Genomic DNA, 456,770 nt, shown 5'->3' on the forward strand with positions numbered 1-456,770 from the left:
CCTCGTCCCGACCGAACGGCCGGAGACGGGGTATCAACAAACTTGGCGTTGATTTTTGGCACGCTGTTGAGTTCTCAAGGAACGGACGCTTCCTTTGTACTCGCCCGAGAGACTCTCGGGCTTTCCTCCGGGCTTTTCCCTTCGGTCTTGCGTTTCCGACTCTATCAGACCGTTTCCGGTTCCGATTTCCTCGGTGCCTTTCAGGTTTCCGCTTTCGCGTTTCCCTTTCCGGCGGTTCCGACTCTATCAGATCCTTTCGGGCCTGATTCCCAGTCAGCGGGGCTTGTCCTCCCGGCCCTTCGGCCGTTCCGACGAGTGAGACATTAGCGGAATCCGGGCTCCCGAGCTAATCGGGGTGGCGCTCTTTCGAACGCGGATTCCTCATTTCGCAAACACACAGGAAAACGAGCCGACGACGGTTCGTCGTTCGTTGAGTGCTTGTTGCGGAATGGCCGTCCGGGGACCGACCGGAGTCGGCGCTCACGTCGGACAGCCCGGAGAACATTACGTAGGACGCGGAGGTGTGTCAACTCCGCTCCAGGAGGGGTCTGGCGGGCGTACCTTGGAGCCGTGACTACACATACGTGCACCCAGCAGTGGTGGGCCGCCTGACGGCGGCCGTACACACGTATGTACTCAACGGCCGCCGCCTCGGCGGCCGTTTTTGTGTCTCCCTCCTGGAGAGCCGGCCGGCGGGTGCGGCGGCCTCGACCAGGAGGTGGAGAGATGACGCGCATCTTCAGTGGGGTCAAGCCGACCGGGCATCTGACCCTGGGGAACTACCTGGGCGCCGTACGCCGGTGGTCTGACGTCGATCAGCACCGGGCCGATGCCCTGTTCTGCGTCGTAGACCTGCACGCGTTGACCGTGGACCACGATCCGGGGCGCGTACGCAGACTCAGTCGGCAGGCGGCGACGTTGTTGCTGGCGGCGGGTCTCGATCCGGAGCTGTGCACGGTGTTCGTACAGAGTCATGTGGACGAGCACGCTCGGCTGTCCTATGTGCTGGAGTGCGTCGCGACCGACGGGGAGATGCGGCGGATGATCCAGTACCGGGAGAAGGCCGCGCGGGAACGGGAGCGCGGTGGGAGTGTGCGGCTGTCGCTGTTGACGTATCCCGTGCTGATGGCGGCGGACATCCTGGCCTACGGGACCGATGAGGTGCCTGTCGGTGATGACCAGACGCAGCATGTGGAGTTGACCCGGGATCTGGCCACGCGGTTCAACCAGCGGTACGGGCACACGTTCGCGGTGCCTCGGGCCACGCGTCCGGTGGTCGCCGCGCGGGTCATGAACCTCCAGGAGCCGACGTCGAAGATGGGGAAGAGCGATGACGTCGGGCCCGGGGTCGTCTATCTGCTCGACGAGCCCGAGGTCGTGCGGAAGAAGATCATGCGGGCCGTGACCGACAGCGGACAGGACCTCGTGTACGACCGGGAGGCCCGGCCGGGGATCTCGAATCTGCTGGAGATTCTCGCGGCCTGTGCGGGTGGGAACCCCGAGGCCTTGAGCGGTGTATATGAATCGTACGGAGCTTTGAAGAAGGACACCGCCGAGGCCGTGGTCGAGCTCCTCAGGCCCGTACAGGAAAGGCACAAGGAGTTGTGCGCGGATCCTGCGTATGTGGAGGGGGTGTTGCGGATCGGGGCGGAGAAGGCCAGGGCGATGGCACGGCCGAGAGTGGACGCGGCGTATCAGGCGATCGGGCTGCTGGCGGCGGGCTGAAGGTCTGCGGGCGTTGGCGTGACGGAAGGTGGGGCCGGGGGCGGGCCCGGCCCCGGTTCCGTCAGCTGTTGCCGGAGGCCAGTTCGCGGCTGCGGTCGCGGGCAGCCTCCAGCGCGGCGATCAGCGCGGCGCGCACTCCGTGGTTCTCCAGTTCACGGATGGCGTTGATCGTGGTGCCCGCCGGGGACGTGACGTTCTCGCGGAGTTTCACGGGGTGTTCGCCGCTGTCGCGGAGCATCACGGCGGCGCCGATCGCGGACTGGACGATGAGCTCGTGTGCTTTGTCGCGGGGCAGGCCGAGCAGGATGCCCGCGTCCGTCATGGCCTCGACGAGATAGAAGAAGTACGCCGGTCCCGAGCCGGAGAGGGCGGTGCAGGCGTCCTGCTGGGACTCGGGGACGCGGAGCGTCTTGCCGACGGCGCCGAAGATCTCCTCGGCGTGGGCGAGGTGCTCGGCGGTGGCGTGGCTGCCGGCGGAGATGACGGACATGGCCTCGTCGACGAGGGCGGGGGTGTTCGTCATGACACGGACGACCGGAGTGCCGGTGGCCAGGCGCTCCTCGATGAAGGAGGTGGGGATGCCTGCCGCGCCGCTGATGACCAGGCGGTCGGCGGGGATGTGCGGGGCGAGTTCGTCCAGGAGGGTGCCCATGTCCTGCGGCTTGACCGTGAGGATCAGGGTGTCGGCTGCCTTGGCCGCCTCGGCGTTGGTGACCGGCGTGACTCCGTGGCGCTCCTGGAGTTCCTTGGCGCGCTCGGGGCGGCGGGCGGTGACCAGCAGGTCCGGGAGGGGCCAGCCGGCGCGGATCACTCCGCTGAGCAGGGCTTCGCCGATCTTGCCGGTGCCGAGGACTGCGACTTTCTGGGTCATGGTGCGGGTGCCCTCCGGGGGTGCGTCGTCCGGGGGCCATCCTCGCACCGGGGATGCGGGACGGGGTGAGCTGTCCGTTGGGCGGACCGCCCGAGGGTCACGGCGTGCCGGTCACACGGTCCCGCCGGTCATACGGTCCGGCCGGTCATACGGTCCGGCGTCGCAGGGTTGCCGCCCCCAAGGCCAGGACCAGGAGGGCGCAGCCCGCGACGATCAGGATGTCGTGGACGAAGGTGGTTGTCATGTCGATGTGTTTGAGGACTTCGTTCATGCCGTCCACGGCATAGGACATGGGGAGGACGTCGGAGATGGCTTCGAGGACGGGGTGCATGTCGGAGCGGGGAGTGAAGAGGCCGCAGAGGAGGAGCTGAGGGAAGATCACGGCCGGCATGAACTGGACGGCCTGGAACTCCGAGGAGGCGAAGGCCGAGACGAAGAGGCCGAGGGCCGTGCCGAGCAGGGCGTCCAGGAGGGCGACCAGGAGGAGGAGCCAGGGTGAGCCGGTGACGTCGAGGCCCAGGAACCAGACGGCGAGGCCGGTGGCCAGGGCCGACTGGACGATGGCGAGGACTCCGAAGGCGAGGGCGTAGCCGGCGATGAGGTCGCCCTTGCCGAGGGGCATGGCGAGGAGGCGTTCCAGGGTGCCGGACGTGCGTTCGCGCAGGGTGGCGATGGAGGTGACCAGGAACATCGTGATCAGCGGGAAGATCCCGAGGAGGGAGGCGCCGATGGAGTCGAAGGTGCGCGGGCTGCCGTCGAAGACGTAGCGGAGCAGGAGCAGCATCACGCAGGGGATGAGGACCATCAGCGCGATGGTGCGCGGGTCGTGGCGGAGCTGGCGCAGTACGCGGGCCGCGGTGGCGGTGGTGCGGGCGAGGTTGATCGCGCTCGCGTGGGCGCTCTCCTTGCCGCCGGTGCGCCGGGGTGCGCTGGTGGGTGTGGTCGTCGTGCTCATCGGACGGTCTCCTTGCGGGGGTGGTCGCCGGAGGGGGACTCGTTGCCGGGCGTCTCTTGCGTGGGGGGCCGACTGCCGGCCGCGTTCGCCTCGTCGACCAGGTGGAGGAAGGCGGCCTCGACGGTGTCGGAGCCGGTGCGGTCGCGCAGGGCGTCCGGGGTGTCATCGGCGAGGATCTCGCCCTCGCGCATCAGGAGGAGGCGGTGGCAGCGCTCGGCCTCGTCCATGACGTGGGAGGAGACCAGCAGGGTGGCCTCGCGTTCGGCGGCGATGGCGTGGAAGAGGTTCCAGAGGTCTCGGCGCAGGACGGGGTCGAGGCCGACGGTCGGTTCGTCGAGGACCAGGAGTTCGGGGGTGCCGAGGAGGGCGACCGCGAGGGAGACGCGGTTGCGCTGGCCGCCGGAGAGGTTGCCGGCGAGGGAGTCCGCGTGGGAGGTGAGGTCGACGTCGGAGATGGCCTGGGTGACGTCGGCGCTGCGGCGTTCGGCGGCGGCGTGGCCGGGGTCGAGGATCGCGGCGAAGTAGTCGAGGTTCTGACGGACGGTCAGGTCGTCGTAGACGGAGGGTGCTTGGGTGACGTAGCCGACGCGGGAGCGGAGCGCGGGGTCGCCTGCGGGGCGGCCGAGAACTTCGAGTGTGCCGGTGACCTTGGCCTGGGTGCCCACGGTCGCGCGCATCAGGGTCGACTTGCCGCAGCCGGAGGGTCCGAGCAGCCCGGTGATCTGGCCGCGGGGTACGGCGAAGTCGAGTCCGCGCAGGACGGTTCGGGTGCCTCGTCGGACGGTCAGGGCTTCGGCGCGGATGGCGGGCGGGCCCGGGGAGTTGGGTGGTTCCGCGGTGGGGTCGGGTGAGCCCGACGCAATATTCATCATGTGATGAATATTGCTCCCGCCCGGTGGGCTCGTCAAGCCCGACCGCGAACCTGTCCTGCCCTCAAAGTCCGACCGCCACCCGAGCGCCCGAGCGCCCGAGCGCGGACCCTGCCTTGCCCGGTCCGTAGTCGGTTCACCGCGGCCCACCGCGGCCCACCGCCGGACGTACGGCTGGAACCCGGCGGGCTGCGGCATCTGGATCACGCATCTGCGGCGGCCCTTTAGGGATGGGTCGCCGGGCGCGGTCGACGCGGTCACGGGCGGGTGGCGACGATCAGTTCGACGTCGTAGACCTCTTCGACCATGCCGTCGGGGAAGGCGGCGAGCAGGTGGGCGCGCTCCTCGGTGAGGAAGGCGTTCGCACCCGCCTCACCGAGGACCAGGAAGGCCGAGTGGCTGCCGAGGTTCGCGAGGTGGGTGTCGACGGCGACCCGGCGGCTCCAGCGGACCTGGTGGCGGTCGACGTGGAGGGAGACGTCCGGGGTGGTGGACAGGGCGGCCGCGGCCTGGGCACCGCTGCCGTTCTTCGTCACGACCGCGTCGATGCCGAGGTAGCGCTCGACGCGGTCGGCTGCCGCCGCGATCCAGGGGATGTCCAGGGCCTCGGTGTTCCACCAGAGGGCGAGCGCGCCGGCCGCCGGGCGCAGTACGCGGAAGGCCTCCGGGACGGCGAGGGCCGGGTCGGTCCAGTGCCAGGACTGCGCGTAGGTGAGGAGGTCGGCGGAGCCGGTGGCCAGCGGGAGGGCGTTGCCGTTGCCCAGCACGACGGGGGTGTCGGGCAGCGTGCGGCGGAACTCGGCCGCCATCCCCTGGCCGGGCTCGACCGCCAGCACGTTCGCGCCCCGCGCCACGAGGAGGGCGGTCGCGATGCCCGTGCCGGCGCCTACGTCCACGACCCTCGCCCCGGTGAGCGGGCGCCGCGCGAGGTCCTCAATCGCGTCGAAGAGGGCGGAGGGGTAGGAGGGGCGGTTGGCGGCGTACTGGGCCGCGGCCGCGTTGAAGGAATGGGCTCGGGTGGTGTGGCTGTGGGAATCGGGGCGTGCGTGGGAGGTCATGGGGCCATGGTGACGGGGGTGGATGGGGGAGAGCGGGGGGTTGGGGAGAGTTTGGGGTGGCGGGGTGCGGTGGGGTGAGGGGTGCTGCGCCGTTGGGCGGTTGGCTTTGGACGTTCGGCGTTCGGCGATCGCCGGGTTTCTGGTGCCTTTTGGCGGGGGTCGGGGGTGGTGTGCCTGTCGCCGGTCCGGTGGGCCGTGGGCGTCGTGCGTCCGCTGCTCTGCCGGCGGGTGCTGGACTTCGTACGTCCGCTGCCCTGCCGGCGGGCGACTGGCCGTACGTTCACCGCCCTGCCGGGGGCCCGGGCGTGGTGCGTCCGCCCCCGGTCCGGTGGGCCGTGGGGCGGCGGGCGTCCGCTGGCTTGCTGCCAGGCGCTATCCGTCGTACGTCCGCCACGCATCCGTCGTACGTCCGCCGGGCGTTCGTCGTCGCTCTCCCGTGGCTACGACGTGCGTCGCTTCTTCGAGGGGTTGCCCGTGCGGCGCTTGCTGCGGCGTTCGTACTGTTCGCGGGCCGTCTCGTACTCCTCGCGGTGGAGCTTCTCTCCCGGGGCCTCGGTGAGGGAGCGGAAGAAGTAGGCGAGGAGGGAGCCGATGAAGCCGATGGTGAGGAGGCCTCGGAGGGATGCCTGACGGTCGGGGTCGGGGCGCTTGGTGAACGCCGCCGAGGTCTGACGGAACGCGAGGGCGCTGCACACCGCGAACATCACGACGACCAGGAGGTTCACCGGCGTACCCACGTTCGCGATCTCCAGGCCCTGGTAGGCGAAGCGGAGGACGAAGCAGGCGGCCACGGCGGCCGCCAGTGAGCCGACGGCCACGGCTGCTCGGCGTGCCGTGTAGCCGTCCGTGTGGTCCACCCACCTCGTGCCGAAGAAGCGGATGGGTTCGGGCTGGGGCCCCGCGGGGGTGCCGGTGCTGTCGTCGCTCACGCGTCGATTATCGCTCCGGGGTTCCGCGGGGCCCTGCCGGGCGGGTCTCAGGCGCAGAAGGGCGCTATGTAGCCGTCGCTGCCCGTCTGGATGTAGGTGTCGGAGACGTATTCACTGACTCCGATGCCGTCCCAGATGTTCGATGTGCCGTACGGGCCGGTGACCGTCTGCCCCGCCTTCTGGCAGAAGATCGGCACGTGGGAGCCCTCGGACAGGACTCGGACGATGCGGTAGGTGGTGCCCGGGCCACTGCGGACATTGAGCCGGACGTCCGGCGCGATCGGGTAGTAGCGAAGAGCCGCCTCCGCCGCAGGCGAGCTCACCACCATGAGAAGAGCCCCCATAGCCCCTGTCAGCAGGATGGATCTGCGTTTCCGGAGTGTCATTGCCGGCCTCTCGTTGACGACGGTGGTGAGTCAGGCACAGCGCGGCGCTACATACCCGTCGCTGCCGGTCTTCACGTAGGCGTCCGAGACGTACTCGCCACTGGCGATGTTGTCCCAGATGTTCGAGGTGCCGTACGGGCCGGTCACCGTCCCGCCCGGACGCTGGCAGCGGATCGGGACCTGAGCGCCTTCCGCGAGGACCCGGACGACGCCGTAACTGGTGCCCGGACCACTGCGGACATTGAGCCGGACACCCGGCGCGACCGGGTAGTAGCGCAGGACCGCCTCGGCGGTCACAGCGGTCACGGCCAGATCCTGGTCGCGGCCCTCGATCTCCTCGATACCGTCAACAGACATGAAAAGCCTCCCCCGTTGAACCCCATGACTGCCATGGGGTCCCGTTGATTCCCCTGAATCAGGCCATGCACACACGTGCATTTCCCGCACGCGGAGGCTAGCAAGCCGCCTCCGTCCCGTACGAGTCATCGACTAGGCTCCGTGCGTCGCGCGCGCGGACGAACACAGCACGGGGGTTCCCATGGCGCCACAGCGGAACGACGAAGCGGCCCTGGAAGCGGAACTTCCCGAGTACGCCGGTCACTACCGCCTGGAGTCGTGCCTCGGCTCGGGCGGTATGGGCGTCGTGCACCTTGCCCGCGGTACGTCCGGGATGCGGGTGGCCGTGAAGGTCGTGCACGCCCGGTATGCCAAGGACCCCGAGTTCAGGGGGCGTTTCCGGCAGGAGGTCGCGGCGGCCCGGCGGGTGAGCGGTGCCTTCACGGCGTCCGTCGTCGACGCCGACCCCGAGGCCGAACGTCCCTGGATGGCCACGCTGTTCATCCCCGGACCCACTCTCGACGACGAGGTGAAGCGGAACGGGGCCATGCCGGTCGGCCAGTTGCGCCGCCTGATGGCCGGACTCGCCGAGGCGCTGCGCGACATACATCGCGTGGGTGTCGTGCACCGGGATCTGAAGCCGAGCAACGTCCTGCTCGCCGAGGACGGCCCCAAGGTCATCGACTTCGGCATTTCCCGGCCAAAGGACAGCGAACTGCGCACCGAGACGGGCAAATTGATCGGCACGCCGCCGTTCATGGCGCCCGAGCAGTTCCGTCGGCCTCGGGAGGTCGGGCCTGCCGCGGACATCTTCGCGCTCGGCTCGGTGATGGTGCATGCCGCGACCGGGCGCGGGCCCTTCGATTCCGACAGTCCGTACGTCGTCGCCTACCAGGTCGTGCACGACGAGCCCGACCTGACCGGCGTACCGGAGAACCTCGCGCCGCTGGTGTTGCGCTGCCTGGCCAAGCAGCCCGAGGACCGGCCGACTCCGGACGAGTTGATGCGGGAACTCCGGTCGGTGGCGGCCTCGTACGACACCCAGGCGTTCATTCCGGCCCAGCGACTGGGTGGTTCACCGAAGCCGGAGCCGGGTGCCGACGCGTCCGAGGCGCGCCTACGGGGGTATCTCCGTAAGCGGGTCGTCCTCGGGACCCTTGTGGCCGCCCTCGTCGCGGGCGGCGTGTTCGCCTCGGTCCAGTTGTTCGGCGGGGGAAGCGGCGCGGCGCTGAAGGACGCCTCGCACTCCGCGCCCGCGCCGTTCGGCGCCTGGGCCACCAAGCCGGCACCCGGCGCCAAGGGCATGCCTCAATGCTCGTACGGCGCGCAGCAGTTGATCTGCGCGCAGTCGGGGATGGTCGTCGCACTCGACCCGGCGGACGGTGCCGTGCAGTGGCGGCGCCCCCTCGCCGAGCTGGGTGTGTCGGACAACCCGCCTGTCCTGTCGGGTGGGTTGGTCCACATCCTGACCGACGGCGACAGACGACTGGAAGCGCTCGATCCCGACTCGGGCAGGACACATTGGGGTCTGGACGTCTCGTCGTACAACGACAGGCAGTACGCGGGAGGGATGCTCCTGCTGACCAGCCCCACCGGAAAGGTCACCGGCGTGGACAGCGCCACGGGCGAGACGAAGTGGAGCAGCCGGATACCGAACCAGGGCGTGCCGTACTTCGCCTCGTTCACCGGAGATCCGCTGGCCTACGCGATGAGTTCGGCGGACGACGGGTCGAGTACGCGCGTCACCGCGGTGGACCCGGACTCGGGCGACGTCCGGTGGGACGCGGAGCTCGACGGCTCGCTGAAGCCGGTCGGGAGCAGGAACGGCGCCGTCGTCTTCGTCTCCGTCGACAGCGTCTACGGCGACGTGGATGCCGTGGTGCGCTACACCCCGGAGACCCGCGCGTCCCGCCGGGTGTCTCTGCCCGTTCCCCTCGAACAGGCTGTCGCCACCGTGCGGGGGAACCTCGTCCACCTGCTGACCGTCGGCGGCTCCCTTGTCGCCGTCGACCTGGACGCCCAGAAGCAGAAGTGGCGCTCGGAGACGTCAGTCACCTGGGGCTCCGCGCCTGTCTCCGACGCACGGCACGTCTACTTCACCGCCGCCGACGGTCGTCTGCTCGCGATCGACGCCCGGAACGGGAAGCTCCTCGGACAGACAGAACCACGGCTCGGCGGCGGCCCGGCAGAGGTCCAGGGCGCGCTGCCCAAGCCCGTGATCGTCGACGGCCACGTCTACGCCACCGCCCCCGACGGAACCGTCTTCGCCGTGGACGGGCGCGACCCCTCCCGCTGGTGACAACCGAAGGGGCCGCCCCCGTAGGAGCGGCCCCGCGTGCGGATGCTCAGCCCAGCAGGGAGACGTCCCGGACCGCGCCCTTGTCCGCGCTGGTGGCCATCGCCGCGTAGGCGCGCAGGGCGGCGGAGACCTTGCGGTCGCGGTTGGCGGGAGCGTAGACGCCGTTCAGGGCGGAGCGGCGGGTGTCGAGTTCCTCGTCGGGGACGAGGAGTTCGATCGTACGGTTCGGGATGTCGATGCGGATGCGGTCGCCGTCCTTGACGAGGGCGATCGTGCCGCCCGAGGCCGCCTCCGGGGAGGCGTGGCCGATGGACAGGCCCGAAGTGCCGCCGGAGAAGCGGCCGTCGGTGACGAGGGCGCAGGTCTTGCCGAGGCCCCGGCCCTTGAGGAAGGACGTCGGGTAGAGCATCTCCTGCATACCGGGGCCGCCCTTGGGGCCCTCGTAGCGGATGACGACGACGTCGCCGTGGGTGATCTCCTTGCGGAGGATCTTGTCGACGGCCTCGTCCTGGGACTCGCAGACGACCGCGGGGCCCTCGAACGTCCAGATGGACTCGTCGACACCCGCCGTCTTCACGACGCAGCCGTCGACGGCCAGGTTGCCCTTGAGGACGGCCAGGCCGCCGTCCTTGGAGTACGCGTGCTCGGCGGAGCGGATGCAGCCGCCCTCCGCGTCCTCGTCGAGGGCCTCCCAGCGCTCGGACTGGGAGAAGGCCTCTGAGGAGCGGACGCCTCCGGGGGCCGCGTACCACAGTTCGAGGGCCTCGGGGGATGGGGAACCGGCCCGCACGTCCCAGGTCTTCAGCCAGTCGGCGAGGGACGGGCTGTGCACCGCGTGCACGTCCTCGTTCAGGTGGCCGCCGCGGTGCAGCTCGCCGAGGAGGGCCGGGATGCCGCCCGCGCGGTGCACGTCCTCCATGTAGTACGTACGGTCCTTGGCGACGTTCGGCGCGACCTTGGCGAGGCAGGGCACGCGCCGCGAGACCTCGTTGATCTCGTCCAGGCCGAACGGGACGCCCGCCTCCTGGGCGGCGGCCAGCAGGTGCAGGATCGTGTTGGTGGAGCCGCCCATCGCGATGTCGAGCGCCATGGCGTTCTCGAAGGCCGCGCTGGTGGCGATGTTGCGGGGCAGGACCGACTCGTCGTCCTGGTCGTAGTACCGGCGTGTGATGTCCACCACCGTGCGGGCCGCGTCCTGGTACAGGCCCTTGCGGGCCGTGTGGGTGGCGAGGACCGAGCCGTTGCCGGGGAGGGAGAGGCCGATGGCCTCCGTCAGGCAGTTCATGGAGTTGGCCGTGAACATGCCGGAGCAGGAGCCGCAGGTCGGACAGGCGTTCTCCTCGATACGGAGGATGTCCTCGTCCGAGATCTTGTCGTTCACGGCGTCGGAGATCGCGTCGACCAGGTCCAGCGTGCGGACCGTGCCGTCGACCAGCGTGGCCCGGCCGGACTCCATGGGGCCGCCGGAGACGAAGACCGTCGGGATGTTCAGGCGCAGGGCGGCCATCAGCATGCCGGGGGTGATCTTGTCGCAGTTCGAGATGCAGATCAGGGCGTCGGCGCAGTGGGCCTCCACCATGTACTCCACCGAGTCCGCGATCAGGTCGCGGGAGGGCAGGGAGTACAGCATGCCGCCGTGGCCCATCGCGATTCCGTCGTCGACGGCGATCGTGTTGAACTCGCGCGCGATGCCTCCGGCGGCGGTGATGGCCTCGCTCACGATCCGGCCGACCGGCTGGAGGTGGGTGTGGCCCGGCACGAACTCCGTGAAGGAGTTGGCCACCGCGATGATCGGCTTCCGTCCGATGTCCGCGCCCGGTACACCGGAGGCGCGCATAAGGGCGCGTGCGCCCGCCATGTTGCGGCCGTGGGTGACTGTGCGGGACCTCAGCTCGGGCATCGTCGCTCGCTCCTTCGCAGGGATACCGGCTCGTGCGGGCCGGCGGTCGTGACTGCTGGTCGTGACGTCTGGTCGTGACTGCTCGTCGTGGCTGCTTGCCTTCACGGCTGGTCGTCAGTGATTCGAGCGTACGCCGGTGCTCCAAGGGCTGGACAGGGTGTCCGGTATGCGGGACGGGTGTCTCGCCGGGCGGTCACCTCTGAAGGGGCCGCCCGGCGAGACCCGGGGCCGCCGCAAGAACCGCTCAGGAACCCGTCAGATGTCCCTGCACCACCGGCGCCACCCGCTCGATGATCCGCTCCACGTCCGTGGAGGCCAGCGGCTCCAGCTTGATGACGTAGCGCAGCATCGCGATGCCCACCAGCTGGGCCGCCGCGAGTTCGGCGCGCAGCTCGGCGTCCGGGAGGTCGAACTGCAGCGCGATGCGGCGCATCAACTGGGCGACGAGGAGACGGCGGAAGACGGCGGCGGCGGCCTCGTTGTTGAAGGCCGAGCGGACGATCGCGAGCAGCGGGGCGCGGGTCGTCGGGTTCTCCCAGACCCCGAACATGAAGCGGGTCAGGCGCTCGCCCACGCCGTCGAGCGGTCCGTCCGCCACCGCGGTCGACGCGGCCAGGGCGGGCGCGACGGCGACCTCGATGGCCGCTTCGAAGACCTGTTCCTTGGTGCCGAAGTAGTGGTGCACGAGCGCGGAGTCCACGCCCGCGGCCTTGGCGATCCCGCGCACCGACGTCTTCTCGTAGCCCCGTTCGGAGAACTCCTCGCGGGCCGCGGCCAGGATGCGGTCGCGGGTGGCGGGGCCCGCCTCCGTCTGCGTACGGGAGGGGCGGCCCCGGCGGCGCGGGGCGGCCGCGTCCCGCGATGCGGCGTTCGTCACCGGCGGGGCACCTTCACCGCGGAGGCGAGGTGCAGCCTCGTGAAGGCCAGCGCCTCCGTCAGGTCGGCCTCGCGCTCGGCGCTGGACATGGCGCGGCGGGTGTTGACCTCGATGACGACGTGGCCGTCGTAGCCGGTCAGTGCGAGGCGTTCCAGCAGTTCGGCGCAGGGCTGGGTGCCGCGGCCGGGCACAAGGTGCTCGTCCTTGTTGGAGCCGTTGCCGTCGGCGAGGTGGACGTGGCCCAGGCGGTCGCCCATGCGGTCGATCATGTGCAGGGCGTCGGTACGGGCCGTCGCCGTGTGACTGAGGTCGATCGTGAAGTGACGGTAGTCCTCCTTCGTCACGTCCCACTCGGGTGCGTACGCGAGCATCTCGCGGTCGCGGTAGCGCCAGGGGTACATGTTCTCGACGGCGAACCGTACGTCCGTCTCGTCCGCCATCCGCCAGATCCCGGTGACGAAGTCACGGGCGTACTGGCGCTGCCAGCGGAAGGGCGGATGGACGACGACCGCGGCGGCGCCGAGCTTCTCCGCCGCCGCCTGCGCGCGCTGGAGTTTGATCCACGGGTCGGTGGACCACACGCGCTGCGTGATCAGCAGGCAGGGGGCGTGCACGGCGAGGACCGGGACCTGGTGGTAGTCGCTGAGTCTGCGCAGCGCGTCGATGTCCTGGCTGACCGGGTCGGTCCACACCATGACCTCGACGCCGTCGTACCCGAGGCGCGCGGCGATCTCGAAGGCCGTCGCCGTCGACTCCGGATACACGGACGCCGTGGACAGCGCGACCTTCGCATCCGGGATGCGCACAACTGGTTCTGCCACGAGGGACAGGGTACGGGTTGCCTCCGGCGGTTGGTTTGGAGCGCCTTCGGCCAGCGACTTTCGGAGCCGTGGGGATCCAGAGCACCTCTGAGGGCGCCGTGCGGGTGCCGTTCACGCGCCCGTCCCGCGCCCCGTGGACGCCGTGCGAGCGCCGTGCGAGCGCTGTACGGCGCACCGCGAGCGCCGGGCGGGTGTCGTGTCCTGCACGCGCCGCGCGAACGCGGTACGGGTGCACCGCGAACGCCACGCGGGTGTCCTACCTGCGCCGCGCGAACGTCGTACGAGTCCACCGCGAACCCCGTACGGCTGCACCGCGAGCGCCGCGCGAGCCAGCTGTTCCGACAACTCCGGCTACTCCGGCTACTCCGACACCATCTGATCCAGCCGCCGCAGGATCACGCCCTCCCGCAGTGCCCACGGGCAGATCTCCAGCGTCTCCACCTCGAACAGGTCCATCGCGCCCTCGGCGACCAGCGCCCCCGCGAGGAGCTGGTTCGCGCGGCCCTCGGAGACTCCGGGGAGTTCGGCGCGCTCGTCGGCGGTCATCGCGGCGAGCCGGGGGACCCAGTCCTGGAGGGAGCGGCGTTTGAGTTCGCGCTGGACGTACAGGCCGTCGGCGGAGCGGGCGGCGCCGGCGATACGGGCGAGCTGCCGGAAGGTCTTGGACGTGGCGACCACGTGGTCCGGCGCCCCGAAACGGCTGAACTCCCCGACCGTACGGGCGATCTGGGCCCGCACATGGCGTCGCAGCGCCCGGACGGCGGCGGGGTCGGGGGGATCCTCGGGGAGCCAGCCCGCGGTCAGTCGGCCCGCGCCGAGCGGCAGTGAGGAGACCGCGTCCGGCTCCTCGTCTATCCCGTAGGCGATCTCCAGGGAGCCGCCGCCGATGTCGAGGACGAGGAGCTTGCCCGCCGACCAGCCGAACCAGCGGCGGACGGCGAGGAAGGTGAGCCGGGCTTCTTCCGCACCGGTCAGCACCTGGAGCTCGACGCCGGTCTCGGCCTTGACCCGGGCGAGTACGTCGTCCACGTTGCTGGCCTCGCGCACGGCGGAGGTGGCGAACGGCAGCAGAGCCTCGACACCCTTGTCCTCGGCGGCCTCCATCGCGTCCTTGACCGTCTCGATCAGTTTGTCGACGCCCTCGCGGTCTATCGCCCCGCTCGCGTCGAGCAGTTGGGCGAGCCGCAAATCGGCCTTGTGCGAATGCGCGGGCAACGGCCGGGCGCCGGGGTGCGCGTCCACCACCAGCAGGTGCACCGTGTTCGATCCCACGTCGAGGACACCGAGTCTCATGTACGGAACGCTACTGCGAGTCCGGCCATTCGAGTGGCCCGGGGCGGAGTCGCTCGACGAGGAGCGCTGGTCGGGCGGGAGATGGGACGTCCCCGGCGCGCGCTGAGGCGTCTCCGGAGCGGGCTCGGGCGACTTACCCTGGACAGGTGCCAAAGACGAAAAAGGCGAAACCCGACAAACCGGCCAAGGGTTCCTTGCAGGCGAAGGCCACGAAGTCCAAGAAGTCTCCGGACCTGAGCCCGGACCGGAGCGACGAGAAGGGGCTCGACTTCGCTCGTGCGTGGGTGGAGTTCCCGGATCCCGCCGACGCCGAGCAGGTGTTCCGCTGCGATCTGACATGGCTGACCTCTCGCTGGAACTGCGTCTTCGGAAGCGGCTGCCAGGGCATCCAGGCGGGCCGCGCCGACGACGGCTGCTGCACGCTGGGCGCCCACTTCTCCGATGAGGACGACGAGAAGCGGGTGGCCGGATTCGTGGCGAGGCTCACGCCGGAGCTCTGGCAGCACCACGACGTGGGGACGAAGACCGGCTGGGTCTCGGAGGACGAGGACGGCGACCGCCAGACCCGCCCGTACAAGGGGTCGTGCATCTTCCAGAACCGTCCGGGCTTCGCGGGCGGCATGGGCTGCTCGCTGCACATCCTGGCCGTCAAGGAGGGCCTCGAGCCGCTGGAGACCAAGCCGGACGTCTGCTGGCAGCTTCCCGTGCGGCGGACGTACGAGTGGATCGACCGGCCCGACGACACCCGGGTGCTCCAGGTGTCCATCGGTGAGTATGACCGCCGCGGCTGGGGTCCTGGCGGCCACGACCTGCACTGGTGGTGCACGTCGGCGACCTCGGCGCACGGCGCGGGTGACCCGGTGTACGTCTCCTACCGTCCCGAGCTCGTCGAGCTGATGGGCAAGGAGGGCTACGGCCGGCTCGTCGAGCTCTGCGAGGAGCGACTGGCCTCCCAGCTGCCCCTGCTGGCTCCGCATCCGGCCGACCCGGTCCTCTGAGGGCCCCGAGGTTCTGACACCCGGCGCGCCGCGGGCTGTCACTACGAGGACGGGCTCGGGCTGCCGCTCCCGCCGGGCGGCGGGGTCGAGCCGCCCGGGTCGGACGGCTCCGGGTCGGAGGGCGTCGGCTGGGGGTCGGACGGGCTCGGGCCGCTGGGCGTGGGCTCCGGGTCGGACGGGCCAGGACCGCTCGGTGTGGGGCCGGGGTCGGACGGCGTCGGATCGCTGGGGCGCGGGCCGGGTCCACCGGGCTCGGTCGGGCGCGCGGTGCCGTATCCGCCGATCGTGACCAGGGCGCCCACCGGTGCGATCGACACCCGCGCGCTCCAGGGGCCCACCGGCTCGCGCAGATGATCGACGTACACCTTGATCGTCGTCGATTCGCCGGGTTCGAGCGTTCCCGAGGACCGGCTCAAGTAGAGCCAGTGGGCGCCGGTGCGGGCGGACCAGTGGACCGGTGAACTCCCGGACGCGGTCAGGGTGATGAGGGTCGTGTCGCCGCTGTTGCCGGCTGACACGGAGAGGTGTCCGGCGCCCGGTGCCTGGCTGCTCCCGGGGGCGCTGATGACCTCCACGGAGACGTCGGGCGAACCGCCGCCCTGGGTGAAACGGCTGTCGGGGCGGGTGCTGGCGTTACCGGCGTTCTCGTAGCCGCCCGGCTGGTCGCCGTCGCTGCCGTGGTCGTCCCGCCCCTCGCTCGCGGTGACCGGGCGGCCGTCCGTGCCCTCGCCGGTGAGGGGCGCGCCCCGGTAGGCCGCCCAGAGGGCGAGCACGGGGGCCGCGACGACGGTGGCCACGACGGTGGTGGTGACGGCACGCGCGCGGAGCCGGTCCCGGCGCGCGGCATGGTCCTTGGGGTCCATCGGGAAACCGCGCCGGTCGAAGCGCGGAGCACTGCCCCGCGCGCGCGGGGCGTGCGCCATCGCGACGTGCAGGGCCGCACGCGGGGCCTCCAGGACGGGAAGCGCGGCGGGCGTGACGGTGGTGCCGGGCCAGGACCCGGCGACCGCGCGCTCGGCCGTACGACGACAGCGCGGGCAGTCGTCGACATGCCGGACCAGCTCCCGGCGCAGGGCGGTGCCGAGCACGAGCTGGTTGTCGCCGGTGAGACGGGCGACGCTCGGGCAGGTGCCGGTCTCCACGACGGCGAGCGCGGCGCGGGTGCGTTCGACCTCGCAGGCGGCGGAGCCGAGCAGTTCGCGCGCGGAGGCGAGGTCCATACCCAGGACGGCGGCGACCTCGTGGGCGGCGAGCTGGTGACGTACCGCGAGTTCGAGCGCCTCGCGCTGCTCGGGGGTGGTGCCGGCGGCCTCCGGCCAGGCCAGCAGGGCGAGTTCCCGCCGATGCCGGGCCCGGGTCTCCTCGGAAGCGGGGGCGGAGGCGGGGGGCGTTTGCGCGGAAGCGGGTGCGGGTGCGAAGGCGGAGCCGGAAGCGGGCGCGTAGCCGACCGAGCCGACCGAGCCGGAGGAACCGGAGGAGCCGGAGGAACCGGAGGAGCCGGAGGAGCCGGAGGAACCGGAGGAACCGGAGGAACCGGAGGAACCGGAGGAACCGGAGGAACCGGAGGAACCGGAGGAACCGGAGGAGCCGGAGGAGCCGGAGGAGCCGGAGGAGCCGGAGGGGGCTGCCGCGGCGGAGGCTGCCGCGGCGGCGCTCACGGCCTCCGCCGCGCGCCGGTCCGCGGCGTCCTTGTCCACCGGCGCGTGCGCCCCCGCGCCCGCCGTCCCGCGCGCGGGCTTGAGGGCGCCCTTGGAGGCGCTCCTGTGGCTTCCGCGCCCTCGGACGGCGGCGTGCGCCGCCTGTCGCCCGCGCCTGGTCTCGGCGAGTGTGCGCAGGCAGGCCCAGCGCGCCAGCGCGTACAGCCACGCCCTGCGGTCGCCCACGGCCTCCGGGGCACGAGTGCCCCGGCGTTCGGCCACTGCGAGGACGTCCCCCAGGGCGGCGGTCGCCGCGTCGTAGTCGCACAGGACGGACAGACAGTAGGTGAACAGGCCGTCCAGATAGGGCTCGTAGCGCGCGGGTGGGCGCTGGGCCATGGTGGTGCGGTTCGACGCGCCACGGGGCGCGGCCGCCCGCTCACGCGCGTCTTCGTGCGCCCGGTGTGCGCCGGTGGTGTGTGTGGAGGTCTCCGGACTGCTGCTCTTCACCCGTGCGACCGTAGGGGCCTTTCGGTGGCCCCTTCCTCCCCCTTGAGCACATTTAATCCGTACGGGTGAAACGATCCCTCATTAGGGGACATGAACCTCCGTTTCCGTGGCCCACACCGTAACCACGGGCGATGGCAATGCCATACGGAGGGGCGCGTGCCGAGCACGATTCGGGCACGCCGGCACGGACTAGTCCGCGGCTCGGAGGGACTTGTCCAAGGCTCGGGAGGTCCCGCTTCGGGATGGCCCCGCGCACAGCGGCGTCCGCGCTGTCAGTGGGCTCGGTTACGGTTCGGTTCATGGCTGCCCGTACGAAATCCGCGAAGGACCGGCCGTCCTACCGCTGCACCGAGTGCGGCTGGCAGACGGCCAAGTGGCTCGGCCGCTGCTCCGAATGCCAGGCGTGGGGGACGGTCGAGGAGTACGGCGCCCCCGCCGTCCGTACGACGGCCCCCGGCCGCGTCACGACCTCCGCGGTGCCCATCGGGGAGGTCGATGCCCGCCAGGCGACCGCGCGCTCCACCGGTGTGCCCGAGCTGGACCGGGTGCTGGGCGGCGGCCTCGTCCCCGGCGCGGTCGTCCTCGTCGCGGGCGAACCGGGCGTCGGCAAGTCCACGCTGCTCCTGGACGTGGCGGCGAAGTCGGCGAGCGACGAGCACCGCACGCTGTACGTCACGGGTGAGGAGTCGGCCAGCCAGGTGCGGATGCGCGCCGACCGCATCAAGGCGATCGACGACCACCTGTATCTCGCCGCCGAAACCGATCTGGCCGCCGTTCTGGGCCACTTGGACGCGGTGAAGCCCTCCCTGCTCATCCTGGACTCCGTGCAGACCGTCGCCTCCCCGGAGATCGACGGAGCGCCGGGCGGCATGGCCCAGGTCAGAGAGGTCGCCGGAGCGCTCATCCGGGCCTCCAAGGAGCGCGGCATGTCCACGCTCCTCGTGGGCCATGTCACCAAGGACGGCGCGATCGCGGGCCCCCGTCTCCTCGAACACCTCGTGGACGTCGTCCTGAGCTTCGAGGGCGACCGGCACGCGCGCCTCAGGCTCGTGCGAGGGGTCAAGAACCGCTACGGGACGACGGACGAGGTCGGCTGCTTCGAGCTGCACGACGAGGGCATCACGGGACTGGCCGACCCCAGCGGCCTCTTCCTGACCCGTCGCGCCGAGCCGGTCCCCGGCACCTGCCTGACGGTCACTCTGGAGGGCCGCCGCCCCCTGGTCGCCGAGGTGCAGGCGCTCACGGTCGACTCCCAGATCCCCTCCCCGCGGCGCACGACCTCCGGTCTGGAGACCTCCCGCGTCTCGATGATGCTCGCCGTCCTGGAGCAGCGCGGCCGGATCACCGCCCTGGGGAAGCGGGACATCTACTCCGCGACGGTCGGCGGTGTGAAGCTCTCCGAGCCCGCCGCGGACCTCGCGATCGCGCTCGCACTCGCCTCCGCCGCGAGCGACACCCCGCTCCCGAAGAACCTCGTGGCGATCGGCGAAGTGGGGCTCGCGGGCGAGGTCAGACGGGTCACGGGCGTTCAGCGCCGGCTCGCCGAAGCCCACCGTCTCGGCTTCACGCACGCCCTCGTCCCGACCGACCCGGGCAAGATCCCTCCCGGCATGAAGGTCCTGGAAGTCGCCGACATGGGGGCCGCGCTGAGCGTCCTCCCGCGCTCCCGTCGTCGAGAGGCCCCACGGGAGGAGGAAGCGCGCCGGTAGACTTTGCCCTGGTCTTGCCCGTCGTGACGAACTGAGGGCGGCCGGAAACCCGCGACCCGAGGAGTGCAGTGGCAGCCAACGACCGGGCAGCAGCTCCCGGAAAGTCCGGTGGGAGCTCCGGTGCCGATGGCCTGATGCGCGCCGCCCTGAGCGCCGTGGCACCCGGCACGGCGCTGCGTGACGGGCTGGAGCGGATCCTCCGCGGCAACACGGGCGGGCTCATCGTGCTCGGCTGGGACAAAACCGTCGAATCGATGTGTACCGGCGGATTCGTCCTGGACGTCGAGTTCACCTCCACGCGGCTGCGCGAGCTGTGCAAGCTCGACGGCGGCATCGTGATCGACAAGGATCTCACCAAGATCCTGCGGGCCGGTGTCCAGCTGGTGCCCGACCCGACCATCCACACCGAGGAGACCGGCACCCGGCACCGCACCGCGGACCGGGTGAGCAAGCAGGTCGACTACCCGGTCGTCTCCGTCTCCCAGTCGATGCGCCTGATCGCGCTCTATGTGGACGGCCAGCGCCGCGTGCTGGAGGACTCCGCGGCGATCCTCTCCCGTGCCAACCAGGCCCTGGCGACCCTGGAGCGCTACAAGCTCCGGCTCGACGAGGTCGCCGGCACCCTGTCCGCCCTGGAGATCGAGGACCTGGTCACGGTCCGCGATGTCTCCGCGGTGGCCCAGCGGCTGGAGATGGTGCGCCGGATCGCCACCGAGATCGCCGAGTACGTGGTGGAGCTGGGCACGGACGGACGCCTTCTCTCCCTCCAGCTCGACGAGTTGATCGCGGGTGTCGAGCCCGAGCGTGAACTCGTCGTACGGGACTACGTGCCCGAGCCGACCGCCAAGCGTTCCCGCACGGTCGACGAGGCTCTCTTCGAGCTGAACGCGCTCAGCCATGCCGAGCTCCTCGAACTGTCCACGGTGGCACGGGCGTTGGGTTACACCGGCTCCCCCGAGTCGCTGGACTCCGCGGTCTCCCCGCGCGGTTACCGCCTGCTCGCCAAGGTGCCCCGCCTGCCCGGCGCGATCATCGACCGCCTGGTGGAGCACTTCGGGGGCCTTCAGAAGCTCCTCGCGGCCAGCGTCGACGACCTCCAGACGGTCGACGGCGTCGGCGAGGCGCGGGCCCGCAGCGTCCGGGAAGGCCTCTCACGGCTGGCGGAGTCGTCGATCCTGGAGCGCTACGTCTAGCAGCGCGTCCGGCGCCGCGTCCGAGGCGCGTCCGTTCGCCGCGTTCCTGCTCCACACCCGCACCCGACGCCGAGTCCCGCCCCCAAGCCCTGCGCCCCGTAACGCCGTTCAGTCCTTGGTTAGGACGAATCAGTCCTTGGACAGGACGAACGACGTCTGGGCCTTCGTCAGCCCCGGTGCCTTCGCCTCCACCAGGTAGGTGCCCGCGGTCGCCGAGATCGCGGGCGGTGTGCCGCACTCGGGGGCGCTCGCCCTGCGGTCCCACTCCACGGTGTGCGTCACCTGCGAGTTGGCCCCGACACGGAGGAGCAGACTGCCGGAGCCCTTCGGGCAGTCGCCCGAGTCCCAGATGTCCTCGTCGCTCCCGGCCTGAACGATCGTCACCAGGGTGTTCTTCGGGCCGAGGTCGACCTTGCAGTCGCTGCCGGAGGTGTTCTTGGCGATGAGCTCGAACTTGGGTTTCTCACCGGGCGCGTACGTGTTGCGCACGCTGCGCAGCGTCAACCGGACGGCGCCCGCGGTGCAGTTGGGGACGTCGGAACCGGCCGGAAGCTGACCGGCCGCCCCTCCGGTGCCGTTGGACCCCGCGGCGGACCCGGTGTCGCCGCTCCCGGCGGAGCCTCCCGACCCGGCGGTGGACCCCGCACTGGAGCCGGACCCCGACCCGTCGCCGGACCCGTCACCGGTCCCGCCGTCCGAGCCGCTTCCGCCCGAGCCTCCTCCGCCCGTGCCGGCGGTCGACTCGTCGCGCCCGCCCGGGTTTTCACTGATCGCGGGTCCGGAGCCGGAGGGCCCGGGAGTGATCGAGGGCGCGGGATTCTTTCCGTTGGACCCGTCGCCGTTGTTCGACCCGCCTCCGCCGCCCGAGCCGACCACCCACACGATCAGCAGCGCCAACAGGGCGAGCATGGACAGCAGAACGGCCCTCCGACGCCAGTAGATGGTGGAGGGAAGCGGCCCGACCGGATTGCGCAGTGATCCCACGGCGCAAACTGTACGAGAGATCCGCCCCGGCACTTGCCCCACCCGCCGCCCCGGAGCAACTTTTCCGGATCATCATCCCGGCCGACGCGCCTACGCGGCACCGGGGTTGGGGGATTCGCCCCCTCCGTCCGGTACTTGTCCGGTACTTGACCCCCGTCCCGTACTTGACCCCCTCCGCCCGGTACAGCGGTTCGCCCACCCCGCTCCCGGATCGCACCCACGCTCTCGTCGCACGAAGGACGAACCCTGCCGCCGCGCGAGGACCACGGCTGTCACGGCCGGACGACTGTCACCGCGGGACGACTGACAAGACCGGCACGACTGAACCGGCACGACGGAAGGGCCGGCACTACGAGCACGACCGCGACCACGACCACGACCACGACCACGACCACGACCACCAGCCTCGTCCTCAACCGCGCGGCGGGCCGCACATGGCAGGATCGACACCGTCATGACTGCACCCACCACACCCACACCCACGCCCCGGCCCGCCGCCCCCGGCGCGGGCGAGACCCTGCACACCCCCGTCATCGCCTGGTTCGACGCGCACGCCCGTGACCTCCCCTGGCGCCGCCCGGACGCCGGCCCCTGGGGAGTGATGGTCAGCGAGTTCATGCTCCAGCAGACGCCGGTGAACCGCGTGCTGCCCGTGTACGAGCAGTGGCTGTCCCGCTGGCCCCGCCCCGCGGACCTGGCCAAGGAGCCCCCGGGAGAAGCGGTCCGCGCCTGGGGACGCCTCGGCTACCCGCGCCGCGCGCTGCGCCTGCACGGAGCCGCGGTGGCCATAACGGAACGGCACGGCGGCGACGTACCCGCGGAGCACGCGCAGTTGCTCGCGCTGCCCGGGATCGGCGAGTACACGGCGGCGGCCGTGGCGTCGTTCGCGTACGGCCGGCGGCATGCCGTGCTGGACACGAACGTGCGGCGGGTCTTCGCGCGCGCGGTCACCGGCGTGCGCTACCCCCCGAACGCGACGACGGCGGCGGAGCGCAGGCTCGCCCGCGCGCTGCTGCCCGACAGCGAGCGCACCGCCTCCCGCTGGGCGGCGGCCTCCATGGAGCTGGGCGCGCTCGTCTGCACGGCGAGGAACGAGGACTGTGACCGCTGCCCCATCGCGGCGCAGTGCGCGTGGCGTCTGGCGGGCAAACCCGAGCACGAGGGGCCGGCGCGGCGCGGTCAGACGTACGCCGGTACCGACCGCCAGGTCCGCGGCAGGCTTCTCGCCGTGCTCAGGGAGGCGGTCGCGCCGGTGCCGCAGTCCGTGCTCGACCGGGTGTGGGACGAGCCGGTCCAGCGGGCCCGCGCCCTCGACGGTCTCGTCGCCGACGGGCTCGCGGAACCTCTCCCGGGCGGTCTGTATCGGCTTCCGCTGACGTAACCGACGTCACCGGCGCGGCAAAACGCCCGCAACCGGGATGTACAGAGGTCTCGTCTTACCCATGGCCTACATCCGTTACACAACCGACGGACAGCCGAGCGTTCCCCGCGTGCTGGCTCGGACAACCCCGTGACAACCCCTCCGTAGCTTCTTCTCAGGCAACGGACAACCGGTCGCCGGCGACAGCCGGCGGGCCGGAAACGGGGATGGAGGCGGTTGATCATGGCGCACGGCGAGGTACTCGAGTTCGAGGAATACGTCCGCACCCGGCAGGACGCGCTGCTGCGCAGTGCCCGCCGTCTGGTCCCCGACCCGGTCGACGCCCAGGACCTTCTCCAGACCGCGCTCGTACGGACGTACGGCCGCTGGGACGGGATCGCGGACAAGCGGCTCGCCGACGCCTACCTGCGGCGCGTGATGATCAACACGCGGACCGAGTGGTGGCGGGCCCGCAAGCTCGAAGAGGTTCCGACCGAGCAGCTTCCCGACGCCTCCGTCGACGACTCCACCGAACAGCACGCGGACCGCGCCCTCCTCATGGACATCATGAAGGTGCTGGCTCCCAAGCAGCGCAGTGTCGTGGTGCTGCGACACTGGGAGCAGATGTCCACGGAGGAGACGGCCGCCGCGCTCGGCATGTCGGCCGGTACCGTCAAGAGCACACTGCACCGGGCGCTGGCCCGGCTCCGTGAGGAGCTGGAGAACAGGGACTACGAGGAGCGCGGATCGCGTGCGCTCGAACCGAGTGAGGGGCGGGAGCGTTGCGCGGCCTAGAAAACCGGGCCAGTAGAGCCGGGGCGGCCCGGCAGACCCTCAAGGCGGGGAGTGCGGCGGTCGCGCTCGCCGCCCTCGGTCTTTCCCTGACGGCCTGTGCGACGGGCGGCACGGGTGCCCGTGACGAGGGCCCGGCGGGCAGCGACGCGGTGACCGGTACCGCCCAGACGCCCATGGCCTCCGCCACGAGCGCCCCGCGGCGCGTCGACGCCGTCAAGATCCTCCAGGACGACCCGTCGGTCAGCCCGGCGGTCAAGAGCGCCCTGAAGCCGTGCGTCGCCGACGAGTACCCGGTCGACGTGTCCTACGGGAAGCTCACCGGCGGAAGTACGAACGACGTGGTGGTCAACGTGATGACCTGCGCGGACGCCGTCGGCGTCGGTTCGTACGTGTACCGCGAGAAGAACGGCCGGTACGAGAACGTCTTCAAGGCCGAGGAGCCGCCGGTCTACGCCGAGATCGACCGCGGCGACCTGGTGGTCACCCAGCAGCTCTACGCGAAGGGCGACCCGGTGTCGTACCCCTCCAGCGAAGAAGTGATCACCTACGGCTGGTCGCTGGCCCACTTCGCCGAGGAGTCCCGGATCCACAACGACTACAGCAAGGCGGTGGGCGGCTCGGCCGAGCCCACCCTCCCCCCACCCGGGAACTGAGAGCAGGGGATGACGGACCCTCGGATGGCAGACCAGCGGATGTCGGAGAACCGGATGTCGGAGAACCGGACGGTGGAGCACCGGATGTCGGAGTACCGCATGTCAGAGCAGACCCACGTTCTCTTCGTCGAGGACGACGACGTCATCCGCGAGGCCACTCAACTCGCCCTGGAGCGCGACGGCTTCGCGGTCACCGCGATGCCCGACGGCCTCTCGGGACTTGAGGCCTTCCGCGCGAACCGCCCCGACATCGCGCTCCTGGACGTCATGGTGCCCGGCCTCGACGGCGTCAGCCTGTGCCGCCGTATCCGCGACGAGTCGACCGTCCCGGTGATCATGCTGTCGGCGCGCGCCGACTCCATCGACGTCGTCCTGGGGCTGGAGGCGGGCGCCGACGACTACGTGACCAAGCCCTTCGACGGCGCCGTCCTGGTCGCCCGCATCCGGGCCGTGCTGCGCCGCTTCGGGCACGCGAGCGGCCCGGCGAACGGCCCTTCCGCGGAGGGGCACTCCTCGGTCGACGGCAGCGTGCTCTCCTTCGGCGACGGCAGCCTGGAGATCGACACCGAGGGCATGGAGGTCCGCAGGGGCGGTACGCCGGTGGCGCTGACCCCCACCGAGATGCGGCTCCTCCTGGAGTTCTCCTCGGCGCCCGGCACGGTACTGAGCCGCGACAAGCTGCTGGAGCGCGTGTGGGACTACGGCTGGGGCGGTGACACCCGCGTCGTCGACGTCCATGTGCAGCGGCTGCGTACGAAGATCGGCCAGGACCGGATCGAGACGGTCCGCGGCTTCGGCTACAAGTTGAAGGCCTGAGCAGGGGTATGCGGGGGATATTCCACCGCCTGGTTCCGGGGAGAGCGAACCGGGCGACGAGCCGCGGCGCGGGTATCAGGACCGGGGTACGGACCGGCGTCCGCTGGAAGCTCAGCGCCGCGATCGCGTTCGTCGGCGCGCTCGTGGCGATCGCGCTGAGCCTGGTCGTGCACAACGCGGCGCAGGTGTCGATGCTCGACAACTCGCGCGATCTGGCGGACGAGCGGCTCCTCGTCGCGCAGCGCATGTACGAGTCGGGGCGGACGCAGGCCTTCGGGGTGGAGGTCGACGACCCGGCGATCCCCAAGGACCTGCTGACGAAGGTCGCCGAGGGGCGGCGCGCCACCTACGTCGCCGACGGCCCCAGCGGAGTGCCGGACATCTGGGCCGCCGTACCGCTAAAGGACGGCCGCGTCCTCTCCCTCCACACCGGTTTCACGGACCGCAACACCGACGTCATGACCGACCTCGACCAGGCGCTGATCATCGGCTCGATCGCGGTCGTCTTCGGCGGCAGCGCGCTCGGCGTGCTGATCGGCGGCCAGTTGTCGCGCCGGCTGCGCAAGGCCGCCGCCGCGGCGAACCAGGTCGCGAGCGGTGACACCGACGCGCGGGTGGGTGACTCCATCGGCGGCGTCCTGCGTGACGAGACGGACGACCTGGCCCGCGCGGTCGACGCGATGGCGGACGCGCTCCAGCAGCGCATCGAGGCCGAGCGCCGGGTGACCGCGGACATCGCGCACGAACTGCGTACGCCGGTGACCGGGCTGCTGACCGCGGCGGAACTGCTGCCCCCGGGGCGGCCGACCGAGCTCGTCCGCGACCGGGCCCAGGCCATGCGCACGCTGGTCGAGGACGTCCTGGAGGTCGCGCGGCTCGACGGCGCCTCCGAGCGGGCCGAGCTCCAGGACATCCTGCTGGGCGAGTTCGTGTCCCGGCGGGTGGCGGCCAAGGACGCCGACATCGAGATCAGCGTCGTGCACGAGTCGGAGGTCACGACCGACCCGCGCCGCCTGGAGCGCGTGCTGTTCAACCTGCTCGCCAACGCTGCCCGGCACGGCAAACCGCCGGTCCAGGTCACGGTCGAGGGCCGCGTCATCCGCGTACGCGATCACGGGCCCGGCTTCCCCGCCGAACTCGTCGCCGACGGCCCCAGGCGTTTCCGTACCGGCAGCACGGACCGCTCCGGCCACGGCCACGGCCTCGGCCTCACCATCGCGGCCGGCCAGGCCCGCGTCCTCGGCGCCCGCCTCACCTTCCGCAACGTCCGTCCCCCCGGCGCCCCCGAGGACGTCCCCTCCGAGGGCGCGGTAGCCGTCCTGTGGCTCCCGGAACACGCCCCGACGAACACGGGAAGCTACCCGATGCTGCCGGACTAGTGCATTCCAGCCCGTCCGGCGTTTGAGGACGAGCGCGAAGCGCGAAAGGGGGGTCTGGGGGCGCAGCCCCCAGGAACGGGACGGGAAGGGGCGGAGGGGGCGAAAAAAACCACCCCGCCCCCGTACGCGTACGGCAACAGACGAAGACCCCCGGGGCGGACAACGCCGGGGGTCTTCGGACCGAGCAGGACTGGACGCGCCTCAGACGGCCTCTGCAACCGCCCGCGGCGCCCCCGCGGCGTCCCCAGCCACATCCCCCTCGGCCGCCTTCGGCCCCCCGGCCCCCTTGAGCGGAACCTCCTTGACGAACACCGCGGCCACCAGCGAGACCACGGCCACGATCGCGCCCAGCAGGAACGCGGAGTGCGTACCGGAGGACACCGCGAACTGGTAGGCCTCCCGCGCCGCGGCCGGCAGCTTCGCCAGGCTCGCCGCGTCGAGCTGCGCGGACTGCTCGGTCACCTTGGACCCGATGGCCCCGGCCCGCTCGGACATCACGTCCTGCACGCGCTGGTTGAACAGCGCGCCCATGATCGCGACACCGAAGGAGGAGCCGAGCGTACGGGCGAGGGTGGTCGTGGAGGACGCGACGCCCATGTCCTTCATCTCGACGCTGTTCTGCGCGACCAGCATGGTGATCTGCATCAGGCAGCCCATGCCCGCGCCGAGCACCGCCATGTACAGCCCGGAGGTGAACCGGGTCGTGTCGGTGTCCATCTGCGAGAGCAGGAACAGACCCGCCGCCATCAGCACACTGCCGGCGACCGGAAAGACCTTGTAGCGCCCGGTGTTGGTGGTGACCCGCCCGGCCACCATCGACGTGACCAGCATCGCGGCGAGCATCGGGAGCAGCAGCAGACCGGAGTTGGTCGCGGACGCGCCCTGCACCGACTGCTGGTACAGCGGCAGGAAGAGCGTCGCACCGAACATCACGAAGCCGGTGATGAAGCCGATGATCGACATCAGCGTGAAGTTGCGGCTGCGGAAGATGTGCAGCGGCACGACCGGCGCGGCGGCCTTGGTCTGCACGAAGACGAACCCGACGAGCGCGACGACACCGATCGCGATGAGCTCCATGATCCGGGCCGAGCCCCAGGCGTACTCACTGCCGCCCCAGGTGGTGACGAGGACGATGGCCGTGATGCCGATGGTCAGCAGCCCGGCGCCCAGATAGTCGATCCGCCCCTCGACCCGCTTCTTCGGCAGGTGCAGGACGACGCTGATCGCGATGAGCGCGACGACACCGAGCGGCAGGTTGATGTAGAAGGACCAGCGCCAGCCCCAGTGGTCGGTGATGGTGCCGCCGACGAGCGGTCCGGCGATCATGGCGAGCGCCATCACGCCGGCCATCATGCCCTGGTACTTACCGCGCTCGCGCGGCGGAATCAGGTCGCCGATGATCGCCATGACGCCGACCATCAGACCGCCGGCACCGAGCCCCTGGATGGCGCGGAACCCGATCAGCTGCCCCATGTCCTGGGCCATACCGCTCAGCGCGGAGCCGATCAGGAAGATCACGATCGAGGTCATGAAGGCGCCCTTGCGCCCGTACATGTCGCCGAGCTTGCCCCAGATGGGGGTGGAGGCCGCGGTCGCGAGGGTGTACGCCGTCACCACCCACGAGAGGTGTTCGAGGCCGCCCAGTTCGCCGACGATCGTGGGCATCGCCGTGCCGACGATCATGTTGTCGAGCATCGCCAGCATCATCGCGACCATCAGCGCGAACAGGACCACGCGCACGCTGCGTGGCTGTTTCTCGGGCTCTGCCGCCACTCCGGTGTCGTCCGCCATCGTTCCACTCCCCTGGGTACAGTTGCCGCCGCGAGCTACTTACTTGCCGCCCGGCTAGTTGACTACACTGGGAAAGTAGCCCCGTAACTAGCCGGGCGTCAAGTAAGTTTTGCTGGGCTTTACCAGCCGGGCGACAGGTAAGTTTCCTGGGAGCGCGAGGAGCACGAGAATGGGCGGCACCATGGACGGCACCAAGCGACAGCGCCGCGGCGACACCCGCCAGCGCATCCAGGACGTGGCCCTCGAACTCTTCTCCGAGCAGGGCTACGAGAAGACCTCACTGCGCGAGATCGCCGAGCACCTCGACGTCACGAAGGCCGCGCTCTACTACCACTTCAAGACCAAGGAAGAGATCCTCATCAGCCTCTTCCAGGACCTGACGCGGCCACTGGACGAGCTGATCGAGTGGGGCGGACACCAGCCGCACTCCCTGGAGACCAAGAAAGAGGTCCTGCGCCGGTACAGCGAGGCCCTCTCCGGCGCCGCCCCGCTCTTCCGCTTCATGCAGGAGAACCAGGCGACCGTACGGGAGCTGAGCATCGGCGAGACGTTCAAGGACCGGATGCACAGCATGCTCGACATCATCAAGGAGCCGGAGTCGCCGCTGACCGACCAGGTCCGCTGCGTCAGCGCGCTCTTCACGATGCACGCCGGGATGTTCGTCCTCCGAGACGTCGAAGGCGACCCCGAGGACAAGCGCAAGGCCGTCCTGGAGGTCGCGATCGATCTGGTGACGCAGGCACACGGAGACGCCGCCGCTTCCTAGACGGTGCTTCCCAGGCGGTGCTCCGCCCGTGTGCGGCTCTCCGCGTGCGTCCGGTCCGCCCCTACGGTCAGACCGTGACGCCCTTGCCGCGCAGGAACGCGACCGGGTCGATGGCGGAGCCGTAGTTGGCGGTCTTACGGATCTCGAAGTGCAGGTGGGGACCGCTGGAGTTTCCGGTGCTGCCGGACAGCGCGATGTTCTGACCGGTGGCGACGACCTGGCCGATCTTCACCTTGATCTTTGACAGGTGGGCGTACTGCGAGTACGTGCCGTTGCCGTGCTTGATGACTATCGCGTTGCCGTACGCCGGGCCGTCACCGGCGCCGTTGCCGCCCGCCTTGACGACGGTGCCGCCGTGCGCGGCGAAGACCTTGGTACCGGTGGCGACGGCGAAGTCCTGCCCGGAGTGGGTCGAGGACCACATGTTGCCGGCCTGGTTGAAGCTGGCGGACAGGGTGTACTTCTTCACCGGGTCGACCCAGCCGGCCTTCTTGGCGGCCTTCACCTGCGTGACGGTGGCCGCGGTGACGGCTCCGCTGTCGCCGGCGGCGGCCGCGACCCCTGCGCCCAGCACGACCGAGGCGCCGAGACCGACGGTCAGGACGGCCGCCCGGGTGCGGAGCAGGGACGTACGGGACTTGAGGGACGTGGTGCGCTTCGACATGGAGACCTCACGTAGACGGGGACGGAAAACCCACCCGGCGTGAACACTCCCGCCGGATGGACAACCCATTGGTAACCCGGCGACCCACCGACCCTCAAACACGCCATCTACGATGGAAGATCGTACTTGACACCGAAACTTCCTCGTCCTTGACAGACCTCCCGACCCGTCTCGAATCTTCCCCATTTTTCCCTGGAAGACGGGTTTAACCCCACTTCGAGCGGTCCAGCCCCACGGAAACCCCACCCCTCTCCACCCCTCACCCCGGACTCCGGAACCCCGGGGAACCCCCTAACCCAAAGGTCCGATTTGTCCGCCAGAACGTTCCAACTATTCCCGCTAGTAACGGACAAATCGCCTGTGCGTCATGTCACCGACCGCCGGTATCCGCGGCCTCTGGGATGTGACGGGGCCTACTCCCGGAGGGGCGGCTTCGCGGGACTCGGGAGAGCCGTGACGGGCTCCCTCGCCCTCCTTCGGAGGCGAGGCGCAGACGTGCCCCGTGGGCAGTGGGCAGTGGGCGCGGGCACAGCGAAAGGGGCCGCCCCGGAACCGAAGTCCCGGGGTGGCCCCTTTCAGGCGGGCGCCGAAGCGGCTACGCCTCCTTGCTCAGGTTGGGTCCTGCCCCACCCGCGGCCTGCTCGATCGGCGGAACGTCGGGGAGAGCGGACTTCTCCTCGCCGCGGAAGGTGAACTTCTTCGCGTCACCCTCGCCCTCCGTGTCGACGACCACGATCTGGCCGGGGCGCAGCTCGCCGAAGAGGATCTTCTCGGAGAGCAGGTCCTCGATCTCGCGCTGGATCGTCCGGCGCAGCGGCCGGGCGCCCATCACGGGGTCGTAGCCCTTCTTCGCGAGGAGCGACTTGGCGGTCGGGCTGAGCTCGAGGCCCATGTCCCGGTCCTTCAGCCGCTCGTCCACCTTGGCGATCATGAGGTCGACGATCTGGATGATGTCTTCCTCGGTGAGCTGGTGGAAGACCACCGTGTCGTCGACACGGTTCAGGAACTCGGGGCGGAAGTGCTGCTTCAGCTCCTCGTTGACCTTGACCTTCATGCGCTCGTAGTTGCTCTTGACGTCACCCGTGGCGGCGAAGCCGAGGTTGAAGCCCTTGGAGATGTCCCGGGTGCCGAGGTTGGTCGTCATGATGATGACCGTGTTCTTGAAGTCCACGACCCGGCCCTGGGAGTCGGTCAGGCGACCGTCCTCCAGGATCTGGAGAAGCGAGTTGAAGATGTCCGGGTGGGCCTTTTCGACCTCGTCGAAGAGAACCACCGAGAACGGCTTCCGACGCACCTTCTCCGTCAGCTGGCCACCCTCTTCGTAGCCCACGTAACCGGGGGGCGAACCGAAGAGACGCGAGACCGTGTGCTTCTCGCTGAACTCCGACATGTCGAGGGAGATCAGCGCGTCCTCGTCACCGAAGAGGAACTCCGCGAGGGTCTTCGACAGCTCGGTCTTACCGACACCCGAGGGGCCGGCGAAGATGAACGAACCACCGGGACGCTTCGGGTCCTTCAGACCCGCTCGCGTACGACGGATCGCCTGCGAGAGCGCCTTGATGGCGTCCTTCTGGCCGATGACCCGCTTGTGGAGCTCGTCCTCCATGCGCAGCAGACGCGAGGACTCCTCCTCGGTCAGCTTGAAGACCGGGATGCCGGTGGCCGTGGCGAGGACCTCGGCGATGAGCTCGCCGTCGACCTCGGCGACGACGTCCATGTCGCCGGCCTTCCACTCCTTCTCCCGCTTGGCCTTGGCGGCCAGGAGCTGCTTCTCCTTGTCGCGGAGGGAGGCGGCCTTCTCGAAGTCCTGCGAGTCGATCGCGGACTCCTTGTCGCGGCGCACGCCCGCGATCTTCTCGTCGAACTCCCGGAGGTCCGGCGGAGCGGTCATCCGGCGGATGCGCATCCGTGAGCCCGCCTCGTCGATCAGGTCGATCGCCTTGTCGGGGAGGAACCGGTCCGAGATGTAGCGGTCCGCGAGCGTCGCGGCCTGCACCAGGGCCTCGTCCGTGATGGAGACGCGGTGGTGGGCCTCGTAACGGTCCCGCAGGCCCTTGAGGATCTCGATCGTGTGGGGAAGGGAAGGCTCCGCCACCTGGATCGGCTGGAAGCGGCGCTCGAGGGCCGCGTCCTTCTCGAGGTGCTTGCGGTACTCGTCCAGAGTCGTCGCACCGATGGTCTGGAGCTCGCCGCGGGCCAGCATCGGCTTCAGGATCGAAGCCGCGTCGATGGCGCCCTCGGCGGCACCCGCCCCGACGAGCGTGTGCAGCTCGTCGATGAACAGGATGATGTCGCCGCGGGTGCGGATCTCCTTGAGCACCTTCTTGAGGCGCTCCTCGAAGTCACCGCGGTAGCGGGAGCCGGCGACCAGTGCGCCGAGGTCCAGGGTGTAGAGGTGCTTGTCCTTGAGGGTCTCGGGCACCTCGCCCTTGACGATGGCCTGGGCGAGGCCCTCGACGACGGCGGTCTTGCCGACGCCGGGCTCACCGATCAGGACCGGGTTGTTCTTCGTACGACGGGACAGCACCTGCATGACCCGCTCGATCTCCTTCTCGCGCCCGATGACCGGGTCGAGCTTGGACTCACGAGCGGCCTGGGTGAGGTTCCGGCCGAACTGGTCGAGGACCAGGGACGTCGAGGGGGTGCCCTCGGCAGGACCGCCACTGGCGCCGGCGGTCTCCTTGCCCTGGTATCCGGAGAGCAGCTGGATGACCTGCTGCCGCACCCGGTTGAGATCTGCGCCCAGCTTGACCAGGACCTGGGCGGCGACGCCCTCGCCCTCACGGATCAGGCCGAGCAGGATGTGCTCCGTGCCGATGTAGTTGTGGCCCAGCTGAAGGGCCTCGCGGAGCGAGAGCTCCAGGACCTTCTTGGCACGGGGGGTGAAGGGGATGTGCCCGGACGGGGCCTGCTGCCCCTGCCCGATGATCTCCTCCACCTGCTGGCGGACCGCCTCGAGCGAAATCCCGAGGCTCTCCAGGGCCTTAGCGGCGACACCCTCACCCTCGTGGATCAGGCCCAGGAGGATGTGCTCGGTGCCGATGTAGTTGTGGTTGAGCATCCGGGCTTCTTCCTGAGCCAGGACGACAACCCGCCGCGCGCGGTCGGTGAACCTCTCGAACATCGTTAATCGCTCCTCAGAGCGGTCAGGCAGTAAGGGGACGCTCCCCTCCCTGTCCTTCCGCAGCTTAGTCCCGCAAGCAGGGACCGCTCATTCCAACTGCCGACACCGTCCTTGGCCTCCTGACCCCGAACGCCGACATCTGCTCCAACCTGATGGTGCGAGACGATGTTCCCGCAGGCCAGGCAGATACCCTCACCGGCTGTACGCCGATGGCGAACGTGAGATGCCCGAGCCATGCGTGTCGCCCCTCCCACTAGGGATGTCTTACCCGCACGCACTGACACTCCATGCCGCGCGCGCCGGTTCCCTCCGCTACGGGCGAACATCCTTGCGCCGCCCACAGCCCCCGCACGCCCCCATTTCCCGCACTCCTTGAGTCCACCGGAATACCCAGCGTAACTCCGGAGCCTTTCCGGCTGTTGCTCTTGGCATGGTTCCCACCGTTCCCCACCCCCGTCGGCCGCTCGACCCGAGCGATCCGGTGCGGTGGTGGTACGAGAACGAACTCGGCTGGCCGACAGTGCCCGGCGCTCCGCCGCGGCTGGTCACCGGCGTGCGTTTCGACGTCCTGGACGTGCCGGCGGAGGCGGGGCACGCGGCGCTGCGGCACCTGGGGCCGGGCTCTCCGGTGGCGCTGCACGGAGGCCACGCGGCGGGCGGCGGCGGGCGGATGCGGTTCCTGGTCGCCGCGGGGAGCGCGGACGAACTGCCGGGGCTGCTCGACTGGCTGGAGTGGGGCACTCTCACCCTGGACATCGCGGCGATCGGCGCGGGCGGCAGCATCGAGGCGCCGGAGCCGCCGGGGAGGGCGGGGAAGGCGGGGCGGCCGGGAATCACACCGCTCGCGAGCCTGGTGAATTCACAGGGGTGCGGTCAGGGCGACGCGGATTCCCGGGGGAACGCTCGGGAGACCGGTCCACAGGGGGCCGCCGTATGGCTGCGGCCCCCCGAGCCTGGGTGCGAGGTCGAACCCTCGCTGCCGACCATGTCGGCGCTGCCGGAACTGCCGGCCGTGGGGGGCGTTGGGGGCGCCCCCGATCTCGTACGACTCGTCGACACGATGGCGACACAGTGCCACCGGGTCCGGCTGCGGCGCGTGAGCGCTCAGCCGTTGGCCTTCTCGTAAGCCTCACGAATGGTCGCGGGAACTCGGCCGCGGTCATTGACCTCGAAGCCGTTCTCCTTGGCCCACGCGCGGATCTGCGCGGTGTCCTGGCTGCCACCGGAAGCGACGCGGGCCTTTCCACGGGCGCCCGAAGCACGGCCCCCGGTACGGCGACCGCCCTTCACGTACGCGTCGAGAAGGCCCCGGAGCTTGTCCGCATTGGCGGTCGTGAGATCGATTTCGTACGTCTTGCCGTCCAACGCGAACGTCACGGTCTCGTCCGCCTCGCCACCGTCGAGGTCGTCGACAAGAAGGACCTGAACCTTCTGTGCCACGGGATTTCCTTTCATCGATAACTTCAGAGCCGGGGGCTACGGCGGGCTGCCGCTGTTTCACGGCCCCTGTTATATGCAGTACTGCAGTACGTCGGAAAGCAAACCGCTTTTGCTGGAAAAACACAAACCCCTGGAGGAGACTCACAGGGCACTGGCAGACCGGAAACGTGCGCGTTTCGGACATAGGGAACCCGCGCGGGGCGTTCAACCGGAATAGTTGTCGGGCGATCACAGATGCAGAAGCATCCGGCTGTTGCCCAAGGTGTTCGGTTTCACTCGTTCGAGACCGAGGAACTCCGCGACGCCCTCGTCATAGGAACGCAGTAGCTCGGCGTAGACATCGGTGTCAACGGGTGTCTCACCGATCTCCACGAAGCCGTGCTTCGCGAAGAAGTCCACTTCGAAGGTCAGACAGAAAACTCGGCGAACCCCGAGCCAGCGGGCGGTCTGGAGCAACTTCTCCAGCAACTGATGACCGACGCCGACGCCCTTGAGCGAGGGGTTCACGGCGAGAGTGCGGACTTCCGCGAGGTCTTCCCACATCACGTGGAGCGCGCCGCAGCCGACGACCTCGGCGTTGTCGTCCCGTTCCGCGACCCAGAACTCCTGGATGTCCTCGTAAAGGGTCACCGTCGCTTTGTCGAGCAGGATGCGCTGTCGGACGTTCGCGTCAAGGAGTCGGCGCACGGCCGTGACATCGCCGGTCCTGGCACGCCGGACGGTGATGGCTTTTGCGCTGGCTTCGGGACGCTCTGACGGAAGCTTCGCAGGAAGCTCCGCGGGATGCTCTGCTGGCATGTGCGGACGCTATCGCCCGCTGTCGCCTGGGCCGGAGCCGGGGTTCTCACCGACCGGCTTCTCCGCCTCGGGCGTTTCCGGCCCTTGGACCATACGTACGGCGTCGCGCAGCTGATGTCGCTGTTCCTCGCTCATCATGCCGAAGAAGGCGACGAGAGCGGCGGCCGGGTTGTCACTCTGTGACCAGGCGTCGTTCATCAGTGCCGCCGCGTAGGCGGCACGCGTGGAGACCGCCTCATATCGATAGGCCCTGCCTTCGGCTTCCCGTCGCACCCAGCCCTTCTGATGGAGATTGTCCAAAACGGTCATCACCGTGGTGTAGGCGATGGACCGTTCCTGCTGAAGGTCTTCCAGGACTTCTCGAACGGTCACCGGGCGGTTCCACTTCCACACCCGCGTCATGACCGAGTCTTCGAGTTCTCCCAATGGGCGAGGCACAGCTCAGAACAATAGTGGGAGATCAGCAACAAAAAGGGCGTACGACTCGAAAAACGTATGAGTCGTACGCCGATGAGTGTTCCGGCAGGGGCCGGGCGCTCAGTTCTCGGTGCTCCGTGCGGCCTGTCGGGCGCTGTCCGCGCGCGCGAGGGCGGCGTCCACGACCGCGTCCTCCTTGGCCTTGTTGGCCCCGCCCTGGCTCTTCACGATCGTCACGATCAGTCCGACGAAGAACACGGCCATCACTACGGGGGGCACGAGCGCGGAGACATAGTCCATGCCTCCAGACTAACTACCCCGCCGCGAGCTGTTGCGGGGGGTTCGCCGGTGGGGGTGCGGGCTTGCGCTTCGGGGGGAAGACCTCGCCCGGGGTGGGGATGGGGCGTTCCGGGCGCGGGGTCCCGGCCGGGGGGCGCGACCGCGGCTGGGCGGCCGGCTTGTCCCCCGGCCTCGCGGCGCCCCCGTCGGAGGACAGGCCGCCGGGGAGGGCGAGGAGGCGGGTGCGGGATGGGGGGACGGTCCGGCCTGCCGGTCGGGCGCGTAGGCCGCGTTCACCGAGCGTGCGGCAGCGGTCCAGGAGGCGGGCCGCTGTGGGGTTGCCGCGCAGCGCGCGGAGGGCGGCGAGGTCGTCGGGGTTCGGGAGGTAGCCGTTGCCGAGCGTCTCCTCCAGGAGCAGGAGGTAGCCGGCCGCCGTGCCAGGCAGGGCCGCCCGGTAGCGGGCGAGGTCGGCCACCAGGAAGGCCCGGAGTCTTGCTCCCTCACGGGCCGCCTCGTCGACGGACTCGGCGAGACGTAGGCAGTCCTGGAGGTCCTCGGCCGAGACGGGGCTGGGGTTGACGGCGAGGTCGAGGGCGCGACGGAGCACACGCAGCTCCTCCGCACCGAACGCCAGGCCGCCGCGGGATCCGTATGGCGTGGGCATGCGGCGACGATACGCGCTAATCAGACAAAAGGCGCATACAAGGTGATCGTGGCGCGTCTTCACCGGGACCGGGGCCGTACGCGGGGCCCTGTCCCGGTGAAGACGCGCCGGGGCCTACGTACGTGACACGTTCCGCTCGTACACCAGCCGCAGCCCTATCAGCGTCAGCCACGGCTCGTGCTCGTCGATGACCGAGGCCTCGCCGAGGACCATCGGGGCCAGGCCGCCGGTGGCGATGACGGTGACGTCGTCGGGATCGTCGGCGAGCTCGCGGGCCATGCGGTTGACCACGCCGTCGACCTGGCCGGCGAAACCGTAGATGATGCCCGACTGCATGGCCTCGACGGTGTTCTTGCCGATGACGGTCCGCGGGCGGGCGATCTCGATCTTGCGGAGCTGGGCGCCCTTGACGCCGAGGGCCTCGACGGAGATCTCGATGCCCGGGGCGATCACGCCGCCCGTGTACTCACCGCGCGCGGACACCGCGTCGAACGTCGTCGCCGTACCGAAGTCCACGACGATCGCCGGCCCCCCGTAGAGCTCGACCGCCGCGACCGCGTTGATGATGCGGTCGGCGCCGACCTCCTTGGGGTTGTCCATCAGGATCGGGACGCCGGTCTTGATGCCGGGCTCGACCAGTACGGCGGGCACGTCGCCGTAGTAGCGGCGGGTCACCTCTCGCAGCTCGTGCAGGACGGACGGGACGGTGGAGCAGATGGCGATGCCGTCGATGCCGTCGCCGAGCTCCTCGCCGAGCAACGGATGCATGCCCATCAGGCCCTGGAGGAGGACGGCCAGCTCGTCGGCGGTGCGGCGGGCGTCCGTGGAGATGCGCCAGTGCTCGACGATCTCCTCGCCGTCGAAGAGGCCGAGGACGGTGTGCGTGTTGCCGACGTCGATCGTGAGCAGCATTTTTCCTATGCCGCCTCGTCCGTCGACGCCTCGCGCAGGTCGAGGCCGATGTCCAGGATGGGCGAGGAGTGCGTGAGGGCGCCCACCGCCAGGAAGTCGACGCCGGTCTGGGCGTACGCCTCGGCGTTGCCGAGGGTGAGGCGGCCGGATGCCTCCAGGAGCGCGCGGCCCTCGACGAGGGCGACGGCCTCCTCACACTCGGCGGGCGTGAAGTTGTCCAGCAGGATCAGGTCGGCGCCCGCGTCCAAGACCTCGCCGAGCTGGTCCAGGGTGTCGACCTCGACCTCGATCGGCACGTCGGGGAATGCCTCGCGCACGGCCTTGAAGGCCTGGGAGACGCCGCCCGCGGCGACCACGTGGTTGTCCTTGACCAGCGCCGCGTCCGAGAGGGACATGCGGTGGTTGACGCCGCCGCCGCAGCGCACCGCGAACTTCTCCAGGGAGCGCAGGCCCGGCGTCGTCTTGCGGGTGTCGCGGACCCGGGTCCCGGTGCCCTCCAGGGCGTCCGCCCACGCGCGCGTGGCGGTTGCGATGCCGGAGAGGCGGCACAGCAGGTTCAGCGCGCTGCGCTCGGCCGTGAGCAGGTCGCGGGTGAGCGTGGTGACGGTCAGGAGCTTCTGGCCCGCCTCCACCCGGTCGCCGTCCTCGACGTGCCGCTCGACCTCGAACTCGTCCGTGCAGACCACGGAGATGACGGCCTCGGCCACCCGCAGGCCCGCCACGACACCGGCGTCGCGGGCGGTGAAGTCACCGGTGGAGACGGCGTCCGCGGGAATGGTCGCGACGGTCGTCACGTCCACGCCGTGCGCGAGGTCCTCCTGGATCGCCACGTTCGCGATGTCCTCGACCTCCAGGGGGTCGAGTCCCGCCTCGGTGAGGAGCTGGACGAGCGCGGGGTCGAGGCCGCAGTCGAGGTACGTCTCGTCCGCCTCGGCGCCGCAGCCGCAGCCGTCGCCGCAGCCGCCGCTCTGGACGAGGGGAAGGTCGGGGGTGCTCACTGCTGTCACTGCTCCTGGGGACGGGTGGCCGACCGGGGCTGCCGGGTCGGGGGGAAGTCTGCTGTGTCGGTGGTGTGCACGGCGAGGGTCCTGTCGGGATTCAGCCGTACGACGATGTGGCGGCGCCAGTCCGTGTCGTCCCGGTCCGCGTGGTCCTCGCGCCAGTGGCAGCCGCGGGTCTCCTCGCGGAGGCGGGCGGCGGTGACCAGGGCCCTGGCCACGCACAGGAGGTTGGTGGCCTCCCAGGTGTCGACGCCGGGCTCGGCGGTCTTGCCGTTCTCGTCGAGGGCGTCACGGGCGTCGGAGTGCAGCCGGTGCAGCCGGTCGGCCGCCTGGGCGAGGGAGTCGGCGGAGCGCAGGACGCCGGCGCCGTCCGTCATGATCCGCTGGATCGCGAACCGGGCCGTCGGGTCGAGCAGCGGGTGAGCGGGCTTCTCCGGGTGCGGGACCGGCTCGGGCACGCGCGTGTGGAGGCGGTTCTCCTCGTGGCGGGCCGCGATGTCCGCCGCGATGCGCTCGGCGTAGACCAGGCCCTCCAGGAGGGAGTTGGAGGCGAGCCGGTTCGCGCCGTGCACGCCGGTGCAGGCGACCTCGCCGCACGCGTACAGGCCCGGCACCGTGGTGCGGCCCCGCGCGTCGGTGCGGACGCCTCCGGAGGCGTAGTGGGCGGCCGGGGCGACCGGGACGGGCTCGGTCACCGGGTCGATGCCGTGGGCGCGGCAGGCGGCCAGGATGGTCGGGAAGCGGTGCTCCCACATGTCGGCGCCGAAGTGCCGGGCGTCGAGGAACATGTGCTCGGCGTCCTGCTCCTGCATGCGGCGCATGATGCCCTTGGCGACGATGTCCCGGGGCGCCAGCTCCGCCAGCTCGTGCTGACCCACCATGAAGCGCACGCCGTCCGCGTCGACCAGGTGGGCGCCCTCGCCGCGTACCGCCTCGGAGACGAGCGGCTGCTGTCCCTCCGCGTCCGCGCCCAGGAAGAGCACCGTCGGGTGGAACTGGACGAATTCGAGGTCGGAGATCTCCGCGCCCGCGCGCAGGGCCAGGGCCACGCCGTCGCCGGTCGACACCGACGGGTTGGTGGTGGCGGAGAAGACCTGGCCCATGCCGCCGGTCGCGAGGACCACGGTGGGGGCGTGCACGGCTCCCACGCCGTCGTGCTGGCCCTCCCCCATGACGTGCAGGGTCACGCCCGCGGTGCGGCCGTCGGCGTCCGTGAGGAGGTCCAGGACGAGCGCGTTCTCGACCGTGCGCAAGCCACGCGCGCGAACCGCCTCGACGAGCGCTCGGGAGATCTCGGCGCCGGTCGCGTCGCCGCCCGCGTGCGCGATGCGCCGGCGGTGGTGGCCGCCCTCCCGGGTCAGCTCGAGGGCACCCTCGGCGGACTCGTCGAAGTGGGCGCCGGTCTCGATGAGGCGGCGTACGGCGTCGGGGCCCTCGGTGACGAGGATGCGTACGGCGCCCTCGTCGCACAGGCCCGCACCGGCCACCAGGGTGTCGTCCAGGTGCTGTTCGGGGGTGTCGCCCTCGCCGAGGGCCGCGGCGATGCCGCCCTGCGCCCAGCGCGTGGAGCCGTCGTCCAGGCGGGCCTTGGTGACGACGACGGTCCGCAGTCCCGCGGCCTCGCAGCGGAGGGCGGCGGTGAGGCCCGCGACCCCGGAGCCGACGACCACGACGTCGGCGGTGAGGGCCCAGCCGGGGGCGGGCGCGTGCAGTCGTATGCCGGTACCGGTGCTCGTTCCGGTACCCGTACCTGTGCCTTTGCCGGTCACGGGGCGGCTCCGAAGGTGAGAGGGAGGTTGTCGATCAGACGGGTGGTCCCGACCCGGGCGGCGACCGCGAGGACCGCCTCGCCGGTGAAGTCCTCGCCGATCTCGGTGAAGTCGGAGGGGTCGACCAGGGCCAGGTAGTCCAGGACGAGCGGCGGCCGCATCCGGGCCGCCTCGTCCAGGGCGAGGCGGGCCGCCGCGCGGACTCCGACGGGGCCGCCGGGGACGGCCTTCGCCATGGCGTGCGCGTCGGCCGCCGCGCGGGACTCGCCGATCGCGCTGAGGGCCTCGGCACGCGCGCGCGTGGCGGGCACTTCACGGGCACGCGCGCGCAGAGCCTCCTGGGCGGCGTGCCGGTCGCGGCCCGCGAACAGGGCCCGCGAGAGGGCGAGCGCGGTGCGCCGCTCCTGGGCGGAGAGGTAGCGGTTGCGGCTGGAGAGGGCGAGCCCGTCCTCCTCGCGGACGGTGGGCACGCCGACGATCTCCACGCCGAAGTTCAGGTCGCGCGCCATGCGCCGGATCAGGGCCAGCTGCTGGGCGTCCTTCTGCCCGTACAGCGCCACGTCGGGCCGGGTGAGGTGCAGCAGTTTGGCGACGACGGTGAGCATGCCGTCGAAGTGGCCGGGGCGGGTGGCTCCTTCGAGGCGTTCGCCCATGGGGCCCGCGCTGACGCGGACCTGGGGTTCGCCGCCGGGGTAGACCTCGTCCACGGAGGGGGCGAACACCACGTCCGCACCCGCCTCTTCGGCGATCTTGATGTCGGCTTCCAGGGTGCGCGGGTAGCGGTCGAGGTCCTCGCCTGCGCCGAACTGGAGGGGGTTCACAAAGACGGTGACGACCACCTCGCCCGCGTCGCCGGCGATCTCCCGGGCGGTGCGGATCAGCGTGGCGTGGCCCTCGTGCAGTGCGCCCATGGTCATGACGACCGCTCGGCGGCCGTCCCCCACGCGCGCGTGCAGCTCGTCGGCGGTGCGCAGGAGGACGGCGGTCATCGGTCGCTCCCGTCCTCGGGCAGCGGCGCCCCGTCGGCGAGCACCCCGAGCAGGTCCTCGGCGAGTTCCGGCTTGAGCAGCCCGTGGGCGAGCGCGCGGTCGGCGGTCGCTCTGGCCATCGCGAGATACCCGGGGACGGTCTGCGGGGCGTGCTTGCGCAGCTCCGCGACGTGCGCGGCGACCGTGCCCGCGTCCCCGCGCGCCACGGGCCCCGTGAGGGCCGCGTCGCCCGACCTGAGGGCGTTGTCCAGGGCGGCGCCGAGCAGCGGGCCCAGCATGCGGTCGGGGGCCTCCACGCCCGCGGCGCGCAGCAGCTCCATGGACTCGGCGACCAGGGTCACCAGATGGTTGGCGCCGAGAGCGAGGGCGGCATGGTAGAGCGGACGGTTCTCCTCGGCGATCCACTCGGGCTCGCCGCCCATCTCGATGACCAGGGCCTCGGCGGCCAGCCGCAGCTCCTGGGGCGCGGTGACCCCGAAGGAGCATCCGACGAGCCGCTGTACGTCGACGGCGGTGCCGGTGAAGGTCATCGCGGGGTGCAGCGCCAGCGGCAGCGCGCCTGCCCTGAGCGCCGGGTCGAGCACATGTGTGCCGTACCGCCCGGAGGTGTGCACGAGCAGTTGGCCGGGCCGCACCGCACCGGTCTCGGCGAGCCCCTCCACGAGCCCCGGCAGGGCGTCGTCGGGGACGGTCAGCAGCACCAGATCGGCCCGCTCCATGACCTGGGCCGGGGTCACCACCGGCACGTCGGGCAGCAGCTGCGCGGCCCGCCGTACGGAGGCGTCGGAGACACCCGAGACGGCCACCGGGCGGTGCCCGGCGAGCTGGAGGGCCGCGGCCAGGGTGGGGCCCACCCGGCCGGCGCCGACGACACCGACGGTCAGCCGCGCGGGGCGGTCCCTGGGGTCTGGCTGTTGGAATGTACTCACTCGACGGCGGCCTTCCCGTTCCAGTCCGCTCGGGGTACCGGACGATTTCTCGTCATGTTAACGCGATTGGTCCCTGGGCCGTTTTCGTTGTCCACAGGCTGTGGGTTTCCGCAGGTCGCGGGGGTGCGGAAATCCAGGTGTGCCGCGGCCGGACGCGCGGCATCATCCGGGAATGAGCGATACGGCGGACAAGGCGACGGACGAGTCGGTGGACGAGTCGATGGGACGGACCGGGGACGGGACGGTGGAGAGCGCGGCCGGACGGACCGCGGACGTGACGGCCGACCGGATGCGGGAGCGGCGGGTCGCCGCCTGGCGGGCCGCGCGGCGAGTGCTGTGGCGCCCCAGCCACCAAGCCACTGTCCGCGACCGGCTGACGTGGCTGAACGACGGGGCCGAGGGCGTGTACGACCTCGACCAGCCGGTCGACATGTACGGGGACCGGCTCGTCGAGACCCTGGAGGAACGGGTCGCCGGCCTGCTCGGCATGGAGGCCGCCGCCTTCTTCCCCACCGGCACCATGGCTCAGCAGGTCGCCCTGCGCTGCTGGGCGGGCCGGACCGGGAACGCGACCGTCGCGCTGCATCCGCTGAGTCATCCGGAGGTCCACGAGCGGCACGCGTTCAGCCGGGTCAGCGGTCTGCGTCCGGTCCACGTGACGGACGAGCCGCGGCTGCCGACCGCCGAGGAGGTGCGCGACCTCCCCGAGCCCTTCGGCACGCTGATGCTCGAACTGCCGCTCAGGGACGCCGGTTTCGTGCTGCCCTCCTGGGAGGAGCTCACCGAGGTCGTCGACGCCGCGCGGGAGCGGGACGCGGTGGTGCACTTCGACGGGGCCCGGCTGTGGGAGTGCACCGCGAGCCTGGGCCGCCCGCTGGAGGAGATCGCGGGCCTCGCGGACAGCGTCTACGTGTCGTTCTACAAGTCGCTCGGCGGATTCGGCGGAGCGGCCGTCGCGGGCCCGCGGACGCTCATCGACGAGGCGAAGACCTGGCGGCACCGGTACGGCGGCATGATCATCCAGCAGTTCCCCACCGCCCTCGCGGCCCTGATCGGCCTGGAGCGCGAGCTGCCCCGGCTGCCGGAGTACGTGGCCCACGCGCGCGTGGTCGCCGCCGCTCTGCGCGAGGGGTTCACCGAGGCCGGTGTCCCCTGGGTGCGCGTCCACCCCGAGGAACCGCACACCCACCAGTTCCAGGTCTGGCTCCCGTACGACCACGACGCGCTCGGCGAGGCGGGGCTGCGGCAGCTGGAGGAGACGAGGACCGGCGTCTTCGCGCAGGGCTGGACGCGGGGCGGGCCAGGGCTGGCGTACACCGAGGTCACGGTCGCGGCGCCCGGCCTGGAGTGGACGGCCCAGGACGTCAGGACGGCGGTCCGGGACTTCGCCGAACGGCTGCCCGGCTGAGGGCGCGCGCCCTTGGTGGGCTCCAGCCTGTGGTGGGCTTCACCGACCGGGGTGGGCTCCAGCCCTCAGGGGGCCTGACAGGCCGAGGTCAGCTTCAACCCCCGGTGGGCCTCACCGGCCGAGGTGAGCTTCAACCTCCGGTGGGCTTCAGTCCCCAGTGGGCCTGACAGGCCGAGGTCAGCTTCAACCCCCGGTGGGCCTCACCGGCCGAGGTGAGCTTCAACCCCCGGTAGGCCTCACCGACCAGGGTGCGGCCCCCACCCACGCAGCCGGCGGCCCAGGGCCTCCCGTGTCCCCCCGTGCGCGGGACGCTCCGCGACGACGGCCCGGAATCGCCGGCGGTCCCGCAGCTCGCGCGCGACCTGCCAGTCGAACGTGCCGGGGGCCGGCGGGGCGGGCTCGCCGTGCGAGCGCGCCCGGTAGGTGTCCAGAAGGTACTGCTGGGTGATGCTCATGACCCACCGCCTCTCGGGACGGATCGCCTCTCGGGACGAGGAGGGGGACGGGATCCGACGGCCCGCGAGGCCCGCTGGATCCAGCGTGCGCCTCCGCGCGGACGGTGTCGCCTCGATCGACAGGTCGGCCCGGTCGACCGGCGGAGGCGTTGTCAGTGGCGGGGTGCACCATGGGTTCATGAGCGTGCGCATCGACGTCACCGGGCTTCGGCAGGAGGGCATCGCCTTCGTGCCCTCACCGCTGGCCGAGCTCGGGATGGCGCTGCACGTCCTGTCCGAGCCGGGCCACCACCCGGCGCTCCAGGGCTGGACGACCGGGGTGACCGCACGGCTCGACCCGCATCTCGCGGACCGGATGTGCGAGGCGGACTTCCTGTGGCGGTCGACGTTCTCGGACCTGTTCCTGCCCGCCGCCGGGATCCCGGGCGGAGCCACGCCGGGCGCGACCCTCGCCGAGGACCTGGATCTGCTGGACAAGCTGACGGACGAGCAGTTCGTGGACGCGGCGCTGGAGTTCACGTGCATGCTCACCTACGACTCCCGGGTGCCGCACATCCTCTCCGACCCCGTCGTCCGCGGGCGGGCCCTCGACGTGGCGGCCTCGCGCGGGCCGCGGCAGGTGCGGTTCACCGAGCGGCTGCTCCAGGACCCGCCGAGCGTCCGGGCCTGGCTGAGGGGCTTCCTGCGGGACTGCGACGAGGCATTCTTCGCCGACACCTGGTCCCGCTTGCGCCACCAGCTCGCGGCGGACGCCCGGCGCAAGACGGAGCTGCTCCGGCACAAGGGCCTCGGCGAGGCACTGGCCTCGGTGTCCCCCGTCGTGACGCTGGACGAGGCCGCGGGACGGATCACCGTCGACAAGCTGATCCAGGGCCGCACCGTCACCACGGACGGCGGCCTCCTCCTCGTACCGACCAGCCTGGGCCGCCCGCATCTGAACGTGCTGCACCGGTACGGCTGGCAGCCGCTCCTGCACTACCCGGTCAGCGCTCCCGAGCCGGCCGCCCCGCCCACGGTCGATCAGCTCTCCCTGCGGATGACCGCGCTGTCCCACCCGGTGCGGATGCGGCTCTGCCGTCATCTGGCCCGCAGCGCGTACACCACCGGCGAGCTGGCGCAGGTGCACGGCATGACCGCCCCCGAGATATCCCGCCACCTGGGCGTGCTCAAGAAGGCGGGCCTGCTCACCACACAGCGCCGCGGGCGTTACGTGCTGCACCAGTTGGACGTCACCGTCGTGGCCCGGCTGGGCAGCGACTTCCTGGAGGGGATCCTGCGCTGAGGGCCCCGCCGACCGGTCTCAGTCGAGGCGGATGTGCCGCGCGCTCGTCCACGCCCGCCGCAGGCGGCCCCGGACCAGCCCGTCCCGGTTCGGGGCGAGGGTGAGGCCCGCGAGTACCGCGATGCGGTCGGCCGTCCTGGTGACCGTCGTGCCGTCGGTCCACAGGTGCTCGGCGAACTCCGGCTCGCGCAGCCGCTCCAGACACTCGTCCAGCCGCTCCAGGGCCCAACTCTCGCGCCGCAGTGGGGCGTCCTTGCCGGCGACGTACTGGAGGAAGCGCCCGAAGCCGCGCTCGCGGAGCCGTTTCCGTACGGTCTCGCGGTCGGCGAGGAGCGCGAAGTGGCGTACGTCGTGGCCCAGTTCGCGCAGCCGCCCGACGGTCTCCTCGAAGCAGCGGGGGTCCGTGACCGTCATCGGGGCTATCACGACGCCGTCCTGCTTGGTGAGGGCGAGGTCGAGCACCTCGACCACGCCCTGCCGCCAGGACCTCAAGTCCTGGAAGTCGCCGCGCAGTTCCGGCGGCAGCATGCGGCGCAGTCCGAATCCGACGAGTTCCGGATCGCAGACGACGCTGCCGGCCAGCCGTCGCTGGATCTCGTGTGCGGTCTGTGTCTTGCCGCCCCCGAAGGGGCCGTTGATCCACAGGAGCATGCGCAGACCCTAGTGGGCGCCGGTCACGCCCCGGTCACGCCCCCGGGCGATCAGCCCTGGCCGCCCGCCCGCACCAGCCCCGTCTCGTACGCGAGGACGACGACCTGCACCCGGTCGCGCAGCCCCAGCTTCGTCAGGATGCGGCCCACGTGCGTCTTGACGGTCGCCTCGGACAGCACCAGGTGGGCCGCGATCTCCTTGTTGGAGAGGCCCTGCGCGACGAGGATCATGACCTCGCGCTCGCGCTCGGTGAGCCGCTCAAGCTCCTTGTGCTGGGGCTGCTGCCCGGCCTGCGGCAGCAGCGGCGCGAACCGGTCGAGCAGCCGCCGGGTGGTGGAGGGCGCGACCACGGCGTCGCCGCTGTGCACCGAGCGGATCGCGGCGAGGAGTTCGGCGGGCGGCACGTCCTTGAGCATGAAGCCGGAGGCACCGGCCTTGAGCCCGGAGAAGGCGTACTCGTCGAGGTCGAAGGTGGTGAGGATCAGCACCTTCGGCGGGTTGGGGTCGGAGCAGATGCGCCGGGTCGTCTCGACGCCGTCCAGCTTCGGCATGCGGACGTCCATCAGCACCACGTCGACCTCGGTCGCCCGCAGCACCTGGAGGGCCTCGACACCGTCGCCCGCCTCGGCCACGACCTCCATGTCCGGCTGGGCGGCGAGCACCATCCGGAAACCGGTGCGCAGCAGCACCTGGTCGTCGACGAGCATCACGCGGATCGCCATCGGGGGCCTCTTCCGTTCCGTCAGAGTCAGAGAGTGAGGGGGCTGTTACAGGTGTCAGTGGGCCGGCTTGAGCGGAAGCAGGGCGCTGATGCGGAATCCGCCGCCCGGCCGCGGCCCCGCGTCCAGGGTGCCGCCGACCATACCGACGCGCTCCCGCATGCCGATCAGCCCGTGCCCCTGGCCGTCGGCGCCGCCCTCCTCGTACAGCTCGTGGGGCGCGCCCTTGCCGTCGTCCTCGACGAGCAGCCCGAGGCCGTCGTCGAAGTAGACCAGGCGCACGCTGGCGCCGGTGTTCGGCCCCCCGTGCTTGCGCGTGTTGGTGAGCGCCTCCTGGACGATGCGGTACGCCGTGAGCTCCACGCCGCTGGGGAGGGGGCGCGGGGTGCCCTCCACCTTGAAGTCGACGGGGAGGCCGGAGGTGCGGCACTGCGCGATGAGATCGTCGAGCTGCTCGACGTCGGGCTGCGGCACGTACTCGCCGCTCTCCTGGTGCTCTCCGGTGCGCAGTACGCCGAGCAGGCGGCGCATCTCGGCGAGGGCCTGCCTGCCGGTCCCCGAGATGGTCTCCAGGGCCTTCCTCGCCTGGTCCGGGGCAGCGTCCATGACGTACGCGGCGCCGTCGGCCTGGACGACCATCACCGAGACGTTGTGCGCGACGACGTCGTGCAGTTCGCGGGCGATCCGGGCGCGCTCGGCGGCGACGGCGACCTTGGACTGTGCCTCGCGCTCCTTCTCCAGCCGGGCGGCGCGCTCCTCCAGCTGGGCGAGGTAGGCGCGGCGGGTGCGGATGGAGTCGCCGAGCACCCAGGCGAGCGCGAAGGGCACCGTCTGGAAGACGGCTATCAGGACGACGCCCAGGGCGCTCGTCTCCGCCTCGGGCCAGCGGATCTGCGCGAGGGTCCCCGCGGCCAGACCGCCGGTCAGCGAGAAACGGGAGGCCCAGCGGGCGCCGTCCGCGGCGACGGTGTAGATGATCACCAGCATCGCGAAGTCCGCGGGCATCACCTCGACGTCCGTGATCAGCTGGACGCCGCCCATCGCGGCGACGAGGAGCAGCATCTTCTCGGGCATGCGGCGGCGCAGCGCGACCGCCAGGCACAGGAGGACGGCGATCGGGAGGGCCACGGCGGGCGACCCGTGGGTGCTCTCCCGGCTCCCGCCGACACTGGTGAGACTCGCACCGGTGATCCCGAGCAGGACGACGGCCCAGAAGCTGTCGACCCACGTCGGGTGCCTGCGGAGAAAGTCATAGAGGCGCTGCACGTAACCCAGAGTAGGGAAGCGTGCAGTGTGCAGGGGTCAACCCGAGGATCGATCCGCGAGGGCCCCGCGTACTCCCCAAGGTGGAGGCCCGCCGGCTCCGGCCGCTTAGCCTGGCCCCGTGAGACGTGAGGAAACGGACGTGTTCCGGGGCTGGCGCGAGGCGACGGAGGAGGCCTTGTACGGCCCTCAGGGCTTCTACCGCAGGCCCGAGGGGCCCGCGGGCCACTTCCGCACCTCGGTGCACGCCTCCCCGCTCTTCGCGGGCGCCGTGGCCCGCCTGCTGTGCCGGGTCGACGAGGCGCTCGGCCGTCCCGCCGCGCTCGCCTTCGTCGACATGGGGGCGGGCCGCGGCGAACTCGTGACCGCCGTGCTGGCCGCCCTCCCCGCCGAAGTGGGCTCCCGCGCGCGCGGGTACGCCGTCGAACGCGCCGCCCGCCCCGCCGGTCTCGATCACCGGATCGAGTGGCTGGCGGAGCCGCCGCGGGGTGTCACCGGGCTGCTGTTCGCCAACGAGTGGCTGGACAACGTGCCCCTGGAGGTCGCCGAGGTGGACGCCGAGGGCGTGGCCCGCGTGGTGCTCGTACGCCGGGACGGCACCGAACGGCTCGGGGAGCCGGTGCGGGGCGCGGAGGCGGAGTGGCTGCGGAAGTGGTGGCCGCTGTCCCCCGAAGGGGGCCGGGCCGAGATCGGGCTCCCCAGGGACAGGGCCTGGGCCGGCGCGGTCGCCTCGCTCGGGAGCGGTCTGGCCGTGGCCGCCGACTACGCGCACACCGCCGGCGCGCGACCGCCGTTCGGCACCCTCACCGGCTTCCGGGACGGGCGCGGGACGGTGCCCGTCCCCGACGGCTCCCGCGACATCACCGCACATGTGGCGCTGGACGCGTGCGCGCTGCCGGGAGGGCGCGTGACGACCCAGCGGGACGCCCTGCGCGCGCTGGGCGTGAACGGCGCTCGCCCAGCGCTCGCCCTCGCGTCCACGGACCCCGCCGGGTACGTACGCGCCCTCGCGAACGCCGGCGCGGCGGCCGAGCTGACCGCGCCCGGCGGCCTGGGCGACTTCGGCTGGCTGCTCCAGCCGGTCGCCATGCCGGGCGGGCCTGCCGACGCCGACGCTCCGCTGGGCGACCCGCTCGGCGACCTGCTGAACGATCTGCTCGCCGGCGCCCGGCGAGCGGGCGGCCCTCCGCCTGCCCGCGGCCTACTTGTCGATGTCCCCGACCACGAAGAACAGTGACCCCAGGATCGCCACCATGTCCGCGACCAGCGTGCCCGGCAGCAGTTCGGTGAGCGCCTGGATGTTGTTGAACGAGGCCGAGCGCAGCTTCAGCCGGTACGGCGTCTTCTCGCCCTTGCTGACCAGGTAGTAGCCGTTGATGCCGAGGGGGTTCTCGGTCCAGGCGTAGGTGTGCCCCTCGGGCGCCTTGAGGACCTTGGGCAGCCGCTGGTTGATCGGGCCCGGTCGCAGTTCCGCGAGCCGGTCGAGGCAGGCGTCCGCGAGGTCGAGGGCGTTGTGGGTCTGCTCCAGGAGGACCTCGAACCGGGCCAGGCAGTCGCCCTCCTGGCGCGTGACGACCTTCAGGGTGTCCTGGAGTTCGCCGTACGCGAGGTACGGCTCGTCCCGGCGCAGGTCGAAGTCGACCCCGGAGGCGCGCGCGATCGGCCCGCTCACGCCGTACGCGTGCACGGCCTCCGGCGTGAGCGCCCCCACGCCCCGCGTACGCCCCCTGAAGATCTCGTTGCCGAGCACCAGGTCGTCGTACACGCCCATCCGCGAGCGCAGACCGCTGACGGCGTCCCGCGCGCGCCCGGTCCACCCGGCCGGGAGATCCTCCTTCAGGCCGCCGACCCGGTTGAACATGTAGTGCATCCGGCCGCCGGAGACCTCCTCCATGACGTGCTGGAGCTCCTCGCGCTCGGTGAAGGCGTAGAAGATCGGGGTGATCCCGCCCAGCTCCAGGGGGTACGAGCCGAGGAACATCAGGTGGTTCAGGACCCGGTTGAGCTCGGCGAGCAGCGTGCGCGTCCACACCGCGCGCTCGGGGACCTCCATGCCGAGCATCCGCTCCACGGCCAGGACGACACCCAGCTCGTTGGCGAAGGCGGACAGCCAGTCGTGGCGGTTGGCGAGCATGATGATCTGGCGGTAGTCACGCGCCTCGAAGAGTTTCTCCGCGCCGCGGTGCATATAGCCGATGACCGGCTCCGCGTGCTGGATCCGCTCGCCGTCCAGCACGAGCCGCAACCGCAGCACACCGTGCGTGGACGGGTGCTGGGGCCCGATGTTGAGCACCATGTCGGTGCTCTCCGCGGCGCCGCCGATACCGACCATGGTCTCCGTGGTGGGAGTCATGGGCACAGTGTCTCGTACGTACGCTTGCCACATGGAGACGGGGAGCATGGAGACCACCGGAAATTCGGCCACCGAGCCGGTCTGGACCGGGCTGCCCCGCGGGCTGCTGCGGATGCGACGCATGCTGCTGGTGGTGTGGCTGGGGCTGCTGGCCATCGCGGTGGGGGTGCTGCTCGGGCTGTTCGCCGGGCCCGCCTGGGCCGTCTTCGCCCTGCTGCCGCTCGCCCTGCTGGCCTGGGGCTGGCGGATGCTGGGGCGCAACTGGCACTCCTGGCGGTACGCCGAGCGGGCGGACGACCTGCTGATCAGCAAGGGTGTGCTGTGGCGCGAGGAGACCGTGGTGCCGTACGGGCGGATGCAGTTGGTCGAGGTGACCTCCGGGCCCGTCGAGCGCCACTTCGGGCTCGCGAGTGTGCAGCTGCACACCGCCGCGGCGGCGACCGACGCGCGCATCCCCGGCCTTGATCCGGACGAGGCCGAGCGGCTGCGCGACCGGCTCACCGAGCTGGGCGAAGCCCGATCGGCAGGACTGTGACGACGCCGCCCACGGCGCCCACGGGCGCCGACAAGGGCATACGGGAGGGGAAACCGCTCCTCGAACGGCGCCTGCACCCCGTGACTCCGCTGCGCCGCGCCTGGGCGCCCGTCGCGGTCGTCGCCGGCTGGGCCGTGCACGACCCCAACCAGGCGCAGGAGCAGCTGACCAAGCTCACCACGACCACGCTGCTCCTCGGGTTCGCGGCGGCCGTCCTGGGCGGCGCCCTCTACGGCTTTCTGACCTGGTGGTTCACCCACTTCGCGGTGACCGACACCGAACTGCGCATCCGTACCGGCCTGTTGTTCCGGCGCACCGCGCACATCCGGCTCGACCGGCTCCAGGCCGTCGACATCACCCAGCCGCTGCTGGCGCGCGTCGCGGGCGTCGCCAAGCTCAAACTCGACGTCATCGGGACCGACAAGAAGGACGAACTCGCCTACCTGGGCGAGGGCGAGTCCCGCGCCCTGCGCGCCGAACTCCTCGCCCGCGCCGCCGGTTTCGCCCCCGAGACGGCGCACGAGGTCGGCGAGGCACCCGTACGGCAACTGCTGCACGTGCCGGCCGGCAAGCTCGCCGTCTCCCTGGTGCTCACCGGCGCCACCTGGGCGACGCTGACCGCCGCCCTCGTCGTACCGACGCTGCTGTGGCTGGCGACCCACAGCGTGTGGACGGTCCTCGCGACCGCGCTGCCCCTGCTCGGAGCGGCGGGTGCCAGCACGCTGGGCCGGTTCGTCACCGAGTACGACTGGACGGTGGGCGAGTCGCCTGACGGCCTCCGGATCGACCACGGGCTCCTTGACCGTACGCACGAGACGGTGCCGCCCGGACGCGTGCAGACCGTACGGATCGTGGAACCGCTGCTGTGGCGCCGCCGGGGCTGGGTACGGGTGGAGCTGGACGTGGCCGGGTCCTCCAACTCCGTACTCGTGCCGGTCGCTCCGCGCGAGGTCGCCGAGTCGATGATCGCGCGGGTGCTGCCCGGCGTGACGGTGCCGTCGCCCCTGTCACGGCCGCCGCGCCGGGCCGGCTGGTGCGTGCCGTTCTGGTGGCGGGGTTACGGACTCGCGGTCACCGACACGGTCTTCGTGGCCCGCCATGGGCTGCTGCGCCGCAACGTCGCGCTGGTGCCGCACGCGAAGGTCCAGAGCGTACGGCTCAAGCAGGGGCCCTGGGCCCGCTTCAAGGGGCTCGCCGACGTCCATGTGGACACGGGCGCCAACAAGAAGGTGACGGCGCGGCTGCGGGACGCCTCCGAGGCGGCGGAGCTGCTGGAGTCCCAGGCCGACCGGTCACGGACGGGACGGCGGGAGGCGCGGCCGGACCGGTGGATGGCGTGAGGAAGGGTTCGGCCGTGACGTGAGAGTGGGCGGTGGCTGGTGCCACCGCCCACTCTCACGTCGTCAGGACCGTCGGGTCAGGAGACCGCGCTCCGCAGTTCCGCCACGTCGATGCGCTCCGTCTCGTCGTGGACGGTCAGGTCGATGACCTGGCCGACGCCGCGGGACTCCTCGTCCGCCGGCTTGAAGCCGGACTCCGCCTCGGCCTTGTGAAGGGCGAGCGCCTCCTGGCCGACGACATCCGCGAGGTCCTCGTTCTGTACGGCGTCCAGCGCGTTCGGCGACTCCGGCTGCCGCGTCCGTTCCGCCTGCTCGGCCCGTTCTGCCTGCTCCGCCTGTGTGCCGAAGAAGTCGAAGCCACCCTCGACGGAGGGACGCCGGACGGGCGCGGCCGGTACGACGGCCACCGCGGTCGGCACGGTGAAGTGCCCGGCGGACGGGGCGGGCTTGACCGGCTTGACGGGCTTCGCCGACTTGGCGGAAGCCGGGCGGTCCGGGGGCGTCGGCGGCTCAGGGTGGTCCGTGGGCTCGACGTTCTCAGCCGACGGGGCCGGTGCCGGGGACGGGGACGGGACTGATGCCGGGGACGGGCTCTGCGTGGGCTCCGCCGGGGAGGGCTTCGCCGGAGAGCGCCTCGACGACGCGGACTTCGCGGCGGAGCGTCTCGACGGCGAGGGCTTCTTCGGCGCGGGCTCGGGCGGGAAGGGCTTCGCCTCGGCGGCCGCGCGCTCATGACCGCCGACCGCCCCGGGCTTCCCCGCTGCCTCGCCCTCCTCGGGGGCGGCGCTCTCGGACGCGCTCGCCTTGGCCGCCGTCTCCGTCCCGGTCTCCTGCGAGCCGCCGTGTTCCGGCTCGCCCGGCAGGGCCGCGTCCGGCTCCGGGTCGTCGTCCGTGCCCGGGGCGCCGTTCGCGATCCGGTTCAGCGCGGCGTTGGCGCGCAGGAAGAGCGACGAGCCGGTCGGGGAGAAGACCTCGGGGGCATCCGGCGCGTCGGGGCCGTCCTCGCCGTCGGCTGCTTCGGCCGCTTCGGCGGTCTTGGCATCCTCGGCCTTACCGTCGGAGTCGGAGTCGGAGTCGGCGTCGGTGTCGGCGTCGGCGGAGTCGTCCGGTCCGGCGGCGGAACCCGTCTCAGCCGCCTCGGTCGCCGCAGAAGTGTCAAGCGATTCGGGCGACTCAGATGCCTCGGCATCAGCAGTAGCCGCCTTCGAAGCCGAATCCGAATCCGCAGCCGTATCTGTGGGCGTATCTGTGGGCGTATCGGTGGTCGCAGTCGAAGCCGTCAGCGCGGCGGGCAGCGCGCGGGCCGGCTCCGTCGTTTCTATCTCCAGCAGCCGGCGCCCCTCCAGGGCGGTCGCGCGCTCGGTCTCCGCCGTGGCGTACCGCCTGAGCAGTGCCGCGTGTTCGTTGCGCAGGCCGGCCAACTCGGACCGCTTCGCGCGCAGCTTGTGCTCCAGCTTGACCCGGAGTTCGCGCGACTCGTCGAGGTCGGTCTCCAGTTCGGCCACGCGCTCCTCGTGACGCCACTCGTCGCTCGCCCGCGCGCGCGTGAGGTCGGCGACCTGTTTGCCCGCGGACGAGTCCCAGCGGCGCAGCACGACCGCGCCGAGCACCGCCGTCAACGCGGCACCCGCGGCCAGCCCACGGAGCACCATCGGCTCGGTGAACAGCCAGGGGCCCACGGCGCAGACGAGCGAGACGCCCGCGATCGCCGACGGAGGCAGCAGCCTGTGCAGAGGCGGGGAATGGCGATGACGTCCACGTGGCATGGCCAGAAACTTACCGCGCGTAGGCGAATCTTGGTGCCCCGCCCGGTAAAAACACAGCCGTCTCGCAGCCTTCACACGACTCGGCGCTCTCTGCGGGCACTCACGCCCCTATTCGATCAAGCCTTTCGGGTGGGCAGCTGGTTTCAGGGCGCATTGATCTCCCGAGGAGTCACCGACGCACCCGGTATCGCGCGGTGCCCGGCCAACTCATATGCCGTACGCGGGTAATGCGGGCCTTTGACGAGGGCTTCAGCGACGCCGGGTATCCGGTGCGGCCCATGAACCGCTCCGCCCGCTCTTTCCCTGATCTTTGAACCGGCTTTCCCGTGCGGAGTGAACCCGCGTCCCCAAGAGACCGTCCTAGAGGGCGCAATGTCGCCGGATGCCGGATTGGCACCGGAACCAAGGTCTTTCGCAGAACCTCAGGATGCGATGTCTGTCAGGGTAGAGGGTGAAATGTCGGACGAGGTTCCGGACCGAACAAGCCGCGTACGGCGCACAGTCCGGGGCCGACAGGTCCGCGACCCCCTGGCCCGTAGCCCGCTGGTGCGGGGTCCGCTGGTCCGGGGTCCGCTGGTCCGGGGTCCGCGGCCCGACGCCGTTCCCGCCCTGATCGCCACCGCCTGCACGCTCGTGGGGTTCCTGGATGTCGCCGCGGGCGTCTTCCCGCGGTTCCGGCACAGCCGTATGCACACCGTGGCCGAGGTACTTCCGGGCGCGCTGGGCCCGTTCGCCGCCGCGCTGTCGCTGAGCAGCGGCGTACTGCTGTTGCTGCTCGCCCACGGGCTGCGCCGCCACAAACGCCGGGCGTGGCGGGCCGCCGTCGCGCTGCTGCCGGCGGGCGCGGTCGCGCAGTTCGCGTACCGGCACTCGCTCATCGGTGTCGTCATCTCGCTGGCGCTGCTCGCGCCGCTGCTGCGTCACCGGGCCGAGTTCGCCGCGCTGCCGGACCCGCGCAGCCGCTGGCGGGCGCTCGCCAACTTCGTTCTGATGGGCGCCGGTTCACTGGTCCTCGGACTGGTCATCGTCAGCGCCCACGCGAAGCGGATGGTCGGCGACCCGAGTCTGGCCGACCGCATCACCCATGTCCTGTACGGCCTGTTCGGCTTCGAAGGGCCCCTGGACTACACAGGACCGACCTCGTCGACGGTCGCCTTCTCGCTGGGCGCGCTGGGCCTGCTGACCGCGATCACCACGATCTACCTCGCCTTCCGCCCCGAACACCCCGCCGCGCGGCTGACCGAGGAGGACGAGAGCCGGCTGCGCGCCCTCCTGGCCAAGCACGGCGGCCGTGACTCCCTCGGCCACTTCGCGCTCCGCCGCGACAAGGCGGTCGTCTTCTCACCGAGCGGCAAGGCGGCGGTGACCTACCGCGTCGTGTCGGGAGTGATGCTGGCGAGCGGCGACCCCGTGGGCGACGTGGAGGCCTGGCCCGGCGCCATCGAACGCTTCATGGACGAGGCCAAGGCGCACTCCTGGACGCCCGCCGTGATGGGCTGCTCCGAGACCGGCGGCGAGGTGTGGACCCGCGAGACCGGTCTCGACGCCCTCGAACTCGGTGACGAGGCGGTGGTGGACACCGTGGATTTCTCCCTGTCCGGGCGCCCGATGCGGAATGTGCGCCAGACGGTGAAACGTATCGAGAGGGCGGGTTACGAGACCCGGGTACGGCGGGTACGCGACCTGAGCGAGGGTGAGCTGGAGCGGATCCGGCGCGCCACGGAGGACTGGCGTGGTACGGACACCGAACGCGGCTTCTCCATGGCACTCGGCCGTATCGGCGACGAGGCCGACGGCGACTGCCTGATCGCCACCGCCCACAAGCCCGACGAGCCCGCCATCCGGGCGGAGCCACGCACCGATGCCCTTTCCGGCACACGCGCCTACGCCCCTTCCGGCACACGCGCCAACACCCCCTCCGGCACACACATCCACGCCCCTTCCGGCCCGTACGGCGGACCAGGCCCGTATGCCGCCCCCGCCCCGTACGGCGACCTGAAGGCCGTACTCCACTTCGTCCCCTGGGGCGGGGACGGCGTGTCCCTCGACCTCATGCGCCGTGACCGCGCCGCGGACCCCGGAATGAACGAGCTCCTCATCGTGGCCGCTCTCCAGGCGGCCCCCCGCCTCGGAATCGAGCGGGTCTCGCTGAACTTCGCGATGTTCCGCTCGGCGCTCGCGCGCGGCGAGAAGATCGGCGCGGGCCCGGTGCTGCGCGTCTGGCGGAGCCTGCTGGTCTTCCTCTCGCGCTGGTTCCAGATCGAGTCCCTGTACAGGTTCAACGCCAAGTTCCGCCCCCGCTGGGAGCCCCGTTTCGTCGTCTACCGCACCTCCCGCGATCTCCCCCGCATCGGCCTCGCCGCCATGCGGGCCGAGGGTTTCGTCAGCCTCGCCCTGCCACGCCTGCCGCGGCGCCGCCGGGCGGCTCCGCGCCCCTGCGCGCACGCGGTGGCGGAGCGGGAGGTCCGGACGGCGTAGTCCGGCGCCATGCCCCGGCGGGTCGGTGGGCAGGCGTGACACGGGCCGCGAGGCGGTCGGAAGACACCGGAGGCGGCCGGAAGGCACCGCCGGGGGGCCGCCCGGGAGGGCCGCCGGTCCACGGGGTCGGAGACGTCACCTGCCAGAGGCCTAGGCTGGACGTATGAGCATCGAGCGCGGGCGCGTGCGCGGCCAGGTCGCGGGACTGCCGACGTGGGACCGCTGCGCGGTCATGGGAGTCGTCAACGTGACCCCTGATTCCTTCTCCGACGGAGGCCGCTGGTTCGACACGACGGCCGCCGTGAAACACGGCCTCGACCTGGTCTCCGAGGGCGCCGACCTGGTGGACGTCGGCGGCGAGTCCACCCGCCCCGGCGCCGCCCGCGTCGATGAGGCGGAGGAGCTCAAGCGGGTCATCCCCGTCGTCAGGGGCCTCGCGTCCGAGGGCGTCACCGTGTCCGTGGACACCATGCGGGCGGGCGTCGCCGAGCAGGCGCTCGCCGCGGGAGCCGTCCTGGTCAACGACGTCAGCGGCGGCCTCGCCGATCCCGCCATGATCCCGGTCGTCGCGGCGACGGGCGCGCCCTTCGTCGTCATGCACTGGCGCGGCTTCCTGGAGGGCGGCAACGTGCGGGGGACGTACGAGGACGTCGTCTCCGAGGTCGTCGACGAGCTGCACGCACGCGTGGAGGCCGTTCTGGCCGGCGGCGTCGCCCCCGACAGGATCGTCATAGACCCGGGCCTCGGCTTCTCCAAGGACTCCGAGCACGACCTCGTGCTCCTGGCCCACCTCGACCGGCTGCGCGAACTCGGCCGCCCCCTGCTGGTCGCCGCGTCCCGCAAGCGGTTCCTGGGCCGCGTCCTCGCGGGCCCCGAAGGCGCTCCGCCGCCCGCGCGGGAGCGCGACGCCGCCACCGCCGCCGTCTCCGCCCTCGCCGCCCACCAGGGCGCCTGGGCGGTCCGCGTCCACGAGGTCAGGGCCACCGCCGACGCCGTGCGCGTCGCCAGGGCCGTAGAGGGAGCCCGGTGAGCACCCCCCGTACGGACATCGAACAGGTCGAACTCGCCAACACGGCGTTCTACGAGGCGTTGGAGCAGGGCGACTTCGACACCCTGTCGTCCCTCTGGCTGGCCCCCTCGGACGTGGCCGACGACACCGTCGGGAGCGGGGGCGAGGAGGAGCGCGAAGGGCCGGGCGTCTCCTGCGTCCACCCCGGCTGGCCCGTCCTCAACGGCCGCGGCGAGGTGCTGCGCTCCTATGCGCTGGTGATGGCCAACACCGAGTACATCCAGTTCTTCCTCACCGACGTACACGTCTCCGTCGTCGGCGACACGGCACTGGTCACCTGCACCGAGAACATCCTCAGCGGCGGACCCGCCCCCGACGACAGCGACGAGCTGGGCCCGCTCCTCGGCCAGCTGGTCGTCGCCACGAACGTGTTCCGCCGCACGGCCTACGGCTGGAAACTCTGGTCGCACCACGCCTCACCCGTCCTCGCCGAAACGGGCGAGGCGGAGGACCAGGAGTCCCCCGGCTGACTGGAGTAGCGGTCCAGGGGTGTGAGGCCGTGGTTGGAATCACGTACCCCTGGGTAGGGGCGGCTACCAACCCGTGAGCCGCCGTGTTCCCCAGGGGAAACGCCCGATGAAGCCTCGTGACCATCCACAGGGCACTCGCCCCCGCGGACCAGGACTGTCAGTGCCCGCAGGTAGATTCGTTCGAGGCCGGTGTTCCGACCGCACCAGGTACGTACCTGCCTCTACCGACAATTGCAGGAGTGATTCGCGTGGATCGTGTCGCGCTGCGCGGCCTCAAGGCCCGCGGGCACCATGGCGTCTTCGCCAGGGAGCGCGAGGAGGGCCAGACCTTCATCGTGGACCTGACGCTGGGCCTGGACACCCGAGCGGCCGCGGCCGACGACGACCTGGCGAAGACCGTGCACTACGGCGTGGTGGCGGAGGAGGTCGTGGCGGTCGTCGAGGGCGAGCCCGTCGATCTCATCGAGACGCTGGCCGAGCGGATCGCCCGGACGTGTCTGAAGCACGACGGCGTGCAGGAGGTCGAGGTCTGCGTCCACAAACCGGACGCGCCGATCACGGTGCCCTTCGACGACGTGACCGTCACCATCACCCGGAGCCGAGCATGACCGCCTTCTTCACCGAGGGTCAGAGCGACCCGACCGTCCAGCCGGTGCCCGCCTCCGTGACGGAACAGGTGGACGCCGCGGACACGACCCTCCAGAACCCGAAGCGAGCGGTCATCTCCCTCGGTTCGAACCTGGGCAACCGCCTGGAGACCCTCCAGGGCGCCATCGACGCCCTGGAGGACACCCCCGGCGTCCGTGTCAAAGCGGTCTCCCCCGTCTACGAGACAGAGCCCTGGGGCGTCGCCCCGGACAGCCAGCCGACGTACTTCAACGCGGTGGTGGTCCTGCGGACGACCCTGCCCCCCTCCTCCCTCCTGGAGCGCGCCCACGCGGTCGAGGAGGCCTTCCACCGGGTGCGCGAGGAGAACTGGGGCCCGCGCACGATCGACGTCGACATCGTGGCGTACGCGGACGTGGTCTCCGACGACCCGGTCCTGACCCTCCCTCACCCGTACGCCCACGAGCGGGCCTTCGTCCTCGCCCCCTGGCACGACGTGGAACCCGAGGCGCAGCTCCCCGGCCGCGGCCCCGTGGCCCAGCTCCTGGCGGACGTCGCGCGCGACGGGGTGGCGCCCCGCGTCGACCTGGAACTCCGGCTGCCCGAGTAGTCGTTAAGGTCAGGACGACCAGAGGCGGCCTACCGAAGGGGCAATGTGAAAGAGCTGCGTATCAGGACGCTGGCCGCGGTGTTCGTCATCGCGGGGGTGCTGTCCTGGGCAGGTGCCCGTCTGTGGAACTCGGTGGGCACGCTGCCCCGGGTCCCGCTGGCCGCCCCCATCGTCCTGGCCCTGATCGCGGTCGTCCTGCTGGCCACCGCGCTCTCGTTGCGCGCCCGCCTCAGGGCCCAGCGGGAGCGCCGCCCGGGTGCCAAGGGAGTCGACCCCCTGATGGCGGCCCGCGCCGTCGTCTTCGGGCAGGCAAGCGCCCTGGTCGCCGCCCTGGTGGCCGGGATGTACGGCGGCACGGGCGTGTTCCTGCTGGAGTCCCTGGACATCCCCGCCCGCCGCGACCAGGCCATCTACGCCGGCTTCTCGGTCCTCGCCGGCCTCGGCGTCATAGCGGCCGCCTTCTTCCTGGAGCGCGTCTGCAAGCTCCCGGAGGACGACGACGAGAACGGCGGCACCGCCCCGGTCGTGTAGGGACGCCCTCGGGACGGGGCACGCTGTCCACCGGACCCGAGCGGCCGCCCGTACGCGGACCGCTACCGCGCCATGATCAGGCTCATCGCCTCGTTGCGGGTGGCGGGGTCACGCAACTGCCCGCGCACCGCCGAGGTGATGGTCTTGGCCCCGGGCTTGCGCACGCCCCGCATCGACATGCACATGTGCTCGCACTCGACGACCACGATCACCCCGCGCGGTTCGAGGATCTTCATCAGCGAGTCGGCGACCTGGGTCGTCAGCCGCTCCTGCACCTGCGGACGGCGGGCGTACACGTCCACGAGGCGCGCCAGCTTCGAGAGGCCCGTGATCTTGCCGTCGGACGACGGGATGTAGCCGACGTGCGCGACCCCGACGAACGGCACGAGGTGGTGTTCGCAGGAGCTCAGCACCTCGATGTCCTTCACCAGGACCATCTCGTCGTGCCCGAGGTCGAACGTCGTCGTGAGCACGTCCTCGGGCCGCTGCCACAGACCGGCGAATATCTCCCGGTAGGCCCGCGCCACCCGCCCCGGAGTCTCCCGGAGCCCCTCACGGTCCGGATCCTCGCCGACCGCGATGAGGAGCTCTCGTACGGCGTTCTCGGCTCGTTTCTCGTCGAACTCGCCGATCTCACCATCGCCGTCCAGCGTCACGGGGTCGGTCATGTGGTCCTCGTTCCTGGTGCCTCTCACGCGTGCGGGTCGACGCGCCAGACGTACGGGCATACGAAAATGCCGCGCCCCTCAGGTTAAAACCTGAGGGGCGCGGCATCCATTCCGGGCCTGGTCAGGACGCCGGGAGCCGGTGTCAGCTCTCGGGACGCTCCTCCGGAACCGCTTCCTTCGCCGGGACGGACTCCGTCACACCGGCGATGGCCGGCGTGGCGCCGTTCGCCCCGTTCGTCAGTGACAGCTCCTTGGGGGAGAGCACCGGCGGGCGGGTGGACGGGGTACGCCGGGAGGAGCCGGTCCACGCGGGACGGGCCGGACGCTTCACGATGGGAGCGAAGATCTCGGCGATCTGCTCCTTGCTCAGCGTCTCCTTCTCCAGCAGCTGGAGCACCAGGTTGTCGAGGACGTCGCGGTTCTCGACCAGGATCTCCCAGGCCTCGTTGTGCGCGTTCTCGATGAGCTTCTTGACCTCTTCGTCGACGAGCGCGGCCACTTCTTCCGAGTAGTCACGCGGGTGCGACATCTCCCGGCCCAGGAAGGGCTCGGTGTTGTCGCCGCCGAACTTGATCGCGCCGAGACGCTCGGTCATGCCGTACTGCGTGACCATCGCGCGGGCCGTGGCTGTGGCCTTCTCGATGTCGTTCGCGGCACCCGTGGTCGGGTCGTGGAAGACGAGCTCCTCGGCCGCGCGCCCGCCCAGCATGTACGCCAGCTGGTCGAGCATCTCGTTGCGGGTCGTGGAGTACCTGTCCTCGTCCGGCAGGACCATCGTGTAGCCGAGGGCACGGCCACGCGACAGGATGGTGATCTTGTGGACCGGGTCGGAGTTCGGAGACGCCGCCGCGACCAGGGCGTGGCCGCCCTCGTGGTACGCGGTGATCTTCTTCTCCTTGTCCGACATGATCCGGGTCCGCTTCTGCGGGCCCGCGACCACACGGTCGATCGCCTCGTCCAGCATGTCGTTGTCGATCAGCTTCCCGTTGTTACGCGCGGTGAGCAGCGCAGCTTCGTTCAGCACGTTCGACAGGTCCGCGCCGGTGAAGCCCGGCGTGCGCCGGGCGACCGCGCCGAGGTCGACGCCCGGGGCGACCGGCTTGCCCTTCTGGTGGACCTTGAGGATCTCCAGACGGCCCTGCATGTCCGGACGGTCGACCGCGATCTGGCGGTCGAAACGGCCGGGGCGCAGGAGGGCCGGGTCGAGGATGTCGGGCCGGTTCGTGGCGGCGATCAGGATGACGCCGCCCTTCACGTCGAAGCCGTCCATCTCGACGAGCAGCTGGTTCAGCGTCTGCTCGCGCTCGTCGTGACCGCCGCCGAGGCCCGCGCCGCGGTGCCGGCCGACCGCGTCGATCTCGTCGACGAAGACGATCGCCGGAGCGTTCGCCTTGGCCTGCTCGAACAGGTCACGGACTCGGGAGGCACCGACACCGACGAACATCTCGACGAAGTCGGAACCCGAGATCGAGTAGAAGGGAACGCCCGCCTCGCCCGCGACAGCACGCGCGAGCAGCGTCTTACCGGTTCCAGGAGGCCCGTACAGGAGCACGCCCTTGGGGATCTTCGCCCCGACGGCCTGGAACTTGGCCGGTTCCTGGAGGAACTCCTTGATCTCGTGGAGCTCCTCGACCGCCTCGTCCGAGCCCGCGACGTCGGCGAACGTCGTCTTCGGGGTGTCCTTGGTGATGAGCTTCGCCTTGGACTTCCCGAAGTTCATGACCCGGGAGCCGCCGCCCTGCATCTGGTTCATCAGGAACAGGAAGACGACGACGATGAGGACGAACGGAAGCAGCGACAGCAGGATGCCCAGGAACGGGTTCTGCTTGGACGGCGCGACGGTGTAGCCGTCCGGGATCTGCTTGTTCTGGAACTTGTTCTGAAGGGTGTCTGCCAGGGTCACGCCCTGGTTGCCGATGTAGCTCGCCTGGATCTTGGAGCTGCCGTCGACCTTCTCGCCATCCTTGAGAGAGACCTTGATGATCTGCTCGTCGCCGGTGGTGATCTTGGCCGACTCGACCTTGTTGTCATTGATCGCTTGGACGACCTGGCCGGTGTCCACTGTCTTGTAGCCGCCGGACGAGCCGACGACCTGCATCAACACGACCACGGCAAGGACGGCCAGCACGATCCACATGACCGGCCCACGGAAGTATCGCTTCACGTCCATCCATACGGAGCGGTGACGCCCCGTCCCTCCTGCCATAGTGAGTTTGATAAAGACTTTTAAAGACTGTTCTTCGGACGGTACCCCAGCATTGTCACCCGAAGCCGCAGGGGACGGCTGGCAATCCCGCCTACGCATGCTCCAACGGCGGGAACCCCGCTGGGGTTCCCGGCGCCCCGGACGGCTGTGCTAGCCGCCGTAGACGTGCGGCGCGAGCGTACCGACGAACGGGAGGTTGCGGTACTTCTCGGCGTAGTCCAGGCCGTAGCCGATGACGAACTCGTTCGGGATGTCGAAGCCGACCCACTCCACGTCGATCGCGACCTTGGCCGCGTCCGGCTTGCGCAGCAGGGTGCACACCTTGAGCGAGGCGGGCTCGCGGGAGCCGAGGTTGGAGATCAGCCAGGAGAGCGTCAGCCCCGAGTCGATGATGTCCTCGACGATCAGGACGTGCTTGCCCTTGATGTCGGTGTCGAGGTCCTTGAGGATCCGGACCACGCCCGAGGACTGGGTGCCCGCGCCGTACGACGACACCGCCATCCAGTCCATGGTGACGGGGGTGGACACCGCACGCGCCAGGTCCGCCATGACCATCACCGCGCCCTTGAGGACACCGACGATCAGCAGGTCCTTGCCCGCGTACTCCGCGTCGATCTTCGCGGCCAGCTCAACCAGCTTGGCGTCGATCTCTTCCTTGGTGATGAGCACCGACTTGAGGTCGGTGCCCATGTCTTTCGCGTCCACCCGCATCACTTTCGGTCGTCCGTCCGAACCTTTTCGGCGGGCCCACGAACCGCCCGCGACCCGCTTGTGCGGGCCCCCGGAGCCGCGTGAGCGGTCCCGGTGGAGGGTCCGGTTTCAGCCTTGCCGGATCACCAGTCTGCCACCCTGCCGCTGGGCGACGACCTTGCCCGGGAGATTGATGGCCCCCTGGCCTCGCCAGCCGGTGATCAGCCGGTCGACTTCCTCGATGTGACGGGCGAACAGCGAACCGGCCGGGGCGCCCGCCTCGATGGCGGCGCGGCGCAGGATGCGGCGGCGTACGGCGGGCGGCAGGGCGTACAGCTTGGCGCACTCCAGGAGGCCCGCCGCGTCCCGTACGGAGGCCTCGGCCTGGCTGGCCCAGGCGTCCAGGGCGTCGGCGTCGTCGCGGGAGAGCTGGGCCGTCCGCGCGAGCGCCTCGACGACTCCTTTGCCGAGCGCCTTCTCCAGGGCGGGCAGGCCCTCGTGGCGCAGCCGGGAGCGGGTGTAGGCCGGGTCGGCGTTGTGCGGGTCGTCCCAGACGGGCAGCGACTGGACCATGCAGGCCTTGCGGGCGGTCTGCCGGTCCAGGTACAGGAACGGGCGGCGGTAGCGGCGGGCGGCCCCCGGGCTCCCGGAGACGGCCGCCATGCCGGACAGGGAGCGGATGCCGGAGCCGCGGGCGAGCCCGAGCAGGACGGTTTCGGCCTGGTCGTCGCGGGTGTGGCCGAGCAGGATCGCGGTGGCGCCGTGGCGTTCGGCGGCGGCGTCCAGGGCGGAGTACCGGGCGTCGCGGGCGGCGGCCTCGGGCCCGCCCTCGCGGCCCACGGTGACGGCGACGGACTCGGCGGGGTCCAGCCCCAGTTCGGTGAGGCGCAGCACGACCTCGTCGGCGCGCAGGCCTGAGCCGGGCTGGAGACCGTGGTCGACGGTGATGCCGCCGGCGCGGACGCCGAGTTTGGGGGCTTCGAAGGCGAGGGCGGAGGCGAGGGCCATGGAGTCGGCGCCGCCGGAGCACGCGACGAGCACGAGCGGCGGCGGGGCCGCTTCGCCGGCCGGGCGTGGCCGGGAGCCCGCGGAGGGCTGCTCGTGGAGGGCGGGCACGGTGACTTCGGGGGCGGGCGAGCGCCTGGTTCCCGGAGCGGGTACGCGCTCGGCGGCGGACGGGCGCGCGGCGTCGGCGGACGCGCGCCGAGTGTCGGGGGCGGGCGGATGCTCGGTGAGGATGTCGTGGAGTACGCGGCGAACCGCCAGGCGTATCGCCGCGACCGCAGGATGGGGACCCATGTCCGGTTCCCTTCATGAAGTTTTCGGGGGGTTAACCCGGTTCCGGTCACTCAGAGTGTGTAGATGGTGACAGAACCGGGCCGTTCCCCGAGCATTGCACGCCTACCCATGCCTCACGGTCCCTCGGACGGGTGATTGGAGGGGCGTTTGCCTGCCGTCGGCCGGATTCGCTTCACGACCCTCCCGTAAGGTTCCCGATTCCGCCTAGCGGTGCACCCGCGCGACCCAGTCCGCCGGTTTGGCGATCTCCGTCTTGGTCGGGAGAGTGTTCGGAGAGGTCCACACCCGGTTGAACCCGTCCATGCCGACCTCCTCGACGACCGCCCGCACGAACCGCTCACCGTCCTTGTACTGCCGCAGTTTGGCGTCCAGACCGAGCAGCTTGCGCAGGGCCAGGTCCAGGCGGGAGGCCCCCTTGGCGCGGCGCTGCTGGAACTTCTCGCGGATCTCGGCGACGGACGCCACGACCTCCGGCCCCACGCCGTCCATCACGAAGTCCGCGTGGCCCTCCAGGAGCGACATGACCGCGGTCAGCCGGCCGAGGATCTCCCGCTGTGCGGGCGTCTGCACGATCTCGACGAGCGACCGGCCGCCGTCGTCCTCCTCGCCCTCGGGCCGTCCACCGGCCAACGACTGGGCTGCCTCGCGAATACGTTCGAGGACGGTCATGGGGTCGACCTCGGTCTCCCCCAGGAACGACTGGATTTCACCCTCCAGGTGGGCCCGCAGCCAGGGCACGGCCGTGAACTGGGTGCGGTGCGTCTCCTCGTGCAGGCACACCCAGAGGCGGAAGTCATGGGGCTGTACGTCGAGTTCGCGCTCCACGTGGACGATGTTCGGCGCGACCAGCAGGAGCCTGCCGCCGCCGTTCGCCCCCGCGGGCAGTTCTCGTGTGGCCGGGGCGAACGTCTCGTACTGGCCGAGAACCCTCGACGACATGAACGACAGCAGCATGCCCAGCTCCACGCCGGTGACCTTGCCGCCGACGGCGCCGAGGACGGCTCCGCCCGGCGTGCTGCCGCGCCGTTCCTGCATCTTGTCCAGCAGAGGCTTGAGAACCTCCCGGAACCCGGCGACGTTCGCCCGCACCCAGCCCGGGCGGTCCACCACCAGTACGGGGGTGTCGTGAGTGTCCTCCGTGCCCATCCGGGTGAATCCCCTGACGTGCGCCTCCGAGGCCTTCGCGTGCCTGCGCAGCTCCGCGACGACCTCTCTGGCCTCGTCACGGCTCACCTCGGGGCCCGGGCGTACGAGTCGTGTCGCGGTTGCCACCGCGAGATTCCAGTCGACCATCTCGGCACCACCGATGCTCGTCATGCGTCAACCGTACGTGAGCGGGTCCGACTGCGGTTAGGGGTACGGGCGGCCGGGCGCCGCCCGCGGGGAACTCACGGTGCCGTCGGTGCCCCTGGGTCCGCGGGGGCCGCGCCGTGTTCTCCCGTCGCGGTGGCCCGCCGGCCGGCTACCGGCATCCGCACGCGGCCAGTGCCGTCGCCGTGCGGTCCAGGGCCGCCTGGGCCGCCTCCGGCTCCGGCGGACTGGCCTCGTCGGAGGTCAGGAACGCGAAGGCCAGCAGGCGCCCGTCGGCGTCCACCACCGTGCCCGCCAGGGTGTTGACGCCGGTCAGGGTGCCGGTCTTGGCGCGTACGACACCGGTGGCGGAGGCGTCGGCGGTGTAGCGGTCGCTGAGGGTGCCGGTGAAGCCGGCGATGGGCAGACCGGTCAGGACGGTGCGGAGTTCGGGGCGGGAGGGGTCGCCCGCCATCGCCAGCAGCCCGGTGAGCAGGCCGGCCGTCAGCTTGTCGGCCCGGTCCAGCCCGCTTCCGTCGGCGAACTTCACGCCGGTCAGGGGAAGTCCGAGCTTCCTCAGCTGCGTGCCGATCGCCTTGGCGCCGCCCTGGAAGCTCGCCTGCTCGCCCGTGGCGAGGGCAACCTGCCGGGCCAGGGCCTCCGCGATGTCGTTGTCGCTGTTCGTCAGCATCCGCTCCACGAGGGCCGACACGGGCGGCGAGGAGACGGAGGCGAGGGGCTGCGAGCGGCCCGTCGCCTTGGAGGGACCGGGCGATGTCGTCGTGATGCCCTTGTCCTTGAGCAGCTCCGCGAACTTCCTGGCCGCGTCCGCCGCCGGGTGCTCGCTGCGCGCGGCCGGACCGCTGTCCGAGTCGTTCGTGCGGGCCTCGTCGACCATCAGGGCGCTGACCGGTGCGAGGTTGGGGTTGGCGCCGATGGGGTGCACGGCGGCGCCCGCGTACAGCGAGGTGTCGTACGAGAGCGTCACCCGTGACATCCCGCGTGCCTTCAGGGCGCTCGCCGTCCCGTCGGCGAGGGTGCGCAGGCTCGCCGAGCCCTTGGCGTCCTCGCGGGCGGTCAGGGTCGGGTCGCCGGCGCCGACGAGGACGACCTCCCGGGTGTCGGGTTCCAGGACGGCGCGGGTGGTGATGCGCCGGTCGCCGCCCGGGGCGGAGAGCGCGGCGACGGCGGTGGCGATCTTCGTGGTGGAGGCCGGGGTCTGGGCCGCGCCCGCGTCCATGCCGTACAGCACCTTGCCGGTCGCCAAGTCGACGACCGCCGCCGTCCGCTTCGCGCCCAGGGCCGGGTCCTTCAGGAGCGGCCCCAGCACACTCGCGAGGGCTTTCGGCGCCGGGACGAGGCCCGAGGAGGCGGTGGTGACGGTCGGGCCGCCGAGGCCGGTCAGCACGCCGGCGGCGCTGGGGGCGGGGAGCGGCGCCTTCCCGGACGTACCGGACGCGAGGCCGTGATCTGTGCCACCCTCACCGGTGCGCGACGCGGCCCTGTCGCGCTCGGCCGTACGCTGACCGGAGGAGTCCCAGGGACCGGCCGCGGCCACTGACCCGGCCGCGAGGGCCAGGCCCACGGTGGCGGCGACGGCTGTGAGCAGCGGAGTCGTCAACTTGACGGGACGCGATCGCACGGCTTGGGTGATCCGCGCCACGTGCGGTTTCACCGAACCCGCGACCCGCACCACATGCGGTCTCGCGGCCCGCCAAACCCTCACCTCTGGCACGATCACCAGCCCCTTTCGCGATCACCCACCTGCGTGAGGGACACTTAACCACCAGAACTATGTGCTGATCATGGAGGAGCCACCGGTGGAGTTCGACGTCACGATCGAGATTCCGAAGGGTTCGCGGAACAAGTACGAGGTGGACCACGAGACCGGTCGGATCCGTCTGGACCGTCGACTCTTCACCTCGACCAGTTACCCGGCCGACTACGGCTTCGTCGAGAACACCCTCGGCGAGGACGGCGACCCGCTGGACGCGCTGGTCATCCTGGACGAGCCGACCTTCCCCGGCTGCCTCATCCAGTGCCGCGCGATCGGCATGTTCCGTATGACGGACGAGGCCGGCGGCGACGACAAGCTGCTCTGCGTCCCGGCGCACGACCCGCGTGTCGAGCACCTGCGCGACATCCACCACGTGTCGGAGTTCGACCGCCTGGAGATCCAGCACTTCTTCGAGGTCTACAAGGACCTGGAGCCCGGCAAGTCCGTCGAGGGCGCCAACTGGGTGGGCCGCACGGAGGCCGAGGCCGAGATCGAGCGTTCCTACAAGCGTCTCAAGGAGCAGGGCGGTCACTGACCACCTCCGCTTCCGTCCGGGCCGTGCGATCCAGAAGGGGTCGCGCGGCCCGTTCGTGTATCCGTACGCATACTGAGGGCAGACAGAAGTACGCAAGAGACGCAAGAGACGCATGTGCACGAAAGGCAAGGCAGGAGCAGGTGGCGGACCCGGAGGCGGAAGACCGTAAACCGCAGTCGGACGAGGCTAGGAGTGCTTTCTCCCAGCCCGCCGGTGTGGCGCCGCCGCAGATCTCGACGATCGACGACGAGTCGTCGACGACCTCCGAGTTCGCGCTCCCGAAGGGGCTGGGCGTGGCCCAGCCGTCCCCGGCCGACTCCGAGGGTTCGGCGTTCAGCACCCCGGCCGGGTACAGCGCGCAGCAGGCCTGGCCCGCGTTCACTCCGCCTGGCGGCGTCCCGAGGGTCAAGCTGACCAAGGACGTGCCCTGGCAGGACCGGATGCGCGAGATGCTGCGGATGCCGGTCACCGAACGGCCCGCGCCCGAACCCGTCCACAAGGAGGACGAGTCGGGTCCCGCGGTTCCGCGCGTGCTCGACCTGACCCTTCGTATCGGCGAGTTGCTGCTCGCGGGCGGTGAGGGCGCCGAGGACGTGGAGGCGGCGATGTTCGCCGTGTGCCGCAGCTACGGCCTGGACCGCTGCGAGCCGAACGTCACCTTCACCCTGCTGTCCATCTCGCACCAGCCGTCGCTGGTGCAGGACCCGGTGACGGCGTCCAGGACCGTACGCCGCCGGGGCACCGACTACACGCGGCTGGCGGCCGTCTTCCGGCTCGTGGACGACCTGAGCGACCCGGACGTCGGGGTCTCCCTGGAGGAGGCGTACGGACGGCTCGCCGAGATCCGGCGCAACCGGCACCCCTATCCCGGCTGGGTGCTGACCTCGGCGACCGGGCTGCTCGCGGGCGCGGCCTCGGTGCTCGTCGGCGGTGACGCCCTGGTGTTCGTCGCCGCGGCGATCGGCGCGATGCTGGGCGACCGGCTGGCGTGGCTGTGCGCGGGGCGCGGGCTGCCGGAGTTCTACCAGTTCACGGTGGCCGCGACGCCGCCCGCCGCGATCGGCGTCGCGCTCCAGCTCGCGCACCTGGACGTGAAGGCGTCCGCGGTGATCACCGGTGGGCTGTTCGCGCTGCTGCCGGGGCGAGCGCTCGTGGCGGGCGTGCAGGACGGTCTGACCGGCTTCTACATCACCGCCTCGGCCCGCCTGCTGGAAGTCATGTACTTCTTCGTCGGCATCGTCGTCGGCGTGCTTCTGGTGCTCTACTTCGGCGTGAAACTGGGCGCGGAACTCAACCCCGACCAGGCCCTGAGCATCTCCGAACGGCCACTGCTCCAGATCGCCGCCTCGATGCTGCTGTCGCTCACCTTCGCGATCCTGCTCCAGCAGGAACGTTCCACCGTGCTCGCGGTGACCCTCAACGGGGGCGTGGCCTGGTCGGTGTACGGGGCGATGCACTACGCGGGCGGCATCTCACCGGTCGCCTCCACGGCCGCGGCGGCGGGTCTGGTCGGGCTGTTCGGGCAGTTGCTGTCCCGCTACCGGTTCGCGTCCGCCCTCCCGTACACGACGGCCGCGATCGGGCCCCTGCTGCCGGGTTCGGCCACCTACTTCGGCCTGCTGTCCATCGCCCAGAACGAGGTCGACGAGGGTCTCGTCTCCCTCACCAAGGCCGCCGCCCTCGCCATGGCCATCGCCATCGGCGTGAACCTGGGGTCCGAGATCTCCCGGCTGTTCCTGCGGGTGCCGGGCGCGGTCGCCGCGGGCCGCCGCGCGGCCAAGCGGACGCGCGGCTTCTAGCCCGGTCCCACGGGCCCGGGGGCCGTACGAGCGCTACCGCTTGGCGTGGCGTCCGCCGCGCGGGGGATTCTGCGGGTCCTGGTTCTGCTGGTACGGGTCCTGGTGCTGCTGCGGATACGGGTCTTGGTGCTGCTGGTGGTGAGGGTCCTGCTGCTGGTACGGACCCTGGTGCTGCTGCGGCTGGTGCGGGCTCTGGTGCTGCTGCTGGTGGAGCGGGGGCACCCGGAGCTGGGTCGTCTGGTCGACGGCGGACTCCGCGGGGGCCTCCTCGGCCGCTCGGGCGGCTTCCTTCTTGGACTTGCCGCGCGCGCGGAGGTACTCGATGACGATCGGGACCACCGAGACAAGGACGATCAGGATCAGGATCGCCTCGATGTTCTTGTGCACGAAGTCGATGTTGCCGAGCCACGCGCCGAGCATCGTGACGCCGGCGCCCCAGAGGATGCCACCGATGATGTTGTACGTGATGAAGGAGCGGTACTTCATGCCGCTGACGCCCGCGATGATCGGCGTGAACGTGCGCACGATGGGCACGAAGCGGGCCAGGACGAGGGACTTGGGCCCGTACTTCTCGAAGAACTCGTGGGCCTTGACCACGTTCTCCTGCTTGAACAGGCGGGAGTTCGGGCGGGTGAAGAGCGCGGGTCCGACCTTCTTGCCGAACAGATAGCCCGCCTGGTCGCCGAGGATCGCGGCCACGCAGATCAGTGCGATCGCGGCCCACAGCGGGAAGTCCAGCGTGCCCGCGGTGATCAGCAGACCCGCGGTGAACAGCAGTGAGTCGCCCGGCAGGAAGAAGCCGATGAGCAGGCCGGACTCGGCGAAGACGATGAGGAGCAGGCCCCAGATACCGAAGTTGTCCAGGAGCGTGTTCGGATCCAGCCAGCTTGGTCCGAGGGCAAGCGTCGTCACGGTTCCGGGCTCCTGAGGGGTGAGGAAGGGACGGCGGTCCAGATGGGGCCTGATGCGGCCGGTCAAAAGTATCAACGCTGGGTGTCCCCGCCAGGTTCCACCGAGGCCTACAGCATGGACTGTGCGTCAACTGGTACAAAGCTGTGAGCCGTACGAAGCTGTCGTCATGGGCATCGAAGAGTACGGCGGAGGACAGGGACCGCGGCCGGACGTGCTGGTCGTGACGACGAACGACGCACCCGGATACCGCGTCCAGGAGGTCATCGGCGAGGTCTTCGGACTCACCGTGCGCTCCCGGCATCTGGGCAGCCAGATCGGCGCGGGGCTGAAGTCGATGATCGGCGGGGAGCTCAAGGGGCTCACCAAGACGCTGGTGGAGACCCGCGACCAGGCCATGGACCGGCTCGTCGAGCAGGCACGCGCGCGTGGCGCCAACGGCGTGCTGGCGTTCCGCTTCGACGTGGCGGAGGTGGCGGACGTGGGCACGGAGGTGTGCGCGTACGGGACCGCTGTCGTGCTGGTCGAGGAGTAGAGCGGCCGGTAAGGGGCGCCCCGCACGGTGGGGCGCCCCTTACCGTCAGTCCTCCTGGGCGTGCCGGGCCGCGTTCGCCCCGATCGCGTCCCTGAGGTGTTCGGCGAGCCCCGGCCGCATGGCGTCGTAGAACTCCTTGAAGCGCTCGTCGGAGACGTACATGGCGCCGAGCCCCTGGTGGATCTCGTACGAGCACGCGTAGAACCACTTGGTGACGTGCTGCCGGTGTTCCTCGGCCAGGTCCATGGCGGGCTCACCGGCCGGCTGCTCACCGGCCTCCATCAGGGCGGTGTACCGCTCGCTCCAGGAGGTCACTTCGGCCTGCATGCGCCGCCAGTCCTCCTTGGTGTATCCGGCGGCGCGGCGCTGCGACTCGGCGTACGTCTCCGTGCCGCCCCAGCGGCGCTCGGCCCCCTCGGCGTGCGCTTCGGGATCCTTGTCCCCGAAGACCTCGAACTTCTCCTCGGGTGTGAGGTTGATGCCCATCTTCCGTGCCTCCATGGCGTGTTCCACGGCCGCGGCCATCTTCTGGAGCTTCTCGATCCGGGCGGTCAGCAGCTCGTGCTGACGGCGCAGGTGCGCGCGCGGGTCCGCAGCCGGGTCGTCGAGCAGGGCGGCGACCTCTTCGAGGGGGAAGCCCAGTTCCCGGTAGAACAGGATCTGCTGGAGCCGGTCGAGGTCGGCGTCGCTGTAACGCCGGTGGCCGGCGTGGCTGCGCCCGCTCGGCACGAGCAGGCCGATCTCGTCGTAGTGGTGCAGCGTGCGCACCGTGACCCCGGCGAAACCGGCGACCCGGCCCACTGGATGACTCACCTTCCGCTCCCTTCTCCGTACGCCTCCCAGGCTGGGGCCTCACGTGACGTGAGGTGCAAGTCCGGAATCCGGGAGCCCGAGATCCGGGAGTCAACCCTTCAGGGTGTTATGTCGGTTTCATCCACTTAGGGTGTGCGCGTGACCACAGAAGCACCGGCGGCACCCGGCCCGGAACAGACACCCGCGCGGCGTCTGCTGCCCCTGGTCGTGCCCGCCGCGGTGGTCGGGGTGGCCGCGGCGCTCGTGCTGCTCGGAGTCAGTCTGGTGGCCGAGCGGCTCCAGGACGTTCTGTGGGAGACCCTGCCCGACGCGCTGGACGTGGGCCGCTACTCGGTTCTCTGGATGATCGTGATGCTCACCGCCACCGGTGTCGCGGTGGGCCTGGTGGTGTGGAAGGCGCCGGGGCACGCGGGCCCGGACCCGGCGACCATGGGCCTGGTCAACGCGCCCCTGCCGCCGCGTGTCCTGCCCGGACTGCTCCTCGCCACCGTCCTGGCGCTGGCGGGCGGGGTGAGCCTGGGCCCGGAGAACCCGATCACGGCCGCCAACATCGCACTCGCGTACTGGCTCGGCCGGAAGGCGGCCCCGAACTCCCCGGCCGCACTGTGGATGATGCTGGCCGCCGCGGGGACGATCGGCGCGCTGTTCGGAACACCGGTGGCGGCCGCGCTGATCTTCTCCGAGGTGCTCGCCGGGCGGCCGGGACCCGGCGCCCTGTGGGACCGGCTGCTGCCGCCGCTGCTTGCGGGCGGCATGGGCGCGCTGACCATGACCCTGCTGGCCCACCCGAGCTTCGACCTGTCGCTGCCCGACTACACCGGCCCGCGTTGGGGCGACCTCCTGTCCGCCCTGGTGGTCGCCTCGGTCGGAGCGGTGGCCGGGATGGCCGCCGTGTACGCCCTCCCCTACGCCCACGGAGCCTTCTCACGGCTCGGCCACCCGATGCCCGCGATCCCGGTGGGCGGGCTCCTCCTCGGCCTGCTGGGCGCCCTCGGCGGGCACCTGACCCTCTTCAAGGGACTGGACGAGGTGAAGGTGCTGGCCGCGGATCCGGACGGCTGGTCGGCCGGACGGTTCGCGCTGATGGCCGTGGTGAAACTGGCCGCGCTCGTGCTCGCCGCGTCCTGCGGCTTCCGGGGCGGCCGGATCTTTCCGGCCGTCTTCGCCGGGGTGGCCCTGGGCCTGTGCGCGCACGCGCTGGTGCCCCAGGTGCATCCCACGGTCGGTGTGGTGTGCGGGGTCCTGGGTGTCCTGCTCGCCGTCACCCGGCAGGGCTGGATCAGCCTGTTCACCGCGGCGGTCCTGGTGTCCGACCCCGCTGTGCTGCCCCTGCTGGTACTGGCGTCGGTGCCGGCCTGGCTGCTGGTCACCGGGCGCCCCCAGATGCAGCTTCACGACGACGGAACCCCGATCCGCTAGGAGATGTCATGCCGCTCCACAAAGGCCCCACCGAACGCGACGAACGCCCGATCTCCGTGAACCCCTTCTTCGGGGAGACCAATCCGGTCGGCGGCATGACCGAGGCTCCGCCCATGCACCGGCTCCCGGACGGGCCGCTGCCGCCCACGACGGCCTATCAGCTCGTCCACGACGAACTGATGCTGGACGGCAACTCGCGGCTGAACCTCGCCACCTTCGTCACCACCTGGATGGAGCCGCAGGCCGGGGTGCTGATGGCCGAGTGCCGGGACAAGAACATGATCGACAAGGACGAGTACCCGCGCACGGCCGAGCTGGAGCGGCGCTGTGTGGCCATGCTCGCCGACCTGTGGAACGCGCCCGACCCGGCGGCCGCCGTGGGCTGTTCGACGACCGGTTCGAGCGAGGCGTGCATGCTCGCCGGGATGGCCCTCAAGCGCCGCTGGTCCCAGCGCAACGCCGACCGCTACCCCGGGGCGCGCCCGAACCTCGTCATGGGCGTCAACGTCCAGGTCTGCTGGGAGAAGTTCTGCAACTTCTGGGAGGTGGAGGCCCGCCAGGTCCCCATGGAGGGCGACCGCTTCCACCTCGACCCCCAGGCCGCCGCGGAACTGTGCGACGAGAACACCATCGGCGTCATCGGCATCCTCGGCTCCACCTTCGACGGCTCCTACGAACCGATCGCCGACCTGTGCGCGGCCCTCGACGCCCTTCAGGAGCGCACGGGCCTCGACATCCCGGTGCATGTCGACGGCGCCTCCGGCGCGATGGTCGCCCCCTTCCTCGACGAGGACCTGGTCTGGGACTTCCGGCTGCCGAGGGTGTCGTCCATCAACACCTCCGGGCACAAGTACGGCCTCGTCTATCCGGGCGTCGGCTGGGCGTTGTGGCGGTCGGCGGCCGAGCTGCCGGAGGAACTCGTCTTCCGCGTCAACTACCTGGGCGGCGACATGCCGACCTTCGCGCTCAACTTCTCCCGGCCCGGGGCCCAGGTCGTGGCGCAGTACTACACGTTCCTGCGGCTGGGCCGCGAGGGCTACCAGGCCGTGCAGAGGACCACCCGGGAGGTGGCGCTCAGGCTCTCCGAACGGGTCGAGGCGCTGGGCGACTTCCGGCTCCTCACCCGGGGCGACGAGCTGCCCGTCTTCGCCTTCACGACCGGGCCGGACGTGAAGGCGTACGACGTCTTCGACGTGTCCCGGCGGATGCGCGAGCGGGGCTGGCTGGTGCCCGCGTACACCTTCCCGGCCAACCGCGAGGACCTGTCCGTGCTCCGCGTGGTGTGCCGCAACGGCTTCTCCATGGACCTCGCCGACCTCTTCGTGGAGGACCTGGGACGGCTGCTGCCGGAACTGCGCTGCCAGCCGCATCCGTTGACCGACAAGGACGCGGCGACCGGCTTCCATCACTGAGCCGCCGCCCCGGCGCGCCCTCGCGTCCGCCCCCGTCAGGTGCCGTCGCCCAGCTCGAAACCGTGCCAGTGGACGCCGTCGGTGGATATGCGGTAGCTCCCGGCGCCGAAGCTGCCGCCCGACAGGTAGCCGAGCGGTGTCACGGTGGCCGAACCGCCCAGGCCCCGGGTGCCGTCGGCCGGCTCGAAGGTGCACCCGCCGTCGGTGCTGTGCCAGACGCCGTCCTCGCCGTGGACGGTGAGGCCGCCGTCCGCGTCGGCGACCGGATCACCGAGCGCGGAGCGCGGGTCCACACCCTTGCGGTACTTCCACACCCGCTCCCAGGTGTGGCCTCCGTCGGTGCTGCGGTGGAGGGCGAGCAGGCCGTTCTTCACGCCCTCCCCGGCGGGCAACTGGCCCGGCTGGAGCGCGTACAGCACATCACCGGAGGCGACCACGCGGATTCCCCAGCCGGGCTTCTCGGAGCCGGTGAGCGCCGTCGCATGCCAGGTGCGCCCGCGGTCCTCGCTGCGGGCGAGGGCCGGGAGGCCGGTGCCGGGGTCGGTGCCGGAGGCGAAGAGCAGCCCGCCCGCGGTCTCCCCCGCCGGGGTCAGCACACCGGCCAGCGGGGGCTGCCCTGCCAGGACCGCGAACCGGCCCGTGGCGGGGAGGACCACCAGCAGCCGGGACGCCTCGCAGCCGTTCCCCTCCTTGTCCGGCCGTGAGCAGTCGTGGACGAGGGCGGCCCCTTCGGGCACCTCGGGAGTCGTGCCGGACGCGTCGGCCGAGCCGCGCCGCCACTCGCGTCCGCCGTCGTCCGTGAACCAGGTCCGCTCGGGCGGCGGCCACCGTCCCTCGGTGAGCAGCGCGCGGCCCGATCCCAGCACCGTGAGCCCCGCCGTGATGCCGAGGTCGCCGGTCACGTCCGGCAGCGGGGAGCGGGCGAGGCGCCAGGAGCCGGCGCCCCTGTCGAGCACGGCGACGTGCTGCCGGCAGCGCTTCTTCCCGCACCGCGCGAGCAGCGCGAAGCCGCCGGCGTCCGCCGCGAACCCGACCGCGTACGGACTGCCGGGAAGGTCCGGCGCCGAGGGGATGCGGGGTGGCGCCGCCACTGTCCGGGCGGGAACGCTTCTCCCCGCACCCACGTCGGCACCGGCATCGACGCCCGCCTCGGCACGGCCGCCGCCGGGGCCGCCGCTCGCACCCGCGTCGACGCACCCGACCAACAGCGCCAGCACCCCCAGCACGACGCCCGCAACCGCCTGCTGCCGGCCCTTTCTCCTGCCCCACCTCATGAGAACCCCCGATCCCGCGATGCCCCGTCACTTCTGGTACACCGCTCGACGCGATCGGGTTCCCACTCCAGCGCGACGACTTTCCGCGCCGCTGCCGTCAGTGCCTGTCGTCGCCTCCCCCCGCCTTCCTACTTGCTCAAGGCCCCGAACTTCCGTACAGCCAGCGGGAGGAACACCGCCAGCAGGGCCAGTGGCCAGGCGACGGCCGCCCAGACGTGTCCCGGTTCGCCGCCGGGGCCGCCGAACAGGTCCCGTACCGCCGTCGCCGTCTGGGACATCGGGTTCCACTCGACCGCCGTGCCCAGCCAGCCCGGCATGGAGTCCGGGGTCGCGAAGGCGTTGGAGAGGAAGCCGACGGGCCAGATGAGGATCTGCACGGCCTGGACCATCTCGGGCTTGCCGGCGACCATCGCGAGGTGGATGCCGATCCACAGCATGGCGAACCGGAAGAGCAGGAGCAGTCCGACCGCTCCGAGGAACGCCGCGGCCGTGCCGTGCGCGCGCCAGCCGATGGCGTACCCGACACCGATCATCACGACCAGGGACACCGCCGACTGGAGCATGTCGGCGGCGGAACGGCCCACCAGTACGGCCCCGTTGGTCATCGGCATCGAACGGAAGCGGTCGATGACCCCCTTGTTGAGGTCCTGGGTGACCGCCAGCATCGTGCCCTCCAGGCCGAAGGCCATGGTCAGCGCGAGCATTCCGGGCACCAGGAAGTCGACGTAGTCGCCCTGGACACCCCGGCCGCCGCCGATCAGATAGCCGAACATCAGCAGCAGCATCACGGGGAAGACCAGGCCGACGAGCACCTGGACGGGCTGCCGTGCCCAGTGGGCGAGTTCACGGCGGGTCATGGTCCAGCAGTCGGTGAGGACGTACGTCCCCGGCGGGCTCGTGTCGTAGGTCTCGGCGCGGTTCGCCTCGTACGTGCTCGTGCTCATACGGTCTCCTCCATGCGGTGTCCGGCTCCCGTCAGGTCCAGGAACACCTCGTCCAGGGTCGGCCGTCGCAGTGCGATGTCCTCGGCCTCTATGCCGGCCTCCTCCAGGGCGCGTACGGCCCCGGCGAGCGCCGCCATGCGGTCGGTGACCGGGGCGCTGAGGAGGCGGCGGTCGGTGTCCACCGACACGCCGTCCGCGGGGAAGGGCAACAGGGCGACGGCGGCGCCCAGTTGACCGGCGTCCCGGAGCACCACGTCGATCCGGTCGCCGCCGGTGCGGGCCTTCAGTTCGTCCGCCGTGCCGTCCGCGATGACGCGGCCCTGGTCGACGACGGAGATGCGGTGGGCGAGCTGGTCGGCCTCCTCCAGGTACTGCGTGGTGAGCAGGACGGTGGTGCCGCCGCCGACCAGGGAGCGGACGGCGGCCCACACCTCCGCCCGGCCGCGCGGGTCGAGCCCGGTCGTCGGTTCGTCGAGGAAGAGCACCTCCGGCTCGGTGATCAGCGACGCGGCGAGGTCCAGGCGGCGCCGCATGCCACCGCTGTACTGCTTGACCGCCTTGCGGCCGGTGTCCGCGAGGCCGAAGCGCTCCAGGAGCTCGTCGGCCCGCACGCGCGCGTGGCGGGCGCCCAGGTGGTGCAGCCGCCCGAACATCTCCAGGTTCTGGTGTCCGCCGAGTTCCTCGTCGAGCGCGGCGTGCTGGCCGAGCAGGCCGATGCTCCGCCGGACCCGGCCGGCGTCGCGCACCACGTCGTACCCGGCGACCTCCGCCCGGCCCTCGTCAGGCCGCAGCAGGGTCGTCAGGACGCGCACGATGGTGGTCTTGCCCGCTCCGTTCGGGCCGAGCAGTCCGTGCACGGTGCCGCGGCGCACCGTCAGGTCCAGGCCGTCCAGGGCCGCCTTGTCGCCGTACCGCTTCCGTACGCCCTCGGCGACGATCGCGTCGGTCATCCGATCCCCCTTGTTCAGTAGTCAAACTTGACTACCCTACGAAAGTAACCCCGCCCGAGTCATTAGTCAAACTTGATTAGCCGCGGCCCCGCCGTAGGTCAGCCGCGGTCGCCGGGGTGCGGCGTACCGGTCGCGTACGGGTTCTCCTCGCCCTCGGACAGGACGCCGACGAACGGCTCGCCCTCTCCCGCGAAGGTGTACGCCCCGCGCTCGATCCGCGCGATCAGGCCCCGCGTCCACTCGGCGTCGAAGTCGGCGGTGTGCACCCAGAGGTTCATGATCTCGCCGATGTGGCCGAGCTGTTCGGGGCCGTCCTCGGGGACGTAGTGCTCGGTGACGGCGGAGCGCCAGTCCTCGATGCGGCTGATCCGCTCCTTCAGGAGGGACACCGCCTCCGACCTCGACAGTTCGACGATGAAGCCGATGCCCGCCGACTTGACGTCCATCTTCTGGTCGTACGAGGTCAGGGACTCGCGCAGCAGCGTGCGGAACTCCTCGGTGCCCTGGTCCGTGATCTCGTACTCGGTGCGCGGCGGGCCGCCCGCCGTGGACGGCGCGATCTCGTGCGCGCGCAGCAGTCCCTGTTTCGCCATCTGCTTGAGCGCGTGGTAGATCGAGCCGGGCTTGGCGTTGGACCACTCGTGCGCGCCCCAGTACTCCAGGTCGTTGCGCACCTGGTAGCCGTGGGCCCGCCCGTGCTGGCGGACGGCGCCGAGCACCAGGAGACGGATCGCTGACATGCGGTCCACATTAGGACCCGCCGCGCTACGCCCAGGAGGTGCCCTGCTCCTGGGCGACCAGTTCGAAGGCCGTCCTGCCGTCCAGGGACTCGCGGATGATGTCGGCGTGGCCGGCGTGCCGGGCGATCTCCTCGACGAGGTGGAGCATCAGCCAGCGCATCGAGACCTCACCCTTGGGAAACCAGGGCGCCTCGGGGAGCGGGAAGGTGTCGTCCAGCGACCCGACGGACCGGATGAACTCCTCGGTCTCGTGCGCCACCCCGTCCCAGAAGGCGAGGGTCTCGGCCACCGTCTCGCCCTCGACGAGGCGGAAGCTGTCCCCCCAGGTCTCCTGGGTACGGGCTCGCTCGTTCGGCTTCCGCTGGGCCAGCCGCAGCCAGTTCAGCTCGCACTCGGCGACGTGCTTGACGAGCCCGGACAAGGACAGCTCGCTGGCGCTGGGCCTGCCCGCCGCCTGCTCGTCGCTCAGTCCGAGTACCGCGCGCCTGATGCCGCCGCGCTGGGCCTCCACGAAGGCCAGAAGAGCGCCGCGCTCGTCGCCGTACGCCTCTGCGGGAACGTGAGTGACCATGTCTGGCCGCCTTTCATCGGGGTCTCGTCGTCGGGCATTTCCTGCCTGACACCGATGAAGTTACGGGCCCTTGCGGTCAGGTTCTGTCCGCAAGGGCCCGTCGAAAGCAGGGAAAGAAAACCGAGGGCCTCAGAAGGGGAAACGGCTCCGGCCGTGCTGGACCGAGATCCACTTCTGGGTGGTGAACGCCTCGACCGTCGCCTCGCCGTTCAGGCGGCCGATGCCCGAGTGCTTCTCGCCGCCGAAGGCGACCAGCGGCTCGTCGTGCACGGTGCCGTCGTTGACGTGGAACATGCCGGTGTCGATCTGCTTGGCGAAGGACACGCCGCGCTCGACGTCGGCGGTGTGGACGGCGCCGCTGAGCCCGTACGGGGTGTTGTTGACCAGGCGTACGGCCTCCTCCTCACCCGCGAAGGGGATGAGGAGCGCGACCGGGCCGAAGATCTCCTGCTGGAGGATGGCGGAGTCGGCGGGCAGGCCGGTGAGGACGCTCGGCGAGACGAGGTTGTCGTTGGCGGTGCCGTGCACGAGGGCGGTGGCGCCCTCGGCGATCGCCTGGTCGACCACGCCGGTGAGCGAGTCCGCCTGCGAGGAGTTGATGACCGGGCCGATGACCGTCGAGGGGTCGGACGGGTCGCCGACCTTCAGCGTCTTCACCTTCGCCACGAACTTCTCGGTGAACTCGGCCTCGATCGACCGGTCCACCAGCACGCGGTTGGCGGCCATGCAGACCTGGCCCTGGTGGACGTAACGGCTGAAGACCGCCGCGTCGACCGCGTAGTCGATGTCCGCGTCGTCCAGGACCACCAGGGCGCTGTTGCCGCCCAGTTCGAGGACCGCACTCTTGAAGTGCGAGGCGCAGACGGTGGCCACGTGCCGGCCGACCTTGTCCGAACCGGTGAAGGAGATGACCTTGGGGATCGGGTGCTCGATGAACGCGTCGCCGATCTCGGCGATGTCGGTGATGACGACGTTCAGCAGGCCGCCGGGCAGGCCCGCGTCCTCGAAGATCTTGGCGACCAGCGCACCGCCGACGATCGGGGTGTTCTGGTGCGGCTTGAGGACCACCGCGTTGCCGAGCGCGAGGGCGGGCGCGACGGACTTCAGCGAGAGGAGGAAGGGGAAGTTGAAGGGGCTGATCACGCCGACGACACCGACGGGGACGCGGTAGACGCGGTTCTCCTTGCCGTCGACCGGCGAGGGGAGGATCTTGCCCTCGGGGCGCAGCGCCAGGTTGACCGACTCGCGCAGGAACTCCCTGACGAGGTGCAGTTCGAAGGCCGCCTTGAGGTGCGTGCCGCCGAGCTCCGCGATGATCACCTCGGTGATCTCCGCCTCGCGCTCGTCGATGATCCGCAGGGCGCGCTCGAAGACGGCACGGCGGGCGTACGGGTTGGTGGCGGCCCATTCCTTCTGGGCGCGCTCGGCCGCGCGGTAGGCCTCGTCGACCTCGTCGACGGTGGCTATCGTGATCGACGCCAGCTTCTCGCCGTCGTACGGGTTGAAGTCGATGATGTCCCAGGATCCGGTCCCCGGGCGCCACTCACCGTCGATGTACTGCTGGGCCAGGTCCGTGAAGTAGGACGACATTTACTCCCTCAATCCCTCAATCCCCGCGCTGCCGTGGCAGCCATCCGATCAACGACTGATCGGACGTCATCGTACTTGTGTTTCAAGGGAGTTGGAGAACACCTCGGGAGATCCCGTGAAGGGGTCCGGGAGACCGCGGAAGACCCCGCGGATCCCGGGGATCCTCAGGAGAGCTGGAGCAGACCCCTGAGCAGGTCACGGCTCTCGGAGGGGCCGGGACTGTCCTGCTGCAACTGCTTCAGCGCGCTCTCGTACTGGGTGACGTCCTCGCGCTTGTCCAAGTACAGCGCGCTGGTGAGCTGTTCGAGATAGACGACGTCCGAAAGGTCGGACTCGGGGAAGCTGAGGATGGTGAAGGAGCCGCTCTCTCCCGAGTGCCCGCCGAAGCTGAACGGCATGACCTGAAGCCGTACGTTGGAACGCTCCGACACCTCGATCAGATGCTGGAGTTGTCCGCGCATCACCTCGCGGTCGCCGTACGGCCGGCGCAGCGCGGCCTCGTCGAGGATGATGTGGAACTCGGGGGAGCTCTCGGCGACGAGGTACTTCTGACGCTCCAGGCGCAGGGCCACCCGCCGGTCGATGTCGGCGGCGCTCGCACCCTTCATACCGCGCGAGACGACCGCGTGCGCGTACGCCTCGGTCTGGAACAGGCCGTGCACGAACTGCACTTCGTACGCCCGGATCAGATGGGCGGCGCCTTCGAGACCGACGTAGGTCGGGAACCAGCTGGGCAGCACGTCGGAGTAACTGTGCCACCAGCCCGCGACGTTGGCTTCCTTCGCGAGGGACACCAGGGACGTGCGCTCGACCTCGTCCATGATGCCGTAGAGCGTCAGCAGGTCCTCGACGTCGCGCGTCTTGAAGCTCACCCGTCCCAACTCCATGCGGCTGATCTTCGATTCGGAGGCGCGGATCGAGTAGCCGGCCGCTTCGCGGGTGATGCCGCGCGCCTCTCGCAGGCGCCTGAGATGCGATCCCAACAGCATGCGCCGCACCACCGAGCCGCTCGACTCACCAGCGCTCACGTTCGTCCGCCTCCCCAACCGTCTTCAGGGCCCGAAGTCTGCCACTAAAACACTTCGAGCTGTACTCATTCGGTTACAGAAACGGAAAGCTTCCGGAGAAGCGCCACAGGAAAAGACCACTGGAGAGCGACAAGAGTGAAGAAGGTGGCAGAAGAAAAGAGCAAGAAACGGTAGAGAAAGGGACAGTCCCGTCACGTGCACGTGCATCTGCCCTTGCATCTGCCCTGCGCATTCGGAAGCATGGTCCTCGCGCCACCGCTGCATCGCAACGACCGCGAACACCCGGGAGTGCCTCGCATGGGGACGAATGGATCGACCATGCTCGAGCCCTTACGGCAGGGACTTCCGCCGCTCGATCCCGCGGCCGTGTCCAACGCCGCTTCCTGCGCCCTGCCCGCCCGCTTCGAAGCGGTGCGCGAGGCGCGGCAGTTCACCCGCAGAACGCTCGACCAGTGGGAGGTCGGGGAACGCTTCGACGATGCCTGTCTGGTGGTCTCCGAGCTCGTCACCAACGCGCTGCGGCACGCGCTGCCATCGGACACGCCCCGCCCGGATGACCAAGGGCCGCCCGTGCGGCTGCACTTGATGCGGTGGACCGAGCGACTGGTGTGCGCGGTACGCGACCCGAGCCACGACAGCCCGGTCGCGGGCGACTCGGACGACTTCTCGGCGGAATCGGGCCGGGGCCTCTTCCTGGTCGACTCGTTCGCCGACAGCTGGGGCTGGCACCCGCTCGCGGGAACCCTCAGCGGCAAGGTCGTGTGGGCGCTCTTCCGGCTGCCGCCCACTCCCCTGGCACCTCCGCGCGACTGAAGAACCGCGGCGCCTCATGGCGCCGCGGTTCTACGCGCGTTACTCAACGCAGTACGGTGATCGCGCAGCGTCGCGCGGTCAGGCACCCGCGACCAGGTGGTCGAACTCGCCGTCCTTGATGCCCAGGAGCATGGCCTCGATCTCGGCGCGCGTGTAGACGAGCGCGGGCCCGGTGGGGAACCGCGAATTCCGCACGGCCACGTCGCCGCCCGGCAGCCTCGCGAACTCCACGCAGGAACCCTGCGAGTTGCTGTGCCGGCTCTTCTGCCAGGCCACTCCGCTCAGCGCGGTGGCGGCCATGCCGTTGTACACGTCATCCACGAAATCCACGTCGTACACGTCGTGGTCCACAGGTCGCTCCCCGGTCGTGCAGTGGCTGATGTGGCCATTGATGCAGTGGTCAACTGACCCGGATCATAGCTCTGTTCATGTGCAGATGCATGGGCAGATGCACGTGCACGCGGGGTGGTCCCGTGGTTACAGCTTTTGCCGCCCCTTCGACTACAGGCGGTCGTCCAGCCGACTACAGCTGGTCTCTGGCGCATTCCCAGAAGATCGCGGCGCTCACGATCTCCAGCCCCCGTGCCTCTAAGAGGAGACGCCTGCGGGGGCCTCGGTGTTCCAACCTCCTTGAAACCTCGACAAATTGGCGCCGGAAATGGCTGGGGATTCCCTACGCGTGACGCATAGGGAACCCCCAGTCACCCCAGTCCCACCCAAGCGGTGCTCGGCCCCGCTCAGGCGTGCTCGGCTCCGCTCAGCCGACGGAGTACGGCAGCAGCGCCATCTCCCGGGCGTTCTTGATCGCACGGGCCAGCGACCTCTGCTGCCGCGCCGTCACCCGGGTGACGCGGCGGCTGCGGATCTTGCCGCGGTCCGAGATGAACCGGCGCAGCAGATCGGTGTCCTTGTAGTCGATGTACGTGACCTTGTCGCGGGCCAGCGGATTGGGGCGGGACTTCGCCGGCTTGCGCTCGGGCTTGCGGGCCATGGGGTCAGACCTCCAGAAGGGTGTCGAAGGCGGGCGTCAGCCGCTTCCAGCCGGTGCGCCCGGCGGCGTACTCGGCGTCTGTCAACAGGCAGGACTCCAGCAGCAGTTCGAGACCGTCCCGGTCCAGGCCGGGAGACGTGAAGACCAGGTGCTGGCAGCAGTCGCCGTGCTCGGGGTGCCAGTCCAGGGCGGCGGCGACCCGGCGCACCGGCGGGACCAGCTCCCACGCCGCGTCCGGCAGCGAGGCGAGCCATGGCCCGGCGTTCTCCACGCAGAGCGCGCCCCCCGCCGCGTCCCAGTGCAGCAGCGTGTCCGGCCGGTCGGCCAGCCAGAACCGGCCCCGGCTGCGCGCGGCCGCGCAGCTCAGGTCCTCCAGTGCCGCGTACAGCCGCTCCGGGTGGAACGGACGCCGACGGCGCCATACGAAGGTGGCGACCCCGCACTCGTCGGCCTCGGCCGGGAGCAGCGCACAGGCCGGATGCTGGGCGGCGGCTGCGGCGTCCACGTCGAACCCGGCGAGAGCGGCCTCGGCGAGGAGGGAGCGGCGGTTCGGGTCGGACGCACCCAAGCCCTCTTCCCCTAGCGGTACCTGACGTGCCGTCGGGTGCAGCTGGGCCAGCAGCGCGCGGTCCTCGTCGTCGGCCTCTTCGGAGGGGACGACGGCGAGCACCGGTGCGTACTCCAGCTGACGGGCGAAGGTGTCGGCGACGGTGCGCTGGTCGGCGGCGGCCGCGGCGAGGCCGCCCTCGGCGAGGTCGTCGCCGTTGCCGAGGTAGGGCAGCAGCAGGGCCGGGTCGACGGCGGTGATCACGGCGGTCAGGACCAGTCCACTGGAAGCGACCACCTCGGCCATCGCCCTCGGCTCGACCGAGTCCCACAGCTCCACGACCGCGAGCGTCGTGAGACCGGCGTCCGCGAGCCGCTCCAGTTCGGGCACGAGGTCCTCGCGCAGGGCGCAGCACGCGCAGTCGTCGACCAGGGGCGTCTCACCGGCGGACAGCACGCCGGTGGCGTCCCGGATCGTCCGTACGACCGTGCCCGCGGCGGCCGTGGCGAGGTCGTGGTGGAGCGCCACACTCCCCGGCACGTCCGTCAGCAGCCGCTCGACGGCCGCCCTGCGGGCATCGGCGTGCAGTCCGCCGACGATCGCGACGGACAGCCCCCCGGCCGCCATCAGCTCGCCCCGCGCTTGCCGAACCGCCGCTCGAAGCGCTCCACCCGGCCCGCGGTGTCGAGCACCCGCGCGTTGCCCGTGTAGAAGGGGTGGCTCACGTTCGAGATCTCGACGTCGAACACCGGGTAGGTGTTGCCGTCCTCCCATTCGACGGTTCTGCCGCCCGCCGTCGCGGCGAGTGTGGAGCGGGTGAGGAAGGCGTGGCCGGCGGCGCGGTCGCGGAAGACGACGGGGCCGTAGGACGGATGGATTCCCTCGCGCATGACGGTCAGCGCTCCTCTCGGAAGTCGACGTGCCGGCGGACGACCGGGTCGAACTTGCGCAGGACCATGCGGTCCGGGTCGCTCCGGCGGTTCTTGCGGGTGACGTACGTGTAGCCGGTCCCGGCCGTGGACCGGAGCCTGACGACCGGACGGAGTTCGTTGCGTGCCATGCTGCTATCTTACTGAAAATGAATCCCATTACCAATCAATGGTCTGGAGAGGTGCGTCACCCGTGTCCGCCCACTGCATGCTGACCGGAGCCCGGCCGGGCTTCGGCAACCGGATCTCCCACTCCCACCGGCGCACCGCGCGCCGCTTCGACCCCAACGTCCAGCGCAAGCGCTACTGGCTGCCGAGCGAGGGCCGTCACGTACGGCTGCGGCTGAGCGCACGCGGGATCAGGACGGTCGACACGATCGGCGTCGAGGCGGCCGTGGCGCGGATCCGCGCCCGGGGGGAGAAGGTCTGATGGCGAAGAAGAGCAAGATCGCGAAGAACGACAGGCGCCGGGAGATCGTCGCGCGGTACGCCGCACGGCGTGCCGAGCTGAAGGAGGTCATCCGCCGGCCGTCGTCGAGCGAGGCCGAACGGATCGCCGCCCGGGAGGAGTTGGGCAGGCAGCCGCGGGACGCCGGCGCCACCCGCGTACGCAACCGGGACAGTGTGGACGGCCGACCGCGCGGCTATCTCCGCGCCTTCGGGCTCTCCCGGCTGAACCTGCGTGAGCAAGCGCACGCCGGATTCCTTCCCGGGGTCCGCAAGTCCTCCTGGTAACTTGCTGCGGTCGTTCCGGCGACCCCGGCATCTTCTTCACTCTTGGGGGCTTCAGTGACTTCGGCTACCTTCCCGCGGCGTCGTGCGCGTATCGCGGCAGCGGCCACGGTCGCGGGCCTCGCGGCCGCGCTCGTGCTGACCGGTTGCAGCGACAGCGGCGACGACTCCGCGGACGAGTCCGCGAGCCCCACCGCCTCCGCGAGCGCGTCCGCCGACACCGGGGGCGGCTCCGGATCCACCTCCCCCTCCGGCGGCGGTGACCTGGAGGGCAGCTGGCTCGCCACGACGGACGGCAAGGCCGTGGCGCTGGTCATCACCGGCACCCAGGCGGGGCTCTTCGAGACCGGCGGCACGGTGTGCAGCGGTACGGCGGGCGAGGAGTCGGGGATGCGGATGATCCGGCTCAAGTGCACGGACGGCAGCGAGGCCCGCGCGGTCGGGATGGTCGACTCCGTGAGCGGCGCAGCGATGAAGGTCACTTGGGAAGGTGACCTCGGTCCCGAGTCGTACACGAAGTCCGAAGGCGGGCAGTTGCCTACGGGGTTGCCTACGGGGAGTTTGGGCTGACGGGGGCTGGGGGCCTGCGGAGGCCTTGGGGCACGTTTTTGGGCGTGCGGGCTCCTTTGGGCGTCTTCGGGTTCCTTAGGGCTCCTTAGCGATCTCCCTCGGAGGGCCGTTGCTGGTGGCGCCGGGCCGTGGAGTCCCTTGGGTTCCGCGGCTCGTTCGTGTTTGGGGGGCGGTTCGTGTTTGGGGGGCGGTTCGTTTTCGGGGGGCCGTCGGTCTTCGGCGATCCGTCGGTTGGGGGCGGTGCGTCGGTTAGGGGCGATCCGACGGTCTGGGGTGGCCCGGCAGTTGGTGGCGGCCGGTCGGCCGTGGGAGGTTCGTGGGCCGGGGGCGGTTCGTCGGCCGGGGGCGGCCCGGCAGTTGGTGGCGGCCCGTCGGCCGGGGGAGGTTCGCCGGCCGGGGGAGGTTCGCCGGCCGAAGGCGGTTCGCCGGCCGGAGGCGGTCCGTCAGCCGGAGGCGGTTCGTCAGCCGGAAGCAGCCCGTCGGCCCGTGGCGGCCCGGCAGCCGGAAGCGACCCGTCAGCCGGAGGCGGCCCGTCGGTCGAGGGCGGTTCGGTGGTCTTCGATGGTGGGACGTCTGTCGTCTGCGGGCCGTCCGTCTTGCCTGCCCGGTCCGCCGTCGCGTCCGGCCCGTCGCCCGTCCTGCCCGACCCGTCCGCCGTCTTGCCTGACCGGTCGCCCGTCTTGCCTGATCCGTCGCCCGTCCTGCCCGGCGCGTCTGACCCGCCTGACGTCATTGGGGGTACGGCGGTGTCGAGGGACTCGGAGAGTTCGGTGAGGGAGTTGAGGAGGAGGCCGGCGCCCTGGCGGGCCATCGCTTCGGGGCCGTCGTCGGGGTCGCCCTCGGCGTCCCAGGTCTCCAGGGCCTCGCGCACGGCGTCCCATCGCGGGACACGGCGCTCGCGTACGGCCTTGGCGCCCCTGTCGGTGGCGGCGCGCAGGGCGTCGGCGAAGCGGGCCGCGGCCGGGACGGCGGGCGCGGCCCGGTCCGGGAGGTGGGCCTCCATGAGCATGGCGACGCGGCCCAGCTGGGCGAGCGCGTCATCGGCGTCGTCGGCGGCGGTGCGGGACAGGCCCCGGTGGCGTACCGGCTCACCCTGGGCGCGGGCCACGGCCGCGTGCCAGGCGGCGCGGGCGGCCCGGGAGCCGAGGAGGGCCTCGCGGACGTCGGGACCCCCGGCGGGATCGGCGTACCTGCTGAGCACCGCGGCGGCGTAACGGCCCTGCGCGGCCAGCCAGTCGGCGAGGCGGGTGCGCAGCCGCGGGGTCTCCCAGGCCGGGTAGACCGCGTACGCGATCATCGCGAGGAGCCCGCCGAGCAGCGTGAGCAGCACCCGTTCCGGAACCGTCTGCGTCCACGCCTCGCCGCCCAGGCCGAGCAGGAAGACGACATACGCGGCGACGCAGGCCTGGGCGGCGAACTGGCCGGTGCGCATCACCAGGTACATGCAGGCCGCGCTGGCGACGGCGAGGGCCGCGGAGAGGTACTCCCCCGGATGCGCCGCCTGGACCACGCCCGTGGCCAGGGCCACGCCCACCAGGGTGCCGCCGAAACGGGCGACCGCGCGGCTGTACGTCAGGGAGAAGTCGGGGCGCATGACCATGACCGAGGTCAGCGGGGCCCAGTAGCCGTGGCCGAGCGGGAGCCAGGTGCCCAGGAGGTAGCCGGTGGCGGCGACCGCGGTCACCCGGGTCGCGTGGCGGGCGATCGGGGAATCCCGGTGGAGTTCTCGTCGCATGGCGGCGAGGGCCACCGGAACGAGGTGCGGGAGGGTGGGGCGCGGGCGGTGTTCGGGTGCGGTCGGGGCGGATCTGCCGGTGCTCTCCGCCGTCTCCACCACGTCTTCCAGGAGGGTTCTCAGGCGTCCGGCCGCGCGGTAAGGCGGGCCCGTCAGGATGGAGCCGGTGTCGGGGGTCCGGAAGGTGGCGACCGCGTTCGGCGCGACGGACACGGGGTCGCCGCGCCGGACGGCTCGCGCGGTGGCGTCCAGGACGGTGGCCGCGGCGGCGAGGAGTTCGCGGACCCGGTCGCGCTCGCGGCCCTCGGCCGGTACGCCCATGGCCGGGTCGGCGAGGGAGGCGAGGACCGGGCGGATGCGTTCGGCGATGCCGCGGGTGCCGTGGAGGGCGGCGGGGCGGCTGCGGGCCTGGCGCGGGGTGACGGCAGCCGCGTTGCGGGCCTCCATCAGCGGGAGCGGGTCGAAGGGCGCGGCCGGGTCGTGGCGCAGCCGGCGCGCGTAGTCCGCCTCGGCCGCCAGGGCGTCGGCCAGCGCGTCACGGTGGGCACCCCAGCGGCGTACCGGAAAGAGCACCACGAGCAGCGCCTGCACCAGGCCGCCCACGACCATCATCGCCGCGTGGCCCGCCGCCTGGGCGACCGAGGTCGGCAGGGTGACCGTGATCAGCATGATCGCCACGTTCGAGGAGGCCATCAGGCCGATGGTCGGGCCCGCCGCCCAGCTCATCCCGGCCAGGAAGGTCCACACCACCAGCAGCGGCAGGAAGAGTGCCAGGTGGGAGACGGTGAGGTAGCCGAGGAAGGTGGAGACCGCGAGGCTCGCGCCGGAGGCCAGGGCGAGTTCCGGGCGGGGGCGCCAGCTGCGCTGGAACGTCGCGATCGCCGCCTGGAAGGCCCCGAACGCCGAGCTCGCCGCCGCTTCGGGCCCGAACGCCCACAGGCTCACCGCGATCACCAGCGCGAGGCCGGCCGCGCCGCGCAGCGCGATCAGCGGTTCGAGACGCTTCCGCTCGACCACGAAGCCCGAGCGCGTGGTCTCCCTCAGCGCCCGGAGCCAGCTCATTCGGCCAGCGTACGGAGGTTTCGGCGGGTTCGCGGTACGGGAGGGGAGCCCCGGCGGGGGCGGGCGGCTACGGAAGGAGGGGGCCGGTAGGCGGGGCCAGGAGGCAGGGGCCAGGGCCCGGGAGCCGGGAGCCGACACAGCCGAAGGCCGCGGGACAGGAAGAGGTCGCTGCCTGTCCGGGGTGGGGGCTCGCCGGGGGCGGAGGCGGGCGAGGCCCGGGGCAGGCGGGGCCGGAGGCGGGCTAGGCCCGAGGCAGCCGGGGCCGGAGGCAGCCGGGGCCAAGACTGCCGAGGCCGAAGCAGCCGGGGCCGGGACTGCCGGACCCGTGACAGCCAGGGCCAAGACTGCCGAGGCCGAGGCAGCCGGGGCAGGGACGGCGGGGCCCGTGACAGCCAGGGCCGTGGCGGGTGAGGACCGGGACAGCCGGGCCCGTGGCGCGGGGGCACAGTGATATGCGTGATGATCCTGGGAGCACCGTCACGATTCAGGGGAACGAAAACATGCGCGCCATACCGATCGCCGTCACCGCCCTCGTGGCGGCCCTCACTCTGACCGCCTGCGGCGACAGCGGCGACGACGGCGGTGACAACGACACCAAGGCCACGGCCTCCGCCGCCGCCACGGCCGCCTGCGCGATCGGCCAGGTCGCGCTGGAAGCCGGTCCCGCCAGCGAGGCCCCGGCCGCGGGCGACACCGGCATCGTGCCCTTCACCATCACCAACAGCGGCGACCAGTGCACGCTCGAGGGCTTTCCCGGCGTCGGTCTGACCGCCGGCGACACGTCCGCGACCGTCGCCGGCGACGAGGCCGCGCAGCCGGAGAAGCTGACCCTGGCGAAGGACGACACCGCGACCTTCACCATCACCTACGTACGGGGCGAGGCCGCCGGGGCCGAGAGCCTCGACGCCACGACGGTGCAGATCAGCCTGCCCGGCGCCGACACCACCAAGGACTTCCCGTGGTCGTACGGCCCCGTCGCGGGGAAGACCGGGGCGGGCGAACCCGACGCCACGGTGAGCCCCTTCCAGCGCGCGGGCGACTGAGCCGCCGGATCACGGGATCGGGCGCCGCCCCCTGACCTGCGCCCGGTCCGCCGCCGCGGCGCCCTCCTGCCAGCCGGCCGCGTCGGTCACCCCGCGCAGCCGGGTGGTCACCGTCTCGGGGAACATCCGCTCCAGCTGGTCCGCGACCGCCACGTCGCGGGCCACCAGCACCGGCAGCAACCCGCCCTCGGTGGACGCCACTTGGCCCTCCGCGACGGACGCGAGCCGGTCGCCGATCCGGTGCGCGTACGCGGCCAGGAACGACTGCCGGAAGGTCTTCGTACGCTTGCGTCCGCCCGCCCGCTGCGCCGCCTCCGCCTTCGTCATCGCGGCGGTGGCCTGCACAAGGAGCGAGGTGTAGAGGAGTTCGACGGCCTCCAGGTCGGGCTCGAAGCCGACGACGGTGGAGAAGCCGAGGGAGTCGTTCCACACGGCTCGGCAGCGGTTCGCCCCGGCCACCGCGTCCAGGAGCACCGCCTTGGCCGTCTCGTACGGCGGCTCGACCCCGATCCGGCAGGCTCCGGGCGCGTCCTTGGCGTGCGTACGGGCCGCCAGCAGCGCCTCGTCGATACTGTGCCGCGCCATCAGCTCCTGCGCCTTGGCGCTCAACGCCTCGGCCTCCTCGGGGAATCCGGTCGCCTCGGCCTTCGCGAGCAGGGCGCGGATACGGGTGAGCATGCGGGAGTCCTTGTGGGCGGCGGGCACCGGCCCCTCGGGGACGTCCAGCGGCTCGATGGAAGGGAGACGGAGGAGGAGCCGGTACAACTCCAGGGCGGCCGTGGCGTAGGAGAAACGGTCGGTGCGCGCCGGTCCGGTGGCGTCCAGGTCTTCGAGCTGGGCCGCCCAGCGTGGGCCACGGGGCTTGTCCCGGCGGCTCTCGCCACGGATCAGCTCCGCCGCCAGACGTACGTGCACGTCCTCAAGCTCGCGCCGCACGAACCGCACGACGTCGGCCGGCTCCCAGCCGCGCCGCCAGGCCGCGGCGACGAACTCCTCGCCGCGCCGGGTGAGTTCGACGTCCGAGGCGGGGTCGGCGGCCAGCATCGAGGCGCCCGCGTCGAGGGCGGAGTCGGAGTCGGCGTAGAGGGCGGCCTCGAAGGCGCGCTCCACGGTGCCGGGCGTGCTGCTCATCCCTCGATCGTGCCACGGGCCCGGCGGAGGCTACGGCCTGCCCTACCCCCGGAAGACCCGCTGGTGGTCGCGTACGCGGGCGTACGCGGGGTCGCCGGACGGTTCACTGGGGGAGGCATGGTCCGGACACCGCGCTCGCGTCGAAGAGACTGGCTCATCCACACCCTGTGGACAACGAACTGATGGCCAGGCTTGGGGAGTTGGGCCCCGCGGGCTCGGGCGCGGGGCCCCGAGACGCCCCACCCTGAACTGTCAACCTTGGGTTGACAGTGATGGACTGCCAACCTACGGTTGACACATGACGACGAACCCACCCGGCACGGCATCCGTACGTCTCGACGACCTCATCGACGCGATCAAGAAGGCCCACCCCGACGCACTCGACCAGCTCCAGGACGCGGTGATCGCCGCGGACCACCTCGGCGACGTCGCCGACCATCTGATCGGCCACTTCGTGGACCAGGCCCGGCGCTCGGGTGCCTCCTGGACGGATATCGGGAAGAGCATGGGAGTCACCCGGCAGGCCGCGCAGAAGCGCTTCGTACCGAAGGCCGAGGCGGACCTCGACCCCAGCCAGGGCTTCGGCCGCTACACCCCCCGCGCCCGGAACGTGGTCATGGCCGCGCACAGCGCGGCGAAGTCCGCGGGCAACGCCGAAGGGCTCCCCGCGCACCTCGTACTCGGCCTTCTCGCCGAACCCGAGGCCGTCGCCGCGCGGGCGATCACCGCGCAGGGCGTGACCCTGGACGCCGTACGCGAGGCGGCGACGGCGGCGCTCCCGCCCGCGGCCGACACCGTGCCGGAACTCGTCCCGTACGGCCCCGCCGCCAAGAAGGTCCTGGAGCTCACCTTCCGCGAGGCTCTGCGCCTCGGCCACAACTACATCGGCACCGAGCACATCCTGCTGGCCCTCCTGGAGTTCGAGAACGGCGACGGAGTCCTCAGCGCGGCCGGCATCGACAAGGCGGCGACGGAGGCCCGGATCACGCTGGCGCTGGAGGAGTTCCAGCGGACGCGGGAGCAGCCGGCCGGCTGAGGCACGGCGGTGCGCGGCCGGCGCCCGTTGTCAGACCCTCCTGCGAGACTCGGAAGCATGACCGACCGGTGGGCTCTCGTACCGGCCGAGGACGGTGGCGCGGAGATCGCCCCCCTCGGCCCGGACGGGCTGCCCGCGGGGCCGGTGCGCCGGGAGCCGGATCTCGTCGACGCCGTGCGCGCGCGGCCGGACGTGACCCGGTGGGTCTGGCGGTCGACGGCCGAGGTGTATCCGCGTCTGCTCGCCACGGGGGTGCGAGTCGAGCGGTGCTACGACATCGAGGCCGCCGAGACGCTGCTCCTCGGTCACGAGGGGCGGCTGGGGGAACCCCGGTCGGCCGCCGCCGCGCTCGCGAGACTGCGCGGCGGCCCCGTACCGCCGGACCCGCCCCAGCGCTCCGCCGAACCCGGCTCGCAGTCCTCCCTCTTCGAACCGCGCCCGGTTCACGTACCCCTGGCGGATCTCCTGGAGGTGTACGCGGACCAGCACCGCCGCATCGAGGCGACCGCTCTCCCCGAGCGCATGCACCTGCTGACGACGGCGGAGTCGGCGGGGATGCTGGTGGCCGCCGAGATGAACGGATCGGGGCTGCCGTGGAGCGCCGACGTCCACCGAGCGGTACTGCACGAACTGCTCGGCGAGCGGTACGCGGGCGGTGGCGAGCCGCGACGCCTGGCCGAGCTCGCCGAAGAGGTCTCGGCGGCCTTCGGGAGACGGGTCAGACCCGACCTGCCCGCCGATGTCATAAAGGCCTTCGCGCAGGCCGGGATCAAGGTCAGGTCCACCCGCCGCTGGGAGATCGAGTCCATCGACCACCCGGCCGTGAAACCCCTGATCGAGTACAAGAAGCTGTACCGGATCTGGGTGGCGCACGGCTGGTCCTGGCTCCAGGACTGGGTGCGGGACGGACGCTTCAGGCCGGAGTACCTGCCCGGCGGGACGGTCACCGGGCGGTGGGTGACCAACGGCGGCGGGGCGCTCCAGATCCCCAAGGTGATCCGCCGTGCCGTGGTCGCCGACCCCGGCTGGCGGCTCGTCGTGGCCGACGCCGACCAGATGGAGCCCCGGGTGCTCGCGGCGATCTCGCGCGACCCGGGTCTGATGGAGGTCGCGGGCCGCGAGAGCGACCTGTACCAGTCGGTGTCGGACCGGGCGTTCTCCGGTGACCGGGCGCAGGCCAAGCTCGCCGTGCTCGGGGCCGTGTACGGACAGACGTCGGGTGACGGACTGAAGAACCTCGCCCTGCTGCGCCGCCGCTTCCCCAGGGCCGTCGCCTACGTGGACGACGCGGCCCGCGCGGGCGAGGAGGGGCGGCTCGTCCGGACCTGGCTCGGGCGTACCTGCCCTCCCGCCGTCGGTGCCTCCGACGCCGCGGACGCCGCGTCGGAGGAGGCCGGTATCCCGCAGGACGACCCCGCCGAGACCGTCGCCGACCAGACCGCCTGGGTGCCTGGCTACGCGTCCTCCAACTCCCGCGCCCGCGGACGCTTCGCCCGCAACTTCGTCGTCCAGGGCAGCGCCGCCGAGTGGACCCTGCTGGTGCTCGCCGCCCTCCGTCGCACCTGCGCCGGCCTCGCCGCCGAGCTGGTCTTCTTCCAGCACGACGAGGTCATCGTGCACTGCCCGGCCGAGGAGGCGGACACGGTGGTGACCGCGATCCGCGACGCGGCCGACCTCGCGGGCCGCCTCACCTTCGGCGAGACACCGGTCCGCTTCCCGTTCACGACAGCGGTCGTGGAGTGCTACGCGGACGCGAAGTGAGCTGACGTACGGAGGAGCGTTGGGACGGGGTGACGTACGGCGCCGGGCCGGGGTGACGTACAGCGCCGGGACGCGGTGACGTGAGATCACCGGGCCGTGTGCGACGGGGCAGCACCTGACGGGGCGGGCCGGGCGAGAGCGACCGGCCGGCCCACGACAGGCGGCGGAGTCACGACAGTGGGCGGCGGCACGAGAGCCGACAGGAGCCGGTAAGTGGATGGCGGCCCGACAACCAACGCGGACAGGTCAGACGGCGGCGGCACGGTAGCCGACGCGGACAAGTCAGCCGACCGGCGACACCAGGGCCGACGCGGACAAGTCAGGGGGCTGCGGGAGGTCGGCGGGACGGGCGAGGAGTTCTCTCAGTCGGGCCACCACCGAACTGTCCGTCCCGTCCAGCGCTTCGAGGGCCGACCGCCACTGCCCGTACGCCCCTTCGGTATCTCCCGCCGAGCTCAGCAACAGCCCGCGCTGGTGACGGGCGAGCCCTCCGGTGTACGCGTCGGCGCGGCTGTCGGCGCGGCACACCAGCAGGTCGCACTCGTCGGCGGCCCGCGCCCGGAACCCCGCTTCCCGCAGGGCGCGCACCAGCCCGAGCCGGGTCTGCGCCTCGCCGTGCCAGTCGCCGTGGCCGCCGAGAACGCGCAGGCTCTCCTCGAAGTGCGGTACTGCGGCGGCCGGTTCGCCGAGGGTGAGATGGGCGTAGCCGATGTTGCAGTGCGCGGAGTGCCGGATGATCACGTCGCCCAGCGCGTCGCCGATCGCGAGGCTCCGCTTGTGGTGGTCGATGGCGGCCCGCGGGTCCGTGTGCTCGTACAGGTTGCCGAGGTTGCTGTAGGTGATGGCCTCGGTGTGCCGGTCTCCCAGACTCCGGGAGAGTTCCAGGCTCCGCAGCAGCGCCTCGCTGGACTCGTCGTGCCGGCCGAGCCCCTGGAGGAGCATGCCGCGGTTGTTCAGCCCTCGCCGCACCCATGACAGGACTCCGAGCCGCCGCCAGATCGCCAACGCCTCGTCGTTCAGGGCGAGTGCGTCGCCCGCGCGCCCCGTCATGAAGTGCAGCCCGGCCAGGTCCCCGAGGGCGTACGCCTCGGCCGCCTCGTCGCCGAGCCGCCGCGCGGCGCGCAGCGCGGCCCGCTGGAGGACCTCCGCCTCGGCGACCCGGCCGCCGCGTTGGGCGTACGGGTGGAGCAGTCGCACCAGGACGGGGACGTACGGGCAGACCGGTGCGTAGCGCTCCACCAGCGCCACCACGTTCTCCAGCTCCAGATCGCCCCAGGCGAAGGCCTCCTTGGCGGAGCCGAACGGCGGTGTGGCCTCGACCTCCGTCGCGTGCGAGGCCGGTTGGGAGGCGGTCGGCCTGCTGCGGTCCTCGCGGTCGAGGCCCGGTTCGACGATCACCGCGAGGGTGCGCGCGGCGACGGCGGCGTACCAACGCAGGGCTTGTTCCGCCGCGTTGGGGACACCGTCCTCACCATTGGCGGCCCCGGTTGCTGCCCCGAGGGCCGGCTCGGTGACCAGCCCGTCGTCCGGGGCCCCCGCGATCTCGCGGGCGAAGTCGCGGACGAGGTCGTGGGGTGCGTAGCGGCCGTACGCCGTCTCCTCCAGGAGGGCGACGTCGACGAGGCGGTCGAGGGCGGCCTCGGCACGGCGTTCGTCGGTGCCGGTGAGCCGGGCGAGGAGGGGCGCGCCGTACGCGGGGAGGTCGAGCGCGCCGATCCGGCACAGGGCGAGCGCCGCGTCCCGGTCGGTCTGCCGCTCCGAGGCGCGCAGCGCGTCATGGGCGACGCCCAGCGACCTGCGTACGCTCAGGTCGTCGTACTCAAGGTGGTGCAACCGCCCCTCGGTGGCGGCCAGTTGACCGGCCAGCACGTCCGGAGTGAGTGCGCGGCGCGCGGCGAGGCGGGCCGCGACGATACGGAGGGCGAGCGGCAGTCGGCCGGTGAGCTCGACGAGGCGGTGGCCGCCGTCGAGCCCCTCCTCCCGTCCGGAGATCGCGCGGAGCAGCGCCGCGCTGTCCTCGTCGGACAGTGGCGCCAGCGGGAAACGGTGCGCGCCGTCCAGTGCCGTGAGCGGCGAACGGCTCGTCACGATCACCGCGCACCCCGATCCGGCGGGCAGCAGCGGCCGTACCTGCGCGGCGTGCGCCGCGTCGTCGAGCACCATCAGCGTGCGGGTCGGCGCGAGCATCGAGCGGAGCAACGCGGCTGCCGCGTCCGGGTGTTCGGGGATGCGCCGCGGTTCGGTACCGAGGTCGCGCAGCAGCGCGGCGAGCGCCTGAGCGGAGGTGAGCGGGGTCATTCCGGGCGTGGCGCCGTGCAGGTTCACGTACAGCTGCCCGTCGGGAAAGCACTCCCTCGACCTGTGCGCCACGTGCAGTGCCAGCGCGCTCTTGCCGACGCCGGCCATACCGCTGATGACGGCGACGCCGGGTCCGGAGGCGGCCGCCCGGTGATCGGCGTCCAGGACCGGGCGCAGCGCCTTGCGTACGTCGTCCCTGCCGGTGAAGTACGCGGGAGGGGGCGGGAGTTGGGCCGGCCGGGGCGGGCGTGTGGGGGCGGGGGCCGGAACCGTGGCTGGGACCGTGGCTGGGACCGTGGCCGGGAGGCCCGGCTCCGGGTCCGGCTGCGGCCCCGAGTCCGACCCCGACTGCGGGTGTGACCCCGACTCCGGGTGTGACCCCGGTGATGCCTCAGGCGCCCCGGTACGAGGGCTCGGGGCGCCGGTCCCGCGGCCGTCCGCCCCCGCCGGTGGTGTCCCCTGTGCCTGCCGCTCCCGTTCCCGCAGGATCTCCAGGTGCGCCTCCCGCACCGCGGCGCCCGGCTCGACACCGAGTTCCTCGACCAGGCGGGCCCGCAGGTCACGGTGGACGGCCAGGGCCTCGGCGCGACGGCCGGTGCGGTGCAGGACGAGCATCAGCTGCCGGTGGAAGGCCTCACGGAGGGGATGCTCGGCGACGAGGGCGGCCAACTCCGGTACGAGCCGGTCCAGTCGGCCGCCACCGGTGACACCGTGCGCCCCGGCACCCCCGGCACCCCCGGCACTCACACCGTCGAAGTCCGCCGCACTCCGCTCCCCCGCACCCGCGCCCTCGCGGCCCACCGCATCCCGCGCCCCGGCCTTCGCGAGGCCCAACTCGGCCTCGTACCGCCACTCCAGGACGAGCAGTCGTGCCTCCGTGAGCCGCTGGACGAGCGCGTACCCGCGGCCCTCGGGCGGGAGCCCGCTCAGGGGGGTGCCGCGCCAGAGCGCGAGGGCGTTCTCGGACTCGCGCAACGCGCGTTCCCAGTCGCGTCCGGCGTGCGCGACGCGTGCCGCCGCGACGTGGTCGTCGAAGACACGGACGTCCAACTCGCCCTCGCCGACCCGCAACAGGTACCCCGGCGGAACGGCGCGCAGCCGCTCCGGATCGTCGAGGAGGCGTCGCAAGCGGGTGACGTGGTTGTGGAGCGAGGCCTGCGCGGACGCCGGCGGCGACCCGTCCCACAGGGCGTCCTTGAGCGCGTCGACGGAGACGACCCGGCCCGGCTCGAACAGCAACGCGACCAGCAGGGCACGCGTCTTTCCGCCGCCGACCGAGCGGACCTCGCCCTCGGCGTCGTACAGGACAGGTGGCCCCAGCAGCCCGAACCGCAGTGTCCGCCGCAGCCCGTCCCGCATGACGCCGTCCACTGCCCTTCCGCGCGAGCACCTCGTACGCGCTCCAACCCGACCGCACCCGCGCGGACTTGCACCGGCCGGCACGCGGTTCCCGGTGGAACCGTTGGCGGTCATGTTAGCGATCCGTTGGCGCGACCTGATGTGATCACAACATCGGATCTGGCCCGACGGTGCGCGCGTAGGACGCGTAACTCGGGGGAGTGTCGCCGCCGCGGCCGGATCCGGGGACGCGAGAGGCCCCGGTCGCCCGAGGTGAGCGACCGGGGCCTCCGTCCGTCGTGACGGTCGGATCACTCCGTGGGCGGGTCCGCTCCAGGACCGATCCGGGCGCACCCGGAGCCGGCCGGCCACTCCTTCAGCCCGGCCTGGAACTCCCTGAACTCCTCGATCCCGGGGAGCGGATTCTCCACCCCGTCCGCGATCTCCAGCTCCACGTGCGCTACACGCCCGCCGACACCCGCTCGGCCGGTGCCTCGGCGGCCTCGCTCAGGCCCACCTTGGCGTGCAGCCGGCGCAGACCGGACGGCGCGTACCAGGCGGTGCGGCCCAGCAGCCGCATCGCCGCGGGGACCAGCACACCGCGTACGGCGACCGCGTCGATCAGGATGGCCAGTCCGCTGCCCAGTCCGAACATCTGGATGAAGCTGACCTTGCTGGTGGCGAAGGCGAAGAAGCTCACGGCGAGCAGTCCCGCCGCCATGGTGACGATCCGTCCGGTGCCCGCGAGACCCCGGGTCACGGCCTCCTCGGGACCGGCGCCCGCGTCGTGCAGCTCCTTGATCCGGCTGGTCACGAACACCTCGTAGTCCATGGAAAGACCGAAGGCGATGCAGAACATCAGGACCGTCGTGCCGGCCTCCATGGGCTGCGGCGTGAAGTTGAGCAGCCCGCTGAGGTTGCCGTCCTGGAAGATCCACACCATGGCGCCCATGGCCGCCATCAGGCTCACCCCGTTGAGCACGAGGGCGCGCAGCGGCTGGACCACACTGCCGGTGAACAGGAACAGCAGGACGAAGGTGCTGACCACGATCCAGCCGATGGCCAGCGGCAGCCGGTCGCCGATCGACTGCTTGGAGTCCACCAGCCGCGCGTCGGTTCCGCCGACCAGGGCCTCGGTTCCGGACGGCGCGTCGACGGCCCGGATCCCGGTGACCAGGTCCTGCGCCGCGTCCGAGGCCGGAGTGAACTCGTGGAGCACGGTCAGCCGTTGCGCGTCCGAGGTACCGAGCGCCGCGGCGCCGGGTCCGGGCTCCGCGGACATCCGGCCACCGGTGTAGCTGCCGGAGCCGGCGTCGACCCGCACCACGCCGTCGAGCCGGGACAGTTCGGCGGCGTACCCGCCGAGCGTGTCCGGGGTCACCGAGCTGGTGGTGATGATCTGCACGGCCGCCGCGTCGTTGGCCGCGAAGTCGGTCCGCAGCGCGGTCGAGACCTGCCGGCTCTGGGCGTCCTCCGGGAGCACCCGCTCGTCCGGGATGCCGAAGCTGACGCCGAGCAGCGGGCTCGCGGCCAGCAGCAGTACGGCGAGCACGGGCAGGGCGGTCAGTCCGGGCCTGCGCATCACGGTGCCGGCGATCCGCCCCCACAGCGGGGAGTCCGTCCGGCCGGCCGACCTGGTGCCGGGCACCCGGCCCGCGTTGACGCGGTGACCGAGTACGGCGAGCAGTGCGGGGATCACCAGCAGCGAGCTGATGGACGCGATCGCCACCACGCCGATCCCGGCGTACGCGAAGGAGCGCAGCGCGAACAGCGGGAAGACGAGGAGCGCGCCCAGGGCGGCGATGACCGTCGCGGAGGAGAAGGCGATGGTGCGTCCGGCGGTGGTGACCGTGTGCCGGATGGCGTCGGGCACGTCGTCGCCGCGGACCAGCTGCTCACGGAAACGGGAGACGAGCAGTAGGCCGTAGTCGATGCCGAGGCCGAGGCCGAGGGCGGTGGTGAGGTTGACCGCGAGGACGGAGACGTCGGTGACGCTGCCCAGCAGGTAGAGCTCGGCGAGCGTGCCGAGGATCGCGATGACACCGATGACCAGTGGCAGCAGCGCGGCCACCAGGCTGCCGAAGGCGATCACCAGCAGGACGAGGGTGACGGGTATCGCGATGGCCTCGGCGAGCGCGAGGTCTTCGGCGACCTGTGCGGAGAGGCCGCTGTTCACCGCGGCGCCGCCGCCGGCGCGCACCGAGACGCCGTCCTTGTCACCGGTGTACTCGTCGAGCAGCGCCTCGGTGTTCGCGCCCTCGTCCCGGTCGCCGCCCTTGACGTGGGCCAGCACCAGGGCCTTCTCGCCGTCCTTGGACTTCAGGCCCTCGCCGCCGCGGTCCCAGTACGACAGCACGCCCGAGACGGTCTTCTCGCTCCGCAGGCTCTCGGTCAGCTCCCGGCCGCGCTGCGCCGCCGCGGTGGTGTCGGGGCCGCCCTGCTCGGCGTCGACCAGCAGGACCAGGTTCGAATCACCGCCGAACTTCTCCTCGATCAGTTTCTCGGCCCGGCTGGACGGCGCGCCCGGATCGTCGAACCCGCCTCCGCTGAGCTTGCCGAAGGCACCGATGCCCAGGGCGGCCATGGCGATGAGCAGGAGTGTGGAGACCACGAGGATCAGCCGGGCGCGACGCACGGTGAGCTCGGCGATTCGCAACAGCATGGATGGGTTCATCTTTCGGAGAGGTCGGAGCCGCCACTTTTCGGCCGCGCCACCGGTGAGCCCTCACGCTCGCACCGACGCGCGGGCGCTCGCGTCGGTGAAATTCGCCTAGGCGGTGGTGGGCGGTTCCGGCCGGGGTGGTGGGCGGTTCCGGCCTGGGGGGAGGAGGACGGTTCCGGACCCGGGGGGAGAGGAGGACGGTTCCGGTCGGGGACGGAGGGCGGTTCCGACCGCTGGGGAGGGCGGTTCCGGCTGGGGAGGGCGGTTCCGGCTGGGGAGGGCGGTTCCGGCTGGGGAGCGAGGGTAGTTCCGACCCGGGGGTGACGAGGGTTCCGGCTGCGGGGGAGGGCGGTTCCGTGCCGGGGACGGAGGCGGCTCCGACCCGGGGACGGAGGCGCTACGACCCGGGGACGGACGGCGGCACCGTGCCGGGGACGGACGGCGGCACCGACCCGGGGAGGGACAGCGGCACCGACCCGGGGAGGGACAGCGGCCCCGGCCCGCGGAAACGGCGGCCCCGGCCGGGTGATTTCCGTGGACACGACGCCATACGGCCCGATGTCACCCTGGACACGGCGCGCCGCCTGCCGTATGAGCTCAGCGGTTCGCCCGCATCGACGGCGGGGGCTCGCCTAACGTACGAGGTATGCGGACGTCTGTTCCCCCCACCGGTCAACTCGTCGGCAGACAGGCCGAATTCCGGCGTATCGACGAGCTGACCGGCGCCGCGCGCGAGGGCCGGGGCGGGGCGCTGGTCCTGCGGGGCGAGGCCGGTATCGGCAAGAGCGCGCTGCTCGACCGCGCCCGGGAGGCCGCGTCCGGGTTCCGGGTCGTCGAGGTGTGCGGGTCGCAGTACGAGACGGAGTTGCCGTTCGCCGCCCTGCACCAGCTGTGTGTGCCGGTGCTCGGACAGCTCGGTGAACTGCCCGCCCCGCACCGCGAGTCGCTGCGGATCGCGTTCGGGCTGGCCACCGGGACGCCGGACGCGTTCCGCATCGGTCTCGCGACGCTGGAACTGCTGGCGTCCGCCGCCCGTGAGCGTCCGCTGCTGTGCGTGGTCGACGACGCCCAGTGGCTCGACGCCGCTTCGGCCAGGGCCCTCGCCTTCCTCGCCCGGCGCGTCGGATCCGAGCCCGTCGCCATGATCCTCGGGCTCCGGCTGCCCAGTGCGCCGGGCGAACTGGACGATCTGCCGGGCCTGTTCGTCGACGGCCTGAGCGACACCGACGCGCGGGCGCTGCTGGCGGCCCGCAGCCACGTGACGCTCGACGAGCAGGTGTGGGACCGGATCATGGCCGAGGCGCGCGGAAACCCGTTGGCGCTGCTCGAACTGCCCAGAGCCGGTGGCTACGCCCCGCCGGACACGTCCTCGGTGCCGACCAGGATCGAACGCAGCTACCAGGCCCGGCTGGCCGAAGCACCCCCCGGGGCACGCCTGTTGCTCACCGTCGCGAGCGCCGACCCGACCGGCGACCCCGGTCTGCTGTGGCCGGCCGCACGGCGACTCGGCCTCGACGTGGCGACGGCCGGCGCCGCCGCGACCGCCACCGGTCTCGTCGAGTTCTCCACCCGCGTCCGCTTCTGCCACCCGCTGGCCCGCTCGGCGGTCTACCGGGCGGCGGACGCGGCTCAACGGCGTACGGCGCACGGGGTGTTGGCCGACGTCACCGACCCGGTCGTCGATCCGGACCGGCGGGCCTGGCACCGCGCCCAGGCCGGTACGGGCCCCGACGACGACGTCGCCGCCGAACTGGAGCGCTCGGCGTCCCGCGCCCGGTCGCGCGGAGGTGTGGAGGCCGCGGCGGCCTTCATCGAACGCGCGGCGGCGTTGTCCCTGGACACCGGCCGCCGGATCGAGCGGACGCTCGCGGCGGTACGCGCCAACCTCGACGCGGGCGCCACCGACACCGCGGCGGAACTGCTCAGCACCGTCGAGAACGCCGCCCTCGACGAGCTCCAGCACGCCCGGGTCGACCTGCTGCGGGGCCAGATCGCCTTCGTACGGCACAACGACGGCAACGGCCCGATGTTCATGCTCCGTGCCGCACAGCGCCTGTCGACGCCGGACCCGGACTGGTCACGCGAGTGCTTCCTGGACGCACTGGAGATGAGCCTGGTCGTCGGCCGGGCCGAGGGCGTGATGGACCTGGTGCTGGCCGCCGCCGGCACCGGCACGCCCACGCCGAGCCCCGCCGGAACCGGCACGCCCACACCGAGCCCCGCCGGAACCGGCACGCCCACGCCACGCCCCGCCGGAACCGGCGCGCCCGCGCCGCGCCCGCCGGACATCCTGGACGCGCTCGCCCTGCTGGCCTCCGACGGACACCGGGCGGCGGTTCCCGCCATACGGGCCGCGCTCGACGGCGGCGAGACCCCGATGTGGACCCGGCGGCCGGCGCTCGCCTCGATCCTCGCGTGCGAACTGTGGGACCCGCACACCCACTCGGCGGTCGCCGACTGGCTGATGAAGACCGGCCGCGAGTCCGGTTCGCCGCTCATGCTGCGCCTCGGCCTCGCCCAGGTGGCGTCCAGCGCCGCGTTCAGGGGCGACTTCGGGCAGGCGACGGCGGCGATCGCCGAGGAGGAGGCGGTCGCCGACGCGGTGGGCGGGCCGGCGGTCTGGTACCACCGGCTCCATCTGGCGGCGATGCGCGGCCGACGCCAGGAGGCGTCCGAGCTGTTCGAGACGGCTGCGGAGGCGGCGACGGCACGGGGCGCGGGGCAACTGGTCTCCAACGTCCACTGGGCGACGGCCGTGCTCAACAACGGCCTGGCCGACTACCCGGCGGCGCTGGCCGCGGCCCACCGGGCCACCGCCCCCGGTGATCTCTTCCTCGCCGGGATCTCCCTGCCCGAACTGGTGGAGGCGGCCGTCCGCTGCGGCGAGCACGACACCGCCGTCACGGCCCTGGAATCGCTCACGGAACGCACCGAGGCCGCCGGCACCGCCTCGGGCCTGGGCGTCGCCGCGTACGCCCGAGGCCTGGTGACCGGCGACGAGGACCACTACCGGGAGGCCGTCGAGCACCTCGACAAGAGCCCGCTGCTCCCCTACCGGGCCAGAGCGCATCTCCTCTACGGCGAATGGCTGCGCCGCGAGGGCCGCAGGCGGGACTGCCGGCTGCACCTGCGTACCGCCCACGAACTGCTCTCCGACGCCGGCCTCGAGGCGTTCGCCCAGCGGGCCGCCGACGAACTGCGCGCCACCGGCGAGAAGGCCCGCAGCCGCACCGGCCACACCTACGACCAACTCACCCCGCAGGAGCTCTACATAGCCCGCCTGGTCGCCACCGGCGCGACGTCCAACGAGGTCGCCGCCCGGCTGTTCCTCAGCCCGCGCACCATCGACGCCCACCTGCGCAACATCTTCCGCAAGCTGGGCATCACCTCCCGCCGACAGCTCAGGGACCGGCCGGACTTGGGCGGCGTCTGAGCGGTGCCGCCGTACGGGCGCCACGCGGGCTGTACGCCCGTCTGAGCGGTACCGCCGAACGGGCGCCCAGCGGACTGCAGGCGGCCGGCCCGCCGCGTACAACTCAGGCCTCGGCCAGGTACAGTTCGGCCCCGCCCGCGCGTACGCCCTCCGCGGCGGCGTCGGCCAGCACGCTGTCGGTGATCACCGCGTCGAACGCCGTCAGCGGCGCGACCCGGTACTTGCCGAACGTCCCGAACTTGGACGAGCCCGCCACCAGGACCGAACTCCCCACCGACTCCATCGCCGCCTGCTTGACCTCGCCCTTCGGCTCCGACGGTGTGGTCACCCCGCGCGGCAGGTCCCAGGAACTGGTGCTGATGAACGCGATGCCGAGGGCGAGTCGGCGCAGGGTCGCCGCGGCGAGACGGCCCACGCTGGAGCGGTTGGCCAGAACACCAGTCCCTGGCGCTCCAGTTCGGCGATGTCTCGGCGGACCGTCATGTGGGAGACACCGCAGAGCTGGGTGATCTGCTGGACGCTGAGCAGACGCTGAGCACCCCTTCCTTGCGCAGATGACTTCGGCGCCACGGACATCTTCACCTCGGCCTGGGAGGTACTCGCGTGAGCGCGGCCCGCCACGACCTCGCCGCCGCCGGCGCACACCTCGCGGCCCTCGGCCTCAGCCCCGGTTCTCCGGAAACCTAAGCATCCGGGAGGGCTCTCGGGTTCTCATCACCCCGACCGGCACGGACCTGGCCGCGATTGACCCCGACGGCCTCGCCGTCCTCGACCTGGACGGCACCCACCGTGACGGCCCCCGCCCGTCCAGGGAATTCCCCCTGCACACCGCGTTCTACCGGCGCGACCCCGCCGCCCGCGCCGTGATCCACCTCCACTCCCGCCACGCGACAGCCGCCGCCTGCCGCCCCGCCTGGTCGGAACACAGCGCGCTCCCCCGCAGACCCCGTACTGCGTCATTCGCGTCGGCCAGACCCCACTACTCCCCTACGAACCCCCGGGCGACCCCCGCCAAGCCGCGGAACTCGAACAACTACCGTTCCCCTTCCGCGCCGCCCTCCTCCAGAACCACGGCCCAGTGGGCTCCGGCCCCTCCGTCACCGCAGCCATGGACGCGGCGATAGAACTCGAAGAAACAGCGGCCCTGATCCTCGCCCTGGGCTCCCTACCGGCCCGCCTACTCACGAACACCGAGGCAGGCGCCTTGGCGGAGAAGTACGGGACGTCCTGGAGCGGTGACCCGCCGGTTGGGGATCCCTTCGCACAACCGTGATGACGGCGTGGCACCCATGAACGTTTCTCCTGGTCAGCGCACTGATTCGCTGATCACACATGACAGTGAATCGGCTGACGCTCCTGTAACCAGTCACTACGGAGCGCGGTTCTCCCCGTACCCATCAGGAGATCATCAGCAAGGAGAGCGTCTTGTTACTGCAGTTCGCCTCACGCCTCACCACGCCTCTGATCGTCGCAGGTGCACTCGTCCTCACCACGTCGACCGGCGCGCACGCCGGCGCGATCGGTTCAACTCCCGTGCGCACCTTCGACTACAGCGTCGGGGGTGTGACCATGAAGGTTCCGACAGGCTGCATGTTCACCCACATCATCCGCGGGAGCGGCAAGAAGATCACATATCAGAACGCCGGGGTCGACTGCGGTTTCGTCGCAGCGGTGAGTAGCGGTTTCTGTAACTGGCGCATCGACTTCATCTATGCCGACACCAACAACCGGACGTACCGCACTTCGCGTGGCAGGACACACAGCGAATGCAAGATCGACCCGATGCGGAACAACTCTCCCCAGAGGCTGCCTCGTTATGGCAAGGCGTGTGCCCATCTCTTCGTCAACGGAGTGCGGCGCGTGAGCCAGTGTCACCACATCACGAAGTGAGTTGTCCATGATCGAGCAGCCAAAGGCACAGGGTCCTGACGAGCCGTGGCATACACGGCGACGCCGGACCGGGATCGCCGCGTTCACCATCGGCCTCGCGGCCACCCTCGCCTTCTTCGCCTTCTTTCCCGGACTACCGCATGTCATTGACTGGGGAGCAATTCTCGTCTCCCTCGCCGTGGGCGGACTCGCTCAATGGATCTGCCGCTCCTGGGTCACAAGGACGGCGAAGGAGGAGGCCGAACGCCGGTGACCGCCTCAGTGAAGCCACTCACGAGGCTCCACCGAGCCCTCACCTGCTCGACACACGCCGACAACGCACTCGCACCGCGAGCGACCGAAACGGACATAACCGCCAGACGCGCCGATAGGTGCAGCGCCGCTCCCACATTTCGAAGGCTGCCATGGCTGCCGTGCGTCGCCCAGGCGAGTTCTTCACGCCGGGACTCGAGGCCCGACCCGTGCCACACGAAGACCGGACCTGGCCCCACCGACACCCACGCACAACCTGCCGACCGTAGCAAAAAGCAAAAGCCCCAGGTCACGGCGAGTGAGTCCTGAGGCTTCCACAGAGCCGCCTTCGGGATTCGAACCCGAGACCTACGCATTACGAGTGCGTTGCTCTGGCCATCTGAGCTAAGGCGGCGCGCCGTCCACACCATGGTGCGATCAGCAACGCGGGTAAGTCTACACAGTTTCCGAGGGTGCTCCGAACAGGCCTCGGAGGGCCGATCCCGAGGCCGGTGGCAGGGCTATGAGCAGCGCTTTTCCTTGGGTGGAGGGGTGCCGCGGAGCAGGTAGCGGTTGATCGTGGAGTCGATGCATCCGCTACCGCGGCCGTAGGCGGTGTGGCCGTCGCCGACGTACGTGAGGAGGGTGGCGGAGGAGAGCTGGGAGGCGAGGGCCTGGGCCCAGGGATACGGGGTCGCGGGGTCGCGGGTGGTGCCGACGACGAGGATCGGCGCGGCGCCCCTCGCCTCGACGCGGCGGGGCTCGCCGGTCGGCTTCACCGGCCAGTAGGCGCAGTTCAGGGAGGCCCAGGCCAGGCCCTCGCCGAAGACGGGCGACGCCTTCTCGAAGGAGGGAAGCGCCTTCTCCACCTCGTCGGGACGCGAGAAGGCGGCCGGGAGGTCGAGGCAGTTCACGGCCGCGTTGGCGAACATCAGGTTCGTGTACTCGCCGTCGGCGTCCCGCTCGTAGTAACTGTCGGAGAGGGAGAGCAGGCCCGCGCCGTCCTTCTCCTTCATCGCCGACGTGAGCGCCTCACGCAGTTGCGGCCAGGCCGCCTCGTCGTACATCGCCGCGATCACACCCGTCGTCGCGAGCGCCTCGCCGAGCTCGCGGCCGTCCGCGTCGCCCGCCGGAATCGGAGCCGCGTCGAGCCGTTGGAAGAAGGCCTTGAGGTTCTTGCCGACCTGGGCGGCACTGGTGCCCGCGCCGCCCAACGGGCAGTCGCTCTGGCGTACGCAGTCCTTCGCGAACGACTGGAAGGCCGTCTCGAAGCCCGCCGTCTGTCCCTCACTCAGCTTGCGCGCGCCGAGCGACGGGTCCATCGCACCGTCCAGGACCAGACGGCCCACGCGGTCGGGAAAGAGGCCGGCGTACGTCGCCCCGAGGAACGTTCCGTACGACGCCCCCACGTACGTCAGCTTCTTGTCACCGAGCACGGCCCGCAGCATGTCCATGTCGCGGGCCGTCTCCACCGTGGAGACGTGCCGCAGCAGGTTGGGTGCGTCCTCCCCACACCCCTCCGCGAACTGCTTGAAGGCGTCGACGAGCTGGTCCGTCTCCATCTCGTCGTCGGGAGTGCTGTCCGTCTGCGTGTACGTGTCCATCTCGCTGCCGGTGAGGCACTCGACCGGCTCGCTGCGGGCCACGCCGCGCGGGTCGACGGCGACCATGTCGTACCGGGCGCGGACCGCCGCCGGGTAGCCGATACCGGCGTACGACTGGAGGTAGCCGATCGCCGAGCCGCCCGGCCCGCCGGGGTTGACCAGCAGCGAACCGAGACGTTTCCCAGGACCCGTGGCCTTCTTGCGGGAGACCGCCAGCCGGATGTCGCCCGCCGTCGGCTTCGCGTAGTCGAGCGGCGCCTTCATCGTGGCGCACTCGAAGCCCGGCACACCGCAGCTGCGCCAGGTCAGCTTCTGCCCGTAGTACGGCGACAGTGCCGAAGGTGTGGAACTGGGCAGCGGGGTCAGCACCGCGTCCGCCGTCGACGCCGTGGTCGAACTCCCCGAGGAGCACGCCGAGACGAGCAGCGCCGTGGCGGCCAGCAGCACGCTGCTCACGCGGAGGGACCGGGACGGCCCAGGAGAACCGATCGACCGGCCGGACCGCGCCGGCCGAGGAGCGCACCTGATGTACATCTGGCGAGCGTAACCCTGCGCCATGATTTGATCACCATCAGTCGCCGAACCGCCTCGTACGAGTGACGCGGTCAACCAGTCCCGCAGGTCACACCCGGCATCCCCGACCCCCGCGAGCCGCCCGGACCGCTCGGGTCGCGCTCACGAAGCCCGACATTCCCGAACCCGGAAACCCCGGAACCCGGAAACCCCCGGCTTCGTAGGCCGCGGCTCGCCCGGTCACCCCGCCCGCAGCGCCATGGTCATCGCCTCCACCGCGAGCAGCGGGGCGACATTGCGGTCGAGTGCCACGCGGCAGCCGGCGATCGCGTCTATGCGGCGCAGGGTCGCTTCCGGCGAACTGCCGCGGGCCAGCCGCTCCAGGGTGTCCTCGGACTCCGTGTTGGCGAGGGCCACCCGGGAGCCGAGCTGGAGGGCGAGGACGTCGCGGTAGAAGCCGGTGAGGTCGATCAGGGCCAGGTCCAGGGCGTCGCGCTGCGTCCGCGTTCTTCGGCGCTTCTGGTTGTCCTCCAGCTCTTTCATGACGCCGGCGGTACCCCGGGGCATGCGACCGCCCTGAGCCGCGCCGAGGGCCGCCTTCATCTCCTCGGTCTCCTTGACGTCGACCTCCTCGGCGAGCTGCTTGGCATCCTCGGACGCCGTGTCGATCAGCTCCTGGGCCGCCTTGAGGCAGCCGCCGATGTCGTCGATCCGGAGCGGGAGCCTGAGAACGGCGGCGCGCCGCTCGCGAGCGCGGGGGTCCGTGGCGAGGCGGCGGGCCCGCCCGATGTGACCCTGCGTCGCGCGCGCGGCCACGGCCGCCACGTCGGGCTCGATGCCGTCACGGCGTACGAGGATGTCGGCGACGGCGTCCACCGGCGGGGTGCGCAGGGTGAGAAGACGGCAGCGGGAGCGGATGGTGGGGAGGACGTCCTCGATGGACGGGGCGCACAGGAGCCAGACCGTACGAGGCGCGGGTTCCTCCACGGCCTTCAGCAGGACGTTGCCCGCACCCTCCGTGAGACGGTCGGCGTCCTCCAGGACGATGACCTGCCAGCGGCCGGTCGCCGGGGACATCTGGGCACCGCGGACCAGGTCGCGGGTCTCCTTCACGCCGATGGAGAGCATGTCGGTGCGGACGATCCGGACGTCGGCGTGGGTGCCGACCAGGCTGGTGTGACAGCCCTCGCAGAAACCGCAGCCGGGGATGCCGCCCAGCGCGCGGTCGGGGCTCACGCACTGGAGAGCCGCCGCGAACGCCCGTGCCGCCGTGGAGCGGCCCGAGCCGGGCGGGCCCGTGAACAGCCAGGCGTGCGTCATCTTGGACGCCTCGGGCGGCGGGGTTCCCGAGGCGATCGCCGTGACGAGGGTGTCGGCGTCGCGGGCAGCGGCGGCGAGCTGCTCGCGTACCTTGTCCTGGCCCACCAGGTCGTCCCACACGGGCATGGCGCACCGCCCTTCCGTCGCACTTCGCCTTGCCGAGTCCATTGTGCGGGTCACCACTGACAACGGGTCACCAGGACGACGGACCGCCCATCGAGGCGGGGCCCCACCGACCACGGAGCGGCCAACCCAGCCCAAGCCAGCCGAGGCGATCGGCGGCAACGGCAACGGCAGCCAACTGCTGTCCGGCAGCCACTGGACCGACCGGCTTCCGACCGGACGCGGTCCCAGCCGCCCCCGCCGCGCCTCACCACACGTCAGCGCAGGTCGACCTGCACTGAATCCGTCCAGACCCGTCCGCCCAGAGCCACCAGCGTCACCGACACCGATCAAACCCCGATCTCAGCGGCGCCGCCCGCCCTTCCCCCGCTCCTCGTCCCATTCGTCCTCGTCGCGCGGGCCAAGCAGTTCGTCCGCCAGTGTCGGGAGATCGTCGAGCGGGGTCTCCTCCGCCCAGTCGGAGCGGGGCCGTCGACGCGGAGTGCCCTCGGCATCGACCTGGGGCAGTTCGCGCGTACGGTCGCTGGACCGGTCGGATCCCTCTGCCGGGCGCTCGTCACGGAAGAACCCCGGCGGCACCCGGTCCGAAGAACCGCCCTCGGCACCGGCACCCGCCTTGGCACCCGCACCCGCACCGCCGCCCGAGTCGGCATCCCGGACCTGGGGCAGTACGGCCGTCTCGTCAGCCGCACCCGAAGTGACCGGCGGCAGCACAGCGGTGTCATCCGCCGCGTCCGCGGGCACCGGCCGCAGCACAGCCGTGTCGTCCGCGCCCCTTTCGGGCACCGGCGGCTTCGGCAACTTGGCCGTCTCCTCGGCGTCGGACCGGCCAACCGACCGGCCGGCCGAACGACCACCCGACCCGGAGTCGGACCGCGCACCGCCCGGCCCGTCATCGGCTCGCACCGGCCGCAGCACGGCCGTGTCGTCCAGCCCGCGAGCCGACCCGTCGGACGGCGCCACCACTGGCGTAGGAACGGTCGTCTCATGGTCGGAAGAACGCGACGAAGAAGCAGAAGCAGAAGCAGCAGCCGACCCGGAAGCCTCACCGGACCCACCACCGTCACCGGCCCCGGATCCAGACCCCGTCCCCGCCCCCGTCCCAGACCCCGATCCGCCAGAGGTCCCAGACCCCTCAGCCAGCCGAGAAGCCTCCGCTTCAGCCTCAGCCTCAGCCGCCGCCTCGGCCGCCGAAGCCGCAGCCGCCTCCGCGGCCCCTCGTCGAGCCTCCTCCGCCCGCAGCAGCGCCTCCTCGGCCTTGCGCTGCTTCTCGAGGCGGCGCTCCTCCGCCTCGGCGCGCAGTCGCGCCTCCTCGGCGGCAAGCCTGCGCAACCGCTCCTGCTCGGCGGCGCGTGCCTGCTCCTCGGCGAGCTGGCGGGCCCGCTCCTCCTCGGCGCGGCGGCGGGCGTCCTCGGCACGCTGCCGGGCCTCCTCCGCCTGGCGCTCGGCCTCGCGCCGCTGGGCTTCCTCCAGCTCGCGCTGCTTGCGCTCCTCTTCCTCCGCGCGCAACCGGGCGAGCTGCTCCTGGCGCTCGCGCTCCAGCCGCTCCTCCTCGGCCTTGCGCGCGGCCTCCTCCTCGGCCTTCCGGCGGGCTTCCTCCTCCGCCGCCTTGCGTGCCTCCTCCTGAGCCCGCACCTCGGCCTCCGAGAGGGGCAGCAGCATGTCGAGGCGGTGCCGGACGACGGTGGTGACGGCTTCGGGCTCCTGCGCGCCGTCGACGACGAGGTACCGCCCGGGGTCGGCGGCGGCGAGGGTCAGGAAACCGGACCGCACGCGCGCGTGGAACTCGGCCGGCTCCGACTCCAGCCGGTCCGGCGCCTCCGTGAACCGCTCACGGGCGGCTTCCGGCGAGACGTCCAGCAGCACCGTCAGATGCGGAACGAGGCCGTCGGTCGCCCACCGCGAGATCCGCGCGACCTCGGTCGGCGACAGGTCGCGCCCGGCCCCCTGGTAGGCGACCGAGGAGTCGATGTACCGGTCCGAGATGACGACGGCGCCCCGCTCCAGCGCGGGCCGTACGACCGTGTCGACGTGCTCCGCGCGGTCGGCGGCGTACAGCAGCGCCTCAGCCCGGTGCGAGAGACCGGCCGACGACACGTCCAGCAGGATCGACCGCAGCCGCTTGCCCACCGGCGTGGCGCCCGGTTCGCGGGTCACCACGACCTCGTGGCCCTTGGCGCGGATCCACTCCGCGAGCGCCTCGGCCTGGGTCGACTTCCCGGCGCCGTCACCGCCCTCCAGGGCGATGAAGAACCCGGAGGCGGCCGGTAGCTGCACCGGATCGTCGCCGCCGCGCAGCGCGTCCCGCAGGTCGTGCCGCAGCGGCACCCCGGAGCGGTCGTCGGCCTTGGCGAGCACCAGCGCGGCGACCGGCAGCAGCAGCGCGCCGACCAGCATGAGGGTGAAGGCGGCGCCGCCGTGCGCGAACACGAACTTGCCGTTCTCCAGGCGATGCGGGCCGATCGCCGCGGCCACCAGGGGCGCGGCCAGGGCGCCGAGCGCCACGAACAGCCGTACGACCGCGTGCAGATGCTCGGTAGTCCGTGCTCGGCGGTAGTCCTCGGCCTCCTGGTCGAGCAGCGCGTGCCCGGTGTTCGCGGCGATGCCCGCGCCGACACCCGCGAAGCCGTCGATCAGCAGCACGGTGGTGACGTCCGGGATCAGCCCGGCGGCCAGCAGCGCGACTCCGGTGAAGGCGATCGCCAGCGCGAGCAGCCTGCGCCGCGACAGCGAGGGCAGCAGGGAGGGCGCCGTACGGATGCCGACGACGACACCACCGGTCAGCGCGAGCACCAGCAGCCCGTACGTCACCGGCCCGCCACCCAGGTCCTTGGCGTGCAGGACGGAGACGGCGACGGCGGCCGAGATCGCCGCGGCGACCGCGGCGCAGGCCAGGACCAGCAGCGGGATGGCGCCCGTACGGCCCGTGTCGATGCCCGTGCCCGTCTTGGGGCGGCGCAGTCCCTCGAGCGGCGACCGCGCGCGCGGGGTGCGGGCGTCGGGCAGTTCGAGGAAGGTGAGCACCGACAGCGAGGCGGCGAACAGGCCGGCGGCGACGTACGAGGCCAGCGCCGCCTGGTGCTGGCCGAACCAGTCGATCCCGGTGCCCAGCAGGTTGTTGACGAGGGACACGGCCACGAGCGCGGCGGCCGCGATCGGCACCGTCAGGAAGCCCGTACGCAGAAACAAGCGCCGCAGCGCGTCCATGTGGTCCGGCAGCGGGCGCACCGTGGCGCCCTCCGGCGGCGGCGCGGGCAGCAGCGCGGGTGCCGCGCCCTCCCGGCAGACCGTCCAGAACCGCTCGGCGACGCCGGTCACGAAGGCGACGACGAGGATGGCGGCGAGCGCGTCGTCCGGCGTCCAGTCGATCCACAGCGGGGCGACGATCAGGAGCGCGGCCCGCAGGCCGTCGGCGCCGACCATGGTCCAGCGCCGGTCGAGCAGTCCCTCCTGGGACGTCAGCGTGGAGAGCGGGCCGAGCAGTACGGCTCCGAAGAGGAGCGTGGCGAGAACGCGCGCCCCGAAGACGGCCGCCACCGCGAGGGCGACACCGCGGTACCCACCGCCGAAGGAGCCCTCGGAGATCGCCGCCTGCAGCGCCAGGACGACCAGGACCAGGAGGGCGAGGGCGTCACCGACCCCTCCGACGAGCTGTGCGCTCCACAGCCGTTTCAGCTGCGGCTGGCGCAGCAGGGCGCGCACGGCGCGCTCCCGGGAATCCGCGACCAGGGCGTCGTCGGGGGCCGGGTCGTGGCCCGTTGGCTGCTCGGATCGCGTCATCCTGACAGCCTATCCGGACCCACTGACTCCCCGAAGGGGTGCCCGAACATACGGACGCCCCCACACCAAAAGGTGTAGGGGCGCACACGCGTCGGTCACAGGGTCGGTCACAGGAGGGACGCTCCCGGGCCGCCGGAAATGCGGTCCCGGGAAGGCGGTTTCAGGAAGGCCCTTCCGGGAGCGCGGTACCGGACGGCGAAAGCCGCCAGCCCTGCGGCAGCAGCAGAGCTGCTAACCCTCCGAAGCCGCCGTCTTCTTGGCGACGGCCTTCTTGGCGGGTGCCTTCTTGGCAGCCGTCTTCGAAGTCGTCGTCTTCTTGGCGGCGGTTTTCTTGGCCGGGGCCTTCTTGGTGGCCGTTTTCTTGGCGGGAGCCTTCTTCGCGGTCTTCTTGGCCGGCGCCTTGGCACGCTTCTCGGCGAGCAGCTCGAAGCCGCGCTCCGGGGTGATCTCCTCGACGCTGTCGCCGGACCGCAGGGTCGCGTTGGTCTCGCCGTCCGTCACGTACGGCCCGAAACGGCCGTCCTTGACCACGACCGGCTTCGCGCTGACCGGGTCGTCGCCCAGCTCCTTGAGCGGCGGCTTGGCGGCCGCGCGCCCGCGCTGCTTGGGCTGGGAGTAGATCTCCAGCGCCTCTTCGAGGGTGATGTCGAAGAGCTGGTCCTCGGCGGTGAGGGACCGCGAGTCCGTGCCCTTCTTCAGGTACGGCCCGTAGCGCCCGTTCTGCGCGGTGATCTCCACGCCCTCGGCGTCCTTGCCCACCACACGCGGCAGGGACATCAGCTTCAGGGCGTCGTCCAGCGTCACCGTGTCCAGGGACATCGACTTGAACAGCGAGGCCGTACGCGGCTTGACGGCGTTCTTGCCGGTCTTCGGAGTGCCTTCGGGGAGCAGCTCGGTGACGTACGGGCCGTAGCGGCCGTCGCGAGCGATGATCTGGTGACCCGTCTCCGGGTCGGCGCCGAGCTCGAAGTCGCCGCTCGGCTTGGCGAGCAGTTCCTCGGCGAGCTCGACGGTCAGCTCGTCGGGCGCCAGGTCCTCGGGAACGTCCGCGCGCTGGTGGTTCTCGGAGTCCTTCTCGCCGCGCTCGGCGTACGGGCCGTACCGCCCGACGCGCAGCACGATGTCGTTGCCGACGGGGAAGGACGACACCTCGCGGGCGTCGATGGCGCCCAGGTCGGTGACGAGTTCCTTGAGGCCGCCGAGGTGGTCGCCGTCGCCGTTGCCGGCCTCGGCGGCACCGGTCGCGTCACCCTCACCGAAGTAGAAGCGCCGCAGCCACGGGATGGACTGCGCCTCGCCCCGCGCGATGCGGTCGAGGTCGTCCTCCATCTTGGCGGTGAAGTCGTAGTCCACGAGCCGGCCGAAGTGCTTCTCCAGCAGGTTGACCACGGCGAAGCTCAGGAAGGACGGCACGAGCGCCGTGCCCTTCTTGAAGACGTACCCGCGGTCGAGGATGGTCCCGATGATCGACGCGTACGTCGACGGGCGGCCGATCTCGCGCTCTTCGAGCTCCTTGACCAGGCTCGCCTCGGTGTAGCGGGCCGGGGGCTTGGTGGCGTGCCCGTCGACCGTGAGCTCCTCGGCGGACAGCGGGTCGCCCTCGGTGACCTGCGGCAGCCGCCGCTCGCGGTCGTCCAGCTCGGCGTTCGGGTCGTCCGCGCCCTCGACGTACGCCTTCAGAAAGCCGTGGAAGGTGATCGTCTTGCCGGACGCGCTGAACTCGGCGTCGCGGCCGTCGGCGGACCTGCCCGCGATCTTGACGGTGACGGAGTTGCCGACCGCGTCCTTCATCTGGGAGGCGACGGTCCGCTTCCAGATCAACTCGTACAGCCTGAACTGGTCGCCGGTCAGGCCGGTTTCGGCGGGAGTGCGGAAACGATCACCCGACGGGCGGATCGCCTCGTGCGCCTCCTGCGCGTTCTTGACCTTTCCGGCGTACGTGCGCGGCTTGTCCGGCAGGTAGTCGGCGCCGTACAGCTGCGTGACCTGGGCGCGGGCGGCGGAGATCGCCGTCTCCGACAGGGTGGTGGAGTCGGTACGCATGTAGGTGATGAAGCCGTTCTCGTACAGCTTCTGCGCCACCTGCATGGTCGCCTTCGCCCCGAAGCCGAGCTTGCGCGAGGCCTCCTGCTGGAGCGTCGTCGTACGGAACGGGGCGTACGGCGAGCGGCGGTACGGCTTGGACTCGACCGAGCGGACCGCGAAGTCCGTGTTCTCCAGGGCGGCGGCGAGCGCGCGGGCGTTCGCCTCGTCCAGGTGGAGCGTGTTGGCGCCCTTGATCTGGCCGAGTGAGTCGAAGTCACGGCCCTGGGCGACCCGCTTGCCGTCGACGGCCGTGAGGCGCGCGACCAGCTGTGAGGGGTCCGAGGCGTCCCCGGCACGGCCGGTGCCGAAGGTGCCCGTCAGGTCCCAGTACTCGGCGGAGCGGAAGGCGATGCGCTCGCGCTCCCGCTCGACGACGAGGCGGGTCGCGACGGACTGCACGCGGCCGGCGGACAGCCGCGGCATGACCTTCTTCCACAGGACCGGCGAGACCTCGTAGCCGTAGAGGCGGTCGAGGATGCGGCGGGTCTCCTGGGCGTCGACCATGCGCTGGTTGAGCTCACGCGGGTTGGCGACGGCGCTGCGGATCGCGTCCTTGGTGATCTCGTGGAAGACCATCCGGTGGACGGGGACCTTGGGCTTCAGGACCTCCAGGAGGTGCCACGCGATGGCCTCGCCCTCGCGGTCCTCATCGGTGGCGAGGAAGAGTTCGTCGGAGTCCTTCAGCAGGTCCTTGAGCTTCTTGACCTGCGCTTTCTTGTCAGCGTTGACCACGTAGATCGGCTGGAAGTCGTTGTCGACGTCCACGCCGAGGCGGCGCACCTCGCCGGTGTACTCCTCGGGCACCTCCGCGGCACCGTTGGGAAGGTCACGGATGTGCCCGACGCTCGCTTCGACGACATAGCCGGGGCCGAGATAGCCCTTGATCGTCTTCGCCTTGGCAGGCGACTCGACGATGACGAGTCGGCGGCCGCCGTGTGCGGTGTCGCTGGTCGGGGACAACTTCGCTCTTCTCTCCGGTCGACGCGGGGGATCGCCCCAGGCCTTGCTCCCGGGGGTCGTGTGGTGCTGACGCTGCGGAGTGTGACGGTACATCCCGCCCCCGTGTCAAACGGGAAAAGCCCGCAACGGCCACTCGAACGGTAACCCGGCTACCGCCATTCCTGCCGCCCGGAGTGCGGACCAGCCGTTTCGGCTCTGTCCGGAGTGTGACCTCCCAGTTACCGAAGTCGCCGTCGTCACACGCGCGTGAGCACCCAGATCGCGAGGGCCAGCGTGCCCGCTCCGGCGACGCTCGCGACCGTCGCCGATGCGACGCGGTTCACACCGGCGGCGACGGGCTCGCCGCGGCGCACCCTGGTCGCGGTCCAGGCGAGCAGTCCGCCTCCGAACAGCGCGAACACCGTCCCCACGAAGATCGCCGGTCCGCTTTCCACGGTTCTGTCCTTCCGTCCCGAGCCTTCAGGCTCGGGACGCTGACAGGCCCCGGCAGCGGACAGACGAACCCACGGTGAACACCGGGCGACCGACACCCCATGAGCTCCGCCTTCCGCGCCATACGCGGGGTGCGGGCCGCCACCCCGACTCGTCTCGAACCTGCCGCGTCCGGGCTCACGAACCGTCACGCCCTCACGTCCGGATTCGCGAACTCCCGCGTCCGGACTCTCGAACCCGCCGCGTCCGGGTTTCCGGACGCGCCCGGCGGCCCAGCGGCGCTCCGAATCCGCCACCTTCGGGCTTGCGAACCCGCACGTCCGGGCTCTCGTGACCCGCCACCTTCGGGCGAACCCGCACGTCCGGGCTCTCACAACCCGCCACCTCCGAGCTCACGAACCCGCCGCGTCCAGGCCTGCGAACCCGCGCGCCCGCGCTCTCGCCACACCCCCGCCTCCGAGCTCTCGAACCCGCCGCCTCCGGACTCTCGAACCGCCCCGCGCGGGCTCGCGAACCCACCGCGTCCGGGCGCTCAAGCCCGCCGCGTCCAGGCCTTCGTGACGCACCCGGCGGCCCAGCGGCGCGCCCTCGCTCCCCGCCCCGCTCGCCCACCCCCGCTACGCCGGTTCGAGGAACCCCTGCTCCACCAGAAGCCTGATCTGCGCGGGTGTCCGGTCCCGGAGCAACACCGGATCCTCGCCGACCAGTTGGGCGATGGCGTCCAGGATCCGGCCGGCGCTCAGCGTGCCGTCGCAGACTCCCGCGAACCCCGCGCCGACCGTGTCGACCTTCGTGGCCCGGCGCATCCCGCGGTTCTGGCGCAGCACCACGTGCTCGGGGTCCTCGGCGCCGGGCAGCCCGACCTGCTCCTGGACGACCTCGGCCGCGAGCCTGAAGTGCGCGCCGAGCAGCGCGGCGTCATCGTGCGCCCGCAGATAGTCCACGCGGTCGAAATGCGCGCGCACGGCCTCGCCGAGGGGCTGTTCGACCGAGTGCGGCCACTCCTCGACCGTGATCGACGGCTCCGCGGCCGCCGTTCTGCGCAACGTGATCCACCCGAAGCCGACGGCCCTCACCTTGCGCGTCTCGAACTCCTCGAGCCAGGCGTCGTACCGCGCCTGGTACTCGGCGGGGTCCACCCGGTGGTCACCGGCGTCGCGCAGCCACAACTCGGCGTACTGCGTGACGTCCTGGGCCTCGCGCTGCACGATCCACGCGTCGCAGCCGCGCGGCACCCAGGACCGGAGCCGGTCCTGCCACTCCTCCCCCTCCACGTGCTGCCAGTTGGCCAGAAACTGCGCGTATCCCCCGTCCCTGAGACGCTCCCCCGCCTCCTGAACGAGCGTCCGGCACAGATCGTCCCCGCCCATCCCGCCGTCGCGGTAGGTGAGCCGGGCGCCGGGCGAGATCACGAAGGGCGGGTTCGAGACGATCAGGTCGTACGTCTCGTCGGCGACCGGTTCGAAGAGGGAGCCCTCGCGCAGGTCGGCGGCGGGGGCGCCGGAGAGGGCCAGGGTGAGCGCGGTGATGTGCAGCGCGCGCGGGTTGAGGTCGGTCGCGGTCACCCGGGTGGCGTGCTGGGCGGCGTGCAGGGCCTGGATCCCGGAGCCGGTGCCAAGGTCGAGGGCCGACTCCACCGGCGTACGGACGGTGATGCCCGCGAGGGTCGTGGAGGCACCTCCCACGCCGAGCACGACGCCTTCGTCCCGGCTGCCGATGCCACCCGCGCCGCCGACGGCACAGCCGAGGTCGGACACGATGAACCAGTCCTGCCCGTCGGAGCCGCCGTAGGGCCGGATGTCCACGGTCGCGGCGACCTCGTCCCCGCCCACCCGGGTCAGCCAGCCGGCGTCGACGCAGTCCCCGACCGGCAGGACGTCCGCCACGCGCGCGTGCGGCACCGGCTGCTGCAACAGGAACAGCCGGACGAGCGTCTCCAGCGGTGTGTCCCCCCGGGTGGCCCGGAGCGCGGGCACGGTCTCGCTGCGTGCCAGGGCGGCGTAGGCGGGGGCGCCGAGCAGGTCGAGGAGTCCGTCGGCGGTGAAGGCGGACCCGAGCAGGGCGTCACGCAACCGGGCGGCGACATCGACACGATCGGACGAGGGCAGGGGCGACAGGCTGGATTTGCTCACGTCCCCCATTGTGTCCGCTCCCTGCCATGGGGGCTCGAACCTGTGGACAACTCCGGCGGCCGCCACCCACACCTGTGGACAAGTCACGCCGACGGCCCGGTACGCGCGCGTACCGGGCCGTCTTTCGGTTGACGAACGATCGCCCTCCCGGGGCGGCCCCCAGGAGAGTCGGCGCGTCCGGATCAGCCCTGGGCCGCCGAGGGCGAGGCGGCCGAGGAGGCGGACTTGCAGCTTTCCTGCGTCGCCATCGCCTTGCCGACGTCTCCCTCTTCGAGCTTCTTGAGGGCGTCGTTCCCGCTCTTGCCCAGCTTCCCCAACTGCTCGGCCACCCCGCTGAGTCCGTCCGCGAACTTCGCCTGGTCCTTGGTGTCGAGCGCGTCGGACTGCTTCACCAGATCGGCGTAGGACGTGGAGAGGCCGTTGAGCTCCTTGACCGCGTCCTGCTGCTTCTTCTCGCCGTTCTCGACGTCCGGGGCCCCGACGTTCTGGATGGCGGTCGCCATCACCTTGTAGGCGTCGGAGATGTCCTGGAAGCCGGTGGAGTCGGCCTTCTGCACCTCTTCCGGCGTGCTGTCGTCCGAGGTCTCCTTCTGGATCTTGGCGTTGGCCGCCGCGATCTTCTGGATCTGCGGCTGCACCGCGTCACAGACCTGCTTGGCCCAGGAGTTCAGCTTGTCGTTGCCGTCGTCGCTGCTGCATCCCGACAGCGCCAGTACCAGTACCGCACCGCCGGACAGTGCGGCCGCGAGCTTCTTGTTCACCGGATTGGTCCCTTCCATGGCTCTCGGCCCCGGAACATACACGGCGCGCGCGCGACATTCGCACGTCGGATGTCCGCTTGAGCGCCTTCTGTAGCCATTTGCACCAAGCGAGAGAAGGCTCACGGAGAACCGGGTGAACACACACCAAGGCGGGCGGACCGCCCGTCTGCACGCGCGTTCCGCCCGCCCACCGGGTGGAGCTCACCGGCGTCCTGACCAGCTACGAGGCCAGGCGCCGAGGGCTCCCTAGGACACCACCGCGGGATCGGCGGGCTTGACCGTCCGCTCCCCGTCGTCGTCGCCCTCGTCCCCCATGGCGATCCCGCGCCGCTTGGAGATGTACACCGCGCCGATGATGACAAGGAACGAGAGCGCCGCGATCAGCACGCGCACGGCCACGCTCTTGTCCTCGCCGTAGGAGAACTTGACGACCGCCGGCGCGATGAGCAGCGCCACCAGGTTCATCACCTTCAGCAGCGGGTTGATCGCGGGTCCCGCGGTGTCCTTGAACGGGTCGCCCACGGTGTCGCCGATCACCGTGGCGGCATGGGCCTCGCTGCCCTTGCCGCCGTGGTGGCCGTCCTCGACGAGCTTCTTCGCGTTGTCCCAGGCACCGCCGGAGTTCGCCAGGAAGACCGCCATCAGCGTGCCGGTGCCGATCGCCCCCGCCAGGAACGAGCCGAGCGCGCCGACACCGAGCGTGAACCCGATCGCGATCGGCGTGAGTACGGCGAGCAGACCTGGCGTGGTCAGTTCGCGCAGCGCGTCCTTCGTGCAGATGTCGACGACGCGCCCGTACTCGGGTTTCTCGGTGTAGTCCATGATCCCGGGGCGCTCGCGGAACTGCCGCCGCACCTCGTAGACCACGGCCCCGGCGGACCGCGAGACCGCGTTGATCGCCAGCCCCGAGAAGAGGAAGACGACCGCGGCACCCGCGATGAGCCCCACCAGGTTGTTGGGCTGGGAGATATCCATCATCAGGTTCATCGGTGCGCCGGGCCCCGAGACCTTCTCGCCCACTTCGTTCGCGGCCGTGAGGATCGCGTCGCGATACGAGCCGAAAAGGGCCGAGGCCGCGAGAACGGCGGTGGCGATGGCGATGCCCTTGGTGATGGCCTTGGTGGTGTTGCCCACGGCGTCCAGGTCGGTGAGCACCTGCGCGCCCGCGCCCTCGACGTCACCGGACATCTCGGCGATGCCCTGCGCGTTGTCGGAGACGGGCCCGAAGGTGTCCATCGCCACGATCACGCCGACCGTGGTGAGCAGACCGGTGCCGGCCAGCGCCACGGCGAAGAGCGCCAGCATGATCGACGTACCGCCGAGCAGGAAGGCCCCGTACACGCCGAGGCCGATCAGCAGGGCGGTGTAGACGGCCGATTCGAGACCGATGGAGATACCGGCGAGCACGACGGTGGCCGCGCCGGTGAGCGAGCTCTTGCCGATGTCCCGAACCGGGCGCCGGGTGGTCTCGGTGAAGTAGCCGGTCAGCTGCTGGATCAGCGCGGCCATGACGATGCCGATCGCGACGGCGACGACCGCGAGGATCCGCGGGTCGCCGTTCTTGGCCGCGATGGCCGCGTCCGTGACGCCGTCGAGGTCGGCGTACTTCGCCGGCAGGTAGGTGTAGACGGCCACGGCCACCAGCACCAGCGAGATCACCGCGGAGATGAAGAACCCGCGGTTGATCGCCGACATCCCGCTGCGGTCCGAGCGCCGGGGCGCCACCGCGAAGATGCCGATCATCGCGGTGAGTACGCCGATCGCGGGCACGATCAGCGGGAACGCGAGTCCGGCGTCACCGAACGCCGCCTTGCCGAGGATCAGCGCGGCGACCAGCGTCACGGCGTACGACTCGAAGAGGTCCGCGGCCATACCGGCACAGTCGCCGACGTTGTCGCCCACGTTGTCGGCGATGGTCGCGGCATTGCGCGGATCGTCCTCCGGAATGCCCTTCTCGACCTTGCCGACCAGGTCGGCGCCGACGTCGGCGGCCTTGGTGAAGATCCCGCCGCCGACACGCATGAACATCGCGATCAGCGCGGCACCGAGCCCGAAGCCCTCCAGGACCTTCGGCGCGTCGGCGGCGTACACCAGCACCACGCAGGAGGCGCCCAGCAGACCGAGCCCCACCGTGAACATGCCGACGACGCCGCCCGTACGGAAAGCGATCTTCATGGCTTTGTGCGAGACGGCGGTGAGATCCTTTTCGGGCTCACCCTCCGCCGGAGTCGCTTCCCTTGCCGCGGCGGCCACGCGGACATTGCTCCGTACGGCGAGCCACATACCGATATAACCGGTGGTCGCCGAGAACGCCGCGCCGATCAAGAAGAAGATCGACCGTCCGGCACGCTGATTCCAGTCGTCTGCCGGAAGCAGCATGAGCAGGAAGAACACCACGCCGGCGAATACCGCGAGCGTGCGCATCTGCCGCCCCAGGTAGGCATTCGCGCCTTCCTGGATGGCCCTTGCGATCTCCTTCATGCTGTCGGTGCCCTCGCCCGCCGCGAGCACCTGGCGTACCAGGACCCCGGCGACCACGAGCGCCGCGAGCGCGACGACCCCGATGACCATCACGATCAGACGATTGTCGTCGGTCAGTACTGCGGCTGCGAAGGTTGTGGACCGGTCAAACTGATGAGGGGTAGAAAGCCCCGCCATTCGTCCTCCTTGACGCTTGGACCGAGCTCAAGATGTGGACGGATTGTAGGTACCGGAACCTGATCAAAACAGTGCGCGGTAAGCGGAATTAGCCTTCACATGCTCTTGAGCAAATGATCGTCGGGCGTCCAGCGACCCCGAAAGAGGTAATGCCCCAAAACCGTTGACGCTTGATCAAACAATTGCGTCACCGGTCGTGAATTGGTTCACGAAATGCTGCCAATGAGACAGCAGTGGCTCCAGGGCATGCGAAAGGGCCCTGCTGAGCAGGGCCCTTTCGGTTTCTTACGCGCTTACGAGGGGTTACGGGGACGTGCTCAGAGGGCAAGCGGGGCCGGCGGCGTGGTCGGCCAGCTCATCCTGATCAGTCCGCCGTTCTCCCCCGCGGTGACCTCGACGTCGTCGACGAGACCGCTGATGACCGCGAGCCCCATCTCGTCCTCCTCGGTCTCCGCGTCGGAGTCGCCGGAGGAGACACCGGGCACCGACTCACCGGGAGCCGTGCGCGGAGCCTCGTCGCCGACCTCGATGGAGAAGGACTTCTCCTCCTCGATCAGCAGCACCCGCACCGGCGCCGAGATGCCGCTGCTCTGGTGCAGTCCCACGGCACGGGTGCAGGCCTCGCCGACAGCGAGTCTCACCTCGTCCAGTACGGCCTCGTCCACTCCGGCCCTGCGCGCCACCGCTGCCGCCACCAGTCGGGCGGTCCTGACGTGCTCGGGCAGCGCGCTGAAGCGGAGCTCAACGGTGGCCATGCATCCCCCTCAGCTACGGGCGTGCTTTCGGAGGGCCGGGCCGCCGAGACCCGGTCCCCCTCCTTGCTTCTGCCGTCGTGGGCGCGCGACTTGTGCCGTCCTTCGGCTCGCGCCCCCGGACGGGTCAGTCGGTGGCGTTCACCGCTTCCTCGACCGAGGTGTGGATCGGGAACACCTTGGTGAGGCCGGTGATACGGAAGATCTTCAGAATGCGCTCCTGGTTGCAGACCAGACGCAGCGAGCCCTCGTGGGCACGCACACGCTTCAGGCCACCCACGAGAACGCCGAGCCCGGTGGAGTCGAGGAAGTCCACGCCCTCCATGTCGACGACGAGGTGGAAACTGCCGTCGTTCACCAGCTCGACCAGCTGCTCGCGCAGCTTGGGCGCGGTATATACATCGATTTCGCCACCGACCTCGACGACCGTACGGTCGCCGTTAGGGCCGGACACACTGCGAGTCGACAGAGACAGGTCCACGAATCCTCCAGCACCTTGCTATCGAGCGGTCGCCCCACGGGACACCTCGGCAGAGCCCCCGGGACGGTTCGCCAGCCGCGATGGCATTCAATCACTTACCGGCAGGCGTGCACGACGCCTTGGCCCCATTGTCCGTCATGCCAGTGACACACTCGATGCCGATGGCCAAGAATCACCGATCCGATCGAACCCCGACGGACACCGCTTCCCGCCCCTCGCCGAGCACGGTCCTGGACCGGCTCGCCTCGGGGCCGAGCCGGGCTTCGCGCATCACTCATACGGAGCACTTGCCCCCGCGCGAGGGCCGTCATGCCGTCTGGCCGGACCGGATCCGCTCGGAGGTGATCGCCGCCGTGCAGGCCGCAGGCATCGAACATCCCTGGGCCCACCAGGCACTGGCCGCCGAACACGCCCTGGACGGCGAGTCCGTGATCGTCGCCACAGGCACGGCGTCGGGCAAGTCCCTGGCGTACCTCGTCCCGGTCCTGTCCGCCCTCCTGGACGGCTCGGAGGCCCCGAACGGCCGCGGCGCCACCACCCTGTACCTCGCCCCGACCAAGGCTCTCGCCGCTGACCAGCGCCGATCTGTGAAGGAACTTTCACAACCTCTGGGCAAAGCCGTACGCCCGGCCGTGTACGACGGGGACACCCCCTTCGAAGAACGCGAGTGGGTACGTCAGTACGCCAACTACGTCCTGACCAACCCCGACATGCTGCACCGCGGCATATTGCCCTCCCACCCCCGCTGGGCCTCCTTCCTCCGCGCCCTGCGCTATGTCGTCATCGACGAGTGCCACACCTACCGCGGTGTGTTCGGCTCCCATGTCGCCCAGGTCCTGCGCCGCCTGCGCCGCCTGTGCGCCCACTACGGCGCCTCTCCCGTCTTCCTGCTGGCCTCCGCGACCGCCGCCGAGCCCTCGGTCGCCGCACGGCGCCTGACCGGCCTCCCGGTCGTCGAGGTCGCCGACGACGCCTCCCCGCGCGGCGAGCTGGTCTTCGCCCTCTGGGAACCCCCTCTCACCGAGCTGCACGGCGAGAAGGGCGCCCCCGTCCGCCGTACCGCCACCGCCGAGACCGCCGACCTCCTCACCGACCTCGCCGTCCAGGGCATGCGGTCGATCGCCTTCGTACGATCCCGCCGCGGCGCCGAACTGGTCGCGGTGATCGCCCAGGAACGCCTCGCCGAGATCGACCGCTCACTGGCCCGGCGCGTGGCCGCCTACCGCGGCGGTTACCTCCCGGAGGAACGCCGCGCCCTCGAACGCGCCCTCCACTCCGGCGAGCTGCTCGGCCTCGCCGCCACCACCGCCCTCGAACTGGGCATCGACATCTCCGGCCTCGACGCCGTCGTCATCGCGGGCTACCCGGGCACCCGGGCCTCCCTCTGGCAGCAGGCGGGCCGCGCCGGACGCTCCGGACAGGGCGCCCTCGCGATCCTCGTCGCCCGCGACGACCCGCTGGACACCTTCCTCGTCCACCATCCCGAGGCGCTCTTCGACCAGCCCGTGGAGTCCACGGTGCTCGACCCGGACAACCCCTACGTCCTCGCCCCGCACCTGTGCGCCGCCGCCTCCGAGATCCCGCTCACCGACGACGACCTGAAGCTCTTCGGCCCCACGGCACCCGGCCTGCTGCCCCAGTTGGAGGCCGCTAAGCTGCTGCGCCGCCGGACGAGGGCCTGGCACTGGACACGCCGGGAGCGGGCCGCGGACCTCGCCGACATCCGCGGCGAGGGCGGCAACCCCATACAGATCGTCGAGGCCGGCACCGGCCGACTCCTCGGCACGGTCGACGCCGGCTCCTCGCACACGACGGTCCACGAGGGCGCGGTCCATCTGCACCAGGGCCGCACCTACCTGGTACGCAAGCTGGACCTGGAGGACTCCGTCGCCCTGGTCGATGAGGCCAACCCGCCGTATTCGACGGTCGCCCGCGACACCACCGCCATCTCCGTCCTGGAGACGGACGTCGAAGTCCCCTGGGGCCAGGGCAGGTTGTGCTACGGCTCCGTCGAAGTCACCAACCAGGTCGTCTCCTTCCTGCGCCGACGTGTCATCACCGGTGAGGTCCTGGGCGAGACGAAACTCGACCTCCCTCCTCGTACGCTCCGCACGCGTGCCGTGTGGTGGACGGTCACCGAGGACCAGTTGGACGCGGCCCGGATCAACCCGGAGATCCTCGGCGGCGCCCTGCACGCCGCCGAGCACGCGTCCATCGGCATGCTGCCGCTCTTCGCCACCTGCGACCGCTGGGACATCGGCGGCGTCTCCGTCCCGCTGCACCCGGACACCCTCCTTCCCACGGTCTTCGTCTACGACGGCCACCCCGGCGGCGCGGGCTTCGCGGAGCGGGCCTTCCACACCGCCCGCGCCTGGCTCACCGCCACCCGCCAGGCCATCGCCTCCTGCGAGTGCGAGGCCGGCTGCCCGTCCTGCATCCAGTCCCCCAAGTGCGGCAACGGCAACGAGCCCTTGCACAAGCGCGGCGCCGTGCGCTTGCTCACGGAGCTGCTGCGTGGGGCGCCGGAGGAGCAGCCGCCGGGGGACTAGCCGCCGGGGGCGCCTATACCGCGGGGTCCGCCCTGCGGTGGGGAGCGGTCAGTCGGTGACGTGGGGTCCATCGGCTGAGCGGGTGGTGGCGGATCGGCAGGTCCTTTCGGTCCTCCGTGCCATGCTGCCTCCACAAGCTCCGCCGACCGCCGAGGTGCCGCCACCTCCGCCGACCGGTGAGGCGTCGCAACCCCCGCCGACCGGCGAAGTCCCGCAACTCCCGGAGCCTGAACAGGCCTCGCAGCCACTGCCGTCCGACCAGCCCCCGCAGGCCCCGCTCTCGACCTGACCTCCGCTGCGAACAGCCCCCGACCCGACGCCGCTGTGACGTCCGAGATCTCGCCGCCGACAGCGCACCGGACGAGTCGCGCATGCTGGGCGCGTGCCACTCGGTCGGCCTCCCCGCAGGCGGCTGTCGGGCCGTCCATCCAGTGGTCCGCCGCCGCGAGGGCCGCCAAGTCCGCCGCTCCCGCCGCCCGGTGGCGGACCAGGACGACCTGCCCCATGGCCAGCACCACCCCGAAGACCACGCAGAGCACAGCGATCACCCCGACCGACCAGACGGTCGCCGACCCCCTGTCCGACTCAGCCGGCGTGCGCGTTGCGGATCTAAGGGCTGTGGCGGATCTAAGGGCTGTGGCGGACCTAAGGGCTGAGGTCGATCCGCCCGGGTCGTCCGTCGCGCGGCCCCATATGGCGAGTCCGCTCCACCGACCGGACCTGGGGCCGGCGCCCCGCTGCCCCAAGACCACGGGGACTTCCGATACTTCCGCCACCACCGATACTTCCGCCACCACCGAGACTTCCCAGCCGACCGAGTCCGGTGAGGACGCAGTCCGACTCCCAGCTACTGTCATCCGCCGCTCACCCCCACCGTCTCCTCCGCCAGAGCCACAGCCTCATCGGTCAGCTCCAGACTCAGTGCGTCGGGACCAGGTGCGGTCGCCGTGACCGTCACCCGGACCATGTCGCCCTCCCGGCTCACCTGGATCCGCGCACCCCGGGGTGCCGCGCTCCGCGTCGTCGTCAGGACCGCGTCGGGCGGGTCCTGGCGGGCCGCCGCGCGTGCACCCGCCCTCGCCGCGTCCTGGCACTGGATCTGCGCGGAGGCGGCGAGCAGCGCCCAGACCAGAGCCATCGCGACGAGCACCAGCGCGGGCAGCACCACGGCCGCCTCGGCCGTCACGAACCCCCGGTCCCGGCAGCGGAGTTCCCGCCCGTCGGCAAGTCCGTCGTCCCGGACCCAGCCACTCGCCGTCGGGACAACCCGACCCTCCGCGCGCCGTTCACATCTGGACATCGAGCGCTCGCTGCACGATCCCCTGAAGCTGCGCGCTGACCTGCCCGCTCGTCAGCACCTTGTAGAGCGCGGCCGCGAAAGCGACCGCAGCGATAATCCCGACCGCGTACTCGGAGGTGACCATTCCGCCGTCCCTCCGCATCAGCCCGAGAAGCCATGCCCGGATCCGCACCCGCACTCGTACTGTCCTGCTCATCTCAACCCCCGTGAGGTCCAAGTCGATTGATTCCTGGTCGTTCACCGCACTCCTTCGCCACGCACCCTCACCGCACCCCGTCACCCCCTCCCAGCAGGCCGCCGGCCAGTCCGATCACCACTGGCAGTACGCCGATCGCAAGGAACGCGGGCAGAAAGCACAGCCCCACCGGCGCGGTGACCATCACGGCCGCCCGGCGCGCTCGTGCCGTCGCGGTGCGCCCCCACCCGGCGCGGGCCTCGGCGGCGAGGCGACCGACGGGTACGGCCGCAGGTACGCCTGACTCCCCCGCGCGCTCCAGGAGCCGTGCCAGCGGGCCGCCACCCGGTATCGACGCCAACTTCCGCCACGCCGCGGCCGGTTCACCTCCGAGCCGCACTTCGGCCGCTCCTCTCGCGAGCCGCTCCCCTACAGGTCCGCCCAGCGCCTCACCCACGGCCTGAGCGGCCGCCACCGGGCCCGCACCCGCCGCGATACACGCCGCAAGCAGGTCAGCGGCCAGCGGAAGCTGCCGCGCCGCCCGCGCCCGGTCGTACTCCTCCACGGGGCCGGACCCTCGCCGCTGCCGCCATCGCCGGACCCCGAACCCGGCCGCCAGTCCCACCAGCACCCCGGCAGGGCCCCCGACCAGCACCCAGCCGGCACACACGGCGCCCGCCACCGGCAGCCACTGCCTTCCGGCACCGTCCCACTCGAAGCGCCGTACGCTCGCCGCGGCCTCCAGCGCCAGCAACTCGGCCAGCCTCCTACGCACCCTCCGCTCGCGCCGCGCCACCCAGATCGACCGTGCCAGCCATGCGATCGCCAGCGTTCCGCACACGACCACCCCCAGCCTGTGGACAACTTCCGCGCTCATGCCGCCTCCGCCCCTCGGACGATGCGCTGGGCCCACCACAGGCCCACGCCCTCCAGCACCCCGCCGATCAGCAGACAGGCCAGGCCGGGGCCGGTGTGCAGCAGTACATGCAGGGGATCGGCGCCCAAGGCGGTCCCGAGCAGGAGCCCGAGCACGGGCAGCCCCGCGAGCATCACCGCCGTAGACCTCGATCCGGCCAGCTGAGCTCGCAGATCGGCTCTTTGGTCGCGCTCGGCACGCAGCGCCCCTTCCAGCCGGTCCAGTCCGGCGGCAAGCCCGGCTCCGCGGTCCACAGCCACGCGCCAGCACGCGGCGAGCCCCACCAACCCGTCGGCCCCCGGCTGCCGTGCGGCCTCGGTGAGCGCGGCCGGCACATCCCCGCCGAACCGTGCCGCCGCCAGCACCACCGCCTGCGCCTCACCGAGGCCCGGCGATTCGCGCGCCGCCCGGCGCAAAGCCTCGCCCGGCTGCCTCCCCGCCCGCACCTCCCCGGCAAGCGCTCCGCACAGGCCGATGACGGCGTCCCCCCGCCGCTCCACCGCCCGCCGAGCCTCAGAGGCGCGCCGCACCCTCGCGAGCACCGGCACGCCCGCCACTCCCAGCACCAGCGGCACCACGGACGCACCGATCAACGCGATCACCAGACCGACGGCCACCGACCACGCCTCGATTCGCAACCGTCCACGCAGCCGCCGCCATCCGACAAACGCCTTCTCCCAGGACGGCGGCCCTGCCCCCACCACTCCGCCACCCGCCGACAGCAACCGTGCCCTGCGCACCCCCGAGTCCCACCCGCCCATCAGCCAGGCCGCCGTCCCGGCGCAGGCCATGGCCGCCCCGACCGACGTCCCCGACATCTCACCGATCGCCATGTCGCTCCCCGTTTCCACGCCACTCCTCGTTTTCGTCCCGCCCGCGCACCCTCATCGCCGCCCCTCGCTCCCGTCCCGAAGCAGCCGCTCCAGCCGCTCCCACCCCCGCTCGTACGCGAAGGACTCCGCGCCCCACCGCAGCGCGGGCACCGTCACCACCAGCCCCGACGGATCACGCTCCAGCACATGCACCTCGGCGATCCGGCGCCGGCCCGCGCGGTCGCGTACGAGATGCAGGACCACGGACAGCGCGGCCGCCAACTGGCTGTGCAGCGCGGCCCGGTCGAGCCCGGCAGCCGTGCCGAGCGCCTCCAGGCGGGCGGGCACCTGGGCCGCCGCGTTCGCGTGAACCGTGCCGCAGCCGCCTTCGTGGCCGGTGTTCAGGGCCGCCAGCAGGCTCACCACCTCCGGCCCGCGCACCTCACCGACGACGAGCCGGTCCGGTCTCATCCGCAGGGCCTGCCGGACCAGGTCCTGGAGCGCGACGAGCCCGACGCCCTCCTGGTTGGCGGGCCGCCCCTCCAGGCGCACCACGTGCGGATGGTCGGGTCGCAGCTCCGCCGAGTCCTCGGCGAGGACGATCCGCTCCCCCGGACCGACCAGCCCCAGCAGCGCGCTCAGCAGTGAGGTCTTGCCACTCCCGGTCCCTCCGCTGACCAGGAACGACAACCGGGCGTCGAGCAGCGCTCTCAGCACCCTGTCTCCGCCGGGCGGTACGGTCCCGGCCGCCACCAGTTCGTCGAGCGTGAACGCCCGTGGCCGTACGACCCGCAGGGACAGACACGTCGAGCCGACGGCGACCGGCGGCAGCACCGCGTGCAGGCGGGTGCCGTCCGGGAGGCGGGCGTCGACCCACGGCCGGGCGTCGTCCAGCCTGCGCCCGGCCACCGCGGCGAGGCGCTGAGCGAGGCGCCGCACCGCCGCCGCGTCCGCGAACGAGACTGCCGTCAGCTCCAGGCCACCGCCCCGGTCCACCCACACCCGGTCGGGCGCCGAAACCAGCACGTCCGTAACCGACGGATCCGCGAGCAGCGGTTCGAGCGGGCCGCTGCCGACCAGTTCGGAACGCAACCGCTCCGCCGCACCGAGGACTTCGGCGTCCCCGAGCACCCGCCCCTGTTCCCGCAGCGCCTGGGCCACGCGCGCGGGGGTGGGTTCGGAGCCGCTCTCCGCCAGCCACTGCCGTACGCCGTCCAGCAGGCCCGCGCTCTGGCCCAGACCCGCGTCGCAGTCCATCCCCGTGGCCGCGTCCCAGCTCATACGCCCCCGCCTTCGACCGGTACCCGCTGCCAGAAGGCCGAGCAGAACCGGGCGAGTGGCCCTCGCGCGGATCCTCCAGGGGGCATGCCGCCGTCCGACGTCGGGGGTTCGGCGGGCACCTCACCCGCCAGGGGCAGCCCGAGCAGCCGGGCCACCTCGCGGTCGTCGAGACCGGGTGCGTACGGTCCGCGCACCGCGACCCGGAGATCGCGCAGGACCATGCCGACCGAGGACGCGACGCGCCCGGCCGCCGCGATGGCACGAAGCTCGGCGGGGACCACCAGTACCCCGAGGTCGAGCTGGGCCAGGGCCTCCGCGACGCCCTCGTCGATGCGCCGTGGCAGGTCGACGACCACCACGCCGCCCCGCCGTCTGGCGGCGGCCAGGACCGCCCGTACGGCCTGGGGCGGAATGGCGACGGAGTCGCCGCGATCCCAGCTCAGGACACGCAGCGCGTGCAGTTCGGGCAAGGACTCCTCCAGGGCGCCGCCGCCGACCCGGCCGCGCGAGGCCGCGAACGCGGGCCAGCGCAGGCCTTCGGTCGCCTCCCCGCCCAGCAGTACGTCGAGTCCGCCGCCAAGGGGATCCGCGTCCACGAGCAGGGTGCGGCGCCCCTCACGCGCCGAGGTGACGGCGAGCGCGCAGGCCAGCGTGGACGCTCCGGCCCCGCCACGTCCGCCGAGGACTCCGACGGTGAGCGCGGGCCGGCCGACTCCCTCGGCCACGTCGGCGATGCGGTCGACCAGCCATTGCTCGCCATCGGGCAGCATCAGGACGTGGTCCGCGCCGATCTCGACAGCGCGCCGCCAGACTCCGGAATCGTCCTGATCCCGGCCTACCAACACGACTCCGCGTCTGCGCACGGCCCCACGCACCCGCCGCGCGGCATCGTCGCCCACCAGCACGAGAGGCGCGGACTCCCAACTGCCCCTGCGCTCCGGCAGCCCGTGGTGGACCTCCGGCCTGGCGCCCGCCGCCGCGCACAGACGCAGCAGGTCGTCCAGTAGTACGGCGTCCTCCGTGACGATCAACGGTCCGCCCTGCCGCCCCTCGGCGGCGGGCGGCCGGTTGTCTGTGATGGCTCCCGCCACGATCTCCAGCCCCCTTCGCTGCTTCCTTCGCGGGGCTCTCTGCGGCCCCGCTGATTCCCACTCGTGTGGAGAACCGGCAAGCGGTCTCCATATGAACGGCCGATACGAACCGGCCAAACGCACTGACAAACCGAACCGGCCATGAACTCGCCGCGAGCGGAGCGCGTTGGAATCACGGTGCAGTGATGCGGGAAATCGTGTGGATCTTGGTCGATTTCTGTGGACAACTGAGGGCCTGTGGATATCGCCTTCACTCATACCGGTGCGACCTCAGGGACTTCCACAGAGCAGCCCGAGCGTTACACACAGTGACGGATCAAGCGCATCAAAAAAGCGCGGCCAGAGCCGCGCCAGAGGGGTTGAGGGCCGTACCAAGAGGCGGAGGAAACGCATCCGGACATGCGACGACCCCCGCCGGGGGGGAGAGCGGGGGTCGTCCCCACGGTCCGACTCGGGGGGGGGAGGAGCCAGACCGGGTTAGCACGGTCGCGAACGATCCGTGACTTCCATGGTGTACCCGAGAGCCCTCTCAGGCAAACCCACGCGCCTCACCTTACGCCGAATGGTGGGCGCCTATGCTCAGCTCGTGGAAAACCACTACTTGCCTCGCACAGCAGCCTTCTTTGATCTGGACAAGACGGTCATTGCGAAGTCGAGCACGCTCACGTTCAGCAAGTCGTTCTACCAAGGCGGTCTGATCAACCGCAGGGCCGCCTTGCGAACCGCCTATGCCCAGTTCGTGTTCCTGGCCGGCGGCGCCGACCACGACCAGATGGAGAGGATGCGCAAGTACCTCTCCGCGATGTGCCGCGGCTGGAACGTCCAACAGGTCAAAGAGATCGTCGCCGAGACGCTGCACGACCTGATCGACCCGATCATCTACGACGAGGCCGCGTCCCTCATCGAGGAGCACCACACGGCCGGACGCGACGTCGTGATCGTGTCCACGTCCGGCGCGGAGGTGGTCGAGCCGATCGGCGAACTGCTCGGCGCCGACCGCGTGGTGGCGACCCGCATGGTGGTGGGCGAGGACGGCTGCTTCACCGGAGAGGTCGAGTACTACGCCTACGGACCCACCAAGGCCGAGGCGGTCAGGGAGCTGGCGGAGTCCGAGGGTTACGACCTCTCGCGGTGCTACGCCTACAGCGACTCGGCAACCGACATTCCGATGCTGGAATCCGTGGGCCACCCCTTCGCGGTGAATCCGGACCGCACCCTGCGCCGCGAGGCCCTCGCCCGCTCCTGGCCGATCCTGGACTTCCACCGCCCGGTCCGGCTGAAGCAGCGCCTGTCGGGACCGCCACGTCCGGCACTGGTCGCGGCGGCCGCGATAGGAGCGGCGGCGGCCACGGCGGGACTCGTCTGGTACGCGAGCCGACGGCGCGCGACAGCGGTCTGACCGCGGCCATGGAGGACGGATGACCGGCCGCCGATCACGTCCTGGCGCCGCGTTTCCCGTCACGCGTGTTCAAGCAGCGGACTCCCGCCCGATTTAGGCCGTTTAACCCAAAAGTAAAGAAGTGTGCCCGGGGGTTCCGCTTCCTCAGGACCTGGAGTACAAAGGGTTTAACGGCCCGCGAGACCAAGGACATCCGAGAGGATCACCTTCAAACGCAATCAAGGCCCCACGGACCGCGCATGAACACCAGGCACCCACGCGACGTCGACCCGTCGATTACGGGCCAGCCGCACCAGGAAACGGGCCACAGTTCCCGGCCTGATGGGCAATATTCGAGGACGCTTGGTAACCAGGTGAACATGCCAGCGGCGGTACGAGACCTCGTACCGCCGCAACCCTGTTCAGGGAGTTTTCCACCCTCTTCGTAGAGGGCGTTTTCCAGGACCGCCGACTCGGCCCGAGATACCTACGCCGCCCCGCGCTGAAGCGCCTCGCATACGGCTGTCGACTCCCTGGCGCCGAGTTCGACCGCCTTGCCGCAGTGGGCGATCCAGGCCGCCATTCCCGTGGGCGTACCGGAGACATAGCCTTCCAGGGCAGCCACATACGCCGCACGGCCCAGTTCGCCGTGACCGACCTCGGCGGGGCAGACGGACTTCGGGTCGAGGCCGCTGCCGATCAGGACGATGCGCTCGGCCGCACGCGCGACCAGGCCGTTGTGGGAGCCGAAGGGGCGCAGGGCAAGGAGTTCGCCGTGGACCACCGACGCCGTGACCAGGGCCGGGGCCGAACCACCCGCGATGATCAACTGGGAGAGGCCTTCAAGGCGGCCGGCGACCTCGTCGGCGCCCGGCAGCGGGAGTTCGACCAGCGGCTCGTCCACCGGTTCGCCGTCCCGCCGTGGACGGCCGACCTTGTCGCCCTTGTCCGCGGCAGCCACCAGATGCAGCCGGGCCAGCACCCGAAGAGGCGACTGGCGCCAGATGGACAGCAGTTGGCCCGCCTCGGCGGTCAGCCGTAGGGCGGCGCCGACCGTACGCCCTTCCTGGTCCGCGCTGAAGTCGGTGCGGCGGCGCACCTCTTCGAGAGCCCAGTCGGCACCGGACAGCGAGGCGGATCCGCGCGCGCCTCGCAGCGCGGCCTCGGACGTGATCTCGTTGCTGCGGCGCCGCATGATCCGGTGGCCGTAGACCCGGTCCACGAACTTGCGTACGGACTCCACGGAGTCGGCCACCCCGGGCAGGGAGCCCAGGGCCGCGAGCGGATCGGCGGTCGCGCCTGTCGTACTCATGAGTACGACATTACGCACTCCCGTGCCCCACCCCACGATGGAGTGGTCTTCTTCACGCGAGCGGTGCACCCAGGGCGATCGCACCACTACCCTTTGTGAACATGAAAATTGCTTTCGTCGGGAAGGGTGGCAGCGGCAAGACCACCCTGTCCTCCCTCTTCATCCGCCACCTCGCCGCTTCCGGCGCGCCGGTGGTCGCGGTGGACGCCGACATCAACCAGCACCTGGGAGCCGCGCTGGGTCTCGACGAGACGGTGGCCGCCGCCCTGCCCGCCATGGGCGAACGGCTGCCGCTGATCAAGGACTACCTGCGCGGCACCAACGCCCGTATCACGTCCGCCGAGACGATGATCAAGACAACCCCGCCCGGCGAGGGGTCGCGGCTGCTGCGGGTCCGCGAGGAGAACCCGGTGTACGACGCCTGCGCTCGGCCGGTGGAACTCGACGGCGGTGTCATCCGTTTGATGGTCACCGGCCCGTTCACCGAGGCCGATTTGGGAGTGGCCTGCTATCACTCCAAGACCGGTGCAGTGGAGCTCTGCCTGAACCATTTCGTCGACGGCCGTGGCGAGTACGTCGTCGTCGACATGACGGCGGGTTCGGACTCCTTCGCGTCCGGCTTGTTCACCCGGTTCGACCTCACGTTCCTCGTCGCCGAGCCGACCCGCAAGGGCATCTCCGTCTACCGCCAGTACAAGGAGTACGCCCGTGACTTCGGCGTCGCCCTGAAGGTGGTCGGCAACAAGGTGCAGGGCCAGGACGACATCGACTTCCTCCGCGCCGAAGTCGGCGACGACCTCCTGGTCACGGTCGGGCACTCGGACTGGGTGCGCTCCATGGAGAAGGGCCGCTCGCCCCGGTTCGGGCTCCTGGAGGAAGACAACCGCCGTTCGCTGCGCACCCTGCACGACGCGGCCGACGCGCGCTACGAACTGCGCGACTGGGAGCGCTACACGAGCCAGATGGTCCACTTCCACCTGAAGAACGCCGGCAGTTGGGGCAACGAGAGGACCGGGGCGGACCTGGCGGCGCAGGTCGACCCCGGCTTCGTTCTCGGCGAGGGACTCGGCGAGGGACTGGTCGCTACGGCTTGACGGCCGGCGCCCCCGGGACGCCCTTCGGGGCCGGGGCGGGGCGGCCCGAGAGAAGGGACGCCCAGCCCTGCTTCGGGGTCTCGCCGACCTTGAGGCCGCGGAGCTTGTCCAGGGTGGCCGGGTCCTGGACGTCGAGCCAGTCGGCGAGTTGCCTGAAGGAGACACAGCGCACGTCGGACTTGGTGCAGACGCGCTCGATGACCTCTTCGACGGCGCGCATGTAGGTGCCGCCGTTCCAGGACTCGAAGTGGTTGCCGATGATCAGCGGTGCTCGGTTGCCGTCGTAGGCGCGGTCGAAGCCCTTGAGGAGGCCGTCACGCATCTGGTCGCCCCAGAACTCGTGCTTGCCGGGGTCGCCCTGGGTGGTGGTGCCCGACTGGTTGACCATGAAGTTGTAGTCCATGGTGAGCTGCTCGTAGGAGTGGCCGGGGAAGGGCACGAGCTGCATCGACAGGTCCCACAGGCCCTCCTTCTTCTTGGGCCAGACCTGGTCGTTGACACCGCTGGTGTCGTAGCGGAAGCCCAGTTGACGGGCGGCCCGCATGAAGTTCTTCTGCCCCTCCAAGCACGGCGTGCGGGCGCCGATCAGTTCCTTGTCGTAGTCGAAGGGCAGCGGAGACGCCTTCTTCATACCGGTGTTGGTCTTCCAGGACTTCACGAACGACTTCGCCTGGGCGATCTCGTCCTTCCAGTCCGCGACCGACCAGTCGCCGACCCCGCCCTGGGCGCCGCAGAAGTGGCCGTTGAAGTGCGTGCCGATCTCGTTGCCCTCCAGCCACGCGCCACGCAGCTGCTTCACGGTCTCCTCGATGCCCGCCGCGTCGTTGAAGCCGATCTCGGAGCTGCCCGGTGAGTGCTGCGGCGGGTTGTAGAGGTCACGCCTGTCCTCCGGCAGCATGTACACGCCGCTCAGGAAATACGTCATCGTGGCCTTGTTGGCCTTGGAGACCTTCCGGAAGTGGGAGAAGAGCTTCTGGCTGTCCTCACCGGCGCCGTCCCAGGAGAAGACCACGAACTGCGGAGGCTTCTGGCCGGGCTTCAACCGCTCCTGGCGTGGCAGATGGGGCTGCGCGCCGGTGAAAGCGGTGGAGCCGTCGCCGATCATCCGAATCGGGCTCTTGGGCGCCGGTGCTCCCGCGGCCTTCTTCGTGTCGTGCGCGCCTTCCTTCGGGCCGGTGGAGTCGAGCGCGCAACCGGCGAGCGCCGTGGCGCAGGCCGCGGCGAGTGCTACGCCCGCGGCGATCCTCTGGGTGACGGCCATCATCCGCCCGCCTTCTTCCTTCAGTCTGGGCAACGCTGGGTGCGCGTCCTGGGGTGAAATGCGGCTAAATGCCGACAGTCACGCCAAGGTCGCACGGGGCCCAGACCAAATAAGTACGACAAGCCGATCAAATACTTGCTTCACTCCAGAGAGTGATCCAATGCCCCATTTGCCACTATTTTCCGCACGAAGCCTTTACTCTGCATTACGATCTGTTTACCGAGCGTTGTAAATCCCGCCGCTGCACGCCGTGACCCACGGCCGCGACCCGCCCTCCGCCTACCTGGCGGGGGATCACCTGTTCCGCGACCGCGCTGCCCCGGAGGAGACGGGAACCATGTCTGCCTGCGTCCCTACCCGCGCCGCCGACTCGACTCGGCCCGAGCGCATCCGTCAGCCCCACAGCCCCCCGCCGACACCGCCCCGCCGATTCCGTATCGCGGGCGCCGATCTGTCGGCCTCGATCGCGGTCTTCCTGATCGCCCTGCCGTTGTCCCTGGGCATCGCCCTCGCCACCGGCGCGCCGCTCCAGTCGGGCCTCGTGGCCGCCGCCGTCGGCGGACTCGTCGCCGGAAGGCTCGGCGGCTCGTCCCTTCAGGTGAGCGGGCCCGCCGCCGGGCTCACGGTCGTCACCGCCGAGCTCATCCATCTCTACGGATGGCGTACGACCTGCGCCATCACCGTTCTCGCCGGCATCGCCCAGCTGGGTCTGGGGTATCTGCGCGTGGCGCGTTCGGCGCTCGCCGTCAGCCCCGCCATCGTGCACGGCATGCTCGCCGGCATCGGTGTGACCATCGCCGTTGCCCAACTGCACATCGTGCTGGGCGGCACTCCGCAGAGCTCCGTCCTCGACAACATCCGAGGACTGCCGCAGCAGTTGGCGAACGTCCACCCCGCGGCGGTGTCGATGAGCGCGCTGACCCTGGTCCTTCTCCTCGCGTGGCCGAGGATTCCCGGGCGAGCGGGTCGGCTGCTGCGCAAGGTCCCTGCCGCGCTCGTCGCCGTCGCCGGGGCCACCGCGACCGCCTCACTCGCGGGACTCACCCTGCCCAAGGTCGAACTGCCGTCCTGGAGCAGCCACGCGCTGGCCGGGCTGCCCGAGGGGCCGGTGCTCGGGCTCGTGGCCGCCGTTCTCACGGTCACGCTGGTGTGCAGCGTGCAGTCGCTGCTCGGCGCCGTGGCCGTGGACAAGATGGTGACGGGGCGGCCCGGCTTGCGGACCCGGGTGGGCCGCGCCGACCTCGACCGGGAGCTGCTCGGTCAGGGCGCCGCCAACATCGCCTCCGGCGCGCTCGGCGGGCTGCCCGTCGCCGGGGTAGCCGTACGGAGTTCCGCGAATGTGCAAGCCGGTGCCGTGAGCCGGAACTCCACGATGCTGCACGGCGTTTTCGTAGTAGTTGCCGCATTGCTGATGGTCCCGATTCTGGAGCTGATCCCGCTCGCGTCACTCGCCGCCCTGGTGATGGCCGTCGGCATCCAGATGGTGTCCCTGCACCACATCCGCACGGTCACCCGCCACCGTGAGGTGCTGGTGTACGCCGTCACCACCCTCGGCGTCGTGTTCGTCGGAGTACTCGAGGGCGTGGCCCTGGGAGTCTCCGTGGCCGTCGGCGTCGCCCTGCACCGCCTCACCCGCACCCGCATCACCCACGACGAAAAGGAAGGAGTCCATTACGTACACGTACGAGGACAGTTGACGTTCCTCGCGGTGCCGCGGCTCAGCCGCATCCTGCACCAGTTGCCCCAAGACGCCGCCACCGTCGTGGAGTTGGACGGGTCGTTCATGGACCACGCGGCGTACGAGGCACTTCAGGACTGGCAGAGCTCGCACTGCGCGCAGGGCGGCACGGTCGAACTCACCGGACGGACCGGTACGCGGATCGCCGAGCCCGCGGGCTCCGCCCACTGCCGCTGCCGGCCCTGGACACCGTGGCGCAACCACAACTGCGAGCCCACCACGAGCTCCCACCCGGCGCCGGCAGGAAGCCGTCCTGGCGGATCGGCCCGATCGGCCCGATCGGGCGAAGCAGGTGGACCGGACAGCCCTGACGCATCCGGTGCACCGGCGGGACCGCACGGACCAGGCGCACCGGCTGACGCGACCGGGTCGTCCGGGTCGTCCTGGGTGAGCGGCGGAAGCAGCGGAAGCACTGGGAGCGGGCACCAACTGGCGCGTGGCATCAGCGCGTTCCAGCGCAACACCGCGCCGTTGGTGCGGGGTGAGCTGGCGCGGCTGGCCAGGGAGGGGCAGCGGCCGTCACAGCTCTTCCTGACGTGTGCCGACTCGCGGCTCGTCACGTCGATGATCACCTCCAGCGGTCCGGGCGACCTCTTCGTCGTACGGAACGTGGGCAACCTCGTCCCGCTGCCCGGCGAGGAGGGCGGCGACGACTCGGTGGCCGCGGCGATCGAGTACGCGGTGGACGTGCTGAAGGTGCGGTCCATCACGGTGTGCGGGCACTCCGGGTGCGGGGCGATGCAGGCCCTGCTGAGCGCGGAGCCGGGAGGGGCGATGACGCCGCTCAAGCGGTGGTTGCGGCACGGGCTGCCGAGCCTGGAGCGGATGGCCGCCAAGGAGCGGCCGTGGGCACGGCTGGCCGGGCGGGCACCCGCCGACGCGGTGGAGCAGCTCTGTCTGACCAACGTGGTGCAGCAGTTGGAGCACCTGCGGGCGCACGAGTCCGTGTCGCGGGCCCTGCGGGAGGGCGCGCTCGAACTGCAAGGGATGTACTTCCACGTCGGCGAGGCGCAGGCGTATCTGCTGGCCGACAGTGAAGGGTCCGAGCTGTTCGAGCATGTGAGTGCGGCGGAGGACCTGCGGCATCCCGCGTGACGAAGTCCGGCCATCCCGCGTGACGGGTCCGGCCACCCCGGGTGGCCTGTCCGTCATCCGGTGCGTGAACTGTCCGGCTGGTGCGCGTGAACTGTCCGGCTGGCGCGCGTGATTTGCCAGGTTGTCGCGCGTGACCTGTCCGGCTGTGACACGTGACTTGCCTCCCTGTCGCGCGTGGCCTCCTCAGGCGTCACGCGCGACAGTTCGTCGGGCTCGCCCCGCTGTGGCTCGCCCCGCTGCGGCTCGGCGTGCCTCAGCTCGGGCCACGCAGGTGAGCGGCCGTAGAGCGATGGCCTACCGGGCAGCTCCACCCCGGGGGCTGTGCGGCGGGCCTCGTGCGTGGCAGCTCGCTGCCCTCGAAGCGGCGTCGGCTGTGGCTGGGTCGAGGGCGTGTTGCCGGGTGAACCCGGGAGTCGGGCCGTACGTGCCCCAGAGTGGGTCCCTTGAAGGGCTCGCCACCTTCAATAGGTCTAAACCAATTTGGGATCGGCCCTTGTCACCGGGCCTCCGGGTCTGATGAGCTGTGGTCTGGGACACAACGGACACCCTGGGAAAGGGAGATGTCGTGAGTAACGAAAGCCTGGCCAACCTGCTGAAGGAAGAGCGCAGGTTCGCGCCGCCCGCCGACCTGGCCGCGAACGCCAACGTCACCGCGGAGGCGTATGAGCAGGCCAAGGCTGACAGGCTCGCCTTCTGGGCCGAGCAGGCCCGTCGGCTGACCTGGGCCACCGAGCCGACCGAGACGCTGGACTGGACGAATCCGCCGTTCGCCAAGTGGTTCAAGGACGGCGAGCTGAACGTCGCGTACAACTGCGTGGACCGCCATGTCGAGGCGGGGAACGGCGACCGGGTCGCCATCCACTTCGAGGGTGAGCCCGGGGACAGCCGGGCCATCACCTACGCCGAGCTGAAGGACGAGGTCAGCAGGGCCGCGAACGCGCTGACCGAACTGGGTGTGGAGAAGGGCGACCGGGTCGCCGTATACCTGCCGATGATTCCCGAGGCCGTCGTCGCGATGCTGGCGTGCGCCCGGATCGGCGCCGCGCACTCGGTGGTCTTCGGCGGGTTCTCCGCCGACGCGATCGCCACCCGCATCCAGGACGCGGACGCCAAGCTGGTCATCACGTCCGACGGTGGTTACCGGCGCGGGAAGCCGTCCGCGCTGAAGCCGGCCGTCGACGACGCGGTCAGCCGGGTCGACGGGGTCGGCAAGGTGCTGGTGGTGCGCCGTACGGGCCAGGAGGTGGCCTGGACCGAGGGCCGCGACGTGTGGTGGCACGAGATCGTGGACCGGCAGTCCGCGGAGCACACCCCGGAGGCGTTCGGGGCCGAGCAGCCGCTGTTCATCCTCTACACGTCCGGGACGACCGGGAAGCCCAAGGGCATCCTGCACACCTCCGGCGGCTACCTCACGCAGGCCAGCTACACCCATCACGCCGTCTTCGACCTCAAGCCGGAGAGCGACGTGTACTGGTGCACGGCTGACATCGGCTGGGTCACCGGGCACTCGTACATCACGTACGGGCCGCTCTCGAACGGCGCGACGCAGGTGATCTACGAGGGGACGCCGGACACCCCGCACCAGGGGCGGTTCTGGGAGATCGTGCAGAAGTACGGGGTGACGATCCTCTACACCGCCCCCACGGCGATCCGGACGTTCATGAAGTGGGGCGACGACATCCCGGCGAAGTTCGATCTGTCGTCGCTGCGGATCCTCGGGTCGGTCGGTGAGCCGATCAACCCCGAGGCGTGGATGTGGTACCGCAAGCACATCGGGGCCGACCGGACGCCGATCGTGGACACCTGGTGGCAGACCGAGACCGGCGCGATGATGATCTCGCCGCTGCCCGGGGTGACCGAGACCAAGCCGGGTTCCGCCCAGCGGGCGCTGCCGGGCATCTCGGCGACCGTCGTCGACGACGAGGCGCGGGAAGTGCCCGACGGTGGCGGCGGCTATCTCGTGCTGACCGAGCCGTGGCCTTCCATGCTGCGCACCATCTGGGGCGACGACCAGCGGTTCCTCGACACCTACTGGTCGCGGTTCGAGGGGAAGTACTTCGCCGGTGACGGGGCCAAGAAGGACGACGACGGCGACATCTGGCTCCTCGGGCGCGTCGACGACGTGATGCTCGTGTCCGGGCACAACATCTCGACGACCGAGGTCGAGTCGGCGCTCGTCTCGCACCCGGCCGTCGCCGAGGCGGCGGTCGTGGGCGCGGCCGACGAGACGACCGGACAGGCGATCGTCGCGTTCGTCATCCTGCGCGGCACGGCGTCCGCCGAGGACGAGGGGCTGGTGGCCGGTCTGCGCAACCACGTGGGCACGGTGCTCGGGCCGATCGCCAAGCCCAAGCGGGTGCTGCCGGTGGCCGAGCTGCCCAAGACCCGCTCCGGCAAGATCATGCGGCGCCTGCTGCGTGACGTCGCGGAGAACCGGGAGCTCGGTGACGTCACCACGCTCACCGACTCCACGGTGATGGACCTGATCCAGGCGAAGCTGCCGGCAGCGCCCACCGAGGACTAGAGCGGCGCCCTCCGGGTGTGGGAGCGGCGGACGCCCCCACACCCGGACCGCCCCGGCGGCAAACGCGCCGAACCCCCCGTTTCCCCCTACGGTGAAGATCACCGGACAGGTTCCGCCGCACGTTGGGTAGGCTCGGTACCGCGTCAACAACACGACAAGGTCCGATAGGTGCGCCGGGAAGTCTGGTCGGCAGGTGTTTCGTGCTGCCCATCCGACCGGAGGTCTCCCGTGCCCGCCCCCGCGCCCCCCGCCAGCAACCGCAGGTTCCTCGGCCGGATGTCCCTGCCCGAGCGGAACTTCGTGGCGGAAGCGCTGCGCACCGAGACCGTGGGCGGCGTGCTGCTCCTGGTGGCCGCGATCGCGGCACTCATCTGGGCGAACACCCCGGTCAGAGAGAGCTACCAGTCCGTCCTCGACCTCCATATCGGTCCCGGCGCGCTCGGACTGAACCTCTCGCTCCAGCACTGGGCCGCCGACGGGCTGCTCGCGGTGTTCTTCTTCGTCGCCGGTATCGAACTCAAGCGCGAGCTGGTGGCCGGAGATCTGCGGGATCCCAAGGCGGCGCTGCTGCCGGTGGTCGCCGCGTTGTGCGGAATGGCGGTTCCCGCACTCGTCTACACGCTCACCAACGTCCTCGGCGGCGGCTCCCTCGACGGCTGGGCGGTGCCCACCGCCACCGACATCGCCTTCGCGCTCGCGGTCCTGGCGGTCATCGGCACGTCCCTGCCGTCGGCCCTGCGCGCTTTCCTGCTCACCCTCGCCGTCGTCGACGACCTGTTCGCGATCCTGATCATCGCCGTCTTCTTCACCGACGGCCTGAACTTCGCCGCCCTGGCCGGCGCGGTCGTCGGCCTCGGCGTCTTCTGGGTCCTGCTGCGGAAGGGCGTACGAGGCTGGTACGTGTACGTGCCGCTCGCCCTCGTCATCTGGGGGCTGATGTACAACAGCGGCATCCACGCCACCATCGCCGGTGTCGCGATGGGCCTGATGCTCCGCTGCACCCGGCGCGAGGGCGAGCCGCACTCCCCCGGCGAGCACGTCGAACACCTCGTACGCCCCCTGTCGGCCGGACTCGCCGTGCCGCTGTTCGCGCTGTTCAGCGCGGGGGTGTCGGTCTCGGGAGGCGTGCTGGGGGATGTCTTCCGGCGGCCCGAGACGCTCGGGGTCGTGCTCGGCCTCGTCGTCGGCAAGGCCGTCGGCATCTTCGGGGGCACCTGGCTGACGGCCCGCTTCACCAGGGCCTCGCTCAGCGACGACCTGTCCTGGCCCGACGTCTTCGCCGTCGCCTCCCTCGCGGGCATCGGCTTCACCGTGTCCCTGCTGATCGGCGAACTCGCCTTCGACGGCGACGACCTGCTCACCGACGAGGTCAAGGCCGCCGTCCTCGTCGGCTCGCTCATCGCGGCCCTGCTCGCCGGAACTCTGCTGAAGATACGCAACGTCAAGTACCGCAGACTGGTGGAGGCCGAGGAGCGGGACGACGACCTCGACGGCGTCCCCGACATCTACGAACAGGACGAACCGGCGTACCACTTGCGGATGGCCGAGATCTACGAGCGGAAGGCCGCCGAGCACCGACGGCTTGCCGAAGTGACGGGCGGGGCGAGCGACGAGGACGACGGTCCGGCATGATCTGACACGACCGTACAAAAACATGCAGGAGAGGGAGATCACGATGAGTGCACCCGACGGCGGTCCGGTCGGCGCCGAACGCAGCATCGGCCAGCTGTTCGCCTCGGCGACGACCGAGATGTCCTCGCTGGTGCACGACGAGATCGCACTGGCGAAGGCGCAGCTCAAGCAGGACGTCAAGCGCGGGGTGGTCAGCGGCGGCGCGTTCGCGGTGGCCGCCACGGTGCTGATCTTCTCGCTCCCGATGCTGAGCTTCGCCCTGGCGTACGGCATCCGGACGTGGAGCCACTGGAACATGGCGATCTGCTTCCTGCTCTCCTTCGCGGCGAACGTGCTGGTCGCCGCCGTACTCGCGGTGATCGGCGTGGTCTTCGCGAAGAAGGCCAAGAAGAGCAAGGGCCCGCAGAAGGTGGCCGCCTCGGTGAAGGAGACCGCGGGCGTCCTCCAGAACGCCAAGCCGCACCCCCGAGAGCTGCCCGTGCGGGATCGCGTGCCCACGGCCATCGAGGCTGTGGGACGCTCGTCCTCATGACGGACCCCGCCACACCTTCGGCGCCCACTTCGGTCGTACGCCTCGACATCCCCGGCGGCCAGGAACTGACCCACCGGGACGTCGCCGCCAACGGCGCCCGCTTCCACATCGCGGAGATGGGCGACGGGCCACTCGTCCTGCTGCTGCACGGCTTTCCGCAGTTCTGGTGGACCTGGCGTCATCAGCTGGTGGCCCTCGCCGACGCCGGTTTCCGCGCCGTGGCCATGGACCTGCGGGGCGTCGGCGGCAGCGACCGCACCCCGCGCGGCTACGACCCCGCCAACCTCGCGCTGGACATCACGGGGGTCGTACGGTCCCTGGGCGAGCCCGACGCCGCGCTCGTCGGGCACGACCTGGGCGGATATCTGGCGTGGACGGCCGCCGTGATGCGCCCCAAGCTCGTACGCCGGCTCGCGGTCTCCTCGATGCCGCATCCCCGGCGCTGGCGCAACGCCATGCTCTCCGACGTCAAGCAGACGGCCGCGAGTTCATACATCTGGGGGTTCCAGCGGCCGTGGGTTCCCGAACGGCAGCTCGTCGCCGACGGCGGCGCCCTGGTCGGCCGGCTGGTACGGGACTGGTCGGGGCCCAGCCTGCCGGACGACGAGGCGGTGGAGACGTACCGCCGTGCCATGTGCATCCCCTCCACGGCGCACTGCGCGGTCGAGCCGTACCGGTGGATGGTGCGGTCCATGGCGCGCCCGGACGGGATCCAGTTCAACCGGCGGATGAAGCGGCCGGTCCGGGTGCCGACGCTGCATCTGCACGGATCGCTCGACCCGGTGATGCGCACGCGGAGCGCCGCGGGCTCCGGCGAGTACGTCGAAGCGCCTTACCGCTGGCGGCTGTTCGACGGTCTCGGGCACTTCCCGCACGAAGAGGATCCGGTGGCGTTCTCGACCGAATTGGTCAACTGGCTGAAGGATCCCGAGCCCGACCGGTAAGGCCGTTCGGGCAGGGTTCCGGAGTGTCCGCTATCCGGAAGCGAACGCCTGTCCTACGAACAGCCAATGCCTCGCGCATAGGCCAATTGGGGGGCCAGGGGGCGGTTATCGACCTTGGGGCAGGGGCACACGTCGGGGTATGGGCTGGACGCACGACTACAGTGACGCAGCACGCACCCGCCGCTCGACCGGGGGCCTGAGCTCCCATCAGAGGGGCACCCCGCCGCTGCCGGGCACGGACCTCCGAGTGGGGATTCCCCGTATTCTGCGCCGTCGGGCCCGCTGGGTCTCGGTGCGGCTGCGCCATCCTCGCGGCTGAAGCACGACTGAGCCGCTAGTGAGCCGCGGCTGGATCACGACCGAACACCGTCGGCGGTCCGACCGGCGTCAGACTGTGCGTCAGAGTGCGCAACTGTCGCTGTCCACCTGCTGGTTGGCGGTAAGGCCCTTGGCGATGTCCTCCTGGACCTCGTCGGCGGTGAGGGCGTACCCGGTGTTGGCGTCGTCGAGCGACTTCGCGAACACCACGCCGTACACCTTGCCTTCGGGTGTCAGCAGCGGGCCGCCGGAGTTGCCCTGGCGGACGGTCGCGAAGAGCGAGTAGACGTCGCGGCGCACCGTGCCCCGGTGGTAGATGTCCGGGCCGTTGGCGGTGATGCGGCCACGCACGCGCGCGGGCTGGACGTTGTACGCGCCGTTCTGCGGGAAGCCGGCGACGATCGCGTTGTTGCCGCTGACCGCGTCGCCGCTCGTGAACTGGAGGGCGGGCGCGTCCAGACCCGGTACGTCGAGTACGGCGATGTCGCGCTCCCAGTCGTAGAGGACGACCGTGGCGTCGTACTTCCTGCCCTCGCCGCCTATCTGGACAGTGGGTTCGTCGACCCCGCCGACCACGTGGGCGTTGGTCATCACCCGGCGCTCGCCGAAGACGAAGCCGGTGCCTTCGAGGACCTTGCCGCAACTCTGCGCGGTGCCCATGACCTTGACGATGGACTTCTGGGCCCGGATGGCGACGGCGCTCCTGGCGAGGGCCGGGTCGGGGGGCTGTACGTCGGTGATGGGCTCGTTGGCGAACGGGCTGAAGACCTGCGGGAAGCCGTTCTGCGCGAGGACGGATGAGAAGTCGGCGAACCAGGTGTCGGCCTGGTTCGGCAGGGCGCGGGACACGCCGAGCAGCACCTTGGAGCTGCGGACCTCCTTGCCGAGCGTCGGCAGCGTGGTGCCGGCCAGGGCCGAGCCGATCAGCCAGGCGACCAGGAGCATCGCCACGACGTTGACGAGGGCGCCGCCCGTCGCGTCCAGGGCGCGGGCCGGGGACCAGGTGATGAACCGGCGCAGCTTGTTGCCGAGGTGGGTGGTCAGTGCCTGGCCCACCGACGCGCAGACGATGACGACGACGACCGCGACGACCGCCGCCGTGGTGTTCACCTCGGCGTCGTCGGTGAACGCGCCCCAGATGACCGGCAGCAGATAGACGGCGACCAGACCGCCGCCCAGGAAGCCGATGACGGACAGGATGCCGACGACGAAGCCCTGGCGATAGCCCACGATCGCGAACCACACGGCGGCGACCAGCAACAGGATGTCCAGCACGTTCACTGCTTCTAGCCTCGCCTCGTCACTCTGCGGTCACTCCGTCTCGGCTGGGGGCGGGACCCGCGGCGCAGCCGAGGACAGGTGCGGCGTCCCCCAGGAAAGACACAGCACGGGGCCACCCTGTCATGCGCGCCAGTCGAGCGGGACCTGCTTCTCCCGGTCCCAGGGCCGCTCCCAGCCCGCGTAGTGCAGGATCCGGTCGATGATGCCCGCCGTGAAGCCCCAGACGAGGGCGGATTCGACCAGGAATGCCGGACCTCGGTGGCCACTGGGGTGCGCGGTGGTCGCGCGGTTGGCGGGGTCCGTGAGATCCGCCACGGGGACGGTGAAGACCCGCGCCGTCTCGTTCGGATCGACCACGCCCACCGGGGTCGGGCGGCGCCACCAGCCGAGGACAGGGGTGACGACGAAGCTGCTCACCGGGATGTAGAGCTTGGGCAACACGCCGAAGATCTGGACGCCACCGGGGTCGAGCCCGGTCTCCTCCTCGGCCTCGCGCAGCGCGGCCCGCAACGGCCCGTCGGTCGTCGGGTCGCCGTCCTCGGGGTCGAGGGAGCCGCCGGGGAAGGCAGGCTGCCCGGGGTGCGATCGCAGCGAGGTGGCGCGCTCCATGAGCAGCAACTCCGGGCCGCGCGCGCCCTCGCCGAACAGGATGAGCACGGCGGACTGGCGCCCCGCGCCGTCGCTCGGCGGCAGGAAACTGCTCAACTGGAGCGGCTCCACCGTCTCGGCGGCGCGCACCACCGGGTCGAGCCAGTCCGGCAGGCCGTCCTTGCTCACCGTCACCGGCCCGCCCTGCCCGTCGCTCACCAGCCGGCCGCCGTGCGTGTCACTGCCGTGCGTCATCGCCACCCCCGTCCTGTTCTTCCCAACGCCTGCCGGTGCCGTGTTCGTTCCGTCCGGCACCCCGGGGTGTTCCCGACGGAGGACGTCGTCCGACGGCCCGGGGTTCCCTGGCGGGAGCCGTCATCCGGTGCCCTGCGGTGTCCCCAGCGCGGGCGCCGGGATGCCGCCCGCGTCCAGATAGGACTGCGGGGGGTTGAGGCGCTGTCCGGGGAAGCCGCCCTTCTCGTACTTCAGGAGCTTCTTGGCTTTCTCCGGGTCCGTCTCGCCCTCTCCGTACGCCGGGCAGAGCGGGGCGATGGGGCAGGCACCGCAGGCGGGCTTGCGGGCGTGGCAGATCCGGCGGCCGTGGAAGATCACATGGTGGGAGAGCATCGTCCAGTCGCTCTTCGGGAAGAGCGCGCCGACGGCGGCCTCGATCTTGTCGGGCTCCTTCTCGTCGGTCCACTGCCAGCGGCGGACCAGCCGCTGGAAATGGGTGTCCACGGTGATTCCGGGCCGCCCGAAGGCGTTTCCGAGCACCACGAAGGCGGTCTTGCGGCCCACACCGGGGAGCTTGACGAGGTCTTCGAGACGGCCGGGGACCTCGCCCCCGAACTCGTCCCGCAGGGCCTTGGAGAGCCCTATCACCGACTTGGTCTTGGCCCGGAAGAACCCCGTCGGGCGCAGGATCTCCTCGACCTCCTCGGGGTCGGCCGCGGCCAGGTCCTCCGGGGTCGGGTACTTGGCGAAGAGCGCCGGGGTCGTCTGATTGACCCTCAGGTCGGTCGTCTGCGCCGAGAGGACGGTGGCGACGACCAGTTGGAAGGGGTTCTCGAAGTCCAGCTCCGGGTGCGCGTACGGGTACACGTCGGCGAGTTCGCGGTTGATACGGCGGGCTCGGCGGACGAGGGCGGTGTCTGGCACGGGGGCGGTGTCTGGCACGGGGGCCTTCTGCGGGGGCTTGGGGGAGGGGGATTTTCGGGCGGGGGCGGCTTTGCCCGTGGGGGCTGCTTTTCCGGCAGGGGCGGGGCGCTTGGCGGGCGTCGCCTTCTTGGCGGCCGGCGCCTTCTTCGCCACCGGTGTCGCCTTCTTGGCGGTCGCGGTCGCGGTCGCGGTCGCCGTCGCCTTCTTCGCGGCGGCCTTCTTGGTGACCGTCTTCTTGGCGGTCACCTTCTTGGCCGCCGTGGGCTGCGCCGCGGCCTGCTCGGCAGACGTCGTCGGCTTCTTCACCGTTGTCTTCGCAGCCACCTTCACCGGAGCCCGCTTTGCTCCCTTTGTCGCTTTCTTGGCACCGTCCGTGGGCTGTTCGCCCACAGCGGAATCCCGACGTACAACCACCCGCGCAGCCCCCTTGGCCTGTGCTCTCACCGGCGTTTTGGACACCCGGCCAGCCTAGAGCCCGGCACCGACATCCGCCCCGGACCCTGGAGATCAGCCCCCAATTGGCCCCCTGCCACACTGCCCGGGACGCCAGTGCGGCAGACTTGTGACTGATCACACTGTTTGGACCGTCCGGCAAGCTGGGGAACACGGTCCCCTGGTAACAAGGGGAGCCAGATCCCCTGAGCAGGTCGACAAGGAGAGAACTCGTGGACGACGTTCTGCGGCGCGCCCCGCTCTTCGCGGCGCTCGATGACGAGCAGGCCGCGGAGCTCCGCGCCTCCATGAGTGAGGTGACCCTCGCGCGCGGTGACGCCCTTTTTCATGAGGGTGACCCCGGGGACCGCCTTTACGTGGTCACCGAGGGCAAGGTGAAGCTCCACCGCACCTCCCCCGACGGCCGCGAGAACATGCTGGCCGTCCTGGGCCCCGGTGAGCTGATCGGCGAGCTGTCACTGTTCGACCCGGGCCCGCGCACGGCCACGGCCAGCGCGCTGACCGAGGTCAAGCTACTCGGGCTCGGTCACGGCGACCTCCAGCCCTGGCTGAACGCGCGACCCGAGGTGGCCGCCGCCCTGCTGCGCGCCGTCGCCCGGCGCCTGCGCAAGACCAACGACCAGATGTCCGACCTGGTCTTCTCCGACGTGCCCGGCCGCGTGGCCCGCGCCCTCCTGGACCTCTCCCGCCGTTTCGGCGTGCAGTCCGAAGAGGGCATCCACGTCGTGCACGACCTCACGCAGGAGGAGCTGGCCCAGCTGGTCGGCGCGTCCCGCGAGACGGTCAACAAGGCCCTCGCCGACTTCGCGGGCCGCGGCTGGCTCCGCCTGGAGGCGCGTGCCGTGATCCTGCTGGACGTGGAGCGGCTCGCCAAGCGGTCGCGCTAGCCGCCCGCCTGCTGAACGACGCCTTCTTACTGAAGGGCCCTGCCAATCGGTGGGGCCTTTCAGCTGTCCGCTCGCCTTTCACCACGAACGGCTACGGCTACGGCTATGGCTGCGGCTACGGCTACGGCTACGGCGGAATTGACGCGGCTGACGGAGATGGCCGAGGCCTTCGCCGCGTACTACCCGGAGCGGGCCGAGGAGATGCGGCGGGCGGCCGTCCTCGGCCACGAAGCCGGCGGCGACCTCGTCGTCCTGCGGTCCTACGTCGACGACCTGGGCCCGTGGCCGGCCGAGGAGTACGCGCGCGTGCACGGCGTCAAGGCCCCGAGGCCGTCGGCCAGGGGGCGGGGGTCTAGATGAGCCCGTGCTCCCGCAGATAGTCCAGCTGGGCGCGGACCGACAGTTCGGCGGCGGGCCACAGGGAGCGGTCCACGTCGGCGTACACGTGCGCGACGACCTCGGACGACGACCGGTAGCCGTTCTCGACCGCCGTCTCGATCTGGGCAAGTCGGTTGGCACGGTGGGCGAGGTAGAACTCGACGGCGCCCTGGGCGTCTTCGAGGACGGGCCCGTGACCCGGCAGCACGGTGTGGACACCGTCGTCCACCGTGAGGGACCTCAGCCGCCTCAGAGAGTCCAGATAGTCACCCAGCCGGCCGTCGGGGTGGGCCACCAGCGTCGTACCCCGGCCGAGGACGGTGTCCCCGGTCAGAACGGCCTGATCGGCCGGGAGATGGAAGCACAGCGAGTCGGACGTGTGTCCCGGCGTGGGCACGACCCGCAGTTCGAGGCCGCCGGTGGTGATCACGTCCCCGGCGCCGAGGCCCTCGTCCCCGAGCCGCAGCGCCGGATCCAGCGCCCGCACCTTCGACCCCGTCAGCCCCGCGAACAGCACGGCGCCCTCGGCGTGGTCCGGATGCCCGTGCGTGAGCAGGGTCAGCGCGATCCGCTTGCCCGCCTTCTCCGCCGTGTCCACGACATTGCGCAGATGTACGTCGTCCAGGGGGCCCGGATCGATCACCACCGCCAGCTCGGAGTCCGGCTCGGCCAGGATCCAGGTGTTGGTGCCGTCCAGGGTCATCGCGGACGCGTTGGGCGCCAGGACGTTGACGGCTCGCGCGGTGGCGGGGCCGGAGAGCACCCCGCCCCGCGGCTGGCCGGGGAGGGCGGCTGCGTCGGTCATGCGGGGGCTCCACCCGTCGGGATGTGCTTGGTGAACTCGTCGTGACCGGGCCAGGAGAGGACCACTTCGTCCTTCTCCAGCCGCGCCCTGGCCAGGACGGGGGTCAGGTCACGGGCGGGCGCGGCGGCGAGGGCCTCGGCCGCCGTGCCGTACGGGACGAGCTGGCGCAGGGTCGCGATGGTGGGCGGCATCATGAGCAGCTCGCCCCTGTCGTACGAGGCCGCCGCGTCCGCCGGGCGGATCCACACCGTGCGGTCGGCCTCGGTGGAGGCATTGCGGGTGCGCTGTCCCTCCGGGAGGGCGGCCACGAAGAACCAGGTGTCGTAGCGGCGGGTCTCGAACTCCGGGGTGATCCAGCGGGCCCAGGCGCCCAGCAGGTCCGACCTCAGGACGAGTCCCCTGCGGTCGAGGAACTCGGCGAAGGACAGGTCGCGGGCGACCAGGGCGGCGCGGTCCGCCTCCCAGTCGTCGCCCGTGGTGTCGCCGACGACCGTCTCCGGGGTGCGGCCGGCGAGGAGGACGCCCGCCTCCTCGTACGTCTCGCGGACCGCCGCGCAGACGACGGCCTGGGCGGAGGTCTCGTCGCCGCCGAGCCTCTCCGCCCACCACGCGCGCGTGGGGCCCGCCCAGCGGATGTGGTGCTCGTCGTCGCGCGGGTCCACGCCGCCGCCCGGATACGCGTACGCGCCTCCGGCGAAGGCCATGGAGGCGCTTCTGCGCAGCATGTGGACGCTCGGGGAGACGGGCCCGTCCTTGAGGAGCATCACCGTGGCCGCCCGCTTGGGGACGACCGGTGTCAGCGTTCCGTCCGCGAGCGCCCGGATCCGGTCGGGCCACTCCGGTGGGAACCACTGCCCGTTCGACTGCCCATTCGCCATGGCCGGAGGCTATCCCGTGCCGGGCGGATGTTCGAGAGGCGCTTGGGGATCACCCCAGCTGACGGCGTGGGCCGGGGCACGGAGTACGGGGGGCAGCCAAAACCCGGGGCCGGGGGTTCCTCCAGGCGGGGGCTACGCGCCGGGCCGGGGTTCAGGCCCAAACCCCGGCCCCCGCTTCGGGCCGGGCTTCGGGCCGGGGCGCCCGCGGGTTCTTCGTACCCTGCGCCCCTGCCCGCCCCGTACCCGAGGGCCCCGAAGGCTCCGTTCCCGGACCCCCGTACGCCCGTACGCCCGTACGCCCGTACGCCACCGAACGTACGCCGCCGAAAGGCTCTTCGTCAGGCGCCGGCCGGGGTGGAGAGCTCCACCTGGATCTCGATCTCGACCGGTGCGTCGAGCGGGAGGACCGCCACGCCGACCGCGCTGCGGGCGTGGACGCCCTTGTCGCCGAGAACCGCGCCGAGGAGCTCACTGGCGCCGTTGAGCACGGCCGGCTGGCCGGTGAAGTCGGAGGCGGAGGCGACGAAGCCGGTGACCTTCACGACCCGCGCGACGCGGTCCAGGTCGCCGGCGACGGACTTGACCGCGGCGAGCGCGTTCAGCGCGCAGACGCGAGCCAGGTCCTTGGCCTCCTCGGGCGTGACCTCGGCGCCCACCTTGCCGGTGAGCGGAAGCTTGCCCTCCACCATGGGGAGCTGCCCAGCGGTGTAGACGTACACACCGGACTGCACGGCGGGCTGGTACGCGGCCAGCGGCGGGACGACCGCGGGCAGCGTCAGCCCGAGCTCCGCCAGCTTGGACTCGACGGCGCCGCTCATGCCTTCTCCCGCTTCAGGTAGGCCACCAGCTGCTCGGGGTTGTTCGGCCCGGGCACCACCTGGACGAGCTCCCAGCCGTCCTCGCCCCAGGTGTCCAGAATCTGCTTCGTGGCGTGGACGAGCAGAGGCACGGTTGCGTATTCCCACTTGGTCATACGGGCGACTGTAGCGGCTGCCGCGGACACCCTCCCGCGGGCCTCGTACGCCGCTTCCCGCACACGTTGTCCACAGCCTCCTGCTTAGTACGGCGGCCGACTGGTTAGGCTCGAATACGTGAGCAGGCTCCAGGTCGTCAGCGGCAAGGGCGGTACCGGCAAGACCACGGTAGCCGCCGCCCTCGCGCTCGCCCTCGCCACGGAGGGCAAGCGCGCTCTCCTCGTCGAGGTCGAGGGCAGGCAGGGCATCGCGCAGCTCTTCGAAACAGAAGCGCTGCCCTATGGGGAGCGGAAGATCGCCGTCGCTCCCGGGGGCGGGGAGGTGTTCGCCCTCGCCATCGACCCCGAACTGGCCCTTCTGGACTACCTCCAGATGTTCTACAAACTGGGCAGTGCCGGCCGGGCCCTGAAGAAACTCGGCGCCATCGACTTCGCGACCACCATTGCGCCCGGTCTCCGGGACGTGCTGCTGACCGGCAAGGCCTGTGAGGCCGTCCGCCGCAAGGACAAGAGCGGGCGGTTCGCGTACGACTACGTGGTCATGGACGCGCCGCCCACGGGCCGCATCACCCGCTTCCTGAACGTCAACGACGAGGTCGCGGGCCTGGCGAAGATCGGCCCGATACACAATCAGGCACAGGCCGTCATGCGCGTCCTCAAGTCCAAGGAGACGGCCGTCCACCTGGTGACGCTCTTGGAGGAGATGCCCGTACAGGAGACGGCCGACGGCATCGCCGAGCTGCGGGCCGCGAAGCTCCCGGTGGGGCGGATCATCGTGAACATGGTCCGGCCCGCGCTGCTCGACGACGCCGACCTCGAACTCACGGCGGCGGCCCCCCGTACCGCCATCGCCAAGTCCCTCTCCGCGGCCGGACTCGGCGGCGCCCGTCGCGGCGGGCTCGCCGAGCGGCTGGTGGACCCGCTGCTCGAACAGGCCGCGGAGTACGCCGAGCGCCACACCCTGGAGCGCGAGCAGCGGGCGGTGCTCCTGGAACAGGGCCTTTCGCTGCACGAACTCCCGCTGCTCGCCGAGGGAATGTCCCTCGCGGGCCTGTACCACCTGGCCAAGGACCTGCGTCAGCAAGGGATCTCATGAGCTCGGACTCGGACCGCACACGCGAATCCTCGGACCGCACAAGCGAGTCCACCCGCACAAGCGAGTCCGCCCGTACGCGCGATTCCGTTCGCGCGGCGGAAGGCGGCGGCGTGTCGGATTCGGGGCGCGCGCTGGACGCGGCCCGCCTCCTGGTCGTCGATCCGCTGCTCGACGACCCGGAGACCCGCATCGTGGTGTGCTGCGGTTCGGGCGGCGTCGGGAAGACGACCACGGCGGCGGCCCTCGGGCTGCGTGCCGCCGAGCGCGGTCGCAAGGTCGTCGTGCTCACCATCGACCCCGCTCGGCGCCTCGCCCAGTCCATGGGCATCGACTCCCTGGACAACACCCCGCGCCGGGTGAAGGGCGTCGACGGGGACGGCGAACTGCACGCCATGATGCTCGACATGAAACGCACCTTCGACGAGATCGTCGAGGCGCACGCGGACCGTGAGCGGGCGGCCGTGATCCTGAACAACCCCTTCTACCAGTCGCTTTCGGCGGGCTTCGCGGGCACGCAGGAGTACATGGCGATGGAGAAGCTGGGCCAGCTGCGGGCGAGGGAGGAATGGGACCTCATCGTCGTCGACACCCCGCCGTCCCGCTCGGCCCTGGACTTCCTCGACGCGCCCAAGCGTCTCGGTTCCTTCCTGGACGGGCGGCTGATCCGGCTGCTGACGGCGCCGGCGAAGCTGGGCGGGCGCGCGGGGATGAAGTTCCTGAACGTCGGGATGTCGATGATGACCGGCACCCTGGGGAAGCTGCTGGGCGGCCAACTCCTCAAGGACGTACAGACCTTCGTGTCCGCGATGGACACCACGTTCGGCGGGTTCCGCACGCGCGCGGACGCCACGTACAAGCTGCTCCAGGCACCCGGCACGGCCTTCCTGGTGGTGGCCGCCCCGGAGCGGGACGCGCTGCGCGAGGCCGCGTACTTCGTGGAGCGGCTGGCGGCCGAGGACATGCCCTTCGCCGGTCTGGTCCTCAACCGGGTGCACGGCAGCGGCGCCGCCCAACTGTCCGCCGAGCGGGCTCTCGCCGCCGCGGAGAACCTCGGACTCGACACCGCGGAGAACGCCGACGTCGATGCCGTGGAGAACGCTGATGCCGATGCCGTGGCGAAGGCTGATGCCGATGCCGCGGAAAATCTTGACGACGCTCGCATTGTCGATCAGGGGGGCGGGAAGGCTGGTCTTCGTAACTCTCCCGACACGTACGACAGTTCAGAATCTCCCGCTTCCGAAGCACCAGCCACCGACGATCCCGACGAAGGCTCCCCCGCCGCCACGGACAGGACTGTCGCCACCAACGGAAACGGGACCGCCGAGGACACCGGCCGGACCGTCGAACAACTCACCGCAGGTCTGCTGAGGCTGCACGCCGAGCGCATGCAGTTGCTCTCCCGCGAGCAGCGCACGCGTGACCGTTTCGCCGCCCTCCACCCCGAGGTGGCGGTGGCCGAAGTGGCGGCGCTGCCCGGCGACGTACACGATCTGGCAGGGCTGCGGGACATCGGAAACCGGCTCGCGGCCGGTCGGCCGGAGCTGCCCGAATCCGGCGCGTGACGGTGCCTGCCGGCGCCTACCGTGCCCCTGAAGGGCCCATGGCCCGGGGCCCGGGGCCCGAGCATGCCTTGAAGACCGAGGGCCCAAGGAAGCCGGTGAAGACCGGGGCCCTAGGCACCCGGTGAAGGCCCGGGAAGGCGTGAGTGAGTCCGTGAGTCCCTGGTGGACCTCAGAGGTAGACCTCAGAAGTTCCGAGGAGGCCCGCAGAGCTCACACCGGGGCCCGTCAGGGCCGCGTCGGACATCCCGAACCGTCGGGCATCCCGAACCGGGCTGCCGCAGGGCCGCATGGGCCCGCGGTGGCCCGGAGTGACCTCGCAGGCCTGGAAGGCCTGACAGGGTTCACAGACCTCTGGTGAACAGACCTGCGGTGGTCCGAGTGGCACGCCCCCGAGGGGGACGCCCTCAGCCCACCGCCAAATAGCGCTCGTACACCTCTTCCTCATCAAGGGGCAGCAGGCCCGCACCGCGCTCGTACTCCGTACGCGCGGTTTCGAGCAGGCGTCGCCATGAGGTGACGGTCGGTCGCCGGCGCAACAACGCACGCCGTTCCCGCTCTGTCATGCCACCCCACACGCCGAATTCGACGCGGTTGTCGAGCGCGTCGGCGAGGCACTCCGTGCGCACCGGACATCCGGTGCACACTGCCTTCGCCCTGTTCTGCGCTGCTCCTTGAACGAACAGTTCATCTGGATCGGTAGTGCGGCAGGCCGCCTGCGCACTCCAGTCGGTTACCCAGCCCATACCGGCGCCGTCCTCTCCCGAATCGAGGCTCCCCCACGGCGGCAGCGGCATATTCACCGCCGCCAGTTGAGGACGTTACGGAAGGTGGGCACAGCGCAACACCCCCTTCGGGCCCAATCTTGGATGGCCCGAACGGACTATGCGTAAGCGGCAGATCACCCGGGGGAGTGACCTGAGGACATACGTGAGTTTCCCGGCAAACCGGGATAGTTCAGTTGAGTCACAACGGACGCCTGATGACACACAAGGCGGATTCGGACACGCCCCCAACAAAAAGTTGGAGAACTTCCGGAACGATTCGGGGTCGCCGGACGTATTGATACATGGCCGTACTGCTGTGACAGTTGAGAGCAGCTTAGGCCAAGGCCTATACGCGTGTCCGGCGATTGAGAACGTAGGCTGCCCTCATGCCAAAGAAGCGCTCGGGCGGTGGTCTGTCGCCATTCCAGCAGGCCGCCAAGTTCCTCGGTGTCAGCGTGCTCGCAGGTGCCGTCATGGCCGGAATCGCGCTGCCCGCGGCGGGCGCGCTCGGCCTCGCCGCCAAGGGTTCCGTCCAGAGTTTCGACGAGATTCCGGACAACCTGAAGAGTCCGAAGCTGAGTCAGCGGACCACGATCCTGGACAGCGACGGCGGTCAGATCGCGACGGTCTACTCGCGCGACCGGACCGTGGTCGCCCTCAAGAACATCTCGCCGTACATGCAGAAGGCGATCGTCGCCATCGAGGACTCGCGCTTCTACGAGCACGGCGCGGTGGACCTCAAGGGCGTCCTGCGCGCCCTGAACCAGAACGCGCAGAGCGGCGGGGTGTCCCAGGGCGCCTCCACGCTCACGCAGCAGCTCGTGAAGAACTACTTCGTCGAAGAGGCCGGCGACGACCCGACGAAGGTCGCCCAGGCCACCCAGCAGACCATCGGCCGCAAGATCCGCGAGCTCAAGTACGCGATCCAGCTGGAAGAGAAGCTGGGCAAGAAGAAGATCCTCGAGAACTACCTGAACATCACGTTCTTCGGCGAGCAGGCCTACGGCGTCGAGGCCGCCGCCCGGCGGTACTTCTCCAAGTCCGCCAAGGACCTGAACGTCCAGGAGTCCGCGCTGCTCGCGGGCATCGTCCAGTCGCCCAGCCGGTACGACCCGGTCAACGACGAGGCGGAGGCCACCAAGCGCCGCAACACCGTGCTCCAGCGCATGGCCGAGACGCACGACATCTCGCAGGCGGAGGCCGACAAGGCCATGAAGGCCCCGCTCGGCCTGAAGGTCAGCAAGCCGAACAACGGCTGCATCACGGCGGTCGAGGGCGCGAGCTTCTTCTGCAAGTACGTGGAGAAGGTCTTCCTCAGCGACCCGGTCTTCGGCAAGACCAAGGAGCAGCGGGCGAAGGTCTGGAACCAGGGCGGCCTGACGATCCGTACGACGCTCGACCCGCAGGCCCAGGAGTCGGTGCAGGCCTCGCTCAAGGACCACGTCAACCAGTCGGACACGGTCACCGCGGCGGCCACCCTGGTCGAACCGGGCACGGGCAAGATCGTCGGCATGGGCCAGGCGACGCCGTACGGCTACGGCAAGAACGAGACCGAGTACAACTACTCGGTCAACAACTCCATGGGCGGCTCGAACTACGGCTTCCCGACCGGTTCGACGTTCAAGCCGTTCGTGGCCGCGGCGGCACTGGAGGAGGGCCGGCCGGCGACCCAGGAGTACTCGTCGCCGTACGACATGGAGTACCCGAGCCCCGTTCAGACCTGCAAGAACCCCTACGTCAACACCACGGGCGAGACGGTCGAGAACGAGGACGAGTCCGAGGTCGGTCCCTACCGGCTGAAGGACGCGATGGCCAAGTCGGTCAACACGTACTTCGTGCAGATGATCTCCGACATCGGCCTGTGCCCCGTGGTCGACATGACCAACAAGCTGCACGTCACCCAGGGCAACGGCACCAAGCTCCCGGAGAGCCCGTCCATCGCCCTCGGCGCGGTGGGTCTCTCGCCCCTGACGATGGCCAGCGCGTACGCCTCCTTCGCCGCCCGGGGCATGTACTGCAGCCCGGTCGCCATCGAGTCGATCACCCAGAAGGTCGGCGAGAAGCGGAAGTCGCTCGCCGTGCCGAAGTCCACCTGCTCGCGGGCGATGTCCGAGAAGACCGCGGACACCGTCAACACCCTGCTGAGCGGAGTGATCGACTCCGGTACGGGTCAGGCGGCCGGTCTCACCGACCGCGCCAACGCCGGTAAGACGGGTACGACGGACTCCCGTAAGAACGCCTGGTTCGTCGGTTACACGCCGAACCTCGCCGGCGCGGTCTGGGTCGGCAGCGCCACCCAGAAGGTCGAGATGGAGAACATCACGATCGGCGGCGTCTGGCACGAGAAGGTCTACGGCGGCCAGGTGCCGGGTCCGATCTGGAAGGACGCGATGACCGGCGCCCTCGTGGGCAAGGAGTCCCCGTCCTTCAACCTCGTCAACATCCCCGACGCCGAAAAGCCCAAGGACAAGGACAAGGGCGACGACGGGGACAACGGTGACGACGGGAACGGAAACAACAACGGGGGCGGGGGCGGCGACGACGGCGGCCTCACCACGACCGGGGCCAACACCGGCGCCAGCACCGGCGGCAACACCTTCCCGACGCCTTCCTTCTCCATCCCGGAGGGGTTCCTCCAGGGGCAGAGTGACGGGGGTAATGGGAACGGCGGGCGGGACGGGTAATTCCGGGCCGGGCCGGGGTCTGTATCGGGTCCGGGTGTGCGGGTCGGGTAGTTCGGGTTCGGGTCCGGCTGTGCGGGTCGGGTAGTTCGGGTCCGGCTGTGCGGGTCGGGCCGGGTCCTGTGCCGGGACTTCGCTTGAGTGATTCGTGCAGGTGATCTGGTGTAGGTGATACGGCGGTGGGGGCGTCCCTTTTTACGAGGGGCGCCCCCACTGTCGTAGGCGTGGGTGGGTTGGATTTTGCGAGGCTCTGCGATCGGGGTCGCCGTGGCACGGGGGCCGGGGTGGGGCGGCGCGGGGGCGGTCAGGGGCCTGCGTCTCGGCGGCGGGCCGGTCTGGGGCCTGCGTGTCCGCGCGGGGCCCGGTCAGGCGTCCGGTGCCAGGTGTCCGGTCTGGCGCTCGGTCGAGGGGCCGGTCCGGAGCCCGGTGAGGGCCCGATCCGGAGCCTGGTGAGGGCCCAGTCCGGCGCCCGGTGAGGGCCCGGTCGGCGCCCCGCCGAACGTCCGGTCAGGCGCCCGCGAGGAGCTGCTTGACCACGGCGGCGACGCGGCCGCCCTCCGCGAGGCCCGCCACCTTCGGGTTCACGATCTTCATGACCTGACCCATGGCACGCGGTCCCTCGGCGCCCGCCGCCTTGGCCTCCTCGACGGCCTGGGCGACGATCTGCCGGAGCTCGTCCTCGGAGAGCTGCTTCGGCAGGTACGTGGCGAGGACCTCGCCCTCCGCCTTCTCCCGCTCCGCCGACTCGGCACGCCCGCCCTGCGCGAAGGCGTCCGCGGCCTCACGGCGCTTCTTCGCCTCGCGGGTGATCACCTTCTGCACTTCCTCGTCGGAGAGTTCGCGCTTGGTCTTGCCCGCGACCTCCTCCTTGGTGATCGCGGCGAGGGTCAGCCGGAGCGTCGAGGAGCGGAGCTCGTCGCGCCCCTTGATGGCAGTGTTGAGGTCTTCCTTGAGCTTCGCCTTGAGCGTGGTCATGTCGTCGATTGTCGCAGGTGTGGAGTGGCGGCTGCCTGCTGATTTTCGAGGCGCGGTCCGTCGCGACGGCGCGAGTACGCGGCAGGGTTGTCCACAGGGGGCACGCCGGGTGGCCGCGGTCTGACACGATGGACGTATGCGCGCGCTATACGGAGTACCCCTGGGAATCACGGCGGTGGGCGCCGCCGGTCTGTTGTACTCGGCAGGGTTCGAGGCCCGTTCCTTCCGCCTGCGACGGGTGACGGTGCCGGTGCTGCCGCCCGGCATGCGGCCGTTGCGCGTTCTCCAGGTCTCCGACATCCACATGGTGAGCGGTCAGCGCAAGAAACAGCGCTGGCTGCGCTCCCTGGCCGGCTTGCGCCCCGACTTCGTCATCAACACCGGGGACAACCTCTCCGACCCCGAGGGCGTCCCCGAGGTGCTGGACGCGCTGGCTCCACTGATGGACATTCCGGGGGCGTACGTCTTCGGTTCGAACGACTACTACGGACCCAAACTCCGCAACCCCGCCCGGTACTTGTTCGAGAAGGCACAGGGCCGCCACGGCCTGAACGGCAACAAGCCCGTTGTGGACGCCGTCCACAACCCATGGGAGGACCTGCGCGACGCCTTCGACACGGCGGGGTGGCTGAACCTGACGAACTCCCGCGGGGAGCTGAAGATCGAGGGCGCGTCCGTGGAGCTGACCGGCCTCGACGACCCGCACATCAAGCGGGACCGGTACGCGCGCGTGGCCGGCGGCCCGTCGGAGTCGGCCGACTTCTCGATGGGGGTGGTCCACGCCCCGTACCTGCGCACGCTCGACGCGTTCACGGCCGACGGCTACCCCCTGATACTGGCCGGCCACACCCACGGCGGCCAGCTCTGCCTCCCCTTCTACGGCGCCTTCGTCACCAACTGCGACCTGGACACGGACCGCGTCAAGGGCCTCTCCACGCACACGGCCGAGGGCCGCACGTCGTACATGCACGTCTCAGCGGGCTGCGGAGCGAACCGCTACACGCCGGTACGGTTCGCCTGCCCGCCGGAGGCTTCGTTGCTTACGTTGGTGGAGCGGAAGTAGGCGGGTGCTGGGTGGCAGGGTGCTGGGCGATGGGGACTGCTGCGCGACGGGGGCGGAGTCCGCTGATCGGGCTCGGGGCACGGGCCCTCGGTCAGCTGCGGGGAGAAGCCCTCGATCGGGCGCGGAGTCGTTGAGCGGGCGGCCGAGCGAGCCGGCCGCCAACAGGAACATGACGTAACCCACCTAGATGACCCGCATCGCCCGATTCGTGAATCCGCCCTAGCGTGGGGCCATGACCGCCCCGATCCCCAAGGACATACCCGAGCTCCCCGCGATACCGGGTATCCCCGCGCCGGCTCCCTTCCTCGTCCCCGCGACGGCGGTGGTGGCCCCCGTGCGCCGCCCACTGGCGGCGACTTTCCGCATCCTCGTGGCCCTGACGGCGGCGACGGGCGTGGCCATCGACCTGATCCTGGGCGATCCTCTCCGCGTGCTCAGTTACTTCACGATCCAGAGCAGCCTGCTCGTGGCGGTGGTGTTCATCGCGTCGGCCGGCCGCGCCTGGACGGCCCGGCGGCCCTTGCCCGGCGTGGTGACCGGCGGCACCCTGCTCTACATCTCGATCACGGGCCTGGTCTACCACCTGATCCTGGCGAACGAGTCCAGCGTCTTCTCGATGACGGGAGACGCCGCTCCGCCCACCGGCTGGCAGGCGGTCGCCAACCACCTCCTGCACACGGTGACGCCGATCGCGGCCGCGGTCGACTGGCTCCTGCTGACCCGCCCCGCTCCCCTGGCCCTCCGCCACGCGGCGACCTGGCTCCTCTATCCCCTCGCCTACCTGGTGTTCTCGCTGGCCCGCGGGGCGATGATGTCGCCGGGGTCCCCGGCGCGCTATCTCTACCCCTTCCTGGACGTCGACCGGCACGGCTACCCCGGCGTCCTCGCCAACGCCCTGCTCCTCGGCCTCGCCTTCTACGCCCTCGCCCTCCTCCTCGTCACCCTCGACCACCTCCGCCCCGACCCGGTCCGCCGCCGGTCCAGACACCCCGAAACCGGATTTCGTCTCCAGCCACCAGTGGGCTAAAGTAAACGACGTCGCCGCCACACCAGCGACAATCGGGGTGTAGCGCAGCTTGGCAGCGCGCTTCGTTCGGGACGAAGAGGTCGTGGGTTCAAATCCCGCCACCCCGACAGCTAAAACACCAGGTCAGGGCTGGTGCTGAGAGATCAGCACCAGCCCTGATTTGCGTTGCGGGCCCATTTTGGGAGCTGACTGGGTGTGATCTTCGGGATCCGCTCCCAGCGAGTGACTCTCCGCCTTTGAGCAAGCCGCGCGCCACGTGCACCCCGGGAGAGTCATCCCCACGGCTTGTGCCAAGGGGCCCGCAGACGGTACGACGAGCGCCATGCACCCATGGTCTCCGTTAAATGACCGGCAGCTCGCGCTCCTCACCCGCATCGGGGATGGAACCGACCCCGTCACGTCGGCCAACCCCGAGCTCGCTCTTACTGCCCACGCGCTCAAGGAGCGGCGCCTGATCACCATGCCCAAGCAGGGTGGGAAGTGGCAGGCGGAGATCACTGACGCGGGACACTTCTACCTGGAGCACGGCCATCACCCGGACCGGCCGGAACCGGCTCAGCGCAAGCAGCGGTCGGCGGGTTCTGAGCAACAGACACGAACAACCCCTCCAGCGCAGAGGCAAGCCGCAGCCTCACCCACGACGACGCCAGCGCCGCAGCGCCTCGCGAAGCCCTCACGGCCGTCGCCGGCGGAAGTCGGCGCCGCTTTGATCGCGGAGGTGCAGCAGGCTGGGCGGTTCCTCCGGATCCCGAACCCCAGCAACGAGGAACGGGCCCGCTACCGCAGGGCATTCGACGCAGCCCGGCAGTGCGCTCCCGAGGGATACAGCCTGAAGTACAGCGGGCGGGCGAAGGGCGACTTCTTCCTCGGCCTGCTCAGGGTGACCGGCGAGGACGAGACCGAGTGGAACCGGATCCGGCTGGCGCGCAGTCGTGTGATCACCGATGTTGAGGACGTGATCGCCGCGGTCACTGCGGACCACAGTGCCTTCGAGATCTCGGAGGAAGTCCTCCCCCGGGTGCTCTCGCTGCTCCGTCTCCTCGCCGAGCAAGCCCTCGCACGCCACGGCGAGATCGCGGTGTCGAAGAAGCGCAGGCAGCCGAGGCCGCTGCTCACCGTCCGCGGCAGAACGTACGAGGTCAGCTTCCGCGAACGGCAGAAGCCGGTCCGGTACGTCCCCAAGCAGCCGGGCCGCCGTACGTACGACTGGCAACGTGTCGCCCCGGCCCAGAAGTCCGAGCCGTCCGGTGAACTGGAACTGCTGGTCAGCCAGCACTCGGATTCCAGCTACAGCTACGGCTGGAAGAAGGAGTGGGCCGACACGACCAAGAAACCGTTGCAGGAGCAGATCGGTTCAGTCCTCCGGGCGTTGAAGGCTCGCGCAGAGGAAGAGGAGCGGGCTCAACTGGAACGTGAATCGGAGCAGCAGCGCCTGCGAGAGGAGCGGGAGCGGCAGGAGGCTGAGCGCCGGCGCCTGGAAGCGGAGCGGGAGGAGCGTGAGCGGCGGGAGTGGGAGGCCGCCGTCAGCGGGGCTTCGATCAAGGCGGCTCACGCGGTACGGGCCGAGCATTTCGGCACGGCCCTTGAGAGGTGGCAGGCTGCAGGGGAGATCCGGACGTTCTGCGCCGCTCTGGATGAAGCCGCCGCCGCGTCGGAAGACGCCCTCGAAGTCGAGAGACTGGGAGAGTGGTCGGCTTGGGGCAAGGCGGAGGCCGACCGGCTCGACCCCACCCTTGGCGGCAAGGGCCTGGCTTCCCTCAACTTCCACGCGGAGCCGACGGGAGATCAACTGCGGCCGTTCCTCGACAGCTGGCACCCAGACCGGCCGGAGAAGGAAAAGAAGCCCGCTGCACAGCCGGCGCCGCCCAAGGCGGAGCCAGATCCGTGGCGCGGTCTCATCGACGCACGTCAGGATCAAGGCTGGCGACATGGACCCCAAGGTCGCGCTCAATGGTGGAGGCGATGACGCCGTGGCCGCGGTCGCGTAGTGCCTTGACCGCCTTCTCGACCAGCTCCCCGATCCGGATGACCTCGGCACGTAGGGCAACCAACTCGTCGTAGCGCTCCGTCTTGTCCTCACCGCACCACTCCCGCACCGTGCGCAGGACGGCTGCTTCCGCTTCCAGCTTGCGGTCGTCCCGACGCTGGTACGAGTAGTAGGCGGGGCGAGCCCGCTCCTCGTCCACTGCCTGCTGCTTGCGGTCTACCTCGGGCAGGATCTCCTCGGCCAGGCGCCGGGCGACTTGCCGTGCGATCCGCTCGGTAACCGGCCAGCCCGCCGTGCAAAAGCCGTTGCGGTCCTCGTGGACCATGGGATCGCCCCGTAGTCCGGTGGGATCCGTGCCGACAAGCGGTGCCGTCTCGTCGAGGTGACCCAACTCCAGGACCCCCGCGTCAGCCACCGCTCTACGCAGACGCAAGCGGCCCTTGGGCCGGACGAAGCCGAGGATCATCCGGGCCGCCTCGAACTCCGCGCTGCCCCGGACCTCCCTTGACGCCTCGGCCAGAGCCAGCTCCGCCGTGTCATCCGCCCTGAAGGACTCGACGTCATTCCACGAGGCCACCAGGCAGGCGGGGCTCACCCACTCCTGCAGGCCAGCCTCATCACCGTCCAGGAACCGCACGTGTACGCGTCCTGATCTTCCAGAGCCGCGCACTCGGACGATCTCCACTTGGCGCACCGCGCCACCCAGCTCCTTCGGTGTGGCCCGATACGCCCAGCATTCCCCGGTCTCCATACGTCCATTGAGCCAGGTCGACGACACCGCCACGCACCAATCAACAAATCCGAGGTATGTCTGATTTCCGCCGTCCCCCCGGCAGAAACCTGCGAGAAGATCACGGTCAGCTGCTTCCAGGGGGATCTCACATGACCAACCACCACAACCGCACCTGCGGGCGCCCGACCCGCTCCGGCAACCCGTGCAAGGTCCGGATATCGGGCTCGGACGTGGCGTGCGGCACGCATGCCACGGAGCAGGACAAAGCCGTGGCCGAGGCCCACCAACGCGGATGGAGTGACGGCTACAAATCCGGCAGCGAGAGCAGTGCGAGCTTTTCCAAATCTCGGATCGAACGACTGGAACACCGCGTCAAAGAGCTTGAGGAACAACTGGACGACTCGAAGCGCGTGTACGAGATCGACGGCCATCAGGTTGTGGATGTCGGCGGATACGCCTACCGCTGGCGCGGGAGCACACCACTTGAGATCGGCGACCGGGTACTGCTGCCCGAAAACTATGTGAGTCGCATGAAGAACGGGCCCGGCCCCACCCTGGGCGTGGTGAGCAAGCTCGGCACCACCTACCGCGGACCGCTGTCCGACATCGTCAGGCGGGCACCCGCAACGGACGGGTAAGAGTTGACCCGGTTACCGCGGCCGACGACTCCTTCGTCTCCGGACTCGATCGAGCTGCCGGTGTACGTGAGGTACAGCTCGTCCTTCTCCGGTACGTCGCGCGCGTTGAGCCGGAACCGCGCCTCCGCGCCAGGGAGTTGGAGGGCTGCGAGCCTGTGGCACTCGGCGAGCACGCTCTCCGCGTTCCGCACGTACTCGGCCCGGCTCGCGACGAACCGCGACTTCTGCGGAACGCAGAGCACGACGTCGGCCTGCTCCCCGTCCCAGAACCCCATGAGTTTGACGTCCGATCCGCACCAGGCGTGGGTGCGGGTGAACTCGCTCTCCCCGGAGAAGTGGTTCACCAGCTCGCGGACGAACGACTCGAAGACGTTCTCGGGAGCCCAGCCGGTTCCCAGCGAGGTGTCGTTGGACAGTCGCACCCGCCGCTCCCGCAGGTCCTCGATCGACCTCGGGCTGAACCAGCGCGTCCGGTCGGGCACCTCGTCGCCGGTGAGGACGGCGCCCGGGCTCGAATTGCTGGTGATGTTGAAGACGATGTCGAGGTGGTCCGAGACCTCGGGAAGCCTCTCGGCGAAGAAGGCCCGCACCTCGGCCTCCACGATCTCCTCGACGGGAATCCGTTCCCCTCCGCACATGGGCGCGGCACGGCCGTTGACGAGCACCCTGACCGGGGCGGTCATCCGGCCGGCGCCGTACCGGACCTCGCTCGCGCCCCCGAGGAGGGCGAGCTTGTCGAAGTTGTGGTGCAGCACAGCGCCGAAGCGCGCGACGGTGTGATGGCTGTAGGCGCGGGACAGCCGCTCGGCGAGATGGTCGGCCAGAGTGTCCGGGTGACCGAGGCCCTTCCGTTCGACGATGGCCGTCACGTCCGGACTGGCCATGGCGGTGTCGATGACAAGGTGGCTGTTGCCGATGATCGTGCTCGTACGGGGCATCGCGAACTCCCGTTCCAAGGGTGGGCAGAAGGTGGATGAGCGCAGGCGTGAACACGCCTGGGTGAGCAGCGAGCGAGGATTCAGCGAGGGACATCGGCAGCGCGCAGGTCCGAGACCGCCCGAGCCAACACCGAGTAGCCGGTTGCGGCGTGCTCCTCGGTGGCAAGTCGGTGGATGTCGCGGGCCGCGACGAGGTCGATGTCCTGGGGGCGACGGCGATCGAGCCAGAGCAGTAGGCGCCAGGCCAGAACAGGCCCGCTGAACGGCAGTTGGGTGATGAGATCGATCGCGACACTGCCGGGCTTCACGCCCGTGTACAGCAGGTCACGTATGAGGTGAAACACCACTTCGGTGTAGTCGGCGACAGCGGGCCCGCAGACGCTCGCCTCCAGTCGACGACGCTCAGTTGGTGATCGTCGACCAAGAGGTGCTCGGGCTTGAGATCACCATGGAGGTGGACAACGGGATGCGATTCAAGCGGTTGGAGGGCCTCTGTCAGCGCTGCCCACCACGGCCGTAGCCGACAGCGCGGGGAGAGCTGGCTGAGCAGGAATTGACGCTGCGGCGTAGGGCGCCCTCGTTCACCGCTCCAGCCGGGACCCGGTGTGACGCTGGGCGAGGACCGGTGAATGCTGTGCGTCAGGTGAAGGACGTGGCCGACGTACTCCTCGATCGCCCGGCTTGTACGCACGCCACATGGCACGCCCGGCAGCATGCGGAAAACCGACCAGGATCCAGCCTCGCACCTCCCTGTGGCCAGGACTTCCGGAACCGAGAGACCCCAGTGAGCCGCACGCCAGACCGTCTCGGCCTCACGCTGACGTCGGCCCTCAGGGTCAACCCCCATGTAGAACTTCAGCAGTGAGCCGCCGTCGACCGCCCGCTGCGTGCTGGAGTACGGCTTGACGGTCGCAGGGCCGAACGGACCGTACCGGCGCTCGGCCTCTCGTACCGCCATCCCGCCATCGAGGACAGGTCGCCTCCCTTCGTCGGAGTCATTCGGATGGCTGGACGAGTGCCGAGCCGGCGGCGGCGCGCTCACAGCCTCAGCCCCGACAGCAGGCCCGCGACCGACGTCGTGACGTCCTTCGCGAACGGGCCGACGTTGTGGGTCCCGGCGAGATAGAGGCCGAACACCGCACACACCACGGCGTGACCCGCCTTGAGCCCACCGCCGCGGCACATGAAGACGATCACGATGCCGAGGATCAGCAGGACAGCAACATCGACAGCCACCGCGGAGCCCCCTCCGATTGCGTACGGATACTGGAGACTGAGGCGGGTAAACGACGACCGCGTCGGTGTGACCATGACAGCGGTTCGGGGGTGTGCGGAGTATCACAAGCTGTTGCCGAAGCTGCTCATCAGCAGCTCATGGCCGGTGGGTCTGACTTTTCAACATCCGCTTACACACGGGTTCATGACAGGCAGACTTAGGCTCCGGATCATGACCAGGGACGGGCAGGCGATAAGCGCGGTGAGTAAGAGTCGCCCAGGGTGACGCCCGGACAAGCTGAGACGGCAACGCGAAGCTCACGGCCTGACGCTCGAAGGTGCGGGCGAGCAACTGCGCGAGGTGGCCCGGAGGGGCTCACGGTGCCGGCCGCCAACTTCCAGACGCTGTGGCAGCACGAGCAGGGTGAGGGTCTACCCCGGACCGCACTACCGTCGCGCGTACTGCCTGCTGTACCGCGCCACGGAGCCCGAACTCGGCTTCCGCAACGCGCTTCCCGACGAGGCCACGAAGCTCAAGTTCACCGCGTCTAGCGAACCGCAGAACGGCGCCCATGTCCTGGCCGTGGAACGGGCGTTGCACCAGCTGGCACCCAGCGCGGAGGACGCCGACGGCCTGGGCGTCCAGCAGCGGATCATCAACGCCTGGAAGCGGCGTCACACCGGCGGTGATCCGAACCGGCCGACGCTGATGATGGTCGGCGGCTACGCGGGCAGCGGGAAGTCGGAGTTCGCGCGCTTCCTGTCGCAGCTCACCGGATGGCCCGTCCTCGACAAGGACCCGATCACGCGCCCGCTCGTCGAGCGCCTCCTTGTTGAAATGGGCAGCGAGCCCAACGACCGGCACACCGATCTCTACCGGGAGAAGGTCCGCCCGCTGGAGTACCAGTGCCTGCTGGAGACCGCGTACGCGAACATTGACTGCGCGATCAGCACCGTACTCTCCGCGCCCTTCATCTCCGAGACCACCGACCCTCGGTGGATGCGGCGCCTGATCAATCGCTGCGAAGCGCGTGGCGTCACCCTCGCTGTCGTCTGGATTCAGTGCGACCTCGACACGATGCACGAGTACATCAGCTTCCGGTCCGCTGGCCGGGACAGCTGGAAACTCCAGAACTGGGACACGTACGCCACCGGGATCGACCTCGAACTCCGCCCCGTCGTCCCGCACTTGGTCGTCGACAACCGGCTCGGCGCCGCGATATCGCTCACGGACCAGGTGCGCCAGGTCTTCGGGACGATGTTCCCGTGAGACAGGGCATCCTGCTGTACGGGCCGCCAGCGGCGGGCAAGGACACGATCACGGCCGCACTCACCGAACTCGACGCGCGATACGTGCCGTTCGCCCGCATGAAGATCGGGACCGGGAAAACCGATGGCTACCGGATGGGCACATCGGAGCAGCTGGCCGAACTGGAGGCACGCGGCGATGTCATCTACTGCAACGAGCGGTACGGCAATGTCTACGTCGTCGACCGGCCCGGGCTCGAACAGGCCATGGAGGTCGGCCGGACCCCAGTCGTCCACCTCGGCCAGATGGCGGGAATCGAGCAGGTGACCGCCCTCTTCCCGGCGCACTGGGTGCGCGTTCTGCTGTGGTGTTCCAAGGAGACCACCGCCCAACGCTCACCCCTGCGGGGTGACAACGACACGGCGGCCCGGCTGACTACGTGGGACGCCACTCGGGCCGATCTTGCGGCTCATCCTTGGGCTCAGTGGGAGCTGCGTTTGGACACGGATGCGACGGCACCCCGTCAAGCCGCACAGAGGATCGACGACATCGTCCGCACCACTTCACCTCGCGCCTGACGAACGCGGCGCAATACACCCTGCTCAGCTCAGGTTGTCCAGGCCCCCCTCGACGCGCAGGACTTCCAGTGCCTCGGCGATATTTAGGTGCTCGTCTTTGTTGCCGTCCCACCGGGCGAGCGTCGCCGCAGCAGCGCGCATGAGGGAGTCCGGCAGCCCTGCGTCGGCGAGCAGAGCCGCCGCGTCCTCAAGTTCTGGGCCCCAACGCCAGGCGCGGGCAGCCGTCTTGGGGATGTAGTCGGTCTCCACCAGGTAGCTGCGGTTGCGCTTGGCGGCAATCACCAGCAGCTCATCCGCGACACCGTACGTGTCCGCCGCCCCGTACGCCACGGCGGCCAGCACACGGGAGACCTTCTGATAGCTGGAGTACGCGAGCTTGAGAGCGGAGGCTTGGCCGATGCTGTCGCCCAGAACATGCGTCTGCACGTCGGTGCCGGCGAAGAGTTCGGCAATCCGGTCGGCTTTCTCGCCGGGGCCAGACATATAGAGCGTCGGGGACTTGCCGCCCACCGGAGGCGATCCGACCACGGCGGCATCGATGACCGGCATCGGGGCCAGGCGGTCGGCGATGCGCTGCACGCGCGATGGCGAGACGGCGTTAGCTTCAACATAGATCGTGCTCGCGTTGGCCATGCCGAGCTCGGCTACCTGGGCGGCGGTCTCCTCCGCTGCGGCGGGAGGGCACAGGGAGAGCAGCATGTCAGAGCGGGAGATGAGCTCCGGCAGTGCCGCGGCTTCCAGGCCCGCGTGCTCGGCCCGGCGGCGGGTTGCGTCGCTGCGTCCGTCGGGGCACCACAGCACGAGGTGGCCGCCGGCGCGCAGTTGAGCGCCAAAGGCGGATCCCATGCTGCCGGGGTGCAGCAGCCCGACGGTGTACGTCATGTCGTGGTCCTCGCGTGGTCGGCTGAGTGCAGGAGCAGCAGGTCGATGGCGGCGCGTGCGTGCGGCACCGTGTGGTCCGGCCCGGGATCGTCCGGTGGCCAGGAGCTATCGTTGCCGTGCAGCCCCGCGGAGCGTCCGCCGCCGATGTCGTTGACCGGGTTGTCGCCGACCATCCAGCCGCCGTCGCTCAGCACAGTGCCGCAGCGGACCGCCGCCAGGGCGAAGTGCCGGGTCTGCGGTTTGCGAGCGTCGGCCTCCTCGGAGACGAAGACGCCGTCCACGCGCTCGGCGATACCGGTGGCCCGCAGCTTGGCGCGCTGGATGTCCACCGCACCGTTGGTCGCAACCCCCACCCGCCAGCCGGCCGCACGCAGCTCGTCCAAGCCGTCGAGAACCTCGGCCGAGCACCTGACCAAGGCCGCGATGTCGGTGCGGTACGCGCGCCATATCTCGGCGGTCGACACGGGCAGCCTCTATCGGGTGCGGATCGCGTCGAAGGTGCACGGATAGGCCCGCTCGGCCACCATGTCCAAAATGTGCGCCTGCTCCTCGTCCTCCAGGCCGTGCTGAGTGGCGAACTCGGTGGCCCAGTCGGCGAGCGTTCCCCATCGGTCCACGAGGGTGTTGTCGAGGTCGAAGAAAACCAGAGGGCGCTGCACATCCCGCACCTTAATCCGCGAGGGTCAGCACTGACATCCAGCCCAGCCTTCAGGCAGTCCCCTGCCTGCCCGTGTGAGCTGCGGTGATCGGTCCGATGGCGCTGCCCCCGGAGGGCCCGGAGCCAGGTCTGCGTGATCGCAAAGCCGGTACTGACCGACAGCGCCATCGAGGCGATCAAGCGGAGGCTCCCTGGCCGTCCATGAGCTGCTGGATCGTGGCCAGGACGCCCTCCACCGCACCGGGTTGGGCGGCAAGAGCGGCCAGCGAGACCGACGGCCAGCCCTTGTAGCCCTTCTCCCGTTGTACCTCCAGCTTCTTCTCCAACTCGGGAATGGCTGGCAGCGAATCCGAGAAGACGGTCGCACCGTCGAGGCCGAGGTGATGAGTGATCGATCCGAAGCTGAAGGCGAGTTCTTCCTTCGCTGGGTTGTCGTACAGGGAAAGCGTCCAGATCGGCACCCGCAGGCCGGCTACGGGATAGTAGACGGACATACTCGGGTAGTTGGCCGTACCGCCCTCCAACCGTCCCCTGGTCGCGGCGTGATCGAGCAGTGCGGTCGCGATCCGCCTGGGTTCTGACGCGAGGCGATGACGAATCGCCGCGTCCATCTCGTCACGCGTGGTCCGCTGCATGGAACGCCGGCCGGATGGGGACTTCGCCGCCGTGGCAACCTCCCCGTGGACCCGCGGGACGAGAACGCGGAGGTCTCCGTCGCCTCGGTACTGGGTCAGCTCGACCGCGTACACGTCGGTCTGCCGCATCTGCCGGTTCAGGAACTCGACAATCGCCCTCAGCTCCAGCGGGATCCGGTCTGCGACGAACAGCAACCGCATCTGCCCGGCGGCCAGCCGTTCCTCGACCGCCGTCCAGAACTCCTCCGGGGAGCGGTCGCCGAGCAGTTCCCCGTACGCCTCTTCCAGCGATCGACCGTCCGCGACGCAGGTCTCCTCGAAGGAACGCTGGAGCAGCGCCCCAGGCCAGTAACGCGCCCCGTTCGCCGCGTAGTCCAGCATCTGACCCACCACCTCGCGGCGGATCCTGGTGTCGGTGGCCCGCTTGACCTCGACCAGCGTGGGTACCCCGTCGGCGTCGACGAAGAGGTGGTCCAGCCAGTACGCCGGACCGCCCTCCGCGCTCGTCGGGACACCCATCTCCCGCGCCACCAACACCAGCCGCAACGGCTGGCCATCGGCCAGAGAGCCGAAGTCCAGCACCCGAGGATGGCGTGCGAGAAGCTCTTGGAACTCCGCCTCGGTCTCGAACGCGGCTGGCTCCAGGGCCTGCAGATCGCTACCCAGGACGAATACCGGCTGATCAGTCATTAGCTACCCCGTCCCTGCGGTCACGCGACCGTGATCCACGATCGCTTCCACACCGATTGATACCGGAAGCCACCGACAATGGGGGCCTGGTGCCCTCGCCACGTCCGGCCGCCTACCCCCGACCCACCGCCTCCAGCGAAGGCCGGTGAGCGCGCTGGACGTGGCTCATCCCGTTGACGGTGCGTCACCTTCAGCGCCATTAGTCACACAGTCGGATGGGGTTCCGCCTACTCTCGCACCCCTCCAGCCAAGGCGGAGTTACTTCGCCTGAGACAGTCCCTGATCGAAAAGGAAGAGGTACGTCGTGACGTTTAAGTCCACGTTGTCACCGGAGAAGCGCGCTGAACTGGCGGATCTCGTGATCGCCCAGAGCAAGACCGTAGCGGAGCTGTGCGACGAGTACGAGATCTCACGCAAGACCGTAGGCAGCTGGGTACAGAGGCGTAGGCGAGAGCTCGGTATTCCCGGCTCTCCCAACGGGGGAGACCGCGGCCTCCCCCCGGCAGCCGTTCGTCGCTTCGCCAAGGAGAAAGAGGGGCGGGTCGCGGCCGAACAGCTCGCGGCGTCCTACCGAAGCGAGCTGCAGGACACCAAGACACAGCTTGAGCGGCTGGTGGAAACACTCCACGGGATGCAGGTCACCTTGGAGTACTACATGGGACAGAGGCCACTCGGCGGAGCCGCCGGTCAGTAATTCCTGACAAGCGCTCCTCGCATGGGCAACCACCGTCACGACGGCAACCAAATCGCGACCGAACTGGAGATCCTTTGCAAAGGCATGGGACTCCCCGTCGCGGACACGGACGACCGCACACGGGCCGTCGGCGTACTGATCACATCAGCCGAACGAGGGCCGCGTCACTGGAGTGGTTCGTCTCCACCACCGCGCGCTCAGCCGCAGCACGTGAACAGACCGAAGGACTGGCCGACGGACGCGCCGGTCTCCTGCACCGCAGTACGCGTGCCTACGTGCATCACGCACTCACCGGCGTCCTCCAGGAGCTGGGTTACTCGGTAGCCCACACCACCTCTGGCCTGCGAATCGAGGGCCTGCCCGGCGCCTCGGCCGGAGCGGAGACCGCCAGCACCCTCGCGGACTTCCTCCGCGTTGACTTGGACAGTCTCGACGGGGCCCGCGACCGCAAGAAACACGGCGAAGACGACGAGGATGGCGACGACGGCCTAGCCGGCGTACCCGCCCGCGTGTAACCGCGCGCCCCTGGACGAAACAACGCCAGCCTCAGCCTCGCTGCGAACCTCCTGCCGCTCTAGAGAGCCCGAGGGACGTCTTCCAACGCGGCTGATGCTGCATCGCGGGGCTTCTGGACGACGGCAGAGCACGGCGGCGGTGGAGCCGCGCTCTGCCTACGCGCGGTGTAGAGGCGGTACAACGTCAAGGCGGCCGAGAAGCGTGACCGGCCTCGTCCTCTCACGGGGCCGGTCACTTTCCGTACACCTGATTCCAGCGCGCTCGGTGACGGGAGTCGCCCTGCCCTTGGCCGTTCACCTCACCCAGGGACAGCAACGAGGCCCCGTTGTTCCACAGCCCGAGGTGATCCCGGTGCACGGCGAGAATTCCGTGGTGCAGCGCGAACTTCTCGGAGGGGCGACTGAACCGCGTGGTCGTGACGAACACGGCCAGGTCGGCCCCGAAGTGCACCTTGGCGCCCAGCAGATCGCGCAATTCACGGCTCGCAATCGTGCTGGTCGGCGCGTAGCGCTTGCACTGGATCACCACACTCCGGCCGTCCGGGAGGCGGCCGACAACGTCAGCGCCGTTGTCGTTCGCACCACCTACCCGCCGGACGTCAATGCACCCGTCTCGCCGGCAGAGACTCGCGACCAGTTCCTCGAACTCTGTGCCGGTCATCGCGTCCACCTCGGCGAGTGTCCGGTGACCGGCCTTCACCGCCTCTTCCTGCCGCCAGCGACGGTCCCGCCCGCGGACGAGCCGGTCCCTACGCCATAGCCACCACCCCGCCGACACGACGCCACCGATGAGCAAGGCCCCCTGTGATGTACGGCCACACCCGCGACCAGAACACCACCATGAGGACCAGCATCAAGCCACCGCCCACTACCACCGACTTCAGCCGCGCCGCCCGCCAGCGGCGCGCAGCCGCGCCCCGTTTACGCCCAGCCACGATCCAAGTCCCTCCCCCAGAGGTCCGTGTACGGCAGTCTGAGCATCCTGAGCCAGCGCGAGAAGGGCGCGAGTCGGCCATGTCCGGATCGGACTCCAAGCGGGGCGGCATGGGCCCGGTGACGGCGAACGACGCGACCGCCCTGGACGTCAACAGCGGCGGTCTCCGCAGCTCCTTCCGGTGGTCACCGGGCTGTTCGACTCCGTAGAGGTCGGCCACGCCGCGACACTCGCGGCGTGGCCGACACAACATCGCACGCACCGGACGGCGCCGACCCGTCGCAGGAGAATGAACCCAGGTCAGCGGGGAAGGCGGCTGGCACCGGCCGCGTGCGGTTCTCGCTCGTGCGCTGGGTGCTCGCGCCTCGGACGACGTGGCAGGCCCGCTGCCTGGCGGCCGAGTTCGAGCCGGGGATGGACGCCCGCACTGCCTGGATGATGGCACGACTTGCGCGGCACCCAGACGAGCGCCCATACGCGATGCGGCACCTGAACGGTGAGGAAGACGCCGGCTGAACCCCGAGCGACAGCTCGTTGCCAGTGCGGCTTGGACGCGGCCCCAGTCCGCCGCTTAGCAGGGACAACGTGGCTCTCCGGTTGCATTCACTCCTGTCAGCACCGGCCGCCGCCTACCCCCGGCCACCCTCCGCCGCAGGTCGGAACGTTCCTGATCGTTCCCCAGCCCCCAGACGAACATTTGGAAAGCGTCTTTGGGCAACCCTCTGTCGGCGTCGGCTGAATTAAGGCGCCGCTGAGGCAGGATCGTTTCAGTTCGAGCCTGCCGTGGACGCGAGCCACGCTTCCATCTCGGCTCGCTCGCGCTGCGCGAGGCGTTCCGACCGTACAGTTGCGTCTGGCCTCAGCAGAGTCGGTTCATACACACCGTAGTCGGCGAGCAAATCGGATGAAATGGCGTGAGCCATCGTGCGCACTTGCGTGCTTCCATTGCACAGGGCTTCCAGATATCCGATGCGATGGCAGGGGCTTCCCGTATCACTCGACACTGGCACCCCCGGCACGAAGCGGGCGGTTCCGTTGAGCGGCGTGCGGTCCAAGAACACCTGGTCAGGAGATGAAGTGCTGGCGAGTACATCGGCATCTCCGTAGGCTCCAGCCCACTCTGCATAGGCGCACGCGAGATGAAGCCCGTAGAGCACGCTAGATTCCAAAAGGGTGAGGTTCAGCACGGGGCCAGCATCCTCTGCTGCGGGGTCCGAAGTCAGAGCGACCTGAAGGTGAGCGCTGCCGTCGGAGTGCCAGACGGCTTGGACGCCAGGTCCGGAGATCCGCATGCGGCCTCGGCGGATCACCGGGGCGTGGCCCAGTAGATCGCGGGGCAGAGCAGCCGACGGGGCGCCCCCGGAGCGTGTCAATGCGCCGAGGAATCCCCGCACATCCTGGAGGAAAGTGCGGTCTATGCGACGCTCGGCTCGTCCCGTGGGGACCAGAGAAATGTCCAGCCTGATGCTGCCGTCAGCCGGAACTGTCAACCATGCACAGTCGTCTTCAAACTGTGCCGTTACCCGATGGGAGTGATCTTCTGCCAGCTTGAAGCGGTCGCGATAGAGGGCCGCGATCTCTGATTCGTCCAACCAGGCAGTGGTCCGTCCCAGGCGACGCGCATACCCGTACCGTTGCTGCCCTTTGCCTCCGGTGGGGCGGACGGCGTGCGGGGCGACCGGACTACGCGGAACCCCGATCAGGATGTAGCCACGGTCCGGAGTGGTGGGGCTGTCAGCGATCATGCGTATGCGGAAGTCCGGGGGCAGGAAGGGGAACACGCGACTGCGTAGGGCTTGGACGAGCTGGTTGTGCAGTTTGTCGCTGACCGCGATGGGGTTCAGACACTCCGCGTTGCCCTGGTCATTCTCGGTGATGCCGACAACGATCAGGCCACCTCGCGCGTTGGCCATGGCCGTCACGTCCTTGGCGAACTCGTCCAGTCCATCGGCGTCTTTGGTGTACGCGTTGTCTTGCTTGAAGTCCAGGTCCACGTCTTCGGCCGCACGCTGGTCGCAAAGCTCGACCAGATGGCTTCGATCCAGGCCGTCGAAATCCGCGTCGAGCAGCTGAGCCAATCTGGGAATCCTCACCGTCACCTGCGCAGGTTACGCCGGAAAGGCGCAACCGAACCCTCAACCCTCCTGTACATACCGGCCGTTGAGGCAGACCCTGAAGGGTGACTCTCTGTCGAAGGTGTGTACGCTCTCCGGATCTACGAGTCGTCGAGGCGCACCAGAGGCGCAGCGGCCTGTCGGGGGAGGGGCGTAGATGTCAATTTTCGATCCGCAGAAGCTGATCGCGGGCGCACGATTACGGCTGCCGGGACACACCGAGCCTGTCACCGTGGTCCAGGTTCAACCAGGCACTTACTGGGAGTTCCTCGTCAAAGGCGACGCCGGGGACTTCCGGAGCGTCAGTCTGCCTGAGGATGAGCTCCCGGGCATCGAAGTGGTCGACGCAGGCGGAGAGCGCCCGTACGACTCGGACGCGCGGGTCTTCCGGCTTGGCGTGGAAGCCCGCAGGATCCGTACGCGCTTCCAGAACGATATGGGAGCTCTTTCCGTCTCGAGCATCGAGCCGCTGCCGCACCAACTCGAGGCGGTATACGGCAGGTTCCTGGAGGAGCCTCGGCTACGCTTCCTGCTCGCTGATGATCCTGGGGCTGGCAAAACGATCATGACCGGGCTCTACATCAAGGAGCTTCAACTCCGCGGTGCGGCCGACCGGGTGCTGATCGTGGCACCCGCCAATCTCGGCTTCCAGTGGCAGCGCGAACTCGACGAGCGTTTCCGGATCGCGTCCCGCCGATTAACCAGGGACACCTTGGACGCCGACCCCATGGCCAACCCTTGGGAGTCGGACGGCGTCTTCATCGTCTCCCGCGATCTGCTGAAGACTGAGGCAGTCCTCGGATCCTTCGCCGCCGCACAGCGCCCTTGGGACCTGGCGGTTCTCGACGAGGCCCACGGCTACACCTTGAAGATCAACAAGCGTGGGGCGATCGACAACCGCACCGGCCGGTACAAGGCCGCTGAACGCGTTGCGCGTCACGCCGAACGACTGCTGCTCCTGACGGCCACTCCCCACTCGGGCCGCGAAGAATCCCTGTGGGGGTTGATGCGGCTTCTGGATCGCGACGCATATGGCGACCGATGCCCCGACCGCGTAGAGATCATGCCGCACCACTACTCCAGGACCACCAAGGAGCAGATGGTGGACCTGCGGGGCCACCCCCTCTTCCGGCCACGCTTCGCGCACACGGTTGCCTATGACCTCGCCGGTGCCGAGCTCGACCTGTACATCCGGGTGTCACAGTTCATCACCCAGGGTCTCGCTGAGATCCGTCGTGAGCGCACCGACGGCGGCCGTGCGTCCGTGTCCGGCTTCGCCCTCACGACCATGCAACGGCGGCTGGCGTCCTCTGTACGGGCCATCTGCCGAACCCTGCAACGCAGGGTGGAGCGCCTGGAGCGGGAACTGGAACAGCCGACGGCGACAACTACGGACGTCACCTGGCCCGTGCCGGACAAGAACACCAACGGTGACCGCCCCGAGGACGAGCGCTGGGCACTCGAGGAGCAGGCTCTCGATCAGCTCTCTCTCTTCAGGGCCCCTGAGGAGATCGAGGCTGAACTCGGCCTTCTTCGCCCGCTGCTTGCACAAGCCGAGGAGACAGCTCTTCTGGGCGGGGAGATCAAGCTCCAGGAGTTATGGAAGATCCTGGATCAGTACGGGGTCGGCGACGACGCTTCGAAGAAGATCTTGGTCTTCACCGAGCACAAGGACACCCTGGACTTTCTGGTCCACGAGCTGTCCCCGCACTTCGACGTGGCTGTCATCCACGGTGGCCTGCGTCCGGCAGAGCGGGTTCAGGCTGAGCGTGACTTCCGGGAACATGCACAAATCATGGTTGCCACTGAGGCGGCTGGCGAAGGTATAAACCTCCAATTTTGCCACCTCATGGTCAACTACGACATCCCGTGGAACCCCAACCGTCTTGAACAACGCATGGGACGAGTGCACCGCATCGGCCAGACCGAGGACGTTCACATCTTCAATCTCGTCGCGGCCAATACCAAAGAGGGGCACGTACTGGCCACGGTGCTCGGAAAGATCGAGACGATGCGACAGAACGAAGCCCTGGGAGACCAGGTCTTCGACGTTATAGGCGAGATTCTTTCCGGGTACCGGCTCCCCGAGTTGCTCGAGGCCGTCGTATCAGGCGAGAGGACATCCGAGGATGCGGCAGCCCAATTCGGGGCCGACGACGGCGAGTTCGACGAGCAGCTCATCGCGCGCATGCGCGCGCTCTCGGAGAAAGCCCTAGTGACAGGGCATATCGACTGGCGGATACAGCGCCAGGAGACGGCCCGGGCGGAGGAACGGCGACTGCCTCCCGAACATCTCAAACGCTTCTTCCTTGACGCCGTCGACCATCTGAACGGCCAGGCGCGCGAACGGCTGGACCATGCCAGTGTCAGGGTTTCCCGCACCCCCGACATCCTGATCGCTCGCGACCGTGATCTCGGCACGTTACGCCAATTACAGCCCAGCTACGAGCGAGTCACCTTCGATAAAAGTGTCGCCGTCCAGCGGCTGGCTCAGGACGCGGAGTCCGGGGCGCCCCGAGCGGAACTCTGCGGTCCCGGGCACCCCTTGTTCGAGGCGATCTTGGACCTGGTCATCGAGCAGACTGCGAGCGCTCTGCAGCGCGGCGCCGTCTTCCATGATCCCGGACTCAGTACTCCCGCGCTGCTGCACATCCTGGAAGGCGAAGTCGCCGACGGTCATCGCTCGACGGTCCACCGCAGCATGGCTTCTGTCATCGAGGCCGCCAGCGAGTTCCTCCCCACGAGCGGCGCACTGTACGACCTACTGCCTGGGAAACCCGCGCAGCCGGCTGGAGAAGGATTGGCGCCTGCCCGTCCTGAGTCCCAGCTCATCGCGTGGGCGCGAGGCAACGTCTACGAGGCGCGACTGCGCGAAGTGCGAGAGCGCCGTGCACGCACCGCCGACATTCAAGAGGAGTTCCTCACCGCTTCGTTCCGTACATTGCTGGCTCGCTACGACGCTGAACTGCTGGATCTAGATGAGGAGTTGGAGGCGGGGAGAGCCGGCGCCGAGGGCCGTCATCGCAGGACGGAGCTCATTCGGCGGACAGTACTCGAACGCCGTGACAGGCGGATCGCAGACACGGCTCGCACGCGGCAAGTTGACCGCGGGCCTGTCACCGTCCTCGCCCAGGCACTGCTCTTACCTACGCCCTCATCATCCAATCCCGTCGATGCCTGGGCTGAGCGCACGGGGAATGGGCGCGGACTCAGCGATCCAGAGATCGAACGGATAGCCGTGCAAGTCAGCATGGATCACGAATATGCACGTGGCTCCGAAGACCTCAGGTCTGTCGAAGCCGACAACCTAGGCTTCGACCTTGTCTCCCAGCGAGCCGAAACCACCCGATATATCGAGGTGAAGGGGCGCGCCGGGGTGGGGTCCGTCGAACTCACCTGGTCCGAGTACATCGCTGCTGGCAAATTCGGGCCCGCCTACTGGCTTTACGTGGTGCTCGACTGCGCAACCGATCATCCCCGGCTCTACCGCATCCAGGATCCGGCCGTCGCCCTTGCCGGGAACTTCCGGCCCACGCATGAGGTGCGCTACAGCGTCGCCCCAGGATCCGTCATCGACGCAGCACAAACCGCGGGAGGAGACACACAGTGAAACGTGCGCTCATCGAAGAGAAGCTCCCGCTAGCCCCCGTCAATGCGGCTTCTGGTCGGGAAAAGCACCTGCGACACGGCCACATCTCCACCATGCACCTGTGGTGGGCTCGTAGACCCCTCGCCATGGCCCGGAGCGTGGTGCTCGCCAGTCTGGTCCCCGACCCTGGGCCCGACAGCACGCCCGCCCGCGAGAGGCTGCTCACCGACCTCGGCCAGGCCGCTCCATTCGAAGCTTCTTCCCGACCTGCCTATATGGCCCCGCTGCGCACTGCCCTCGCCACCGCTTGGCCCGCGCGTCCCCCCAAGGTCCTCGACTGCTTCGCCGGAGGAGGCGCGATCCCGCTGGAAGCCGCGCGCCTCGGGTGCGACACCACCGCTGTCGACATCAACCCCGTAGCCCATCTCATCCAGCGCTGCGTCCTGGAGTACCCCGCTCTCTTTGGCGGTGTGGGCGAGGACGGCGGGCGACCGTTCATAGACGAATTGGCCCTATGGGGCCAGTGGGTAAGCGAGACGGCGGACGCTCGGCTTACCGAGGCCCTTCCGCGCGGTGAGGACGGTACAAGGCCCGCCGTGTACTTCTGGGCCCGCACCGTGCCGTGCGCAGACCCGCACTGTGGCCGGACGGTTCCGCTGATCTCCTCGCGCAAGCTCGCCGACTCTAACCGGCACCGGATTCGTCTCGACTACGACATACGACGGGACCGGATCGAACTGCGCCTCGCAGAAGGCCCGCCTGCCGACGGCAGCGACTGGAAACTCGGCACCAAGACGAGTCGCGGCTCCCAGGTGACTGTCACTTGCCCGGTCTGCGGGACCACCCGTCCAGACCGGGAACTGCGCGGCTATGCACGTGAACACGGCTTCGGTCACTACCTCTATGCAGTCCTCGACATCGATCCCGACGGGATACGCATTTACCGAGAGCCCATAGCTGCCGACCATGCCGCGGTCGAGCAGGCCGAAGCCATGGTGCAGAGCTTGGAAGACCATCCGGATGGAACCAGCGCCATCCCAGACGAACTGGTGACGCGTTCCCAGTATCGGCGCTACCCGAATCTCACGTACGGCATCGACACCTGGGCGGGCATGTTCACCCCCCGCCAGCGGTTGGTCCTCGCCATACTGGCCCAGGCCGTTCGGTCCGCCCACGCGGCGATACTCGAGAGCGGCACAGAGCCGGAACGGGCCCTGGCTCTGGCAACCTATCTGGGACTGGCGGTCGACCGGGTGGTCGACTACAACTCATCTTTCGTCACCTGGCGGCCCACCGTGGAAGCGCCACGCAGTACCTTCCCCCAGCAAGCCATCCGTATGGCCTGGGATTTCACCGAGATCGACCCGTTCAGTGGTGGGCCGAGCGGTTGGTCAAGCGCCCTCAATTGGATCACCCAGTCCCTGCGCCACTGTGCTGCTGCCACCGAAGGCAATCCCTCTCGAGTCCAGCGCGCCAATGCTCAGCATCTCCCCTTTGCCGACGGCGAGTTCGATGCAGTCATCATCGACCCGCCCTACTACGACGCCTTTCAGTACGGCGACCTCTCCGACTTCTTCTACGTCTGGCTCAAGAGGTCCATCGGACATCTCTACCCCGAACTCTTCGCCACCGCACTGACCCCCAAGCGTGCTGAGGTAATCCAGAATCGGGCCCAGCGCGACTCCGCCGAGTACATATCCCGCGACGAGTTCGAGGGCCGCCTTCAGCGCGCTCTGGACGAGGTCGCCCGGGTCGTCGCGGACGACGGCATCGTTTCATTGGTCTTCGCCCACACCGACAACGCCGCCTGGGAACACCTGCTGCGCGCCCTGCGCCGGGCCGGCCTGAAGGTCACGACGTCATGGCCGATGCAGTCCGAAAGGGCAGGACGCACCACCGACAACGTCGGCTCGGTGCTGGCTTCCTCAGTGGTGCTGGTCTGCCGCAAGGTGGGTGATGCCACCGACGGCTTCTACGACGATGTGGTGCGCGACCTGGATGCCCGGATCGCCGAACGCCTCGCTGTCTTCGATGACATGAAACTGTCCGGCGCCGATTACTTCGTCTCGGCCATCGGCCCCGCCTTCGAAGTCTTCGCCCGCTATTCCCGTGTTCTGCGCCTGTCGGGAGACGAAGTAGGGGTCGACGAGCTGATGGTGCTGGCTCGTCAAGCTGTGGCCCGGCACGCCACCAGGTCGCTCACCGGAGGCGAGTCTTTGGAGCGCCTGGACAGTCGTGCGCTCTTCTATCTCACGTGGCGTTGGGCGTACGACGGTCTGGCAATTCCCGCGGACGAGGCATACATGCTTTGCCGCGCCTTCGACCTTCACCTGGACGCCCTCACCGTACGGGGAGGTCTGATAGGCAAGTCCGGCTCCGACTACAAGCTGCTTGGACCTCACGAGCGCCGTGGCATCACACTCGGCCAGCGTCCCTCCTGGGTAGATGTGATGCACTCCGCCTGCCTGCTCTATGACGAAGGTCGCCGCCAAGAACTCGACGCACTACTCGGCGCCAGTGGTGCGGGCACCGAGCCTGCCTTCTGGGCACTAGTCACCGCCGTCACTCAGCTCCTGCCAGAAGGTTCTCGGGAGCGCACGCTCTTGCTCGGTCTCGGCGGCAACCGCGAGGACCTGGCAGAACGGGCTGCCAAGTATTCCCCGGACTTCGAGGAGCTCACTCTGTTTGGCACCCAACCCTGATGCCGCCCCAGACCTCACGCAACGAAAGGAAAGTCCACCCCGTGGCTGGCCTCAAGAGTTGGAACGAGATAGCCCCTCCGCACCAGGACATCGCCAACGGCTCCTTCGACGAGGGGCTGTTCGCCGCGGACCTGGGCCTGGTCAGCAAGGGAGAGGGACCTCAGGATTACCGCGATGCCCAACTCTTCGTACAGAAGACGTATTTGACGGACAATCTGCGCACTGCTCTTGTCGAGATTGGAAATCGACTGGCCGGCGACCCCGCTGCCAAGGCAGTACATAGGATGCAGACGGAGTTCGGTGGTGGAAAGACCCACACCCTGCTTTCCGCCTACCACCTCTTTGGCAGCGCCCGGGCTCTGTCGCGTACCCGGCTCGCCCGCCAGCTCGCCCCCTCGCTCACGGAGGGCCGCCTTCCACAGGCAACTGTCGTAGTCCTCGACGGCTCCGCTCTGAGCCCGGATCGTGCCGAGGCAAACCGTTCCCCAGGCCGTACCCTGCTTGGCCATCTCGCCTTTCAACTTGGCGGGCAAGAGGCATACGAAGACGTCCGGGCCGAGGACGAGGCCCGCCAAGCAACCTCCACCGCTCATCTGGTGGCCCTACTCAAGCGCTACACGCCTTGCCTCATTCTCATGGACGAGACTCTCGAATACCTGGCGAAGACCATCACCGCAGATGGCGATCAAGGTGCCCTGACCACCAACACGCTGGTTTTCATAAAGGAGTTGACCACCGCGGTTGCCAATACCCCTGGCGCCTGCCTTGTCGCAACCCTCACCGCTTCCCACCTCGAAGACTTCACAGGTATCAATCACGAGGATCTGCTGGAGCGATTGGCAAAGATATTCGGCCGGACGGAGAACGTCATCACTCCGGTCGAGGGCGATGACATCTTCCCTGTCCTGCACACCCGGCTGTTCCAGAGCACTGGGACTCCTGCCCAACGCCGTACGGTCGCGGATGCTTACGGCGACTACTACGCCGAGCAGTTCGGTGACGCTCTCCCCGCTGTCTACCGCGATCCGGTCTACCGCGACCGCATCGAGGCCGCTTACCCCTTCCACCCCGAGCTGATCGACCTGCTCACCCATCGTTGGGGCTCGCTGTCCGGCTTCCAGCGCACGCGCGGAGCACTGCGCACCCTCGCACATACCATCAAGGCTCTCCATGCGGAGGGGCGCGTCTCCCCACTTATCCACTCGGGAGACATCCCTCTTCATGATCCTGGGGTGCGGGCCGAGATTTTGAAGATCACCGGTGGTTCCTACCTGTCGGCTCTGAACGCCGACATCATTCGCGAGGATTCGCGAGCCCGCATTGAGGACCAGCGCCGCGGCGGCGAGATCGAGAAGCTGCGACTCGCGACCAAGCTCGCCACGACAGCCTTCGTCAACTCCTTCGGCTCCGACAGGGTCCTGGGGGCGTCCGACGCCCAGATGACCGTCGGCGTGGGCCGTCCGGGGCTGTCTCGCGGCGCCCTTGAGGATGTCCGGGACACCGTCAAGAATGTCGCCTGGTACATGCGCTACGAGGGCGGCCGCTACCGTTTCACCACCGAGCCCAACCTGAACAAGGTCATCGTGGAGCGCGAGAGCGCTGTCCCCGAGGACACTATCGCCGAGCTATTGGAAGAGGCCACCAAGAGTGTGGCTCCGGCCAAGTCCCCTTGGCGCACCCAGACCGGCGTCCTGAGTTCTGCGGACGTCCGTGACGAACCTCGTCTGACACTCGCTCTGCTCGATCCCGAGCACCGGGTCGAGCCTTCCGAACCAGGCATCGTTGGGGACGCGGCCCACCGGATCCTGAGCGAGTACGACCAGTCCGGCCGCATCAACAAGAACGCACTGGTCGTAGTCGCTCCCGACACCGGTGCCCTCGGCCGTGCCCGTGCACTAGCACGGACTCTGGCGGCGATGCGCGAACTGCGCGATGACGTACACCGGCTGAAGCGGTTCAATCAGGAACAGCAGGCCGACCTGCGAGAGAGGGTTGCACGCGCTGAGGATCGACTTCCTGCGCTGCTCACCATGGCTTACCGCCATGCGTTCTTGCTTGCCAATGGCACTGGCGGTTCTCCGCCCACCACACAGCACCTCGACCTGGGGGCCGCCCGCGCCAGCGAGACCGTCACCTCCAGAGTTACGGAACGGCTGCGCTCGGGTGACGGTCTACTGGACAGGCTTGCTCCGGCTGCGTTGTTATCAGACCGCTTCAACCTGCTTCCGGCAGACGTGGAGGCCGTCGAGACGGAGAACCTACTCAAAGCGTTCCGCCGCTTCCCAAGGCTTCCGAAACTCGCGTCTACCGAAGTGCTGCGTGACTGTCTGGCGGAGGGGGTAAAGCGTGGAGTCTTCGGCCTGATTTCGGGCTCCACCTGGCAAGCGGCCGATGCAGTGGTCCGCATCGGGGAGCAGATCTCACCGGATGAAATCGACTTCCAGCCGGGCACCTGGCTGGTACGGGCCGCCCGCGCCCAGGCTTTGCGGGGCCTGGAGGCACCTCCCGCGCATCCCTCTGTCGCCAGTAGCACGGGGACGGGAACGACTGTTGCCCCCGAAACCAGAGAGCCGACAGTCTCGGAGGAGCCAGCACCAAGGACGCCCCCAGCAGGGCCCACCAGTCTGCGACTGCGTATTACAGATGTCCCGGCCGACAAAGTTCGCGATGTCGTAAAAGTGGCAGTGCTGCCTTTCGCCGCGCAGGGCGCCGACGTACGAGTGGAGCTGAACGTTTCCGTTCGATCCTCGAAGCCGATACCCCCGCATGTCATTGACTTGGTCGTCGAGGAGGGCCTCGGCCAACTTGGCCTCCGAGCTGAGGCGCACGAACAATAGTGGCGACGCCTTCGATGCCGTAGCAAAGGGCACGGTGTGACAGAGCGCGGTCGGTGTCATCGGGATTCCGAGGTCCTCGCCGTACAACTCCGGGAGCCATCTGGGAGCCGATCTGCTCCCCGAGCCCTCCCGACCCCCTGCGAGCCCTCTCGACACCAGGGCCCTGACCAGTCAAAATGCCAGACCCACATGTGTCGGCCTCGCCCGACCCTCATTCGGGACGAAGAGGTCGTGGGTTCAAATGCCGCCACCCCGACAGAGAAACACCAGGTCTGGGGCCTGATCCTCACTGGGGATCTGAAGCCGTATCCCAACCGAACGTGATCTCTGGATTTCCGCTGTTCAGGCATGGTTTCGCGCGGGGTGAGGGAGGCATGCCGACGTCTTGTGTCCGCTTCATGGTCGAGGTGTATGCGGTGGCGTCGGTGCTGGGAATGCTGGAGGAGCGGGAGTCGGCTGCCCGCGTGCGAGTGGAGGGTTTGCGGGAGGAAGTCGCACGGTTGGCTGAGGGGTTGGAGGCCGCGGAGATCGAGCTGGACCGGCAGTTGATCGTGCGGGAGGAACTGGTCGAGGCCCTGGCAGCTTCTGTGGCGGAGTCCACTGTCGTGACCTCGGCCGAGGCGGAGGAGGAAGCGGCGCCGTTGCTCGCGCCGGTGCCGGGCTCGACGGCGCCGCCCTGGCGGGAAGGGCTGCTGGCGACGGTTCTGGCGCCGGACTATCAGCGGATTCTGGGCGTGCTGGAACAGCAGAGATATCCGGGTCACGGGCCGCTTCGGGCCAAGGAGATCGCGGTGGAGCTGGGCCTTGGGTCGGCGTCGGCGTCGGCGTCGGCGGCATTCAGTGCCGGCCGGCGGCCCGTGGCCGTGCCAGACGCCGGCTCATCCGCGTGACCATCGACCACCGGATCATTGCCACACTGGTGGCGGGCAGGGTCTCGCAGTCCCGGGCCAGGCGGCGGGAGTTCATCAGCCACGCGAACGTGCGCTCTGCCACCCACCCTCGGCAGCATCACGAACCCGGTCATGTCGTCGGTGCGCTTGACGATCTCCAACGTCAGGGCGAGTTTGTCCCGGCACCAGCCGACGAGGGAGCCGGTGTAGCCGCCGTCGGCCCAGACGAGGGTGATGTCGCGGGGCAGGCGGCGCAGCCGAGTCAGTAGGCCCGCCGCGGGGTCCCGGTCGCCGATCTTCCCGGCGGTGACCGCGACCACCAGGAGCAGACCGAGGCAGTCGGTCACGATGTGCCGCTTGCGGCCCGGCACCTTCTTCCCGCCGTCGTAGCCGCGTGAGGCGGCCGGCACCGTCGCGGCGCCCGCACCGACTGCGCGTCGATGATCCCCGCCATGGGCTCGGCCTCACGGCCCTCGCGCTCACGGACCTTCCCGCGAAGCCGGTCGTGGAACTCGGCGATCAACCCGTGCTCGCGCCACCGGCGGAAAATGCGTAAACCCGGCCCGAGCCAGGGTAGTCCGCGGGCATCGCCCGCCACGAGATTGCCGCCCGCGATCAGGTAACGGACCGCGTCAGCAGCTGCCGGTGACAGTAGCCCTCGGGCCGTCCGCCCCGCCCCTGAAGCCGGGCCGGCACCGGCAACAACGGCCGGATGGCCGCCCACTCCGCGTCCGTCATGTCCGACGGATACCGGCGCACCCGATCCGGATGATCGGCCGCGTTGCCGTACACGTGCGCGGCGCAATCGCACGACACGGCAAGCGAGTTGAAATCAACGGGCTCGGGCGCGTACAACAACGACAACAGGGCCTCCGGGAACCGCTCGGAAGGGGATCGCGCCCCCGAGCTACCAGGAGTCCCTGCCCTCATAGGCGTACCGCCGGAAGACCACCCGGCCAGGAACTCCGTTCGATCCACACGCTCCAAGGTCAGTTGAGATGCGGCTCCTCAGTCAGCACTAGGCCAAATCTGAACGACCCACACCTCAAGGGGATCCTCGTGGGGCCTTTCAGGAGGGAAGGGATCTAGAGTCAGCAAAGCATCCACATGATCTCGCCCTCGGCAGAGCAAACGCAGGTGATAGCGCCCAGGCCGCAGCGGGATCTCGCCGTAGCAGACGCCACCCAAGTCGACCACCGCGAGACGATCTGCCATCGGAGATTGGAAAGCCCGTTCATACTCCCAAGAGCCTGATGGCTGAGGAGCGGGCCCGTCCCACACTTCCAAACGCACTAAAGGGTAAAAATCGTTGTCGCTGGAGGTAAGACTCCAGCCTTCCCCGGGGATCTGAACAATGTCGTCCTCCGCCGGCGCTTGTTCGAAGAGGATGGGGCCGATCTGGATGGTCCTGTAGTACACGCGCGGGCGGACATCAACAGCGTTGATCAGAGTGGGCACTTACTCTCCTCACCATCGAGCGAGCAGGGCCCGTCAGGCTAGCCCGACTTGAACTCACCGCCCCTCACCTCGCAACGGCCACCAACGGGCACTCGCCCCTGGCTTCATGCGCATACCGCCCGAAAATCACCGTTCAGGAACTCCGTTCGATCCACACGTTCCAAGATCGGTTGAGATACGACTTCTCAGGCCCATCCCGTGTCTCCGGTGACTGGTGAAGAGATCGGGGAGAAGATCTTGGTCGACTTCTCCCAGCGGCATCTGCGCGGCCTGGCTGGCGCAATCGGGGCAGGGATCGCGATCACCTCCCTGTCGGACAGGTTGTACGGAGTCCCAGTTCGTGGCTCGAGGTTCGGGGTTCGGGGTTTCGGCGAGGAGCGGGGCGAACGCTAGGTGGCCGCGACTACGACGGCTCGTTCGGGGAGGTGCCCTCCTTCGGGTTGATATCCCAGACCGCCACGCTCACCTTGTGCGCCAGTTCTTCGATGTCCTGGGCGGCCCGGATGACTCGTGCGGTGTCTTCGGCCGCGGTCCACAGCGCTACGTCGGCGCCGGTCTCCTCGTCGCGCCAGGCGTAGCGGAGTGCGGCGATCACGTCGGGGGTGTCGTCCTGCCGGAGGTAGCGGAATGTCCGCAGCCCCCTCCCGAGGCGTTCCGTGTGGAAGGACTCGACCACCGGGGGCTCGACAGCGTCCGGGTCCTCCGCTCCGACGAGGAAGCGCAGCGTCTCCTCGCGGTCACCTTGCGCGGGCTTGACCATGCTGAAGACCTGGAGAGGCATGCTGGTCGGTTCCCACATACGCAGGAGCACCCTCGTGTCGAAGGGCTCCGGCGCGAATGCTTCCGCGAAGCGCCGCAGCACACCCGCGAGGAAGGGGATACCCGACTCGCCCGGATCCTGTCCGTACGACCGCCAGAACAGCCCCGCGCACGAACGCGTCCAAGCGTCGATGTCCTGCCACTCCTCGGTGTCCCAGCGCGGAGGAAGCTCCAGCCATCGGCTCGGGTCGTACTCAATGTCGAGGCTGAACTCGTGCTCCAGCTCGACCAGCGGCTCAGTCATGACCAGCTCCACCGGAAGGTCGTCATCAGGGCGTCGAACCACTCGACCATCGCATCGGCCAGGTCGTCTCGGGGGTTCCCGGCGCCGATCGTGGAGAAAGCGGCCACGAGCCACTGGCTGGGGTCACCGGGTACCGCCACGAGGTACTCCACCCTGCGGCTGCCGAGCTCCGCGGCACGCTCTGGGGCCGCCGGCACGACGCGCTCTCGGCGAACCGCGAGGGATCCGTCGACCTCGCCGCTGCTCACGTCCATCTCCGAATCACTCGCCATACCGTCAGCGGAGAGCAGTTGCACGGCGATCTCCGCAGGGTCGGACACCCCGCTTGAGACACCGTCAGGCCCGGAGCGCGCCGGGAGACGCGCGTTGGAGACTGTGAACGATGCACCGAGGTTCACCTCCCCCGCCAGCTTCACCGGCAGATACATCTCCAACGCCTTGGCCCCGCGAGCCTCGGCAACGGCTCCCCGCAGTCTGCGTTCCAGCTCCAGCCGGAGAGGCGTCAGCTTTTCGCGCGGCACCTCTGCCGGCACGCGGGCAAAGGCGGACGTGACGAGGGAACGTACGGCGTCCTCCGCGTCTCCTTGCCGCAGTGGGATCTGCACCCAGTCCTCGGGCAGGAGGAACCCGTAGCCGGTAGGCGGCGAGACGGGTTCGGTCACTGGATCAGCCATGACCGGGGGCCCGTCTGTTCGTGTACCAGATGCCCGCTTGCACCGCGGCACTGATCGCGACCCCGAGCCACAGCTGCGCGTATCCGCCCAGCACGGCTCCCAGGAGGGCCATGAGGAAGTAGAGACCGCTGATGACCCGTAGGTCGAATTCCAGTGTGTCGCTCTTCCTCCTGGTCTCCGGGCTCCAGAACCGGATCAGCACCAACAGCGGGCTAAGTGCGGCGAGGTCCAACGCCCAGGTGGGCACTGGTAGTTCCAGTCCCCATGTCTTGTCGTCCCGCATCGCGACGATGAACCACAGCAGCATGACGAGGGCGATGGCGAGCAGCACGGAGCGCACTTGGGCTGCCCGCCTGAGGAACCTCTCGTCTCCTGGGCCGGACGCATCTGTTCCGGAGCCAGCGGCATCGGCCCGGTGATCGGTATCGGCATCAGCTCCGGGATCGGCTTCCGCTTCATCGCCAGGCCGCGCAGACCCGCGAAGGTCTTGCTGCGCTTCGGCACGCACGCGCGCCTGAGCCTGACGCGCCTGCCGGGTGCGAGCGCTCTCCATGAGGCCGCTTCTCCGCTTCGCCGGGTTCGACCTCACCATTGCGACCCGATCCCCGCTCCTGGCGCCGTCATGTTTCCCTTGGCATTCACATACGCAGGAGACCACGCGTCTCCGGCCCTTCCGCCGAGGTCGAGGACCGTACTCGTCCCCCAGTAGGCCTGGGAGACACCCTTTTGGCGGGCTGCTTCCGCGGCGACTTCGCTCAGTCGCTGACTGTCCGGATACCTGCCGCTCATGCGCTCGACGTCCTTCACCTGCTCCGCCATGCGCTTGTCGCCGAGGGCCTTGTACGTCTCCCTCCGCGTCGCCTCCGGCACGGCCTCGTCCCTGGCGTTCACGCCCGCCGCCCGCCCCCGCTGGTTGTCCGCGGTTCTGCGGAGTCGGCCCAGGCGCCCACTGCCACCCCGACCACCGGCGGCCCGGTTCATTCTGGCCACTCGCTTAGCCTGCTGCTCCGCGAGGTCCTTCGAGATGCCTCGCCCTTCCTTCTGCAGCGCCTTTACCGCCTTGGCCGCTTTGACGCCGTTCTTGGCCATCCTGAACGCCGCGATGTCGGTGATCACATCGAACCAGGAGCCCTTGCCGGTCAGGGCCATGAGGAGGTGGATTCCGAAGACGATTCCAGTGAGGATTCCGGCCAGCACACCGAGGGCGGGGAAGAAGATCGCGGCGAAGGTGAGCAGGGTGGTGATGTCGCTCAGCACCTCGGCCAGTGTCCCCAGCCAGTCGGCGTCGCCCGCCCACGCCTTGAGGTCGTTCCACCAGCTGTCCTCCATGTCGTCGTCGATCGACGACCGGATCCTGCCGGCGTAGTGGTCCGCTCGCTCGTCGTAGAGAGAGACCGCGGAGTTCAGCTTCCCGCGGGCGGTATCCAGGTCCTCCTCGGCCCGCTTGACGGCCGGGTCGTCCGCCGGATCCGAACCGTCTTTCTCGGAATTCTTCTTCCCCCGGTTCTCCGGCTTGTGGCTGTCCAGGATCCGCTGGGCGTCCTTCGCGTCCTCCAGCGCACGGTCGGCCTTCTTCTGGGCGGTCTCCATGTCCTCCGCCCAACCCTCGAGGTGCCCCTTCACCTCCCGATAGCGGTCCTCGGCCAGCTCCAGCCTCCTGGACAGTCCGCGCGCCTTCTCTCCCAGCGTGTCGGCGTACTTGCCCTTCAGGCCGTCGCTGTTTCCGATCGCCTTCATCGCCGCGGCCTGCGTGCGAAGCCTCCCGGCCATCTTCTTCATGTGCTCGACCTCGTCGCGGATCCCCTCCGGGTCGCCCGGAACGGGATCCGTCTCGGCGAGCGGTGCCCAGTCAGCGGGCCGGGTCATGGATGTTCTCCCTGCGAAGAGTGATGTCCCCTGCGAAGAGTCATTGCTCCGTCCACACCGATGCGCACCGAGGCGCTACTTCTTCCCCTCGCTGACATTGGCCAGGTCATCGTCGAGGCTCTTGAAAGCGTCGCTGGTCGTCTTGACCATTGCCCCGACCTCTTCGATCTCCTTGATCAACCGCTTGCGGTTCTTGTCCCAGTTGTCCACGAAGTCGCCCATCGCCTTCTGGATACGGGAGTCACCGACGTGCGCCCTGACCTCCCTCTTCCACTCCTCCAGACCGTTGAACTCGTCGCGGATACGCCGGAGTTGCCTGGCACTCGCCGCCAGCAGGTCGTAGTCGACCTGGAGATCGGACCCCTTCGCCATGCTCACTCCTCGCGAGGTGGGAGTTACTCGTGCAAACCAACGCTATCCGGGACACACGTGAGGACACCAATGGGGACAACGCTCGTTGGTGGCAGGCCTCTTGGTCGAAGGCGGAGCGGACGGCCAGTAGCGGCCCCTCGGCACGCGTTTCCGGACCACCGCACGCTGATACGCTCCGCTGCGCACAAGACATGCACAGGTCATTAAGGGCTGTTGGGGTCGCAGCCATCAGGGTCGAGGGACCCGGGGGGCCGTGCAGGGCTACAAGACCGTACGCCGTCGTCTGTTCGGCCGAGGGGGCACGGCCATGGCCGCGGCCGTTGCCCTGGCCGCGGGCGGCCTGGCCACCGTACCTGCGGGGGCCGCCGTACCTGCGAGAGCGGCCGGGTCTACGGGGGCCGCGGGGTCTGCGGGGGCCGCGCCGGCCGTCGGCGAGGACGGGATCGTCCTGCCCGCCGCGGACCGGACCGCCACGCGCAACCCGGTGTTCGGAGGCTTCGGTGAAACCGGTGTGCTGTCGAGCCCGGAAGGCACTGTCGGCTTGCGCTGGACCGACTACGCGACGGGCCTGACCAGGGACGTGACCGAGTTCGACGGCACACAGCGGCCCAACGGGCTCGCCCAGTCGGACACCACGTACACCCTGTCGACCGACGCCGAGGGGCGACGCGTCGTTCAGTTCCGTGCGATCGGCTCCGGCGCGGACAGAGGCACGGTGACTGTCCCGACCGGCCTGACATACGCCGGTACCGCGGGCGAGGGCGTAGTCGTCGCCTACCTGGGCAGCTCCGTCAACTTGCGCGAAGTACACCTGCTCAGGGCGGCGGCCGAGGGCGGCACCAGCGACACGATGCTGACCGGCTGGCCCGCCGACGCGAAGCTCATCGCGGTGAGCGAGCGAGACGACCGCTCGCTGCTCATGCGCTACCGCGTGCCCACGGAGGACCCCTCGGTCTTCCTCGACCAGCTGGTCCTCGTCGACGTCCGCGACGGATCGTGGGCCAAGGTGTTCAGCCCGTACAAGACGGGCGCGGGCTGGTCTCTCGTCCTGAGCGAGGACTACGTCGGCCTGTGGTACCCGGGGGCCGGCGCGCGGCTGCTGCGGCGCGACGCGCTCGACGGACCGGTGACCATGGTTCCGCGCCAAGGCACCGAAGGGAAGACCGATTTCACGGTCATCGGTGACAACGTCGTGGTGGCCACGTACGGCGACGAGACTCGTGCCGTACTCACCAGACCCCTGACCGACGCCGGCGAGTGGCGCACGCTGCTCCCGCGGATGGACGGCTGGATCTGGCCTTCGGCGGACGGGTCGGCCGTCGTGGCGGGCGGTCCTGACAAGGCGGACTGGAGCGTGCACCGGCTCTCCGAGGCGCCGGACGGACAGGTCGCCGCCCAGCAGCTGACAGACCTGCCGCCGGTGCCCGCGCCCGTCGACGGGCTGTCGCTGGCAGGCGGCACCCTGACCTGGACCGACCAGACCTCGTCCCCGGCCCACGACGTCATGTTCAACACGCGCACGGTGTCCGCCGACGCGGTCCCCCAGGTGGGACCGGTCCGGCAGGCGGGCGGATGGGTAAAGCCGTGTCAGGTTCACTACGGCTGCGTCCGGCCGGTCGGGGCCGGTGACGGGTCCGTCGTCTACAACGACCTGGACTCCACCCAGTGGATCCACCGCCGTACGCCCACGGGTGAGGTCCAGACGCTGACGGTGCCCGGTTTCTACGGCGAGGTGGAGGCAGCGGAGGGGCGGTACGCGCTTCTGTCCGGCGGCGCGAACAGGAAGCAGTTCGTCGTCGACTGGACGCAGTCCAAGGTCGTGTCGACGCGCACGGCGAACGCCGCCGCCCTGTGGGACGGGCAGTTGTGGACCACGACTTCCACCGCCGGGCACCTGTCGATGAGCCGCCTCGGATCGACCGTTCCGGCGGTTGATGTCAACGTCGGCTCGGCGTGCGTACCCAGCGAGTTGCAGGTCAACGGCCGCTTTGTGTACTGGGCTTGTGCCGCGCAGAGGAAGGCCGGAGTGTACGACCGCTCCCGCGGGCGATCGATGGCCGTGCCGACGGGTGACGCTCTGCTGGCCAACGGGTTCCTGGTCCGCCACGACAACACCCGCGGCAAGCTGGTGCGCACCGACGTCCGCTCCGGGCAGGCGGTCACCGGCGACGTGGCCGATCTGCCTGCCCCGTCCAGTCTCTGGCCCGAGGGCACGACCTCGGACCGCCGGATCCGCTGGACCCTCGACCCGTACGGGAACCAGGTGGCGTTCGTGGACGCCGACGAGCGGATCCATATCCTCACCGCCGGTTCCCTCGCGGCGCCGGTCACCCGGGACCACGCGGGACGGGACGGCATCGGCGACCTGCTCACTCTCAACTCCTCCGGCACGCTGACGTTCCAGCAGGGCACGGGCAAGGGCACCTTCTCCGGGTCGGTCAGCGGCAGTGGCTGGGCGACCGGCATCCGTCCGGTGCCTGTCGGGGACCTGAGCGGGGACCGCTGCAACGACGTCCTGGTCCGGCTGAGCAGCGGCACCCTGCGGCTGTACAAGCCGGCCTGCGGGGCGGCGCTGAAGCCGACGACGCCGTACACGACGCTGGGCACCGGCTGGAACCAGTACGACGTCCTCACCTCCCCCGGTGACATCACCACGGACGGCCGCCCCGACGTGATCGCCCGCAACGCTTCCACCGGCGCGGTGTACCTGTACAAGGGTGCGAGCGGCGGCAAGCTCGCCGCTCACGTGAAGTTGTACGACAGCTGGAAGACGTACAAGAAGGTCGTCGGGGCCGGGGATCTGAACGGTGACGGGATCGGCGATCTGGTCGCGCAGGACAAGTCGAACAACCTGTACCGGTACTTCGGGAAGGGCAACGGCACCTTCGCCTCACACGTGAAGATCGCCTCCGGCTGGGGCTCCTCGTACAACGCGGTCGTCGGGGCCGGGGACATCACCGGCGACGGTAAAGCCGACCTGCTCGCGCGGGACACCGCCGGGAACCTCTTCCGGCAGACCGGTCACGGCAACGGGTCCTTCGCCGCGCGCGTGAAGATCGCCACCGGCTGGCAGGGCTACCGGGGCATTTTCTGACCGAGTCGTGACGCGTGCCCTGCCCGGATCCTGCCCGAACGCGCGAGCTTCTTCGGTTCGGCACGGGCCGCCGGACACCGGGAGAGGGCCGACGGGTGAAGGGCTCTTCGAAGGCTGGCCGCACCGTTCGGTACTGGTCCCTCCCCACGTGGGGACCGGTACCGAACGGTGCGGGCTGTGCCGGTCCGGGCCGTGGTGTCGTACCGGCGCGGATCGAGGAGAGGGGCCTGGACTGTTCAGCGGCGGCGGCGGCGCCGACGGTGGTGGTCTCGTGGTGCCGTGCGGTGCCGACAGGGCGGCTCCGCGGGGCTCTTGGCCCTTGCTATTCGCCTGTGCTGTTCGCCCGGGCGATTCGCCTGGGCGGTGTGGCTTTCGCCACGGTCCCTCGGTTCGGCGGAAGTTGAAGTTGACCGAAAACATGCAGGTTCGTGAGTCGCTCTGCGGGCACTGGGCTGGTGGCCTGTCCGGGCGGTGCGCGGTTCATTCGTTTCTGCGTCACGATCCTGCCAGTTGTGGCCTTCGTGGAGGAGGTTCCGGAGGCCGATCGATGCCTTAACCGCAGGTCAGCCGTATAAGGTGGGTTATCCGGTCCGGATGATCAGATGCGCGGGAAGTTAAGGGGTGGAGACCTTGAGTTCCGACTCAGGGGCACGCACAGCCTTCGCGGAGCGTCTCGCCCTGCTCTACCGGGAGGCCGGCAATCCGCCCCTCAGCCGGGTGTCCCAGGCGGTCGTACGACTTCAGCGCGTCGACGAACGCGGGCGCCCCGTACGGGTGTCCGCGCAGCGCATCAGTGACTGGCGACGGGCCAAGAACGTACCCGCTCAGTTCACGGCCCTCGCGGCGGTCCTCCAGATCCTGATCCCCGAGGCACGGCGTTCGCGGCCCACGCCGGTGTCCCCCGGTCTGTACGACCCGGTCCACTGGCAGCGGTTGTGGGAACGAGCGGTGGCCGACCCCGTCGGTGAGCGCGCCGGGACGTCCGCGGCATCGACGCAGGAGGACGAGCAGTCGGGCGTCGAGGACCCGGCGGTCGGCAGTGTGTGCCCGTACCGGGGGCTGGCCTCCTACCGTCAGCAGGACGCCCGGTGGTTCTTCGGGCGCGAGCGCAGCACCGACGCGCTCATCACGCAGCTCCGCGCCGCGGAGCTGACCGGTGGCCTGGTGATGCTCGTGGGCGCCTCGGGAGCGGGAAAGTCCTCCCTGCTGAACGCCGGTCTGGTGCCCGCCCTGCGCGACGGCGTACGAGGGGACGGCGTACGGGGAGAGGGCGTTCAAGGGGGCGGCGTACGAGGGGACGGTGGCGGCGGCGCGAGGACCGTGCTGCAACTCGTGCCCGGGGCCGATCCGTTCGCCGAACTGACCCTGCGGATACCCGGCCTGGCGGAGATAGTCCCCGCCGCCGGGGAGCCGGCGGCCAAGGGGCCCTGCACCCCGCGGTTCGCGCAGCGGGTGAAGGAGGCGGTGACGGCGTGGGCCGTGGGCGAGACGTCCGCCGCCGGGCGTCCGGTGCTCATCGTGGACCAGTTCGAGGAGGCGTTCACCCTCTGCACGGACGAGGCGCAGCGGCGGGCCTTCATCCAACTGCTGCACGCCGCCTGCTCGCCCTCCGACGCCGGTGACCCGGCGCCCGTGCTGGTGGTACTCGGCATCCGCGCCGACTTCTACGACCAGTGCCTCAGGTATCCCGAACTGGCCGACGCCCTGCAACACCGGCACATGGTGCTCGGGCCGCTGGCCACCGCGGAACTGCGCGAGGCGGTGACCGGCCCGGCCAAGGCGGTCGGCCTCGAACTGGAGCCGGGCCTCGCGGAGTTGATCGTCCGTGAACTGAGCGCCGACGGTCCCCGCGGGACGCACGACGCGGGCGTGCTGCCGCTCCTCTCGCACGCCCTGCTCGCCACCTGGCAGCGGCGCAAGGCGGGCAGGCTCACGCTGGCCGGCTACCGCGCGGCGGGCGGCATCCAGGGAGCGGTGGCGGCGACCGCCGAGCGGGCCTGGTCCGGTCTCGACCCGGCGGCTCGCACCGCCGCGCGGCTGCTCCTGCTGCGGCTGGTCCGACTCGGTGAGGACACGCAGGCGACCCGTCGGCGGGGAACGCGGCGGCAGTTGGCCGAGGAATCGACCGACCCCGGCAAGACCGAGGAGTCCCTGGAGGCCCTGGTCCGGGCCCGGTTGGTGACGCTCGACGCGGAGACCGTGGAGATCACCCACGAAGCGCTGCTGCACGCCTGGCCGCGGCTGCGCGAGTGGATCGACGAGGACAAGAACGGCAACCTGCTGCGCCAGCGGCTGGAGGAGGACGGCAGGGCCTGGGAGGGTTCGAACCGCGACTCCTCCCTCCTCTACCGGGGTTCGCGGCTCGAACAGGCCCGTGACTGGGCGAAGTCCGCCGGGGACACCTTCCTGACCCGCGGCGCGGTGGAGTTCCTGGCCGCCTCGGTCAGGCTGCGCAGGCGCACGGTCTGGATCGGCCGCGGCGCGGTGGCCGCGCTGGTCGTCCTGGCGATGCTGGCCGTCGGCTCGGCGGTGATCGCGTGGCAGCAGCGCAACGACGCGGTGTTCGAGCAGGTGGTCGCGGAGGCCGACCGCGTCCAGTACACGGACCCGTCGCTGTCCGCCCAACTCGACCTGGTCGCCCACCGTCTGCGGCCGCACGACGAGGGTGCGAACAACCGGCTGATCTCGATCGTCAACGCGCCGCTGGCCACACCGCTGCTCGGCCACACCGGCGCCGTCTACCTGACCTCGTTCAGCCCGGACGGCCGGGTGCTGGCCACCGCCAGCTACGACAGGACCGTACGGCTGTGGGACGTGTCCGACCCGACGCGGCCCATGCCGCTGGGCGCGCCCCTCACCGGCCACACGAGCTGGGTGAGCAGCGCGGTCTTCAGCCCCGACGGGCGCACTCTCGCCAGCGCCGCCGACGACGGCACGGTCCGGCTGTGGAACGTCGCCGACCCCCTCCGTCCCGCTCAGCTCAGCGCGCCCCTGACCCCGCACGGCGGCACGATCTACCTGCTCGCGTTCAGCCCGGACGGGCGGACACTGGCCTCCGCCAACGAGGATCACACCGTACGGCTCTGGGACACGAGCAATCCGCGGCACCCGCGGTCGCTCGGCAAGCTGACCGGTTCCGCGGCGGCGGTGCGTTCCGTGGCGTTCAGTCCCGACGGGCGGACGCTGGCGGCGGGCGGCGACGACGACATGATCCGGCTGTGGGACCTTTCCGGGCCGGGGCGGCCGGAGCGGATCGGCAGGTCGCTGACCGGGCACACGGACCTGGTGCACTCCGTGGCGTTCAGCCCCGACGGCCGTACGCTCGCCAGTGGCAGCGCGGACGACACCGTACGGCTCTGGGACGTGGCCGACCGCCGGCGGCCGGCGCAGCTCGGGCCGCCGCTCACCGGTCACACCGGGCCCATCTGGTCGGTGGTGTTCAGCCCCGACGGGAGCATGCTCGCCGCCGCGAGCGCGGACAGCACGGCGAGCCTGTGGAACGTCAGCGACCCCGCCTACCCCTCGCAGGTCGGGGAGCCGCTCGCGGGGAGCAGCGGCGAGATGTACGCCCTGGGTTTCAGCCCCGACGGCCGGACGCTCGCCACCGGGAGCGGTGACAGCAAGGTCCGTCTGTGGTCGATCCCGACGTCGGACATGATCGGCCGGATAGGGGCGTTCCGCCCGGACGGGCAGGTGCTGGCCACCGCGGCGCGGGACGGGCGGGTCCGGCTGTGGGACGTGGCGCGGCCCGACCGGCCCAGGCCGCTGGGCGGGGCGATCACGCCCGCGAGGGGGGATGTGCGTTCGCTGACGTTCTCCCCCGACGGCCGCACTCTCGCGGTGCTGACGGCGGGCGCCGTACAGCTGTGGAACGTCACCCGCCCGGTCCGGCCCGTCACGCACGGGCCCGTCGGTCTGCGGACCCGGTTCGCGGGCCCCGACACACTGGCCTTCAGCCCGGACGGTCGCATCCTGGCGACCGCGTACGAGGACCGCACCATCCAGCTGTGGGACGCCGCCGACCCTCACCGGCTCCTGCCCCTCGGCGCGCCGCTCACCGGCCACAAGGGCTACGTCAACTCGCTGGTCTTCAGCCCGGACAGCCGTACGCTCGCCAGTGGCAGCGCCGACGACACCATCCGGCTGTGGAACGTGACCGACCCCCGCCGCGCCGCCCCGCTCGGCGCCCCGCTCACCGGGCATCTGGGCCCCATCAACGCGCTCGTCCACAGCCCGGACGGCAAGACGCTGGCCAGCGGCAGCGACGACGACACGGTCCGGCTCTGGGACATCTCCGACCCGCGCGAGGCGACGCGGCTGGACGAGCCGCTCACCGGCCACACCGAGGCCGTCGTGTCGCTGACGTTCAGCCCTGACGGCCGCACCCTGGCGAGCGGCGGCAACGACAACACCGTCCGGCTCTGGAACATCGGCGACCCGTCCGACGCCTCGCCCATCGGGCAGTCGATGAGTCCCAACGCCAAGACGGGCAATTTCCTGTCGTTCAGTCCCAAGAGCCACATGCTCGGGGTGTCGAGCGGCGTGGACACCGTCCGGCTGTGGAACCTCGACGTCGACGAGGCGATCCGTCGCATCTGTTCGACCACCAGGGGTGTGCTCACCTCGGAGAAGTGGCACGAATACCTGCCGCGGCTGTCGTACGAGCCTCCGTGCGAGCAGTAGCGGGCTCGCGCCGGTCATCCCACGGGTCGAACGGCGCCACGTGATCCCGATCACAACTCCCGGTAACAGCTGGGCAGTCGACTCCCGCCGCTCAATCAGCCTTGTTACTCTAGGGTTCGACCCGATCGCTGGTGCATCCCCCGTCTCCAGCGGTCGGGTTCTTCCATGCCCGCCCGCGGGCGGCGGGCAACTGTTCACCACTCCCCCTGAAAGCTGGTGAGTGCCGCCGTGAGCAGGCGTGTCGTGGTGGTCACCGCCGTGCACGGGCCCTCGGCCCGCTTTCTGCCGGAGGCCCACCGGTCGCTGTGCGAGCAGGAACTCCCGCGCGGCTGGGAGTGGCACTGGGTCATACAGGAGGACGGCAGGACCGACGCCGTCGCTCCGCACGTGCCCGCCGACGAGCGGGTGACCTTCCGCCAGGGCCGTTCCGGCGGTCCCGGTGTCGCCCGGACCATCGCCCTCGCCCATGCGGAGGGCGAGTACGTCAAGGTGCTGGACGCCGACGACCGGCTCACCCCGGGTGCGCTCGCCCGCGACCTGGCCGTCCTGGAGGGCGACCGCACCATCGGGTGGGCGACCTCGCGGGTCCTGGACCTGCTTCCCGACGGGTCCACCGCCGGATTCCCCGGCGACCCCGACCACGGGCCGATCGAGCCCGGTGCCGTGCTCGACTTCTGGAAGGCGAACGGTTTCCTCGCGCAGGTGCACCCGGCCACGCTCTTCGTACGGCGTGATCTGCTGCTCGCGCTCGGCGGGTGGATGGCGCTGCCGGCCTCCGAGGACACCGGGCTCCTCCTCGCACTGAACGCCGTCAGCCGTGGCTGGTTCTCCTCGGAGGTCGGCCTGCTCTACCGCAAGTGGCCAGGTCAGGCGACGGGCCAGGCCTCGCACGTCGACCCCGCCGAGCGGGAGGCCCGTATGGCGGTGGTGGAGAGCAGGGCCAGGGCGTTGGGGCGGTTCGGGTGGGGGCGGGCGGTTCGTGCGGTGTACCCGGAACACGATGGACCGGCGTAGAGCCCACCGCCCACCGCCCACAGCCCGGAGCCCACGGTCCGGAGCCCACAGCCCGGAGCCCACAGCCCGGGGCGCTCTAGACCAACGCCTCCGCGTCCAGTCTGGAGAACACCAGGTCGCTCTCGGCGGGCAGGGGGCCACGCCACCGTGTCGGGGGGCGGGGCGGGCGGCTCAGCGCTGGTGGGTAGCTGCGGGGGGCGTAGTCGTTGTCCACGCGGTAGACGTGGAAGCCGGCGGCGGTCATGGTCTTCAGCAACTCGTCGGCGGAGTCGCCCAGTTGGGCCATACGGGCGGGTGTGACCTCGATCGAGATCTCGGCGTCCGGGCGGAGTTCGTCCAGCAGGGGCGCGAGGCCTCGGACGACCTTCCCCTCCGCGCCCTCCACGTCGATCTTGATCACCCGGGCCCTCGCGACCTCAGCGGGGTCGAGCAGTTCGGGCAGCGGAAGGGCCTCGATGGCGAACGTGGACTCCGCGGGGCCGTCGTAGGGGACGATGCTGTTCGCCCCCATGTTGCGCGAGCTGGCCAGGACGAACGTGAGCGTCTGGCGGCTGTCCGACACCGCGGCGTTGACCGCGCGGAGGTTGCGGCAGTCGTTGAGCCGGGCCTCGTCCAACAGCCTCCGGTGGAAAACCGGTGACGCCTCGATCGCGACCACCCGGCCCCGCTCGCCGACGAGTTGTGAGGCCAGCACGCTGAACACGCCGATGTTGGCGCCGATATCGACGAAGGTGTCGCCCGGTCGCAGCCGGGTCCGGAGCCAGCTCGTCATGTGCGGCTCCCACACCCCGAACAGGTACAGATACCGCTGGATCAGATCCTGGGTGTCGACGGCGAACCGCGCACCGGACCGCGTCTCGACCACCCGCCGCCGCGGATGTTCCCGCAGGTGGGGGTTGAGCAGGCGCTCGGCCAGCAGCGCCTTGCCGAACGAGCCCGGCGCGCCCCGCACGTACCGGCGGCCGACGGTGACCAGCGCCTCCGTGATGGAGTGCCCCGTCGACCCCGTCGACCCCGTCCGCCCCCTCGACCCCGTCGACCCCGTCGACCCCCTCGACCCCGTCACTGGTCGGCGATGACGATCGCCTGCGACGGGCACCAGTCGGCCGCCTCCTGGACCTCCGGATCGCCGCCGCTGTCCTCGCCGCCCGGCAGGACCGTGCCGTATCCGGTGTCCGCCAGGACGAACACGGCGGGGACCCGGTGGGCGCAGTCGCCGGAGCCGTAACACCGGTCGCGGTCGACGGAGACCTTCATTGGTCACTCCCGTTGCAAGAGGGTGCCGCCCCTCGGAGCGGTGCGGCACGCGGGTCGGAAGCCAGGAGACTTCCCCTCTTGACTGCCCGCCGGGCCCTCGGCCGAACCGATGGAGACCCCGGCGGCGCGGTCGGCCGGGCGATCACCGGCCACCCCCGCCGCCCGCCCGAGGTCTAGACGCCCTCGGCACCCCGGACGCCCTGGAGCCCCTGGAGCCCCTGGTCGAAGGGGAGTTGCAGCATGCGGATGGCGTTCCCCCGCAGCAGCTTGTACGTCACCTCCGCGGAGAGGCCGGCCACGTGGTCCGCGGCCACCTCCTTGGTGTGCGGCCAGGTCGAGTCGACGTGCGGGTAGTCCGTCTCGAAGGTCGCGTTGTCCACGCCCACCGTGTCGATCGAGGCGATGCCGTGCTTGTCCCGGAAGAAGCAGCAGAAGATCTGCCGGTAGTAGTACGTCGAGGGCGGCTCCGGGATCAGGTCCTTCACCCCGCCCCACGCGCGGTGCTCCTCCCAGACGTCGTCGGCGCGTTCGAGGGCGTACGGGATCCAGCCCATCTGCCCCTCGCTGTACGCCAGTTTGAGGCGGGGGAACTTCACCAGGACGCCGGAGAAGAGGAAGTCCATCATCGACGCCATCGCGTTGTTGAAGCTGAGCGAGGCCTGGACGGCCGGGGGCGCGTCGGGCGACGCGGCCGGCATCTGGGACGAGGAACCGATGTGCATGTTGACCACGGTCCCGGTCTCCTCGCACACCGCGAAGAACGGGTCCCAGTAGCCCGAGTGGATCGACGGCAGCCCCAGGTACGTCGGGATCTCGCTGAAGGTCACCGCCCGTACGCCGCGGGCCGCGTTGCGCCTGATCTCGGCGACGGCGAGGTCGATGTCCCACAGCGGGATCAGGCACAGCGGGATCAGCCGCCCTCCGCTGTCGCCGCACCACTCCTCGACCATCCAGTCGTTGTAGGCGCGGACGCAGGCGAGCGCGACCTCCTTGTCCTTGGCCTCCGCGAAGGTCTGACCGCAGAACCGCGGGAAGGTCGGGAAGCAGAGCGAGGCCTCCACGTGGTTGAGGTCCATGTCGGCGAGGCGGGCCTTCGGGTCCCAGCAGCCGCGCCGCATCTGCTCGCGTGTGATGCCGTCGAGCGTCATCTCGTCCCGCGAGAATCCGACGGCGGCGATGATGCGCTTGTACGGGAAGACCTCGTCCTCGTACCTCCACCAGTCGGTGATCTGCCCGGCCGGATCCGTGGTGAAGCGGTACTTGCCGCCGATGTACTGGAGGTCGCCGATACCGGCGGTGAAGGGCTTCGGCCCCAGGTCCCGGTACTTGGCCGGGAGCCAGGTCTCGAAGAGGTGCGCGGGCTCGATCACGTGGTCGTCCACGCTGATGACCCGGGGAAGATCCCCGGTGCCGGTGCCGGTGCCGCTCTCGGTACTGACCACGTCCCACTCCCTGCTGCCTGTCGAATCCCCGACGCTGCCGCCCGTCGAATCCCCGCCTCTTGTCCGACGGCTGTCCGACGGCTGCCCGACAGCTATCTGACGGTCCATCAGATTCACGGATTCAGGCTAGGCGACCGCTCTCCCGACAGCAAGAGCAAGCACGTACGCCGCCGCACGGCTCTGGCCTCTTCACGCCGCAGCTGCCATCCTTCCGGGCACTGTCGTCCCGGCAGACGAGGAGACGGAGATGAGCGATCCCGCGCGGACGCTGCGCGCGAGTCACGCCGCCCGTACCCGGAGCGCCGCGTTCCGGGCCGCGGCGATCTGCCACCACGTCCAGCGGCCGGACTCCGGTGCGGACTCCGACGCGAACCCCGACGCCGGCTCCGACGCGGACCCCGCCGAGAAGCCGGACGCGAAGCCCGGGAAGGAGGCCGGGGACAGGCCCGGCGGGAAGGCCGCCGAGGCAGGCGAAGCAACGGGAGAAGGCCGGGTTCCAGGACCCGGGGCGGCGGACCAGGAGATCGTCTGGAAGTCCGCGCACGCCGCCCGCGTCGCCGCCCAGGCCCTCGCCGTCCTCACCGAGAGCGCCCCCGCACCCGCGGCCGACTCACGCTGCGCCAGGAACGCCGCCGCCTCCGCCGCCCAGGCCGCCCGGATGGCCGCCCTCCACGACGGCGCCGGCGAACCGGCCGCCGCCGCGTGCGACGCCGCGCTGCTCGCCTCCCGGGCCGCGGCCGACGCCGCGGGCGCGGAGGCTCGGGGTGCGGACGAGACGTTGAACGCAACGGCGGACGCGGCCGAGGCGGACGCCGTCGCCGCCGCGGTGCGGGCGGGCTGGATACGCCCGGGTGAGGACCTTCCGCAGGTGTCGACGGGTGTACGGAGCCCCGAGGTCATGTCGATGCTGCACCTCTGACGAGGCCGGACACGGTCTCCGGGAGCGCCCCGCGCCGCCGCGCCTGCCGGAGGGCTTCCGCCGGAGTCCCCCCACCGGCACCCCGCCTTGCCGGAGGGCTTCCGTCGGAGTCCCCCACCGGCACCCCGTCGGGTTCCCCAACGGCTCCCGTCACGTTCCCCACCGGCAACCGTCACGCTTCCCACCGCCACCCCATCGGGTTCCCCAACGGCTCCCGTCACGCTCCCCACCGCCACCCCGTCACGTTCCTCACCGGCTCCCGTCACGTTCCGCACCGGCTCCCGTCGCGCCACGGCGTTTCTTTCCGATCATCCGAATCGTTGGTCTTGTCGTGTCCGCCCCTCCACTGCCCTGACCGCGTCCCGGGGGCATGCGAACGGAGAGCTCTGTGCGAATGTCCGACATCCAGCGTTGCGAGATCCGGCCCGGACGTCTCGTGGAGTGGACGCTGCATCCGAGCTCCGTCGAGGCCGCGGCCGCGCTGCCGGACGACGGCAGGCCACCGGCGTACGTGCAGGAGTCGCACGTACGGACCGCGCGAAAGGTGCGCCAGGACGGGCTGTTCGTGCCGACCTGGCTGGGCACCGCGTTCGACATCCCGGGGGAGGTCGACCTCGACGTCCTCCAACAGGCCCTTCGCGACTGGACACTTCGGCACGAGACGCTCCGCAGCGGCTTCCGCTGGGTCGGCGACGACATGCGCCGCTTCACCCTGGACGCCGAGTCGGTCGCACTGCACCGCGAGGACGTCGGCGAGTTCGCCGAGGCGACCACGCTGACCCGCTACCTCCAGGACCGTTTCGACGTCGTGGCGGACGCGCTGACCTGGCCGAACTTCATCTACACCGCGGTCGTACGGCCGGACGGCGCGAGCGTCTACATGGCGTTCGACCACAGCAACGTCGACGCGTACTCGCTGCACCGCATGGCCACCGAGATCCACGAACTCTACGAAGCGGGCCTCGAAGGGCGCACCGTGACGGCCCAACCGGTCGCCAGTTACGTCGACTTCTGCGCGATCGAACGTGCGCAGGCCGACGAGATCGACGAGACGCACGCGATCGTCTCCCGCTGGCGGGAGTTCATCGCCCACTGCGACGGCAGACTGCCGGGCTTCCCCGTCGACCTGGGCCTCGACCCCGAAGGCCCGCTGCCCGAGCAGCGGTTCATGTGCGAGATGCTCGTGGACGACGCGGACGCGGCGGCCTTCGAGGCGTACTGCCGGCCCTACGGCGGCAGCCTGGTCGGCATCCTCGCGGCCACCGCGCTCATCGTCCGCGAGATCGGCGGGCAGGAGGTGTACCGGACCGTCGTGCCGTTCCACACCCGGGCGAAGTCCAAGTGGTCGGACTCCATGGGCTGGTACGTCGGCGGGGCGCCGATCGAGATTCCGGTGGCCCGCGCGACGGACTTCGACAGCGCGCTGGAGATGGTCCGCGCCGCGCTGCGGGAGGGCCGGCCGCTGTCGCGGATGCCCATCGCCCGCGTCCTGCGGCTGCTGGGCTCCGACTTCCGGCCCACCTCACCCGACCTGTACTCGATCGTCTCGCTCGTCGACTCGCGCGGCGTCCCGGGCTCCGAGCGGTGGCAGGAACTGAAGGCGTACGGGCTGATCCGGATCTCCTACGGCGACCAGGTGTGCGCCTGGCTCACCCGGGTCCACGAGGGACTCCAGTTCGCCAGCCGCTACCCGGCCACCGACATCGCGTACAAGAACATGCGGCTGTACGCCGAGGGGCTGCGCGAGCACATCGTGACGGCGACACGCAGCAGGGACGGGCAGCTCGCCGCCCGCGCGCGGGCCTGAGCCACGGGGCGCCGGCCGCGAGCGCGACCCCGGGACGAGATCCCGGACCCCGGCCGCGCCCGCCCCACCTCTCAACGCCCTTGCCGGACACCCTCGTTCGTCACAGCCCGGCCGCGTCCACCACGGCCCCCAGGTCGACGAACTTGAAGCCCGTCGCCGTACGCGTCCCGCCCTCCCCGTCCGGCACGCCCGGGGTCTCGTCGCCGTCCTGCACGACGAGCAGGCCGCGCGGGTAGCGCTTGCCCAGCGGGGCGTTCAGGACGGCCGCGCCGTCGCACTCCTCGACGCTGTCGAGCGTCGCCGAGGCGGCACCGACACGGAAGCCGCCCTCGTAGGCGTTGCCCTCGCGGTCGTACACCGCGAAGGTGTTGTCGCCCTGGCTGGAGGCGAGGAGGTAGCCCTCGCCGCCGCGCTCCTGGAGCAGGGTCAGACCCTCGACGTCGGCCGACAGTCGCTCGCCGCCGTAGCCGGGGTCGGCGCCCGCCACGCACTCCTCGGTCGCTTCGTCGTAGACGCCGGGAACGCCGAACTCCCGTGTCCTGTCGACCAGTACGGGCCTGCCGGTGAGATCGGCGCGCAGCCGCCAGATGCCGATGTCCTCCTGGCCCGCGTAGAGCGTGCCGGTCGCCGGGTCGACGACCATGCCCTCGACCTGCGGGAGTTCGCCCGGTTCGGCGCAGGGGCTCCACGAGGTGCCGTCGGGCAGCTGGAAGGAGGAGGGCAGGTCGAGGGTGCGCACCTTGCGGTAGCCGACCTTGCCGCCCGCGGCCGGGACCAGTTCGAGCAGCGCGAGCCGGGTCCGCTCCCGCTGGCTGACCAGCGCGTACGTCCGTCCGGTGGCCTTGTTCGTCCAGGTGGCGAGGCCGTACGCGGTCCGCTGGTCGTTGATCTCGCTCTGGCCGGACGAGAACACGGGCGCGGCGGCCGGGTCGGTGATGTCGGTCAGCGGGCCGCCGCGGCGGGAGGGGTCGATGCGGTAGACGCGCAGCCGGTCGTTGCCGCGGTCGCTCACCACCGCCACGTCGGCCCGGCCGGCGGAGGTGCGCAGGCCGGAGACGAGGTCGACGTTGTTGAAGCGGCCCGGGGCGTCGTCCTCGGCGGGCGGCTCGGGGGCGGCCAGTTCCTGCACCAGGCGGGCGTTCAGGTCGTAGACCTTGAGGCCGCCCTCCTTGGCGGTGGCCACGACGAGGCTGCGGCCCGGGTCGGCGGCGTTGCGCCAGATCGCCGGGTCGTCGGCGTCGGAGTTGCCGCCCGCCTCGTCGTCGTAGAGCGCGGCGGTCTCGCTGGTGGCCTTCACCACCGGCAGTCCGGCGGTGCCCGCACCGGCGGGGGAGGTCGCGAGGAGGGAGACCAGCGCGGTGCCCAGGGCGAGGACGGCGGCTCGCCGCGGGGCGCGGTGCGTTCTCACAGGTCTCACGGGCGCTTCCTTACTGTCGGTGAGGTGCCACGACGAGTGTCGAGGACATGCCGATAGTGCGTGGGCAATCTTGCGCCCAGAGGGCCGCCAACTGTCCATACCGTCACCAGGAGTTCAGCGGGAGGACAGAGTAGGCACGGCCCCCGTGGTGCCTCCGGGCTCCCGCCGCGCGGGGTGGAACCACTCGGACGACTGAGGCAGTCTTCTCTCCCGTGGGCACCCTTCCGTCACAGAGCGCAGCGAGCACATCCGGCGCGTCGGCCGACGCCTCCGCGCACATGATCGTGTCCGGGGACGACGCCCTGGCGCACCGGCTGGCCGCCGAACTACGCGGGGTCTACGGCGAGCAGGTCACCCTGGTCGTGCCGCCCGCCCATCGCAGTGTGCGTCCGCCCGTGGTGGGTCGGACGCGGGCCACCGCGCTGTTCGACCGGGTGTCCGCCGCGGTGAACCGGGCCGCCGGGAACGGCGACGCGACGACCGCCCGGGCAGGTGAACCACCGGGCGCCGAGCGGGTGTTGGAGGCCGCCGAACTCACCGAGGCGGTGCTCTCGGAAGCGGGCCTCGAACGGGCCGCCGCACTGGCCCTGGTGTACGACGACGACGAGACGAACATCCGAGCCGCGCTCACCGCCCGGCGGCTCAACCCGCGGATCCGGCTGGTCCTGCGCCTCTACAACCGGCGCCTCGGCCAGCACATCGAGGCCCTCCTCGACCAGGCCTCGGCACTGGCCGCCGCCTCGGACGACTACGACAGCGGCGGGTTCGACGCGTCCACCACCGTCCTGTCCGACGCCGACACCGCCGCGCCCGCACTGGCCGCGACCGCCGTGGCCGGCACCAGCAAGGTCGTCCAGACCGACGGGCTGATGCTGCGCGCGGTGGAACGGCCGCCACCCGCTCCCGGCGAGGTCGCCGATCCCGGCCTGTGCACGCTGGCCCTGCTGTCCACCACCGCCAGCGACCCCGCGGGCGCCGACGGGTCGGAGAGCAGCGGCGACCAGGGGCCCCGGCTGCTGCCCGACGAAGGGGCGGTGGCCGCCGCCACCGGACGCGGAACCGTCGTACTGGAGACGGTCTCCTATTCCGGGCCCTCCTCGCCGCCGGGGCGCAGCGTCGTGCCGTTCGGCTCGCTGATGTCGCGGCGGCTGCGGTGGTCGTTCGCCGGGCTCGTGGCGTGTGTCGTCGCGCTGGCGATCGCCTCGATGGTCGTCACCGGGGACCATCCGCTGCGGGCGACCTACCTGACGCTGCTCGATCTCTTCGGCATCAACGACCCCGCGATCGGACGGCCGATGGGGGAACAGGTGCTCCAACTCTGCTCCGGGCTCATCGGGTTGCTCCTGCTGCCGGTGCTCCTCGCCGCCGTCCTGGAGGCGCTCGGCACCTTCCGCAGCGGCTCGGCGCTGCGGCGTCCGCCGCGCGGTCTCTCCGGGCACGTGGTGCTGCTCGGCGTCGGCAAGATCGGCACGCGCGTGCTGGCGCGCCTGCGCGAGCTGCACATTCCCGTCGTCTGCGTCGAGGCCGATCCGGAGGCGCGCGGGCTGGCTCTGGCCCGGCGGCTGCGGGTGCCCGTGGTGCTCGGGGACGTGACGCAGGAAGGCGTACTGGAGGCCGCGAAGATCCATCGGGCGCACGCGCTGCTGGCGTTGACCAGCGCGGACACCACGAACCTGGAGGCCGCGCTGTACGCGCGGACCGTGCGGCCCGATCTACGGGTGGTCCTCCGGCTGTACGACGACGACTTCGCGACCGCCGTGTACCGCACCCTGCGGGCCGCTCATCCGGGTGCTCTCACCCGGAGCCGGAGTGTGTCCCATCTGGCGGCGCCCGCGTTCGCCGGGGCGATGATGGGGCGGCAGATCCTCGGGGCGATTCCCGTGGAGCGGCGGGTGCTGCTGTTCGCGGCGGTGACGGTGGGTGGGCACGCGCAGTTGGAGGGGCGGACCGTGGGGGAGGCGTTTCGGGCGGGGGCCTGGCGGGTGCTGGCGCTCGACACCGGCCCGGGGTCCTCGTCCGCCTCGTCGTCCGCGTCCGGCCCGAGGTCCGTGTCCGCCCAGAGGTCCGCTGCCGCCCCGAGGTCCGCGGCCGACCGGGCCTCGGGGCTGGTGTGGGACCTTCCCTCCACGTATGTGCTGCGGGCCGAGGACCGGGTGGTGCTGGCGGCGACCCGGCGGGGGCTGGCGGAGCTGTTGGGGCGGCGGGCTCGGGAGCGGGCGGGGGCGTAAGGGGGGCCGGGGGTGTGCTGCCCGTGCCTGGGGTGGCCGCGTGCTGCCGTGCCGGGGGCGAGGGTGTACCGCCCGTACCCGGGGCGAGGGTGTACCGCCCGTACCCGGGGCGAAGGTGGTTTTTTCGCCCCCTCCGCCCCTTCCCGTCCCGTCCCCTGGGGGCTGCGCCCCCAGACCCCCCCTTCGCGCTTCGCGCTCGTCCTCAAGCGCCGGACGGGCTGAGACCGCCTACGTGCCTTTCCGCGAAGTCCAGCTCCAGTTTCACCTGCTTGATGCGTTCGTCGACCACCAGCGAACCGTGGCCGGCGTCGTAGCGGTAGACCTCGTGGACGGCGTCGCGGGCCTTGAGGCGGTCCACGTAGTTCTCCACCTGGCGGATGGGGCAGCGGGGGTCGTTGACGCCGGCCGAGATGTAGACGGGGGCCTTCACGGCGTCGACGTAGGTCAGGGGGGACGAGGCCTCGAAGCGCTCCGGAACCTCCTCCGGGGTGCCGCCGAGGAGGGTGCGGTCCATGGCCTTCAGGGCTTCCATCTCGTCGTGGTACGCCGTCACGTAGTCGGCGACCGGAACGGCGGCGATGCCGAGGGCCCAGGCGTCCGGCTGGGTGCCCAGGCCGAGAAGGGTGAGGTAGCCGCCCCAGGAGCCGCCGGTGAGGATCAGCCGGGCGGGGTCGGCGAGTCCGGAGGTCACCGCCCATTCGCGGACGGCCGCGATGTCCTCCAGCTCGATGAGACCGACGCGGTGCTTGAGCGCGTCCGTCCACTCGCGCCCGTACCCGGTGGAACCGCGGTAGTTGACCCGCACCACCGCGTATCCATGGTCCACCCAGGCCGCCGGGCCCGCCGCGAACGAGTCGCTGTCGTGCCAGGTCGGGCCGCCGTGGATGTCGAAGACCGTCGGGAGCGGGCCGCTCGTGCCCGCCGGCTTCTGGACGAGGGCATGGATACGGCCGCCGGGGCCCTCCACCCAGACGTCCTCCACCGGAACCGACCCCGGGGACTTCAGGCCCGGCGGGTCCAGGACCACGGCGCCCGACGTCGAGCGGACCACCGACGGCTCGGCGGACGACGACCACAGGTACTCCACGGTGCCGTCGGGCCGGGCCGTCGCACCGGAGACCGAGCCGGGCGGCGTCGGCACGGGGCTCAGCTCGTGTGACGCCAGGTCGTACCTCCACAGGTCGCTGCGGGCCTCGAAGCTGTGCGCGATCAGCAGTCCGGAGCCGTCCGGATACCACTCGGCCCCCACGTCACCGGGCAGGTCGAGGGCGAGGTCGGTCTCCTCGCCGGTCGCCACGTCCCACACCATCGGCTCCCAACGGCCGCGCCGCTGATGCCCGACGAGCAGCCGGGTGTCCCCGTCGACCGGCGCGAAGCCCAGCACCTCGAGCCCCAGCTCGACCGTGCCGCCCTTGGTGTCGTCGAGCTCCGCGACCGTCGAACCGTCCGGGCGCAGCACCCGCAGCGCCGAGTGCATCGCGTCGCCGTGCTCGGTGTGCTCGACGGCGATCAGCGAGCCGTCGTGCGCGAGGTCGCCGACGCCCGCGGACTCGCGGTGCCGGTAGATCTCCACGGGGGCCTCGCCCGACCTGGCGACATGGATCGTCGAGCCGTCCTCGTCCGTGGAGCGCCCCACGACAGCCGTGCGCCCGTCCCGGCCGATCGCGAGGCCGCCGGGGTAGGAGGGTTCGAGTCCCGGGGCCGCGGGCTCGTCGGGACCCTCGGAGGTCCCGGAGCCGTCGAAGCGCTGGCGGCGCCAGATGCCGAACTCGTCGCCGTCCTTGTCGTCGAACCACCAGATCCACTCGCCGTCGGGCGTGAGCACTCCGTCCGTCGTGCCGTTCGCCCGGTCCGTGGCCTGGCGCTGCTCGCCGGTGGTCCGGTCCCACGCGTACAACTCGTACGTCCCCGTCGCGTTCGAGACGAACAGCGAGCGGTGCGGTGCGTCCTCCGCCCAGTCGGGCAGCGACACCCGCGGCGCCCTGAAGCGCTTCTCCCACTCCGGCATGGATCCGTCCTGCGCTGCGGCCGCTTTCCCCGGGATGGACCCGTTGCTCTCAGTCATGGCCCCATAGTGCCTGGCCCGCCCGGCAATCCGCTGCCGAGGTCCCCAGCCTGTGGATAACTGTCGTACCCCGGCGCCCTCGTTCGCCCGGCGGCCCCGTACCGTGGAAGCCGTGTACCGGTTCCTGCTGACGCCCCGCTGGTGGGGGATCAACGTCTTCATGCTGTTGGCCATCCCCTTCTGCGTCTTCATGGGGTCGTGGCAGTTGGGGCGTTTCGAGGACCGGGTGCAGACCAGCCGTGACGCCGACAAGCAGGTCGAGGCGGCCAGGACGGAAGCGGCGCGACCGCTCACCGAACTGCTGCCCGTGGACAAGAGCACGTCGGGCAACCAGGCCATCGCGACCGGCCGGTACGCCGACCAGCTGCTCGTCCCCGACCGCGACCTGGACGACCGGCAGGGCTTCTACGTCCTGACGATGCTGAAGACCGCCGACGGCCGCGCGCTGCCCGTCGTCCGGGGCTGGCTGCCCGGCGAGGCGGACCCCGCGAAGGCCCCGGCCCCGCCCACCGGCGAGGTCACGGTGACGGGCGCGCTCCAGGCCTCCGAGAGCCCGGGGTCGAACGGCGTGAGTGCCGTCGGCGGGCTCCCCCGGGGCCAGACCGGCGCGATCAGCGCGGCTTCACTGGTGAACCTGGTCCCGTACAAGCTGTACGACGCGTGGATCACCCTCGCCAGGGCCGACAGCGGGATGACGGCGGTTCCCGCGACCGCGCCGTCGGACACCGGCCTCGACCTGAAGGCGTTCCAGAACCTCGGCTACACCGGTGAGTGGTTCGTCTTCGCGGGCTTCGTGCTCTTCATGTGGTTCCGGCTGCTGCGCCGCGAGGTGGAGTTCGCCAGGGACACGGAACTGGGCCTGGTCCCGGACGCGGAACCGAACGCGGAGCCGAACGCGGAGCCGGGCGAGGAACCGAGCGCGCGACCGGACGCGGAACCGGCACAGGTGCCGGACCCCGCCGATGGCCGTACCCCGGTCTCCTAGGCCGGACGGCCGGACGGGCCCCGCCCGCCCGCTACGCGACCTCCGCCGCCAGCATCCCCGTGCGGTACACCGTCCCCGCGCAGGCGTTGGCGACCGTCGTGGACGCCATGGCCGTACCCGACTGGTCCGTGTGCGAGATGGTGACGCTGCCCTCGGCGACGCCGTCCTCCGTGACCAACTGCGTCGAGGTGCCGCCGCTGTCCGTCGAGGTGCCGCCGACGGTCGTGTCGTCCGAGGTGGTCGGATCCGGTGTGGGCTCGCTCGTGGTCGGACAGGTCTCCGAGGGCACCCAGGCGAACTTCACGACGTACGAGGCACCCGGCTCCAGGGCCAGCGAGGTGACCTCCGTGGCCGGGTCGGGCAGCCCGGTGGCCGCGTCGCCCACCACGTGGTTCACCACGCTGACCTTGGCGGCGTCCGCCGCGCCCGTCGTGGCCGTACCGACCGTGCCCGGACCGCTGACGGCGCACAGGGCGGTGGAGACGTTCGAAACGGCGAAGGAGCCGTAGATCGTGCCGGTGGAGTCCGGGTCGCCGAGGACGCTGGTCGCTCCGCCGAGCTGCTCGGGAGTGCACGCGGGCGCGCTCACCGATGAGACCGCCGTCGGATCGGCGCCCCCGGTGGCCGCTCCGCTGGCCGCGCCCTTGCTCGGCTCGGGCGTGGTCGGGCTGTCCGTCCTGTCCGATTCCTTGGTGGTGCCGGAGGAACCGCCCGAGACACGCTCCCCACCGTCCGTGGACTTGCCCTGGCCCGAACCGCCCTGGGTCTGCGAGGTGTTGCCCGCGATGGACGGATCGGCGTTCGGACCCGAGGCGTTCGAGACGTGCAGCAGGGCCGGTACCGCGGTGCCGACGAAGAGCGCGGCGGCGGCCATGCCGACCACGGCCTGCCGCTTTCGGGCCCGCCGCGCCGGTACCGCTCGGCGCAGGTGCTCCAGGGTGCCGTCGCTGGGCTCGATCTCCTCGACGGCCTGACGCAGCAGCAACCGCAACGCCCGCTCATCCGAACCGAAACCTTCGGAGCCGGATCCGCCGGAACCGGAACCCCCGGCGCCGGAACCGCCGGAACCGGAACCGCCGACACCAGAACCCCCGACGCCGGAACCCCCGGAGCCAGAACCGCCGACGCCAGAACCCCCGAAACCGGAACCGCCAGCACCGGAACCCCCGACGCCAGAACCCCCAAAACCGCGGGCTCCTGAGCCAGGTCCCGCGGAGTCGCCTCCGCCGGGGCCGGGCTCGACCGGGGCCGGCGTCTCAGGACCCCGTCCCACAGAACCCGACTCCACAGAACCCGACTCCACAGAACCCGGCTCGGCAGAACCCGGTTCGACAGAACCCTCATCCGCGGAAACCCGTCCCACAGAACCCGGCCTCTCAGATGCCGGGCTGTCCGTACCCGGCCCCTCAGAGCCCTTTCCCTGCGGGCCAAGTCCCTCGCGGCCGTGTCCTTCGGGGCCGTGATTCACAATTCCGTTCCCAGCGTGCGATTGCTTGTGGTCGTGCTCGGGACGCCCGGGTTCCCCGGGGCGCCGCCGTTCGTCGTGCCCACTCATGCCGGCGCCTCCATGGCGACGCGGAGCGCCGCTATGCCGCGCGAGCCGTACGCCTTGACCGATCCCAGCGACACCCCGAGCGTCTCGGCGACCTGGGCCTCGGTCATGTCCGCGAAGTAGCGCAGCACCAGGACCTCGCGCTGGCGGCGCTGGAGTCCCTTCATCGCCTTGATCAGCGCGTCCCGCTCCAACTGGTCGTAGGCGCCTTCTTCGGCGCTCGCCATGTCGGGCATCGGCTTGGACAGCAGTTTGAGGCCGAGGATGCGCCGGCGCAGGGCCGAGCGCGAGAGGTTCACGACGGTCTGGCGGAGGTAGGCGAGCGTCTTCTCGGGATCGCGGACGCGTTTGCGCGCCGAGTGCACCCGGATGAAGGCCTCCTGGACGACGTCCTCGCAGGACGCGGTGTCGTCGAGCAGGAGCGCCGCGAGACCGAGCAGCGAGCGGTAGTGCGCGCGGTAGGTCTCGGTGAGGTGGTCGACGGTCGTACCGGCGGCGGCGGTGTCCTCAGCGCCGTCGCGCTGGCCGGGTATGCGGGAGGACCGCGCTGTGGGCATCGGCGCGATCACCGGCATGCCGCCGGGCGCACCGGGGCCGCGGAGTCGGCGGGGCGGACGCAGGGCGCTGCCCCTTGTCTGTACCGCTGTGAATTCGAGTACCTCTGCCACGCCTGTTGGACACGCGTCCCCCCGCCAGGGTTGTACGCATCAGGCATCGCGTTTGCGTCAGGCACCCCTCCCGAAAATGCGCCAAATGCCATCATGCGTACCAGCTCATCCCCTATGTCCCGTTTTACCGCGACGCCCCGCCACCCCTGAATGGCGACCGCAAAGACGCTCCCCGCCGTCCGCACGGTTGCGGAGGGCGGGGAGCAAAATCTTCGAACGACTGGTGACTCGTTTCAAGTGGTGTGGACCATTAACCCCACCACACATCCGGCAGAGCCCCCCGGCCAGGCGTGACCGGAGCGCGCATCGGGACACACCGGTCACCTGAAGACCGGGACGGCCACGCGGACGCGCCGGTCACCTGAAGACCGGAGCGCCCATCCGGATGCTCGCACCACACATCCGACACAGATCCTACAAATGAATCCTGCTGTCGCCACCAGGATTCCGGTTGCCGGACACCTGGAACGCGGAACTCACGCCCGGCCGATCTCCGCCGCCACGAGCTCCGCGATCTGCGCCGTGTTCAATGCAGCACCTTTGCGCAGGTTGTCCCCGCAGACAAACAGTTCGAGTGCCGTCGAATCGTCCAGCGACCGGCGTACCCGCCCGACCCAGGTCGGGTCGGTGCCCACCACGTCGGCCGGAGTGGGGAACTCACCGGCGGCCGGGTCGTCGAACAGCACGACGCCGGGGGCGGTGGCGAGGATCTCCCGCGCCTTCGCGACCGTGACCTCGCCCTGGAAACGGGCGTGGACGGTGAGGGAGTGCGTGGTGACGACGGGAACGCGTACGCACGTCACGGCCACCGGAAGCGCGGGGAGCCCGAGGATCTTGCGGGACTCGTTGCGTACCTTCATCTCCTCCGAGGAGAATCCGTCGTCGGCCAGCGATCCGGCCCACGGCACCACGTTGAGCGCCACCGGCTCGGGGAACGGCCCCGTGTTGTCGCCGACCGCACGCCGTACGTCACCGGGCTTGGTCCCCAGGTCCGTACCGGCGACCAGGGACAGCTGCTGGCGCAGGGTGTCGATGCCCGCGCGGCCCGCCCCGCTCACCGCCTGGTAGCTGGACACCACCAGCTCGCGGAGCCCGAACTCGGCGTGCAGCGCGCCCAGGGCGACGATCATGGAGAGGGTCGTGCAGTTCGGGTTGGAGATGATCCCGCGCGGGCGCACCCGGGCCGCGTGGGGATTCACCTCGGGCACGACGAGGGGGACGTCCGGGTCCATCCGGAAGGCGCCCGAGTTGTCGATGACCACCACGCCCCGGGAGGCGGCGATCGGCGCCCACTGGGCGGAGACCTCGTCGGGTACGTCGAACATGGCGACGTCGACCCCGTCGAAGGCCTCCTCCGTGAGGGCCACGACCTCGACCTCCTCGCCGCGCAGGGCCAGCTTGCGGCCGGCCGAGCGCGGGGAGGCGATCAGGCGGATCTCGCCCCAGATGTCGGCGTGCTGGGACAGGATCTGGAGCATGACCGTGCCGACGGAGCCGGTCGCGCCGACGACCGCGAGCGTCGGGCGTTCCATCCGCGTCGGTCGTTCGGTGCGCGAGCCGGTAGGGGCCATCAGCGGCCGGTGCCTCCGTAGACGACGGCCTCGTCGCTGTCGGAGTCGAGACCGAAGGCGGTGTGCACGGCGCGCACGGCCTCGTTCACGTCGTCGGCACGGGTGACGACCGAGATACGGATCTCGGAGGTCGAGATCAGCTCGATGTTCACGCTCGCCTCGGTCAGGGCCTCGAAGAAGGCGGCCGTGACGCCCGGGTTCGTCTTCATACCGGCGCCGACGAGCGAGATCTTGCCGATCTGGTCGTCGTAGCGCAGCGAGTCGAAGCCGATGACGTTCTTCGCCTTCTCCAGGGCGTCGATGGCCTTGCGGCCGTCGGTCTTGGGGAGGGTGAAGGAGATGTCGGTGAGACCGGTGGAGGCCGCGGACACGTTCTGCACGATCATGTCCAGGTTGATCTGCGCGTCGGCGATGGCGCGGAAGATCGAGGCGGCCTCGCCGGGCTTGTCCGGGACGCCGACGACCGTGATCTTGGCCTCGGAGGTGTCGTGAGCGACACCCGAGATGATGGCCTGCTCCACCTTCTGGTCCCCTTGCTGCTTCGTCTTCAGAACGGGCGGTTCGCTGCTGACCCAGGTGCCCTGCAGTCCGCTGAAGGACGAGCGCACGTGGATCGGGATGTTGTAGCGGCGCGCGTACTCCACACAGCGGTGGAGCAGCACCTTGGAGCCGGAGGCCGCGAGTTCCAGCATGTCCTCGAAGGCGATCCAGTCGATCTTCCTGGCCTTCTTGACCACCCGCGGGTCGGCGGTGAACACACCGTCCACGTCGGTGTAGATCTCGCACACCTCGGCGTCGAGGGCCGCCGCCAGCGCGACGGCGGTCGTGTCCGACCCGCCGCGGCCGAGTGTGGTGATGTCCTTCTTGTCCTGCGAGACGCCCTGGAACCCGGCGACGATGGCGATGTTGCCCTCGTCGAGCGCCGTACGGATACGGCCCGGGGTGACGTCGATGATCCGCGCTTTGCCGTGGACGGAGTCGGTGATGACACCGGCCTGGCTGCCGGTGAACGACTGGGCGCTGTGGCCCAGGTTCTTGATCGCCATGGCCAGCAGCGCCATGGAGATCCGCTCTCCGGCGGTCAGCAGCATGTCGAACTCTCGCCCGGTGGGCATCGGAGATACCTGCTCGGCGAGATCGATCAGCTCGTCCGTCGTGTCGCCCATCGCGGAAACGACCACGACCACCTGGTGGCCGTTCTTCTTCGCTTCCACGACCCGCTTGGCGACACGCTTGATGCCCTCGGCATCGGCTACGGAGGAACCTCCGTACTTCTGCACGACAAGGCCCACGTGCGCTCCTCGATCATTCAGTCTCTGCACCGCACAACTGCGGTCGGCTCAGTCTAACGAGCGGCCGGATTTCCCCTCCGGGGTATCGCATCGTGAGATGTCCCGCCCACGAAGTGATCACCCGGTCCGTCAGGTCAGCGGGGCCCTCCGGCCGCTCCGGAACGGCACCTGCCCGTCCCGGGCACCCGCCACGCGAGAAGTGCGCCGTGTCACACCGAAGAGACGTGATCCAGTTTTTCGTACAGCCTTTTGCGGAGTCCTTTGCAGAGCCTTTTACAGCGCCTTGTGAAGCGCTGTGTGCAGCGCCTTGTGAAGCGCTGTGTGCAGCGCCTTTTGTACGAGGGGTCGCTCGGCCGGGGTGTCGTCGGCTCGGCGGGCGGGTGCGGCGGTCAGCTCTCGGTCGGCAGCAGCGAGGAGTGGTGGTTGACGATCAACCACTTGCCACCGCGCTTCTCGTACTCGTAGGTGTAGCGCGCCTCGGCGGTGCTCTTGGCGCCGGTCACCGGGTCGGTGAGGTGGAACTCGTAGAGGCCTGTGTCGATCGCGGAATTCTCGTCCAGGACGTTGATGACGGTTCTGACCTTCACGCCCACCGGCTTCTTCGCCAGGAAGCCCACGAAGTAGTCGACGATCGCCGCGCGGTCGGTGCGGATCTCGGCGGAGAGGGTGGGGAGCAGCACCGCGTCCTTGGCGTACCGGTCGGCGACCTTGTCCGGGTCGCCGGTCTGGAGCGCGGCGTTCCAGCCGTCGAAGAGGGCGGCGATCTGCGCCTTGGTGGGCTTGGCCGACCTGGTCGCCGTCGTCTTCGTGTGCTCCGGCTCGGCCGTGCTGACGCCGGCGGTGATGGTGCCCGCGGCGACCAGTACCGCGGCGGTGGCTGTGACCAAGCGGGTCCGTATGTGGCGCTGCATGTCAACTCCTGTGCGTGGAGGGCTGGTTGCACTCTCGTGAGGCGTGTTGAGAGCGCTTCCAGCCTCCCTCCGCGCGGGTAAAGGCCCGCCCACGGAACGACCAGCGCATGGCCAAGGATCGCCTTGGCAGGGGAGGTTGGGACGGATCGGGCCCGCCCTGCTCACTCGGAGTCCGTGAGCGCCTCCGGAGAGAGTGCGTAGCGGAGTTTGGCGGCGAACGGGGCGTCGCCGAGGGCGCGATCGATGTCCGCCATGGTGTCGGCCGCCAACTCGTCGGCGCGCACGTCGTTCCCGGCCCGCCGGAGCAGCACGACGTGCAGGACGCGGGCGTTCAGGGCGAGCAGCGAGGTGTCGCCGTAGTACTCCCGGCACACCGTCTCGGCCTCCGCGATCTGGCGGACGGCCCTGTCGAGTTCACCGGCCTTCCGGTACGCCACGGCGAGTTCCATCATGAGGGTCGCCGCCATCGGATGGCTCTGCCCCAACTCCTCGACGGCGTCGGCGAGTCGGCGCTCGACGACCTCGACGGGGCCCGCCACGAACTCCTCCGCCTCCGACAGACGCCGGATGGTGCTCAGCGTCGTACGGGCCTCGACGGTGTCGGGGTGGTCGCTGCCCAGCACCCGTGCCGCGGCCTCGGCGTTCTCCCGTGCGAGCGCCTCCCCACGCTCCCGTTCGCCGTTCTTCGCCAGCAGGTCGGCCAACGTGCTCCGCAGCGGGAAGGTCTCCGCGTGCTCCGGTCCCAGTGCGCGCTCGGCGTCCTCCAGGACCCGCGAGCTCAGGGCCACTGCCCGGTCCGACTCCCCCGCGAGCTCGTAGGCGTCGGCCAGCGAGTCCTGGAGTCCGCGTGTCACCTCGTGGTCCCGGCCGCAGACCCGCAGGGCGATGTGCGCCGCACGCTCGCACAGCGACACCGCGCGGGCGTTGTGGCCGTCGACGGCGTACTGCGCGCCGGCCGAGCCGTAGAGCTCCGCGGCCTCCACCGTGTCCGTGTCCGGCTCGGACCGGGCGGCCAGCGCCTCGACGTGGGCCCCCCAGACGCGGTGCGAGGCCTGCGGGTCGTCGTCCACCAGGCTCAGCGTCTCCGCGTCCGCGAGCAGCAGGACGGCGAGGCCGCGCCCGATCTCCACGAGCCTGCGGCTCATCGCGGACGAACCGCCCAGGTCGGGTGTGCGGGCCACCGCCTGCACCAGCCGGTGCACCGAGATCGTGTCGCCGTGCAGCGTGATCATGCTGTGCGCCGCGAGGCGGCGGAGGGCGTCGGTGATCTCCGGCGGGCTCCCGAGGGACTCCAGGTACGCACGCGGGATGCCGTCCGGCGCCCACCAGGCGATGACCTCCAGGATCGTCTGGCACGCGGGAGTGCCGGTGAGCCGGTTCAGCGTCACGCGCCAGACCCTGGCCACCGCTCGCTGCGCGTCGCCGCCCTCCGCCGTGGCGGCGTACATGTCCGCCGGATATCCGGCGAGCAGCGTCAGGTACTCGCGCGCGCCGATCCCCGCCTCCCGGCAGTACGCGGCTGCCTGGTCGACGGCCAGCGGCAGCCACCCCAGTTCGCGGCACAACTCCTCGACCCCGTCGCCGCTTTCCGGGTGAATCGCGGTGAACAGCTCGACGGCCTCGGCCGGTTCGAGCACGTCGAGGTCGAGGGGTTCGGCGATCCCCCGCCAACTCGTGGCGCCCCGGCGGGTGGTGATCAGGAAGCGGCCGCCCGGTGCCCGCGCGAGCAGGGCTTCGATGTCGGCGGGGTCGGTGACGTTGTCCAGGACGAGCAGCCAGCCGTCGTTGGCGGACAGCCACTGGAGCGTACGTTCGCGGAAGGCGTCCTCGGACAGGGAGTCGACCAGGGCGGGTTGCAGCGCACGGCCGAGGGCGGCGAGGCCCGCGTCCAGGTCGGTCCGGGACTCGGCGGTGATCCACCAGACCGGGTTGAAGTCCGTTGTCCCCGCCCAGTGCGCGGCCAGCGCGGACTTCCCGATGCCGCCGAGCCCGTGCACGGCGTGCACGACCACGCCGCCGGGTTCGCCGAACGCCGCGTCCAGCAACGCGAGTTCACGCGCCCGGCCGACGAACCGGGCGCCCCGTGGCGGCACGTTCCGCACCGGGGAGGTGACGGGGCCCGTCGTGAACGCCTCCGGTGGCAGCACCGTCGCGTGCTCGGCCAGCGTGGCGAAGTCCCCCGTCGCCACCTGCCGGATGTCCCCGCCCGCGGCGACCGACCGCTCCCCGGACGCCTCCACCGAACCGTCGCTCACGAGTCCCCCGTCGTCGCGTCGCCGATGTCGCCGCCGGCGGCGACGGAACGCTCACCGGAGGCGGTGACGGTCCTGCCGGGGGGCGGGCCAGGCATCGCCGGTGGTGCGGGCGCGGGTGGCGGTACGGGGGCCGGCGCGGGTGCGGTGCCGTCGCCGGTCGCCGCCGACCCGATGCTCCCGCCCGCAGCAACCGATCGCTCACCACTCGCGGTCACCGAGGACGCGGATGCCGGCGGTGTGGGCGCCGACGACTGCGTGACCAGCACGTACAACGTCAGCGCGAGCCCGACCAGTCCGACGACACCCCCGGCCACACTCGCCCACGGATCAGCCGCCTCGACATCCAGCACCCCACCCACACCAAGCCCGACGGCCCCCGCCGCACAAAGCCCGACTCCGGTCCACAGAACCGCCTTTGAGTTCATGAACCCATCATGACGTGCCCGCCTCACAGATCGTCAGGGGCTCGCGAACAGCTCCTCAGTCCACGAACTCCTTGAGGGGCTCGGTGTCCAGCGTGATGTGCACGGGGCCCGGGATCTCGACGGTGGCGCCGAACGGCACCTTCTCGGCGTGTCGATAGCGGCCGTCCTCGGGCTGGTTGAAGACGACGACCGAACAGTCGTCACGGTCGATGAGGAGGTGGACGGGGATGCCCGCCGCCGCGTATCCGTCGGGCTTCTCGATCCGGTCACGCTGGTGGGTGTCGACGTCGTACGACGTGACCTCTACCGCCATCAGGGCAGCATCGGCTTCGGACCACTCGCCCTGCCCCTTGAGGCCGCCCACCGGGACGAGCACTCCGTCAGCACGGGCGCGCCCTTTGCGGTACCGCTCCGTCTTCAGGCCGCTCTTCGCATGCAGCCACAAGTCAGGGCGATGCCGCACGCACACTCGTTGCAGCCAGGCGATGATCTCGCGATGGTCGCCGTCCGCCATCGGCTTGACCGTGACCTTCCCGTTGATGAACTCCAACCGCACGGTCTCCGGTGCACGGCGTTCCAGCTCTTCGAACTCCTCGACGGACATCTGGGGCTGGTCTGCCGTCGTGGGGGTCACGGCTTCCAGCGCCTCGGTGGGAGGCCGTTCGCGATGCGGTCTCGGTTGTCGCGGTAGTGGTAGTGGACGCGGTCCTCGATGGGTACGGGGCGGAACGTGTCCGGCACGGGGCCGCCGGTGCGGCGCTCCAGTTTCTGCTTGAGGAAACGGGCCGTCGTGGTCCCCAGGTAGGCGATCTCCTCGAACCCCTTCTTGATCTCCTCCTCGGTCATGTCCGGCTCCGCCCTGCACTCCTCGCACACCCCCTTGATGATCTTCGAGGTCCGTTCGTCGGCGTCGCAGGTGGCGCACGCCATGAGCACGCGGGTGACGCGGGCGCGCAGTGGACCGTTCTCGGCCGTGCCGGTCTTCTTCGGGGGCATCTTGTTCTCCAGTCGGGTGCGGGCGAGTCCGCCCGGGTTGGTGACGGCGGGCGGCAGCCCTGCCGTCAGCGCGCGGACCATGTCCGCCGGGGTGGCACCGCGCGTCAGCCACTCGGCGGCGAGGGGTTCGAGGGCCCGGCACTCGCCTTCCGACAGGCTCATACGCGGGTCCGCGGAACGGATTCCGGCGAGGGCGCGGTACGCGGCGGTGGGCGCCGGGGTCGCGTCGTCCTCCGGAGCCGGTTCCTGGGCCGCGGTCTGAGTCGGGGCCGGGCCCGGCTCAGGGTTCCCGGCCGACCGTGGGGCCTCCGCGCGGGCCAGGCCCGGCTGGTGGTCGTGCGTCACGTCCCTGCCGTGGCGCTCGCGCGCGAACTCCGCCCACCACTGCTCCGACCTGGGCGTACGTGACCAGTACGTCCGCGTCACCCACCGCATCGAGTTGTCCTCGACGGTGATGTGCTCCTTGATCCAGCGGAGGTGACCGGCCCCGGTGAGGCTCTTGAGAGACGTACGGCACGCCTGCTGGCCGTAGTGGGGGTGCTCGGCCGCGATGACCTTGTGGCCCATGGCGTGGCCGTCGTCGAGATGGTCGATGAAGACGGCGATCTCGCCGTCCCGGGGGCACAGATGCGCGAAGTCCGCGTCCGTGTGCGGGGTTTCGTCACCCACAGCGCGCTTTCCGTACCCCGTATTGGCCATGGGGTGGGTCGGACGCGGCAGGGCGGGGCTAGGCTGGGCGTAAGCCACGATCGAGTCTCTTTCGATCCGTAGGTCAGGCCCCGGAGCCGGTGTTGGTAGCACCGACCGGGGCCGAACTATTTGCAGGTTTGCCGCGAACCTAGAGCGCTTTTACTTTCCGGCGCAAGCCGATCACGGAACGTCACCCTTACGAGTTACGCGCGCTCAACTCACGTACAGACTTGGTTGGTTGGATGAATTCCCGCCAGCAAAACCAGACCCAGAACCCATGGGAAGAGCTCGGGTCCCGAGGCTCAAGCTCCGGGCTGAACTGTGGCGATGAAGGCGGTCCAGGCGGGGGAAGCGATGTGCAGTTCGGGGCTCGTGGGGAGTTTGGTGTCGCGTATGTAGGTGGTGAGAGGGGTGAGGGCGACCTCCACACAGTTGCCGCCTTCGTCATCGCTACGGCTGGACTTGAACCACTTCAACCGGTCGCTCATGACTGCTCCACTATCCGCTCGATGAATCGGGCTGACTCAGCCGGACTGAGGGCCTGCGCGCGGATCATGCTAAGCCGTTCGCTCACACGGCTGACAACCTCTGGTTCGGCCGAAAGTTCACTGGCGAACGGGCCTTCCGTGAAGGCGAAGCGCTCGTGGTCGCCTGTCTCCAACAGCACCATGGGCCCCATAAGCGCGGCCGGGACTGCCTGCTCGAAGGGAAGAACCTGCAACGCGACGTTCCGCAACAGTGACGCCTCCAGCAGGCGGCGCAGTTGCTCGACGTCCGTCTGCGGACCGCGCAGCACCGCCTCGTAGAGGACGAAGCTGAGAGACACCGGCGGTTTGCGCTCGGTGAGGATGGCCTGTCGCTCCACCCTGGCCACAATCCGTTCCTCCACCGTCTCGTCGTCCAGGGCGGGGATTCGGTTCTCGATCAGCGTGCGGGCATACCCCTTTGTCTGCAACAACCCCGGGATCAGCGTGACTTCGTACGACCAGAAACTGATCGCCTCCCTCTCCCGCTCCATGAAGTCCTGGGCCCGCGCGGGGAACTTCTCCCGCTGGAGGTACTCCTTGGCCGCGCTGAGGAGCCCCTCCGCATGGCACAGCTCGTCGGCCACGTCCAGGACGCGCGGCGTCGGCATGCGTACGCCCTGTTCCATGGACTTGATGGTGTCCGGAGAGTAGTTGGACGCGGCGCCCAGCTCCTCGCGGCTGACGTTCGCCTTCGTGCGCCAGCGTTTCATCTGGTTGCCGCTGTAACGCCAGGCCACGGGGACCTGGGAGTTGGAGTTGTACTGGACTGACACGGCGGCCACCTCCGACTGCTACACCCCGGCGGGTATCACCCAAGTCACTACCGAGCGTAGCCCTCCCTCCACCACGGTGTGACCATGACCAACGCAATTCACCGCCCCGACTGGATCCCCGCGTCAGGGCACCAACTCCGCGTGACGGGCATCCACTTCGACGCCGTACGGATCGAGGGCGCCCGGGGCGAACGCGTCGCGGGGCGGCTCATCGAGGCGGCGGACGGCGGGGACGCCGGCCCGATCGTCTGCGAGGCGACCGGCTACCGGTGGATGTACTTCCTGCTCGCCCCCGGCGAGGTACGCCGGCACGACTGGCCCCTCGGCGTACAGCAGTTCGGCGGCCGCAGCACCCTCAGTCTCACCTACATCGGCATCCCGGCCCTGGACGGAAACACCTGGCCACTGCGCTGGTACAGCGAGCCGACGGCCGACGCTCCCTATGTCGACGCGGGGTCACTGTTGGCGGCGGTGGACACCGGGTGACGTCGAACTCCTCACCCGGTGCCTCCTCCGCACTCGGAAAGAGTGCGTTCGAACTACCTGCGCCCCTTCTTGACAGGAGCCGCCTGGTTCTGGGGCTGGGACTGGGGGAGATTGGCATTGACCCGGGTCAGCGTCTCGCCGAACCCGTCACTCGACGAGGTGCTGCCATCGGAGCGGGGCGCGGACGGGTTCTCCCGAAGGAACGCGCCCGTCGAACTGCTGGGGACGTTCGCGGCGGTGCTGGACGAGGGAGCCTGCGGGTCGAAGTAGGAGGGCGTGGATCGCATGTCTCCCGGCGACTCCAGGTTCAGACCGGACGTGATGCGCGTGAGTGGTTCCGCGTCGTACTGCGGACGGTTGAACTGAGGAACGGCGGGCTGGTTGTGCGGCTCGCTCGGAAGGTACTGGGATTCGGAACGCTCCACGAGCGGCCCGCCGCTGGCGACGGTGTTCACCGGAGCGAGGTTCCTCTCGGAGTCGGCACCCGTGGACCGCACCGTCGCGAGGGTATCCATCCTTGAGAGATCCGGTCGCTCCTGCTGACCCGTCACCGAGGACGCGGGCGACTGCGTTCCCGACCTCGACTCGACGAAGTTGAGCTTCCGGATCAGCGCTTCCTCGGCCGTTTCCTTGGCGGGCCAGTTCGCTCCCGCGTCCGAGCTCTGCGAGGAACGGCGTTCCCAGCCCTGCATCTGCTCGGGGCTCACCTGCATCCCGTCAGGGAACCGCGTGTCCGCGCTGGTCATGATGACGGCCGAGTGCGGGTCCGCATGCGCGGCATCAAGGATTGCCTTGAAGTTGTCGAGCGAATGCTGCATCCCGTCGCGGTTCCGGTAGATCGCGCGCCCGATCTGCTGGGTCTGGTATTCCCGACCCTGCTCCTGGGCGTAGGAATCAGTCCGCTGGAGCATCTGAACCCGGGCCCAGGACGCCCTGGAGGCGACGGTGAATGTGTCGGTCTCATCCAACACGCCTGTCTGCTGATTCCTCCGGCGCACGTGGAACGTGACGCCGTCGACCTCGTGGGCCTCCATCTTCTTCAGCAGCTCGGGCATCTCGATCTTGTTCAGCACGCTGCTTTCGTCGATGCCCCGCAGCACTTGCGCGTGGACCATTCCACGGCTTTCGCCCATGAAGGTCTTCGACTGCCCGCCCCAAGCGTAGTTCAGGGTGGGGAAGGGGGTGCTTCGGTCGTTGCCGTAGTGAATGCCGTCGAAGGCCGAACCGGGTGTCGTGATCTCCAGGGTCCTGCCGTCGTTCGCCTCCGCCCACACCTCGGCCGGCATTCCGGTCGTCTTCGACCACGCTCCGGTGTGCTCGACATGCGTTGCGGCCGCTTCCCCGAGAGCTTTCTGCCACGCGTCCTCACTGGCGTACTCGGGCTTGTTCTGATTGTCTATGCGCCACTTGCCGCGTACCTCGAAGGCCCGCTGCTCATTGAACCGTTCCATCATGCGGTCGACGACCGCTTGGTCCTCTGCAGGCGTTACGCCGGCGTTTATCTCCCGGCCTTCCACCCGCATTCTTTCGAAGACGGCGTCCACGGAATCACGGAGACCGGGGTTGTCCTCTCGCCGGAATCCCCTGTAACCGTCCAGGCGTTCATTCGTCTTCGCGATACCACGCTCGAGCGCTTCCAGGTCAACAGCCATCGCGGACCCTCCCCCTCATGTGCCGACTGTCCGCCCGAGGCACGAGCGGACTACGGTGCACCACAACGGGAAGCGCGGCGGGGCGGTTCAACCGCCGCCGCCTACTTGACCGTCCGCAGCCCCAACGGCCCCGCGATCTCCTCCGCCATGACCTTGCCGGCCTCCTCCGCGAGGGCGTCCTCGCCGAGGTCCTGGTCGGTGTCGAGGCCGTCCAGCTCTTCGAGGGGCTGGTTGAGGCGGACGTGGGCGACCACGGACTGGAGGGCGCGCAGGGTCGCGGAGGCGGTGGAGCCCCAGTTGGAGAAGTAGGAGAACTGCCACCACCAGAGGGCTTCGGTGGTGCGGCCCGCGCGGTAGTGGGCCATGCCGTGGCGCAGGTCGGCGATGACGTCGGCGAGGTCGTCGGAGATCCGCGCGGGGACCGGGGCCTTGCGCGGCTCGTAGGGGTCGAAGACCTCCGAGTACACGTCGATCGGCTCCAGCATCACGGCGAGGCGCTCGCGCAGGTCGTCCACGTCGGGCTCCGGGCCCAGGTCGGGCTCGTAGCGCTCGTCGGGAAGGATGTCCTCGTGCGCGCCGAGGCGGCCGCCCGCCAGCAGGAGCTGGGAGACCTCCAGGAGGAGGAAGGGGACGGCCGAGTCCGGCTCGTCGCCCTTCGCCACCTCCGCGACGGCGACCAGGAAGCTCTCCACCTGGTCCGCGATCTGGACCACGAAGTCGTCCGGGTCCTGGGTGGTGTCGTGCAGCGTGGCGTCAGACATCTAGGAGTCGTCTCCCCTCGAAGGCGCGGCCGAGCGTGACCTCGTCCGCGTATTCCAGGTCGCCGCCCACAGGGAGGCCGCTGGCCAGGCGGGTGACCTTGAGGCCCATGGGCTTGATCATGCGGGCGAGGTACGTGGCCGTCGCCTCGCCCTCCAGGTTCGGGTCCGTGGCGAGGATCAGCTCGGTGACCACTCCGTCGGCCAGCCTGGCCAGGAGTTCCCTTATCCGCAGGTCGTCGGGGCCCACGCCCTCGATCGGGCTGATCGCTCCGCCCAGCACGTGGTACTTGCCCCGGAACTCACGCGTCCGCTCGACCGCGACGACGTCCTTGGGCTCCTCGACCACGCAGATGACCGACAGGTCGCGGCGCGGATCGCGGCAGATGTTGCACAGCTCCTCCTGCGCGACGTTCCCGCAGGTGGCGCAGAAGCGGACCTTCGCCTTGACCTCCATAAGGCACTGCGCGAGCCGGCGGACGTCCGTCGGCTCGGCCTGGAGGATGTGGAAGGCGATCCGCTGCGCGCTCTTGGGACCGACGCCGGGGAGTCGCCCCAACTCGTCGATGAGGTCCTGGACCACGCCTTCGTACAAAGGACTGCCTTTCCTGGGTCCTCATGTCTCACGTGCTTCGACGGTACGTACGTACCGTAGTTGGCCCTCGCCCCTCTTAGATAGGCGGGCCCCGGCCTCAGAACGGCAGGCCGGGAATACCGCTGCCGCCGCCGAGGCCCTCGGTCAGCGGGCCGAGCTTGTGCTGCTGGAGGGCCTGTGCGTTCTCGTTGGCCGCCTGGACCGCCGCGACCACCAGATCCGCGAGGGTCTCGGTGTCCTCCGGGTCGACGGCCTTCGGGTCGATGACCAGGGCCCGCAGCTCGCCGGAACCGGTCACCGTCGCCTTGACCAGGCCGCCGCCCGCCTGGCCTTCGACCTCGGTGCGCGCGAGTTCCTCCTGCGCGTTCGCGAGGTCCTGCTGCATCTTCTGGGCCTGCTGGAGCAGCTGCTGCATGTTGGGCTGGCCACCACCGGGAATCACGATCAGCTCCTGGTTTCGTACGGCTGTCAGGACCGCCTCGGAAACGGTTGTGAGGACCGCTGCGAGTACGGCTTCGAGAGCGGGTTTTCCCGCTCGGCACGAGCCTACGTGGTCCGCGCGCCCGTCGCCCAAGCACTCTTTCGAGTGAGCCGGTCCGGAATCCTATACCTGATCAAGCCCCACTTCCGGGCGGAAAAGCGGTGAAACCCGGGCCATCGCCACCCATTGGGCGGTAAGAAGAGATCGACGCTCCTGCATCATGCGTCACGTGACGTCACGCAACGTCATCACCGTCGTCAGTAGGGAGTGCCGGGTGAGCCAGCCGGAGATGCAGCCCGAGGGGCCGCCCCAGGACGGGCGGGGCGGGCCGGGCGGGCGCGACGACGGCTCCGCGCGGCCCCGGGCGGGCGACCTGACCGGGCGGCCCTTCCCGCTCGGCGACTGGGGCGAGCCCGCGGAGCGGCTCGACGAGCTGTACCGCTGGGTGGAGCGCGGGGCGCTCGACACGGCTTCCTGGTATCTCGCGGACCGGGTACGCAAGCGGCGGGGCGCCCGGGTGCTGCGGGGCGGGGCCGCGCTCGGGGCCGTCGCCGGGGGCGCGCTGCCACTGCTCGACCTGACGGGCGTGGTCGGCGGAGTGGCCCCCTGGGGCTATCTGGCGCTGCTGCTCGGGGGCGCGTGCGTCGCCGGGGACCGGTTCTTCGGGGTGACGTCCGGCTGGATAAGGGACGTGGCCACGGCTCAGGCGGTGCAGCGGCGGCTCCAGGTCCTCCAGTTCGACTGGGCCTCCGAGAGCGTGCGGGAGGTCCTGGGGCCCGCGGAGGGGACGGCGAGCGAGGCCGCCGACCGGTGCCTCGGCGTACTGCGCCGGTTCTCGGAGGACGTGACGGAGCTGGTGCGGGCCGAGACGACGGACTGGATGGTGGAGTTCCGCACGGGTTCCGCGCCGATGGGCATCCAGTCGTCGGTCTCCGGTTCGCCGCGTTCCGAGGGCCCCCCGTCGGGACGGCTCCCGCTGCCTCCCGGGACCCGGCCGAACATGCCGAGACAGCGGCCACCGGAACCTCGGTAGCGCGAGGCCGGGCCAGGGTCGGACGGGGCAGGACGGCAGGACTCCGCCCCGGACCCCGCCCCACCCCGCCTCACCCCACCTCACGCCTGGGGTGACGGGAACGCCACGGGGCTCCTCGCCCCCGTCCGGCTCACCGCTCGTACGCCGAAGAAGACGTTGTCCTTGGAGAGGTCGACCTCGTAGGCCGTCACGTCGCCCGCCGGGATCACGTGGGTCCACTCGGGGGCGGTCGTCTCCCGCCAGACCACCTCGTAGCCGGCGAGGTCCGGCTCGGTGCCCCGGGTCCAGACCAGCCTGGTGGAGTTGGTCAGGACGGTCGTGATGATCCGCGCGTCGCGCGGGGTGCCGGGGGCCTGGGACAGGGTCCACAGGGCCGCCGCGTTGACCTTCGCCACCCGCGCGACGAACGGGAAGTCGCAGAACTCCGGCAGGTCGCCGAACTGCCGGCCGTTCTCGTCCACCCGCACGTCCTGGTGCTGGTGGGCGAAGTCCTCGGCGGGTTCGGTGAACCGGGCCGCGGGATAGGCGCGTTCGAGGAACGGGATGTGGTCGCCGCCCCTGCGATAGCGGTCGCGGCGGTAGACGACCCGCACCCGCATGCCGGTCGCGTCGTTGTCGCCCACATCCCTGACGAACCTGGCCAGCTGGCGGGACGGCGAGTCGTTCTCACCGCCCACCGAACGGCGCGTCGCCGCCTGCGCCGGGGTCTCCGAGGTGGGCACGCCCTCCGCGAAGAGGCGGATCGTGTACGGGTCCCGCGTGCCGTCGTCCGCGGTGGAGCTGCCGACGATGTCGTTGGTGAACATGCCCTGGACGTCCACACCGGCCGCCCGGTACAGCTGCGCCATGTGGGCCGCTCCGTACAGTCCTTGTTCCTCCCCCGCCACCGCCGCGAAGACGAGCGTCGAGACGGGACGCCGGCGGGCCAGCACCCGGGCGAGTTCCATCGCCACCGCGACCCCGGACGCGTCGTCGTCCGCGCCCGGCGCGTCCGAGGTGGCGTCCATGAGGTCGGTGACCCGGGAGTCGTAGTGACCGGAGACGACGTAGACCCGCTCCGGTGTGACCGAGCCGCGCAGGGTCGCGACGATGTTCGTGATGCGGGTGGGCGTGGGGATACCGGACGCCGGTTCCTGGACGTACGACTGGAGTTCGACCGTCATCCGGCCCTCCGAGAGCGCCGCGTACCCGCGCAGCTCCGCCGCTATCCAGTCCCGCGCCGCGCCGATGCCCCGGACGGCACTCGCGCGCCCGGACGCGGCCGGGGGCGGGTCGTCCTGCGCCGAGAGGGTGTGGCGGGTGCCGAAGGAGACCAGTCTGCGGACGATCGCCTCGATGCGGTCGCGGTCGATCTCCCGCAGGAGGGCGCGGAGTTCACGGCCGGGAGGCTGCGCGGTCGCGGGCGGAAGGGCGCCCGGACCGGCCGAGGCCGCCCGCGCCGGGGTGGCCGTCGCCCCCAGCGTCACCGCGCCCATCGCCGTCGCGGTCAGGACCGATCTCCTGCTGTGACGCATGCGTCCTCCTGGGCCTGAGGTCGATCAGTGGGCTGCCACCGGACTGCCACCGGACTGCCACCGGACTGCCACCGCAATGGTTGTGTACGCGACAAGCTGTGGACAAGGGGGTATCGAGACGGCCCGAGGGGGAGTCCGGGATCAGCCCTCGCCGCAGATCCTCAGCCCCACCGGTGTCCCGCACGGCAGGTGCCCGTGGGTGCGGATCACGTCCTGGCCGGTGCCCCTCATGTAGGTGAGGAAGCTGGAGGCGAGGGAGTCGGCGGGCGGCGCGCCGTAGGTGTAGGCGTACTCGATCTCGCGGTACGGGTAGTCGCTGGTGCCGTGTTCGAGATCCTCGACGGAGGCGTCGTGACTGTCGAGGCCGATCCGGTGCAGGCCGTCGACGTTGTCGGCGCTGTTGAGCTCGCTGTAGCCGATCGCGCCGGGAAGCCTGGCCACCGTGCTCAGCACCTGGTCGGTGGAGTCCAGCTCGCAGCGCACGACGGGCGCGGTCGGGTCGTCCTTGTGGACGCAGTCGAGCGAGGAGTTGGCGATCTCGCCGCGCTCCAGCACGCGCCGCTGGAAGACCTGCCGGGTACCGGAGTTGGCGTCCCGGCTGACGAGGAGGACGGGCAGGTTCGGCCCGTCGAGCTCCCGCCAGTTCTTGATCTCGCCGCGGTAGAGGCGGCGGGCGTCCTCGATCGAGATGTTCACGAGCGGGACCCTGTTGTTGACGACCAGTGCGAAGACCGAGACGGCGACGCGGTTCTCGCGGAGCTTGTCGAGTCCGTTCGGCTTGGGCCCGTCGGAGAGCGCGATGAGGGGCGGCGAACCCTTCTTGGTCTGGAGTCCCGCGGTGTCGAGGTCGCGCAGCCCTGTCTGGCTGCCGTGCGCGTCGACGGTGATGACGGAACCCTCGCAGTCGGCCTCGTACTTCTCGGCCAGCTCGCGCATCACGGGCGCGAAGGCGGTCGAGCCGGTGACCGTCAGGCTGCCCGTCTCGCAGCCGATCGGGGGCCGGGTGCCGTCCCGCAGCACGACGATCAGCGCGAGCGTCACCACGCACACGGTCAGCAGCACGGTGATCAGCCGGGCCGCGCGGCTGAACAGCGGCGGCTGATCGTCCGGTGTCGTACTGCGGTTGGGCCGGACCTCGCCGTCCCGGATCCCGCCGATGATCCTTATCGGGTCGCCCACGTCACCGCCGGACAGCAGCACGAGCAGCTTGAAGTGCTCGCCCCGGTTGAGCGGGACGCGCGGGATGTGCAGGGTGTTGCCCTCGTAGGAGAGGCCCGCCGCGCGCGTGAAGTGGTCCATCAGATGGTCGGTGCCGGGCGGTTGGGTGACGGAGACGCCGCGAATGGTGCGGTCGGTGAACACCGCGGTCAGACCGTGCCGTTCACGGCTCGTGTAGTCGTCACCGGCGATGCTCTGCGAACCGTCGTTCTCTATCCGCAGCAGCACCAGCGTGGCGTCGGACATGCCGGGCGCCTCGTCGAACAGCCCCTGCCGGACGTTCGCCCGCCCCGAACGCACGTCGTCACCGATCGGGTTGTCCATCTGTACGCGGTAGCCGATCTGCTTGCGGCGCGGCACCCGGCGCTCGTACCAGACCATCACGGCGGAGGCGACGACACCGATCACGGCGGTCCCGACAGCCACCACGTTCTCTGCGCTCAGCCACTCCACTTGCGCCACTCCCCCGAGCCCGCTGGTGCGGACACGGTACGGCGCGGAGCGGGAACCTCCGGGAGACCTCAGGTGAACTTCTGAGACGCCGTCAGCCGCTCTTCGTGTAGGTCAGCGTTTCGCCCGAGCCCGTGTTCACCCGGCGGAGGCTGCCGTCCGGGAGGAGCGTGATCTCGGAGGCGGCGCCCGGGGAGCAGGAGGAGGCCGGTTCGCCGACGACGACCTCGGAGGCGCCGATCACCAGCGGTCCCCCGGCGGCCGGGTCCGCGGTCAGGGCTGCCTGGAAGACACAGTGGTACGTGCTGCCGTCCGCGGTGAGCGAGAGGACCGTGTCCCCCACCTCGCCCTGCTGGATGACCAGTTGACGGGTGTTGTGACCGCTGTCGTTGTCGATTCCGGCGCTCCAGGTGCCGAGATATCCCGCGGGGACCACACCGTCCTCGGGCGCCTCCGTGCTGGGCGACGCGCTCGGGCTCGTGTCGGACGGCTCGGGAGAGGTCGGCCCCGGTGTCGTGGGGGCGCCGGTGGTGGGCGACACCTTGGAGTCGTTCTTCCGGCCGTCCCCGTCCCCGTCCGCGCTCATCAGCGCGTACACGGAGCCGCCCGCGCCGAGCGCGACGACCAGCGCCACGACGACCAGGGCCGCGGTGGAACGGCCGCTCCTGCGCGGGGCCTCGGGCTCGGGGACGTAGGGCGCGGCTCCGGCGCCGTAGGGGGGCGTCGGGCCGTGGGGAGGAGTCGGGCCGTAGGGGGGTGTCGGGCCGTACGGACCGGGCTGCCCGCTCCAGCCGCCCTGCTGCGGATAGCCGTACGCGGGATGCGGGGCCTGCGCGGGATACGCCGACGGCTGCGGATGCTGCTGGGGATGGCCGTACGCGGGATGCGGGGCGGGCGGCGCGGCGGACGAGGGCGACGCGTGCCCCGGATCCATGGCGGTGTCCGTGCCCGCGACGATCGTGGGCATCGGGCCAACGGGAGCGGGCCCGCCCGGCGCGGGCTGGTTCGGGATCTCCTCGGAGGGTGCGACGGCGTGCTCGGGGGAAACCCGGGGAGGCACGGCGGGGCCCGGCGCGGGCGCGGACGGCGCCTTGGACGGGTCGGGCGGCGGAGCGGCCGGTACCGGAGTCAGCCGGGCCGTCGGTTCGCCCGGCCCCGGCCCCTCGTCCGGGTTCTCCGTGTCGAGCAACCGCACGGCGTGCCGCCCGAGTTGGGCCACCAGCGCGCTCGGCAGCCAGGGATCGCGCGACCGCCCGTCGAGGACGGTGTCCTCCGCGCCGGTCAGCTCCAGGATCCGGCCGAGGGAGGGCCGGGCGGCGGGATCCTTGCGCAGGCAGGCCCGTACGAGGTCGGCGAGGCCCTCCGGCACTCCTTCGAGGTCGGGTTCCTCCTGCGCGATGCGGAACATCGTCGCGTGCACACCGGAGTCGGCCGTGCCGAACGGCAGGGCGCCCGTGGCGGCGTACACGAGGACCGAACCCAGGCAGAACACGTCGCACGCGGGCGTGATGCGGTCACCGCGGACCTGCTCGGGGGCCATGAACCCGGGCGAGCCGACGAGCGCGCCGGCCCGGGTGAGGCCGTTCTCGGTCACGGTCTCCAGGGCGCGCGCGATCCCGAAGTCGATGACGCGGGGGCCGTCGATGGTGACGAGGATGTTCGAGGGCTTGAGGTCCCGGTGGATCAGCCCCGCGGCGTGGATGTCCCGGAGCGCGTGCGCGAGCCCCGCCGCGAGGATGCGCACCGACCGCTCGGGCAGTGCCCCGTGGTCACGGCCCACGACGGTGTGCAGGCTGGGACCGGCGACGTAACCCGTGGCCAGCCAGGGGGTCTCGGCCTCGGTGTCCGCGTCGAGGACGGGTGCCGTCCAGTACCCGCCGACCTGCCGCGCCGCCAGCACCTCCTGCCGGAACCGCGCCCGGAACTCCTCCTGTTCGGCGAGCTCCCGGCGCACCAGCTTGACCGCGACGGTGCGTCCCCGGTCGGAACGCGCGAGATAGACGTTGCCCATCCCGCCCGCGCCGAGCCGCGCCAGCAGCCGGTACGCCCCGACCTGCTGCGGATCCCCCGGTCCAAGCTTCTCCATGGCTGCGCCCACCCTCCCCCGTGCCTGTGCGACAGCCCGAGGATAGTGCGGCTGTACGGGTGTCGTGTGGGGCGGCCTCTACGGTTCCGTAACAGAGCGTTCCGGTTCCGTGACATCACGGGCACTCTCCGTCGCCATGGCGTCGAGCGCGGCCGACAACAGCTCCAACACCCTTACGGCCTCCGCGAGTTGATCCTCGCCCAGCGTCTCGGCCAGCCGGTCGGCCAGCTCCGCGTGACCGGGGTCGATCGCGGTGACCGCGGCGCGGCCGTCCTCGGTCGGGGCCAGGAGCTTGGCCCTGCGGTGGGCGGGGTTGGGGAGGTACTCGGCCAGCCCCTTGTCCACCAGCAGGTCGGCGACGCGCTGCACGCTCTGGCGGGTGATGCCCATCGCGCGGGCGATCCCGGAGACGGGCAGCGGCTCGCGGAGCACCGCGCCGAGCACCTGCCACCAGGCCGCGGTGAGTCCGGCGGGCCGCGCCAACTCCTCGGCCACGGACAGGAACTGGCCGTTCAGCCGGAAGACGCCGAGTGCGCTGCGGCTCAACAGGTCCTGGCGCGCCCGGCTCACCGTCCGGCCTGTTCCAGTACGGCGTAGGCCTCGGGGTCGGAGTCGTGGAACAGCCGGTACCAGGCGTCCAGCACCTCACCCTCGTACACCCCGAGGAGTCCGAGGACCTCGCGGGCGAACGCGACGGGTTCGGTGGGGCCCGCGGTGACGAGGCCGCCGTCGGTGACGGCGTCGGCGTCGACATACCGCTCGCCGCCCTGGTAGCCGGTCGTGGCGAGGTAGAAGGACACGGCGCTGGTGTGTGCGCGGTCGTCGAGCAGGCCCTCGCGGGCCAGACCGGCGGTGGCGCCGCAGATGGCGGCGACGGGGACACCCGCGTCGAGGAACGCGCGGGCCTCCCGGGCGAAGGGCGCCAGGTCGTCGCCGGTGTCCCAGAGGTCCGCGCCGGTGAGGATCAGCAGCGAACTGTCCTCGGGGCGCAGCTCGTCGAGTGCGATGTCGGGCTGGATCCGGAGGCCGCCGATGGTCGTCACCGGTTCCCGGGTGGGGCCGACGGTACGGACCTCCTGGCCGGCGCGGGCGAGATAGGCGGTGGTGTGGCCAGTCTCCCAGTCGGCGAACGTGTCGTAGACGGCGAGGTGCACGGGCCTGGGGGCGGGCGCGGGGATACGGGTGGGAGTGGACTCGGACTCGCGGTTCATCGCTCCTCCTTGAGTGATGTGTCTTTAGTGACTATGTGGTCTTTAGTGACTATGTGAGCATGCTGTCATTTCGACAACATGCTGTCAATGCTGTCAGCGACTTGTTGGTGACGGAACCGGGGCGGGGCCGAGCCCCCTGCGAAGCCCGACAGACTGTCGCGGAAAGCCCCCGACCGCAGACAGGACGCCGATATCGCACCCCTGTCGTGGACATTTACGCTTCGGCGCATGACCCCTCAGCCCAACCCCCAGACCGGCGCCGCCGTGAAGGCCGCGGACCGTGCGCACGTGTTCCACTCCTGGTCAGCGCAGGAGCTCATCGACCCGCTCGCCGTCGCCGGCGCGGAGGGGTCCTACTTCTGGGACTACGACGGCAAGCGGTACCTGGACTTCACCAGCGGGCTCGTCTTCACCAACATCGGCTACCAGCACCCCAAGGTCGTCGCCGCGATCCAGGAGCAGGCCGCGACCCTGACGACGTTCGCGCCCGCCTTCGCCGTCGAGGCGCGCTCGGAGGCGGCCCGGCTGATCGCCGAGCGGACCCCGGGCGACCTGGACAAGATCTTCTTCACCAACGGCGGCGCGGAGGCCGTCGAGAACGCGACGCGGATGGCCCGCCTGCACACCGGGCGGCCGAAGGTCCTCTCCGCCTACCGCTCGTACCACGGCGCCACCTCCGCCGCGATCAACCTCACGGGTGACCCGCGGCGCTGGCCGAGCGACAGCGGCTCGGCGGGTGTCGTGCACTTCTGGGCGCCGTTCCTCTACCGCTCCCCCTTCCACTCGGAGACCGAGCCGCAGGAGTCGGAGCGGGCGCTCCAGCACCTGGAGGACACCATCGTCTTCGAGGGTCCCGGCACGATCGCGGCCGTGATCCTGGAGACGATTCCGGGAACGGCGGGCATCATGACGCCGCCGCCGGGCTATCTCGCCGGGGTGCGCGCGCTCTGCGACCGGTACGGAATCGTCTTCGTCCTGGACGAGGTCATGGCCGGGTTCGGCCGCACGGGCCGGTGGTTCGCCGCCGATCACTACGACGTCACGCCCGACCTGCTGACCTTCGCGAAGGGGGTGAACTCCGGGTACGTGCCGCTCGGCGGTGTCGCCATCTCCGGCGCCATCGCGGAGACCTTCGCGCGGCGGCCGTACCCCGGTGGTCTGACCTACTCCGGGCACCCGCTCGCCTGCGCCGCCGCCGTCGCCACCATCAACGTGATGGAGGAGGAGGGGATCGTCGAGCAGGCCGCGCGGACCGGGGAGACGGTCATCGGCCCCGGGCTGCGCGAGCTCGCCTCGCGGCATCCGAGCGTGGGCGACGTACGGGGTACGGGGATGTTCTGGGCCCTCGAACTCGTGCGGGACCGGGAGACGCGGGAGCCGCTGGTCCCCTACAACGCCTCGGGGGCCGACAACGCGCCCATGGCCGCGTTCGGTGCCGCCGCCAAGGCCGGCGGCCTCTGGCCCTTCATCAACATGAACCGCACCCACGTCGTACCCCCCTGCAACATCACCGAGAGCGAGGCCAAGGAGGGGCTCGCGGTGCTGGACGAGGCGTTGACGGTGGCGGACGAGTACGTGGGGTGAGGCTTGGGGGTTTCTCGCCCCCTCCGCCCCTTCCCGTCCCGTCTCTCGGGGGCTCCGCCCCCGAACCCCCGCTCCTCAAACGCCGGAGGGGCTATTTCTTAGCCTGTCCGGCGATTGAGGACGAGCGCGTCAGCGCGAAGCGGGGGTCTGGGGGCGGCAGCCCCCAGGGACGGGACGGGTAGGGGCGGCGGGGGCGAAAAAACCACCCCCTTACGCCCCACCGCGTAAGGTGACTGGCTCCTGGACACCAGCGGCAAGGGAGCCCGACAAGCATGCCCGGCACCGGCGGCAAGGGCGCCGTAACCCGCAGCACCCTGCGCCAACAACTCGCGGACGCACTCCGCGACGAGGTGCTGGCCGGCCGCCTCCAGCCGGGCCAGGCGTTCACGGTGAAGGAGATCGCCGAACAGTACGGCGTCTCCGCGACCCCGGTCCGCGAGGCCCTGGTCGACCTCTCGGCCCAAGGCCTCCTGGAAGCCGACCAGCACCGCGGCTTCCGCGTACGCGAGTACACCGCCGCCGACTACCGCGGCATGATCGAGGCCCGGAGCCTCGTCGCCGACGGCATCTTCCGCTCGATCACCGCCGGCGCCCTGACCCGCCCCCAGGACCCCCGCGCCACCGCCGCCCTCGCGGGCGTCCGCCGCCGCGGCGAGGAGGCCCAGCGCGCCGCCGCGGCCGGCGAGCTGAACATCCTCATCGGCTACGACCTCCGCTTCTGGCGCGAGCTGAGCGGCCTCTTCGGCAACCCCTACCTCGCCGACTTCCTGCACCGGCTGCGCATCCAGTCCTGGGCCTGCGCGGTCCAGCACCTGCGCCAGGTCGTGGACCTCAAGGGCCAGCTGTGGTCGGCCCACACGGAACTGGTCGACGCCCTCGCGCGCCGCGACGCGGTGGAGGCGCAGGCGATCGTGGCGGCGTACAACGCCCACTCGCTCGCACTGATCGAGCGCCTGGCCTCGGGTCCGGACGGATCCGGCGATCGAGGGCGTCCCCACGTTTGAGGGGGAGCACTTCGGGCGATCGGTGGAGAACCGGAGTTGTGCACCGGTACCTGACCAAGACAGCCGCGCGCACTACGCTTCCCTGACCACCGTGCACACCAAGGAGCTAGAGGAGCCGTCTGTTGGCCTGTGACCTGTGGCTGGTCCCGCTCGTCGACGTGTTGTGCCATACCCCCGACAATCCCTTCGCCGAAGAACTCGCGCTCTACGACAAGGCACTGGCCGAGGCAGGACTCCCGCCGGTCCCCGTGTACGCGTACATGCCGGGCCTGTCCGGCGACGTGGCCCCGGTCGCGGGGTTCGACTACGACGCGCTGCACTTCCTGCGCCGCGCGTACCTGCTCCAGATGTGCGGGCTCGCGGTGACGCCGGTGGACGAACTCGGCGGGGACTACGAGCAGTTGCTGGAGATGTTCGGGACGAACGCCCAGCAGTCGCATCTCGTCTGGCACTACGACCACGCGGGCGCCTACGTCCCCGTCGACTTCCCGCATCCACTCGCCAACGACGAACTCCTCGCGGGCGGCGGCCCGCTGGGCTCCTCCCAGTCCCTCCTGCGCGAACTCGAGTTCGTGGCCCCGTCGATCGGCATCGACCCGGCCAACCCGCCGGCCACGCCGCAACCCCCCAGGGCCCCCACGGACCTGGAGGAACCGGCCGCACCGGCCCCCTACGACGCCAGCCCCTTCGCCCGCGAACGCCATGTCTGGCTGGGGCTGCACGCGGCGGCCACCCGCAGTCTGGCGCAGGGGTCAATGATCGTCTTCAGCTGAGACCGAAGTTGAGACGGAAGTTGAAACTCAGTGGCGTCCGCGCGCGGGCCCGGTCGTGAGCGGCCCGGCTCGCGCGCGGACAACACCCCGGCGTGCCGTCAGCGCAGTTGCCCCAGGCCCCTCTGTAGGTCCTCGCCGTTCATGATCGGGGTGATCTCGATCTCGGCGTTGAACTCGGTGAGGAACGGCTCACCCAGAGCCGGTATCTCGGAGCTGTCCTTCATGTCGAGGACCAGGAGTGCGGTACGACGGCCGCCCAGGGGCCCGAAGTAGGCCGCCTCGGGCTTGATGTGGTCCAGGATCTCGGTCAGCAGCTCGGGCATCTTGCCGCTGCGGAGCGATTCGTTCGACTTCTCCGTGTCCATCGTGGCCTTGAGCAGGACGCGCATCGCACTCACCTTCTTCTTGTCGGCGCGCGTGCGTTCGCCCTTCCAGCGTATGCCCGTTATGCGAGGTGTGCGTGCTCGTGAGACGCCGCTCACATGCGACTCAAACGGACCGACGGGACGCCCGCGGACACCTGGGCCCCATGCTCCCCGACCGTCAACAAACGGTGTCATTCACCACGGGGTTCACAGTATGCTCACAGCTGCCCGGTCCGATCATCTGCACAACGAGCCCCTGACCGGCCTACCCGCTGTCAGGAGAGCGAGCGCCTGACATGGCCCACCCGCTGTCAGGAGCATGACGCCAGATGGACAAGATACTTCCGAGACCCGCCGCCGCGGCCGAGCGAGCCACCGGCTCCCGGGATCCGTGGTGGGACAACGCCCGCTTCACGTCCGCGACTCTGATCGTGATCCTGCACACCGTGGGCAGCATCATGAGCCGCGTGGAGGTGCTGCACGCCTTCAACATCGCCAGTTGGGCGTTCCGGGTGCCGGCCTTCGTCATGCTCGCGGGGGTGTTCAGCAGCGCCGGCCCGCTGACCTCCCGCAACCTGCGCTCCCTGTTGCAGAGCATCGCGCTGCCCGCCCTGTTGTTCAGTCTTCTCTTCTCGCTGGAGAACTACTGGCTGGGCTCGAAGTTCGTCCTGCACGTCGTCCAGCTGCCGTGGACCCTGTGGTTCCTGATGTCCCTCTTCTTCTGGCGGCTGCTGCTGCCGCTGGTGGTGCAGCTGCGGTACCCGCTGATCATCACCACGGGCATCTCGCTGGCCGTGGGGTACATCGACGCGTTCGGGATGCAGTACTCCGCGAGCCGGACCCTCGTCTACCTGCCGCTGTTCTACCTCGGCTGGCGGATCGGCCAGGGGCACCTGAAAAGCTGGTTCACCAGCCGCTGGAGCCTGCCCGTGGCGGTCTCCGCTCTGCTGGCCGCCTTCGTCGCGGCCTGGTTCTGGCACAAGGACGTCAAGGGCAACTGGCTGTCGATGCGCCACCACTACACCGCCGCCGACCCGATGAGCCTGGAGTTCGCCTGGGTCATCCGGCTGGCGGTGCTGGCCACGGCCGCGGCCCTCGTGCTGTGCATGCTGCGCCTGGTTCCCCGGCGGCGGCTGCCGCTGATCTCCGCGATGGGCGCCGGCGGCTTCACCATCTACCTGCTGCATCCGCTGGTCATCCTGCCGCTCCGGGAGCAGGACTGGATCGCGCGGGCGAACACCCGCGTCGAGATCGTCGGCCTGGTGCTGTGCGCGGTCGCCCTGGCGATGGTCCTCGGCTCCGCCCCGGTCCGCCGCCTGGTCCAGCCCCTGACCCGCCCCCCGATCGGCTGGCTGTTCGCCGTCACCACCCCACGCCAGCAGCCGGTGTACTCGGGCGCACCCGTGCCCACGCCCCCGGCCGAGCCGGAACCGGCACTGACGGCGACACTCCCGTCCCCCCGGGGCGCCGCCGAACAGACGGCTCCGGTCACCCGGACGTAGCCGCCCACCGGCCTCGCTTCACACGTGTGCCCCCCGTCCGGTGTCGGACGGGGGGCACACGCTCGACGGGCACACGCTCGACGGGCACACGCTCGACGGGCACATGCTCGACGGACGCCGCCGAAGCGCCGTACCGGACGACGCTAGATGAACGAGTTGATCTCGATCGTCTCGTCGCGGCCCGGACCGACGCCGATCGCGGAGATCGGGGCGCCGGACATGTCCTCAAGGGCCTTGACGTAGGCCTGGGCGTTCTTCGGGAGATCGGCGAACGACTTCGCCTTGGTGATGTCCTCGGACCAGCCGGGGAGGGTCTCGTAGACGGGCTTGGCGTGGTGGAAGTCGCTCTGGGAGTACGGGAGTTCCTCGACGCGCTTGCCGTCGATCTCGTACGCCACGCAGACCGGGATCTCCTCCCAGCCGGTCAGGACGTCCAGCTTGGTGAGGAAGAAGTCGGTCAGACCGTTCACGCGGGTCGCGTAGCGGGCGATGACCGCGTCGAACCAGCCGCAGCGGCGGTCGCGGCCCGTCGTGACACCCCGCTCGCCGCCGATACGGCGCAGCGCGTCGCCGTCCGCGTCGAACAGCTCGGTCGGGAACGGGCCCGCGCCGACCCGGGTCGTGTAGGCCTTGAGGATGCCGATGACACGGCTGATCTTCGTCGGGCCGACGCCCGAGCCCGTGCACGCCCCGCCCGCGGTGGGGTTCGAGGAGGTGACGAAGGGATACGTGCCGTGGTCGATGTCGAGCAGCGTGCCCTGGCCGCCCTCGAAGAGCACGACCTTGTTGTCGTCGAGCGCCTTGTTCAGGAGCAGCACGGTGTCCGCGACGTACGGCTTGAGCCGGTCCGCGTACGTCAGCAGTTCCTCGACGACCTGCTCGACCTCGATCGCCCGGCGGTTGAAGACCTTGGTGAGGAGTTGGTTCTTGCCGTCGAGGGCCGCCTCGACCTTCTGCGTCAGGATCGACTCGTCGTAGAGATCCTGGACGCGGATGCCCACGCGGTTGATCTTGTCCGCGTACGTCGGGCCGATACCGCGCCCGGTGGTGCCGATCTTCCGCTTTCCGAGGAAGCGTTCCGTCACCTTGTCCACCGTCACGTTGTAAGGCGTGATGATGTGCGCGTTTCCGCTGATCAGGAGCTTGGACGTGTCGACGCCTCGCTCGTTCAGTCCGTTCAGCTCGGAGAACAGGACCGACGGGTCGACGACGACTCCGTTTCCGATGACCGGAGTGCACTCCGGTGTGAGGATTCCGGAAGGGAGAAGGTGGAGGGCGTACTTCTGATCGCCCACGACTACCGTGTGGCCGGCGTTGTTGCCGCCCTGGTAGCGCACCACATAATCCACGGAACCGCCGAGCAGGTCCGTGGCCTTTCCCTTGCCTTCGTCACCCCACTGAGCACCGAGCAGCACAAGTGCGGGCACGCGCGTACACCCCTTCCGGGCGGGGCATGTCCAAGGTCGGGGACGTACGCGGCTGTTGTGCACGGCTGCGTACGCCGACGGCCTTCTCTGGCCGCGAACCTTCGGACCGGATGCCCCGGAATAGACCAAGCCCCTGGCGCAATAGCGCAAGGGGCTCTTGCACAAAGATGCTACCCGAGGAAGCGAGGCAAGACCGAGGTGGCGCTTTCCGACCAGCTCCTGGTGGTCATCGACCCGGTCGCCCGTCGCAGTGACGGTGAGTCGGTACGGATCGCAAAAGACGTGCTCAGCGCCGGTGCGGCCACGAAAGTGTGCCTCCCGGACGGGCCTGAGGAATTTGCTCGCGCGCTCGCCCGGCGGGGGTCCCGGCGGCCCGTCGTCGTAGGGGACGACCGTGCTCTGCTGCGGGCCGTCGCGCTGCTGCACCGGCAGCGCGCGCTGGGGGCGTGCGCCGTGTCCCTCGTCCCGGTGGGCGGGGTGCTGTCGCTCGCCCGGTCGCTCGGGGTCCCCATGGGGGCCGTGGCGGCGGCCCGCGCGGTGCTCGACGGGGCGGAGCGGCGGATGGATCTTCTGGTGGACGACAGCGACGGGGTGGTGGTGGGCGCCCTGCGGATCCCGTCGCTGCCCGCGCCCTCGCCCTCCCCGGCGCCGGTTCCGCTCGGCGGGGACCCGGCCGCCCGGCCGCCCTGGCTGCGGACCTGCCAGTCACTGGTCCGCACACTGGCCTCCCGGCCCGGCCGCCTGGTCGCGGCGCCCGGATCCGCACCCGCACGCCCGTCACGGCCCGCGCGGCTGCGGATCGAGGTCGACGGCGAGCTCCTCGTCGACCTCGACCAGCCCATCGAGGCGGTATCCGTGACCCCGGGCGTTCCCGGAGGCGCCGAGGTCGTCGTACAGCCGGTGTCCGTCGGAGCGGCAGCCGCCCCCCTACGGGCCGTAGGACGCCGGGTAACAGTCTCCGGAACCGATTTCCGCTACCGAGCCGACGCCCTGGTCGGGGGGCCCGTACGAACCCGGACGTGGGTGGTCTGGGAGGGGGCTTGGGGGCTTACTTTGCCGGTGGGGTGAGGGGCGGGCCTCGGGTGGGCGCCGGGTCAGCCCTCGGGCGGACGGGAGCGCGCCTCAGGTGGGCGCTGGGTCGGCCCTCGGGCGGCCGTGGGCGGACCTCAGGTCGGCGCCGGGTTGGCCTCCGGGCGGCCGTGGGCGGACCTCAGGTCGGCGCCGGGTTGGCCTCCGGGCGGCCGTGGGCGGACCTCAGGTCGGCGCCGGGTTGGCCTCCGGGCGGCCGGGAGCGCGCCTCGGGCAGTGCGGGCAGGTCGCCCTTCGGGCGGACGGGAGCGGGCCTCGGGTGGCGCGGGAAAGTCGGCCTCGCGGGTCCGCCGGGCGAATTGACCAGGCAAGTCGGCCGGGCAGGCCTACCGGGCAGGTCGAGCGCTCGGCGGATCGGCCAGGCAGGTCAGCCGGGCGGGCCTGACGCGTGCCGGTCCCTGCCGTCGGGCGAGGTCGGCGGGTCCGATCAGGGAGCGGCGCGGGAGGCGCGGGGCACTCCTCCGGCCCCCCGCGGAGAGGGTCACCGCTCGCCGAACACCTGGTCCCGGTGGACGCGCCAGCGGTCCATCATCAGGGTGATCTCGCCGTCCATGAACTCGAAGAAGGCCTGGGTCTCGGCGAGCCGGCGCCCCGCGGGGGTCCCGGCGCCGAGGCTGTCGGCGCCCTCGCGCAGCGCGTACGCCCAGCGCTTGAGGACCGCCTCCCGGTTGGTCAGCGCCTCGTACCACTGGTCACTGTGCACGCGGTAGCGCTCGCGCCGTGAGCCGGGTTCCCGCTCGCGCGAGACCATGTGCGCCTGCGCGAGATAGCGCACGGCGCCGGAGACCGCGGCCGGGCTGATCCGCAGCTGGTCGCCGAGCTCGGCGGAGGTCATGGTGCCGGCGTCCGAGGCGAGCAGCGCGGCGAAGACCCGGGCCGGCATCCGCGTCATCCCCGCCTCGACGAGCTGCGCCGCGAAACCCTCCACGAACTTCGAGACCGCCTCCGGGTCCCGTCCGGCTCCGCTGGATTCGGTCATCCCTGGATCATCTCCCCTACTCCCGCACCGCCATCTAGTCTATCGACCGTTTATACATTTCCTTAACTTCACAAATTTCTGAAAGAAGCGTACGTTCTGAACCATGACGAAGGCAATCACCGTCTCCGGACTCCACAAGTCGTTCGGCAGGACGCACGCGCTGGACGGTCTCGACCTGGAGGTCGAGACCGGTGAGGTGCACGGCTTCCTCGGCCCGAACGGCGCCGGGAAGTCCACCGCCATCCGCGTCCTGCTGGGCCTGCTGCGCGCCGACTCGGGCGCGGCGCAGCTGCTCGGCCGGGATCCGTGGACGGACGCCGTGGACCTGCACCGCCGGATCGCGTACGTCCCCGGCGACGTGACGCTGTGGCGCAACCTGTCGGGCGGCGAGGTGATCGACCTGTACGGGCGGCTGCGCGGCGGTCTGGACAAGGCCCGGCGCGCCGACCTGATCCAGCGGTTCGAGCTCGACCCCACCAAGAAGGGCCGCACCTACTCCAAGGGCAACCGGCAGAAGGTCGCCCTCGTCGCGGCCTTCGCCTCGGACGTCGACCTGCTCATCCTGGACGAGCCGACCTCCGGCCTCGACCCGCTGATGGAGGAGGTCTTCCAGGGCTGCGTGGAGGAGGAGCGCGACCGGGGCCGCACCGTCCTTCTCTCCTCGCACATCCTCAGCGAGGTCGAGGAACTCTGCGACCGGGTCAGCATCATCCGCAAGGGCCGGACCGTCGAGACCGGCTCGCTCGCCGACCTCCGCCATCTCACCCGTACCAGCGTCACCGCCGAACTCGCGGGCCCGCCGGGCGGGTTGGCGGCGCTGCCCGGCGTCCACGCCCTCGACGTCAACGGCAGGCGGGTCAAGCTCCAGGTCGACACCGACAAGCTCGACGCCGTACTGCGCGCCCTCACCGACTCGGGCGTACGGTCCCTCTCCTCGACCCCGCCGACGCTGGAGGAGCTGTTCCTGCGGCACTACCAGGAGGACGTACGCGCCTCGGAGGGGGCGATGGCGCGATGACCGCCGCCACCACGACCACCAAAACCACCACGGCCTTCGCGGTACGGACCGGAGGATCCCGCCAACTCGCGGCCACCGGAACCCTGTTGAGGTTCGCGTTGCGCCGCGACCGGGTGATGATCCCGCTCTGGGCCGGTGTGATCGCCCTGCTGGTGCTCTCCATGCCCGGCTCGCTGGAGAGCGTCTACAGCACCCCCGCCGAACGCGCGGACCTGGTACGGCAGATGGTCACCAGCAGTTCCCTGCGCGCCACCTACGGACCGGTGTTCAGCGACTCGCTCGGCGGACTCACCGCCTGGCGCGTCGGCGGCTACACCGGAGTGCTCGCCGCGGTCATGAGCCTGCTCATCGTCGTACGGCACACCCGCGACGAGGAGGAGAGCGGACGGCAGGAGATGATCTCCGCCGGCATGGTGGGGCGGCGCGCCCCGCTGACCGCGGCGCTGCTGACGGCGCTCGTCGCCAACGGCGCGCTCGCCCTGCTGATCGCGGTCGGCCTGGCGGGCCAGGGCGGCGCCGGGGCAGTGGCGTTGGGTCTCGCGGTCGCGGGGGTCGGCATGGTCTTCGCGACCATGGCGGCGATCGTCGCGCAGTTCACCGAGAGCGCGCGGCTCGCGAAGGGGCTGACGGGCGGGCTGCTCGGCGCGGCCTTCGTCCTGAAGGCGGCGGGCGACTCGGCGACGACCGACGGCTCCTCCGTCCTGACCTGGATCTCCCCCGTCGGCTGGCTGGAGAACCTCCGCTCCTTCGCCGACGAACGCTGGTGGGTGCTGCTCCTGTTCGCCGCCGCCGTCGCCGTACAGGGCGCCGTCGCCTACGAACTCGCCGGGCGGCGCGACGTCGGCATGAGCTTCCTGCCCACCCGCCCGGGACCCGCGTCCGGACGGCTCGGCAGCGCCGGGGCGCTGGCCTGGCGGCTCCAGCGGGGCGCCGTACTGGGCTGGAGCCTCGGCTTCCTCGCCGCCGGAGCCGCCTTCGGCGGGATGACGAAGGGTGCGGCGGATCTCGTCGGGGACAACGAGAAGACCCGCGAGATCATCGAGCGCATGGGCGGCCAGAGCGGGATCACCGACGCGTTCCTGGCGGCGATGGTGGGGATGCTCGGGATGGTCGCCACGCTGTACGTCGTCTCCTCGGTGCTGCGGCTGCACGGCGAGGAGACCTCGCAGCGGGCCGAACCCCTCCTCGCGGGACCGGTGGGCCGGCTGCGCTGGGCCGGCGGCCACCTCGCCGTCGCCTTCGGCGGCGTGGTGCTGATCATGGCGCTCGGCGGGCTCGGCCTGGGGCTGGGATACGGCGCCGACCTCGGGCCCATCCTGGGCGCGTGCCTCGTGCAGGTACCGGCGGTCTGGACCCTGGGCGCTCTCGCCGTACTCCTCTACGGCCTCGCCCCCCGACTGGCCCCCGGCGCCTGGGCCGCGGCCGGCCTAGTCCTCCTCCTCGGCTGGATCGGCCCCGCCCTGAACGTCCCCCAATCCGTCCAAAACCTCTCCCCCTTCGGCCACCTCCCCAAGCTCCCCGGCGGCGATATGACCTGGTCCCCGCTGCTGATCCTCACGACGATCACGGCGCTGCTGGTGGCGGTTGGACTGGGAGCACTGCGACGCCGGGACCTGAGCGCCTGAGAGATCCCCGGCCCGGGATCCCGACCGCCCTCGACGCCCGACGAACCTGCGCTAGCCGAGTCGGCCGAACTCCTCACCCCGCGCCCCGACAACGAACGCGCGCCAGCCCTCACGGGAGAAGGCGAGCAGAGGTCCGTCCTGCGCCTTGCTGTCGCGGACGGCACGGCCACCGGCTGCTGTGGGGGCCACCTCGACGCAATTGCCTTCCTGCCCGGAGTACGAAGACCTGCGGAAGGTGCTTATTACCTCGGTCACGATGGGGCTTCCTTGCTAATTCACAGTGCGCTCCGGATGAGTCGCGCGCTGGCGTCCGGTGCCAGTGCCGCCGATCGTAGTTGGTCGTACGCGTTGGGTAAGCAGCGAGATCCTCAGGGGCCTCCCAAGCTCCCCGGCGGCGACATGACCTGGCCACCGGTACTGATCCTCACGACGATCACGCTGGCCCTGACGGGAGCGGGGCTGGGGGCGCTGCGACGCCGGGACCTGAGCGCCTGAGTGGTTCTCCACCGCTCGGGATCCCGACCGCCCTCGAAGGCCGACGGTCGTGCGCTACGCGAGTCGGCCGAACTCTCCGTTCCGCGCACCGACAACAAACGCGCGCCAGCCCTCACGGGAGAAGGCGAGCAACGGACCGCCCTGCGCCTTGCTGTCGCGGACGGCACGGTCGCCGGTTGCTGTGGCGGCGACCTCTACGCAGTCTCCCTGCTGAGCGGAGTACGACGACTCCGGAAGGGGCCTACAACCTCGGTCACGATCAGACTTCCTTCATGCTCCGCAGTACGTCCCGGATGAGTCGCGCACTCGCGTCCGGTGCCAGTGCTGCCGATCGTAGTAGGTCGAATGCGTTGCCGTAAGCCGCAAGATCCTCTGGCGCTTCAAGCACCGACGTACCTCGCAAGTTCTCCATGGTCACGGCTTCGACGGTCGGTTCAGAGTCGAAGCTGAAGGAGGAAAAGGCGGGGATCGAGGCCACCAGAACTCCCGCACTGAGCGGTAGCACTTGTACGGTGACGTTCTTTCTCTTCGCCACCGCAAGAATCGCGGACAGTTGTTCCCGGTGAGTCTCGGCACTCACCAGCGGGTGCGCAACCGCCACTTCCCAGAGGATGGCGGCATACGACGCCCCACCTTCCCCGATCTTCGCCTGGCGCCCTTCCCGCACCTTCACCAACTGCTCCAGCACCTCCGGAACAACGTAGCCGGGCTTCCCCGGGCCCGCGGCTCCGGCCCGGACGGTGAGGACGGGCGGGTCCTGGTCCTCGTCGGGCGGTTGGCCGACGCGTGGGGACACCGGCAACAGCCGTACGCGAAGTGCGTGTGGGCTCGGTTCGCCATCGCGGAGAAGCCCTGTGAAGGCGCTGAACCATGGCCGGCTCATGAAGGAAGCGGCTGAGGAGCTGTGGCAACAGCCGGACAGGAGCTGTCGGAATTGCAGAACGTCATTCTGTGCGTGATCGCCCTGCTGGGCGCGTTACTCCCCTATCGGCCGCGCGGGCGGACCGGACGCGCGACGCCGGATCCGCACGACGTGGCCCGGCCGGTACGAATCCCGGACCCGTACGTGGGCCCGTGCCGAATCCGTGCGGGCGACCCGTGCCGAACCCGTGTGAGGAAACGGGGTTCCCATCCGAGCCGTGGTCGCGCGGGTGGGATGACGACGCCGACGACGACCCGGTCCGCCCGTACGTGCGCGAAGCCATGGGCGAGGAGTGGTCCCCGGGTGGATGGGGGCCACGGCATGGGTGAAGCCGCGGACCGCGTGCGGGCGTCGGTCGCGCCGGAGGAGCGGGAGTGGCTCGCGTGGCTCGGTCACGTGAGGGCGTGCACCGGTGACTGCCGGTTCCGCGGCAGGGACTGCGCGACCGCGGGCGAACTGCGAGAGGCGTTGCGCGAGGCGCGGGCCCTGATCGGGAGCGTCACGCCCCGATGACTGCCGTTCCGGAGGCGCCGCAGCGGTCGGCGGAAGCCGCGCCCCCAGCGCTGGGCAGGGCAACACCACTGCGGAAGCACGCAGTTCGGACAGGGTACGGCGGGCCGGGAACCCCGGGTCGCCGCGTCACGTCCATGACGGGCATGGGGCAACGGATGCAGGCCGCCGGCGGATGTCTGGTCGCCGTCGTGGGCGCGGGGGCGGGGCTGGGGGCCTGGGCTGTCGGCGTCCGGGGGCGGTTCCGGCGGTTCGAGCAGGCGCCCGACTGGAGTGTGATCTACGCGGAACTCCCGTTGATGGTTCTGGGCGGGGTGGCCGTCTCACTGGGACTCTGGGCCCTCGGCCGACGGGTCAGAGCGCGACAGTGAGTCCCTCCAGGCCCCGGATCACGAAGGCCGGTTTCCGCTCGGGTTCGGCGGCGAGGCTGAGGGTCGGCGCCTGGTCCAGGAGGGCGCGCAGGGACGCGGTCAGTTCCAGGCGGGCGAGCGGCGCGCCGATGCAGTAGTGGATCCCCGCGCTGAAGGAGATGTGCGGGTTGTCCGCGCGGGAGAGGTCCAGCTCCTCGGGGGCGGTGAAGACGGCCGGGTCGTGGTTGGCGGAGCCGAAGAGCATGGCGATCTCGGAACCGCGCGGCACCGTCGTCCCGTCGATCTCGATGTCGTCCAGAACCCACCGCTCGAACAACTGCAACGGCGTGTCGTAACGCATCAGCTCCTCCACCGCGGTGGGAACGAGCGAGTGGTCCGCGCGCAGGGCGGCCAGCTGGCCGGGGTTGCGGAACAGCGCCCACCAGCCGTTCACGGTGGCGTTGACCGTCGCCTCGTGCCCGGCGTTCAGCAGCAGCACGCAGGTCGAGATCATCTCCTGCTCGGTCAGCCGCTCCCCGTCCTCGTGCGCCTCGATCAGGCCCGAGATCAGGTCGTCGCCCGGCTCCTTGCGACGGGCCTCGATCAGCCCGAGCAGGTACTCCGTGAACTCCTCCGAGGCCCGCACCGCCTTCGCCGCCGTCTCCCGTGACGGGTTCATCTCGTACATCCCGCAGATGTCCGCCGACCAGGGCCGCAGCGGCGCCCGGTCGGACTCCGGGATCCCCAGCATCTCGGCGATCACCGAGACCGGCAGCGGCTCGGCGACGTCGGTCAGCAGATCACCGCCGCCCGCCGCGACCAGCCGGGACACCAGCTTCCCGGCCAGCTGGTCGACGTACGGCTTGAGCCGCTCCACCGTGCGCGGTGTGAACGCCTTCGACACCAGCCGCCGGATCCGCGTGTGGTCCGGCGGCTCCAGGTCGAGCATCCCGTGGTCGTTGAGGACGTGGAACGGCTCGTGCTCGGGCGGCGGCGCGGTGCGCCCGAACTCCTCGTGGCTGAAACGGTGCTGGTAGGTCCGGCCGAGGCGGCGGTCCCGCAGCAGCGCCGACACGTCCGCGTGGTGCGGGACCAGCCACTGCCCGGTGGGCTCGAAGTACTGCACCCGGCCGCGGGCACGCAGCTCCTCGTACGCCGGATAGGGGTCGGCCAGGAACGCCGGGTCCCACGGGTCGAATGCCTGCGGAGTCTCCAAAGCTGCCATGAACGGACGCTAGCCCGACCCGGCCCCCGCTGAACAGAGGCGTCCCGACGTCCGACCCCTCCGGCGCAGCGCGACTCCCCTCCCAGGTCAGCGCGGGGTGACCAGCCGTGCCTCGTACGCGAACACCGCCGCCTGCGTCCGGTCCCGCAGCCCCAGCTTCACCAGGATCCGGCTCACATGGGTCTTGATCGTGGACTCGGCGACGAACAGCCGCGTGGCGATCTCCGCGTTCGACAGGCCCTGCGCGATCAGGACCAGCACCTCCGTCTCCCGGTCGGTCAGGTCGCCGTACGCCGCCTGCGCGGTGGCCGAGAGTCTGGGCTCCTCCGCGAGTTTGGCGAACTCGGTGATCAACCGCCTGGTCACCGACGGGGCGAGCAGCGCCTCCCCGGCGGCCACCACCCGTACCCCGTCGGCGAGTTGACGTGCCGAGGCGTCCTTGAGCAGGAAGCCGGAGGCTCCCGCGCGCAGCGCCTGGTACACGTACTCGTCGAGGTCGAACGTCGTCAGGACCAGCACCTTCGCGGCGCCGTCCGCGGCGACGATCTCCCGGGTCGCCTCGATCCCGTTCATCTCCGGCATCCGGATGTCCATCAGCACGACGTCCGGGGCGAGTTCACGGACCCGCTCGACCGCCTCCCGGCCGTTGACCGCCTCGCCGACCACCTCGATGTCCGGCATGGCGCCGAGCAGCACGGAGAAGCCCTCGCGGACCATCACCTGGTCATCGGCTATCAGGACACGGATACCGCTACCGCCGCCGGCAGGGACCGTCATGCCGTCTCCTCCGCGGTCGCGGGCACCGGCAGGAACACCGCCACCTCGTATCCCCCGTCGCCCGTCACGCCCGCCGTCATCTCGCCGTCCAGCATCGAGACGCGCTCGCGCATGCCGGTGATGCCGTGCCCGGCGCCGTGCGTGGACTTCGTCAGGCTCGGCGCCGGCGCGGGGCCGTTCACTATGCGCAGGCCGAGCCCGCCGAGGACGTAGCCGATCTCGACCCGGGCCGCCGCGCCCGGCGCGTGCCGCAGGGCGTTGCTCAGGGCTTCCTGGACTATGCGGTACGCCGACAGCTCGACGCCCTGCGGGAGCTCGCGCACCGCGCCGGTGACCGCCTTCTCTACGGTCAGGCCGGCCTCGCGGACGTTGGCCAGGAGCGTGTCGAGCTCGGCGAGGGTGGGCTGCGGGGCGTCCGGTGCCTCGTAGTCCTCCGCCCGGACGACTCCGAGGACGCGGCGCAGCTCGGTCAGGGCCGCCACCGCGTTCTCCCGGATCGTGACGAAGGCCTGCTCCAGCTCGGGCGGCGGGTTCTGCACCCGGTACGGGGCGGCCTCGGCCTGGATGGCGACCACCGACATGTGGTGGGCGACCACGTCGTGCAGCTCGCGGGCGATCGTCGTGCGCTCTTCGAGGAGGGTGCGGCGGGAACGCTCGTGCGCGGTCTCCGACTGGTGGGCGGTGACCTCCTGCTCCGCCTCCCGGCGCACCTGGAGGACGGTGACGACCAGGAGGGCGACGGCGGAGACAAAGAGCAGCGGGAGGGTGTTGGAGCTGTAGTAGCCCCCTTGGTAGAAGATCTCGGCGACGAATCCGTACACCCCGGTCAGTACCCACATCCACGCGGCGATGCGGGGCCTCGTCCGGAGCGCCACGACCGTCATCACCACGAGGTGGGTGGCGAAACTGCCCGGCAACCACGGCCAGTCGCTCCAGCTCGTGCCGAAGACCCCGGCGGCGGGTGTCGCCGCGATGGAGAGCCAGAAGGCACCGACCGGCCGGATCAGGGTCAGCAGGATCGGGAGCAGCGCGAGGAGGCCGCACACCACCGACCTGAGGCTGTCGCCGTCCCCGCTCGCGGTGTTCGCTATGCCCATCGCGAGGAGCGCGGCCACCAGCACCACGGCGTGCGGGGTCCAGGCCGCGTACTTGCGGACGCCCTCGGGCAGCCGCCGGGTCAGCGGCCCGTCCACCCGCATCCGCGGCAGCGGACGGTAGGCGAAGGCGTCGTGGAACATGTCCTGCCGCAGCCCACGCAGGGCGTCCGCGGCCAGCCGGAACTCCGGGCTGCGTGGCTTGGCCCCGCCCGGCGGCGTCATCTGCGTCTGACTCGTCTCGGTCACACCGAAGACGGTAGGCCGCCCCGACACCCCCGGTCGTCACCAGGGAGGAGGGTCCTGCGGGATCCGTCTCAGGTACTACGGGGGGGGCCGCTGTCCGTCGGTGGAGGGGCGGGGGGGCGACGGTGGAAGGGCCGGGGGCCGACGCCGGGTGCCGGGAGTCGTCCGGCGAGCGTGAGCAGCGGCCCTGCGGCCCGCCGAGCGTGGCCGGAGCCCGGGGCCCGGCGCCCGCAGCCCGCAGCCCGCAGCCCGTGGCCTGGGGCCTGGGGCCTGGGGCCTAGGGAGCGTGGCCCCTGCGTCCCTGGCGAGCATGGGCAGTGGGCCCGCAGCGCGGCACCCGCAGCCGGTGGGCCCGTGGCTCGTGGCCCGCCGAGCGTGAGCAATGGCGCCCTGCGGCCGGGCGAGCGTGGCCGAGGCCTGAGGCCCAAGGCCCGGCGCCCGCAGCCCGAGGCCAAGGGAGCATGCCCCTGCGTCCCTGGCGAGCATGGACAGTGGACCCGCAGCGCGGCACCCGCAGCCGGTGGGCTCGCGGCTCGTGGCCCGCCGAGTGTGGGCAGCGGCTCGTGGCACGTGGCTCGGCGAGCGTGGGCCCGCGGCCCGGCGAGCGTGACCCGTGACCGTGACCCGCCGAGCGTGGGCAGCGGCCCGCACCCTGGCGAGGGTGGGCAGTGGCCCGGCACCTGGCGAGGATGAACTCCCGGCCTCACCAGGCCAGTTGGGCGATTTCCTCTGCCACCACCGCGCACGCGTCCGCCGATGGGTCGATCAGGGGGAAGTGGCCGACGTCCTCCAGGAGGGTCAGGCCGATCACCTCGCCCGCTTTCGCCGCCGCGTCGGCGTAGGACTCGGCGACCGCCTGGGGGACGACCAGGTCGGTGCGGCCCTGTACGAGGGTGGTGGCGATGCCGGTGGGGAGGAGGTGCGCCGGGTCGGCGTACGGCAGGCGGTCCGCGAACCTGTCCTCCCCGCCCAGGAGTTGACGCGCCGCCCCGCCGCACACGTCGAGCTTCTCCGCGACCTGGAAGTCCGCGATCGGGGCGAGGGCGACGACGCCGCGCAAGGGCGCGGGGCGGTCCGTGTACCAGGGGGCGTCGGCCGGCAGGAGGTGGCGGCCGGAGGCCCACAGCGCGAGGTGGCCCCCGGCGGAGTGGCCCGTGACCACGATGCGGCGGGGGTCGGCCTGCGGCAGCCTCTCCCGTACGAGCGCGGGCAGCGCGTCGAGCGCCGCCGCGACGTCGTCGAAGGTGTCCGGCCACCGCCCGGCGACCGGCCCGTCGCCGCCCTGCGCGGGAATCGAGGCGCCCCGGCGGTACTCGACGTTGGCCACCGCGAACCCGCGACGGGCCAGGAAGTCCGCGAACGGCGTGATGTGACGGCGGTCGTACGGCGCGCGCCAGGCACCGCCGTGCAGGACGACCACGAGGGGGGCCAGGACGGCAGGGTCCGGCTCACGCGGCGCGTAGAAGTCGATCACCTGGTCGGGGTGATCGCCGTACGCGACGCTGACGTCGGGGTCGACGGGCGAGTGCGAGAAGGCGGACGCCTCCTCCGCCTCGTCGCGTCGCACGGCCTCCGCACGCCGGGCGGCGGCCTCGGCCCCTCCGGGACGCGCGGCGTCGGTCCCGCCCGGACGCGCGGCGTCACCCCCGCCGGCGGGGGTCCCTTCCGCGGCGTCGTCCCGGGCTGCGGCGTCGTCCTGCATGCTCCAACCTCTCAGCGGTGAAACGGATTTGGCGGACCAGGGAAGAATTCGGCCGTTGGCGGGGACGGTATCAGGCCCGTGACGTGCACCGACACGCGGATGTCACGCTCGGTTAGGGTTAAACGGTTCTGCTGTTTCGTTACGCTGACGACGGGCCCGCGCCCAGCATCGACACACAGGCCCGCGCCCGCCGTCCCGTCCATGTAAGGAGTACGCCATGTCCGCCACGTCCGCCGAACCCGGCACCGTACGCCCCGGCGGCCGCACCGCCCGTGTCCGCGCGGCCGTGCTCCGTGCCGCGGGTGACGTGCTCGCCGAGCAGGGGTTCGCGCACCTCGACCTCGCGGACGTGGCCCGCCGCGCCGAGGTGGGGAAGACCACGGTGTACCGGCGGTGGGGGTCCGTCACCGGCCTGGTCGCCGATCTGCTGAGCGACATGGCCGAGCAGTCGCTGCCCCGCACCGAGACCGGGTCCGTGCTGGGGGATCTGCGTGCCAACGCCGCGCTCGTACGGCGGACGCTCGCCGATCCCCGGCAGGGGGCGCTGTTCCGGGCGGTCATCGCGGCGGCGGCGTGCGACGGGCGTACGGCGGAGGCGTTGCGGCGGTTCTACGAGGTGCGGGTCGCCGAGTGGGTGCCGTGTGTCGAACAGGGGGTTGCGCGGGGGGAGTTGCCCGAGGGGACCGACGGGGCGGTGGTGGTTCGGGCGGTTTCGGCGCCGCTGTACTACGGGCTGCTCACCAGTGGGGTGGCGCCGGACGACGAGGCTGCCGAGCGGGCCGCGGGGGCGGCGTTCGCCGCGGCTGTGGCCGGGGTGTACGTCGTCCGCCGGTGAGTGGGGCGGGGGGAGTTGTTCGCCCCCTCCGCCCCTGCCCGTCCCGTCCCTGGGGGCTGCGCCCCCAGACCCCCCTTTCGCGCTGACGCGCTCGTCCTCAAACGCCGGACGGGCTAAAAGACCAAGACCTCCCCCAGCACCCTCGCCGCCCGCTCCACGTCCCCGAAGCCCACGTACAGCGGGGTGAAGCCGAAGCGCAGGATGTCGGGGTGGCGGAAGTCGCCGATCACGCCTTGTTCGATGAGGGACTTCATGACCTGGCCGGCGTCCGGGCAGCGCAGGGCGACCTGGCTGCCGCGTTCCGCGTGGGCGGACGGTGTCACGCACTCGACGCGGCCCTCGGGGACGTACGCCGAGACGCATTCGAGGAAGAAGTCCGTGAGGGCGAGGGACTTGGTGCGGACGGAGTCGACGCGCACGCCGTCCCACACCTCGAGTGCCGCTTCGAGGGCGAGCATCGACAGGATGTCCGGCGTGCCCACCCGGCCGCGCAGGGCACCCGGCGCCGGTTCGAAGCCGGGGCTCATGCCGAAGGGGTCGGTGTGGGAGTTCCAGCCGGGCAGCGGGGAGTCGAAGCGGTCCTGGTGTTCCTCGCGCACGTAGAGGTACGCCGGTGAACCCGGGCCGCCGTTCAGGTACTTGTAGGTGCAGCCGACGGCGAGGTCGACCCCGTGCGCGTCGAGGCCGACGGGCAGGGCGCCCGCGCTGTGGCACAGGTCCCAGACCGCGAGAGCGCCCGCGGCGTGGATCGCGGACGTCAGGGACGGGAGGTCGTGCAGCCGGCCGGTGCGGTAGTCGACGTGGTTCAGCAGGACCGCCGCCGTGCGGGGGCCCAGCGCGTCCGGGACCTCGTGCGGAGCGACGGGGCGCAGCGTGCGGCCGGTCAGACGGGCCGCCGACTGGGCGATGTACCCGTCCGTCGGGAACGTCGTCGCGTCGACCAGGATCTCGTCCCGATCGTCCCCGGCCAGCCGGACGGCACCCACAACCGCCTTGAAGACGTTGACACTTGTCGAGTCGCCCACCACGATCTGGCCGGGCGCCGCCCCGACCAGCCGCCCGATCCGGTCGCCGATCCGCTCCGGCGCCGTCCACCAGCCGCTCTCGTCCCAGGACCGGATCCGCAGCTCGCCCCACTGCCGGCGGACGACGTCGTCCAGGCGGCCGGGTACGTTCGCGGGCAGCGCGCCGAGCGAGTTCCCGTCGAGATACACCACGTCGTCGAGGACGAACCGCTCGCGCAGTCCCGCCAGTTCGTCGGCCGAGTCGAGTTCCTCGGCCCTGGCGCGCGGCTCAGACATGGGACCGCGCCGTCCACAGCTCCGGGAAGACGTTCTTCCGGGCCCGCTTCTCCAGCCAGGCGACCCCGGCGGAACCGCCGGTGCCCGTCTTCGCGCCCATCGCACGGCGGGTGGCGACGAGATGGTCGTTGCGCCAGCGCCACACCAGTTCGGCGACATCGGTCAACGCCTCGCCGAGACGGGCGAGTTCGGCGTTCTCGTCACCCGAGTACAGCGACGTCCACGCCTCTTCGACCGCCTGCGAGGGCTCGTAGCGCAGGGACACGTCACGGGTCAGCACGGCCTCCGGGACGGGCAGCCCGCGCCGCGCCAGCAGCCTCAACACCTCGTCGTACAGGCTCGGTTCGTGCAGTGCCTTCTCCAGCTCCGCGTGGACGCGCGGCGCGCCCCGGTGCGGGACCAGCATGGACGCGGACTTGTCGCCGAGCAGGAACTCCATCCGGCGGTACATCGCGGACTGGAAGCCGGACCCCTCGCCGAGGGCGCCGCGGTAGGAGTTGAACTGCGCCGGCGTGAGCTGCGCCAGCGGTCGCCAGGACGCGTTCAGCGCCTCCAGCTCCCGTACGGAACGCTTCAGCGCCGCCACCGCGACCGGCACCCGGTCCTCGCGGAGCGCGTTCGCCGCGGTCTCCCACTCGTGGACGATGACCGTGAACCACAGCTCCATGACCTGGGTGGTCACCAGGAAGACCATCTCGCCGGGATCGTCCGAGCGGAGGTGCTGGAGGTGGGTGAGGACGTCCGCCTGTACGTAGTCCTCGTACGGCGTCGTGCCGTTGAAGTCGAGATGCGGGGTCTCGGGCTCCTGAGCCTCTGCGGGCCGGGCCTGCTGGGACGACATCGCTGTCTCCTGATGCGTACTCCGGGTAGCGGTCCGCCCCTGCCGATTCCGACACGGGGGCCCCGGTCCCCACCGGCATCCTCCGTAATCGTCCCCCGAAAACGCAAGGTCCGCCTGGTCACACCAGGCGGACCTGCACAAACGTGACCCGTACTAGCCCAGCGTGTGCGCCGCCGTCGGCGAGGAGTCCTTCAGGAACTGGCTGCAGCGCTCGTACTCCTCCTGCTCGCCGATCGCCTGTGCGGCGCGGGCGAGGCCGTGCAGGGCGCGCAGGAAGCCGCGGTTGGGCTCGTGCTCCCAGGGGACCGGGCCGTGGCCCTTCCAGCCGCTGCGGCGCAGCGAGTCCAGGCCGCGGTGGTAGCCCGTTCGGGCGTAGGCGTACGACTCGACGACGCTGCCGCGCTCGTACGCCTCGTCGGCGAGCCGCGCCCAGGCGAGCGAGGAGGTGGGGTACTTGGCGGCGACGTCGGCGGGGGGCGTGCCGTTCGCGAGGAGTTCGCGGGGCTCCGGGTCATCGGGGAGGTGGGTCGGGGGCGGTCCCCCGAGGAGGTTCTCGTGAGTCGTCATGGTTTCAGTCTGCGGCATTCGCTGCCGCGGGCTGTACGGGGTGGGGGCGCGGTTTCCACGGCGACGTGCCGTGGGTCGGTCGCCGGGCCGTCGGGGGCACCCCGGTTCCGGTGGCGGCGTCGGCTGTTCTCGCCCCCTCCGCCCCTTCCCGTCCCGTATCCGGGGGCTGCGCCCCCAGACCCCCCTTTCGCGCTTCGCGCTCGTCCTCAAGCGCCGGACGGGCTGGTTCTCTCCGGTTCCAGTGGTGGGGCCGTGACCCAGCCGTGGGTGCGGCACTCGGGGCGGTGGCAGTCCGGGGCGGGGCGGCGGACGGTCGCGAAGGCCAGGACCGCGCCGAGGACGAGTACCCCGGCACACAGCGGCATGGCGCGGCGGAAGGCGGCGTCGAAGGCGTCCGCCGACCGGTACGCCTCCGCGCCCATCCCGGCCAGCAGCGGCAGCGCGGCCACGGCGATGAGGCCCGCCGAACGGGCCGCCGCGTTGTTGATGCCGCTGGCGAGACCGGCCCGCCCGGTGTCCACGGAGGCGAGCACCGTGGCGGTGAGCGGCGCGACCAGTGTCACCATCCCCAGGCCCATGACCAGCAGCGCGGGAAGCACGTCGGCGACGTACGAGGCGCCCTCGCCCACCCGCAGCATGAGCAGCATCCCGGTCGCGCAGAGCAGCGGGCCCACCGTGAGCGGGATGCGCGGCCCGATGCGCTGGGCGAGTTCTCCCGAGCGGGCGGAGAACAGCAGCATGAGGACGGTCGTGGGCAGCAGCGCCGTACCGGCACCGAGGGCCGAGTAACCCGCCACGACCTGGAGCTGGAGCGCGGCCAGGAAGAAGAAGCCGCCGAAGGCCGCGTACACGCACAGGGTCACCAGGTTGACCGCGGTGAACTGGCGCGACGCGAAGATGTCGAGCGGCATCATCGGATCGGGCGTGCGCCGCTCGACGTACACGAACGCCACCCCCGCCGCCACACCCGCGACCGCCGCCACCCACACCAGCGGGGAGCCGCTCCGCGCCTCGATCAGGGCGTACGTCACCAGCGCCAGCGACAGGGCGCCGAGGACCGCTCCCAGCACGTCGAAACCGCGGTGCGAATGCCCGCCGGCGGTCACCCCCTCGGTCGCGGCCGAAGGGGAGGTACCCACGGCCCCGCCCGCCAGGGACGTGCTCCCCGTCGACTCGGGGACGTGCCGCAGGGCGATCGGCGCGCACAGCAGCGCCACCGGGATGTTCAGCAGGAACACCCAGCGCCAGCCGGGGCCGTCCACCAGCCAGCCGCCCAGGAAGGGCCCGACCGCCGCGCCGACGCCCCCGAAACCCGACCACAGGCCGACGGCCCTGGCCCGGTCGTCGGGATGGAAGGAGGCCTGGATGAGCGCGAGGGAACCGGGTGTGAGCAGCGCCCCGCCGATCCCCTGCAGGGCGCGGGCGGCGATGAGTACGCCCCCGTTCGGCGCCAGCCCGCAAAGCAGTGAAGCGGCGGCGAACCACACCACGCCGATCACGAAGACCTTGCGCCGCCCGAAGCGGTCCCCGAGCGAGCCGCCCAGCAGGATCAGCCCCGCGAGGGTCAGCATGTACGCGTTCACGGTCCACTGGAGGGCCGCGAGGTCGGCGTCCAGGTCGCGGCCGATGCGGGGCAGCGCGACGTTGACGACCGTCGAGTCCAGCATCGCCATGCTGGAGCCGAGGACGGTGGTCAGCAGGATCCACCTGCCCGTGGGGCTGGCGATCCGTACGCCGGGTTCCGCCTGTCTCTCCCGCTCAGGAGCTGCCATGGTCCGGAGCATACGGAAGGGCCCGGCACCGTGTGGGTGCCGGGCCCGAACAGAAGATGACCGTTACTTCAGCTTGGTGCCCGTCGAGCGCAGCGCCGCGCACGCCTCGGTCACGCGCTTGGCCATGCCGGCCTCGGCGAGCTTGCCCCAGGTGCGCGGGTCGTACTTCGACTTGGTGCCGACCTCGCCGTCGACCTTCAGGACGCCGTCGTAGTTGCGGAACATGTGGTCCACGACCGGACGGGTGAAGGCGTACTGGGTGTCGGTGTCGAGGTTCATCTTCACGACGCCGTTCTCCAGCGCGGTGGCGATCTCCTCGGCGGTGGAGCCGGAGCCGCCGTGGAAGACGAAGTCGAACGGGCTCGACTTGCCGTACTTGGCGCCGACGCCCTCCTGGAGGTCCTTGAGGAGCTCGGGGCGCAGCACGACGTTGCCCGGCTTGTAGACACCGTGCACGTTGCCGAAGGAGGCGGCCAGCAGATAGCGGCCCTTCTCGCCCAGGCCGAGGGCCTCGGCGGTGCGCAGCGCGTCGTCGACCGTCGTGTACAGCTCGTCGTTGATCTCGTGGCTGACGCCGTCCTCCTCGCCGCCGGTCGGGGTGATCTCGACCTCAAGGATGATCTTCGCGGCGGCGGCCTTCGCGAGCAGCTCCTGGCCGATGGCCAGGTTGTCGGCGAGGGTCTCGGCGGAGCCGTCCCACATGTGCGACTGGAAGAGCGGGTTGAGGCCCTTGGCCACGCGCTCGACGGAGACGTCGATCAGCGGACGTACGTAGCCGTCCAGCTTGTCCTTGGGGCAGTGGTCCGTGTGCAGCGCGACCGTGATGTCGTACTTCGCGGCGACGATGTGCGCGAACTCGGCGAGCGCGACGGCGCCGGTCACCATGTCCTTCTTGTACTGGCCGCCGAGGAACTCCGCGCCACCGGTGGACATCTGGATGATGCCGTCGCTCTCCGCCTCCGCGAAGCCGCGCAGCGCAGCGTGCAGGGTCTGCGACGAGGTCACGTTGATGGCCGGGTAGGCGAACTTGCCTGCCTTCGCCCGGTCGAGCATCTCGTTGTAGACCTCGGGGGTTGCGATGGGCATCTGTCCGCTCCTTGTATATGCGGGTGGCGTTCTGCTGCTTACGGCCCTGACCTAGGGGGTGACGTCATCGTCGTCCCCATCCTTCCAGACTTGCCCGGATGCTCCAGACACGGTGTCCAGCCTGTGGATAACCCGGTGGACGGGCCGGTGGACGGGCCGGTCGGCAGGCCCGTGGGCTCGCCGGTGGACGGGCCACCGCCCGGACCGTGCGCGCGAGGGGCGAAGAGGGCTCAGTCCAGGCCCAGTTCGTCCTTCGAGTACGCGAAGAGATACGGCACTCCGGCTCCCGCCTCGATCTTCTCGGCGGCACCGGTCGCCCGGTCGACGATCGTGGCGACGCCGACGACCTCGGCACCCGCCTCACGCACCGCCTCCACCGCGGCGAGCGGGGAGCCGCCGGTGGTGGAGGTGTCCTCGACGACCAGGACGCGGCGGCCCGCGATGTCCGGGCCCTCGACGCGACGCTGGAGCCCGTGCTCCTTGGCGGCCTTGCGCACGACGAAGGCGTCCAGGCGCTTACCGCGCGCGGCGGAGGCGTGCAGCAGGGCGGTGGCCACCGGGTCGGCGCCCATGGTGAGCCCGCCGACCGCGTCGAAGTCGAGCCCGTCGGTGAGGTCGAGCAGCACCTGCCCGACCAGCGGCGCGGCCTCGCCGTCCAGCGTCACGCGGCGCAGGTCCACGTAGTAGTCCGCCTCCAGACCCGAGGAGAGGGTCACCTTGCCGTGCACCACGGCCTTGTCCTTGATCTGCTGCAACAGCGCGTCGCGTACGTCACTCATACGGCCAGCTTAGAGGCGCCGCCAGGTCCAGGTCGTGGCCGCCTCCAGCGGCTCGATGGGGGTGACCAGGTGCGGAAGGGTGTTGAGCCCGTTCGGCGGCCCGGTCTGCGGTTCGACGCACACGGCGGCCTCCTGCTCGTCGTACACCACGACCCACTCCTCCCGGCTGGTGACCTTCAGCTCCAGCTGTCCGGGCCAGGTGAGCGTGACGTCGACCCCGTCCGGCATACCGAAGCAGTCGTCCCAGGGGCTGGGGCCCGGCTCGACGCGCCGTCCGGTGGGGAGGTGGTCCTCGCCGCGCTCCTCCATCCAGGCGGCCGTGAAGTCGACCGTCACGTCCTGCTCCCCCAGGTTCCGGTTGAACCAGGGGTGCCAGCCGATCTGGGCGGGGAAGGAGGAGTCGTACGTCTCCACGGACATGGTGAGCGTCAGGGCGTCCTCGGTCAGGGTGAACGCCTGGGTGACGCGGCCCGGGTGGGGCCAGGGGGCGACGAGGTCGTACGTGATCACGGCCTCGTTCGTGGTGGTGCGGGCGGTGCGCCAGGCGGCGTCCCGGGTGGTGCCGTGGATGGCGTGCGGTGGGGAGTTGAGGGGCATCTGCTGGACGGTGGCGCCGTCCAGGAAGCGGCCGTCGCGGAGTCTGCCGACCCAGGGGACCATCGGGAAGCATCCGAACTTCGCGCCCTGGCGCAGTAGTTCGACGCCCGCGACCCGCAGACTCCCGACCCGTCCGCCGTTCCCCGGCAGCACGGTCACCTCCGCGTCACCCGCGGTCAGCGTGATGTCATCGTCACTCACGGGCCGACCTTACTGCGCCGACCCGTCCCTGGGGGCTGCCGCCCCCAGACCCCCGCATCGCGCTGACGCGCTCGTCCTCAATTGCCGGACGGGCTGAAGAATTTCAGCCCCTCCGGCGTTTGAGGAGCGGGGGTTCGGGGGCGGAGCCCCCGAGTACGGGATGGGAAGGGGCGGAGGGGGCGAAAAACCCGTCCGCCACCTCAGCGTCGCCGACGCAGCGCCCGTGTCACGACGATCGCCGAAGCGAGGGCGAAAGCCGCGGCGGGAGCGGCCCAGCGAAGGGTGGCGCGGGCGGCGGCGGAGTCCGGTGCGGGGACGGGGGCGTAACGCCCACGGGGCGGAGCGTGGTCGACCTCCTCCGCACTGCGCCCGATCATCGTCCGCCGAGCATGCGCCGCCTCGGCGATGGAATCCTCCTCGACGGAATCCAACGATTCGAGGGACTCGATCGACTCAAGGGGGTCGGCGACCTCGGGGGCGGGCTCCCCGTCGTCCCCGAACTCCCCGCCGAAGCCCTCCGCCTCAAGGTCCTCCTCGACAGAGGGCTCCAGAGACGGCGCCGGCGTCGGCACCCCGGCGTCGAAGTCGGCGGGAGCGTCCTCGTCCGACGCCCGCCCGGCCGGCGCCTCGGTTTCCTCCACCGGCTCCGGTTCCACCCGCGTCTCCGGCTCCACCACAGGCACCGCCGCCCCCGCCGCCAGGTTCTCCAGGAACCGGTTCAGCAGCCGCGCCACGGCCGCGGACACCGCGTCCGGCGCGAGCTCCGACACCCGCCCGTCGGCGGACGCCGTGCCGCCGACGACGACGGTGGTGCCGCCCTCGGCGGGCAGCAGCCGCAGCGCGAGGGCGAGTTTCACCGAACCGCTGCCACGGGCCTCGGTCGCGTCGCCCTGGACGGCGTAGGAACCGTCCTCGCGGGCGGCGACGGAGAGCGTGCCGCGGTAGGTGATCGTGTGGTTGCCGAAACGGACCTTCAGCCGGCCGGAGACCGGCGGGGTCCCCGCGTCCTGCTGGAGCCCGGGGACCGCCCGGGCAACCCGCGCGGGATCGCCCAGCGACTCCCGCAGCCGCTCGGCCGGAACCGGAACGTGCACCTCATGCTCCATGCCTGCCGAGCCTACCCAGCACCACCGGAACCGCACCCTCGGATGGACGGATTCCGCTGGGATTCTCCGGGCCGGGACTCAGTCGGCGTACCGCGGATGCACCAGCGTGGAGGGCGGGAGGCCGTCGATCCGGGTGCGGTCGGCCGCTCGCGCGTCGGCGGCCAGGGCGGCGGGCGTCAGGGAGCGCGGGGTCGGCCCCGCGGGGTCCAGGCCGAGCGGGGGAGCCGTGCCGGGGGCTCCCGGACGGGCCGCCAGCACGAACCCCCAGTCGCGCGGGGCGGGCGACGCGCCCACGGTGCGGTCGGGGCCCGCCGCGAACCCGGAGTCCCGGCCGCCCACGCGGTAGGGCGCGGTGCGCAGTCCGGCCGTACGGATCGTCGTGTCGATGGTCCAGAAGACGCGGGGGCGGGTGACCACGGGACCCGCGTGGACGGCCAGGCGGCCACCGGGGGCCAGGACACGGTCCACCAGGCCGTAGAACTCCTGCGAGTACAGCTTCGTGCTCGCCGTGATGCCGGGGTCGGGGAGGTCGGAGATCACCACGTCGTACGTCGAGGGGGCGCCGCGCAGCCAGCTGAAGGCGTCCGCGGTGGTGACGTTCATCCGCGGGTCCTCGTACGCGTGGCCGTTGAGCCGGGAGAGCGCGGGGTCCTGGCGGGCCAGCCGGAGCACGGCCGCGTCGAGTTCGACCTCGTCGACCCGCCGTACGCCGGGGTACCGCAGCACCTCCCGGGCGGCGAGCCCGTCGCCGCCGCCGAGGATGAGCACGCGCGCGTGGGGGCCGTTCATCGCGGGATGGACGAGGGCTTCGTGGTAGCGGCGCTCGTCCCGGCCGCTGACGCGGAGGCGGCCGTCGAGGTAGAGGTCGAGCGGGCGGCCGTGGGTGCCGCCGGTGAGGACGACCTCCTGCACCCCTGTCCGGAGCGCGACCCGCACCTGCGACCCGTACACCGCGTGCCGCGCGGCCCGCTCGAAGTCGTCGACCAGGACCGCCGCCGAGGCGAGGAGGCCGAGCACCAGCAGGTTGGCGACGACCAGCCACCAGCGGGCGCGCCGGGTCAGGTCCCCGCGGAACAGACCGAGCACGAGTGCGCCGCCCGCCAGCGCGTTCACCCCGCCGGTGCACAGCGCGCCGGTCAGCTGCCCCAGCCAGGGCAGCAGGAGGAAGGGGAAGGCCAGGCCGCCGACCAGCGCGCCCACGTAGTCCGCCGCGAAGAGGTCGGCCACCGCGCCGCCGGGGTCCTGGCGGCGGACGCGCTGTATCAGTTCCATCAGGAGGGGGACCTCGGCGCCGATCAGCACGCCGATGGTGAGGGAGTAGGCGACCAGCAGCCAGCGGGAGCCGTCCGCCCAGGCGCCGCCCCAGTCGCCGGTCCACGCGAACACCGCGTACAGCGCCATCGCGCTGCTGCCGCCGACCAGGGCGAGCGCCGCCTCGACCGCGCCGAAGCCGGCCGCGGCCAGCGGGCGCAGGCGCTTCGCGGCGAGGGAGCCGATGCCCATGGCGAAGACCATGACGGAGAGGACCACGGAGGCCTGGGTGACCGAGTCGCCGATCAGATACGAGGCGAGGGCGACGAGTTCGAGTTCGTACACGAGTCCGCACGCCGCACAGACGAACACCCCGGCGAGGACGAGAAACCGGCCGACGCCCGGGGGGACGGGCAGCCGCGCCTGCCCCTGGACGCCGCCCCAGGACGGGGGCGCGCCGGGGGGTGCGGGCGCGTGCGGATCGATCACGTTGCGAACGGTACGTCACGGCGACACTACGTCTCGTCACCCACACGTGTGGAACTGGCGCGCTCAGGTGTAACCGGAGTTGACGCGGGTCACGCCCCGGAACTCCGCCGGGCCCGCCCGCCTTTCGGCGTCAGACGCCGGACGGGCTGAGCAGTTCCGCCTCCGCCACCACCCGCACTCCGACCCGCGTCCGGGTCGCCACCAACTGCCCGTCCTGCGGATACGCGTGCCACGTACGCCAGTGCACCTGCCCCTCGTGGCGCTGGGCCAGCATGGCGGTGAAGGCGTGCGGGCTGCCGGGGAAGACGCCCGCGAGGCCGTTCGGATGGTCGGAGACGAGGGCCAGCAACTCCTGGGCACGGCCCGCGAAGGAGCCGTGGGAGAGGGTCTCCACGCGGGCCGCGAACTCGTACTCCCAGTCGCCGACCCGCTTGGCCACGCCGAGCGGCAGGGGCGTACTGCTGCCGGGGATGCACGCGACGGTCTCCGAACAACAGCCCGCTTCCTCCTCAAGGAGGACCTGGTGGGACGCGCCGAGGAGTCTCAACTGCATCTTCGCCCCGGCGAGTTCGAGATCGAGGACGGCGAGCGCGGGCAGCGGCTCGCGCCCCAGGGTCCAGGCGAGGTCGGCCGCGCGCGTGTCGGTGTACGAGGTTTCGAGGGTCGTGAGCATGGGTCGGCTCCGCTAGCACGCAAAGGGAGGTGGGGGGTCCGGCGCACCCGGTGGGTACCGGGGGATCGGCCCGGTCAGCCCGGTCCGGAAGGACGATCCGAGGCCCTGTCGTCGCCTTGGCGCCTTCCCCCGAGGGGCGGGTGCCAGGCATCGCCCGGCAGACGTCATGGCGACGACAGGGCCTTGGGGCTGCGTTGGTGATTTAGAGGGAATCATGAACTGTGGTGCCACCACAGCGTTTTTACCCAACTTCGTGCGGTTTCCATCCCCCCGAGGGCTCCACAGCTCAACTGTTCAACTACGGCGCACGCCCCGGCGCGTGGAAGTGCCCGTCGGCGGTCGTTGTCCGACGGGCACTTCTCCGTGCTCCGGATGCGGTTCCCCCTGGGGAGCTCGGCTGCCCCGTGTCAGCTGCCTCCGCCGCATCCGCCCCCGCCGCCGCAGGACGAGCCCCCCGAGCAGGAGGACCCGCCGCCGCAGGACGAAGACCCTCCGCAGGACGACGCGCCGCCCGCCCCGCCGGCCCACCAGCTGCCCGAGGAACCGCCGCGCGACCTCCGCCTCTTCGAGGCCTTGGCCGCCTTCGACGCCTTCGTCAGCGCCACCTTCTTGTTCTTCCGCCCGCGGAACCCGAAGATCGCGAACAGCGTGCTGCCGAAGACCGCCAGGATGATGCCGATGACCATGGCGCCACCCTCCTTTCGTTCCCCCGAGACGACCCCCCGTGGGCGCCTCGCTTCTTGCGTGTGAGGGGGATGCCCTCGCGTCTCACGTGCCAAAGCAGAGTTGAGGAACTCCAGAGCTTGGGCGCAGGATGACCGGCATGACCTCCCATGCCCGCCGCCCCCTGCTCAACCGCCGGCTCGCCGAGTTCGGCACGACGATCTTCGCGGAGATGTCGGCCCTGGCCCTCAGTACCGGCTCGATCAACCTCGGCCAGGGTTTCCCCGACACCGACGGACCCGAGGAGATCCGTGAGGCGGCGGTGCGCGCGCTGCGCGACGGGCGCGGGAACCAGTACCCGCCGGGTCCCGGCGTGCCCGAGCTGCGTACGGCGATCGCCGCGCACCAGAAGCACCGGTACGGACTGTCGTACGACCCCGACCGGGAGGTCCTGGTCACGGCGGGCGCCACCGAGGCCATCGCCGCGACCCTGCTGGCCCTGCTCGAACCGGGCGACGAGGTGATCGCCCTGGAGCCGTACTACGACTCCTACGCCGCCTGCATCGCGATGGCCGGCGGCACCCGGGTCCCCGTCACGCTCCGCCCGCACGAGGGGAGCTTCCGGCTCGACCTCGACGAGCTGCGCGACGCCGTCACCGACAACACCCGGCTGCTGCTGATCAACACCCCGCACAACCCCACGGGCACCGTGCTCACCCGTGAGGAGCTCACCGAGATCGCGCGGCTCGCCCTGGAGCGTGACCTCCTGGTGGTGACGGACGAGGTGTACGAGCACCTGGTCTTCGACGACGCCGAGCACCTGCCGCTGGCCTCGTTCCCGGGGATGCGCGGCCGGACCGTCACGATCGGCTCGGCCGGCAAGACCTTCTCCTTCACGGGCTGGAAGGTCGGCTGGATCACCGCGGCCCCGGACCTCGTCACCGCCGTACGGTCCGCGAAGCAGTTCCTGACGTACGTGTCCTCGGGGCCGTTCCAGTACGCCGTCGCCGAGGCGCTCACGCTGCCGGACTCCTACTTCGAGGACTTCCGGGCGGACATGCTCGCCAAGCGGGACCTGCTGGCGGCGGGGCTCGCGGACGCCGGTTTCGGGGTCTTCCGGCCCGCGGGCACGTACTTCGTCACCACCGACATCCGGCCGCTCGGCGAGTCGGACGGCTTCGCCTTCTGCCGCGCGCTGCCGGAGCGCGCCGGCGTGGTCGCCATCCCGAACGCCGTCTTCTACGACGACCGGGAGGCCGGCGCGCCCTTCGTCCGCTTCGCCTTCTGCAAGCGGACGTCCGTTCTGGAGGAAGCGGTCACGCGGCTCAAGGCGGCCTGTTAGCCCCGGGGCGGCTGAAGGTTCCCACAGGCTTTGGACCGGCTACCGCAAGGCTGTGGACCGGCTCCCCCAGGCTGTGGACGGCACCACAGGAGCTGTGGACGGCGCCACTGGCTGTGGACGACACCGCCACTCGCGCGGGCGCCCACGGGAGCAGTGAGGGGGCCCGGACCGGCAACGGCGAGAGCCCGGCCCCGGCGCGCGACCGTGACGGTCGGCGCCCTGGCCGGGCTCTCGTGCGCGTACACCGCGGCCCGCTCGCGAGCGCGCGGGCAATACCGCTCTCGGTGATCGGTGACGGGAGGACTACTCCTCGCCGTCCTGGGGCTTCTCCGGGTTCTCCGCCTCGTTGACTTCCTGCTCAAGGCCGAGCTGCTCGACGAGCCACTTGTCGAACTCGATGGCGGCCCGCACCCAGCTCACCGTGGAGGACACGAAGTGCTCCAGGCTCACGCCGGTGCCGATCAGCATCTGCGCCTCGCCGATCAGGCGGACCGTGCCGTCGTCGTGCGTGTGGCTGTAGACCTTCGGCCACAGGGTGCGACGGTTCCAGTCGTCGATGGACTCCAGGAGCGCCGGCTTCTCGTCGATCTGGTGCGGCCGGTCGTAGAACGTCCGCACCGAGAAGACCTGCTGGTCACCCTCGCCGCGGAACATGAAGTACGTACGGAACTGCTCCCACGGAGCCGCGAGGTCGCCCTCGTCGTCGATGACGTACTTCAGCTCCATCTGTTCCAGGAGCTGCTTCACAAGGTCCTGATCCGGGACGACGGGGCCCGCAGGTCCGCCGGGCTGCGGCTCGGGCTGGCCCCCGAAGTTCGGGATCGAAGACGGGTCGATGGACATCTGTGACACTCCTGCAGTCGTCTGACTCGTCCGGCCATCGCTGAGACCAGACGTACGCACCCCACCCTCTCTCGCCTCGCACCCAACCTGCAACAGCCCCGCCCCCCGGTCGGCTCCGAGGGGCGGGTTTCGGCGCGGGCGGGGCCCGGGGCTACAGCGTCTTGCCGGTCGCCGGGCCCACGATCAGCCCGTCCCCGAAGGCGTCGACCCGGACCGTGTCGCCGTCCTTGACCTCGCCCGCGAGGATCTCCTTGGCGAGCCGGTCGCCGATGGCGGTCTGGATGAGGCGGCGCAGCGGGCGGGCACCGTAGGCCGGATCGTTGCCCTCCTCGGCGAGCCAGGCCAGGGCCGCGTCGCTGATCTCCAGGGTGAGCCGCCGCTGGGCGAGCCGCTTGGCGAGGCGGTCGATCTGGAGCCTGGCGATGCGCTCCAGTTCCACCTTGTCCAGGGCCGAGAAGACCACCAGGTCGTCCAGCCGGTTCAGGAACTCCGGCTTGAAAGAGGCCCGTACGACTTCCAGCACCTGCTGCTTCTTCTCCTCGTCGGAGGAGAGCGGGTCGACCAGGAACTGACTGCCCAGGTTCGAGGTGAGGATCAGGATGGTGTTGCGGAAGTCGACCGTGCGGCCCTGACCGTCCGTCAGGCGGCCGTCGTCCAGCACCTGGAGGAGCACGTCGAAGACCTCGGGGTGCGCCTTCTCCACCTCGTCGAGGAGCACGACGCTGTACGGCCGCCTGCGCACCGCCTCGGTGAGCTGGCCGCCCTCCTCGTACCCGACGTATCCGGGGGGCGCGCCCACCAGGCGGGCAACGCTGTGCTTCTCGCCGTACTCGCTCATGTCGATGCGGACCATGGCCCGCTCGTCGTCGAAGAGGAAGTCCGCCAGGGCCTTGGCCAGTTCGGTCTTGCCGACGCCGGTGGGGCCGAGGAAGAGGAAGGATCCGGTGGGCCGGTCGGGGTCGGCGATTCCGGCGCGCGTGCGCCGTACGGCGTCGGACACCGCCTGCACGGCCTCCGACTGCCCGATGAGCCGGCGGCCCAACTCCTCCTCCATGCGCAGGAGTTTCTGGGTCTCGCCCTCCAGGAGCCGGCCGGCCGGGATGCCGGTCCAGGCGCCGACCACGTCCGCGATCTCGTCGGGCCCGACCTCCTCCTTCACCATGGTGTCCTTGGAGACCTCCACCTCGGCCTCGGAGGCTTCCTCCAAGTCACGCTCAAGGGTGGGGATCTCGCCGTACAGCAGCTTGGAGGCGGTGTCGAAGTCGCCGTCGCGCTGGGCACGTTCGGCCTGGCCGCGGAGCTCGTCGAGCTTCTCCTTCAGCTCACCGACCTGGTTGAGGGACTGCTTCTCCTTCTCCCAGCGGGCGGTGAGGCCGCGCAGTTCCTCGTCCTTGTCCGCGAGGTCGCGGCGCAGCCTTTCGAGGCGCTCGCGGGAGGCGGGGTCGGTCTCCTTCTCCAGTGCCAGCTCCTCCATCCGCAGCCGGTCCACCTGGCGCTGGAGTTCGTCGATCTCCAGCGGGGAGGAGTCGATCTCCATACGAAGCCGGGACGCGGCCTCGTCGACGAGGTCGATGGCCTTGTCCGGGAGGAAGCGGGAGGTGATGTACCGGTCGGAGAGCGTGGCGGCGGCGACCAGCGCGCTGTCCGCGATCACGACCTTGTGGTGGGCCTCGTACCGCCCCTTGAGGCCGCGCAGGATCGCGATGGTGTCCTCGACGGACGGCTCGGCTACGAGGACCTGCTGGAAGCGGCGCTCCAGGGCGGGGTCCTTCTCGATCCGCTCGCGGTACTCGTCGAGTGTCGTGGCGCCGACCATGCGCAGCTCGCCGCGCGCGAGCATCGGCTTCAGCATGTTGCCGGCGTCCATGGAGGAGTCACCGCCGGCGCCCGCGCCCACCACCGTGTGCAGCTCGTCGATGAAGGTGATGATCTGCCCGTCGGAGCCCTTGATCTCGGCGAGGACGGTCTTGAGCCGCTCCTCGAACTCGCCGCGGTACTTGGCGCCCGCGACCATGGCGCCCAGGTCCAGCGAGACGAGCCGCTTGTTCTTCAGCGACTCCGGGACGTCGCCCTTCACGATCCGCTGGGCGAGCCCCTCCACGACGGCGGTCTTGCCCACTCCGGGCTCGCCGATGAGGACGGGGTTGTTCTTGGTGCGCCGGGACAGGACCTGCACCACCCGGCGGATCTCCTGGTCCCTGCCGATGACCGGGTCGAGCTTGCCTTCCCGCGCGGCGGCGGTGAAGTCGGTACCGAACTTTTCGAGTGCCTTGTACTGGCCCTCGGGATCCGGGGTGGTCACCCGGCGCCCTCCCCTGCTCTTCTGGAACGCGGCGAGGAGCTTTTTGGCGTCCGCCCCCTGCTGGGAGAGTACGTCGCCGCTCCGGCCGCCCTTCGCGGCGATCCCCACGAGCAGGTGCTCGGTGGAGATGAACTCGTCGCCCAGCTCCCTGGCCCGCTCGGCGGAGTCGGCGATGACCGCGAGCAGCTCGCGGTCGGGCTGCGGGGGCGCGACGGTGGACCCGGTGACGCTGGGCAGCCCGGCGAGCACGCGCTCGACGCCGGCCCGCACGGAGGCCTGGTCCGCGTCCACGGCGGCCAGCAGGTCGATGATGTTCTCGTTGTCCTGGCCCTCCAGCAGCGCGAGCAGCAGGTGGGCGGGGGTGAGGTCCGGGTGTCCTCCGGACACGGCCCGGGTACTGGCCGCGTTGATCGCGTCCCGGCTCCTGTTGGTCAGCTCGGCGTCCACGGTCGCGTTCTCCTCCTCGGTTTCCTGGGCTGGTCAGCCGCCATCCCCATGCTGAGTGTGCCAACGAGCACAAAGTTGAGTCTATTCCACTCAAGGCTGGAGTGGGAGCGGATGGGGGCGGATACGCGGGGCGGGATGCGGTCCCCGCGTCGCGGCCCCCGGGGTCGCGGCCCCGGGTCGCGGGGCTGACGGGACTCGCCGGGAAGTAGATTCGCGCACATGGCTCCTTCACACCCGGTGGACCCGCGGCAGCCGGACACCGCCTACCTCAGCTTCTGGCGGGAGCGGCACCTGTGCACGCTGACGACCCTGCGCCCCGACGGCAGCCCGCACGTGGTGCCCGTCGGCGTCACATACGATCCCGAGGCCGGTCTGGCTCGGGTCATCGCGAACAAGTCCAGCGCGAAGGTGGGGTACGTGCTCGCGGCGGGCCCGGAGGGGGTACGGGTGGCCGTCTGCCAGGTCGACGGCCGGCGCTGGGCGACCCTGGAGGGGCGGGCCACGGTGTCCGCCGAGCCGGGCCGCGTCGCGGAGGCGGAACGCCGGTACACGGAGCGGTACGGGCGGGTGCCGTCCCCCAACCCCGCCCGGGTGGCGATCGAGATCGAACTGACCTCGGCACTGGGCCACGGCTGATTCCGGCCCATATGGCGAGGGCACGGCGGGTGGACCGATCGGCGGATACCTGGATCTTTCGCCGAAAACTGCAGCGGCGTCACCGTGTTCAGGTCACGGTGACGCCGCTGCGGGGGGAAGTACCTGCGCGATTTACTACGACGGGGGAATCGCGTCAGGCACTGCGGGGGGTGGCTGAGATGGTCTGCACGTCCGGGGCTTCCGGTTCGACCAGCTGGTGGTCACGCTGGTCGAGGTTCACAAAGATCATTCCGTATCGAATGGCGCACCGTACTGGCTGCGGCGCCCCCCGAGGCCGCCGCAGACACCGGTACGCCCGCAGATCCTCGTCGTCGTCACGCGTGACGACGACAGGCTCTCCGAATACCGTCACCATCAACGAGTCACCACTGTGGGGGATGGCGGTGACCAGGTCGATGAAGTGCCATCCGGAGCGATAGGCGGTGGCCATTTCCCTGCGGAAGGAGCGGTCATCAGGAGGAGTCGTCATAAGTCAGCCCCAGGTGCTGTCATCTGCGACGTCCGGAGAGACCGGACCCAACGCTCCGTCGCCTTGGTCCGTGGTCGCCACGACCGAGGCACCCCAGGTGCTGTCGCCTTGACCGCTCTTCGCACCGACAACGCCGCTCACCGCTCCGATGGCCACGACGGCGGAGAAGGCGGCGACAAGCATCGACCGAAGCATTTTCCTACGCATAATCGGCTTCGTCCTCACTTGAAGGTCTCCTCTTCCCCCGTCGAGTAAGACGATGGCTCATTCAGGCACGTGGTGGCCACACAATCGATGCATCATGTTCCTGCACGTTCAGGACCCTGGGGGGTGGAGATTTGGCAACGAACAGAACTAATGGGACACATCCCCATGCGGTGACCGAACTGTGCCAGGAAGGTGGCCGCCTTTACGCGGACGCTCTCCGCACAGGACGCATCGCCCGCGCGGACGTCGAGGCCGTTCCGTGCTTGATGGAGTTCGCGCTTCTCCATCCCGATCCCGACGACGCGAACTGGCTGCGCCCGGTGCCCCCGTCGGTCGCTCTGGCCCAGCGACTGAACCCCATAGAGAGTGAGATCACAGAGCGCAGGCGGCTGTCGATCGAGCTGGCCGATGCTTTCGAGCCGTTCATGACCCTGAGCGCGCAGGCCACGGCGAGTACGCACTCGATCACCGTGCTCGAGGGCTTCGACCGGATCAACGGAGCGCTCGACCTCGCGACGGCCCAGTGCCAGAACGAGATGCTGACGGTCCAGCCGAGCGGCCGCCGGCTGGAGCACACCCTCGTCCAGGGGCTGGAGCGCGACAGGCCGCTGACCGAACGCGGCGTGAGCATACGGACCCTCTACCAGCACACGGCCCGGTACAGCCCCGAGACCCAGGCCTACGTGGACCAGTTCTCCAACGGCAAGGTGGAGTACCGCACCATCGACGAGCTGGTCGAGCGGCTGATCATCTGCGACGAGACCGTCGCCTTCATCCCCACCCGCGACGACCGGCAGGTCGCCCTCGAACTGCGGCACCCCGGCCTGGTCCGCTACCTGGTCAAGGTCTTCGAGTTCATGTGGGGCCGCGCGGTCCCGCTGAACGCGGGCGCCCCCTACGAGACCGCCCCCGACGGCATCACCGACATCCAGCACTCCATCGCGAAGCTGCTGATCGAGGGCCACGTCGACGAGGCCATAGCCCGCCGGCTCGGCATGAACGTCCGCACCTGCCGGGCCCACATCGCCAAGCTGGCCACCGCCCTGGGCAGCGGCAGCCGGGCACAGCTCGGCTTCCTCATCGCCCAGTCGGGGATGCTCAAGCAGGAGGACCAGCCTGGCCCGGCACCCCGGCCGCATCAGCCGCCGCAGCCGGACCGGACACGTCAGGAACCGTGACCGCCGCCGGCTCCGGGGAGCGCGGAGTGTCGTCCAGCCCCGCCTGGGCGATGCGGACGCCCAGTTGGGTGCGGCTCGCTGCGCCCAGGGTCTCCGAGAGCCGGGCGATGTGCGCGCGGCAGGTGCGCACGCTGATCCCCAGCCGCTCGGCGACCACCGCGTCCTGATGCCCCTCGGCCAGCAGCGCCGCGATCGACCGCTCCCGGTAGGTGATGCCCTCGATGCCCGTCGAGGGGAGCTGGGAGGCGAGCGGGATCGCCAGCCGCCACAGCCGCTCGAAGACCGTCACCAGATAGTCGACCAGCGCCGGGTGACGCAGCTCAAGGGCCACCGTGCGGTCCGTGTTCGCCGGGATGAAGGCGACCGTGCGGTCGAAGAGGATGAGCCGTTCCACGACCTCGTCGAGGGTGCGGGCCTCGGCCGCCTCGCCCATCAGCTCCATGTAGTTCAACAGGCCCTGGCCGTGCCGGGCCACATGCGTGTAGAGGTCGCGCATGCGGACGCCCCGGCGGCGCAGGCCCAGCGCCCGGTGCAGCCCCTCGGAGAGTTCGTCCTCGCGCCGGATACCGCCCGGCTGCACGGTGAGCACCTCGGACGTACAGGCCTCGGTCGCCGAGTCCATGGCCGCCCGGATACGGGGCAGTCCGTCCAGTACGCGGATCGCCGCGCCCTCCGGCGGCGCCTGGACGCGCCCGCCGAGCCCGGCGTACCACTCGAACGCGGACACCGCCTCGCCCACCCGCGCCTGGCTCGCGCTGACCTCCGCGTACACCCCGCGCAGCAGCCGGGTCATGACCTCCTGCGGCGAGGTCGGCACCAGCCAGCCCATGTCGTCGGGGTCGGGGTGCAGCAGCGCCAGTTCCAGCAGGCAGGGCACCGACTCCGCGTCCCCGCGGGGCACACGGCCGCGCCGCACCGCCCGGGAGTACACCCGGTCACCTGCCACGCACAGCTGATCAGCGCCGTGCGGATGCCCGTCCGTCCCTTGCCCGGCCATCTCCCCACTCCCGCCCGGCCATCTCCCGCTCCCGCCCGGCCATCTACGCTCCGGCCCGGCCTGTCCCACCGTCGGTTCCAGCGCCTTCACGCGTCGGATCTCCACGCGTCCGCATATACCCCGATTTCGGCGGTTTCCACAGCGCCCGCGTGTTCCGTGCGTCCGCGCCTCCGCGACTTCCGCAGCGCAACTATGCGCGGCCCCGTCCACCATCGCAACACGGCTGCGTCGTCGCGCCGCACCCTATCGCCCACATGTGTCTGCATATATCCCCACCTCCGCGCCGGTCTTTGCAACAAGCTGAAGGCGGCCGCCCGTTGGTGGGGTACATCGTGGAGCCGCCTCGCGCGGGCGCGTCGGCGGCCGTGGCCGGATTCCTCCCGTGCCGCCCGCCCCGCGGCGCCCGCCGGGATCACGGCCGGACGGCGGCGGCACACCGCGTGAGCTGCCGGAAACCACCGAGTGATCAGCGCGTTACGTACCGCACTTAACGTCAGTCCATGGCGGACATATTTGACGCGTACGCGTTGGCCGACGCGTGGGACGAGATGTTTGTGCGGCCGGGCGAGGTCAGGACCGCCTACGAGCCGGTGCTGGCCGCGTTGCAGCCGATCGAGCCCGTTGAACTGCGGTTCAGGGCCGACCAGATGGCGCGGGCGTTCACCGACCGGGGTGTCACCTACGCCTTCGCGGGCGAGGAGCGGCCCTGGCCGCTCGATCTCGTGCCGCGCATCCTCGACGCGCTCGAATGGGACCTCGTCCAGCGCGGAGTCGCCCAGCGGGTGCGGGCCCTGGAGGCCTATCTGGGCGATGCCTACGGCCCCTGCCGCGCCTTCGAGGACGGAGTGGTCCCGTGGCGGCTGCTGCTCAACTCCCCGCATTTCCACCGCGCCGCGCACGGAATCGAGCCACCGGGCGGGGTACGGATTCACGTCGCCGGCATCGATCTCGTCCGGGACGAGGCGGGAGATTTCCGGGTCCTGGAGGACAACGTCCGCGTCCCGTCCGGTGTCTCGTACGTCATCGAGAACCGGCGCGCGATGACCCGGGTCTTCCCCTCCCTCTTCGCCGAACAGCATGTGGTGCCGGTGGACGGATACGCGCAGAAGCTGCTGGCCGCGCTGCGGGCGGCGGCCCCCGACGGGGTGACCGACCCCCGGGTCGTCGTCCTGACCCCCGGCCCGAGCAACGCCGCCTACTTCGAACACGCCCTGCTGGCACGGCTGATGGGCGTGCAGCTGGTCGAGGGGCACGACCTGGTCTGCCGCGGCAACCGGGTGTGGATGCGCACCACCCGCGGCGAGGTGCCCGTCCACGTCGTGTACCGGCGCCTGGACGACGACTTCCTCGACCCGCTCCAGTTCAGGCCCGACTCGGTGATCGGCTGCCCCGGGATCATGAACGCCGCGCAGGCGGGCACGGTGACCCTCGCGAACGCCGTCGGCAACGGCATCGCGGACGACAAGCTGCTCTACACGTACGTCCCCGACCTGATCCGCTACTACCTCTCCGAGGAACCGGTCCTCCCCAACGTCGAGTCCTTCCGGCCCGACGAGCCGGGCCAGTTGGAGGCCGTCCTCGACCAGATCGACCAGCTGGTCATCAAGCCCGTGGACGGCGCCGGGGGCATGGGCATCGTGATCGGGCCGAAGGCCGACCGGGAGACCCTGGAGCGCACCCGCGCCGCCGTCGCCGCCGATCCGCGCGGCTGGATCGCCCAGCGGCCGGTCGCCCTGTCCACCTCCCCCACCCTCGCGGGTGAACGGATGGCACCGCGCCACATCGACCTGCGCCCGTTCGCCGTCAACGACGGCAGCGACGTGTGGGTGCTGCCCGGCGGCCTCACCCGGGTCGCGCTCCAGGAGGGCAACCTCATCGTCAACTCCAGCCAGGGAGGCGGCTCCAAGGACACCTGGGTACTCGCCGAGGGGCCCGCCGAGCACCCGGCCCCGCCTGCCGCCGGCGGCACGGTCGCCGCCCTGGACGTCGTCCCCCGCCAGCTCGGCCCCGACGGCGACCGCGTCGCCGTACAGGAAGGGGCGCAGCAGCAGTGACCGCTTCTCCGGTTCCCGAGGCCCAGGAGGTACGGCCGTGAACGACGTGATCCTCTCCCGGATAGCCGAAGCCCTGATCTGGACCGGCCGGTACGTGGAGCGGGCGGACGCCACCGGCCGCATCCTCGACGCCTATCTGCACCGGCTCCTTGAGGACCCCTGGCGCGACGAGGACGTGGCCTGCCGGTCGCTGTACGCGATCCTCGGGGTCGACGCGGGCGGCGAACGCGTCGACATGCAGCAGGTCCTGGACCAGCTCGCCTTCGACGCCCGCTCCACCTGCTCCATCGAGGGCGCCCTCGGAGCCGCCCGGCTGAACGCGCGCAGCGCCCGCGAGGCGGTCTCCTCCGAGATGTGGGAGTGCCTCAACTCCACCTGGCACGCCCTCGCCGACCAGCGCCTGGCGGCCCGGCGCACCGGCCCGTACGCCTATCTGGAGCTCGTACGCCGCCGGACCGCTCTCTTCTTCGGGCTCGCCGACTCGACGATGAGCCGGGACGACAGCTGGCGGTTCGTGGTCCTCGGACGCAGCCTCGAGCGGGTCGACATGACCGTACGGCTGCTGTCGGTACGGGTGCTGGACGCGGCGCACGCTCCCGACTGGCCGACACTGCTCAGCGCGAGCGGCGCCGATGAGGCGTATGCGCGGGTGTACGGCGGTTTCGGCGACACCCCGAGAGTGGCTGAATTCCTCCTCATGGACCGGGACTTCCCGCGCTCGGCGCTGCACGCGCTGACCACCGCGGAGGAGTGCCTGTCGGCACTGGGACGCCCTAGACAGGACCCGGCACGCCGGCCGATAGGGCGGATGCGGACCCGCCTGGAGTACCTGGACCTGCCCGCGCTGGAGGAGCAACTCCCGGTTCTCCTCAGGGACTTGCAGCAGGCGTGTACGGCCTCCGCGGAGGCGGTGGCGGAGAAGTTCTTCCCGAACCAGGGGCCCGTCGAGTGGGCCCAGGAAGGAGCGTGACCATGACCGGCACCCCGCACACGGCGACCCGGCGGCTCCGTATCCGGCACACCACCCGTGTCTCGTACTCGCAGGCCGCGGTCTCCTCGCACAACGAGGTCCGCATGACACCGCTGACGCTCCCCGGCCAGACCACACTTGACGCCCGCGTGACGGTGAACCCCACCACCGCGACCTGGTCGTACTGGGACTACTGGGGCACCCAGGTCACCGGCTTCGACCTGATGGAACCGCACGCGGATCTGACCATCACGGCGTCGAGCCTGGTGGAGACGGCACCGCCGGGGCCGCCGACCGCCGCGCCCACCTGGGCGGAGATCGCCGAACTCACCGCCGGGTCACGCCTGTTGGAGTACGCGGCACCGACCGGCCGGACGACCGTGTCGGCGGAGCTGGTGGAGCGGGCCCGCGCCGCCGCCGCGGGCCTCGACCCGCACGAGACCGCCGTCGCCGTCTCGGCCCTGGTCACCGCGCAGGTCTCGTACATCCCGGGCGCCACCGGGGTGAACACCGGTGCCATGGAGGCCTGGGAACAGGGCGCGGGCGTCTGCCAGGACATCACCCACCTGACGGCCGCCCTGCTGCGCGGCCTCGGTCTGCCCACCCGCTATGTCTCCGGTTATCTGCACCCCGAGCGCGACGCCGAACTGCACCGGCCCGTCGCGGGCCAGAGCCACGCCTGGATCGAGTACTGGGCCGGCGACTGGAACGGCTACGACCCCACCAACAGCACCCGCGCCGCCGAGTCCCACGTGGTGGTGGGCCGGGGGCGCGACTACGACGACGTGACGCCGCACAAGGGGGTCTACCGCGGGGTCGCGGGCGGGCCGCCCGAGGTGACGGTGGAGTTCACCCGGGTGGCCTGAGCCCACGAACCGCCGCGCACGGCCGACGGCAGTACTGCTACCGCCGCTACCGCCGCTACTTCAGGTCGAGCGCGTTGCACGCGGACTGGTAGTCGGGCGTGCAGATTTCCTTGATCTTGTAGATGCCGTCCTGGACGACGGTGTCCTTGACGTTGTCCTGGGTGAGGGCGACCACCGGGACGAGCGCGGCCAGGATGTTCTTGTCGGTGGGGCTGTCGACCTTGTCGCTCGCCAGGGCGTCGAACTCGATCGTGCGGCCCTGCACCCGCGACACCGCCATCTCGGCGGCGACGCTGGCCTCCTGGGGGTAGGACTTGTAGACGCTCATGAACTGGTCGCCCTTGACGATGCGCTGCACCGCGGCGAGCTCCGCGTCCTGCCCGGTGACCGGCGGCACGGTGCTGACGCCCATGGTCTTCATGACGTCGATGACCGCGCCCGCGATGCCGTCGTTGGCGGCGTACACGCCCGCGATGTTGTCGAGGCCGACGGCCGCGATGGCCTTCTCCATGTTCTTCTTGGCCTCGACCGGGTCCCAGTTCTTGGTGTCGTACGCCTCGGCGATGTCCACCTTGTCCTGGAGCTCGACCATCGCGCCCGCCTTGAACTGCGCGGCGTTCGGGTCGGTCAGCGAGCCGTTCATCATGATGATCTTCTTGCTGGCGGAGCCCGCGCCCAGTTCACCGACGAGCGCCTTGCCCTGCACCTCGCCGACGAGTTCGTTGTCGAAGGAGACGTAGGCGTCGATCGGGCCCTCGGCGAGGCGGTCGTAGGCGATGACGGGGATGCCCGCGTCCTTGGCCGCCTGCACACCGGTCGCGATGGCCTTGGAGTCCACGGCGTCCACGAGGAGCACGTCGACCTTCTCGTCGATCATCTGCTGGAGCTGGGTGGCCTGCTTCTTGGCGTCCGCCTCGGCGTTGGCGTAGACGACGGTCCCCTTGTTGCTGGTGAGCTTCGCCACCTCCGCCTTGATGATGGGGTAGTCGAACTTCTCGTAACGCGTGTTCTCCGTCTCCGGGAGGAGCAGACCCACCTTGATGTCGTCGCCCTTGGTGGGGCTGGCCTTGGTCTCGCTGCCGCCGTCCACGACACCGCATCCCGCGAGCGAGAGGGCAGCCACGGATGAGGTCAGGGCTATGACGGTGCGAAACCGACGGGTGCTACGAGTGTTCACATCAGGTGCCTTCCGGGCGAGGTTGCAGCATTGCGACCCAGGTGGCTGAAAGCCAACGCGGCGATGACCCGAGCGTCAAGGACTAACCACTTAACGAGATGGCAACAGCGTTCTGTGTTCCCCAAGTGAACACGATGGGAAGGGGGTGCGTGTCCACTTCCACCGAACCTCATTGATTTACTCGTTTCACTCTTGTCACAGGGTTCGATGGCCTGTGGACGGCCCCGTTCCGCCGCCCCGGACGTCTCGACGTTGGCTGAAAACACCCACCCGAACATCCGTACAACCAAGTGCCGTCCTCGTGAGTCCTGATCGTCAACGGCCTCGCCTGCCGTTGACGATCGGACGTTCAGAACGTGAAGGACGGAATGAACCCAGCCAGACGTACGACCGCGGCGGCGGCCACCGCCGTCGTGCTCGCCACCGCCGGCGGCCTGCTCTCCGCGGCCGCCGCTCCGGCCTCCGCCGCGACCACCTGCGCCTCACCGGTCTACAAGCGGCAGTTCTTCGCGAACACCGCGTTCTCCGGGACGCCCAAGAAAACGGACTGCGACGCGGCCGTCGACCAGAGCTGGAGCGGGGCCCCCGTCACCGGACTGCCGAAGGACAACTTCGGCGTCCGCTGGTCCGTCACGCGGAACTTCGGGTCCGGTGGGCCCTTCACCGTCGCCGCCTACGGCACGGACGGGATCCGTGTCTACCTCGACGGCAGCCGCAAGATCGACCTCTGGTCCAACACGACGGGTTCGCGCACGAAGAGCCTGAACCTCACGATCCCCAAGGGCACGCACACCCTGCGGGTCGACTACGTCAACTGGACCGGCTCCGCCAGGGTCAGGCTCACGTACGCGCCGCGGACCACGGCCGGCGTCGACAAGGTCAAGCCGCTCACCCCCGGCGGCATCAGGACGACGTACGACAAGGCCACCGGCAAGGCGAAGCTCACCTGGTCCAAGAGCCCGGAGATGGACGTCGCCGGTTACCGCGTCTACCGCCGCGAGCGGGGCAGTTCGTTCGGGACCAGGCCGCTGGCGACGACCACCGCCACCTCGTACACCGACAGCACGCTCCCCATGGCGGGCGCGATGTTCCTCTACGAGGTGCGCGCCTACGACAGGTCGGGCAACGAGTCCGCCGGAACCACCGACCAGCCGGTCACCACGGTGGACAAGGTGGCACCGGTCGTCACCGACCTGGCCGTCCTCGGGAACTCCTCGCTGGACGGCGTGAGCCTGTGGTGGATGTCCACCGAAGGGGCGCTGGACTACGAGCTGCTGAGGTCCCCGGCGCGGAGCGGCCCGTTCACGGTGGTCGCGAAGAACCTGAGCAACTCCGCGACCGACGAGACCGCCCCGTACGGGGAGACCTCCTACTACAAGGTCGCGGCCACCGACGCGGCGGGCAACACCGGTTACTCCTCGGTGGTGTCCAACGCCCGGCCGCTCGCCGTGCCCTACTTCCTCGGCGGAACGAACCGGCCCGAGGACGGCGGCGGCGTCGACCTGTCCTGGTGGGTGTCGCCGTACTCGCCGAAGGAGTTCCGGGTGCACCGCGAGGAGCGGCGCTTCGACGACGCGACGGGCACGTTCGACGTCGTCGACTCCCGGGTGGTGCCCTGCGCCCCGAAGCTCACCGACACCGCCTACGGCACCCGGTACGCCTACGCCTGCACGGACACCACGGTCGTGCCGAGCCCGCACGACGGGTTCTACGTGTACTGGGTGACCAGCGTCGACGCCCTCGGGCGCGAGTCGGAGCCGTCCGGCGTCCACCGGTTCTCCTACGGCGACTCGACCGCCCCGCCGGCCCTCACCGGGTTCACCGCCACCGCGACCGAGTACGGCACGGTGCTGGACTGGGAGGACAGCCCGGTGGCCGACCTGGACCACTACGACGTCTTCCGGCTCAGCACGGTGGACGACGGCACCGGGACCACGTACGTGGGCCGCGCCGAGCCGGGTGACAGCCGGATCGTCGACTCGGCGAACCTCCAGGACGGCGAGCACCACACGTACTTCGTGGACGCGGTGGACACCTCGGGCAACTCCGTCAACATGTCGGTGGGCGACCCCTACGAGGTGGCGCACACCACCGTCACCGAGTACGACCTGCGGCCGATCGTGGAGACCCCGGCGGACTGGCTGGTCGGCCTGGACGCCAGGGCGGCGGACGACGCGTCGGCCATCGACCTCAGCTGGCGGCTGTCCCCGTCGTACCACGGCGACGACATCACCGGGTACCGCGTGTACCGGTGGAACCCGGCGACCGCCGCCTACGAGCCGCTGACCGCGGAGCCGGTCACCGGACTCACCTACACCGACACCACGGCCGCCGCCGGCACCACCCACTTCTACTGGGTGACCGCGCTGCACGCCGACGGCACCGAGTCCGCCCCCGGCGACGCCTGGGCGGCCCTGGCCCCGCGGCCGTCGTAGGACCGACAGCGAAGAGGCCCGCACACCGACGGATCGCCGGTGTGCGGGCCCCTTCGCGCGATTCCGTTACTCAGGCGGTCGCTTAGGCCGCCACACCACCAGCGCGCTCGTCTGCTGGACCTCCTGGTAGGGGACCAGGTCGCGGCGGTAGGAGGCGTGGACGGCCGCCTCGCGCTGCTGCATCGCGGCCGCGGCGCCGTCGACCGCCGACTGGAGTTCGGCGACGCGCTGCTGGAGCGCGGCGACCTGGTTCTCCAGCTCGATGATGCGTTTGATGCCGGCGAGGTTGATGCCCTCGTCCTGCGACAACTGCTGGACGGCGCGCAGCAGTTCGATGTCACGGGCCGAGTAGCGCCGGCCCCGGCCCGCGGTGCGGTCCGGGGAGACGAGGCCGAGGCGGTCGTACTGACGCAGGGTCTGCGGGTGCAGACCGGAGAGCTGGGCCGCCACCGAGATGACGTAGACCGGCGTCTCCTCGGTCAGTTCGTACGGGTTGCGTCGACGGCCGGGTACGTCCATGGCGTCCTCATGCTCCCTTCGCGGCCTGGAACAGCTCCGCCCGCGGGTCCTCGCCCACGGTCGCCTCGCGGTACGCCTCCAGGGCGTCGCGAGCCTTGTCCGACATGTCGGTGGGGACCGTCACCTCGACGGTGACCAGCAGGTCGCCGCGGGTGCCGTCCTTGCGGACCGCGCCCTTGCCACGGGCGCGCATGGTGCGGCCGTTGGGCGTGCCCGGCGGCAGCTTCAGCGTCACCGCGGGTCCGCCCAGCGTGGGCACCTTGACCTCGCCGCCGAGGGCCGCCTCCGCGAAGGTGACGGGAACGGTGACGGTGAGGTTGTCGCCCTTGCGGCCGAAGACGGGGTGGGCGTCGACATGCACGGTGACGTACAGGTCGCCCGCCGGTCCGCCCCGCTCACCGGGGGCGCCCTTGCCGCGCAGCCGGATGCGCTGGTTGTCGCTGACGCCGGCCGGGATACGGACCTGCATCGTGCGCGACGACTTGGCACGGCCGCTGCCGCTGCACACCTCGCAGGCGGTCTCCGCGATCAGACCGCGGCCCTTGCAGTCCGGGCAGGGGTCGGTGAGCGAGAACCCGCCGCCGGAACCCCGCGCCACCTGGCCGGTGCCGACGCACGTCGGGCACACGCGGGGTGTGCCGTTCGCGTCGCCGGTGCCCGAACAGGCCTTACAGGGCGCCTGCGAGGTCATCCGCAGCGGAACCGTCGCGCCGTCCACCGCCTCGGTGAAGCTGAGCGTCACCTCGGTGTCGATGTCCTGGCCGCGCCGGGGCTGCGTACGGGTGCCGGTGGTCGCGCCGCCGCGGTTGAACAGCCCGCCGAACACGTCACCGATCCCGCCGCCGAAGCCGCCGCCCTGCGGTCCGCCGCCCTGGGCGCCGCCTCCGAAGAGGTCACCCAGGTCGAAGTTGAAGTTGCCGCCGCCCGCGCCGGGGCCCGGACGGAAGCCGCCGTTGCCGAAGAGGGCGCGGGCCTCGTCGTACTCCTTGCGCTTCTTGGGGTCCCCGAGGATGTCGTTCGCCTCGGAGATCTCCTTGAAGCGGTCCTCCGCCTTGGCGTTGCCCTTGTTGGCGTCCGGGTGGAACTCGCGGGCGAGCTTCCTGTACGCCTTCTTGATCTCGGCCTCGGTGGCGTCCTTGGGGACGCCGAGGACCTTGTAGTAGTCCTTCTCGATGAAGTCCTTGGTGCTCATCCCCGACGTCCCTCCTCTCTCGTGCGTGCGACGTCAGCCCTCGTCCGGGCCACCGCTCTCCTTGTCGTCCGCCGCCTCGTCCGCCGTGTCCTCGGACTTGGCGGCCTGCGCGCCGGGCTGGGGCTCGGCGACGGCCACCCGCGCGGGGCGGATGGTGCGCTCGCCGAAGCGATACCCCGGCTGGAGAATCGCCACGCACGTCGTCTCCGTGACGTCCGGCGCGTACGAGTGCATCAGCGCTTCGTGGATCATCGGGTCGAAGGGCTCGCCCTCCTTGCCGAAGGTCTGAAGCCCCAGCTTCGCCGCGACACTCTCCATGGACTCGCCGACCGACTTGAAGCCGCCGACCAGTTCGCCGTGGTCCCGCGCGCGGCCGATGTCGTCGAGCACGGGCAGGAGCTCGGTCAGGAGGTTCGCGATGGCGACCTCCTTGACCGCGACCCGGTCGCGCTCGACGCGGCGGCGGTAGTTCTGGTACTCGGCCTGGAGCCGCTGAAGGTCGGCGGTCCGCTCACTGAGCGCCGTGCGCACCTGGTCCAACTGTGCTGTCAGACCAGCCAGTTGGGCCTGTGCCTGTGCTGCTGATTCGTCCCCGGCCGGGGCCGCCCCCTCAGGGGCGGCCTTCGGCTCGGCGTCGTCAGGGGTGGCGCCGGAAGGGACGTCAGGCTTCTCGTCGAAGCCCGGGGTCTCCTCCGTCACGCGGCACCGTCCTTGCGGTCACGGTCCTCGTCGACGATCTCCGCGTCGACCACGTCGTCGTCGGCCCTCGGCGCCTCGGCGCCGGGAGCGTCACCCGCGGCCTGAGCGGCGTTGGCGTCGGCGTACATGGCCTGGCCGAGCTTCTGCGAGACGGCGGCGACCTTCTCGGTGGCCGTGCGGATCTCGGCGGAGTCCTCGCCCTTGAGCGCGGCCTTCAGCTCCTCGACGGACGCCTCGACCTCGGTCTTGACGTCACCGGGGACCTTGTCCTCGTTGTCCTTGAGGAACTTCTCCGTCTGGTAGACGAGCTGCTCGCCCTGGTTGCGGGTCTCGGCGGCCTCGCGGCGGGCGTGGTCCTCCTCCGCGTACTTCTCGGCCTCTTCGCGCATCCGGTTGACCTCGTCCTTCGGCAGCGAGGAGCCACCGGTGACGGTCATCTTCTGCTCCTTGCCCGTGCCGAGGTCCTTGGCCGTGACGTGCATGATGCCGTTGGCGTCGATGTCGAAGGCGACCTCGATCTGCGGCACACCGCGCGGGGCCGGCGGCAGACCGGTCAGCTCGAACATCCCGAGCTTCTTGTTGTACGCCGCGATCTCGCGCTCGCCCTGGTAGACCTGGATCTGCACGGAGGGCTGGTTGTCCTCGGCCGTCGTGAAGATCTCGGACCGCTTGGTCGGGATCGTGGTGTTGCGCTCGATGAGCTTGGTCATGATCCCTCCCTTGGTCTCGATACCGAGGGACAGCGGGGTGACGTCGAGGAGCAGGACGTCCTTGACCTCGCCCTTGAGGACACCGGCCTGGAGGGCGGCGCCGATGGCGACGACCTCGTCCGGGTTCACGCCCTTGTTGGCCTCGTTGCCACCGGTCAGCTCCTTGACGAGCTCGGCGACGGCGGGCATACGGGTGGAGCCACCGACGAGAACGACGTGGTCGATCTCGGAGAGGTTGATCCCGGCGTCCTTGATGACGTTGTGGAACGGCGTCTTGCAGCGCTCCAGAAGGTCCGCGGTGAGCTGCTGGAACTGGGCGCGCGTGAGCTTCTCGTCCAGGTGCAGCGGGCCCTCGGCGGAAGCCGTGATGTAGGGCAGGTTGATCGAGGTCTCGGTGGACGAGGACAGCTCGATCTTGGCCTTCTCAGCGGCCTCGCGGAGGCGCTGGAGGGCCATCTTGTCCTTGGCGAGGTCCACGCCGTGACCGGCGCGGAACTGCTGGACCAGGTAGTCCATGACCCGCTGGTCCCAGTCGTCGCCACCGAGGTGGTTGTCGCCGTTGGTCGCCTTCACCTCGACGACGCCGTCGCCGATCTCCAGGAGGGACACGTCGAAGGTGCCGCCACCGAGGTCGAAGACGAGGATGGTCTGGTCGTCCTTGTCGAGGCCGTACGCCAGGGCGGCGGCCGTCGGCTCGTTGACGATACGCAGGACGTTGAGACCCGCGATCTCGCCGGCCTCCTTCGTCGCCTGGCGCTCGGAGTCGTTGAAGTACGCCGGAACGGTGATGACCGCGTCCGTGACCTTCTCGCCGAGGTAGGCCTCCGCGTCGCGCTTCAGCTTCTGCAGGATGAAGGCGCTCATCTGCTGCGGGTTGAAGTGCTTCCCGTCGAGCTCGATCTTCCAGTCCGTACCCATGTGACGCTTCACGGACCTGATCGTCCGGTCCACGTTCGTGACCGCCTGGCGCTTGGCGACCTCGCCGACGAGCACCTCACCGTTCTTCGCGAAGGCGACGACGGACGGCGTGGTCCTGGCACCCTCGGCGTTGGTGATGACGGTGGGCTCGCCGCCCTCCAGAACGCTGACGACGGAGTTAGTCGTGCCCAGGTCGATGCCGACCGCACGTGCCATTTCAATTCCTCCAGCAATGACTTGAGTGGAACGGACTCAAGTGTGCACGACTCTCGCCACTCGGTCAACAGAGCTGAGTCGAGGAGGCTCAACTCTTATCTCTTTCTTACACGCACCTTGCGTCTGACCTGGGAACATTCGGCTCGCCGGACGCGTGCGCACGAGCATTACGAGCCGCTGGAGGCCGGGGAGGGACGGCGCCCCTGGAGGCCGGGAGCGGTCTGGCGGGGCGCCGGACGGCCGGGGCGCCGGGAGAGGCGGAGCCCTTGGAAGCCGGGAACGCGCGGACCCGCCGGGCCACCGGGGCCCGGGGAGGCGCCGAGCCCTTGGGCGCGGGGGACGGCTGCGAGCGGCCGACCCGGGCACCGGGGCCCACCCGCCCCACGAGCACCACCAACGCGACCGCCCCGGCCACCCACCACGCGGCGCCGGCGTCCAGCCGGCCCAGGTCGATGAGCAGCCCCACCGACACACCGGCGCAGGCGGCGGCGCCGATCACCACCGTGATCCCGCGCCGGGTCAGCCCGATCCGACGGAGCCGGTGGGCCAGGTGCCCGCCCGGCCGCCCGGCCGTCAGCGCGAGATCGGCCAGCCCGACGGCGGTCAGCGAGAACAGCGCGGCGCCCTCGGATCCCGTCTCCCGCCCGCCGTGCACGAGCACCGCCGCCGAGGCGAGCACGAACCCGGCGAACAGCGCCCCGCACCGTCCCGGCACGATCCGGGCCGGGGGCCGGCCCTGCATCAGGAACCCGGCGAGCGCCGCCGCCAGCACGCTCATCAGCACCGCCGTACCGTCCATGACCTCCATCGCCGCGCACCCGCTCAGGGCGAAGGCGGTGACGACGCCGACGGTCCCGAGCACCCCGTCGGCGTGGTCGAGCGAGACGAAGGCGAACGTGCCGACGACGGTCAGGGCGACGCCCGCCATCCCGCCGAGCACCCCGAGTTCGCCGTACGGCATGACCAGCGCGGCGGCGATTCCCACCCCGGCCACCTGGACCGGGGGCGGCACCACCCGCAGGTCGGCGACCAGCCCGAGCAGCGCGACCGCGACGCCGGCCACCAGCAGCCGGCCGGCCTGGGACCCCAGCGGCGCGACCGCCGTCCACTGCCCGGCCCCGGCCACGAGAGCCGTTCCCCCGGCTACCGCCACGCCGCCCAGCAGGGGGACCGCGCGCGGCTTTCGCCGCTCGACCACCCCCAGGCGCAGGGCGACCATCCGCAGCAGGGCGGCGAGCACGGCGGTGAGGAGCAGGGCGGCGATGGCGGCAACGATTCCGTACAACACCTCGCCAATTTAGGCGTAAATGTCACAATACTGTGCGAATAACACGATCGGGTTTACGTGTCCGCGTACAGCCGATACGTGGGGCACCACACTCAGGCAACCCTCAGCGACGCAGATCACCGCCCCTCTGACTACAGTGCGGCGCAAGAAGTGGGTAGTCTCGGACGGCAGCTAAGTTACCGCTTAGTAATCTGTTCCAAGCAACACCAGACCCAGGAACCAACCTCGCAGGCCCGAGGAGCCCCCAAATGCAACTCGCCGCGATCATTGTGTCGCTGGTCATCAGCGCGGTCGGCGTGGCGCTGTTCAGCAGAGCCATCGCGCAGATCTACCGGTTCGTACGGCTCGGCCAGGACGTCCCCGTGGACACCCGGACCGACGACTGGACCGCGCGCACCGTCACGGTGGTCAGGGAGTTCCTCGGCCACACCCGGATGAACCGCTGGGGCGTCGTCGGCGTCGCGCACTGGTTCGTCGCCATCGGCTTCTTCTCGCTGATCGCGACCCTGGTGAACGCCTTCGGCCAGCTCTTCCAGGCCGACTGGGTGCTGCCGATCGTCGGCCACTGGCTGCCGTACGAGGTCTTCGTCGAGTTCATCGGCCTGATGACGGTCCTCGGCATCCTCACGCTGATCGTCATCCGCCAGCTCTCCACGTCCGACAAGCCGGGCCGCAAGTCCCGCTTCGCCGGATCGAACACGGGCCAGGCCTACTTCGTAGAGTCCGTCATCCTGATCATCGGGCTCGCGATCATGACGCTGCGCGGCCTGGAGGGCGCCCTCGTGGGCGTGCACGGCTACGAGGCCGCGTACTTCGCCTCGTACCCGGTCGTCGCCGCCTTCCGCGGCACCGACGTCGGCACCCTGCAGAACCTGATCTACCTCACCGCGATGATCAAGATCAGCACCTCGTTCATCTGGATGATCGTGGTGTCGCTGAAGACGGACATGGGGGTGGCCTGGCACCGTTTCCTGGCGTTCCCCAACATCTGGTTCAAGCGGAACGCCCGCGGTGCGGTCGCGCTGGGCGCGCTGCTCCCGATGACCTCCGCGGGCAGGGCGATCGACTTCACCGACCCCGGTGAGGACGACGTGTTCGGTGTCTCCCAGGTCGAGCAGTTCTCCTGGAAGGGCCTGCTGGACTTCTCCACCTGCACGGAGTGCGGGCGCTGCCAGTCGCAGTGCCCGGCGTGGAACACCGGCAAGCCGCTCTCCCCCAAGCTGCTCATCATGTCGCTGCGCGACCACGCCCACGCCAAGGCCCCCTACCTCCTGGCCGGCGGCGGCAAGAACGCCGAGGGCGAGGAGAAAGCCACCCCCGAACAGCTGGCCGACGTGCCGGCAGCGGCCCTGGCGGAGGCGGAGCGGCCGCTGATCGGGACGCTGGAGGAGAACGGGGTCATCGACCCCGACGTCCTGTGGTCGTGCACCACCTGCGGGGCCTGCGTGGAGCAGTGCCCGGTCGACATCGAGCACATCGACCACATCGTCGACATGCGCCGCTACCAGGTGATGATCGAGAGCGCGTTCCCCTCCGAGGCCGGGACGATGCTCAAGAACCTGGAGAAGAAGGGCAACCCCTGGGGCCTGGCCAAGAAGCAGCGCCTGGAGTGGACCCGGGAGGTCGACTTCGAGATCCCCGTCGTCGGACGGGATCTGGAGGACCTCTCCGAGGTCGACTACCTGTACTGGGTGGGCTGCGCGGGCGCCCTGGAGGACCGGGCGAAGAAGACCACCAAGGCCTTCGCCGAACTCCTCCACATGGCGGGCGTGAAGTTCGCCATCATGGGCGGCGACGAGAAGTGCACCGGTGACTCCGCCCGCCGCCTGGGCAACGAGCCCCTGTTCCAGGAACTGGGCATGGAGAACGTCGCCGCCCTCAACATGGCCTTCGGGGAGGACGACGAGGACGCCTCGACCCGGAAGCCGAAGTCCGCGAAGAAGATCGTCGCGACCTGCCCGCACTGCCTCAACACCCTGGGCAACGAGTACCCCCAGCTCGGCGGCGACTACGAGGTCATCCACCACACCCAGCTGCTCCAGCACCTCATCGACGAGGGCAAACTGGTCCCCGTCACCCCCGTCGAGGGCCTGATCACCTACCACGACCCCTGCTACCTGGGCCGCCACAACAAGATCTACACCCCGCCCCGCGAGATCATGTCCGCCGTCCCGGGCCTGCGCCAGCAGGAGATGCACCGCCACAAGGAACGCGGCTTCTGCTGCGGCGCCGGCGGCGCCCGCATGTGGATGGAGGAGCGGATCGGCAAACGCATCAACAACGAACGCGTCGAGGAAGCCCTCTCCCTCAACCCCGACATCGTCTCCACCGCCTGCCCCTTCTGCCTCGTCATGCTCACCGACTCCGTCAACGGCAAGAAGAACGACGGCCAGGCCAAAGAAACCGTCCAAGTCGTCGACGTCGCCCAACTCCTCCTGGACTCCGTCAAAACCCCCGAGGGTCCCGAGGGACCGGAGGGCTCGGCCGCGGCGGAGAGCGCGCCTGAGCCGGAGCCACAGCCGGTGAAGTAACGGGCAGGGTCCCGTCACGCGGAACACCCCATGTCCCGGGCCGGCCCGGGACATGGGGTGTCGTCGTGTTCGGGGGACGAGGACGAGGACGAGGGCAGCGACAGGATCGCCAGATGGTTCATCGCAATTCATCCGCGCCCGTACAACCCTTCCCCCACCCCGCAGGTCTCAAGATCGCCAACTCCGGCACCACCTCCGCCTCTTGGAGACCTCTTGCGCACCCGCACCTTCCTCGTGGCCGCCGCTCTCCTCTCGTCCGGCCTGACCCCGCTCGCCCTCGCGGCCCCCGCCACCGCGGCGGCCTCGAAGTACGCGGACGACTTCAACGGGGACGGCTACCGCGACCTCGCGGTCGGCGACGAAACGGCCACCACCGGCGGCAAGAAGCAGGCCGGTGCCGTGGCTGTCGTCTGGGGAACGGCGCGCGGCCTCGACCCCGCCAAGCGCACGGTGATCACGGAGAACAGTCCGAACGTCGCCGGTGGTGCCGAGACGAACGACTTCTTCGGCCGCAAGATCACGCCCGTCGACCTGAACAAGGACGGCTTCGGTGACCTCCTCGTATCCGCCCCCGGAGAGGACATCGGTGGCAAGGGCGCGTTCACCGTCCTGTGGGGCGCCAGGTCGGGTCTGACGAGCGGGAGTCAGTATCGGAGCCCCGGCTTCGCCAAGGACCTCGCGGTCGGTGACTTCAACGCCGACGGCAAGCTGGACGTGGTCGCGGTCGACGACGAGTACGTCTGGTTCATCCGCGGCCCGTTCACCAAGTCCGGCACACGCGGCACCGCCACCAACCTCGACCCGATCGACGGCGAGGACATCAACCCGGACATGGTGGTGTCCGGCAAGGTCACCAAGGACGGCACCGCCGACTTCGCGGTCGTGGGCTACGACACGGACACGCGCACCAGCCGCCTGTGGTTCTACCGAGGCAGCACGAGCGGCCCCGTCAAACCCCCCAGGAAGATCGGCCTGCCCGGCTCGCCCGACCTCGTCGGATCGAGCGCCACCATCGCGGACTTCAACAGGGACGGGTACGGCGACGTGGCCATCGGCGTCTCCCGCTCCGGCCCCGGCGGCGCGGTCAAGATCCTCCCCGGTACCTCCGCGGGACCCGGCACAAGCGTCAGGACCATCACCCAGAACACCGCCTCCGTCCCGGGCACCTCGGAGAACGGTGACATGTTCGGCTACGACGTCTCCGCCTGGGACTCCAACGGCGACGACTACCCGGACCTCGCGGTCGGCGCCCCGGGCGAAGCCCTCGGCGACAACTTCCGGAGCACGGGCGCCGTCACCGTCCTGCGCGGCTCCGCCTCCGGCCTCACCGGCAAGAACTCCCGCCAGTACGACTACGCCACCACCGGCGTCGAGGGCCCCATGGACGAGGGCGACACCTGGTTCGGCGCCTCGGTACTGCTGCGCGACTACAACCGTGACGGCCGCGCCGAACTGATCGCCACCTCACCGCAGATCGGCCGCCTCCACCTCCTCCCCGGCACCCGGTCCGGCCCGTCGGGCACGGGCTCGACGACGCTGAAGGTCGCGGACCTGGGCCTCGGCGCCCGCCCGTACTTCGGCGCCGCGCTCGCGGACTGAACCGGATCGGGGGTCAGGGTGTTGCCCTGGCCCCCTACGACGTTTCCGGAGCCGTGGCCGTCACGCCGGGCGAGCCTGTCCCGTCAGGGCGTACGGCCGCTGCCGTCAGGGCGCCCGACCGCTGCCGCCAGGGCGGACGGAGGCTCCCGTCAAAGGCGTACGCGAGGCCCCCAGGGCGTACGGAGCCTCCCTCAGGGACGCGCCTCGACCCCTTCAGGGACACACCTTCGCCCGGTCGGTGACGCACCCCGGACCCGTCAGGGGCACACCTTCGCCCCGTCAGGGACGCACCCCGGACCCGTCAGGGACACACCTTCACCCCGTCAGGGACGCACCCCGGACCCGTCAGAGCGCACGCGAGGTCTCGTCAAGGCGTACTCAGCGTCTGCGTCCCCAACACCCCCACCAGCGCCAGCCGTTCGGCGTCCGCCGTGCCCGGCTCGGCCGTGTAGATCATGATCCGCAGATCGCTGCCGGCGACGCTCAGCACGTCGCAGTCCAGCGTCAGGGGGCCGACCTGGGGATGGTCGATGGTCTTGCGGGAGGCCTCGGGCCTGCCCACCGCTCCGGAGTCCCACAGCTCGGCGAACCGGGCGCTGTTCGCGCGCAGTTCGGCGATCAGCCGCCGCAGTCGCCGGTCCGCCGGATAGCGGTTGGCCGTCGCGCGCAACTCGGCGACCTGGGTGGCCTCCAGCGTGCGCAGCCCCTCGGGGGTGTGACGTACGCGGCTGCCCGAGCCGAGGAAGTTGCGCCACACGGCGTTGCGCTCGTCGCCCTGGTACTCGCCCATCAACGCCACGTACAGCGGGTTGGCCAGCAGCAGCGTCCACGCCGCGTCGGAGACCGCGACCGGCGTCCCGGTCAGCCTGTCCAGCATCCGCTGCACGCTCGGCGTGATGTACGCGGGCACGGTGCCCTTGCCGGGCGGTACCAGGCCGGCGACGTGGAACAGGTGCTCGCGCTCGGCCCCGGACAGCCGCAGCGCCCGGCCCAGCGCCTCCACGACCTGCTCAGACGGGTTGGCCGCCCGGCCCTGTTCGAGGCGGGTCACGTAGTCGACCGAGATCCCGGCCAGCAGGGCCAGCTCCTCGCGCCGCAGCCCGGCCGCGCGCCGGTGGCCGCCGAGGGGCAGCCCGGCCGCCTCCGGTGAGGCCCGGTCCCGCCAGCGCCGCACCAGATGCCCGAACTCCGTGGTCGCCATACCTCCACTGTGCACCGCCCCGCTCGGATCGTCCTGGTACTGGCAGTCCCAGGAAGACGGGACGCCTGGCTGACCGCGCCGCCGCGGCGCACCGTGGAGGCATGACAACGACACTGATCACCGGAGCGAACAAGGGTCTCGGCTTCGAGACCGCCCGCCGCCTCGTCGCCGAGGGCCACACCGTCTACGTCGGGAGCCGGGACGCCGAACGCGGACGGGCGGCCGCCGAGCGGCTCGGCGCGCGGGCGGTCCTGCTCGACGTCACCGACGACGCCTCCGTGGCCGCCGCGGTGAAGACCGTCGAGGCCGACGGAGGGCTGGACGTGCTGATCAACAACGCCGGGGTCGAGGAGCGGGGCGACGGCAACGCCGTGATCGGCGCCGCCGACGTGACCGCCGACCTGATGCGGTCGACGTTCGAGACGAACGTCTTCGGCGTCGTGCGCGTCACCCACGCCTTCCTCCCGCTGCTGCGCGAGTCCGCCGCCCCGGTCGTGGTGAACGTGAGCAGCGGCCTGGGCTCGATGGCCCGGATCACCGCCCCGGACACCCCGACGTACGCCTACCCGGGCGTCGCCTACCCGGCCTCGAAGACCGCGGTCAACCTGATCACCGTGCAGTACGCGAAGGCGTTCCCCGCCATGCGGATCAACTGCGTCGAGCCCGGCTACACCGCGACCGACCTGAACGGCCGTACCGGCGTCCAGACCGTCGAGCAGGGCGCCGAGATCATCGTCCGGATGGCCCTGACCGGCCCCGACGGACCCACCGGCGGCTACTTCGACGTCAACGGCCCGATCCCCTGGTGAGCCCCACGTGACCCACCCCGCACGTCGCTCCCCTTAACTCGCCGCCGCAACACCGGCATCATGTGCAGGTTGTTGCTTTCGACGGTCTGTTCGAGATGGATGGTGCGCGTGCGAATAATCGGGCGACGAAACGGGAGACCGGGCGGGCACGGAGTACGCACGACGGCCGCCGGGCTCGGCGGCGTCCTGCTCCTGGCGCTCCTGACGGGGTGTGCGGGAGAGGGCGACGGCGGCTCCGAGCCCGACGCCGCCGGCGACCCCGTCGTCGCCGCCAAGGCACCTGCCCGGCTCCCCGTACCGCGTGGCAAGGGCAGCGCGACGCCGGACGACTTCAACGGCGACGGCCACCCCGACCTCGTACTGAACGACCTCGTCAAGGGCCCCGACGACACCCACGGCGACGACGCGGGCATCGGTGTCGTGTACGGATCGGTCCGCGGCCTCACCCCCGGCGCGCGCCAACTCCTCAGCCCCACCAGCCAGGCGGCCCCCACCGACGGCCAGCTCCCCGCCGTCTTCGACGCGGAGGCGAGCGCCGACCTGGACGGCGACGGCTTCACGGACCTGGTGGTCTCCACCGACCCGCCGTACGACGGACAGGGCATGCCCCCCGTACCCCTCCAGATCCTCTTCGGCTCCCCCTCGGGCCTGACCGGCAAGGCGGTCAAGCTGACCATCCCCGCACAGGCGCGGGACGGCAACGAGTGGCCCGACCAGCCGGTCCCCGGCGACTTCGACGGCGACGGCGCGACCGACCTCGTCGTCCACGCCTCCAACGGCCAACTCAGCTACCTGCGCGGCCCGTTCACCCGCAAGGGCGCCCCGCGCGCGGCCGGCGCCCCGCTCGCCTCCCCAGGCAACGTGCCGACCGGGCCCGCTGCCGACGTGAACGGCGACGGCCGCGACGACCTCCTCGTCCGTACGGCGGAGGGCACCGCGGAGTCCGCGATCGTGCTCGGCGGCCCGGAAGGCCCCACCCGCACCGGCGCCGCCCTGCCCACCGGTATCGACGTCGCCCTCGGCGACTTCGGCGAGGGCAAGGCGCTGGACGCGGCGGTCGGCGCGATGGGGGAGACCGCGCTGCGCTACGACCTGCCCACCGCGGCCCGCGGCACCGTCGCCACCGCAGGCTCGGTGCTCCACTCCGGCGACTTCGACGGGGACGGCCTGAGCGAACTCGTCTCCAGCGGCTCGCAACTGCGCCTGCTCCGGGGCCGTACGACCGGTCTGTCCACGGCGGGCATGGTGACCGTACGCCCGCCCGCCCAGGGCACCACCCGTGTCCTCACCGTCGCCGACTTCACCGGCGACGGCCACGCGGACCTGGTCGTACGGACCTACCCGGGGGAGACGAAGGACACGGTCGCCCTGTACCCGGGCGGCGACCGGACGGGCCTGGTCGCCCGGAAGCCGACGATCACCTTCTCCACCTCGGAGTTCCTCGGGATGGACTCCTGACCCTCCGCCCCGGCAACCCCAAAAGTTAACCGAACACACGTACAACCCTCACGACCCGCCGCAGGTCTCCTGTTCGCCGACCCGCCCACCCAACCCCGTTACGACGCGCGGAAGTTGTGGGCGGCCGGCACCCCGTTCGACCACGGATGCCCGACCGGCGTCCACCGCCTGCCGCAGGAGACCCCCGTATGCACACGCAGCACCCGCACGCCGTGAGACTCGCCCTCGCCACGGTCACGGCGGCCGCCCTCACCGGCGGTCTGCTCACGCTCTCGGCGGCGACGGCCACGGCCGCGGACTCCTTCAGGGTGGCGAAGGCCGACTTCAACGGCGACGGTGTCGGCGATGTCCTCGCCTCGGCCCACGGCGCCAACGTGAACGGCCACAAGAACGCCGGCCAGATCGTCGCCCTCTACGGCGGCGCGAGCGGCGCCACTTCCGCGAGGCACTCCACGATCAGCTAGAACACCGCCGGAGTCCCCGGCACCGCGGAGGCCGGGGACGGCTTCGGCGCCGAGTCGGCCTACGCCGACTTCAACGGCGACGGCTACGACGACCTCGCCGTGTCGGCCCCCTACGAGAAGAACGGCACCGACACCGACGGCGGCGCCCTGGCCGTCCTCTGGGGCTCGGCGCGCGGCCTCACCGGCAAGGGCGTGACCATCGCAGACCCGGCCCCGTCCGCACACGACTTCTGGGGCAACGACCTGGCCGCGGGCGACTTCGACGGCGACGGCAGGGCCGACCTCGCGGTGGGCAGCTCGTCCAGCACGATCTACGTCTACAAGGGCGGCCTCACCACCGCGGGCGCTCCCGGAATCGGCCGGTCCACCGTCAAGCCGCCGATCTCCCCCGGCACCGGCGGCAGTCCCCACGGCCCGCTGAACCTCACCGCGGGCGACGTGAACGGCGACGGCCGCACCGACCTGGTGGTCGACGGCTTCGAGACGCGGACCCAGTACGGCTGGAACACCAACTACTTCGTGCCCGGCACGGCGACCGGCCTCAAGGCCGCCTCCGCCAAGACCCTCGGCCCCGGCATCGTCACCGCCATCGGTGACATCAACGGCGACGGCTTCGGCGACATAGTCAGCGGCGCGGGCTGGGAGAGCAGACTCAGCGACGGTACGACCGTCCCGGGCGCCTCGAACGGCGGCCGGGTGAACATCACCTACGGCTCCGCGTCCGGCCCCGGCGCGACCGCCGCGATCAGCCAGAACACCGGCAAGGTGCCCGGTACCTCGGAGAAGAACGACAGCTTCGGCTGGGACCTCGACATGGGCGACGTCAACGGCGACGGCTACCAGGACGTGGTCGTCTCCACCCCCAACGAGGACATAGGCAGCGCCGCCAACACCGGCACGGTCACCGTCCTGTACGGCACCGCCAACGGTGTGAAGACCGACGGCGGCGCGCAGCTCTTCGCCCAGAGCACGGCAGGCGTCCCGGGCGCCGACGAGAAGAGCGACCTCTTCGGCGCGGACGTCAAGCTCGACGACGTGAACGGCGACGGCAGGGCGGACCTGATCGTCGGCTCGTACGAGAACAGTGCCAAGGGCGCGATCACCTATCTGCCCTCCAACGGTACGAAGATCACCACGACGGGCTCCCGCACCATCGCCCCGAGCGCCCTCGGCGTACCGACGACGGGAGCGGCACAGCTCGGCGCGGTCTTCGCCGACTGATTCCTTCGCCGCGCACGCCGGGTCCGTACGGACGCGCCGCGCACGCCGGGTCCGTACGGACGCGCCGCGCACGCCGGGTCCGTACGGACGGGCCCGGTGTGCCCCTTTTCCTTTCCCCCTTCTCCTTTCCCCTTCTTCCTTTCCTTCCGCGGAGCCCCATCTTGCGCAAGCGCACCCTTCTGCTGGCCGCGACCCTGACGACCGGCCTGCTCACCACACTCCCCGCCACCACGGCCGCCGCCGCGCCCTCCGGCCTGTCCGGCGACTTCAACGGCGACGGCTACCGCGACCTGGCGATCGGCGCGCCCCTGGCCAAGGTCTCCGGCAAGTCCGGCGCCGGCTACGTCGCGGTCGTCTACGGCACCGCGAGCGGCCTCGACACCGCCAAGCGCCAGGTGTACAACCAGGCCACCGCCGGCGTCCCCGGAACGCCCGCGTCCTTCGAGTATTTCGGCGACCGCCTCACCACCGGCGACCTCGACGACGACGGCTACACGGACATCGTCGTCGGCGTGCACAGCGAGGGGGCGGGCTCGACCGGCGGTTCGGGCGTCATCACCGTCCTGTGGGGCGGCGCGACCGGCATCAAGGGCTCCAGCAACATCACCTCGCCCCTTCCCGGCAACCGCCAGGAGCTGGGCTGGTCCATCGCCACCGGCGACTTCGACGGTGACGGCGACACCGACCTGGCCGCCGCCAACCTGGCCTCGCCCGAGCTGAACATCTTCAACGGCCCCATCTCCCGCAAGGGCAAGGCGACTTCACGTGTGGGCATCGACACGCTCACGCAGACCGGCATCAACACCGACAAGATCGTCGCGGGCGAGGTCAACGGCGACGGCAGGACGGACCTGCTGGTCATGGGCCAGGAGGAGACCGCCTCCGGCTACCCGACCCGCAGTGTCCTCTACACCGGCTCGGCCACCGGCCTCAAGAAGGGCAAGAAGGTCGCGGGCGGCTACACGGCCACCATCGCCGACGTCGACAAGGACGGCTACGGCGACATCGTCACCGGCAACTTCCTGGAGAAGTCCGCGGAGGCGCCGCACGGCGGCCTGGGCGGCGCGATCACGCTGACGTACGGCGCGGCGGGCGGCCTCAGCACCCGTACGCCGGTCCGCATCACCCAGGACACCGCGGGCGTCCCCGACACCGCCGAGAAGGGCGACGGCTTCGGCTTCAGCCTGTCGTCGGGCGACACCAACGGCGACGGATACGCCGACATCGCGGTCGGCGTCGAGAACGAGAGCATCGGCTCGGCGAGGAAGGCCGGCATCGTCGTCGTCCTGCGCGGTTCGTCCGCCGGCCTGACCGGACCCGGCGCCAGGTCCTTCTCCCAGAACACCGCGGGGGTCCCTGGCGCCGCCGAGTCCCTGGACTTCTTCGGCTCCGCCGTCCAGCTCACGGACGTCAACACGGACGGCCGCGCCGAACTGGTGGCGAGCGCCGTCAACGAGAACACCGGCGACGGCGCCGTCTGGACCTTCAGATCCACCACCTCCGGCCTCACCGCGTCCGGCTCCAAGACCTTCGGGAGCACGACGCTGGGCGGACCGTCGGGCGACGCCTACTTCGGCGACGTACTCGCGGACTGACGGTTCAGGGGTGGGGGCCGGTCCCTTTCCCCACCCCTGAGAGCCCTTAGGGGATGTCACAGCTCAGCCGCAAACCCGTGCCCGCAAGGCCCGGTCCGGCACATCACTCTCCGGGAACAGGTACGTTCGATTACGTGGCTGGATTCAGGATCGGACGCAGCGGCCGGGACAACCGGGGCCCGCAGGGGCGACCGCAACAACAGCAACCGTCGTACGGGCAACAGGCTCCGCGACCTCCCCAGGGAGGCCAGCAGCCGCCGTACGGCTACCCGCCCGCGCCGCCTCAGCGCCAGCAGCCGTACGGCGGGCAGGGCGGTGGGCAGCAGGGCGGCTGGCCCCAGAGTGGGAACGGCGGTGGCGGCTACGGAGGTGGCGGCTACGGCGAGCCGGAGTACTTCGGTGACGGGCACCCGCAGCAGGGCCCCGACCCGTACGCGGCGAACCAGCCCGGCCACACCCAGGCCTTCTCGATCGACGAGGACCACTACAACCAGGGCGACACCTACCGTGCCGGCCAGGCCTCGGCCCCGCCGGTCGGCCCGCGCCTGCACTGGAAGGACCTGCTGAAGGGCGTCATCACCCGCCCCAACCAGACCTTCCTCCAGATGCGGGACTACGCGATGTGGGCCCCGGCCCTCATCGTGACGTTCCTCTACGGCCTGCTCGCCGTCTTCGGCTTCGACGGGGCCCGCGAGGACGCGATAAACGCCACCCTCTCCAACGCGATCCCGATCGTCCTGACGACGGCCGTCGCGATCGTCCTCAGCACCTTCATCCTCGGCGTGGTCACCCACACCCTGGCCCGCCAGCTCGGCGGCGACGGCGCCTGGCAGCCCACGGTCGGCCTCTCCATGCTGATCATGTCCCTCACGGACACCCCGCGCCTGGTCGTCGCCATGTTCTTCGGCGGCGACGAGTCCTTCGTCCAGCTCCTCGGCTGGGCCACCTGGATCGCCGCGGGCGCCCTCCTGACCCTCATGGTCAGCAAGTCCCACGACCTCCCCTGGCCCAAGGCCCTCGGCGCCTCGGCGATCCAGCTGATCGCGATCCTGTCGATCATCAAGCTGGGCACGTTCTAGGTCACGCAGCGGGACGGCGGTACGCGCAGGACGAAGGCCCCGGTCGAGCGTTTCGACCGGGGCCTTCCCCATCCACTCCCACTCCCGCTCGCGCCCGCTAGGCGTCGAGAACCTGCCGGGCCCGCTTCACGACGGGCGGCTCGACGCTCCACGGAAAGTTGATCCACTCGTCGGTCCGCTTCCACACGTACTCGCACTTCACGAGTGACTGGGGCTTCTCGTAGATCACGGCGCTGCGGACCTCGGCGACGGCGTCGACGCAGAAGTCGCGGACCAGCTTGAGCGTCTTGCCGGTGTCGGCGACGTCGTCGGTGATCAGGACCTTCTTGTCGGAGAAGTCGATGGTGTCGGGGACGGGCGCGAGCATGACGGGCATGTCCAGGGTGGTGCCGACGCCCGTGTAGAACTCCACGTTCACGAGGTGGATGTTCTTGCAGTCGAGGGCGTAGGCGAGGCCGCCGGCGACGAAGACGCCGCCGCGGGCGATGGAGAGGACGATGTCGGGCTCGTACCCGTCGTCGGCGATCGTCTGGGCGAGCTCACGGACGGCGACGCCGAACCGCTCGTAGGTGAGGTTCTCGCGCACGTCGCTCACGCCGCCGCCCTCGCTCATACCTGGGTCCGGTGGAAGTTGAGGAAGGAGCGGGACGCGGTCGGCCCGCGCTGCCCCTGGTAGCGGGACCCGTACCGGTCGCTGCCGTAGGGGAACTCGGCCGGCGAACTGAGCCGGAACAGGCAGAGCTGCCCGATCTTCATTCCCGGCCAGAGCTTGATGGGGAGCGTCGCGAGGTTCGACAGTTCGAGGGTGACGTGCCCGGAGAACCCGGGGTCGATGAACCCGGCGGTGGAGTGCGTGACGAGCCCGAGCCGCCCGAGCGAGCTCTTCCCCTCAAGCCGGGAAGCGAGATCGTCCGGCAGCGAGATGACCTCGTACGTGCTGGCGAGGACGAACTCCCCCGGGTGCAGGATGAACGGCTCGTCCCCTTCGGGTTCGACGAGCCGCGTCAGATCCGCCTGCTCGACGGACGGATCGATGTGTGGGTAGCGGTGGTTCTCGAACACCCGGAAGAAGCGGTCGAGCCGCACGTCGACACTCGACGGCTGCACCATGGATTCGTCGTACGGATCGATCCGCACCCGTCCGGCATCGATCTCGGCCCGGATGTCCTTGTCTGAGAGAAGCACGCCCCGAGGATACGCGGGGACTGTCTGCAATCGCGCACAGTCCCCCGCGCCTCACCCACGGCCGACCGCCAACTACCGGTGACCGCCGCCGACTACCGCTGATTATCACCCATTACCGCCGGCTACCGCTTCTGCCGGTTACCGCTTCTCGAGCGCGACCGGTACGACGTTCCGGAGCCGCGCACATCGCGGGCACCGGATCAGCCGGCCGGGGCCGAGCCGCTCGGCCTGCTGCATCGGGAACGAAGTGGTGCTGAACACGTGCCCTTCGGCACAACGGACGACGGTGTGCTCCATCAAGTCCTCAGAGTCCCTTCCCCAAGAGCCGCGTCTGACTGACGACGAATCCCCACATTACGGGACGAGCGGGATGCCCCTCCAGGAGGCACTCCGGTCGAGCGCAGACCCTCTTCCCCGCCCCCACGGTACGCCCCAACTCCGGCGCCCCGCAGCCGCGTCCCCTCCCTGAAACGCACCCTGACCCCACGGCTTCAGCGCCGGGGGCCAGGCATGAGGTAGAGTGAGCGGGCATTCGACACCGGTTCAACCGGCGTCTTACGCGGGTGTAGTTTAGTGGTAGAACATCAGCTTCCCAAGCTGAGAGTGCGAGTTCGATTCTCGTCACCCGCTCCATTTGAAGCCCCCAGGTCGATGACCCGGGGGTTCTTTGTTGTCTAGTCCAATTTGGGAGCGGCGCCCCTCCGCGTGCCCTAAGTCGACTCGAAGCGGCCACATCCAGAACCCCGGGCCGCCATGCACTACCACTCCCACCTCGGACGTCTCAAATACTGAGACGTATTTCATGTGACCCGCACCACATAAGGGTGCTCTTTAGGTTAAGTCGCATACGCAAAAGCCCAGTTCACTGATCCGCCGAGCCGCTCTCGCCATTCGAACCGATGATCAGTCTGGTGCTCTACGACGTCGGCCCCACCAGCAGGACAGCGGAGCGGAGCGTCGAGTGCCCGTTCTGGCTGCCAGAGTTTGACCGCAGTGACTTACGCACGGCTCCGCCCGCCGCTCGCGTTGTGGAAGCAGCGGAGACAGTCGGATTCGCTCCGGTGAGCCGATCAAGTAGGACGTCAGCCATGACATGCCCGGTGACCAAGCCCCGGAGGGTGTCTTCAACGATGTAGCGGTAGCTCTGCGGGGGGTGGAAGGTGCCACCGGCCCGAAGGTGGGCCAGCGGCACCGGTTCTTCCAACCGTTCAGGGGCATCCAGCACGAGCGCCGACGCCTGGGCTGCACCATCCATGTAGGTGTCGTACTCGGCACGGCTGATCCCAGTTTTGGAACGATGCCGCTTCCACACCTCGGCGGGAGATGCGGTGTCGACGCGAGCAACGCGAGCAGTGCCGACGAGTGCCATGACCGGCGAGGTGGCGTAGAGGATGACCTGCGTACCAGGGGGGACTGCCACTCTCTGGCGACGGAGTTCTACCGACTTGCGCCCATCCAGGATCGAAGTCGCGAAGCGTGGGTGCAGAGATAGCAGGAGGGCGCGTTCTGAGTCGGTCACCGTGCGGATCGGCCTTCCTCGTAGATGGCTTGGAACAGGGTGGACGAGATCTTGAAAACCGACTGTACGTTGAGGGTGTGACTCTGGTGGCGGGCTAGCTGCTTAAGTCGCTTGAGCGGAACGAAGTTCGGAAAGATCTCCGTGTCGGAAAAGCGGATGGCTCGGGCCTGGTCGTGGCCTTCGCAGTGCTTCAGGATGTCCGCGAGATTCCATACACCCAAGTGCTGGTAGCGCTGGTGGAGCTCGGGGATGCCATCGACAACAGTGGCGTCGAACCGTGAGCAGGCGATTACCGATGACAGGGTGAGCGTCCGGTCAGTGCTGGCGTACCAGAGGATGCGGGCGGGGACCCTCTCGCCGCTGGAGCGAGCGGCGCGGTAGTAGACGTGCTCGCGGCTGAGCCCCAGCTGGTCACTGCGGGCCAAGAGCCCTTCAGGGACGCCGAAAAGGTCGTAGGCGTACTTCGGCTTGATCGGCACGAGGAAGGTCGGCAACTCGGCGTCAGTGATCTTCAGTGGCCACCAGGCCCGCTCAACGGCTGACGCCGCAGCCGCCGGCAGAGGAGCTTGTAGACGGGGCAGCTCAAGACCGAACTGCCTGGCAAGGGTGGCCGCATGCTCATCGACGGTCTTCGTGTCTGCAACCTTGTCCAGAACGAAGGCGATCAGATCGTCTCCGAGGGGCTGAAACCCATCCTCCTGGGCTGCGGCACGTACCGTGGACGGCAGATACGGATCGGTCAGCCGCAGTACCTCGGCGCCGACGGTCCGGCAGTGTTGACGCAGCAGGAAAAGGATCTGCCGGGCGATGGTCTCGCTCAGCACATGTCCATCAACGACACGTAGCAGCGGCACTTGAAGCTGCTCCTGTCCTCCCCCATGGCAGTACGTGGCGAAGAGCTGCCCCTGGTCGTCCACGATCTGCTGGCGCTCCCACCTGGCTGGCTGAGCTGCAAGCTCGCGTAGACGCGATCTGAAGGCATTCAGACGCTCACCGCCGGGTTTGTCGAGAAAGATCAGCTGCTCCTGCTCCCGGCCTGCCGCAACGGCCCTCGTTGTGTAGGAGGTACCGAGGAGACGGCCCGGCTGATACAGCTGCGCACGCCTCAACTCGTCGAGATGCAGAACGACGTCCGAGGGCCGCAGGATGCGGACGTTGCAGACCTGCTGGGCGGCCTCGGAAAGCCGCAGGAAGTTGTCGTCGCGGGTGACGACGTACGGGACGCCGGCCGCCCCAGCCTCAGCCACATACCTGAGGTCCGAGAGGTCATTCGGCTTAACGGGCAGCGTGATGCCTAGCTGCTCTCGGGCAGCGGTAATCAACTGGGGCACGAACTGGTCTGCCAGCTGCCTGTCGGATCGAGGGCGTTTGTACGTGGTCGAAATACGCAACTGACTGCGCCGGTCGGTCTGGTCTGGGATCTTGCCGATCTCAGCCACTAGCTCAGGCAGGACCACCAGCTCGACGAGCCCAGTCAGCCACTCCGCTCCAAGAGCCTGAGTCTCCTGTGAACCATTCCGGTTGTTGGCCGCGTGAAGGTCGGCGAACACGTTGCAGTCCATAGCGACGGTGAGTAGGGCCGTCGGCTCCAAGTCGGTGAACAGATCCGCATGACCGTGGTCACGCCACCACACAACGAGCGGTTTGGGATTCTTGCCGCGGCCATCAACCTCATCGCGGGGCTCGAAGCCGAGCTTCAGCCACATCTGCTCGTAACCGTAGTCCTTGCGGCACCTCAAGATGATGCCGAGACGGTCCTGGTGCCGACGAGTGATCTCGTCCACCAGGAGTCGGGCTACCCCACCACGCCGCTTACTGGGATCGACGCAAAGGTGAGTCAGACGGATGCGCTGCCCTGGAAGCCCGTACAGGGCATAGCCAACGAGGCCTGGGCCAGCTACGGCAGCTAGCAGGCGGTTCTCTTCGGCGGCTTGTTGGTAGACCGCCGGTGGCAGAAAGCCGAGCTTGCTCCTGAAGCGATCACCCAAGGCGACAATGGAGGCTAGTAGTTCGGTGTTCTGGGGGCTGACGGGGCTGATGCGTATTGCGGCGCCGTTTGTGGCCTCAGAGATCTGCACCGCCCAAGTCTGACCCTATTTCCCTTATGGCGCCACGGAGTTGGGATCGCCCAGCAATGTAACCGATTGTCAACGGACCACGGAGAGCCTCGGCCTGCCCTCGGACGTAGGACGCCGCTGCCCCTCACCTTCCTGCGCAGTGACCACCAAACCGAAGATCAGGTCGTTGAGATCGGCAGGATGCAGATGTAGCTCTCGGGCCACGTCCGCAGGGCGTGTGCCTTCGTTGCGCAGGGCAGTGAACACCTTGCCCAGCACTTGCGAGGTCTCGCGAGCAACCCCACTCCGAGGCTCCGACTTGCGGTAGCCGAGGCGACTGAGTTCCACACAGTGGGTGCGGTACTGCCACTCGGTGGTGAGGCCCAGTTCGTGCAATCGGTGGGCAAGAGCCATGGCGGCGACTTTCCAGCGTCGCTTGGCCTGGAGGATCCAGTTGGTGCTCGCCCCCCGTGGTGCGTGGGCGAGAACGTCTGCTCGCGGCATGAGGAACGCGGCCGCAAATCTGTGGGCTTCGGCTTCGGCCTGGGGCCCGTGTGGCATCTGTTCTTCGCCGTGCAGGACCAGGTGCCCGAGTTCATGGGCCGCGTCGAAGCGCCCGCGTTCCGCAGTTTTCTCCGTACCCAGCAGCACGAAAGGGATCCCCCGGTCCCAGAAGGAGAACGCGTCGACCTCCGGGCAGGCCCGGGAGAGCGAGAAGACGCGAACACCGTGGGCCTCAAGCTGGTGCACCACATTCGGCATCGGGGCGTTCCCCAGTCCCCAACGTGCTCGCACAAGCGCGGCGGCTTCCTCCGCAGGCCAGTCTGCCCCTGCCGCCTCTCCTGGGTGCGGGATCTGGTCCTCGTCCGGGCCGAGCCGACTGAATGAAGTCAGCGACGGAATGTCGGGAGTCGGCAGACGAAAGTGTGCAGCGATCCAGTCCTGCAGCACACGCGCCAGCCGCCCAGAGCTGAGGGCGATGTCCCGCTGGGACGCGGTCATCTTGCTTAGGGCGCGGAAACTCACCGAGTCGACCGTCAGGTCGGCGACTTCTTCGGCACTGAAGAAGGCAGGAGGGAACTCCAGCGCCGTCGCAATCGCTTCCAGCGACGGCTGGCTGGGTACAGCCCGCCCGTTCTCGTAGTCGGACAACCTCCGTGGGGTCAGGCTGACGAGCTGGGCGAGGCGGGTGACGGTGAGTCCTCGGCGTTTGCGCGCCAGGACGAGCCGAGATGCGGTGGTCATGGGAGGAGCCAATGGGGAGATCAGGGCGGGCCGGTCAGGCCCGACGTTCGATGGGGATGTCGATGCCGCCCTGGTCGTCGGCGTCGTCGACGAAGGGAGTGAAGCCCTCGAAGTCGATCCAGGGGAGGATGATCCGCTCGTGCCAGCTGCTGATCTTGCCACGGTTCCCGGGATCGTTCGGGAAAGACAGTTCCGCGTGGAGTCGGGTCCCCTGGTCAGTCTTCGCGTGGTGGTAGAGCAGGAACCAGGTAGGGGCGCCGTCGCCAGCCTCTTGCTGCTCGCGCGGCGCCTCTGGCTCGCCGAACAGCAACAGCTGCCGGTTGGTCTCCACCCGCTTCATGACCGCATTGCCCTTGGGGTAGCGGGTTGAGGGAGAGAGAGCGGCGTACCCAGTCTCGGGACTGCCGCTAGAGGCAGTGATCGCGAAGTCGCCCGAAGGCGCGACAAGCAGCGGCACGTTACTGGGACTGGCGCTGGTCCAACCCTCCGGGATGTACGTCTCCCGCATGAAGCGGATCGTGCGCCCCCAGAAGATGTTGCCGGGCAGCGAGACCGGGTCCAGCGGGGTGCAGAAATTGCGCTCAGCCTCGGCTCGCCGCAGCGCGTCTTCGATCCCTTCGACCGACAGTCCAAGCTCGGCGATTCGGTTGCGGGCCCGGAGGTCCTCCGCGTGCACGACAGTCATGTCCAGCCTCCCCAACGAGCTACAGCGACTTCCGGAAATCCTCCCTCATTCGAGGTTGAAAATCAAGAAATAACGCTGGTCAGAGAGGCATCGTGCCTGGACACGGCGAAGGAAGAGGGCTCATGGTCCAAAATGGCAGCTCAGCCCCCTTGCGTACCAGTCGCGCTGAGCACAGTCGACACGCAAGGGGCAGCAGGGTTATGCCTTCTGAGCGCTCTGCTGAGCCGACACACCTTCGCGAAGCTGGGCTCGCACCCCGGCATCGATCCCTTGGGCCAGCCTTCGCTGGTGCTTCACCGTCGAATGCTGATAGATCAGCTGGGCCCGCTCCGAGGACTGCCCGGCGCGGACCATGAGGTCCTTGAGCTTGGCGCCGGTGTCGGCGGCGAGGGTGTTGCCGGTGTGGCGGAGGTCGTAGAAGCGGAAGTTGTCCGGCATGCCGACCTTGGCCCTCGCCTTGCGCCACTTCCTACCGAAGGTCGAGCGGCGGAAGGGAGCGCCCTTCTCGCCGATGAACAACAGGCCGTCTACCTCCTTCTCCGCGAACCACTGCAGGTGGCGCCGCAGCTCCGGGAGCATGAAGTCGGGCAGGTAGACGGTGCGTTTGCCCGCCCGGGTCTTGGGGTCGCCGGTAACGCGTCGGCCGTTGGTGAGCTCGGGGGACGCCTGGGTGACGCGCAGGGAGCATTCGTCGAGATCGACACTGCGTCGGCGCAGTTCAGCCAACTCCTCCGGGCGAAGGGAGGCGAAGGCGCCGAGCAGGACCATCAGGCGCCAGCGTGGGCCCATGGCGTCGGCGAGGTCGAAGACCTGCTCGATGGTCGCGGTGGGGCGTTCGTCGGCCTCCTCCTTGCCGGCGCCCTTGATGCGACACGGGTTACTGCGCAGGAGGTCGTCGTCGACCGCCGTCTGCAGGATCGCCTTCAGCAGGCGGTACGACTTGGCGACCGTCGTGGCACCGGTCGCCTTCAGACGCTCGGCACGCCACGTGCGGACGGACGGCGGGGTGATCTCGTCCAGGTCCTTCCCACCAAAGGTCGGCAGGATGTGCAGGCGCAGCAGCCCGTCGTAGCGGTCGAGCGTGGTCGGGGCCAGACCGCGCTCCTCCTTCCAACGGAACGCGTACTTCTCGAAGTTGACCGCGCCCGCGTCCGGGTCACGCCACACGTCGCGCTCGATGTCGGCGCGGGTGAGGTTAAGCCACTCCTGGGCGTCGGACTTGGTCTCGAAGGTCTCCGGGGCGGTGTGCCGCTGCCCGTCGGGGCCGATGTAGCGGGCCTGCCATCGACCGGAGGGGAGCTTCCGCGTCGTGCCGAACTCGCGCCGCCGCTGCGGCTTTCGCCCTGCCATCAGGCCGCCTTCCCGCAGCGGGCACGGAAACGGCCGGCCGGCTCGACGGTGCGCGCCTCGACGTACTCGGCGATCGCGCTCTCCGGGATGCGGACCGGGCGGCCGAGCTTCACGTAGCGGATGCGACGCTCGGCGATCAGGCGGCGGACGAAGCGCTCGCCCGTGCAGAGCATTTCGCCGGCCTCGGCCACGGTCAGGAGACGGTCAGCCATTCGCGATCACCTCCGTCCCGGAGAGGCGCTGGGGGCAGGCGGGAGCCAGGGGTATGGCGGGCAGGCGCAAGGGCGGTGGGTCCTCACTCGGGTGTGGGATGGGGCGAGTTGCGGCGCGGCGAAGGCGGTTCAGACTGCGGGGCGGCCTGGCAGGAGCGCGAGTGCCGGGACGTGGAGGGCCTCGGCGATCGCGATGAGGTCGTCGACGTCACATCGGCGCTGGACGCGCTCGATGCGGGACAACATGGTGTTGGACATCGGGTGGCCGAGGGCTGTCACGCGGTCGGCCAACTGCCTTTGTGACAGGCCGCGTTCGGCGCGGAGGATTTCGATGGCACGGGCCGCCTGCATTCCTGCCGGCCCGATTTCCAATGAGCGTGGGGGCATGGCTCCAATTGAAAGGCTCAATCGCCGGTTTTGGTAACCGGCGATCGTCGGCTATGTTGCGCTCGCGCCGTACGCCGGGGAGAGGTTTCTGGGGGTTGGGAAAGGGCGCGGACGGATGCGTCGATCGATGCTGTGACGTGCGGTATTGTGTTGTAGCTTCCCCGTCGGCGGCGCGTCAACGGCTAGGCGATGTGATGCTTCTGGCTTCGCCTGACGGTCCATTATTTCGGCAGCGGCCGATTCGGGTTTACAATTTTGGGGATGCCTAGCTCGCAGTAAGCGTTCGCCGTCAGCTGTCTGAATTTCTCGGCGGAACGCTGGACTTGAGCGGCATGAATGTGGCTGTCTTGGCTATACGACGCCACCAGCCCTCCCCCGCGCCGTCGGCCGGGGCGGTGGGCCAACCCCCTCCCTGTGCACCGCCCGACAAGGGCCGACTGCACCTCCATGCACTGACCCCCAGGAGCCGCCGCCCGATGAGCTACGACGCCCGCGAATGGGTGTGGGACCACAGCCGCAGCAAGGGCACCGCCCGCATGGTCCTCGCCCTGATCGCCGACCGGTGCCGCGACCAGCACTGCGTCGCGTACGCGTCCGTGCCCACCCTCATGAAGCGCGCCAACGCCTCCCGCACAGCCGTGCGCGATGCGCTCGCCAAGTTGATCGCCGACGGCGAGTTGGTGCAGCTCCCTGACCGCAAGGGACCTAGGGGAGAGACGTACTACCGCCTCCCAATCGCCGCCCGATTCCTCGCCGATAAGTCCCGGGACGGGGACCGGAAACCGGCACCCCAAGGGGGTCGGAATCCAGCCCTCGGGGGGTCAGAATCCGACCCTGCCGAGCCCTTCGAGGGTGGATCGGAATCCGGCCCCGGGGAACAGAATCCGGCCCCCAGGGGGTGCGGATTCCGACCCGAGGAGGGTGCGGATTCCGACCCGAGGAGGGTGCGGATTCCGACCCGAGGAGGGTGCGGATTCCGACCCCCAGAACAGAAGAGAACCGAAGGTGAACGGTAGTAAGAGCAGCAGCTCTGCCCCGCTCATCTCGGTCACCGAGTGGCAGATCGACGACAGCGCCCGCGCCTGGCTCCAGCACGACGGGCATCTCGACCGGCTCGGCGAGCACGCCCTGCACGCCGCCGACGCGAAGTGGCGCACCTACCGGAGCTCGTGGGATCCCCGCACCGCCGACGCGTGGGCCGCCGACTGGCGCGCGTGGATCGCCCGGGAACGCACCCCCGCCCCCGGCCGCCCGAACCTCTACGCCCTGCCCGGTGGCACACCCACCCCCACCTCGACCACCGGCATGACGCGCACCGAGGCGCACATGGCCGCCCTGCTCGCCGCACTCGACGAACCGACCGGAACGGAGTAAGCCGCCTTTGGACCGACGCGAAGTCGCCGCCGTCCTCGCCTACATCGGACGCCTCGATCCCCGCACCGCCCGCACTGGCACGGACGAAGCCTGTGACCAGATCGCCCAGTGGCACGAACTGCTCAGCGACGTGTCCTTCGCCACCGCCCACGGCTGGGACGTCCGCGAGGCGATCCGGGCCCACGTCCTGGATTCGCCGTACCCGATCCTCCCGGTGGACGTCGCCCGCAAGTGGCGCGCCCACCGCCGCGACCGCCTGGACCGGCACACCGATCCCACTCCGGCCGCCGATCCGGACAACCCCGCCGCCTGGCGCACCGAACTGCTCCGCACGAGGCATGCCGTCGCCACCGGCATGGCCGCACCCTCCCCGCACCGACAGCTCACCGGCGGCCCGCAGGCCGAGCCGGGCTGGCATGCCCTCGCAGGCACCCTCGCCGACGCCGAGGCAAATGGCCATGACCCCGCCACCTTGCTAACGGAGGCCGCCGCCCGGCGCGAGTTGGACACGGCGGAGTCCATAAGCGGCACGTTGGTGTGGCGGCTGAGACGTATGACCGATCTGCCTGCGGACCCGGCAGTGACCGCCTCTCAGGAAGAGCGTCAACACAACTCTCGCCCTGCGGTGCCGCCGAGGTTGTCCTTGGCCTCTCCGAGCCCTGATCAGTACCAGCTCCGGCGATGATGACCGCACCAGCCCAGGTGCTGCGAGCCGAGACAGTACGCTGCCGACTCTGCAGTGGGGATGTGGCGCTATGCGTCATACAGTCGGAGGGGGTTGGCATTGGGTAAGGATGTCGGAGAGCAGCTGGAGCGGCCACCCCACGATCTGCGAGCCGAAAAGTCCCTGCTGAGCGCGATGATGGCATCGAAGGACATCATCGCCGATGTGGTGGAAATCGTTCGTGGCAGCGACTTCTACCAGCCTGCTCACGAGTTGATCTACCAATCCATCCTCGACTTGTACGCCCGTTCCGAACCAGCCGACCCGGTGACGGTCGCCGCAGAACTGGCCCAGCGCAAGAAGCTCGATGACGTGGGCGGCCCCAGCTATATCGCCGCCCTCGTTCAGGGTGCCTCGCGCCGCAAGGACCCCTCCCAGTTCGCGCTCCGCGTGCAGTCCACGGCCATCCTGCGCCGCACCATGATCGCTGGACGGTACGTGGAGACACTGGCTGCCGACGGAAGTCCCGAGAACACGGACGAGGTCATAAACGCCGCCCAGGCCGAGATCTTCGCGGCCACGACACGGCAGCATCCCACCGCACCCGCCTTGCCGCTGGGCGACATCATGGAAGGGGCCCTCGACGAGATCGAGTTCCTCTCCAGCACCTCCACAGATCTAATGGGGCTGCAAACCGGCTTCACGGATCTGGACTCCCTGATCGGTGGCCTGCAACCAGGCCACCTCATCGTGGTCGCCTCGCGACCGGCGATGGGCAAATCCACCCTCGCCCTGGACTTCCTGCGCTCCGTCTCCATAAAGAACGACATCCCCAGCGTCCTGTTCACCCTTGAATCCGGACGCAACGAAGTAGCGATGCGCATCGTGGCGGCAGAAGCCCGCGTCCCCCTGCACCACATCCGCAGCGGACAGTTGCACGAAGACGACTGGACTCGCATGGCTCGCCGGATGCCCGAGGTATCGGCTGCTCCGCTGTACATCCAGGACGCCGACTACGGGACGCTGGTTGACCTACGGGCACAGTGCCGGCGTCTGCGCAGCCGAAACGACATCAGGCTGATTGTCGTCGACGGTCTCCACATGCTCACCTACGGCACCCGCCCCTTCGCCTCCCGCTACGAAGAGATCTCCGAGATCGCCCGCTGCCTGAAACTCCTGGCGAAGGAGCTGGACGTCCCCATCGTGGCCGTCTCTCAGCTCAACCGCGGGCCAGAGCAACGCACCGACAAACGCCCCATGGTCAGCGATCTACGTGACTCCGGAGCTCTGGAGGACAACGCCGACCTGGTCATCCTCCTCCACCGCGACGACGCCTACGAGAAGGAATCACCCCGAGCCGGCGAAGCCGACCTGATCGTCGCCAAGCACCGCAACGGGCCAACCGCGACGGTCACCGTCGCTTTCCAGGGCCACTATTCGCGGTTCGTCGACTTCGCCCAAGCGTGAGCGTCGGCTGTAGGGGGCCGGCCTTCAGCAATCGAGCCCGTATCTCAGCAGCCGATGGGCACTCTGGCGGGAAGGTTTCCGCACGAGGGAGGCAGCCAACTAGAGCACCTGCGGCTCCACAGGTATCTCCACCTCGTACGGGATGACCCACGGCGCGAAGCCGTCCCGGTGGCAAGTAAAGACCAGGCGCACGGGCTTGCCGAGCCACTTGACCCGCCACCGCGCCTCCCGGTCATTGCCGCGCCACCAGGGCGGCGCCTCCGTGCGCAACAGCGCGAACGTCCGCCCTTTGCCCACGGCCAGGGCGAACGGGCCCACCGTCTTCCCGTCGGCGTCCGCCCCGTTCGCTCGGCGCAGGAACTTGTACGGCCCTCACAGCTGCGCGGCCATCTGCTCCGGCTCCACTCTCTGACCGGCGGCCACGGGGGCGGTGTAATCCACGTCGTTGCTCTGCGCGACCTCGACGCGGATCTCGTCGAGGCGGCCCAGGGGCAGGGGGCCGGCGAGGTGCAGGATCAGCCCGGCGCGGTCGCCGTCGTACCGCGGCTCAAGGGTGACCCGGAACTGCGGAGTGAGGTCGGCGTGCCAGCGCTCCCGCTCGATGCGGGCGACCGCGTCCGCAGTGGCGTTGGCCCGGCGTGCGGCCAGCCACGCACCGCCAGTGGCGACCGCGCTGAAGACGGCCGTCGTCCCGGCTATGAGCGAGGCCCAGGGTGTTCCCATGAGCCGGGAGCGTAGCGGGAGTTGAAGCCGTGGGACGCACCGAAGCGGTGGAGAGTCAAGGAAGGACGTACAGCGATCGAATCCGGCCATCCCTCGGCGCTGCGTCCGGTCCACTCTTCGTCGCTCTGACCCCGGCCGCGTAAGGTCAACTTCCGTACGCCTGGCAAGTTTCGGCAAGTTCCTCGCTCCACGGCACGGCCACGGGCAAGCTCTGGCACAGAGATCGTTACCAGCATCCGAGGAGGACATCATGGCCCTGCGTAAGCTCGGTAAGGACCCGGAGAGTCCCAGTGGCGGCTCCCCCACCATCTACCTCGACGAGGAGAAGGACAGCTACCTCGTGCAGGGGTTGAAGGTCGAGGACATCGAGCGCCTCGGGCAGATGGACATCCCCGGCCATGAGTCGGTAGTGGAGATCCCCCGGCGCATGGTGCAGTTCTTCCTGGAGGTGAAGAAGGTTGACGAGGACCCCGACGTTTGAGGAACTGTTCCGCGACAGCCAGAGGACGGCTGTCCATCTGGAGATGCGCGACGCCTACATGAAGTCGGACCCGGCCTTCCTCGACTGGAAGGCTGGAATGCCACTCGACCCGGCCGAGCGCTGGGGCGACTGGCACAGCATCGTCACGGAGGCCACCTCGCGAGGCGTCGAGGTCCGCCGGGCCCGCGTCGTCTCGACCCCCGTCAGCGAGTACATCCGCTTCGAGTACGACGTGACGGATGGCCTGAACATCGCCGCCGGCGAGGACGTGCGCTGGCTCTCCCGGCGAAACGCCACGGGCCTCGCGCTTCCGGGCAACGACTTCTGGCTCTTCGACTCCAGCCTCGTCCTCGTCAACCACTTCGACGGCGACGGCGAGAACATGGAGGTGGAACTCACGGAGGACCCCGAGGTGGCAAAGCTCTGCGAGTCGGCCTTCGACGCCGTGTGGGCGCGGGCAACACCGCACGCAGAGTTCCAGCCGGTCTGACAGCCCGAACGGCAACATCGCAGCGACATGACATCGCCATCTTCGAGCGTTCAGGAAGCCCGCAGGGCCCTGGGTAAACGCCTGAGCGATATCCGGCTCGAAGCCGGGCTCACCAAGCGAGCGTTGGCCAACAGTCTCGGCTGGCATGAGTCGAAGTGTTCGCGCTTCGAGAGCGGCACGCGTCCGCCCTCGGAGCGCGACCTGCGTGCGTGGGCTGCTGCTTGCGGTGCGGAGAGCGCGGCCGAGGATCTCGTCTCGACGGCCCGCGGCATCGAGGGAATGTATGTCGAGTGGCGCAGGTTGGAGCGCACCGGCCTGAAGCAGGCCCAGGAGTCAGTCCTCCCTCTGTGGGAACGCACCCAGCGCTTCCGCATCTACTCGCCGTGGCTCATTCCCGGCCCCGTGCAGACGGCCTCGTACATCACCGCACTCCTCACCTCTATTCGCGACCGTCGCCGCCTGATCAATGACATGCCGGCGGCCGTCAAGGTGCGCGTGGAGAAGCAACAAATCGTGTACGGCAACCACACGTTCGCGATCCTCCTGGAAGAGGGAGCACTCCGAAAGCGCATAGGCGGGACGGAGGTGATGGCCGGCCAACTCGGCTATCTGCTCAGCGTTATGGCGCTGCCCTCGGTGAGCATCGGCATCATCCCTGAAGACGCCGACCGTTCCAGCCTCTGGCCCGTCGAGGGCTTCTTCCTGTACGACGACCACACCATCCACGTCGAACTCGTCTCGGCCCATCTCGCCGTCACGCAGAAACACGAACTTGCCATGTATGCCCAGACGTTCACGGATCTGGCCGAGCTTGCCGTCTACGGCCCGGCGGCGCGGGAACTCATCACGGCAGCCATCGAATCCCTGGGGTGAATGCCGGGCAAGTTCCGGCACACTCGTAGAGCCCCTCCCGTCGCCCTTCTTAGCGTTACTGGCACGGCCGGAAACGCGCACTGAAGGAGCGAGACGGTGATCACTGTGGCAAGTCGCGGCAAGGCATCGAGAGCATCCGACAGGGCGGGTACCGAAGTTCTCCCAGTCGCAGTCGAGACGATTTCGGAGAGCACCGAGGCAGCCCTCTCCATGCAGATGGCCACCTCCACCCGCAAGGACATGGACGCGTCTCTGCCGGAGATCATCGGGCACCTCAACCTTCTACTCGGTGAGGATCTGCGAGCGGACGAGGACGAGGACGTGCGGGAGCTGTTCCGCAAGGGGTACCGGCTCATCGACTTGCAGAACCGTCCGACCGCGGAAACTCCGTCGTTCGGCGTCTTCATCTACCTCCGGGATGTCGCCGACATCACGCGAAGGCTCCTGTGGATCTACACACAGCGCCACGGGCTCGGTGCCCCGTGAGTATCCGGGAGGACCAGATCGTCCGGGAGCTGTCCCACTACATGTACGAGCACCCTGACGAGCAGATGGCGCTGATGCCGGTGTACGACGCCGTCCGCGACCACGCACGGCGCGGGACCTGCACCCACAGCCGGCGCTGCCCCCTCGTGACGACGGGCGCGGTCATCGTCGACGAACACAATCGCGTCCTGTCCCTGCGGCATGAAGGAGCCTTCGCCTTGGCGGAAGCGGAGCCGGAGGAGCAGAACGACTCGCTCGGAGGGGCGGCCCTGCGCCTGCTGGCCGAGGCGGTCAGCATCCGGGACGTGTGGACGGAGCCCGACAGCGATGGCCCCTTCCTGATCGACGTGACCAGAGCGGGGCAACACAGCCACGGCCCCCGCCTCCGGATCGGCTTCCGATACCTCTTCCGGGCCCACTCCGGCGCCATCGCCCCGATGGTGATCGAAGCCGGCGCGGGGGCCTGGATGCCCCTTGGGGAGATCGGTATCCCGTCAGTCCGCGACCGCCTTCACGGCCACCTGGTCGGTGCCCCGTGAGCCCTCGGAACCAACAACTCTGCTACGTGGCAAGCCTCTTGGCACTCGGCGGTTCGATCCTCCTGGCCATCTGGAGAGGCTGAATGTCTGAGCGCCGCACCACCGAACCGACCTCCGTGCCTCCTCCCCTCGGCACCATCCCCGGTTACAGGCAACCAAGCGATGTCCACATAGGCGATTTCGTGTTCATCGACGGGTTGTACCTCCAGGTCTGCGACATGAGGTCCGCCGGCACCGCGGGGCGCCGGGTCCTGACCTTCGACGGGCACTCCCCGTGGGTCATGAAGGAGTCGGCGACCACGTATCGGCCCGTCGAACTCCTCTGACTCGAAGCCCCATTCAGCCATCACGAGAACTGTCACCTCACGCCAGCGAGGAGCTTTGCCATGCGCTTCCGCAAGATCCACGGAGCGGGGAACGACTTCGTCCTGTTATCCGACCCCGCGCCGGACGGCAAGGACTGGTCAAAGGAGGCCGAGCGCCTCTGCGCCAGGCGAACGGGCGTAGGCGCGGACGGCCTTGTCATCAGCAGCCTGATCAGCATCAGCCCGGTTGTCCTCGAAGTCGGCTGCTTCAACGCTGACGGCTCGATCGCGACGATGTGCGGTAACGCTCTGCGGTGCACCGCCTGGGCCGCGCACCATGACCACGGCTTCCGCGAGGTGAGCCTCCGCATGGCAGGGGTGTTGCACGAGGCGATCGTGAGCGACGACTCCGTGTGGGTCACGGCCGAAGTCGGCGCGGTCCATCCCCGACGAGTTCAGACCGTCATCAACGGCAAGCCGACTTGGTTCGACAGCGCCCACACCGGCACCGAACACGTCGTCGCCATCGTGGATGACGTGGACGCAATCGACGCGGTACTCGTCGGACGCCTCGTCCGCCACCACGCCGACCTTGCCCCGCTTGGGACGAACGTCAACTTCGTACAGGCCGCCGGCAGGCAGGCGCTGAAGATCCGCACCTACGAGCGCGGCGTCGAGGCGGAAACCCTGTCGTGCGGGAGCGGAGCCGTCGCGGCCGTCGTCATCGCCGCCCTGCGCGGACTCGTGTCGCAGCGTGCCGTCACCGTCCACAACCGCGCCGGGGAGCCGCTCACGGTCCGGCCACATCCCGACCGGCCGAAGCGGACGCACTGGGTCGGCGGGCGGGTCACCCACACCTTCGAAGGGGTCCTCGCATGACTCAGTTCCTCAACCCCAGCTCCGGTCTCGCGGTGCGGGAGGCCGCCCAGAGCCTTCGCGACTGGCAGCGCGACCGAGAGGGGCTTGGTGTCGCCCTCGTCTACGGGCCGGTGTCAGTCGAGGACCGGCTCTACCACTCGAAGTGCCCCGTGGACCAGCGCTCCGTGACCGCCCTGTCCGAGGCCCTCGACGACATCGGAGCCCGCTGGAAAGTGCTGAACCCGTGCGAGCCCGACTTCATCACGGAGCTGGCCGGCTACGACGTAGCCCTCTCCAACCTTCACGGACCGTACGGAGAGGACGGGAGACTGCAGGGCCTGCTCGACTACCTGCGCCTGCCGTACTGCGGCAGCGGAGTCGCAGCGTCCGCAGTCGCCGCCGACAAGATCCTTTGCAAGCGGGTGATGCTGAGCCTCGGCGTCCCCACGCCGGGATGGCGGGTGTGGTCCGGCGGCCCGATGCACTGGAACGGGCGGGCGACGATGATCAAACCGCCCTTCGGCGGCTCCAGCGTGGGCATGAGCCTGGTACGCGAACAGGCGGACCTTCCCAGAGCGCTGGCCGAGGCTGCCGGCGAGGAAGGCGACGCCGTACTGGTCGAGGACTACCTGCCCGGCGTACCTCTGACCGTGGGGCTCCTGGAACTACCCGGAGGCGCGGTCATCGTACTTCCCCCGCTGGCCACCGAAGCCACGGAGGCGGAGTTCTACGACGCCGACACGAAGCTCGACGTGGAATCCAGGGGCGCCGTAGCCGTACGGGCAGCCGAGCTGTCACCCGAGGTGCTGGCCAAGGTCACCGAGTACGCCACGACGCTGTGGGACGGACTCGGGCTGCGTGGTTCGGCGCGTGTCGACTTCATCCTCACCGAGGACGACCAGCCGTACGTGCTGGAGGTCAACAGCACGCCGGGCATGTCCCGTGGCAGCAACTTCGTGGTGGGCGCCGCGATGGTCGGGCTCACACACGCGGATGTCGTAGTGGCGATGTTGCACGAGGCGTTGACCCGACCGCCATACGATGTTCCTCTGCCCACTCCCGCGTTCTCCAGCACCACAATGACTCGGGAGGCTGCCGTCTCACCGTAGGAGCCCGCCCACTGTGTCGCGCGTCCACGATGTCCCAATGTGCCGACAGCTCATCGCCCCCGAGGAATGGGCTCTGCACGGAGGATGGGCACTCGGGGACCGGCTGGAGTGGTCCAACCGGGCGTGCGGCCTGGCGTCGCTGAGAATGATCCTGCTCGCCTACGGGCGCAAGGCCCCCACGGTCACGGAACTGCTGAAACTCGCAGTCAAGCACGAGGTTCTGACCCCGCGCGGAGCGCTTCACGCAGGGATCGCAAGCCTGGCAACCGACCTCGGCGTCCAGTCGGCCGCAGAGCCCGTGCCGGTCGAAGACCTGCTCACTCGCCTCGATTATGCACCCGTCATCATGTCCGTCACCGAGCAGCTCCCTGACGACGGACGTTCGGGAGGCCACCTCGTCATCCTTCGCGGCTACCAGGACGGTCCCGACCCGACCGTCTACATCCGGGACCCGTCAGCCTGGGGCCAGATGCACGATCGAGTCCCTCTGAGTCGCCTGTCCCCTTCCTACGCCGGCCGCGCGATCACCTTCGCGCCCCTGAACAACGGAGAGTCCTGATGCCCGAGGCAGACGGCGACACGACCGAGGCCGCAGGCGGCCGGAGGATCGCCGTACTCGGAGAGATGCTGGAGCTGGGCGACGAAGCCGTGGAAGCCCACCGCCAGGTCGGGCGCATGGCAGCCGAGAACGGCGTCGATCTCATCGTGACGGTCGGCGACACACTCGCCAAGCAACTCGCCCTCGCGGCGGGCGCGGCAGGCGTACCGGACATCGCGATGGTCGGCGACAACGGCACCGCCGCCGCCTACCTGGCCTCCATCCTCCGCCCCGGCGACGTCGTTCTCGTGAAGGCGTCCCGCGGCGGACAGCTGTGGCAGATCGCCCAAGCACTCACCGGGCAACCCGTCACCGGCCTGTGAGCAGCCGCCGGCCTGCTTGTCCACCAGCGCAGGACCCAACCCTGGCTCGCATTCGCGGCTTACGCCGATCCTGGGAAGTCGATCTCCAGAACGCTGAATAGGCAGGCAGGGCGGGTCGCCGTGCCAACTCCTGTTCGTCCTGTACCAATCGCCCGATGATGTGCACGCCCGATCCGCAATGGGTATGGCGGTGGCGTCGCATGTGACCGTTGGGCCCGCTGCTTGCAGAACTTGTCGCTGGTGGGCTGGTTTGTCAGTACGGGTGCCTAGGCTGTTGTTCTCAAGGAGAGGCTCGGGGCGGGGGAGGACTTACATGCCACGGCAGTTGACCTACGACCAGCGGCTCATGTTGATCAGTAAGTGGCGAGATCCACCAGGGCAGTCAGAACAAGACCGCCTGGAGCGAGCCGAGCGCATGGTGCAAGCGGCCCTAGACCGGCACGAGCCGTTCCAAGGGGTCAATATCGCTGTTAGGGCGAAGGGCTCCTACCCGAACAAGACCAATGTCCGTGGCGACAGCGACGTGGACATCAAGGTGCAGTTGAACGAGTGCTTCTACTACGACGGCACGTCGTGGTTCAACAAGCCCGACCCATACACGGGACCGTGGACGAAGGACAGCCTCCGCAAGGAGGTCTACGAGGCGCTCGATGAGCATTTCGGGACAGTCGATGCTGACCACAACATCGCGTTCTACGTTCCGGAAGTCATTGGCAGCCGTCCCAGCATCGACGTAGTGCCGTGCTTCAAGTACGTACTGTTCGACAACACGGCCACCGGAGGTAAGTACGAAGGAAGCGTCGTGTTCGGCCAGGACGGCAAGAAGATCGTCAACTGGCCAGAGTTGCAGCTCGCCAACGGGCGCACGAAGAACGGCCTGACGAACCTGCGGTACAAGTTCGTCGTGCGGGTCCTGAAGAACGTCGAGAACGACCTCGCGGCAGAGGGCGTGATCAAGGAGCTTCCGTCGTACTTCTCCGAGTGTCTGATCTACAACGTGCCGGACCACGTGTTCCTCGGGGGCGACTTCGATGACGCCGTACGAAACGCTCTGCTCAACGTCCGCAGTCAGCTGACGAACGCCTGGTTCGGCACGCGGCACATGGTGGAGCCCAACGAGGTGAAGAAGGTCTTCGGTGAGGACCAGAAGTGGGATGAGGGCGATGCTCGGGACCTGATCAACAGCGCCTTGGATTACCTCAACTACTGAAGGATGGCGATGAGCCCGGCAAGCACACTCCGCACCGGTGCCACCATCGCCGCAACCCTCTATACGGGCGTTCTGCTAGTACTAGGGCTGTATCCGTCCGAGTTCAGGTATCTGTTCGCGTACATACCAGCAGTCGTCGGCTACGGCGTCCTCGTCTTCGACAAGTGGGCCTGGCGCTGGCCTCTGATTCACCGGATCAGCGGCCAGGCATGGGTGAACGGCACATGGCGCGCCGTTCTGACTCCGAGCTCGGAGAGCCACATCCCAGCCGGCGGGAACCGCGGCCCTATAGCTGCCTACATGGTGATCGAGCAGACCTACTGGAGCCTGCACATCGCCCTCCACACTGCGGAGAGCACCTCCCGTTCCAGCAACGCGACAATCGCTTCCCTTGAGAACTCTGGAACAGCTGAGATCGGGTTCTTGTACGACAACACGCCGCGTGTGGAGCACCAACATCGCAGCCCCCGACACCACGGCGCGTGCCGCCTCTCGGTAACCGGGCTAATCCCGAAATCCGCGACTGGGCACTACTTCACCGGCCGCTTCACCGCTGGCGATGTGGACCTTAGACTGATCAGCCGATCAACCGAATTCGGCACCTTCTCGGAGGCCCAGATAGCCGACCCTAGCCAAACGGAGATCTAAGGCAGCATTGCTGGCCAGTGAGCTCTCCATACGCCCCAGGAATTCGACATCATCACGTTCACGCACCACAGCTTTTATACTTTGACATTCGCCCGAGCGACTACTCCCGGCGACCTTAACCGCACTGATTCCCGGCCAGGCGTATCCGCATTAACCCCTAGCCACCGAAGACTCGATCATGTTCCCGATTAAACTTCGCACACTCGTGCATATACACATCGATGTCAGCCCTGTACTTGAGAGCGATTCTGTCGAACAACCACTTGTCGAATTCTCCGACCTTACGAGCGTAGGTGTCGACCGCATCAACGATGGCGACGACATCACCCTGGCCGGCGATCCACGTGCGCTGTATGCCGTTCCATCCTCTCCACTCAAGCAGGGGATCACCAGGCAGAGTAAAGGTGATATCAATTGCGTCAAGCCCGAACGTCTGACGACTCTGCGCTACAGGGAGCTGCATGTGCGTGATGTAATTCCGCAGCCCTTTTAAGAAGCCCGCCTGCGGGTCATCCTTAAAGAGGGAGACAACCTTTTCACTATATTCACTCATCAGCACCAAGTCGTCGTGGAGATATTTCCCCATGAAGCGGCGCTGCTGATCAACTCGCATACTCATCGCAGTAAGGACGTTGTGCAGAAGACGCTCAGCCTCTGACAGAAGCCCGTCGTGCGCCTCGGGATTGCGGACATCGACAATCGGACCGGATACTGCCGGATCCTGCAGCTTGACAACGAGCGACTTGTATTGCGCAACATTGCCCTGAAAAACGTACCCTATTCGTTTGACTCGGGCTCCGAGCGCGATGGCGCGATGGCCAGAGGAGTCATTGAGCCTTCTCTGCCAATCCACAAGAGCAGGCCGCCCTGCATCCTCAGCAGCGGTCCGCTCATCGGCAGGCTCGGATTGAACACCAGTCTCGTTCACGCTGGAAAACGTTACCGGTCGCGCCGACCCGATGCTGATGCATTTCCTAAAGCAGGTCCACGCCCAAACTCGGGACGGCATGCCCCCTCCGCCGTGGACAGCGACCACCCCTGCCGCTCTCTCAAGTGATCACCAGGCTGATCGACTCCGCAAAGACCCAGGCGCGTCGCGACACTCACGGCATGACCGCCACTCCCTCTCACACGCCAGGCGAGCCCGGCTGGTCTCCGGAGGTCGGCCCCAAGCCGCCGAGGAGGACGACGCTCAGTATCGTCCAGTCCGCTTCTCCCTCGTGCTCTGGGTCTTCGCACGCATGCACGTGGCAGGCCCGCCGTCGAGCGATCACACCGGCGCGGAGGCCTGAACTGCCTGGATGCCGCGCGGCTGGAATGGCACCCGGAGGAGCGCGCATACGCGATGCGGCACTTGGGACAGTGAAAAGAACAACGGCTGAGCCAGCACCAAAGCACGCCGCCGACATAGGACTAGACCGTCTCAAGAACCGCCCTTGAACAGGCAAAACACAACCCTCCCTGGTCTCAGTTCTGGTCTCATTCGCCCCCGTCCGGCGCCGTCCACGAGCACCCCCACCACCCACTCCACCCCAGGTCAGAACGCCCCCGCCCCTCACCGAACCCCCAGACGAAGACTTGGAAAGCGTGTTGGGTGCAGCCCCTCACAGGTTGAGATCTCGTGGCCCTAGCAGCCGCCGACCGAGTCAGACAAAGTACCCCTGGAGGGTCCATAACCTTGCTTTTACGGCTTTGGTCGCAGATGGCCTCCGTCGCCAGTACGGCCAAGTCGGCAACCCTTCCCGCAGCGTCAGGTCTGTAGCTGGCGTAGAACCGCGAACCCGCGTGAGGGAACCATCTGGCTAGCGTCGCCCGGTCAGCGACCGAACGTTCTCCAGCAGGGCGTGCAGCAGGAACGGCGGCTCCGTAGCGGCCGTGCGGGTCGTCTCCAGATAGGTCGCCGCATTCTTCCCGTCGACGCCCTCGCAGGCACGGACGAGTTCCTGCCTGCGCTCCTCCCAAGTCGGCCAGTGTTGGTCGAGGTGGGTCTCCAGGGTGTCCTCGAATACGGTGTAGCGGCCGGTCGAGTCGTCGGCGGGCTGGGGATTGGGCGTCGCGCCCAGGTACTGCAGAAGATTCGCGTTCTTGGTCCGGTTCTTCCGCGCCTGGCGCTCGAACTCCTGCTCCTTGTCCTGCCGCTGCTGCGGGATGAGGTGCTGCACCGACGCCCGCTTGCGCTCCTCCATACCGACGTCGCCGTCGAACACGACATAGCAGGGCACACCCAGAGCGCTGAAGAGAGCGTCGGAGATCATGAGGTTGTCCTTACCGTGGACCTCGATGACGCTGATGCCCTCCGCGCCGAGATTGATCCCCGACCGGTCCGCGCAACCGGTGATCACCCCCTCGTCCCCGCGCCCCTCGACCAGCACCACGGCATGGGCGAAGAAGCCCTCCGCCAGCGCACCGCCCAGCGTGCCCTCGGTCCTGCTCCTGATCACCTTCTTGTCGACGAACCCGTCCAACGCCCTGCACAGGTCCTCCTCCGTGGCCTGCCAGACTACGGTGGCGGGATGCTCCTCACCGGCAGCACGACACAGGCGCCGAATCTGGTGGTAGCCCTTCGGATCGATGAAGACCGGGTTGTGGGTGGCGTACATGACCTGAGTACGCCCCTGCGATGATGTGGCGACCAGCTCGCGGAGCGCCTTCGCGAAAGTCCGCGCCTGAGGAGGGTGCTGGAAAAGCTCGGGCTCCTCGATCGCCAGGCACAGCGTCCGCACGCCGTCAGCCGAACGCCTGCGATCGGCGAGGTACTTCAGCGCGGCGATGATCAGGGCGCGCTGGAAACCGTGACCTTGCCGGTGCACCGAGGTATGAGCAGCACCGTCCCGGATGCTCACCTGGAAGGTTGTCCGGGCGGGCCTCGGAGCCTGCACCGTGGGGGTCACGACCACCTCGCGTCCGGTGGTGAACTTGGCGACCTCCGCCGAGAGCGCGGCCGACACCTCGTCCAGCACCGGGCCGTACACCTTGCTGTGCACTTCCTGCCGGGCCAGGTGGGCGTTCTCCTCGATCTCACCGATCTGCTCGTTTGCCTGTGAGCGGTCCACGGCGTGGTCGAGGATGCGGCCGAGCGCAGTCGCCTTCTGATCGTCGGCCTCCTCGTACGCCCGCAGGTCGGCGGAGACGAACACAAAGTCAATCAGCTGGGCGAGGCGGCTCTGCCCGGCGAAGCCGAAGAAGTGCGTGTCCTCGACCTCGGCCTCGGTGAGACGGTCGCGATTGGCCAACTCCCATGTGCGCATCGCCTCCAGGACCTTGTCCTTGGTGCCGGCGGCCGACAACCCCAGGCTTGTGTCGCTCTCCCTCAACTGGTCGTAGGCACGCCGTAGTTCCATGGCTTTCTCGTTCTTGCGCACGTCCTCGAACGGCCCGTACGCGAGAGCCTTGCCCGTGATCTTGTCCTCGCCGTTCTGCCAGGTCCGCCAGATACTCACGCTTGCGGCGCCGTCGGGCGCATACCGCCCAAGAGTCTGGCGATCGTGCTCGGTGAGTCCGTCGAACTCCACCTCCACGGAGATACGGCCGTCCTCGGCCGCCGAGTGGATGTCGTCGTCGCTGAGGGCGACGCCCTTCTCGCCGTTGAAGAACCAGTCGAGCGCACGCAACACGGTGGACTTGCCGACCCCCGTCGGCCCGATGAAGGAGGTGATGTCTTCGAAGGTCACGTCCACCTTGTGCAGACAACAGAAGTTCTCGATGCGAACGCGCTTGATCTTCACGGTCATCCTGGCGTTTGGGGCGGACGGGGCATTTGACTTCCCGTGTGACATTTGTGGACGTTAGCAGCGCCCCTGACGCCTAATCAGCCGAATAACCGAGATGAGTGATTCCTCGGATTCGGTCGCCGCCATGCATGTGCGGTCGCAATGGCCCCGCGCGGCCGGCCTACGCACCGACAGACCTCGGGCACAAAGAGGGCCACATCAGCGCGACATCCGCCCGGCGCGAAGCGTCGTGCCCACAGCGTGCCCTTAAGGGCGGACAACCACGGTCAACAGCGGCACCATCAGACCCACACAGCAACCACGCCGCGGCGAATTTGCGCAGGTCAGAAGGCATAGAGCTACGCAAGCGGCGTAGCTTCCCAAGCTGAGAGTGCGAGTTCGATTCTCGTCACCCGCTCCATTTGAAGCCCCCAGGTCGATGACCCGGGGGTTCTTTGTTGTCTAGACCAGTGGGCGGGGCGCGCACCACAACCGCGCCATAAGAGCCTGGCCAAGTGCCGGTGGTCTTCTCCTTGCGGTGCGCACGATCTTCGTTGTGGTACTTCGCCCGCTCCCCTCGGACCATGTCGTCGAGCCCTGCCGCCGCATCGCGCGGCCGCTCCTCGTCGGAGTGCCCTGGCAGGCACTTGCGCGTTCAAAAGCGCACGATAAGAGACAACGCCTCATGGAAGGACGGGCCATGAGCAAGATCCGGCATTCTCGACAGCCGCAAGGCCCACCGCCACAGACTTGGGGTGCCCGACCCTCCAGTCCCTCACCCTCGCAACCGAACCAATGGCCCGGAACTCAACAGGCTTCCCCTCCAGGCCAACCGCCTTATCTGGGGCAGCCTGCACCTCCCCCAAGGAAGCGCCATCGGGTCTTCTTCTGGATCTTCCTAGCGGTCCAGATCCTGTTCCTGATCTGGGTCATAGCAGGCGCCGCCAGTAGTAGCGGGACGCCGGAATCGTGCTCTGATCTAACGGGCGACAGCCTCGAACTGTGCAAGGACGCCGGCGACCTCGGCACCACGATCGGGGTCGGCCTGGTCGTCGCATTCTGGGTGGCCGCAGACTTCATCCTGGCCCTCACGTACGTGATCTACCGGCTCGCGAGCAGGCAGCCGCGAACATAAGGCCAGCGACGAGGTGACCGCGGACTCAGGCAGCCAAGTCGGCACGTGTCTCCCAGTTCCTGCCGATCAGCAGGCAGCAGCACATCGTGACCTGCAAGGCTTGTCTGGAAACGCCGCAAGCGACCACGAGCACACTTAGAATGGCTCGTCGGGATGGTCGGAGTTGCTGGTCAGCCGGGGTTCTGCAGGGTTGCGAGTCGCTGGACCGCGCGGGTGATCACATCTGTCCAGGGCCATGGGGCGGTGAAGCGGAGCCAGTGGCGGCGGCCGGTGATGACCAGCTGGGCGGCGGCAGAGAGAAGCCGCAGGCGAAGCCGTTTAGGCTCCCAGCGGCGGGTTTCTGCGGTCAGGGCGAGCATCGGCATCCAGGCGAGGAGGTCGAGGGCGAGGGAGACGATCTCCAGCCAGATCCGGTTCTGGGCGGTGTCGTGCAGGGGCAGGTTGCGCAGGCCGGTGTCGCGGGCGTTTCGGATGCGGTCCTCGCAGCGGGCCCGCCAGCGGTGACGAAGTTCCAGGTCGGCGAGCTAGCCGCCTTGGGTGTTGGTCGCGAAACAGGTGAGCCGTAGTCCGTCGAGGTCGGTGAATCTCAACTGGGCGCCGGGGTGCGGTCGTTCCTTGCGGACGATGAGCCGCATGCCCTTGGGCCAGGTGCTCAGGTCGGGCATGTCGGTGATCTCTGCGACCTAGGCGCCGGGCCGCTCGGTGCCGCCAGCGTCGTAGGCCGGCGTCCCTGCCTTCTTCGGGATCTTCAACACGACCTGGTGGATGGCGTCGGTGATGGTTATTCCGACGGAATACGACAGCCACCGGCCCCGGCGGGAGAGCCAGTCGAGGAAGGCGTGGGTGCCGCCCGCGGAGTGGTGCGGATCAGCGTCTTCCGGCCCCGTCGCAGGTGTCTGGGAATTTGGGCCAGGGCGAGTTGGGCTGTCTCGATGTGATCGCTCGCGGTGTTGGAGCCGGCGTTGCCGGGCCGCAGCAGCGCGGCCACCGGCTCTCCGGAACCGGCCTAGCCGTGGTCGACGAACGCGACGAGCGGATGATGGCCGAAGGTCTTCTTCCAGGTCGCGGTGGCATCCTGCTCCTCAGAGTGCGCAAGGACGAGAACGCCGTCGATGTCCACGGTCACGTGACCGTCGGCGGAGGGACCTTTCGCCCCGGCCAGTTCCCAGACCCGCGACCGTGCTTCGGCCCGCGCCGACCGGACCGCGGTGAGTGCCTTCGGCCCGGCTGCGGCGAGGGAGTCGATGAGCCGGGAGACCGTCGGGTCGGATGCCACCGGACCGAACACATCGGGCTCGGCCCGCAACACGGCGACATCGGCGAGGCACCCGCCCAGAGCGACTCCGAGCGCGACACTGCATGTGTGCCTGGCTTGGCTGAGGCTCCCCAAGTAGCTCCCGTACAAGGTGCGGCGCAGCTCAGCGTGCCGGTTGCCGTGCTCTCGCTTCCAACGACGTCCCTCCGCGAGGAGCCCTGTGCTGGCGGCGATCATTCCGCCTACGACCGTGCTGGCAAGTGCAGATCACTCCATCCGAACAAGGTAGAAGCCGGCAGGCCTACAACGAGATGTCTGAGATGGAAGGTGGCCGAAGGCGACGGCTCAGGTCTCGTTCCTCCGTCTCATTCACCACCGTTCGCCGACGTTCAGGCAAGACCGGAGGGCCGCTCTTGCCTGGAGGGGGCAGCCGCCCATGAACGCAGATGAACTTCCCTCCTGCACACAGTCCCAGACCCCGCCACCAAAGTTGGAAAGCGTGCGCCACGCGTCACGTCTCCACGGTCGAGTTCTGAGCCACGAGAAGCGCCGCGATAGCATCCCGCATGCCCATTCCATGGAGATCCAGCGCCGACGTGTTCGTGCAGATCTTGAGACAACGTGGAGTAGAGCCCGATGCCGTACGCGACGTCGACGCTGCCTGGGCTGCATTCGGCGAGTTTCTTCAGATCGAGGTCGAGGGGATCGAGCGGCCGGAGAACGACGGCGATGGCTTCATCGCCGAATGGGGCAGGTGTGACTGGAACGACGACCAGCCTTCGCTGTCTTTCGGGCGACTGCTCGCTGTCACCGATGCCGGCAACCAGGATGACCCCGACAGGCAACCGGAGTACTGGAAAGTGGAGCTGCAACTCATCTTCGCCGATGACCCGGCGTGGGCTGACGTCGACAGCCTCGGTCCTCAAGACACCGGATTCCACTATGCCGAGATCGGCTCCCCCAAACTTACCGAACTCGCAGAGATTCGCCGCTTCGTCGAGTCCTACCCCCAACTGGCAGACATGTGGCGAGCCGAGCCCACTCGCAGCGACTTGACCCTTGAGCGCGCGGGGTAGCTCCCGTGACCGCTACAGCACGGAAGTACAGCAACTCCAGCAACCGCCAGTGCCCAACACCAGCCCTGATGGGCTCCCGGCAGCCTGTATGACCTTCAATGACCGATCTCTGTAGAGCTACGGATCGGAAAGTTGCAGGTTCGAATCCTGCCGAGTGCACACAGGTCAAAGGCCCCGGAGAGATCCGGGGCCCCCTGCGTTTGCGGGGACGTACAGCAGCGAAGCACAGATCAGCTGTCGCTCGGCAGCCCTGTAAAGGCCTCCCGAGCGTTGCTCTGCCCTGCGTCGGCAGCCGCTCGTCGAACGATCAGCTCAGCTATGGGGCAGTGCTGGGCAGACCCTCTTTCGTTCGTGAAGGTGCATCCCTACAGTTTTGGGCGATGACACGCGAAGTGACCGGGGGCGGGCATGGAGACGATGCAGCGTGTGATCCATCGAAGCGGGCTGCTTTCTCGGCTCCCGTCTGTCCTACTATGCCTGGCCCTGCTTCTACTGGTGCATGCCTTGATCCGGCAGAACCTGCCCGATCGGCTCACCCACGGCTGGCCTTGGAGGCTAGAGCTCTTGGACAGCCAGAGTGCCGTCGCGGCAGTGCTGGCCACGGGCGGAGTTTCGCTGGCCCGAGCGCAATACGCTCGCACGGTCAGGCCGGCGCTCGGATACATCGGGCGCGTGCAAGGCGGTTACGCACCACATGATCAGTTGGCGTGGGCGTGCCACTTGATCAACAGCAGCAGTGATGTCGCCCTCACAAGCGAAGTGAGCTACCGCATCTCTTACACACCCGTCGCGCAAGCCAAAGGGGCCCAAGACTCTTTAGAGTGGGTGGAGCACCAGGCAGCGGTTGCGTCGATTGTGGCCAGCGGACTCCTGAGCAGGGAGGACTTCGCGTTGAACTCCGTGAAGCCAGGGTGGCCGCTCGCTGGGCAGCAGCTGTTGTTCCTCGGGTGGTTCACGGAAAAGGCAATGCGTGATCTGGACCACGTGTTCGTCAGAGTGCGTGTGCAGGATCGGGTAGGAGACATCCACGAGCGGGTGATCGACCTACTCAAGGCCGCCATCCGTTCGCCCTCCCATCCAGACCCACCGCTTGTCTGAGAAGACATCGTTTGCTGACGCATACGGTGATTCACACGGGCCGTACAGCAAGTCGCGTCGGGATGATGGCGCTCGCTGAGATTGCGAGGCGCGTAGAGGCAAGGGTTACCCCACCCCCGCCGGTGGTTCTGCCCGACTGGGAAGGGCGGTGGCATTGGCTTGGCATAGGCGTCCTTCTTGGGATCGCCATATCGATCGTGGTCGCGACCTACTCGTAACGCGAAGAGCCATGACGGACTCACTTGTGGTCTCGATCATGGGACCCAAGTCGCTGGGAGAGATCTTGGAGGAGATCTTCTCCCGGGAGACGCTCACCCGGGCAGGAGCCAGCACTCAGCCAGTTCGCCACCGTCTCAGTTTCCGTCTCATTCACCACCGTTCGCGGACGCTCGGGCGAGACCATAGGCCCATTCCTGCACACCGAACAGCCGCCCATGAACGCAGATGAACGCCCCCGCACGCACCCCACCACCCCGCCACCCCACCAACACAGTTGGAAAGAGTGTGGGCCGACTGCATATTGGTTCGCCGGTCGGCCGCAGCCTGCGTATGGTCCAGCGTCGGGATGACCCCGTTGGGTGAGGGCAGGTGCGGTGCCCCGAAGAGCGGAGCAGGGTGAGCAAGAGACGCTACGTTGCGAGGGGTGTGCCAGGTGGCTATCGGATCTGGGACAACCGCGGACGTAGATGGTGGGGCGACCTCTACGAGCTGTGCCCTGACGATCTCTTGGCCGAGCTCACCGGCCAGGCAGACCCGGCGCGGATCACTGCGCTGACGAAGCGCTACCGGGCACTGAAGCGATAGGTATCGCCGAGTCGTGGATGACGCGGCACCCACCACAACCGCACCACATCGAGCGGGGGAACAGCGGGGAACCACGGTGCAAGCGGCCGGGTCCGAGTAGGCCACGTCCCCAACGTTCGCCCAGGTCAGCACTTCAACGGATCGCAGGAGCTCGCAGCTTCCCAAGCTGAGAGTGCGAGTTCGATTCTCGTCACCCGCTCCAGGACAGAGGCCCAGGCCATCGACCCGGGCTTTTTCTGTTGTCTGGACGGACCCGGAGAACTCGCACCGGAACAAATCCAGGAGCTGGAGCCTCCGCACGAATACTGAAGACCACGAAGGCGCGGTCGCACCCCAGCGTTGCTGGTGATCGCCTCTGTGGCGGGGGACTACTCGCCTTTCGCTGTGATTGCGGGTCGCGTGCCGGAGCGCGTCGGCGCTCAGGGCGGAGGGCTGGGCGGCGGCGGTGGGTCGGAGGGGCGCCGGGCAGCCGCGGGAGGGGGTGTGCGGGTGGGCGGGCGATGTGGGGTGGGGTCGGTCAACTGGGGTCTGCGACCGGTGTGTTGCTGTGTCACGGGTGTGTGACCGGGCTGTTCTGAAGCGAGGACAGGGGGGACCTGTGGGGTCTGGGCGGACTCATAGTGATCGCAGAGCGGGAAACGGTGAAACGCCGTCAGCCCTCTGCTATCCCGCCCTCCGGAAGGAATCCCCCGTGATGAACCGCCACCTGCGCCAGGCCCTCGTCGCCACCGCCATGCTCACCGCCGGACTGCTGATGACGGCCTGCCAGAACGGCACCGACGACAGTTCCTCCGGCAAGGGTTCCGCGAACACGGCGAGCCCGGTGGCGGCCAAGGAGAAGGCGGCCGGCTCCAAGAACTCCAAGGACTCGAAGGGCGTCAGCGGCTCGTTCAAGAACGGCAGGGTCACCTACCTCGCGCCGGGCAAGTACATCGTGTCCGTACCGGGCAAGGAGGACCAGCAGTTCTGGGCCGCCGAGGACACCGAGGTCTACGGCGCCGGCACGATATGCGGCGAGGCGGGGGCCAAGGTGGACGCGCCGTGCACCGTGGACCAGCTGGAGGCGGCCCTGGAGAAGGGGGCCGTGAACGCCGACGTGGAGATGAAGGACGGCGTCGCGACCCTGGTGACCGAGCGCCGCGCCGCCCAGCAGGACGCCGGCTCCGACGAGGACTCCGACTCCCGCGACACCGTCGTCGAAGGCATCGACAAGGGCAAGGGCGTCAACGGAACCTGGCTCGGCAACGTCTCCTACCTCGCACCGGGCAAGTACACCGTCACCGACATGAAGGGCAGCGAGCAGCAGTTCCTCGTCGCCGACGACACCAAGATCATGGGCTACGACGACATCTGCGACGCCGTGAACACCGGCCCCGGCGGTGAGGGCGGCGTCGAGTGCACCGAGGCCCAGCTGGAGGCGGCCGCCAAGAAGGGCTTCTCCGCCGAGGTCGTCGTCGCCAACGGCATCGCGACCACCATCACTGACGACCACTGAGCCGGGGCCCCGGGCGCAGGGCGCAGGATACCGAGCGCCGGCGCCGGGCACTGAGAGGGTGAGTTCGCTTCGTCATCCGCTCCATGTGAACCGCGGAAACCCCCAGGTCTATGACCCGGGGGTTTTTGTCGTCCGGACCGGTGGACGAGGTGCGCAGAACGTCGCCCGTAGCAGGTCCAACTTCTCCGCGTCGGTGGTCTCGGCCGCGGTCGCGTACGTGACGATCCTGAGGCCGGTGCCGGCGGGGACCAGGACCTCCACGTCGAGGGCGATGTCACCCACGAGGGGATGCTCGATGGTCTTGCGGTCGCCGACATAGGGGCCGGCCGTGCCGTGGAACCACAGCCGGGCGAAGCGCGGGTTGTTTCGGAGCAGGTTTTCGACGAGGGAGGCAAGACGTACATCGTGGGGATGGGCCGCCGCTGTCACACGCAGGTCGGCGACGAGGTCCTCCTCCTGCGCTTCGTCGCCTTTCCATGACCGGACAGGCCATGCCGCGACGGGGTCCGGGCCTTGTCCGTCGCTCGCCCGGAACATCCCGGCGACGAGATTGCGCTCGGCCCAGCCGTACACGCGGGGATCGCCGACCGCGGCCGTCCACATCCTGTTCCAGCCGATGAGGGTCCAGTCGGCGGCGAAGACCCCGACGGGAATCGCCCCCAGCTGGTTCACCAGGCGCTGCACCCTCATGGGTATGTGCCTGAGGACGTCCCCGGCGGCGGGCGGTGCGAGGTGGGCGCAGCGGAACAGATGGTCACGCTCGGACGTGTCGAGACGCAGCGCTCGGGCCAGGGCGGTGACCACCTGGGCCGAGGGATTGCGAGCGCGGCCCTGTTCCAGCCGCACCACGTAGTCGACCGATATGCCTGCCAGACGGGCCAGTTCTTCGCGGCGGAGTCCAGAGATGCGCCGCTCCCCGTCCGCCTCCAGCCCGCTGTCCTGCGGTGACATGCGCTCACGCCAGCCGCGCAGAGTCATGCCGAAGTGATTCATCGTTGCCATGCGGGGAATCGTCGTCCAGGTGCCGCTGACGACACGAAGCTTTCTGCCGCCGCACCACGGATTCGTTACACGGATTCGTTACGTGGAGTCTTGCACGGAGTCGGGTCCGGACCCCCGGCGTCGGCTTACGGTGTGGCGGTCCGGCCGACGCGGCGGCAGATCGTCGGGCCCCGCCTCGAACGCCCGTACAACATGCGGGACTTGAGGCCGGACCTGAGATTCGACGTGGACGTCGCGCTCAGCGGCGTGGGCCGTCAACCGTGCGGTGGCGGGCGGAATCTCGTGTGAGCCGCTCTCCGACACGTCGGTGGGGTGACGGCGGACCGCCTTGACGTGAGCTGAGTCGGTGGCGGGGGCGTTGGTTCAGCGGACGGGCTGTTCCGTGAACCACTGGCACCTGACGCCGGTCATCGGATCGTCCAGGCCTGGTTGTCCCAGCCGCTGCATTCCCAGAGGACCACTACCGTTCCGCCCGAGCCCCCGAAGATGCCGACGCATTTCTGTGACTGGTCGCCCACCAGTTCCTTGCCGGAGAAGTGGAACCGCTGGCTGGCGTCGCCGCTGCACCCGGTCAGCTGGATCTCGGTCCGGTCGGCGGTCGCCCCTCCGGCCACGGTCATGCATTTCCCCGACGACCGGATGCTCCCGTCCGATCGGATGAGCCATCGCTGCGCCGCGGAGTCATCGCAGGCGGCCTGGACCAGCTGTATCCCGTCGGTCCCGGAGCCGCTGCTCAGACACTGCCCCGAGCCGTCGACCACCAGGGCCTTGCCTGCCGGGGCGACCGATGAGCCGGATCCACTGTTCGTGGACGGGCTCTCGTCTCCGGGTTCCGTGGCGGAATCCTCCTGCCCGACCATGGGCGTCGGCTTCTGCGAGGGGGTGTCCGCCGTCGGTGACGTGGCGCTGGAACTGATGGAGTTCGACGGTGAGGACTCGGTAGACGCTGTCGGCGTGTCCGCGGACCGGGACGTCTTGGTGTCGTCGGCCGGGAGGGGGCCGGCCGACACTGTGGCGCTGCTGTTGTTCTTCTCCGGCGTCGTGTCGACCAGCAACGCGACCGTGATCAGTGTCGCCGTGGCGACCACCGCGGCGAGCACCACCAGCTTCTTCGAACGGGCCGTTCGACCGGCGGGCCGTCGTGCCTGCGGGTCGGTCGTGGCCGGCTTCGGGCGTTCCGCTGCCAGGCCGGCAGCGGATACCTGGTGTGTTCCGGGCTCCGAGTTCGGTTCCGGCTCCGAACGCGGTTCCGGCTCCGAACGAAGGGGCGGCTCCGAACGAGAGGGCGGCTTCGGACGCGGGGCCGGCTTCGCCTCCGCAGCCGGAGCGTCGGCCGCCGTACGGGCGGCAAGCCGAGCGACGGGCGGAGCAGTCAGCGGAGCGGCGGGCCGAGCGTCCGGCGGAGCGGCGGAGTCACTCACTCCGTGTCTTCGTCGCGCGTCGGTGCCCGCTGTCCGCAGGAGGTGCTCGGCGCCCTCGGCCGTTATTCGGTCGGCCGGGTTGCTGGTGAGCAGAGCCTGGATCAGCGGGGTCAGCGGCCCGGCGTCCCGGACCTCGGGAGGCGGCTCCATGGCGATGGCGTACATCGTCGCCGTCACCGTGTCCCGGAGGAACGGTGAATGCCCGTCCACCGCCTGGAACAGTGTGGCGCCCAGGGCCCAGAGGTCGGCCTCCGGGCCCGGCTTGGCGCCGACGAGACGCTCGGGGGCCATGAAGTCGACCGAGCCCACCAACTGGCCGGTGCGGGTGAGGGCCGAGGTCTCGGCGGCCTGGGCGATTCCGAAGTCGGTGAGGACCACCCTGCCGTCCTCGGTGAGCAGTACGTTGGCCGGCTTCACGTCGCGGTGCAGGATCCCCGCCCGATGCGCCGCCTGTAGCGCGGCGAGCACGCCACGGCCGATCCTGGCGGCCTCTTCGGGCGGAAGCGGGCCGTTCGCCTTGATCAGGTCACTGAGGTTGGTGGAAGGCACGTACTCCATGACGATGATGGGCAGGCCCTCGTCCTCCACGACATCGTGGACGACAACGACATTGGGGTGGCTGATCTGGGCGGTGCTGCGGGCCTCGCGGCGGGTGCGCTCGAAGAGGGTGGCGAGTTCGTCGGCGTCGAGGTGCGGCTGGGGATGCAGCTTCTTGACGGCGACCTGGCGGGTGAGGAGATCGTCGTGGGCGCGCCACACGGTGGCCATGCCGCCTCGGCCGATCCGGTCGAGAATGCGGTATCGGCCGGCGATCAGCCGTCCTTCGTCGGACACCGTGGGTTCCTTTCGGCTGCTTCAGGGACCGATCCGGTCGGCGGCACCACGGGGCTCCTCTACCCGGCCACCCGCCCAACGGTCCCTCGCTCAAGGCTAGTTCAGGAGAGCACTGTCAGATCGAAGTCGGCGATGATGCCGTGGCCAGGTGACGACCTCGCATCGATGCCCTCATCGATTCCCCTCATTGGTGTCGCTCATCGAAGGGAGCCTACGAGGCGAGCGGTGAGTCCCCGGAGTCGGGTGGATGCCGAGAGTGCGGAACCCGGCGGAAGCAGTGTGCCGTCCGGCGTCGGGGCCGGCGTCATCGGCCCGCGGCCGGGCCCGGGAGCGGCCCCTGTCCAGGGCGCGCTGGCCCGAGTGCCGCGCGGGGGGCGACTCCAGGACTGCTGGTCGGTTCCATGCGGAGCGGGGCCGCGTCTGGGGGGCCGCGCTGGATCAGTCAGGCCCCGGATTCGGTTGGACAACGGCTTCTGACTGACTCCGGTTCGGGGGCTGCGGCGCTACGCGGACCGGCCACAAGCAGGACGGCGCCGCCATCTCACGTCTCGAAGGCCCGACGACCGTGGTCAACGACCTCGCCGGATCCTTCGCGTGCCTGATCATCCTCCGAAGAACACGGCAGCCGCCAGCCTTCAGGGTGGGAACAGCAGTACCACCCGCGGTCCTGGCCGCCGCACAACCTTTCCCACGGTTCCGGCGTCGGAGTCGGCCTCGCACCGAACAGCGAGCACAGCACGTCCTCGACCTCTTCCTCGTCCTCGACCGCGACCGCGACCGCGACCGCGACCGCGACCGCGTCACGGAACTCGGCCCGTCTCGCACCCGCTGCGGCGCGCCCGGTTGTCAGGGGACCGCCCCGGGATTGTCCTTGATCGGTAACGGACGCATCCGATGTCCGCCGGCCGTCGTCATGTCAGATGGTCGCGGGGCGACCAGGGGACCGGCGAGCAACTGCGTGGAATCGGGGCGGACATGGCACGGCACGGTGAACGGCGTGGCTGGTACGGCAAGGTGCTCGGCACGGCGCTCGGGGTGACGCTGCTCGCCGCCGGTGCCTCGGTGTGGACCGCGCAGGCCGGTGCCGTCGGTGGCGCCTCGCCGAAGGCGTCCGCGTCGCCGGGCAGCGGCGTCGAGCCGGTCGCGGTGTCCATCGCGCACGCCTCGGACAAGGGGGCGCGCGGCGTCAACATCACCATCGACGACGGCCCCGACCCCGTATGGACGCCTCAAGTGCTGGACGTACTGCGGGAGTTCGGGGTGAAGGCGACGTTCTGCATGGTGGGGACGCAGGCGCGGGCCCACCCCGACCTCGTGAAGCAGGTGGTCGCTGCCGGGCACCGGCTGTGCGACCACTCGGTGGCGCACGACACCACCATGGACAAGAAGACACCGCACTACCAGTCGCAGCAGATCCTCGACGCCGAACGCATGATCACCGAGGCGTCCGGTGGCGTACGGCCGATGTACTACCGGGCGCCCGGCGGCGCCTTCACCCCCTACAGCCGCAAGCTCGCCGCCTCCCGCGGCATGCGTCCGCTGGGCTGGAACGTGGACACCAAAGACTTCGAGCAGCCGGGTACGGACGCCATCGTCGAGACGGTCGAGCGGGAGCTGCCCAACGGGCCGACGGTCCTCTTCCACGACGCGGGAGGCGACCGCGCCCAGACCGTCGAGGCCCTGCGCCTGCTCCTGCCCCGGCTCAAGGAGCAGGGCTACTCCTTCGGCTTCCCGGTGCGCTGACCTGGGGTAACTGGTCCGGTGGGCCCGCCCGGCGGGGGTTCAGCCGTGCAGCGAGCGGTACGCGGCGACCGCCCCGGGGTGCAGGGGGACGGCGCCCGTGCCGATCAGGCTGCCGACGTCGAGGAACTGGGTGCCGACGGCGTTGTCGGGGACGAGGGCGGTCGCGCGGAGGACCAGCAGGCGGGTGAGCGCCTCGGCGACGCCGCGGGGGAGGTCGAGGCGGCACACCAGCAGGTTGGACACGCCGATGGTGTCGACTCCGCCCGCCGTCCGGTACGCGCCCTGCGGCAGCGGGACCTTCTCCAGACCCGACCCGGCACGGCCGTCGCGTCCGCCCAGCCTGGGCAGCAGTCCCGCCAGCGGCAGGAACCGCAGTCCGGGGTCGTCGTCGAGACCGGTGAGGGTGGGCAGCGGTACGCCGCCCGCGACCAGCAGGGCGTCGACCGAGCCCGCCCGCATCGCGTCGGCGGCGTCGGCCAGCGGGAGGTGGAGGACCGGCATGTCGGTGCCGGGGGCGAGGCCGGCCGCGTGCAGGATCCGTTCGCCGAGTACCGCCGCGCCGGATCCGGCCGCGCCGAGCGACACCGGGTGCCCGGCCAGGTCGGACACGGCACGCACGGGCGAGTCCGCGCGGACGACGAACTGGAGATAGGTCTCGTACACCCTGCCGATCGCGCGGAGAGGCACCGGGCGCGGAAAGAGGCCGGTGCCCTGGGCGGCCCGCGCGGTGTCGGTGAGACGACCTCGGCGGGCCTGTCGGCGATGACCGTGGTGGGCGTCGTCTACGTCAACGAGATGTACCCGTCCGCGATCCGCGGCAAGTACCAGGCGTACGCCATCGTCATCGGCATCTGCGGCACGCCCGTCACCAACCTCATCGCCAGCGCGGTCGTCCCCCTCAACGACTGGTCGTGGCGGCTGGTCTATCTCTGGGGCTCCCTCGGCATCCTGCTCGTGCTGTTCACCCGGCACCTCAAGGAGTCGCCCCGCTGGCTGGAGAGCAGGGGTGACCACGCGCGGGCGGACGCGGTCCTGCGGGAGATCGAGGCGAGCGTCACGGCGGAGAAGGGCCCGCTTCCCGAGCCCGCGCCGCCGATAGAGGAGGCACCCTCGGCGAAGGCGCCGCTGCGACTGCTCCTCCAGAAGAGGTACCTGCTCCCCACGCTGCTGCTCACGGTGCTGTGGACGACGCAGACCATCGGCTTCTTCGGCTACTCCAGCTGGGCGCCCACCCTGCTGGCCAAGGAGGGCTTCAGCATCGAGAAGTCCGTCTTCTACGTCGCGCTGAGCACGGTCGGCGCACCGCTCGGCTGCTATCTGGCGTCCCTGGTCACCGACCGGTTCGAGCGCAAGTGGTGCCTGGTCACCTTCGGCGTGGTCATCGCGGCGTGCGGCCTGCTGTACGGGCTCGCCTTCGACCCGGTCCTCATCATCGTGTTCGGCTTCCTGGTGAACCTCTTCGAACGCGGCTACACCGCCCTCGCCTACGCCTACTCCCCCGAGCTCTTCGACACCCGGAGCCGCTCCCTGGGAACGAGCGTCTCCTACGGCCTGGGCCGGCTGTCGAACGCCGCCGGTCCGCTGATCGTCGCGGCGCTCTACAACGGCCACGGCTACCGGAGCGTCTTCTACTTCATCGCCGGTTCCTGGCTGCTCGGCGCGATCGTCCTCGCCGTCTTCGGCGCCCGGACCCGCTCGGCGCGCCTCGCCGAGGCGGAGCGGCAACGGGTGCGCGTCCCGGCGTGAGGACCGGCGGGTCCCCGGTCGGCGGACGGGGCGCGACTCGTGGACCGACGCCCTGCGTACGACGCCCCGCGTACGACGCACCACGATCCCCCGCGCTCTACGATCCCCCGCGAGCGGCGAGCACCCGGCGCACCGCGTAGATCACGGACCCGGCCACGAGGACGGCGGCGCCCCAGGCCACGGACGCGGCGGGCAGGGTGCAGGCCAGCAGCAGGCAGCCGGTCAGCCCGAGCACGGGGATGACGCGCGGGGGCCGGTTCTCCTCCCGGGTCAGCGTCCAGGCGGCGGCGTTGGCCACGGCGTAGTAGGCGAGCACCCCGAAGGAGGAGAAACCGATCGCCCCGCGTACGTCCGTGGTGGCGGCGAGGACCGCCACCACGGCCCCCACCAGGAGCTCGGCGCGGTGCGGCACCTTGAAGCGCGGATGCACGGCGGAGAGGGCGTGCGGCAGATGCCGGTCCCGGGACATCGCCAGCGTGGTCCGCGAGACGCCGAGGATCAGCGCGAGCAGCGAGCCGAGCGCGGCCACCGCCGCTCCGGCCCTGACCACCGGAACCAGTCCCGGCGCCCCCGCCCCCTGGACCGCCGCGTCCAGCGGGGCACTCTCGGCGGCGAGCCCGGCCGGGCCGAGGACAAGCAGCAGGGAGACGGCGACCGCCGCGTACACGACCAGCGTGATGCCGAGGGCGAGCGGAATCGCGCGCGGGATCGTGCGGGCCGGGTCCCGCACCTCCTCGCTCAGGGTGGTGATACGGGCGTACCCGGCGAAGGCGAAGAACAGCAGGCCGGCCGCCTGGAGCACGCCGGTCGGGGAGACGTCCGAGCCGAGGTCGAGGCGCCCGGACCGGACGTCGTCGGAGGTCAGACAGGCCACCACCACGGCGGCCAGTACGGCCAGTGCCACGGCGACCGTCGCCCGGGTGAACCAGGCCGCCTTCCGCACGCCCAGGTAGTTCACCGCGGTGAGCGCCACCACCGCGGCCACCGCGAGGGCGTGCGCCCGGTCCGGCCAGACGTAGGAGCCGACCGTGAGCGCCATCGCCGCGCAGGACGCGGTCTTGCCCACCACGAAGGCCCAGCCGGCGAAGTACCCCCAGAACGCGCCCAGTCGTTCCCGGCCGTACACGTACGTCCCGCCCGACTCCGGGTAGCGGGCGGCCAGCCGGGCCGAGGAGGTGGCGTTGCAGTACGCCACCACCCCGGCGACCGCGAGTCCCAGGAGCAGCCCTGAGCCCGCCGCCCGCGCGGCGGGTGCCAGTGCGACGAAGATTCCCGCGCCGACCATCGAGCCCAGCCCGATGACGACCGCGTCGAAGACGCCGAGCCGCCGCTCCAGCCCGGCGGCGCTCGCGCTCCGTCCGTCGGGGTGGACCACGGGTTCTCGCGTCGACATGCTTCTATGCTCACGTTTTCGATCCGGCGCGCAAGGTCGTTTCGACACTCGGACGCGGGCGTCGCCGTCACGGGCACCTGGGTCGACGCGACGGCCGGAATGGCTCCCAGCTGACCCCGGCTTCCGGTGCCCCGGAACCCTGATCGGACATCTGATCGGACAGACATCTGATCGGATCCCCGGTCGGATTGGTCGGATCCCTGGTCGGGCCCGTGATCCGACCCCTGACCGGACCCCTGGCGGGCTCCCGGAAGTGGATCGGAAGCAGATCGGCTCTGGTGGCGGAAGCGGACGGGCTGGTGACCTCGGGAGTGTCAACCAGCCTTTCCGCACGCTCCTTTCTGCCGGCCGACGGATCACAGCGGGTGCCGCAGGCCGTGCCTCGCAGCATGGGTGGGCGAATCGGTGCACTGTCGTGAACCGTTGGAGTACGCCATGAACGACCTCGGACCGCCGCCGCCCACCACGACATCCCGCCCGCTGTCGGCCCCGGTCGCACCGGATCCGCCGCCGTCCTACCCCGGCGGAGGGCTGCTGCCGCCCGCCGGTCCCGTCCGCACCTGGGGACTGACCGTCATCGGTGTGCCGCTGCTGCTCGTCCTGATCGGAGGGCTGGCCGGCGGCCTCGCCTCGGACGAGACGGGAAGTTCGGACACGCAGTGGGCGGAGCCGGGCACGGAGTACAGCGAACCCGCCCTACCGGACTACTACGGCACCACCGACGCGGTCCCCCCGACAGATTTCGGGGACAGCGGGACCACGGGGGACACCGGGGGATTCTTCGCCGACCCGACGGACCTGGCCACCGGGACCGCCACCCCGGCCACGGGACCGGCGGCGGTCGTCACCGCCTACTTCGACGCGATCAACAACCGTGACTTCCCGAGCGCCTGGGAGCTGGGCGGCAAGAACCTGGAGGCCGACTACGACTCGTTCGTCGAGGGCTACTCCACCACCCAGCACGACACCATCACCATCGTCTCCGTGCAGGGCAGCGTCGTCACGCTGGTCCTCGACGCCCTGGAGACGGACGGCACCTCACGCTCCTACGACGTCACCTACACCGTCATCGGCGACGTGATCACCGACGGCAAGGCAACCCCGACCAGCTGACACACGGGGCCGGTACGCCGGCCCGAGCGGAGCGCTGAACCACCGTGACCACACAGACACTTCACCATCCGCACCACCCCGGCCCGCCACCGGCGCCGCCGGTCCAGCGCCGTTACGCGCGGACCAAGGCCACCCGCCTGCTGTCCGCGGGCACCTACCTCGACCCGGGCTACCGCCGGACCGTCATCCGGGAGCTGCTGAAGAACCGCTTCCGGGTGGTCGCCCCCTCGTACGGCTACGACGCCGTCTCCGTCCTCGCGCACGCGCTCACGGCACGCCGGATGCGCCGCATCGAGGCGGGCATGGCCGCCGGCACGGTTCTCGTGCTCGTCGTCCTGATGGAACAGGGCGTACTGAGCCCGCTGGTCTCCGTGCCGCTCATGTTCTGGGTGGTGTGGGGAGCGGCCTACCTGCGCCGGATCGTCACCCTGAACACCCTGATGACGCGGCTGAAGGAGACCGCCACCGACGGCGGCTTCGACGGCTCCTACCCGGCGGGCGGCAAGCTCACCGACGCCCTGATCCGCAAGATCGACCTAGAGCAGTCCACCGACAGCGGCCTGGTCTTCTACGGCGGGTTCCGGCCCTTCGTCGGCGCGGGCGAACCCCTGCGCGACTGGTCCAACGCCCAACTCCTGCTCGGCGCGCCCAAGACGCGCTTCACCGCGCGCCGCGACTCCGAGGGCTCCAGCCTCGACGTCGACGCCATGGAGCGGAAGTCCGTCCTGCCGTTCTCCGTCCACGACATCACCACGTACGTCGCCTCCAGGATGGCCGCCGAGCTGCGCGACGAGGCCCGGCGGGACGAGCGCATCGAGGGACTGACCGTCGAGCAGCGCCGTTTCACCACGGCGGTGCGCACCAACGACCGTACGCGCGGCGCGGGTTGGTCCCAGCTGCCCAGTACCGACGACCTTCCGGACGTGCACTGGCGGGAGGACTACGACTCGGCCCGCGAGTACCTGTGTGTGCGCGTCGGATCGTGGAACGAGGAGCTGGTGACCTCGATCTTCGTCGGGTTCGACCTCAAGGGCGACACGCTGCACACCGAGTTCTACACCTACGTCCTCGGGCCGCTGGTGCGGGAGTTCCACCTCGTCGACCAGCTGCCCGACACCTTCGACGGCCGGCTCGCCGTGCGGGTGGCGTGGGACATGGTCAAGTCCGCCCTGCGCTGGTGCCTGGCGCTGTCGCTGTGGCCGCTGTGGCTGGTGCCCGAGCGGTTCCTGCCCTCGCCGTTGCGCCGGCTGATGCGTCCGCGGCGGGGCGGCCGGACCTTCACCGGGATCCGCACGGAGAGCCCGGTCGACAGCAGCGAGTTCCGGCTCGGCCGCTACGCCAACGAGGCGGTCGACTGCGGGGCGTTGACGAGCGTCCGGGAGATGGCCACCAGCGACACCTACCACCACTTCTTCCAGCGGTCCGACGCCGTGAAGTACACGCAGATCGTCGAGCGCCGGCTCCTGCTGAGCATCCGTTCGTTCCTGAGCGAGCACAACGTGGACCTCGCCGACCACGACCGCGCACAGACCAACATCCTCATGGGAGACGACAAGAGCCAGAACGTCTACGGCGGCAACAACGAGAACATCGGCTACAACTACCATGCCGCGGGCGGCGGTTCGCCCAGCGCGGGCGGGGGACAGTCATCATGAGCGAGAGTCACACGTTCGGGGACCACAGCCAGAACATCATCGGCGGGGAGAACCGGCAGATCGGCTACAACTACTACGCCGCCCCCGTCGCCGAGCCCCGGACGTCCGATGCCGGGCGGCCCGGGACCACCCGACAGGCGGCGGCCGGGCAGGAGCCCTCCGAGTACGGCCGCAGCCGCAGCGTCTTCGTCGTGCACGGCCGGGACGAGGAGGTGCGCCGGGCGATGTTCGGGCTGCTGCGCCGGCTCGACCTGCGTCCGCTGGAGTGGGAGGAACTGGTGCGGGCCACCGGCAAGACCGCGCCCTTCCTCGGTGAGGTGGTCATGAACGCACCGGCGCAGGCACAGGCGGCCCTGGTCCTGCTCACCCCGGACGACATCGCCAAGCTCCACCCGCATCTGCTCGGCAACAGCGAGCGGGACGACGAGACCCAACTGACCGGCCAGCCCCGGCAGAACGTGCTGATCGAGCTGGGCATGGTGCTGATGGCCTACCCCGAGCGGACGGTCATCGTCGAAGTGGGCCGGCTGCGGCACGTCGCCGACACCGCCGGGATCAACGTCATCCGGTTCGACGGCACCGAGGCCTCCCTCGCGAAGATCGCCGCGCGGCTGAGGCTGGCCGGCTGCCAACTCGACGACACCCGGCCGGAATGGCGCGAGACCTGGCACTTCCAGAACCTGTCGGCATACCGGCGTCTGGCCTGATCCGACCGAGAGTGGGGACGGGCCCGCCAGGTGCCCGTCCCCACCCGTGTTCCATGCCCTGTCCGCGACGCGGGAACACCGTGGATCCCGCGAAACCCTCGAATCGCGCGAATCCCGCGACCGGCCGCCGCGAATCCCGCCCAGGGGAATCACCCCGAACACACAGCTACCCCAAGACATCATGATAATCTTCCGGTCACTTCTAGTGACGTACGGTGACGCAGTGATGTGGCGGGGGTGGCGCGAGTGGCCGACGCGCGAACGCGCATCCAGGTCAAGGTACTTGGACCGGTCCAGCTGGAGATCGACGGAGTTCCGGTCCGGCTCACACCGCTGACCACCCGGCTGCTGGTGCGTCTGGTGGCCGCCGAGGGCGAGGCCGTGCCGGTACGGCAACTGCGCCGCGACGTCTGGGGCCTGGCGGACGAGCCCCGTCACCTCGCGCAGCGCAACCGCAACGAGGTGCAGAAACGCGTGCTGGAACTGCGCCGGGCCCTGGACCCCGGCCAGGACGGCACCGCCGCACGCGTCCTGCGCACCGAGCAACAGGTCACCGTGCACGGCCCGGAGACCGCCTACCGCCTGGTGCTGCGGCCCGAGGAACTGGACAGCGCGCGGTTCACCGCGGTCGTCGGCCACGCCTTCCTCGCCCCGCCCGCCACCGCCGCCCACCGGCTCGCCGAGGCGCTGTCCCTGATCAACGGCCGGCCACTGGCCGAGGTCTACGGCGAGGGGTTCGCGGATCCCTTCATCCGCCGGCTCACCGCGTTACAGGACTCGGCCCGCCGTGAACTGGTCCGCGTCCAGGCCGATCTCGGCCGCCCCGACCTCGCGCTGCCGGTCGCCGAACTGATCGTCCGCGACCACCCCGACGACCTCGAGGCCGCGCGCGTGCTGGACTCGCTGCGTGCCGCGCTCCGCGCGCGCCACGGCTCGGAGCTGCTCCGCCACAAGGTGCCCCTGCCCGGCCAGCGGGCGGACGTCGTGCTGGTCCGCGGCGACCTGTTCGAGCAGGCGGACTGCAATCTGGTGGTCGGCTTCACCGACACCTTCGACACGGAGACCGACCAGGACATCGTCATCAGCCGCGACAGCGTGCAGAGCCAGCTCGTCGACCGCCTCTTCGCCGGCAGGCGCCGTCTGCTGGACGAGAAGCTGCGGACCGGCCTGCGCTCGGTCCGCTCGGTCGGTACGGAGAGCGCGCGGGCCAAGCCCCGCGGGCGGCGGGTCCGTTATCCGGTGGGCACGACCGTCGTCGTACCCGTCGAAGGCCGCCGGGTGTTCGCGACCGCCTACTCGCGGCTCGGCAACGACCTGGTGGCCAGGTCCGGTTACGAGGATCTCCAGGTGAGCCTGGACAACCTGTGGGCCGCGGTGTCCGTGCACGGCCTGTTCAAACCGGTCGCCATTCCGCTCATCGGCTCCGGGCTCGCCCGTATCACCGACCTCGACCGGGGCCAGCTCGTGGCCCTGATCGTCGACTCGTTCATCGACGCCTGCCGGCGGTATCCGGCGCTCACGCCCGAACTGCGCATAGTGGTCCGCCCGGAGGACCTCGCCAGAACCGACCTCGCGCCGGTCGAACGACGCTTCCAGGAACTGGTGCCGGACCTGGAGTCCGGGCCGGGCCCGGGTGGGACCGGGTCGGGGTGAGGCGCCGAGTCCGGGGGAGGCCGCGTCCGGAAGGAAGCCGTACTCGGTAGCGAGCCGCTTTCAAGGTGAGGCCGGGCGGGCTCGGCGTCCGCCCCCCGTCCGGTGGGTGCCTCCGCATCTTCTGGCTCCCCCATGCGGCAGCGTCGTCCCACCGGTCACGCGGTCCGCCACCGCGCCCGGCCTCACCGGACCTCAGTGGATCCCGTCCGGCGCTTCCGCGGCTAGCCGCCATCCGCTTCCGAACCGGTTCCGACGCCGAGGAGGGCAGGACGTCCGCGCGGGCAAGCGGTGACAGGGCGACGCGCGGAGTCAGTCGACGGGCATACCGCCGGGGCGGATCAGCCCGACCTCGTAGGCCAGGATGGTCGCCTGCACCCGGTCGCGCAGCCCCAGCTTGGTGAGCAGGGCGTTGACGTGGGTCTTGACGGTTCCAGTGGTGACGCCGAGGGCGGTCGCGATCTCCGCGTTGGCCAGCCCCGAGGCGATGTGGAGCAGCACTTCCCGTTCACGCGGGGTGAGTCGGCCGAGAGCGCCGGTGACGGCGGGGGGCGGGGGCGCACCCTGGGCGAAGGAGTCGATGAGGCGGCGGGTGACGGCCGGAGCGAGGATCCCCTCGCCGGAGGCCACGACACGGACCGCGGACAGGAGGTCCTCGGGCTGGGCGTCCTTGAGCAGGAAGCCCGAGGCGCCGGCCCGCAACGCCTCGTACACATAGGCGTCGTGGTCGAAGGTGGTGAGCACCAGCACGCGCGGCCCCGTCGCCGCGGCGGTGATCAGACGGGTCGCGGTCAGCCCGTCCATGCCGGGCATCCGGATGTCCATCAGCACCAGGTCGGGTGCCTCGCGGGCGGCGAGTTCCACGGCACTCGCGCCGTCACCCGCCTCACCGACCACGGTCATGTCGGGTTCGGCGTCGACGATGGCGGCGAACCCCGCACGGACCACGGCCTGGTCGTCCACGACCATCACGCGTGTGGCGACGGTGACACCTCCTGGGCCGGGGCGGGACTCGGTACCGCCGGCAACGGCAGCAACGCCCTCACCGTACCCACCGGTTCGAGGGTGACCAAGCCCTCCCCCGCGGTGGCCTGCGCCCGCAGGCGTTCCGCGACCGGTCCCGTCACCGCCAGTCGCACACCGGTGATCGTGAGATGCAGTGCTCCCCGGCGCCGCCGCAGTCCCACCCGGGCGGGCCGCCGGTCTCCCGCGCCGAGCGCCGCCTCCACCATCCGGTACACCGTGAGGATCACCGGCGCGGGCAGTCCCTCGGCGGCCCCGGGGACACCGCGTACGGTCACCTTCCGGCCGGGGGGACCCGCTCGCCGGCACAGCGCGTCGAGATCGGCCACGGTCGGCTGCGGCGCGGGCGGCCGGGCGGAGGCCCGGCCATCGCGGGCGCCACGCGGATCTCGTCCGCCGCCTCCCCCGCCTTCACCGTCTCCGCCGTTGATGTCATTGCTCTCGCTGCTCTCGCTGCTCTCGCTGATCTCATTGCTCTCGTTGATGTCGTGCAGCAGTTCCCGCATCGCCGCGAGGGCCGCCCGGGCCTCGGTGGCCACCTCGTCCAGCCGTCCCTGGCGGGCGAGTTCGACGAGCGCGGCGGTGCGGTGCAGCACCGCGTCCCGCAACCGGGTGGCCAGCCGGTATCGCTCGGCACCCGCCGCTGTCTCCGCCTGCCACACCGACCGGCTGAGGGCGAAGTCGTCGCGGGCCACCACGCTCAGCCGTCGGCTCCGGACCAGCAGCCCCACACCCCAGACCGACGCGAAGACCAGAAGGAGCAGCGCTCCCAGCGGTACGACGACGAGCGCCAGGGTGAGTACCGAGGGGTCCTCGCCGATCAGCGCGCCGTCGGCCGCCGCCGCCGCGGTCAGCGCGCCGGCGGTCGATCCCGCGGCCACGAACGGCGCGGGCCAGGTGTACGCGGCGCCGCGGCCGTAGGCACCGAGGGTGTGGACGGCCAGCGTCTCGGCCATCAGACCGCCCACCATGAACTGCGCCAGGTTTCCCGGCAGGCCGGCCGCCAGGCAGGCCACCGGCCACAGCCACGACGTGGCGAGCACCCCGGCCGACACCCACCAGGGCGCACGTCGCCGCCACGGCAGCGGCAGCGCGTGCAGAGCGAACAGCGCGGACACCAGGCCGATGGCCCAGGGGCCGGTCCCGGCGTGGGACAGCTGCCGTTCCTCCACGGCCAACAGCACGACGAACAGCGGGAGTACGGCCGTACTGAAGGCGAGCGCGCTGTCCGTGATCCGCCGCTCGCGCGGGAAGTCACGCCGCCGGGGACGTACGGCGGCCTGCCCGGGCCCCGCGATGTCGGGCAGTACGGCGCGGACACGCCAGCCCCCGTCGGGCCCGGCGCCTGCGGTCAGTTCACCGCCGACGGCCACCGCGCGTTCCCGCATCCCCGCGAGACCCCTGCCGGATCCCATTCCTCCGTAGGGGGCCGGGCCGCGCGCGGCGGCGTTGTCCACGGTCAGTTCCAGCGTCCCGTCCTCCCGGCGGACGACGACCCGTACGGCCGCTCCGGGTGCGTACCGCAGGACGTTGGTGAGGGCTTCGCGCACGATGCCGTGCACGGCCTCGGCGGCGGGGCCGACGAGGTCGTCGGGCAGCTCGGTGGCGATCGGGCGGCCCAGGCGGCCGAATCCGGACACCAGGTCCTGGATGCGCCCGGTCATCGGCTGGGAGTCGGCGTGGCCCGCTTCCCGCATCACCGCGACCAGCCGGTGGATCGCGGTCAGGGTCTCGCGTCCGGTCCGTTCCGCGAACTCCAGTGCCTGCGCGACGAGTTCGGGCTTGCGGTCGCCAAGTCTGCGGGCCACGTCCACGGTGACCACGACCGAGGTCAGATGGTGGGCGCTGACGTCGTGCAACTCGCGGGCGAGCCTGCCGCGTTCGGTCTCGCCCGCCTGCCTGCGGCGCTCCTCCGCCAGGGCCAGCAGACGGTCCGCCGCCAGCCTCCTGGCCAGCCACTGCCGACGTGCCTGCCCGAGCCCGGCGCAGCTGACGTACATGGCTGCCTGGAGCGCCAGTTGGGACGCCAGGGCGATGTGGAAACCGGAGTGCACGGCCGCCGACAGCAGGGCGGACCCGACGGCGGCGGCGAGGGCGCGTGCCGTGACCGAGGCGGAGCAGCGGACCGCGACGGAGAAGAGGGCGACCGTCAGAGCGAGATCGGCGTACGCGTCGTACGCCGTCGCCTGGCCCAGGACCGACGCCCCCAGCGTCCACGACAGTGCCCGCACCGGCTGGAGGCGCCGCCGGCTCAGCGCGACCGTCTCGACCGCGACGGCGACGAGAAGGCCGGCGAGACCGAGCGGGCCCGGTGTCCGGATGTCCAGCGCGGTCGAGCCCGGCCACAGCAACAGCGCCTGCACGGCGGCGAGCAGACCCGGCAGCGCCCAGTTCCGTGTCCTGTCCATGCCCATGTTCATGTTCATGTTCATGTCCCGCACGAGCGTAGGGCCCGCCGGGCGGTCAGGACAGCGGGCCTCGGCACCGCGCGCCCGGGAAGTCTCCACACGCGTCTCCACCCTTCGGTAGAGGCCCTGTTCGTCCGTCGCGCCGACGACTCACCGGCCGGCCGACGGAATGCTGATGGGCATGGACATCACTTCGCTCGTCATCGCGCTCAGCGTGGTCGTGATCATCACGTCCGCCTTCCTCTCCGTCGTCAACGAACCCCCGCTGTGGGTCTATCTGCTGGCCGGCGCGGGCTCGCTGCCCCTGACCGCCGCCCTGCTCGACACGTCCGCCCTCACCTCGGCCGTCGGGGACGGTTTCGTCGGCCAATGGGCCGTACGGTTCGCCGTCATGTCCGTCGTCACGGCCGTGCTGGGCTTCTTCGTCGGCCACAAGAGCGACGACGGCGCGGACGACGACCGCACCTCCGACCGTCGTCCGTCACCTCATCCGACGGTCTGAGCGGGCGGCGGTACGGGGGTCCAGTCCGGGCCGCGGTGGTCCCACCGCCATCTCCCCAGGACGTCGAACTTCTCGTCGAACCCGCGGTCCCAGGCGAGGAACCCGGTCGTGGGCGCGCGCAGCCGGGTGCGCCGGCCGCTCACCTCGTAGATGACGACCGTGCTGGTGCCGAGGACTGGCTCGACGCGGATCGCCTGGACGTCGCTCCAGGGGATGGTCCGACGGCGCAGGTTGTGCACGACGGCCGCCGACGGGGTGAGCGTGACGCCGAAGCGGAAGGGGAGCAGGCTGCCCAGCACCAGGGCGGCGGCCCAGAGCGCGGCCACGGCGACCTGGCCACCGGAGTACGTGCCGTCGGTCCCGAGCAGGCCGGCGAAGGCCAGGCCGCCGAAGACCGCGGGCAGCACGGGCAGCACCCGTTGCCGGACGGTCATCCGGAACCGCACCTCGACCGACGAGGAGGCCCCTATCGAGGAGGCCCCGCTCGCCGAACGCCCCATCCTGGCCACCCCGTTGCCCGTCGCGGCCCGGTGCCGCGGTGATCGTCGGTGCAGCTTGGCGGCCCGCGGCCCCGGTGTCCAGTGCCTCCTGTTCCGTCTCCTGTTCGTTCCCCGTTCCGTCTCCCGTCCCGTCCCCGTTCCGTCGTACGGCGGGACGGGCGGCCCGCGCCGCCGGGCACCGGCGTACGCGGGCCGGGCAGCAGCAGCCGCTCACCAGGCGAGGGCGTCGGCCATCTGCGTCTGCCAGTACGAGACGCTGAGCGTGCTGTCGACGTACACGCCCTTCGCGGGCAGGGCCGGCTTCGCGGCGGTGCTCGCGCTCGTGTCGAAGAGGACGGTGAGGGACCTGGCCGTGTAGCCGTCCGAGCCGCTGCCGTCGGCGGCCGACAGCAGGACACTCGCGTAGCCCGACTCGCCGGGGGTCAGGGTGACCACGGCCTGCGGCTTGGAGTCCTCGATGGCCGGCGGGACGGACTGGGCCTCGCCGAACCGGACGGCCGGGTAGCCGACGAGGTCGCAGTTCCCGGAGCCGGTGTTGGTGACGGTGAGCAGGATGTGGTTCAGCGGCCGGGAGACCACCGTGGCGGTCGTCCTCGTGGCGGCGGGGGAGCAGGGCTTGAGGCCGGATCCGGAGTCGTCCGTGTCAGTGGCACCCGAAGAACCCGTGGAGCCCGAAGAACCGGTGGAGCCCGAAGAACCGGTGGACCCCGAGGAGACCTTGGAACCCTCGGAGCCGGTCGTGCCGCCGCTCGTCGAACCCTTGGACGCCGGGCCCGACGGGTCGGACGTGGTGGGCGAGGAGCCGGAGCCCGACACCGTGGAGGAGCCCTCGTCCTTGACGCCCTTTCCGGAGTTGCACGCCGTCAGCGTCAGCGTGACGGCCGTGAGGGCGGCGGCGGCGAGCAGGTGGGTGCGGTGTGTACGTGCGGACATGTGATCCCCTGGGTGCGGTACGGGTCTGTGCACGGGCCGCTCGACCGGGTGCCGGGAGCGGCGTGCTTGGATGGCCCGAGCTTGCGCGGTGCTCCGTCCCAGCCGCCACAACCGCCGGGACATCCGGGACGCCGGAACGCTTGCGGCACCTCTGACCTGGGGGAACGACCTCCCCCTGGAACGACGGTCCGGGACGGGACGAGAGGGAGAATGGTGGCGGGGGACGAATTCCCGGAGCTGTTGGGCAGGCTGAAGGAGCGCTCCGGGCTCAGCTACGGAGTGCTCGGGAAGCGGCTGCACATGAGTGCGTCCACGCTTCACCGGTACGTCAACGGGGATGCCGTACCGACGGATTACGCACCCGTGGAACGGTTCGCCCGGGTGTGCAGGGCGACACCCGAGGAACTGCTGGAGCTGCATCGGCGCTGGATTCTCGCGGACGCCCGCCGGGGACAGAAGACGGGCGCGGCCTCCGCCGAGACCGAGGCCGAGCCCAGAACGCGCACGACGGAGGCTGCCGACCCCACTCCCGAGCCCGCCCCCACAGCCGCCCCCGGCATCGAACAACCGGCCTCCCGCACGGCTCCCAAGACACCCACAGCACCTCGCCGTCGGCGTACCGCCCTCCTCGCCGCCACCGCCGTGGTCGCCGCTGTCGCCGCGGCCACGCTCGTGGTGAACCTGGTGTCCGGGGAGGGGCGGGACGAGCGGGACGGGAAGCAGTCCGTGGGGGCCGCCGCCTCCGAGTCCGCCGACGGGAGTCCCCGGGCCTCCGGGTCGCCGGACGCGAAGGAGTCGTCGGCCTCGCCGTCCGCCTCGCGCGGCGCCGACCGCACGGCTTCCGCCTCTCCGAGCGACCGGGCCTCCGAGGCGGCCGTGGCCGACGGTGCCGGGGAGGACGGGGCCACCGCGCCCACCGTCGTGGTCAACCCGTACAAGTGGGACAACCCGTGCAGCCAGCACTACCTGATCGACCAGGAGGCCGGGCAGGTGCCGCCCCCGCCGTCCGAGCCGGACGCGCGCGGCTGGGTCAAGGCCCTCGGCGGGGTCGCCGCCGAGGAGCAGATGCTCGCGCTGACCGTGCAGGGCACCGGGAAGGCGACGGTCGTCCTGGAGGCGCTGCACGTCAGGGTGGTGGAGAAGAGCGCTCCGCTCGCCTGGAACGACTTCACCATGGGGGTCGGGTGCGGCGGCGGCGTGGAGACGACGTCGTTCGGTGTGGACCTCGACGACGCGCGGCCCTCGGTCTCCCCCAAGGCCGGGCAGCGCGACTTCCCCTACAAGGTGAGTGAGTCCGACCCCGAGGTCTTCTACGTCTTCGCGGACGCGCGGGCGTCCAACGTGAGCTGGTACCTGGAGCTGGACTGGTCGAGCGGCGACCGGCACGGCACCGTCCGCCTCGACGACCAGGGCAACCCCTTCCGCACCAGCGGAAACGCGGGCCGGCCCGCGTTCACCTATCCGCCCGGCTACTCCGAGTGGGGCCCGGCCGCGACGGAACCGGAGAGCGCCGGCTGAGCCTGCGGCGCGGGCCGCGCATCGGGGTCCAGAGAGTGGAACCCCCCTTTCCGGCGGGTCGGCGCTGCTGTACAAATGGGACCCATGACTCACGGACTCCTGGTGCGAAGGCTGGTCATCGACCTGTGCCACCGCCAGGCCGCGTGTTGTCGCTGATCCGGCGCTCCTGACGCCCCCTCCCGCCGCGCGGTCACGCACCCGGCGGAGCCCGTTCCCTCCGGCGCACCTTCCTTCCCCTCGGCGCGGGCCGCCTCGGGCGTCCGCGGGATCCCTCGTCTTCCGCCCACGCGCCGAGGTGCCGGCCCCGTCCCGAACTCCCAGCAAAGGAACCGCAGATGAGCATCCTCAGCGACCGGCCCGCGGCGACGCGACTGCCGGTCATCGAACTCGGCCCGAACTTCGGGGCCGAGGTCCACGGCATCGACCTCGCCCGCCTCGACGACGACCGCGTCACCGCGATCCGGGAGGCCCTCGTCCGGTACAAGGTCCTCTTCGTACGCGGCCAGCACACCCTGACCGACGCCGCGCAGATCGAGTTCGGCCGGCGCCTGGGCGAGGTCACCGTCGGACACCCGGTCCACGACTCCGGTGACGTGGCCCCCGAGGTGTACGCCCTGGACAGTCAGGACAACGGGTTCTCCGACGTCTGGCACACGGACGTGACGTTCGTACGGCGGCCCCCGGCGATCTCCGTCCTGCGGGCCGTCGTGCTGCCGCCCAACGGCGGCGACACGAACTGGGCCGACAGCCAACTCGCCTACGAGTCGCTCTCCCCCGGCCTGCGGACGTACGTCGACACCCTCACCGCCGTCCACGACGGGAGCCGCGAGTTCGGCTACTACCTGGCCCAGCGCAGGCAGGGCCGCGGCAACCTCTGGGACGGCGAGGTGTTCACCGAACTGACGCCGGTGGAGCACCCGGTGGTGCGCGTGCACCCCGAGAGCGGACGCAGGGGACTGTTCGTGAACCCCGGCTTCACCTCGCACATCGTCGGCGTCTCGGAGTACGAGAGCCGGGGAATCCTCGACATCCTGTACGGCCACCTCACCAAGCCCGAGCACGTCGTACGCCATCGCTGGCAGCCCGGCGACGTCGCCCTGTGGGACAACCGCAGCACGGCGCACTACGCCAACCGCGACTACGGCGACCGGCACCGCGTCATGCACCGCATCACCCTGCGCGGGGACACGCCCGTGGGCCCGACGGCCTGATCCCGGCCCGCGTGACCGCTCAGCGCCAGGAGCCCGACAGGCTCCGGGTGACCACCGAGCTCAGCACGCGCACGCCGTGCGTCGAACCCGGGTCGAGGCCGGTGAGTTCACGGACCCGGCGCAGCCGGTAGTCCAGGGTGCGCGGGTGGACGTGCAGGGCCTCCGCGGTGGAGCCGCGGTTCATGTCGTGGCGGTAGTACGCGTCGAGCGTGGCGAGGAGGTCGGGGCCGGGTTCCAGACGCCGGGCCACCCCGCGCAGCCATTCGTCGACGAACGGCACGTCCGCGACCGCGAGTTCGACGAAGACGTCCGCCATGGTGTGCGGGCGCAGCAGCGCGGAGGGCCGCCGCAGCGGGGCCGCCCCGCTGATCCGCCGCGCCCGTTCGAGGCCGCCGGCGAGAGCGGACAGCGGTGCGACGGCGGTGCCGACGGCACAGGGACGGCCGAGAAGCTGGGCCAAGTCCCGCAGGAGGCTGCTGCCGGTCCGCGTTTCCGGGGCTTCGGCGGCCCGGGGTGCCAGGACGATCAGCTCACCACCGCCGCCGCGCTCCGGACTCCAGGTGAGCGGCACCCGGTGGGCCTCCACCAGCGCCTCGATCTCGCTCTCCAGCGCGCGGTCGCCGACGGGGAGGTCAGGCACCCGGATCACCGTCACCTCGTAGTACTCGGCGAGCTCCATGCCCGCGACCAGGGCGAGTTCGGCGGCGGCCGGATCCTCGGCCAGCAACGACCGCGCCAGCAGGGCGACTTGTTCGACGTACGGGAGGCGGCGCCGCATCACCGTCACGAAGCCCTGGTGGTAGGCACCGATGCCGCGCTCGCCCTGCGGGGCGAACCAGCCCATGATCCGCATGAGTTCGTCCACGTTGCCGCCGCGCTGGGCCTCCGTCGCCTCGTTGATCTCGCGCAGCATGAGCGCGGTGTGGACGCGCAGGACCTGTTGCCGCGACTCCCGGGACATTCCCGAACCGGCCCGTGTCTCGCCCATCGACGCGATGTAGCCGAGGTCGTCGTCGGTCAGCATGCCGTTCTCCGGGGCCAGTTCGACCGTACGGCGCCTGAACCACACCGAGTACTCCAGCGTCTCGGCCCTGGCGCGGGAGTTCGCGTCCAGGGAGCCGAGTTCCGGGATCTCGCGCACGTACGTGTCGACCTCGCGGCGGGCGTTGGCCGACGCCTGCCGGGCCAGCTCGGCGAAGAGGCTCCCCATATGCGTGAGCATGTCACACAGGGTGAGGGGTCGACAGATGAAAACTGGACGGGGATCTGTCACTCCGGGTGAATCGCCGGGGATTTCGGCGCGGGCCTTTTGTCACCGTTCGCAAAGTTCCCGGAACCGCGCGTTCCCGTCGCCCGATCCGCTTGTCGGGCCGGGGCGTTCTGGGCTTAATGGGAACCGCCGCGCAGCCGCCCGCGGGATACGCGCATCGCCTTCACCACGCGAAATCATCTCGAATCCGAGGCGGCCCATTCTTCGCGCGCCGGAAAACCACGTCTTTTCATCTGGGAGGGAATCCACCATGAAGTCTGCGACGAGAAAGAGAATCGCGGCGGCGGCCGCGGTCATGTCCGTGACGACCGCGCTCACGATGGCCGCGCCCGGCTCCAGCTCCGCCGCCCCCACCGCCACCCCCAGCCTGCGGGCTTTCGGCATCACCGGTGACGGCACCCTGATGGCCACGTTCACCACCGACAAGCCGAACATCCTCGACTGGGTCCGGGCCGTCACCGGCCTCTCCGGCGACACCAAGCTGCTCGCGATCGACCACCGGGTGCAGAACGGGCTCATGTACGGCCTCGGCGACAAGGGCGGCATCTACACGATCGTCACCCCGCCGGCCACCACCGACGTGGTCGTCACCAAGGTCTCCCAGCTCAAGACCGCGCTCTACGGCACGACCTTCGACATGGACTTCAACCCGGCGGCCGACCGGTTACGCGTGATCAGCGACTACGGCCAGAACCTGCGGCACAACCTGAACGACCACACCACGGTCGCCGACAGCGCCCTGAACATCCCGCCCGCCACCACGATGGCCCAGGGCGTGACCGCCGCCGGCTACACCAACAACGACCTGGTCGGATCCACCGGAACGACCCTGTTCGACATCGACACCCTCAACGACCAGGTCGTCATCCAGTCGCCGCCCAACGCGGGCAACCTCGTCGCCACCGGCCTGCTCGGCTTCGACGCCGGGCTCAACGCGGGCCTGGACATCTTCAGTTACCTGACCAACGGCAAGACGACCTCGATCGCCGCCTTCGCCACCCTCGCGCCGTACGGCGCGAGCACGCCCTCGCTCTACAGCCTCAACGTCCTCACCGGGGAACCGACGGCCATCGGCCAGTTCCCGCTGAACATCACGGACCTCGCCATCTCCCTCACCGGCACCTGAGCCGGCCCGCACCCCACCACCTCGCCGCGGCCCGGCTCCTCCCGGACCGCGGCGAACCAGTGCCGTCTTCGGGCGTAGTGTCGGCGTGCCCGCTGTCCACCAGCCGCCCGTACCCCGGCCGCGACCCCACCACGTGGGCACTCGCCGGCCCGACGCACAGGGAAGTGGCACACCACCATGTACGACCAGACACGCGCCCAGCAGCCCGCGAGCGACCTCCCCGGCCGCGCCGACCGCCGCACCCCGGGCCCGGAGCCGCTGCTCCCGCCGGACCAGCGCGAGCAGCTCAGCCTCCGCCTCCAGAAGGCCCTGAACACCTTCGCCGACAACCCGGCCCAGGCCCTGGAAGAGGCCGAGGGAGCCCTCGACGAAGCCACCGCCCAGCTCGTGAACGCCCTCGCGGAGCGGCGGAGCGCCCTGCACGCGGCATGGCAGGAGCAAGAACGGGAACAGGAACCACAACAGGGCCAGAACAAGGGCCAGGACCCCGAGGCACGGTCGACGGAACTCCGCCTCGCGCTGCGGCAGTACCGGGAGATCACCCAACGCCTGCTGCGCATTTAGGCGGCCGGTTCCTAAACCGTGCGAGCAACTCCAGTTCCAGAAGTCCGGGCAATTCCAGCAAATGGGCAAACCGGGCGAACGCACCGAGAAGCGTCATCCGCAGTAAAATGGGCCGCGGGTCGGAGCACTCTCACGTGCGGCCGCCCGGAAGGGCGAATCCGGCGTGTCCGCGCCGGATTCGTTGCCGCAGCCGCAGGCGCGGCGGAAAGGGAGACGGCATGATCCAGGCAGCCGACATCCGGGAGTGGCGCACGCATGACGTCGTCGACGAGAACGGGCACAAGATCGGCGTGCTCGAGGCGGTCTATGTGGACACCACCACCGACGAACCGGCCGTGGTCACCGTCCTGACCGGTCTGCCGACCCGCCGGCGCCTGATCTTCGTCCCCGTCTACAAGGCGGTGCTCGGACCCGGCTACGTCAAGGTCTCCTACGACAGGAACCACGTGCGAAAGGCCCCCTCGATCGGCACGGACGACGTCCTGCCCGCCGAGCAGGAGCCCGGCATCTTCGAGTACTACGGCCTGACCTACCAGCCCGGCGCGAGCGGCGAACGGCAGCTCGCGCGCCGCTGAGTCCCCCGTCCGGACCAAGGGAGGTGTTCGAGTCATGGTGATCTTCCTGCTGCTCGCCCTCGTGGCCGTCGTGCTGGGAATCATCGGCGTGGCGGCCGAGGGGCTGGGCTATCTGCTGGCCATCGGCATCCTGGTGCTCGTGGCCGACGTCGTCCTCGCCACCGTACGGCTGTCCCGGCGAGCCCGGCGGCGGCCGCTGCGCTGACCGCTCCCGGCCACCGAGCACGCGGGCGCTCCGCCCACGCGGACCCCGCCCGGCGCGGACCCGGAGCCGCCGCGGTCGCGGCCATGAACGGCTGTTCCGCGAACTCCTCCGACAGCGCGGGCTCCTCCTCGTCCCCCGCCGCCTCGGGACCCCCGGACGGCATGCCCTCCGGCGGTCCTGGCGGCGGTGGCGGCATGGGGCCCGGCGCCAGTGAGGTCAGGTACGCCGACTTCACCGGCGTCACCACCGACGGGAAGATCGTCGAGGACCTGTACTCGGTCCACTCCACGGACGTCTCCACCGACGCGACCGTCAAGGCCGCCCAGGCCTTCCTGGACGGGCCGAGGGCGCCTACTTCTTCACGGTCATGGGCACCCCCTCGACGACGAAGCCCTGGGGATTCCAGTACGAGGGCCACCACGTGGCCATCAACTACTTCGTCCTCGGCGACCAGGTCGTCATGACGCCGACCTTCATGGGCTCCGAGCCCACCTCGGCGACGTACGACGGCGAGAAGATCGTCACCTTCAGGACGGAGACGACGGCCGGTCTGACGCTGCTGCGCTCCCTGACCTCGGCGCAGCGTGCCGAGGTGATCTCCTCGACCGCGGAGAAGAGCGGCGACGACATGCAGGCGGGCGCGGGCAAGGACAATGCCAAGCTGGCCTACCAGGGCCTGGCCGGCTCCGAACTCACCGCCGCCCAGCGGGACAAGCTGCTCGACCTGGTGCGCGTCTACGTCGGCTACCTGGACGACGGGCACGCCGGGGTGAAGATGGCGGAGGTCGAGAAGCACCTCGACGACACGTACTTCTCCTGGCTCGGCGGGACGGAGGAACCTCGGCGTTCTACTACCGGGTGCACAGCCCGGTCGTGCTCATCGAGTACGACGCCCAGTCACCGCTGGCGTACGGCACCGGGTCCGGCGCCACCCCTTCCAGCGGCGGCGCTCCGGCGGGCGGCGGCATGGGCGGGCCGGGCGGCGAGCCGACGCAGCAGCACATCCACACCATCGTCCGCACCCCGAACGGCAACGACTACGGCGTGGACCTGCTCAGGCTGCAACTGGAGAACGACCACTGAGGTCCGCCTCCGGGGCCTCAATTCGCCTATTCCCCGGCCCACTTGCGCAGCAGCGCCTCGCGTTCCTCGCGGCGCGGGGTGCTGTCGTCGGCCTGCTCGCGGCGCCAGGCGAGCAGGTCGGCGACGTCCGCGGTGCCGTCGGCGAGGCGCTCCAGGAGAATGCGGGAGAGCTCGCGTTCGCTCTCCAGGTAGATCCCGCCGGGGGCCGCCGGGAGGGCGCTCACCTCGACGCTCTCGTCGAGGGTCGCCACGTGCACGGTGAAGGCGGGCGGGAGTTCGCCGTCGCCGGTCACCAGGACGACCAGCGAGTCCAGGGCCATCGAGGCGAGGCGCCGGCCCGCGGACCGTACGACCAGATCGCGGGCCTCCAGCCGCCGTACCCTGTCCCAGCTCCAGGACGCGCCGTTGCCGAGCCCGAGGGTCTCGACCCCGTCCCGCGTCAGCCGCACCCCGGACGCCGTACCGGTGGGCTCGGCCCCCACGTACACGGCGTCCTCGGTGATCCAGAACAGGCCGACCATGGCCATCGGTGCCTCCAGCGGCTGTGCGGTGCTCGCGCGGGCGAACGGCCTCGCGCCGCCCACGTGTCGGCCTGTGAGACGGCCGGGGCGCCCGGCCGGTTTCGTCCGCGCCGGTGAATTCGCGGGTATCGCCCGGCCCGCGCCGGATCCCGCACCACCCGAACCGGCCACCGGCCACCGGCCACCGGCCGACACCGTTCACCGGAAACTCCCTCCTCATCTGTCACAGGCATGCCATACCCTTCGGACAGCAGCCGCGCCCCGCGCGTCACCGCGACTCAGCGGTCACGTACGGGCGTTGCGCGGCGCACTCAACTCCCGGCCATCCACCGGGTTTTCTTGTGGGGGTACATCACTGTGCGCAGGCGCAGCATCTCTACCGCGACGGCGCTCGCGGTTCTCTTCAGCTCGGCGGCGCTGAGCGTCGTCACGGCGGGTCCCGCGTCGGCGGTCACCGCGACCTTCACCTCGCCCGCGGGCGTCGTCGTCGACGCAACCCGCCAGCGGGTCTTCGTCGGCGACGACACTTCGGACGGCAGGATCGTCGCCGTCGACTACAGCGGCAACCGGGTCGACTCCGTGAGCGGCATCGACGGGATCTTCGACCTGGCCCTGTCCGACGACGGCACCACCCTGTATGCGGCAGCGCGACGCAGTCACGAGATCGTGGCCGTCGACGCGGACACCCTCGACATCGTGGCCCGCTATCCGGTGGCCGCGAGCATCGGCCCGCTGTTCGTCGAGTTCACCGGCGGCAAGGCCTGGTTCTCCTACGAGGGCCAGGCGGACGGCGAGGGCAACCTGGGCTCCATCGACCCGTCGGCCGACCCGGCCGGGACCGACGCGGTGGCACTCGGGCAGCTCCCGGGAGGTGCCGGAACCGGGATCACGCCGTTCCTCGACACCGACCCGTCCGCGCCCGGACTGCTCGCCGTCGCCGGGAGCGACTTCTACGACTCGGCCAAGAACGTGCTGGCCGTCGTCGACGTCTCCGGCGCCACCCCCCAGGTGACCGCCAGGCAGACCGGCGACTACCCGCTGGGCGGCGTCGACGACGTCGACCTCGTACCGGGCACCTCGCAGGTGCTCATCGACGGCGCGTCCCGGCACTCCTACGCGGACGGGACGTTCACCGCCGCGGGCGCCTACCCGGCCGCGCGGGGCGCGGACATCGCCCCCAACGGTTTGATCGCCCAGGTGAACGGCGACCAGGTGTCGGTCTACCGGCCGAACGGCACCAAGGCGGTCCGCACGTACACCGGCGACACGTCCACCGTCGCCTGGGCGCCGGACTCCTCCCGGATCTTCGCCCTCGTGTGGTCGGCGAACGGCTACACCGTCAAGCCCCTCCTCGACCCCTCCCGCAGCGTCCCCACCCTCACCGTGAACGCCCCCGCGTCCGCCACCCGGGCCAAGAAGCTCACCGTCAGCGGCAAGATCTCGGCGAGCGTCCCGCTGCCGGCCGGCGCCAGGCTGGCCGTCACGCGGACCGACCTGGAGAGCACCGGCGGCAAGGCGCTGCCCGCCGTCACGGTGAAGGCGGACGGCACCTACAGCTTCTCCGACACCCCGCCGGCCGGCGGCACCGTCACCTACAAGGTCGGCTACGCGGGCGACGCCGAGCACACCGCGGCCACCGCCTCCGACAAGGTCACGGTCTCGCGCGCGAAGCCGTCGCTGACGCTCAACAAGAACGGCAACGTCTACGCCTACGGCACCGACGTCGCCTTCACCGCGCACCTCGGCACCACGTACAAGAACCGCTCGGTGGAGATCTGGGCGAACCCCTTCGGCGGCGACAAGCCCAACAAGCTGGTGAAGACCGGGAAGGTCAACTCCAGCGGCAACATCGGCGCCTGGGTCGACATGACCCGCGACACCGAGATCACCGCGGTCTTCAAGGGCGACGCCCGCTACGCGCCCCGGACCGTGAAGGTCACGGCGTTCGCCCGGGTCAAGGTCTCCACCGCCGTCTCCAAGCACTACAAGACGGCGAAGATCGGCTCGACGTCGTACTACTGGTTCCACAAGAACACCGACCCGGTCCTGACCACGACCATGTCGTACTACCCGGGCCGCATGCAGCGCTTCGACTTCCAGGTCTACTACCAGGGCACCTGGTACTCGTCCGACTCGGAGTACTTCGCGCTCGCCACGAACGGCAAATCCGCGGTCAGGCTCGGCGCGCCCGGCCAGTCCGGCATCCGGGCGCGGATGCGTTCGACGTACGTCAACAACGGCTCCGGTGACACCGTGAACTCGACGACGTACGGGGCCTGGAAGTACCTGTACTTCTCCAACTAGCCCTCTGGGCAAGGCTTTCCACCGGCCCGGTTCCGGTCACGTGCGCGTGGCCGGGGCCGGGCCGACCAGTTCCGAGAGCACGTCCTCCATCGTGACGAAGCCGAGGACCGCGCCCTTCTCGCCGGTGACCGCCGCCAGATGGCTGCCCGTGGCGCGCAGCGCGGTGAGGGTGTCGTCGAGCGGGGTGTCGATGCGGACCCGGGTGACGGGGTGCAGGGCGGCCCGCGGGAAGGGGCGGTCGCGGTCGGCGACGCCCAGGGTGTCCTTGATGTGCAGGTAGCCGAGCAGGGTGCCGTCCTCGCCGGTCACCGGGAAGCGGGAGAAGCCCGCCCCGGCGGCCTCCCGCTCCAGCCGCGCCGGCGTCACCGTGTGGTCAACCGTGCGCATCTGCGGCACCGGCACGAGGATCTCGCCGACCGGGCGGGTGCCCAGTTCGAGCGCGTCGCGCAGCCGGTCGCCGTCGGCGGGCGTGAGCAGTCCGGCCGCGCTGGAGTCGACGACCATGCGGGCGAGCTGGTCGTCGGTGAAGACGGACTCCACCTCGTCCCTCGGCTCCACTCGCAGCAGCTTCAGCAGCGCGTTGGCGAAGGCGTTGATCCCGAAGACCACCGGCTTCAGGGCCCGGGTGAGGGCCACCAGCGGCGGCCCGAGGTAGAGCGCGGTGGACACCGGCGCCGCGAGCGCGATGTTCTTCGGGACCATCTCGCCGATCAGCATGTGCAGATACGTCGCCACGGTCAGCGCGATGACGAAGGCGATCGGGTGCACCAGGGCGTGCGGGATGTGCGCCGCCTCGAAGGCGGGCTCAAGCAGGTGCGCGATGGCCGGTTCGGCGACCGCGCCGAGCACCAGCGAGGAGACGGTGATGCCGAGCTGGGCGGTGGCCATCATCGCGGAGATGTGCCGCAGCCCCCACAGGGTCATCCGGGCCCGCTTGTCGCCCTCCTGGGCGCGGGGTTCGATCTGGCTGCGGCGCACCGAGATCAGGGCGAACTCCGCCCCGACGAAGAACGCGTTGGTCAGCAGGGTCAGGGCTCCGACGGCGAGCTGGACGACGGTCATCGGGCTTCCTCCGTGACGAGGCCGTGCGCCGCCGCCGGTCCGGTGACGCGGACGCGGTCGGCGCGGTGATGCTCGACGTCGAGCACGGTGAGCCGCCAGCCGTCGAGGTCGACGGTGTCGCCCTCGACGGGGATCCGGGCCAGGCGGGTGGCGACGAGTCCGGCGACGGTCTCGTAGGGGCCTTCGGGCGCGGTGAGCCCTATGCCGGTCAGCTCGTCGATCCGTACGCCGCCGTCCGCCTCCCACACCCCGCGGCCGTCCGGGGTGGCGGGCGCGGGCAGCAGGTCGGGGACCTCGACGGGGTCGTGCTCGTCCCGCACCTCGCCGACGACCTCCTCGACGATGTCCTCCACCGTCGCCACGCCGGCCGTACCGCCGTACTCGTCGATGACGACGGCCATGGTGCGGCTCTCCCGCAGCCGCTCCAGGAGCCGGTCGGCGGGCAGGCTGTCGGGCACCAGCAGCGCGGGGGTGGCCAGTTCGGTGACGGGCGTCACGGCCCGCACGGCGGGCTCCAGGGCCAGTACGTCACGGATGTGGACGGTCCCGACGACCTCGTCGAGGCTGTCGGCGTAGACCGGGAAGCGGGACAGCCCGGTGGCGTGCGTGAGGTTGGCGGCGTCGGCGGCCGTGGCGTGCGCCTCCAGCGCGCGCACGTCGACCCGCGGGGTCATCACGTTCTCGGCCGTCAGCTCGCTCAGATGCAGGGTGCGGACGAAGAGTTCGGCGGAGTCCGCCTCCAGCGCGCCCTCGGCGGCCGAGTGCTGGGCGAGCGCGACCAGTTCCTCGGGGCTGCGGGCGGAGGCCAGTTCCTCGGCGGGCTCCAGGCCGATGCGGCGCACGAAACGGTTCGCCGTGTCGTTGAGGTGCCGGATGAAGGGCCCGAACGCGGCCGTGAACCCCCGCTGGGGCCCCGCCACCACCTTCGCGACCGCCAGCGGGCGCGAGATCGCCCAGTTCTTCGGCACCAGCTCGCCCACCACCATCAGCACGACGGTGGAGACGACCACTCCGAGCAGGGTCGCCACCGTCGAGGCGGCGCCGCCGAGTCCGACGGCCTCCAGCGGACCGCGCAGCAGCACGGCGAACGACGGCTCGGCGAGCATGCCGATCACCAGCGAGGTGACGGTGATGCCCAGCTGGGCTCCGGACAGCTGGAGGGTCAGCTTCCGTACGGCCTTCAGGGCGCCGTCGGCGCCCCGCTCACCCGCCTCCGCGGCCCGCTCCAGATCACCCCGCTCGACGGTGGTGAGGGAGAACTCGGCCGCCACGAACACCGCGCAGGCGAGCGTGAGCAGCAGGGCCAGCAGCAGCAACAGGACCTCGGTCACCGTGCCACCCCCGATCCCCCGCGCATGCCGGTCGGGCGGGATGTGGCACGGCTGGTACTGGGAGGTTCACCCATCGCGGAACCGTCGCTCCTCTGTCGCTGTCGGGTCTAGATGTCGTGTCTGGATGTCGTGTCTGGCGCCGTCGTGGTCCAGGTCCCGTCCAGTGTAAAGGGATCGCAAAGTTGCTCCGCGCGGCACCCCCGTCGCACACTCCTCGGGCAGCGGGCTCCCCGACAGAAACGCTGGATCCTGAGGCAGTCAATATCTGTGGCCGCGAAATGAGAATTTGCCGCGACACGCGATGAGAGTTTTTCGGCCGACAGGCAGAACACATTTACTCAACACACCCCGCCGGTCGCAGCGTGCTACTGTTGATCTCAGTTGCAGTTGTGGTCCCCAGAAAATCCTGAGGGTAATCATCACGGCGACACGGAGTGCGCACAGTGTGCATTCCGACGCACCGCCCCGAAGGAGATTCAACATGGCTGCCGGTACCGTGAAGTGGTTCAACGCGGAAAAGGGTTTTGGCTTCATCGAGCAGGACGGCGGCGGAGCTGACGTCTTCGCCCACTACTCGAACATCGCCGCCCAGGGTTTCCGCGAGCTCCAGGAGGGCCAGAAGGTCACCTTCGACATCGCGCAGGGCCAGAAGGGCCCGACGGCGGAGAACATCGTTCCCGCCTGACGCTGACGCAGACTTCGCAGCTGGGGCCCGCACCTTGGGGTGCGGGCCCCAGCTCGCTGCGTTTCAGAGCACGGAATCGTCGCGCCGCCCCAGTTCGGCGCCGAAACCCGTGAGCATTTACTGCCGACCGATTTCGGTCCGGCATTGTCTTCGGCTCGTTCTTGCGATTCTCTGCGCTGTGCATTCGCTGCGGGAATTCCTTGATACGTGCCATATCAAGGAAAGGTTCCGCAATGAATCGCGACCGCACACGTAGCCGCACGAACGATCGTTTCTCGCGCACACGCACCGGAGGTTCCGGCTCCGGCGGATATGGCTCCGGGAATTCCGGCTCCGCCGGCTCCGGGGGTTCCGGTTACGCCAGGGGCGCCGGCCGCTCCGGCGGCGGCGGTCGCGGGGCGGGCTACGGCCGCAGGCCGGCCGCGCCGCAGGGCGAGTTCGCGCTGCCGAAGACGATCACTCCCGCGCTGCCGCCCGTCGAGGCGTTCGCCGACCTGGAGATGCCGGCGGCGCTGCTGACCGCGCTCGGCCAGGAGGGCGTGAGCGTGCCGTTCCCCATCCAGGGGGCGACCCTGCCGAACTCGCTCGCCGGCCGTGACGTCCTCGGCCGTGGCCGCACCGGCTCGGGCAAGACCCTCGCCTTCGGCCTCGCGCTGCTCGCCCGTACGGCCGGTCAGCGCGCCGAGCCCAGGCAGCCGCTCGCCCTCGTCCTCGTCCCCACCCGCGAGCTGGCCCAGCAGGTCACCGACGCGCTCACCCCGTACGCCCGCGCCGTGCGACTCCGTCTGGCCACCGTGGTGGGCGGGATGTCGATCGGCAGGCAGGCCGGCGCGCTGCGCGGCGGCGCGGAGGTCGTCGTCGCGACCCCCGGCCGGCTCAAGGACCTCATCGACCGCGGCGACTGCCGGCTGAACCAGGTCGCCATCACCGTCCTCGACGAGGCCGACCAGATGGCCGACATGGGCTTCATGCCCCAGGTGACCGCGCTGCTCGACCAGGTGCGTCCCGAGGGGCAGCGGATGCTCTTCTCGGCCACCCTCGACCGCAACGTCGACCTGCTGGTCCGGCGCTACCTGACCGACCCGGTGGTCCACTCCGTCGACCCGTCCGCGGGGGCCGTCACCACGATGGAGCACCACGTGCTCCACGTGCACGGCGCGGACAAGAACCGGACGACCACCGAGATCGCGGCCCGTGAGGGCCGGGTGCTCATGTTCCTGGACACCAAGCACGCGGTGGACCGGCTGACCGAGCACCTGCTGAGCAGCGGCGTCCGCGCCGCCGCCCTGCACGGCGGCAAGTCCCAGCCGCAGCGCACCCGGACGCTGGACCAGTTCAAGACCGGGCACGTGACGGTGCTGGTGGCGACCAACGTCGCCGCGCGCGGGATCCACGTCGACAACCTGGACCTCGTCGTCAACGTCGACCCGCCCACCGACCCCAAGGACTACCTGCACCGCGGCGGACGTACGGCCCGTGCCGGCGAGTCCGGCAGCGTCGTCACCCTGGTGACGCCCAACCAGCGCCGCGAGATGAGCCGGCTGATGGTCGCCGCGGGCATCACCCCGCAGACCACCCAAGTACGTTCGGGTGAGGCCGAGTTGAACCGGATCACCGGCGCCCAGGCCCCCTCGGGTGTCCCGGTCGTCATCAGGGCGCCTGTGGTGGAGCGGCCGCGGCGCGGCGGCTCCGGCTCCTCGTCCTCCTCGTCCCGGGGCCGGCGTGGCCGCACCGGACAGCGGCGCCCCGCCGTCAAGCCCGCGGCCTAGGCTCGACCGACGGCGGGTGGTCCCTCTCCACCCCTCCACCCGCCCACGGCCGGCAGCTCGTCCCCTCCCCGCCCCCTCCTCAGCCCCTGTGAGGCATCATGCGCTGTGTCATCGCCCGATTCCCGTTCGACCTCACCAAGTTCGGCGTGCTCGAATCGATGAAGGGCGTCAAGCCCGAGCCGATCACCGGTGAGTCCGTGATCATCGGCCGCACCCACTACCCCGTCAAGCAGGTGGGCGAGGTCATCACCCGGCAGGACCGCCGCGACTTCACCGGCGGCGAGGTCACCCGGGCCATGACCCGGCTCGGCTTCACCTGCCGCAGCGGTCAGGAGACCGCGCCCGCCGCACCCGCCGCGCCCCCGCTGACCCCGCTGGAGAACGCGTCGGCGCTGCTCGGCAGCCCCGCCCCGCTGGAGGTCTGAGCAGCACCGCGGTCCCCGCGACACCACGAGGAGGGCCCTGCCGGCACACGCCGGCAGGGCCCTCCTCGCGTTTCCTCGGGTTCTCAGTGGTCGGAGTAGCTGAAGTCCCCCACGGTCCAGGCGCTGACGTCCTTGATCGCGACGCGGAACATGCCGCCGGTCTCGGGGATCCCCACGTTGCCCTGGAGGATCCGGGCGAGGTGGAAGTGCAGATGGGTGGGGGCCGCCGCGCCGGGGTCGGGCGGGGCCGCCGACCGGTCCGGCGTCTCGTCCCGTGTTCCGCCCGGCGCCTCCCCCTGTGCCCGGTCCGGAGTCCGGTGGGCGGTGAAGACGTCCGAGAAGGGGCCCAGGCGGTCCGAGTCCTTGAGGACCTCCGACACGCGCTCCCTCCACACGGCCTCGGGAGCCAGCCGGCCGGTGATGACAGCGCCGCCGGCGACCACGGTGAGCGACATCTGATTGCTTTGCCCGGACTCCACCATGGCGGAGATGTCAACGAGCAGCTCGTCAGGGTTCGACATGGGAGCCGATTCTATTCAGCGACCCGGCCGCCTGACTCCCCATCCCGCGGCCCGGAGAATACTTGCCTCTCCAGCCGTCTGAAATCTACTCTTGCCAAAGTAGACATTGACCGGCGTCCTGGCTAAGATTTTGGACGCATCCCTAGTCGAGCGAGACCCGGCAGACACGAACTGGCGGGAAGCGGTACATGAAGTTCGCAGGTCAGGAAGGTTGCGGAAAGTCGGCGCAGCGGCAGGTCCTGCCGATGGTGTTGAATTTCCTCCGGGGCCCTGGTGCCGTACGGCGCCAGGGCCCCTCGACGCGTTGCACATCGAGGTGAAATGACAGCAGATACTCCGCTCAGTGGCCGTCTGGACGACGACGACTACCCCGCGTACACGATGGGCCGGGCCGCCGAGATGCTCGGCACCACCCCAGGCTTCCTCCGGGCCATCGGTGAGGCCCGTCTCATCACTCCGCTCCGCTCGGAGGGCGGGCACCGGCGGTACTCCCGCTACCAGCTGCGGATCGCCGCCCGCGCCCGCGAGCTCGTCGACAAGGGAACCCCGGTCGAGGCCGCCTGCCGCATCGTCATCCTCGAGGACCAGCTGGAGGAGGCACAGCGCATCAACGCCGAGTACCGCCGCTCCACGAAGGAAACGACCGACAGCTCCAGCTGAGCACCCGGACGGCGGGGTGAGCTGTCACGGGTTGATGAGGACCTTCAGGGCGGTGCGGTCGGCCATCGCGCGGTAGCCGTCCGGTACCCCGTCCAGGCCGACGGTGGTGTCGAAGACCCGGCCCGGCAGGATGCGGCCCTCCAGGACGTCGGGCATCAGCTCCTCGATGTAGGCGCGGGCGGGCGCGACGCCCCCGGTGAGGGTGATGTTCCGCATGAAGTCCGAAAAGCCCATGGGCACCTCGTCGTACTGCGGGGCGCCGACCCGGCTGACGGTGCCGCCCGCGCGGACCACGCCGAGCGACATCTCCAGCGCCGGGAGCGTGCCGACGCACTCCAGCACGGTGTGGGTGCCGTCGCCTCGCGTGAGTTCCCGTACGCGCTCGACGCCTTCGGCACCGCGCTCGGCCACCACGTCGGTCGCGCCGAACTCCTGCCCGAGCTCCGTACGGACCTCGTGCCGGCCCATCAGGATGATCCGCTCGGCGCCCAGCCGCCTGGCGGCGAGCACGGCGGACAGGCCCACCGCTCCGTCGCCGACCACCGTCACCGTCGTACGGGGGCCGACGCCCGCCGTGACCGCGCAGTGGTGGCCGGTGCAGAACACGTCCGACAGGGTCAGCAGGGAGGGCAGCAGGACGGAGTCCTCCGCGACCGGCACTTTGACCAGGGTGCCCTGCGCCTGCGGGACCCGGACGGCCTCGCCCTGGCCGCCGTCGACGCCGTCCGCGCCCCATTGGCCGCCGTGGCGGCAGGAGGTCTGGAGTCCCTCGGCGCAGAAGTCGCAGGTGTTGTCCGACCAGACGAAGGGCGCCACGACCACGTTGCCCGGCTTCAGGCCGGACACCTCCGAGCCGGTCTCCTCGACGACGCCGAGGAACTCGTGGCCGATGCGGTCGCCGTGCCCGGTCGCGGGCCGCGAGGCGTAGGGCCACAGGTCGCTGCCGCAGATGCAGGAGCGCAGCACCCGTACGACGGCGTCGGCCGGGTGCTGGATCTTCGGATCCGGCACGTTCTCGACGCGGATGTCACCGGCGCCGTAGATCAGGGTTGCTCGCATCAGTTCTTCCGCTCTCTGTTGCCCGACAGGGGCGCCCTACCGCGCCGCTCCCCCGCCCTTTGGCCCGGTCAACGCTACGTTCGGTCGCGGACCGTCGCCCGCTCAGCTGTCCAGGTCGTCGGCGAAGTGGCGGAAGCCGTGGCGCTCGCGGTGGATGTTCCACAGGGCGTCGGCGAGTGCCGCGGGGGCCTTCCTGTCGTGGCCCTCGATGATCGCGCCGGGGATGACGAGCTGCGCCACATGGATGCCCTCGGGGGCGAGGGTGTCGTGCAGCAGGTGGCCGTACGCGCTCTCGGCGGCGAAGGCGATCGAGGTGCCGGCCCGGTCGGGGTGGGGGACCACGGCGGTGCCGCCGTTCACGAGGAGGACGGTGCCGCGGCCCAGCGACCGCATGGAGGGCAGCACATGGCGGACGGCCGCCGCGGGCCCGTACACCGAGAACTCGATGGGGCCCACGAGATCGGCGGGCGCCGTCTCCAGGACCGGCCGCATGAAGTCGCGTTGCGGGACCGGGCTGTACTGGAGGATCTCGACCGGGCCGAGGGTGGCGGACGCCGCGTCCAGGGCCGCTTCGAGGGTCTTCGGTTCGCGTACGTCGGCGGTGAAGCCCCGCGCGGTGACGCCCGCGCGGGCCAGGTCGGCGGCGAGGGCGTCGACGCGTTCGCGGCTGCGCGAGATGAGGGCGACCTCGTGACCCTCCCGGCCGAACCGTCGCGCGACGGCCGCTCCGAGTCCGGGTCCCGCACCGATGATGGCGATGGTGGTCATGGGATGGGCTTCCTTCGGTCGGTGGACACACAGGCGTGAGGGAGGACCTTCCCCGAGCATCCAGAGTGCTGGCCCGACGCGCATCCCGACAGGGCGAGGGCAGGGACGACCGCCTCGGCGGAGCCCACGCGCCCTGTCCGGCGGGCCGGGCCGCGGTCCATGATTCTTCCGACGGGGGCGAACCACGGCCGACGGAGCGCGGATGACGACGACAACAGATGACAGTGGCGAGGGAGTCGGGGGAATCGGGGGAGTCGGCGGCACCGGGAGTGCCGAGGGTGTCGAGGGTGTCGAGGTGAAGCCGGTCGCGGGGCTGATCGGCGCGGAGATCACGGGGGTCGATCTGGCCGGGCCGCTGGACGACGCGGTGGTCGCGGTGATCCGGGCGGCGGTGCTGCGCTGGAAGGTGGTGTTCTTCCGGGACCAGCGGCTGGACCACGCGGCGCACATCGCGTTCGCACGCCGGTTCGGCGAGCCGGTGACCCTGGGCAAACGGGGCAGCGCCTCGCCGGAGGGGTTCCCCCAGGTGGAGACCACGGCCGACCGGCTGGAACTGGGCGGGCGCTACGGCATGGACCACGCCGAGTGGCTGGAGCGGCGCCGGCACACCCTGCTGCGGGGCTGGCACTGCGACCACGGCGCCCGGATCGACCCGCCGGCCGCGACCGTTCTGCGCGCCGAGACCGTACCCCCGTACGGCGGTGACACCACGTGGTCCAACCTGGCGGCGGCGTACGCCGGACTGTCGGAGCCGGTGCGGGACTTCGTCGACGGGCTGCGCGCCGAGCACCGGCTCGGGGTCGGCTACCAGCCCCGGCCGGGCGACGACGCGTACCTGCGGCATCTGCTCGACCGGCAGGTCGCCTCCGGCCACCCCCTGGTACGGGTGCACCCGGAGACGGGTGAGCGGGTGCTGTTCGTCAACGGCTACTACCTGGAGCAGATCCAGGGCGTCTCCCGCGCGGAGAGCCGGCTGCTCCTGGAGATGCTGCTGGAGCAGGCGACCAGGCCCGAGTACACCGTCCGTTTCCGTTGGGAGCCGGGCAGCGTGGCCTTCTGGGACAACCGCGCCACCATCCACCTGGCGCCGAACGACCTGGCCCGGGTCGACCACCCGCGCGTCATGCACCGGGTCATGCTCACCGGTGACATCCCGGTCGGCGTGGACGGCAGGCCCTCCGAGGCGATCGTCGGGACGGAGCCGGGCCGCTGGTAGGTCAGGCGGGCAGGGAGGCCAGCCAGTCGAGGAGGAGCCGGTTGGTCTCGGCGGGGCGTTCCTGCTGGAGCCAGTGTCCGCAGCCGTCGAGGATGTGGGAGGCGGACAGGCCGGGCAGCGTGAGCGGGTAGGCCTCGATCGCGTCGGCCAGCCAGGTGGTGGAGGCGTCCAGGGCGCCGCCGAGGAACAGCGACGGTTGGGTGACCGGGGCGCCGTCGAAGTCCGCGAGGTCCTCCCAGTCGCGGTCCATGTTCCGGTACCTGGCCAGCGCCCCGCTCAGGCCGGTCCGCTCGAACTCCCCGGCGTAGAAGTCGAGTTCGTCCTCGCCGAGCCAGCCGGGCAGCCGTCCGTCGGCGGGGAGGCGGTCGCGCAGTGTGCCGCCGGGGGCGACGAAGTGCGGGTCGGGCGCGCCGGGTTCCGGCATGGTGTCGGCGGACAGGGCGGCGTAGAAGCCGGCGAGCCAGCCGCGTACGTCGGGCTCGATCTCCGCCTCGGCGCGGCCGGGCTCCTGGAAGTAGGAGACGTAGAACTCGTCCCGCCCCTCCCCGCCCATCCCGGCGAAGATCTCGCTGGGCCGGGGTCCGCCGCGCGGCGCGTACGGCACGCTCAGCAGCCCCACCGCGCGGAAGACGTCCGGCCGGAGCAGGGCCGAGTCGGCGGCGATGGCCGACCCCCAGTCGTGGCCGACGATCACCGCGGACCGCTCGCCCAGGGCGTGCACCACCGCCGCGTTGTCCTCGACCAGTTCGACCATCCGGTACGCCTCCGGGGCGGCGGGCCGCGAGGAGCGGCCGTAGCCGCGGACGTCGACGGCGACCGCGCGGTACCCGGCCGCGGCCAGCGCCGGGAGCTGGTGGCGCCAGGAGTACCAGGACTCCGGGAAGCCGTGCACGAGCAGCACCATGGGTCCGCTGCCCTGCTCCACCAGGTGGATCCGTCCGGCGGGGGAGGGGACCAGCCGGTGGGTCGCGGCGGGGGCGGGAACAGGGGGTTGGGGCGCCATGGGGTCCTCCGGGGCTCGGGGCTCGGGGCTCGGCCTGCCGTGCGGTCGGCCTGCCGACGGGCCGGACGGCCTGCCGTCGGGCCGGTCGGCAAGCCGTCGGGCCGGTCGGCAAGCCGTCGGGGCCTGGCCGTCCTTCGGGCCTGGCCGTCCTTCGATCATCCGGAGTGAGGCGCGCCGGTGGCCAGCCCTGTTGCCGCTTCGGCAACACGGCGGAGCCTGGCGGTCAGGACCTGCGGTGGGTGTCGTCCAGGTAGTGCAGTACGGCGGCCACCCGGCGGTCCGTACGGTCGGTGGGCGTCAGGTCGAGCTTGGCGAAGATGCTGCGGATGTGTTTGTGGACGGCGCCCTCGGTGACGACGAGCCGCTCGGCGACGGCGGTGTTGCCCAGGCCCTCCGCCATCAGCGCGAGCACGTCGCGTTCGCGTGGGCTGAGGCGGTCCAGCCGGGTGTCGGGGCGGGTGCGGGCGAAGAGCTGGGCGACGACCTCGGGGTCGATGGCGGTGCCGCCGGCCGCGACCCGGTGCAGCGCCTCAAGGAACTCCTGGACGCGGCCCACCCGTTCCTTGAGCAGATAGCCGAGCCGGGCGCTGCCCTCGGCGAGCAGGTCGGTGGCGAAGGCCTGCTCGACGTAGGCGGAGAGCACCAGCACGGCGAGACCCGGCTGCGTCCGCCTGGCCCGCACGGCCGCCACGATGCCCTCGTCGGTGTGCGTGGGCGGCATCCGTACGTCGACGATGGCGACGTCGGGTTCGTGCTTCTCGACGGCGGCCAGGAAGTCGTCCGGTGTCCCGGCGGTGGCCACCACGTCCAGCGATTCCGCCCGCAGCAGCAGCGCGAGCCCCTCGCGCAGCAGCGGGTCGTCCTCGGCGATCACGATCCGCACGGGGGGCTCACTTCCGGTTCGTGGGTCACAGTCCGCACGGCAGGCTCACTTCCATGGTGGTGGGGCCGCCGGGTGGGCTGGCCAGGGCGAAGGTTCCGTCGTGGGCTTCGGTACGGCGGCGGATGCCGACCAGGCCCGAGCCGGCCGCCTCGTCCGCGCCGCCCCGCCCGTCGTCGGTGATCGCCAGCCACAGCCGGTCCTCGCGACGGCGGACGGTGACGGTGGCCCGCCGGGCCCCGCTGTGCTTGGCGATGTTGGTGAGCGCCTCGGCGACGACGAAGTAGGCGGTGGCCTCGACGGAGGCGGCGAACCGCTGGGGCACGTCGGCGTCGATCCGGCAGGGGACCGGGCAGCCGGCGGCGAGGCCGGAGAGCGCGTCGGTCAGGCTGCGGTCGGTCAGGACCGGCGGCAGGATGCTGCGGACCACCGCGCGCAGTTCGGCGAGGGCCTGTTCGGCGGCGCCCTGCGCCTGTTCGAGCATGGCGTCGGCGGCGGACGGATCGCGTTCCACCGCGCGGCGGGCCGCGCCGAGCAGGACGGTGACGGCGACCATGCGGTTCTGCGTGCCGTCGTGCAACGACCTCTCGATGCGGCGCAGTTCGGTGGCGTGCGCGTCCAGGGCAGCGGCCCGGGTCGAGGTCAACTGGGCGACGCGCAGGGCGAGATCGGTGCCGGGGTCGGGCGCCAGGAGCCGCCGTCCCGGCCATGCCTGAAGCCAGGCCAGCACCGGTTCGAGGCCCACGGCGACGGCGAACCAGCCGAGACCCAGCAGGCTGACCGCGAAGGCACTGGCCCCGTCGTCCACGGAGACCAGGCCGAGGGAGTCCGTCGCCTCGCCCGCGGGCAGCAGCCGCCACCAGAGCGGGAACGTGGCGTTGGTCGCCGCGGTCAGCGGCAGCGTGAGGCCGGTCATGCCGAGCAGCAGCCCGAAGAAGGCGTGGCTGACCAGCCAGCGCAGTTCGCGCCGGGTGGCGCGGTCCGCGAAGGCCTCGCGCAGCCCGGTCGGTCCCGTGCCCGGCTCACGGCCGATGATCTCGGGGCCCCACTGCGACAGCCGTGCGCGTTCGCGGTCGGCGAGCGCCCGCACCGCGCGCAGCGTGCCGGGCACCAGGAGGAGTCCCACCCCGACCAGACAGGCCACCGCCGTGACCGCCACCCACAGCAGCATGACGAGCGCGAGGACGGCGGTGCCGAACCCGCCCACGATGTGCTCGAACGCGTCCAGGGCGGTCCGCGCACGGGCGAACGCGTCCCACGGGCGGGCGGGCCTCGGGCCGGTGCCCGGTCCGGGGTTCTTGGCGGGTACGACGTCGACGGCATCGCGCACAGGCATCCGCACCTCCTGAACGGTGACGATAGGGCACCTCGCGGCACCGGGCCCCACCGCCCTCGCGAGGCCCGCCCACCGGGTCAGGTACAGCCTGCTGTACCTAGGTCGGCCCGCTGGCCGGATCGTTCGCGGCGGTGATCGTTCGTAGCTTCGTGGTGTGCCCCAGAGCCCCGCGAACACCGCGACCACCGCGACCAAGGAGCGTCCCATGACCGACGCACACCACGACCTCGCCTCCCCCGAGCCCTACCGGCCCGAGCCTTACCGGCCCGAGCCCGCCACCGGCGACGACGGCGGGATCGTACGTCCCCTGCTGTGGACGCTGCTGCTGCTCGGCGCCGTCGCCAACATGGTGACCTCCTCGATCGGCGGCGCCGGTGTGTACTTCGGGATCGGCTTCGGTGTCCTCACCCTGGCCTGCGCCGCCGCGCTCGTCGCCCACCACCGCCTGAACCGGGGGCGGTCATGAGGAACAGGGCGGCGGTCGCGAGGAACATGACGAGCCGGTCCGGACACGCGGCCGCCGTCGAGCTGGCCGGTGTCAGCAAGACCTACCCGGGCGGGGTGCGCGCCCTCGACGACGTCTCCCTCACCGTGGAGGCCGGCACCTTCCTGGCCGTGATGGGGCCTTCGGGGTCGGGCAAGAGCACGTTGATGCACTGCGCCGCCGGGCTGGACTCGCCGACCGGCGGGCAGGTCTTCATCGACGGCACGGAGATCGGCGGCCTGAACGAGACCCGCCGCACCGAACTCCGCAGGAGAAGCATCGGGTTCGTCTTCCAGGCCTACAACCTGGTGCCCTCGCTGAGCGTCGAGGACAACATCCTGCTGCCGCTGCGGCTGGCCGGCCGGCGGCCCGACCCGGAGTGGGTGCGCGGCCTGGTCGAGCGGGTCGGAATGGGCGGGCGGCTCGCGCACCGGCCCGCCGAGCTGTCCGGCGGGCAGCAGCAACGGGCCGCGATAGCAAGGGCGTTGGCCGCCAGGCCCGCCGTCGTGTTCGCCGACGAGCCGACCGGCGCGCTGGATCTGCGGACCGCCCGCGAGGTGCTGGCTCTGCTGCGCGACCTGGTGGACAACCTCGGCCAGACCGTCGTGATGGTCACCCACGACCCGGGCGCCGCGGCACACGCGGACCTGGCGGCGGTGATGGCCGACGGGCGGGTCGTCGACACGTTCAAGGCGCCGAGCGCCGCCGAACTGGCCACGTGCGTCACCAACCTGGAGACGGAGTAGTCCCATGCCGAACTCCCTGCCGAAGCCGGGGTCCGGGCACAGTCCCGACTCCAACCCCGGCCCCGCGCCGAAGTCCCAGCCGCCCGCGTCCGGGGTCGCGTCCAGGGCCGAGGTCGGGCCCGCGTCCGGGGACGGGTCCAGGGCCGAGGTCGGGCCCGCGTCCGAGGCCGCGTCCAGGCCCGATGCCGGGCTGGCGTCCGGGGACGGGTCCAGGGCCGAGGTCGGGCCCGCGTCCGGGGTCGCGTCGCGGCCACCCACAAGGACGTGCACGACGGCACGCGGGCCCAACTCCGCCTGACCGCACCGGGACTCGGCGGTGTCCCCGACGACCTGCTCCCCGCCGTGCGGGACACGCCGGGCGTGCGAGCGGCAGCTCCCGTCACCACGACCACCGCGCTGTGGCCGTACAAGATGGCGGGCGACGAAACGATCGAGAGCAGTTCCGCGCTGGTGCTGACGCCGGCCGCGGCGGGCGTCCTCGACCTCGACGTGCGCACCGGCGACCTGGCGGGGCTCAGCGGTGACACCATCGCCGTCGGGACGGACGTCGCCGGGTCGCGTGACGCGCGGGTGGGCAAGCGGGTCGGGCTGATCCTCGGCGACGGCACCCCCGTGACCGCCCGGGTCGTGGCGACGTACGCCCGCGGGCTCGGCTTCGGGCCCGTCGTGCTCTCCCGCGACCTGGCCGCCGGTCACACCACGACGGGCCTGGACCAGTCCGTGCTGGTGCGCACCGACGGCACCGACGCCGCGCTGCGGAATGTCGGTGAACTGGCCGCGTCCCGGCCCGGGTTGGCCGTGCGGGACAACGCCGAGCCAGGGGGCGTGGGCGGGGTCGCGCCCGAGCTGTGGATCAACGTCGCCGTGCTCGCCGTACTGCTCGGCTATCTCCTGCTCGGCATCGCCAACAAGCTCGTCGCCGGTACCGCGGCCCGCCGCACCGAACTCGCCACGCTCCAGCTGATCGGCGCCACGCCCGCGCAGGTCCGCTCGATGATGCGCCGCGAGGCCGGCCTCATCACCGCCGTCGCGCTGGTCACCGGCCCGCTGCTGTCCGTCGTCCCGCTCGCGCTGCTCTCCCTGGGCTTCCTGCACCGGCCCTGGCCCGCGGGACCACTGTGGCTGCTGCCCGCCATCGCGGCGGTGGTCGCCACCATCGCCTTCCTCACCGTCGAACTGCCCACCCGCCAGGCGCTGCGCACCCCACCCGTGGAAGCGCTCGCCCGTGGCTGAGACGTCATGGCCGACGACCACGTCGGGATGCGCGATCCGGGCGGCGCCGCGTGCCTCGCGGCGGGTGCGATCGCAGAGCACGGCGAGTGCGTTCGCAGTGCGCGGCGAGTTCGCCGTCGGCGAGGTGGCACCAGGGGATGTCGTTCGAGGGCGACCGGCCGGCCGAGGGCCTCGTCCCGGGCCGCCGTACGGTGCCCAGGTCACCGCGCCCGATCCTCTCGGCCGGCCGGTCCGGCCCGGCGATCAGCCGCCCCCGTCCGGCGAACACTCCGTCGCACGCAGCGCCGCCCGGATCGCCCGCCCCAACCGGGCACGCTGCCCGGCGCGTGTCGCGGAGCCGTCTCAGGGCGGGCGCGGCCAGGTCCGGCGCGCGGGGGGCGGCGGGGGCCGGTGTGCGGCGGGGCTGGGTCGGTGTGCGGCGGGGTGGGTGCCTGGTCCCACGTATCGTGACGCGCATGCAGTCCTACACGATCGGCCAGGCCGCCCGGCTGCTGGGCGTGAGCCCGGACACCGCCCGACGGTGGGCGGACGCCGGGCGGGTCACCACCCACCGGGACGAGGGCGGGCGGCGGCTCATCGACGGCCGGGACCTGGCCGCGTTCTCGGTCGAGCTGGCCAGGACCGGCGCCGAGGAGGACGCCGTCTCCTACACCTCCGTGCGCAACGCCTTCGCCGGCATCGTCACCGCCGTCAAGCTCGGCGACGTCGCCGCCCAGGTCGAGATCCAGGCCGGCCCGCACCGGCTGGTCTCCCTCCTCACCCGCGAAGCCGTGGAGGAACTGGGCCTGGAGGTCGGCATGGAGGCCACCGCCCGGGTGAAGTCCACGAACGTGCACATCGACCGCGCCTGAGCCCTGGTTCGGATCTCCCGCCCTCCGTCCGAGCCGGGAGCCGGGTCTCAGCCCCGTTCGTCCAGGTACGTGTGCAGCAGGGCGTCCAGCGCGTCCCGTACGTCCGCCTCCCGCGCGACTTTCAGCAGGGCCTGGGCCAGTACGGACTGCGGATCGCCCTCGGCCACCACGAGCCCGACCCGCGGCCCGTGCGCCGGGCCCTCCAGCGGAACCACCCGCATCCCCTCCGGCACCCCGAACATGTGCAGCCAGGCGTGCGAGATCACGCTGGACCAACGGCCGCCCCGCAGATGCGCGTACAGCCCGGCGACGCTGTCCGACTCGATCGCGGGCTCGGCCTTCGCCCCGTCGGCGGCGAAGCACTCGTCGATGATCCGGCGGTTGCGCATCCGAGGGCTCAGCAGACACAGGGGCAGCGTCGCCGCGTCCGCCCAGCGCGCCGTCGCCGCACCGGCCGGCGGCCCCCGGTCAGGAGTGAGGAGCACGTACCGCTCCTCGTACAGCGGAAACCGTCGTACGTGACGCAGCTCGTCGTCGTCCAGATACGTCATCGCCGCGTCCAGCTCGAACTCGGCGAAACCGTGGGTGATCTCGGCCGACGACAGCGACCGCAGGCTGACCCGGGCCCGCGGATGGCGCTCGCAGAACGGGTTGGTGAGAAGGGAGGCGGCCGGCAGCGCGGTGGGGACGATGGCCAGGCGCAGGGTGCCGGTCAGGCCGCCGCGCAGCGCCGACAGCTCCTGGCGCAGGGCGTCCCGCTCGGCCAGGATGCGGTGCGCCCAGGCGAGGACGACCTCCCCCTCCGGGGTCAGCCCCTCGTACCGCCTGGCCCGCCGCACGATCGGCACGTCCAGCTCGTGCTCCAGGCGCCGGATCGCCGCGGACAGCGAGGGCTGCGACACGAAACAGGCGGCGGCGGCCCGCGCGAAGTGCCGTTCCCGGGCGAGCGCGACCAGGTATTCCAGCTGACGCAGCAGCATCAGTCACCTCCGTGACGACGGTATCCGGACGCGCGCAGGCCGGTACGAACGCACATACAAGCCCGCTCGGCCGATCACCCGGCTCATGCGATGCGACAGGAGACTTACGCCTCGCATACGCGGAAGTATGATCGGCACGTGCCTGCCCGAGGGAGTAGCTCCGTGAAGACCCGTTCCGTACGCCTCGCCGGGGGCGGCGCCGCCGTCCTCCTGGCGCTCAGCGCCTGCTCCTCCTCCGACTCCGACTCGTCGTCCTCGTCGTCCTCGGCCTCGTCGTCCGCCTCCCCGGAGCTCTCCGGCACGGTGACCGTCTTCGCCGCCGCCTCGCTCAAGGAGAGCTTCACGACGCTGGGCGAGGACTTCGAGAAGGCCCACCCCGGTACGAAGGTGACGTTCAGCTTCGGCGGAAGCGACACGCTCGCCGCGAGCATCACCGGGGGCGCCCCGGCCGACGTGTTCGCCTCCGCGAGCCCCAAGACGATGGCGATCGTGACGGACGCGAAGGACGCGCAGGGCACCCCGGCCACCTTCGCGCGCAACCAGCTGGAGATCGCGACACTGCCCGGCAACCCGGACAAGGTCGCCTCCCTGAAGGACCTCGCCAAGTCCGGTCTCAAGGTGGTGCTCTGCGACAAGGAGGTGCCGTGCGGCGCCGCCGCGCAGACGGCGCTGGACGCGAGCGGCCTCAAGCTCACCCCGGTCTCCTACGAGCAGGACGTCAAGAGCGCCCTGACGAAGGTGGAGTTGAAGGAGGCCGACGCCGCGGTCGTCTACAAGACCGATGTGAACGCGGCGGGTGACAAGGTGGAGGGCGTGGACTTCCCCGAGTCGGCCGAGGCCGTCAACGACTACCCGATCGCGCTGCTCAAGGACGCGCCGAACGCCGAGGCCGCCAAGGCGTTCATCGCGCTGGTCCGGTCCGCCGAGGGTCAGAAGGTGCTGACGGCCGCGGGGTTCCTGAAGCCGTGACCCGACCGGGCAGGGCCGACGCCGCGACCGACACCCGCACCGGTGGGGCGCGGCGTCGGCGCGTCCGGGGCGGGGTGCCGCTTCCCCTCCTGCTGCCCGCCCTCGTGGGACTGGCCTTCCTGCTCCTCCCCCTGGCCGCCCTTCTCGTCCGGGCACCCTGGCGCGGCCTACCCGACCAGCTCAGCAGCCCGGAGGTCTGGCAGGCCCTGCAGTTGTCGCTGCTCACGGCGACGGCGGCGACGGCCGTGAGCCTGGTCCTGGGGGTGCCGCTCGCCTGGCTGCTGGCCCGCACGGACTTCCCCGGCCGCGGTCTCGTACGGGCGCTGGTGACGCTGCCCCTCGTACTGCCCCCGGTGGTCGGCGGTGTCGCGCTGCTCCTCGCGCTGGGCCGCAACGGCGTCGTCGGGCAGTGGCTGGACTCGGCCTTCGGCATCACGCTGCCGTTCACCACGGCGGGGGTGGTGGTGGCCGAGGCGTTCGTGGCGATGCCGTTCCTGGTCATCAGCGTGGAGGGCACGCTGCGGGCCGCCGACCCGCGTTACGAGGAGGCGGCGACGACGCTCGGCGCGTCCCGCTTCACCGCGTTCCGCCGGGTCACCCTGCCGCTGATCGCGCCCGGCATCGCGGCCGGTTCCGTGCTGGCCTGGGCCCGCGCGCTCGGCGAGTTCGGCGCGACGATCACCTTCGCCGGCAACTTCCCCGGCCGCACCCAGACCATGCCGCTGGCGGTATACCTTGCCCTCCAGAGCGACCCGGCCGCGGCGATCGCGCTGAGCCTGGTCCTGCTCGCCGTATCGGTCGCCGTCCTCGCGGCCCTGCGGGACCGCTGGCTGACGGGGGTGACATGAGGACCGGCACGACACGGAGGTCTCCCTCGACCGACACCGCGACGGGCGCGACACGGAGGTCCGCCCCGACCGGCACGGGCACGACACGGAGGTCCGCCCCGACCGGCACCGCGACGGGCACGGCACGGAAGTCCGCCCCGACCGGCACGGGCACGGGCACGACACGGAAGTCTCCCTCGACCCGCACCGCGACGGGCACGACACGGAGGTCCGCCCCGACCAGCACGGGCACGGGCACGGCACGGAAGTCCGCCCCGACCAGCACGGGCACCAGCACCGGCACGGGCGCGACGCGAAGGGCCTCCACCGTCGTAACCGTCACCGCACGGAAGGCCTCGACCTCCACCGCCGCCCCGACCGTCACCTCCCCCACCTCCCCCACCACCCTCACCTCCCCCACGCCCGGAGTGTCATGACCGCCAGGACGTCCGCCGTGTCGGGCAAGGGGCTCGGGTCCGGTGCGGGGCTGGACAGCCGGATCGTCGTCGACCGAGGGTCCTTCCACCTGGACGTCGTGCTGACGGCCGCCCCCGGCGACGTCGTCGCGCTCCTCGGTCCGAACGGCGCGGGCAAGACCACCGCGCTCCGCGCCCTGGCCGGGCTCACCCCGCTCTCCGACGGGGGCCGGCTCCGCCTGGACGGCGCCGACCTGGACCGTACGCCGCCCGAGTCCCGGCCGGTCGGCGTCGTCTTCCAGGACTACCTGCTCTTCCCGCACCTGACCGCGCTCGACAACGTCGCGTTCGGGCCGCGCTGCCAGGGCGTACCGAAGGCTGAGGCCCGCGCACAGGCCGCCGGGTGGCTGGACCGGATGGGCCTGGCCGACCACGCGGGCGCCAAACCGCGCCGGCTGTCGGGCGGCCAGGCCCAGCGCGTCGCCCTCGCCCGCGCGCTGGCCACCCACCCCCGGCTGCTGCTGCTCGACGAACCGCTGGCCGCGCTGGACGCCCGCACCCGCCTCGACGTAAGGGCCCAACTCCGGCGCCACCTGGCCGACTTCGAGGCGGTGGCCGTACTGGTGACGCACGATCCGCTGGACGCGATGGTGCTGGCCGACCGGCTGGTCGTCGTCGAGGACGGCCGCGTGGTCCAGGACGGCACCCCGGCGGACATCGCGCGCCACCCGCGCACCGACTACATCGCCCAGCTGGTCGGCCTCAACCTCTACCGGGGCCGGGCGGACGGCCACACCGTACGGCTGGACACCGGCCCGGCGATCACGACGACCGAGGACCTCGAAGGACCCGTCTTCGTGGCGTTCCCGCCCGGCGCCGTCACCCTCCACCGCGACCGCCCCACCGGCTCCAGCGCGCGCAACCTGTGGAGTTGCGAGGTGGGCGGCCTGGAGACGCACGGCGACCAGATCCGCGTGGACCTCACCGGCGAACTCCCGCTGGCCGCCGACCTCACCACCGTCGCCGCCGCCGAACTCGACCTGCGTCCGGGCGCTCCGGTGTGGGCGACGGTGAAGGCGGCCCAGACGCACGCCTATCCGGCGTGACCCAGCTGAAGGGAACTGCGATGCCGACCTCACCCGATTCCGGGCCCCTCACCCCCGACGAACCCGAAGTACCACCGCTGGCAGCCGCGTTGGGCATGCAACGGCATCCCGAAGGCGGCTGGTTCGCCGAGACGTGGCGGTCCTCGCAAACCTTCCGGCCCGACGGCTACCCCGGGCCCCGTGCCGCGGCCACCGCGATCCACTTCCTGCTCACCCCCGGCGACGTCTCCGCCTGGCACACGGTCCGCTCCGACGAGCTCTGGTTCTGGCACCGCGGCGGCCCCCTCGAACTCCTCCTCGGCGGCGACGCCGACCGGCCCGGCCAGGCACCCACGGTCGTCCGCCTCGGCCCCGACGTGGAGAACGGCGAGGTCCCGCAGGCCCTCGTCCCCGGCGGCCACTGGCAGTCGGCCCGCCCGGCGGCCGGCCAGGAGGTCCTGGTCAGTTGCGTCGTGGCCCCGGGCTTCGACTTCGAGGACTTCCGGATGGTCTGAGGGCTGTCCCGTAATCCCCGGCGGGCGCACGACTAATCCCCGGCGGGCGCGCGACAACAGCTACGGCACCTCGCCGCGTTGTCGGATCGCCCGAACACGCCCAGCATGAGGACGGCCCTCCGCCTTGCGATGCACCGCCTTGCGATGCACCGCATCTGACGCCGCGCGCTGATCCACCAGGGACAACGGGACAGCCCACAGCCGGCCACCGGAGCGGGCGCCGCCGTGCTCGGGACCGCTACCGCGTGGCCGGCTCACGCAGCGCCGCCTCGATCCTTTCGAGCCAGTGGTCCACGGGGCCGAAGGTGAGCAACCCGCTTCCCGCACCCGCCAGTTCACCGGCCGCCGGGAGCAGCCGGGCACGGTCGCGCTCCAGGGCCGCCCGGTCGCCCAGCGCGAGGGCGGCGCCCACTTCCAGGCAGCACAGGGCCTCGTACAGCAGGTCCCTGGGCGGCTCGGGGACGGTGCGCAGCGCCACGGCGGCCTCCTTCCGGCGCCCGGCCGCCAGGAGGATCAGCGGTTCGGCCCAGGGGCGGTACGGGCCCCAGTCGGCGTCCGGGTCCGCCCCGTCCGGCAGCGCCCTGAGGCTCAGCAGGGCGAGGGCGAGGAGTCCGCGTTCGAGGCCCGGCATCCCGGCGCCGTCCAGCCGCGCGGCTGCGGCCCGGTAGGCGGCCTCCGCCTCCTCCGGGGCGGGCGAGGCGGCGAGCCGCAACGCCCGGTACCACTCGGTGAACACCCCTACCAGCGGCCGTTCGTGACGCTCCGCCAGCCGGTTGGCGGCTGCGGCGTGTTCGTCCGCGGCGGGGAAGTCGGCGAGGGCGCAGCGGGACTGGACGCGGATGAGGCGGCCCAGGATCTCGAAGGTCGTCAGGCCGTGCCGGGCGGACAACGCGACCAGTTCGGCGCCGATGCCGTCCCGCCGCGCGGCGAGGCCGGCCCGGGTGAAGGACTGCATGAACGTCCCGTTGAGGGCGAACGCCAGCAGCGCCGGGTCGTCCAGGCGCCGGGCGATCTCCTCGGCCTCGCGGGCGGCCTCCGGTCCGCGAGACCCGTGCGCGCCGCGCGTCTCCAGCGCGACGGTGGCCAGCAGCCGGCAGCGCGCCCCGTCGTACGCCGGGTCCCCGGGCAGCGCGGCGAGGGTCCGCTCGGCCGCCGCGACGAGCCGTCCGGCAAGCTCCGGGTCGTCGCCGCGCGTCCAGATCGCGGGAACGTCGTAGGCGCCGATCACCCGGGCGGTCAGCTCCACGTCACCGGACTCCTCCGCCGCCGCGACCACCGCCATACGTTGTTCCCGCGCCGCCTCCAGGCCGCCGCCCCCGGTCACCGCGAGGTTCCTCATCAGCCCCACGGCCGACTCCAGCCGAGCGGGCGAGCCGGTGCCGACGACCCGGTCGTAGGCGGCGGTGGCCCGTGTCCAGATCCGCGCGGCGACGTCGTCCGGGTGCGGGCCGTGGGTTTCCTCGCCCCCTCCGCCCCTGCCCGTCCCGTATCCGGGGGCTGCGCCCCCGGGCCCCCGCTCTCGCGCTTCGCGCTCGTCCTCAAGCGCCGGACGGGCTGAGAGTCCCAGCCCTTCCGCCTGCGCCAGGATGTCCGCCTCCAGCCGCCGCAACGCCGGGCCGGGGTCCAGCCCCAGCCGGTCCGCCAACGCGACCCGCGCCCGCCGCAGCACAGCGAGCGCGTCCGCCTGACGCCCCGCCCGGTAGAGCGCGAGGCCGAGGAGACCCCAGGCGTCCTCGCGCCAGGGGTGTTCGGCGACGTGGGCGTCGAGGTCGGGAACCGCCTCGGCGGCACGGCCGAGCGCGAGCTGAGCCTCGGCCCGGCGTTCCACTGCCTGAAGCCGGAGTTCGGCGAGCCGGGAGCGCTCCGACCGGGCCCACCCCTCTTCCGCGAACTCGGCGTACGCGGGCCCCCGCCACCACCCGAGCGCCTCCTCCAGCCGCCCGATCGCCTCCTCGGCCGGCAGCTTCACCGCGTCCCCGACGGCCGACTCGAACCGCCACGCGTCCACCGCGTCCGGCGGTACCCGCAACGCGTACCCGGGGCCCTCGGTGACCAGCAGCCGAGCCGGTGCCCGCGGCGGCCGCTCCGGTTCCAGGGCCCGGCGGAGCGCGCCGACGAAGGTCTGCACGGCACCCACCGAACCGGGCGGCGGCACCTCCCACAGGTCGTCGACCAGACGGGCGACCGGCACCACCCGCCGACGGGCCACGATGAGCCGGGCGAGGACGGCCCGGTGCCGCGGACCCTTCAACGCGAGCGGGTCACCGTCACGTTCGGCCATCACAGCCCCGAGCACCCCGAAAACGGTCCGTTGTTCCACGTCACCACCCTCTCCGGCCGCCATGCGCCACCGTACGCGCGCTGATTCAGCGCTGATTCAGGCACGGCAGGCTGAAGTCGTTCCTCACCCGCACCACTGAGAGGCAGCGAACCATGTCCCCGACCATCCCGGGCTTCGCCTACCACCGCATCCCCGTCGCCGCCGACGTGTCCCTCAACGTCGCCGTCGGAGGGTCCGGCGGCACCCCCGTCGTCCTCCTGCACGGCTTCCCGCAGACCCACCTGATGTGGCGGCACGTGGCCGCCGACCTGGCCGCCGATCACACGGTCATCTGCCCCGACCTGCGCGGCTACGGCGCCAGCGACAAGCCGGCCGAAGCGTCGGAGCCCCCCGAGGCCGGGCACCCGACGACGTACTCCAAGCGCACCATGGCCGCCGACGTCGTCGCCGTCGCCCGCGAACTGGGCCACGACCGCTTCGCCCTCGTCGGCCACGACCGGGGCGCGCTCGTCGCCGTCCGTGCCGGACTCGACCACCCGGGCACGGTCACCCACCTCGGCTCCCTCGACGTCCTGCCCACGCTGGACATGTGGGACGTGATGCACGGAACCAGCGCGGCGGTCGGCTTCCACCTCTATCTCATGGCCCAGCCGCCGGGCCTGCCGGAGGAGTTGATCGGCGCGGCCCCGGACGCCTTCTTCGGCCACTTCCTCGACCTGTGGGCACGGAGCGGGGGCGCCGAGGGTTCGGAGGCCCCGGCGATCCCGGACGACGTCTGGGCCGCGTACCTGAAGGCGTCGCGCGAGGCGGTGCCGTCGATCGTCGCCGACTACCGTGCGTCCGCGGGCATCGACGTCGCGCACGACCTCGCCGACCGCGAGTCGGGCAACAAGCTGCGGATGCCGGTCTCCGTCCTCCAGCAGGACTGGGGCGCCGCGCTCGGGTTCGACGCCGCCGCGCTGTGGGCCGCCTGGGCGCCCGATCTGGTCCACTCCACCGTGTCTTGCGGCCACTTCATGGCGGAGGAGGCGCCGGCCGAGGTCACCAAGGCGATCCGGGACCTGCTCACCCGGACGGGCTGACGACGGGCCGGGCCGCCTCCCGCATCCCCCGTAACCCCCGCCACTCTCTTAGCGCCTTTGTGACGCCGGACGCCGGTTGCGGATCACTCAGCGTGGGCATGACCCGTAGGCAGGACCGGCCGCGCACCGTATCGCGCGGGCCCGGACGGCGGGGGGTCCGACCGCCGGGAGTGCCGACCGTCCTGGAGGGGAGTGAGGTGTCATGCGTGCGCACGAGCGCGCTGTCCGGCAGACCGCCCGCGTGGAGTACACACTGCCGCGCACAGCGGTGTCGGCGGGGAGGGCCCGCAGGCTCACTTCGGCCTTCCTGACCCGGCCGCGGACGGACGCGCCGACCGCCGACCAGGTCGACGACGCCACGCTCATAGCCTCCGAACTCGTCGCCAACGCCGTCCGGCACGGCAACACCGGCTGCCGGCTCCGCCTCCAGCTCGCGCACGGCGAGGTGACCGTGGAGGTGCACGACGACTGTCCGGACCGGCCCAGCGTCCGCCCGCTGGACACCGACTCGGAGAGCGGGCGGGGTCTCGCGATGGTCCAGCAGCTCGCCAACCGCCTGGAGATCGTGAGCACCGGCTTCGGCGGCAAGACGGTCCGCGCGGTCCTGGCGGTGTGAGCGCCGGTGCGCCGGGCGGGTGACAGGGAACGGCCCGCCGACCCGCCTGGACCGATAATCACTTCGCTCACCTGTAGAGACGAACCATGCGTCTCTCTCGTATCCCCGGCATCCCGCGTGTCTCCCGTACCCGGAAGGCCAGAGTGTCGGCCGCGGCGGCGGCCACAGCCACGGTCGCCGCACTGACCGCGGTGCTCGTCACCGCAGGCGGGCCCGACGGCGAAGGCCCCCACGAGGGCTCGGGCCGGTCGGACTCCGGTTCCGCGGGCGACGCCGAGCGTACGGCGATGGCACTGACCCGGTTCCGGACCTCCGGGGCCGGCGGCCCGTCGGAGGTCACGGTGCGGCTCCCGTCGGCGGAGGCCGGGACGGTGACGGTGCGCGCCGTGGCCGACCACCGGCTGCATCGGGCGGTCGGCATGTACGAGGTGACGCGGGACGGCTCCTCCATGCGGGGCCTGCTCGCCTGGGACCTGGAGACGATCGCGGTACCCGGGTCCTCGAAGACGGCGCCCGACACCGGCGGCCCGGAGGCACGGCCGGCGGCGCCGGGCCCCGTGACGACCGCCGTCCAGGCCGCCCGCCGCGCGGCCACTCTGAACTCGGATCGGTGGAGACACCGCCCCTACGGCACCGCTCCGCTGGACCGGGCGCTGCACCTGGCGCTGTCGGTCGCCGCGGACCGCCCGGCCGGCAGCCGGCTCCCCGCCGAGTCCCGGCGGCTGTTGCCCCGGGGCCCGCGCGCCGAAGGCTCCGCCGTCGGCCCCGAGTCCTCGGCGCCCGCTCCGGCCTACTCGCTCGACGCCGCCGGCGATCTGCGCCGCGTCACGGCCGACGTGGCGCCCGGCCGACAGGCCACGGTCGACTTCGCGACGACCCGGGCCCGCACGGGTGTACCCGGCGCGCCGTGGGGCTGATTCTCGGCCCAACGGGCGTTTGAGGGCGAGGCCTTCGGGTAATGCGGGGGAAATCCGCCAGAGGTGTCACGGGGAATTCGCCGGAAATTCAATACGAGAATAAATAGAAAAGCAGATGGCCGGGACTCGCACCCCGGAGGGTACGGATCCCGGCCACCTGAAGCATCGACCGACTCAGAAGTCAGGCGTCAGCGGGTCCCGGACTAGGCGGGGACGATGTTCTCCGCCTGGGGGCCCTTCTGGCCCTGCGTGACGTCGAAGGTCACCTTCTGGCCTTCCTGGAGCTCACGGAAGCCCTGGGTGGCGATGTTGGAGTAGTGGGCGAAGACGTCGGCGCCGCCGCCGTCCTGCTCGATGAAGCCGAAGCCCTTTTCCGCGTTGAACCACTTCACGGTGCCAGTAGCCATGTCAAATCTCCTTCGGGGCAAAGCTCGAGGACCCACACTGTGTGGGTCCGCGTCTGCGCGATGTTGCCCCCTCCGGAAAAAGCACCGGATATTCAGAAGCGAACCGCCCGGTACGGACCGGGAAGTAAGCTCCAAGACTTTGGGAACCACAACTGCAACTGATATCGACACTAGCACGGGATGAGCCCGATGTGGGCGCGCTATCTCACCCCTCTCGGGGGAATAAAGAAACTCCCCGCAGTGCGATCCAAATTTCTCTCTCCGCCAGGACAGATATTCATCCCCGCCGGGCGCAGTGATCACCTGCCCCGGCCGCCGCCAGGCACGCTCCCGACTTGCCGGGCCCGGCCGCCGGGGGTGCGCTGGAGACATGACGACCGAGCCCGGCGCGGTCTCCGAGACCTTCGCGTTCGCCTGCGGGAACTGCGGACACGCCTGGGAGGCGACCTTCCAGGTGATGTTCTTCACCGACCCGCTCGACCCCACAGGACAGACCACCCAGGAGTACGTCGACGAGGACGGCGCCGCCGTCAGGTCGCCGCTGAACGACGCGGTGTGCACGAGATGCGGGAGCCGGCGGGTCCGCGTGTCGGCCGGCTGACCGGCGTGTCGCACCCGTGACCCACCCGGCCTCGCCCGCCCGGACCCACCGGACCCAACCCGGACTCACCCGGACGGACCGGTGCGCTGGTGGGCGCCGGGGTCCGGTGGTGGCGTGGAAACTCTCGCGCCACCAGGAGGCCCCGCCATGAACCGTCGTCCCTCCCGTGTTCTCGCCTCCGCGCTGACGGCGGGCGTCCTGGTGTCGGCGTCCGCCTGCTCGGGCGTCCAGGGCGTGGAGCCGACCAACGAACGGCCCACCGCGTCCCCCGCCGCCCCCTCGTCCCCCGCCGCGTCGGCCACCTTCTCGCTCACCGTCACCCAGGCCCGCGACGCCCTGCTCGGTCCCGCCGAACTGGGTGAGCGGTGGTCGGCGACACAGGGCGGGGCGACCTGGCGGGACGGTCTCCTCAAGGGCAGGACGGACGTCCCGGACTGCCAGCGGCTGCTCGACGGCCTGTACGCCGAGGACCTGCTGGGCAAACCGAAGGGCCCCGGTGCGGTCGTGGGCCTCGACGAGAGCGACACGGAGGCGCAGTTGCGCTACCAGGTCGCGGCGTACGGCGCTCCGGCTGAGGTGGACGCGAAGATGGCCTGGCTGCGGACGCTGCCGGAGAAGTGCGCGGAGTTCACGTCCACCGATGTCAGGGGCGTCCGGCAGACGGTACGGGTGCGGCCCGCGGCCCTGCCGGGCGTGGGCGACGCGCGCGAGGGGCTGCGGATGACCGTGAGCGCCGAGGGCGACCTCTACGGCGAGACCCCGACGCTGACGCTGGACTTCGCCGCCGTGCGGGTCGGGGACAGGGCCGTCTCGCTCACCAACGGCGGACTGGGCGGCGCCGAGGAGGACTTCACCGCGCAGGCCGTCCAACTGGGCACCCAGCACCTCCACGACGTCCTCACCGACCGGCCGCCCGCACCCCGGCCCACCGACCGGCCCTCCGACCGGCCCAGCTCCGGCGCCGAACAGGGCTGACAACGGGCGGGGAGCCCGTGGACGTCACGACGCTATGGCCGTGGGCGCTTCCACGGCACCGCCGGACGCGGCCGTGGGGGTCGGGGAGGCCGGCGACGGAGCGTTCGCCGCCGAGGACGCGGATCCCTCGATGTCGACCACGGATCCCACCTCCAACTGCCCGTACAGCCACTGCGCGTCGCTCGGGCGCAGGCCGATCCAGCCGGACGTGAGGTCGTAGTTGCCGGGGGCCTTGTCGTCGTAGTTGAGGCCGGCGATGTAGTTGGTGGTGCCGTCGGGGGCGCGGAGTTCGACGTACCAGGAGACCTTGATGTCATAGCCCGCGAAGCCGAGCTCGTCCGCCGGCACCAGCTTCGTGGTCGTCCTGGCGGCGACCGTCATGCGGCCCGTCGCCGTGGGTGTCTCCGGGGCGCCGGAGGAGAGCGGCAGTTCGCGGCCCGCGACCGTGACCACCCGCCGGGACAGGTCGACCGTGGCGTCCGCCGCGGCGGCGGGGCTGGCTACGCCGGTGGGGCTCGCGGCGGGGCCGGGGTGTCCGTCCGTGCCGCCGCCGAGGTTCAGGGACACGACCAGGGCGAGCGCGGCGAGGACGGAGGCACCGGCGGCGGCTGTGGCCGTACGGCGGTGGCGTCGGCGGCGTACCGCCCTGCCGCGGATCTCCGCGCCGGACACCGGCGGAGGTGTCTCCCCGGTGGCGGCCAACTCGCGCAGTTCCGCGACGAGTCCGGAGGTGAGTTCATCGGACACGGTCGTCCTCCCTCTCCCCTTCGCCGACCGGACCGTCGGAGCCCGCCCGCCGGGCCGGGCTCCCCGAGTCCCTGCCACCCGCCGCGCCCGCCGAATCCGCCGAGAGTTCCCGGGCCAGCGCCGCCCGGCCACGGGACAGCCGGGCCTTGACCGTCCCCACGGGGGCGCCGGTTTCGGAGGCTACCTCCTCGACGCTCAGGTCGCACAGATGGTGCAGAACCAGGGCCATTCGCTGCGGCTCGGGCAGGGTGCGCAACGCGGCGACGAGAGTGGCGCGTTCGGGGCCGGGCCCGGGGACCTGCTGCGGCGGCGGATTCCGGCGGACCAGCTCCAGCCAGCGGCGCGCACGGCGCCAGCGGCTCACCGCGAGCCGCATCGCCACCGTCCGTATCCATGCCTCGGGCGCCCCGTCGAGAAGGAGCTCCCGGCGCTGGTCCCAGGCGCGGACGAACGCCTCCTGGACGACGTCCTGCGCCTCGCCGTGGTCCCCGGTGAAGGCGTAGAGCTGGCCGGTCAGCCGGGGGAACGCGGTCGCGTAGAACGCGTCGAACTCTTCCTCGGTCATGCCCCCCGCCGGAGTTTCCGGAAAATCCCAAGTCCCGTGCAACCCGGCGGTCGGTGCCGTGCGTACAGGTCCCGTACGTCGCACATCGAAACACATCACAGGGGGATCGGGATGACCACGGGGACCAGGACGACACCGAGGGGCAGGGGAGTGAGGAGCGGCCGGGCGGCCCGCGCGACGAGCGCGGCGGCGCTGTGCGCGCTGACGCTCGCCGGCTGCTCGGCACAGGCGGCGGCCGGGGGGCCGTCGCGGGAGGCGAACGCCCGGGTGGCGGAGGCGAGGCCGAGTGTCACGGCGAAGCCCACGCCCACCCGGACGCCGCTCAGGGCGCTGGAGGGCGCGCACATCAACATCGCCGACGGGCAGACGGTCGGCGTCGGCATGCCGATATCCGTCACCTTCGATCGTGCGATACCGGCTTCCGAACGGGCCGACACCGAGCGGCAGTTGAAGGTGAAGGCCGGGGTCGACGGCTCCTGGAGCTGGGTCAAGGACCGCAATCTGCTGGACGGGCAGCGAGTGGACTTCCGGCCGCGCGAGTACTGGACCCCGGGCACCGAGGTCACCGTCCGGGCGGGCGCCGGGATCACCCGGACGTTCACCGTGGGCCGTTCGCTGGTCGCCACGGTCGATGTCCGCAGCCACACCATGAAGGTCGTCAAGGACGGGCGGACCCGGACCGTGCCCGTGACCACGGGCGCCCCGGGCATGGAGACCTGGAACGGCACGATGGTCGTCTCCGACAAACAGCGCGAGGTCTTCATGGACTCGCGCACCGTCAACTACGGCGACGCGTACGCGGGTTACTACTCCTATGCCGTGCACCTCACCACCTCGGGCACCTATCTGCACGAGAACCCGAAGGCGAACACCTACGCCGGGCGGCAGAACGTCACGCACGGCTGCGTCGGGCTCGCCACGGACGGCACGGCGAAGCGGTTCTACGACGAGGTCATCCCGGGCGACGTCGTCACGGTCGTCGGCTCAAAGGACACGGTCGCCGTCGGCAACGGATACGGCGACTGGAACGCGAGCTGGGAGGAGTGGCGGGCCGGCAGCGCGCTGGGGTGACCCACCGCCCGGAGAAAACCCGGCGCGGGTGTCAACCGGCCTGTGCCCGGCGGGAGTTTGAACGGGTGGAGAGGCGCCCTCCGACCCACCGCGGTACTCGTGTCCCGCGGTTCTCGTCCAGCAGTACTCCAGCAGTACTCCAAGCTCATCCGGGCCCCAAGGGTCCGCGCGACAAGAGGAGTTGTCCGTTCATGACACGGATACAGCAGTACGTGGCCGTCGCGGCGGTCGCCGCCGCGCTGGTGGGGGCGCCCACGGTGTCGTACGCCGCCGCACCGGGGACAGCGGCGCACGGCACCACCGCGCACGCTCCTTCGGCCCGGATCGTCGCGCCGGGCGAACACGTCACGGGCGCCCCCGGCTTCGAGCTCTGGCTCACCGCCGAGGGCAAGTTCTGGACGACGCCCGGGAATCCGGAGCCGCAGTTCCGCAGTGTGACCGACGGGAACATCGACCTCGGCCGGCCGGGCGTCTCGCTCCAGGCCGAGGGCGACCAGGGGCACTACGTCCTGTCCGGCCTCTACTACGGCGGCAAGGGCACCGCCTCACGGGTCGCCGTCGAGACGTCGGCCGGGACCGTGCACGGTGAGCTCCTGGAGCTCGCGGGCAAGCCGAGCTGGGGTGTCTGGTACGCCACCGCCGACGTGCCGGCGGGCGGGGACGGATCCGACGACCTCCGCTCCGTCACCGTCCACGACACCAGAGGGCGGGTCTACTCCCAGCTCAGGCTGAACTGAGCCCGCGGGCGGGGGAGTCGGGTTGTTCAGGTCTCGACTCCCCCGCACCGCCTCCTCCCCCCACGCAACCGATTCCGAGGACACCGCCGGCCGTGCAGTCCAACTCATCCGCCACCCCCGAGGTCGGGCCCCGGACCGTGTCCCCCGACGGTGACTTCGCCGCGTACGCCGCCGCCTCCTGGCCCCGTCTGGTCCGCACGGCGCACATGCTCACCGGCGACTTCCACGAGGCCGAGGATCTCGTCCAGACCACGCTGGCCAAGGTGTACGCCCGCTGGCGGCGCATCCCGCGCGACGACGTCGACTTCTACGTACGCCGCTCGCTGGTCAACAACAACCGCAGCCGGGTGCGCAGAAGACGTGTCGTCCATCTGCTGACGCCGTTGCTGCCCGAGCGGATGCACCAGCGCGAGCCGGGGCACGCCGAGGAGATCGAGCAGCGCGCGGCGCTCGGCCAGGCGCTGAGTTCGCTGTCGGCGCGGCAGCGCGCGGTGCTGGTGCTGCGCTACTGGGACGACCTGAGCGAGGCCGACATCGCCCAGGTGCTCGGCTGTTCGGTCGGCACGGTCAAGACCCACGCGCGGCGCGGGCTCGAATCGCTGCGCGCCCACCCCCTGTTCGCCGGCCGTCATCCCGTCCCCGGAGCCCGCCCATGAACCGCCCCTCCCGTAACCAGACTTCACCGGCCGAGGCCGAGCTGCTGCGTGAGGTGTTCGCCGAGGCCGCTCTCGACGTCACGCCCTCCGTGGTCCCGCTGGCCGCCATCGAACGCGAGGGCAGGCGGCGCAAGCGGCGCCGCAGAGCCGCCGTGCTGGGGGGCGCCTGCGGGGTGCTGCTGGCGCCGCTGGCGGTCGTGGTGCTCCAGGGGGGCATCTCCCCGGACGCCTCGGACGGGAGCGAGCGGGTCGACCCGCCGGCGGCGAGCTCCGGTCCCCGGCCCTCGGTCTCCGCGTCGCGGGCCGGGAAGGTGCGGGTCGTGACGCCGGGCGAGCGGGTGAAGGTCTCGACCGGCGTCGAGATCTGGCTGACGGAGGACGGCAAGCACTGGTCGGAGCCGGACCAGCCCACCCAGTTCCGCAGCGTGACCGACGGCAACCTCGACCTGAGCACCCCTGGCGTCAGCCTCCAGGAATCGGGCCAGGACAACGGCCTCTTCTTCCTCTCCGGCATCTTCTACGGCGAGGGCGAGCCGTCCCGCGTCGCCGTCGAGACCCTCGCGGGCGACCTCGACGGCACGGCACTCACGCTGGCCGGCCGGCCCGGCTGGGGCGTCTGGTACGCCGAGGTGAAGGTGCCGCAGGCCCTGCTGTCGTCCTCGGACGCGGCGACGGGGGTCACCCGGAGAGTCACGGTGTACGACTCCGCGGGCGGCGTGATCGCGACCCAGGAGTTCTCCGCGTGAGGGCCGCGATACGCGACGCGGTGGCGGCCGTTCGCACCGGTGCCGTACGCCGGATCCGCGGCGGTGCCGGTGCCGTACGCCGGGGCGGGTCTGGTGGTGCGGTACGCCGGGACGCACCTGGCACCGCCAGCCCGACCGGAGCCGATGCCATACACCGGGACGGACCCGATGCCGAACGCCCGGACGCACCAGGTGCCGCAGTCCGCCGAGACCGTCCTGGTGGCACCAGCCCGACCGGAGCCGATGCCATACACCGGGACGGACCCGATGCCGAACGCCCGGACGCACCAGGTGCCGTAGTCCGCCGGGACCGTCCTGGCGCCGCCAGCCCGACCGGAGCCGGTGCCATACACCGGGACGGACCCGATGCCGTACGCCCGGACGGACCTGGTGGTGCAGTCCACCGGGACCGTCCTGGTGTCGTGCGACGGATTCGCGCCGGTCTCCTGCGTCGGCTCCGGGACCGGCGCAGGCGGGTTCGGCGTACCCGCGGGCGTCGGCTGCGGCGTGTGCTCGTCGTACTCCTCGCCCTGCTCCTCGCCGTCGCGGGCGCGGTCGTGGTGGCGTACGAGATGACGGGCATTCCCGAGCCGCACCCGGAGACGGCGATGCAGAGCACCGTCTTCGTCGACTCGCACGGGGAGTACCTGGGCAGGCGGGGGCCGGTGGACCGCCGGCAGGTGCCTCTCTCCCAGGTGCCGCGCCATGTGCAGGAGGCGGTGATCGCCGCCGAGAACCGGTCCTTCCGTACGGACAACGGCATCGCGCCGACCGCGATCGCGCGGGCGGCGCTCGCCGCGCTGACCGGGGGTGCCCGGCAGGGCGGTTCGACGATCACCCAGCAGTACGTGAAGAACGCGCTGCTGACCCCGGAGCAGTCGCTCTCCCGCAAGGCTCGGGAAGCCCTGATCGCGGTGAAGCTGGACCGCACCCGGTCAAAGGACGAGATCCTGGAGGGCTACCTCAACACGGTCTACTTCGGGCGCGGGGCGGCGGGCATCCAGGCCGCCGCCCGGAACTACTTCGGCGTGGACGCAAAGGAGTTGACGGTCAGTCAGGGCGCCGCGCTCGCGGGCATCGTCAACATCCCCTCGTACTACGAGAAGGCGGGCTCCGATCCGGAGGTGACGGCCACGCTGGTCGAGCGGTGGGAGTGGGCGCTGGACGCGATGGCCGACAGCGGCGCCGTCACGGCCGCCCAGCGGAGCGCGGCCCGCTTCCCCGCCTTCCGTTTCTATCCGCCCGGAGACACCGACGGGCAGCGCCAGTACCTGATCGACGTGGCCTCGGCGGAGGCCGCCGACCGCCTGGGCATCAGCCAGGACGAGCTGGCGCGCGGCGGTTACACCGTCCGCACCACCTTCGACCTGGCCGCGCAGAACGCGGCGGCGGAACTCGTGGAGGACGCCGGGCCGTCCCCGAGGGACCGCCAACTGCACGCCGCCGTGGTCGCGTTGGTGCCGGGGGACGGCGCGGTGCGGGTGCTGTACGGCGGCGCGGACTACGCGCGGCAGCCCTTCAACGACGCGCTGGACGGCGCGGTGGAGGCGGGCACGGCGCTCGGGCCGTTCGCCGTGACGAAGCTCGGCGCGCCGCTGACGGACCTGGCGCGCAGCGCAGCGCCCACGCCGATGGAGCTGGCGTCGGCGTGGGCCACGGTCGCGGACCGCGGTACGTACGCGGAGCCGTACACGGTCGCGAAGATCACCCGGGGCGGGCGGACCGTGCACCGGACCGAGCCCCGCACCCGCACCGCGATGGAGCCGTTCGCCGGTGAGGCGATCGCCAAGCAGCTCTACAGCGAGGGCGTGGACGCGCCCGTCGTCGCCGGCGCCGGGGCCACGGGCTCGCACACCGGCGGCGCCGGAACCCGCACCCGGTGGGAGACCACGTACGACGGCCGGCTCGCCGTCACCGTCGCCCTCTTCGCGCAGCACCCGGCACAGGGCAAGCGCCCGCCCCGCACCGCCCAGCTGCCCGCCGGTGCCTTCGGCCTGGCCTTCCGTGTCAACTGGGAGGTACGGAGCCGGCTGGCGCCCGGGGCCTGGAAGGCGCCCAGCCCCGTCGCCGGTCCGACATCCGGGGTCCGTTAGAACGCCAGTCCAAATACATCGGGAGTTCGTTCGCGCCGCAAAGCATCCAGGTCATGAAGATCACCTCCGCCGCCGGTGTCGCCCTCGCGCTCGCCGCCGTCTCCGCCTCCGCCTCCGTCACCGCGCCCGTGGCCTCGGCGGCCCCCGCGCACGGTCACGCGCACGCGAGCTCGCAGCGCATCCCGTTCACCAGTGCGACGGTCACCGCCGGTGCGGAGGGCTCGTACCGGATCGTGTGGAACGCGCCGGGCGTGCGCAAGGTGGTCGTCAGGGCCGGCGGCCACGTGGTCGCGCGGGGCGGTTCCCGGGGTGACGTCACCGTGCGCGGGCTGGCCGCGGCCGACCGGCAGTGGTTCGACCTGGTCCCGGAGCGCGGCGGTTCGCTGCACCTGGCCGACCGGCTGATCAAGCTCGACGGGACCGTCAACTTCCGGGACGCGGGCGGCTACCGCACCCAGGACGGCCACTGGGTGAAGATGGGCGAGATCTACCGCTCCGACGCCCTGGACAAGCTCACCGCCGCCGACCTCGGCAAGCTCGGCCGCCTCGGCATCCACGCCGTCTACGACCTGCGGATGGAGTCGGAGCGCACCGCGGCCCCCGACCGGGTGCCGTCCGGCGCGACCTACACCGTCGCCGACGTGCTCGCCGGGTCCCCGACGTTCACCGCCATGCCGACCACCGAGGCCGAGGCCGTCAAGATGATGGTCGACGGCGAGAAGTACATGGTCAGCGGCGACAGCGCGCGGGCCGCGTACACGGCGGTCTACACGGGCGTCGCGGACAAGGACGGTGTCCTCTACCACTGCACGGCCGGCAAGGACCGCACCGGCTGGTCCAGCGCCGCGCTGCTCACGGCCCTCGGCGTCCCCCGTTCCACCGTGACGGCCGACTACCTGGCCAGCAACACCTACCGCGCCGCCGCCAACGAGGCCGCCCTCGCCGCGATGCCGCCGGCCCAGGCCGCCGTCTACAAGCCCCTCCTCGACGTACGGGCCGAGTACCTCAACTCCGGCTTCGACGAGGTCACGGACGAGTACGGCGACTTCGGCACCTACCTGAAGGACGGGCTGGGCATCAGCGGACGGGAACTGCGGGAGCTGAAGAGCGAGCTGCTCGTCGGCTGACCCGGCGCCGAACCGGGTGATCGCGAATGGCGCCGGTCGCCGGGGAAGCCGGGGGAGATCATGGAGCGGCGTGATCCCGTCGCCGTGACCTCTGTCTCGTCCCCCGCGTGCCCGCCCGGGGGACCGTCCCGCGAACCAGGCCGATCGACGACGCGGACCCGAACGGTTGAGCGGACCGGCCTCGCCCGGAGCCGAGATCAACTCCGCGCAGAGCCGGGATCGAGACCTTCAAGCCCTACCGCGCGAAAAAATAGGGCCCATACTGGTTCTACGATGACGAAGCCATCCGCGCCCCGGCGCCACCTGCCCACCAGCCCCTTCGCCGCCCCGGTCGTCCCCGTGGCCAAGGAGTTCAGCCTCGGAGACCGCGTCTCCCACGACCAGTACGGCCTGGGCACGATCGTCGGCGTCGAAGAGGGCATCGCGATGCTCGTCGACTTCGGCGCCCGCCAGGTCCGCGTCCTCAGCCCCTACACCCGGATGGACCGACTCTGACCCACCCGCGGTGAGTCCGTCCCCCCTCCACCACCACCCCCGTCCACCTCACCCCGCGAAAGCCGCCTCCACAGCCTGCGGAGCCCGCGGCGCGCGGCGGTGCAGGTGGACGACTACGTTCGTGTGAAAACGGTCGACGGATTCATCGACGCTGCGGATGAAGCCGCTCTCCGCGTTGCCGCGGGTGTTGCCCATCCCCCTGAAGAGGGAGAGCCGGAAACCGGAGATCTGCGCCCCGTTCTTGGGCAGGATGTCCGCCGGCTCGGGGCGCAGCCGCTCCAGGGTGCCCCGGGGCCCGGCCGTCCGGCCCTCGACGAGGGTCTCCACGTGCAGGTCGGCCGGGGCCTCGTCCAGCCGGCGGACGAGTCGCTTGGCCCATGTGAGCGGGTAGCCCTGCTCGGGCGCCGCGATCTCGATGGACGTACGGAGCTTGCCCGTGCGCAGGTCGGCGCAGAGCGCCAGAATTCCGGGCGTCCCCTCGATACGCAGTTCGGCGTCGAGTCTTCCGTCCAGGCAGAGCTGGTCCGCCATCGCCGCGCGGCGGGCCCGGGGATCGGTACCGCGCTTGGCGCGCTGAACGGGAAGCACCTTCTGGCCCAGTTCGCCGCCCAGCCGCAGGCAGACCTGCCGGACGAGCCGCTCCCAGCTCTCGACGACGACCACGGCCCGCGAGTCGCCCTGGCAGAGGGTCTCGTCGTCGATCCCCTTGCGGACGGGCACCCAGGCCGGGCCCATGTTCTGGAAGCCGTGGCAGCCGGAGTTCTCGTGCTGGAGGTAGTGCAGGAGCTCCTGGAGCAGCCACGCGTGCGCGGCGTTGGCGAGGCCCTCGTGGCGGATCAGCATCTGTGCCTGATGTGTCACCTCGGCCCATGACAGATGCCAGAGCGCGATCTTGTTCTTGCGTCGTCCGTCCGTCTTGACGTCGACGAGCGGAGTGCCGTCCAGTTCCACGTCGTTGGACAGCGTGATCACGGCTTCGTAGCCCCGCCGGGCGGCGATGTCGGCGTAGGCCTGCACCTGATCCGGCTTGAGCGGGTTCCCGTTCGTCTTCGTCTCCACGAGCGCGGTCCACAGCTTGCCCGCCCGCTCGATCCGGATCACGCCGTCCGGCCGCCGCGGAGAGTCGCCGTTCGGCAGCGAGACCTCCGTGAACGTCTCCATCCGCCCGGCCGGCGCTCCGAAGGCCGCCGTGAGCCTGCGCCCGAACTCCGGCACCTGGGCCATCACCGAGAGCAGTACCGACGTCGCCCGGGTCTCGCGCTCCCGGTCGCTCTTCAGGGCGGGGGCCGGGAAGAGCCGGGCGGTCCGCCAGGAGTCGTTCTCGGCGAGGGACTTCTTGGCCACCTTGGGCAGGGTGACCTTCTTCTTGGCGGTACGAGGGCGTGCGGCGACCTTCACGGCGACCGCCACCTCCACCGGCTCGCTCACGGCCTGCGCCGGGACGGCGACCACCACGGCCGGCACCGGAGTCTCCACGACCATCACCGCGGCCACCGCCCGCGCGTCCTCCGTGTCCCGCGCGTCCTCCGTGTCCTGCGCGGCCTCCGGTTCCTCCTCGTCGTCGATGTCGACGCCGAAGTCGCAGGCCAGACCGGCGAGACCCGACTCGTAGCCCTGTCCGATGGCGCGGAACTTCCAGTCCCCGTCCCGGCGGTAGAACTCGCCGAAGAGCAGCGCGCCGACCGCCCCCGCGTCCTCGATGGAGAACCGCAGCAACTCCTCCCCGGCGCCGTCGGCGAGTGTCAGACGCAGGTCGTGCAGATCCCCGAATTTCGCGCCCCCGTGGCGGCTCGCCGCCACGACGATCTGTTCGACCTCCGGCGGGATCGCGGTCAGGTCGAAGGTGATGCGGTCCTCGTCGCCGTCCGACGTCGGCGACTTGCCCAGGAGCTGCACACAACCGTCGGGCGCGACGGGGTTGTTGTAGAAGTAGAAGTCCGTGTCCGCGCGCACTTTGCCGTCGGCGGCCAGCAGCAGTACGGAGACGTCCGCGTCGCCCTCCCCCGTCGGGCTGCTCCAGCTCAGGCTCACCATCACCGAACCGGTGTCCTCGCTCAAGGAACCCAGTCCGACGTTGCCACCCTTGACCATCTCGTGCATGAGGCCCCCCAGATGCACAGCCGGCCGGGAGCGAGCCCGGCGGCCTGTTATCGAAAAAGTGCGTGACGCGCCTCACACTCGGCACGTCCTGGTCACCCTAACGCCGACCTCGACCGGTTGGCGGCGATTCGTCACCTCTGCCGCCCCCGCCCCGGACGGCCCACACCGCTCGCCCCCCGTCACCCCGCCGCGCACGCTGGGCGTATGACTGCCGTGTCGCGTGATGAGCTGCCCGTCGAGGACCGGATCGACTTCGAGAACGCTGATCGGGGGTTCGTCGCGGCGCTGGTTCCCGGGGTGGTCAGGGACGGGGAGGGGCGGGTCGTCTATGACGGGGACGCGTACGCGTTTCTGGACGAGGGCGGCTGCCCTGACACCGCGCATCCGAGTCTGTGGCGGCAGGCGGGGCTGTGCGCGCGGCAGGGGTTGTACGAGGTCACCGAGGGTGTGTACCAGGTGCGGGGGCTCGATCTCTCGAACATGACGCTGGTCGAGGGCGAGCGCGGGGTGATCGTCGTCGACCCGTTGATCTCCGCGGAGTGCGCGGCGGCGGCGCTCGGGCTCTACCGGGAGCACCGCGGGGAGCGGCCCGTCACCGGGCTCATCTACACGCACTCGCACGGTGACCACTTCGGCGGCGCCCGGGGTGTGCTGCCGCACGGCACCGAGGAGGGCGTGCCGATCCTCGCCCCGGCGGGCTTCCTGGAGCACGCGGTCAGCGAGAACGTCTACGCGGGCAACGCGATGGTCCGCCGCGCGAGCTTCATGTACGGCGACCGGCTGCCCAAGGCCCCCGACGGCCAGCTCGGCGCGGGCCTCGGCACGACCACGTCGACCGGCACCATCACCCTGATCGCGCCGACCGTGGACATCACGCGCACCGGCCAGGAGGAGACGGTCGACGGCGTCCGGATCGTCTTCCAGCTCACCCCCGGCACCGAGGCTCCGGCCGAGATGAACTTCCTCTTCCCCGAGCGGCGCGCGCTGTGCCTGGCCGAGAACGCGACCCACAACATGCACAACATCCTGACCCTGCGCGGCGCCGTCGTCCGCGACGCGCGGATCTGGTCCCGCTACCTCGACGAGGCGATCGACTTCTTCGACGACGCCTACGACGTCGCCTTCGCCTCCCACCACTGGCCGACCTGGGGACACGACAACGTCATCCGCTTCCTGGCCGAACAGCGCGACCTGTACGCGTACATGCACGACCAGACGCTGCGGATGCTCAACAACGGCCTGACCGGCCCCGAGATCGCCGAGGAGATGCGGCTGCCGCCCGCGCTGGACAAGTCCTGGCACGCGCGCGGCTATTACGGCTCGCTGAGCCACAACGTCAAGGCGATCTACCAGCGTTACATGGGCTGGTACGACGGCAACCCGGCCCACCTCTGGGAGCACCCGCCGGTCGAACTGGCCCGCCGTTACGTCGACCTGGCGGGCGGCACCGAGTGGGCGCTCGCCAAGGCCCGCGCGTACGCCGACGAGGGCGACCTGCGTTTCGCCGCCACGCTCCTCAACCACCTGGTGTTCGCCGAACCGGAGAACACGGAGGCCAAGGAGACCCTCGCGAACGTCTACGACAGCCTCGGGCAGGGCTCGGAGAACGGCACCTGGCGCAACTACTACCTGACGGCCGCCCTCGAACTGCGCCAGGGAGCCGGCCGGGTCGTCATCGACACCGCCAACGCCGAGATGGCCTCAGCCCTCCCCGTGAGCATGCTCCTCGACTCGCTCGCCGTCCGGATCGACGGCCCGCGCGCCTGGGACGACCACCTGACGATCGACCTCGTCGTGACCGACGACAACCACCGCCACCGGGTGAACCTCCACAACGGCGCCCTCACCCACCGCGCGATGCCCGTCCACCACACCCCGAAGCCGCACGCCGGTCTCACCCTGACCCTCACCAAGGCGCAGCTGCTCGGCGTCTTCGCGGGCCAGGGCCTCACCGGTGTCGAGACCGACGGCGACCCCGAGCTGCTGGCCCGCCTCTTCTCGTACGCCTCGGAGCCGGACAAGTCCTTCCCCGTCGTCACGCCGTGACGCGGGGCCGACGGCTCAACGGCGCTCGTACGGGTTCGCCGGCTGTTTCACCTTCCGCACCGACGTGGAGTCCAGTACGGGCGGCCACGCCTCGTCGGAGCCGAGCTCGCCCTTGGGGTGCCAGGTGCCGGTGACGGTGACCCAGGTGTCGTTCGCGGGGGCGTCGGCGCCCCTGATCTCGATCTTGTACGTACTCGCGTCCGCCGCGCAGCAGGTGATGAGGAGCCGGGCCAGGTACCAGGTGCCGTCGTCGCCCCGGGTGACGAAGCCGGTCATCTCGACCGTCCGGCCCGTCAGCGACCCGCCGCTGTCGTAGATGGCCCGCGAGGTGTACTCGCCCAGGGTGAGGGCCACCGGATCCCCGGCGGGCAGCGCCGGGAAGGTGCCGACGCCCTGCGCGGCGCGCTGTTCGGCCTCGCGGTCGGCGCTGTACGAGCCGAGCGCGGGCGGCGGGAAGAGGAGCAGCGCGGCGGCGGGGACGGCGAGCAGCCAGGCGATGCGGGGGGTGCGGTGATGATCGTGGCCGTGGTCCGGGTCGTGGTCACCGTGCTCGTCGTGGCCGTGGTCCGGATCCCCGTCACCGGGTTCGTCGTGGCCGTCACCGTCGTCCGGTGTTCTCGCCGCTCGTACGGCGCTCAGCGCGCTCAGCGTCAGCAGGACCACCCCGGAGGCAATCAGGTAGACCTTCAGCCCCGCCTGCACGTATCGCAGGTACAGATCACTGAGGACGGTGATCCTCAGTACCGCCGCGCCGCTGAGCAGCAGCAGGACCGCGGGCCCGAAACGCCTCACAGCAGCCACCACCCGACCAGGACACTGCTCACGAGGGCCACCACCCAGGTCACGGAGGAGAAGCGGACGGCGAAGGACTTTCCGAAGGTGCCCGCCTGGAGGGCGATCAGTTTCAGGTCGACCATCGGGCCGACCACCATGAAGGCCAGGCGCGCGGTGGGCGAGAAGCCCGTCAGGGACGCGGCCACGAACGCGTCGGCCTCGCTGCACACGCACAGCACGACGGCCAGTACGGCGAGCAGCAGGACGGAGAGCCACGGGGAGCCGGTGAAGAGGTCCAGGACGGACCTCGGGACCACGATGTTGAAGGTCGCGGCGGCCGCCGCGCCCAGCACCAGGAATCCGCCCGCGTGCAGGAAGTCGTGCTGGAGCCCGGCGCGGAAGCCGTCCCAGCGGGAGCCGTCCGCCTTCGTACGGGCCTGTTTCGGCAGCCGGATCCACTCCTCGCGTCCGAAGCGGACCCACAGCCAGCCCATCACGACGGCCGTCGCGAGGGAGGCGAGCAGCCGGGCGAGGACCATCATCGGGGCGGCCGGGAAGGCGATCGAGGTGGCCACCATGACGACCGGGTTGATCGCGGGCGCGGACAGCAGGAACGCCAGCGCGGCGGCCGGGGTGACACCGCGCCGCATCAGGCTCCCCGCGACGGGGACCGAGGCGCACTCGCAGCCCGGCAGTACGACGCCGGCCGCTCCGGCGACGGGTACGGCGAGTGCCGGGTTGCTCGGGAGCAGCCTGCTGAAGACGCGCTCGGGGACGAAGGCGCCGATCGACGCCGACACGAGGGTGCCGAGCAGGAGGAAGGGGATCGCCTGGACGACGACCGCCGTGAAGACCGTCCACCAGGCCGACATCGCCGGAGTGGCGAGGTTCAGGACGGCGATCGGGCCCAGCACCGAGACGACGGTGGCGATGGCTAGCAGCGCGAGGCCGCCGAAGACCAGGTGGAACAGCACGCGCATCCCGAGCCGCACGCCGTCGCCCGGCCCGCGCCGGCGCGCCGGGTACTGCTCGTTCTCCACGTGCCTGGTCCCGCCTGCCCTCGGATGTACTGATCGCCCGCCGTCGCAGGCTAACGGGGGACGCTGTGCGGTGGCTGAGGATGGGGTTTTTCGCCCCTCCGCCCCTGCCCGTCCCGTTCCTGGGGGCTGCCGCCCCCAGACCCCCGCTTCGCGCTTCGCGCTCGTCCTCAAACGCCGGACGGGCTGAAAATCTCTAGCGCCGCCCGGGGAAAATTTCAGCCCCTCCGGCGTTTGAGGAGCGGGGGTTCGGGGGCGGAGCCCCCGAGTACGGGACGGGTAGGGGCGGAGGGGGCGAGAAAAGGTCAGAGCGGGGGCTGGGCCGGGGCGGGGCCGAGGGTGGTGGTGCCGGGGGCTGTGCGGTGGCCGAGGCCCGTGCGGTAGGCGTCGAGGGCCGCCTCCACCCGGCCGGTACGGCGGAAGAGGTCGCCGAGAAGGCGGCAGAGGTCGGCGAGATCGCCCGCGGCACCGGCCCGCTCCAGAAGACTCAGCGCACGGACGTAGTGCTCCTCGGCCGACTCCGTGTCCCGCGCGTCCTCGGCGATGATCCCGAGCAGCCGGTGCGCGCCGGCCGAGTGGACGGCACCGCGCTCGGGACTGAGATCACCGAGCACCTCATGGAGCAGCGTGGCCGCCTCCTCGGACTTGCCGAGCCGGTGCAGCACGTCCGCCAGTTCCACGGCGACCTGGCTGGTGTAGAGGGCGGCCCGCTTGGCGGAGAGCATCGCGCGGGCCTCCCGCAACTCACCCTCGGCCCGCTCCAGTTCACCGTTCTGGACGTACAGGTACCCGCGCATCCAGTGGCAGTTGGCCAGCTCCGTACGGATCTGGAGCTGGCGATAGAGCTCCGCGGCCTTGGCCAGCGAGGCGTCCGCCTCCGCCATCCGCCCCTCGGCGATCATCGTCCGGGCGACCGACCGGTGCATCCGGGCCACCAGCGCCGGTTCACCCACCTGGGGGGCCAGCGCGAGGGCGAGCTCGGCGGCCTGGGCGGCTCTGGCGTGCGCGCCCATGTCCATGTACGGCGCTATGACGCCGGCGTAGAGGAGCAGGAGGGCGTCCGGGTCGTGCATCCCGGTGCGGTTCAGCTCGTCGATGGTGGACTCGAACAGGTAGCAGGAGTAACGGAGTTCACCGGCGAGGTAGTGGGAGACGGCACGGCCGCGCAGGGCGGGCACACGGTTCGGCAGCGGGGCGTCACCCAACCGGCCCTCGGACTCCTCGAACCGCTTGCGCGCCGTCTCCAGATCGCCCGTCTCCAGGGCGCATTCACCGAGCCCCAGCAGCGCGGCGGCCTGCTCCGCGACCAGCCCGTGCGCCTTCGCCTCCGCGAGGAGACCGTCGTACTGCTCCGCCGCGACCTCCGCCTCGCCGGTCGCGAGGGTGCGCTGCGCGTCGGTGAGACGCAGGCGCAGATCGGTGGCGAGGTGGGCGGGGCGGCCGGTGACCAGCTCCTCGTACGCCACGCCGAGGCGCTCGGCGATGTGCCTGAGCGCGGGCTCGGAGGCCCGCACGCGGCCGGCCTCCAGCGTGGAGACGTAGGCCGGTGTGTACACCGGCTCCGCCAGTTGCTTCTGCGTCAACCCGCGTTCCGTACGCAGTTGTTGGACCCTGCGCCCGATGATCTCCGGGTCGTCGCGCTCCGCCATGACTTAAGCATGCCAGTAACCGGACTTACATTCGGTCAACTCTTGACTATTGTTCCAACTCCCCTTACTCCTCTTGCCCTTTGACACTCCCAACCCCTACGTTAAGCGCCAGATTAAGCCCGCTTAATACGCCGCTGTCGTTGCGAGGTCGCCATGCTCCGACGTATTTCCACCCGCTACACCAGAGGGATCGGCGCGGCTGTCATCGCGGTCGCGGCGCTCGTCCTTGCCGCGCAAGCGGGGCCCGCGCGGGCGGCGGAACCGGCCCACCACGCGCACTACGCCCCGGGAGCGGCTTCCGGCCCCTCGGGCTCCGGGCCCAGCATCATGTCCTTGCGGCTGTAGAGCGGCAGCCCACTCGTGTCCAGCTTCCAGGTGCCCAGCTCGGTCGTGATGGCGAGCGGAGTCCCGTACGGCTGCCTGTGCAGCCGGTTGCCGTAGGCCGGGCGCCCGTCGCAGGTGTCGATGTCCCACTGGTACGTCCACGTCCCGTCCCGGGGGTCGAGGATGAGGTATCGGGCAATGCCCATGGCGGGGTAGTCGCGGCTCTTGGCGTCGTAGTCGTTGCCGGGGTTCGACGGGGAGACGATCTCGATGGCGAGGTGGATCTCACGGCCGTGCAGCGGGCTGTCGGTCAGCATCGCCTCACGCGCGGTGACGATGAGGTCCGGGATGCGGAGCTTGCCGAGGGCGGCGTCGTCGGTGTCGGTCGCCTCGAAGGCGCCGATGCCCTCCGGGAGCTGAGGGGCGAGCTGATCGCGTACGTCCGAGGCCGTGACCCGATGGCGAGGGCGAGGGCTCATCATGATGACGAACGTGCCGTCGCTGATCTCCGGATAGGTGAACCCGCGCGGCGGGGTGAAGTGGTCGCGCAGTTCGCGAAGGTGCCGGTAGATGGCCTGCTCGGTCATGACGCGGTCTCCCATGGGACAAGCCGCTCGCCCCAGGGGCCAGTGCGTTCAGCACAACGCTGTTTCAGAACTCCGAGGTGTCCAGCTCGAACCCCAGAGGGGCGGGCAGGGGCACCGCCAGGCCCAGCTTGTGCCTGAGCGCCTTCGAGTAGTCGGCGCCGTCCGGCTCCGAGAACACCACGACCTCGCTCTCCTCCCGGTCGATCAGGAGGTAGACCGGGATACCCGCCCGTGCGTAACCACGGATCTTCGTCTCCCGGTCCCGTGCGGCGGTCGATCCCGAGGTGACTTCGGCGACCAGGATCACGGGCGCCGACTCGTGCCACTCGTCCTCGTCGTGGAAGCTGCCCTTGGGAGCGATGACCAGGTCGGGGATGACGTGCCCGGTCCTGGAGGCGCCAGGAACGTTCAGGCCGATGCCGGTGTAGCGGCCCAGCCCTCTGTCGTGGTCCCGGACCTGCCCACTGAGCTCCGACACGATCTCCTCGTGCTCCCCGTTCGCCGGTGGCACCACGTAGATCTCCCCTTCGACCAGCTCCACGCGCCAGCCCTCGGGGGCAGCCGCACTGAAGAGCTCGAAGGCCTGCTCGACGCCCACGGCGCCCACGTACTGGGGCCGCTCGTGTTCGCCGTCAGGATCGTCGTAGGGACCGTGAATGTACTCACCCTGGTACCCCGGCATGATGATCGGCTCCGCCGTCGCCATGGACAGACCTCCTTCGCTCAGCGCGACAGTCCCAGGGTAGACCGGCGGCCCGCATACGGAATCCTGAACGGTTCGCGTCACAGGGCGCCGGACGCGGCTGCCGTGGCGAAGGCGGTGAAGGCGGCGGGGGTGACCGCGAAGGCACCCAGCTCCGGGTTCTTGGAATCGCGGAGGGCTATGTGGGGGGTCAGGTCGGCGACCTCGACGCAGTCGCCGCCGGTGTTGCCGCTGTACGTGGACTTGCGCCACCGCGCGTTAGTCAGGTCCTGGTCGGTCCCCATAGCTGTCCTCCATCACGCGGGTGATCAGTGCCGCCGAATCCTCTACGGAAAGGGCTGCACCCTGCAAGGCAGCGTAACGGAGGGCCGCCTCCCGGACGGTCTCGGTGTTTGCGGTCATGTGCCCCGAGATGAGGTCTTCGGTGTACACGAGGTCGGGGTCGTCGTTGAAGCGAAGGGTGTTGAACGCCCCGATGAGGCTCGCGTGTTCGCCAGCGGCAAACGGGAGCACCTGGATTCTGACCCAGCGTTGGTCCAAGAAGCCCAACAGGTGGGCGAGTTGGTTTCGCATGATCTTGCGGCTGCCGATCGGCCTGTGCAGCGCGGCCTCGTCCAAGACCACCAGAACCAGCGGCGGACACTCCCGCTTCAGAATGCGCTGACGCTCCATCCTCGCCGCCACCAGGTCGTCGAGGCTGCCCTGCATACCGGTGGCCAGCACCGCCCGGGCATACCCCTCCGTCTGTAGAAGCCCGTAGACCATCTGCGCCTGATACGTGCAGATGTACGTAGCCCGCGCCTCCATCTCCGCGTACTGCTGAAACCAGGAAGGCAGTTGGCTCCGTAACACCAGCCCGATCAACCGCGAAAACGCCCCGCCCGTCATCAGCGCCGCGTCGAGGCGCTCGGCGAAATCCCTGGTCGGCACCTTGTGTGCGGTTTCGACCTGACCGATCAGCGAGCCCGTGCAGAAGATGACATCGCCCAGCTCCCCCTGCTTGAGTCCCGCCGCCTCTCTCTGGCGGCGCAGCTCCGAGCCGAAGTAGTCCAACGGGCTTGCACCGGGGTCGAGTTCGCGGATGTGGGCCATGGGACGGTCACCCCCAAGTCCGAACGCCGTGCGGCGTTCAATTCGGTCTGTAGCCGAGCGTAATCACTCCACTCCACGCTGGTGACATGAATCACGCAACTGACCTCCCCGACAGCGTTATTGACGCCAGGTACGGCATCAACTTCACCGTCGGTGACCACTCCGCCGGGCACCTCCGGCGGATCCTGCGGGCGTACCTCATCGCCTGGGAGATGCCGGAACTGACCGACGCCGCGGCGCTCGCGCTGACCGAGCTGCTCGCGAACGTCGTACGGCACGTACCCGGACGGCGCGCCGCGCTGCTGATGCTGCGGCGGGTGAACGGCGTACGGGTGGAGGTGACCGACACCTGCCCGCGGCCACCGTTGTCCACAGCTGTGGACGAGCTCGGCGAGGGCGGCCGGGGGCTGGTGATCGTGGCGGGTGTCACCGACCGGTGGGGGTGGCATCCGCTGCCGGGGCGGGGAAAGACCGTGTGGTTCGAGTGCCACACCGGCGACCGGGACACCGGCCCCACCTCGGGCGCGATGTGACGGAAAGCATGACAAAGGCCCCTCCCGTGGGCAGGGGCCGCGCACCTATTTTGGAGGGATGTCACCCCTGGTCGAGATCAGCCACGCGTACGCGCCCCGCTTCGCGGAGTTCGCGTTCGAGCCCGCGTTCACGGCTGCCGTCGACCAGCACGTGGCGGAGCTGCGGGACCGGCTGGAAGCCTCGGGCGCCGGGCTCGTGCCGGGCGCGCCGGACCGGGAGAGCCTCACCGACTACGCCCTCGGGTTCCTCGACGGGCTCGCGGAGCTGGACTGGCGCGAGCCCGTCGGTCATGACTACGCGGTGTGCCGGCTGACCGCGATCACCTGGCTGGTGACGCGGCACGGGCTGCTGCCGGAACAGCGGACCGGCGAGGAGTAGCCGTCGGCTACATGTCGTCCGTCGGGCCCGGCATCGTCGAGCCCGGCATCTCGGTCCGCTCCCGGACCGGCTGGTTCGACATCGCGTCCTGACGGCCGGCCTGGTAGGCGGACATGCTGCCCCTGGCGTTCATCGACTCGCGCTCGGCGGTCGTCAGCCAGCGCTCCCAGCGCTGGCGCATCGGGGCGATCATGCCGCCGCCGACACCGACGATCAGGATGCCCGCGACGGCGGCGAGGGCCGCGTACAGGACGGGCTGGGTGACCGTGGTGGCGATGCCCGCCTGGCCGAGCGCGGCGATGACGCCGAGGGCGAGGATGCAGGCCCACAGGACGGTGGCGACCGTCCTGCCGTACGAGACGGAGGACAGCGCGCTGCCGACGATCCCGCGGACCGCGTTCGCGATGGCCATGGCGATGACGACGAGGACCACGGCGACGATGCCACGCGGGATCCAGGCCACGATTCCGTTGATCATCGTGCTGACGGGGTTGGCACCGAAGACGCCCAGGGCGAGCTGGAGGGTGATCAGCATCAGCGCGTAGAAGACGATCTTGCAGACGATGCCGGTCATGTCGTACTTGGAGTCCTGGAGCAGGCGGGCCGTGCCCGCGCGGTCCGACAGGCGCTCGGAGCCGACCTTGCGCAGGACCCGGTCCAGGACCTTCGCGATCAGCTTCGAGACGAACCAGCCGATGGCCAGGATGACCAGGAAGCCGATCAACTGGGGGACGAACGTCGCCACCTTCGACCAGGCATCGTTCAGGCCCTGGGTGAATTCTATGGAGAGCGTGACCATGAGCGGTTCTTCCTTCGGTGGGCTGCGTCCCCCTCCCTCGTGGATAGCAGCGAACGGCCGCTCCGACCGTGGTGGGCGCCGCCATACAGGTGACGGCGGGTGACAGGCGGCCGGTCTACGCTGCGTTCATGACCTCTGCCGCAGCACGTGCCGCGTTGGACATCACCGCCGGCCTCCCGGTCCCCGCGCTGGAGGACTTCTACCAGGACCTGCACCGCCACCCGGAGCTCGCCTTCAAGGAACACCGGACGGCGGCCGCGCTGACCGAGCGGCTCACCGGGGCGGGGTTCGAGACGGCCGAGGGCGTCGGCGGCACCGGAGTCGCCGGACTGCTGCGCAACGGCGAAGGACCGACCGTGCTGCTGCGCGCCGACATGGACGCGCTGCCGGTGATCGAGGCGACCGGACTGCCGTACGCCTCCAAGGCGCCCGGCGTGATGCACGCCTGCGGACACGACATGCACGTGACCTGGCTGGCCGGCGCGGCGGCTGCGCTGGCCGCCGGACGGGACGCCTGGTCGGGGACGCTGCTGGTGGTGGGCCAGCCCGCGGAGGAGTCGGGCAGGGGCGCCGCCGCGATGGTCGCGGACGGGCTCTACGACCGTTTCCCGCGGCCCGAGGTGCTGCTCGGCCAGCATGTGGCGCCGGGGCCCACGGGCCTGTACGCGCATGTGCCGGGGCTGATCATGTCGGCGACGACGGACGTCGACATCGTGGTGCACGGGCGGGGCGGGCACGGTTCGCGGCCGGAGACGACCGTTGACCCGGTGGTGACCGCCGCGTACATCGTGACCCGGTTGCAGGCCGTCGTCAGCCGCGAGGTCGCGCCGCGCGAGTCCGCGGTGCTGACCGTCGGCCGCATCGAGGCGGGCACCGCCCCGAACATCATCCCGAGCACGGCCCGGATCTCCCTCAACCTCCGTACGCAGTCGGAGGCGGTCCGGGACCGGATGCTCGCCGCGGTCCGCCGCATCGCCGAGGGGGAGTGCGTCGCCGCGGGCTGCCCGCGCGGGCCCGAGGTGACGCTCACCAACAGCTTCCCGGCGACGGTGAACGACCCCGACACCGACCACCGGGTGGCCGGTGTGCACCGCGAGGTGTTCGGCGAGGCCAGCGTCTTCGACCCCGGTCCGGCGATGGGCAGCGAGGACTTCTCCCAGCTCGCCGTGGGCGAACTGCCGTACTCCTACTGGTTCGTGACGAGTACTCCGGCCGCGGTGTGGGACGAGGCGCCGGGCGAGGACCTGATGACGAGGTTCGACGCCGTCCCCAGCAACCACAGCCCGCTCTTCGCCCCCGACCTCTCCGTGGTCGCGCCCGGCGTGCGGACACTGGTGTCGGGGGCGCTGGCCTGGCTGGCGCCGGCCTGAACTCCCTTGCTCAGCCGGTGAGTTCCGTCGCCTGGAGGTCGTCCAGGTGACGCTGTACGTGGCTCAGCGCGCCCTCTCGGCGGCCGGGGACCCGGCGGCGCAGGTCGGCGACGGCGGGGCCGAGTTCGCGGGCCCGCGCGGGGTCGTCGATGGTGCCCCACTGGTGGTGAGCGTGGTCGGCCGCCGTCTCGACGGCGGGCTCCTCCGGCAGCTGGCCCGCGCCGAGCCTCGCCGTCGCGATCGCCAGCCACGTCCGGCAGCTGCGCACCGCATCCCCCGCGAACATCGCCAGGTCCGCCCGCACCTCCATCCAGTGCAGCACCTGCTCCGAGCCCGGCCCATGCGCCCGCACCGCGTCCCGCTCCTCCCGCGCGGCGAGCCCGTCGGCATCCACATGCCGCCCGGCCCGCACGGCCTCGGCGATGAGGGCATGGGGGTCGCCACTCTCCGCCCCGTCCGCGCGTACGCCCTCCGGGGGCAACTGCGGACGAGGCCGTTCGGCCGGACGCGGGGGTCCGGGGGCGAAGCCCCCGGGGAGGGGCGGGGAGGGAACGGAGCCCGCGGGGGCGGGCGGGTCGGCAGCGGAGGGAACGAACCCCCCGGGAACCGGCGGGGCGGACGCGGAGGGAGCGAAACCCCTGGGGATGGAGGGGCCGGGCGCGGAAGGGACAAGGTCCCCGGGAACGGGCGGCGCGAGCGCGGAGGGGACGAAGCCCTCCGGGGCGGGCGGGGCAGCGGCGGAAGGGACGGAGCCCTCGGGAACCTGCGCGGCAGGCGCGGAAGGAGCGAAACCCCTGGGGACGGAGAGGCCGGGCGCGGAAGGGACAAGGTCCCCGGGAACGGGCGGCGCGAGCGCGGAGGGGACGAAGCCCTCCGGGGCGGGCGGGGCGGCGGCGGAAGGGACGGAGCCCTCGGGAACCTGCGCGGCAGGCGCGGAAGGAGCGAAACCCCTGGGGACGGAGAGGCCGGGCGCGGAAGGCACAAGGTCCCCGGGAACGGGCGGCGCGAGCGCGGCGGGAGCGACCCCCTCGGGAACCGGCGGGGCAGGCGCGGAGAGGACGAAGCCCTCAGGGGCGGGCGGGGCGCCGGCCGAGGGGACGAAGCCCTCGGGAAGCGGCAGGTCTGCGGCGGCGGGGACGGAACCGTCGGGAACCGGCGGGTCTGCGGCGGAGGGGACGGAACCCTGGGGAAGCGGCAGGGCAGGCGCGGCGGGGACGAGGTCCCCGGGAATGGGCGGGGCGGGCGCGGAGGGAGTGAAACCGTCGGGGACCCGCAGGGCTGCGGCCGGAGGGGCGAAATGCTCGGGAGCCGGTACGGCGGGAGCGACACCCTCGGGGACCGGCAGGTCAGCGGCGGAAGGGGCGAACCCTTCGAGACCCGGCGCGGCAGGCGCGGAGAGGACGAAGCCGTCAGGGATGGGCTGGTCAGCGGCCGAGGGGGCGAAAGCTCCGGGGACCGGCGCGGCGGGCGCGGAGAGGACGAAGCCCTCGGGGACGGGCAGGTCAGCGGCCGAAGGGACGAATCGGCCAGGAGTCGGTGGGGCGGTGGGGCGGGCGGGGGCCTCCGGGCCGGCGCCCGGGGTCTGGGCTGTTCGGTGCAGGATCAGGTCGCCGTGGCCGCCCTCCCCCGTGACCCGGGCCAGGGCGTGTTCGTGGAGTTGGGGGAGTGGGGGCCGGTGGCCGCTGCGGAGGAGGGTGGCGACGGCCTTCATGTAGGTCGGGGAGGCCACCGTGCGGCGGGGCGGCGGTGGGGCGACGCGGCCGTACAGGTCGGCGGTCGGGCCCGCGGAGAGCGGGTGGGCGAGGAGGTGCTGCCAGGCCGCCGGGTCGGCGTGCAGGTCGGCCACGACGGCGGTGGTGCCGGGCGCGCGGAGCCGGAGTTCCTCGGCGATCCAGTGCCAGGGGAAGGCGGTGTACCGGACCGACGCCGGGGTGGTGCGGGCGAGGGCGAGATGGGGCAGATGCTGGCGGCGGTCCAGGCTGAGCTGCCCGGTCAGGAACACCGTCAGCGGTCCGGGCGCCCCCGCCGCCGCGCGCAGCCGGGTGAGGACGGCCTGCGGCTCCAGCGGGTCGGCCAGCTCCACCACGTTCGCGGTGTCGGCGCCGGACAGCACCTGCGGGGACACCGCCGCGAGCACGGGAAGCACGGAGGCCGCGTCGACGAGACACCCCTTGCCCACCGGCGAGGCCGCGAGGAGCAGCACGGTTCCTGGCATAGGTTCCCTCCCCATCGATCACGTACGCCAGCACCGTAACCGCTGCGCCTGCAAAGGGGCACGGCAGGAGTGCAAACGCCCCTCTATGAGGTTGGTTGTACCGGGCCGAGCAGGGGTTACGGCAACGGCTCCGGTGGCCGCCGACGACGTACCGCGAAGATCGTCGTGTCGTCGGCCAGGTGACCGCCGCAGTGCAGCAGCGTGGCGTCGCGGACGAACTGGACGAGGAGTTGGGGGTCTGCGGTGCGCGGGTCCTCGGCCACCGCGCGGGTCACCCGTTCCCGGAGCGGGAAGAACTCCCCGGCCCCGTCGCGTGCCTCGGTCACCCCGTCCGTGACGAGGAGCAGGGTCTCCCCCGGCGCGAGCGTGACGTCCAGCGGCGGCGGCGGATGGTGGGCCAACTCGCTGAGCCCGAGCGGGAGTCCGTCACCGGGAGGCAGCGAACGTACGCCGTCGGGCGAGATCACCAGCGGCGGTTCGTGCCCGAAGTTGACGACCTCGACGGTGTAGGCGGTGTCGGCGGCGCCGGCGGAGGTCGTGGGAACCGGCGGATCGGCGGGCGCGGCCTGGCGCGCGGAACCACCCCACAGAGGCGGGCCGTGCCGCTCGGTCGGGGCGCCGGCCGGACTCCGGGGGAAGGCGACCAGGATCGCCGTCGCGAAGCGGTCGTCGTCCTCGTGGCCCAGCGAGGCGGAGTAGTCGACGTGCCGGAGCATACGGATCTCCAGGCGGTCGGCGACGGTGCGCAGAAGCGGCTCGTGGTAGGCGGACTCGCGGAAGGTGCCGAGCAGGGCCGCGGCCGACTCGACGGCCGCGAGACCCTTGCCCTGCACGTCGCCGAGGAGCACGCGGGTGCCGTACAGGCCCGGCTGGATGTCGTAGAAGTCGCCGCCGACGCGGGCCTCGCTGTCCGCCGCGAGGTACACGGCGGCGTGGTCGAGGCCGCCCCAGCCCGGTGCCAGCGGACGCAGCAGGGTGCGCCGGGTGGTCTCGGCGACGTCCCGCATGTGCAGCATGCGCTGCTCGCCCCGGACCCGGACCGCGCAGGCCAGCGTCGCCAGGACGCCGCCGACGGCGACGAGGATGAAGTCGGGCAGCCCGGTCTGGTACTGGTGCGGCCAGGACGTGTCGACGGCGAAGTAGGTGACCAGCGAGAGCGCCGCGAACGCGCCCGTGCCCCACACCCCGCAGATCGCCGCCGCGATACCCGGCACCAGCACGATCCAGGAGATGATCCGGAACTCGCCCGAGGTGTTCGCGTCGAGCAGGGTGATGGCGATCAGCAGGAGCAGCGGCGGAACCCACGCGACACTGCGGCCGCGCAGCCGCAGGATCCGCTGCCGCTGGACCGCGTCCGCCCGCCCGGCGGGCGGAAGCCGCTCGATGGCGGACCGCCGGCCGCGCACCTCGCCGTACCGCCTCTTCCCCGTGCCCGTCAGTACGCGACCGACATACGGGCCCGCGGATGGGCGTCCTTCTCCAGCTCGTCGACGAAGGCGACCGCGTAGTCCTCGGCGCTGACGCGGCTGTTGCCGTGCTCGTCGGTGAGCAGCTCGTCGCCGCCGACGCGGAAGACGCCGGTGCGCCGGCCGGGCGCGATCTCGGAGGCGGGCGAGACGTAGGTCCAGTCGAGGCCGTCGTCGAGGGTGCGGAGGTAGGTGAGGACGTCCTGGTGGGCGCGGGCCTCGGGGAGGTACGCCTCGGGGAAGCCGGGCTGGTCCGCCTGTGCGCGGCCGGGCGCGATCTCCAGGCTGCCCGCTCCGCCGACGACCAGCAGGCGCCGTACGCCCGCCGCCCTGGTGCCTTCCGCCAGCGACTGGTTCAGTACGAGGAAGGGCGCCCGGGGATCGCTGCCGTCGCGGGGCGGGGCGCACGCCGAGGCCACCGCGTCCGCGCCCGCCGCCAGCTCGGCGACCTTCGCCCGGTCCGAGACGTCCGCCGCCGTCGCGGTGACCCCGGGGACGGGGGACTGCCCGGACCGGCTGACGGCCGTGACCAGGTGTCCGCGCGCCGACGCCTCCGTGGCGATACGGCTGCCGACCATCCCGGTGGCACCGAAGAGTACGAGCTTCATGAGGCCCAGCGAAGCACGGTGCCCTGGGCCCCGCATCCCGACTTGCCAGCCACCTGGGCGGGGTGTGCCCTGGAGTCAGGGGCGAGGAGAGAGGAGTGCTCCCATGGCTCAGGCAGCACCCGCGTCACCGGTGTCGAGGACACCGCGTACAACCGGACCGGACTCCGGTCTCATGGCCGACCTCGTCGGCGAGCGTGCGGCGGCCGTCCTGAAATGGGCCGGTCCCGTGGCCGGCGGCCTCGTCTACGGCTTCTGGGCGGCGGCCATCAACCGCGACACCGGCCCGATCACCGGCTGGAACGTGCTGTTCGGCTTCGTGTGCGCGATCGTGTTCGCCGGCGCCTGGATCGGCGTACGCGCGATGGCGCCGCTGATGCGGCGCGAACTGCACGCCCTGCTGTGGACGGCGTTCGCGGGCATCGCCTTCGGCTTCATCCACAGCCAGAGCGACACGAGCGTCCTGCGGTCCGTGCTGATGTCTCTGGCGGTCTCGGCCGGCGTGTACGCCATGCTCTTCTACCGCTACTACACCCACGAGGACGCCGCGGGTCACCGGGTCAAGTGACCCCTGGCGCGGGGCGCGGGCCACCGGGTCAGGTGACGCCTGGCGCGAGTCGCCCCGTTCGTGCGGGAGGCCCCGGCCGATGCCGGGGCCTCCTGCGTTTCCCTCACTCACCCGCCTTCCGGGACCTCAGTCCCAGAAGCTCTCGGAGGAGCCGGAGATGCTCCAGCTCCACGAACCGGAGGCGCTGAAGCTCCAGGAGCCGGACGAACTCTCGGCGGAGTCACCGTGGTTCCACCGGTCCTCGTTCCAGCTGTTGTCGCCGTCCTTCCAGTTCGTGTCGTCCCAGGCGCCGTTCTTCCAGCCGGGGCACGGGTCCTGACAGCTGGGCACCCACTCACCGTCGGTGTCCACGAACACGGCGCTCGCCCAGCCCTGCGCCCCGACGAGCCAGTACCACTCCGTGTCGCCGAAGACGCTCTGTCCCTGCACCGCGCACAGGACACGGTCCTGACTGCCCGGCGAGAGCCTGTCGACCACTGACGAGTACGCGGTGGGCTGCTCCCGTACGTTCATGGGTCCGCGGGAGACGACGGTGCCCCATACGGGACTGTCCGATCCGCCACGGCTGGTGGAGTGCGCCGGCGTGGCCGCCGCCGAGGTGCCCGCCACGGCGACGGTGAGAACGCCGCCGGTGAACAGGCCCACGGCAAGGGTCCGCAGGGCCGGGTTGGTGCGCATATCGGCCTCCTTCTCCCCAGAACCAGGTAACACCCGTTCGGGTGAGGCCTCCACCGGAGAGCGCGCGGGCCGTGCGGTTACCGGGCTGCGCCATGGTGTCCGCCGGGCCGGGCCACGTACGGCTTGCCGTGTGCGCCCATTTGCAGCCACCCCGCTCGCACCGGGCGCCCCGCGGGCCTTGCCTGGTGGGGTGTCACACCGCGCCCGCGGCGCTCTGTCGGCCGCACTGATCCTGCTCGCCTGCGTGCTCGCACCGCTGGGCGCGCTGTCGGCCTGGGCGCTCTACGGCATCGGCGACACGGCCCGCTACGAGGCCACGGTGGCGCCGCTGGCCGCCGACGCGGACGTGCGGGACGCGATCGCGGCCGGGGTGACCGACGGCATCCTGCGGGAGGTGCACGTACGGCCCCGGATGCAGGGGCCGGTGAACTCCTTCGTACGGGACGCGGTGCGCTCGTTCACGCAGACCGAGGCCTACCGCACGGCGTGGGAGACGGCGAACATGGCCGCGCACGACGCCGTGATGCGGGCGCTGCGCGACGACAGCGCGGGGCCGGTGACCGTCGACCTCGCGTCGGTCACCGAGCGGGTCAAGCGCCGGCTCGCCGACGACAACATGCCGTTGGCGGACCGCATCCCCGTTCAGCACAACGAGATCACCGTGCTCGGGGCCGAGGAACTGGTCCGGCTCCGGAAGGGCTTCCACGTCCTCGAAGTCGCCGCGTTCTGGCTGCCCGCCGCCTCCGTCGTCCTCACCCTCGCGGGGATCCTCGTCGCGGTGTGCCGCCGTCGCGCGGTGCTGGCCACCGGGCTGGGCACCGCGCTGGGCGCCGCGCTGCTCGGCGTCGCGATCGCCGTCGGGCGCCGGCTGACCCTCACCGACCTGCCGCCCGGCGTCTCCCGCACGGCGGCGGGCGCGGTGTACGACGCCCTCACCTCCACACTCCGCCTAGCCTGCTGGCTGCTCCTCGCCCTCGGCATCACCGTGGCCACCGCCGCCCTGCTCAGCGGCGTGTACGCCCGGCACCGGCGGGCGGTGTCGGTGTCGGCGGCGGCGCGGGCGCGGGCGCAGGCACCGACCGAGGGGGCTGAGGGGGCGACGACACGGATCGGGGCCTGAACGCTCCCCCAACCGGCGGGCCGTCACCCGTTCGGCCCACCCGTGCTGCGTCTCCCCTCGCGCGGGGCGAACCTGCCAGGGACCTCTCAGGTCCGTCCCGAGGAGACTCCATGACCCAGCAAGCCGCAGCGCCCCTTGATCCCAAGCACCGCACGGCCTCCGACGCAGGCTCGTCCTGGGCCACCGGCGGCACCGTGTTCGCCGGTGTCCTGATGATGGTCAGCGGCATCCTGAGCGTCCTCAACGGCATCGCGGGCATCGCGGCCGACGACGTCTACACGCGCCTGGGCAGCTACGTGTACGAGTTCAACCTCACCACCTGGGGCTGGATCCACCTCGTCATCGGCGTCCTGGTGGCCGTGACCGGCTGGGGCATCCTCCAGGGCAAGGCCTGGGCACGCGGCGTCGGCATCGGCCTCGCCGCGCTCTCCATGATCGAGTACTTCATGTTCCTGCCCTACGCGCCCTTCTGGTCGATCGTCTCCATCGCCATCGCGATCTTCGTGATCTGGGCGCTGGCCACGGCGGGACACACCACCAGGACTCCGTAACCGCCGCTCACCGCAACCGTGTCCAGGTCCAAGTCCAAGTCCAGGGCAACCCCGCACCGCTCCGCCTCGTCCTAAGGGGAGAATTCCGGCACCCCCCGGACGAGCGGAAGGGCGGGCCCTGGAGTTGGACCTGGACCTGGACACGGCGACGGCGGAGCGGGCCGGTCACGGCGAGGGGGCCGAGCGGCGGCGCGGGCGGACCGCCTGCGTCCGGCTCGCGGCGGCCACGCTCGCCGTCGTGAGCGCGGTCCTCGGCTGCCGGGCCGGGGACACCGACGGGATCACGCCCGTACCGCAGTTGCTGGCGTTCCTGCCGTGGCTGCTCGCCCCCACCGGACTCGCTCTCGCACTGGCGCTGCTCACCCGCTGGCGCACCGGCATGGTGTGGGGAGTCGCCGTACTGGGCGGTCTCGCCTGGTACACCGAGCCCTACGGCAGGCTCAGTGAACCCACCGGGACCCCCCTCGCCGGACTCCGGGTCATGACGGCCAACGTGCAGTTCGGATGGGCGACCGACGCGCTCGTCGCCGCCGTCGAACGGAAGAAGCCCGCCATCGTGTTCGTGGCGGAGTGCGAGTACAGCTGCTCCCGCGCGCTGACGGACGCCTTCGGCGGACCCGGCGGCGCGCTGCCCCACCGGGCCGCGGTCGAGGGCGCCGAGTCCGAGGGGTCCGTGATCCTCAGCCGGTTCCCGCTCAAGCCCGCCGACGGTGTCCCCGGAACCACCATGGGCATGCCCGGCGCCGTGGCCGACGTGAACGGCCACCCCGTACGGCTCCAGCTCGCCCACCCCATGCCGCCGGTCCCCGGCCAGGTCGACGTCTGGCGGCGCGAACTCGGCGCACTGCGCGACTACGCGGCGGCGAGCGGCGAACCCACCATCCTGGCCGGTGACTTCAACGCCTCCCAGGACCACGCCGCCTTCCGCCGCATCCTCGACACCGGCCTGCGCGACAGCTCCCGGCTCGCCGGAGCCCCCCGCACCCCGAGCTGGCCCTCGCGCACCGCCCCGGCCCTCGGCACCCAGATCGACCACGTCCTGGTCTCCCGCGACTTCTCGGCGCGCAAGGCCGACTTCCTCGGTCTCGCCCGCTCCGACCACCACGCGCTCGTCGTCGATCTCACCCTCCGCCGACGCGGCTGAGACAAAGCCGCCCGCCATACTGAGGGAATGTTCCGCCAGTTCCCCATCAGCCGCCTCGCCCCTCCCGACTGGCTGGTCAGGAACCTCCAACCGCAGCGGGCATCCGTCCCCTGGGCCGCCGCGGCCCGCGCCTCCGTCGCGATGGCCCTGCCGCTCGCCGTCGGACTCGCCGCGGGCCGCCCCGAGTACGGCGCCCTCGTCTCCATGGGCGCCCTGTCCGGAGTCATCGGCGACACCGCCGACGCCTACCGCATGCGGATCCTCAACATCGCCGTCCCCCAGCTCTTCGGCGCGATGGGCGTCACCATCGGCGCGGTCGCCTTCGGGCACGGCTGGATCACCGTCGGCGCCGTCACCGCCGTGGCACTGCTGTCCGGGATGATCTCCTCGATCGGCGCGGTGGCCTCCGTGTCCGGCCTGCTGCTCCTCCTCAACTGCGTGGTGGGCGCCGGACTTCCCCTGCCGGGCCAGTGGTGGCTGGCGCCCCTGCTGATGTCCGGCGGCGGACTCCTCGTCCTCGCGCTGGCACTGCTCGCCTGGCCGCTGCGGTCCGGGGTGCCCGAACGGGCCGCGGTGGCCGACAGCTACCGCACGGTGGCGGACCTGCTCGCCGCGAGCGGAACCGCCGACTACGACCGGCTGCGCCTCGCCGTCACCGAGTCCCTCAACACGTCGTACGACCTCGTCCTCGCCCGGCGCGCCTTCCACCACGGCCGCAGCCCCGATCTGGTGCGCCTGCTGGCCCAGTTGAACGCCATGACGCCCGTCGTGGAGGCGGCCCCGGCCGCCCACCAGTACGGGAAACCGCTGCCCGCCGAGATCCCCGCCGCCGTGCGCCATCTCGCCGAGGCCGTGGAGACCGGCTACAGCGGCCCGATAGGGATCACGCTCCCGCCGCCCGTGAGCGAGACCGCGCGCGCCGTCGACCACGCCCTGCGGCACGCGGCCGACGTGGTGAGCGGGCAGGCACCGGACGGGCTCAACTCCGACGACCGGCTCGGCCGGCCCGCCGCGCTGCGGGTGCGTGCCGTGCGCGCCGCCCGCAACGTCCTGCTGTCCGAGGCCTCCTGGCGCTACGGCCTGCGGCTGGCCCTGTGCATCGGCATCGCGCAGTCCCTCGTGTCGATCGTCCCGGTGGCACGCTCGTACTGGGTCGCCCTCACCATCACCTTCGTGATGAAGCCCGACTTCGGGTCCGTGTTCTCCCGGGCACTGCTGCGCGCGCTCGGCACGGTCGCGGGGCTCGTCGTCGCGGCCGGCATCCTCGCCGTCGTACCGCTCGGCTGGTGGGACGTACCCGTGATGTTCCTGCTCGCGCCGCTCATCCCGGCGCTCACCCCGCGCGGCTACGGCTATCAGACCGCCGCCGTCACGCCGGTGATCCTGCTCGTCTCCGACATCCTCAACCACCAGGGCACCGCCCTGCTCCAGCCCCGTCTCGTCGACTCCCTCATGGGGTGCGCGATCGCCATCGTCGCCGGGTACCTGCTGTGGCCGGAGAGCTGGCACACCCGGGTCGGGGACCGGCTCGCGGACGCGGTCGGGGACACCGCCGGATACGTGGAGTACGCCTTCGGGGCGGACGCCGACCCCGCCGCCCGCGCCCGGATGCGCCGCCGCCTCTACCGCGACCTGTCCGCCATCCGCACCGAGTTCCAGCGCGCCCTGACCGAACCGCCGCCGAACGGACGACGGGCCGCCGCGTGGCTGCCGCTCGTCGTCGCCGTCGAGCGGATCGTCGACGCGACCACGGCGGCGGGCGTACGGGTCAGGCACGGAGCCGCCCGGCCCTCGCCCGCCGAGGTCGGTCAAGTCGCCATGCAGCTCCGGGAGTTGTCCGAAGGCGTACGTGAGACCGACGTGCTCGTCGAGGTCCGCACCGACCTCACCGGGCCCTCGGGAAGCGTCCTGGAACCACTGCGGCAGGAGGTCGCGGCGGCTCGGGCGATCGCGTCGCCGCACTGAGGGCCCTCGCGGGTACGAGAACGGGGGCGCCCCTCGGGCAAGGGGCGCCCCCGTTCTCGTCACCTCCGGCAGAGCTGCCGGCCGTCAGACGCCGATGTCGCAGCCGTCCTTGCGCCACACCGCGACGACCGCCGGGCGGACGATCTTGCCGGGTCCGTCGGGCCAGACGCTGGCGGGGTTCTCGACGGTCGCGCCGCTGATCTCGCCCGGGTGCTGGACGGCGACGAGCACGCGCCGGTCCTGGACGAGCGGGCCGCAGGTCTCCGCGCCGTTCGGGACGGTCAGGAACTGCTTCAGCTCACCGCGCCTCTCGCCCCTGGTCGCGACACCGAACAGGCCGTCGTGCGAGCCGAGCTGGTTGCCGTCCGTGGAGATCCACAGGTTGCCGTGCGGGTCGAAGGCCACGTTGTCCGGGCAGGAGATCGGGCTGACCTTCTCCTTCGGGAAGCCCGCGAAGTAGGTGGCCGGGTCGGTCGGGTCGCCCGCGACGAGGAACAGCGACCAGGCGAAGGTCGTGGCCTCGGGGCGGTTGTGGCGCTCGGTGAGCTCCAGGATGTGCCCGTGCTTGTTGGCGTTGCGCGGGTTGGGCTCGTCCGCCTTGGCGTTGCTGCCGACACCGCGGTTGGTGTTGTTCGTCAGCGCGACGTACACCTTGCCGCTGACCGGCGAGGGCTCGATGTCCTCGGGGCGGTCCATCTTGGTCGCGCCGACCTTGTCACCGGCCAGCCGCGTGAAGACGTAGACCTCCTCGGCGGTCATGCCCTCGACGTGCGAGACGGCGCCCTTCGCGGTGGCGGTGGCGATCGGGATCCACACGCCGCCGCCGTCGAACTCGCCGTCGGCGGGCAGCTTGCCGGTGCCGTCGATCTCGGCCACCGGGGAGTCACCGGTGAGCCTGGCGACGTACAGCGTTCCCTCGTCGAGCAGCGTGAGGTTGTGCTCACGGGCGGCCCGGGAGTTGCCCCGCTTCATCTTCTTGCTGCCGACGAACTTGTAGAAGTAGTCGAAGCGCTCGTCGTCGCCGGTGTAGAGGACCGGGCGGCCGTCGTCGGTGAGACGGGCCGTGGCGCCCTCGTGCTTGAAGCGGCCCAGCGCGGTGCGCTTGCGGGGCGTGGAGGTCGGGTCGTACGGGTCCAGCTCGACGACCCAGCCGTGCCGGTGCACCTCGTTGGGCTCCTGCGCGACGTCGAACCGCTTGTCGAAACGCTCCCACTTGCGCTCGGTGGCGCCGGTGCCGATGCCGTAACGGGCGTCGGTGGGGCGGCTGCTGTTGGCGAAGTACTGGTTGAAGTTCTCCTCGCCCTGCAGCGTCGTGCCCCAGGGGGTCTCGCCGCCCGCGCAGTTGTTGAGCGTGCCGAGGACCTTGCGGCCGGTCGGGTCCGCGGAGGTCTTCAGCAGCGCCGAACCGGCGGCCGGGCCGGTCACCTTGAACTCGGTGGTGGCGGTGACACGGCGGTTGAGGTGGTGACGGGGGACCGGCGTCAGCCTGCCGCTGCGCCTGTCCTCCTCGACCACGACGACGGACAGGCCGTGCGCCGCCCAGGCGACCTCGACCTGCTCACGGGTCGGGTTCGCGGCGTCGTACGCCTTGAACATCAGGACTTCGTCGGTGTACTCGTGGTTCGCGACGAGGATCTGGCGGCCTCGCTCACCGGGGAGCGGCAGCAGCGCCAGGAAGTCGTTGTTGTAGCCGAACTGGCCCGCCTGTGCCGCGGCGGTCTGCCGGTCCGGGTCGAAGGCCGGGGCGCCGCGCAGGATGGGCTCGCCCCAGCGGATCACGACGTTCTGGGCGTATCCCTCGGGGATCACCACGGCGTCGGTGAGGTTGGGGGCGACGGGGGTGAAGCGGAGGCCGCGGGCGGCCTTGCCGTGCTTGGACGAGGTCGCGGCGACGCCGGCGGCGGGGGCGGCCTGCGCCTGCGAGGCGCCGGTGCCGACGACGGCGGTGCCCGCCGCGGTGGCGACGGTCACGACGGCCGCGGCCCGCATCATCGAACGGCGGCTGAGCGCGGTGGCGATGACGTCACCGACGTACTCGTTGTCGCTGGTGTTCGGAATGTCGTGGAAGCAGGCGTTGCCACAGCGGTAGAGACAGGTCATCGCGGACCTGCCGCCGGGATGTGAGTCGGGTGTTCCGATCAACGGCAGAAGTCTGCGCATTTTGCTCTCCCCATGCGGTCCCTTGGTTTCAGCGTGACGCTAGGTGGTGCGTATGCGCGGAAACAGGCCTCTGGGATGAACGGGTGGTGAACCCGCGTCATCCACTGGGGTGTTGACGCGACGCGGGTAGCGTCGCCGAAGGTCCGGTGCGGCGGTGAGCGGGTGTGGCCGGAGAGGCGGTCTTGACGGATGCCGACCTCGTTCTCCGCCCCTGCCGAAGATCACCAGCTGTGACCGCTAACCTTACGTGTCCGTCCTGGCCAGGGATTGACGGGCATCAACTCACGCGAAGGGTTGCGCACATGGGCATTCTCACCGTCTTGCGGAATGCGTTCGGCCGCTCACGCAAGGGTCGTGACACCGACGGGGAGACCTCGCGGGAGGCTTCGACTCCGACGGTTCCGGCACAGGTCCCCACCCCGGAGGCCGAACCGGCCGAGCCGAGGATTCCGGCTCCGTCGTCCGAGCTCCGGCCGGAAACCGCCGCGGCGGTACCGGCCCCGGCTTCCGAGCCCCAGCCGTCCGTGGTGGACGAGCTGGTGTCGGCGGCCTTCGACAACGTGACCGTCCCGACGGCCCGGACCCCGGAGGCCGAACCGGCCCCGGCGCCCGCACCGGCCCCCGAGCCGACGCCGGTCGTCGAACCCGAGGCCGAGGCGGAACGCGAGGTCGCGGCCTCGGCGGAACCTGAGACGCCCGAGCCGGTGGTCGCGGCCGAGGCCGACCCCGCGCCGGAGACCGAGCCTGAAGCGGCGGCCGAGCCCGCCCCGGCCGTCGAACCGACTCCGGTCGTCGACCCCGAGTCCGAGGGCGAGCGAGAGGTCGCGGCCGAGGCCGAGCCCGAGACGCCCGAGCCGGTGGTCGCGGCCAAGGTGGTGGCCGACGCGGACGCCGACGCTGCGGCCGAGGCCGAGCCCGAGCCCGTGCCGGTGGTAGCCGTGCCGGACGCCGTCGTCGAGCCGGAAGAGGTCGTCGAGCCCGCCCCGGCCGTCGAACCGACACCGGTCGTCGACCCCGAGTCCGAGGGCGAACGAGAGGTCGCGGCCGAGACCGAGCCGGAGACGCCCGAGCCGGTCGCCGCGCAGGTGGACGAGCCGGTGGCCGCCGACGGCGATGGAGCCCCACAGGGGCCACCCGCAGTCGACGACGAGAGCGTCACGGGTGGTGCGGGCGGGAAAACCGACGCGGCCGAAGGCCGTGTGTCCACCCCCCGGTCCGAGGCCGAGAAGACCCCCGAGGCCGAGAGGACCCCCGAGGCGGAGCCGAACCTCGCGGAAGCGGGGGCCGACCTCCCCGCGACCCTCGTCACCGCCTACAACGAGGCCGCCACCGCCCTCGCCGCCCGCGACCTCACCGGCACCCGCGCGAAGGTCTACCTCGTCCTCGACCGCTCCTCCTCCATGCGGGCGTACTACAAGGACGGCTCCGCCCAGGCCCTCGGCGAGCAGACCCTCGCCCTCGCCGCCCACCTCGACCCCGCGGCCACGGTCCACGTCGTCTTCTTCTCCACGGAGCTGGACGGCACCGGCGAGCTCACCCTCGCCGACCACGACAACAAGATCGACGAACTCCACGCCGGCCTCGGCCGCATGGGACGTACGAGCTACCACGCGGCCGTGGAGGAAGTCCTCACGCACTACCAGAAGTCGGACACCTCGGTGCCCGCCCTGGTCGTCTTCCAGACGGACGGTGCCCCGGACGCCAAGACCCCGGCCACCCAGTCCCTCACGGAGGCGGCGAAGGCCCACCCCTCCGTCTTCTTCTCCTTCGTCGCCTTCGGCGAGCAGGACAGCAAGGCCTTCGACTACCTCCGCAAGCTGAAGACCGCCAACACGGCCTTCTTCCACGCGGGCCCGACCCCGCGCGAGCTGACGGACGCCGAGGTCTACGAGGGCGTACTGGCCGCCTGGCGCCCGTAACCCCCTACGAGCACCGCCCCGGGCCGCCCGCTTCCCACCCCGTAAAACGGGAGGCGGGCGGCCCACCCATGTCGGATACGATTTCAAGGTTCGCGAGACGAACGGCCGGACCCACCCGGACCGACGATCGTCACCCCACGTACCGACCTGGGAGCAGCCCCCGATGGCTCGACACCTCATCACCAGCGCCCTTCCGTACATCAACGGAATCAAGCACCTGGGCAACATGGTGGGGTCCATGCTCCCGGCGGACGTGTACTCCCGGTACCTCCGCCAGCGCGGTCACGACGTCCTGTACATCTGCGCGACGGACGAGCACGGCACCCCCGCCGAGCTGGCCGCGAAGGAGCGGGGCATCCCGGTCGACGAGTTCTGCGCGCAGGCGCACGACGCGCAGAAGGCGGTGTACGACGGCTTCGCGCTGGCCTTCGACTACTTCGGCCGCAGCTCCAGCGCGCAGAACCGCGAGATCACCCAGCACTTCGCCCGCCGCCTGAACGAGAACGGCTTCATCGAGGAGCGCGCGATCCGTCAGGTGTACTCGCCGACGGACGGCCGGTTCCTCCCGGACCGCTACGTCGAGGGCACCTGCCCGCACTGCGGCTACGACAAGGCCCGCGGCGACCAGTGCGAGAACTGCACCCGCGTCCTGGACCCGACCGACCTGATCAACCCGCGCAGCGCCATCTCGGGCTCCACCGACCTGGAGGTCCGGGAGACCAAGCACCTCTTCCTCCTCCAGTCGAAGCTCCAGCACGAGGTCGAGGCGTGGATCGACCAGGTCGGCGACGAGTGGCCGCAGCTCGCGTCCTCCATCGCCCGCAAGTGGCTCACCGAGGGTCTGCACGACCGCGCGATCACCCGCGACCTGGACTGGGGCGTCCCGGTCCCCGCCGACACGTGGCCCGAGCTGGCCGCCGAGGGCAAGGTCTTCTACGTCTGGTTCGACGCGCCGATCGAGTACATCGGGGCGACGAAGGAGTGGTCGGACCTGGACCCGGAGAACCGGGACTGGAAGTCGTGGTGGTACGACGCCGACTCGGGCGAGAACCCGGTCCGCTACACGGAGTTCATGGCCAAGGACAACGTCCCCTTCCACACGGTGATGTTCCCCGCCACCGAGCTCGGCGTCCGTGAGCCGTGGAAGAAGGTCGACTACGTCAAGGCCTTCAACTGGCTGACGTACTACGGCGGGAAGTTCTCCACCTCCCAGAAGCGCGGCGTCTTCACCGACCAGGCCCTGGCCGTCCTGCCCGCCGACTACTGGCGCTACTTCCTGATCGCCAACGCCCCCGAGTCGGACGACTCGTCCTTCACCTGGGAACACTTCACGACCACGGTGAACAAGGACCTGGCGGACACGCTCGGCAACTTCGTCAACCGTGTCCTGTCCTTCTCCCGCAAGCGCTTCGGCGACGAGGTCCCCACTGGCTCGGCGGCGGGCGAGGCGGAGACGCGGCTCGGCGAGGAGATCGCGGGCCTGCTCGCGGAGTACGAGACCCAGATGGAGGCCCTCCAGTTCCGCAAGGCTGCCGCCGCGCTGCGCGCCCTGTGGTCGGCCGGCAACTCCTACCTGGAGGAGAAGGCCCCCTGGCTGGAGATCAAGACGGACCCGGACGGCGCGGCCCTCACCCTGCGTACGGCGATGAATCTGATCCACCTCTACTCGGTGGTGTCGGAGCCCTTCATCCCGGCCTCGGCCAAGGCCATGCGCTCGGCGTTCGCGCTGGCCGACGACACCGCGACCTGGGTGTCGGCGGACGAGGCGAAGTCGCTGACCGCGGTCCCCGCCGGTACGGCCTTCACCGTTCCCCCGGTGCTCTTCGCCAAGATCACGGACGAGGACCTGGAGTCGTACAAGGAGCGTTTCGGCGGCGCACCGGAGTAGTCACGGCGTGAGGAAGAGGCCCGGCACCAGGTGGTGCCGGGCCTCTTCACACAATCCGCCAGGCCGGAAACCGCCCCCGGCGCTGGCATGTTCGCGACCACCCGTATGGTTTCGCCATGGCAGTTCCCGAGGTCATCCCGATCGCCTATGAACCGCACCACCGCACCGAGGCCATCGGCCGGTACGCGGATGGCCAGTTCCTGGCGTCGGTCACGTACGCCTTCCCCGAGGGGTTCCGTCCCGACGACGGCTGGGAAGAGCACAAACGCCTTTACACCGTGCTCCACACCTTCGACTCCGAGGGCCGTTACCGCGACTCGGAGATCTGGTGCGCGGGCACCTGGGCCGAACAGCACCGCGCCCCGCACGCCGACGGCTCGGTGCTCGCCCGCGCCGAGGCCCACCTGGGGAAGCTGCTGCGGAGCCTGCCCCGGCGCTCCTACACCAGCATCGCGATCCGCCCCTTCCAAGTCACCGTGGACGGCGTCCTGTTCGGCCTGGTGGTCGAGGAGGACGAGGAGGAGACGTGGGCCGAGCTGTACCCGGACCGCCTCGCCTTCGGCGAACCGTGGGACGGCTCGTACGACACCTGAGCGCGCGGCGCGCCGGGCGCCCTCACGTTGCCCCGGTCGGCGAGACCCGGAGACCGGTGGGTGATCTCGTTCTCGATCATGCCCGGTTCGCGTGAATCTTCCGGAGCAGACCGGCGAGGGCGTCACGCGAGACAGGCAGTATTCGATCGGGCTCGTCACTCTCGCGGAGAAGCAACGTGGCCTCGCCGCGGGCGAGTTCCACACATTCGTTGCCGTCCGCGCCACCGGAGAACGAGGACTTCTGCCACTGAGTCACGTCTTACAGCTCCTTCGCCAGGTAGTGGATGAAGTCCCGCGATCGGGCGGGCTCCAGGGACGCCGATTCCACCTTACGGAAGAGTGTTCGCATGGACTGAAGCTGGGCAGCGGCATCGAGGAAGGCGGAGCCGTACGGGGTGTCCCGCTGAACGGTGTCCAGCGCGGGTACGCGCCCGCCTGCGTACACCAAAGCTGAACTCGCCCCGGCGAAGCCGTCCACATCAAACGGGACAACGCGCACCGTGACGTTCGGATGCTCCGACTCCTCAAGGATTGAGTCGAGTTGAGCGCGAGCAACGCGCCGGTCCGCGACACGCGTGCGCAGCACGGACTCGTGCAGCACCGCCGAGTACGAGGGCGCCCCGTCTCTGCCAAGGACTACCTTGCGGTGCATCCGGTGCTCCACCCTCGGCTCCAGTTCACTCTCCGGAAGCTCCGGGCGCCAGTACGCGAACACCGCGCGCGCGTAGTCCTCGGTCTGAAGGAGTCCGGGTACATGCGCGGTACCGATCACCTGGATGAAGGTCGAGTGATGTTCCAACTCCGCCAGGTCCAGGAACGAAAGAGGCAGCACACCTCGATAGTCCTCCCACCAACCACGCGCACGATCGGTCACCATCTCCACCAGCGCGTCGATCAACTCTGTGTCCGGACAGACGTAGTGGGACGCGAGCCTGCGGACACGCTCCCCACTGATCCCGACGTTGCCGGCCTCCATCTGGCTCATCTGCGCCCGAGCTACCCCCAACAGCCCTGCCGCATCACCGGAGGAAAGCCCTGCCGCCTCGCGCAACTTCCGCAGCTCGACACCGAGGCGCACCTGACGGGCGGAGGGTTGCATTCTCGCCGGCATACGACTCCTGTCCATCAACGTCACGGCCGTGGAGCGGAGTTGAACCACCCCGTTCGGGTGTCAGGTTACGCGAACAGCTTGCACGGAGTAAATTTTTACACGTACCGTCAGTGACGCGACGCACACGCTGCGGAACCCGGGACCCCGGAAGCGCACCGCCCCGCCATGCCAGGACGGCGGCGACATGCCACCGCCCCACCGGCCGCCGCGTACTCCACCTCCCTGACCACGAACCGGAGTTGACGCATGCCCGAAACCCAAGCCCAAGCCCCCGCCCCAGAGCCCTGGGAGTACACGCTCTACATCCCCAACGATCCCCGAGCCGTCACCGTCTGCCGCCGGACCCTCCGTCTGATCCTGGCCGCCCACGGCCTCCCCCACCTCACGGAGGCCGCCGAGCTGGTGGCGACGGAGCTGGTCACGAACGCCGTACAGCACACGAAGGGTCCCGCCGCCATACGGCTCCGTGTGGAGGGCGCCGCCCTGCGCATCGGCGTGTGGGACGCGGACCCGGCACCGCCTCGCCTCTCCCGGGACACCGCCCCGGACGCGGAGACGGGCCGCGGCCTCGCCCTCGTCCACAGCTTCGCGGACACCTGGGGATGGGTCCACAAGCGGGACACCTGGAACATCGTCGGCACCGGCAAGTACGTCTGGTGTGAACTGACTTGGGCGGCGTGAACGTTCCTCCGGCCCCCGAAAGAGTGATCCCGTCCCGTCGGCCGGAAAGAGTCGAGACAGCCCGAAGGGCCCGGAAGCAGTGCGTTCCGGGCCCTCCGCCTGCCTGCGGGGATCAGCCGGCCGAGGCCGACGCACTCGGCGGTGTGTCCGTGCTGTCGTGGGTCTCGTCCGGGGTCACGCCCATCGTGAGGTGGGCGTGGACGCCTCGGGCGATGCTCCTCCGGTCGTACTTGAGGTACAGGAGGCCGCCCGCGTGGCCGTTGTCCGGGTAGATCGTGTCCTCGTCGAGCGTGGTGCGGGTCCTGGTGTTTGTGGAGTAGGGGGCCACCTCCGCCGAGGCGAGGACGGACTCCTCCGAGAAGAAGAGCTGACCGGTGTGGCAGGTGTGGCCGCCTTCGTAACCGGCGGACGTCCACTCGCCGTCGACGTGCACCTTCACGTGGATGTGTACACAGCGGCCCTGGTACCAGCCGGGGAAGACCGTGCGGAAAGTGACGTACCCGTGTCTGTCGGTCTTCCAGGTGCCGCGCAGATAGCGCTCGTCGTCGGTGGGCTCGGCATGACCGCCACCGCCGCCGCCCGGACCGCCGGTGGGTCCGCCGGACGGCGGCTCACCGGTCGGGGTGCCCGAAGGTACGCCCGTCGGGGCCGGGCCCCCGCCACCGCCACCGTTGCCCATCGACTCGTAGCCGGAGTAGACGCCCAGCGCGGTGCAGTGCCAGATGTCGACCGCCGCGTTCTTCAGTGGCCTACAGCTCTCCGCGTCGATCACCCTCAGCCTGAGGGTCGTCGGAATGCCCTGCTCGTCCTCGGTGATGTCCTGCCGGATCTTGTCCGCGTCGATGTAGTACGGACCTTCGGTGGTCTCCGAGGTGAGGGTGTAGCAGGCCTCCGAAGCTGTGCCGGGGCTGTCCGCACCCCGCTCGCCCGCGAACGCGTTCACCGCGGCGGCGCCGCCCACGCCCACCGCCGCCACGGCCGCCCCACCTGCGACGACGACCTTACGTCGGGTTAACTTCCCTTTGTCTGTTGCTCCTGGGGTCTCAGTCATGGCCGGGAGGCTAGGGACGACACCTGTCAGCGGCATGGGTGTGGGCTGTGAATCGGGGGTCCACATGAAAGTGGCTCGGAACCGGCGTCGGTTCCGAGCCACTTCGAGGTGAACGGCTACTTCGGCTGCGGCTTCCGTACGGAAATGTGCAGCTCGCGCAGGCGGGACTCCTCCAGCTCCGTCGGCGCGCCCATCATCAGGTCCTGCGCGTTGCCGTTGAGCGGGAACGCGATCGTCTCCCGGATGCTCGGCTCGTCCGCGAGGAGCATGACGATGCGGTCGACGCCGGGCGCGATGCCGCCGTGCGGCGGGGCGCCGAAGCGCAACGCGCGGAGCATGCCGGCGAACTGCTCCTCGACGGTCTCACGCTCGTAGCCAGCGATCTCGAAGGCCTTGAGCATGATGTCGGGCTCGTGGTTCCGGATCGCGCCGGAGGACAGCTCGACGCCGTTGCAGACGATGTCGTACTGCCAGCCGAGGATGTCCAGCGGGTCCTGGGTCTCCAGGGCCTCAAGTCCGCCCTGCGGCATCGAGAACGGGTTGTGCGAGAAGTCGAGCTTCCCGGTCTCCTCGTCCTTCTCGTACATCGGGAAGTCGACGATCCAGCAGAACCGGAAGACGCCCTCCTCGAAGTGACCGGCGCGCTTGGCGGCCTCGACCCGCACCGCGCCCATGATCTTCGAGACCTCGTCGAACTCGCCCGCGCCGAAGAACACCGCGTGGCCGGGGGCCAGCGAGAGGCGCTTGGTCAGCTCGGCGACGTTCTCCTCGGTGAGGAACTTCGCGATGGGACCGCTGAGCGAACCGTCCTCGGCCACCCGCACCCACGCCAGACCCTTGGCACCCTGCTCGACCGCGTAGTCACCGAGACCGTCGAAGAACTTCCGCGACTGCCCGGAGACGTCCGGCACCGGCAGGGCACGCACGTGCTTGCCCGCGAACGCCTTGAACTCCGAGCCCGCGAAGACGTCGGTGATGTCGACGAGCTCCAGCTGCGCGCGCAGGTCCGGCTTGTCGGAGCCGTACTTCAGCATCGACTCGCGGAACGGGATGCGCGGGAAGGGGGAGGTGACGTTGCGACCGCCGCCGAACTCCTGGAACAGCTCCGTCATGAGCTTCTCGATCGGCTGGAAGACGTCCTCCTGCTCGACGAAGGACATCTCCACGTCGAGCTGGTAGAACTCGCCCGGCGACCGGTCCGCGCGCGCGTCCTCGTCGCGGAAACAGGGCGCGATCTGGAAGTAGCGGTCGAAGCCGGAGATCATCAGCAGCTGCTTGAACTGCTGGGGCGCCTGCGGCAGCGCGTAGAACCTGCCCGGGTTGAGACGGGACGGGACGACGAAGTCACGCGCGCCCTCGGGCGAGGTGGCGCTGAGGATCGGCGTCGCCATCTCGTTGAAGCCCAGCGCCGTCATCTTGTGGCGGATCGCCGAGATCACGGCCGTACGCAGCAGGATGTTGCGGTGCATGCGCTCGCGGCGCAGATCCAGGAAGCGGTACTCAAGGCGCCGCTCCTCGTTGACGCCGTCGTCGGCGTTGATCGTGAAGGGGAGCGGGGCGGCGGCGCCGAGCAGCTCGACCTCGCTCACCTCGACCTCGATCTCGCCGGACGGCAGCTCCGGGTTCACGTTCTCCGAGCCGCGCGAGACGACCTTGCCGTCGACCCGGACGGTCGACTCCTTGGAGATCTTGTCGAGAGCCTCGTAGGCGGGGGTGCCGGGGCGGGCGACGAGCTGCGTGATGCCGTAGTGATCGCGCAGATCGATGAAGAGGATGCCGCCCAGGTCGCGCCGATTGTGCAGCCAGCCGCTCAGCCGGACGTCACTGCCGACGTCAGAGGCGCGGAGCTCGCCGCAGGTGTGGGACCTGTACCGATGCATCGTCGTTTCATCCAGTCTTCGCGGATCGGGGGCTGTCTTCACATGAACGGGACGGTGCTCTGTTTCACGTGAAACTTCCCCCAGGGTACCGGCCACACCAAGATCACTCCCCCCGGTGACCCCCGTATCCCACCGGGCCTAGGTGGCAGGTCCGGATCACCTCTCCCTACAGTGGGTCAATGCGCACTGGTGAGCCCCTGCCCGCACTGGGGGACGTCCTGGCCGCCCTCGCGACCGGCCTGTGGCGCTGGGACAACCGCAAGGGGCAGGTCACGTTCGATGCCGAGGCCGCTCGGCTCATCGGGCTGCCCGCGGAGACCACGACCCTCACGGAGGGAAGCGTGCGGGCCCGCTTCCACCCCATCGACTGGAACGAGGTCCACGGCGTCGTCCAGCTCGCCCTCGTCGAGGACTCCATAGCCGAGGTCCGGATGCGGGTCATGGACGTGCAGGGCCGGGTGATCCGTACCGTGCGCAGCCGTTCCAAGCCCGTCCTGGACCCCGTCAGCGGGAAGTTCGAGCTGTTCGGCACCCTCCAGGAGGTCACCGAGCCCTCACCGGCCATCGCCGCGCGCGCACCCATCACCGGTGACTGGCGGCGCTCGCGCGAGGCGTTCCTGCTGGACGCGGGGCGGGCGCTGGCGGAGGCGCGGTCCACGGCGGAGGTGCTGCGGGTCGCGGCGGGCCTGTCGATGCCGGGGTTCTCGCCGGACGGTCTCGCCGTCTTCGGCGCGGAGGGCGACCGGCTGACCGTCATCGGCCACCACGGACAGCAGCCGGGCGACGAGGGCCCCTTCTCCCACATGTCCCTGGCCACGGACTATCCGGCCGCCGAGGTCGTCCGCACCGGCCGCGCCGTCTACCTCTCCGCCCCGGAGGAGTACAAGGAGCGCTATCCCGTCTCCTGGCCGCTGGCCCAGCACTTCGGCCGGCAGTCCTGGGCGTTCCTGCCGCTGACCGTCGCGGGCCGCACGATGGGCGCGTGGATGGCGGCCTTCACCTACCCCGTCACCTTCACGCCCGACGAACGCGCGGTCCTGACGACCGTGGCCCGCATGCTCGCCCAGGCGCTCTCCCGCGCCGGCGCCGCCGAGACCCAGCGCGAACTGACCGACGGCCTCCAGCGCTCGATGATGCCCACGCTCGGCCCCCAGATGCCGGGCATGACCGTCGCCGCGCGTTACGTCCCCACCGGCGGCGGGCTCCAGGTCGGAGGCGACTGGTACGACATGATCCCCCTCCCGACCGGCCGCTTCGCCCTCGTCATCGGCGACGTCCAGGGCCATGACGTCCGCGCGGCGGGCCTGATGGGCCAGCTCCGGATCGCCCTGCGCGCTTACGCCTCCGAGGGCCACCGCCCGGACGCGGTCCTCTCCCGCGCCTCCCGGTTCCTCTACGGGGTGACGGACTCCGTGACGTACGGATCGAGCGGCGGCGCCGAGAACGACGGCGACGGCGACGTGGGGGACATGCGCTTCGCGACCTGCCTGTACGTCGAGGTCGACCCGGCGACAGGGACGCTGGACATCGCCCGTGCCGGGCATCCGGACCCGGCGATACGCATGGCGGACGGAACGGTGCTGACGCGGCCCACCGCGGGCGGCCTGCCGCTCGGCATCGACCCGGACGCCGACTATCCGACGACGCGGCTGGTGCTCGAACCCGGCGAGACCATGCTGGTCTGCACGGACGGGCTGATCGAGACCGGCGGCCACGACCTCGACACCGGCTGGCGGCGCATCCGCCGGATCCTGGAATCCCACGACGGCGACATGGAGGCCCTCGCCGACGCCCTGGTCCAGGCCGTGCACGGACCCTCCTCGCACCACACCCCCGGTCCGCTGGTCGACCGGCGCGAGGACGACATTGCGGTGCTGCTGCTGTGCCGGGTGGGACGGGGATGCGGCTGCGGCGACCCCGTCACGCCGATACGGCCCCTGGGGCGCCGCACCGTGCTGACCGTCGCGCAGGCCGAGCCCGAGGGTGTCGCGGCCGCCCGCCGGCAGGTGCGGGAACTCCTGCACGACTGGGCGTCCGAGGACCAGCTCGACTCCGCCGTGCTGCTGGTCTCCGAGATGATGACGAACGTCCTCGTGCACACGGACGCCGACGCCCTTCTCGTCGCCGAGGTGACCGGCGAGGGCGGCAAGCGCCGGATGCGGGTGGAGGTCACCGACGCCGGCGACGACCTGCCGCACAAGCGCGACCCCGGCGAACTGGCCTCCTCCGGACGCGGACTGGTCCTCGTGGAACTCCTCGCCGACCTGTGGGGGGTGGACCCGCGGGGCGAGGGCAAGAGCATCTGGTTCGAGTTCTACGAGCCGGCTCCGGACGCCTCCGGAGCACCGGCGGCACCTGGCGCTCCCGGCGCCCCCGGCGCCTCCGCGGAGTAGCGCGTCCGCAGCTCCGACAGCACCCCGAACGCCGCCGCCGTCAGCGGTACGGCGAGCAGCATGCCCAGGATCCCCGCGACGGAGGCGCCGGCGGTGATCGCCAGCATCACCACCGCCGGGTGCATCTGCACCGTCCGGCTCTGGATCATCGGCTGGAGCACATGCCCTTCCAGCACCTGCACCGCGAGCACGACTCCGAGGGCCCACAGCGCGATGACGAACCCCCGGTCCGCGAGCGCGACCAGGACGGCCACGGCCCCGGAGAGGAACGCGCCGAGGTAGGGGATGTACGCGCCCACCAGGACGAGCGCGCCCAGGCCCACGGCGCCCGGGACGTCGAGGACCAGCAGCCCGACCGTGATGCACAGGGCGTCGATGAACGCGATGATCGTCGTCCCCCGCATGAAGCCCTCGACGGCCTCGTAGGCACGGCGGGCCATCGCTTCCACGGTGTCGGCGGTGCCGCGCGGCGCGAGTGAGCGCAGGGCTCCCACCACCCGGTGCGAGTCCCGGAGGAAGAAGAAGACGAGCAGCAGGGCCAGCACCGCCATGGCGATCACCTCGCCGACGACGCTGATCCCGCTGATCACCCCGGAGGCCGCCGTACCCCCGAACTTGGACAGCAGTTCCCTGGCGTTGGTCGCGAGGTCGTCCAGCGAGGTGCCCGCCGCTCCGAAGTGCTCGGAGAGCGACTTGGCGGCCTGTTTGAGCGAGGCCACGATCTCGTCGCCGCTGTCGATGAGCGCGGCGACGACGATGTAGACGGCGCCGCCGACCACGGCCACGACCGCGACGCAGGTGAGCCCGGCGGCGACCGAACGGTTCATCCCGGCCTTCACCAGCCGCTGGAACAACGGCCCCAGCAACGCCGTCCCCAGCAACGCGAGAAGCACCGGCACGACGGCTGTCCTGACCTGGGAGCACAGTTCGATCCCGACCCAGCCGACCCCGGCGGCCAGCAGAACGACGGCACACCAGGCACCGACCCGCCGGGCCCCTTCGGGAAGTAGCAGCACAACTCCACCTGACCATGCGTCAGGTGGAGCGTCACCTCGAAGGGGCCGAACGGAGGAGCCCAGGTCAGGTCAGGCTCACAGACCGCCCTCGGTCATCCCGTGCACCGCGGGGACGGTGCCGAGGCGGCCCTTCTGGAAGTCCTCGAAGGCCTGCTGGAGTTCGTCCCGGGTGTTCATGACGAACGGGCCGTAGTGGGCCATGGGCTCACGGATGGGCTGTCCGCCGAGGAGCACGACCTCCATGTCGGGGGTGTTGGAGTCCTGCTGCTCGTCCGCGCGGACGGTCAGCGAGGTACCGGTGCCGAAGACGGCGGTCTGGCCCGTGTGGACCGGACGCCGTTCCGCACCGACGCTGCCGCGGCCGGCGAGGACGTACGCGAGGCCGTTGAAGTCCTCACGCCACGGGAGGGTCAGCTCCGCGCCGGGCGCCACGGTCGCGTGGACCATGGTGATCGGCGTGTGCGTGATGCCCGGACCCTCGTGACCGTCGAGTTCACCGGCGATGACGCGGAGCAGCGCGCCGCCGTCGGGGGTCGACAGGAGCTGGACCTGGCCGCCGCGGATGTCCTGGTACCTGGGGGCCATCATCTTGTCCTTGGCCGGGAGGTTCACCCAGAGCTGGAGGCCGTGGAAGAGACCACCGGACACGACGAGCGACTCCGGCGGAGCCTCGATGTGCAGGAGGCCCGAGCCCGCGGTCATCCACTGGGTGTCGCCGTTGGTGATGGTGCCGCCACCACCGTTGGAGTCCTGGTGGTCGAAGACGCCGTCGATGATGTACGTGACGGTCTCGAAGCCACGGTGCGGGTGCCAAGGAGTCCCCTTCGGCTCCCCTGGGGCGTACTCCACCTCACCCATCTGGTCCATCATGATGAACGGGTCGAGGTGGCGGTAGTTGATCCCGGCGAACGCACGGCGGACCGGGAAGCCCTCGCCCTCGAAGCCGCTGGGCGCGGTCGTCACGGTGAGCACCGGGCGGGCGACGGCGTCCGTGGACGCGGCCACACGGGGCAGGGTCAACGGGTTCTCGACGGTCACTGCAGGCATGTCGGTACCTCCTTGTGCGTTCACTTTAGTTGATTGTTGAACTTTCTGCTACCCGTAACGGCGAACGCCCGGAGGGCATTCCCTCCGGGCGTTCGCCATGTGCGCGCTACGGGCGACGCAGGTCGGCGCCTGCGCTGCGATGACGGCTAGCCGTACATACGGCGCATCGCGAAGTCCACCATCTGCTCCACCGCCTTGGCGTCGAACACCATGCGGTGCTCGCCCTCCATGTCGACCACGAAGCCGTAGCCGGTGGGGAGCAGGTCGATCACCTCGGCGCCGGTGATCACGAAGTACTTGGACTCCTTGCCGGCGTACCGGCGGAGCTCCTTGAGGGAGGTGAACATCGGGATGACCGGCTGCTGGGTGTTGTGCAGCGCGAGGAATCCGGGGTTGTCGCCACGCGGGCAGTAGACCTTCGACGTGGCGAAGACCTGCTGGAAGTCCTCGGCGGCCATCGATCCCGTGGTGAACGCGCGAACCGCGTCCGCGAGGGAGGGCGGGGACGGCTCGGGATAGAGCGGCGGCTGCTGCCCGTACCCGCCGGGCATCTGGCCGCCCGGCATCTGTCCGGGCATCTGCTGCTGGGGCGCGGCGTACCCCTGTTGTGCGGCAGTTCCGTCCGCGTGCTGGCCGTATCCGTACATGGGCGCAAGCGTACCGAGACCACCGGGCGGCCGGGCCGGTACGGGGTGACCTGACGGCCCCGGCGCGCGGGCCGCGGGGGCGGCGGTCTGACGCCTCACATATGCCCGCTTGGGGTTGCGCCTTATTACCGACGGGTAGCATCATCGTAGCTACTTGCTGGTACGTGAAACGAGGCCGCGAGCTCTCACGAAGTGCTTCGGCCTCCCCGATCCCTTACGGAGCCGTCGCCATGGGGCACTACAAGTCGAATCTCCGCGACATCGAGTTCAACCTCTTCGAGGTGCTCGGGCGCGACAAGCTGTACGGCACCGGCCCGTTCGCGGAGATGGACGTCGAGACCGCCAGGAGCATCCTCGAGGAGCTGACCAGGCTCTCGGAGAACGAGCTCGCCGAGTCCTTCGCGGACGCCGACCGCAACCCCCCGGTCTTCGACCCGGAGACCAACACCGCGCCGGTACCGGCGTCCTTCAAGAAGTCGTACAAAGCCTTCATGAACTCCGAGTACTGGCGTCTGGGCCTGCCCGAGGAGATCGGCGGTACGACCGCCCCCTCGTCCCTGATCTGGGCGTTCGCGGAGCTGATCCTCGGGTCGAACCCGGCCGTCTGGATGTACTCGTCGGGGCCGGCCTTCGCGGGCATCCTCTTCGACGAGGGCAATGACGTACAGAAGAAGATCGCCCAGATCGCGGTGGACCGGACCTGGGGTTCGACCATGGTCCTCACCGAGCCCGACGCGGGTTCCGACGTGGGCGCCGGGCGCACCAGGGCCGTCGAGCAGGAGGACGGCTCGTGGCACATCGAGGGCGTGAAGCGGTTCATCACCTCCGGTGAGCACGACATGGAGGAGAACATCCTTCACTACGTGCTGGCCCGTCCCGAGGGTGCCGGTCCCGGCACGAAGGGGCTCTCCCTCTTCCTCGTCCCGAAGTACCTCTTCGACTTCGAGACCGGCGAGCTGGGCGAGCGCAACGGCGTGTACGCCACGAACGTCGAGCACAAGATGGGGATCAAGGCCTCCAACACCTGCGAGATGACCTTCGGCGACCGGCACCCCGCCAAGGGCTGGCTGATCGGCGACAAGCACGACGGCATCCGCCAGATGTTCCGGATCATCGAGTTCGCCCGCATGATGGTCGGCACGAAGGCCATCTCGACGCTGTCGACGGGGTACCTGAACGCCCTGGAGTACGCCAAGGAGCGCGTCCAGGGCCCTGACCTGGCGAACTTCATGGACAAGGCCGCGCCCAAGGTCACCATCACGCACCACCCGGACGTGCGCCGTTCGCTGATCACGCAGAAGGCGTACGCCGAGGGCATGCGCGCCCTGGTGCTGCACACCGCGGCCGTCCAGGACGAGATCGCGGTGAAGACGGCGGCCGGCGAGGACACGGCGCGGCTGCACGCCCTCAACGACCTGCTCCTGCCGATCGTGAAGGGCTACGGCTCCGAGAAGGGCTACGAGCAGCTCGCGCAGTCCCTCCAGACCTTCGGCGGCTCCGGGTTCCTCCAGGAGTACCCGATCGAGCAGTACATCCGCGACGCCAAGATCGACACCCTGTACGAGGGCACCACCGCCATCCAGGGCCAGGACTTCTTCTTCCGGAAGATCGTCCGCAACCAGGGCGCCGCGCTGAACTCCCTCGCCGAGGACATCAAGGAGTTCCTGGCCCTCGGTACGGGCGGCGAGGAGCTGTCGACGGCCCGTGAGCAGCTCGCCAAGGCGGCCGTGGAGCTGGAGGCCATCGTCGGTCTCATGCTCACCGACCTCGCGGCGACCGAGCAGGACGTCAAGAACATCTACAAGGTGGGCCTGAACACGACCCGGCTGCTGATGGCCTCCGGTGACGTGGTCGTCGGCTATCTGCTGCTCCGGGGTGCCGCGGTCGCCGCCGAGCGGCTGGAGATGGCCTCGACGAAGGCCGTCTCCGCCAAGGACGTCGCCTTCTACACCGGCAAGATCGCCGCGGCCAAGTTCTTCGCCGCCACCGTCCTGCCCGGCGTCACCGGCGCGCGCAAGATCGCCGAGGGCGTCGACCTGGACCTGATGGAGCTGGACGAAGCGGCGTTCTGAGTTCCCAAAGCCTCGTCGCGTAGCACTCCGGGACAGGGCGGACACCTGACCGGAAGCTGGCCCTCCGGTCAGGTGTCCGGTCATGTCCGCCCTTCACAACCCCGTTACCAGGGCCCACTCCCATCCCCGGGAGTGGGCCCTTGGGCGTAGTTAAGGTGAACCCCATGAGCACTCCCTCCCGCTTCGACCGCGGCCACACCGACGACCTCATGCCCTTTCTCGCGGCGAGCCCGACGCCGTACCACGCCGTGGCGAACGCCGCCGAGCGGCTGGAGAAGGCCGGATTCCGTCAGGTCGCCGAGACCGACGCGTGGGAGGGTACGAGCGGCGGGAAGTACGTGCTGCGCGGGGGCGCGCTCATCGCCTGGTACGTGCCCGAGGGTGCCGAGCCGCACACGCCGTTCCGGATCGTGGGCGCCCACACCGACTCCCCCAACCTGCGGGTGAAACCGCGCCCGGACAGCGGCGCGCACGGCTGGCGGCAGGTGGCCGTGGAGATCTACGGCGGGCCGCTGATGAACTCCTGGCTGGACCGGGACCTGGGCCTGGCCGGCCGGCTGACGCTGCGGGACGGTTCGACGCGGCTGGTGAACATCGACCGGCCGCTGCTGCGGGTGCCCCAACTCGCCGTCCACCTGGACCGTTCCGTGTCGACGGAGGGGCTGAAGCTGGACAAGCAGCGTCACCTCCAGCCCATCTGGGGCTTGGGCGACGACGTCCGCGACGGTGACCTGATCGCGTTCCTGGAGGAGGAGTCGGGGCTCGCGGCCGGCGAGGTGTCCGGCTGGGACCTGATGACCCACTCCGTCGAGCCGCCCGCCTACCTGGGCCGCGACCGGGAACTCCTCGCGGGCCCGCGCATGGACAACCTGGTGTCCGTGCACGCGGGTGCGGCGGCGCTGGCCGCGGTCGCCACGGCCGACGCCGGGCAGCCGTATCTCCCGTACATCCCCGTTCTCGCCGCCTTCGACCACGAGGAGAACGGCTCGCAGAGCGACACCGGCGCCGACGGGCCCCTGCTGGGCGGTGTCCTGGAGCGTTCGGTGTTCGCGCGCGGCGGCGCCTACGAGGACCGGGCGCGCGCGTTCGCCGGCACCGTCTGTCTGTCCTCCGACACGGGCCACGCCGTGCACCCCAACTACGCGGAGCGGCACGACCCGACGCACCACCCGCGGGCGGGCGGCGGACCCATCCTCAAGGTGAACGTCAACAACCGCTACGCCACGGACGGTTCGGGCCGCGCGGTCTTCGCCGCCGCCTGCGAGAAGGCGGGCGTGCCCTTCCAGTCCTTCGTCTCCAACAACGCCATGCCCTGCGGCACGACGATCGGCCCGATCACCGCGGCCCGGCACGGGATCAAGACCGTCGACATCGGGATCGCCATCCTGTCCATGCACAGCGTGCGCGAACTGTGCGGCGCCGAGGACCCGTTCCTGCTGGCCAACGCCATGGTCGCGTTCCTGGAGGGCTAGCGGGAGCGGCCGCCTCCGGATGGGGCCGCATGTCCACGCCCCTTGCGGGTACACGGAGTTGGCCAGAACGACACCGAGTGGAATGCAGGGAGGCGACACCCATGGGCCTGGGCGGATGCATCATTCTGATCGCCGCAGGAGCGATCCTCACTTTCGCGACCGACTGGGACATGCAGGGGGTCAACCTCGACCTGGTCGGTCTCATCTTCATGATCGTCGGACTGATCGGAGTCGCGACGTTCAGCAGCATGGCCAGGCGCAGGCGCGTGGTGATGCCGCCGAGCACTCCGGTCATCGACGAGGAGCGCCCGCACCGGGGCAGCTACCACGACGGTTACGGCGCCTGATCGCGGCGCTTGAGTGTGCGGACGCGAGGCGTTCGAGTGTGCGGACGAGGGCGCGGGAGAGATCGACTCCCGCGCCCTCGTCGTGCGTCGTCCCCGGCGGAGCGCTTGCCGGGGGCTCAGTTCAGGGCGTGGCCCGTAGTCGCGTCGACGTGGTCGGGGACCTCGTCGTGGCGGTCGCCGACGGTGAGGGTGCCGGTGGGTTCGAACATCAGGATCGAGGCGCCGGTGGAGGCGGTAGGCCTGTGTTCGGTGCCGCGCGGGACGGTGAAGACGGAGCCCTTGGGCAGGACGACCGTCCGCTCGCCCGCCGGTTCCCGCAGGGCGATGGCCAGTTCGCCGTCCAGGACCAGGAAGAACTCGTCGGTGTGGTCGTGGACGTGCCAGACGTGTTCGCCCTCGACCTTGGCCACGCGTACGTCGTAGTCGTTGACGGCGGTGACGATACGAGGGCTCCAGAGGTCGGAGAAGGAGGCGAGGGCGGCGGGGAGGGAGACGGGTTCGTTGGCCATGCCGTCATCCTCGGCGGTGGCCCGCCCGGTGGGTGAGTGCTAGAAATCGCACATGCCGCAAGGATCCTCGCACCGGCCGCCACCGAGTCTCTCGTCCAACGCCGCGGATCTTTCGTCCAACGCCGCGAGTCTTCCGTCCAACGCCGCGGCGAGCTCTCGGCGGGGTCCTTTGCCGAGCCCGTCGCCGGGCCTCCCGCCGGGGCCTTCGTCGGATCCGCCGCCGAGCGGGCGGCCGAGCCCTCCGTCCAGCGCGAGGCGGAGCCCGCCGCCGAGAACTCCGTCCAGCGCGCGGCCGAGCCCACCGTCGAGCCCCTCGCCCGGCCTTCGGCCGAGCGCTTCGTCGGACCCTTCGCCAAGCGCGTCGCCGAGCCCTCCGCCCAGAACTCCGTCCAGCGCGTGGCCGAGCCCACCGTCGCCCCCTTCGCCGAGCCTCCCGCCGAGCCCTTCATCGGACCCTTCGCCCAGCCCGCGGCCAAGCCCTCCGCCCAGCGCGTGGTCAAGCCCTCCGTCGGGCCCTTCGCCGAGCCCTCCACCGGGCCCCTCGTCGGATCCTTCGCCGAGCGCGCGGTCGAGCCCCTCATCCAGCCCTCCGCCCAGAACTCCGTCGAGCTCTTCCCCGAGCCCACTGTCGAGCGCGATGCCGACGCGTCGGCATCGGCATCCGCACCGCGTCGTCGTGATCATCGACGAGGGTACGAACCCCTTCGAGGTGGGTGTCGCGACCGAGCTGTTCGGGTTGCCGCGGCCCGAACTCGGCCTGGCGGAGCCGCTGTACGAGCTGACGCTGTGCGGGCCCGACCCCGGCGTGCGGATGAACCACGGGTTCTTCACGCTCACCGGCCTGCCGGGGCTCGACGCGGTGGACGACGCGGACACCCTGATCGTGCCGGGCCGCCCCGACAACGTCGTACCGCGCCCCGCCCCCGTACGCGCCGCCATCCGCCGGGCCCACGCGCGCGGCACCCGGATCGTGAGCTTCTGCACCGGCACCTTCGCGCTGGCCGAGGCCGGGCTGCTCGACGGGCGCCGGGCGACCACGCACTGGCGCTGGGCGGACTCCTTCCGCGAACTGCACCCCAAGGTCCTGCTGGAGCCGGACGTGCTCTTCGTGGACGAGGGTGACGTGCTGACGGCGGCGGGCAGCGCGGCCGCGCTGGATCTCGGCCTGCACCTCGTCCGGCACGACCACGGCGCCGAGACCGCCAACGCGGTGTCTCGGCGGCTGGTGTTCGCCGCTCACCGCGACGGCGGGCAGCGGCAGTTCGTCGAGCGCCCGATGCCCGACGTACCGGACGAGTCGCTCGCACCGCTGCTCGCCTGGGCCCAGGAGCGGATGGGCGAACCGCTCACGGTCGCGGAGCTCGCCGCGCAGGCGTCGGTCAGCGCGGCCACGCTGCACCGGCGCTTCCGGGCGCAGCTGGGCACGACCCCGCTGGCCTGGCTCACCGGGGAGCGCGTCGCGCTGGCCTGCCGGCTCATCGAACGCGGGGAGGAGCGGCTCGACGTCGTCGCGGCGCGCAGTGGGCTGGGGACGGCCGCCAACCTGCGGGAACGGCTGCGTCGCGCGACGGGACTCAGCCCGTCGGCCTATCGGCGGCGTTTCGGACCGCCCGCCGGGGAAGCCGTCAAGACATGAGATACCTCGTGCGCGACCGGCTGCTCGGCTTCGGTGACGACTACTGGATCGAGGACGACCACGGCAACAAGGCCTTCCTCGTCGACGGCAAGGCGATGCGGCTGCGGGACACCTTCGAGCTGAAGGACACCCGCGGGCGCGTCCTCATCGACATCCACAAGAAGATGCTCGCCCTGCGCGACACGATGGTCATCGAGCGGGACGGCGACCCGCTGGCGACCGTCAAGCGCAAGCGTCTGTCCCTGCTCCGCAACCACTACCGGGTGTCCCTGGTCGACGGCACCGAACTCGACGTCAGCGGCAAGATCCTGGACCGCGAGTTCGCCATCGACTACGACAACGAACTCCTCGCCCAGATCTCCCGCCGCTGGCTCCACCTCCGCGACACCTACGGAGTGGACATCGTGCGGGACGACGCCGACCAGGCCCTGCTGATCGCGGTCGCGGTGTGCGTGATCCACCTGGCGGAGAAGGAACGGGGGGAGGACTGACGAACCCGGGCAGGACCGCCGAGAGGGTATCGGCCCCTCACGGACCCGGGCCGGGACCGTCGCCCCAGCCGGTGTGTCGGCCCCGGACGCCGGTCCCCCGGTCGACACGACCGCCGCCTCCCGCCCGCCTCACGGCTACCGCCAGCCTCACGGCTACCGCCGGGGGGTGTCCAGGCCCAGCAGCCGGTCCTTCAGCGCCGGGAACTGCTCGCGCGTGGACGCGACCCGCGCCGGGTCGAACTCCACCGTGAGGACCTCCTCGCCGGCGCCCGCCTCCGCGAGGACCTCGCCCCACGGGTCGACCACGATCGAGTGGCCGGCCTGGGGAACTCCCGCGTGCGCACCGGCCGTTCCACAGGCGAGGACGTACGCCTGGTTCTCGACGGCACGGGCCTGGGCGAGCAGCGTCCAGTGGGAGCGGCGGCGCTCGGGCCAGCCCGCCGACAGGACGAGGGTCTCCGCGCCCGCGTCGACGAGGGCGCGGAAGAGTTCGGGGAAGCGGAGGTCGTAGCAGGTGGCGAGACCGAGGGTGGTGTCCGGCAGCGGGACGGTCACCAGTTCGGACCCGGCGCCCATCAGGACGGCCTCGCCCTTGTCGAAGCCGAAGCGGTGGATCTTGCGGTAGGAGGCGGCCAGTTCGCCGGAGGGCGAGAAGACGAGGGAGGTGTTGTAGAGCGCGCCCGGGGCGGAGTCGTCGTCGGACGGCGCCCGTTCGGGGATCGATCCGGCGTGCAGCCACACGCCCGCGTCGCTCGCCGCCTTCGCCATCACCTCGTAGGTGGGCCCCACCAGCGGTTCCGCCTCCGCGCCGAACTCCTCGTACGCGAAAGCACCCGTGGTCCACAGCTCGGGCAGCACGACGAGATCGACGCCCGCCTGCTCCCGTACCAGAGCCGCCACCCGCGTGCGACGTGAATCGACGGATTCGGTGTCGTTTACGTCGATCTGAAGCAGAGAGGCGCGCACACTACCACCGTCCTGGCATTCGAGCCGTTGATACGGGCCTACGATCGTCATACCAAAGCACTGCCGGGGTGCCTCACAGCAGCGTAACTTAGCGTCCCAAGACACCCGCTGCCTGTGCACTGCCCGCGCCCAACCGCCCGAGGGGTCCCGTTCCGTGAGTCTGCATCCCAGCCTTCAGTCCTACGCCGACGCCTGGAGCCACTCGATCGAAGCGATATCGGAGCTGGTGTCGCCGCTTGTGGAGGGCGAGTGGAACAGGCGGACGCCCTGCCCCGGCTGGTCCGTGCGCGATCTCGTCTCGCACGTCATCGGCCTCGACTCCGAGATGCTCGGCGACCCCCGCCCGATCCACACGCTGCCGCGCGACCTCTACCACGTGACGAACGAACACCAGCGGTACACGGAGATGCAGGTCGACGTGCGCCGTCACCACACCGCGCCGGAGATGACCTCCGAGCTGGAGTACACGATCATCCGCCGCAACCGTCAGCTGCGGAACGAGAACCGGCAGCCCGACACCAAGGTCCGCGGCCCGCTCGGCACCGAGGTCACCTTCGAACACTCCATGCGCACCCACGCGTTCAACGTGTGGGTGCACGAGCAGGACCTGCGCGTCGCCGTGGGCCGGCCGGGCAACCTCGACTCGCCCGGCGCGTCCATCGCCCGCGACGAACTCCTCGCCGCCCTCCCGAAGGTCGTCGCCAAGGACGCGGGAGCGCCCGCGAACTCGGCGGTGGTCTTCGACGTGCACGGGCCGGTGGAGTTCCTGCGCACGGTCCGCGTCGACGCCGAGGGCAACGGCTCGATAGACGGCGCGCCGTCGCTGGGCCCGGCCGCCACCCTCACCCTCGACTGGGAGACGTTCGGCCGGCTGGCCTGCGGACGCGTGACGCCCGAGGCGGTCGCCGACCGCATCAAGACGGAGGGCGACCCGGAACTGACGACGGCGATCCTGCGGAACTTCACGGTCACCCGGTAGTTTTCAGCAGTTTTCAGCCCCTCCGGCGTCTGAGGGGCGGGGCCCGGGGCGGAGCCTCGGAAACGGGACAGGTAGGGGCGGAGGGGCGAACCCACCCCCCGGCCCCCTACGCCGGAACGTGCACCGTCTCCACCCGGCTGGCCACCAGCCGCTCCCGCTCCCTGCGCGCCGCCTGCTTCCGCAGCCGGAAGATCTGACTGAGCCCGGCCGCCTGGAGCACGAACACGGCGGAGAAGGCGACCCGGTAGTCGTCCCCGGTCGCGTCGAGCAGCACACCGATCGCCAGCAGCGTGATCATGGAGGCGACGAAACCGCCCATGTTGGTGATCCCGGAAGCGGTGCCCTGCCGCTCGGGGGGATTCGCGGGGCGCGCGAAGTCGAAGCCCAGCATGGACGCCGGTCCGCAGGCCCCCAGCACCGTGCACAGCACGATGAGCACCCACATGGGCGCGTGCTCGCCGGGGTAGACCAGCACTCCCGCCCAGACGACCGCCGTCGCGGCCACCGTGCCGAGCGCGAGCGGCAGCCGAGCCGCGTGGTGCCGGGCGACGACCTGGCCGTAGACGAGTCCTACGACCATGTTGGACAGCACGACGAGCGTGAGCAGTTCGCCGGCGGTGGCCCGCGACAGGCCCTCCGCCTCGACGAGGAACGGCAGCCCCCACAGCAGCAGGAACACCATCGCCGGGAACTGCGTGGTGAAGTGCACCCACATCCCCAGCCGGGTGCCGGGCTCGCGCCAGGACGCCGCGATCTGGCGCGAGACGTACGCGGCCCCCCGGTGCGGGAACGGTTCCGGCTCGTGCCCCTCGGGGTGGTCCTTCAGGAACAGCAGCATGAGGACGAGGACGACGACACCGGCGCCCGCGCTGCCCGCGAACGCCGCCGTCCATCCCACTCCGTGCAGTAGCCGGGCGATCACCAGCGTGGACACGAGGTTGCCGGCCATGCCGACCAGGCCCGCGAGCTGTGCGACGAGCGGCCCGCGCCGGGCGGGGAACCAGCGGGTGCCCAGCCGCAGCACGCTGATGAAGGTCATCGCGTCGCCGCAGCCCAGCAGCGCGCGCGAGGCCAGCGCCATCCCGTAACCGGGGGAGAACGCGAAGCCCAACTGCCCCGCCGTGAAGAGCAGTACGCCGATGGTCAGCACCTTCTTGGTGCCGAGCCGGTCGACCAGCAGGCCCACCGGTATCTGCATGCCCGCGTACACGAGGAGCTGGAGGATCGAGAAGGTGGACAGGGCGGAGGCGTTGACGTGGAAGCGGTCCGCCGCGTCCAGGCCCGCGACGCCCAGCGAGGTGCGGAAGATGACGGCGACGAAGTAGACGGCGACGCCGACACCCCAGACACCGAGGGCGCGCCGGCCGCCGGGCGGATCCCCGGGCAGTGTGGCCGCGGAACTCATCGGACCTCGCCCCGCGCCAGGTTGGAGAACCAGCTGACATGCCCGTGGATGAGGGCGACGACCGCCTCCGCGTCACCGGAGCGCAGCGCGGAGAGGATCTGCTCGTGCTCGGTGAGCGTCTTGGTGATCCGGTCGGGGTGGGCGTGCATCACGGCGACGCCCATCCTCAACTGCCGGTCGCGGAGCTGGTCGTAGAGCCGGGAGAGGATCTCGTTGCCGCCGCTGCGGACGATCTCGGCGTGGAAGCAGCGGTCCGTGACGGCCGCGGCGGCCAGGTCCCCGGCCGCGGCCTGCTCCTTCTGCTGGGCGAGCAGCTCCTCAAGGCGGGCGAGGAGCCGCGGTGACGCGGGTACGGCCTTGCGCGCGGCGTGGCTCTCGACGAGCTGCCGGGTCTCCACGACGTCCGCGATCTCCTGCGCGGAGACGGGCAGGACGAGCGCGCCCTTCTTCGGGTAGAGCCTGATCAGGCCCTCCACCTCAAGCCGGAGCAGCGCCTCGCGCACCGGCGTGCGCGAGACCCCGACGGCCTCGGCGAGCTCGCCCTCGGTGAGCAGCGTGCCGCCCTCGTAACGGCGCTCCAGGACACCTCGCTTGACGTGCGCGTAGACGCGGTCGGCGGCGGGGGGTTGCTTGACGGTCAAGGGCGGGGTCGCCGCGGGGGACGGAGCGGAAGGCATGGGCACAGCATAGATACATCACGTACGCATGGCCGCCCCCTTCCAGAATGCGGACACCGGAAGTGATCCCGGCGGGCATGGTGGGCACACGCTCATGGACACTTCTCTGATCAACCGCACAACCTTTCATGCTACTTACGTGTCACACGAGACGCGGCACTCCCATGTAGCCGCGCTCCTTGGGCATTTAACGTAATCGGGGTAGGAAACTTGATAACCGGCATTCAGGGCACGCGCGTCCGCAGAGCTGCCGCCGTGGTCGTCACGACCGGCGCCATGATCGCGACCGGAGCCCTCAGCGCGGCTCCCGCACAGGCCCTCGCGACGCCCACGATCGCCGCCAAGGGCGGCTACGTGATGAACAACGGCACGGGCACCAGCCTGTACTCCAAGGCCGCGAACACCCGCCGTTCCACCGGCTCCACCACCAAGATCATGACTGCCAAGGTCGTGCTGACGCAGACGAACCTGAACCTGGACGCCAAGGTCACGATCCAGAAGGCCTACAGCGACTACATCGTGGCGAACGGCGCCTCCTCGGCGCGCCTGATCGTCGGCGACAAGGTCACCGTCCGCCAGCTCCTCTACGGGCTCATGCTGCCGTCGGGCTGCGACGCCGCGTACGCGCTCGCCGACAAGTTCGGCTCGGGCTCGACGCGCGCCGCCCGGGTGAAGTCGTTCATCGGCAAGATGAACTCCAAGGCCAGCCAGCTCGGCCTGACGAACACGCACTTCGACTCGTTCGACGGCATCGGGAACGGCGCCAACTACTCGACGCCGAAGGACCTGACGAAGCTCGCGAGCAGCACGATGAAGAGCTCCACGTTCCGGGGGATCGTGAAGACGAAGTCGTACACCGCGAAGACGATCACCAGGACCGGTTCCACCCGCACCATGGGCAAGTGGACCAACACCAACGGTCTGCTGAGCAGCTACAGCGGCACGATCGGCGTCAAGACGGGCTCCGGCCCCGAGGCCAAGTACTGCCTCGTCTTCGCCGCCACCCGCAACGGCAAGACCGTCATCGGCACCGTTCTCGCCTCCACGTCCATCACGGCCCGTGAGTCGGACGCGAAGAAGCTGATGAGCTACGCCTTCGCCCGGTAACACGCGCGAGGACCGGTGACACGGGGAGGAGGGGCCCGCCGCGACCGCGGCGGGCCCCTCCTCCTTCTCCTTCGGTACCGCTACTGCTCCTCGACCTCGCCCACCGGCGGGGGCAGGGTCACGACCAGGTGATCAGCCGCTTCGGCTGCTCCAGCACCGCCGCCACGTCGGCCAGGACCTTGGAGCCCAGCTCGCCGTCGACCAGGCGGTGGTCGAAGGACAGCGCCAGTGTGGTGACCTGACGCGGCTTGACCTTGCCCTTGTGGACCCAGGGCTGGAGCTTGATGGCGCCGACGGCGAGGATCGCCGCCTCGCCCGGGTTGAGGATCGGCGTGCCGGTGTCGACGCCGAAGACGCCGACGTTCGTGATGGTGACCGTGCCGCCCTGCATCGCGGCCGGTGATGTCCTGCCCTCGCGGGCGGTGGCCACCAACTCGCTCAGGGACTCCGCCAGTTGCGGCAGGGTCTTGGCGTGCGCGTCCTTGATGTTCGGCACCAGCAGGCCGCGCGGCGTGGCGGCCGCGATGCCCAGGTTCACGTAGTGCTTGAGGACGATCTCCTGACTGGCCTCGTCCCAGGACGCGTTGACGTCCGGGTGGCGCTTGATCGCGACCAGCAGGGCCTTGGCGATGAGCAGCAGCGGGTTGACCCGCAGCCCCTGCATCTCCTTGTCCCGCTTGAGCTCCTCGACCAGCTTCATCGTGCGCGTCACGTCGACCGTCACGAACTCGGTGACGTGCGGCGCGGTGAACGCCGAACCGACCATCGCCGCGGCCGTCGCCCTGCGGACACCCTTGACCGGGACGCGGGTCTCGCGTGCCGTGTCGTACGAGGGGACCGGGGCGGTGGCCTGGACGGGGGCGGCCTGGACGGGCTGGACGGCGGGCTGCGAAACCGGCGCCTCGGGGGCCACGGGTGCCGTGGTCGCCGCCGGTGCGACGGCGGCGTGCACGTCCTCGCGCGTGATGATCCCGTCCGGGTTGGACGGGACGATCGTGGCCAGGTCGACTCCGAGGTCCTTGGCCAGCTTGCGGACCGGGGGCTTGGCCAGCGGGCGGGCCGTGCCGGCGGCGGAAGGCCCGTGGCCGTTCAGCTCGGCCTGGATCGCCGTGGCCGCGAGGAGCGGCTCGGGCGCCTGGGCGGGAACCTCGGCGCCCTTGCGGGGCCGGCGCTTGGTGGAGGACTCGGCGACGCCGTAGCCGACGAGGACCGGCTTGCGGCCCTCGGCCTTGGGCTCCTCGGCGGCGGGCACGGTCTCCTGTGCCGGGGCGGACGCGTCGGCGGAAGCCGTCGCCGGGGCGGACACCCCGCTGGAAGCGGTCGCCGGGGCGGACGCCTCGGCCGGAGTGGCCGCTCCCGCCACCTCCACCGCGATGATCACCTGGCCCACGTCCACCGTCGTCCCCTCGGGGAAACGGAGTTCGCGCACCACCCCGTCGAACGGGATGGGCAGTTCCACGGCGGCCTTGGCGGTCTCGACCTCGCAGACGACCTGGCCGTCGGTGACCTGGTCACCGGGCTGGACGTACCACTTGAGGATCTCGGCCTCGGTGAGGCCCTCGCCCACGTCGGGCATCTTGAACTCGCTGAGTCCCGAGGCGTTCTCGGTCATCGTCGTCACGACCCTCTCCTCAGTACGCAAGCGAGCGGTCGACGGCGTCGAGCACCCGGTCCAGGCCCGGGAGGTACTCGTCCTCCAGGCGCGCGGGCGGATAGGGGACGTGGTAGCCGCCGACCCGGAGGACGGGTGCCTCCAGGTGGTAGAAGCACCGCTCCGTGATGCGGGCGGCGATCTCCGCGCCCGTGCCCAGGAACACCGGCGCCTCGTGCACCACGACCAGGTGGCGGGTCTTCTCCACCGACGCCTGGACGGAGTCGAAGTCGATCGGGGACATCGACCGCAGGTCCAGGACCTCGACCGACTTGCCCTCCTCCTGCGCGGCCGCCGCGGCCTCCAGGCAGACCTTCACCATCGGGCCGTAGGCGACGAGCGTCAGGTCGGTGCCCTCGCGGACCGTCCGCGCCCTGTGCAGCGGTCCGGGGATCGACTCCCTGTTGACCTCGGACTTGTCCCAGTACCGGCGCTTCGGCTCGAAGAAGATCACCGGGTCGTCGCTCTGGATGGCCTGCTGCATCATCCAGTAGGCGTCCGAGGAGTTCGAAGGAGAGACCACCTTCAGACCCGAGACGTGCGCGAACAGTGCCTCGGGAGACTCCGAGTGGTGCTCGACCGCGCCGATCCCGCCGCCGTACGGAATGCGGATCACCACGGGGAGCTTGATCTTGCCCAGCGCCCGCGCGTGCATCTTCGCGAGCTGCGTGACGATCTGGTCGTAGGCGGGGAAGACGAAACCGTCGAACTGGATCTCCACCACCGGGCGGTAGCCGCGCAGCGCGAGACCGATCGCCGTGCCGACGATGCCCGACTCGGCGAGCGGGGTGTCGATCACCCGGTCCTCGCCGAAGTCCTTCTGCAGGCCGTCCGTCACCCGGAACACGCCGCCGAGCTTGCCGACGTCCTCGCCCATGACCAGGACCTTGGGGTCGGTGTCCAGGGCCGTGCGCAGCGATTCGTTGATCGCCTTGGCCAGCGCCATCTTCTCCGCGGTCATGGCTACTTGCCCTCCCCTTCGTCCGCGAACGACGCCTGGTAGGCGGCGAACTGGGCCCTCTCCTCGTCGACGAGCGAGTGCCCGTCCGCGTACGCGTTCTCGAAGATGGCGAAGTGGTCCGGGTCCGGCATGGCACGGACGACCTCGCGTACTCGTCTGCCCAACGCCTCGCTCTCGGCCTCGAGTTCCGCGAAGAATCCCTCGTCCGCGTGGTTTGCGGTCTCCAGGTAGGTGCGCAGGCGCTGGATCGGGTCCTTCGCCTGCCAGGACTCCGTCTCCTCGTCGGCCCGGTACTTGGTCGGGTCGTCGGAGGTGGTGTGGGCGCCCATGCGGTAGGTGAAGGCCTCCACGAGGGTGGGGCCCTCGCCGCGGCGGGCGCGCTCCAGGGCCCACTTGGTGACGGCGAGGCAGGCCAGGACGTCGTTGCCGTCGACGCGGACGCCGGGGAAGCCGTAGCCCTGGGCGCGCTGGTAGAGCGGGACGCGGGTCTGCTTCTCGGTCGGCTCGGAGATCGCCCACTGGTTGTTCTGGCAGAAGAACACCACGGGGGCGTTGTAGACCGCGGAGAAGGTGAACGACTCGGCGACGTCGCCCTGGCTGGAGGCGCCGTCCCCGAAGTAGGCGATCACGGCCGAGTCGGCGCCGTCCTTGGTGATGCCCATGGCGTAGCCGGTGGCGTGCAGCGTCTGGGAGCCGATGACGATCGTGTAGAGGTGGAAGTTGTTGGTGTTCGGGTCCCAGCCGCCGTTGTTCACGCCGCGGAACATGCCGAGCAGGTTGGCCGGGTCGACCCCGCGGCACCAGGCGACGCCGTGCTCGCGGTAGGTCGGGAAGACGTAGTCGTCCTCCCGGGTGGCGCGCCCGGAGCCGATCTGGGCGGCCTCCTGGCCGAGCAGCGACGCCCACAGGCCCAGCTCGCCCTGGCGCTGGAGGGAGGTGGCCTCGGCGTCGAACCGGCGGGTCAGCACCATGTCCCGGTACAGGCCGCGCAGCTCTTCGGGGGTGATGTCGGCGACGTACGGGTCGTAGGTGGCGTCCTTGACCCGCTTGCCCTCGGGCGTCAGCAGCTGGACGAGTTCCGGGTCGGCGCCCGGTGACTTGCCGGTGCCGGCGCGCTTGGCACCGGCGTTCGCGGCGCGTTTCGTACCGGCCGTGCCGGCGCTCGCGGCGCTCTTCGTCCCGGCGCTGCGTCGCGGCTTCTGCGCGGCAGTGCTCTCCACGGTCACGTGTGCTCCTCCGTCGGTCCGGCCCCCGGGGTTGCCGGTAGGCCAGTGCGGCTCGCCTGCTCCAGTACCCGTGCACGGGGTGGGTGCACTCGGCCGGGAACAGGCGTGACAGGTGCCCCGGCGAGCGCCCTGCATCAGCCACGTTACCCAGTGCTTCACAATTCTGTGAAACCCCTCCTGACCTGCGATTTTGCTCGGATTTCCAACTACTTTTCAGTCGGACTTCCAACTACTTCGCGTCGGTCGGGAACAGTCGCTGGTCACAGCACTGGTAACAGCCTTGCAGGGGGCCGGAACACGGGCACGTTATCCCGGTCACCCCAGGCACGGGAAGAGTTCACCCCGGGGCGGGGCCAATGATCGTGTGTGACACTGACAGTGTGCGCGAAAACGGAAAAACCACCGTATTTCTTCTCGACGATCACGAGGTGGTCCGGCGCGGCGTCCACGAGTTGCTCTCCGGCGAGGACGACATCGAGGTGGTCGGCGAGGCCGGCACGGCGGCCGACGCGCTGGCGCGGATTCCGGCCACCCGCCCCGACGTCGCCGTCCTGGACGTACGGCTCCCCGACGGCAGCGGCGTGGAGGTCTGCCGCGAGATCCGCTCCCGCGACGAGACCGTCAAGTGCCTGATGCTGACCTCGTACGCCGATGACGAGGCCCTCTTCGACGCGATCATGGCGGGCGCCTCGGGATACGTCCTCAAGGCGATCCGCGGCGACGAACTGCTCTCCGCCGTGCGTGACGTCGCCGCCGGCAAGTCCCTGCTGGACCCGGAGGCCACCGCCCGCGTCCTGGAGCGGCTGCGCGACGGCGGCAACGCCAAGAGCGAGGACAAGCTCGCGCACCTCACCGACCAGGAGCGCAGGATCCTCGATCTGATCGGCGAGGGGCTCACCAACCGCGCGATCGGCGAACGGCTGCACCTCGCCGAGAAGACGATCAAGAACTACGTGTCGAGTCTGCTGTCCAAGCTGGACATGGAACGCCGGTCCCAGGCGGCGGCGTACGTGGCCCGCCTCCAGGCGGAACGGCAGCGGCGCTAGCCGGCCCCGCCCGCCGCCCTTCAACCGGGACCTATGGCCCCTCTTCAGGGGGCTGGTGGCTCTTCCGCGGGTCTTCCCGGTGTCGCAGATTGGGCGTATGCCCGACGCACAGCCGGCCGACGAACAGCTCGTCGTGGACCTGACCGACGAACAACTCCCCGTGGAACGCAACGACGAACAACTCGCCGTGGAACTGATCGCCCGCACCGACTACGGCCGGGTGGCCACCAGCCTGCACGCCCTGCCCTTCCTCGCCCTCACCCGGCACATCGTGGCCGACGGCCGCGTCCTGCTCCGGATGGCCCGCAACTTCGGCTACCACCAGGCCTGCGCCGGCAGCATCGTCGCCTACGGCACCGACAACCTGAGCTCCGCGCGGCCGGGCGAGGAACTGTGGTCGGTGCAGATCGTGGGCCGGTGCGTGACGGTCGAGCCGACCGGGGCCCAGCTCGAACGCTTCGGCCTCCCGCCGCGACTGGTGGACGGACAGCCCTACGAGCCGGTCTACCTCGGCATCGAGCCGCAACTCCACACCGTGCACGCTATGGACCGTGGCCTGGAACGGCGGTTCCAGCACGTTCTGTGACCGATGTTGCGAGGCGTACGACTGTGTGTGACAAACCCGAGGTCAGAGCCTTTTTCGTGCCCTAGCATCGGCCGCGTGCCGCGCTCTCTCGCACCACCCCCTGTGTCTCACGCGCCCCCTTTGGGCGCCCTCCTCCGCCAGTACGCCGCCGGGTCCGCCCTGACCTGCGACCCCGTCGACCAAGGCCTGCTCAACCGCGGCTACCGGCTGCGCACCACCCGCGGCCGGTACTTCCTCAAGCACCATTTCGACCCCGAGACCGCCGACCCCGCCGCGATCGCCCGCCAGCACCGGGCGACCCAGCGCCTCGCCGACCTCGGCGTCCCGGTCGCCCCGCCGCTGGCCGGTACCGACGGCCGCACCGTCGCGGTCGTCGGCGGCCACGCGTACGCGCTGCACCCGTGGATCGACGGACGGCACCGGCACGGCGGCCAGCTCACCACCGAGCAGTGCGCGCGGCTGGGGGCGCTCCTGGGCGTCGTCCACGCGAGCCTGGAGCAGGTGATGCCGGTCCAGGCAGGCGGTCCGGCGAGACCGCCGGCGGACACCCTGCCGCCCGCTGGCGCCCTGTCGTCCACGGGTGCGCTGTCGTCCACGGGTGCCGTGCCGGCCGCGGGTGCGCTCCCGTCCGCGGGCGCGTTATCGTCCGCGGGTGCCCCGCCGCGCGCCGGTGCGCTGCCGTCCGCCCGTGCCCTACCGTCCGGCGATGCCGCGCCGGTCGATGGTGCCGTACCAGCCGACGGCGCCGACCCCGTCGACACCTTCGCGCTCATCGACCACCTGCTCGCCCGGGTACGCCGCCACCGCCCGACCGACTCCTTCGACGAACTGGCCCGGCACCGGCTCCTGGAGCGGCGCGTCCTGCTGGAACGGCATGCCGACCGGCGCCCGCCGCGAGGCGGTTGCGTGGGCTGGGTGCACGGCGACTTCCACCCCTTCAACCTGCTCTACCGCGACGGCGAACCGGCCGCGATCGTCGACTGGGACCGGCTGGGCGTCCAGCCCCGCGCCGAGGAGGCGGTACGCGCCGCGATGATCTTCTTCGTACGGCCCGTCGGCACCCTCGACCTCACGAAAGTGCGCGCCTACGCGCGCGCGTACCGGCGCACCGCGGGCGCCACCCCCTCCGAACTCGCCGCCGCCGTGCACCGCGTGTGGTGGGAGCGCCTGAACGACTTCTGGATACTGCGCTGGCACTACGAACGCGGCGACACCCGCGCCGATCCCCAGTTCCCCGCGGCGTCGGCGCTGGCCGTGTGGTGGACACGGGAGTACGAGCCGGTGTGCGAGGCGTTCACGCGGTGACACGGCGAAGCCCGGCTCCCCCTTGCTCGGGGGGCCGGGCTTCGTCACGAGCGGCACGCGCGCGTGGGGGCGGTTTTCTCGCCGGTACGCCGGTGAGCCGGTACACCGGCAAGCCGATACGCCCGTACGCCGGTGAGGCGCGGGTCAGCCGCCGGTCACGGCGCCCGTGGTGTCGCCGGTCACGCCACCGGTGTCCGTGGGCTCCTCGGTCACCGGATCCGTGGGCTCCTCGGTGGTCGGCTCGTCCGTCGGTTCCTCGGTGGTCGGCGCGGTCTCGCTCGGCTCGGTCGTGGGCTCGTCCGACGGCTCCGAGCTGTAGCTCGGCGACGGCGTGTACGAGGGCGTGTATCCCGAACCGGAGCCGTTGCTCGTGCCGCTGTCCGTCGAGTCGTCGGTGGCGGTCTCCGAGGGCTCGTCACTGGGGGTCGCGCTGGACTCGCTGTCCTCGGTGGACGACGACGTCGTGGTGGGCGACTGCGTGGTGCCGGCCCCGCCGCCACCGCCACCGGTGTTGTTGAGCGCGAGCGCGACGCCCGCCGCGATGGCGATCACCGCCAGGACCGCGAGGATCCACAGCCTGCCCCGGCCGCCGCTCTTGTTGCCGTGCCCCTCGAAACCGCCGTCGTCCCCGCCGCCGTACCCGCTCGGCAGGATCGGCTGCGGGATCTGCGACGTACCGGAGTCGCCGGGATGCGGAAGCGCCGCCGCGCCGGCGAAGCCGACCGCCGTCGTACGCTGGCCCTGGCCCGTGTCGACCGGCCCGGTGTTCCAGGTGCCGGTGTGGCTGCCCTGGTCGTACAGCATCTGAAGCCCGTACTGGACGAGCCCGCGCATCTCCTCGGCGGTCTGGAACCGGTCGTCCGGCTCCTTCGCGAGTGAGCGCATGACCAGGCCGTCGAGCTCCGGCGGCGCCGCGTCGGAGACCTCGGACGGGGGCACCGGGATGTCCTGGACGTGCTGGTACACGACAGCGAGCGGCGTCTCACCGGTGAACGGGGGCCGCAGCGCGAGGAGTTCGTAGAGCAGGCAGCCCGTCGCGTACAGGTCGGAGCGGTGGTCGACGGCCTTGCCGAGCGCCTGCTCCGGGGAGAGGTACTGCGGGGTGCCCATGACCATGCCGGTCTGGGTCATCGTCGACTGCGCGCCGTGCAGGGCGCGCGCGATGCCGAAGTCCATCACCTTGACCGCGCCGGTCTCCGTGATGATCACGTTGGCCGGCTTGATGTCGCGGTGCACGATGCCGTGCTGGTGCGAGTAGGCGAGCGCCTCAAGGACACCGGAGACGATGATCAGCGCCTGCTCGGGCCCGGGGGCCTCGGCGTTGATCAGCAGGTCGCGGATCGTGTGGCCCTCGACGATCTCCATGACGATGTACGGGACGACGCGGGAGCCGACCACGTCCTCGCCGGAGTCGTACACGGCCACCACGGCATGGTGGTTGAGCCCGGCGACCGACTGTGCCTCGCGGGTGAAACG

General features: G+C 70.6%; 404 protein-coding genes, 3 tRNA genes and 11 pseudogenes (1 of these 418 running past the window's edge). 187 read left to right on the forward strand and 231 right to left on the reverse strand.

Going from position 1 to position 456,770, the window contains the following annotated elements:
• Positions 1-726: 726 nt before the first annotated feature.
• Positions 727-1,725: a tryptophan--tRNA ligase gene (gene trpS, locus ACIP79_RS04450; protein ID WP_387185106.1), complete on the forward strand. Its 999-nt coding sequence runs from the start codon at positions 727-729 to the stop codon at positions 1,723-1,725.
• 61 nt (positions 1,726-1,786) lie between these two features.
• On the opposite strand, the gene proC is transcribed toward trpS, so the two are convergent.
• From proC to ACIP79_RS04485, 7 genes are all read right to left on the reverse strand, one after another.
• Complete coding sequence (gene proC / locus ACIP79_RS04455) at positions 1,787-2,596, reverse strand: pyrroline-5-carboxylate reductase (protein ID WP_401219267.1); 810 nt, start codon at positions 2,594-2,596, stop codon at positions 1,787-1,789.
• 145 nt (positions 2,597-2,741) lie between these two features.
• On the reverse strand, positions 2,742-3,551 hold the full coding sequence (locus ACIP79_RS04460) for an ABC transporter permease (RefSeq protein ID WP_401219270.1): 810 nt from the start codon (positions 3,549-3,551) through the stop codon (positions 2,742-2,744).
• Complete coding sequence (locus tag ACIP79_RS04465; RefSeq protein WP_401219272.1) at positions 3,548-4,423, reverse strand: ABC transporter ATP-binding protein; 876 nt, start codon at positions 4,421-4,423, stop codon at positions 3,548-3,550. The genes ACIP79_RS04460 and ACIP79_RS04465 overlap by 4 nt, the downstream gene beginning before the upstream one ends.
• A 254-nt stretch (positions 4,424-4,677) precedes the next feature.
• Positions 4,678-5,478, reverse strand: coding sequence for a class I SAM-dependent methyltransferase (locus ACIP79_RS04470; RefSeq protein WP_401219275.1), 801 nt, complete (start codon positions 5,476-5,478; stop codon positions 4,678-4,680).
• Positions 5,479-5,918: 440 nt separating this feature from the next.
• Positions 5,919-6,407, reverse strand: a complete 489-nt coding sequence (locus tag ACIP79_RS04475) for an EamA/RhaT family transporter (RefSeq protein WP_387185095.1) — start codon at positions 6,405-6,407, stop codon at positions 5,919-5,921.
• A 47-nt stretch (positions 6,408-6,454) separates the two neighbouring features.
• Positions 6,455-6,751 carry an SH3 domain-containing protein gene (locus ACIP79_RS04480; protein WP_401219279.1) on the reverse strand — a complete coding sequence of 99 codons (297 nt, stop codon included), beginning with the start codon at positions 6,749-6,751 and terminating at the stop codon, positions 6,455-6,457.
• A gap of 72 nt (positions 6,752-6,823) precedes the next feature.
• Positions 6,824-7,150, reverse strand: coding sequence for an SH3 domain-containing protein (locus ACIP79_RS04485; RefSeq protein WP_383681640.1), 327 nt, complete (start codon positions 7,148-7,150; stop codon positions 6,824-6,826).
• A 181-nt stretch (positions 7,151-7,331) separates the two neighbouring features.
• Between ACIP79_RS04485 and ACIP79_RS04490 the strand changes: the two genes are divergently transcribed.
• Complete coding sequence (locus ACIP79_RS04490) at positions 7,332-9,428, forward strand: serine/threonine-protein kinase (RefSeq protein ID WP_401219282.1); 2,097 nt, start codon at positions 7,332-7,334, stop codon at positions 9,426-9,428.
• Positions 9,429-9,474: 46 nt separating this feature from the next.
• On the opposite strand, the gene ilvD is transcribed toward ACIP79_RS04490, so the two are convergent.
• From ilvD to ACIP79_RS04510, 4 genes are all read right to left on the reverse strand, one after another.
• Complete coding sequence (ilvD, locus tag ACIP79_RS04495) at positions 9,475-11,328, reverse strand: dihydroxy-acid dehydratase (protein WP_401219285.1); 1,854 nt, start codon at positions 11,326-11,328, stop codon at positions 9,475-9,477.
• A gap of 244 nt (positions 11,329-11,572) precedes the next feature.
• Positions 11,573-12,205, reverse strand: a complete 633-nt coding sequence (locus tag ACIP79_RS04500) for a TetR family transcriptional regulator (RefSeq protein ID WP_401219287.1) — start codon at positions 12,203-12,205, stop codon at positions 11,573-11,575.
• Positions 12,202-13,026 carry a sugar phosphate isomerase/epimerase family protein gene (locus tag ACIP79_RS04505; protein WP_401219289.1) on the reverse strand — a complete coding sequence of 275 codons (825 nt, stop codon included), beginning with the start codon at positions 13,024-13,026 and terminating at the stop codon, positions 12,202-12,204. Before ACIP79_RS04505 ends, ACIP79_RS04500 begins: the two co-directional genes overlap by 4 nt.
• Positions 13,027-13,386: 360 nt before the next feature.
• Complete coding sequence (locus ACIP79_RS04510; RefSeq protein WP_401219292.1) at positions 13,387-14,319, reverse strand: Ppx/GppA family phosphatase; 933 nt, start codon at positions 14,317-14,319, stop codon at positions 13,387-13,389.
• A 146-nt stretch (positions 14,320-14,465) separates the two neighbouring features.
• Between ACIP79_RS04510 and ACIP79_RS04515 the strand changes: the two genes are divergently transcribed.
• Complete coding sequence (locus ACIP79_RS04515) at positions 14,466-15,317, forward strand: hypothetical protein (protein WP_401219295.1); 852 nt, start codon at positions 14,466-14,468, stop codon at positions 15,315-15,317.
• Between the two features lie 41 nt (positions 15,318-15,358).
• Here the strand turns inward: ACIP79_RS04515 and ACIP79_RS04520 are convergent, their stop codons facing one another.
• A complete protein-coding gene (locus tag ACIP79_RS04520) occupies positions 15,359-17,464 on the reverse strand; it encodes a hypothetical protein (protein WP_401219298.1) in 2,106 nt (701 codons plus the stop codon).
• Positions 17,465-17,763: 299 nt separating this feature from the next.
• On the opposite strand from ACIP79_RS04520, the gene radA reads away from it, so the two are divergent.
• Entirely contained in the window at positions 17,764-19,173 is a 1,410-nt protein-coding gene (gene radA / locus ACIP79_RS04525) for a DNA repair protein RadA (RefSeq protein WP_383681632.1), read from the forward strand.
• A 68-nt stretch (positions 19,174-19,241) separates the two neighbouring features.
• Positions 19,242-20,366, forward strand: coding sequence for a DNA integrity scanning diadenylate cyclase DisA (gene disA / locus ACIP79_RS04530; RefSeq protein ID WP_401219301.1), 1,125 nt, complete (start codon positions 19,242-19,244; stop codon positions 20,364-20,366).
• 129 nt (positions 20,367-20,495) lie between these two features.
• Here the strand turns inward: disA and ACIP79_RS04535 are convergent, their stop codons facing one another.
• The gene (locus tag ACIP79_RS04535) at positions 20,496-21,350 is read right to left on the reverse strand and encodes a hypothetical protein (RefSeq protein ID WP_401219304.1); all 855 of its coding nucleotides are present in this window, start codon (positions 21,348-21,350) and stop codon (positions 20,496-20,498) included.
• Between the two features lie 454 nt (positions 21,351-21,804).
• Here ACIP79_RS04535 and ACIP79_RS04540 point away from each other — a divergent pair, with 454 nt between their 5' ends.
• From ACIP79_RS04540 to cseC, 5 genes are all read left to right on the forward strand, one after another.
• On the forward strand, positions 21,805-22,731 hold the full coding sequence (locus ACIP79_RS04540) for an A/G-specific adenine glycosylase (protein WP_401219307.1): 927 nt from the start codon (positions 21,805-21,807) through the stop codon (positions 22,729-22,731).
• Positions 22,732-22,953: 222 nt separating this feature from the next.
• Complete coding sequence (locus tag ACIP79_RS04545; protein ID WP_383681625.1) at positions 22,954-23,505, forward strand: SigE family RNA polymerase sigma factor; 552 nt, start codon at positions 22,954-22,956, stop codon at positions 23,503-23,505.
• The gene (locus ACIP79_RS04550) at positions 23,493-24,158 is read left to right on the forward strand and encodes a hypothetical protein (RefSeq protein ID WP_401219310.1); all 666 of its coding nucleotides are present in this window, start codon (positions 23,493-23,495) and stop codon (positions 24,156-24,158) included. The genes ACIP79_RS04545 and ACIP79_RS04550 overlap by 13 nt, the downstream gene beginning before the upstream one ends.
• 99 nt (positions 24,159-24,257) lie before the next feature.
• Positions 24,258-24,974, forward strand: a complete 717-nt coding sequence (gene cseB, locus ACIP79_RS04555; RefSeq protein WP_383681654.1) for a two-component system response regulator CseB — start codon at positions 24,258-24,260, stop codon at positions 24,972-24,974.
• 8 nt (positions 24,975-24,982) lie between these two features.
• Entirely contained in the window at positions 24,983-26,353 is a 1,371-nt protein-coding gene (gene cseC / locus ACIP79_RS04560) for a two-component system sensor histidine kinase CseC (RefSeq protein ID WP_401219313.1), read from the forward strand.
• Between the two features lie 201 nt (positions 26,354-26,554).
• Here the strand turns inward: cseC and ACIP79_RS04565 are convergent, their stop codons facing one another.
• Positions 26,555-28,144, reverse strand: a complete 1,590-nt coding sequence (locus ACIP79_RS04565) for an MDR family MFS transporter (RefSeq protein ID WP_401219315.1) — start codon at positions 28,142-28,144, stop codon at positions 26,555-26,557.
• A 169-nt stretch (positions 28,145-28,313) separates the two neighbouring features.
• Between ACIP79_RS04565 and ACIP79_RS04570 the strand changes: the two genes are divergently transcribed.
• A complete protein-coding gene (locus tag ACIP79_RS04570; RefSeq protein ID WP_401219318.1) occupies positions 28,314-28,910 on the forward strand; it encodes a TetR/AcrR family transcriptional regulator in 597 nt (198 codons plus the stop codon).
• A 67-nt stretch (positions 28,911-28,977) separates the two neighbouring features.
• Here ACIP79_RS04570 and ACIP79_RS04575 read toward each other — a convergent pair whose 3' ends face one another.
• Positions 28,978-29,574 carry a M23 family metallopeptidase gene (locus tag ACIP79_RS04575; protein ID WP_401219320.1) on the reverse strand — a complete coding sequence of 199 codons (597 nt, stop codon included), beginning with the start codon at positions 29,572-29,574 and terminating at the stop codon, positions 28,978-28,980.
• A 595-nt stretch (positions 29,575-30,169) separates the two neighbouring features.
• Positions 30,170-32,698 carry an ATP-dependent Clp protease ATP-binding subunit gene (locus ACIP79_RS04580; RefSeq protein ID WP_329546263.1) on the reverse strand — a complete coding sequence of 843 codons (2,529 nt, stop codon included), beginning with the start codon at positions 32,696-32,698 and terminating at the stop codon, positions 30,170-30,172.
• Between the two features lie 430 nt (positions 32,699-33,128).
• Here ACIP79_RS04580 and ACIP79_RS04585 point away from each other — a divergent pair, with 430 nt between their 5' ends.
• On the forward strand, positions 33,129-33,824 hold the full coding sequence (locus ACIP79_RS04585; protein ID WP_401219323.1) for an SCO3374 family protein: 696 nt from the start codon (positions 33,129-33,131) through the stop codon (positions 33,822-33,824).
• On the opposite strand, the gene ACIP79_RS04590 is transcribed toward ACIP79_RS04585, so the two are convergent.
• The 10 genes from ACIP79_RS04590 to ACIP79_RS04635 all read right to left on the reverse strand — a co-directional run bounded on the left by ACIP79_RS04590 (position 33,803) and on the right by ACIP79_RS04635 (position 41,896).
• Entirely contained in the window at positions 33,803-34,138 is a 336-nt protein-coding gene (locus tag ACIP79_RS04590) for an Lsr2 family protein (protein ID WP_326721505.1), read from the reverse strand. The two genes, ACIP79_RS04585 and ACIP79_RS04590, sit on opposite strands and share 22 nt — an antisense overlap.
• Positions 34,139-34,366: 228 nt before the next feature.
• The gene (locus ACIP79_RS04595; RefSeq protein ID WP_399213147.1) at positions 34,367-34,936 is read right to left on the reverse strand and encodes an amino-acid N-acetyltransferase; all 570 of its coding nucleotides are present in this window, start codon (positions 34,934-34,936) and stop codon (positions 34,367-34,369) included.
• 9 nt (positions 34,937-34,945) lie between these two features.
• A complete protein-coding gene (locus tag ACIP79_RS04600) occupies positions 34,946-35,362 on the reverse strand; it encodes a BlaI/MecI/CopY family transcriptional regulator (RefSeq protein ID WP_401219327.1) in 417 nt (138 codons plus the stop codon).
• A gap of 111 nt (positions 35,363-35,473) precedes the next feature.
• Positions 35,474-35,653 carry a hypothetical protein gene (locus ACIP79_RS04605; protein ID WP_383681609.1) on the reverse strand — a complete coding sequence of 60 codons (180 nt, stop codon included), beginning with the start codon at positions 35,651-35,653 and terminating at the stop codon, positions 35,474-35,476.
• Positions 35,654-35,666: 13 nt separating this feature from the next.
• A complete protein-coding gene (locus ACIP79_RS04610) occupies positions 35,667-36,296 on the reverse strand; it encodes a hypothetical protein (RefSeq protein WP_401219331.1) in 630 nt (209 codons plus the stop codon).
• Positions 36,297-36,410: 114 nt separating this feature from the next.
• Complete coding sequence (locus tag ACIP79_RS04615) at positions 36,411-37,208, reverse strand: type III pantothenate kinase (RefSeq protein ID WP_383681607.1); 798 nt, start codon at positions 37,206-37,208, stop codon at positions 36,411-36,413.
• Between the two features lie 5 nt (positions 37,209-37,213).
• Positions 37,214-38,206 (reverse strand): carboxylating nicotinate-nucleotide diphosphorylase, encoded by a 993-nt coding sequence (gene nadC, locus ACIP79_RS04620; RefSeq protein ID WP_401219333.1) that lies wholly within the window; start codon positions 38,204-38,206, stop codon positions 37,214-37,216.
• 5 nt (positions 38,207-38,211) lie between these two features.
• A complete protein-coding gene (locus ACIP79_RS04625; RefSeq protein WP_401219335.1) occupies positions 38,212-39,978 on the reverse strand; it encodes an L-aspartate oxidase in 1,767 nt (588 codons plus the stop codon).
• Positions 39,975-40,967 carry a pantoate--beta-alanine ligase gene (gene panC / locus ACIP79_RS04630; RefSeq protein WP_401219337.1) on the reverse strand — a complete coding sequence of 331 codons (993 nt, stop codon included), beginning with the start codon at positions 40,965-40,967 and terminating at the stop codon, positions 39,975-39,977. The genes ACIP79_RS04625 and panC overlap by 4 nt, the downstream gene beginning before the upstream one ends.
• Positions 40,964-41,896 carry a Rossmann-like and DUF2520 domain-containing protein gene (locus ACIP79_RS04635; RefSeq protein ID WP_401219339.1) on the reverse strand — a complete coding sequence of 311 codons (933 nt, stop codon included), beginning with the start codon at positions 41,894-41,896 and terminating at the stop codon, positions 40,964-40,966. Before ACIP79_RS04635 ends, panC begins: the two co-directional genes overlap by 4 nt.
• 172 nt (positions 41,897-42,068) lie before the next feature.
• Here ACIP79_RS04635 and ACIP79_RS04640 point away from each other — a divergent pair, with 172 nt between their 5' ends.
• A complete protein-coding gene (locus ACIP79_RS04640) occupies positions 42,069-43,304 on the forward strand; it encodes a threonine aldolase family protein (protein WP_401219341.1) in 1,236 nt (411 codons plus the stop codon).
• Between the two features lie 236 nt (positions 43,305-43,540).
• Here ACIP79_RS04640 and ACIP79_RS04645 read toward each other — a convergent pair whose 3' ends face one another.
• Positions 43,541-43,759: a hypothetical protein gene (locus tag ACIP79_RS04645; RefSeq protein ID WP_401219343.1), complete on the reverse strand. Its 219-nt coding sequence runs from the start codon at positions 43,757-43,759 to the stop codon at positions 43,541-43,543.
• A 178-nt stretch (positions 43,760-43,937) separates the two neighbouring features.
• On the opposite strand from ACIP79_RS04645, the gene ACIP79_RS04650 reads away from it, so the two are divergent.
• Positions 43,938-45,041 (forward strand): DUF5937 family protein, encoded by a 1,104-nt coding sequence (locus tag ACIP79_RS04650; protein WP_401219345.1) that lies wholly within the window; start codon positions 43,938-43,940, stop codon positions 45,039-45,041.
• An 18-nt stretch (positions 45,042-45,059) separates the two neighbouring features.
• On the opposite strand, the gene ACIP79_RS04655 is transcribed toward ACIP79_RS04650, so the two are convergent.
• The 3 genes from ACIP79_RS04655 to ACIP79_RS04665 are packed head-to-tail and all read right to left on the reverse strand — an operon-like array spanning position 45,060 to position 47,677.
• On the reverse strand, positions 45,060-45,692 hold the full coding sequence (locus tag ACIP79_RS04655; protein WP_401219348.1) for an AAA family ATPase: 633 nt from the start codon (positions 45,690-45,692) through the stop codon (positions 45,060-45,062).
• Between the two features lie 50 nt (positions 45,693-45,742).
• Positions 45,743-46,414 (reverse strand): response regulator, encoded by a 672-nt coding sequence (locus ACIP79_RS04660; protein WP_401219350.1) that lies wholly within the window; start codon positions 46,412-46,414, stop codon positions 45,743-45,745.
• Between the two features lie 54 nt (positions 46,415-46,468).
• Positions 46,469-47,677, reverse strand: coding sequence for a sensor histidine kinase (locus ACIP79_RS04665; RefSeq protein ID WP_401219353.1), 1,209 nt, complete (start codon positions 47,675-47,677; stop codon positions 46,469-46,471).
• A 118-nt stretch (positions 47,678-47,795) separates the two neighbouring features.
• On the opposite strand from ACIP79_RS04665, the gene ACIP79_RS04670 reads away from it, so the two are divergent.
• Positions 47,796-48,911 (forward strand): SAM-dependent methyltransferase, encoded by a 1,116-nt coding sequence (locus tag ACIP79_RS04670; protein ID WP_401219356.1) that lies wholly within the window; start codon positions 47,796-47,798, stop codon positions 48,909-48,911.
• On the opposite strand, the gene ACIP79_RS04675 is transcribed toward ACIP79_RS04670, so the two are convergent.
• Positions 48,876-50,027 (reverse strand): NADH-quinone oxidoreductase subunit D, encoded by a 1,152-nt coding sequence (locus ACIP79_RS04675; protein WP_383681587.1) that lies wholly within the window; start codon positions 50,025-50,027, stop codon positions 48,876-48,878. The genes ACIP79_RS04670 and ACIP79_RS04675 overlap by 36 nt on opposite strands.
• A 31-nt stretch (positions 50,028-50,058) precedes the next feature.
• Between ACIP79_RS04675 and ACIP79_RS04680 the strand changes: the two genes are divergently transcribed.
• Entirely contained in the window at positions 50,059-50,562 is a 504-nt protein-coding gene (locus ACIP79_RS04680; protein ID WP_401219359.1) for a PH domain-containing protein, read from the forward strand.
• The gene (locus ACIP79_RS04685; protein ID WP_383681584.1) at positions 50,559-51,902 is read left to right on the forward strand and encodes a PH domain-containing protein; all 1,344 of its coding nucleotides are present in this window, start codon (positions 50,559-50,561) and stop codon (positions 51,900-51,902) included. Before ACIP79_RS04680 ends, ACIP79_RS04685 begins: the two co-directional genes overlap by 4 nt.
• 77 nt (positions 51,903-51,979) lie before the next feature.
• On the opposite strand, the gene ACIP79_RS04690 is transcribed toward ACIP79_RS04685, so the two are convergent.
• Positions 51,980-53,668: a hypothetical protein gene (locus ACIP79_RS04690; protein WP_401219362.1), complete on the reverse strand. Its 1,689-nt coding sequence runs from the start codon at positions 53,666-53,668 to the stop codon at positions 51,980-51,982.
• A 456-nt stretch (positions 53,669-54,124) separates the two neighbouring features.
• Between ACIP79_RS04690 and ACIP79_RS04695 the strand changes: the two genes are divergently transcribed.
• The 6 genes from ACIP79_RS04695 (at position 54,125) to ACIP79_RS04720 (ending at position 59,432) form a co-directional block, all read left to right on the forward strand.
• Positions 54,125-56,146, forward strand: coding sequence for a phosphatidylglycerol lysyltransferase domain-containing protein (locus ACIP79_RS04695; RefSeq protein ID WP_401219364.1), 2,022 nt, complete (start codon positions 54,125-54,127; stop codon positions 56,144-56,146).
• A 163-nt stretch (positions 56,147-56,309) separates the two neighbouring features.
• A complete protein-coding gene (gene folP / locus ACIP79_RS04700; protein ID WP_401219367.1) occupies positions 56,310-57,176 on the forward strand; it encodes a dihydropteroate synthase in 867 nt (288 codons plus the stop codon).
• Positions 57,173-57,685 (forward strand): nuclear transport factor 2 family protein, encoded by a 513-nt coding sequence (locus ACIP79_RS04705; protein ID WP_401219370.1) that lies wholly within the window; start codon positions 57,173-57,175, stop codon positions 57,683-57,685. Before folP ends, ACIP79_RS04705 begins: the two co-directional genes overlap by 4 nt.
• A 248-nt stretch (positions 57,686-57,933) precedes the next feature.
• Positions 57,934-58,293 (forward strand): dihydroneopterin aldolase, encoded by a 360-nt coding sequence (gene folB, locus ACIP79_RS04710; protein WP_401219372.1) that lies wholly within the window; start codon positions 57,934-57,936, stop codon positions 58,291-58,293.
• Positions 58,290-58,901, forward strand: a complete 612-nt coding sequence (folK, locus tag ACIP79_RS04715; RefSeq protein ID WP_401219375.1) for a 2-amino-4-hydroxy-6-hydroxymethyldihydropteridine diphosphokinase — start codon at positions 58,290-58,292, stop codon at positions 58,899-58,901. The genes folB and folK overlap by 4 nt, the downstream gene beginning before the upstream one ends.
• A 45-nt stretch (positions 58,902-58,946) precedes the next feature.
• Positions 58,947-59,432 (forward strand): DUF3180 domain-containing protein, encoded by a 486-nt coding sequence (locus ACIP79_RS04720; protein WP_401219378.1) that lies wholly within the window; start codon positions 58,947-58,949, stop codon positions 59,430-59,432.
• A gap of 62 nt (positions 59,433-59,494) precedes the next feature.
• Here ACIP79_RS04720 and folE read toward each other — a convergent pair whose 3' ends face one another.
• The 6 genes from folE to dacB all read right to left on the reverse strand — a co-directional run bounded on the left by folE (position 59,495) and on the right by dacB (position 67,326).
• Entirely contained in the window at positions 59,495-60,100 is a 606-nt protein-coding gene (gene folE, locus ACIP79_RS04725) for a GTP cyclohydrolase I FolE (protein ID WP_401219380.1), read from the reverse strand.
• Between the two features lie 142 nt (positions 60,101-60,242).
• Positions 60,243-62,270 carry an ATP-dependent zinc metalloprotease FtsH gene (gene ftsH / locus ACIP79_RS04730; protein ID WP_383680936.1) on the reverse strand — a complete coding sequence of 676 codons (2,028 nt, stop codon included), beginning with the start codon at positions 62,268-62,270 and terminating at the stop codon, positions 60,243-60,245.
• A 186-nt stretch (positions 62,271-62,456) separates the two neighbouring features.
• Positions 62,457-63,017: a hypoxanthine phosphoribosyltransferase gene (gene hpt, locus ACIP79_RS04735; protein ID WP_383680935.1), complete on the reverse strand. Its 561-nt coding sequence runs from the start codon at positions 63,015-63,017 to the stop codon at positions 62,457-62,459.
• A gap of 108 nt (positions 63,018-63,125) precedes the next feature.
• Complete coding sequence (gene tilS / locus ACIP79_RS04740) at positions 63,126-64,295, reverse strand: tRNA lysidine(34) synthetase TilS (RefSeq protein WP_401219385.1); 1,170 nt, start codon at positions 64,293-64,295, stop codon at positions 63,126-63,128.
• Positions 64,296-64,499: 204 nt separating this feature from the next.
• Positions 64,500-65,612 (reverse strand): zinc-dependent metalloprotease, encoded by a 1,113-nt coding sequence (locus ACIP79_RS04745; protein ID WP_383680933.1) that lies wholly within the window; start codon positions 65,610-65,612, stop codon positions 64,500-64,502.
• A gap of 145 nt (positions 65,613-65,757) precedes the next feature.
• The gene (gene dacB / locus ACIP79_RS04750) at positions 65,758-67,326 is read right to left on the reverse strand and encodes a D-alanyl-D-alanine carboxypeptidase/D-alanyl-D-alanine-endopeptidase (RefSeq protein ID WP_401219389.1); all 1,569 of its coding nucleotides are present in this window, start codon (positions 67,324-67,326) and stop codon (positions 65,758-65,760) included.
• Between the two features lie 79 nt (positions 67,327-67,405).
• Between dacB and ACIP79_RS04755 the strand changes: the two genes are divergently transcribed.
• On the forward strand, positions 67,406-67,897 hold the full coding sequence (locus tag ACIP79_RS04755; protein ID WP_189150540.1) for an inorganic diphosphatase: 492 nt from the start codon (positions 67,406-67,408) through the stop codon (positions 67,895-67,897).
• A 140-nt stretch (positions 67,898-68,037) separates the two neighbouring features.
• Complete coding sequence (locus ACIP79_RS04760) at positions 68,038-69,696, forward strand: threonine/serine exporter ThrE family protein (protein ID WP_401219392.1); 1,659 nt, start codon at positions 68,038-68,040, stop codon at positions 69,694-69,696.
• A gap of 33 nt (positions 69,697-69,729) precedes the next feature.
• Here ACIP79_RS04760 and ACIP79_RS04765 read toward each other — a convergent pair whose 3' ends face one another.
• Positions 69,730-70,608, reverse strand: coding sequence for a DedA family protein (locus ACIP79_RS04765; protein ID WP_401219395.1), 879 nt, complete (start codon positions 70,606-70,608; stop codon positions 69,730-69,732).
• 166 nt (positions 70,609-70,774) lie between these two features.
• On the opposite strand from ACIP79_RS04765, the gene ACIP79_RS04770 reads away from it, so the two are divergent.
• The gene (locus ACIP79_RS04770) at positions 70,775-71,140 is read left to right on the forward strand and encodes a YbjQ family protein (protein ID WP_383680928.1); all 366 of its coding nucleotides are present in this window, start codon (positions 70,775-70,777) and stop codon (positions 71,138-71,140) included.
• A 45-nt stretch (positions 71,141-71,185) separates the two neighbouring features.
• On the opposite strand, the gene ACIP79_RS04775 is transcribed toward ACIP79_RS04770, so the two are convergent.
• Positions 71,186-71,953 carry a MerR family transcriptional regulator gene (locus ACIP79_RS04775; protein ID WP_401219398.1) on the reverse strand — a complete coding sequence of 256 codons (768 nt, stop codon included), beginning with the start codon at positions 71,951-71,953 and terminating at the stop codon, positions 71,186-71,188.
• Positions 71,954-72,091: 138 nt separating this feature from the next.
• Here ACIP79_RS04775 and ACIP79_RS04780 point away from each other — a divergent pair, with 138 nt between their 5' ends.
• Complete coding sequence (locus ACIP79_RS04780; protein ID WP_401219400.1) at positions 72,092-73,372, forward strand: ion channel protein; 1,281 nt, start codon at positions 72,092-72,094, stop codon at positions 73,370-73,372.
• Positions 73,373-73,380: 8 nt separating this feature from the next.
• Entirely contained in the window at positions 73,381-74,784 is a 1,404-nt protein-coding gene (locus ACIP79_RS04785) for a glutamate decarboxylase (protein ID WP_401219402.1), read from the forward strand.
• Positions 74,785-74,819: 35 nt separating this feature from the next.
• Here the strand turns inward: ACIP79_RS04785 and ACIP79_RS04790 are convergent, their stop codons facing one another.
• The 7 genes from ACIP79_RS04790 to ACIP79_RS04820 all read right to left on the reverse strand — a co-directional run bounded on the left by ACIP79_RS04790 (position 74,820) and on the right by ACIP79_RS04820 (position 81,842).
• Positions 74,820-76,058: a WD40/YVTN/BNR-like repeat-containing protein gene (locus ACIP79_RS04790; RefSeq protein ID WP_401219405.1), complete on the reverse strand. Its 1,239-nt coding sequence runs from the start codon at positions 76,056-76,058 to the stop codon at positions 74,820-74,822.
• Positions 76,059-76,186: 128 nt separating this feature from the next.
• Positions 76,187-77,002: an ABC transporter permease gene (locus ACIP79_RS04795; protein ID WP_401219408.1), complete on the reverse strand. Its 816-nt coding sequence runs from the start codon at positions 77,000-77,002 to the stop codon at positions 76,187-76,189.
• The gene (locus tag ACIP79_RS04800; protein ID WP_401219411.1) at positions 76,999-77,952 is read right to left on the reverse strand and encodes an ATP-binding cassette domain-containing protein; all 954 of its coding nucleotides are present in this window, start codon (positions 77,950-77,952) and stop codon (positions 76,999-77,001) included. Before ACIP79_RS04800 ends, ACIP79_RS04795 begins: the two co-directional genes overlap by 4 nt.
• A gap of 98 nt (positions 77,953-78,050) precedes the next feature.
• A complete protein-coding gene (locus ACIP79_RS04805) occupies positions 78,051-78,692 on the reverse strand; it encodes a PadR family transcriptional regulator (RefSeq protein WP_401219414.1) in 642 nt (213 codons plus the stop codon).
• A 25-nt stretch (positions 78,693-78,717) separates the two neighbouring features.
• Positions 78,718-79,263 carry a DinB family protein gene (locus tag ACIP79_RS04810; RefSeq protein WP_401219416.1) on the reverse strand — a complete coding sequence of 182 codons (546 nt, stop codon included), beginning with the start codon at positions 79,261-79,263 and terminating at the stop codon, positions 78,718-78,720.
• Positions 79,264-79,392: 129 nt separating this feature from the next.
• Positions 79,393-80,853 (reverse strand): aldehyde dehydrogenase family protein, encoded by a 1,461-nt coding sequence (locus tag ACIP79_RS04815; RefSeq protein WP_401219419.1) that lies wholly within the window; start codon positions 80,851-80,853, stop codon positions 79,393-79,395.
• A gap of 164 nt (positions 80,854-81,017) precedes the next feature.
• Positions 81,018-81,842: a helix-turn-helix domain-containing protein gene (locus ACIP79_RS04820; protein ID WP_383680951.1), complete on the reverse strand. Its 825-nt coding sequence runs from the start codon at positions 81,840-81,842 to the stop codon at positions 81,018-81,020.
• A gap of 336 nt (positions 81,843-82,178) precedes the next feature.
• Here ACIP79_RS04820 and ACIP79_RS04825 point away from each other — a divergent pair, with 336 nt between their 5' ends.
• Complete coding sequence (locus ACIP79_RS04825; protein ID WP_401219421.1) at positions 82,179-82,694, forward strand: ATP-binding protein; 516 nt, start codon at positions 82,179-82,181, stop codon at positions 82,692-82,694.
• 78 nt (positions 82,695-82,772) lie between these two features.
• On the opposite strand, the gene ACIP79_RS04830 is transcribed toward ACIP79_RS04825, so the two are convergent.
• The 5 genes from ACIP79_RS04830 to rpmG form a co-directional block, all read right to left on the reverse strand.
• Positions 82,773-83,045: a DUF397 domain-containing protein gene (locus ACIP79_RS04830; protein WP_383680914.1), complete on the reverse strand. Its 273-nt coding sequence runs from the start codon at positions 83,043-83,045 to the stop codon at positions 82,773-82,775.
• 406 nt (positions 83,046-83,451) lie between these two features.
• Positions 83,452-83,685, reverse strand: a complete 234-nt coding sequence (gene rpsR / locus ACIP79_RS04835) for a 30S ribosomal protein S18 (protein WP_401219425.1) — start codon at positions 83,683-83,685, stop codon at positions 83,452-83,454.
• A 4-nt stretch (positions 83,686-83,689) separates the two neighbouring features.
• Entirely contained in the window at positions 83,690-84,859 is a 1,170-nt protein-coding gene (locus tag ACIP79_RS04840) for a GTP-binding protein (protein ID WP_401219428.1), read from the reverse strand.
• Positions 84,859-85,122: a type B 50S ribosomal protein L31 gene (locus tag ACIP79_RS04845; protein ID WP_401219430.1), complete on the reverse strand. Its 264-nt coding sequence runs from the start codon at positions 85,120-85,122 to the stop codon at positions 84,859-84,861. Before ACIP79_RS04845 ends, ACIP79_RS04840 begins: the two co-directional genes overlap by 1 nt.
• Before the next feature lie 5 nt (positions 85,123-85,127).
• The gene (gene rpmG, locus ACIP79_RS04850) at positions 85,128-85,292 is read right to left on the reverse strand and encodes a 50S ribosomal protein L33 (protein ID WP_401219433.1); all 165 of its coding nucleotides are present in this window, start codon (positions 85,290-85,292) and stop codon (positions 85,128-85,130) included.
• A 62-nt stretch (positions 85,293-85,354) separates the two neighbouring features.
• On the opposite strand from rpmG, the gene rpmB reads away from it, so the two are divergent.
• The 3 genes from rpmB to ACIP79_RS04865 are packed head-to-tail and all read left to right on the forward strand — an operon-like array spanning position 85,355 to position 86,463.
• Positions 85,355-85,591, forward strand: a complete 237-nt coding sequence (gene rpmB / locus ACIP79_RS04855) for a 50S ribosomal protein L28 (protein WP_401219435.1) — start codon at positions 85,355-85,357, stop codon at positions 85,589-85,591.
• Positions 85,591-85,896 carry a 30S ribosomal protein S14 gene (rpsN, locus tag ACIP79_RS04860; protein WP_401219439.1) on the forward strand — a complete coding sequence of 102 codons (306 nt, stop codon included), beginning with the start codon at positions 85,591-85,593 and terminating at the stop codon, positions 85,894-85,896. Before rpmB ends, rpsN begins: the two co-directional genes overlap by 1 nt.
• Before the next feature lie 54 nt (positions 85,897-85,950).
• On the forward strand, positions 85,951-86,463 hold the full coding sequence (locus ACIP79_RS04865) for a hypothetical protein (RefSeq protein WP_401219441.1): 513 nt from the start codon (positions 85,951-85,953) through the stop codon (positions 86,461-86,463).
• A gap of 724 nt (positions 86,464-87,187) precedes the next feature.
• Here ACIP79_RS04865 and ACIP79_RS04870 read toward each other — a convergent pair.
• Positions 87,188-89,260 (reverse strand): annotated as a pseudogene (locus tag ACIP79_RS04870) (FUSC family protein); the annotation flags it as partial.
• A gap of 500 nt (positions 89,261-89,760) precedes the next feature.
• Here ACIP79_RS04870 and ACIP79_RS04875 point away from each other — a divergent pair.
• Positions 89,761-90,303, forward strand: a complete 543-nt coding sequence (locus ACIP79_RS04875; RefSeq protein ID WP_401219444.1) for a DUF4232 domain-containing protein — start codon at positions 89,761-89,763, stop codon at positions 90,301-90,303.
• A 9-nt stretch (positions 90,304-90,312) separates the two neighbouring features.
• On the opposite strand, the gene ACIP79_RS04880 is transcribed toward ACIP79_RS04875, so the two are convergent.
• Positions 90,313-91,434 carry a DUF2786 domain-containing protein gene (locus tag ACIP79_RS04880; protein ID WP_401219447.1) on the reverse strand — a complete coding sequence of 374 codons (1,122 nt, stop codon included), beginning with the start codon at positions 91,432-91,434 and terminating at the stop codon, positions 90,313-90,315.
• Between the two features lie 298 nt (positions 91,435-91,732).
• Here ACIP79_RS04880 and ACIP79_RS04885 point away from each other — a divergent pair, with 298 nt between their 5' ends.
• Both ACIP79_RS04885 and ACIP79_RS04890 read left to right on the forward strand, forming a co-directional pair.
• On the forward strand, positions 91,733-92,470 hold the full coding sequence (locus ACIP79_RS04885) for a Clp protease N-terminal domain-containing protein (protein WP_401219450.1): 738 nt from the start codon (positions 91,733-91,735) through the stop codon (positions 92,468-92,470).
• Between the two features lie 57 nt (positions 92,471-92,527).
• Positions 92,528-94,231 (forward strand): bifunctional 3'-5' exonuclease/DNA polymerase, encoded by a 1,704-nt coding sequence (locus ACIP79_RS04890; protein ID WP_387184986.1) that lies wholly within the window; start codon positions 92,528-92,530, stop codon positions 94,229-94,231.
• A gap of 282 nt (positions 94,232-94,513) precedes the next feature.
• Here ACIP79_RS04890 and ACIP79_RS04895 read toward each other — a convergent pair whose 3' ends face one another.
• The 3 genes from ACIP79_RS04895 to ACIP79_RS04905 form a co-directional block, all read right to left on the reverse strand.
• Positions 94,514-97,888, reverse strand: coding sequence for a BTAD domain-containing putative transcriptional regulator (locus ACIP79_RS04895; RefSeq protein WP_401219453.1), 3,375 nt, complete (start codon positions 97,886-97,888; stop codon positions 94,514-94,516).
• 290 nt (positions 97,889-98,178) lie between these two features.
• On the reverse strand, positions 98,179-98,322 hold the full coding sequence (locus ACIP79_RS04900; RefSeq protein WP_401219455.1) for a hypothetical protein: 144 nt from the start codon (positions 98,320-98,322) through the stop codon (positions 98,179-98,181).
• Between the two features lie 5 nt (positions 98,323-98,327).
• Positions 98,328-100,529: an MMPL family transporter gene (locus ACIP79_RS04905; RefSeq protein WP_401219458.1), complete on the reverse strand. Its 2,202-nt coding sequence runs from the start codon at positions 100,527-100,529 to the stop codon at positions 98,328-98,330.
• 646 nt (positions 100,530-101,175) lie between these two features.
• On the opposite strand from ACIP79_RS04905, the gene ACIP79_RS04910 reads away from it, so the two are divergent.
• Positions 101,176-103,962 (forward strand): ATP-binding protein, encoded by a 2,787-nt coding sequence (locus ACIP79_RS04910; protein WP_401219461.1) that lies wholly within the window; start codon positions 101,176-101,178, stop codon positions 103,960-103,962.
• A gap of 103 nt (positions 103,963-104,065) precedes the next feature.
• On the opposite strand, the pseudogene ACIP79_RS04915 reads toward ACIP79_RS04910, so the two are convergent.
• Positions 104,066-104,538 (reverse strand): annotated as a pseudogene (locus ACIP79_RS04915) (DeoR family transcriptional regulator).
• A gap of 27 nt (positions 104,539-104,565) precedes the next feature.
• Between ACIP79_RS04915 and ACIP79_RS04920 the strand changes: the two are divergent.
• The 3 genes and pseudogenes from ACIP79_RS04920 to ACIP79_RS04930 all read left to right on the forward strand — a co-directional run bounded on the left by ACIP79_RS04920 (position 104,566) and on the right by ACIP79_RS04930 (position 106,105).
• A pseudogene (locus tag ACIP79_RS04920) lies at positions 104,566-105,235 on the forward strand (class II aldolase/adducin family protein).
• 158 nt (positions 105,236-105,393) lie between these two features.
• Positions 105,394-105,852 carry a hypothetical protein gene (locus ACIP79_RS04925; protein ID WP_401220862.1) on the forward strand — a complete coding sequence of 153 codons (459 nt, stop codon included), beginning with the start codon at positions 105,394-105,396 and terminating at the stop codon, positions 105,850-105,852.
• A gap of 7 nt (positions 105,853-105,859) precedes the next feature.
• Positions 105,860-106,105 carry a hypothetical protein gene (locus tag ACIP79_RS04930; protein WP_401219464.1) on the forward strand — a complete coding sequence of 82 codons (246 nt, stop codon included), beginning with the start codon at positions 105,860-105,862 and terminating at the stop codon, positions 106,103-106,105.
• A 319-nt stretch (positions 106,106-106,424) separates the two neighbouring features.
• Here the strand turns inward: ACIP79_RS04930 and ACIP79_RS04935 are convergent.
• The 11 genes from ACIP79_RS04935 to bldG form a co-directional block, all read right to left on the reverse strand.
• Positions 106,425-106,498 (reverse strand) — tRNA-Thr (locus ACIP79_RS04935).
• A 106-nt stretch (positions 106,499-106,604) separates the two neighbouring features.
• Positions 106,605-108,221 (reverse strand): alpha/beta hydrolase, encoded by a 1,617-nt coding sequence (locus tag ACIP79_RS04940; protein WP_401219466.1) that lies wholly within the window; start codon positions 108,219-108,221, stop codon positions 106,605-106,607.
• A 219-nt stretch (positions 108,222-108,440) separates the two neighbouring features.
• Complete coding sequence (locus tag ACIP79_RS04945; protein WP_383677774.1) at positions 108,441-109,646, reverse strand: DNA polymerase III subunit delta'; 1,206 nt, start codon at positions 109,644-109,646, stop codon at positions 108,441-108,443.
• Positions 109,647-109,985: 339 nt separating this feature from the next.
• Complete coding sequence (gene tmk, locus ACIP79_RS04950) at positions 109,986-113,423, reverse strand: dTMP kinase (RefSeq protein WP_401219469.1); 3,438 nt, start codon at positions 113,421-113,423, stop codon at positions 109,986-109,988.
• A 231-nt stretch (positions 113,424-113,654) separates the two neighbouring features.
• Positions 113,655-116,468, reverse strand: coding sequence for a type I DNA topoisomerase (gene topA, locus ACIP79_RS04955; protein WP_401219472.1), 2,814 nt, complete (start codon positions 116,466-116,468; stop codon positions 113,655-113,657).
• Positions 116,469-116,704: 236 nt separating this feature from the next.
• A complete protein-coding gene (locus tag ACIP79_RS04960) occupies positions 116,705-116,902 on the reverse strand; it encodes a hypothetical protein (protein ID WP_383677780.1) in 198 nt (65 codons plus the stop codon).
• A gap of 615 nt (positions 116,903-117,517) precedes the next feature.
• The gene (locus ACIP79_RS04965) at positions 117,518-119,032 is read right to left on the reverse strand and encodes a methyltransferase (protein ID WP_401219476.1); all 1,515 of its coding nucleotides are present in this window, start codon (positions 119,030-119,032) and stop codon (positions 117,518-117,520) included.
• A 182-nt stretch (positions 119,033-119,214) separates the two neighbouring features.
• Entirely contained in the window at positions 119,215-119,811 is a 597-nt protein-coding gene (locus ACIP79_RS04970) for a small secreted protein (RefSeq protein ID WP_383677784.1), read from the reverse strand.
• A 228-nt stretch (positions 119,812-120,039) separates the two neighbouring features.
• Positions 120,040-122,451 carry a sodium-translocating pyrophosphatase gene (locus tag ACIP79_RS04975; RefSeq protein ID WP_401219479.1) on the reverse strand — a complete coding sequence of 804 codons (2,412 nt, stop codon included), beginning with the start codon at positions 122,449-122,451 and terminating at the stop codon, positions 120,040-120,042.
• Between the two features lie 317 nt (positions 122,452-122,768).
• The gene (locus ACIP79_RS04980) at positions 122,769-123,206 is read right to left on the reverse strand and encodes an ATP-binding protein (protein WP_383677788.1); all 438 of its coding nucleotides are present in this window, start codon (positions 123,204-123,206) and stop codon (positions 122,769-122,771) included.
• A 124-nt stretch (positions 123,207-123,330) separates the two neighbouring features.
• Positions 123,331-123,684, reverse strand: a complete 354-nt coding sequence (gene bldG / locus ACIP79_RS04985) for an anti-sigma factor antagonist BldG (protein WP_266457251.1) — start codon at positions 123,682-123,684, stop codon at positions 123,331-123,333.
• Positions 123,685-123,764: 80 nt separating this feature from the next.
• Between bldG and ACIP79_RS04990 the strand changes: the two genes are divergently transcribed.
• A complete protein-coding gene (locus ACIP79_RS04990) occupies positions 123,765-126,233 on the forward strand; it encodes a DEAD/DEAH box helicase (protein WP_401219484.1) in 2,469 nt (822 codons plus the stop codon).
• Positions 126,234-126,466: 233 nt separating this feature from the next.
• Here the strand turns inward: ACIP79_RS04990 and ACIP79_RS04995 are convergent.
• The 7 genes and pseudogenes from ACIP79_RS04995 to ssd form a co-directional block, all read right to left on the reverse strand.
• Positions 126,467-126,928 (reverse strand): annotated as a pseudogene (locus tag ACIP79_RS04995) (Rv3654c family TadE-like protein); the annotation flags it as partial.
• A gap of 158 nt (positions 126,929-127,086) precedes the next feature.
• A complete protein-coding gene (locus ACIP79_RS05000) occupies positions 127,087-127,419 on the reverse strand; it encodes a TadE family type IV pilus minor pilin (protein ID WP_401219487.1) in 333 nt (110 codons plus the stop codon).
• Positions 127,420-127,519: 100 nt separating this feature from the next.
• Positions 127,520-127,729, reverse strand: a complete 210-nt coding sequence (locus ACIP79_RS05005) for a DUF4244 domain-containing protein (protein WP_387181919.1) — start codon at positions 127,727-127,729, stop codon at positions 127,520-127,522.
• Between the two features lie 67 nt (positions 127,730-127,796).
• Positions 127,797-128,585 carry a type II secretion system F family protein gene (locus tag ACIP79_RS05010; protein WP_401219491.1) on the reverse strand — a complete coding sequence of 263 codons (789 nt, stop codon included), beginning with the start codon at positions 128,583-128,585 and terminating at the stop codon, positions 127,797-127,799.
• A complete protein-coding gene (locus ACIP79_RS05015; RefSeq protein ID WP_401220865.1) occupies positions 128,582-129,442 on the reverse strand; it encodes a type II secretion system F family protein in 861 nt (286 codons plus the stop codon). Before ACIP79_RS05015 ends, ACIP79_RS05010 begins: the two co-directional genes overlap by 4 nt.
• Before the next feature lie 66 nt (positions 129,443-129,508).
• Positions 129,509-130,717, reverse strand: a complete 1,209-nt coding sequence (locus tag ACIP79_RS05020) for a TadA family conjugal transfer-associated ATPase (RefSeq protein WP_383677802.1) — start codon at positions 130,715-130,717, stop codon at positions 129,509-129,511.
• Positions 130,714-131,808: a septum site-determining protein Ssd gene (ssd, locus tag ACIP79_RS05025; protein ID WP_401219493.1), complete on the reverse strand. Its 1,095-nt coding sequence runs from the start codon at positions 131,806-131,808 to the stop codon at positions 130,714-130,716. Before ssd ends, ACIP79_RS05020 begins: the two co-directional genes overlap by 4 nt.
• Positions 131,809-132,370: 562 nt before the next feature.
• On the opposite strand from ssd, the gene ACIP79_RS05030 reads away from it, so the two are divergent.
• Positions 132,371-133,207, forward strand: coding sequence for an HAD family hydrolase (locus ACIP79_RS05030; protein WP_383677806.1), 837 nt, complete (start codon positions 132,371-132,373; stop codon positions 133,205-133,207).
• 466 nt (positions 133,208-133,673) lie between these two features.
• Here the strand turns inward: ACIP79_RS05030 and ACIP79_RS05035 are convergent, their stop codons facing one another.
• Entirely contained in the window at positions 133,674-134,498 is an 825-nt protein-coding gene (locus ACIP79_RS05035; RefSeq protein ID WP_401219496.1) for an oxidoreductase, read from the reverse strand.
• Positions 134,499-134,599: 101 nt separating this feature from the next.
• Here ACIP79_RS05035 and ACIP79_RS05040 point away from each other — a divergent pair, with 101 nt between their 5' ends.
• Positions 134,600-135,592 (forward strand): ATP-binding protein, encoded by a 993-nt coding sequence (locus ACIP79_RS05040; RefSeq protein WP_401219498.1) that lies wholly within the window; start codon positions 134,600-134,602, stop codon positions 135,590-135,592.
• Here the strand turns inward: ACIP79_RS05040 and ACIP79_RS05045 are convergent.
• Positions 135,582-136,853, reverse strand: a complete 1,272-nt coding sequence (locus ACIP79_RS05045; RefSeq protein WP_401220868.1) for a hypothetical protein — start codon at positions 136,851-136,853, stop codon at positions 135,582-135,584. The two genes, ACIP79_RS05040 and ACIP79_RS05045, sit on opposite strands and share 11 nt — an antisense overlap.
• 337 nt (positions 136,854-137,190) lie before the next feature.
• Between ACIP79_RS05045 and ACIP79_RS05050 the strand changes: the two genes are divergently transcribed.
• From ACIP79_RS05050 to ACIP79_RS05075, 6 genes are all read left to right on the forward strand, one after another.
• Positions 137,191-139,686: a SulP family inorganic anion transporter gene (locus tag ACIP79_RS05050; RefSeq protein WP_401219501.1), complete on the forward strand. Its 2,496-nt coding sequence runs from the start codon at positions 137,191-137,193 to the stop codon at positions 139,684-139,686.
• A gap of 565 nt (positions 139,687-140,251) precedes the next feature.
• On the forward strand, positions 140,252-142,210 hold the full coding sequence (gene acs, locus ACIP79_RS05055; RefSeq protein ID WP_401219504.1) for an acetate--CoA ligase: 1,959 nt from the start codon (positions 140,252-140,254) through the stop codon (positions 142,208-142,210).
• Positions 142,211-142,486: 276 nt separating this feature from the next.
• A complete protein-coding gene (gene nhaA / locus ACIP79_RS05060; protein ID WP_401220871.1) occupies positions 142,487-143,842 on the forward strand; it encodes a Na+/H+ antiporter NhaA in 1,356 nt (451 codons plus the stop codon).
• 43 nt (positions 143,843-143,885) lie between these two features.
• Positions 143,886-144,374, forward strand: a complete 489-nt coding sequence (locus ACIP79_RS05065; RefSeq protein ID WP_401219507.1) for a phage holin family protein — start codon at positions 143,886-143,888, stop codon at positions 144,372-144,374.
• Positions 144,371-145,318 (forward strand): alpha/beta fold hydrolase, encoded by a 948-nt coding sequence (locus ACIP79_RS05070; protein ID WP_401219510.1) that lies wholly within the window; start codon positions 144,371-144,373, stop codon positions 145,316-145,318. Before ACIP79_RS05065 ends, ACIP79_RS05070 begins: the two co-directional genes overlap by 4 nt.
• Positions 145,319-145,457: 139 nt before the next feature.
• Positions 145,458-145,637: a hypothetical protein gene (locus tag ACIP79_RS05075; protein ID WP_383677820.1), complete on the forward strand. Its 180-nt coding sequence runs from the start codon at positions 145,458-145,460 to the stop codon at positions 145,635-145,637.
• A gap of 80 nt (positions 145,638-145,717) precedes the next feature.
• On the opposite strand, the gene ACIP79_RS05080 is transcribed toward ACIP79_RS05075, so the two are convergent.
• The 3 genes from ACIP79_RS05080 to nth form a co-directional block, all read right to left on the reverse strand.
• Positions 145,718-146,917: a MarP family serine protease gene (locus ACIP79_RS05080; protein WP_401219514.1), complete on the reverse strand. Its 1,200-nt coding sequence runs from the start codon at positions 146,915-146,917 to the stop codon at positions 145,718-145,720.
• Between the two features lie 120 nt (positions 146,918-147,037).
• Positions 147,038-147,760 carry an NUDIX hydrolase gene (locus ACIP79_RS05085; protein ID WP_387181898.1) on the reverse strand — a complete coding sequence of 241 codons (723 nt, stop codon included), beginning with the start codon at positions 147,758-147,760 and terminating at the stop codon, positions 147,038-147,040.
• Between the two features lie 120 nt (positions 147,761-147,880).
• On the reverse strand, positions 147,881-148,987 hold the full coding sequence (gene nth, locus ACIP79_RS05090) for an endonuclease III (protein ID WP_401219517.1): 1,107 nt from the start codon (positions 148,985-148,987) through the stop codon (positions 147,881-147,883).
• Positions 148,988-149,328: 341 nt separating this feature from the next.
• On the opposite strand from nth, the gene ACIP79_RS05095 reads away from it, so the two are divergent.
• Entirely contained in the window at positions 149,329-150,003 is a 675-nt protein-coding gene (locus ACIP79_RS05095; RefSeq protein WP_016642758.1) for a Crp/Fnr family transcriptional regulator, read from the forward strand.
• Positions 150,004-150,150: 147 nt separating this feature from the next.
• Positions 150,151-150,363: pseudogene (locus ACIP79_RS05100) on the forward strand (nucleotidyltransferase); the annotation flags it as partial.
• Here the strand turns inward: ACIP79_RS05100 and ACIP79_RS05105 are convergent.
• From ACIP79_RS05105 to ACIP79_RS05120, 4 genes are all read right to left on the reverse strand, one after another.
• A complete protein-coding gene (locus ACIP79_RS05105) occupies positions 150,356-151,186 on the reverse strand; it encodes an MBL fold metallo-hydrolase (protein WP_383677827.1) in 831 nt (276 codons plus the stop codon). The pseudogene ACIP79_RS05100 and the gene ACIP79_RS05105 sit on opposite strands and share 8 nt — an antisense overlap.
• Positions 151,183-152,064, reverse strand: coding sequence for an NUDIX hydrolase (locus tag ACIP79_RS05110; protein WP_401219521.1), 882 nt, complete (start codon positions 152,062-152,064; stop codon positions 151,183-151,185). The genes ACIP79_RS05105 and ACIP79_RS05110 overlap by 4 nt, the downstream gene beginning before the upstream one ends.
• 338 nt (positions 152,065-152,402) lie before the next feature.
• Positions 152,403-152,882, reverse strand: a complete 480-nt coding sequence (locus ACIP79_RS05115) for a RidA family protein (protein WP_401219524.1) — start codon at positions 152,880-152,882, stop codon at positions 152,403-152,405.
• Complete coding sequence (locus ACIP79_RS05120; RefSeq protein WP_003967454.1) at positions 152,879-153,037, reverse strand: DUF4177 domain-containing protein; 159 nt, start codon at positions 153,035-153,037, stop codon at positions 152,879-152,881. Before ACIP79_RS05120 ends, ACIP79_RS05115 begins: the two co-directional genes overlap by 4 nt.
• Positions 153,038-153,155: 118 nt before the next feature.
• Here ACIP79_RS05120 and ACIP79_RS05125 point away from each other — a divergent pair, with 118 nt between their 5' ends.
• Positions 153,156-154,133 (forward strand): ArsA-related P-loop ATPase, encoded by a 978-nt coding sequence (locus ACIP79_RS05125; RefSeq protein WP_383677833.1) that lies wholly within the window; start codon positions 153,156-153,158, stop codon positions 154,131-154,133.
• The gene (locus tag ACIP79_RS05130) at positions 154,130-155,695 is read left to right on the forward strand and encodes an ArsA family ATPase (RefSeq protein ID WP_401219528.1); all 1,566 of its coding nucleotides are present in this window, start codon (positions 154,130-154,132) and stop codon (positions 155,693-155,695) included. Before ACIP79_RS05125 ends, ACIP79_RS05130 begins: the two co-directional genes overlap by 4 nt.
• A 404-nt stretch (positions 155,696-156,099) precedes the next feature.
• Here ACIP79_RS05130 and ACIP79_RS05135 read toward each other — a convergent pair whose 3' ends face one another.
• Positions 156,100-156,438, reverse strand: coding sequence for a WhiB family transcriptional regulator (locus ACIP79_RS05135; protein WP_365430232.1), 339 nt, complete (start codon positions 156,436-156,438; stop codon positions 156,100-156,102).
• A gap of 407 nt (positions 156,439-156,845) precedes the next feature.
• Here ACIP79_RS05135 and ACIP79_RS05140 point away from each other — a divergent pair, with 407 nt between their 5' ends.
• Positions 156,846-159,143 (forward strand): transglycosylase domain-containing protein, encoded by a 2,298-nt coding sequence (locus tag ACIP79_RS05140; RefSeq protein WP_401219530.1) that lies wholly within the window; start codon positions 156,846-156,848, stop codon positions 159,141-159,143.
• A gap of 504 nt (positions 159,144-159,647) precedes the next feature.
• Here the strand turns inward: ACIP79_RS05140 and ACIP79_RS05145 are convergent.
• The gene (locus tag ACIP79_RS05145) at positions 159,648-160,115 is read right to left on the reverse strand and encodes a GatB/YqeY domain-containing protein (protein ID WP_383677839.1); all 468 of its coding nucleotides are present in this window, start codon (positions 160,113-160,115) and stop codon (positions 159,648-159,650) included.
• A 136-nt stretch (positions 160,116-160,251) separates the two neighbouring features.
• On the opposite strand from ACIP79_RS05145, the gene ACIP79_RS05150 reads away from it, so the two are divergent.
• From ACIP79_RS05150 to ACIP79_RS05165, 4 genes are all read left to right on the forward strand, one after another.
• Positions 160,252-161,178 (forward strand): metallophosphoesterase, encoded by a 927-nt coding sequence (locus ACIP79_RS05150; protein ID WP_401219534.1) that lies wholly within the window; start codon positions 160,252-160,254, stop codon positions 161,176-161,178.
• A gap of 232 nt (positions 161,179-161,410) precedes the next feature.
• Positions 161,411-162,205: a Pr6Pr family membrane protein gene (locus ACIP79_RS05155; protein ID WP_401219537.1), complete on the forward strand. Its 795-nt coding sequence runs from the start codon at positions 161,411-161,413 to the stop codon at positions 162,203-162,205.
• A 33-nt stretch (positions 162,206-162,238) separates the two neighbouring features.
• Positions 162,239-162,312 (forward strand) — tRNA-Pro (locus tag ACIP79_RS05160).
• A gap of 215 nt (positions 162,313-162,527) precedes the next feature.
• Positions 162,528-164,171, forward strand: coding sequence for a PE-PGRS family protein (locus tag ACIP79_RS05165; protein ID WP_401219539.1), 1,644 nt, complete (start codon positions 162,528-162,530; stop codon positions 164,169-164,171).
• On the opposite strand, the gene ACIP79_RS05170 is transcribed toward ACIP79_RS05165, so the two are convergent.
• Entirely contained in the window at positions 164,101-164,943 is an 843-nt protein-coding gene (locus ACIP79_RS05170) for a PE-PGRS family protein (protein WP_401219542.1), read from the reverse strand. The two genes, ACIP79_RS05165 and ACIP79_RS05170, sit on opposite strands and share 71 nt — an antisense overlap.
• 131 nt (positions 164,944-165,074) lie before the next feature.
• Between ACIP79_RS05170 and ACIP79_RS05175 the strand changes: the two genes are divergently transcribed.
• Entirely contained in the window at positions 165,075-165,563 is a 489-nt protein-coding gene (locus ACIP79_RS05175) for a hypothetical protein (RefSeq protein WP_401219545.1), read from the forward strand.
• Here ACIP79_RS05175 and ACIP79_RS05180 read toward each other — a convergent pair.
• From ACIP79_RS05180 to ACIP79_RS05195, 4 genes are all read right to left on the reverse strand, one after another.
• Entirely contained in the window at positions 165,509-166,501 is a 993-nt protein-coding gene (locus ACIP79_RS05180) for a methionine adenosyltransferase (protein ID WP_401219547.1), read from the reverse strand. The genes ACIP79_RS05175 and ACIP79_RS05180 overlap by 55 nt on opposite strands.
• 80 nt (positions 166,502-166,581) lie before the next feature.
• Positions 166,582-166,845, reverse strand: coding sequence for a hypothetical protein (locus ACIP79_RS05185; protein ID WP_401220983.1), 264 nt, complete (start codon positions 166,843-166,845; stop codon positions 166,582-166,584).
• A complete protein-coding gene (locus ACIP79_RS05190; RefSeq protein ID WP_401219550.1) occupies positions 166,806-167,459 on the reverse strand; it encodes a phosphotransferase in 654 nt (217 codons plus the stop codon). The genes ACIP79_RS05185 and ACIP79_RS05190 overlap by 40 nt, the downstream gene beginning before the upstream one ends.
• Positions 167,460-167,539: 80 nt before the next feature.
• Positions 167,540-167,737: a hypothetical protein gene (locus ACIP79_RS05195; RefSeq protein ID WP_401219552.1), complete on the reverse strand. Its 198-nt coding sequence runs from the start codon at positions 167,735-167,737 to the stop codon at positions 167,540-167,542.
• Between the two features lie 403 nt (positions 167,738-168,140).
• Here ACIP79_RS05195 and ACIP79_RS05200 point away from each other — a divergent pair, with 403 nt between their 5' ends.
• Positions 168,141-168,986 carry an AAA family ATPase gene (locus tag ACIP79_RS05200; protein WP_401219555.1) on the forward strand — a complete coding sequence of 282 codons (846 nt, stop codon included), beginning with the start codon at positions 168,141-168,143 and terminating at the stop codon, positions 168,984-168,986.
• A complete protein-coding gene (locus ACIP79_RS05205; protein WP_401219558.1) occupies positions 168,983-169,543 on the forward strand; it encodes a guanylate kinase in 561 nt (186 codons plus the stop codon). The genes ACIP79_RS05200 and ACIP79_RS05205 overlap by 4 nt, the downstream gene beginning before the upstream one ends.
• Before the next feature lie 24 nt (positions 169,544-169,567).
• Here ACIP79_RS05205 and ACIP79_RS05210 read toward each other — a convergent pair whose 3' ends face one another.
• The 4 genes from ACIP79_RS05210 to ACIP79_RS05225 all read right to left on the reverse strand — a co-directional run bounded on the left by ACIP79_RS05210 (position 169,568) and on the right by ACIP79_RS05225 (position 172,408).
• A complete protein-coding gene (locus tag ACIP79_RS05210) occupies positions 169,568-170,425 on the reverse strand; it encodes a DUF1932 domain-containing protein (protein WP_401219560.1) in 858 nt (285 codons plus the stop codon).
• Positions 170,422-170,889 (reverse strand): HAD family hydrolase, encoded by a 468-nt coding sequence (locus ACIP79_RS05215; protein ID WP_401219563.1) that lies wholly within the window; start codon positions 170,887-170,889, stop codon positions 170,422-170,424. Before ACIP79_RS05215 ends, ACIP79_RS05210 begins: the two co-directional genes overlap by 4 nt.
• Before the next feature lie 9 nt (positions 170,890-170,898).
• Positions 170,899-171,084 (reverse strand): hypothetical protein, encoded by a 186-nt coding sequence (locus tag ACIP79_RS05220; RefSeq protein WP_401219565.1) that lies wholly within the window; start codon positions 171,082-171,084, stop codon positions 170,899-170,901.
• Between the two features lie 175 nt (positions 171,085-171,259).
• Entirely contained in the window at positions 171,260-172,408 is a 1,149-nt protein-coding gene (locus ACIP79_RS05225) for a hypothetical protein (protein WP_401219567.1), read from the reverse strand.
• Positions 172,409-172,712: 304 nt separating this feature from the next.
• Between ACIP79_RS05225 and ACIP79_RS05230 the strand changes: the two genes are divergently transcribed.
• The gene (locus tag ACIP79_RS05230; protein WP_401219569.1) at positions 172,713-173,102 is read left to right on the forward strand and encodes a hypothetical protein; all 390 of its coding nucleotides are present in this window, start codon (positions 172,713-172,715) and stop codon (positions 173,100-173,102) included.
• A gap of 275 nt (positions 173,103-173,377) precedes the next feature.
• Complete coding sequence (locus tag ACIP79_RS05235; RefSeq protein WP_401219571.1) at positions 173,378-173,617, forward strand: hypothetical protein; 240 nt, start codon at positions 173,378-173,380, stop codon at positions 173,615-173,617.
• A 232-nt stretch (positions 173,618-173,849) separates the two neighbouring features.
• On the opposite strand, the gene ACIP79_RS05240 is transcribed toward ACIP79_RS05235, so the two are convergent.
• Positions 173,850-174,278 carry a restriction endonuclease gene (locus ACIP79_RS05240; RefSeq protein WP_401220875.1) on the reverse strand — a complete coding sequence of 143 codons (429 nt, stop codon included), beginning with the start codon at positions 174,276-174,278 and terminating at the stop codon, positions 173,850-173,852.
• Between the two features lie 353 nt (positions 174,279-174,631).
• Here ACIP79_RS05240 and ACIP79_RS05245 point away from each other — a divergent pair, with 353 nt between their 5' ends.
• Both ACIP79_RS05245 and ACIP79_RS05250 read left to right on the forward strand, forming a co-directional pair.
• Positions 174,632-174,760, forward strand: a complete 129-nt coding sequence (locus ACIP79_RS05245) for a hypothetical protein (protein ID WP_401219573.1) — start codon at positions 174,632-174,634, stop codon at positions 174,758-174,760.
• 28 nt (positions 174,761-174,788) lie between these two features.
• Positions 174,789-175,067 carry a hypothetical protein gene (locus ACIP79_RS05250; RefSeq protein ID WP_401219575.1) on the forward strand — a complete coding sequence of 93 codons (279 nt, stop codon included), beginning with the start codon at positions 174,789-174,791 and terminating at the stop codon, positions 175,065-175,067.
• A gap of 251 nt (positions 175,068-175,318) precedes the next feature.
• Here the strand turns inward: ACIP79_RS05250 and ACIP79_RS05255 are convergent, their stop codons facing one another.
• A complete protein-coding gene (locus ACIP79_RS05255; protein ID WP_401219577.1) occupies positions 175,319-176,629 on the reverse strand; it encodes a helix-turn-helix domain-containing protein in 1,311 nt (436 codons plus the stop codon).
• Positions 176,630-176,822: 193 nt separating this feature from the next.
• Between ACIP79_RS05255 and ACIP79_RS05260 the strand changes: the two genes are divergently transcribed.
• From ACIP79_RS05260 to ACIP79_RS05275, 4 genes are all read left to right on the forward strand, one after another.
• Positions 176,823-180,275, forward strand: coding sequence for a helicase-related protein (locus ACIP79_RS05260; RefSeq protein WP_401219580.1), 3,453 nt, complete (start codon positions 176,823-176,825; stop codon positions 180,273-180,275).
• Positions 180,272-182,956, forward strand: a complete 2,685-nt coding sequence (locus ACIP79_RS05265; RefSeq protein ID WP_401219583.1) for a DUF1156 domain-containing protein — start codon at positions 180,272-180,274, stop codon at positions 182,954-182,956. The genes ACIP79_RS05260 and ACIP79_RS05265 overlap by 4 nt, the downstream gene beginning before the upstream one ends.
• Before the next feature lie 41 nt (positions 182,957-182,997).
• Positions 182,998-185,793, forward strand: a complete 2,796-nt coding sequence (locus tag ACIP79_RS05270) for an ATP-binding protein (protein ID WP_401219585.1) — start codon at positions 182,998-183,000, stop codon at positions 185,791-185,793.
• Between the two features lie 398 nt (positions 185,794-186,191).
• Positions 186,192-186,683, forward strand: a complete 492-nt coding sequence (locus ACIP79_RS05275; protein WP_401219587.1) for a hypothetical protein — start codon at positions 186,192-186,194, stop codon at positions 186,681-186,683.
• A gap of 194 nt (positions 186,684-186,877) precedes the next feature.
• Here ACIP79_RS05275 and ACIP79_RS05280 read toward each other — a convergent pair.
• The 8 genes and pseudogenes from ACIP79_RS05280 to ACIP79_RS05315 all read right to left on the reverse strand — a co-directional run.
• Positions 186,878-187,093 (reverse strand): annotated as a pseudogene (locus ACIP79_RS05280) (transposase); the annotation flags it as partial.
• Between the two features lie 205 nt (positions 187,094-187,298).
• On the reverse strand, positions 187,299-187,547 hold the full coding sequence (locus ACIP79_RS05285) for a transposase (protein ID WP_401219590.1): 249 nt from the start codon (positions 187,545-187,547) through the stop codon (positions 187,299-187,301).
• A gap of 144 nt (positions 187,548-187,691) precedes the next feature.
• A complete protein-coding gene (locus ACIP79_RS05290; protein WP_401219593.1) occupies positions 187,692-188,141 on the reverse strand; it encodes a hypothetical protein in 450 nt (149 codons plus the stop codon).
• A gap of 403 nt (positions 188,142-188,544) precedes the next feature.
• Entirely contained in the window at positions 188,545-189,204 is a 660-nt protein-coding gene (locus ACIP79_RS05295; RefSeq protein WP_401219595.1) for a hypothetical protein, read from the reverse strand.
• Entirely contained in the window at positions 189,201-189,878 is a 678-nt protein-coding gene (locus tag ACIP79_RS05300; protein ID WP_401219598.1) for a hypothetical protein, read from the reverse strand. The genes ACIP79_RS05295 and ACIP79_RS05300 overlap by 4 nt, the downstream gene beginning before the upstream one ends.
• A complete protein-coding gene (locus ACIP79_RS05305; RefSeq protein WP_401219601.1) occupies positions 189,871-190,218 on the reverse strand; it encodes a hypothetical protein in 348 nt (115 codons plus the stop codon). The genes ACIP79_RS05300 and ACIP79_RS05305 overlap by 8 nt, the downstream gene beginning before the upstream one ends.
• A 245-nt stretch (positions 190,219-190,463) precedes the next feature.
• On the reverse strand, positions 190,464-191,744 hold the full coding sequence (locus tag ACIP79_RS05310) for a putative T7SS-secreted protein (protein WP_401219603.1): 1,281 nt from the start codon (positions 191,742-191,744) through the stop codon (positions 190,464-190,466).
• A 75-nt stretch (positions 191,745-191,819) separates the two neighbouring features.
• On the reverse strand, positions 191,820-192,116 hold the full coding sequence (locus ACIP79_RS05315) for a hypothetical protein (protein WP_401219606.1): 297 nt from the start codon (positions 192,114-192,116) through the stop codon (positions 191,820-191,822).
• A 307-nt stretch (positions 192,117-192,423) separates the two neighbouring features.
• Here ACIP79_RS05315 and ACIP79_RS05320 point away from each other — a divergent pair, with 307 nt between their 5' ends.
• The 3 genes from ACIP79_RS05320 to ACIP79_RS05330 all read left to right on the forward strand — a co-directional run bounded on the left by ACIP79_RS05320 (position 192,424) and on the right by ACIP79_RS05330 (position 200,907).
• The gene (locus ACIP79_RS05320) at positions 192,424-195,210 is read left to right on the forward strand and encodes an FG-GAP-like repeat-containing protein (RefSeq protein WP_401219609.1); all 2,787 of its coding nucleotides are present in this window, start codon (positions 192,424-192,426) and stop codon (positions 195,208-195,210) included.
• 621 nt (positions 195,211-195,831) lie between these two features.
• On the forward strand, positions 195,832-199,893 hold the full coding sequence (locus tag ACIP79_RS05325) for a hypothetical protein (RefSeq protein ID WP_401219612.1): 4,062 nt from the start codon (positions 195,832-195,834) through the stop codon (positions 199,891-199,893).
• A gap of 216 nt (positions 199,894-200,109) precedes the next feature.
• On the forward strand, positions 200,110-200,907 hold the full coding sequence (locus ACIP79_RS05330) for a glycosyltransferase family 2 protein (protein ID WP_401219614.1): 798 nt from the start codon (positions 200,110-200,112) through the stop codon (positions 200,905-200,907).
• Between the two features lie 76 nt (positions 200,908-200,983).
• Here ACIP79_RS05330 and ACIP79_RS05335 read toward each other — a convergent pair whose 3' ends face one another.
• The 3 genes from ACIP79_RS05335 to ACIP79_RS05345 form a co-directional block, all read right to left on the reverse strand.
• The gene (locus ACIP79_RS05335; protein ID WP_401219617.1) at positions 200,984-201,859 is read right to left on the reverse strand and encodes an FkbM family methyltransferase; all 876 of its coding nucleotides are present in this window, start codon (positions 201,857-201,859) and stop codon (positions 200,984-200,986) included.
• Positions 201,860-201,969: 110 nt separating this feature from the next.
• Positions 201,970-202,164 carry a ferredoxin gene (locus tag ACIP79_RS05340; RefSeq protein WP_383677861.1) on the reverse strand — a complete coding sequence of 65 codons (195 nt, stop codon included), beginning with the start codon at positions 202,162-202,164 and terminating at the stop codon, positions 201,970-201,972.
• A gap of 173 nt (positions 202,165-202,337) precedes the next feature.
• Positions 202,338-203,606, reverse strand: a complete 1,269-nt coding sequence (locus tag ACIP79_RS05345) for an amidohydrolase family protein (RefSeq protein WP_401219620.1) — start codon at positions 203,604-203,606, stop codon at positions 202,338-202,340.
• A gap of 247 nt (positions 203,607-203,853) precedes the next feature.
• Here ACIP79_RS05345 and ACIP79_RS05350 point away from each other — a divergent pair, with 247 nt between their 5' ends.
• The gene (locus ACIP79_RS05350) at positions 203,854-204,525 is read left to right on the forward strand and encodes a hypothetical protein (RefSeq protein ID WP_401219622.1); all 672 of its coding nucleotides are present in this window, start codon (positions 203,854-203,856) and stop codon (positions 204,523-204,525) included.
• A gap of 394 nt (positions 204,526-204,919) precedes the next feature.
• A complete protein-coding gene (locus ACIP79_RS05355; protein WP_401219625.1) occupies positions 204,920-206,332 on the forward strand; it encodes a condensation domain-containing protein in 1,413 nt (470 codons plus the stop codon).
• Positions 206,333-206,432: 100 nt separating this feature from the next.
• Here the strand turns inward: ACIP79_RS05355 and ACIP79_RS05360 are convergent, their stop codons facing one another.
• On the reverse strand, positions 206,433-207,740 hold the full coding sequence (locus tag ACIP79_RS05360) for a phytase (RefSeq protein ID WP_401220878.1): 1,308 nt from the start codon (positions 207,738-207,740) through the stop codon (positions 206,433-206,435).
• A gap of 287 nt (positions 207,741-208,027) precedes the next feature.
• Here ACIP79_RS05360 and ACIP79_RS05365 point away from each other — a divergent pair, with 287 nt between their 5' ends.
• Positions 208,028-209,977 carry an NAD-binding protein gene (locus ACIP79_RS05365; RefSeq protein ID WP_401220881.1) on the forward strand — a complete coding sequence of 650 codons (1,950 nt, stop codon included), beginning with the start codon at positions 208,028-208,030 and terminating at the stop codon, positions 209,975-209,977.
• Between the two features lie 202 nt (positions 209,978-210,179).
• On the opposite strand, the gene ACIP79_RS05370 is transcribed toward ACIP79_RS05365, so the two are convergent.
• Complete coding sequence (locus ACIP79_RS05370; RefSeq protein ID WP_401219628.1) at positions 210,180-212,042, reverse strand: prolyl oligopeptidase family serine peptidase; 1,863 nt, start codon at positions 212,040-212,042, stop codon at positions 210,180-210,182.
• Positions 212,043-212,154: 112 nt separating this feature from the next.
• Here ACIP79_RS05370 and ACIP79_RS05375 point away from each other — a divergent pair, with 112 nt between their 5' ends.
• Positions 212,155-213,027 carry an SURF1 family protein gene (locus tag ACIP79_RS05375; RefSeq protein ID WP_401219631.1) on the forward strand — a complete coding sequence of 291 codons (873 nt, stop codon included), beginning with the start codon at positions 212,155-212,157 and terminating at the stop codon, positions 213,025-213,027.
• A gap of 31 nt (positions 213,028-213,058) precedes the next feature.
• On the opposite strand, the gene ACIP79_RS05380 is transcribed toward ACIP79_RS05375, so the two are convergent.
• The 11 genes from ACIP79_RS05380 to ACIP79_RS05430 all read right to left on the reverse strand — a co-directional run bounded on the left by ACIP79_RS05380 (position 213,059) and on the right by ACIP79_RS05430 (position 224,687).
• Positions 213,059-214,018 (reverse strand): hypothetical protein, encoded by a 960-nt coding sequence (locus tag ACIP79_RS05380; RefSeq protein ID WP_401219634.1) that lies wholly within the window; start codon positions 214,016-214,018, stop codon positions 213,059-213,061.
• A 560-nt stretch (positions 214,019-214,578) separates the two neighbouring features.
• Positions 214,579-215,247, reverse strand: coding sequence for a SigE family RNA polymerase sigma factor (locus ACIP79_RS05385; protein WP_383677875.1), 669 nt, complete (start codon positions 215,245-215,247; stop codon positions 214,579-214,581).
• 476 nt (positions 215,248-215,723) lie between these two features.
• The gene (locus ACIP79_RS05390; RefSeq protein ID WP_383677877.1) at positions 215,724-216,779 is read right to left on the reverse strand and encodes an aspartate-semialdehyde dehydrogenase; all 1,056 of its coding nucleotides are present in this window, start codon (positions 216,777-216,779) and stop codon (positions 215,724-215,726) included.
• 38 nt (positions 216,780-216,817) lie between these two features.
• Positions 216,818-218,110 (reverse strand): aspartate kinase, encoded by a 1,293-nt coding sequence (locus ACIP79_RS05395; protein WP_401219638.1) that lies wholly within the window; start codon positions 218,108-218,110, stop codon positions 216,818-216,820.
• Between the two features lie 389 nt (positions 218,111-218,499).
• On the reverse strand, positions 218,500-219,021 hold the full coding sequence (locus tag ACIP79_RS05400; protein ID WP_401219641.1) for an SgcJ/EcaC family oxidoreductase: 522 nt from the start codon (positions 219,019-219,021) through the stop codon (positions 218,500-218,502).
• A gap of 161 nt (positions 219,022-219,182) precedes the next feature.
• On the reverse strand, positions 219,183-221,276 hold the full coding sequence (locus ACIP79_RS05405; protein ID WP_401219643.1) for a tetratricopeptide repeat protein: 2,094 nt from the start codon (positions 221,274-221,276) through the stop codon (positions 219,183-219,185).
• Positions 221,273-221,626 (reverse strand): hypothetical protein, encoded by a 354-nt coding sequence (locus tag ACIP79_RS05410; RefSeq protein ID WP_401219645.1) that lies wholly within the window; start codon positions 221,624-221,626, stop codon positions 221,273-221,275. The genes ACIP79_RS05405 and ACIP79_RS05410 overlap by 4 nt, the downstream gene beginning before the upstream one ends.
• 130 nt (positions 221,627-221,756) lie before the next feature.
• On the reverse strand, positions 221,757-222,335 hold the full coding sequence (locus ACIP79_RS05415; protein ID WP_401219648.1) for a Uma2 family endonuclease: 579 nt from the start codon (positions 222,333-222,335) through the stop codon (positions 221,757-221,759).
• Positions 222,332-223,396: a hypothetical protein gene (locus ACIP79_RS05420; RefSeq protein ID WP_401219651.1), complete on the reverse strand. Its 1,065-nt coding sequence runs from the start codon at positions 223,394-223,396 to the stop codon at positions 222,332-222,334. The genes ACIP79_RS05415 and ACIP79_RS05420 overlap by 4 nt, the downstream gene beginning before the upstream one ends.
• A 293-nt stretch (positions 223,397-223,689) precedes the next feature.
• Positions 223,690-223,875, reverse strand: a complete 186-nt coding sequence (locus tag ACIP79_RS05425; RefSeq protein ID WP_401219653.1) for a DUF397 domain-containing protein — start codon at positions 223,873-223,875, stop codon at positions 223,690-223,692.
• Positions 223,872-224,687, reverse strand: coding sequence for a helix-turn-helix domain-containing protein (locus ACIP79_RS05430; protein WP_401219656.1), 816 nt, complete (start codon positions 224,685-224,687; stop codon positions 223,872-223,874). The genes ACIP79_RS05425 and ACIP79_RS05430 overlap by 4 nt, the downstream gene beginning before the upstream one ends.
• A 78-nt stretch (positions 224,688-224,765) precedes the next feature.
• Between ACIP79_RS05430 and ACIP79_RS05435 the strand changes: the two genes are divergently transcribed.
• Positions 224,766-225,173: a hypothetical protein gene (locus ACIP79_RS05435; RefSeq protein ID WP_401219659.1), complete on the forward strand. Its 408-nt coding sequence runs from the start codon at positions 224,766-224,768 to the stop codon at positions 225,171-225,173.
• A gap of 53 nt (positions 225,174-225,226) precedes the next feature.
• Here ACIP79_RS05435 and ACIP79_RS05440 read toward each other — a convergent pair whose 3' ends face one another.
• The 4 genes from ACIP79_RS05440 to ACIP79_RS05455 all read right to left on the reverse strand — a co-directional run bounded on the left by ACIP79_RS05440 (position 225,227) and on the right by ACIP79_RS05455 (position 228,620).
• The gene (locus tag ACIP79_RS05440) at positions 225,227-226,825 is read right to left on the reverse strand and encodes a hypothetical protein (protein ID WP_401219662.1); all 1,599 of its coding nucleotides are present in this window, start codon (positions 226,823-226,825) and stop codon (positions 225,227-225,229) included.
• Between the two features lie 101 nt (positions 226,826-226,926).
• Positions 226,927-227,586 (reverse strand): DUF5063 domain-containing protein, encoded by a 660-nt coding sequence (locus tag ACIP79_RS05445; RefSeq protein ID WP_401219664.1) that lies wholly within the window; start codon positions 227,584-227,586, stop codon positions 226,927-226,929.
• Positions 227,579-228,178 carry a recombination mediator RecR gene (gene recR / locus ACIP79_RS05450; RefSeq protein ID WP_086772885.1) on the reverse strand — a complete coding sequence of 200 codons (600 nt, stop codon included), beginning with the start codon at positions 228,176-228,178 and terminating at the stop codon, positions 227,579-227,581. The genes ACIP79_RS05445 and recR overlap by 8 nt, the downstream gene beginning before the upstream one ends.
• Before the next feature lie 97 nt (positions 228,179-228,275).
• Complete coding sequence (locus tag ACIP79_RS05455) at positions 228,276-228,620, reverse strand: YbaB/EbfC family nucleoid-associated protein (protein WP_383677895.1); 345 nt, start codon at positions 228,618-228,620, stop codon at positions 228,276-228,278.
• Between the two features lie 313 nt (positions 228,621-228,933).
• On the opposite strand from ACIP79_RS05455, the gene ACIP79_RS05460 reads away from it, so the two are divergent.
• Positions 228,934-229,692, forward strand: coding sequence for an SLATT domain-containing protein (locus ACIP79_RS05460; protein ID WP_401220884.1), 759 nt, complete (start codon positions 228,934-228,936; stop codon positions 229,690-229,692).
• Positions 229,693-229,772: 80 nt separating this feature from the next.
• On the opposite strand, the gene ACIP79_RS05465 is transcribed toward ACIP79_RS05460, so the two are convergent.
• The 5 genes from ACIP79_RS05465 to ACIP79_RS05485 form a co-directional block, all read right to left on the reverse strand.
• Positions 229,773-231,206, reverse strand: a complete 1,434-nt coding sequence (locus ACIP79_RS05465; protein ID WP_401219669.1) for a M20/M25/M40 family metallo-hydrolase — start codon at positions 231,204-231,206, stop codon at positions 229,773-229,775.
• Between the two features lie 141 nt (positions 231,207-231,347).
• Positions 231,348-232,877: a substrate-binding domain-containing protein gene (locus ACIP79_RS05470; RefSeq protein WP_401219672.1), complete on the reverse strand. Its 1,530-nt coding sequence runs from the start codon at positions 232,875-232,877 to the stop codon at positions 231,348-231,350.
• 91 nt (positions 232,878-232,968) lie between these two features.
• Entirely contained in the window at positions 232,969-234,960 is a 1,992-nt protein-coding gene (locus ACIP79_RS05475; RefSeq protein ID WP_401219675.1) for a serine/threonine-protein kinase, read from the reverse strand.
• 78 nt (positions 234,961-235,038) lie between these two features.
• The gene (locus ACIP79_RS05480; protein WP_401219678.1) at positions 235,039-235,530 is read right to left on the reverse strand and encodes a MarR family winged helix-turn-helix transcriptional regulator; all 492 of its coding nucleotides are present in this window, start codon (positions 235,528-235,530) and stop codon (positions 235,039-235,041) included.
• On the reverse strand, positions 235,527-236,171 hold the full coding sequence (locus tag ACIP79_RS05485) for a type 1 glutamine amidotransferase family protein (RefSeq protein ID WP_401219682.1): 645 nt from the start codon (positions 236,169-236,171) through the stop codon (positions 235,527-235,529). The genes ACIP79_RS05480 and ACIP79_RS05485 overlap by 4 nt, the downstream gene beginning before the upstream one ends.
• A 228-nt stretch (positions 236,172-236,399) precedes the next feature.
• Between ACIP79_RS05485 and ACIP79_RS05490 the strand changes: the two genes are divergently transcribed.
• The 3 genes from ACIP79_RS05490 to ACIP79_RS05500 all read left to right on the forward strand — a co-directional run bounded on the left by ACIP79_RS05490 (position 236,400) and on the right by ACIP79_RS05500 (position 239,532).
• Positions 236,400-237,755 carry an aspartate aminotransferase family protein gene (locus ACIP79_RS05490; protein WP_401219685.1) on the forward strand — a complete coding sequence of 452 codons (1,356 nt, stop codon included), beginning with the start codon at positions 236,400-236,402 and terminating at the stop codon, positions 237,753-237,755.
• Between the two features lie 272 nt (positions 237,756-238,027).
• A complete protein-coding gene (locus tag ACIP79_RS05495) occupies positions 238,028-238,759 on the forward strand; it encodes a GntR family transcriptional regulator (protein WP_401219688.1) in 732 nt (243 codons plus the stop codon).
• Between the two features lie 122 nt (positions 238,760-238,881).
• On the forward strand, positions 238,882-239,532 hold the full coding sequence (locus ACIP79_RS05500; RefSeq protein ID WP_401219691.1) for a hypothetical protein: 651 nt from the start codon (positions 238,882-238,884) through the stop codon (positions 239,530-239,532).
• A 98-nt stretch (positions 239,533-239,630) separates the two neighbouring features.
• On the opposite strand, the gene ACIP79_RS05505 is transcribed toward ACIP79_RS05500, so the two are convergent.
• Entirely contained in the window at positions 239,631-239,921 is a 291-nt protein-coding gene (locus ACIP79_RS05505) for a hypothetical protein (RefSeq protein WP_401219694.1), read from the reverse strand.
• A 305-nt stretch (positions 239,922-240,226) separates the two neighbouring features.
• Between ACIP79_RS05505 and ACIP79_RS05510 the strand changes: the two genes are divergently transcribed.
• Positions 240,227-241,399, forward strand: a complete 1,173-nt coding sequence (locus ACIP79_RS05510) for an acyltransferase family protein (RefSeq protein ID WP_401219697.1) — start codon at positions 240,227-240,229, stop codon at positions 241,397-241,399.
• A gap of 143 nt (positions 241,400-241,542) precedes the next feature.
• Here the strand turns inward: ACIP79_RS05510 and ACIP79_RS05515 are convergent, their stop codons facing one another.
• Positions 241,543-242,826 carry an adenylosuccinate synthase gene (locus ACIP79_RS05515; protein ID WP_401219700.1) on the reverse strand — a complete coding sequence of 428 codons (1,284 nt, stop codon included), beginning with the start codon at positions 242,824-242,826 and terminating at the stop codon, positions 241,543-241,545.
• A gap of 198 nt (positions 242,827-243,024) precedes the next feature.
• On the opposite strand from ACIP79_RS05515, the gene ACIP79_RS05520 reads away from it, so the two are divergent.
• Positions 243,025-243,894, forward strand: a complete 870-nt coding sequence (locus tag ACIP79_RS05520) for a diacylglycerol kinase (RefSeq protein ID WP_401219703.1) — start codon at positions 243,025-243,027, stop codon at positions 243,892-243,894.
• A gap of 502 nt (positions 243,895-244,396) precedes the next feature.
• On the opposite strand, the gene ACIP79_RS05525 is transcribed toward ACIP79_RS05520, so the two are convergent.
• Positions 244,397-244,894, reverse strand: a complete 498-nt coding sequence (locus ACIP79_RS05525; protein ID WP_401219706.1) for a GbsR/MarR family transcriptional regulator — start codon at positions 244,892-244,894, stop codon at positions 244,397-244,399.
• Positions 244,895-244,997: 103 nt separating this feature from the next.
• Between ACIP79_RS05525 and ACIP79_RS05530 the strand changes: the two genes are divergently transcribed.
• Together ACIP79_RS05530 and ACIP79_RS05535 are read left to right on the forward strand one after the other, a co-directional pair.
• Positions 244,998-245,912, forward strand: coding sequence for an ATP-binding cassette domain-containing protein (locus ACIP79_RS05530; protein ID WP_401219709.1), 915 nt, complete (start codon positions 244,998-245,000; stop codon positions 245,910-245,912).
• Positions 245,909-247,537, forward strand: coding sequence for an ABC transporter permease (locus ACIP79_RS05535; RefSeq protein ID WP_401219712.1), 1,629 nt, complete (start codon positions 245,909-245,911; stop codon positions 247,535-247,537). The genes ACIP79_RS05530 and ACIP79_RS05535 overlap by 4 nt, the downstream gene beginning before the upstream one ends.
• A 51-nt stretch (positions 247,538-247,588) precedes the next feature.
• On the opposite strand, the gene ACIP79_RS05540 is transcribed toward ACIP79_RS05535, so the two are convergent.
• On the reverse strand, positions 247,589-247,792 hold the full coding sequence (locus ACIP79_RS05540; protein ID WP_401219714.1) for a DUF397 domain-containing protein: 204 nt from the start codon (positions 247,790-247,792) through the stop codon (positions 247,589-247,591).
• Between the two features lie 36 nt (positions 247,793-247,828).
• Between ACIP79_RS05540 and ACIP79_RS05545 the strand changes: the two genes are divergently transcribed.
• Positions 247,829-248,032, forward strand: coding sequence for a hypothetical protein (locus ACIP79_RS05545; protein WP_401219717.1), 204 nt, complete (start codon positions 247,829-247,831; stop codon positions 248,030-248,032).
• A gap of 54 nt (positions 248,033-248,086) precedes the next feature.
• Here ACIP79_RS05545 and ACIP79_RS05550 read toward each other — a convergent pair.
• Positions 248,087-248,200: pseudogene (locus ACIP79_RS05550) on the reverse strand (DUF397 domain-containing protein); the annotation flags it as partial.
• Positions 248,201-248,291: 91 nt separating this feature from the next.
• Positions 248,292-248,720: a DUF5753 domain-containing protein gene (locus ACIP79_RS05555; protein WP_401219720.1), complete on the reverse strand. Its 429-nt coding sequence runs from the start codon at positions 248,718-248,720 to the stop codon at positions 248,292-248,294.
• Between the two features lie 555 nt (positions 248,721-249,275).
• On the opposite strand from ACIP79_RS05555, the gene ACIP79_RS05560 reads away from it, so the two are divergent.
• Both ACIP79_RS05560 and ACIP79_RS05565 read left to right on the forward strand, forming a co-directional pair.
• Complete coding sequence (locus ACIP79_RS05560; RefSeq protein ID WP_401219723.1) at positions 249,276-249,467, forward strand: hypothetical protein; 192 nt, start codon at positions 249,276-249,278, stop codon at positions 249,465-249,467.
• Positions 249,468-249,601: 134 nt separating this feature from the next.
• Positions 249,602-249,835 (forward strand): hypothetical protein, encoded by a 234-nt coding sequence (locus tag ACIP79_RS05565; RefSeq protein WP_401219726.1) that lies wholly within the window; start codon positions 249,602-249,604, stop codon positions 249,833-249,835.
• On the opposite strand, the gene ACIP79_RS05570 is transcribed toward ACIP79_RS05565, so the two are convergent.
• The 4 genes from ACIP79_RS05570 to ACIP79_RS05585 form a co-directional block, all read right to left on the reverse strand.
• Positions 249,819-251,039 carry a cytochrome P450 gene (locus ACIP79_RS05570; RefSeq protein WP_401219729.1) on the reverse strand — a complete coding sequence of 407 codons (1,221 nt, stop codon included), beginning with the start codon at positions 251,037-251,039 and terminating at the stop codon, positions 249,819-249,821. The genes ACIP79_RS05565 and ACIP79_RS05570 overlap by 17 nt on opposite strands.
• Positions 251,040-251,126: 87 nt before the next feature.
• Positions 251,127-251,816, reverse strand: a complete 690-nt coding sequence (locus ACIP79_RS05575; RefSeq protein ID WP_401219731.1) for a response regulator — start codon at positions 251,814-251,816, stop codon at positions 251,127-251,129.
• The gene (locus tag ACIP79_RS05580) at positions 251,813-253,159 is read right to left on the reverse strand and encodes a sensor histidine kinase (protein WP_401219734.1); all 1,347 of its coding nucleotides are present in this window, start codon (positions 253,157-253,159) and stop codon (positions 251,813-251,815) included. Before ACIP79_RS05580 ends, ACIP79_RS05575 begins: the two co-directional genes overlap by 4 nt.
• 700 nt (positions 253,160-253,859) lie before the next feature.
• Positions 253,860-254,858: an alpha/beta hydrolase family protein gene (locus tag ACIP79_RS05585; RefSeq protein ID WP_401219737.1), complete on the reverse strand. Its 999-nt coding sequence runs from the start codon at positions 254,856-254,858 to the stop codon at positions 253,860-253,862.
• Positions 254,859-255,075: 217 nt separating this feature from the next.
• On the opposite strand from ACIP79_RS05585, the gene ACIP79_RS05590 reads away from it, so the two are divergent.
• Positions 255,076-255,693, forward strand: a complete 618-nt coding sequence (locus ACIP79_RS05590) for a TetR/AcrR family transcriptional regulator (protein WP_383677935.1) — start codon at positions 255,076-255,078, stop codon at positions 255,691-255,693.
• 113 nt (positions 255,694-255,806) lie between these two features.
• Here ACIP79_RS05590 and kynU read toward each other — a convergent pair whose 3' ends face one another.
• The 11 genes from kynU to ACIP79_RS05645 all read right to left on the reverse strand — a co-directional run bounded on the left by kynU (position 255,807) and on the right by ACIP79_RS05645 (position 267,042).
• On the reverse strand, positions 255,807-256,994 hold the full coding sequence (kynU, locus tag ACIP79_RS05595; RefSeq protein WP_401219740.1) for a kynureninase: 1,188 nt from the start codon (positions 256,992-256,994) through the stop codon (positions 255,807-255,809).
• Entirely contained in the window at positions 256,987-257,835 is an 849-nt protein-coding gene (locus ACIP79_RS05600) for a tryptophan 2,3-dioxygenase family protein (RefSeq protein WP_401219743.1), read from the reverse strand. Before ACIP79_RS05600 ends, kynU begins: the two co-directional genes overlap by 8 nt.
• 153 nt (positions 257,836-257,988) lie before the next feature.
• Complete coding sequence (locus ACIP79_RS05605; protein ID WP_383677941.1) at positions 257,989-258,402, reverse strand: DUF3151 domain-containing protein; 414 nt, start codon at positions 258,400-258,402, stop codon at positions 257,989-257,991.
• A gap of 206 nt (positions 258,403-258,608) precedes the next feature.
• A complete protein-coding gene (locus ACIP79_RS05610) occupies positions 258,609-260,174 on the reverse strand; it encodes an MFS transporter (protein ID WP_401219746.1) in 1,566 nt (521 codons plus the stop codon).
• Positions 260,175-260,237: 63 nt separating this feature from the next.
• The gene (gene fbaA, locus ACIP79_RS05615; RefSeq protein WP_401219748.1) at positions 260,238-261,260 is read right to left on the reverse strand and encodes a class II fructose-bisphosphate aldolase; all 1,023 of its coding nucleotides are present in this window, start codon (positions 261,258-261,260) and stop codon (positions 260,238-260,240) included.
• Between the two features lie 230 nt (positions 261,261-261,490).
• Positions 261,491-262,039 (reverse strand): orotate phosphoribosyltransferase, encoded by a 549-nt coding sequence (gene pyrE, locus ACIP79_RS05620; RefSeq protein WP_383677947.1) that lies wholly within the window; start codon positions 262,037-262,039, stop codon positions 261,491-261,493.
• Between the two features lie 9 nt (positions 262,040-262,048).
• On the reverse strand, positions 262,049-262,837 hold the full coding sequence (locus ACIP79_RS05625) for an aldose 1-epimerase (RefSeq protein WP_401219751.1): 789 nt from the start codon (positions 262,835-262,837) through the stop codon (positions 262,049-262,051).
• 200 nt (positions 262,838-263,037) lie between these two features.
• The gene (locus ACIP79_RS05630) at positions 263,038-263,943 is read right to left on the reverse strand and encodes an SRPBCC family protein (RefSeq protein WP_401219754.1); all 906 of its coding nucleotides are present in this window, start codon (positions 263,941-263,943) and stop codon (positions 263,038-263,040) included.
• A gap of 78 nt (positions 263,944-264,021) precedes the next feature.
• Positions 264,022-265,683 (reverse strand): polyamine aminopropyltransferase, encoded by a 1,662-nt coding sequence (locus ACIP79_RS05635; protein WP_401219756.1) that lies wholly within the window; start codon positions 265,681-265,683, stop codon positions 264,022-264,024.
• Positions 265,684-265,813: 130 nt separating this feature from the next.
• Positions 265,814-266,356: a DUF2617 family protein gene (locus ACIP79_RS05640; protein WP_401219759.1), complete on the reverse strand. Its 543-nt coding sequence runs from the start codon at positions 266,354-266,356 to the stop codon at positions 265,814-265,816.
• Positions 266,357-266,763: 407 nt separating this feature from the next.
• The gene (locus ACIP79_RS05645) at positions 266,764-267,042 is read right to left on the reverse strand and encodes a hypothetical protein (RefSeq protein ID WP_401219761.1); all 279 of its coding nucleotides are present in this window, start codon (positions 267,040-267,042) and stop codon (positions 266,764-266,766) included.
• Positions 267,043-267,170: 128 nt separating this feature from the next.
• On the opposite strand from ACIP79_RS05645, the gene ACIP79_RS05650 reads away from it, so the two are divergent.
• A complete protein-coding gene (locus tag ACIP79_RS05650) occupies positions 267,171-268,361 on the forward strand; it encodes a pyridoxal phosphate-dependent aminotransferase (protein ID WP_401219763.1) in 1,191 nt (396 codons plus the stop codon).
• Positions 268,362-268,664: 303 nt separating this feature from the next.
• Here the strand turns inward: ACIP79_RS05650 and ACIP79_RS05655 are convergent, their stop codons facing one another.
• Positions 268,665-269,204: a YbjN domain-containing protein gene (locus ACIP79_RS05655; protein WP_401219766.1), complete on the reverse strand. Its 540-nt coding sequence runs from the start codon at positions 269,202-269,204 to the stop codon at positions 268,665-268,667.
• Between the two features lie 151 nt (positions 269,205-269,355).
• On the reverse strand, positions 269,356-271,953 hold the full coding sequence (gene clpB, locus ACIP79_RS05660) for an ATP-dependent chaperone ClpB (RefSeq protein ID WP_401219769.1): 2,598 nt from the start codon (positions 271,951-271,953) through the stop codon (positions 269,356-269,358).
• Positions 271,954-272,172: 219 nt separating this feature from the next.
• Here clpB and ACIP79_RS05665 point away from each other — a divergent pair, with 219 nt between their 5' ends.
• The gene (locus ACIP79_RS05665) at positions 272,173-272,589 is read left to right on the forward strand and encodes a pyridoxamine 5'-phosphate oxidase family protein (protein WP_401219772.1); all 417 of its coding nucleotides are present in this window, start codon (positions 272,173-272,175) and stop codon (positions 272,587-272,589) included.
• 154 nt (positions 272,590-272,743) lie between these two features.
• Here ACIP79_RS05665 and ACIP79_RS05670 read toward each other — a convergent pair whose 3' ends face one another.
• Both ACIP79_RS05670 and ACIP79_RS05675 read right to left on the reverse strand, forming a co-directional pair.
• Positions 272,744-273,079: a hypothetical protein gene (locus tag ACIP79_RS05670; protein WP_266457609.1), complete on the reverse strand. Its 336-nt coding sequence runs from the start codon at positions 273,077-273,079 to the stop codon at positions 272,744-272,746.
• Between the two features lie 3 nt (positions 273,080-273,082).
• On the reverse strand, positions 273,083-273,262 hold the full coding sequence (locus tag ACIP79_RS05675) for a hypothetical protein (protein ID WP_387188393.1): 180 nt from the start codon (positions 273,260-273,262) through the stop codon (positions 273,083-273,085).
• A gap of 155 nt (positions 273,263-273,417) precedes the next feature.
• Here ACIP79_RS05675 and ACIP79_RS05680 point away from each other — a divergent pair, with 155 nt between their 5' ends.
• A complete protein-coding gene (locus tag ACIP79_RS05680; protein ID WP_401219776.1) occupies positions 273,418-274,464 on the forward strand; it encodes a helix-turn-helix transcriptional regulator in 1,047 nt (348 codons plus the stop codon).
• On the opposite strand, the gene ACIP79_RS05685 is transcribed toward ACIP79_RS05680, so the two are convergent.
• On the reverse strand, positions 274,385-275,461 hold the full coding sequence (locus ACIP79_RS05685) for a LuxR C-terminal-related transcriptional regulator (protein WP_383687401.1): 1,077 nt from the start codon (positions 275,459-275,461) through the stop codon (positions 274,385-274,387). The genes ACIP79_RS05680 and ACIP79_RS05685 overlap by 80 nt on opposite strands.
• Positions 275,462-275,961: 500 nt before the next feature.
• Here ACIP79_RS05685 and ACIP79_RS05690 point away from each other — a divergent pair, with 500 nt between their 5' ends.
• Genes ACIP79_RS05690 through ACIP79_RS05700 form a run of 3 tightly spaced genes read left to right on the forward strand, consistent with a single transcriptional unit; the run spans position 275,962 to position 279,351 of the window.
• Complete coding sequence (locus tag ACIP79_RS05690; RefSeq protein ID WP_401219780.1) at positions 275,962-277,515, forward strand: circularly permuted type 2 ATP-grasp protein; 1,554 nt, start codon at positions 275,962-275,964, stop codon at positions 277,513-277,515.
• A gap of 37 nt (positions 277,516-277,552) precedes the next feature.
• The gene (locus ACIP79_RS05695) at positions 277,553-278,485 is read left to right on the forward strand and encodes an alpha-E domain-containing protein (protein WP_383687404.1); all 933 of its coding nucleotides are present in this window, start codon (positions 277,553-277,555) and stop codon (positions 278,483-278,485) included.
• A 2-nt stretch (positions 278,486-278,487) separates the two neighbouring features.
• Positions 278,488-279,351, forward strand: a complete 864-nt coding sequence (locus tag ACIP79_RS05700) for a transglutaminase N-terminal domain-containing protein (RefSeq protein ID WP_401219783.1) — start codon at positions 278,488-278,490, stop codon at positions 279,349-279,351.
• A 55-nt stretch (positions 279,352-279,406) separates the two neighbouring features.
• Here ACIP79_RS05700 and ACIP79_RS05705 read toward each other — a convergent pair whose 3' ends face one another.
• The gene (locus tag ACIP79_RS05705) at positions 279,407-280,474 is read right to left on the reverse strand and encodes a sugar ABC transporter substrate-binding protein (RefSeq protein ID WP_401219786.1); all 1,068 of its coding nucleotides are present in this window, start codon (positions 280,472-280,474) and stop codon (positions 279,407-279,409) included.
• A 422-nt stretch (positions 280,475-280,896) separates the two neighbouring features.
• Here ACIP79_RS05705 and ACIP79_RS05710 point away from each other — a divergent pair, with 422 nt between their 5' ends.
• Positions 280,897-282,963, forward strand: coding sequence for a PA14 domain-containing protein (locus tag ACIP79_RS05710; RefSeq protein WP_401219789.1), 2,067 nt, complete (start codon positions 280,897-280,899; stop codon positions 282,961-282,963).
• A 66-nt stretch (positions 282,964-283,029) separates the two neighbouring features.
• On the opposite strand, the gene ACIP79_RS05715 is transcribed toward ACIP79_RS05710, so the two are convergent.
• The 5 genes from ACIP79_RS05715 to ACIP79_RS05735 form a co-directional block, all read right to left on the reverse strand.
• Positions 283,030-283,482: a heat shock protein transcriptional repressor HspR gene (locus ACIP79_RS05715; protein ID WP_387188672.1), complete on the reverse strand. Its 453-nt coding sequence runs from the start codon at positions 283,480-283,482 to the stop codon at positions 283,030-283,032.
• Positions 283,483-283,489: 7 nt separating this feature from the next.
• Positions 283,490-284,674: a molecular chaperone DnaJ gene (dnaJ, locus tag ACIP79_RS05720; protein ID WP_401219793.1), complete on the reverse strand. Its 1,185-nt coding sequence runs from the start codon at positions 284,672-284,674 to the stop codon at positions 283,490-283,492.
• 33 nt (positions 284,675-284,707) lie between these two features.
• Positions 284,708-285,373, reverse strand: a complete 666-nt coding sequence (gene grpE / locus ACIP79_RS05725) for a nucleotide exchange factor GrpE (protein WP_401219796.1) — start codon at positions 285,371-285,373, stop codon at positions 284,708-284,710.
• Entirely contained in the window at positions 285,370-287,217 is a 1,848-nt protein-coding gene (dnaK, locus tag ACIP79_RS05730; RefSeq protein WP_383688265.1) for a molecular chaperone DnaK, read from the reverse strand. The genes grpE and dnaK overlap by 4 nt, the downstream gene beginning before the upstream one ends.
• A gap of 106 nt (positions 287,218-287,323) precedes the next feature.
• Positions 287,324-288,505, reverse strand: a complete 1,182-nt coding sequence (locus ACIP79_RS05735) for an undecaprenyl/decaprenyl-phosphate alpha-N-acetylglucosaminyl 1-phosphate transferase (RefSeq protein WP_401219798.1) — start codon at positions 288,503-288,505, stop codon at positions 287,324-287,326.
• A gap of 248 nt (positions 288,506-288,753) precedes the next feature.
• Between ACIP79_RS05735 and ACIP79_RS05740 the strand changes: the two genes are divergently transcribed.
• Positions 288,754-291,036: a (Fe-S)-binding protein gene (locus ACIP79_RS05740; RefSeq protein ID WP_401219801.1), complete on the forward strand. Its 2,283-nt coding sequence runs from the start codon at positions 288,754-288,756 to the stop codon at positions 291,034-291,036.
• 213 nt (positions 291,037-291,249) lie between these two features.
• Positions 291,250-292,635, forward strand: coding sequence for an FG-GAP-like repeat-containing protein (locus ACIP79_RS05745; protein ID WP_401219803.1), 1,386 nt, complete (start codon positions 291,250-291,252; stop codon positions 292,633-292,635).
• 367 nt (positions 292,636-293,002) lie between these two features.
• Here the strand turns inward: ACIP79_RS05745 and ACIP79_RS05750 are convergent, their stop codons facing one another.
• Positions 293,003-293,836: a helix-turn-helix transcriptional regulator gene (locus ACIP79_RS05750; protein ID WP_401219806.1), complete on the reverse strand. Its 834-nt coding sequence runs from the start codon at positions 293,834-293,836 to the stop codon at positions 293,003-293,005.
• Between the two features lie 101 nt (positions 293,837-293,937).
• Here ACIP79_RS05750 and ACIP79_RS05755 point away from each other — a divergent pair, with 101 nt between their 5' ends.
• The 5 genes and pseudogenes from ACIP79_RS05755 (at position 293,938) to ACIP79_RS05775 (ending at position 300,462) form a co-directional block, all read left to right on the forward strand.
• Complete coding sequence (locus tag ACIP79_RS05755; RefSeq protein ID WP_401219809.1) at positions 293,938-294,645, forward strand: SDR family NAD(P)-dependent oxidoreductase; 708 nt, start codon at positions 293,938-293,940, stop codon at positions 294,643-294,645.
• A gap of 108 nt (positions 294,646-294,753) precedes the next feature.
• Positions 294,754-296,103 (forward strand): FG-GAP repeat domain-containing protein, encoded by a 1,350-nt coding sequence (locus tag ACIP79_RS05760; RefSeq protein ID WP_401219812.1) that lies wholly within the window; start codon positions 294,754-294,756, stop codon positions 296,101-296,103.
• A 188-nt stretch (positions 296,104-296,291) separates the two neighbouring features.
• Positions 296,292-297,788, forward strand: a pseudogene (locus ACIP79_RS05765) (FG-GAP and VCBS repeat-containing protein).
• 161 nt (positions 297,789-297,949) lie between these two features.
• Positions 297,950-299,383, forward strand: a complete 1,434-nt coding sequence (locus ACIP79_RS05770) for an FG-GAP-like repeat-containing protein (protein ID WP_401219814.1) — start codon at positions 297,950-297,952, stop codon at positions 299,381-299,383.
• 53 nt (positions 299,384-299,436) lie between these two features.
• Positions 299,437-300,462 (forward strand): Yip1 family protein, encoded by a 1,026-nt coding sequence (locus ACIP79_RS05775; RefSeq protein ID WP_401219817.1) that lies wholly within the window; start codon positions 299,437-299,439, stop codon positions 300,460-300,462.
• Positions 300,463-300,559: 97 nt separating this feature from the next.
• Here the strand turns inward: ACIP79_RS05775 and ACIP79_RS05780 are convergent, their stop codons facing one another.
• Both ACIP79_RS05780 and dcd read right to left on the reverse strand, forming a co-directional pair.
• Positions 300,560-301,057, reverse strand: coding sequence for a phosphoribosyltransferase (locus ACIP79_RS05780; RefSeq protein ID WP_401219819.1), 498 nt, complete (start codon positions 301,055-301,057; stop codon positions 300,560-300,562).
• Between the two features lie 14 nt (positions 301,058-301,071).
• A complete protein-coding gene (gene dcd / locus ACIP79_RS05785; protein WP_401219821.1) occupies positions 301,072-301,647 on the reverse strand; it encodes a dCTP deaminase in 576 nt (191 codons plus the stop codon).
• Between the two features lie 559 nt (positions 301,648-302,206).
• Between dcd and ACIP79_RS05790 the strand changes: the two genes are divergently transcribed.
• Positions 302,207-302,280: transfer RNA gene (locus ACIP79_RS05790), tRNA-Gly, on the forward strand.
• Between the two features lie 283 nt (positions 302,281-302,563).
• On the opposite strand, the gene ACIP79_RS05795 is transcribed toward ACIP79_RS05790, so the two are convergent.
• The 7 genes from ACIP79_RS05795 to ACIP79_RS05825 form a co-directional block, all read right to left on the reverse strand.
• The gene (locus ACIP79_RS05795; protein WP_401219824.1) at positions 302,564-303,166 is read right to left on the reverse strand and encodes an ASCH domain-containing protein; all 603 of its coding nucleotides are present in this window, start codon (positions 303,164-303,166) and stop codon (positions 302,564-302,566) included.
• On the reverse strand, positions 303,163-305,244 hold the full coding sequence (locus ACIP79_RS05800) for a GNAT family N-acetyltransferase (protein WP_401219826.1): 2,082 nt from the start codon (positions 305,242-305,244) through the stop codon (positions 303,163-303,165). Before ACIP79_RS05800 ends, ACIP79_RS05795 begins: the two co-directional genes overlap by 4 nt.
• Positions 305,245-305,313: 69 nt before the next feature.
• Positions 305,314-306,468 (reverse strand): helix-turn-helix domain-containing protein, encoded by a 1,155-nt coding sequence (locus ACIP79_RS05805; RefSeq protein WP_401219829.1) that lies wholly within the window; start codon positions 306,466-306,468, stop codon positions 305,314-305,316.
• Between the two features lie 34 nt (positions 306,469-306,502).
• The gene (locus tag ACIP79_RS05810; protein WP_401219832.1) at positions 306,503-307,153 is read right to left on the reverse strand and encodes a hypothetical protein; all 651 of its coding nucleotides are present in this window, start codon (positions 307,151-307,153) and stop codon (positions 306,503-306,505) included.
• A 198-nt stretch (positions 307,154-307,351) separates the two neighbouring features.
• Positions 307,352-308,503 (reverse strand): tyrosine-type recombinase/integrase, encoded by a 1,152-nt coding sequence (locus tag ACIP79_RS05815; protein ID WP_401219834.1) that lies wholly within the window; start codon positions 308,501-308,503, stop codon positions 307,352-307,354.
• Positions 308,503-308,715 carry a helix-turn-helix domain-containing protein gene (locus tag ACIP79_RS05820; protein ID WP_401219836.1) on the reverse strand — a complete coding sequence of 71 codons (213 nt, stop codon included), beginning with the start codon at positions 308,713-308,715 and terminating at the stop codon, positions 308,503-308,505. Before ACIP79_RS05820 ends, ACIP79_RS05815 begins: the two co-directional genes overlap by 1 nt.
• Before the next feature lie 129 nt (positions 308,716-308,844).
• Positions 308,845-309,102 carry a helix-turn-helix domain-containing protein gene (locus ACIP79_RS05825; protein ID WP_401219838.1) on the reverse strand — a complete coding sequence of 86 codons (258 nt, stop codon included), beginning with the start codon at positions 309,100-309,102 and terminating at the stop codon, positions 308,845-308,847.
• Positions 309,103-310,107: 1,005 nt separating this feature from the next.
• Between ACIP79_RS05825 and ACIP79_RS05830 the strand changes: the two genes are divergently transcribed.
• The 3 genes from ACIP79_RS05830 (at position 310,108) to dnaB (ending at position 312,607) form a co-directional block, all read left to right on the forward strand.
• Positions 310,108-310,476 carry a hypothetical protein gene (locus ACIP79_RS05830; protein WP_401219840.1) on the forward strand — a complete coding sequence of 123 codons (369 nt, stop codon included), beginning with the start codon at positions 310,108-310,110 and terminating at the stop codon, positions 310,474-310,476.
• 7 nt (positions 310,477-310,483) lie between these two features.
• On the forward strand, positions 310,484-311,161 hold the full coding sequence (locus ACIP79_RS05835; RefSeq protein WP_401219843.1) for a hypothetical protein: 678 nt from the start codon (positions 310,484-310,486) through the stop codon (positions 311,159-311,161).
• 93 nt (positions 311,162-311,254) lie between these two features.
• Positions 311,255-312,607, forward strand: a complete 1,353-nt coding sequence (gene dnaB / locus ACIP79_RS05840) for a replicative DNA helicase (RefSeq protein ID WP_401219846.1) — start codon at positions 311,255-311,257, stop codon at positions 312,605-312,607.
• 99 nt (positions 312,608-312,706) lie between these two features.
• Here dnaB and ACIP79_RS05845 read toward each other — a convergent pair whose 3' ends face one another.
• Entirely contained in the window at positions 312,707-312,904 is a 198-nt protein-coding gene (locus ACIP79_RS05845; RefSeq protein WP_401219849.1) for a hypothetical protein, read from the reverse strand.
• 75 nt (positions 312,905-312,979) lie between these two features.
• A complete protein-coding gene (locus ACIP79_RS05850) occupies positions 312,980-313,330 on the reverse strand; it encodes a hypothetical protein (RefSeq protein WP_401219851.1) in 351 nt (116 codons plus the stop codon).
• 250 nt (positions 313,331-313,580) lie between these two features.
• Here ACIP79_RS05850 and ACIP79_RS05855 point away from each other — a divergent pair, with 250 nt between their 5' ends.
• From ACIP79_RS05855 to ACIP79_RS05910, 12 genes are all read left to right on the forward strand, one after another.
• A complete protein-coding gene (locus ACIP79_RS05855) occupies positions 313,581-313,811 on the forward strand; it encodes a hypothetical protein (RefSeq protein WP_067022411.1) in 231 nt (76 codons plus the stop codon).
• Complete coding sequence (locus ACIP79_RS05860; RefSeq protein ID WP_401219854.1) at positions 313,789-314,301, forward strand: DUF6879 family protein; 513 nt, start codon at positions 313,789-313,791, stop codon at positions 314,299-314,301. The genes ACIP79_RS05855 and ACIP79_RS05860 overlap by 23 nt, the downstream gene beginning before the upstream one ends.
• 27 nt (positions 314,302-314,328) lie before the next feature.
• A complete protein-coding gene (locus ACIP79_RS05865; protein ID WP_401219857.1) occupies positions 314,329-315,174 on the forward strand; it encodes a helix-turn-helix domain-containing protein in 846 nt (281 codons plus the stop codon).
• A gap of 210 nt (positions 315,175-315,384) precedes the next feature.
• Complete coding sequence (locus ACIP79_RS05870) at positions 315,385-315,660, forward strand: hypothetical protein (RefSeq protein WP_401219860.1); 276 nt, start codon at positions 315,385-315,387, stop codon at positions 315,658-315,660.
• Complete coding sequence (locus ACIP79_RS05875; RefSeq protein WP_401219862.1) at positions 315,657-316,199, forward strand: NUDIX hydrolase; 543 nt, start codon at positions 315,657-315,659, stop codon at positions 316,197-316,199. The genes ACIP79_RS05870 and ACIP79_RS05875 overlap by 4 nt, the downstream gene beginning before the upstream one ends.
• An 83-nt stretch (positions 316,200-316,282) precedes the next feature.
• Positions 316,283-316,525 (forward strand): hypothetical protein, encoded by a 243-nt coding sequence (locus ACIP79_RS05880; protein ID WP_401219865.1) that lies wholly within the window; start codon positions 316,283-316,285, stop codon positions 316,523-316,525.
• 60 nt (positions 316,526-316,585) lie between these two features.
• Positions 316,586-317,383 carry a diaminopimelate epimerase gene (dapF, locus tag ACIP79_RS05885; protein ID WP_401219868.1) on the forward strand — a complete coding sequence of 266 codons (798 nt, stop codon included), beginning with the start codon at positions 316,586-316,588 and terminating at the stop codon, positions 317,381-317,383.
• A complete protein-coding gene (locus ACIP79_RS05890) occupies positions 317,380-318,471 on the forward strand; it encodes an ATP-grasp domain-containing protein (protein WP_401219870.1) in 1,092 nt (363 codons plus the stop codon). The genes dapF and ACIP79_RS05890 overlap by 4 nt, the downstream gene beginning before the upstream one ends.
• 37 nt (positions 318,472-318,508) lie before the next feature.
• A complete protein-coding gene (locus tag ACIP79_RS05895) occupies positions 318,509-319,030 on the forward strand; it encodes a C39 family peptidase (protein ID WP_401219872.1) in 522 nt (173 codons plus the stop codon).
• Positions 319,030-319,392 (forward strand): glutamate ligase domain-containing protein, encoded by a 363-nt coding sequence (locus ACIP79_RS05900; RefSeq protein ID WP_401219875.1) that lies wholly within the window; start codon positions 319,030-319,032, stop codon positions 319,390-319,392. The genes ACIP79_RS05895 and ACIP79_RS05900 overlap by 1 nt, the downstream gene beginning before the upstream one ends.
• 313 nt (positions 319,393-319,705) lie before the next feature.
• Positions 319,706-320,602, forward strand: coding sequence for a nucleotidyltransferase (locus tag ACIP79_RS05905; protein ID WP_401219878.1), 897 nt, complete (start codon positions 319,706-319,708; stop codon positions 320,600-320,602).
• Positions 320,603-320,611: 9 nt separating this feature from the next.
• Positions 320,612-321,250: a hypothetical protein gene (locus ACIP79_RS05910; protein WP_401219881.1), complete on the forward strand. Its 639-nt coding sequence runs from the start codon at positions 320,612-320,614 to the stop codon at positions 321,248-321,250.
• A gap of 157 nt (positions 321,251-321,407) precedes the next feature.
• On the opposite strand, the gene ACIP79_RS05915 is transcribed toward ACIP79_RS05910, so the two are convergent.
• The 3 genes and pseudogenes from ACIP79_RS05915 to ACIP79_RS05925 form a co-directional block, all read right to left on the reverse strand.
• Positions 321,408-322,178, reverse strand: coding sequence for a hypothetical protein (locus tag ACIP79_RS05915; RefSeq protein ID WP_401219883.1), 771 nt, complete (start codon positions 322,176-322,178; stop codon positions 321,408-321,410).
• An 874-nt stretch (positions 322,179-323,052) separates the two neighbouring features.
• Positions 323,053-324,981, reverse strand: a complete 1,929-nt coding sequence (locus ACIP79_RS05920) for an ATP-dependent nuclease (protein ID WP_401219886.1) — start codon at positions 324,979-324,981, stop codon at positions 323,053-323,055.
• Positions 324,982-326,265: 1,284 nt separating this feature from the next.
• Positions 326,266-327,449: pseudogene (locus ACIP79_RS05925) on the reverse strand (IS1380 family transposase); the annotation flags it as partial.
• 497 nt (positions 327,450-327,946) lie between these two features.
• Here ACIP79_RS05925 and ACIP79_RS05930 point away from each other — a divergent pair.
• From ACIP79_RS05930 to ACIP79_RS05945, 4 genes are all read left to right on the forward strand, one after another.
• On the forward strand, positions 327,947-328,426 hold the full coding sequence (locus ACIP79_RS05930) for a hypothetical protein (protein WP_401219888.1): 480 nt from the start codon (positions 327,947-327,949) through the stop codon (positions 328,424-328,426).
• A 408-nt stretch (positions 328,427-328,834) separates the two neighbouring features.
• The gene (locus ACIP79_RS05935) at positions 328,835-329,524 is read left to right on the forward strand and encodes a hypothetical protein (protein ID WP_401219891.1); all 690 of its coding nucleotides are present in this window, start codon (positions 328,835-328,837) and stop codon (positions 329,522-329,524) included.
• A gap of 615 nt (positions 329,525-330,139) precedes the next feature.
• Positions 330,140-330,328, forward strand: coding sequence for a hypothetical protein (locus ACIP79_RS05940; RefSeq protein WP_401219893.1), 189 nt, complete (start codon positions 330,140-330,142; stop codon positions 330,326-330,328).
• A gap of 694 nt (positions 330,329-331,022) precedes the next feature.
• Positions 331,023-331,823 carry a hypothetical protein gene (locus ACIP79_RS05945; protein ID WP_401220887.1) on the forward strand — a complete coding sequence of 267 codons (801 nt, stop codon included), beginning with the start codon at positions 331,023-331,025 and terminating at the stop codon, positions 331,821-331,823.
• Positions 331,824-331,931: 108 nt separating this feature from the next.
• Here ACIP79_RS05945 and ACIP79_RS05950 read toward each other — a convergent pair whose 3' ends face one another.
• Together ACIP79_RS05950 and ACIP79_RS05955 are read right to left on the reverse strand one after the other, a co-directional pair.
• Positions 331,932-332,825: a helix-turn-helix transcriptional regulator gene (locus tag ACIP79_RS05950; protein WP_401219895.1), complete on the reverse strand. Its 894-nt coding sequence runs from the start codon at positions 332,823-332,825 to the stop codon at positions 331,932-331,934.
• A gap of 407 nt (positions 332,826-333,232) precedes the next feature.
• Positions 333,233-335,080 (reverse strand): serine/threonine protein kinase, encoded by a 1,848-nt coding sequence (locus ACIP79_RS05955; protein WP_401219897.1) that lies wholly within the window; start codon positions 335,078-335,080, stop codon positions 333,233-333,235.
• Positions 335,081-336,055: 975 nt separating this feature from the next.
• On the opposite strand from ACIP79_RS05955, the gene ACIP79_RS05960 reads away from it, so the two are divergent.
• Positions 336,056-336,823, forward strand: coding sequence for a polysaccharide deacetylase family protein (locus ACIP79_RS05960; RefSeq protein WP_401219899.1), 768 nt, complete (start codon positions 336,056-336,058; stop codon positions 336,821-336,823).
• 39 nt (positions 336,824-336,862) lie between these two features.
• On the opposite strand, the gene ACIP79_RS05965 is transcribed toward ACIP79_RS05960, so the two are convergent.
• A complete protein-coding gene (locus tag ACIP79_RS05965) occupies positions 336,863-337,651 on the reverse strand; it encodes a TAXI family TRAP transporter solute-binding subunit (protein WP_401220890.1) in 789 nt (262 codons plus the stop codon).
• Here ACIP79_RS05965 and ACIP79_RS05970 point away from each other — a divergent pair.
• Positions 337,565-338,569, forward strand: a pseudogene (locus ACIP79_RS05970) (MFS transporter); the annotation flags it as partial. The gene ACIP79_RS05965 and the pseudogene ACIP79_RS05970 overlap by 87 nt on opposite strands.
• Before the next feature lie 97 nt (positions 338,570-338,666).
• Here the strand turns inward: ACIP79_RS05970 and ACIP79_RS05975 are convergent.
• The gene (locus ACIP79_RS05975) at positions 338,667-339,962 is read right to left on the reverse strand and encodes an APC family permease (RefSeq protein WP_401219902.1); all 1,296 of its coding nucleotides are present in this window, start codon (positions 339,960-339,962) and stop codon (positions 338,667-338,669) included.
• Positions 339,963-340,397: 435 nt separating this feature from the next.
• Between ACIP79_RS05975 and ACIP79_RS05980 the strand changes: the two genes are divergently transcribed.
• The 4 genes from ACIP79_RS05980 to ACIP79_RS05995 all read left to right on the forward strand — a co-directional run bounded on the left by ACIP79_RS05980 (position 340,398) and on the right by ACIP79_RS05995 (position 345,090).
• Positions 340,398-341,075, forward strand: a complete 678-nt coding sequence (locus ACIP79_RS05980) for a hypothetical protein (RefSeq protein WP_401219904.1) — start codon at positions 340,398-340,400, stop codon at positions 341,073-341,075.
• A 44-nt stretch (positions 341,076-341,119) separates the two neighbouring features.
• A complete protein-coding gene (locus tag ACIP79_RS05985) occupies positions 341,120-342,730 on the forward strand; it encodes a hypothetical protein (RefSeq protein WP_401219906.1) in 1,611 nt (536 codons plus the stop codon).
• Complete coding sequence (locus tag ACIP79_RS05990) at positions 342,727-343,437, forward strand: TIR domain-containing protein (RefSeq protein ID WP_383679918.1); 711 nt, start codon at positions 342,727-342,729, stop codon at positions 343,435-343,437. Before ACIP79_RS05985 ends, ACIP79_RS05990 begins: the two co-directional genes overlap by 4 nt.
• A 246-nt stretch (positions 343,438-343,683) precedes the next feature.
• Complete coding sequence (locus ACIP79_RS05995) at positions 343,684-345,090, forward strand: macro domain-containing protein (RefSeq protein WP_401219910.1); 1,407 nt, start codon at positions 343,684-343,686, stop codon at positions 345,088-345,090.
• A 309-nt stretch (positions 345,091-345,399) separates the two neighbouring features.
• Here ACIP79_RS05995 and ACIP79_RS06000 read toward each other — a convergent pair whose 3' ends face one another.
• Together ACIP79_RS06000 and ACIP79_RS06005 are read right to left on the reverse strand one after the other, a co-directional pair.
• Entirely contained in the window at positions 345,400-346,056 is a 657-nt protein-coding gene (locus ACIP79_RS06000) for a response regulator (RefSeq protein ID WP_401220893.1), read from the reverse strand.
• The gene (locus ACIP79_RS06005) at positions 346,056-348,542 is read right to left on the reverse strand and encodes a histidine kinase (RefSeq protein WP_401219913.1); all 2,487 of its coding nucleotides are present in this window, start codon (positions 348,540-348,542) and stop codon (positions 346,056-346,058) included. The genes ACIP79_RS06000 and ACIP79_RS06005 overlap by 1 nt, the downstream gene beginning before the upstream one ends.
• A 157-nt stretch (positions 348,543-348,699) precedes the next feature.
• Here ACIP79_RS06005 and ACIP79_RS06010 point away from each other — a divergent pair, with 157 nt between their 5' ends.
• Positions 348,700-349,020 carry a hypothetical protein gene (locus ACIP79_RS06010; protein WP_401219916.1) on the forward strand — a complete coding sequence of 107 codons (321 nt, stop codon included), beginning with the start codon at positions 348,700-348,702 and terminating at the stop codon, positions 349,018-349,020.
• Here ACIP79_RS06010 and ACIP79_RS06015 read toward each other — a convergent pair.
• Positions 349,005-349,454 carry a hypothetical protein gene (locus ACIP79_RS06015; protein WP_401219918.1) on the reverse strand — a complete coding sequence of 150 codons (450 nt, stop codon included), beginning with the start codon at positions 349,452-349,454 and terminating at the stop codon, positions 349,005-349,007. The genes ACIP79_RS06010 and ACIP79_RS06015 overlap by 16 nt on opposite strands.
• Positions 349,455-349,730: 276 nt before the next feature.
• Complete coding sequence (locus ACIP79_RS06020; RefSeq protein ID WP_401219920.1) at positions 349,731-350,453, reverse strand: DUF4232 domain-containing protein; 723 nt, start codon at positions 350,451-350,453, stop codon at positions 349,731-349,733.
• Positions 350,454-350,666: 213 nt separating this feature from the next.
• Between ACIP79_RS06020 and ACIP79_RS06025 the strand changes: the two genes are divergently transcribed.
• Positions 350,667-351,971: a helix-turn-helix domain-containing protein gene (locus ACIP79_RS06025; RefSeq protein ID WP_401219922.1), complete on the forward strand. Its 1,305-nt coding sequence runs from the start codon at positions 350,667-350,669 to the stop codon at positions 351,969-351,971.
• Between the two features lie 335 nt (positions 351,972-352,306).
• Positions 352,307-353,182 carry a TauD/TfdA dioxygenase family protein gene (locus ACIP79_RS06030; RefSeq protein ID WP_401219925.1) on the forward strand — a complete coding sequence of 292 codons (876 nt, stop codon included), beginning with the start codon at positions 352,307-352,309 and terminating at the stop codon, positions 353,180-353,182.
• 19 nt (positions 353,183-353,201) lie between these two features.
• Here the strand turns inward: ACIP79_RS06030 and ACIP79_RS06035 are convergent, their stop codons facing one another.
• A complete protein-coding gene (locus tag ACIP79_RS06035; protein ID WP_401220896.1) occupies positions 353,202-354,392 on the reverse strand; it encodes a PucR family transcriptional regulator in 1,191 nt (396 codons plus the stop codon).
• 310 nt (positions 354,393-354,702) lie between these two features.
• On the opposite strand from ACIP79_RS06035, the gene ACIP79_RS06040 reads away from it, so the two are divergent.
• From ACIP79_RS06040 to ACIP79_RS06065, 6 genes and pseudogenes are all read left to right on the forward strand, one after another.
• Positions 354,703-355,578: a DUF4394 domain-containing protein gene (locus ACIP79_RS06040; RefSeq protein WP_401219929.1), complete on the forward strand. Its 876-nt coding sequence runs from the start codon at positions 354,703-354,705 to the stop codon at positions 355,576-355,578.
• A gap of 177 nt (positions 355,579-355,755) precedes the next feature.
• A complete protein-coding gene (locus tag ACIP79_RS06045) occupies positions 355,756-356,142 on the forward strand; it encodes a hypothetical protein (RefSeq protein WP_401219932.1) in 387 nt (128 codons plus the stop codon).
• Positions 356,143-356,360: 218 nt separating this feature from the next.
• On the forward strand, positions 356,361-356,717 hold the full coding sequence (locus ACIP79_RS06050; RefSeq protein WP_383679938.1) for a PRC-barrel domain-containing protein: 357 nt from the start codon (positions 356,361-356,363) through the stop codon (positions 356,715-356,717).
• Positions 356,718-356,751: 34 nt separating this feature from the next.
• Positions 356,752-356,922 carry a hypothetical protein gene (locus ACIP79_RS06055; RefSeq protein WP_401219935.1) on the forward strand — a complete coding sequence of 57 codons (171 nt, stop codon included), beginning with the start codon at positions 356,752-356,754 and terminating at the stop codon, positions 356,920-356,922.
• 83 nt (positions 356,923-357,005) lie between these two features.
• Positions 357,006-357,386, forward strand: a complete 381-nt coding sequence (locus ACIP79_RS06060; RefSeq protein WP_401219938.1) for a hypothetical protein — start codon at positions 357,006-357,008, stop codon at positions 357,384-357,386.
• Positions 357,290-358,005: pseudogene (locus ACIP79_RS06065) on the forward strand (DUF3500 domain-containing protein). Before ACIP79_RS06060 ends, ACIP79_RS06065 begins: the two are co-directional and overlap by 97 nt.
• A 26-nt stretch (positions 358,006-358,031) precedes the next feature.
• Here ACIP79_RS06065 and ACIP79_RS06070 read toward each other — a convergent pair.
• Positions 358,032-358,532 (reverse strand): hypothetical protein, encoded by a 501-nt coding sequence (locus tag ACIP79_RS06070; protein ID WP_401219941.1) that lies wholly within the window; start codon positions 358,530-358,532, stop codon positions 358,032-358,034.
• Between the two features lie 351 nt (positions 358,533-358,883).
• Between ACIP79_RS06070 and ACIP79_RS06075 the strand changes: the two genes are divergently transcribed.
• Positions 358,884-360,830 (forward strand): YncE family protein, encoded by a 1,947-nt coding sequence (locus ACIP79_RS06075; protein ID WP_401219943.1) that lies wholly within the window; start codon positions 358,884-358,886, stop codon positions 360,828-360,830.
• A gap of 36 nt (positions 360,831-360,866) precedes the next feature.
• Here ACIP79_RS06075 and ACIP79_RS06080 read toward each other — a convergent pair whose 3' ends face one another.
• Positions 360,867-361,892: a hemolysin family protein gene (locus ACIP79_RS06080; protein WP_401219946.1), complete on the reverse strand. Its 1,026-nt coding sequence runs from the start codon at positions 361,890-361,892 to the stop codon at positions 360,867-360,869.
• Entirely contained in the window at positions 361,889-363,223 is a 1,335-nt protein-coding gene (locus tag ACIP79_RS06085; protein WP_401219949.1) for a hemolysin family protein, read from the reverse strand. The genes ACIP79_RS06080 and ACIP79_RS06085 overlap by 4 nt, the downstream gene beginning before the upstream one ends.
• Before the next feature lie 481 nt (positions 363,224-363,704).
• Here ACIP79_RS06085 and ACIP79_RS06090 point away from each other — a divergent pair, with 481 nt between their 5' ends.
• The 3 genes from ACIP79_RS06090 to ACIP79_RS06100 all read left to right on the forward strand — a co-directional run bounded on the left by ACIP79_RS06090 (position 363,705) and on the right by ACIP79_RS06100 (position 366,102).
• A complete protein-coding gene (locus tag ACIP79_RS06090; protein ID WP_055611897.1) occupies positions 363,705-363,908 on the forward strand; it encodes a cold-shock protein in 204 nt (67 codons plus the stop codon).
• 233 nt (positions 363,909-364,141) lie between these two features.
• On the forward strand, positions 364,142-365,677 hold the full coding sequence (locus tag ACIP79_RS06095) for a DEAD/DEAH box helicase (RefSeq protein ID WP_401219952.1): 1,536 nt from the start codon (positions 364,142-364,144) through the stop codon (positions 365,675-365,677).
• A gap of 98 nt (positions 365,678-365,775) precedes the next feature.
• Positions 365,776-366,102, forward strand: a complete 327-nt coding sequence (locus ACIP79_RS06100) for an SCO5918 family protein (protein WP_383679955.1) — start codon at positions 365,776-365,778, stop codon at positions 366,100-366,102.
• 83 nt (positions 366,103-366,185) lie between these two features.
• Here ACIP79_RS06100 and ACIP79_RS06105 read toward each other — a convergent pair whose 3' ends face one another.
• Positions 366,186-366,623: a hypothetical protein gene (locus ACIP79_RS06105; RefSeq protein ID WP_401219954.1), complete on the reverse strand. Its 438-nt coding sequence runs from the start codon at positions 366,621-366,623 to the stop codon at positions 366,186-366,188.
• Positions 366,624-366,944: 321 nt separating this feature from the next.
• On the opposite strand from ACIP79_RS06105, the gene ACIP79_RS06110 reads away from it, so the two are divergent.
• Entirely contained in the window at positions 366,945-367,283 is a 339-nt protein-coding gene (locus ACIP79_RS06110; protein ID WP_387186557.1) for a MerR family transcriptional regulator, read from the forward strand.
• 24 nt (positions 367,284-367,307) lie between these two features.
• On the opposite strand, the gene ACIP79_RS06115 is transcribed toward ACIP79_RS06110, so the two are convergent.
• On the reverse strand, positions 367,308-368,342 hold the full coding sequence (locus ACIP79_RS06115) for a zinc-dependent alcohol dehydrogenase family protein (RefSeq protein WP_401219957.1): 1,035 nt from the start codon (positions 368,340-368,342) through the stop codon (positions 367,308-367,310).
• A gap of 102 nt (positions 368,343-368,444) precedes the next feature.
• Positions 368,445-369,110, reverse strand: coding sequence for an SDR family NAD(P)-dependent oxidoreductase (locus ACIP79_RS06120; protein ID WP_383679962.1), 666 nt, complete (start codon positions 369,108-369,110; stop codon positions 368,445-368,447).
• Between the two features lie 202 nt (positions 369,111-369,312).
• Here ACIP79_RS06120 and ACIP79_RS06125 point away from each other — a divergent pair, with 202 nt between their 5' ends.
• Entirely contained in the window at positions 369,313-370,326 is a 1,014-nt protein-coding gene (locus ACIP79_RS06125; protein ID WP_401219960.1) for a TauD/TfdA dioxygenase family protein, read from the forward strand.
• 1 nt (position 370,327) lies between these two features.
• On the opposite strand, the gene ACIP79_RS06130 is transcribed toward ACIP79_RS06125, so the two are convergent.
• The 3 genes from ACIP79_RS06130 to ACIP79_RS06140 all read right to left on the reverse strand — a co-directional run bounded on the left by ACIP79_RS06130 (position 370,328) and on the right by ACIP79_RS06140 (position 373,545).
• Complete coding sequence (locus ACIP79_RS06130) at positions 370,328-371,329, reverse strand: alpha/beta fold hydrolase (protein WP_401219963.1); 1,002 nt, start codon at positions 371,327-371,329, stop codon at positions 370,328-370,330.
• Between the two features lie 223 nt (positions 371,330-371,552).
• Complete coding sequence (locus tag ACIP79_RS06135) at positions 371,553-372,212, reverse strand: response regulator (protein WP_383679967.1); 660 nt, start codon at positions 372,210-372,212, stop codon at positions 371,553-371,555.
• A gap of 25 nt (positions 372,213-372,237) precedes the next feature.
• Entirely contained in the window at positions 372,238-373,545 is a 1,308-nt protein-coding gene (locus ACIP79_RS06140; RefSeq protein ID WP_401219965.1) for a sensor histidine kinase, read from the reverse strand.
• 205 nt (positions 373,546-373,750) lie between these two features.
• On the opposite strand from ACIP79_RS06140, the gene ACIP79_RS06145 reads away from it, so the two are divergent.
• The 4 genes from ACIP79_RS06145 to ACIP79_RS06160 all read left to right on the forward strand — a co-directional run bounded on the left by ACIP79_RS06145 (position 373,751) and on the right by ACIP79_RS06160 (position 376,859).
• Positions 373,751-374,011: a hypothetical protein gene (locus ACIP79_RS06145; protein ID WP_401219968.1), complete on the forward strand. Its 261-nt coding sequence runs from the start codon at positions 373,751-373,753 to the stop codon at positions 374,009-374,011.
• A 26-nt stretch (positions 374,012-374,037) separates the two neighbouring features.
• A complete protein-coding gene (locus tag ACIP79_RS06150; protein WP_401219970.1) occupies positions 374,038-374,775 on the forward strand; it encodes an ABC transporter ATP-binding protein in 738 nt (245 codons plus the stop codon).
• A 264-nt stretch (positions 374,776-375,039) separates the two neighbouring features.
• Positions 375,040-376,008 (forward strand): FtsX-like permease family protein, encoded by a 969-nt coding sequence (locus ACIP79_RS06155; RefSeq protein WP_401219973.1) that lies wholly within the window; start codon positions 375,040-375,042, stop codon positions 376,006-376,008.
• Positions 376,009-376,463: 455 nt separating this feature from the next.
• Positions 376,464-376,859 (forward strand): molybdopterin-binding protein, encoded by a 396-nt coding sequence (locus ACIP79_RS06160; protein WP_383679973.1) that lies wholly within the window; start codon positions 376,464-376,466, stop codon positions 376,857-376,859.
• A gap of 47 nt (positions 376,860-376,906) precedes the next feature.
• On the opposite strand, the gene ACIP79_RS06165 is transcribed toward ACIP79_RS06160, so the two are convergent.
• Positions 376,907-377,839, reverse strand: a complete 933-nt coding sequence (locus tag ACIP79_RS06165) for a LysR family transcriptional regulator (RefSeq protein WP_401219976.1) — start codon at positions 377,837-377,839, stop codon at positions 376,907-376,909.
• Between the two features lie 162 nt (positions 377,840-378,001).
• Between ACIP79_RS06165 and modA the strand changes: the two genes are divergently transcribed.
• From modA to ACIP79_RS06185, 4 genes are all read left to right on the forward strand, one after another.
• Positions 378,002-378,808, forward strand: coding sequence for a molybdate ABC transporter substrate-binding protein (gene modA, locus ACIP79_RS06170; protein ID WP_401219978.1), 807 nt, complete (start codon positions 378,002-378,004; stop codon positions 378,806-378,808).
• A complete protein-coding gene (locus tag ACIP79_RS06175) occupies positions 378,805-379,656 on the forward strand; it encodes an ABC transporter permease (protein WP_401219981.1) in 852 nt (283 codons plus the stop codon). The genes modA and ACIP79_RS06175 overlap by 4 nt, the downstream gene beginning before the upstream one ends.
• Positions 379,657-380,068: 412 nt before the next feature.
• Complete coding sequence (locus tag ACIP79_RS06180; protein ID WP_401219984.1) at positions 380,069-381,157, forward strand: ABC transporter ATP-binding protein; 1,089 nt, start codon at positions 380,069-380,071, stop codon at positions 381,155-381,157.
• 20 nt (positions 381,158-381,177) lie between these two features.
• On the forward strand, positions 381,178-381,651 hold the full coding sequence (locus ACIP79_RS06185) for a cupin domain-containing protein (RefSeq protein WP_401219986.1): 474 nt from the start codon (positions 381,178-381,180) through the stop codon (positions 381,649-381,651).
• A gap of 238 nt (positions 381,652-381,889) precedes the next feature.
• Here ACIP79_RS06185 and ACIP79_RS06190 read toward each other — a convergent pair whose 3' ends face one another.
• The gene (locus ACIP79_RS06190) at positions 381,890-383,932 is read right to left on the reverse strand and encodes a BTAD domain-containing putative transcriptional regulator (RefSeq protein ID WP_401220899.1); all 2,043 of its coding nucleotides are present in this window, start codon (positions 383,930-383,932) and stop codon (positions 381,890-381,892) included.
• A gap of 152 nt (positions 383,933-384,084) precedes the next feature.
• Here ACIP79_RS06190 and ACIP79_RS06195 point away from each other — a divergent pair, with 152 nt between their 5' ends.
• From ACIP79_RS06195 to ACIP79_RS06205, 3 genes are all read left to right on the forward strand, one after another.
• Positions 384,085-385,014, forward strand: coding sequence for an alpha/beta fold hydrolase (locus ACIP79_RS06195; protein ID WP_401219989.1), 930 nt, complete (start codon positions 384,085-384,087; stop codon positions 385,012-385,014).
• Positions 385,015-385,216: 202 nt separating this feature from the next.
• Entirely contained in the window at positions 385,217-385,630 is a 414-nt protein-coding gene (locus ACIP79_RS06200; RefSeq protein WP_401219992.1) for an ATP-binding protein, read from the forward strand.
• An 86-nt stretch (positions 385,631-385,716) separates the two neighbouring features.
• Positions 385,717-386,547, forward strand: coding sequence for a hypothetical protein (locus ACIP79_RS06205; protein ID WP_401219994.1), 831 nt, complete (start codon positions 385,717-385,719; stop codon positions 386,545-386,547).
• 203 nt (positions 386,548-386,750) lie between these two features.
• On the opposite strand, the gene ACIP79_RS06210 is transcribed toward ACIP79_RS06205, so the two are convergent.
• Positions 386,751-386,954 carry a cold-shock protein gene (locus tag ACIP79_RS06210; RefSeq protein ID WP_010986199.1) on the reverse strand — a complete coding sequence of 68 codons (204 nt, stop codon included), beginning with the start codon at positions 386,952-386,954 and terminating at the stop codon, positions 386,751-386,753.
• Positions 386,955-387,324: 370 nt separating this feature from the next.
• Between ACIP79_RS06210 and ACIP79_RS06215 the strand changes: the two genes are divergently transcribed.
• Together ACIP79_RS06215 and ACIP79_RS06220 are read left to right on the forward strand one after the other, a co-directional pair.
• Positions 387,325-387,555, forward strand: coding sequence for a hypothetical protein (locus tag ACIP79_RS06215; RefSeq protein ID WP_383679988.1), 231 nt, complete (start codon positions 387,325-387,327; stop codon positions 387,553-387,555).
• A gap of 147 nt (positions 387,556-387,702) precedes the next feature.
• The gene (locus tag ACIP79_RS06220) at positions 387,703-388,530 is read left to right on the forward strand and encodes a hypothetical protein (RefSeq protein WP_401220000.1); all 828 of its coding nucleotides are present in this window, start codon (positions 387,703-387,705) and stop codon (positions 388,528-388,530) included.
• A gap of 24 nt (positions 388,531-388,554) precedes the next feature.
• Here ACIP79_RS06220 and ACIP79_RS06225 read toward each other — a convergent pair whose 3' ends face one another.
• Both ACIP79_RS06225 and ACIP79_RS06230 read right to left on the reverse strand, forming a co-directional pair.
• Positions 388,555-389,277 carry a L,D-transpeptidase gene (locus ACIP79_RS06225; RefSeq protein ID WP_401220003.1) on the reverse strand — a complete coding sequence of 241 codons (723 nt, stop codon included), beginning with the start codon at positions 389,275-389,277 and terminating at the stop codon, positions 388,555-388,557.
• The gene (locus ACIP79_RS06230; protein ID WP_401220006.1) at positions 389,267-389,842 is read right to left on the reverse strand and encodes a SigE family RNA polymerase sigma factor; all 576 of its coding nucleotides are present in this window, start codon (positions 389,840-389,842) and stop codon (positions 389,267-389,269) included. Before ACIP79_RS06230 ends, ACIP79_RS06225 begins: the two co-directional genes overlap by 11 nt.
• Positions 389,843-389,992: 150 nt before the next feature.
• Here ACIP79_RS06230 and ACIP79_RS06235 point away from each other — a divergent pair, with 150 nt between their 5' ends.
• The 7 genes from ACIP79_RS06235 to ACIP79_RS06265 all read left to right on the forward strand — a co-directional run bounded on the left by ACIP79_RS06235 (position 389,993) and on the right by ACIP79_RS06265 (position 396,767).
• The gene (locus ACIP79_RS06235) at positions 389,993-390,913 is read left to right on the forward strand and encodes a L,D-transpeptidase (protein WP_401220008.1); all 921 of its coding nucleotides are present in this window, start codon (positions 389,993-389,995) and stop codon (positions 390,911-390,913) included.
• A 191-nt stretch (positions 390,914-391,104) separates the two neighbouring features.
• Complete coding sequence (locus ACIP79_RS06240) at positions 391,105-391,650, forward strand: hypothetical protein (protein ID WP_401220010.1); 546 nt, start codon at positions 391,105-391,107, stop codon at positions 391,648-391,650.
• 92 nt (positions 391,651-391,742) lie between these two features.
• A complete protein-coding gene (locus tag ACIP79_RS06245; protein ID WP_401220013.1) occupies positions 391,743-392,306 on the forward strand; it encodes a SigE family RNA polymerase sigma factor in 564 nt (187 codons plus the stop codon).
• Positions 392,303-393,052, forward strand: a complete 750-nt coding sequence (locus ACIP79_RS06250; protein ID WP_401220016.1) for a hypothetical protein — start codon at positions 392,303-392,305, stop codon at positions 393,050-393,052. Before ACIP79_RS06245 ends, ACIP79_RS06250 begins: the two co-directional genes overlap by 4 nt.
• Positions 393,053-393,561: 509 nt before the next feature.
• Positions 393,562-395,145 (forward strand): transglycosylase domain-containing protein, encoded by a 1,584-nt coding sequence (locus ACIP79_RS06255; RefSeq protein ID WP_401220019.1) that lies wholly within the window; start codon positions 393,562-393,564, stop codon positions 395,143-395,145.
• 53 nt (positions 395,146-395,198) lie between these two features.
• The gene (locus ACIP79_RS06260) at positions 395,199-396,272 is read left to right on the forward strand and encodes a tyrosine-protein phosphatase (RefSeq protein WP_401220022.1); all 1,074 of its coding nucleotides are present in this window, start codon (positions 395,199-395,201) and stop codon (positions 396,270-396,272) included.
• 273 nt (positions 396,273-396,545) lie between these two features.
• Entirely contained in the window at positions 396,546-396,767 is a 222-nt protein-coding gene (locus ACIP79_RS06265; RefSeq protein ID WP_081218430.1) for a hypothetical protein, read from the forward strand.
• Positions 396,768-396,815: 48 nt separating this feature from the next.
• Here the strand turns inward: ACIP79_RS06265 and ACIP79_RS06270 are convergent, their stop codons facing one another.
• Positions 396,816-398,858: a TerD family protein gene (locus ACIP79_RS06270; RefSeq protein ID WP_401220902.1), complete on the reverse strand. Its 2,043-nt coding sequence runs from the start codon at positions 398,856-398,858 to the stop codon at positions 396,816-396,818.
• Between the two features lie 213 nt (positions 398,859-399,071).
• Between ACIP79_RS06270 and ACIP79_RS06275 the strand changes: the two genes are divergently transcribed.
• Positions 399,072-400,913, forward strand: coding sequence for an alkyl/aryl-sulfatase (locus tag ACIP79_RS06275; RefSeq protein WP_401220025.1), 1,842 nt, complete (start codon positions 399,072-399,074; stop codon positions 400,911-400,913).
• Positions 400,914-400,928: 15 nt separating this feature from the next.
• Here ACIP79_RS06275 and ACIP79_RS06280 read toward each other — a convergent pair whose 3' ends face one another.
• The 7 genes from ACIP79_RS06280 to ACIP79_RS06310 form a co-directional block, all read right to left on the reverse strand.
• Positions 400,929-401,705 carry a TIGR03943 family putative permease subunit gene (locus tag ACIP79_RS06280; protein ID WP_401220028.1) on the reverse strand — a complete coding sequence of 259 codons (777 nt, stop codon included), beginning with the start codon at positions 401,703-401,705 and terminating at the stop codon, positions 400,929-400,931.
• On the reverse strand, positions 401,702-402,667 hold the full coding sequence (locus ACIP79_RS06285; protein ID WP_401220905.1) for a permease: 966 nt from the start codon (positions 402,665-402,667) through the stop codon (positions 401,702-401,704). The genes ACIP79_RS06280 and ACIP79_RS06285 overlap by 4 nt, the downstream gene beginning before the upstream one ends.
• A gap of 362 nt (positions 402,668-403,029) precedes the next feature.
• Positions 403,030-404,373 (reverse strand): helix-turn-helix domain-containing protein, encoded by a 1,344-nt coding sequence (locus ACIP79_RS06290; protein ID WP_401220030.1) that lies wholly within the window; start codon positions 404,371-404,373, stop codon positions 403,030-403,032.
• 278 nt (positions 404,374-404,651) lie between these two features.
• A complete protein-coding gene (locus tag ACIP79_RS06295) occupies positions 404,652-405,284 on the reverse strand; it encodes a Uma2 family endonuclease (RefSeq protein WP_401220033.1) in 633 nt (210 codons plus the stop codon).
• 64 nt (positions 405,285-405,348) lie between these two features.
• A complete protein-coding gene (locus ACIP79_RS06300; RefSeq protein ID WP_401220036.1) occupies positions 405,349-405,990 on the reverse strand; it encodes a Uma2 family endonuclease in 642 nt (213 codons plus the stop codon).
• 77 nt (positions 405,991-406,067) lie between these two features.
• Positions 406,068-406,271, reverse strand: coding sequence for a DUF397 domain-containing protein (locus tag ACIP79_RS06305; RefSeq protein ID WP_401220038.1), 204 nt, complete (start codon positions 406,269-406,271; stop codon positions 406,068-406,070).
• A complete protein-coding gene (locus ACIP79_RS06310) occupies positions 406,246-407,079 on the reverse strand; it encodes a Scr1 family TA system antitoxin-like transcriptional regulator (protein WP_401220041.1) in 834 nt (277 codons plus the stop codon). The genes ACIP79_RS06305 and ACIP79_RS06310 overlap by 26 nt, the downstream gene beginning before the upstream one ends.
• 86 nt (positions 407,080-407,165) lie before the next feature.
• On the opposite strand from ACIP79_RS06310, the gene ACIP79_RS06315 reads away from it, so the two are divergent.
• Positions 407,166-407,612, forward strand: a complete 447-nt coding sequence (locus ACIP79_RS06315) for an ATP-binding protein (RefSeq protein ID WP_401220044.1) — start codon at positions 407,166-407,168, stop codon at positions 407,610-407,612.
• 58 nt (positions 407,613-407,670) lie between these two features.
• Positions 407,671-407,991 carry a DUF6401 family natural product biosynthesis protein gene (locus ACIP79_RS06320; protein WP_401220047.1) on the forward strand — a complete coding sequence of 107 codons (321 nt, stop codon included), beginning with the start codon at positions 407,671-407,673 and terminating at the stop codon, positions 407,989-407,991.
• Positions 407,992-407,998: 7 nt separating this feature from the next.
• Here ACIP79_RS06320 and ACIP79_RS06325 read toward each other — a convergent pair whose 3' ends face one another.
• The gene (locus ACIP79_RS06325; protein ID WP_401220050.1) at positions 407,999-408,790 is read right to left on the reverse strand and encodes a hypothetical protein; all 792 of its coding nucleotides are present in this window, start codon (positions 408,788-408,790) and stop codon (positions 407,999-408,001) included.
• A gap of 128 nt (positions 408,791-408,918) precedes the next feature.
• On the opposite strand from ACIP79_RS06325, the gene ACIP79_RS06330 reads away from it, so the two are divergent.
• A complete protein-coding gene (locus tag ACIP79_RS06330; protein ID WP_401220053.1) occupies positions 408,919-410,160 on the forward strand; it encodes an amidohydrolase in 1,242 nt (413 codons plus the stop codon).
• A 10-nt stretch (positions 410,161-410,170) separates the two neighbouring features.
• Here ACIP79_RS06330 and ACIP79_RS06335 read toward each other — a convergent pair whose 3' ends face one another.
• The 3 genes from ACIP79_RS06335 to ACIP79_RS06345 form a co-directional block, all read right to left on the reverse strand.
• A complete protein-coding gene (locus tag ACIP79_RS06335; protein WP_401220055.1) occupies positions 410,171-412,375 on the reverse strand; it encodes a hypothetical protein in 2,205 nt (734 codons plus the stop codon).
• 116 nt (positions 412,376-412,491) lie between these two features.
• On the reverse strand, positions 412,492-413,781 hold the full coding sequence (locus ACIP79_RS06340; RefSeq protein WP_401220057.1) for a PP2C family protein-serine/threonine phosphatase: 1,290 nt from the start codon (positions 413,779-413,781) through the stop codon (positions 412,492-412,494).
• Between the two features lie 29 nt (positions 413,782-413,810).
• Positions 413,811-414,449 carry an NAD(P)-dependent oxidoreductase gene (locus ACIP79_RS06345; RefSeq protein ID WP_401220060.1) on the reverse strand — a complete coding sequence of 213 codons (639 nt, stop codon included), beginning with the start codon at positions 414,447-414,449 and terminating at the stop codon, positions 413,811-413,813.
• 103 nt (positions 414,450-414,552) lie between these two features.
• On the opposite strand from ACIP79_RS06345, the gene ACIP79_RS06350 reads away from it, so the two are divergent.
• Entirely contained in the window at positions 414,553-415,014 is a 462-nt protein-coding gene (locus ACIP79_RS06350; protein ID WP_401220063.1) for a hypothetical protein, read from the forward strand.
• A gap of 126 nt (positions 415,015-415,140) precedes the next feature.
• On the opposite strand, the gene ACIP79_RS06355 is transcribed toward ACIP79_RS06350, so the two are convergent.
• Complete coding sequence (locus ACIP79_RS06355) at positions 415,141-415,692, reverse strand: SH3 domain-containing protein (RefSeq protein ID WP_401220065.1); 552 nt, start codon at positions 415,690-415,692, stop codon at positions 415,141-415,143.
• Between the two features lie 190 nt (positions 415,693-415,882).
• Here ACIP79_RS06355 and ACIP79_RS06360 point away from each other — a divergent pair, with 190 nt between their 5' ends.
• The 4 genes from ACIP79_RS06360 to ACIP79_RS06375 all read left to right on the forward strand — a co-directional run bounded on the left by ACIP79_RS06360 (position 415,883) and on the right by ACIP79_RS06375 (position 420,472).
• Positions 415,883-416,812, forward strand: a complete 930-nt coding sequence (locus ACIP79_RS06360) for a hypothetical protein (protein WP_401220068.1) — start codon at positions 415,883-415,885, stop codon at positions 416,810-416,812.
• A gap of 110 nt (positions 416,813-416,922) precedes the next feature.
• Positions 416,923-417,363: a hypothetical protein gene (locus ACIP79_RS06365; RefSeq protein ID WP_401220070.1), complete on the forward strand. Its 441-nt coding sequence runs from the start codon at positions 416,923-416,925 to the stop codon at positions 417,361-417,363.
• A gap of 136 nt (positions 417,364-417,499) precedes the next feature.
• On the forward strand, positions 417,500-418,507 hold the full coding sequence (locus ACIP79_RS06370; RefSeq protein WP_401220908.1) for an endonuclease/exonuclease/phosphatase family protein: 1,008 nt from the start codon (positions 417,500-417,502) through the stop codon (positions 418,505-418,507).
• Positions 418,508-418,534: 27 nt separating this feature from the next.
• Positions 418,535-420,472, forward strand: coding sequence for an FUSC family protein (locus ACIP79_RS06375; protein ID WP_401220073.1), 1,938 nt, complete (start codon positions 418,535-418,537; stop codon positions 420,470-420,472).
• An 84-nt stretch (positions 420,473-420,556) separates the two neighbouring features.
• Here the strand turns inward: ACIP79_RS06375 and ACIP79_RS06380 are convergent, their stop codons facing one another.
• Entirely contained in the window at positions 420,557-422,632 is a 2,076-nt protein-coding gene (locus tag ACIP79_RS06380; RefSeq protein WP_401220076.1) for a PhoX family protein, read from the reverse strand.
• A gap of 302 nt (positions 422,633-422,934) precedes the next feature.
• Here ACIP79_RS06380 and ACIP79_RS06385 point away from each other — a divergent pair, with 302 nt between their 5' ends.
• The 3 genes from ACIP79_RS06385 to ACIP79_RS06395 all read left to right on the forward strand — a co-directional run bounded on the left by ACIP79_RS06385 (position 422,935) and on the right by ACIP79_RS06395 (position 427,032).
• On the forward strand, positions 422,935-424,551 hold the full coding sequence (locus ACIP79_RS06385) for a VWA domain-containing protein (protein WP_401220079.1): 1,617 nt from the start codon (positions 422,935-422,937) through the stop codon (positions 424,549-424,551).
• A gap of 163 nt (positions 424,552-424,714) precedes the next feature.
• Positions 424,715-426,439 (forward strand): methionine--tRNA ligase, encoded by a 1,725-nt coding sequence (gene metG / locus ACIP79_RS06390; RefSeq protein ID WP_383678943.1) that lies wholly within the window; start codon positions 424,715-424,717, stop codon positions 426,437-426,439.
• Between the two features lie 116 nt (positions 426,440-426,555).
• Positions 426,556-427,032, forward strand: coding sequence for a hypothetical protein (locus ACIP79_RS06395; RefSeq protein WP_401220082.1), 477 nt, complete (start codon positions 426,556-426,558; stop codon positions 427,030-427,032).
• A 76-nt stretch (positions 427,033-427,108) separates the two neighbouring features.
• Here the strand turns inward: ACIP79_RS06395 and ACIP79_RS06400 are convergent, their stop codons facing one another.
• Both ACIP79_RS06400 and ACIP79_RS06405 read right to left on the reverse strand, forming a co-directional pair.
• A complete protein-coding gene (locus ACIP79_RS06400; RefSeq protein WP_401220085.1) occupies positions 427,109-427,288 on the reverse strand; it encodes a DUF397 domain-containing protein in 180 nt (59 codons plus the stop codon).
• Positions 427,289-427,291: 3 nt separating this feature from the next.
• The gene (locus ACIP79_RS06405; RefSeq protein WP_401220911.1) at positions 427,292-428,143 is read right to left on the reverse strand and encodes a helix-turn-helix domain-containing protein; all 852 of its coding nucleotides are present in this window, start codon (positions 428,141-428,143) and stop codon (positions 427,292-427,294) included.
• 246 nt (positions 428,144-428,389) lie between these two features.
• Between ACIP79_RS06405 and ACIP79_RS06410 the strand changes: the two genes are divergently transcribed.
• The gene (locus tag ACIP79_RS06410; RefSeq protein ID WP_401220088.1) at positions 428,390-428,824 is read left to right on the forward strand and encodes an ATP-binding protein; all 435 of its coding nucleotides are present in this window, start codon (positions 428,390-428,392) and stop codon (positions 428,822-428,824) included.
• 112 nt (positions 428,825-428,936) lie between these two features.
• Here ACIP79_RS06410 and ACIP79_RS06415 read toward each other — a convergent pair whose 3' ends face one another.
• Entirely contained in the window at positions 428,937-429,875 is a 939-nt protein-coding gene (locus tag ACIP79_RS06415) for an intradiol ring-cleavage dioxygenase (protein WP_401220090.1), read from the reverse strand.
• Positions 429,876-429,991: 116 nt separating this feature from the next.
• Positions 429,992-431,755, reverse strand: a complete 1,764-nt coding sequence (gene aspS / locus ACIP79_RS06420; protein WP_401220092.1) for an aspartate--tRNA ligase — start codon at positions 431,753-431,755, stop codon at positions 429,992-429,994.
• 179 nt (positions 431,756-431,934) lie between these two features.
• Between aspS and ACIP79_RS06425 the strand changes: the two genes are divergently transcribed.
• The gene (locus ACIP79_RS06425) at positions 431,935-434,148 is read left to right on the forward strand and encodes a SpoIIE family protein phosphatase (RefSeq protein ID WP_401220096.1); all 2,214 of its coding nucleotides are present in this window, start codon (positions 431,935-431,937) and stop codon (positions 434,146-434,148) included.
• Here ACIP79_RS06425 and ACIP79_RS06430 read toward each other — a convergent pair.
• From ACIP79_RS06430 to ACIP79_RS06440, 3 genes are all read right to left on the reverse strand, one after another.
• Positions 434,070-435,164 (reverse strand): AI-2E family transporter, encoded by a 1,095-nt coding sequence (locus ACIP79_RS06430; RefSeq protein ID WP_401220098.1) that lies wholly within the window; start codon positions 435,162-435,164, stop codon positions 434,070-434,072. The two genes, ACIP79_RS06425 and ACIP79_RS06430, sit on opposite strands and share 79 nt — an antisense overlap.
• Positions 435,165-435,239: 75 nt before the next feature.
• The gene (locus ACIP79_RS06435) at positions 435,240-436,211 is read right to left on the reverse strand and encodes a pirin family protein (protein WP_387187742.1); all 972 of its coding nucleotides are present in this window, start codon (positions 436,209-436,211) and stop codon (positions 435,240-435,242) included.
• A gap of 146 nt (positions 436,212-436,357) precedes the next feature.
• Positions 436,358-436,858: an SseB family protein gene (locus tag ACIP79_RS06440; protein ID WP_329546583.1), complete on the reverse strand. Its 501-nt coding sequence runs from the start codon at positions 436,856-436,858 to the stop codon at positions 436,358-436,360.
• A 230-nt stretch (positions 436,859-437,088) separates the two neighbouring features.
• Here ACIP79_RS06440 and ACIP79_RS06445 point away from each other — a divergent pair, with 230 nt between their 5' ends.
• The 3 genes from ACIP79_RS06445 to ACIP79_RS06455 all read left to right on the forward strand — a co-directional run bounded on the left by ACIP79_RS06445 (position 437,089) and on the right by ACIP79_RS06455 (position 440,749).
• Positions 437,089-438,930, forward strand: coding sequence for an acyl-CoA dehydrogenase (locus tag ACIP79_RS06445; protein WP_401220102.1), 1,842 nt, complete (start codon positions 437,089-437,091; stop codon positions 438,928-438,930).
• A gap of 164 nt (positions 438,931-439,094) precedes the next feature.
• Positions 439,095-440,402 carry a M18 family aminopeptidase gene (locus tag ACIP79_RS06450; RefSeq protein WP_383678923.1) on the forward strand — a complete coding sequence of 436 codons (1,308 nt, stop codon included), beginning with the start codon at positions 439,095-439,097 and terminating at the stop codon, positions 440,400-440,402.
• A gap of 101 nt (positions 440,403-440,503) precedes the next feature.
• Positions 440,504-440,749 carry a DUF6458 family protein gene (locus tag ACIP79_RS06455; protein WP_383678921.1) on the forward strand — a complete coding sequence of 82 codons (246 nt, stop codon included), beginning with the start codon at positions 440,504-440,506 and terminating at the stop codon, positions 440,747-440,749.
• Positions 440,750-440,865: 116 nt separating this feature from the next.
• Here ACIP79_RS06455 and ACIP79_RS06460 read toward each other — a convergent pair whose 3' ends face one another.
• Positions 440,866-441,258, reverse strand: coding sequence for a cupin domain-containing protein (locus tag ACIP79_RS06460; protein WP_401220106.1), 393 nt, complete (start codon positions 441,256-441,258; stop codon positions 440,866-440,868).
• A 39-nt stretch (positions 441,259-441,297) separates the two neighbouring features.
• Positions 441,298-441,942 (reverse strand): hypothetical protein, encoded by a 645-nt coding sequence (locus ACIP79_RS06465; protein WP_401220986.1) that lies wholly within the window; start codon positions 441,940-441,942, stop codon positions 441,298-441,300.
• Here ACIP79_RS06465 and ACIP79_RS06470 point away from each other — a divergent pair.
• Together ACIP79_RS06470 and ACIP79_RS06475 are read left to right on the forward strand one after the other, a co-directional pair.
• The gene (locus ACIP79_RS06470) at positions 441,896-442,894 is read left to right on the forward strand and encodes a helix-turn-helix domain-containing protein (RefSeq protein ID WP_401220108.1); all 999 of its coding nucleotides are present in this window, start codon (positions 441,896-441,898) and stop codon (positions 442,892-442,894) included. The genes ACIP79_RS06465 and ACIP79_RS06470 overlap by 47 nt on opposite strands.
• On the forward strand, positions 442,891-443,385 hold the full coding sequence (locus ACIP79_RS06475) for an LURP-one-related/scramblase family protein (RefSeq protein ID WP_383678918.1): 495 nt from the start codon (positions 442,891-442,893) through the stop codon (positions 443,383-443,385). Before ACIP79_RS06470 ends, ACIP79_RS06475 begins: the two co-directional genes overlap by 4 nt.
• A gap of 153 nt (positions 443,386-443,538) precedes the next feature.
• Here ACIP79_RS06475 and ACIP79_RS06480 read toward each other — a convergent pair whose 3' ends face one another.
• A complete protein-coding gene (locus ACIP79_RS06480) occupies positions 443,539-444,351 on the reverse strand; it encodes a carbon-nitrogen family hydrolase (RefSeq protein ID WP_401220111.1) in 813 nt (270 codons plus the stop codon).
• Between the two features lie 154 nt (positions 444,352-444,505).
• Here ACIP79_RS06480 and ACIP79_RS06485 point away from each other — a divergent pair, with 154 nt between their 5' ends.
• The gene (locus ACIP79_RS06485) at positions 444,506-445,330 is read left to right on the forward strand and encodes a maleylpyruvate isomerase family mycothiol-dependent enzyme (RefSeq protein WP_401220114.1); all 825 of its coding nucleotides are present in this window, start codon (positions 444,506-444,508) and stop codon (positions 445,328-445,330) included.
• Between the two features lie 106 nt (positions 445,331-445,436).
• Here ACIP79_RS06485 and ACIP79_RS06490 read toward each other — a convergent pair whose 3' ends face one another.
• Together ACIP79_RS06490 and ACIP79_RS06495 are read right to left on the reverse strand one after the other, a co-directional pair.
• Positions 445,437-446,735: a nitrate/nitrite transporter gene (locus ACIP79_RS06490; protein WP_401220117.1), complete on the reverse strand. Its 1,299-nt coding sequence runs from the start codon at positions 446,733-446,735 to the stop codon at positions 445,437-445,439.
• The gene (locus ACIP79_RS06495) at positions 446,732-447,412 is read right to left on the reverse strand and encodes a GntR family transcriptional regulator (RefSeq protein WP_401220120.1); all 681 of its coding nucleotides are present in this window, start codon (positions 447,410-447,412) and stop codon (positions 446,732-446,734) included. The genes ACIP79_RS06490 and ACIP79_RS06495 overlap by 4 nt, the downstream gene beginning before the upstream one ends.
• Before the next feature lie 210 nt (positions 447,413-447,622).
• On the opposite strand from ACIP79_RS06495, the gene ACIP79_RS06500 reads away from it, so the two are divergent.
• Positions 447,623-448,519, forward strand: a complete 897-nt coding sequence (locus ACIP79_RS06500; RefSeq protein ID WP_383678910.1) for a D-alanyl-D-alanine carboxypeptidase family protein — start codon at positions 447,623-447,625, stop codon at positions 448,517-448,519.
• 118 nt (positions 448,520-448,637) lie between these two features.
• Here the strand turns inward: ACIP79_RS06500 and ACIP79_RS06505 are convergent, their stop codons facing one another.
• From ACIP79_RS06505 to pdhA, 3 genes are read right to left on the reverse strand one after another with little or no spacing between them, the layout of a single operon-like run.
• A complete protein-coding gene (locus ACIP79_RS06505) occupies positions 448,638-450,140 on the reverse strand; it encodes a dihydrolipoamide acetyltransferase family protein (protein ID WP_401220123.1) in 1,503 nt (500 codons plus the stop codon).
• A 10-nt stretch (positions 450,141-450,150) separates the two neighbouring features.
• Positions 450,151-451,131 carry an alpha-ketoacid dehydrogenase subunit beta gene (locus ACIP79_RS06510; protein WP_401220126.1) on the reverse strand — a complete coding sequence of 327 codons (981 nt, stop codon included), beginning with the start codon at positions 451,129-451,131 and terminating at the stop codon, positions 450,151-450,153.
• A gap of 2 nt (positions 451,132-451,133) precedes the next feature.
• Entirely contained in the window at positions 451,134-452,357 is a 1,224-nt protein-coding gene (pdhA, locus tag ACIP79_RS06515) for a pyruvate dehydrogenase (acetyl-transferring) E1 component subunit alpha (RefSeq protein ID WP_401220129.1), read from the reverse strand.
• 380 nt (positions 452,358-452,737) lie between these two features.
• Here pdhA and ACIP79_RS06520 point away from each other — a divergent pair, with 380 nt between their 5' ends.
• The 3 genes from ACIP79_RS06520 to ACIP79_RS06530 all read left to right on the forward strand — a co-directional run bounded on the left by ACIP79_RS06520 (position 452,738) and on the right by ACIP79_RS06530 (position 455,294).
• Positions 452,738-453,403 carry a response regulator gene (locus ACIP79_RS06520; RefSeq protein ID WP_401220131.1) on the forward strand — a complete coding sequence of 222 codons (666 nt, stop codon included), beginning with the start codon at positions 452,738-452,740 and terminating at the stop codon, positions 453,401-453,403.
• A gap of 97 nt (positions 453,404-453,500) precedes the next feature.
• Positions 453,501-453,989, forward strand: coding sequence for a pyridoxamine 5'-phosphate oxidase family protein (locus ACIP79_RS06525; RefSeq protein WP_401220134.1), 489 nt, complete (start codon positions 453,501-453,503; stop codon positions 453,987-453,989).
• Between the two features lie 102 nt (positions 453,990-454,091).
• Entirely contained in the window at positions 454,092-455,294 is a 1,203-nt protein-coding gene (locus ACIP79_RS06530) for a phosphotransferase (protein ID WP_401220914.1), read from the forward strand.
• A gap of 144 nt (positions 455,295-455,438) precedes the next feature.
• Here ACIP79_RS06530 and ACIP79_RS06535 read toward each other — a convergent pair whose 3' ends face one another.
• A protein-coding gene (locus ACIP79_RS06535) for a protein kinase (RefSeq protein ID WP_401220137.1) crosses the window boundary here: on the reverse strand, positions 455,439-456,770 show its 3' portion. The gene runs 243 nt beyond the window's last position; only the last 1,332 of its 1,575 coding nucleotides appear in the window; the start codon falls outside the window, past its right edge — the gene reads right to left on this strand; it ends in the stop codon at positions 455,439-455,441.

The sequence above is a fragment of the Streptomyces sp. NPDC088747 genome, assembly GCF_044751025.1.
Lineage (GTDB): Bacteria > Actinomycetota > Actinomycetes > Streptomycetales > Streptomycetaceae > Streptomyces.

Bases quoted from the DNA above. Each gene is read 5' to 3' on its own strand.
- trpS (WP_387185106.1), top strand. From the start codon at position 727: ATGACGCGCATCTTCAGTGGGGTCAAGCCGACCGGGCATCTGACCCTG.
- proC (WP_401219267.1), bottom strand. From the start codon at position 2,596: ATGACCCAGAAAGTCGCAGTCCTCGGCACCGGCAAGATCGGCGAAGCC.
- ACIP79_RS04460 (WP_401219270.1), bottom strand. From the start codon at position 3,551: ATGAGCACGACGACCACACCCACCAGCGCACCCCGGCGCACCGGCGGC.
- ACIP79_RS04465 (WP_401219272.1), bottom strand. From the start codon at position 4,423: ATGATGAATATTGCGTCGGGCTCACCCGACCCCACCGCGGAACCACCC.
- ACIP79_RS04470 (WP_401219275.1), bottom strand. From the start codon at position 5,478: ATGACCTCCCACGCACGCCCCGATTCCCACAGCCACACCACCCGAGCC.
- ACIP79_RS04480 (WP_401219279.1), bottom strand. From the start codon at position 6,751: ATGGGGGCTCTTCTCATGGTGGTGAGCTCGCCTGCGGCGGAGGCGGCT.
- ACIP79_RS04485 (WP_383681640.1), bottom strand. From the start codon at position 7,150: ATGTCTGTTGACGGTATCGAGGAGATCGAGGGCCGCGACCAGGATCTG.
- ACIP79_RS04490 (WP_401219282.1), top strand. From the start codon at position 7,332: ATGGCGCCACAGCGGAACGACGAAGCGGCCCTGGAAGCGGAACTTCCC.
- ilvD (WP_401219285.1), bottom strand. From the start codon at position 11,328: ATGCCCGAGCTGAGGTCCCGCACAGTCACCCACGGCCGCAACATGGCG.
- ACIP79_RS04510 (WP_401219292.1), bottom strand. From the start codon at position 14,319: ATGAGACTCGGTGTCCTCGACGTGGGATCGAACACGGTGCACCTGCTG.
- radA (WP_383681632.1), top strand. From the start codon at position 17,764: ATGGCTGCCCGTACGAAATCCGCGAAGGACCGGCCGTCCTACCGCTGC.
- ACIP79_RS04540 (WP_401219307.1), top strand. From the start codon at position 21,805: ATGACTGCACCCACCACACCCACACCCACGCCCCGGCCCGCCGCCCCC.
- ACIP79_RS04545 (WP_383681625.1), top strand. From the start codon at position 22,954: ATGGCGCACGGCGAGGTACTCGAGTTCGAGGAATACGTCCGCACCCGG.
- cseB (WP_383681654.1), top strand. From the start codon at position 24,258: ATGTCAGAGCAGACCCACGTTCTCTTCGTCGAGGACGACGACGTCATC.
- cseC (WP_401219313.1), top strand. From the start codon at position 24,983: ATGCGGGGGATATTCCACCGCCTGGTTCCGGGGAGAGCGAACCGGGCG.
- ACIP79_RS04565 (WP_401219315.1), bottom strand. From the start codon at position 28,144: ATGGCGGACGACACCGGAGTGGCGGCAGAGCCCGAGAAACAGCCACGC.
- ACIP79_RS04570 (WP_401219318.1), top strand. From the start codon at position 28,314: ATGGGCGGCACCATGGACGGCACCAAGCGACAGCGCCGCGGCGACACC.
- ACIP79_RS04575 (WP_401219320.1), bottom strand. From the start codon at position 29,574: ATGTCGAAGCGCACCACGTCCCTCAAGTCCCGTACGTCCCTGCTCCGC.
- ACIP79_RS04580 (WP_329546263.1), bottom strand. From the start codon at position 32,698: ATGTTCGAGAGGTTCACCGACCGCGCGCGGCGGGTTGTCGTCCTGGCT.
- ACIP79_RS04585 (WP_401219323.1), top strand. From the start codon at position 33,129: ATGGTTCCCACCGTTCCCCACCCCCGTCGGCCGCTCGACCCGAGCGAT.
- ACIP79_RS04595 (WP_399213147.1), bottom strand. From the start codon at position 34,936: ATGCCAGCAGAGCATCCCGCGGAGCTTCCTGCGAAGCTTCCGTCAGAG.
- ACIP79_RS04605 (WP_383681609.1), bottom strand. From the start codon at position 35,653: ATGGACTATGTCTCCGCGCTCGTGCCCCCCGTAGTGATGGCCGTGTTC.
- ACIP79_RS04610 (WP_401219331.1), bottom strand. From the start codon at position 36,296: ATGCCCACGCCATACGGATCCCGCGGCGGCCTGGCGTTCGGTGCGGAG.
- ACIP79_RS04615 (WP_383681607.1), bottom strand. From the start codon at position 37,208: ATGCTGCTCACGATCGACGTCGGCAACACGCACACCGTCCTCGGCCTC.
- panC (WP_401219337.1), bottom strand. From the start codon at position 40,967: ATGACCGCCGTCCTCCTGCGCACCGCCGACGAGCTGCACGCGCGCGTG.
- ACIP79_RS04640 (WP_401219341.1), top strand. From the start codon at position 42,069: ATGAGCGATACGGCGGACAAGGCGACGGACGAGTCGGTGGACGAGTCG.
- ACIP79_RS04645 (WP_401219343.1), bottom strand. From the start codon at position 43,759: ATGAGCATCACCCAGCAGTACCTTCTGGACACCTACCGGGCGCGCTCG.
- ACIP79_RS04650 (WP_401219345.1), top strand. From the start codon at position 43,938: ATGAGCGTGCGCATCGACGTCACCGGGCTTCGGCAGGAGGGCATCGCC.
- ACIP79_RS04655 (WP_401219348.1), bottom strand. From the start codon at position 45,692: ATGCTCCTGTGGATCAACGGCCCCTTCGGGGGCGGCAAGACACAGACC.
- ACIP79_RS04660 (WP_401219350.1), bottom strand. From the start codon at position 46,414: ATGGCGATCCGCGTGATGCTCGTCGACGACCAGGTGCTGCTGCGCACC.
- ACIP79_RS04675 (WP_383681587.1), bottom strand. From the start codon at position 50,027: ATGACTCCCACCACGGAGACCATGGTCGGTATCGGCGGCGCCGCGGAG.
- ACIP79_RS04680 (WP_401219359.1), top strand. From the start codon at position 50,059: ATGGAGACGGGGAGCATGGAGACCACCGGAAATTCGGCCACCGAGCCG.
- ACIP79_RS04690 (WP_401219362.1), bottom strand. From the start codon at position 53,668: ATGCCACGTGGACGTCATCGCCATTCCCCGCCTCTGCACAGGCTGCTG.
- ACIP79_RS04695 (WP_401219364.1), top strand. From the start codon at position 54,125: ATGTCGGACGAGGTTCCGGACCGAACAAGCCGCGTACGGCGCACAGTC.
- folP (WP_401219367.1), top strand. From the start codon at position 56,310: ATGAGCATCGAGCGCGGGCGCGTGCGCGGCCAGGTCGCGGGACTGCCG.
- folK (WP_401219375.1), top strand. From the start codon at position 58,290: ATGACCGCCTTCTTCACCGAGGGTCAGAGCGACCCGACCGTCCAGCCG.
- folE (WP_401219380.1), bottom strand. From the start codon at position 60,100: ATGACCGACCCCGTGACGCTGGACGGCGATGGTGAGATCGGCGAGTTC.
- ftsH (WP_383680936.1), bottom strand. From the start codon at position 62,270: ATGGACGTGAAGCGATACTTCCGTGGGCCGGTCATGTGGATCGTGCTG.
- hpt (WP_383680935.1), bottom strand. From the start codon at position 63,017: ATGCGGGTGGACGCGAAAGACATGGGCACCGACCTCAAGTCGGTGCTC.
- tilS (WP_401219385.1), bottom strand. From the start codon at position 64,295: ATGGGTCCCCATCCTGCGGTCGCGGCGATACGCCTGGCGGTTCGCCGC.
- ACIP79_RS04745 (WP_383680933.1), bottom strand. From the start codon at position 65,612: ATGACGAGCATCGGTGGTGCCGAGATGGTCGACTGGAATCTCGCGGTG.
- ACIP79_RS04770 (WP_383680928.1), top strand. From the start codon at position 70,775: ATGGGCATCGAAGAGTACGGCGGAGGACAGGGACCGCGGCCGGACGTG.
- ACIP79_RS04785 (WP_401219402.1), top strand. From the start codon at position 73,381: ATGCCGCTCCACAAAGGCCCCACCGAACGCGACGAACGCCCGATCTCC.
- ACIP79_RS04790 (WP_401219405.1), bottom strand. From the start codon at position 76,058: ATGAGGTGGGGCAGGAGAAAGGGCCGGCAGCAGGCGGTTGCGGGCGTC.
- ACIP79_RS04795 (WP_401219408.1), bottom strand. From the start codon at position 77,002: ATGAGCACGAGCACGTACGAGGCGAACCGCGCCGAGACCTACGACACG.
- ACIP79_RS04800 (WP_401219411.1), bottom strand. From the start codon at position 77,952: ATGACCGACGCGATCGTCGCCGAGGGCGTACGGAAGCGGTACGGCGAC.
- ACIP79_RS04805 (WP_401219414.1), bottom strand. From the start codon at position 78,692: ATGTCAGCGATCCGTCTCCTGGTGCTCGGCGCCGTCCGCCAGCACGGG.
- ACIP79_RS04810 (WP_401219416.1), bottom strand. From the start codon at position 79,263: ATGGTCACTCACGTTCCCGCAGAGGCGTACGGCGACGAGCGCGGCGCT.
- ACIP79_RS04815 (WP_401219419.1), bottom strand. From the start codon at position 80,853: ATGTCGTCCTACTTCACGGACCTGGCCCAGCAGTACATCGACGGTGAG.
- ACIP79_RS04820 (WP_383680951.1), bottom strand. From the start codon at position 81,842: ATGCTGTTGGGATCGCATCTCAGGCGCCTGCGAGAGGCGCGCGGCATC.
- ACIP79_RS04825 (WP_401219421.1), top strand. From the start codon at position 82,179: ATGGGGACGAATGGATCGACCATGCTCGAGCCCTTACGGCAGGGACTT.
- rpsR (WP_401219425.1), bottom strand. From the start codon at position 83,685: ATGGCCCGCAAGCCCGAGCGCAAGCCGGCGAAGTCCCGCCCCAATCCG.
- ACIP79_RS04840 (WP_401219428.1), bottom strand. From the start codon at position 84,859: ATGGCGGCCGGGGGGCTGTCCGTCGCGATCGTCGGCGGACTGCACGCC.
- ACIP79_RS04845 (WP_401219430.1), bottom strand. From the start codon at position 85,122: ATGCGCGAGGGAATCCATCCGTCCTACGGCCCCGTCGTCTTCCGCGAC.
- rpmG (WP_401219433.1), bottom strand. From the start codon at position 85,292: ATGGCACGCAACGAACTCCGTCCGGTCGTCAGGCTCCGGTCCACGGCC.
- rpsN (WP_401219439.1), top strand. From the start codon at position 85,591: ATGGCGAAGAAGAGCAAGATCGCGAAGAACGACAGGCGCCGGGAGATC.
- ACIP79_RS04875 (WP_401219444.1), top strand. From the start codon at position 89,761: ATGCGCGCCATACCGATCGCCGTCACCGCCCTCGTGGCGGCCCTCACT.
- ACIP79_RS04880 (WP_401219447.1), bottom strand. From the start codon at position 91,434: ATGAGCAGCACGCCCGGCACCGTGGAGCGCGCCTTCGAGGCCGCCCTC.
- ACIP79_RS04885 (WP_401219450.1), top strand. From the start codon at position 91,733: ATGACGACGAACCCACCCGGCACGGCATCCGTACGTCTCGACGACCTC.
- ACIP79_RS04890 (WP_387184986.1), top strand. From the start codon at position 92,528: ATGACCGACCGGTGGGCTCTCGTACCGGCCGAGGACGGTGGCGCGGAG.
- ACIP79_RS04895 (WP_401219453.1), bottom strand. From the start codon at position 97,888: ATGCGGGACGGGCTGCGGCGGACACTGCGGTTCGGGCTGCTGGGGCCA.
- ACIP79_RS04905 (WP_401219458.1), bottom strand. From the start codon at position 100,529: ATGCTGTTGCGAATCGCCGAGCTCACCGTGCGTCGCGCCCGGCTGATC.
- ACIP79_RS04910 (WP_401219461.1), top strand. From the start codon at position 101,176: ATGCGGACGTCTGTTCCCCCCACCGGTCAACTCGTCGGCAGACAGGCC.
- ACIP79_RS04930 (WP_401219464.1), top strand. From the start codon at position 105,860: ATGATCGAGCAGCCAAAGGCACAGGGTCCTGACGAGCCGTGGCATACA.
- ACIP79_RS04940 (WP_401219466.1), bottom strand. From the start codon at position 108,221: ATGTACATCAGGTGCGCTCCTCGGCCGGCGCGGTCCGGCCGGTCGATC.
- ACIP79_RS04945 (WP_383677774.1), bottom strand. From the start codon at position 109,646: ATGCCCGTGTGGGACGACCTGGTGGGCCAGGACAAGGTACGCGAGCAG.
- tmk (WP_401219469.1), bottom strand. From the start codon at position 113,423: ATGACGCGATCCGAGCAGCCAACGGGCCACGACCCGGCCCCCGACGAC.
- ACIP79_RS04970 (WP_383677784.1), bottom strand. From the start codon at position 119,811: ATGGAAGGGACCAATCCGGTGAACAAGAAGCTCGCGGCCGCACTGTCC.
- ACIP79_RS04975 (WP_401219479.1), bottom strand. From the start codon at position 122,451: ATGGCGGGGCTTTCTACCCCTCATCAGTTTGACCGGTCCACAACCTTC.
- ACIP79_RS04980 (WP_383677788.1), bottom strand. From the start codon at position 123,206: ATGGCCACCGTTGAGCTCCGCTTCAGCGCGCTGCCCGAGCACGTCAGG.
- ACIP79_RS04990 (WP_401219484.1), top strand. From the start codon at position 123,765: ATGGCATTCAATCACTTACCGGCAGGCGTGCACGACGCCTTGGCCCCA.
- ACIP79_RS05005 (WP_387181919.1), bottom strand. From the start codon at position 127,729: ATGAGCAGGACAGTACGAGTGCGGGTGCGGATCCGGGCATGGCTTCTC.
- ACIP79_RS05010 (WP_401219491.1), bottom strand. From the start codon at position 128,585: ATGAGCGCGGAAGTTGTCCACAGGCTGGGGGTGGTCGTGTGCGGAACG.
- ACIP79_RS05015 (WP_401220865.1), bottom strand. From the start codon at position 129,442: ATGTCGGGGACGTCGGTCGGGGCGGCCATGGCCTGCGCCGGGACGGCG.
- ACIP79_RS05020 (WP_383677802.1), bottom strand. From the start codon at position 130,717: ATGAGCTGGGACGCGGCCACGGGGATGGACTGCGACGCGGGTCTGGGC.
- ACIP79_RS05030 (WP_383677806.1), top strand. From the start codon at position 132,371: ATGGTGGGCGCCTATGCTCAGCTCGTGGAAAACCACTACTTGCCTCGC.
- ACIP79_RS05035 (WP_401219496.1), bottom strand. From the start codon at position 134,498: ATGAGTACGACAGGCGCGACCGCCGATCCGCTCGCGGCCCTGGGCTCC.
- ACIP79_RS05040 (WP_401219498.1), top strand. From the start codon at position 134,600: ATGAAAATTGCTTTCGTCGGGAAGGGTGGCAGCGGCAAGACCACCCTG.
- ACIP79_RS05045 (WP_401220868.1), bottom strand. From the start codon at position 136,853: ATGGCCGTCACCCAGAGGATCGCCGCGGGCGTAGCACTCGCCGCGGCC.
- ACIP79_RS05050 (WP_401219501.1), top strand. From the start codon at position 137,191: ATGTCTGCCTGCGTCCCTACCCGCGCCGCCGACTCGACTCGGCCCGAG.
- nhaA (WP_401220871.1), top strand. From the start codon at position 142,487: ATGTCCCTGCCCGAGCGGAACTTCGTGGCGGAAGCGCTGCGCACCGAG.
- ACIP79_RS05065 (WP_401219507.1), top strand. From the start codon at position 143,886: ATGAGTGCACCCGACGGCGGTCCGGTCGGCGCCGAACGCAGCATCGGC.
- ACIP79_RS05070 (WP_401219510.1), top strand. From the start codon at position 144,371: ATGACGGACCCCGCCACACCTTCGGCGCCCACTTCGGTCGTACGCCTC.
- ACIP79_RS05075 (WP_383677820.1), top strand. From the start codon at position 145,458: ATGGGCTGGACGCACGACTACAGTGACGCAGCACGCACCCGCCGCTCG.
- ACIP79_RS05085 (WP_387181898.1), bottom strand. From the start codon at position 147,760: ATGACGCACGGCAGTGACACGCACGGCGGCCGGCTGGTGAGCGACGGG.
- ACIP79_RS05105 (WP_383677827.1), bottom strand. From the start codon at position 151,186: ATGACCGACGCAGCCGCCCTCCCCGGCCAGCCGCGGGGCGGGGTGCTC.
- ACIP79_RS05110 (WP_401219521.1), bottom strand. From the start codon at position 152,064: ATGGCGAATGGGCAGTCGAACGGGCAGTGGTTCCCACCGGAGTGGCCC.
- ACIP79_RS05115 (WP_401219524.1), bottom strand. From the start codon at position 152,882: ATGAGCGGCGCCGTCGAGTCCAAGCTGGCGGAGCTCGGGCTGACGCTG.
- ACIP79_RS05120 (WP_003967454.1), bottom strand. From the start codon at position 153,037: ATGACCAAGTGGGAATACGCAACCGTGCCTCTGCTCGTCCACGCCACG.
- ACIP79_RS05130 (WP_401219528.1), top strand. From the start codon at position 154,130: ATGAGCTCGGACTCGGACCGCACACGCGAATCCTCGGACCGCACAAGC.
- ACIP79_RS05135 (WP_365430232.1), bottom strand. From the start codon at position 156,438: ATGGGCTGGGTAACCGACTGGAGTGCGCAGGCGGCCTGCCGCACTACC.
- ACIP79_RS05140 (WP_401219530.1), top strand. From the start codon at position 156,846: ATGCCAAAGAAGCGCTCGGGCGGTGGTCTGTCGCCATTCCAGCAGGCC.
- ACIP79_RS05145 (WP_383677839.1), bottom strand. From the start codon at position 160,115: ATGACCACGCTCAAGGCGAAGCTCAAGGAAGACCTCAACACTGCCATC.
- ACIP79_RS05150 (WP_401219534.1), top strand. From the start codon at position 160,252: ATGCGCGCGCTATACGGAGTACCCCTGGGAATCACGGCGGTGGGCGCC.
- ACIP79_RS05155 (WP_401219537.1), top strand. From the start codon at position 161,411: ATGACCGCCCCGATCCCCAAGGACATACCCGAGCTCCCCGCGATACCG.
- ACIP79_RS05165 (WP_401219539.1), top strand. From the start codon at position 162,528: ATGCACCCATGGTCTCCGTTAAATGACCGGCAGCTCGCGCTCCTCACC.
- ACIP79_RS05170 (WP_401219542.1), bottom strand. From the start codon at position 164,943: ATGGAGACCGGGGAATGCTGGGCGTATCGGGCCACACCGAAGGAGCTG.
- ACIP79_RS05175 (WP_401219545.1), top strand. From the start codon at position 165,075: ATGACCAACCACCACAACCGCACCTGCGGGCGCCCGACCCGCTCCGGC.
- ACIP79_RS05180 (WP_401219547.1), bottom strand. From the start codon at position 166,501: ATGCCCCGTACGAGCACGATCATCGGCAACAGCCACCTTGTCATCGAC.
- ACIP79_RS05190 (WP_401219550.1), bottom strand. From the start codon at position 167,459: ATGGCGGTACGAGAGGCCGAGCGCCGGTACGGTCCGTTCGGCCCTGCG.
- ACIP79_RS05210 (WP_401219560.1), bottom strand. From the start codon at position 170,425: ATGACGTACACCGTCGGGCTGCTGCACCCCGGCAGCATGGGATCCGCC.
- ACIP79_RS05225 (WP_401219567.1), bottom strand. From the start codon at position 172,408: ATGACTGATCAGCCGGTATTCGTCCTGGGTAGCGATCTGCAGGCCCTG.
- ACIP79_RS05240 (WP_401220875.1), bottom strand. From the start codon at position 174,278: ATGACCGGCACAGAGTTCGAGGAACTGGTCGCGAGTCTCTGCCGGCGA.
- ACIP79_RS05245 (WP_401219573.1), top strand. From the start codon at position 174,632: ATGTCCGGATCGGACTCCAAGCGGGGCGGCATGGGCCCGGTGACGGCG.
- ACIP79_RS05260 (WP_401219580.1), top strand. From the start codon at position 176,823: ATGTCAATTTTCGATCCGCAGAAGCTGATCGCGGGCGCACGATTACGG.
- ACIP79_RS05275 (WP_401219587.1), top strand. From the start codon at position 186,192: ATGGTCGAGGTGTATGCGGTGGCGTCGGTGCTGGGAATGCTGGAGGAG.
- ACIP79_RS05295 (WP_401219595.1), bottom strand. From the start codon at position 189,204: ATGACTGAGCCGCTGGTCGAGCTGGAGCACGAGTTCAGCCTCGACATT.
- ACIP79_RS05300 (WP_401219598.1), bottom strand. From the start codon at position 189,878: ATGGCTGATCCAGTGACCGAACCCGTCTCGCCGCCTACCGGCTACGGG.
- ACIP79_RS05310 (WP_401219603.1), bottom strand. From the start codon at position 191,744: ATGACCCGGCCCGCTGACTGGGCACCGCTCGCCGAGACGGATCCCGTT.
- ACIP79_RS05315 (WP_401219606.1), bottom strand. From the start codon at position 192,116: ATGGCGAAGGGGTCCGATCTCCAGGTCGACTACGACCTGCTGGCGGCG.
- ACIP79_RS05320 (WP_401219609.1), top strand. From the start codon at position 192,424: ATGGCCGCGGCCGTTGCCCTGGCCGCGGGCGGCCTGGCCACCGTACCT.
- ACIP79_RS05340 (WP_383677861.1), bottom strand. From the start codon at position 202,164: ATGAAGGTCTCCGTCGACCGCGACCGGTGTTACGGCTCCGGCGACTGC.
- ACIP79_RS05350 (WP_401219622.1), top strand. From the start codon at position 203,854: ATGAGCGATCCCGCGCGGACGCTGCGCGCGAGTCACGCCGCCCGTACC.
- ACIP79_RS05355 (WP_401219625.1), top strand. From the start codon at position 204,920: ATGTCCGACATCCAGCGTTGCGAGATCCGGCCCGGACGTCTCGTGGAG.
- ACIP79_RS05365 (WP_401220881.1), top strand. From the start codon at position 208,028: ATGATCGTGTCCGGGGACGACGCCCTGGCGCACCGGCTGGCCGCCGAA.
- ACIP79_RS05370 (WP_401219628.1), bottom strand. From the start codon at position 212,042: ATGACTGAGAGCAACGGGTCCATCCCGGGGAAAGCGGCCGCAGCGCAG.
- ACIP79_RS05390 (WP_383677877.1), bottom strand. From the start codon at position 216,779: ATGGAACGCCCGACGCTCGCGGTCGTCGGCGCGACCGGCTCCGTCGGC.
- ACIP79_RS05400 (WP_401219641.1), bottom strand. From the start codon at position 219,021: ATGCAGCGCCACATACGGACCCGCTTGGTCACAGCCACCGCCGCGGTA.
- ACIP79_RS05420 (WP_401219651.1), bottom strand. From the start codon at position 223,396: ATGGCCAATACGGGGTACGGAAAGCGCGCTGTGGGTGACGAAACCCCG.
- ACIP79_RS05425 (WP_401219653.1), bottom strand. From the start codon at position 223,875: ATGAGCGACCGGTTGAAGTGGTTCAAGTCCAGCCGTAGCGATGACGAA.
- ACIP79_RS05440 (WP_401219662.1), bottom strand. From the start codon at position 226,825: ATGGCTGTTGACCTGGAAGCGCTCGAGCGTGGTATCGCGAAGACGAAT.
- ACIP79_RS05445 (WP_401219664.1), bottom strand. From the start codon at position 227,586: ATGTCTGACGCCACGCTGCACGACACCACCCAGGACCCGGACGACTTC.
- ACIP79_RS05465 (WP_401219669.1), bottom strand. From the start codon at position 231,206: ATGCGTCACAGCAGGAGATCGGTCCTGACCGCGACGGCGATGGGCGCG.
- ACIP79_RS05475 (WP_401219675.1), bottom strand. From the start codon at position 234,960: ATGGAGAAGCTTGGACCGGGGGATCCGCAGCAGGTCGGGGCGTACCGG.
- ACIP79_RS05485 (WP_401219682.1), bottom strand. From the start codon at position 236,171: ATGAACCGCGAGTCCGAGTCCACTCCCACCCGTATCCCCGCGCCCGCC.
- ACIP79_RS05490 (WP_401219685.1), top strand. From the start codon at position 236,400: ATGACCCCTCAGCCCAACCCCCAGACCGGCGCCGCCGTGAAGGCCGCG.
- ACIP79_RS05495 (WP_401219688.1), top strand. From the start codon at position 238,028: ATGCCCGGCACCGGCGGCAAGGGCGCCGTAACCCGCAGCACCCTGCGC.
- ACIP79_RS05505 (WP_401219694.1), bottom strand. From the start codon at position 239,921: ATGCGCGTCCTGCTCAAGGCCACGATGGACACGGAGAAGTCGAACGAA.
- ACIP79_RS05510 (WP_401219697.1), top strand. From the start codon at position 240,227: ATGGACAAGATACTTCCGAGACCCGCCGCCGCGGCCGAGCGAGCCACC.
- ACIP79_RS05525 (WP_401219706.1), bottom strand. From the start codon at position 244,894: ATGACCGAATCCAGCGGAGCCGGACGGGACCCGGAGGCGGTCTCGAAG.
- ACIP79_RS05530 (WP_401219709.1), top strand. From the start codon at position 244,998: ATGACGAAGGCAATCACCGTCTCCGGACTCCACAAGTCGTTCGGCAGG.
- ACIP79_RS05535 (WP_401219712.1), top strand. From the start codon at position 245,909: ATGACCGCCGCCACCACGACCACCAAAACCACCACGGCCTTCGCGGTA.
- ACIP79_RS05545 (WP_401219717.1), top strand. From the start codon at position 247,829: ATGAGTCGCGCGCTGGCGTCCGGTGCCAGTGCCGCCGATCGTAGTTGG.
- ACIP79_RS05560 (WP_401219723.1), top strand. From the start codon at position 249,276: ATGGGTGAAGCCGCGGACCGCGTGCGGGCGTCGGTCGCGCCGGAGGAG.
- ACIP79_RS05565 (WP_401219726.1), top strand. From the start codon at position 249,602: ATGACGGGCATGGGGCAACGGATGCAGGCCGCCGGCGGATGTCTGGTC.
- ACIP79_RS05570 (WP_401219729.1), bottom strand. From the start codon at position 251,039: ATGGCAGCTTTGGAGACTCCGCAGGCATTCGACCCGTGGGACCCGGCG.
- ACIP79_RS05575 (WP_401219731.1), bottom strand. From the start codon at position 251,816: ATGACGGTCCCTGCCGGCGGCGGTAGCGGTATCCGTGTCCTGATAGCC.
- ACIP79_RS05585 (WP_401219737.1), bottom strand. From the start codon at position 254,858: ATGCAGGACGACGCCGCAGCCCGGGACGACGCCGCGGAAGGGACCCCC.
- ACIP79_RS05590 (WP_383677935.1), top strand. From the start codon at position 255,076: ATGTCCGCCACGTCCGCCGAACCCGGCACCGTACGCCCCGGCGGCCGC.
- kynU (WP_401219740.1), bottom strand. From the start codon at position 256,994: ATGTCTGAGCCGCGCGCCAGGGCCGAGGAACTCGACTCGGCCGACGAA.
- ACIP79_RS05600 (WP_401219743.1), bottom strand. From the start codon at position 257,835: ATGTCGTCCCAGCAGGCCCGGCCCGCAGAGGCTCAGGAGCCCGAGACC.
- ACIP79_RS05605 (WP_383677941.1), bottom strand. From the start codon at position 258,402: ATGACGACTCACGAGAACCTCCTCGGGGGACCGCCCCCGACCCACCTC.
- ACIP79_RS05610 (WP_401219746.1), bottom strand. From the start codon at position 260,174: ATGGCAGCTCCTGAGCGGGAGAGACAGGCGGAACCCGGCGTACGGATC.
- fbaA (WP_401219748.1), bottom strand. From the start codon at position 261,260: ATGCCCATCGCAACCCCCGAGGTCTACAACGAGATGCTCGACCGGGCG.
- pyrE (WP_383677947.1), bottom strand. From the start codon at position 262,039: ATGAGTGACGTACGCGACGCGCTGTTGCAGCAGATCAAGGACAAGGCC.
- ACIP79_RS05630 (WP_401219754.1), bottom strand. From the start codon at position 263,943: ATGGAGCATGAGGTGCACGTTCCGGTTCCGGCCGAGCGGCTGCGGGAG.
- ACIP79_RS05640 (WP_401219759.1), bottom strand. From the start codon at position 266,356: ATGCTCACGACCCTCGAAACCTCGTACACCGACACGCGCGCGGCCGAC.
- ACIP79_RS05645 (WP_401219761.1), bottom strand. From the start codon at position 267,042: ATGGTCATCGGCATCATCCTGGCGGTCTTCGGCAGCACGCTGTTCGCG.
- ACIP79_RS05650 (WP_401219763.1), top strand. From the start codon at position 267,171: ATGACCGGCATGACCTCCCATGCCCGCCGCCCCCTGCTCAACCGCCGG.
- ACIP79_RS05655 (WP_401219766.1), bottom strand. From the start codon at position 269,204: ATGTCCATCGACCCGTCTTCGATCCCGAACTTCGGGGGCCAGCCCGAG.
- ACIP79_RS05665 (WP_401219772.1), top strand. From the start codon at position 272,173: ATGGCTCCTTCACACCCGGTGGACCCGCGGCAGCCGGACACCGCCTAC.
- ACIP79_RS05670 (WP_266457609.1), bottom strand. From the start codon at position 273,079: ATGACGACTCCTCCTGATGACCGCTCCTTCCGCAGGGAAATGGCCACC.
- ACIP79_RS05675 (WP_387188393.1), bottom strand. From the start codon at position 273,262: ATGCTTGTCGCCGCCTTCTCCGCCGTCGTGGCCATCGGAGCGGTGAGC.
- ACIP79_RS05685 (WP_383687401.1), bottom strand. From the start codon at position 275,461: ATGGCCGGGCAAGGGACGGACGGGCATCCGCACGGCGCTGATCAGCTG.
- ACIP79_RS05690 (WP_401219780.1), top strand. From the start codon at position 275,962: ATGGCGGACATATTTGACGCGTACGCGTTGGCCGACGCGTGGGACGAG.
- ACIP79_RS05700 (WP_401219783.1), top strand. From the start codon at position 278,488: ATGACCGGCACCCCGCACACGGCGACCCGGCGGCTCCGTATCCGGCAC.
- ACIP79_RS05710 (WP_401219789.1), top strand. From the start codon at position 280,897: ATGAACCCAGCCAGACGTACGACCGCGGCGGCGGCCACCGCCGTCGTG.
- ACIP79_RS05715 (WP_387188672.1), bottom strand. From the start codon at position 283,482: ATGGACGTACCCGGCCGTCGACGCAACCCGTACGAACTGACCGAGGAG.
- dnaJ (WP_401219793.1), bottom strand. From the start codon at position 284,674: ATGAGCACCAAGGACTTCATCGAGAAGGACTACTACAAGGTCCTCGGC.
- dnaK (WP_383688265.1), bottom strand. From the start codon at position 287,217: ATGGCACGTGCGGTCGGCATCGACCTGGGCACGACTAACTCCGTCGTC.
- ACIP79_RS05740 (WP_401219801.1), top strand. From the start codon at position 288,754: ATGCAACTCGCCGCGATCATTGTGTCGCTGGTCATCAGCGCGGTCGGC.
- ACIP79_RS05750 (WP_401219806.1), bottom strand. From the start codon at position 293,836: ATGGCGACCACGGAGTTCGGGCATCTGGTGCGGCGCTGGCGGGACCGG.
- ACIP79_RS05755 (WP_401219809.1), top strand. From the start codon at position 293,938: ATGACAACGACACTGATCACCGGAGCGAACAAGGGTCTCGGCTTCGAG.
- ACIP79_RS05775 (WP_401219817.1), top strand. From the start codon at position 299,437: ATGTCACAGCTCAGCCGCAAACCCGTGCCCGCAAGGCCCGGTCCGGCA.
- ACIP79_RS05805 (WP_401219829.1), bottom strand. From the start codon at position 306,468: ATGACCACCGCATCTCGGCTCGTCCTGGCGCGCAAACGCCGAGGACTC.
- ACIP79_RS05810 (WP_401219832.1), bottom strand. From the start codon at position 307,153: ATGACTGTCGTGCACGCGGAGGACCTCCGGGCCCGCAACCGAATCGCC.
- ACIP79_RS05815 (WP_401219834.1), bottom strand. From the start codon at position 308,503: ATGGCAGGGCGAAAGCCGCAGCGGCGGCGCGAGTTCGGCACGACGCGG.
- ACIP79_RS05820 (WP_401219836.1), bottom strand. From the start codon at position 308,715: ATGGCTGACCGTCTCCTGACCGTGGCCGAGGCCGGCGAAATGCTCTGC.
- ACIP79_RS05825 (WP_401219838.1), bottom strand. From the start codon at position 309,102: ATGCCCCCACGCTCATTGGAAATCGGGCCGGCAGGAATGCAGGCGGCC.
- ACIP79_RS05850 (WP_401219851.1), bottom strand. From the start codon at position 313,330: ATGGGAACACCCTGGGCCTCGCTCATAGCCGGGACGACGGCCGTCTTC.
- ACIP79_RS05855 (WP_067022411.1), top strand. From the start codon at position 313,581: ATGGCCCTGCGTAAGCTCGGTAAGGACCCGGAGAGTCCCAGTGGCGGC.
- ACIP79_RS05865 (WP_401219857.1), top strand. From the start codon at position 314,329: ATGACATCGCCATCTTCGAGCGTTCAGGAAGCCCGCAGGGCCCTGGGT.
- ACIP79_RS05870 (WP_401219860.1), top strand. From the start codon at position 315,385: ATGCAGATGGCCACCTCCACCCGCAAGGACATGGACGCGTCTCTGCCG.
- ACIP79_RS05880 (WP_401219865.1), top strand. From the start codon at position 316,283: ATGTCTGAGCGCCGCACCACCGAACCGACCTCCGTGCCTCCTCCCCTC.
- dapF (WP_401219868.1), top strand. From the start codon at position 316,586: ATGCGCTTCCGCAAGATCCACGGAGCGGGGAACGACTTCGTCCTGTTA.
- ACIP79_RS05890 (WP_401219870.1), top strand. From the start codon at position 317,380: ATGACTCAGTTCCTCAACCCCAGCTCCGGTCTCGCGGTGCGGGAGGCC.
- ACIP79_RS05895 (WP_401219872.1), top strand. From the start codon at position 318,509: ATGTGCCGACAGCTCATCGCCCCCGAGGAATGGGCTCTGCACGGAGGA.
- ACIP79_RS05900 (WP_401219875.1), top strand. From the start codon at position 319,030: ATGCCCGAGGCAGACGGCGACACGACCGAGGCCGCAGGCGGCCGGAGG.
- ACIP79_RS05905 (WP_401219878.1), top strand. From the start codon at position 319,706: ATGCCACGGCAGTTGACCTACGACCAGCGGCTCATGTTGATCAGTAAG.
- ACIP79_RS05910 (WP_401219881.1), top strand. From the start codon at position 320,612: ATGAGCCCGGCAAGCACACTCCGCACCGGTGCCACCATCGCCGCAACC.
- ACIP79_RS05920 (WP_401219886.1), bottom strand. From the start codon at position 324,981: ATGACCGTGAAGATCAAGCGCGTTCGCATCGAGAACTTCTGTTGTCTG.
- ACIP79_RS05935 (WP_401219891.1), top strand. From the start codon at position 328,835: ATGGAGACGATGCAGCGTGTGATCCATCGAAGCGGGCTGCTTTCTCGG.
- ACIP79_RS05945 (WP_401220887.1), top strand. From the start codon at position 331,023: ATGAACCGCCACCTGCGCCAGGCCCTCGTCGCCACCGCCATGCTCACC.
- ACIP79_RS05950 (WP_401219895.1), bottom strand. From the start codon at position 332,825: ATGGCAACGATGAATCACTTCGGCATGACTCTGCGCGGCTGGCGTGAG.
- ACIP79_RS05960 (WP_401219899.1), top strand. From the start codon at position 336,056: ATGGCACGGCACGGTGAACGGCGTGGCTGGTACGGCAAGGTGCTCGGC.
- ACIP79_RS05975 (WP_401219902.1), bottom strand. From the start codon at position 339,962: ATGTCGACGCGAGAACCCGTGGTCCACCCCGACGGACGGAGCGCGAGC.
- ACIP79_RS05980 (WP_401219904.1), top strand. From the start codon at position 340,398: ATGAACGACCTCGGACCGCCGCCGCCCACCACGACATCCCGCCCGCTG.
- ACIP79_RS05990 (WP_383679918.1), top strand. From the start codon at position 342,727: ATGAGCGAGAGTCACACGTTCGGGGACCACAGCCAGAACATCATCGGC.
- ACIP79_RS06000 (WP_401220893.1), bottom strand. From the start codon at position 346,056: ATGGTCGTGGACGACCAGGCCGTGGTCCGTGCGGGGTTCGCCGCCATC.
- ACIP79_RS06005 (WP_401219913.1), bottom strand. From the start codon at position 348,542: ATGAACATGAACATGAACATGGGCATGGACAGGACACGGAACTGGGCG.
- ACIP79_RS06010 (WP_401219916.1), top strand. From the start codon at position 348,700: ATGGACATCACTTCGCTCGTCATCGCGCTCAGCGTGGTCGTGATCATC.
- ACIP79_RS06015 (WP_401219918.1), bottom strand. From the start codon at position 349,454: ATGACCGTCCGGCAACGGGTGCTGCCCGTGCTGCCCGCGGTCTTCGGC.
- ACIP79_RS06020 (WP_401219920.1), bottom strand. From the start codon at position 350,453: ATGTCCGCACGTACACACCGCACCCACCTGCTCGCCGCCGCCGCCCTC.
- ACIP79_RS06030 (WP_401219925.1), top strand. From the start codon at position 352,307: ATGAGCATCCTCAGCGACCGGCCCGCGGCGACGCGACTGCCGGTCATC.
- ACIP79_RS06035 (WP_401220896.1), bottom strand. From the start codon at position 354,392: ATGGGGAGCCTCTTCGCCGAGCTGGCCCGGCAGGCGTCGGCCAACGCC.
- ACIP79_RS06040 (WP_401219929.1), top strand. From the start codon at position 354,703: ATGAAGTCTGCGACGAGAAAGAGAATCGCGGCGGCGGCCGCGGTCATG.
- ACIP79_RS06045 (WP_401219932.1), top strand. From the start codon at position 355,756: ATGTACGACCAGACACGCGCCCAGCAGCCCGCGAGCGACCTCCCCGGC.
- ACIP79_RS06050 (WP_383679938.1), top strand. From the start codon at position 356,361: ATGATCCAGGCAGCCGACATCCGGGAGTGGCGCACGCATGACGTCGTC.
- ACIP79_RS06055 (WP_401219935.1), top strand. From the start codon at position 356,752: ATGGTGATCTTCCTGCTGCTCGCCCTCGTGGCCGTCGTGCTGGGAATC.
- ACIP79_RS06060 (WP_401219938.1), top strand. From the start codon at position 357,006: ATGAACGGCTGTTCCGCGAACTCCTCCGACAGCGCGGGCTCCTCCTCG.
- ACIP79_RS06070 (WP_401219941.1), bottom strand. From the start codon at position 358,532: ATGGCCATGGTCGGCCTGTTCTGGATCACCGAGGACGCCGTGTACGTG.
- ACIP79_RS06080 (WP_401219946.1), bottom strand. From the start codon at position 361,892: ATGACCGTCGTCCAGCTCGCCGTCGGAGCCCTGACCCTGCTGACCAAC.
- ACIP79_RS06090 (WP_055611897.1), top strand. From the start codon at position 363,705: ATGGCTGCCGGTACCGTGAAGTGGTTCAACGCGGAAAAGGGTTTTGGC.
- ACIP79_RS06095 (WP_401219952.1), top strand. From the start codon at position 364,142: ATGAATCGCGACCGCACACGTAGCCGCACGAACGATCGTTTCTCGCGC.
- ACIP79_RS06100 (WP_383679955.1), top strand. From the start codon at position 365,776: ATGCGCTGTGTCATCGCCCGATTCCCGTTCGACCTCACCAAGTTCGGC.
- ACIP79_RS06105 (WP_401219954.1), bottom strand. From the start codon at position 366,623: ATGTCGAACCCTGACGAGCTGCTCGTTGACATCTCCGCCATGGTGGAG.
- ACIP79_RS06110 (WP_387186557.1), top strand. From the start codon at position 366,945: ATGACAGCAGATACTCCGCTCAGTGGCCGTCTGGACGACGACGACTAC.
- ACIP79_RS06115 (WP_401219957.1), bottom strand. From the start codon at position 368,342: ATGCGAGCAACCCTGATCTACGGCGCCGGTGACATCCGCGTCGAGAAC.
- ACIP79_RS06120 (WP_383679962.1), bottom strand. From the start codon at position 369,110: ATGACCACCATCGCCATCATCGGTGCGGGACCCGGACTCGGAGCGGCC.
- ACIP79_RS06125 (WP_401219960.1), top strand. From the start codon at position 369,313: ATGACGACGACAACAGATGACAGTGGCGAGGGAGTCGGGGGAATCGGG.
- ACIP79_RS06130 (WP_401219963.1), bottom strand. From the start codon at position 371,329: ATGGCGCCCCAACCCCCTGTTCCCGCCCCCGCCGCGACCCACCGGCTG.
- ACIP79_RS06140 (WP_401219965.1), bottom strand. From the start codon at position 373,545: ATGCCTGTGCGCGATGCCGTCGACGTCGTACCCGCCAAGAACCCCGGA.
- ACIP79_RS06145 (WP_401219968.1), top strand. From the start codon at position 373,751: ATGACCGACGCACACCACGACCTCGCCTCCCCCGAGCCCTACCGGCCC.
- ACIP79_RS06150 (WP_401219970.1), top strand. From the start codon at position 374,038: ATGACGAGCCGGTCCGGACACGCGGCCGCCGTCGAGCTGGCCGGTGTC.
- ACIP79_RS06160 (WP_383679973.1), top strand. From the start codon at position 376,464: ATGCAGTCCTACACGATCGGCCAGGCCGCCCGGCTGCTGGGCGTGAGC.
- ACIP79_RS06165 (WP_401219976.1), bottom strand. From the start codon at position 377,839: ATGCTGCTGCGTCAGCTGGAATACCTGGTCGCGCTCGCCCGGGAACGG.
- ACIP79_RS06180 (WP_401219984.1), top strand. From the start codon at position 380,069: ATGACCGCCAGGACGTCCGCCGTGTCGGGCAAGGGGCTCGGGTCCGGT.
- ACIP79_RS06185 (WP_401219986.1), top strand. From the start codon at position 381,178: ATGCCGACCTCACCCGATTCCGGGCCCCTCACCCCCGACGAACCCGAA.
- ACIP79_RS06190 (WP_401220899.1), bottom strand. From the start codon at position 383,932: ATGGCCGAACGTGACGGTGACCCGCTCGCGTTGAAGGGTCCGCGGCAC.
- ACIP79_RS06195 (WP_401219989.1), top strand. From the start codon at position 384,085: ATGTCCCCGACCATCCCGGGCTTCGCCTACCACCGCATCCCCGTCGCC.
- ACIP79_RS06200 (WP_401219992.1), top strand. From the start codon at position 385,217: ATGCGTGCGCACGAGCGCGCTGTCCGGCAGACCGCCCGCGTGGAGTAC.
- ACIP79_RS06205 (WP_401219994.1), top strand. From the start codon at position 385,717: ATGCGTCTCTCTCGTATCCCCGGCATCCCGCGTGTCTCCCGTACCCGG.
- ACIP79_RS06210 (WP_010986199.1), bottom strand. From the start codon at position 386,954: ATGGCTACTGGCACCGTGAAGTGGTTCAACGCGGAAAAGGGCTTCGGC.
- ACIP79_RS06215 (WP_383679988.1), top strand. From the start codon at position 387,325: ATGACGACCGAGCCCGGCGCGGTCTCCGAGACCTTCGCGTTCGCCTGC.
- ACIP79_RS06220 (WP_401220000.1), top strand. From the start codon at position 387,703: ATGAACCGTCGTCCCTCCCGTGTTCTCGCCTCCGCGCTGACGGCGGGC.
- ACIP79_RS06230 (WP_401220006.1), bottom strand. From the start codon at position 389,842: ATGACCGAGGAAGAGTTCGACGCGTTCTACGCGACCGCGTTCCCCCGG.
- ACIP79_RS06240 (WP_401220010.1), top strand. From the start codon at position 391,105: ATGACACGGATACAGCAGTACGTGGCCGTCGCGGCGGTCGCCGCCGCG.
- ACIP79_RS06250 (WP_401220016.1), top strand. From the start codon at position 392,303: ATGAACCGCCCCTCCCGTAACCAGACTTCACCGGCCGAGGCCGAGCTG.
- ACIP79_RS06260 (WP_401220022.1), top strand. From the start codon at position 395,199: ATGAAGATCACCTCCGCCGCCGGTGTCGCCCTCGCGCTCGCCGCCGTC.
- ACIP79_RS06265 (WP_081218430.1), top strand. From the start codon at position 396,546: ATGACGAAGCCATCCGCGCCCCGGCGCCACCTGCCCACCAGCCCCTTC.
- ACIP79_RS06270 (WP_401220902.1), bottom strand. From the start codon at position 398,858: ATGGTCAAGGGTGGCAACGTCGGACTGGGTTCCTTGAGCGAGGACACC.
- ACIP79_RS06275 (WP_401220025.1), top strand. From the start codon at position 399,072: ATGACTGCCGTGTCGCGTGATGAGCTGCCCGTCGAGGACCGGATCGAC.
- ACIP79_RS06285 (WP_401220905.1), bottom strand. From the start codon at position 402,667: ATGCGCGTGCTGTTCCACCTGGTCTTCGGCGGCCTCGCGCTGCTAGCC.
- ACIP79_RS06290 (WP_401220030.1), bottom strand. From the start codon at position 404,373: ATGGCGGAGCGCGACGACCCGGAGATCATCGGGCGCAGGGTCCAACAA.
- ACIP79_RS06295 (WP_401220033.1), bottom strand. From the start codon at position 405,284: ATGACCGAGCAGGCCATCTACCGGCACCTTCGCGAACTGCGCGACCAC.
- ACIP79_RS06300 (WP_401220036.1), bottom strand. From the start codon at position 405,990: ATGGCGACGGCGGAGCCGATCATCATGCCGGGGTACCAGGGTGAGTAC.
- ACIP79_RS06305 (WP_401220038.1), bottom strand. From the start codon at position 406,271: ATGGGGACCGACCAGGACCTGACTAACGCGCGGTGGCGCAAGTCCACG.
- ACIP79_RS06310 (WP_401220041.1), bottom strand. From the start codon at position 407,079: ATGGCCCACATCCGCGAACTCGACCCCGGTGCAAGCCCGTTGGACTAC.
- ACIP79_RS06315 (WP_401220044.1), top strand. From the start codon at position 407,166: ATGAATCACGCAACTGACCTCCCCGACAGCGTTATTGACGCCAGGTAC.
- ACIP79_RS06320 (WP_401220047.1), top strand. From the start codon at position 407,671: ATGTCACCCCTGGTCGAGATCAGCCACGCGTACGCGCCCCGCTTCGCG.
- ACIP79_RS06325 (WP_401220050.1), bottom strand. From the start codon at position 408,790: ATGGTCACGCTCTCCATAGAATTCACCCAGGGCCTGAACGATGCCTGG.
- ACIP79_RS06330 (WP_401220053.1), top strand. From the start codon at position 408,919: ATGACCTCTGCCGCAGCACGTGCCGCGTTGGACATCACCGCCGGCCTC.
- ACIP79_RS06335 (WP_401220055.1), bottom strand. From the start codon at position 412,375: ATGCCAGGAACCGTGCTGCTCCTCGCGGCCTCGCCGGTGGGCAAGGGG.
- ACIP79_RS06345 (WP_401220060.1), bottom strand. From the start codon at position 414,449: ATGAAGCTCGTACTCTTCGGTGCCACCGGGATGGTCGGCAGCCGTATC.
- ACIP79_RS06350 (WP_401220063.1), top strand. From the start codon at position 414,553: ATGGCTCAGGCAGCACCCGCGTCACCGGTGTCGAGGACACCGCGTACA.
- ACIP79_RS06355 (WP_401220065.1), bottom strand. From the start codon at position 415,692: ATGCGCACCAACCCGGCCCTGCGGACCCTTGCCGTGGGCCTGTTCACC.
- ACIP79_RS06365 (WP_401220070.1), top strand. From the start codon at position 416,923: ATGACCCAGCAAGCCGCAGCGCCCCTTGATCCCAAGCACCGCACGGCC.
- ACIP79_RS06375 (WP_401220073.1), top strand. From the start codon at position 418,535: ATGTTCCGCCAGTTCCCCATCAGCCGCCTCGCCCCTCCCGACTGGCTG.
- ACIP79_RS06380 (WP_401220076.1), bottom strand. From the start codon at position 422,632: ATGCGCAGACTTCTGCCGTTGATCGGAACACCCGACTCACATCCCGGC.
- ACIP79_RS06385 (WP_401220079.1), top strand. From the start codon at position 422,935: ATGGGCATTCTCACCGTCTTGCGGAATGCGTTCGGCCGCTCACGCAAG.
- metG (WP_383678943.1), top strand. From the start codon at position 424,715: ATGGCTCGACACCTCATCACCAGCGCCCTTCCGTACATCAACGGAATC.
- ACIP79_RS06395 (WP_401220082.1), top strand. From the start codon at position 426,556: ATGGCAGTTCCCGAGGTCATCCCGATCGCCTATGAACCGCACCACCGC.
- ACIP79_RS06405 (WP_401220911.1), bottom strand. From the start codon at position 428,143: ATGCCGGCGAGAATGCAACCCTCCGCCCGTCAGGTGCGCCTCGGTGTC.
- ACIP79_RS06410 (WP_401220088.1), top strand. From the start codon at position 428,390: ATGCCCGAAACCCAAGCCCAAGCCCCCGCCCCAGAGCCCTGGGAGTAC.
- ACIP79_RS06415 (WP_401220090.1), bottom strand. From the start codon at position 429,875: ATGACTGAGACCCCAGGAGCAACAGACAAAGGGAAGTTAACCCGACGT.
- aspS (WP_401220092.1), bottom strand. From the start codon at position 431,755: ATGCATCGGTACAGGTCCCACACCTGCGGCGAGCTCCGCGCCTCTGAC.
- ACIP79_RS06425 (WP_401220096.1), top strand. From the start codon at position 431,935: ATGCGCACTGGTGAGCCCCTGCCCGCACTGGGGGACGTCCTGGCCGCC.
- ACIP79_RS06435 (WP_387187742.1), bottom strand. From the start codon at position 436,211: ATGCCTGCAGTGACCGTCGAGAACCCGTTGACCCTGCCCCGTGTGGCC.
- ACIP79_RS06440 (WP_329546583.1), bottom strand. From the start codon at position 436,858: ATGTACGGATACGGCCAGCACGCGGACGGAACTGCCGCACAACAGGGG.
- ACIP79_RS06445 (WP_401220102.1), top strand. From the start codon at position 437,089: ATGGGGCACTACAAGTCGAATCTCCGCGACATCGAGTTCAACCTCTTC.
- ACIP79_RS06450 (WP_383678923.1), top strand. From the start codon at position 439,095: ATGAGCACTCCCTCCCGCTTCGACCGCGGCCACACCGACGACCTCATG.
- ACIP79_RS06455 (WP_383678921.1), top strand. From the start codon at position 440,504: ATGGGCCTGGGCGGATGCATCATTCTGATCGCCGCAGGAGCGATCCTC.
- ACIP79_RS06460 (WP_401220106.1), bottom strand. From the start codon at position 441,258: ATGGCCAACGAACCCGTCTCCCTCCCCGCCGCCCTCGCCTCCTTCTCC.
- ACIP79_RS06470 (WP_401220108.1), top strand. From the start codon at position 441,896: ATGCCGACGCGTCGGCATCGGCATCCGCACCGCGTCGTCGTGATCATC.
- ACIP79_RS06465 (WP_401220986.1), bottom strand. From the start codon at position 441,942: ATGATCACGACGACGCGGTGCGGATGCCGATGCCGACGCGTCGGCATC.
- ACIP79_RS06475 (WP_383678918.1), top strand. From the start codon at position 442,891: ATGAGATACCTCGTGCGCGACCGGCTGCTCGGCTTCGGTGACGACTAC.
- ACIP79_RS06490 (WP_401220117.1), bottom strand. From the start codon at position 446,735: ATGAGTTCCGCGGCCACACTGCCCGGGGATCCGCCCGGCGGCCGGCGC.
- ACIP79_RS06495 (WP_401220120.1), bottom strand. From the start codon at position 447,412: ATGCCTTCCGCTCCGTCCCCCGCGGCGACCCCGCCCTTGACCGTCAAG.
- ACIP79_RS06510 (WP_401220126.1), bottom strand. From the start codon at position 451,131: ATGACCGCGGAGAAGATGGCGCTGGCCAAGGCGATCAACGAATCGCTG.
- ACIP79_RS06525 (WP_401220134.1), top strand. From the start codon at position 453,501: ATGCCCGACGCACAGCCGGCCGACGAACAGCTCGTCGTGGACCTGACC.